The following is a 357,190-nucleotide window of genomic DNA, read 5'->3' as shown; positions in this document are numbered from 1 at the left end:
CGTCGGCGACCTGGATCGGCTTGCCGTTCACGACGTACACCAGCTTGCGGGTCTTCTTGTTGATGCAGAGGACCCGGCCCTTCGTCAGACACCGCTGGTCCAGCCGGTACTTGCCCACCACCGCGCTGGACTTCGCCGCCGTGGCCGCCTTCTGCGGCGCGACCACGACCAGGGGCGCAACCTTCGGTGCGACCGTGACGGCGTCGGCCGTCGTGGTGGCGGAGAGTGCGCCGACGCCCACGAACGCGGCGGCCGTCAGAGCAGCGCCGAGCTTACGCAGAATGCCCATGTTTCCTTGTCCTTCCCCCAACAGAGTTGCTTGCACAAAGACAGACGTCATCGCCTGGCGTCTGGTTGGTAACGATCCGGAACTTTCTTCCCCCGCGACCGGCCGAGAAATGGTGTATCACACCGCTGTGGTTCGCCTCGCGCCGTTCCGCCGACCGTGTCCAGTTCGTGCCCAAACCCCCAGCCGGCGTTCAGCTCTCGCACCCCGGCACCCGACGCACGCGGGATCCCACGCCACTAAAGCCGCCCGGTGAGCAGCCGTCCACCCGCCCAGCACGGCACGTTCAACCCCACCACTCCCCACCACACTCGGCGGTGCAGGTGTGGGTTGGTCAGCTCTTGCTTTTGCGGCCCAGCTTCGAGCGTTCTACCTGGGTGAGGGCGACCTTGCGCATCCGGATCGCGTCCGGGGTCACCTCGACGCACTCGTCCTCGCGGCAGAACTCCAGCGACTGCTCGAGCGAGAGCTTGCGGGCCGGGATCAGCTTCTCGAACTCGTCGGCGGTCGACGATCGGACGTTGGTCATCTTCTTTTCCTTGGTGATGTTCACGTCCATGTCGTCGGAGCGCGAGTTCTCGCCGACGATCATCCCCTCGTACACCTCGGTCGTCGGCTCGACGAACATGGTGCCCCGCTCCTGCAGGTTGATCATCGCGTACGACGTCGCCGCGCCGGTCCGGTCCGCGACGAGCGAACCGCTCGGCCGGGTGCGCAGCTCGCCGAACCACGGCTCGTACCCCTCGAACACGTGGTGCGCGATGCCGGTGCCGCGGGTGTCGGTGAGGAACTCGGTGCGGAAGCCGATCAGGCCGCGCGCCGGGACCAGGAACTCCATCCGGACCCAGCCGGTGCCGTGGTTGGTCATCTGCTCCATCCGGCCCTTGCGGACCGCGAGCAGCTGGGTGACCGTGCCGAGGTACTCCTCCGGGCAGTCGATCGTCAGCCGCTCGACCGGCTCGTGCCGCTTGCCGTCGATCTCGCGGGTGACCACCTGCGGCTTGCCGACGGTCAGCTCGTACCCCTCGCGGCGCATCTGCTCGACCAGGATGGCCAGCGCCAGCTCACCACGGCCCTGCACCTCCCAGGCGTCCGGGCGCTCGGTCGGCAGCACCTTGATCGACACGTTGCCGACCAGTTCCTTGTCCAGCCGGTCCTTGACCAGGCGGGCGGTCACCTTGGTGCCCTTGGAGCGGCCGGCCAGCGGGGACGTGTTGGTGCCGATCGTCATCGAGATGGCCGGCTCGTCCACGGTGATCAGCGGCAGCGGCTTCGGGTTCTCCGGGTCGGCGAGGGTGTCGCCGATCATGATCTCCGGGATGCCCGCGATCGCGACGATGTCACCCGGGCCGGCCGAGTCGCCGGGCACCCGCTCGAGCGCCTCGGTGACCAGCAGTTCGGTGATCTTGACCCGCTCGACGCTGCCGTCGTGCTTGCACCACGCGACCTGCGAGCCCTTCTTCAGCGTGCCTTCGTGCACCCGGACCAGCGCGAGCCGGCCGAGGAACGGCGAGGCGTCGAGGTTGGTGACGTGCGCCTGCAGCGGTGCGTCCTCGGTGTACGTCGGGGCCGGCACGTTCTCCAGGATCGTCTCGAACAGCGGCTCGAGGTCGTCGGAGTCCGGCATCCCGCCGTCGGCCGGCTGGGTCAGCGAGGCCCGCCCGGCCCGCGCGGACGCGTAGACGACCGGGAAGTCCAGCGCGCTCTGGTCCGCGTCGTGGTCGAGCAGGTCCAGGAACAGTTCGTACGTCTCGTCGACGACCTCGGCGATCCGGGCGTCCGGGCGGTCCACCTTGTTCACCACCAGGATCACCGGCATCTTGCGGGCCAGCGCCTTGCGCAGCACGAACCGGGTCTGCGGCAGCGGGCCCTCGGAGGCGTCCACCAGCAGCACGATCGCGTCCACCATCGACAGGCCGCGCTCGACCTCGCCACCGAAGTCGGCGTGGCCGGGGGTGTCGATGATGTTGATCGTCATCTGCTCGCCATTGGCCATCTTGTGCCGGACGGCGGTGTTCTTGGCCAGGATCGTGATGCCCTTCTCACGCTCCAGGTCGCCGGAGTCCATCGCCCGCTCGTCCACGTGCTGGTGTGCGCCGAACGCGCCGGACTGCCAGAGCATCGCGTCGACCAGGGTGGTCTTCCCGTGGTCGACGTGGGCCACGATCGCGACATTGCGCAGGTCGTTACGGACAGGCATGGGGAAGCGCTCCAAGGCAGTTGTGTTTTCCGGCGACGGGCTGTCAGACGGTGGCTACGGCGTGTTGTGTCGCTCGAGAAGGCCACTCGACGCAGGGCGCAGCCCTTTCATCCTACCGGTCACACATCGTGCCTACGAATCGGGCAAGTCTTTGACTTTTGTTGACTGGACGTCCAGTCTATAGACGGCGCCTGGGGAGGGGCCTGAAACACGGGGGGTCAGCCCCGAAGCGCCGGGCACGAGAATGGGGGGTTGTCCGGCGCTTCGGGGCCATGACCAGGGAAAGGGATCGTGCCGCGCTCGGCCACCGTCAACCAGGAGATGCGCGAGCGTTCCAGGGAACGCATCCTGGCCGCCGCGCTGGAAGTCTTCGCGGCCAAGGGCTTCGAGGCCGCATCGATCTCCGAGATCACCGAGGCCGCCGGCGTCTCCCGCGGCCTGGTCTCGTACTACTTCGCCACCAAGGAACAGCTGGCGGCCGAACTGCTGGACCGCTGGCTGGACGGCATCGCCGGAATTCTCACCATTCCGGGGACCGCTGACGAACGCCTGGCCGGCATCATCGACGGCGCTCTGATGGCGGCCGCGACCACGCTCCCGATCCAGCGCCTCGCGATCAGCCTGATGATGCAGCCGTCCACCCACGACGTCTTCGCCCGCGTCGAGACCGCGAAGTCGGCCCGCCTGTCCCAGGTCGAGGACGCCATCCGCGCCGTCTTCGCCGCCCGCGGCGCCGCCGACCCCGCCGTCGAAGAAATGTTGCTAAGAGCAACCTTGGAAGGCGTGACCGTCAAGCTGGCGATCTACCAGGAGACCTTCCCCCTGGAAGCCATCCGCCGCCGCCTCTACGCCACCTACGACCTGCCGGGACCGGCGATGCCACTCCCGATCACGTCGCCCCCGGTCGACCGCCTCCGCGCCAAGTAGGCGTCAGCTGAAAGTCGAAGGGTGCGGCTGTACGGCGCCGACCGGGACGCCGCCACCGAGGAGCGGGAAGCGGGTCTGCTCCTCGATCACCTCGTGCTCCAGACCGAGCTTGCGGAGTACGGCGGCCATCACCACAGCCCGTGCGCGCGGGGTGCCGTCCTCGACCTTCAGCGCGATACCCCGGCCGTCCTCGAGGCCCACGGCGTACACGCTCTCCGCGCCCACCTTGCAGAACAGGCCCGGGATCGCCCGCATCAGTGCTGCCTCGTCGCGGGTACTCCCGCTGGCGTACTCGGGGTACGCGCGGAACGCGTCCTTCACGCGGGCCTCGAGCGTGCCCGGGGCCGCGGCTGCGAACAGCCCGAACGAACGGGCCAGTCCGGCCAGGCTGATCGCGAGGATCGGCGCGCCGCAGCCGTCGACCGCGACGTACGAGACCTTCTCGCCGGCGGTGTCCTCGACCGCGGTCCGGATCACCTTCTGCAGTGGGTGATCCGGCGAGCGGTAGTCCTCGATCGACCAGCCGTTGATCACACAGGTCAGCAGCATCGCGGCGTGCTTGCCCGAGCAGTTCATCGTGATCCGTTCGGGGCCATGCCCCGCGCGTACCCACGCGTCCCGGTGGGCGTCCTCGATCGGATAGGCCGGCGGGGTCTGCAGCGCCGACTCGTCCAGGTTCGCCAGCGCGAGGATCTCGCGGACGCCGTCGATGTGGAACTGCTCGCCCGAGTGCGACGCACCCGCGAGCGACAGCAGTTTGCCGTCGAGCGGGAGGCCGTTGCGGAGCATGCCGAGCGCCTGCATCGGCTTGTTGGACGAGCGCGGGAACATCGGCTGGTCGACGATGCCGACCGACCAGGCGACAGTGCCGTCGGGGTTGGTCACCACGACGGAGCCACGGTGATGGCCCTCCACGAAGCCGCTACGGACGACGTCGGCCAGGATCACAGGTTCGGTCACGGCTGAACTGTACAGGTGCAAAATGCACTGTTGCCAATGATTCGGCTCACAGCCGGGAACGGACGTGCAGGCCGGCCTCGGGGTCGACCAGGATCTCCTGCGTCGCGGTCACCGTGGGCTGGTCCTCGGCCACGATCTCGAGCACGGCGTCGACGTCCACGTTCCGCTTCACCAGCGCCAGCGCGATCGGGCCCAGCTCATGGTGCCGCGCCGCCGATCCGATGAACCCGACCTGCTTCTCCCCCGCGCGAACGGCGTACCCGTGCGCGGGAAGGTGGTCGACCGAACCGTCCAGATGCAGCCGGACCAGCCGCCGCGGCGGGCGGCCGAGGTTGTGCACCCGGGCGACCGTCTCCTGACCGCGGTAGCAGCCCTTGTTCAGATGTACGCCGACGCCGAGCCAGCCGACCTCGTTCGGGATCGCGCGCTCGTCGGTGTCCAGGCCGAACCGCGGCGCGCCCGCCTCGATCCGAAGCGCCTCGTACGCCCAGATCCCGGCCGCCGGACCTTCCAGTTCAGCCAACTCAGCTCGCGGGAGGAACACCTCGTGCCCGCCGAACGAGTCCTCGCCGCTGCGGGTCAGATGCGGGCCCTGCGCGGGTCCGGGACGCCAGATGATCGCGTAGTCGTCGGTCACGTCCGCGATCTCGACGCGGGACATGAAGACCATCTTCTGCAGCCACTCGACCAGCGCCGCGGCCGCGCCCGGCTCGGTGTGCAGCCAGAACGTCTCGCCGTCGTCGACGCCGTACATCACGTGCTCGATGTGGCCGGTCGGCGAGAGCAGCAGCGCGGTGGTCGACGTGCCGGGCTTGAGGCCCTCGAAGTACTGCGTGGTCAGCGCGTGCAGCCAGGTCAGGCGGTCCGGACCGGTGATCGTGACGACGTCGCGGTGCGACAGGTCGACGAACGCCTGGCCGGCGACCAGGGCCCGCTGCTCGCGCAGATCCGAGCCGTAGTGGGCCGCGACCCCGGCGTCGAGTCCGTTGGCCTCGACCGCACCGGGCCGGTCCAGCAAAGGGCTGCGGTTTCGTGACATGTCACCAGAGTACGTCGCGCGGCGTACGGCGAACGCCTCCCGGGGTGGGATGTGGACAACCCGGGTCGCAGCCAGGCTTGAGGTATCACAACGTGAAGGGAGCAAGGCGATGAGCGACCGGCGATTCCGGTTCGGTGTGGTGGGCAGCCCGACGACCGGCGAAGAGTGGATCAAGACAGTCCGCCAGGCGGCGGAGCTCGGATACTCGACCGTACTGATGCCCGACGGACTCCAGCTGCCGTCGCCGTTCCCCTCGCTGGCGATGGCCGCGGCGGTCGCGGACATCCGGGTCGGCACGTTCGTGGCGGCGGCTCCGCTGCGCACTCCACGGGCGACCGCGTGGGAGGCACACACGCTCACCCTGCTGACTGACGGGCGGTTCGAGTTCGGTCTCGGGACCGGGCGTCCCGCGGTCGAGCAGCAGGTGGCCGAGATCGGGCTGCACTTCGGCACGGCCAAGGAGCGGCGGGATCAGGTCCGCGAGACGCTGGACCACCTGGAGAAGCTCGACGGCGATCGCCGTACGCCGATCATGCTGGCGGCCGGCGGACCGCGGGCGCTCGCACTGGCGGCGGCCCGGGCCGACATCGTGTCGCTGGCCAAGGACGCGATGACACCGCGGGCCGAGGTCGCCCAGCTGGTCCAGGACCTACGTGAGCTGGCCGGACCGCGGGCGGACGAGATCGAGCTCGCGATGAACCTGTTCGCGGCCGGCACGCGTGAGCTGCCGCCGTGGACGAAGCGCGCGGCCGGGGTGGAGCCTGAGGTGCTCGAGGCGAGCGACTCGCTGATGATGCTGCGCGGTACGCCGCAGCAGATGGCCGACGAGCTTCAGCGGCGGCGGGACGAGTTCGGTACGTCGTACATCAGCGTCAACTCGACGTACCTCGAGGATCTGGCGCCGGTCGTGGAACTGCTGGCCGGCCGGTGAACGCAGCGCTGCCCGCCGGTCTGTGGCCCGGCGGGCAGTGCTGGGAGGGGTGGAGGATGGCTAGCGGGCTGGGCTCGCGGCAGCAGTGACTTCGGGGATGTCGCCGGCGTGGGTGTCGCCGGCGGCGAAGGCGGCCTCGTCGAACGGGTCCTCACCGGCGAACACCTGCTGGGCCTGGGCCTTGTCGAACTCGCCGACCCAGTGCCCGACCAGGACGGTCGCGACCGCGTTGCCGGCGAAGTTCGTCAGCGCCCGGGCCTCGGACATGAACCGGTCGATGCCGACGATCAGGCCGACGCCGTCGACCAGGTCCGGGCGGTGCGACTGCAGACCGCCGGCCAGCGTGGCCAGGCCGGCGCCGGTGACTCCGGCCGCACCCTTCGAGGCGACGATCATGAACAGCAGCAGGGAGATCTGCTGGCCGATGGAGAACGGCTGGTCCATCGCCTCGGCGATGAACAACGACGCCATGGTCAGGTAGATCGCCGTACCGTCCAGGTTGAACGAGTAGCCGGTCGGGACGGTGATGCCGACCACGGACTTGTCGACGCCGAGATGCTCCATCTTTCCGATCAGTCGGGGCAGGGCGGTCTCCGACGACGAGGTGGACACGATCAGCAGGAACTCGCGGCCGAGATAGCGCAGCAACTGGAAGATCGAGATCCCGGTGACCACCCGGAGCAGCGTGCCGAGCACGAGGATCACGAACAGCAGGCAGGTGGCGTAGAAGGCGAGCATGATCTTGCCGAGGCTGACCAGCGCGTCCGCGCCGGTGGCGCCGACGACGGCGGCGATCGCGCCGAACGCGCCGATCGGGGCGGCCCACATGATCATCGACAGCACCTTGAACACCAGCCGCTGGATGTGGCCGATGGCGCCGAGGATCGGCTGGCCCGTCGGGCCCATCGCCTGCAGCGCGAAGCCGATCAGCAGCGCGACGAACACGGTCTGCAGCACTTCGCCCTCGGTCAGCGCGGACAGCATCGACTTCGGGATGATGCCGAGCAGGAAGTCCGTCGTCCCCTCGTGCGCCCCGGCGGCCTGCTTCTGGCCGGTCTCGCGGAGCTTGTCGGTCAGGTTCAGACCGGAACCCGGCTGCACCAGGTTGCCGACCACCAGGCCGATCCCGAGCGCGACCGTCGACATCACCAGGAAGTAGACGAGCGCGAGGCCGCCGACCTTGCCGACACTGGCGGCCTGGCGGACGGAGCCGATGCCGAGCACCAGCGTGCAGAAGATGATCGGGGCGATCAGCATCTTGATCAGGTTCACGAACCCGGTGCCGAGCGGTTTCAGCTCGACCGCGAAGTCCGGGAACAGGAAACCGACACCGATGCCGAGCAGAACGGCGACGATGACGGCGATGTAGAGGAAATGGGTCCGGTCGTTGCGGACCGGCGTCGGGCGGGGTTCGGTCGAGCTCGACATGTGGGGACTCCCTGGATCTGCCGGGCGGGCTGTCTCGAGTAACTGTGACGTGACGCACAGGGGAACCGCTCATTTCGTTCATATCGTTCTCAGTGCACACTGTGCGTTGTGAGACACCGGCCGTGGGAACTGCGCCGCCAGGTGCTCTGGCTGCAGACGGTCACGGTGACCGTCCTGATCGCGATGGCCTGGATCACGCTGATCAGCCGGTCCCGGGCCCAGGCCGAGCGCGACGCCGCGGCCTCGGGCCTGCCCGCGCCCGGCTGGTGGGAGCTGATCCGGCTCGACCTGCGCTCGATGCTCGGCATCGCGAGCCTGATGCTCGGCATCGCGATCGCCGGTAACGCGCTCGTTTCCTGGCGGGTACGGCGAGCCACCCGTGGCATGGGCACGCAGTCGCTGGCCCGGATGCTCGACTTCTACGAAGGCGTCCTGCACGCGGCTCGCGAGGGCCTGATCCTGCTGGACGCGGACGGTCGCGTTCAGCTCGCGAACGACGAGGCTTTGCAGTTGCTCGGCCTTCGCGAGGTGACTCCGGGGACACCGATCGACGAGCTCCACCTCGGGTCGACTCTGGCGGAGTTGCTGCGCGCCGGGCGTACGGCGTACGACGAATTGCACTTGGGAGCGCAGGGGGTCGTGGTGGTCAACCAGCAGCCGGCCCGGTCCGGGCGGATCGTGACGCTGCGGGATCACACCCAACTACAACGGTTGCTCGGCGAGCTGGACGCCGTACGCAGTCTGGCCGAATCCCTGCAGGCACAGAACCACGAGGCGTCGAACCGCTTGCACACGGTCGTCAGCCTGATCGAGATCGGCAAGCCGGAACGGGCTCGTGAGTTCGCGGTGTCCGAGTTGCAGTTCGCACAGGCGATGACCGATCGGGTGGTCGGGACGGTCGGGGATCCGGTGCTGGCGTCGTTGCTGCTCGCGAAGCTGTCGCAGGCGCAGGAGCGTGGCGTCGTGCTGACGCTGGAGCTTGGTTCCGAGGCTTTGAACACGCGACTCCCCGCGCAGGATGTCGTCACGGTGGTGGGGAACCTGCTGGACAACGCGATCGAGGCCGCGCGTGGCGGGCCGGCTCCGCGACGGGTCGAGCTGCGCGCCGGCACGACGCCGGACGCGATCGACCTGATCGTCACGAACACCGGCGCCGAATTGGGTGCGGGCGAGCTGGCGCACATGTTCGACCGGGGCTGGACGACGAAGGCCGAGCCGGGCCACGGACTCGGGCTCGTGCTGGTGCGGAGCACGGTCGAGCGGTGGCAGGGCACGTTGATGGTCGACCCGGATTCCGAGCTGGACGACGTACCTGCGCTGACCGTGCGGGTCCGGCTACCGCGGGCGGTGGGTGCCAGTGCCTGACCTGCGAGTGCTCGTCGTCGAGGACGATCCGGTGGCAGCCGAGGCGCATCGTACGTACGTCGAACGGCTGCCAGGGTTCACGTGTCTCGGCGTCGCGGGGACGGCTGCTCGTGCCTTGCAGGTGCTGGCTCGCGGGGATGTGGATGTTGTGCTGCTGGACATGCACCTGCCGGACGGGCACGGGCTGGACGTGGTTCGGCGGATGCGGGCCTTGGGCAACCAAACTGACGTGGTGGCGGTGACGTCGGCGCGGGAGGTCGCGGCGGTGCAGGCGGCGGCGCGGATCGGCGTGGTGCAGTACGTGCTGAAGCCGTTCGCCTTCGAGACGTTGCGCGACCGGCTGACGGCGTACGCGCGGCAACGCCGGGCGGCCTCACTCGGTGAGGTCGTCGCGGACCAGGACGAGGTCGACCGCTTGTTGCACCCGGCAACCGTCTCGTCGGTCCCGAAAGGCCTGGCCGGCTCCGTCCTCGACCGCGTCGTCCACCTCCTCGCCGACCGCGAAGGCTGGACCGCCGAAGAGGTCGCCACCTCCCTCGGCACCTCCCGAATCACCGCCCGCCGCTACCTCGAACACCTGGCCGACCAAGGCCAAGCCCTCCGAACCCAACGCTACGACGGCCGAAGCGGCCGCCCCAAGGTCGAATACTCCTGGGTAGCCGAAAGCTAGTCCTCCCACGCGTGCGCTCCCGCCCACCCGAGGACGGTGCGTGCTACCGCCCGCTCCTACCGCTACCGCGCGAACCTCGCGGGCTGCCGCCCGCGTGCTGCGCACTCCTGCGTCGCGCGCGGTTGAGTTCCCAAGCCGCCGCCCGTCCGCAGAACACTTGCCCGCGCCGGCAACTGTCGACAACCCCGTGCCTTGGCGAATCGCGCTCGGGGTAGCGCGCTTCAACCGCCGTCGGCTCGCTAGCTGTCAGGCCGGTTAGGAGCGGACGAGGGTGGCCCAGAGGTGGGGTTGGAGGGGCTGGCCCTCGGCGGCCATGTCGTAGGCCCAGAGGAGTTCGCCCTTGACCAGGCCGTAGAGGCGGTGGCCGGCGGTGACTTCCTTCGCGGAGACGGTGCGGGCGATGACGTCGGTCTGCAGCTCGATCTTCGCGCCGTCGATGTCGCCGTACCAGATCTCCGCGAACCCGGTCGGATGCGCCAGGATGACCTCGACCTTGTTGTCCGGCTGCGGGCGCCAGAAGCCGGTCTCGACGGCCAGCGGGCGCTGCTTCGTGCCGTCCTCGCCGACCACGTAGGTCTGGCTGACGTAGTGCAGATACGGCTTGCCGTTGTGACTGAAGTCGATCTGCTGACCGAACTCGAACTTCTCGATCGTCGGGTAGTCACCGTGCCCGCGACCCTCCCACCGGCCGAGCAGCCAGGCCAGCGGCATCAGGTCGGGGTGCAGGTCCTGCGGGATCTCGAACGCCATCGGAATCACTCAGCTCGCGCTGCGGCCGCGGTACAGCCGGTAGACGACGAACGCCGAGAACCAGCCCATGAACACACAGACCAGCACCAGCAGGGTCGTGAAGATGACGTGCAGCACGTCGGCCAGTCTAGGGGATACGGCCGCGGACCCTTCGGCTACCGTGGCGTGATGTCCCGCACGCTGGTGATCAAGCTGACCGCAGGCGCCGAGGAACCCGAGCGCGCCAACCAGGCCTTCACCGTCGCCGCCACCGCCGTGGCGGCCGGCGCCACGGTCTCCCTCTGGCTGACCGGCGAGGCCGTCTGGTTCGCCGTACCCGGCCGGGCCGAGGCCTTCGACCTCCCCCACGCCGCGCCACTCGCCGACCTCGTGACGGCCGTCCTCGAAGGCGGCCAACTCACCGTCTGCACCCAATGCGCCAAACGCCGCGACCTCACCGAACCCGACCTCCTCCCCGGCACCCGCGTCGCCGGCGCCCCCGCCTTCACCGAAGAAATCCTCACCGAAAACACCCAAGCCATCGTCTACTAACCACCCACAAACACCCGGGGCACCGGGGTGGAAGGCGCTAGCGCACACAGCTGAGCAACACCGGTCGGCGCGCGAGCGTGGGGAGAAGCAGCACAGGGCGCCGGGTCAGCAGCGCAGCGGGCTCCGCGTGGGCAGTGCTGGCGGGCACAAGTTGGAGCGGCGCTGGCAGGTCCCAGGGACCGTTGGGATGCGCAGCGGCAGGTGGGCAGTCCGCCGGGTGGGTGGCGCCGACGGCTGCTCGTAGAGCCGCGCCGGCTCGCGGATGGTGGAACGGCCCTGGCAGGCGCAGCTGGAGCAGGTGAAATAGCACCGGCGAGCGCGGGTGGTGCAGCGCTGGGGCGACGGCGCTGGCGCCGACCAGCCCAGCAGGCTCCATCGCGCGGCGAAGCAGCGCCGGGCAGGAGGCCAAGCACGGCCGACAAAGGCCGGCGGGCGTTGGGTCGAGCTAGACCGGTAGGTGCCGAGTGGGGCGGCTCCGCGCCGGCCAATCACAGGTTGGCCGGCGGGTTGGTTGGTTAGCGTTCGAGGCCGGGGCCGTCGGTGCGGTTGCTGCCGGTGCGGTTCATGTCTTGGCTGTGTTGGCGGCCTGCGGTTTGGCCGCCTCGGCCGCCGGCCAGGGCTGCTTCGCCTGGGGGGCGGGTTGCGCCGGCGGCGGCTGCGTGGCCGGCGGTTACGCGTTCGTGTTGGGCTCTTAGGTCCTCGACGGATGCTTGGTCGGAGGGGTCGGCCGTTCGTTCCTGGCCGTTCGAGTTTTGCTGGCGGGCTTGGCGTTGCTCGTCGAGTAGGGGCTCCTCGACCGGCTGGGGTGCGCTTTGGCCGGGCTGGGCGCTCTCGTCCACGGCCTGCTGGGCGGCCTCGCCGACGCGCTCGCCGTTCTGGCCGTTCTGCTGGGCGAGCTGGTTGGCGTCCCGGCGGTCTCCCGCTGTCTGCAGACCCGGCTGCGGGCCGGCATCTCCTTGCTCCTGAGCCGGCTGCTGCCCTTCAACCTGCTGACCCGGCTGCTGGTCCTGCGCGAACTGCTGGTCCTGCTCGGGCTGCTGAGCCAGCTCAGGCTCCTGCCCGGCCCGGATCACACCGTCGTCACCGAGCTGCGGGCCCTGCTCAGCCTCCGGCGAACCCTGATCCTGCTCCGGCCGCTGCTCACCTGCTGCCCGAATCACACCGTCATTGCCAAGCTCCGGACCTTGCTCGGCCTGCACCGAGTCCTGGCCCTGTTCAGCCTCCGGCGACTCCTGCTCCTGGCCCAGCCCGGGCTCCTCGCCAGCAGCGCGGATCACACCATCGTCACCGCGCTCGTAAGCCTGCTCGACCTCCGGCGACTCCTGCTCCTGATCCAGCCCCGGCTCCTCGCCGGCCGCGCGGATCACACCATCGTCACCGCGCTCGTAAGCCTGCTCGACCTCCGGCGACTCCTGCTCCTGATCCAGCCCCGGCTCCTCGCCGGCTGCGCGGATCACACCACCGTCACCGCGCTCGTAAGCCTGCTCGACCTCCGGCGACTCCTGCTCCTGATCCAGCGCCGGGTCCTCGCCGGCCGCGCGGATCACGCCGTCGTCGCCGAGTTGCGGGTCCTGGTCGGCTTCCGGTGAAGACTGTTCGCCTTCCATTCCGGCTGGCCGGATCACGCCGTCATTGCCGAGTTCGATGTCCTGGTCGGCGGTGTCCTGGGCGACCTGGTCTTCGGCCTCCTGGTCGGCGGCGCGCTGTTCTTCCGCCTCTTCGGCGACCACGGCCGCAGCACCACCTGCTGCAACAGCGGTGCCGACGTCCACTCCCTCGCCGGCCTCGGGGTCGTCGCGGCGTTGCTCCTCGCGGCGCTGCTCGGCGGTCTGCTCCTCCGCTTCCCTCGCGTCCCGGCGTGCCTCGGCGTCCTCCGCCTGCTCGTCGGCCCGTTCGTCGGCGACTACCTCGTCAGCTCGCTCGTCGGTGTCGAGGCGACCGTCCCGGTCGAGGTCCTCGATGTTCTGCCGGGCGTCGGGGATGCCGTCACCGTCCGGATCCTCCCGCTGGACCTCGGCCTGCTCCTCCTGCTCGCGCCGCAGCTGTTCTTCCTGGCCGCGGTCCACTTGCTCCTGGAGTTGCTGGTTGCGCAACCGTTGCTCCTCGACCTGCCGCTCGAGCTGGGCGGTGCGGTCCGCGCCGTCCGGCAGACCGTCGTTCATCCGGCGGTCGAAGTCGCGATCGTGGCGCTGCCGGTCGAGCACGCTCTCGAGCGCCGCCCGGCGTTCCTGGTCGGCGCGCATCCGAGCCCGGTCGCCGAACCGGCGCATCATCCGGTACACCCGGCGGACCTGGTTGACCAGCGTCTCGAGCAGCTCTTCTTCGAGTGCCATCACGCCACCTCGCTCGCATAGACGGAGTACCCGAAGCCGGCCGCGTTGTCGTCCGGCCCGGGCTGGGTCGCGTACAGGTGAATCTCGGCGCCCGGCCGCAGCCAGACCGCCAGGTGACGACGACGGCCCCGCCACTCCGGCGGAATCCGCAGGTCCGACCCCGGCCCGACGAAGACCGGAGCGCCCCAGTGCCGACGGGCCAACTCGAGCTGTCCGGGCCAGTGGTCGTCCAGCCCTTCCTCGGCGTCAGGCACCTCCGAAGGCGCGATCTCGTACGCCGACCAACCACTGCGCGGGCTCTCCGGCAGCACGGCATCGGGCAGCACGAGCATCACGGTCTCGCGCGGGGTGACCAGCCCCCAGGTGTAGCGGTCGGGGTCGATGTTGCCGGGGGCCCATGGTCGCCAGCCGGTGGCAGCGGTGACGCGGGAGACCAGCGCGCGGATCGCGTCCACACCGGTGCCCGGCGGTCCCCAGACCGATCTCCAGTCGGAGACCTCGGCCAGATCCGCCATGGCACGCTCGTCGTCGCTCGACGACCGCTGCTGCGTCTTCACCCCGGCGCTCCTCTCCTCAGGTCCGCCCAGCCTAAGCCCCGACCGGTCCCACCACCTCCCCAATGACGCACGCCTGTGGACAACGGATCCCCCGTACCTAAGAACGGGAGGTAGTCGACCTCCGCACGCCTGAGCTCGCCCGAAACCGGCCGGTTCTGTGCCACCACCTCCCGTTCTTCCGTACGCCGTTCGCGAGCAGTAAGCGCTGGACGACGCACGCACGGGCCGGACTGGGTTGTAGTGGAAACATGAAGCTCCCGGCCCCACCGACCGAGAAGTCGTTCCCGTCGCCGCTGCACCATCCGCGCGTCGCAACGGTGATCGGGCGCTGGCTCGGTCTCGCGGTCGTGATCTGCTTCCTCACCGGCCTGTTCAGCCATCTCCAGCAGGAAACTCCCGGCTGGCTGTCAATTCCCAGCCGGCCGGCCTCGCTCTACCGCGTCACCCAGGGCCTGCACGTCCTCAGCGGCACCGTCACCGTTCCGTTGCTGCTGGCAAAGTTGTGGACCGTCTATCCCAAGCTGTTCGCCAAGCTCCCCTGGCCGCCGAGCCGCAAAGCCCTCCGCACCGTCCTCGAACGCGGCTCGATCCTGGTCCTCGTCTCCGCGCTGGCGCTCGAGCTGTTCACCGGCTTCCTCAACACCCTGCAGTGGTATCCGTGGCCGTTCCCGTTCAAGCAGACCCACTACGCGCTCGCCTGGATCATCGTCGGCGCACTGCTCGTCCACCTCGCTGTCAAGCTCCCGCTGATCCTCGCGCACTGGCGCCGTACGCCGGCCGACCACACGCCGGCCGTCGATTCGTTGCCGCCAGCAATCACTGGGGTGACCCGGCGCGCCCTGTTCCGTACGGTCGCCGGCGCGGCAACCCTGGTCGGGATCACCTCGGTCGGCCAGTCGGTCCCTGCCCTCGGCCCGGTCGCCGTACTCGCGCCGCGGAAGCCGGGCGTCGGTCCACAAGGCCTGCCGGTCAACCGTACGGCGAAAGACGCTGGCGTCACCGGGATCGACGCGGACTGGCGGTTCACGATCACGGGCCCGCGGCAACTGTCGTACACCCTCGATGAACTCCGGGACCTCCCGCAGAGCCGCTCCGACCTGCCCATCGCCTGCGTCGAGGGCTGGAGCCAGGGCGCTCGGTGGGAGGGTGTCCGGATCCGCGATCTGCTGAGTCTGTGTGGCGCCCCAGCCGACTCCCGAGTGCGCGTCGTCTCGATGGAGAAGGGCGGGTTCTACGCCACCAGTGAGCTACCACCGGAGTTCGCCGGCGATCCGCTCACACTTCTGGCCCTCCGCCTGAACGGCACCGAATTGGCCCTCGACCACGGCTTCCCCGCCCGCATCATCGCCCCCAACCGGCCCGGCGTCCTCCAAACCAAATGGGTCCACCGCCTGGAGGTCATCGCATGAGAAGCATTCGGGCCGCGCTCGCTGCGGTGGGGGTGGGGTTCGGGGTCTGGGGTCTTTGGTTGCTGGTCGGCACCGTGGAGCCGCCGGCGTTGATCCGGCTGCCTATCTGGCTCGGTGGTGCGGTGATCGCTGACGACTTCTTCCTCGTGCCGGCGACCATCACCATCGGCTGGCTGGTGACGCGGTGGTCGGCCGGGCCCGATCGGCATCGGACGATCGGAGCCGTCCGGACCACCTTGATGTACGTCGGTCTCACCACGCTGATCGCGATCCCGCTGCTCCTGCGGCAGGGCAAGGGCGCGAACCCGACCGTGCTCCCGCGCGACTACCTCCGCGACTGGTTATTGCTTGAGGCAACGATCATCGCGGCCGGCGTGGTGGTGTTCCTGGTTCAGCGGTCCCGCTTCACGTTCAGGAGGTCGCGGGCCTCGTCCGGCGACATCGGCGGCCGCTGAGCCAGCGTCGCGAGTGTGGCGGCGCGCTCGACCAGCTCGGCGTTGTGGGTGACCGGCTGCCCCTTCGCCAGGGTCAGCGTGTCCTCCATCCCGACCCGGAGGTTTCCGCCCTTCGACAAGGCGGCCAGCGCGACGGTGAGCGACGTACGCCCGATGCCGGTCGCGGACCACGAGGTCACGGCGGCGGGGAGCGCGTTGACCGCGGCGACCAGGGCGTCCGTCGTACCGGGCATGCCGCCCGGGACGCCCATGACCAGGTCGCAGTGCACGCGGCCGCCGTACGGGAGACCGAACTTGTCCAGCAACCGGTGCAGCGCCGCCACCTGTCCGAGGTCGAACAGCTCGAACTCCGGCACGACCTCGCGCTCCTGCGTCAGCTGGTAGAGCTCGGTCACGAACGGCCACGGGTTCATGAACACGTCGTCGCCGAAGTTGACCGTGCCCAGGGTGAGCGAGCAGGAGTCGGGTACGGCGTCGAGCACGCGGAGCCGGTGGTCGTACGGATCGGTGACCGCGCCGCCGGTGGACAGCTGCACGATCAGCGCCGTGTTCGCCCGGATCGCGGCGACCGTGTCGGTGAGGCGGCCGAGGTCGAGGGTCGGCTTGTGCTCGCCGTCGCGGATGTGGATGTGGATCATCGCGGCCCCCGCGGCCTCGCACCGCTTCGCGGTCTCGACCAGCTCGTCGAGCGTGGTCGGCAGCGCCGGGCAGTCCGCCTTCGCGGTCTCGGCACCGGTGGGGGCAACTGTGATCAGAGTCGACGCCATGGACGAATCCTGCCAGATCACCGCCTGATCCGGATATTTGCCCGTCGCGGGGTCCGATCACCGGACGATCTCCGGCGAGGCAGGATGGTGACCATGAGAGCCGTCGTACAGCGAGTCAGTCAGGCATCGGTCACCGTCGAGGGCGAGGTGGTCGGCGCGATCGACGGGCCCGGCCTGCTGGTCCTCCTCGGCGTCACCCACGACGACACCCCCGAGAAGGCCGCCGCGCTGGCCGCGAAGATCTGGACCCTCCGCATCCTCCACGACGAACGCTCGGCCGCCGACGAGCAGGCCCCGATCCTCGCGATCAGCCAGTTCACCCTGTACGCCGACACCCGCAAAGGCCGCCGCCCGTCATGGAACGCCGCCGCCCCCGGCCCCGTCTCCGAGCCGCTCTACAACTCCTTCTGCACCGCCCTCGAATCCCTCGGCGCCAAAGTCGAACGAGGCACCTTCGGCGCCCACATGGACGTAGCCCTCATCAACGACGGCCCGGTCACCCTGATCCTGGACGCGTAGAACAACGAACCGGCCCCCGGATCCAGTGGATCCGGGGGCCGGGGGGTTCTGGGTCGGTGAGGTTCGACTCAGACGGGGCGTCGGGCTGGAGTCAGCTGACGACGCCGGCGGCCGAGTGGCCGACGATGACCTTGGTGTTCAGGCTGTACACGTCGATCACCAGGGCGTTCACGGAGATGTACCGCTTCTGCCGCAGGACCTGGTTGAAGGTCAGCCGCGCGACACCCGGGATGTCCAGGGTCTGGTTCTCACCGGTCTTGACCGGGTAGACCTTGTTGCCGACGCGGATCGACGCGATGCTCGAGGACGAGCTCACGCCGGCCTTGTTGTCCTTGGTCTTCCACGCCGACGCCGAGGACTCGATGGCGCCGATGGACAGGGTGCCCACCTTCACGCCCGCGACGTGCGAGGTGAAGTTGATGTAGGACTTGTCCGCCCCGATGGCGCCGTTCTTGGTGGTGTAGACGCCACCGACGTAGGCGACCTTCGGGATGTTCAGCTCGCCGACCGCGACCTTGACCGTCTTGCCCTCAGTCCCCTGGCAGGTGGTCTGGAGCGACGTCGGGCCGGAGACGACCAGCTTGTCCGCGTTGGCCTTGGTGCCGTACGCGTCACCGATCACCAGCGCGGTGGCCGGCTTGGAGATCTCCGCGCGGGTCTTCAGCACCGCGACGTCGACACCCTCCGGGACGTACTGGTTCTTCACGTTCGCGTGGATCACGACGGCCTGCGCGTACGAGTAGATGCCGGAGCTGGTCTTCACGCCACCGACACGGTTCAGCACGATGTAGCCGAGGCCCGGAACGGCGACCTTCGTGTTCGGCTTCGGGTTCAGCAGCGACGGCACCGTGATGGCGCCGATCTTCACGCCGGCGAAGGTGGTGCTACCGGTGTAGGACAGCTGGCCCTTGGAGTACTTCGCGGTGGTGGTGGTCTTCACACCGGTCAGCGTCAGCAGGTCGCCGACCTTGATGTCGGCGGCGGTCGCGTTGCTGGTGACGCCGGTACCGCTCTTGTTGTCGAACGCGTGGGTGTCGGTCCGCACGCTGCGCGCGATCGCCTGGTTGTTCACGTTGGCCGTGGCGATGTCGTTCTTGTCGGCCTTGTTCGGGTCGGTGGTGCAGCCGAACTTGCTGATCACCTGCGGGCCGCTGTTCGCCAGCCCGGATTCAACGTCGGTCCCGTACGAGTAGCCGCTGTATCCGAAAACCGGCGAGGCGGACGCAGAACCCGACGTCAGCGCGATCGTAGAAGCCACGCCGACAACCGCCGCAACTCCGACGGCCGCGAGCTTCTTGTATCCGATGCGGGGTCGCATTGACCCCTCCTCCCTGAGTGATGACGTGACCCGAAGTGCGGGTCAGGACACAGACACAACTCAGCCGGTTGCGGTAGGTAACGAGCGGAACGCGCTCCGAGACCAAACCGTTACATCCGTGCTCGTTCCGCAAGATTCGGCCGCCGAGCCGTAACTCCGGAGCGATGACCGGGATCCCTTCCACAGCATGCGATTCCGGACATGCCGAAGGGCCCGGACGCGCAAGGTCCGGGCCCTTCGGGGCTACCTTCAGGGTGGGCCACCCTCGGGTGGGGGTGGCACCATCAGTAACGAGCGACAGGTCAGACGGTGACGGCCACTTCCGCGACCTCGCCGTACTGCGCGACCACCTGGCGGTCGACCGGCTCGGCCTTCGGCGCCAGCGTGCGCAGCGTCCAGCTGCCCGGCGCCGCGAAGAACCGGAAGTGCCCGGTCGCCGACGTCGGCACCTCGGCGGTGAACTCACCGGTGGAGTCCAGCAGCCGCACGTACGCGCCGCCGACCGGCTCCTCGCCGCGCAGCACCTGGCCCTGGATCACGGCTTCCTTGTCGACGTCGACACCCTTGAGGTCGAGGCCGCCCTTCTTCGCTCCGCACATGTCAGGCCTCCCCGGGCTCGTCGCCGAGAGCAACGGGTACGCCGACCAGCGAACCCCACTCGGTCCAGGAACCGTCGTAGTTCTTCACGTTCGGCTGGCCGAGGAGCTCGTGCAGCACGAACCAGGTGTGCGCCGAGCGCTCGCCGATCCGGCAGTACGCGATGGTGTCCTTGCCGAAGTCCACGCCGGCGTCGGCGTACAGCGTCTTCAGCTCGTCGTCGGCGCGGAACGTGCCGTCGTCGTTGGCCGCCTTGCTCCACGGGATGTTCGCCGCGGTCGGGATGTGACCCGCGCGCTGCGCCTGCTCCTGCGGGAGGTGGGCCGGGGCGAGCAGCCGGCCGGCGTACTCGTCGGGGCTGCGGACGTCGACCAGGTTCTTCACGCCGATGGCCTCGCCGACCTCGTCGCGGAACGCGCGGATGGTCAGGTCCGGCTCCTGCGCGGTGTACTCGGTGGCCTCACGCTTGACGACCTCGTCGGTCAGCTCACGGCTGTCCAGCTCCCAACGCTTGCGGCCGCCGTCGAGCAGGCGGACGTCGCCGTGCCCGTAGAGCTTGAAGTACCAGTACGCGTACGCCGCGAACCAGTTGTTGTTGCCGCCGTAGAGCACGACCGTGTCGTCGTTCTTCACGCCGCGGTCGGACAGCAGCGCCTCGAACTGCTCCTTGTTGACGAAGTCCCGCCGGACGTGGTCCTGCAGGTCGTCCTTCCAGTCCAGCTTGATCGCGCCGGCGATGTGACCGGCGTCGTACGCCGAGACGTCCTCGTCGACCTCGATCAGAACGACGTTGGCGTCGTTCTTGTGCTCCTCGACCCAGTCGGCCGAGACGAGCGCGGATTCCCTGCTCATGTGTGCTGCCTCTCAGTTGGTAGCGGTGGCTGGCGTACGAATGCGGTGGATCAGCAGATAGGCCTCGCAACCGAGGCAGAGCCCGACGGCCGCGTTCACGAAGGCGGCGACCAGGGCGAATCCGGTGGCGACCACGCCCAGCACGGTCAGACCGGTCAGGTACCCGACCAGGCCGACGACCGCGAAGACGAGACCGACCAGCTGGGCGAACCGCGGCGGCGCGGCGTCCTCCAGCTCCTGGGGCGGACCGAGCCGGGGACGGATCAGCCGCTTGAACAGCTGCCCGTACGGCGACGCCTGGACGCCGAACGCGACCGAGATCGCGAACACCACGGCTTGCACCGCGAGCGGCCAGGCATTGTTCAGTACGAGCGTCAGCCCCAGGACGACCGTGGTCACACCGGCCGCGAACCGGAGTCCCCGCGGATCGACCTGCTTGTGTGTCGTTGGTTCGGACATGCCGACTCCCGGAGGAGGAGGGAGATCGAGCCGGGCCCGCCCGGGAATGCGGGAGACGACGTACGCGAAACCGTGCTCAGCGACCGGTTCCGCAGCGCTCGGGACGCCGCCTGGTCAGCGGCGACGACACAGCGACGAGCGCATCCGGCAGTTGTCCACTGCCCTGCGCTTGGTCAGCCATGTCGTGTAAGCCACGCATCGAGAGTACGGAAACCGGGCGGGCTCGCCAGCCATGGTCTCACTGAGTGAGACAATTGATCAGATCGCGGACAAGTCAGGTCCGGACCACGTTCGTGTGGGCGATCTTGTCGTGCAGCGCCTGCTTCTTGTCGTCCCAGAGCGGCCAGAGGTAGTTGATCAGAGCAATAAAGCCGGCCAGGGTGCCGACCAGCGGGACGAAGCCGGCCAGGCTCAGCAAGGTGATGAAACCGTACCGCTTGAGGACTGCCGAACCGGGCGGCGGACCGGGGACGTCGCGGAGCCGGACCGCGATGCCGACCGCCATCTTGCCGGGGGTGGCGCCCTTCTTGGTGAGGAAGAAGTATTCGTACGCGAACGACACCGCCAGGCCGATCAGCAAGGCCGGGACGGCCCACTTGTACGCCTCCGGAGGCAGTGTGAACGTGCTCGGCGGCTCCTGACCGGCACTCGCGCGGTCGACCATGTCCTTGGTGTGGTCCCAGACGACCTGGATGTACTTCACGTAGAAGTAGGCGGTCAGCGGCAGGCCGATGACCGTGGCGATCAGGCCGTCGATCACGCGGGCGAACACGCGGCGCCACCAGCCCGACAGGGGCTGACCGTCCGGAGTGGTGGCCGCTCGCCGGCCGGGGTAACCGTAGCCCTGCGGAGGGTAGCCCTGACCTTGCTGCTGGTACGGCTGCCCGTACTGCGCCGGCTGCCCGTATTGGGCGGGCTGTCCGTATTGGGCCGGCTGGCCGTACTGCGCCGGCTGGCCGTACTGCGGTTGGCTTGGCTGGGCGCCGCCGTACACCTGGCCGTGCTGGGCGGGCTGGCCGTACTGCGGCTGCGCGATCTGGCCCGTCTGGCCGAACTGGCCCTGGTACGGCGGTGGGCCCTCGTGGGCGCGGCGCTGATCCGTCCAGGCCTCGCCGTCCCAGTAGCGCTGCTGGGTCGGGTCCTGGGGGTCGTCGTACCAACCGGCTGGGAAGCTCACCGCCACAGCATTCCCTACATCGGAGGGCATTCGCCATTCGGTTACGGCGTCAGTGGGGCTGCCGGTCGATCGCGGTGGCCAGCGCGGCGATCACATCGGGCTTGCGCGGCGCACCACTGCCGCGCTTCACGACCGCACCGGTGCTGTCGAGGACGAGCGTCGTCGGAGTCCGCAGGATGTCGAGCCGCCGGACCAGCTCCAGGTGCGACTCCGCGTCGAGCTCGATGTGCCGCACGCCGTCGACCATGCCCTCGACCTCGGCCAGCGTCCGCCGGGTGACCCGGCAGGGCGCGCAGAACGCCGACGAGAACTGCAGCAGGGTGGCCCGCTCCCCGAGCTCTCCCCCGACCTCGGCCGCTGACACCCGCTCCACGTCCTCGCCCTTCCCGCGGAACCGCCCGTCGGCCCACGCTTTGAGCGCACTGAGCACCACTCCGGCGACCACGGCGCCGACGAGAACCCAGATACCCATGCTCACAACAATCCACAGTACGGCGGTGTGTTTACAATTCAACCGTGCGTTTCACTCCTCGGACGGGACAATGGGGTCCGTGGAGAGCGGATTGATGGTCCGGTCGGGGGTGGTGATCCCCGAGACCGAGCTGGCGTGGCGATTCTCACGGTCCGGCGGGCCGGGCGGGCAGTCCGTCAACACCACGGACAGCCGGGTCGAACTGAGCTTCGACGTGGCGGGTACGACGGCGTTGAGCGACGTACTGAAGTCCCGGGCGCTCGAGCGGCTGCAGTCCCGGATGGTCGACGGCGTGGTGACCATCGCGGCCTCGGAGTACAAGTCGCAGTGGCGCAACCGGGAGGCGGCGCGGGAGCGGCTGGCCGTGCTGATGCGGGAGGCGATCGCGCCACCACCCCGCCCGCGACGGCCGACCAAGCCGAGCAAAGCCTCGGTCCGCCGCCGGCTCGACAGCAAGAAACGCCGGGGTGAGACCAAGCGCCTGCGCGGGCGTCCGGACGACTGAGAAGGCCCTGCCGATCGTTATCTTGGCTGCGTGCAGGAAACGGGGAGCGGGGGATCTGCTGCGCCTGAGGAACTTCAGGACCTCAGAGTGCGAGGGCGGTCGGTTCGCACCTGGGTGATCAGCGCGGGCGCGGTGCTGCTGGCGATCTCTGCGGCGTTCGGCGGGCTGAAGAAGGCGGCCGGCGACACGCCCCACGTGGACGCGGGCACGGCGATCGACGCCGGTCAGTTCGAGGTCACCATCCAGCGCGTGGTCACGGTGAAGGACCTCAAACCGCTGTTCAGCCCGGACGACGGTGGTGCGCTGATCGCGGTGGTGACCAAGCTGAAGGTCACCGACGACACGGGCACGACGCCACCGTCGGACCTCATCCGGCTGATCGGCGTACCGGGGGTGAGCGACACCGCCCCGCCCCTCGGCACCACCAACCTCCGCGACCAGACGATGAACCCGGTGCTGACCCCGGATGCCGGTGAGGACGTCGCGTACGTCTGGAAGTTGCCGAAGGCCACCGAACTGCCGGCCGAGGTCGAGCTGACCGTGCAGGGTTACGAGCACCAGGACGAGTCGATCCTGGACCACCACGAGAAGTGGCTGCCCGACGAGGTCGCCGCCGAGAGCACGGTCACGGTCACGGACAACACGAAATGACCAGGCGCAAGGTGCTGAACGCCGGCCTGACACTGGCCGTCCTGGTCGCGATCGTCGGGCTCTACCGGCTCACGCCGACCCAGAAGGACATCCAGGAACCGGTCGCGGTGAACGGCGTCGTCGGCCGCGCGGTGAAGACGCCGCGATTCGCGCTGACCGTCGAGGACGTCCGGGTCGGCAAGAAGCTGCGGATCCCGCGGTCGACACCCGACCGCGACACCCTGACGGACTTCGTCGTGGTCGACGCAGTGATCACAGCGACGCGGGAGCCGATCCACCTGTCGGGTGTGCGGATCCGGGCCGCGGACGGCACCACCTATCTCGGTGCCAACCGCAACGGACTCGACGAGGTCGACCTGACCGGGTTCCAGTTCGCGCCGGACATCCCGGTCCGTGGTTCGTTCGTGGTCGAGATGCCGGCCGACAAGGTGCCGGGGGCAACGTTGCAGGTGATGGAGAAGTCGATCCTGAACGACCTCGAACCGCAGGTGACCGTCCCGCTCGGCTCGGCCGTGCCCGAGGTGAAGGACGTCGTGGACCTGACCGCGGCGGGTGACTCATGACCGGCGCGCGCCGCGCCCGGCCGGGCTGGTTCCGCAAGAACGCGGTCGCTTTCGCGGCCCTGGTCGTCGCGATCCCACTGGCCGGCTGGTGGACCACGCGCAGCGACTACAAGTCCTGGTACGACGCGGAGCCGCGCGATCCCGTGCTCGTGGCGGCGGGCGGGACGTCGTACGCCGGAGCCACCTGGTACGCGGCGAGCGTCCAGGTGGACCCACAGCCCAAGTCCGGTCAGCCTGGGCCGGTGCCTGATGGAACCACGCGGATCCGGGTCTACTTCCGGCTCCAGGTGGACAAACTGTCGGCGCTCGAGGGACTCGGCGGCTGCCGGCTCCACCTCCGCGCGCCCGATGGTCGCACCTGGGACGAGGCCGTGGTGGCCGGAGATTTCCAGGACCGGCCGACCGGATGTACCGGCGGGTACGACGACAAGCCGCAGAGCTGGCGTGGTGCGTCGACGCAGTACTATCTCAAGCCGGTCGAGGGGAAGCCGTTCGAGACGGTTGCGGTGTTCGTCGTACCGTCGTCCGTCGCGTCGACCGCCCAGCCGACGATCACGTGGGCGACGAGACTCCCTCAGTACTTGGCATTCCCGAGGTAGCGGCGCTCAGGTCGGTGACGCCCCGGTCGCCGGCCGGTTGCTCGTGGACGGCGTGGGTCCCCTGGTCCAGGTAGCCGGCCAGGCCGCCGACCATCCGGTCGTACGCGGCGGCGAGGAGGCTGACCTGGAGCATGATCTTCAGGCCGTCCGTGACCAGGGCGAGCGGCTCGTCGATGACCAGCCAGAACTGCAGTGAGTGCGGACCCAGCACCCACAGCTTGAGCGCGATCCAGACCCCGCTGGCGGCGAAGGTGACGATCGCCCAGGCCAGGAAGTGCCCCAGCATCGGCCGCAACCCCGAACGCACGACCAGCCGGAACGCGTCCATCACGGGCGTCCAGCGATCCTTCCAGTCCGACACCACCGAGTTCCCGGCCGCACGCACGATCCGGGGTGTCCGCTGCCAGCGATTCGAGATTCGGTCGAACCGCCAGCGCGGCTTCTCGAGCTTCTGGACGGCGCGGCCGTAGATCACCGCGGTCATCGTGATCCACATCAGCGGGAGTACGGCGGCGCTCCAGAGGTCACCGATGCCGGCGGCAACGAATCCGGTCACGGTGTCCCAGATCTCCCGGATCTGGTTGACGCCCAGCACGTGGTCGAGCCCCCACCCGTACGCGTCGTGCAGCCACAGCCACACCTGCCGTTCCTTCAGCCACGTCTTCGGCGACGGGATGAACGAGGTCGCCTGGTACGCGACCACGAAGATCCACAGCGCCTCCAGATAGGTGACGAACAGCTTGCGGACCGGGCCCTCCTTCTCCTTCTTCCACTTCTTGAACCCGAGCCGCAGCAGGTACGCCGTGACGCCGAGGCCGATGAACAGCCAGGTGGACAGCGACTGCAGTCCTTCCAACTGCCGGGGCACGGTCCCACCGGCCAGAACCACGGCAGCCGTCTCGTTCACCTTGTGGACGGCGAGCTGGTACTCGTAGGCGAGGGCCTCGTTCTGGAGGAACTTGTACGCCGCGTAGAACGCCAGGAACGGCAGCAGCGCCGCGGCGAGCGCGTCCAACGGACGGTGCTCCTTCCCGGGCTCCATGCCGTCGGGCGCGAGCATGCCCTCGGCAACTGCCTTCCGGTGGAACGGCAGCTCGCCGCGCAGCACCAGGAACATCGCCACGTACATCGCCAGCGACACCACCACGAGCAGCGCCAGCACCGCGATCCCGGCGGCATCAGCCTTCGCGCCCGTCTGCACGGCCCACCATTGGAGGCCGCGGTGGGCCAGTTGCGCGATCAGGAAGACCGCGAGCAGGCGCGGCCAGGCCTTGCCGAACAGCACCCCCGCACGTCCCACCGTGGTGAGCAACGTCCCCGACTCCATCGCCACGGGCGAAATCTACCTGCCCGCGGTGTCGGGACCGGCCGCGTTGCGGACGCGGGCCGGGTTCGCCAGAGCGGCCGGCGGGTTGCCTGGATCGTCGGCGAGTTGCCGACGCGGAAGGCTGGTTGCCGGGGCGGCAGGCTGGTTGCCAGGCCGGCCGGGTTGCCCGGGGTGGCCGGGTTGCCGGGGTGGCCGGCAGGATGCCGGGGCGGCGTCAGGCGCTGGCGTCCGCGGTCTCGCGGGTGGTGCTCGGCGGGATGACGAAGCGGTAGCCGACGTTCCGCACGGTCCCGATCAGGGCCTCGTGCTCCGGGCCGAGCTTCGCGCGCAGCCGCCGTACGTGCACGTCCACCGTCCGCGTGCCGCCGAAGTAGTCGTACCCCCACACTTCCTGCAGCAACTGCTCCCGCGTGAACACCCGCCCCGGGTGCTGCGCAAGGAACTTGAAGAGCTCGAACTCCTTGTAGGTCAGGTCGAGCGCCCGCCCGTTGAGCTTCGCCGTGTACGACGCCTCGTCGATCACCACGTCGCCGCTGCGGATCAGCGAGGAGTCGGGCTCCTCGTTCCGCACCGCGGCGAGCCGGCCGATCACCAGTCGCAGCCGCGCCTCGATCTCCGCCGGACCGGCGGTGTCGAGCAGTACGTCGTCCGCACCCCAGTCGGCGTTCACCGCGGTCAGACCACCCTCGGTGACGACCAGGATGAGCGGTACGTCGATCCCCGTCGTACGGATCAGCCGGGACACGCCGCGCACGGCGACCAGGTCCCGCCGGGCGTCCAGCAGGACGGCGTCGGCGTCCGGAGCGTCGACCAGCGCCGCGACCTCGGCGGGCAGGATCCGGATCTGGTGCGGCAGCAGGGCGAGCGACGGCAGGACCTCGGTGGAGGCCTGCAGCGCGTTCGTCAGCAGAAGCAACGTGCTCACGCTGTCTCCTTGTGCTGATCATCGGATCCCGGGTAAGCGATCCGGTCCTTGTGCACGTCAGGCCCCGACGGCGTCATTGCCGGGGGCCCGAGACACACTGGATAGCAACAGCAAGCTGACATAATAGCGGAAGACTTAACCGATAAGTGAGGCGTCCGACCACATGCCGGAAGTCACCATCAGGTACTTTGCCGCCGCGCGCTCCGCCGCCGGTGAGTCCACCGCGACCGCCGAGGCCGGCTCCATCCGCGAACTCGTGAGCGCCGTCTCGACCGGCCGCCCCGAGCTCGCCCGGGTCCTGTCGATCTGCACATTCCTCCTGGACGGCGAACGCGCGGACCCCGCGACCCCCCTCCAGCCCGGCGCCCAGGTAGACGCCCTCCCACCCTTCGCCGGCGGCTGACCCCAACGATCAGCGGCGCAGGCCCCAGCACTCAGCGGCTCGGGCTCCCAGCGCTCAGCGGCTCGGGCTCCCAGGGCTCGGCGGCTCGGGCTCCCAGGCTCAGCGGCTCGGACCCCAGGGCTCAGCGACTCGGGCTCGCAGCGATCAGAGGAAGAACTTCAGCAGCACGAAGGCGAGCGCGACGGCGGTCGTCAGCGCCGCCTTCCCGGACCCGAACCCCCGCCGGAACGCGGCCCCGAACACGGCCACCGTGAGCGGCACCAGCATCACGAGCAGCGTGACCCCGGCCGCGTGGACGCCGACATGCGCCCGGCCGGTCAGCACCAGCCCGACCACGAACGCGAACGTCAACCCGAGCCAGGTGGTCACCTGGATCGGCCCATCTTCACTGCGATGCCCGCGATGCGACGCCCGGGCCGCACGGCGATGCGAAGTCGGAGCAACGTGCGACATCGGTCACCTTCCGAAAAGAACCGAATACGCAAGGTAGCAGCAAGTTCACGGGAACGTAAAAGCCACGACCCTCCCCTACGGTCCCCACGGCCGGTACGCCGCCGGGTGGCGGCGTACCGGCTCGGCGTCAGGAGCCGATGGAGATGCGGTCCGTGGCGACCGGCGTGTAGGGGTCGTGCGCGGTCAGGTAGTTCGCGAAGGCGTCGATGTCGAGGCCGCCGAAGAACTTGTTCGTCGCCGTGGTGAAGGCCGGGAAACCGTCGCCACCGTCGGAGAGGAAGTTGTTCGTGACGATCCGGTACGACGTCGCGTCCACCAGCGGCTGGCCGGCGATCCTGATCGAATCCGCGACCACCTTCGAACCCGCCGGCGCGGCCGGGTTCCAGGTGTAGGTGATGCCCGCGACCTGGAGCACCTTGAACTTCGCCGCCTCCGGCCCGTTCACCCCGGAGAACTGCTGCTCCAGCAACGCCTTGATCTGCGTGCCGGTCATGTTCATCGACACCAGGAAGTTGTTGAACGGCTGGACGGTGAACGCCTGCCCGAAGGTGACCTCACCGTTGGTCGACGCCAGGTCGGCACGGATACCGCCCGGGTTCATGAACGCGACCACCGGTGTCTGCCCACCCGTGATGACGGTGGGGTCGGCGAGCTGGGCGTCCGCGATCAGGTTGCCCAACGGCGATTCGAGCGAGTCGTCCGGCGTACGGACGACCGTCGGCGTGGTGATGTGGCCGATCACCTTGTTCGCGATCGGGGCGACCAGGTCCTTGTACTTGGTGATCAGCTCGCTGGTCTTGCGGTCCGGCACCACGTCCTGCGTGACGATCTGGTTGTTGGCGATCGTGTTCAACCGGTCGACGTCACCGGTGGCGTTGCTGATGCTGAGCCGGACCTCGGTCACCAGCCGGCCGAACGACGAGGCGCTGGTGACGAGCCGCGGCTGCTTGGCGCTGTCCGGCAGCGAGCAGTTGTAGGCCTGGTGAGTGTGGCCGGAGATGATCGCGTCGATCTCCGGGTCCAGCCCGGCGTTGATGTCGACCACCGGTCCGGAGATGCCCGGGCAGCTGTTGTACGCCCGCGGGTCGGCCGGGAAGCCACCCTCGTGCAGCAGCACGACGATCGACTCCACGCCCTTACCCTTCAGCACCGGGACCAGGGCGTTCGCCGTCTCGATCTCGTCCTTGAAGGTCAGGCCCTCGACACCGGACTTGGTGACGATGTTCGGCGTGTTCTCCAGCGTCATGCCGATGAACCCGACCTTGCGGCCGTCCTTGAACGACTTGATCGTGTACGGCGCGAACAGGGTCTTCTGGGTGTTCTCGAAGAACACGTTCGCGGACAGGTACTTGAACTTCGCGCCCTCGAACGGGTGCTTCGGGTCGGGGCAGGAGTTCTGGTTGTTCTGCCCGTCGCCGTCCGGCAGGCAGCCACCGGTCTGCATCCGGAGCAGCTCGTGCCAGCCCTCGTCGAACTCGTGGTTGCCGACCGACGCGACCTCGAGGCCCATCCCGCTCAGCGCCTCGATCGTCGGCTCGTCGTGGAATGCGGCCGACAGCAGCGGCGACGCGCCGATCAGGTCACCGGCGGCGACCGTGACGGAGTCCTGCCCCTTCGCCGCCGCGGCGGCGCGCAGGTCCTTCAGGTGGGTCGCGAGATACGCCGCCCCACCAGCGGGAATGCCGTTGATGTTGCCGCTCGAGCCCGTCGCCGGCTCCAGGTTGCCGTGGAAGTCGTTCAGCGCGAGCAGTTGGATCTGGGTGTGCGTCGGCTTGGGTTTCGCCGGCGCAGCCTGGGTCACGGTTCCCCCCGTGGCCATGGCGAGTACCGCGGCCGTTCCGGCGGCGATCAGGCCGAGGGCCCGCCGCCGTCCCCCCAACCGCGTCTTGTCTCGTCCTGTCAGGGCCATGTCAACTCCGTCGTCGTGGCGGTCACCGCGGGTGGCGGTCCCGCGAAATCTCCGCGGTGCCGCGAAATTACCCGTCGCGGCGCGACCCCGCCAAGGACTTGAGCATGAACTGACCAGGACCTTTTACGGTATTGAGGTGACTCTCGAAGCCGTACCCTCACCGTTGCCCTCGGCCACCGCCGCCGCTGTCACGGAACTCGCCCGCTCCGCAGCACAGAGCGACGGCGTCAATCCCCTCTCCGAGCGCACCCTGCTCCACCTCGACGGCGAACACCCCGGCGACGTCCACGTCCTCGCGTACGAGGGCGACCCCGGCACGATCGAGGTCACCGGCTTGCAGAGCGCCCGGAACCTCATCGGGTACGGCGCTCTCGCACCGGACGGCTCGGCCGAGTTGGTGGTCGCACCCACATCCAGACGCCAAGGCACCGGTACGGCGCTACTCCGCATGCTGCTCGACCACGGCGGCAACCGAACCCGGGTCTGGGCTCACGGGCGGCTACCCGGCGCGGATGCGTTGGCGAGCCGACTCGGTCTGGAGGTCACACGGGAGCTCTACTTCCTCCGGCGTACCAGGGCTTCTCTCCCGGACGCGGTGTGGCCCGAGGGCATCGCCGTACGGACGTTTGTGCCCGGACGGGACGATGCGGCGTGGCTGAAGGTGAACAGCGAGGCCTTCGCGGACCACCCCGAGCAGGGCAGCTGGACCGCTTCCGACCTCGCGGAACGCCTGCAACAACCGTGGTTCGACCCGAACGGCTTCTTCCTGGCGGTGGACTCGAAGACCGACAAGGTCGCCGGCTTCCACTGGACAAAGGTCGAGGACGGCATCGGCGAGGTGTACGTCGTCGGCGTATCCCCCACCCACCAGGGCAGCGGACTGGGCAAAGCCCTCACCCTCCAGGGCCTCCACCACCTCCAGGACAACCGTGACCTGGACACCGTCGTCCTCTACGTAGACGGCACCAACACCGCGGCCCGCCACCTCTACACCACCCTCGGCTTCACCACCGCCGCCCTGGACGTCCAGTACGCCCCAACGAGCCTGTGAACGACATCACAGCGAAGTCGCCCCCTCACTTCCCGTCATAAATCCCACCCCTCCCTCGTCTCACCACTACCAGGAGCCGTCCGCGCCTCTAACCCCCCAGCCGGACGGCTCCTGGCTTATCCACAACTGCACCTTCTGACATCACCGCCCACTCCGACCCCCGACTACCATCAAGTCGACTACGGAGAGGTGACACAGGTGACTAACCGCAACAGGATCGCGAGCGTTTGGCTGGCTGCAGGCTTGAGTGCCGTGACATTGGCGGCGTGCAGCTCTGGCTCGCCTGAGGCGGGTAGGCCGAATGTCGATCCGACCACGACGAGCTCGAGCGCTCCGACCACCGCAACGCCGGGATCCACAGCCGCCACGACGGCGGGGCCGACCCAGCCGCCAGTTCGTCCGGCGAGCGCGAACGGTCTCAGCCTGTCGGCCGCCGAAGCATTCATCCGCTTCTACTCAGGTCTGCTGAACTATGCCTCGGACACCGGCGACGTCGGTCCGCTTCTCAGCGCCAGCGATTCCGGATGCGAGGGCTGCACGCTGTACGCCGACTACGTCAAGCAGGCCAATGGGCGCAACGGCGGGCTGAGCGGCGATTACCGGGAATCCGTCAAAGAGGTTTCCGAGCTCTATCGAGGCACGAACGGAAACATCGGCGCATCCGCCGTTCTCAGCGTCGGAGCCTACGTGAGCAAGCAATCACCGGACTCCGAACCCGTCGCCAGCAAGGCAGCGACATACAAGCGGGAGATCGCACTCGCCCCGAAAGACGGCCAGTGGATCATGTTCGAAATGAAGCAGGCCAAGCAATGATCCGGCGGAGGGCGGTCGTCCTGCCGCTGGTGGGCGCGGCGTGCGGTGCTGTCACCTGGACTCTGCTCACGCTGCCCACCGTTGCTACGACTGGGTCCGGCCAGCAGTTGCTGCCGGAGGCGATGGCCACCAAGACACCAGGCGCCAAGGCGTCCAAGAGCCGCGACGGCGTACTGATCGACGGATGGCGGGGAGACTCCGGTCGTTTCCCGTCGAAGCCTCAGAATCACCAGTCCGGCGGGAACTCGAAACAAACGACGGATGACCGCTTCACCAGCCCAAAGCAAGGACACAAGCCGCACAAGCCACAACGGGTTGCGCCCACCGAGTTCCGGCTGAACATCGGCATGTGTGGCCGACCGGCTCCTGATGGAACAGTCCCGGGCCCGACTCGATGCCAGCCTTTCATTCCTGACACACCTCGGCCGAGCCGACGCACAGTGCCGCCCGAAGTAGTCCAGCCACCTCAGCCCCGCGATGTGACCTGGTCGATGATTCTCACCGAGAGCACCGAGGCCCTGTTCCCGAAACTGGCGGTCAAGGTCCAGCCCGCCGGCCGGACGCTGGTCAACCTGGACACCATCGTCTACACCGACGATCTGGGCGTCACGACGATTACCGTGCCGCTCCTTGGATTCCAGGTTGTCGTCGAAGCCACACCGATGAGCTACACCTGGCGATTCGGTGACGGATCCACGGTGACCACTACCTCGCCCGGGAAGCCGTACCCGGCGAAGGAGATCACGCACAAATACCTGAAGCGAGGCAGCGTCGGCCTGACCGTGACGACGAACTACGCGGCTCGGTTCAACGTTGCTGGGACCGGCTGGCAGTACATCGATGGGACGGTGCCGGTTACCGGGCCTGTTACGGCACTGCAGGTTCGGGAGGCCGTGCCTGTGTTGGTGGATCCGCCTAACTAGTGGAGGACGGACCTCAGATGGTTCGCCAGGTGGGTGTGGGCTTCGCGGGTGGTGCCGGGGATGTTGAGGAGGTTGGCGTAGCCGTGGGTCAGGGACGGGTGGGGGACATGCGTGAGGTGGTTGCCGGCCTTCAGGAGGGCGGTGGCGTAGTCGGTGCCTTCGTCTCGGAGGGGGTCGAATCCGGCGGTGGTGAGGTAGGTGGGGGGCAGGCCGGTGAGGTCGTCGGCGAGGAGGGGTGACAGCAAGGGGTCGGGGCGGAGCTTGGGGTCGGGGGCGTAGTGGTCGCGGTACCAGATGATGTCGTCCTCGGTGAGGATCAGGCCCTCGGCGAAGAGGTCCCGGCTGGGGCGGCGGTGGACCAGGTCGAGGGCGGGATAGAGGAGGACCTGGAGGGCCGGCTGCGGGAGGTTGCGGCGTACGCACTGCTGGGCGACGACGGCGGCCAGGTTGCCGCCGGCGCTGTCGCCGCCGACGGCCACCAGGGACGGGTCGGCACCGAGGTCCTCGGCGTGGTCGACGGCCCAGGTGAAGGCGGCGATGGCGTCCTCGGCCGCGGTCGGGGCCGGCGCCTCGGGGGCGAGGCGGTAGTCGACCGACAGCACCCGGATGCCGGCGTCGAACGACAGCGACCGGCAGAGCGCGTCGTGGGTGTCGAGGTCACCGACGACCCAGCCGCCGCCGTGCAGGAACACCAGCAGACCGCGCCCGGCATCCCGCGGAACGTACAGCCGTGCACCCAGCTGCCCGTCGGCGCCGCGAACGGTGAGGTCGGTCACGCGCTGTAGTTCTGCCGGGTGGCCGGCGACCAGCTTGCACAAGGTCTTCAGGTGCGCACGGGCCGTGGCCGCGTCCGATTTCGTTGTTTTGGGCAATAACTTCTCGACCCGCAGGAGCAGCTGCAGCTCGGGGTCGAGCGTGTTGCCGTCGATCTGCAGCGGCGCACCGGCCAGCCGGCGCCGGACGGCCATGGGCAGGGCGTACAGCGGGGTCAGGGCGTTCGCCTGTACGGCGTCCGCCGCGCCCCGGAGCACCGAGTCCAGTCGTGGGTTCACAAGGAGTGACGCTAGCAACAGCAACCCCGGTTCCGGGTCGGAAGGCAACCGAAAACGTCACATTCGTCAACGCGCTGACGGCTACCTGGTGTTCACCAAAGGATGGGATGCTGGTCAACGTGGCTGGAGACCTGCTGGCATCCCACAACCGCGAGTACGACGTCGAACCGCCGTACGACATCGCGGCAGCCGGCGATCTTCCGGCGGACCGGTTCTCCGATCGTGAGCTGAGCTGGCTCGCGTTCAACCAGCGCGTCCTCGAACTCGCCGAGAACGACCGGATCCCGCTGCTCGAGCGGGCCAAGTTCCTGGCCATCTTCGCCAGCAACCTGGACGAGTTCTACATGGTCCGGATCGCCGGTCTGAAGCGGCGTATCGCGGCCGGGGTCGCGGTGAAGGCGGCCAGCGGCCTGCTCCCCCGCGAGGTCCTCGACCGCAGCCTGGCCCGCAGCCGGGAGCTGATGGACCGGCACGCGGAGACCTGGCGGAAGGCGGTGCAGCCGGCGCTGACCGAGCAGGGCATCGACATCCTGCGCTGGGACGACCTGGAGCACACCGAGCGCGAGGAGATGACCCGGTTCTTCCGGGAGCGCGTGTTCCCGGTGCTGACCCCGCTGGCGGTCGACCCGTCGCACCCGTTCCCGTACATCTCCGGCCTGAGCCTCAACCTGGCCGTCGTGGTCCGCAACCCCGACACCGGCGGCGAGCACTTCGCCCGGGTGAAGGTGCCGCCGCTGCTGCCGCGGTTCGTCCGCGTCGCCGAAGGCCGGTTCGTCCCGCTCGAGGACGTCATCGCGACCCACCTGGGCCAGCTGTTCCCGGGCATGGAGGTCACCCAGCACCACACCTTCCGGGTGACCCGCAACGAGGACCTCGAGGTCGAGGAGGACGACGCCGAGAACCTGCTGGCCGCGCTCGAGAAGGAGCTGCTGCGCCGCCGGTTCGGCCCGCCGGTCCGGCTCGAGGTCGAGGAGTCGATCGACCCGCAGGTGAAGGCGCTGCTGCTGTCCGAGCTGGGCGTCACCGAGGCCGAGGTGTTCGAGCTGCCCGGCCCGCTGGACCTGCGCGGCCTGTTCACGATCGCGAGCCTGGACCGGGCCGAGCTGAAGTACCCGGCGTTCGTGCCGTCGACCCACCCGCACCTGTCCGAGGTCGAGACCGCGAACCCCGCGGACATGTTCTACGCGCTGAAGCAGCGTGACGTCCTGGTCCACCACCCGTACGACTCGTTCTCGACGAGTGTGCAGCGGTTCATCGAGCAGGCCGCGGCCGATCCGCACGTGCTGGCGATCAAGCAGACGCTGTACCGGACGTCCGGTGACTCACCGATCGTGGACGCGCTGATCGACGCCGCCGAGGCCGGCAAGCAGGTGCTGGTGCTGGTGGAGATCCAGGCCCGCTTCGACGAGCAGGCGAACATCAAGTGGGCCCGCCAGCTGGAGCACGCCGGCTGCCATGTCGTGTACGGCGTGATCGGCCTGAAGACCCACAGCAAGCTGTCGATGGTCGTCCGTGACGAGCCGGACGGCCTGCGCCGCTACGCGCACATCGGCACGGGCAACTACCACCCCAAGACCGCCCGGCTTTACGAGGACCTCGGCCTGCTGACCAGCGACAGAGTGGTCACCGAGGACATCGCGCACCTGTTCAACCACCTGTCCGGCTTCGGCCGCAGCGCCGGGTACCGGCGGCTCCTGGTCGCACCCCAGTCGGTACGGCGAGGGCTCGTGGAGCGGATCGACCGCGAGGTCGAGCACCATCTGGCCGGCAGGCCGGCCCGCGTCCGGATCAAGGTGAACAGCCTGGTCGACGAGGCCATGTGCGACGCGCTGTACCGGGCGTCACAGGCCGGCGTCCCCGTGGAGCTGTGGATCCGCGGCATCTGCACGCTCCGGCCCGGCATCCCGGGTCTGTCCGACAACATCCAGGTCCGCAGCATCCTGGGCCGGTTCCTCGAGCACAGCCGGGTGTTCTGGTTCGAGAACGGCGGTGAGCCCGAGGTGTGGATCGGATCGGCCGACCTGATGCACCGCAACCTGGACCGCCGCGTGGAGGTGCTGGTGCAACTGAAGGAGCCCGACCACGTCACCGAACTGCGGGAGATGTTCGACCTGGCCACGGACGAGGCGACCGGCTCGTGGTGGTTGCAGTCCGACGACACCTGGCAGCCCCGGCTCCTCCGCCCGGACGGCGAACCGCTGCGCGATCTGCAAGAAAGACTCATCGCCACGCGTGGGCGACGCAGGACTGCCGACCCCATTACCTAGGCTGAATTCATGAGCAACCCGGCGACAGTGATCGCCGCCGGTGGTGTGGTGTGGCGCGAGCAGCGTGGCACCAGACAGGTGCTGCTGGTGCACCGGCCGCGGTACGACGACTGGTCCCTGCCGAAGGGCAAGCTGACCACGCACGAGCACGTACTGCTCGCCGCACGGCGCGAGATCGAGGAAGAGACCGGCCTGCAGGTCCTCCTCGGCCCACCGCTCGGTGTGCAGCGCTATCCGGTCCGCAAGAACGGCGGGACCGTCGAGAAGCTCGTGCACTACTGGTCTGCCACCCCGACCGACGACAGCGACTTCCAGCCGAACGACGAAGTGGACGAGATCGCCTGGCTGCCGGTGGACAAAGCCCGCACCAAGCTCAGCTACCCGCGCGATGTGGACATCCTGGACGCTCTCGACCAAGTGATCCCGGTCACGGCCACGCTGGTGGTCGTCCGGCACGCGGAGGCGATCAAGCGGAAGGACTGGGACGGCAAGGACACCGTCCGCCCGCTCACTGACTCAGGTACGGCGGTGGCCGAGCAACTGGCCGGCGTACTCGCGGCTCTCGGTGTGAACCGGGTGATCAGCAGTGATGCGGAGCGCTGTGTGGCGACACTCGCGCCGTACGCCGCCTTGATCGACCGGCACATCCACCTGTGGCCGGAGATCTCCGAGCGGGGGTACGACGCGAATCCGGACGGCCTGCGTGGTCTGCGCGAACGGGCCTGGAAAACGGGCAAGGTGACCGTGGTGTGCTCGCACCGGCCGGTGCTGCCCGCACTGTCCCGGGAGCTCGGGCTGAAGGTCGGCAAGTTCTCCACCGGAGCCTTCCTGGTGGCGCACCGGCTGCCCGACGGGCGGCTGGTCTACGAGCGTTTCAGAGCCCCGTGACACGGGTCGGTGACGATCCAGGCACAGCTGTGGGTGCGTCGGGGTGACACTGGGTGTGACGGGTATGTTCCTACCGAGGAACCCGGCGTCCCACCGGGCGCGGGTCTGAGGAGAGGTTCGGGCGCACCATGACGATGATGCGAGAACTGACACTGGTCGGGATCCGGATGGAATCGCCCAACCGGGCTCCGGTGATGATGCTGCGCGAGACCGAGGGCTACCGCTACCTGCCGATCTCGATCGGCTCGGTCGAGGCGACGGCGATCGCGTACGAGGAGCAGGGCCTGCGGCCGTCGCGGCCGCTCACTCATGACCTGATGCGCGATCTGATCGAGGCGTTCGGGGTCCACATCGAGGCGGTCGAGATCGTCGAGCTGCGCGACGCCGTGTTCTACGCCGAGCTCGTGCTGGCCAACGGGACGCGGGTCTCGGCCCGGCCGAGCGACTCGGTCGCCCTGGCGGTCCGCCTCGGTACGCCGATCCGCTGCACCGAGCAGGTCCTCCTCGAAGCCGGCGTCGCCACCCCCGAGGAAGAACAGGCCGAGCTCGAACGCTTCCGCAAGTTCCTCGACGGTGTCGCCCCGGAGGACTTCTCCAGCTGAGATTGCAGGAAGCTGCAACAAGCTCGCCGTACCTCCCCCGGATGCGCTATTTTCTAACGCGCGCTGACGGCAGGGGTGATCGCCAGGCGTCCACACCTGGGGATCCCGCATGCGTAAAGCCGTTCTGGCGACGTCGCTCGTCGCCGCCCTGCTCACCGGCAGCCAAACCACCGCCTGGGCCGCCCCCGCGGCCCCGAGTGACGTGCGGGTGAGCTGGTCGGACACGGCGTCCGGGCAGATGCGAGTCACCTGGACGGACGACGGAGCGGCGAACAAGGTCCGGCTCGAGTACAAGGACGGCTCGGGTTCGGGCGAGTGGTTGACAGCCTCGGACAACGCCATCAACCCCCGTTGGCTGGTGCAGACCGGAAAGGTCGCTCGCGTCGCCGTGGTGACGACGGACAGCGCCGGCGACAGCGCGCCGGCGTACTCGCCGTGGTTCGACACCAATCTCGCCGGCGCACCGAAGGTCACCGGTGCGGTGCCGCAGGCCGATGGCTCCTTGCGGCTGACCTGGACAAACTCGCCGGCTCCCACGGACACCACGCCGAACGACCCGCTCGACGTACCCGTCGGCACTGTCGGGCAGGTCGGACCGAAGATCTGGACGATCCTCGACGACAAGCAGGAGTTCTTCCCGCACCCGCTCGGTACGACGACCGCCGTCGTCCCGTTGCGTCCGCATCCTCAGCGGACCTGGATCCTCGCGACGAACGAGTGGGGTTCGGCGGCCTCCGGTTGGGTCGACTTCACCGACCTGAAGTTCACCCTCTCCAGCGGACCCGCCTACGGTGTCTTCGGCAAGCCGATGACGATCTCCGGGCTCGCCGGCGGACTCGATTGCGCACCCGGCGGCAAGTGCAGGATCTTCCCGGGCAACGGTGTTCCGATCACGATGCAGACCAGAGCGAGCGCTTCCAAGCCCTGGGAGTACGCCGGGCGCTACACGTCGTACGACCTGGTCGGCTTCTCTGCGCAGCCGATCGCGCTCGGTGGCCGCGAGTACCGGTTCTATGCTCCGGCCTGGAAGAACATCTCCGGGGACACCTGGATCGTCGCGGCCCAAGCCATCTCGAGTTCCAAGTACATCCCGACGCTGGCGAACTTCGCGGTGGCTGGGTTCAACGTGACCACTGCTCAGGTCGGGCAGATGGTGAAGCTGACCGTGGATGTGCGGCCGGGTGGGACCGTCAAGGGTGCCTTGCAGCGGTGGGACGGGAAGTACTGGCGGAGTGTGCTGACGGTTCCGGTGACCAAGGGGAAGGCGGTGATGTACGTACGGGCCGCCGGGCGCGGCACCAAGACGTACTACCGTGTTGCCGTTCCGGGGATGACGTATTACGGCTTGCCGATCCAGACCACGGGCAGCCGGTCGTTCACGTTGACAGTGCGCTGAGCGTTACCGAAATGTGAGCCAACGGGCGTTTGGGTCGACGCAGAGTCACGGCTCCTAACTCAGTTCACCTGTTAGCCGCCTGGCGGCACGCCAGACGTCGCACACGCTACTGGAACCGTTCACCGCTCGTTCACCGTGGACGGACCGGTCGGTCACCTGCTCTCCCTACCGTCTGTGGAAGTTCAGAAGTCTGATTCCCGCAGAAGGGCAACACTCTCGTGTCCGTCAATCGCCTGCTCCGCGTCGGCTCCGTCGCCGTGGCATCCCTCGGCGTCCTCGCTCTGAGCGCCTGTGGCAGTGACCCGGAGCCGTCAGGTTCCTCGAGCCCGGCTGACTCGTCCTCGTCCGCCGCCCCGGACTGCCCGCAGGGCACCCTGAATGCCGAAGGCTCCTCGGCGCAGAAGAACGCCATCGAGGAAGTCATCAGCAAGTACAACGAGAAGTGCGCCGACGTCACGGTGAACTACAACCCGACCGGCTCCGGCGCGGGTATCAAGCAGTTCAACGCGAACCAGGTCGACTTCGCCGGCTCGGACTCCGCCCTCAAGACCGAGGGTGCGGACGGCGCCGAGAGCGAGATGGCCCAGGCCACCAAGCGCTGCCAGGCCAACCCGGCGCTGGACCTGCCGATGGTCATCGGCCCGGTCGCGATCGCCTACAACGTGGACGGTCTGCAGAAGCTGGTCCTCGACGGCCCGACCGCCGCGAAGATCTTCCAGGGCACCATCAAGACCTGGAACGACCCGGCGATCGCCAAGCTGAACGCCGGCGCCACGCTGCCGTCGGCCCCGATCTCGGTGTTCTTCCGCTCCGACGAGTCCGGCACCACCGAGAACTTCACCAAGTACCTGGCCGCCTCCGGTGGCGGTGCCTGGACCGGTACGCCGGCCAAGAAGTGGACCGGCACCGGCGCCGGTAAGGACAAGTCCGCGGGTGTCGCCGAGGGCGTCAAGAGCACCAAGAACTCGATCACCTACGTCGAGTGGTCCTACGCGGTCGACAACAAGCTCGGCATCGCGCAGATCGACAACGGTTCGGGCACCCCGGTCGAGCTGACCGCCGAGTCCGCCGGCAAGGCGCTGGCCGCCGCGAAGCCGGCCAGTGCCGGTGGCAACGACCTGTCGCTGAAGCTGGACTACGCGACCAAGGAGGCGGGCGCCTACCCGATCATCCTGGTCACCTACGAGATCGCCTGCAGCAAGGGTCTCCCGGCCGAGAAGACCGCGCTGGTGAAGAGCTTCCTGAGCTACTTCGCGAGCAAGGACGGCCAGGCCTCGCTGACCGACCTGAACTACGCGCCGCTGCCGGAGGAGATCCGGAGCAAGGTCGACGCGGCCATCCAGTCGATCAGCTGACGACGAAACCGCAGTGAATGCGAGCCCCGGCCGGTCCCCGAGTCATCGGAGGACGGCCGGGGCTTCGCCTCGTCGGACCTGGAACACCTTGAACCCACGACCCAGGCGCTTGGAGCACCATCGATGAGTAGTCCAGACGGCACGGAACCGCCCGACCGGCCGGACGGCGCAGCCGCCGACCCGGCGGCGGCCGAGACCCCGGAGCAGGCGTCCGCCGGCACCCCGACCGCGGACCAGGTGGCCGCGGAGGGCGCCCGGGACGCGAGTACGGACGAAGCCCGGATCGAGGATCTCGTCCACGAGACCTCCGGGCCGGCCCCACGGTTCGGCGGCCTGGCCGAGGAACACGCCGAGCACGAGGCCGCCGAGCACCAGGACGCCGAGACCATGACCGAGACCGGACCTGAGTCGGCGGCCGCCGCGGCCAGGACGACCGGCGACGCTGAGGCCAAGGTCGATCTCGGCCCGGTCGGGCATCTCGGCGACCGGTTGTTCGCGGGCCTGGCCCGCGGCTCCGGCGGCCTGGTGGTCGCGATCGTCGCGTTCGTCGGCATCTTCCTGCTGGCGCTGGCGATCCCGGCACTGGCCGACAACGAGGGCAACTTCCTCTTCTCCCGGACCTGGCTGCCCGGCGGCGACCACCCGAACTTCGGCATCGCCGCGCTCTTCTACACCACCCTGGTCAGCTCGATCATCGCGATGGCGGTGGCGGTGCCGATCGCGATCGGCGTCGCGCTGTTCATCACGTACTACGCACCGACGCGGCTGGCCCGCCCGGTGGCTTCCGTGGTGGATCTGCTCGCCGCGGTGCCGTCGATCATCTACGGCCTGTGGGGCATCGTCTTCTTCGCGCCGGTGATCCAGCCGGTGTCGGGCGCGATCTCCGACGTGCTGGGCTGGATCCCGCTCTTCAAGGAAGCCCCGAACGCCGACCGCGGCACCGTCTTCACGGCCGGACTGGTGCTGGCCATCATGATCCTGCCGGTGATCACCGCGATCAGCCGGGAGATCTTCGCGCAGACCCCGATCACCCACCGCGAGGGCGCCCTGGCCCTGGGCTCCACCAAGTGGGAGATGATCCGGATGGCCGTCCTTCCGTACGGGCGTTCCGGTGTCGTCAGCGCGGCCATGCTCGGTCTGGGCCGCGCGCTCGGCGAGACGGTGGCCGTGATGATCATCCTGTCCCAGCCGAACCCGATCGCCCCGTGGGACCCGTCGATCTTCGCCGGTGGTGAGACGTTCGCGTCGAAGATCGCCTCCAGCGCGGCCGAGCTGGACACCCCGGCCAAGACGGGCGCCTTCATCGCGGCCGGTCTGGTGCTGTTCGTCGTCACCTTCATCGTCAACTCGGCCGCGCGGCTGATCGTGGCCCGCTCCGGCCCCAGCGCCAACCGCCGCCCGCGCCGGCCGAAGTCCGTCGCCAGCAAAGGAGCGACCGCATGAGCACGCTCGCCGCGAACCGTCCGGACTATGACGGCAAGGTCCTCGATCTGACCGGCAAGTCCGGCGCCCGCGCCGCCCGGAACACGATCGCCACCGTGCTGATCACGCTGTGCTTCCTGATCGCGCTGATCCCGCTGGCCTGGATCCTGTGGACGGTGGTCTCGAAGGGGTACCACCTGCTGCTGGACGCCAACTGGTGGTCGCAGTCGCAGCGCGGCATCACCTCGCGCCGCGAGGGTGGCGGCGCGTACCACGCGATCGTCGGCAGCCTGATCATGGCCGCGATCACCGCGGTCATCGCCGTACCGCTCGGGGTGCTCGGCGCGGTCTACCTGATCGAGTACGGCAAGGGCAGCCGCGCGGCCCGCGCGGTCAGCTTCATGGTCGACATCCTCACCGGTGTGCCGTCGATCGTCGCCGCGCTGTTCATCTACGCGGTCTGGATCACCATCCTGGGCTTCAACCGGATCGGCTTCGCGGTGTCGCTGGCGCTGGTCCTGCTGATGATGCCGGTCATCCTGCGGTCCACCGAGGAGATGCTCAAGCTGGTCCCGGACGAACTCCGGGAAGCGTCGTACGCGCTCGGGGTGCCGAAGTGGAAGACGATCCTCAAGGTCGTCGTCCCGACCGCGTTCGGCGGCATCGTCACCGGCATCATGCTCGGCCTGGCCCGGGTGATCGGCGAGACCGCGCCGCTGCTGATCCTGGTCGGCTACTCGAAGGTGATCAACTACAACCCGTTCTCCGGGTTCATGGGCGCACTGCCGACCATGATCAACAACGATCGTGGCGACATGGCCCTGCCGGCCGCCAACGACCGGGTCTGGGCAGCCGCCCTGACGCTGATTCTCATCGTTCTGGCACTCAACCTGCTGGCCCGGCTGATCGCCCGGTTCAGCGCCATCAAGTCGAAATAGTCACGAGAGGTACTGAGTCGATATGGCGAAGCGCATCGAGGTCAGCGGCCTCAACGTCTACTACGGCGATTTCAAGGCGGTCGAGGATGTGTCGATGACGATCGAGCCCCGCTCGGTCACCGCGTTCATCGGGCCGTCCGGCTGCGGCAAGTCCACCTACCTGCGCACCCTGAACCGGATGCACGAGGTGATCGCGGGTGCCCGGGTCGAGGGCAAGGTGATGCTGGACCAGCAGGACCTGTACGCGACCGGGGTCGACCCGGTGGCGGTCCGGCGGGTCGTCGGCATGGTGTTCCAGCGGCCGAACCCGTTCCCGACCATGTCGATCTTCGACAACGTCGCGGCCGGGCTGCGGCTGAACGGCGTCAAGGACAGGAAGAAGCTCACCGAGGTGGTCGAGAGGTCCCTGCAGGGCGCGAACCTGTGGACCGAGGTCAAGGACCGGCTGGACAAGCCCGGCGCGGGTCTGTCCGGTGGTCAGCAGCAGCGGCTGTGCATCGCCCGGGCGATCGCGGTCGAGCCCGAGGTGATCCTGATGGACGAGCCGTGCTCGGCCCTGGACCCGATCTCCACGCTGGCGATCGAGGACCTGATCGAGAAGCTGAAGGACAAGTTCACCGTCGTCATCGTCACGCACAACATGCAGCAGGCGGCGCGGGTCTCGGACCAGACCGCGTTCTTCAACCTGGCCGCGACCGGCAAGCCGGGCCGGCTGATCGAGATGGGCCCGACCAAGCAGATCTTCTCCAACCCGACCGAGAAGGCGACCGAGGACTACATCACCGGCCGCTTCGGCTGATCCGCAGTACGACGAACTCCGCCGGCCGCCGTGACCCGTTGGTCGCGGCGGCCGGTCTCGTCAGGGGGCGGAAACCCCTTCAGACACAGAGGGTCCGGGCGAAGTTGACCCGGGCCAGCGTGTCGGCGACATCACGCGGTGAGCTGACGCCGACGTGGGTGTTGTGGGTGCGGTTGCCGTTCTGCACGGTGATCTGGACGAAGCCGGTCGTCCTGCGCTCCTTGCAGAGCAGGAAGAGCAGCCCGAGCAGGCAGGCCAGCGCGAAGACGATCGCCAGGATGATCGCCCAGGCGGGGATCTTCTCCTCGCTCCGCGACATGTCCATCGCCGACCAGTTCGTCCCCTGGGTCGGCAGCACGCCGGCCGGGGTGACGATCCGGAATTGCTCGACCGAGATGTCGCCGACCGTGACCAGCACCGGTCCGGTCGGCAACGCCTGCAGGGGCAGCGATTGCGGCTGCTGGTGCGGCCCGCCGACCGGCGGCTGGTACGGCCCGGGCGGCGGCGCGAACTGGGTGGAGGCGAACTGGCCGGGCGGTGGCACGTACGGCCCGGGCTGGGGCGCCGGTGCGGCCTCGTACTGCACCGGGAGATGCCGGGTCGGCTCCGGACTCTCGGGGCGGGAATCGGGCGGAGAGTGAGGGGATTCGGTCACCCGCCCAACCCTAGGCGTTCGGCATCCGGCGAGGGTGCGTGACCGAGAACCTGTGGAAAAGATAGCCTTCGGGGATTCCTCGACGTTCTCAGAAGGGACCGCGGTGAGCACTCCGACGCCTCCGGGCGACGATCAGAACGACCCGAACCGGCCGCAGGACACCCCCGAGACCCCGGGGCAGCAGCCGCCGAGTCAGTACGGTCAGCCGGGCCAGCCGGGGCAGGAGCAGCCGGACCCGTACGGGCAGCAGCCCGGTCAGTACGGTCAGCCGGGCCAGTACGGGCAGCAGCCCGGTTACGGCCAGCAGCCTGGCTACGGTCAGCAGCAGCCTGATCCCTACAACCAGGGTGGATACCCGGGCCAACCCGGCCAGTACGGCCAGCAGCAGCCAGGGCAGTACGGACAGCCCGGCCAGTACGGGCAACCCCAGCAGCCCGGCCAGTACGGACAGCAGTACGGGCAGCAGCCGGGTCAGTACGGGCAGCAGCCCGGCGCCTACGGTCAGTACGGCGGCCAGCCCGGTGGCTACGGATACGGCGCGGTCCCGCAGAACAACACCCCGCAGGTGCTGTCGATCATCGGCATCGTCTGCTGGTTCTGCTGCAGCCCGGCCTCGATCGCTCTCGGCCTGATTGCCCAGGGCAAGTTCCGCGAGCAGGGCCGGTCGGACACGCTGGCCAAGGTCGCCTGGATCGGCGGCATCGTCTCGCTGGTGCTGAGCGTGCTCGGCTACTTCACCGGAGTGATCGGCAACTACTGAGTCACGACCCGCAGTGATCGTCGCCGGTGCCGCGAACAGGCACCGGCGACGATTCAGTTCAGGTTGCGGGCGACGCCGTACACGATGAGCAGGGCGATCACGCCCTTGAGCAGCCAGTCCGCGGTCCGCGGGCTCATCGTCAGCCGCGGCAGCCGGATCAGCCGGAGCGATTCGAGCGACCAGGCAAGCAACTGGTAGCCGACGGCAACACCGACGAGCGGGCCGAGGACCAGCACCACCGGGTTGAAGTGCCACGCGGCGTCCAGATCGCCGCGGAGCAGGGCGGCCGCCATCCTGGTCGATCCACACAGCGGGCAGTTCAGCCCGGTGGTCGCGTGCAGGATGCACGGAATGCCGATGTGCCCGCCGGACAGCTGATAGACCGCTGCCAGTCCGAAGCCGCCCACTCCGACGGCGGTCAGGCCCCACACGCGCCGGTCCAGTGGCTGCACCGGCCCGGTCGGCCGGAGTACGACGCTCAGCGAAAGGCTCACCCGACAACGGTAACTCTCGTCACGGGGGATCCGTCGGCCGGACTGAGCCGTCCGACGACTAGCCTGCAATTCCCCTCGACAGCAATCAGGAGAAAGGACCGTCGTGAGCACTCCGACGCCACCGCCGGGTTACGGCCCGCAGGACCCACAGCAGCCGGGTCAGTACGGCCGTCCTGGTCAGTACGGTCAGCCCCAGCAGCCGGGTCAGTACGGGCAGCAGCAGCAGCAGCCCGGCTATGGCGGCCAGCAGCAGCCTGGCTACGGGCAGCAGCCCGGGTACGGCCAGCAGCAGCCGGCGCAGTACGCGCAGCAGCCCGGTCAGTACGGTCAGTACGGTCAAGCGCAGCCGGGTCAGCCCAGTCAGTACGGGCAGCAGCCGGGCTACGGCCAGCCCTACGGTCAGCCGGGTTACCCGCCGGGCTACGGCCAGCCGGGTGGCTTCGGCGCGATCCCCGGCAACCTGGCGGCCTGGCCGAACCGGGTCGGCGGTGCGCTTATCGACGGCCTGATCATCGGCGTGCCGTACGGCATCGCGGGTGCGCTCGCCAGCGGCAACAGCTCGGCCCTCGCCATCCTGGCGCTGCTGTTCTACCTGGCCGGCATCGGTCTGGCGATCTGGAACGTCTTCATCCGTCAGGGCAGCACCGGCCAGACCGTGGGCAAGCAGCTCCTCGGCCTGAAGCTGGTCGGCGCGGACACCGGCCAGCCGATCGGAGCGGGCAAGGCGTTCCTGCGTCAGCTCACCCACATCCTCGACGGCCTCGCCTGCTACATCGGCTACCTGTGGCCGCTGTGGGACGAGAAGCGCCAGACGTTCGCGGACAAGATCAACAACACCTACGTCGTCAAGCTCTGACGCGGTACCGCGATCTCCCCGGACGCCGCGGCCTGTCCAGGCCGCGGCGTCCGCGCCCTAGAAAGGACCGGCAGGTGACCACCCCTCCGTACGACGGTCAGCCGCAGTTCCCACCCGGACAGCCGGGGCAGTACCAGCCGCAGTACGCACCGGCCCAGCCCGGTCAGTTCCAGCCGCAGGGATACAACCCCTACGGAGTGGGCAGCCAAGGACAGGGCGGTTACGGCTACGCGCCGCCCGGCCAGCTGGCCGGGTGGCCGATCCGCGTCGGCGCCTCGATCCTCGACTCGCTGATCATCTCGATCCCGCCGATCGCCGGCGTGATCGTGGCCCTGGTCATCGACGGCGACCAGGACGAGCTCGGTCCCGCCGGCGGCATCGCGATGGTGACCGGCTTCGCCGTAGGGTTCGTGGTCTGGGTCTGGAACCGGCTGATCCGGCAGGGCCGGACCGGCCAGTCGTTCGGGAAGAAGCTGACCGGCCTGCGGGTCGTGCACGCCCAGACCGGTCAGCTGATCGGCATGGGCTCGAACCTGGGCCGTGAGATCTGCGCCCAGATCTTCAACCAGCTCTGCATCCTGAACGTGATCTGGCCGCTGTGGGACGACAAGCAGCAGACCTGGCACGACAAGGTCGTCAACGACATCGTCATCCGGCTCTGACCCCTAGTGGGACAGCAGGAACCCGGCGCAGGTCACGGCCCACAGCACACTGGTGAACGTGCCGATGATGAAGCGCTCGGCGACCGCCTGCGGCGTGACCGAGGCCGGTTGGTCCGGGCTGCGCAGCTCGGGGTACCGGGCCAGCCCTTTGATCGCCAGTACGACGGCGATGCCCTCCGGCCAGCCGGCTACCAGGGCGGCGAAGATGGCGGCTCGCTCGAGTGAACCGATCAGCGCGCCGCCACGCAGTACCTCACCGGCCTTCTGCGTCGACTGGGCTCGTGTGTTCCCTCGGTCGACCAGAGCCAGCACGGACGTCGTGAGTGGGCCGCCACCGGTGACAGCCAGTCCTCCGGACAGCAGAAGCAGTACGTTCCACCAGCGCTCGCGCCAGCCGTCCACACCGTCGCCTGCGAGCAGCAGAAGACCGACTGCGATCAGACAGGCCAGCATGACGGCGCTGATCGCGATCTCGAGGCTGGAGCCGGCCTTCGGGACCCACGCCAGGACGGCGAGGATCAGGCCGGCCGCGGTCAACGACAGGATCAGTGCCGTCACGCAGCGGCCCCAGCGTCGAGCAACTCGGCCGCCAGCACCCGTCCACGCTGTTCCTCGGCGAACCCGGCGGCCTGCGCCCGCTGGGTCACCGCCGACTGACTGATCCCCAGCTTCACGCCGATCTCCCGCCTGGTGAGTCCTTCGGCCAGTAGGTCGGCCACTGCCCAGCCACGGTCGCTGCGACGCCGCAGTACGGACGCCATCAGCCAGAGCACGGTCTCCACCCGCTCCGCGGACCGCGCGTCCGAGCCGACCACGTTGACGTGGTAAGGGCTCGACTTGGCCCGGTTCACCGCCTCGCGCGCGAAAACGAACGCGTCGCCGCTGCCCGCCCTGGTGCTGCGGGGCAGTGGCTGGATGACCTCGCCGACGCCGAGTCCGACGTACCAGGTGTCCGAGCGGATCAACTCGACGATCACGTCGATGGTGGCGCGAGCCTCCGAGAGGACACCCTGCACCTCGTCGCCGGCGGTCCGCTCGAACTTGCGGAGCAACCCGGTCCGCCGCGGCCGGCGGTTCAGGGAGTTCAGTAGCTCGGGTACGAGATCGCTCATGCTTCGGCTGCCGCGCTGATCTACCGTGAGAACGAAGACCATTGCCCTGCACCTCCTTCCGAACGCCTTAAGGCTACAGTCTTATTCACGTAGAGTGAAGGAAAAAACCTGAATCGGTTCACCCGGTCACTCCCAGTGATCGTTCCGCAGGCCACCGATTCCTCAATTCTCCGCTGGATCCGGCCGGTTCGGCATCTCGACTCACCCGCTGGGTTCACACGGAGTCAGCACACTTCCGGCCCGGAGTACGGCGTACTCCGGGCCGGACAGCGTGTCAGTCGACGAGCGGGAGGACCCGCTTCCGGTCCTCGGCGTACGCGCGGATGTCGGCGGTGATCCGCATCGAGCAGAACTTCGGGCCGCACATCGAGCAGAAGTGCGCGGTCTTGGCCGGCTCGGCGGGCAGCGTCTCGTCGTGGAACGAGCGCGCCGTGTCCGGATCCACCGAGAGGTTGAACTGATCCTCCCAGCGGAACTCGAACCTTGCCTTGGACAACGTGTCGTCCCAGGCCTGCGCCCCCGGGTGTCCCTTCGCCAGATCGGCTGCGTGGGCGGCGATCTTGTAGGTGATCACCCCGGTCTTCACGTCGTCGCGATCCGGCAGCCCGAGGTGTTCCTTGGGCGTGACGTAGCAGAGCATCGCCGTCCCCAGCCAGCCGATCTGGGCCGCACCGATCGCCGACGTGATGTGGTCGTACGCCGGTGCCACATCAGTTGCCAACGGCCCCAAAGTGTAGAACGGCGCCTCGCCGCAGAGCTCCTCCTCGAGCCGCACGTTCTCGGCGATCTTGTGCATCGGCACGTGCCCCGGGCCTTCGATCATCACCTGCACATCGTGTTCCCAGGCAATGCGCGTCAGCTCGCCCAGCGTCCGCAGCTCGGCGAACTGCGCCTCGTCGTTCGCGTCGGCGATGCACCCCGGCCGCAGCCCGTCGCCCAGGGAGAACGTCACGTCGTACTCCCGCAGGATCTCGCACAGCTCCGCGAAATGCGTGTACAGGAAGGACTCCTGGTGATGCGCCAGGCACCACGCGGCCATGATCGAACCACCCCGCGACACGATCCCGGTGATCCGCTCCGCGGTCAGCGGCACGTACCGCAGCAGGACGCCGGCGTGCACGGTCATGTAGTCGACACCCTGCTCGCACTGCTCGATCACCGTCTCGCGATACACCTCCCACGACAGGTCCGCCGGATCGCCGTTCACCTTCTCGAGGGCCTGGTACAGCGGAACCGTCCCGATCGGCACCGGCGAGTTCCGCAGGATCCACTCGCGGGTCTCGTGGATGTTCTTGCCGGTGGACAGGTCCATCACCGTGTCCGCGCCCCACCGGGTCGCCCAGACGAGCTTCTCGACCTCCTCCTCGACCGAGCTGGTGACGGCCGAGTTGCCGATGTTCGCGTTCACCTTCACCAGGAACTTCTTGCCGATGATCATCGGCTCGCTCTCCGGGTGCCGCCGGTTCGCCGGGATCACGGCCCGGCCCCGGGCCACCTCGGCCCGGACGAACTCGGGATCGACGCCCTCCCGGACGGCGACGTACCTCATCTCGTCGGTGATCGTCCCGGCGCGCGCGTGCCCCAGCTGGGTGCGTGGCTCGCGCCCGGCGATCCAGTCCCGCCGCAGTGCGGGGAGACCGGCTTGTACGTCGATCTGAGCCGAAGCGTCGGTGTACGGCCCGGAGGTGTCGTACAGATCGAAGTGTTCGCCGTTGGTGAGGTGGACGCGGCGGGCCGGGACGCCCAGCTCACCGCGGTAGATCTTCTCCGACCCCGAGATCGGGCCGGTGGTGACAGTCGGTCGAATCGTGCTGACATTCACCTTGCTGCTCCCTACGCCGGAATTACCCGGACAGGTTCGGCGGTCGGCGGCGCCGGATCATCCAGCCGCCCTCTCAGCCCACTACGGTGCGAGCTCCCGCGATCTCTACTTGTGACGGCCACCCTAGACGAAGGCTGTAGCGTCGAGGAATGCGAGACCTCGTGTATCCGCCTGTCATCGCCTTCGCGAAGACCGCCTTCAAGGCGCTGGACCTGACGATCCACCTGACCGGGGCGGAGAACGTGCCGCGGACCGGCGGCGCGGTGATCGCGCTCAACCACATCAGTTACGTCGACTTCATCCTCGGCGGGTACGGCGCCGTGCCGAGCAAACGGCTCGTCCGGTTCATGGCCAAGGAGGTGCTGTTCCGCAACCGGTTCTCCGGTCCCCTGATGCGCGGCATGCACCACATCCCGGTCGACCGTGCGGCCGGGATGGCGTCGTACCGCGAAGCCCTGCGGTATCTCGGTCAGGGCGAGGTCGTCGGCGTGTTCCCGGAGGCGACGATCAGCCGGTCGTTCGAGCTCAAGGAGTTCAAGTCCGGCACGGTCCGGATGGCCGCGGCGGCCGGCGTACCGATCATTCCGCTGATCCTGTGGGGCACCCAGCGGATGATGACCAAGGACCACCCGCGCGACTTCTCCCGGCATCGCACGATCGCGATCACCGTCGGCGCACCGATGACCGTCACCCGGGCCGACGACGCGGCCGAGGCCACCACGCAGCTTCGCTCGACCATGGCCGGGATGCTCGACCAGGCCATCCGCGCCTACCCCGAGCAACCGGCCGGTGCCTGGTGGTTGCCGGCGTCGTACGGCGGCGGCGCGCCGACTCCGGAGCAGGCCGAGCGGCTGGATCAGGAGGAACTCGCCCGTCGGGACGCTCGCCGCAAGTAGCGCGGACGAATACTTGACCCTCGGGCCTGAACGAGGGTACGAAGGCTTTCGTTGTTGACAGAGCAGGAACCTGGGGGGTCCCTGTGTGGCGGGCCGGGCAGCGGCAGGCGCGGCCGCGGTACTCAGGCGGGCGGGGAAGGTTTTGTTCGATTCACCGGAAGAGCTCCATCTGTTCGAACCGGGGATGCTGACACCCGCGCCCCACGTCGCGGACCAGATCCCGGACGCGGGGACATACTTCGTCGAGTGGGCGATCCGGGGCCTGTCCTCGGACCGCGCCCGGGAGATCGAGTCCGCGGTGAACGGGCGCCGTTGCCAGAACGGCTGGTTCCCGCTGGAGAGCCTGGACAGCATCGGCAGCCGCGGCTTCTGGCGCGGTCCGCTGACCTACCTGGCCCGCATGACGTCCGACGACACGGCGATCCTGCAGCGCTGGGCCGCCGACGGCCTCAGAGGCGAGAACCAGAGCCGGATCGAGGCGACCGTCGACCACCTGCTGCACCAGCAGGGCCACGCGGCCGCCGCCACCTGGGCGGTGGCGGTGCGGCCGCGGACCTATCTGGACGCGAGCATCCTGGGCGACAAGCTCGCGGCCGCATGGGAGTACAACCTCGGCTCCGTGCGCTCCAAGGACGTGGCGAAGTCGGTCCGGCGCTGGAACCGCTAGCTCAGTGGAACTGCGGGATGATCAGGTAGAGCCCGTAGAGCACCGCCGCCAGGCACGCGGCGAAGCAGAGCCCGGCGATCGACGTGTCGATGATCGACGGCGGCTTCTTCTCGTCGAGCGCCACCGCCCGCCGCGACATCGCGGTCACGCCGATCGCGAACAGGACCGCCAGGCCGACCCCGAAGATCAGGCTCACCAGGGCCACCTGACCGAGTGCACTCCAGTCGATGTGCATCGCCGTACTCCTCTCAGGCCGCCGCGGTCGTCTTGGCCGGGGTGGAGCCCGGGTACTCGTTGACGTTCTCCGCCGTCACCGGCCTGCGGCGGGAGGCGGCGTAGATGCCACCGCCGGCCACGATCGCGAGGACCGCGACGATGACGACGCCGAAGTTGCCGGAGCTGGCCACCCGGCCGGACAGCGCGCCGACGACAGCGGCGGCCGGGAGCGTGAGCAGCCAGGCCACCGCCATCCGCCGGGCAACCGTCCAGCGCACCTGCGCGAGCCGCTTGCCGAGGCCGGCGCCGAGGATGCTGCCGGAGCAGACCTGGGTGGTGGACAGCGGGAAACCCAGGTGGGCCGAGGCGAGGAGCACCGAGGCCGAGCTGGTCTCGGCGGTGAACCCCTGCGGTGACTCGATCTCGGTCAGGCCCTTGCCCATCGTCCGGATGATCCGCCAGCCACCGAAGTAGGTGCCCAGGGCGATCGCCAGACCGGCTGCGAAGATCACCCAGACCGGCGGAGCCGAACCCTGTGCGAGGCTGCCCGAGGTGATCAGCACCAGCGTGATGATGCCCATGGTCTTCTGCGCGTCACCGGTGCCGTGAGCGAGCGAGACCAGCGAGGCGGACGCGATCTGCCCGGTCTTGAACCCGTCGTCGACCGCCTTCTTCCGGGCCCGCTGGGTGATCTTGTAGGCCAGGAAGGTCCCGAGGAGCGCGACCGCACCGGCCACGATCGGCGCGGCGATCGCCGGGATGATGATCTTCTGCACCACCGTGGCGAAGTTCACCGCGCTGCTGCCGGCCGCGATCCAGGTGGCGCCGATCAGGCCGCCGAACAGGGCGTGCGACGAGGAGCTCGGCAGGCCGAAGTACCAGGTGATGAGGTTCCACAGGATCGCGCCGACCAGGCCGCCGAAGATGATCGGCACGGTCACCTTGGAGTCGTCGACGAGGCCGCTGGAGATCGTCTTGGCCACCGCGGTGGACAGGAACGCGCCGACCAGGTTGAGCACCGCGGACAAGGCGACCGCGACCTTGGGTCTGAGCGCGCCGGTGGCGATGGACGTCGCCATCGCGTTGGCGGTGTCGTGGAAACCGTTGGTGAAGTCGAACACCAACGCGGTGATGATCACCACGACGACAAGGAAGGACAGGTCCATCGCGATCACTTCCCCCCTAGACGGACGATGTACAGCGTCTGTCGACGGTAGGCCTGGTGAGTGAATTCGAAATGAACAGATCGGGTGAGTTACTCCAGGATCAGGTGGGCGAGGAAATAGATCAGCGCCGCGATGATGCCGGCCGCGGGAATGGTCAGCACCCACGCGATGACGATGCTCCTCGCGACTCCCCAGCGGACCGCCGACAGCCGCTTGGTCGCACCGGCGCCGATCACCGCCGACGTGATCGTTTGCGTCGTCGAGACCGGTGCGTGCAGACCGATCGCCATCACGTAGAGCACGGTCGCGGCGACCGCCTCGGCGGCGAAGCCGCGGGGCGGGTCGAGGTGGATGATCCGGCGGCCCAGGGTGCGCATGATCCGCCAGCCGCCGGAGTACGTGCCGAGCGAGATCGCCGTTGCGGCGGAGAGCTTGACCCACAGCGGGATGCCGTCGCCCGCGTCGACGTAGCCGGCGGTGAGCAGCGCGAGGAAGATGACGCCCATCGTCTTCTGCGCGTCCTGCAGGCCGTGCCCGAGCGCCACCGCCGCCGCCGACAGCGACTGCGACATCCGGAATCCGCGGGTGGTCCTGGCGGGGTTGCTGCGCCGGAACGTCCACAGAATCGCGATCATCAGCGCGAACGCGCCGAAGAAGCCGACCGCGGGAGACAGCACCATCGGGATGACGACCTTGTCGAGGATGCCTGTCCACAGCACGATGCTCGACGAGGCGACCCCGGCGCCGATCAGCCCGCCGATCAGCGCATGCGACGAGGAGCTGGGCAGGCCGAAGTACCAGGTGATCATGTTCCAGGTGATCGCGCCGATCAGGGCCGCGATCACGATCACCAGGCCGTGCACGCCGCTCGGGGCGCTGATGATGCCCTTGCCGACCGTCTCGGCCACCTCGGTGCCGGCCAGCGCGCCGAGGAAGTTGCAGACCGCGGCCATCGCCAGCGCCACCCGCGGCGTGAGCGCCCGGGTCGAGACCGAGGTCGCGATCGCGTTGGCGGCGTCGTGGAAGCCGTTGGTGTAGTCGAAGACGAGGGCGATGACGACCAGGACGATGACGAGCGTGAGCTCCACGCTCAGCTCTCCTTGACGGCGATCTGCTCGACCGTGTGGGCGACGTGCTCGAACGCGTCGATCGCGGCCTCCAGCAGATCGACCACGGTCTTGACCTTCATCACGGTGAGGGCCTCGAACTCGCCGCTGAAGAGCTTGGCGATGAGCCGGCGGTGCACCGCGTCGCCGGTGTTCTCCAGCCGGTTGATCTCGATCCAGTACTCGGCCAGGTCCTTCATCGTGCGCAGCCGGGGCATCGTCTCGGCGGTCAGCTGCGCCATCCGCTGGAGCACCTCGATCTGCTCGGCGATCTCCTCCGGCAGCTTCTCCAGGTTGAACAGGTGGACGGCGTCGACCGCCTCCTCCATGAAATCCATCACGTCGTCGAGAACAGAGGCCAGTCGGTAGATGTCCTCGCGGTCGAACGGGGTGACGAAGGTGGAGTTGACCCGGCGGATGATCGAGTGGGTGGTCTCGTCGGCCGCGTGTTCCGCGTCCTTCATCTCGGCGGCGATCTGGTGACTCGAGGAGAGTCCGGTTCCCGCCGTACTGCCGAGCAGCTCGGCCAGGATCCGGGATCCGTCCACAAGGTGGTTGGCGGATTCAGTGAAAAGGTCGTAGAACGTCGGGTCGTTCGGACGCAGACGTAACGGCACTTCAAGCTCCGGATGAACGAGGGACAAACCGTGAACATGCTAGGGGGAACAACCCGTTGACGTGGCATCCGCCCTGGTCAACGTAGCGCGTCGGCATGAACAAGCTCACGTCGACACGGACAGTGGGTGACCGATCGGTTTCATCGGGTGATCACGGCGTACAGGTCGAAGAGCCCCACGATCAGCACCAGACCGGCGGCGACCCGGAGCACCCGCTCGTGGCCGAGAGCGTGGACCTTCGAGCCGTTCGTACGGCGGTACACCGCGCTCACCGCCGCCCAGCAGCCCAGGGCGAGCGTCAGTACGACGATGCCGAGGCCGGTGCGGACGTCCGACGAACCGTGGCCGGAAGCAATCAGCAGGATGCCGTTGGCGATCAGGCCCAGCGCGGTACGGCGCCACGCGAGCAGGGTCCGCTCCGGCTGGAGCCCGGGATCCGGTGTGCTCATCGCCACAGTGAGAAGAGCAGGCCGATCAGGCCGACCACGGCGATCGTTGCCCCGAGCACCAAGGGCAGCCGGGTCACCGGGAGTGGGCCGCCGCGGCGCATCGCGATCAGGTTCTGCTGCCAGCGGCGGAAGGCGCCGGCGGTCGTGATGATGCCGATGGTGACCAGGACCACACCGATGATCCGGGCCGGCCAGCGATCCGGACCGAGATCGAGGAACTGTACGGCGGACAGACCGCCCGCGAAGCAGGCCAGTGAGGTCCGCAGGTAGGCCAGATAGGTCCGTTCGTTCGCCAGAGTGAAGCGGTAGTCGGGCTCTTGCTCTTCCGTCATCCGCAGCTCACCAGGCCGTGGTCCTGCTTCAGCGTCAGCACACGCTTGACGCTACTGGTCAGCTTCGCGGCGAAGGCCTTGTCCTGCTGGGCTTTGACGACCAGTGCGTTCACCATGGTGTCGGTCAGCGCGGCTTTGGCGTTGATCACGATGTCGCCACCCGCCGCGACGAACCGGGTCGCCCGCTGTCCGGCCGGCACCGAGGCGACCTCGGCGGCCGCCCCGACGTCGTCGGTGATCACCACGCCGCTCCAGCCCAGATCACCCCGGACCATGCCTTGAATGACAGTGGGCGAGAACACCGCACGGTTGTCGGGATCGATCTTGGTGTACGTGACGGTGGAGATCATCACCATGGAGGTGCCCGCCTCGATCCCGTCGGCGAACGGCTGCAGGTCGGCGTCCCCACGAACGGTGACGTTGTCCACCACACCGGAGGAGAAGTCAGTGTTGCCACGCACCCGGCCCAGTCCGGGGAAGTGCTTGACCGAGGTCATCACACCGGCCTGCTTCATCCCCGCGACGAACGCCTGCACCGGCGGGCCGACCTCTTCCGGCGTGTTGCCGTACTCCCGGTCCAGACTGCCGATCGGCGCGTTCTGAGACTTCAGCGAGCTCGGTACGACGTCAGCGACGGGCGCGAGGTTCACGTTGACGTTGGCCTGCTTGAGCTGGGCGCCCCACTCCTTCGCGCGGGCGGTCAGCTTGTCGGACGACCAGGTGCCCTGGACAGTCGCAGCGGGGATGCGGTCGAACCCGGGGCCTTTCAGCCGCTGGATCTGACCGCCCTCCTGGTCCGCGGCGACCAGTGGGCGGACGCCCTTCACCGTGGCCGCGGTGCTTGCCGCGGCCATCGCCGTACGCGTATGGGAGAGGCTGCCGCCTGTGCCGAGCAGGAGAAGGCCACCGGGCTTCTCCTCTTGGACGATGGGACGCTGGGCCGAGGTCATGCCGTTCGCGCTGATGCCGGTCATGATCAGCTGGGCCGCTTGCTCCCGGAGGGTGAGGGCCTGGAGCTTCTGGTCGACGCAGCTCGCCGGAGTTGCCGTCGGTGTCGGCGTGTTGGTGGGGGTGGTGCTCGGCGGCTCGGTCGTGGGCGGCTGGGTCGTCGGTAGTGGTACCGAGGATGACGGCACGGTGCTCGGCCCGGCTGTCGGCGGGGACTGGCTGTCGCTGCAGCCTGCGAGGACGAGAGCTGTCAACGCGAGCAGCGCGACCGGTCGACTCATGTCAGCGACGCTCCCAGGCGGCGCGGTCGACGGTGTCACCGGAGTGCCGGGCCAGCGTTGCGCAGACGTCGTACAGGTTCTCGACCTGCTCTTCGGTCAGTGCGTCGAAGATCGACTTGCGCACCTCCTCGACGTGGCCGGGCGCGGTCTCCACGAGCTTCTCCCGGCCCAGATCGGTGAGGATCGCGACCTGCCCGCGGCGGTCGGACTCGATGCCCTCGCGCCGGACCCAGCCGTTCTGCTCGAGCCGGTTCACCGCGTGCGACAACCGGCTGCGCGAGCCGAGGGTCGCGACCGCGAGCTCACTCATCCGGAGCCGGCCGTCCGGTGCTTCGGAGAGCCGGACCAGGATTTCGTAGTAGGTGTGCGGGATTCCGGCGTCACGTTGCAGCTGCTGCTCAATGCGGCTGTTCACTACTCGCTGCGCCGCGATGAACGCGCGCCAGGCCTGTGCTTCTTTCTGGTCCAGCCACCGGGGTTCCGCCATCCCCGCAGCGTACTTGTTCGCGGACGCGGATCAGCACTACGGCGATGGCACACACCAGCATGCCGATCACCGCCAGCGCCCCGATGGTCTCGCCGAACAGCAGGTAGGCGAAGAGCATCGTCGTCGGGGGAACCAGGTACAGCAGTGAACTGATGCGGGTGGCGCCGGACAGCTTGAGGTTGACCAGGTACAGACCCCAGCCACCGCCTGTTGCCAGGAGCACCAGCCAGACGACGGCGCCGTAGAAGCCTGGGGCGTCCGGCACAGTGAATTGGTGTGTCGAGGCAGCCAGTCCGGTGAACAGAACGGCCGAGACGACGCTCTGCACCGCCAGTGCGTCAAGGGAGTTGGTGGTGGGCTTCCGGTACCGATCCAGGCAGGTGCCGATCACCAAGCCGAGCAGACCGCCGAGCGGCACCAGGAAGAGCAGCGCTGAGCCATGACCGGCGTTGAGGTCGTCGGCGACGACAAGACCGACTCCGGCGACGCCCAGGACCAGTCCGATCCATTGACGTTGGTTGACGCGTTCGCCGAGCAGTGGGCCGGCCACTGTGGCGATCAGAAGCGGTTGGAGTGAGCCGATCAGTGCCGTGACTCCGGCCGAGATGCCATGGTCGATACCGGTGAAGATCAGCCCCAGGTAGACGAACTGGGTAAGGACCGCCATCCACACCTGCGTCACCAAGTCTCTGCGGGTGATCCGCGGCCGCCGGATCAGCAGGACGATCGTCGCCAGCGCACCGGCGAGGAGGAAGCGCCAGGCCAGCAGGTCGAAAGCGGTGGTGTACTGCGTGCCCCACCGGGCGCCGATGAATCCGCAGCTCCAGAACACGACGAACCCGGCTCCGGCGGCCACAGCTTTGGCCTGCTGACTGGTCATGGGGACGACAGTAACCACACCGGTCGGTATACTGTCAGTATGCTGGACCACCAGATGAGACTGCTGGTCGATCGCGGAGTCTCCGCGGCGATCCCGCTGACGCCCGCCGGGGAGCGCATCCTGACGGCGGCGTCGACGCTGTTCTACGAGCAGGGGATCCGGGCGGTCGGCGTGGACACGATCGCGCACGAGGCCGACGTGACGAAGAAGACGCTGTACGACCGGTTCGGGTCGAAGGATCGCCTGATCGCGGCGTACCTCGAACGGCGGAACCGTGAGTGGCACGCGTTCCTCGACGAGCAACTGGCCGCGCGCCGGCCGGGGACTCCGGAAGAGGTGATCCTCGCGCTGTTCGCCGCGCTGACGGATTGGCTCGCGGGCTCGCGGAACGGGTGCGGGTTCATCAACGCGAGCGTGGAGCTGGCGGCGCCGGACCATCCGGCGATGCCGGTGATCGTCGGTCAGAAGCAGTGGATGCGGTCGGAGTTCAAGGCACAGGCGACGCTGGCCGGCCTCGCCGACCCGGACGAGCTCGCCGACCGGTTGCTGTTGCTGCACGAGGGCGCACTGGTCAGCTATCGCGTCGCTGCCATGACGCATGCGCCCGAAGTGGCCGCGCGAGCGGCGGCCGATCTCCTGGCCGGGTGGCCGCGGGTCTAGGTGTTGCTGCGTCGGGTGATGGTCAGACCGACGAGGCGGGACACGACCATGGCGACGTACCCGAGACCTGCCAGCTGCTCGAGCATGACCACCGACCGCCCCCACGAGGTGATGGGAACGATGTCGCTCAGGCCGGTGCTGGAGAGCGTGGTGAAGCTCAGGAACAGCAGCTCCATCCACGTGCGATCGTTGCCTGAGTCAACAGCCGCGGTGAAGCTGTTGGGGACCAGGGCCTGCACGAAGACGAACAGGTAGGCGAAACCCCAAGCCACCAAGGTGAAGGTCGCGCCGGTGGCGTAGAGCTCGTCGGCACTCACATCGTGGTCGGACAGCATGTAGCGGAGCAGGCTGTACGCCGCGTAGAAGTAGAACGCGGCGTGGAGAGCTCCGGAGATCGCCACCACCGGCTCGGTCGGGTGGAACGCGTCGACCAGCGACAACGTCACCGCCGGAATCCCGAGGCAGATGCTCACCCAGGTGAGCCCTGGTGTGGCCCGCACCGAGAAGACCGCGAGTACGAGCACCACGATCCCGAGAATCTCGAACGCGACGCGGCCGCCGCGGGAGCCTTCCATCGCCGGGTACACCAGCACCCCCAGCAGCTGCACCACCAGCAGAACGGCCGAGGGATGCCGCCGGGCACTCCCGAACACGCTCACGATCTGTCCTCCCCCGCGCCTTGGTCACCTTCCTCGTGTGCTGCTTCCTTCTGTGCTGCTTCCTCTTCCTTGTGTGCTGCTTCCTCGCGTGCTGCTTCTTCGCGGGAGGCGATGATCGCCGCGCGCCGCGCCAACCGATGGCTCCGGCGGATCTCAGCCTCGCGCAACCGCCGCCGCTCCTCATCCGTCTGCGGAACAACCTGCGGCACCTGCCGCGGCTTCCCCTCCGCATCCACCGCGACAAACACCAAGTACGCCGAAGCCACATGAACCTGCGGCCCCACCGAGTCCCACCGATCAGCCGTGATCCGTACGCCGACCTCCATCGAACTCCGCCCGGTCCAGTTCACCTGCCCACTGAAGTGCACAACATCCCCCACCCGAACCGGCACCAGGAACACCATCTCGTCCATCGAAGCCGTCACCGCCGCACCACCCGAATGCCGAGCCGCAACCACCCCGGCAACCGAGTCCACCAACGTCATGATCACGCCACCATGCACAGTCCCCAGCAGATTCGTCTCGTTCTGCGCAGTGATGTGCGACAACGACAACCGAGTCTCAGAAGTCGGCCGCGACAACGGACTACTGGACATAAACACCCCTTCAACGAACCGGCTCAGGCCCTGCGCAGACTATCCCGCCAGGTACCCCAACCCGCTCCCACCAAGCCCGCACGATCGACCGGCGCGCCTGCCGATCCGCCCGCCTGACGCGGTTGTCCACAGGTTCGAAATCGCGGGCTTCGACGGGTGCCGATCCTCGTACTTTCTCTGGCGAGGAGGTGGCCCATGACCATCCACAGCTTCACCGAACATGCCCACGGCAACCACTCCGACCGGCCCGACCCGGTCCTGACTCCCCTCTCCCGCAACCAAGCCACCCGGCTGGTAACCCTCTGCCTGACCACCGCCACCGAACTCGGCCTGGACGTCGCCTACAAGGGCGGCGCCGCGCTCGTCCCCACCGCACCAACGTCCCCCGGCCCGATCCTCGGCCTCACCAACCTCGCCCGATCCCTGTCCAGATACGAAGAACACGAATGGCCGGTCCTGGTCAACGAACACTTCACCCGACTCCTGCACCACCTCCGCAACGGCCCACCCGCCCCACCCACCGACCCCGAACGCGAACTGATCCAGCGCCTGGTCCCCCGCCACGCACTCCCCGCCGACTGGACAACAACCCGCCCCGACTTCGTCCCCGGCCTGATCTCCGTCCCCGCCACCGCCACCGACGACAAAGTCACCATGCACCTCGACCCAACCGACTTCGGCCTCACCTGGCAGACCGCAGAACACTTCGGCCTGACCAACCTCCGCAACCTCACCGACCACGTCGAGTACGTCGATCACGACGACATCCGCGTGGCCTTCATCACCGGCACCACCTTCGCCGCCTCCCGAGCCCTCGTCCTCGACACCGTCCTCCACGACTCCCTCCACCTCGAATCCCCACCACTCCACGGCCTCCTGGTAGCCCTCCCCGCCCGAGACCTCCTCCTGATCCACGTAATCCAAAACCTCTCCGTCATCCCAGCCCTAGGCCTCCTCATAAACCTCACCGCCCGCTCCCACACCCACGACCCCGCCCCGCTATCCCCCGAAGTCCACCTAGTCCTCCCAACCGCCAGCGCCCCCAACGACAACTCCCCCTCCCATCCCTCCCCCTTCACCTGGCACCCAGCCACCACCACCGCCCCCGACAACACCCCACTCCGCCTCTCCCCTGAACTCGCATCCCTGACCGACTTCCTAGCCACCCAAGAGCTCCAGCCACCCCCGCATTAGCCCGCCCGACCCCCACGCCGACGCCCCGGGCAGTAATGAGTCTCGAGGCCGAGTTCGGAGTGGGATAGCGGTCCAAGAACGCTAACCCGATCGGACTGTCCAGGCGGTCGAACACCCCCCACGGCCCCGGCCAGTGCGCTGTCAACAGCGCGTCCAGCTGGCTGGCCGCTGCCAGCCGGCGGGATGGACATCGCCCCGGTCCGGCACAGCGTGCGCAGCTGGACCGTGGCCGGTGTGGTCGGCACCAACCTTCGGACGGTTGCGTGTTCGCGTCGAGCTCGGTGCGGACGAGCTTCGCCAACTGGACGAAGTCGGCACGTAACTTTCCGGGCCTGGCCGGTATCAAGCTGAGTGGAGGAGACCACAGGCTCGGAGGGACGAAAGCTATGAAGCGACGGATTGTGGCTTTGGTAGGTGGTACTGCGCTGGCGGCCGCGGCGCTCACGTCGACTGCCGCGCAGGGGGCAGTGACAGAGAACACCGCGCAGCGGGCAGCCGCCGTAGCGTGCGAGATCTGGCTCGGGTCCGTGACAGGTGCGGGGGCGCATACGATGTCCGACCTGACCGCGACGACTCCGCCCAATGTGCCGAACCAGTGGGTGACGGACGGGGTGTTCATGCCCGGGCAGGTCCGCCTCAGCGCCCGTACAGTGCTAGATCCGAACGCCACGCATTTCGACAACTATGGGTACGTCGTGATCGGAGACGCGGTCTACTGGAGCTCCTACTTGCCCGCGGTCGGCGGAGAAATCGACCCAGACACACGCCTGTTGACGCGGATCGGTGGTGGCTGGGGGAGGTTCACCTTCCTGGAGACCTCGTCCTACGAGACCCTGAACGGTACGGGCCGACGGAACGCCTACGCGCTGCGCAACGACGGCGTGCTGTTCCGCTGGTCCATCCGCAACGGAGTCTGGCGCAGCGCCGGGTCGTACCCGGGATTCTCGGCGGTCAAGACGATGACTCTGATCAGCAACACCCCGACGTACGACACCTTCCTGGCGAACACCCGCGGCGGCGCGCTCTACACCATCCGCATCCCCGTGTCGTCGCCGATGAAGCCGGTGGTGAAGCAGGTCCGAAGCCGTACCTGGCAGGGCTTCGAGCACCTCGTCTCGACGAAGTGCGGCGCGTACGGCACGCTCCTGCTCGGCATCGACAAGGACACCAAGGCCGGCTACCTGTACGCCGTGGGTCAGGCGAGCGGCACCTCGACCGTGATCCAGTCCCGCGGCAAGGTGCCCTACACGTTCGCCGATTCGGTCTACTTCCGGTGGACTCCGACCCCCGCCGACGACCGAGCCAACGGCGAGTAATCGAGGGGACTGAAACATGGGGCACTGGTCACCAACCCGACGTACCTGTGGCTGGCGATGATCGCCACATGTCTGGCGGCCGGCATTCTGTACGTCTTGATGCACGGTGTCGTGAGTCGGAAAGTCGTTTCCACTCGGTAGACCGCGGCGGCGCCGAGTCCGAAGGTTGATCCTGTGGTGTTATCCGACGAGGAGCGGTCGGTGCTGGCCGGCTGGGCGCGGCGGAAAACGTCGCAGGCGTTGGCGTCGCGGGCTCGGATCGTGTTGCGGTGTGCTGAGGATGGCAGCACGATCGGTGCGGTTGCCGAGCAGCTCGATGTGTCGCGAGCGACGGAGCCGAAGTGGCGTTTGCGGTTTCTGTCCGGTCGGCCGGATGGGTTGCCGGATGAGCCGCGTCCCGGTCGGCCGCGCACGATCACCGACGATCAGATCGAGCAGGTGATCACCAAGACGCTGGAGTCCACACCGGGCGAGGATACGCACTGGTCGACTCGCTCGATGGCCGCGAGCACTGGCATGTCGCAGTCGGCGATCTCGCGGATCCGGCGGGCGTTCGGGTTGAAGCCGCACGCGGTCGAGACGTGGAAGTTGTCGACGGGTCCGTTGTTCGTGGACAAGGTGCGCGACGTGGCCGGCCTCTACCTGAGCCCGCCGGAGAACACGCTGGTGCTCGCGGTCGACGAGACAAGCCAGATGCAGGCGATCGACCGCACAGCGCCGATCCTGCCGATCCTGCCGACCACCCCGGCGCGGATGACCCACGATTACGTGCGGCACGGCACCACCAGCTTCTTCGCCGCGTTCGACATCGGCAGCGGGTCGGTGATCGCCCAGCACTACCGCCGGCCACCTGCGGCGACGGCGGCCCTCCGTGCCAGGCCGAACCCGACCCGCGGCGGCCTGCCTGCCTGCCGACGGGACAGCCCGGCCGCCGCGGCATCGGCCATCGTCTGCCGGTCCTCGTCCGTCAGTCTGGTTGTGGGGGTTTGAAGTGCTCGGGCCAGTTGGAGTGGCGGATTCTGGTGATGGTGCGGACTTCGCCGAGGGTGGACCACTCGTCTTTGCCTAGGCGGGCCAGGGGGCGGAGGCGTTGGATTTCTGGGTGGTCTTCGACCATGACTGCGGGGTCGATGGCCAGGTGGCGGACCCGGCCGATTACTACGGTGCTGTCGCCTAGTTCGAGGGTGGTGTGGAGGGTGCATTCGATGGCTACCGGGGATTCCGCTACGCGGGGTACGGCGATGGTTCGGGAGGGCTCGGGGTGTACGCCTACTGCTTCGAACTCGGAGATCTCGGGTGGGAAGTTGGTGGCTGAGGCGTTGATCTGTTCGTAGAGGGGTTCTGCGGCGAAGTTGACTACGAACTCGCGGGTGGCTTCGACGTTGTTCAGGCTGTCTTTGCGGCCGACGGAGGTGAACTGGACCATCGGCGGTTGTACGCAGGACACGGTGAAGAACGAGTGGGGGGCGAGGTTCAGTACGCCGTCGGGTGAGTGGCTCGAGACCCAGGCGATCGGGCGGGGAACCACGATCGAGTTCATCAGGGCGTAGAACTCTCGGCGGCTGACGGCATCCGGATCCACGTCGATACGCACGTTCGCAGTACATCAAATCCGGTGGACGCCGCCGTACCCCGGCATGACGATCGAGCAGGCGAATCGTCGAGATGACGGAGGCAGAGCTTGCAAGGCGACGAACTCACGGCTGACGCACACGACGGACTCACGGAGCAGGCGGACGGATTTGCGGCGCAGGTGGTGGGCCGGGTTCCGGATCAGATGGCGGGTGGAGCTGCGGCGGCGGACGAGCCTGCTGTGGAGGCGGTGGACGAGTCGGCGGTGGACGAGTCGGCGGTGGACGAGTCGGCGGTGGAAGTCGCGGGTGGGGCTGCGGTGGAGGGCGCGGGCGGGGCTGTGGTGGATGTGGGGGATGGGGTGCTCGCGCAGGTGGGGGTGGTGGGGCGGCGGTATGGGGTGGGGCGGGTTTGGGAGGTGGGGGGTGGGGTGGCCAATCGGGGGTTTGTGGTTGGGGAGGGGTTGTTTGTTCGGGTGGCGCGGCGTGGGTTTGAGGGGGACTTGCGGAAGGAGGTGGCGGTTGTGCCGGTGGCTCGGGGGGTGGGGGTGTTGACGCCGGCGGTGGTTGAGTACGACGCGAGTTGTGAGGTGGTCGGGGCGCCGTACGTCGTGATGGAGCGGGTGCACGGGAGTGAGCCGACGGGGGTGCCGTGGGGGCTGGCGGAGCAGTTGGCGCGGTTGCATCGGGTTGAGGGGACGGACGTGCCGGGGCTGCCGGAGGACGGGTGGGGGGATCCGTGTCAGACCGTTGATGATCTGGCGGAGCGTGGGTATCTGGACGCCGGTACGGCGGAGTGGTTGACGGGGTGGTTCACCCGGCTGGGTGGGCGGTTCAATCGGGATCAGCGGAAGGTTCTGGTCCACGGGGATGTTGCTGCGCACAACCTTCTGGTCGGCCCGGATGGTGAGCTGGCCGCGCTGATCGATTGGGGTGACGCTGCGTGCGCGCCGCGGGCGGTGGACTTTGCCAAACTCCCGCTGGAGCACGTCGCGGCGATCTTGCCCGAGTACGTCCGCCACACGCCGACCGTCGTACGCGAGGACGAGCTGGCCGCGGCGATCCTGTGGCTGCACCTCAGCTGGGGCCTCGGCAAGCTCAGAGCCGAGCCGTGGCCGGGGCAGCGGCACTGGACTGCTCCACCTGCCAGCCGGATGCTTGGGATCCTCAGGTTCTTCGCGGCCGGCCCGCCGGAGCCCTGGTCGGGGCTGACCTAGATCAAGAAGGCGGGGTTCTGGCTGTCAGTTCCCGGGTTTCTGCTTGAAAACAAGGGGTTTCGTACTTGTCGTGACATGGGGCAGACTGGGGTTCCGTGACTGATTATGTGGCGGCTGAGGGCCGGTATGACGACCAGATGGCTTATCGGCGGACGGGGCGCAGTGGGCTGCAGCTGCCCGCGATCTCGCTGGGGCTGTGGCACAACTTCGGCGACGACAAGCCGTTCGACACGCAGCGCGACATCCTGCGGCGGGCGTTCGACCTCGGCGTCACGCACTTCGACCTGGCGAACAACTACGGCCCGCCGTACGGCTCGGCCGAGACGAACTTCGGGACGCACTTCGCCCGCGACTTCAAGCAGTACCGCGACGAGCTGATCCTGTCGACCAAGGCCGGTTACGACATGTGGCCGGGTCCGTACGGTCAGGGCGGCGGCTCGCGGAAGTACCTGCTCGCCTCGCTGGACCAGTCGCTGAGCCGGATGGGTGTCGAGTACGTCGACATCTTCTACTCGCACCGGTTCGACCCGGACACGCCGCTCGAGGAGACCATGGGCGCGCTCGACGCCGCGGTGCGCTCGGGCAAGGCGCTGTACGCCGGAATCTCGTCGTACTCGGCGGATCGGACCCGGGAGGCGGCGCGGATCCTGCAGGAGCTGGGCACGCCGCTGCTGATCCACCAGCCGTCGTACTCGATGCTGAACCGCTGGATCGAGGAGGACCTGCTGGACGCCGTCGGTGAGCTCGGTGTCGGCGTGATCGCGTTCTCGCCGCTGGCGCAGGGTGTACTCACGGACCGCTACCTCGACGGTGTCCCGGCGGACTCCCGCGCGGCGCAGGGCAAGTCGCTGAACCCGGACTCGCTGACCGAGGACACGCTGAAGCACGTCCGCGCGCTGAACGAGATCGCCAAGGAGCGCGGCCAGTCCGTCGCGCAGCTCGCGCTCGCCTGGACCCTGCGCGACGACCGGGTCACCAGCGCCCTGATCGGCGCCTCGAGCGTCGCCCAGCTCGAGGACAACCTGGCCGCGGTCCGCAACCTGAAGTTCTCCGCCGACGAGCTCGAGGCCATCGACGCCGACGCCGTCGAGGCCGGCATCAACCTCTGGAAGAAGAGCTCCGACGCCTGACCTCCACAAGGCCTGACCGGACCCCCGACGCGAAAGGGGGGTTCGGTCAGGTCACGGAGCGGGGTCGGGTAGTTGCGGTCCTCCGGCGATGGGCACAGGCTGGGGAGAGACCCTCCAGGAGGTGGTTGTCATGACCGCTTCGACGCTCGAAATGGCCCTGACGTACGAACATGCCCGGATCCGCGAGCTGGCCGAGCCGGCTCACCACCCGGCCGCCGCACATCCTGAGCACAGGCACCAGACCGACTGGTTCTACGCGATCGCGGCCCAGCACCTGGCCGCCGCCGAGGATGTCCTCCTCCCCCACGTACGCCGGCTGCCCGACGGCGGAGACCTGGTCACCAGGTACGTCGTCAACGCGAAGGAACTGGAGCGCTCGCTGCGGTTCCTCAAGGGACGTCAGTACGGCGACAGCCGGTTCGTGGACCTGCACCACGACGAGCTGTGGCAGCAGATCGACCGGCTCCTGCTGCGCCACGAACTGATGGAGACCGAGTGCTGCCGGCGCCTCTCCGAGCACCTCGACGACTCGGACGTGAACGCGCTGACCGAGACCCTGCTCGAGGCGGAGGAGGTCGCGCCGACCCGCGCCCATCCGTACTCGCCGCACACCGGGATGGCCGGCCGGATGGCGCACCGGATGTGGCGGATGGCCGACACCGCGTGGGACAGCGCCGAGGGCCGCGTCGTACCGACGAAGTACCACGCGCACCCGAAGCGCGACTCCGCGCTCTCGCACTACCTCTACGGCACGCCGATCGAGGACGACCAGGAGATCGAGGGCGACCAGAAGTAGGTGACCGGGCCCGGATCCCCCTCGGATGCCTCCGAAGGGGCCGGGCCCGGTCTGCCGGCTCTCACTGCGCCTGGTTGTGGGGGCCGGCTGGGTCCCGCCCCCCGCTGCGCCTGGTGTGCGGAGGTGGGCCCCTTTGCGTCCTCCCCCGCTGCGCCTGGTGTGCGGGGGAGGACGGTCCGTGGGTTACTGCAGTCCGTCGATCGCCTTCTTCGCGCCGGGGTGCAACGGCACCGGGTCGGTGTTGCCGGCGTTCTCCAGCTTGATGCCCTTGGCCGCGGCGTTGACCGCGACGAGGGCGTCCATGTTGTCGTAGATGACCTTGGTCAACTGCTCGGCGAGCTCGTCCTTCATGTTCTTCCGGACCAGCAGCACGTTCGGCACGATGATCGTCGCGACGTCGGCCGGCTGCTTGTACGTCGCCGCCGGGATCGGCGCCCGGGTGTAGATGGTGCCGTACTTCTCCTGCATTTTGGGCAGCAGCTCCACGATCGGCAAGAGCTTCACGTTCTTGCCCAGGCTGGTGGTCAGGTCGGTGATGCCGCCGGTCGGCAGTCCGCCGGACCAGACCAGCGCGTCGATCGAGCCCGACTTCATCGCGTCCACCGACTCCGGCAGGCCGAGCCGCTGGGCGGTGACGTCGCGCATCGGGTCCAGCCCGGCCGCCTCGAGCAGCCGGCGCGCGATCACCTCGGTGCCGGAGTTCGGCGAGCCGGTGGAGACCCGTTTGCCCTTCAGGTCGGCGATCGAGTCGATCCCGGCCGACGTCCGTACGGCGACCTGCGTGTAGTTGTTGTACAGCCGGGTCAGCGCGACCACGTCCTGCGGCACCTTGAAGCTGTTCACGCCCTTGACCGCGTCGGCCGCGGTGTCGCCGAGGGAGAACGCGATGTCGTAGTTCCCCGCCACCAGGCCCTGCACGTTCTGCACCGAGGCTCCCGTCTCGCTCGCGGTCGCCCGGTAGCCGGTGACCTTCTGCGAGATCACCGAGGCCAGCGCACCGCCGAGCTGGTAGTACACACCGGTGGTGTTGCCGGTGGCAATGGTCAGCCGGCCGCCGTCGGCCGTGCCGGTGCCGGCGGGTTCACGCTGACCTCCACAGGCGACCAGCGAGACGACAGCGGCGAGCGCCACCACGGCGGTGGGGAGGCGACGGAGTCTCATGACCTGACGGGTCCTTCCTTCGGGGCGGCGGCCAGGCGTTGCCGCCGGACCAGATTGATGACGACGGCAACAAGTAGCAAACAGATTCCGGCCGTGATGGTTACGGGCGCGAGGTAAAGCAGCAGCAGCGAGGCCGGTACGCCCACCGCCCGCTCCAGCCACCCGGTCCGGACGACGATCCAGCCGCCGGTCACCACGGCCAGCGCGGCGACGGCCAGCATCGACACCAGCAGCGTCCAGACCATGCCGGCGAACGATCCCTGACCGAGCAGGTGTGCGCCGTTGTCGGTGAGCACGAACGCGAACGGCACCAGGAACGCCGGCAGCGTGTACTTCCACGCCTGCCACATCGTTGGCATCACCTTGCCGCCGGTGATCGCGGCCGTGGCCACCGCGGCCAGCGCGGTCGGCGGCGAGACCTCGGAGAGTACGGCGTAGTAGAAGATGAACATGTACGCCTCGGGCTGCGTCACGCCGAGCTGGACGAGCGCCGGCGCGATGATCACCGCGGCGATGATGAACGACGCGGTCACCGGCACCGCGAGTCCGAGGATCAGTACGGCGAACCCCGACAGCACGACGGTCAGGATCAGCACCACGGTGTGGTTGTCGGTCAGTCCGCGGGCGGCCCCGACGATGATCTCGGCCAGGTTCAGCCCGAGGCCGGTCTGCGTGGTGACCGCGACGATCACGCCCGCGGTCGCACAGGTCGCCGCCACCGGCAGCACCGAACGGGTGCCCTGGGCAAGCGCCTTGAACAGCCGCCCGGCGGTGAGCCGGTGCTCGCGATCCAGGAACGACAGCCCGAACTGGATGATCACCGCGTAGACCACGGCCTTGAACGGCGGTACGTCGACCACCATGAAGCCGATGATCACGAACAGCGAGAGGAAGTGGTACCCGAACCGCAGCAGCAACCGCAGCGCCGAGTCCGTCGAGGTCTCGGCCGACGTCGTCCCGTGCTTGCGGGCGTCGATCTCGATCGCCAGCAGGATCCCGAGGTAGTACAGGATCGTCGGGATCACGGCGTACCCGAGCACCTTGAGGTAGGACACCTGCAGGAACTCGGCGATGATGAACGCGGCCGCGCCGAGGGTCGGCGGCGACAGGATCGCGCCGATGCCGGACGCGGCGAGCATTCCACCCGCCGGTTCGGCCGGGTAGCCGGCCCGGCGCAGGATCGGCCAGGACACGGTGCCGAGCGAGACGGCGGTCGCTGTCCCCGAACCCGACACGCTACCGAGCAGGAAGCCGGCCAGGGTGACCGTGCGGCCGGGCGCCGTACGGCTGCGCTTGAAGGCGGCGAAGGACAGGTCGATGAAGAACTTGCCGGCGCCGGAGTAGTCGAGCACCGCACCGTAGATGGTGAACAGCACGATGTAGCCGGCCGCGACACTCAACGGCGTCCCGTAGAACCCCGCCGTACCCATGGTGAACTGCGCGATGATCGCGTCGAAGTTGAAGCCCTGGTGCGCCAGCGACCAGGTGTAGGGCAGGTAGCCGCCGTAGTACGCGTACGCGATGAACAGCAGGCTGAACGCCGGCAGCACCCAGCCGGTCGTACGACGGCAGGCCTCGAGCAGCAGGATCAGCAGCAGAGCACCCGCCAGCACGTCCAGCCCGGTCGGCGTCTGCCGCCGTTCGAGATAGCCGTCGAAGTCGACGAGCGGATAGATGCAGACCGCGAACGCGACGACGGCCAGGATCCAGTCGGTGATGCCCGGGTCGTCCCCCGGCCGCGGCTGCAGCGGATTGAGGAACGCCGGGACCTTCCAGCCGCGGTAACAGAGCAGCGTGATCGGCAGAACCACTGCGAGAAAGATCACCAGGTAAAACTGCGTGCCTTGTGGTAATGGGAAGAACACCTGGGCGAGGACGCCGACGCTGATGATCGCGCACCAGACCGACATCACCAGGTCCAGGGCAGGCCGAAGCCGCCGAGCAGGTCGTTCTTGCTCGTACTCGGCGAGCTCTTCGTCGGAGGGCGCGGTCGTACCGCCCCCCGTGCCGACACCGACAGTCATCGATCGATTCCTTCCCGTGTCCGGAAGGCTAGTGTCGGCGAACACTGGGTGGAGTCACGTGATTACGTCTTTACCAAGATCTGACACACATGAGCGCCTCCTGGCCTACGATCACCGCATGAGTGGCGCGGTACGGATTCTGTTGGTCGAGGACGATCTCGATATCGCCAATGCCCTGATACCCGCGTTGCGGCGCTACGGCCTGATGGTGACGCATGTCCGGACGGCCGCGGACGCCCTCGCGGCGGACCCCGGTGACCTGGTCCTGCTGGACCTCGGGCTGCCGGACGGGGACGGCATCAACGTGTGCCGGCAGATCCGGACGGTCTCCGACGTCCCGGTGATCGCCGTGACCGCGCGGGGCGAGGCGGCCGACCGGGTGCGCGGGTTGCGCAGCGGCGCGGACGACTATGTGGTGAAACCGTTCGCGATTTCCGAGCTGCTGGCCCGTATCGATGCTGTACTTCGTCGTACCGGCCTCTTGCAGCCCCGCCCCCGGGTGACTGTCGGCGACCTGACCGTGGACATCGAGGCCCGGACCGTACAGGTCGCGGACAAGCCCATCAGTCTGACCCGCAAGGAGTTCGACGTGCTAGCTGTGCTGGCCGCTCACCACGGCCGGGTGGTCCCTCGGGAACAAGTCGCGCTGTACGCCTGGCAGTCCGTGTTCGAGGCGTCCTCGCGCACCATGGACGTGCACGTGGCCAGCCTGCGCGCCAAGCTCGGCCGGCCGGAGCTGGTGCAGACGATCCGCGGTGTCGGCTACCGCCTGGGTTCGGACTGACCGTTGCGCCGTCGCCTGCTGCAGTCCCTCGTTCCGATGGTGGTCGCGCTCGCCATCGTCGCCGTCGTGCCGCTGGCGAACTACATCGCCACCAGCGCGTCGCGCACCCTCTTCCTGTCCCGCAGCAACGACGCGGACTGGTTCGCCACGATGGCGGAGTCCCCCCTGCAGACCGGCGACATCGCGAACCTGCGTGAGCTGGCCGTCCGGTACCACGAGCTCTACAACACCCCGGTCTTCGTGGTCGACGTCGACTCCCGGGTGGTCGCCACCTCTGTCTCCGGCGTGAACGTGAAGGAACCGGACATCGAGGCCGCACTGCACAGCACGCTGGCCGGGCGGTTGCCGGCCGAGCCGCCGGCCCTGTGGCCGTGGCGTTCCGGCGAGATGATCGTGTCCCGCCCGGTCGTCAACAACGGCAGCGTGCTCGGTGCCGCCGTACTGCGGGTGCCGACGGAGAAGTCCCGTGACCAGGTGCAGCGCGGTCTGCTGCTGCTCCTCGGCGGCCTGCTGATCAGCATCGGCGCGATCATCATCGGTATCGTCCGGCCGATCACCCGCTGGGTGCTGCGGCCGCTGAAGGACCTGGACAACGCGACCCACCAGATCACCCGTGGCGCGCTCGACACCCGGGTCTCGACCGACGGCCGTGCCCCCGAACTGCGCCGGCTCGGTGACAGCTTCAACTCGATGGCACTCAGCCTGCACCAGGCCCGCCAGCGGGAGCGGGAGTTCGTCGCGGACGCGTCGCACCAGCTGCGGACGCCGCTGACCTCGGCCCGGATCCACATCGAGGGCCTGTCCCGGCTGTCGCCGACCGCCCGGTTCGCGCTCAGCGACATCGACCGGCTCGGCCGGATCGTCCAGCGGCTGTCCCGGCTGGCCGGCTCGGACCGTCCGGGAGCCGATGCCGAGGGCAACGAAGAGCCGCTGGACCTGGCCCAGGCGGTGAAGGAGCGGCTGGTCGGCTGGAAGGCCGTGTACGCCGCCGACGACCTGGAACTGATCACCGGCGAGATGGTGCCGGGCGGGGTCGCGCCGGAGCTCGAGGTCGACGACATCCTCGACGTCCTGCTCGACAACGCGTCCAAGTACGGCGCTCCGCCGGTCGAGGTCTCGGTGACCCGGGACGGCACCGAGGTGGTCATGTCGGTGCGCGACCACGGGCTCGGGCTCGGGTCCCGCGACCTGAAGAAGGTCGGCGAGCGGTTCTGGCGCAGCGCGCACCACCGGGAGATGCCCGGTACCGGTCTGGGGCTGGCGATCGTCCGCTCCGAGGCGGCCCGGGTCGGCGGCCGCGTGGTCGCCCGCCCGCCGATCGGCGGCGGCCTGGTGATCGAGGTCCGCGTCCCCCTGATCGACGACTACGACGCCTGATCCCGCCCCACCCGCCGGGGCGGGTCAGATGTGGTTGTTGCGGTACCAGCGTTCGGCGGCGGCGTGCAGCGGGATCGGCATCGTCGCGATCGCCGATCGCGGGTCCAGGGCGCCGGCCTCAGGGTGGTCCTTGACCAGGTCGTTCTGCCGACGGAACAGCGTGTTGACCGTCCACCAGGCCCACGAGTCCGACAGGGTCGGCTTGGCCACCAGGTAGTTCGGGATCGCCAGCGTCGCCACCGAGCTGGCCAGCCCGTACTGCGAGGGTGGGATCGACGACACCACATAGCCGCCGAACTTCTTGAGCGCGATCGTCTCGGCCACCGTGCCGATGTCGAGCAGCCGGAACCCGATGCTCTTCTGCAGATCCTTGATCGGGTCGGTCGGTATGCCACCACTCCAGATCAGCGCGTCGATCCCCTTGGGGTTCTTGCCGTTGGCCTTGTCCTCCAACTGCGTGACCGCGTCTTCCAGCGTCAGGTACTTCTTCGTCACCTTGACGCCCGCCGCCTCGAGGATCAGGTCCGCGACGACCCTGGTGCCGGAGGTGGACGGGCCGACGCTGACGACCAGGGGCGGCTTCTCCGGATCCTTCTGGTTCAGGTCGCGGAGGCTCGACGCGTTCGAGGCCATCGGCACGACGACGTGGACATAGTTGTCGTACACCCGGGCCAGCGCGGAGAACTTCAGCCGGCCGGTGTCGAACGGTCCAGTCCCCTCGTACGCCGCCAGCGCGGTGTCCGACGTGGCGAAGCCGAGGTCGGCCTTGCCGGTGGCCACCTTCTTCAGGTTGTCGACCGAGCCGTTGGTGATGACCGGCTTGAGCTCCATGCCGGTGACTTCGCTGACCAGTCCGCTCAGCGCGCTGCCGAACTCGGCGTACACGCCGCCCTGGTTACCGGTCGCGAACGTGGCCGCTTCCGCCGGGGCGGGCTCGTCGGCGCGCCCGCGGGAGCAGCCGGGCACGAGCAGAGCCGACGCAGCGGCGGCACTGAAGCCGAGCATGCTGCGCCGGGTCATCCCAGTCGGCCGGGCAGGGGTCAGCAGGCGGGGGCGATCCATGCAGACAACCTAGACAACAACCGGGCCTCCGGGGTAGCCGCGTCCCCGGCCGCAACCGAACCGCTACCCGCAGGTACGGCGATCGTCCACGATGAAACTGTGTCTGGACGTGCCAGGGGTAGGTGTGACAGCGTTGTCATCCATGCGGCCGCGTCGGTCGCGTGAGGACCTTCCCCGGAGGATGATTTCGTGCACGACGACCGTCAACTCATCGAGGAGCGGCTTCAGCGCGCCCTGCGGGAGCGGATCCGCCCCGCGATCTACGGCGCGGCGGTCCCACTGGACATCGAGGTGTGGCACGCCCCTGGTGAGCCGGTGTCCCCCGCCGAGGCGCTCGCCCAGACCTACGAGCCGGCCGCGATCGGCCTGCCGTGGGGTCCGGCCTGGGGTACCGCGTGGTTCAAGTTCAGCGGCCAGGTGCCGGCCGAGTGGGCCGGCAGCGAGATCCAGGCGGTCATCGACCTCGGCTTCAGCGGCGGCCCCGGCTTCTCCGCGGAGGGCCTGGTCCACACGACCTCCGGCGTACCGCTGAAGGGTCTGCACCCGCGGCAGACCTACGCCCCGCTGTCGATCCTCGGTCCCGACGGTGCGCCGGCGCACGCGGGCGACCGGATCGAGTTCTACGTCGAGGCGGCCGCGAACCCCGAGGTGCTCGGGTCGAACGCGTTCGCACCGACCGACGTCGGCAGCAAGCCCGAGCCGGGCGGCACGCCGATCTACCAGCTGACCCGCGCCGACGTGGCCGTGTTCAACGCCGAGGTGTGGGACCTGATCCTCGACCTGGAGGCCCTGAACGGCCTGCAGGAGCAGCTGTCCCTGCAGGAGCCGCGCCGCCGGGAGATCCTGCGGGCGCTGAGCCGCGCGCTGGACGCCCTGGACTACGAGAACGTGGCCGGCACCGCGGCGGACGCCCGCGCGCAGCTGACCGACGTACTGAGCCGGCCGGCGCACGCCAGCGCGCACCAGCTGTCCGCGGTCGGGCACGCGCACATCGACTCGGCCTGGCTCTGGCCGCTGCGCGAGACCCGGCGCAAGGTGGCCCGGACGGTCTCCAACGTCGCCACCCTGGCCGAGGAGTACCCGGAGCTCGTCTTCGCGTTCTCGCAGGCCCAGCAGCACGCCTGGGTGAAGGACAACTACCCGGCGGTCTGGGAGCGGCTGAAGAAGGCCGTTGCCGACGGCACCATCGTCCCGGTCGGCGGCATGTGGGTCGAGTCCGACACCAACCTGCCCGGCAGCGAGGCGCTCGCCCGGCAGTTCGTGCACGGCAAGAAGTTCTTCCTGGACGAGTACGGGATCGACACCCAGGAGGTCTGGCTGCCGGACTCGTTCGGCTACACCGCGGCGCTGCCGCAGCTGGTGAAGCTGTCCGGGTCGAAGTGGTTCCTGACCCAGAAGATCTCCTGGAACAAGGAGAACCGGTTCCCGCACCACACCTTCTGGTGGGAGGGCCTCGACGGCACCCGGGTGTTCACCCACTTCCCGCCGATCGACACGTACAACTCCGACCTGTCCGGCCGGGAGCTCGCGCACGCGCAGCGCAACTTCGCCGAGAACGGCGCCGCGACCCGCTCGCTGGTCCCGTTCGGGTACGGCGACGGCGGTGGCGGCCCCACCCGCGAGTTCGTCGCGACCGCTCGCCGGGTGGCGAACCTGGAGTCCTCGCCGCGGGTGACGATCGAGTCCCCGACCGAGTTCTTCAGCGCCGCCGAGGACGAGTACGCCGGCCACGCGCCGGTCTGGTCCGGTGAGCTCTACCTGGAGATCCACCGCGCCACCTACACCTCGCAGGCCAAGACCAAGCAGGGCAACCGGCGCAGCGAGCACCTGCTCCGCGAGGCCGAGCTGTGGTCCGCCGCGGCCGTGGTCGCTGGCAAGCTGGACGCGTACCCGTACGAGGACCTGGACCGGATCTGGAAGGCCGTGCTGCTGAACCAGTTCCACGACATCCTGCCGGGCTCGTCGATCTCGTGGGTGCACCGCGAGGCCGAGGCGACGTACGCGGCGCTGGCCCAGGAGCTCGAGGCGATCATCGCGACGGCCCAGCAGGCGCTGGCCGGCTCCGGTGACGCGCAGATCGTGTTCAACGCCGCTCCGCACGGGCGCAACGGGGTCGCCGGTCTGGGCGCCGGGATCGCGGCCGGCGAAGGCCAGTCGGTGACGGTCGAGAACGGCGTACTGGACAACGGGCTGATCCGGGTCACCATCGACGAGCGCGGTCTGATCACCTCGCTGTACGACGTCGAGGCCCGCCGCGAGGTGATCGCGCCAGGTGCCGCGGGCAACCTTCTGCAGCTGCACGTGGACACCCCGAACAACTGGGACGCGTGGGACGTCGACTCGTTCTACAAGAACAACGTCCGGGACGTGACCGAGGTCGACAGTGTCGACTTCAGCACCGTCGAAGGGGTCGCGACCGTGGTCGTGACGCGGTCGTTCAACCGGTCCCGCGTGACCCAAACGCTGCGGCTGCGGCCGGGCGCGAAGCGGGTCGACATCGAGACCACGATCGACTGGCACGAGGCGGAGAAGTTCCTCAAGGCGGCGTACCCGGTCGATGTGCACGCCGACCGGTCGGCGTCGGAGACGCAGTTCGGGCACATCTTCCGGCCGACCCACCAGAACACCTCGTGGGACGCGGCGAAGTTCGAGATCGCGGCGCACCGCTGGGTGCACGTCGGCGAGCCCGGGTACGGCGTTGCCGTCGTCAACGACTCGACCTACGGCCACGACGTGAACCGGACCGCCCGTGAGGACGGCGGGACCACGACCACGATCCGGACCTCGCTGATCCGGGCGCCGCGGTTCCCCGACCCGCAGACCGACCAGGGCGTGCACACCGTCAACCACGCGCTGGTGGTCGGCGCCGGGATTCCGGAGGCGATCGAGGAGGGCTACCGGATCAACCTGCCCGAGCGGGTCGTCACCGGGGCCGAGGGCACCGAGCCGCTCGTTGCCATCGACAACGACAACGTGATCGTCGAGGCAGTGAAGCTCGCTGACGACCAGTCCGGCGACGTCGTCGTCCGCCTCTACGAGTCCTCCGGCGGCCGCTCCCGCGCCACCATCACCCCGTCCTTCACCACCACGTCGGTCACCGAGGTAGACCTCCTCGAACGCCACCTGGCCGACCGCGACCTGACGGACGGCGCAGTCTCCTTCGAACTCCGCCCCTTCCAGATCCTCACCCTCCGCTTCCACCGCTCCTAGGCACCAACCGACCCACCGGCCGGGCTCCGGCGTTCCGTCATCCGGGAAGCTCGCGTCGTCCAACACCCCGCGCCCGGCGCCGCTTTCGCGGCGCCGGGCGCGGGTGTTCTTTGGACCAGCCCGGACGTCCGGCCGATGGCGGCGGTGCCGAGTCAGTGGGCTGCGGCTGCCACGAGCTGGACGATCCCGTGCGCGACGATCAGCCGCCGTGCGTCGTCGCAGCCCTTGTCGCGTTCGATGCCCGGTGTTCACCCGCCTGACGTAGCGTGAAGGTATGGCTTCGACACCCTTGCTCGGTGCCCGGACGCTCGACCGGCAGACGGCGCGCACGCTCCCGCCCGGTCCGCGCCTGCCCACGCTGGCCCAGACCGTGCTGTTCGCGAGCCACCGCCGGACGTTCTTCCCACGGATGCGGGAGAAGTACGGCGATGTGTTCACGATCCGCCTGGTCCCGTCGAGTCGCGTCTGCGTCGTACTGAGCCGGCGGGACCACATCCGCGAGGTCTTCGGCAGCCCGCCGGCGGTGATGCACGCGGGCGAGGGCAACACCGTGCTCGAGCCGATCATGGGCTCGCATTCCCTGCTGCTCCTGGACGACGACGATCATGTCCGGATGCGCAGGCAGCTGATGCCGGCCTTCTCCGGCCAGGCCCTGCGCGGGTACGCCGGGATGGTGCACGAGCTGGCGCAGGCCGAGGTCGCGACCTGGACGACCGGTACGCCGTTCAAGGTCCACCAACGGATGCGGAACCTGACGCTGGAGATCATCCTCCAGGTCATCTTCGGCGTGACGGACTCCGACCGGCTGGCGTTGCTGCGGCCGTTGCTGGACAAGATCGTCTCGGTGTCGCCGGTGATCATGCTGGGCGGGTTCTACCCGGCGCTGCTCCGGATCCGGCCCTGGCGCTCGTACCTGGAGATCCAGCAGCAGGTCGACGAGATCCTGTACGACGAGATCGCGAAGCGGCGCGGGGATCTTGCCGGGCGCAACGACGTACTCTCACGACTGCTTGCCGCCGGCAACTGGACGGACGAGGAACTGCGGGACCAGCTGGTCACGCTGCTGCTGGCCGGGCACGAGACGACCGCGACCGCGCTGGCCTGGGCGTTCCACGAGCTGGCCCGGAGTCCGGAGGACCTGGCGTTCGGTCAGCGGGCCGCGGACGCCGGCGCCGACGACGAGCTGGAGGCGATCGTCAAGGAGGCGATGCGGCTGCACCCGGTCGTGTACCAGGTCGGCCGGCGGCTCACCGAGACCACGGACATCGCCGGCTACCGGCTGCCGCGCGGGACGACGATCATGGCCGCGATCGGCCTGGTCCACCGGGACGGCGAACACTTCCCGGTGCCGAAGGAGTTCCGGCCGCAGCGCTTCCTGTCCGACGACCCGCCGGCGCCCGGCACCTGGATCCCGTTCGGCGGCGGGGCGAGGCGGTGCATCGGAGCCGGCTTCTCCCTGATGGAAGGCACCGAGATCCTCCGCGCCGCCCTGGCCGCCTACAACTTCACCGCCCCCGACCCCAAACCAGAACCCGCCCAAGCCAAGAACGTCACCCTGGTCCCCCGCGGCGGAGCCAAGGTAACCGTCACCCGCAGATAGCCGCCCCAGGTATCCGTCCCCCCGGTCGTCGTCTCCCGGGCCGCCGCCGCGCCGAGCTGCAGCTTGCTACTACCCCGTCCACCCGCCGCAGGCGGGTGGGCGGGGTCATTGGTCAGTCCTCCGGGTCGCCGACGTCGCCGAGGTCGACGTTCTCGTAGGAGTCGAGGTCTTCCTCGTCGTCGTCCTCGAGCTCGAAGTTCTCGTCGTCGTCGACCACGTGCACGGCCGCCTCCTCGGCGGACGCGGCGGCGCCGTCGAAGCCGACGTCCTGCGCGACCAGTTCGTCATCGTCGTCGCTGTGGGCGCCCTCGTCGGGTGCGACCAGCCGGCCGGAGCGCACGACCCCGATCTCCGGGCCGCCGACGTCTTCGCCGTCCTCGGCGTACGGGTCGACGTCCGGCTCCTCCTGGGCGATCCGCTGGTCCAGCGTCTCCCCCTCCAGCGCCTCCTCGGCCGTCGTACCGAATCCTTCGCCCGCGGACCACTTCTCCGGCGGCGAGTACCCCTCGTCGAGCAGATCGTCGACGCCGCGGTCGTTCAGGGTGTCCTCGGCCTGCAGCTGGTCCTCGTCGTCGACGCTGTAGCTGCCGTAGTCCTCACGGTTGTTCTCGGTCATGGCCCAACCCTGACCTTCGGGCGCCGCCGAAGCAAGCCGGAGCGCACGTGCATCACAATGGGGCGCGTGGATCCGGTCAGGTTGACGTTGGACCAGTTGCGGGAACTGCGTGACGACATCGCACCGCAGGCGGCCCGCCGTTCGCGTGCCTCGATCCGCCGCCGGGTGGAGCGCTGGCAGAGCCGGTTCTTCTTCATCGCCCAGTGCGCGCTCGCCGCGGGGCTGGCGTGGGCCCTGGCCCGGTACGTCGTCGGCCACCGGCAGCCGTTCTTCGCGCCGGTCGCGGCGATGGTCTGCCTCGGGTTCAGCTTCGGCCAGCGGCTGCGCCGGGTCGTCGAGGTGATGGCCGGCGTCGCCGTCGGCGTCCTCGTCGGCGACCTGTTCGTCCGCGTCTTCGGCACCGGTGTCATCCAGCTCGTGCTGGTCATCGCCCTCGCGATGAGCCTCGCCGTCCTGCTCGGCGCCGGCACGCTGATGAGCACCCAGGCCGGCGTCCAGGCCGCGATCGTCACCACTCTGCTCCCGAACCCGAACGCGGCCTTCAGCCGCTGGCAGGACGCGGCGATCGGCGGCCTGGTCGCGCTGGCCGCCGCCACGATCGCCCCGGTCACGGCGATCCGCCGTCCCCGGCAGCAGGCCAACGGGGTCCTGACCGAGCTGGCCGAGATTCTGGTCGAGACCGCCGACGGCCTCCGGGCCCGCAACGAGGAGGCGGTCACCGACGCGCTGCGCCGGGCCCGCGCCAGCGAGTCACTGCTGGACGAACTGCGCAGCGCGGCCGACGAGGGGGTCGCGGTGGTCCGGCTGTCGCCGTTCCGGCGCCGGCACCGTGGCCGGGTCCAGGAGATCGCCGACCTCGTCGTACCGCTGGACCGCGCGATCCGGAACATCCGCGTCCTGGTACGCCGCTGCGCCGTGTCGGTCTGGCGCGACGAGGCGATGCCCGACGAGTACCCGATCCTGCTCGACCGTCTCGCCGACGGCACCCGGCTGATCGGCGAGTCGTTGTTCGAACCCGCCGCCGATGTCGCCGCCCACCGCGTGCTGGGCGAGCTCGGCCGCCGGACGGCGATGATGCCGCTGCCGGCCGGCCTGTCGGCGATCGTCGTCCTCGGCCAGATCCGGTCCACCGTGGTCGACCTGCTCGAACTGACCGGGACGACGTACGACGAGGCCCGCGACCTGGTCCCGCTCCGCCCCGACGGGCTGGATGAGAAGTAGGTCACATCAAAAGTTCTGCCGGATTCCCGTCATAGGCCGGGTCCGGGTGCGTCTCACCGGCATGACGATCCACCGACTGATGACCTCGATGGCCACCGAGCAGGTTCGCCGGCTCGAGGACCTGCTGGCCATCGACACGACCCCGACCACGGACGACCGGAGCGACGCCGCCGCCGAGCAGTAGCTGGCGCGAACCGGACGAACGGATCCCGGCGGCGCACCCGGACGGTCTTGCCCACCGAGCCAGACCGCACGGATGTCGCACACGAACGCAGAGGCGCCCAGTGCGAGGCGCCGCCGGATCCGTCTGGTGCACCGCCACAGAGGTGCACCGCAAACCACCCGCCGGCCGTCCTGACGCCGCTTGCGCGAGGCTCAGGCCGGACCGGCGGGTGGTTTTTTCAGTTGCCGAGGGCCACGGTGATCTCGGTGGTGACCGAGTTGGCGATGAAGCACTCCTGGTGGGCCAGGTGGTGCATCCGCTCCAGCGTCGAGGCGTCCGGCTCCGGGCCGCCCCAGACGATCTTCGGGTTCAGCGTCACCTGCGTGATCGCGAGCCGGCCCGCCTCGTTCGGTGCCATCACCCCGACCGCGTGGTCGTCGTACGCGTCGACGACGAGCCGCTTGCGGGCCGCGATCGCCAGGAAGGTGAGCATGTGGCAGGACGACAGCGCCGCCACGAACGCCTCCTCCGGGTCGACCGGGCCCGGGTTGCCCAGGTACTTCGGGTTGGCCGAGCCCGGCACGCTGATCCCGCCGTCGAAGCGCCACTCGTGGTCACGGTTGTAGGTGTCGTAGGCGAACTCGTGCTCACCACGGCTCCAACTGATGTCGACCATGTGCTCCGACATGTTCGGCTCACCTTTCCGGGACGGCCGTCCGCGTGGTTGCGGTGACGGGATTCGATCGTACGGGAGTGTGCCCGGGCAGCTTGGCGACGAAGTCGCTGTCGTAGCGGGCGGCCATCCCGGCGACCGGGAAGTCCGTGGTCACCCACTGCGCCCCGCTGGCCAGCGCGATCCCGAGCCGCGTGTAGTCCTTGTCGCGGATCGTCGCCATCGGCTCGTCCGACCGGGTCCGGACCAGGTAGCCCTTCTTCACCAGCCGCTGGATCTCGGCCTGGTTCGCGCCCCGCGGGTCGTTGACCTCGGTGACCGCGGCGTCCGGCGCACCCTCGGGACCGCGGGTGAAGACCGCCCGGCCCTCCAGGTTCGGCTTGCCGGCGCTGTAGAGGTCGCGGATCTCACCGGGACCGCCGTTGTCGAAGTAGAACATCACCTGGCCGTGGACACTGCTCAGTTTCGGCCAGCCCTTGGTCAGCACCGACTGCTCCAGCGTCAGTCCCGGCTTGCGGACGTCGTCCGGCGTGAGGAGCTCCTTCTCGGTGAACACCGAGCGGATCTCCGCGTCGACGCTGTCCAGGTTCGCGGCGTCCCACGGCGGGGCCTTCACGCCACCGGCGGCGACCACGTTCGGGTCGGACTGCTTGAGTTCGAGGTTGATCGCGATCGGCACGTGGTTCGGGTGCGCGTCGGACCAGGTCTTCACCTGCCGCAGGCAGAGCACGAAGGTGTCGCAGTTGCTGTTGTAGTCGAAGTCCGGGATGTGCATGACCTTGATCCCGGGCTGGGCCATCGCCGGGTCGGTCAGCGGACCCTGGCCGGTCAGCTTCCGGATCAGCGGGTAGGTGTACAGCCCGCCCTGCGGGTCCGGGAAGAGGTCGAGCTCGAGGGACCGGACGTTCTGGTCCTCCAGCTGCTGGTCGATCGGGGCGTGCGAGTACCAGAGGTCGACCGAGCCCGGGTTGTTCTGCAGCTGGACCTTCTGCTCGTTCGGGCTCAGCTCGCGGTGGTAGGAGTTGTGCGATCCGACCACCTGCATCTGGTTGAGTCGCAGACCCGCCCCCGCGGGCGGCGGGTCGTGCCGGCCGGTGAGCGCCGTACCGGCGAGGTCGGAGGCGGCGAGGCCGGAGGCGGCGACCGCGGCGGAGGCCAGGCCGGCGACCACCGTTCTGCTGATGCGCATGAAGAGTTCCCCTCCTGTGGACAGCGATTGACGGCAATCTGTCACAGTAAGGTGCCAACGTTGTCCCCCCAGAGGATGGACAATGAGCGACATGGTGACTTCGGGCGCGTATCCGCTCCGCCGGACGCCCACGCAGGACCGGGCCAGCCGGCAGGTCGAGCGGATCCTGGACGCGGCCTGCGCCGAGGTGGTCGAGCGCGGGTACGACGCCGCGTCGACGAGCGGGATCGCGAAGCGGGCCGAGATCGCGGTCGGCAGCGTGTACCGGTACTTCCCGGACAAGCGGAGCCTGATCCAGGCGATCGAACGCCGCAACCAGGCCCGCTACTCCGACGCGGTCCGCGAGCGGCTCGCGTCCGTGTCCAGCTGGCGCGCGGCCGTCGACGTCACCCTCGACACGTTCCGGGAGATGCATCGCACCGATCCGGGTTTCCGCGCGGTGGTGCTGAGTGGCCTGGGCGACCCGGACCTGGAGACCCAGCCCGGCGAGTTCGACGACCAGCACGCCGGCGAGTTCGCCGAACTGCTGGCGGCGCGCTTCGGCGCCGACGACACCCGCGAGTTCCGCCTGGCGGTCACGCTGAGCATCGCGATGGGGGAATCCCTGGCGCACCTGGCCGACCGGCTGCCGGCGGCAGAAGCCGACTTCGTGCTCTCGCAAGGGCGTCCGGTGCTCTACAACCTGCTGGCCCCGCACCTGCCGTCCTGACGGCAGGTGCGGAAAAACGAAAGGCCCCCGCCCCGAGGGCGAGGGATGGCCGGAGTCAGCTCTAGGGCTGTGGGACCCGGTCCGCGGACTGTCCGGACCGCGGCCCCAGCTGCGGCCAGTGGCTGACCCGGCCGGCGATGCGGGCCCGGCGGGGCGTCCGGACGTCGTAGCTGACGATGACCCGGTCACCCTTGGCGTAGGTCATCCGGCTCCCGGCCGGGAACTTGCGGGCGACCTCGAACGGTCCCTCACCCCGGCGGGTGCAGTACTCGACGGTGACCTCGGTGTATTCGGCCGGGGCCCCGTTGTCCAGCTGACCGCGGACCGGGCCACGCACCCGGATCACCTGTCCCGCGGTCTTCTCCTCCGTACCCGACGGGGTTTCGTTCCGGCGGAGACCGCCGATCACGTCTGCCGCGATGCAGGCCGTGACCAGCAGCACCAGGCCGAACCCACCGAGCACAACGATCGTCAACATGGCACTCACCCCCGACGCGCCGCCCGCGAGCAGCGCGGTCGTCGTAGTCGAACTGCCTTGCGCGGCCCTTGCCGCACACCGGTGAGACGCCGCCGGCGACCAGTCGGTTCCAGGTCAGGACAAAGATTTCGCCGAGTCAGTTTCCGCCCATGCCGAACTGGTACCGCGGCGGCACCGGCCGGTTGGTCCCGAGGGCTTCCTCGGCGGCCTGCCAGTAGTCCGTGAGCGGGTTCGCGCCCTCGCGGACAGTCGCGAGCTGAATGCCTTCGGCCAGCAGTTCGTGAGCGACCTGTGGATCGCCGGTCTGCAATGCATGCCGGACACGCAGCAACCGGATCCGCGGATCGTCCGGAGCATGTTCGAGCATGCGCTCGGCTCGTACGACGTCCGTGTCCAAGGCGGCGGCGACGGCTTCCGCGACCAGCGGCACAAGGTCGGGCCGGAGCTCGACGGCGCGTTCGTAGTACGACAGGTCGCCGGTCACGAACCCGAGGTTCCGCAGCGCCCACGGGTTGTCGCCGGACCGCAGCCACGCGTCGACCGCACCCTCCACGTCACCGGCGTAGTACCGCGCGACGCCCCGGTGATACCAGACCAGCCAGTTGTCCCCGGCCTCCTCCAGCAACTCCCGCCACGCCACCAACGTCCCATCGGGTACGCCGTCATCCGCGGGCAACCGCCCGTCCAGCAAGGGCAACCACGCGCGCTCCCGGGAGGTCATCGTGTCGTCGGCGAACGGCGTACCGGGCGACACCGTCCATCCTGTCCGCGCCATCTCCAACGCACCCCAGCCCGACCCGACCGCCAGCCGCTCGACCGGCGCGGCATCCGCCACCGCGAGCCACTCCCGCTCCCGCGCCGCCAAGCCGTCGAGCACCGGACGCAGCGCCGAGGCACCCGCGCGACGGGCGACCTGCCAGTCCTCCGCGTGCGCGGCCGCGGGATCCGCCGACATCCGGCCGTAGGCTTCCAGCCAGTGCCAAGAGGTTGCTGCAGGCAACTTCAAGTGCTCCAGCTGCGTCCGCGCCAACCCGGCCTGGATCTCCGCGTAGCCGTGGCCCTCGAGCCCCGGTGCCAGCCACTCCTGCCAGCGCCGGCCGCCGGCTCGCTCACCCCAGACGAACAGCTTCCGCCCCCGCAACCGCTCGGTCGACGCCTGCGCCAGCCCCTGGCCGGACGCGTCCACCGACGCGATCCACGGCCGCTCGCCGGCCCGCGGCTCGAAGAAGAAGTCGACCGCCCGCGGATGCCGCATCGGGTAGGTCAGGTCGATGCCGTCAAACTCGGGGACGCCGACCAGGTCGAGCCACCGGCCGGTCGCGTCGGGCCGATCCGGGGCGTATCCGAACCGCCAGGCCTGGTCCGCCGGCACGAGCACCCGCGTCTCCGGCGACTGCTCGATCGCGATGTTCGACCACCAGTACGCCGGGACCTCGGCGTCGGACGGGTTCTGCAGGCGGATCCCGACGTACAGGAAGTCCGAGTCGGCCGGCAGCCAGAAGTCGAGTTGGGTAACGAGGTTCCGGGTCCGTTCGAGCTCCCAGAGCCGGAGGACCGGCGTACCGTCCGGGCCTTCGACGCGGGCGGCGTGCATCGGGGCGCAGGTGCCGGTCCAGTGGCCGGTGCTGCCGACGTTCCATTCGACGCCGCCGGCGAACCACGCGTTGCGCAGGGCAAGGTTGGCCGGCTGGAAGACGGGATTGCGGTAGAGAAGCTCTCGCCCGCCGGCCTTGTGGACGAGCGAGTAGAGCCGGCCACCGAGGCTGGGTAGGACGGTTGCGCGCAGGTGGTCGTTCTCCAGGACCAGGGCAGGGAAGGCGGTGTCGGCCGGCGAGCGGTCGTAGCCGTCCTGGTTGAGGCACGGCAGCGTGCTGTGCAGACGCCCGTACTGGATGTTCTCTTGCAGGTCTTGCGGGAGCGAGGAGAGGTTCTGCACCTGGTGGAGTTCCTGCTGGGTGCGGAGCGGGGCGAGGGGGTTCTCCGGTCCGAGGGAGGCGGCGGGCAGGACAAGCTCAGCTGCGGAAAGGATCGTCACATCCTCATCCTTTCAATTGCGCTATACATTGAGCCATGGACGCCGATGTGATCGTGGTCGGGGCGGGGTTGGCCGGGCTGGCCGCGACCGCCGAGCTGGCCGACGCGGGCCGGAAGGTACTGCTGCTCGACCAGGAACCCGAGGCCTCACTCGGCGGCCAGGCGTTCTGGTCGTTCGGCGGGCTGCTGTTCGTCGACTCCCCGGAGCAGCGCCGGATGGGGATCAAGGACTCGCACGACCTCGCGCTGCAGGACTGGCTCGGCTCGGCCGGGTTCGACCGGCTGGACGACGAGGACAAGTGGGCCCGGCAGTGGGCCGAGGCGTACGTCGACTTCGCGGCCGGCGAGAAGCGTCCGTGGCTGCATGACCAGGGAGTGCGGTTCTTCCCGGTCGTCGGCTGGGCCGAGCGGGGTGGCTACAACGCCGACGGTCACGGCAACTCGGTCCCGCGCTTCCACATCACCTGGGGCACCGGGCCGGGCCTGGTCGCGCCGTTCGAGCGGCGGGTCCGGGAGGCGGTCGCGAAGGGTCTCGTCGAGTTCCGCTTCCGGCACCGCGTGGACGAGCTGACCGTCACCGGCGGAGTGGTCGACGGCGTGTCGGGCAAGGTGCTGGAGCCGTCCACGGTCGCGCGCGGGGTGTCGAGTTCACGTGTCGAGGTCGGGGACTTCAGCCTGACCGCGCAGGCCGTGATCGTCACGTCGGGCGGCATCGGCGGCAATCACGACCTGGTCCGCGCGCAGTGGCCGGAGCGGATGGGGCAGCCGCCGAAGCGGATGATCTCCGGCGTCCCGGCGCATGTGGACGGCCGGATGCTCGCGATCACCGAGCAGGCCGGCGGCCGGTACGTGAACCGCGACCGGATGTGGCACTACACCGAAGGCATCCAGAACTGGAACCCGATCTGGCCGATGCACGGCATCCGGATCCTTCCCGGCCCGTCGTCGCTCTGGTTCGATGCCACCGGCAAGCGACTGCCGGTGCCGCTGTTCCCCGGCTTCGACACTCTCGGCACGCTCGAGCACATCATGCGCACCGGGTACGACTACACCTGGTTCGTGCTCACCCAGAAGATCATCGAGAAGGAGTTCGCCCTCTCCGGCTCGGAGCAGAACCCGGACCTGACCGGCAAGGACATCAAGGGTGTGCTCGGCCGCGCCCGGGGCGGGGCGACCGCACCGGTGCAGGCCTTCATGGACAAGGGCGCCGACTTCATCGTCCGCGCCAACCTGCCCGACCTGGTCCGCGGGATGAACGACCTGACCGGCGACAAGCTGATCGACCTGGACGACCTCGAACGCCAGATCGTCGCCCGCGACCGCGAGATCACCAACACGTTCACCAAGGACCTGCAGATCACCGCGCTGCGCGGCGCCCGGAACTACCGCGGTGACAAGCTGATCCGGGTCGCGTCACCGCACCGCATCCTCGATCCCAAGGCCGGCCCGCTGATCGCCGTCCGGCTGAACATCCTCACCCGCAAGTCCCTCGGCGGTCTCCAGACCGACCTGGACTCCCGCGTGCTGCGCGCCGACGGTACGCCGCTGCCCGGGGTCTACGCGGCCGGTGAGGTCGCCGGCTTCGGCGGCGGAGGCATCCACGGCTACCGCTCACTCGAAGGCACCTTCGTCGGAGGCTGCCTCTTCACCGGCCGGACGGCGGGTCGCGCGGCCGCCAAGGCGGTGTCCTAAGGGGACATCAGACCGCGCCGGGTTGTGTGCTCCGATCCTCTGTCTGGCGAACGAGGCGACTCCTAGCGTGACGCCATGCGCCGCCTCCTCGCTCTGTTCTCCGCCGTCCTGCTGCTCACGGGTGTGACCGTGCCGGCCGACGCCCATCGACTGGTCCGCGTCCCCGGTGCCGAGTACCAAGAGGTCGCACACCTGGACGATCTGACCACGGCCGGGACCGTGGCCTCCGGTCGCACCAACCCGGCCGACTACGCGGGTCTCACCCACGCCGGTCTGCCGTCGCCGTCAGGGGTGCCGGGGATCCAGATCGACGGCTACTTCCCGGACAACTCGCGCACGAACACCAACCACGGCTGGAACCACGACTCCCAGTTCGTGATCCGGCTGCCGCGGCGGTGGAACGGGGGCCTGGTCGTCTCCGGGTCGCCCGGTGTGCGAGCGCAGTACGCGAACGACAAGGCGATCTCGGACTACGTGCTCTCCCTGGGCTATGCGTACGCCGGGACCGACAAGGGCAACACCGGCGCACAGTTCTACACCGACGGCCTGCGTCCCGGCGACGCGATCGTCGAGTGGAACGTCCGTACGACGCAGCTGACCCGGGCCGCGAGGGCCACGATCGCGCAGTACTACGGCCGCCCGGCCCGTGAGGTGGTTGCCGCCGGCATCTCGAACGGCGGCTACCTGGTCCGTTGGCAACTCGAGAACCACCCTGAGCTCTACACCCGCGGGGTCGACCTCGAAGGAACGCTCTGGACCGTGCAAGGGCCCAACCTGTTCACGTTCCTGCCGCCCGCGATCAGGGGCTATGAGCAACATTCTCCGGAGCTCATCACCGGCGCCGGCTTCGATCCCCGGTCGGACTTCCTGTGGGACTATCACTACGCGGTCTACTGGAAGCTGACCCAGCGGATCTACGCCGCCGAGCTCGACCCGACGTACACCGGCACCGAGGCCGGCTACGACTACGCGCACCGGCCGGAGGCCCACCAGGCGATCAAGCGGATCGCGCTGACCGGGAAGATCGGCAAGCCGCTCGTCACCATCCACGGGACCTACGACAGCCTGCTCCCGATCACCCAGGACTCCGACGTGTACGCCGCGATGGCCCGCGACACCGGCCTGCACACGTACCAGCGGGTCGAGGCAGGCAACCACGTCGACGGCCTCGTCGACGCCTACCCCGACCGGCTGACACCCCTCGTTCCGCTGCTGCGGGAGGCGATCAGAACACCATCGTGAGCAGGTCGGCGAACAGTTCCTGTTCGTCGATCTCCAGCCCGCGGTTGGTGAACCAGGTCGCCATGTTGTGGCAGTCCCGCAGCAGGAAGTCCATGCCCTTCGGGTTGCCGACGATGTCGACCACCTGCGGGAGGTCGATCATCACGATCCGGTCCCCCTGGGCGAGGACGTTGTACGGCGACAGGTCGCCGTGGGCCAACCCCGCCCGGGCCAACTCGCGCATCCCGTCGCGCAGTTGCTCGAAGTACTGACCGAGCAACTCCTTCGACGGCCGGACCTGGGCGAGCCGTGGCGCGGCCCCGCCCTCGCCGTCGTCGATGAACTCCATCAGCAACTCGGTGCCGTCCACCTGGACCGGGTACGGCACCGGGACCCCGGCCTTCCACAGCCGGCACAACGCGTCCCACTCGGCGTAGGCCCAGTGCCCGGCGGCGACACTGCGGCCGTGCGCGGTCTTCTTCTGCATGGCGCGGCTGTCCCGGCTGTTCCGGGTGCGCCGGCCTTCGACGTACGACGTACTGCGGTGGAAGGACCGGTGTTCCTCGGTGCGGTACCGCTTCGCGGCCAGCAGGGAGGAACGCGCGGGGTTGTCGCCGATGGCTTCGACGGCCCGCTCGACCAGGAAGACGTCGGCTTCCTTGCCGGTTTTGAGGACGCCGAGCTCGGTGTCGATCGCAGCCTGTTCCGTCACGACCCAGTCGGGTCGTGGATCCGGGCCGCGAGAACCGCGCTCGACGTCCAGCCAGGTGGACCACCGCTGATCCGGCCCGAGCGTCTCGTCCACTTCCTGGAAGTGGAAGACGAACGCGTCGGCTGGATCTGGTTGGGACTCGTCGCTGGTGAAGTCCGCCCAGCGGGAGTCGAAGTCGGTGAGGTTGCCGGAAAGGTCGTGCGAAGAACTAGACGCTGTACGGAAGACGTCTGAAGACATCTGGAGTGCTCCTGAACGGTGAGGTGAGACTGACGCGGACATGCCGCAGCACAGTGATGGCCATCCGTCAGCCCTCCTTAGGTCCAGGCAGCGCTCGTCGCCGCTCGGTCGAACCAGGATGCACGCCCGCCGCGGGGCGCGCAAACCATTTAACGCAGCTGGGAACGTCCGGTCGGCCGCAGCCGCAACTCCTGGGCCGGCGCCACCGTTCGGCAGACGAGCTCGGGCAGCACCTGCCGCTGCCACACCGCGGAGGCCGCGAGCCGCCGGCGATGGTCGTCGTACGCCGCGTCGTCGTCGAAGCGGGCGAACCACGCGAGGACGACTTCGTCCCGCAGCGGCAACGCCGGAAAGTTGTTCTCGGCAACCAAGGTCTCGAAGACCGCGACCGGCTCGGCACCGGTGCCCGTCAACGCGGGGACCACGTGATCGGTGAAGTACTCGACGAAGCCGTCGTCGGGCGAACCGCGGTGGTACACGGCTCCGGCGACGACGGAGCCCGGGACTTCCGCCGTACCTCGCGGTGGGCGGGGTGAATCCAGGCGGGGATAGTCAGCGCCCAGCCACACCGGCTTGAGCAGGAGCGCATTGTCGGAGTCGATCATCGTCTTGTTGGCGGTCGCCGCGTGCTCGCGCCAGATCGGTCCGTAGTAGAAGGCGTTCAGCGCGTCGGCCCTGGCCGGCAGGTCGGTGAAGCCGCGGATCCAGACGAAGCGGTCCGGGTCGTCGAGGTCGCGGAACTGGCCGGCGATGTGCATGCCGGCCGCTTCCTGTCCTTCGACGAAATGCTCGTCGAAGACGTCGATCAGGGTGTCGCGCTGCCCGGGATGCAGCGTGTATTGGCGCAGGTCGACCACGGCGCAGCACTCGTCCATGAATCGTAGTGAAGCAGCTATACCTGACAACCGCTGTCAGTGTTCACAGCTGACCGAAACCCGCATTGCCGGTTCACGACAGCCGAAGTACTTACGTGACGGCTGCGATCCCTCGCACACTCGGGAGATCCCGACGGCGCTATCAGGTGCGCCGAGCCGCGAGAAGGGCAACGGCAGATGAACAGATTCGGCACCAGGGTGCTCGCCGCACTCGCCGTCGCCTCGATCGGCGTGACGGGCTCCGCGGTCACCGCGCAGGCGGAGACGGTCGCGGCGCCGGCGGCGCGAACGGCGACCGCTACCGCCGACCAGAGTGTCCAGGCGAAGGTCGCGGCTGCTCTGGCCCGGAGCAACTTGCCCGCGGACGCCAAGGATCGGATCACCGCGCTCGTCGCTCAGTTGCCGGCCGACATCGACACCCAGCTCGACGCAGCGACCGCACCGCTTCGGCACCAGGCTTCGACCGCCTACTCCGACATCGTCAACTCGGTCATCAACCCCGGTGACTACCAGTGCGGTTCCACTCCGTTGAATGACTGGCTGCTCGGACAGCTCAAGGGGGTGGACCCCATTATTCTGGCCGTCCTTGTCCTCTTCCACGGTTTCGATCTGCCGACGTACGAGGCACTCTTCTTCGGCGCGGAGAACCGGTCGAACCAATTCGGCGTCGACGGCTCGTACACCCAGCCCCTCACGAGCGAGATGAAGGATCTGCGCCGCTTCTGGGACATCGACGGCTCGCGCATCGAACTGGTCCCGATGAAGAGTGACATCTTCTCGAGCGTCGACCGGATGGCACAGGTCTACACGAAGATCTACCCGTCCCCCGAGTTCGCCCGGGCGCTTGCCCAGCTCGTTCACCAACTGATCGCCTCGACCCCGGCGCTGCAGAACGGCAGGAACCCGTTCTTCACCTTCAATGCGTTCGCCTTCGACCCCGCGCAGGAGCCGGAGCCGCTCGGCAGCCTGCCGACGAAGAAGATCCTCATCGGCGACGGCGTCCTGCAGGGCACCGCTGCGATCGGGCTCGACGACAAGGTGGCGCCGCGGGCCATTCTCGCGCACGAGTACGGCCACCAGATCCAGTACGCCAAGGGCCTCACGGTCAGTGATCTGCCGGCAGGTGCGGAGCAGAGCCGCCGGCTCGAGCTGATGGCCGACGCGCTCGGCACGTACTTCACCGTCCACTCGCGGGGCGAGGCACTGAACGCGGCGCGGACCCTGACCGACCAGCAGACGTTCTACAACGTCGGCGACTGCGGGTTCACCGCCCCCATCCATCACGGCACGCCGCTGCAGCGGTTCCGGACGGCCGAATGGGCCGTCTCGGTCGTCGACGGCGCGCCCGATCAAGGCCATATCCTGCCGAGCGTCCAGTTCGCCGCGATGTTCGACCAGCAGTTGCCGACCCTCGTCGCCCCGGACGCCAACTGACCTCCATCGCTCGACTGTCCTTCTGCGCCTCTCGCGCAGGACAAGCAACCCGGTCGGACTCAGCCACCGTTGGGGCAGCGGGACCGGGTTCGCTCCTACCGGACGCATCTCCTGGGAGGAGCACCGGCCACGGGACCGGCGGCGGCCACCGGGCCGCAGCCGGTCGCCCGGCAACGGCCGGTACCGCTGGAAGCGCCGCCAGGATCGGTGTCTGAGCCGATCCTGGCGACGTCGAAGCAGACGCTTCGCCGACTCGCCACCCGCGCGCACGTTTCAAACACCTGTAACAGCTGGGTACTTGAAAGCGGCGGCCGAGTTTGATCTGGTGGAGACAAGTGGTTCAGCCGTGATGCCACCGACCTGCACGACGACACGACGAGGTTTCTCCCGTGACGATCGCAGCTGTCAGCGCTGACGCCTCCAAACAGCGCATTGCCGACGAGACCCATGAACTCCTGCTCGAAGCCGACGGCACACCGGATCCGCGCCACCAGGAACTACTGGACGAGGTGGTCATCCTGAACGCTCCGGTAGCCCGGTCGATCGCGTCGCGCTACCGCAGCAAAGGTGTCGACGCCGACGACCTCGAACAGGTCGCCTACCTCGGCCTGGTCAAGGCCGCGAACGGCTACCGGATCAACGCGTCCACAGCCTTCCTGTCGTACGCCGTCCCGACGATCAGAGGCGAGCTGAAGCGGTACTTCCGCGACTGTGCCTGGACCGTGCGGCCACCGCGCCGGGTCCAGGAGGTCCAGGGCAGTATCGCCGCGGCGGAGCCCGAGCTGATCCAGCGCCTCGGCCACGTTCCCACCGACGCCGAGACCGCGGCGGCCCTCGGGACGGACGCCGCCGAGATCGCCGAGGCCAGCTCGGTGCGCGGCTGCTTCAACACGCTGTCCCTGGACGCGCCCGGCTCGGTCGAGGGCGGCACCAGCCTGCTCGAGACCGTCGCCGACAGCGAGGACGGCTACGACCTGGTCGAGAACGTGCACACCCTGACGCCCGCGGTCGCGAGCCTCGGCGACCGGGACAAGCGCATCCTCGAGCTGCGCTTCCGCAACGGGTTCACCCAGGAGGAGATCGGCCAGGAGCTCGGCGTCAGCCAGATGCAGGTCTCCCGGCTGCTCCGCGGCATCCTGGACCGCCTCCGCGCCGACCTGGCCGCGCCGGACGGCGTACCGAACAACGGGTAGTGGTCCCGCCCCACTCGACCAACACCGCTGGGAGAAGAAGTCCGGCGGCGATCTGAGGCCGGTACTACCCGCTCGTCGGTACGGTACCGTCGGCAGGGTGGACTTCGAGGAGGCGGCGGATGCGCTCTACGCGTCGCCGGCGGCCGACTTCATTGCTACTCGCAACGAGCTGGCGAAGCAGCTGAAGGCGGACGGCGACCAGGTCGGATCGACCCGCCTGAAGGCGATGCGCAAGCCGACCGTCGCCGCCTGGGTGACGAACCTGCTGGCCCGCAACCTGCCGGACGAGCTGGACGACCTGCTCGCGCTCGGCGACGAGTTCCGCGAGGCGACCGCCGATCTCGACGGCGACCGGTTGCGGGAGCTGACGCCGAAACGCCACCAGATGCTGGACAAGCTGGCCAAGGAGGCCACCCGGCTGGCCGACGAGGAAGGCCAGAAGGTCAGCGCCGACGTCGGGCAGAAGCTGCGCGAGACGCTCGATGCCGCGCTGATCGATCCGGCCGCGGGTGACGCCGTCCGTGAAGGCCGGTTGAGCAGCGCGCTGCGGCACGTCGGCTTCGGCGTCGTCGACGAGAACGGTGAACCCTCCAACGTCACCCCGCTCACCGACGAACGCCGCCAAGCCGCCCGGGACCGCCGCAAGGCCCAGGTGGACGCCGAGGAGGAGACGGCGGCCGCACGCAAGAAGCGCGAGGCGGCAGAACGCGAGGAAGAGGAGCGCGAGACCGCCCGGAAGGCGAAGGCGAAGAAGGCCTTCGAGGACGCGGTTACCGCGGCGCAGGAGGCCGAGGCGAAGGTCGAGGACCTCGACACCCAGCTCGACGAGGCCCGCGAGGCCCTCGCCGACGCCCAGGAGCTGGTACGCCGCCTCGGCGCCCAACTGGACGACGCCCGCAGAACCGCCCGCGACGCCCAGAAGGAAAGCCGCGAGGCCCGAAAGCGCTACAACCGCCTCTGACCTGGGTACCGGCTCTGGCGACACGGAGAGGAGCCGGCGATGGCACGGTCGATCTGGAGTGGATACATCACCTTCGGGCTGGTCACAGTGCCGGTCGGGCTGTACAGCGCGACGAAGGAGCACGAACTCGACTTCCACCAGTTCCAGAAGGGCACGTCGGACCGGATCCGCTACAAGCGGGTGAACGAACGGACCGGCCGCGAGGTCGACTACGACAAGATCGTCAAGGGCCACGACGTGGGCAGCGGCGAGTACGTGATCGTCGAGCCGGAGGAGCTGGACAACATCGCTCCCGGCAAGTCCCGCTCGCTGGAGATCGACACCTTCGTCGACCTGGACGAGATCGACCCGATGCACTTCCAGAAGAGCTACTACCTGGGCCCGAAGGACGCGGAGAACGCGTCGTCGTACGCCCTGCTGCGGGATGCGCTGGCGAAGACGAACCGGGCCGGGATCGCGAAGTTCGTGATGCGGGGCAAGGAGTACCTGGCCACGATCCGGGCCGACGGCAAGGTTCTGGTGCTGGAGACGATGTTCTTCGCCGACGAGATCCGCGATCCGGAGAAGGAGGTCGGCGATCTCCCCCGGAAGTCGACCGGCGGCAAGCAGCTCTCGATGGCGGTCGACCTGATCGAGGCGATGAGCGGCGAGTGGAAGCCGGCCGCCTACAAGGACACCTACACCCAGCGCGTGCAGAAGCTCGTCGACACCAAACGCAAGGGCAAGGAGGTCGTCTTCACCGAGGAGGAGCCGGAGGCCACCACCCCCACCGACCTCGTCGCCGCCCTCCGCGCGAGCGTCGATTCCGCCCGCAAGTCCCGCACCTCCCGCCCTTCCCGCGCGACGAAGAAGACCGCCAAGAAGAAGTCCACGACCCGGAAGAAGGCCGCCTGAGCTTTACCGCCTAGAGTCGCCGCTCGTGCACACGGGCGAGCTTCTCCTCGGCGGCGCGGTACTTCTCGGGGCCTCGGTTCAATGGCTGACGGGGATGGGGTTCGCGCTGGTCGCCGTGCCCGCGCTGGTCCTGCTGCTCGGCCCGGGCGACGGCGTCGCGCTCGCCAACTGCGCCGCCGGCGTCATCTGCCTGGCCGGGCTGACCAGCGGCTGGCGCCGGGTCCGGCTGAAGGCGATGGTTCCGCTGATCCTCGCGTCCGCCTGCACCGTGCCACTCGGCACCTGGTTCTCCGACCACCTGCCCGAGCCGGTGCTCCTCGCCACCATGGGCGCCCTGGTGACACTCGCCGTACTCCTGATCCTGCGCGGCCTCCGCGTCCCCGCACTCAACGGAACCAGGGGTGCACTCGGAGCGGGCGCGGCCGGCGGATTCATGAACGCTTCCGCTGGTCTCGGCGGACCGCCGGTCTCCCTGTACGCCGTCAACGCGGGCTGGACGATCCACGAGTTCGTTCCGAACGCACTCTTCTACGGCGTCGTCGTCAACGCGTTCTCCATCGCCACCAACGGGCTGCCCAGCCTCAGCACTGGCACGTGGGTCGTCGCGGTCGCCGGGCTGACCGTCGGCGCCGTCGTCGGCAGGACGTTGGCCGGCCGGGTCTCCGAGCCACGGGCTCGCCTGCTCGTTCTGTCCCTGGCCTTGATCGGTGGCGTGTCCACCTTGGTCAAAGGGGTGTGGGGCCTTCTCCTGGCATAGGGAGGAGATAGGTGCTCGGGTTGGCGGGGGCGCCGGCGTCGAGCCAGCGGTGGAAACCGTCAGGGTTGCGGCGTTCGAATTCGTCCAGGCAGATGCGGCGTACTTCGGCGACTGCCTGGCGGTCCCGTGGTCCGGCACCTTGCGCCAACTGGGTCGCGGTCTCGGTCCAGACGCCGCAGAGCTCCTCGATGCTGAGCGGGCACTGCAGTGAGGCGATCAACTGCTCGTCCTCGACGAACTGCGCCTCGCTCAGCCGCGCGAGCTTCCGCTGGTGCCGCGACGTCCGCGGCCGCCGCTCCGGTACGACGAGGTCGATCAGCACGAACACCGCCGCGAAGACCAGCGCCACCGCGAGCCCGAGCGCACCCCACGCGAGCAACCGCACCAGCCCCGGCAGGCACAACACGGCCGCCGCCGCGGTCGCCGCGACCACCGCCGCCGACTCGTACGGCACTTCGTCCGACACGTGCCGGATCACCGCGGCGAGCGGCCAGACCAGCGCGAACACCACGGCCAGCAGGATCGCCGCGGCCAGCGGGCCCAGCAGCAGGACACCCGCCAGCACCCCGGTGGTCCCCACTCCGAGACCAGCCGCGATCGCCATCCGCCGCACCCGCGGGGAAGGACCCTTCACCGCAACTCACTCACCGTCGCCACGATCACCTCACAGCACCCCCTACCCCCGAAGAACGAACTACCCCTCGTCACCGTTCCCCGCGGTCACCGCCGTCAACCCCACCTCACGCCGGGGTCGGCGCCGACTCCACCGGGTGATCGAGCGGATGGGCGAGCTCGTCCGACGGCATCCGGCCGAAGTGGACCACCGCCAGCGAGATGAGGGCGGGGCCGATCCCCGCGATCAGGAAGACCGTGGTCAGGCCGAGGACGGCACCGGCCGGACCGGCCAGGGCCATCGACAGCGGCATCAGCAGGAGGGAGACGAAGAAGTCCAGGCTGGCGATCCGGCCACGCAAGTGGTCCGGGACCCGGCGCTGCAGCAGCGTCCCCCAGATCACCATCGCCGCCGAGCCGGTCGCCCCGACCACGGCCGCGCCGATCGCCATCACCCACAGATCCCGCGCGAACCCGAGCAGCGCGAACGGCAGCGACCCGACACCCCACATCAGCGTCATCACGGTCAGGTACCGCCGCGGCAGCCGGCGCGACGAGATCAGCAGCGCGCCCGCCGCCCCGCCGATCCCGAACGCCGCCAGCACCAGACCGAACTGACTCGGCCCACCACCGAGCTGATCCTTGATCGCGAACGGCAGCAGCACCTCGAGCGGCCCGAGGATCAGCAGCACGAAGATCGTGCCGAACAACAGCGAAGCGAGCAGCCACCGGGTACGTCGTACGTAGCCCCAGCCCTCACGCAGGTCGCCGAAGATCGTCCGCGGGCCCGCGGCGTCCGCCGGCTCGGAGTCGCCGGTCGGCACCCGCATCGCGAGGACGCAGCCCGCCGAGAAGAAGTAGGTCAGCGCGGTGATCAGGATCGCGATCCCCGGCGACATCGCCGCGATCGCCAGCCCACCCAGCGCCGGCCCGGTCGCCTGCTGGGCCAACGGCCGCAGCGTCCCCTCCAAACCGTTCGCCGCCAGCAACTCGTCCGCGGGCAGCAGCTTCGGCACCAACGCCGTGTACGCCGGAATCAGAAAGGCCTCACCGGCTCCGATCAGGATCGCCGCCCCGGCCAGATGCCACACCTCGAGCAACTCGGTCAGCGCGAGCCCCGCGACAACCAGCAGGACCAGCCCGCGTACGCCGTCGGCCGCAACGATCACGCTGCGCTGCGAGAGCCGGTCGGCCGCGATCCCGCCGAACAGCACGCACACGACCAGCCCGATGCTGTACGCCGTCGTCACCATCGACAGCTGCACCGGTCCGCCGCCGAGCTCGATCACCTGCCACGCGAGCGCGACCAGCCAGAGCCCGCTGCCGAGCAGCGCGACCGCCAGGCCGGTCCACAGCAGCCGGTAGTCCCGGTGCCGCAACGGGCGAACCGCCTTCCACCCCACGTGTCCCCTCCTGCCGGTCGTTCCGCCGAGCATACACAGGAGAACAGTTCACGTGTCAACAGTTGCAGTGCGCACTGAAGCTCGTAGACTCTGACCATGCCGACCAAGCCGACGCACCTGGAGTCCTGGCGCGCGCTGTACCGCGCGGACACGCTGCTGTTCACGCATCTCGACAACACGCTGCGGACCCGGCTGAAGATGGGCTACTTCGAGCACGAGGTGCTGCGCGCGCTCGACCAGGCCGGCGGCCGGATGCGGATGGCCCCGCTGGCGGAGGCGCTGATGATCTCCCGCAGCGGCGCGACCCGGCTGATCGGCAAGCTCGAGGACAAGGACGGCTGGGTCGTCCGCCGCAACACCCCGGAGGACCGCCGGGCCACCTGGGCCGAGCTCACGCCGGCCGGGCGGGAGGCGCTCGCGGCCGCTCAACCCGTGGTCGAAGCTGTGGTCTCGACGTTCTTCGCCGATCATGTATCAGATGAGGACCTTCGCCGCGCGAGCCGGATCCTGGATGTGCTGGCCGACGCCAACCCCAATGACGACGGCTTCGACTGCGGACTCTGAGCTGTGACCAGCGTCGACGAGCAGTTCGCCGGACGCGTGCGTTCGCTCAAGCCGGAGCCGTGGGACCAGCCCACCGAGCTGCTGCGCAGGCTGTACGACGCTCAGCTCGGGAGCCGGCACGCGGATCTCGCGGCCCGCTGGATGCAGTCGCAGGGCAAAGGCTTCTACACGATCGGATCCGCCGGTCACGAGGGCAACGCCGCGGTCGCCGCGGCGCTCGAACCGACCGACCCGGCCCTGCTGCACTACCGCTCCGGCGCCTTCTACCTGACCCGCGCCGACCAGTGCGGTTCGAAGGAGGGCCTGCGCGACATCCTGCTCGGGGTCGCCGCCGCGACCAGCGAGCCGATCGCCGGTGGCCGGCACAAGGTGTTCGGCCGGCACGACCTGGCGATCATCCCGCAGACGTCGACGATCGCGTCGCACCTGCCGCGGGCGATGGGCGTCGCGTTCTCGATCTCCCGGGCGGCCAAGCTCGGCGTACCGTCGCCGTGGCCGGCCGACGCGATCGTGGTGACCAGCTTCGGGGACGCGTCCGCGAACCACTCGACCGCGACCGGCGCGATCAACGCCGCCCTGCACGCGTCGTACCAGGGGCTGCCGATGCCGCTGCTGCTGGTCTGCGAGGACAACGGGATCGGGATCAGCGTGCGCACCCCGGACGGCTGGATCCGGCAGGCGTACGGCCAGCGGCCCGGACTGCGGTACTTCGATGCCGACGGCACCGATCTCGCCGCCGCGTTGCCGATCGCGACCGAGGCGGCCACGTTCGTCCGGCGGAACCACCGCCCGGCGTTCCTGCGACTGCGGACCGTCCGTTTGCTCGGCCACGCCGGCTCCGACGTCGAGGCGGCGTACCGGAGTCCCGCCGAGCTGGCCGCGGACGAGGAGCTGGACCCGCTGCTCGGTACGGCGCGACTGCTGCTCGGCGCCGGGTTCAGTGCGGACGACATTATCGAGCTGTACGAGGACAAGCGTTCCGAGGCGATGCGGATCGCCGCCGAGGTCGCGGGCCTGCCGCAGCTGTCCTCGGCCGAAGCGGTCGCCGCCCCACTCCGCTTCCCCGATCCGGCGTGCGTCGCCGAATCCCTGCCGAAGCGCACGCCGACGGCCGAACCGCTTACCCTGAGTCAGTCGATCAACCGCGCATTGAGCGACGTACTCGCGTCCTACCCGGAGGCGATGGTCTTCGGCGAGGACGTCGGCCGCAAAGGTGGCGTCTACGGCGTGACCCGTGGGCTGCAGAAGGCCTTCGGACCCGCCCGCGTGTTCGACACCTTGCTGGACGAGCAGTCGATTCTGGGACTCGGCCTGGGCGCGGGAGTGTCCGGACTGCTGCCGATCCCGGAGATCCAGTACCTGGCCTATCTGCACAACGCCGAGGATCAGCTGCGCGGCGAAGCGGCGTCGCTGAAGTTCTTCTCACAGGGGCAGTACGCGAACCCGATGGTCCTGCGGATCGCCGGCTACGGCTACCAGAAGGGGTTCGGTGGGCACTTTCACAACGACGACGCCATCGGTGTTCTCCGGGACATCCCGGGGATCGTGATCGCGTCACCGTCCCGGCCGGACGACGCGGCTGCGATGCTGCACGCGTGCGCGGCGGCCGCCCGCTCCGCGGGCACGGTCAGCGTGTTCCTCGAGCCGATCGCGCTCTACCACCGGCGGGATCTGTACGACGACGGCGACGACCGGTGGCTGGCGCCGTACCCGGAGGAACCGGTGCCGCTCGGGCGCGGCCGGACGTACGGCGACGGGACGGACCTGACCATCGTGACCTTCGGCAACGGCGTGCCGATGAGCCTGCGGGTGGCGGCCCGGGTGCCCGGCATCCGCGTCCTCGACCTGCGCTGGCTGGCTCCCCTGCCGGTCGACGATTTGTTGCGCGAGGCAACCAGTACCGGCCGGGTGCTGGTCGTCGACGAGACCCGGCGTACGGGCGGTGTCTCCGAAGGCATCCTGGCCACGCTCGTCGACCATGGCTACACCGGCAGGCTGGCCCGGGTGACGAGCCACGACTCGTACGTGCCGCTCGGCGCGGCCGCCCACGAGGTACTACTGAGCGAGCAGACCATCGAGGCCGCGGCCTGCGCACTGCTCAGCTGAACAGGCGCTGCCAGAAGGACTTCTTCGCCGGCTGCTGGTCCTCGGCAGGCTCCCGGCGGGGCTCCGGCGCGGGGCGCTCCATCCGCCATTGCGCGATGACGACGTCCTCGTCCACCGGGCCGGTCGGGACGACCGGGCCGGTGGTGTCGCGGATGCTGACCCGGATCCGCTGGTTCAGATCCGCCAGGTACTCGCGGACCTCGGACTCCCGCCGCATGCCCCGGACCTTCTCGTGGACCTGCTGCTTCTCCTTGCGCAACTGCACCGCCGGCGGCAGCAGCGCGTCGGTCTCGACGTCCTCGCGGCGGATGAAATCCTTGACCCACCAGTCGGGGTCGTGCTGCTCGGCCAGCTTGAGCGGCTTGCCCGCACCCGGCAGATCGTCGAACTCGCCCGCGTTCTGGGCCCGCTTGATCTGCGCCTCGACCCATTCCTGGGTGCTCATGCCGGGCGGTCTGCGCTTGGTCATGTCACACCTCATCTGTCTTCATCGACAGTTGCTCTGCGGATCTCAGCCTACCGGCTTGTGAATGCAATCACAAGACATACTGGAGAGGTGCACCTGACCGACGAAGAGATCGCGGAGATGACGGCGGCCGAGCGGCAGGACCTGATCCTGCGGCTGGCGCCCCGCCCGGCGGGACTGCCGTCCCGGCGGACGATCGAGCGGATCCGCAAGTGGCGGACCGCACTGATGGTGGTCTGCGTGGCCGCCCTGATCCCGTGGACGGTGTACCTGGCGAACACGCTGCCCAGCCACTACGTCGCCCGGAACTGGGTCGCGACCTGGGTCGGCTTCGACATCCTGCTGCTCACCATGCTGGCGCTGACCGCGCTCGCGGGCTGGAAGCGCAAGCAGTTCGTGTTCCCGACCGCGTTCGCCTCCGGGGTGCTGCTGATCTGCGACGCCTGGTTCGACGTGATGACCAGCCAGCGCGGCGGCGACCTGACCCAGGCCCTGCTCAGCGCCTTCCTGGTCGAGCTCCCGCTGGCCTTCCTCCTGATCGCCGGTCCGCTCCGGATGATCCGGTACGTCGCCGTCCGGCACGGCATGATCCACCCGAAGTCCCACCTCTGGCGGATGCCGATCCCGATCCCGGATCTCTACCCCGATCGCAAGGTGCCGCCGCGCGCTTAAGGTGGAGGCCCCACGACGAGGAAGGGATGCCAGATGCCCGTTGAGGTGCTGTCCGTTGTCGGTGGCGAGCGAGTCGCGGAGGCGGTCCGGCGTACGCCGTCGACCAACCCGGCTCGGCTGAGCGAGGTCGTGGGGACGGTCGGCAGCGCGGGACCCGAGGTGTTCGTCCGCGCGGCCGAGGCGGCCCGGGCGGCACAGGGTGCGTGGGCCGCGACACCCGCGCCGCAGCGTGGGCAGGTGATCGCGAACGTCGGCCGGCTGATGACCGCCAACAAGGAGCGGCTCGCCGCGCTGGTCACGCGCGAGATCGGGAAGCCGATCGCGGAGGCCCGCGGCGAGGTCCAGGAGATCATCGACACCTGCGACTTCTTCATCGGCGAGGGCCGCCGGCTGTACGGGCAGACAGTCCCGTCCGAGATGCCCGACAAGCAACTGTTCACGTTCCGCCGCCCGGTCGGCACGGTCGCGGTGATCACGGCCGGCAACTTCCCCGTCGCCGTGCCGTCCTGGTACATCGTGCCCGCGCTGCTCTGCGGCAACACGGTCGTCTGGAAGCCGGCGGAGTACTCGGCGGTCGTCTCCGACGCGTTCTACGAGATCTTCGCGCATTCCGGCGTACCGGCCGGGGTCTTCAACGTCGTGTACGCCGACGGCCCGGACACGTTCACCGGACTCGAGCAGGCGCTGCAGGCCGGGCTGATCAACAAGGTCGGCTTCACCGGGTCGAGCGCGGTCGGCACCCGGATCGGCGAGCTCTGCGGCCGGCACCTGCAGACCCCGTGCCTCGAGCTCGGCGGCAAGAACCCGATGGTGATCACCGAGGACGCCGACCTCGACCTGGCCGTCGAAGGCGCCCTCTTCTCCGGCTTCGGGACGGCGGGACAGCGCTGCACCTCACTCGGTACGGCGATCGTCCACAGGTCGGTGCACGACGAGTTCCTCGACCGGTTCGGCCGGGCGGTCGCGGACGCGGCGATGGGCGATCCGGCCCAGGACGTGCTGTTCGGGCCGTTGCTGGACGAGAAGTTCGCGGCCGGGTTCGAGAAGTCGCTCGGCTGGATCGCGGCCCATCACCGGGTGATCGGCCGGACCGGACGGGTCACCGCGGACAACCCGCGGGCCGGGTTCGTCGGCGATCCGGCGGACGGGTTGTTCTACCACCCGGTGATCGTGGCCGGGGTGCGGCCGGACGACGAGCTGTTCCTGAACGAGACGTTCGGTCCGGTGGTCGGCGTCGCGACGTACACCACCCTCGACGAAGCGATTGCCTTGGGCAACAAGTCTGGCTACGGGCTGTCCAGTTCGATCTACACCACCGACCCGAACAAGGCGTTCCGGTTCGCGCAGGGGATCTCGGCCGGGATGGTGAGTGTGAACAACTCGACCTCCGGGGCCGAGGCGCACCTGCCGTTCGGCGGCAACGGCAAGTCGGGCAACGGGTCCCGGCAGAGCGGGGTGTGGGTGCTCGACCAGTTCACCCGCTGGCAGTCGATGAACTGGGACTACTCGGGCAAGCTGCAGAAGGCGCAGATGGATACGGAGACGGTCGAGGCCGACCTCGACTACCAGCTGCCCTGATGGCCGGGGTCCTTCCCGGGGCCGCCGATGTGGTGATCGTCGGCGGCGGGGTGATGGGCACCAGCATCGCCTTCCACCTCGCCGAGGCCGGGGTGGAACGGATCCTGCTCCTCGAGCAGAACCAACTCGGCTCCGGCTCCACCTCCAAGGCGGCCGGCGGAGTGCGGGCGAACTTCTCCGACGAGCTGAACATCGCGCTCGGCGCCCGCAGCCTGGAAGCCTTCGCCCACTTCGGCGAGCGCCCCGGCCAGGAGATCGACCTGCATCGCGTCGGCTACCTGTTCCTGCTGGAGACCGACGACCAGCTCGAGCTGTTCCGCGAGAGCACCCGCCTGCAGAACGCGGCCGGCCAGCCGACCCGGATGATCGACGTCGACGAGGCCGTCCGCCTCGCCCCGATCGTCGCCCCGGACGGACTGGCCGGCGCCTGCTTCTCGCCGGCGGACGGGCACTGTACGCCGGAGTCCGTCGTCCTCGGCTACGCGACCGCGGCCCGCCGGCTCGGCGCGACACTGGTCACCGGCTGCGAGGTGCTCGGTATCGATGCCGTGGGCAACAACATCACCACGGTCCGGACCAGTCAGGGTGACATCCGGACCAGCACGGTGATCTGCGCAGCGGGCGCGTGGTCGGCGGAGCTCGCCGCGATGGTCGGGGTCGATCTGCCGGTCACGCCGCTCCGCCGCCAGATCGTGGTGACCGAGGCGATCGACGGTCTGCCGGCCGGCCTCCCGATGACGATCGACTTCAGCAGCACGTTCTACTTCCACCGCGAAGGCCCCGGGCTGCTGGTCGGGATGTCCGACCCCGACGAGCAGCCCGGCTTCCACCTGAACCGCACCGATACCTGGCTCCCCCGGCTCACCGAGGCGATGTCACACCGAGCGCCTTCCCTGCTCGACGTCGGCCTGACCGGCGGCTGGGCCGGTCTGTACGAGGTGACTCCCGACCACAACGCCCTGATCGGCGAATCCGGCGAGCTGTCCCGATTCCTTTACGCCACCGGCTTCTCCGGCCACGGCTTCCTCCAGGGCCCGGCCGTCGGCGAGATCATCCGCGACCTCTACCTGAACCGCACCCCCTTCGTCGACATCACCCCACTCGACGCCCGCCGCTTCCACACCAACACCCACCGCGCCGAGTGGAACGTGGTCTAGTCGACCACGGCGCCCGCGGTCAGGTTGAGCGCGGTGCCGGTCATGGCGGCGGCGAGGTCGGAGGCGGCGAAGACAGCGACCGCGCCGACGTCGGACAAGGTCGCGGCACGTTTCAGCATCGTGCGGCGAGCGGTGTCCTCGGCGATCGCCCGGGCCGCCTTCTCGGGGAAGTCGGCCGGCAGGGCTTCGGGGATGCCGCCGGTCTGCAACGTGAGCACGCGGATGCCGTGCGTTCCGAGTTCGAGGGCCAGGCTGCGCCGCAGCGCCTCGACGGCACCGAAGCCGGCCTGGAAACCACCCAGGTTCGCACTCGGCTCGCCGTACCCGCCGAAGGTCAGGATCACGCCGGAGCCCCGGGTGATCATGTGCCGGGCGGCCGCCCGCGAGGTGAGGTAGAAGGTGCGGAGCATCGTCCTCACCGGTGCCTCGACGTCGGCGGCCGGCATCTCGACGAGCGGCGTACCGAAGAACTGCCGGTGGCCGATCAGGTTGAAGGAGATGTCGATGCTGCCGGCCGCGGCCGCCACGGCGTCGGCGTGGTCGTCCACCGACCGCTCGTCCAGCGCGTCGACGACGGCCGTCTCGGCGGTTCCGCCGGCGGCGCGGATCTCCGCCGCGACCTCATCGAGTGTCTTCAGCGTCCGGCCGGCGAGATACACCGTCGCACCTTCCGCGGCGAAGGCCTTGGCGACGGCGGTGCCGAGCGGTCCGGCCGCGCCGTACACGATCGCGTTCTTTCCGGTGAGCATCATGGGTGGCCCTCCTTGGCCAGTTCGGTGACGAGGTCGTCCAGGTGCCGCATCGACGCCCGGATGCCGCGCTCCATGCCGGTGTCGACGTACAGGTCGCGGTCCTCGACCGCGAAGAACACCGTGTTCTGCGTGAGCGTGGTGACGCCGTCGGCCTCGTCGAAGGTGATCAGGTTCAGATAGACGGTCCCGGGCTGCTGGTCGAACTCGTACGTCTGCACGATCCGGTCCGGCGACGGCGTCCCGTGGTACAGCCCGTGGAACGCGTACCCCTTGCCGTCGGCGTCGTAATGCGTCCAGCGCCAGCGCCCGCCGTGCTGCGGGTCCAGCTGGTTCACGACCAGTTCGAGCTCGGCCGGTCCGAGCCACCGCGCCAGCAGGTCCGGCTCCGTGTACGCCCGGAACAGCAGCTCCCGCGGAGCGTTGAACTCCCGGATGATCACGACCTGCGGTACGCCGGGCTCCGCGATCACCCGCATCTCGGTCATGACTCGCCCCGCAACTCGTCGAGGACATCGTCGAGCCGGTCGAAGCTCTCGGCCCAGTACGCGCGGTAGTCCATCAGCCAGCCGACGGCCGCCCGCAGCGGCTCGGCCTCCAGATGACTGAACCGTGCGGTCGCCTGCCGGGACCGGCTGATCAGGCCCGCCTGCTCCAGAACTTTCAGGTGCTTGGACACAGCGGGCTGCGACATGCTGAACGGCGCCGCCAGCTGGGCCACGGTCGCGTCACCGCGCCGCAGCTCGCCCAGGATCGCGCGCCGGGTCGGATCGGCCAGCGCCGCGAAGACGCTGTTCAATCCATCTCCATAACCATTTGGTTTTGAAACCATGTGGTTAACAATGCGCGCGGGGCCGTCCTCTTGTCAACCGCTCAGGCGACTCAGGGCTGGTCGTTGCGGGGGTCGTCCGCCGGATCGTCGGGCCAGTTGTCGGGGTCGCACCACTCCGGGTCCCAGCCTCGCTGGATGCAGTACTGCCGGAGGATCTCTTCGCGGGTCGGCGGCGGGCTGGTGCTCGGCCGTCGCGGCTTGGGGGTCCTCGTCGCCGTGGTCGTCGTCCTGGTCGGCGTCGGGTCGGGCCGCTCTTCGGTCCGGCGCTCGGTCGTCCGCGTCTTCGTCGGCTGCTGGGTCGGCCGCGTCGTCGGCTTCTGCGTCGGCGTCACCGTCGCCTTCGGCACGGGCGGCGGGGTCGTCAGCTGCGGAACGACGGGTGTCGGGGTCGACGACGGGGTCGACGAACGGTCGTCGACGACCTGGACGGCCTTCGAATCACCCGGGTCGCCACCGAACAGGCCGACCGCGGTCAGCGCCCAGACGTTGACGCCGAGGAAGAGCACCAGGGCGGCGGCACCGGAGTACACCACCCGGCGGGACGGGCCGGCGAACAGACCGATCGGGCCGCGGACGGGATTGCCCTTGCCGTCGACCCAGAACTTCCAGTCCTCGGGTGGCGGTGGCCAGGACGGATCCGGGCGCCACGTCTTCGGCGGGACCCAACTGCGGCGGGGCGGCGACGGCCAGGTCGGCGGGACCACGAACCGCTTCACGAAAACTCCTCCATCTCCGCCTCGTCCGTTGGTCAGGCTAGTGGATACATCGGCCGCGACAGCCCACGCCGCAGCAGCTTTGGCCCAGATTTCACGCGCCCGTATCCAGGCCAACGACACAGACCCCGCGCAGGCTACTTGCGGATTGCCCGCACCCGCGTGTCGCACTGGCTTTTTCGATCAACCCGTGGCCGGAACGAGGACAGGTCAGATCAGGCTCACCTTTCCGGGGATCAGGAGAAGTTGAGGACCTCCTCGATCAGCCGGGTGAGATCGACCCCGAACGGGCGGTCGGCGTCGATCGGAGGTACGACGGCGTCGACCGCGCGGAGCAGGTCGCGCAGGCCGACGGGGATCGGCCGTTTCGACAGGGCGAAGGCCTGCCGGACGGCCAGGAGTTCGCAGGCGGTCGTCTCGCGGGTGAGCCGGATCGCCTCGGCGAGGACTCCGACCGCCTCCCAGGAGAAGGTCTGGACGTCCTCCTGGCCGTTCGAGGTCTCCGCCGTACTGATTGCCGTGGGCAACGTCAGGCGGCGGAGCCGGTGCGTGGTGGCGACGGCTCGCTTGTGGACGGCGACGAGGCCGGCCTGCGGGCCCGGCTCGCGAGCCAGTTGGGCGGTCAGGCCGCTGACCGCCGGATCGAGCAGCCGGTGGAGGCGTGCGGTGGAGACCTCGGCGGCGTGGGCCAGCGCCGCGGTCAAGTGGTCGCAGTGCGCGGCCAGGTCGATCCCGTGGAAGCCCGCCGTACCGATGAACTCACCGTCCAGGTACGCCGGTGAGTCGGTGACGCCGGCGAACGCCCGCTCGACGGCGTCCTCCAGGGCTTGCTCGGTCCGCCGGACATGCGCGATCACGTGCCCGGCAACACGAAACGACACAGGTGCCTGGAGTGATCGCGGCTCGGGCTCCGGGCCGGCCAGCTCGCGGATCCGGGCGAACTCGGTCGCCAGCAGGTCATCACCCCGAGCGGCCGCCGACTGGTACGGCGCCCGGTTGGCGCCGATCACGGCGATCGCCCCGGCAGCCACTTCCGTCAGCTGGTCGGCGAGTCGGCGGGTCCGAGCGGCCTGCAGAGCGGCCCGGCCGGTGGCGCCGGGGATGCCGGCCAGGAGCGCGATGCCCTCCTTCGGCCCGAGCTCGAAGGCACCCGCCAACGGGCCGAAGGCGTGGGCGAGCGGAATGATCTCGCCGGCGGAGCCTGCTCCTTCGGCGGGGATCTCCGGCACCTGTCCGCTGTTGATGTAGTCGACCAACTGCGTGATGAGCTCGACCGAGACGCCCGCGTCACCGGTGAGGAAGGTCTTCAGGCGGCCGATCAGGACGGCGCGGGCTTCGTCGGGTGGGAGCCAGGGCGGTCCACCGACCGCGCGGCCGAGCAGCAGGTTGCGTTGGTGGAGGCGCTGCTCGTCCTCGGACAGCCGGACCTTGCTGAGGTTACCCATCCCGGTGTTGACGCCGTACACGGCATCGCCGGTCGAGAGCGCCCGCAGCACGTCGGCGCGGATCGCGGCCAGGCGATCGAGCAGGGGTTGGGCGATCGTGATCGGGTCGGTGGCGGCCGGGTCGAGGTCTGACGGCTCGGTGATCATCAGTGGAAGCGCAGCATCGTGCCGACGTCGGCGGCCTCGGCCTTGCGCAGGATCAGGTGCGCGATCGCGACGTCCAGCAGCGACAGCCCGCGATGCCAGAAAAGGTTGCGCTCGGCATCATTCTCCCGCCCGGGCTTGCGGCCCGCGACGATCTCGCCCAGTTCGGCGTACAAGGTCTCCGGCGACAGCCGGCCGGTGTCCACGTGCCGCCGCAGCGACCCGAACCGCCCGGACCGCGCCTCCCGCCAGTCGTCCACGACCACCTTGTCCATCACGTCGAGCAGGTCCAGCTCGACCGCGCTGATCGTCCCGTACGGTACGACGAACGCGCCCGGCTTCACCGCGGCCGTCCGCAACAGCGGCTCGGGTTCGGTCAGCCGGGTCGCCTCGACCAGTACGTCGGCGCCGTCGAACGCCTCCTCCGCGGTCGCCACCACCCGCACCGGGGTGGACAGCTCCGCGGACAGTTCGGCGGCGAACTTCTCCCGGGACTCGGGCCGGCGGGACGTCACCCGGATCTCGTCCAGGTCGAAGAGGTCGTCGAGCATGGTGACGTTCCACCACGCCGTACCGCGGGCACCTGCGTGAGCGAGGATCTTGCTGTCCCGCCGGGCCAGGTGCCGGGCGCCGACCGTGGTCATCGCGCCGGTCCGCGCCGCGGTGATCATCGTCGCGTCCAGCACCGCCAGCGGTACGCCGGTGGTCGGGTCGAACAGGGTCGCTATCGCCAGCTCGCTCGGCAGGCCCCTCTGGTAGTTCGGGACGAAGTCGCCGACCACTTTGACCCCGCTGATGCCGTGCTCACCCAGGCCGTCGAGGTGGCCGCGCAGGATGTTGAAGTGGCCGATGCCGCCGTTGTCCGGCATCAGGTGCACCCGCGGCTCGAAGCTGGTCCGGCCCTCGCCGTGCTCGCGGACCGCCTCCTCGACCGCGTCCACGATCTCCAGCCGGGTCAGCCCCAGCGCGTCGATCTCGGGCCCACTCAGAAACCGCAACCAGATCCCGTCCGTCACCCGGCTCCTTCACCAGTCTCCCCCCGAGCGAAGCGAGGGTCCTTCGGTTGTTGTTGTTTGATACTAAAGTTTCCCGCCGTCACGCTACGTTCGTGCCATGGGGTCGACCACGCAGTCACCACGACGAACCGTGATCGGGCACTCGACGACGGACAAGGTCGTGCTGTTCGGCGGGCTGCCGTTGCTCGGGCTCGTGGCCGGGTTCTTCCTGCCGCGGATCGCGGACTGGGCGGCCTCGAAGGAATGGGTGCCGTTCCAGGGGCCGCTGAAGCTGGTCGCGGGCTGGGACGGCTGGTGGGTGGTCGCGATCTGCATCGTGCTCGGGCTCGCGGCCGGCGTACTGCTCGCCGCAATGGCACTCGAGGACACGCTGAAGGTGACGGTCACCGACCGGTCGGTGGAGTTCCTCAAGCACCAGAAGACGACCACGGTCCCGCGGGAGAAGGTGTCGGTCGCGTTTCTGGATGGCAAGGAGATCGTGCTGCAGGACGCGACGTCACGGGAGCTGGCGCGGGAGAAGCACGACCAACTGACCTCGGACGCGAAGCAGATCCCGGCCGCGTTCCGTGCCCACGGCTATCCGTGGTCCGAGGCCGGCGATCCCCACGCGGACCGCTTCCGTCGCTGGGTCGAGGACGAGCCCGAGCTGCCGCCCGCCGTCAACGCGGTCCTGAAGGCGCGCTCCAAAGCGTTCGACGACGGCGACAAGGGCAAGGCCGATCTCCGGGAGCTCCGCGACGAGGTGGCCAAGCTAGGCTACGTCGTGAAAGACAAAGAAAAGAAGCAGTACTGGCGCCCGACGGTCGGCTAGGCGCCCAGCAAGTGGATGGCGGCTTGGGCGTAGGCCTGTTCGGCGTCCTCGGCGGTGTGGGTGGAGTCGGTGAGCTCCACCCGGTAGCCGCCGGGGACTGCCGCGAGGCTGTGGAAGTGCTCGCCGAGCAGCGCGCGCAGCTGCTCCTCGCGGGGCAGCCAAATGACCTCGCGTTGCTCGATGCTGTCCAGGGCCCACTCGGTGGTGCCGTTGAAGCCGATCACCTTGCTGCCCTGGTAGTCGTGCACCTCGACGGTCATGTCGCTCACCACGAACACGTCGTCGTCCATGTCCCGGTCCGGTACGACGAAACGATCCCCTGCCGCGGGCGCCCACAGCACCCCGGCCTTGCGCAGTCGCCCGGCCTGCTCGATCGTGATCACCCTTCCATCCTCCCCACGGGACGCAAACCTCGCAGGTCTACGCGCGAGCCGTGAGACGGACGCGGGTCAGCGGTTCAGCGCGGACCGCAGCTCCTCGGCACGGTGAGCGATCCGGTCGCGGCACTCCGTCGTCAGCGGCAGGTCGAGCAGAGCGGTCGCCTGCACCTGGCTGAGCGCGAACTCTTCCCGCAACCGCAGTACGGCGATGGTCCGGTCGGTGGACGTCCGCAGTACCTCGGCCACGTCGGTGCGGCGTTCGAAGGCGGCCAGGAAGCCGTCGTAGATCTCCAGCTGGGTGTACGCGGACCGATCCGGCTCCGGCACGGTCGTCTCGTCTCCCTTCTCACTGGCACGGATCACCTGCCGCCAGAGCGCCGGGACGGCGAGCCGGGAGCGGGTGTAGCGCCGGGGCATGGGCTGCGCGTAGGTCATGGTCATCGTGGGCTCCCCCTTGGGATCAGTCGGCCTTGGCCACCGCGTGTGGTTCGCGCGGCGGGCACTTCGTTCCGGGTGCGGTGAGCGCCTCGAAGTGCCAGGGTTCGTTGTCGTAGCGGCGGCACACGCCGTACCGCCAGCCGTTCTTGTTCAGCCAGGTCATGGCGGCCGTCGGACCGATGTCGACGGCCTTGCCGAGGACGTGCGCGGAGTACCTGGGCGGGAGCACCCACCGCGTCGCCTTCTGGTACGAGCCGTACTTCTTGATCGCCGCGTTCAGCAGCCGCTGCTGCTTGGCGGCGGTCCGCCGGCCCGAGGTGATCTTGATCGTGACGCCGTCGGCCTTCGCGGCCGCGATCGCCTTCGTCAACCGGGCCTTCAGCTTCGGCGACAGCCCATTGATGCTCTCCTCCCGCGACGGCTTCGGCGTCTTCACCGTCTTCTTGGGAGGCTTCGTCGTCGACGGCGTCGTGGATGGGGTCGTCGGCGAAGTTTCCGGGCGGCGGGACGGCGCGATCGTCGCCAGGGTGGTGCCGGCCGGCGGCGCACCCACCGCGGGGGCGCTCACGCTCGACACGACCGGCTCCTTGTCCGCGGCCAGACCGAACATCTCCCCGAGTTGCGCGTGCCACAGCAGCAGCGAACCGACGACGCCTCCCACGACCACCCCGCCGATCACGGACAGCAACCGCATCCGCACCGCACCGGTCCGGCGCGACGGCAGGTCGTTGGTCATGGGGTACAGCCTCTCGGATCAGGACGGTCGCCACATCGGTCCCAGGGACCGTCCTCGTGTACCACCAGTAGCCCCTGAGTATCACTTCGGACGCCGAGCCTCCTCCAAAAGTTGGAGAGACTGCCCCTCCGGGCAGATGAAGCCTCGGAGAACAGCGGCTGACTACGCTGGGCGACATGATGAGTGTCTGGCGCCGGTTGTCGCAGTCGCAGCAGGATCTGCTGCTCGCTGCGCTCATCGGGCTGGTCTGGTTCACGGCGCTGAACCTCATCAACGGCAGCGGGCTGCGCCCGCAGAACCCGGCCGTCTCGGTGGTGACCGGCATCTTCCTGGTCGCCACGGTCGCCTTCGGACGGCGTACTCCGCGCACGATGCTCGTCGCCGTCTCCGTGCTCTACCCGTTCCTGTACGCCGCGGTCGGCACCGGCCTGGCCGCCCAGGTCGGGATCACGATCTTCGGCCAGCCCCAGATCAGCGACGCAGCGCTGCAGTCCGAGATCCACCTGGTCCCGCTCCTCGTCGTCGGGTACCTGGCGGCGTCGAGCGGCGTACGGCGGTTCACCTGTCTGTTCTTCACCATGGGCAGCCTGGCCGGACTGATGATCGGTCTGCCGACCGTGGTCGCGATCGTCCTCGGCCACGCGAACCGGGCGATCCTGTACGGCGATCGCTACAAGAACCTCCCGTCCGACCTGCCGAGCCTCTACAGCTACATCGATGTTTCCCTGTTCGTGTTCGCCGAGGCCCTGATCTGCGGCATGGTGCTGCTCGGCGCGGACGCCCGGCGCCGGCGGAAGAGCGTCGCCCTGCTGGAGCAGCGGAACGCCGAACTGGTCCGGCTCCGCGCGGTCGAGGCGGAACGCGCCGCGGTCGCGGAGCGGACCCGGATCGCCCGCGACCTGCACGACGTGATCTCCCACCACGTCAGTGCGGTGGTGATCCGGGCCCAGGCCGCCGACCGGGTGGCCGACCAGCGGCCCGAGGTCCTGCGGGAGGCGATCCGCTGGATCATTGCCAGCGGCAAGGAAGCGCTGACCGCGATGCGGGAGACGGTCCGGGTCCTCAACACCGCCTCGCCGGGCGACGCCGGAGCGTCACCGGGCTCGGGCGGCGGGACCGCGCCGGTGCCGGACCTGTCCGACGTGGCGCGGATGGGCGACCGGCTGAAGGCCGTCGGCATCGACGTGACGATGAACCTGCCGCCGCGGCAGCGGCAGCTCACCTCGGCCACCGACCTGACCGCGGTCCGGATCATCCAGGAGGCGCTCACCAACGTCATGGTGCACGCGAAAGCGACCGCCGCTCGGGTCACCTGGCAGAGTGGACCGCAGGGCGAGCTCCTGACGATCGACGACAACGGCAGCGGCGGGCCGCCGCCGGTGAACGTGCTGGAGAGCGCCCGGCGGAGCGAGAGCGGCCGCGGCAACGGACTGATCGGGATGCGCGAACGCGCGACGGCGGTCGGCGGCACACTGGCCGTCGCGGCCGGCCCCCTGGGTGGATGGAGAGTGCAGGCATGGCTGCCGCCGCAGAACTGAGCGAGACCGAGCCGATCCGGATCCTGGTCGCCGACGACCAGGGCGTGATCCGGATGGGCCTCGCGATGATCCTCGACCACGAGCCGGACCTGACCACGGTCGCCCAGGCCGGGGACGGCGAGGAGGCGCTCCGGCTGATCGAGCAGTACGACCCGGACGTGGTGCTGATGGACATCCGGATGCCGGTGATGGACGGGCTGGTCGCGACCGAGCGGATCACGACCGCCAACCAGGCGGCCGGCCGGTCGCGTCCCGCCGTACTCGTGCTGACGACGTTCGACGACGAGGCGTACGTCCTGGCCGCGGTCCGGGCCGGCGCGTCCGGCTTCCTCCTGAAGGACACCGATCCCGACCTGCTCGTGTCCGCCGTCCGCGCGGTCCACCGGGGCGACTCGCTCGTCGATCCCGCGTCCACCCGCGTCCTCCTCGAACGCTGTATGGAACTCGAGCGCCAGGTCGGTGGTACGGCGGAACCGGCGCCGGCCCAGCCCGATCCGCGCTGGACCGGGCTGCTGGCCCAGCTGAGTGAGCGGGAGCGGGAGATCCTGGTCTGGATGGCCCGCGGCCTGTCGAACCGCGACCTGGCCACCAAGCTGTTCGTCAGCGAGACGACGGTGAAAACCCACGTCAGCAGCGTGCTGTCCAAGCTGGGCCTGTCGAGCCGGGTGCAGGCGGTCGTCGTCGCCTACGAGGCCGGCGTGGTCCGCCCGGGCGAGGCCGACGTCCGCTGGGATTCCTAGGAGAACAGATAGACCGCCAGGCCCACGACAGCGAGCACGATCACGAGGGTCAGGGCCTGGCTGAGGACCGACGCCTGGCGGCGCCGCGGCAGGAAGTCTCCGGTCACGTCTTCCAGAGTGCTTCGCGAAACCGCGCCACCCATCGGCCATCGGAATGGTTCTGCACTACTACCCGGGGATGAGATGGTTGCCCCGGGCCCAGACTTACGGCGTGCCGAAGTACTCGGCGCGGACCTTCTTCGGGACGCACATGGACCAGGCGTCCAGGATCAGCTCGCGGAGCTCGTCGTGGTCGATCGCGTCGAGGCGGACCTGGATCCACCGGAAGCGCTCGTCGGACGGACGGGGCCGGAAGAACTTGTCCGGCTCGGCGGCCAGCGCCGCCTCCCGTTCCTCGCGCGGGAACCCGATCCCGATCGTCTGCTCGTCAGGTGCCACCGCCAGATACACGATCTGCCCGACCCGGAACTTGATGCTGTCCCGCACCAGCACCTCGTAGCTCCGCGGCAGGTCCGCCGTGACGGCTCGGATATCCGTGAGATTGACCATTGTCCAACGATAGACAGCCAAAGGTGACAGGGTTTGTCAGTGTTTACGGCGGTACGGTGTCCGGATGCCTGCTGTCGTGAGTGCGGTCGAAGGGGCCGAGGTGGTGTTCCGCCTCGGTGACTCTGCGCATGCGTTCACGGGCGTTCGGTTGTGGCAGGAGCTCGGGCTGGCGGCGGAGCTGCTGGAGTTCAAACCGGTCGACTACGGCTGGGAGCTGCGCCTGCCGCGGCCGTCCGTGCACCGGATGGAGTACCTGTTCGACATCGCCGACCTCGGGATGCGGACCGACCCGACCAACCCGCGGCTGGTCGGCGGCGCCTTCGGCGAGCACTCCTGGCTGCCGCTCCCCGGGTACGTCGAGCCCGCCTGGATCACGGCTCCGTCGATCGGGTCGACGCTGACCCCGCTCACCGCAGAGTCCCCGGTCGGGTCGGTCGACGCGCAGGTCTGGGCACCGGAAGGCATCGCACCGACCTTCGAGCTGCCGCTCCTGCTCGCCCACGACGGTCCCGAGTTCGCCGCGTACGCCGGTCTGACCCACTACGCCGGCGCGATGATCGCGGAGGGCACGCTGCCGCCGTTCCGGCTCGTCCTGATCCACCCGACCGCCCGGAACCTCTGGTACGCCGCCAACCCGCAGTACGCCGACGCCCTGACGCAACACATCCTCCCTGCGGTCCAGGCGCAGTACCGGAGCCGGCGGCCGGTGATGATGGGCGCGAGCCTGGGTGCGCTCGCGGCCCTGCACGCGGAGTGGCACCATCCCGGCACGTTCGACGGGCTGTTCCTGCAGTCGGGGTCGTTCTTCACGCCCGATACCGACCCGCAGGAGGCGAAGTTCGAGTTCTACGCCCGCGTCACGGCCTTCGTGCGGCAGGTGCTGACGGCAACCACGGCCCCGAGTACGCCGCTGGTCGGGATGACCGCCGGGACGACCGAGGAGAACGTCCACAACAACCGGGTGATGGCGGCCAAACTGGCCGAGCTCGAGCTCCCGGTGAAGTCCGGCGAAACGCCGGACATGCACAACTTCACAGCCTGGCGTGATGTGCTGGATCCTGATCTCACCGATGTACTGCGACAGACCTGGGGTGGGGCTGATGGAGCGGGAGCAGGTCGAGTTGGAGGCGCCGGGGCTTGACCGCCGCGGCACCGTGATCCGGTACGGCCATTTCGGCCGCCCCGTGCTGGTCTTCCCGAGCGAGCAGGGCCGGGCCTGGGACTACGAGAACAACGGGATGGTCGACGCCGTCAAGGACCTGATCGAGGCCGGCCGGGTGAAGCTGTACTGCGTCGACTCCTTCGACCACGTCAGCTGGTCGGACCGCAGCATCCAGCTCGAGGACCGGGCCCGCCGGCACGGGCTCTACGAGTCCTGGATCGTGAACCAGGTGGTCCCGACGATCGGCGCGGACTCGCCCGGCGTCAGCGACATCATCACCACCGGCTGCAGCCTGGGCGCCTTCCACGCGCTCAACTTCGCGTTCAAGCGGGCCGATCTGTTCCCGATCGCGATCTGCCAGTCCGGCAACTACGACGCCGCCAGCTGGCACGCGTGGGGTGAGCGCGGCGACGCGACGTACTTCAACAACCCGGCCGACTACCTGCCCAACCTCTCTGGTGACCACCTGGAGTATCTGCGCGGCCGGCTGTTCATCGTGCTCACAGTCGGTCAAGGTGACTGGGAGACCCATCCGACCGGGTCCTTACCGTCCGCCCGCGCGACTGCCGCCGTCCTGGAGGCGAAGGGGATCCCGCATGAACTCGACCTCTGGGGGTACGACGTAGCGCACGACTGGCCCTGGTGGCGCCAGCAGATCGCCCACCATTTGCCCCGCTTCTGTTAGGAGTTTGATTGTGGCTGATCGTTCGCGGCACTTGATCGGGTTGTTGCTGGGCGCCGAGGAGGACTGGCCGCAGGCGTTCGAGGCGCTGCTGCAGCGGGTCGGGCCGGTGACCCTCGAGGACGGGCACGAGCACGAGTTCGGCTCCCGCCGGCTGACCATCGAGCCGTTCGACCTGACCGATCCGGTCCGGGTCGGCCTGGTGATCGACCGGCTCGCGTACTGGTACTACCACCCGCGCGAGTGGCTGAAGAAGGCCGCGCTGATGAACGGCACCTACCTGCTGAACTCGCCGTTCACGTTCCAGTCGATGGAGAAGCACTCGGCGTACTGCGCGATGCTCCGGCTCGGGCTGAAGATCCCGCGGACCGTGCTGGTGCCGTACAAGAACCCGGTCGACAACGTGCGCTGGGCCTACACGTCGGCGCAGTACAACAAGCCGTTCGACCTGGACGCGATCGCGGAAGACCTCGGCTACCCGATGTACATGAAGCCGTTCGACGGCGGCGGCTGGCGCGGCGTCTCCCGGATCAACGACAACGACGACCTGCACAAGGCGTACGACGAGTCCGGCGAGATGCTGATGCACCTGCAGGCCACGGTCGAGTACGACAAGTTCGCCCGGGCGCTGTCGATCGGCGCCGAGACGATGGTGATGGACTTCCGCCCGGACGAGCCGATGCACAACCGGTACGCCGTCTCGTACGACTTCCTCAGCCCGTCCGCCGGGCACCAGACGGTGGCGATCAGCCGGATCGTGAACGCGTTCTTCGGCTGGGAGTTCAACTCCTGCGAAATGCTGGTCAAGGGCGATTCGGTGCACCCGATCGACTACGCCAACGCCTGCCCGGACGTCGCGGTGACCTCGCTGCACTACTACTTCCCGTGGGCGATGAGCGCGCTGGTGAAGTGGTCCGTGTTCTCGCTCGCGACCGGCCGGCGCAGCAAGGTCGACCTGCACACCGAGCGGTACTTCGCGATCGCCGACGACGAGTCGCTCGACTACGACGCCAAACTCGAGGCCTACCTGGCCCTGGCCGACGAGCACTTCGAGACCACGAAGTACCACGAGTGGTGCGCCGAACACCTGCCGGACTTCGACGCTCGCGTCCGCGAGTGGGTCGCCGGCCCGGACTTCGACCGCATCCTCCGCGAGACCGTCGCCGCCACCTACCCCGCGCACGAGCAGGAGCAATTCCTCCACCACTTCAAGGGCCTCACCAACCTCTGGCTGGCCGATCAGACGCGCTAGGTCAGTAGCCGCACCACAGCGGTCAGGGCGATCCCCGCGGCCACCGCCGGCAGCAACGGAACCCTCACAACAGAAAGGATCCCGGCGAGACCGACTCCGGCGAGCTGCGTCCAGTCCAGCCGCTTGCCGCCGAGCTCGGTGACGATCAGGCCGGCCAGCAGCACCGGAGCGATCAGGCTCACGACCCGGACCGCCGCCGGCGGCAGCTTGCGTTCGCCGATCAGCAGCGGACCGCCCGCTTTCATCAGCCAGTTGACGACGGCGACGGCCAAGGCCGCCAGCCACAGCTTCACGACATCTCCTTTCCTGCCTTCGGGCGCTCGGGATCCGGTCGGCGCTCCGGGATCAGGCCGATCAGCGCGGCGGCTGTGGCGCCGAGCAGCGCGTAGCCCGGATCGGTGACGAGCAGCAGGCCGGCGGCGACGCCGGCGCCGAGCAGCGACGCGGCGAGTGCTCGGCGGGAGCGCCGGAGCTCGTCCAGCGCGAGTACGAGGAAGAACGCCGGGAACACGACATCGAGCCCGAGCCGGTGCATCAGATCGGGCGAAGGTGCGGTCAGGGCGCCGACCGCGGTCCCGAGGACCCAGGCGATCCATTGCGGCAGGCTGGCGCCGATCAAGCGTGCGGCGTCGTACCGGCCGTCGTCGCGGTGAGCGAAGACGAACGAGGCGTCCACGAGGGCCTGCGCCTGGAGTGCCCTGGTCAGCCGGCTTCCGCTCAGGCTGTCGTTCAGCGCGACGCTCATGACGAGATAGCGTCCGTTGATCAACGCCGCCGAAGCGATCCCAGCCACCACCGTGCCGCCGGACAGTGCCGTCAGCAAGGTGAACTGCGCCGAACCGGAGAACGCCAGGGCCGAGAACAGCACCGGCAGCCCGATTCCCCAGCCACGGGCCTCGGCCTCGGCGCCGAAGCTGAGGGCCAGAACGAACCCCGCACCAGCCGGTCCGAGCCCGAGCCGGATTCCGTCGGCGAAGGCGGCTTTCATGTCGCGGCTCCGGCCTGATGTCGCTGGTAGTGCCTGCGGGCGCGGGCCCGATTGCCGCAGTCCGCGGAACTGCACCACCGTCGCGAGCCGTTCTTGGTGCGATCCAGGAACAGCCAGCCACAGTCGTTGTCGTCACACTGCCGCAGCCGGTCCAGATCCTCGTCCTCGAAGAACCGCCAGATCGCCAACCGCAGGCGATCGGCGATGGTGTTGGCGTGCCAGGTGAGGGGCCGCGCGCTGACGAGCTCGGCGTTGCGTACGGCGTGCTCGATCAGCTTGTGGAGTTCGACGAGGTCGGCGTCTTCCGGCTCTTGGTGGAGTGCGAGCGGATGCAGGACCGCATAAGCAGTCTCGCGGCAATGCAGGAGGTCGGTTGCAGTGCCCGGCTCGGACGGACCCAGCCCGGTGGCCGTCAGCCAGCGCCGCAGATTGGCCGGATCCGCGAGCCGGTCGACCCGCCGCCGATCGTCCAGCCGCCAGGCCACCGTGTTGACCAGATCGAGCACAAGATGCCCGCCGACCAGCTCCGGCCGATACTCCATGACCTACCTCTCTAACACTCAAAAGGCATCATGAGTCGTTAGATGCGCGACGAGCAAGCGCAGGGCGTGTCTAGGCTGGGGCCTGTGCGCGACGAGGACGTACCGGGATGGTGGCAGCGGCTGGGGCTGGACGGGCTGGTGGACGTGCATGTGCACTTCCTGCCGGACCAGGTGATGAACGCGGTCTGGGCGTACTTCGACCAGGCGTCCGAGCACTACGGGACCGCGTGGCCGATCACCTACCGCACGTCGGTCGAGGAACGGCTGAAAACGCTTGACGCGCTGGGAGTCCGGGCGTTCCCGGCGTTGGTCTATCCACACAAGCCGGGCATGGCCGCATGGCTGAACGAGTGGGCACGCGACTTCGCCGCGGCCACACCGGGCTGCGTGCCCAGCGGAACATTCTTTCCCGAGCCGGGCGCGGGTGCCTACGTCCGCGAGGCGTTGGAGTCCGGGACGCGCATCTTCAAGGTCCATCTGCAGGTGGGCGACTACGATCCCCGCACCGACGAGCTCGACGACGTCTGGGGCCAGTTGGCCGAGGCCGGCGTACCAGTCGTGGTCCACTGCGGCTCCGGCCCGATCCGCGGCCGCCACACCGGCCCAGGACCTTTCGGTGAGGTCCTCCGCAAGCACCCGCAACTGACCGCGGTCATCGCGCACCTCGGCATGCCGGAGTACGCCGAGCACCTGGCCCTCACGTCGTACCCGAATGTCCACCTGGACACGACGATGGCCCTCACCCCCTTCACCGAGTCCCTGATGCCCTTCCCCCGCGAGTTGACGTCGCGCCTGGGCGACCTGCAGGACCGGATCGTGCTGGGATCCGACTTCCCCAACATCCCGTACGAGTACGCCGTACAGCTCGAATCCTTGGAGACCCTGAACCTCGGCGACGACTGGCTCCGGGCCGTCTGCTGGACCAACGGCACCCGCCTCCTCGGGCCTCTAGTCAGTCCGCTCGCCGTCGCGGCCGGGTCAGGACGTAGGCGGTCGGGGTGGCGCCGTTGTACTTGAGGAGGCGCTGGCGGATGAGCTTGATGCCTGGTTGGTGGTCGATCGCCTCCTGTAGCAGGCGCTTGTCCTCGGTCAGGAGCACGGCGCGACCGTCGGCGGCGAGGATTCGGTCGATCTCGGCGAGCGCCTTCGGGTAGAGACTCCGGTTGTTGTGGTGCGACCCGACCTGCTTCCCGAACGGGAGGTTCGCGACGATCCGATCCACACTGTCAACCGGGAGTGGAAGAGCGTCCGCCTCGGCTAACACGAGCTCGACGTCGGCCCGGCTGTTGCGGACCGCGATCTCGAGTGCGCAGGGGTCGTGATCACTCCCCAGTACGCGCGCCGTCGGCTCGCGTCGCCGTACCGCCCGCGGAATCGTCCCGGTACCGCAGAACGGATCGAGCACCCGATCCCCCGGCCGCACCTTCGCCAACCGCACGAGCACCTCGGCGACCAGCGAGTTCGTTGACCACGGCAACCGTTCCGCCCGCTCGAAGCGCCGCGTCCAGGACAACGGCCCGACCTCGGCGACCCAGCCCTGCGGCGACTGGGTGAGATTCACGATCCATCCACCGGGCCGATTGATCCAGCCGAGACCACGCTCGACCACCGTGATCAGCCGCCGCCGGACCTCCGGGTCCTCAACGCCGACCCGGAAGGTGAGCGGCGTACCGAGCGTCGCGAGTACGCCGCTTGCACTCGACGACTCGAGGGCACGCAGGAAATCGCGGTCACCTGGTTGACCCGGGAGCGGGATCGCCAGGGTCGAGTAGAGCGAACAGTCGGCGATCTCACCCAGCCGGCCGTCGACCGTGCATTCCACGGCGACGGCGGACAACTGGCGAACCGTACCGACTGACCGCAGCTCCGCCATGAGAAGGTCCGCGGCACCGTCGAGCGTGCGCAGGACAAGGCGGTCCGAGAGACCGGACACGATGAGGCTCCTGAAGAATCGCGATCGACAGAACGGTCGAAGCGCGGCGCGCAGAACACCGGCACAACGGCGACCGTTGCCCGGGGCCACAGCGTGGCGCGCGCCTTCAGAAACGCATCATCAGCACGACCCTAGGCGATCACCCCGCACCTGCTCACCTGGTTTTCAGTAGAATCAGCGCGTGGTGAACGAGGGTCGCATTCATACGGTCGGTCAGCTGCTCGACGTCATCGACCAGGTCGTGGCGACCAGCGCCCGCGGCGATCGGTCCCAGGCATCGTCCGCCGAGTTCTGGACCGAGATGCTGACCACGCCCGGCCACCCGCTGGCCACACCGCTGCCGGACGAACCCCTCGTCGACTGGCACGAGCGCGGGCTCCTCGGAGACCTCAACGGCGCCCGAGTGCTCGACATCGGGTGCGGCTCCGGTCGCAACAGCCGATGGTTCGCCGAGCAGGGCGCCACCGTCGAGGGCATCGACCTCGCCGCACCCTTGCTCGACACGGTCCGCGCGAGCATGCCCGCGTCGGTGACCCTCACCGCATCGGACATCTTGCGAGATCCGATGCCGGCCGGGCAGTTCGACGTCGTCTACGACTCCGGGTGCTTCCACCACATCGCCCCGCACCGGCGGATCACCTATCTGGAACGAGTGCTGCCGGCTGTGCGTGCCGGCGGACGATTCGGCATCGTCACCTTCGCCGCCGAACACATGGAGGCTCCCAGCGATTTGGAAGTCGTGATGAGCGGCGACACCCAAGGGGGCATGGCCTTCTCCCTCGAAGACCTCCGAACCATCTTCGCGCCCCTCGACCCCGTCGAGGTGCGGCCGGTCCGCCCCGACCGCGAAGGCGCCTTCGCCGCCGACTTCCTCAACGCAGCCCTCTTCACCGCCTAGCCGCAACCCGCCCGCCGTCCGCCGGGTGAACTGGGCTTGTGCGGCTCTCAACGGCACGCATGTCCGCGATGGGTTCTTTGAGTAGTAGCGCAGCGACCGCTTCCGGAGCCTCGCGCATGGCGTTGTGGGCGGTTGGGAGCTCATGAACGAGCCACCCCGGGTCGGCCCGCAGACGGGTCCGGAGTTCGGCGAAGGGCGTGCGATCCTCCCATCCGGAGCAGTAGACGAACTCGCGGCGCGGCACGCGGTCGGCAACGCCGGTGAGCCGGATCGTTTGCACGAGCGCGGCGAGGGGATGGGGACGGCGGCGGGGATCGCCACCGTCCGGCGGACGGAACGGCGGACGTACGGCGTACCCGGTGTCCGCGGCGCCGTCGACGAATGCTTGCCGGTAGCCCTCGGTCGTCAAAGACCAGCACGACTCGCCATCACGCGGTACGTAGGCGTCGAGATGCACGAGTCGCGAGATCCGCCCACCGGCGCGATCGGCCGCGGCAGCGATCACCATCCCCGCGTAGCTGTGGCCGACCAGCGTCGCGCTGGTGATGTGGTTGCGATCGAGGAGCCGCAGTACGTCGTCGGCGTGCGTGTCGAGGTTCGCGTTCGCGACTGTCGCGGTGTCGTCGTCCGGGCGCAGACCGGTCAGCGTCAGGGCGTGAACGGTATGACCGGCACGCTCCAGCAGCGGGACCACCCCTTCGAACGCCCAGGAACCGTGCCACGCCCCGGGGACGAGGACGTATGTCGCCATGTGTTTCTCCCTTCTGTGAACTTTGCGCTGAAGATTCGGTGCGCGTGGAGGCAATGTCATCAGTTTCCTGGGGTGGCTTACTACCGTTAGAAGGCCAACTGATACCCGTTCGCCGCCAACCTCGGCTCCCTGCGGATCAGTCGGACCATGGCTGCACGACCACCCGCACTCGAGCCAGGCGGTACGACCTCTCATCCCGAACCCAGTACTCCCCAACCGGCGCCTCCACCAGCCCGCTAGCGCCTGGTCGGCACGCCGGCGCGTAGTCGAACGCGACAGCCTGGCCGAGCGCGGCAGCGTCCTCGAGCGCGGCAGCGCGTCTGCGAGCGCGGCAGCGCGTGTGCGAGCGCGGCAGCGCGTGTGCGAGCGCCGCAGCGCAGGGCGAGCGGCAGCGCATGGTCAGCGCGCCAGCGCGTAAAGAGGGTGGGCTGGGCGGCGTGCGGCGAGCTATAACCAGCGGAGCCCGGCGCGAGAAGAGCAGGCGCGCGACGCAGGAGCACGCACACAAGCGCGGCAGCGCGTATGCGAGCGCGGCAGCGCGTATGCGAGCGCGGCAGCGCCTATACGAGCGCGGCAGCGCGTGGTCAGCGCGGCAGCGCGTGGTCAGCGCGCCAGCGCGTGGTCAGCGCGCCAGCGCGTGGTCGCGTGGTCAGCGCGCCAAGCCGTGTTCGAGCGCGGTAGCGCGTGTGCGAGCGCGGTAGCGCGTGGAGGAAGCGCGGTAGCGCGTGAAGACGGGTGGGTGGGGCGCCCCGGCGGCGAGCGATAGCGAGCGGAGCCGGGCGCGAGGGGACGAGCAAGCGCGCGACGCAGGAGCACGCGCACGAAGCGCGCCAGCGCGTGGACGAAGCGCGGTAGCGCGTGAAGACGGGTGGGTGGGGCGGCCGGCGGCGAGCGATAGCGAGCGGAGCCGGGCGCGAGGGTCGACCGCGTGAGGCAGCCCGACACACAGTTCCCGGGCACCCGTTGCTGGCCCCATTCCAACGTTGTACTGTCGTCGTGTCCGTCTACGACATCCCCCGGGAGAGTCCATGTCCCAGCCTCGTGCCGAGTATCCGCGTCCGCAGTTCGTCCGGGCGGAGTGGGCGAATCTGAACGGTGAGTGGCAGTTCGAGATCGATCGGTCCGACTCGGGTCTGGAGCGGGAGGTGCGGGACCGCGAGCTGGCGCAGCGGATCACTGTCCCGTTCGCGCCGGAGACCAAGCTGTCGGGGATCGAGAACGTCGACTTCCTCGAGGCGGTTTGGTACCGGACCACGGTGACGATCCCCGCGGAGTGGGCCGGCAAGGACGCCGTACTGCACTTCCAGGCGGTCGACCACGACGCGACCGTGTGGGTGAACGGCGTCGAGGTGGTTCGGCACCGCGGCGGGTTCACGCCGTTCAGCGCGAACCTGAGCAAGGTCGCCAAGCCGGGCGAGGAAGCCCTGATCGTGGTCCGTGCCCGCGACCCGCGTCACGGCGTACAGGCGCGCGGCAAGCAGACGACGACGTACTTCAACCACGGCTGCGTCTACACGCGGACCACCGGCATCTGGCAGACCGTGTGGCTGGAGGCGGTGCCGACCGTGCACCTCGGCCGCCCGCGGATCACGCCGGACGTGGCGGGCTCCAGCTTCCACCTCGCCGTACCGGTGTCGGCGAACAAGCCGGGCTGGAAGATCCGCGCTTCCCTGAGCGACGCCGATGGCGAGGTCGTGGCGCAGGAGGTCCGTGCCGACCTCGACCTCGCGCCACGGCTCACGCTGCAGGTCCCGGCCGACCGGGTCCGCCTGTGGGACACGACCGATCCGCACCTGTACGACGTAGGCCTCGAGCTGATCGATGCCGACGGCAACGTTGTCGACACCGCGGACAGCTACGCCGGTCTGCGGTCGGTGTCGATCAATGGCAAGGCGATCCTGATCAACGGCAAGCACGTGTTCCAGCGGCTCGTGCTCGACCAGGGGTACTGGCCGGAGAGCCTGATGACGGCGCCGTCCGAGGAGGCCCTGGTCCGCGACATCGAGCTGAGCATAGCCGCCGGGTTCAACGGCGCGCGGCTGCACCAGAAGGTGTTCGAGGAGCGGTTCCTGTATCACGCGGACCGGCTCGGATACCTGGTCTGGGGCGAGTTCGGCGACTGGGGTTCGGGCGTCGGGGACACCGGCGACAACAACCAGCAGCCGACCGCGTCGTACGTCGCTCAGTGGCTGGAGGCCGTCGAACGGGACTACAGCCACCCGAGCATCATCGGCTGGTGCCCGCTGAACGAGACCCATCAGTACCTGCACGACCGGATCACCCAGCTGGACGACGTCACCCGGGCGATGTTCCTGGCCACGAAGGCAGCCGACACGACCCGCCCCGTGCTGGACTCGTCCGGCTACTCGCACCGCGTGCCGGAGACGGACGTCTGGGACTCGCACAACTACGAGCAGAACCCGGTCGAGTTCGCGAAGCAGATGGCCGGCCTCGCGGACGGAGCGCCGTACGGGAACGTCGGCGGGCACGAGGGACGGCCGATCTCCCAGCCGTACGCCGGTCAGCCGTACTTCTGCAGTGAGTTCGGCGGCATCTGGTGGAACCCGGAGGCGGCCGCGGCGGCGTCGGGCAACTCCGCCGACTCGTGGGGTTACGGGCAGCGGGTTGCGGACGAGGAGGCGTTCTACATCCGGTTCGCCGGGCTGGTCGACGCGCTGCTCGACAACCCGCTGATGTTCGGCTACTGCTACACGCAGCTGACCGACGTGTTCCAGGAAGAGAACGGCGTCTACCGGTTCGACCGCAGCAACAAGCTCGACGTACCGCGGATCCAGGCGGTCCAGACCCGCCAGGCCGCTTACGAGAAGGACTGAAGACCGAGGCTGCCGACAGCGACCAGGATCCAGAGAATCGCACCGAGGAGGAGCGGCCTGGGTCCTGCGTCGCGCAGTTCCTTCGGCCGGAGTGACAGGCCGATCGCGACCAGGGCGGACGTGATCAGGAAGGTTCCGATCTGACTCAGGGCCGGCAGCCAGGACTCGGGTACGGCGCCCGCACTCCGAAGGCCCGCGGCTGCGATGAAGCCGACCAGGAACAGCGGGACGAGCCGCCGCCACGGCAACCGGGCCTTCGAGCCGTCTGCCGTGCGCCCGTCGCGGCGGGATTTGAGGACGACCAGGGTGAGGACGATCGGGACCAGGGTGAGCGAGCGCGTCAGCTTCACCACGAGGGCCTGGTCGCCGGCGCTCTGACTGTAGGCGTATCCGGCGGCGACGACGGATGAGGTGTCGTTGATCGCCGTACCGGCCCAGAGGCCGAAGGCTTCCGGGCTGAGGCCGAGCAGGTGGCCGAGGGGCGGGAACGTGAGGACGGCGACGACGTTGAAGGTGAAGATCGTCGCCAGCGCGTAGGCGACTGACGAGCGTTTGGCGCCGATCGCCGCGGTTGCTGCCGCGATCGCGGATCCGCCGCAGATCGCCGTACCGACGCCGATGAGGGTCTGCGTGTCGCCGCGGACGCCGAGGAGGCGGCCGAACAGCCAGGCGCCGCCGAGCGCGATCGCTAGCGTGCCGAGCATGACGGGCAGCGAGGACGCGCCGACGCGAGCCACCTGCTGGAGAGACAGGCCGGTGCCGAGCACGACGATCGAGACCTGCAGCAGATTCTTCGCGGCGAAGTCGTAGCCGGGCCGGCACGTTTCAGACCGCAGTGCCGGGATGAACAAGCCGCTGAGGACGCCGAGCAGAATCCCGAACACCGGCCCGCCGACCACAGGAACCAGCCGACCGAGTGGGACGGCGACGGCGGCAAGAGCAAGTACGGCGACCAGCCCGGGCACCCGCGACCACACAGCCGGGAAGTGCGGAACAGCAGTCGAGGTGGTGTGTGGCCTAACCTCGACCTGCACCATCGGGTGACTCCTTCCGCGGAAATGTACGCACATTTACGCTAGGAGATGACCGGACATTTGGCAAGCCGGGAGGCGGGAAACGGATGACCGTGCGCAGGCTCGACCGCACCGGCGGCCAGCCGCTCTGGAAGCAGTTGCAGCGGGATCTCGTCCGCCGGCTGCGCTCCGGGGAGTTCGACGACGCCTTCCCCGGCGAGCTCGCGCTCGTCGAGGAGTACGAGGTGAGCCGCCACACGGTCCGCCAGGCCCTCGGTCAGCTCCGCTCGGACGGCCTGATCGTGGCCGAGCGCGGCCGCCAGCCCCGAGTCGCCACCGCGCCGGAGATCCGGCAGCCGATGGGCGCGCTCTACAGCCTGTTCTCGTCCGTCGAAGCCTCCGGTCTCCCCCAGCACAGCGTCGTACGGGCGCTCGACATCAGAGCCGACGGCGTCATCGCGGCCCGGCTCGACCTGGAGGCGTCGAGCCCACTGCTCTACCTCGAGCGACTCCGGTACGCCGGTGACGAGCCGCTCGCCCTGGACCGGGTCTGGCTGCCCGCGTCACTCGCCGAACCGCTACTCGAGGCCGACTTCACCCACACCAGCCTCTACAACGAGCTCGCCACCAGGACCGGTCTGAGCCTGGATCACGGCCGCGAGGACATCCGCGCGATCAACCCGACCCCGCCCGAGCGCACGCTGCTGCATTGCCCACCCGAGGCCGCGGTCTTCTCGATCATCCGCCAGGGCACCGTCCAGAACCGCCCGGTCGAGTGGCGCCACACCGTGGTCCGTGGCGACCGTTTCGCGCTGTCCGCCGAGTTCTCGGCGAACACCGGCTACCGCCTCACCCCCGCCCCGCGCACCACCGCGCTGGCTCAGGGCTGGTAGGCGCCACCGCGGAACGGATCGTCAGCCGGCAGCCAGGAGTTCGCCGGGTCGAGGTCGACCGCGACGTCGCGGGTCAACGCCTCGATCGCGGCGAGCACGGCCGGTCGGACCTCGTCGCGACGCGAGACGAGGGTCCAGGTCCAGATCGGGATCGGGTCGGCCACCGGGCGGCGGACGAAGTCCCTGGGCAGTGGCGTGTCATCGCGCTTGGGTGAACTGACCACCGGCCGCCGCAACCGCCGGACGTGATCGAAGAAGGCCGGCCCGGTGATCCCGTGGTCGTCGATCCGGACCAGCTCGGCACCGGTCGACCGGGCGAACTCGGCCGCGTAGATGTTCCACGACGCCCAGGTGGCCGTGTCGGCGTCGACGAGTACGACGGTGTCCTTCGCGCGTACGGCGGACTCGTCGCGCCCGGGTGAGACGGCGTACAGCCGGTCCATGCCGAGCAGGCGACCGGTCAGTTCCTGCTCGGCGAGATCGGTGGCCCGCACCCAGCAGATCGCCAGGTCGATGCTGCCGTCGGCGACCCGGCCGGCCTGTGTGTGCGACGGCATCACCCATGCATCCACCCGCAACTGCGCCACCGCGGACGCGCGCTCGACCAGATCGGCCGGGCGCCAGCTGACGTACCCGAGTCGCACCGGCTCGCTCGCCGCGAAGCCCGCCGCCGTACGCCGCAACGCGTCGGCCTGCTCCAGCAAGGCCCGCGTCTGCGGGAGCAACGTCTCCCCGAACGCGGTCAGCGCGACCGTACGCCGGTCCCGCTCGAACAACCGCACGCCGAGATCACGCTCGAGCGACTTGATCTGCTGGGACAGCGACGGCCCGGCGATGTGCAACCGCGCCGCGGCCCGGCCGAAGTTCAGCTCCTCGGCGACCGCCACGAAGTACCGCAACTGCCGAAGCTCCACCTGCCGATCGTAGTAGGCCGAGCCTCCTAGCTGGGAGCAAACCGGTCGTGGAAAACGCCACATGGTTCGACAACTATCGAAGTACATCCACTCGAGAAGGCGAGAACCATGAACACCCAGAAAGTCGCCGTGATCACCGGAGCCTCCCAGGGCATCGGGGCCGGCCTCGTCACGGCGTACCGCAAGCTCGGCTACGCGGTCGTCGCGAACTCGCGCACGATCGAGCGTTCCGAGGACCCGTGGGTCCTGGCGGTCCCGGGCGACATCGCCCAGCCGGGCGTCGGCAACCGGGTGATCGAGCAGGGGCTGGACACCTTCGGCCGGATCGACACCCTGGTCAACAACGCCGGCGTCTTCGTCGCGAAGCCGTTCACCGAGTACACCGACGAGGACTACGACCTGGTCGACGGCGTGAACCTGCGCGGCTTCTTCGAGATCACCCGCCGCGCCGTGACCGCGATGCTCGACAACGACGGCGGCCACATCGTCAACATCACCACCACGTTGGCCGAGCACGCCGACAGCAAGGTGCCGTCCGCCCTGGCGTCGCTGACCAAGGGCGGCCTGAACTCGGTCACCAAGTCCCTGGCCACCGAGTACGCCGCTCGCGGCATCCGGGTCAACGCCGTCGCCCCCGGCGTCATCCGTACGCCGATGCACCCGGCGGAGACGCACGAGTTCCTGGCGGCCCTGCACCCGGTCGGCCGGATGGGTGAGATCGACGAGATCGTCGAGGCCGTGACCTACCTCGAGGGCGCGAACTTCGTCACCGGCGAGATCCTCCACGTCGACGGCGGACAGCAGGCCGGTCGCTGATGAAACCCTGGCGGGTCGTGGGTCAAGGAGCGGCGGCGCTGGCCGGCGGGATGGGGATCGGCCGCTTCGCCTACACCCCGATCCTCCCGATCATGCACGCGCAGGCCGGACTGTCCCCGCGGCTCGGAGCGGCACTCGCAACAGCCAACTACACCGGCTACCTCGCCGGAGCACTGGCGGCGATCGTCGTACCGAGACTGACCCACTCCCGCTGGGCGTTGCGGTTGTCGCTGCTGGTCCTGTCGGCGACCCTGGCACTCATGCCGCTCAGTCGCAGCGGACCGCTCTGGCTCTCGCTGCGGCTGATCGCCGGGGTAGCCAGCGCGCTGATCTTCGTGATCGCCGTCAGCGCCGTACTCCCGCAGTTGCGCAGCCATCACGTCGGCTGGATCTTCAGCGGGATCGGCGCCGGGATCGCGTTGTCCGGCGCGGTGCTGATCGGCGGCAGTTGGCGGCAGGCCTGGTGGCTCACCGCCGTACTGACCGTCGCCTGCACGGTGCCGGCCTGGCACCTGACCGGCCCGGCACCGGCCGCCGCGGCAACGACCGAGCGCGGCCGTGGATCGAAGCACTTCACCGCGTTGCTGACCAGCTACTCACTCGAAGGCGTCGGCTACATCATCGCCGGCACGTTCCTCGTTGCCGCGATCAACGAAACCGCCTCCGGGCAGATCGGCAACAGTGCGTGGATCATCGTCGGCCTCGCCGCGCTGCCCTCCTCGGTCCTCTGGGCCCGGCTCGGGCGAACCTGGTCGCGGCCGACGCTGCTGCTGACCGCACTGCTCCTCCAAGCCGTCGGCATCGCCCTTCCCGTCCTTGTCGGCGGGGTCGCGGCCGCGCTGATCTCGGCGGCGCTCTTCGGCGCGACGTTCCTCGGCGTCGCGAACATCGTGCTCGCGATCGGCGCGGACCTGCAGGTCCCCCGCGCCGTCGCGATCCTCACCACCGGCTACAGCCTCGGCCAGATCGTCGGCCCGCTGGCGGTCGGACCCCTGCTGCACAACGGATATCACCAGGCGCTCCTGATCAGCGCCGGCGTGGTGGCACTCGCCGCCACCGCCGCTGGTCTCGTCCGCCGTCAACCGAACCAGGAGATTTTCATGACCGACAACGACATCCTGCACAGCGTCCTCGACCAGTGGAAGGCGGGCGTCGACGCGCACGACCCCAAGCGGGTGGCGTCGTACTTCACCGACGACGCGATCTTCCAGGGCCTCCATCCGTACGGCGTGGGCCCGGATGCGGTCGCCGAGTACTACGACTCGCAGCCGATCGGACTGTCCGCGGCGTACCGGATCCTCGAGCATCGCCGGCTCGCCGACGACCTGATCCTCGGTTACCTCGCGGTCGACTTCAGCTTCACCGACCGCCCGGCCCTGCCCGTCTACCTGAGCATCATCCTCCGGCGGACCGGCGACGACTGGCTGATCGCGCACTATCAGGTCTCCCGGTTGTCGTAGGGCTGGCTGATACTGGGGCGATGACGGTCAAGGAACTGCGGTTGGTCGTGACGGCGGACGACTACGACGAGGCGGTGGCGTTCTACCGGGACGTGCTCGGCCTGCCCGAGCGGGAGTCGTACGTCACGGACGACGCGCGAGTGATGATCCTCGAGGCCGGGCGGGCGACCCTCGAGATCGCGAATCCGGCACAGGCCGACTACATCGACGAGGTCGAGGTCGGCCGCCGGGTGGCCGGGAAGTTCCGGGTCGCGTTCGAGGTCGACGACTCCGCGGCGACGACCCGGCGGCTGGCCGAGGCCGGCGCCACCGTGATCGCCGAGCCGACGCGGACGCCGTGGAACTCGCTGAACGCCCGCCTGGACACTCCGGGCGGGATCCAGCTGACCCTGTTCACCGAACTTGACCTGAAGTGAACTTGAAGTGTTGAGGTAAGCGTCATGTGGCAGACCGAGTACCTCGACCTGGACGCTTACCTCGACCGGATCGGGCACGCCCGGCAGCCTGCGTCGGCGGACAGCCTGCGCAGTCTGCACCGGGCGCACGTGCTGGCGATCCCGTTCGAGAACATCGACGTGATCCTCGGCACGCATCCCGGCATCGGGCTGGACGCGATCCAGGCCAAGCTCGTCGGCCGGCGGCGCGGCGGCTACTGCTACGAGCACGCCCTGCTCTTCGGCGCCGCACTCGAACGTCTCGGCTTCGACGTGACCCGCCGGGTCGCGCGAGTCCAGCCCCACAAGGCAGGACCGCGTACGCACGCCCTCCTCGAGGTCGGCGTGGACGGCCAGGACTTCCTGGCCGACGTGGGCTTCGGCGCCGGCCAGCTGTACCCGACGCCGATGAAGGACGGCATCGTCGTCGACCAGGGCGGATGGGATCACCGGCTCACCCTCGACGGCGACGTCTGGACGCTGTCGAAGCAGACCGCCGACGGCTGGGTTCCTCAGCACGCGTCCAACGACGAGCCGGTCCGCCCGATCGACTACGAGGTCTACCACCACCACGTCTCGACCCACCCGAACTCGCCGTTCACCGGCCGGCCAGTGGTGATGCGCGTCGCCGACGGCGTCGTCCGCCGGCTGGTCGGAGACAAGCTCACCGCCGAGTACGCCGACGGCCGCACGACGGAACGCGTCGTACCGGCAGCGGATCTGCCCGAGGCGCTGGCGGGCCTGGACGTCGTCCTCAGCGACGAGGAAGTCGATCGCCTGCGGCTTGTCTAGGTGTCTCGGTGCGGAACGACTCCCCCAGCTCGGGGCCGAGGCCGAAGTAGTGCCGGAAGTTGTAGAGCAGCGGCGACCACGCGGCCGGATCGACGTACGACGTCCCTGGTACGACGATCCGCTCGTCGGCATGCACCCGGAGCACCTTCGCCTGGATGATCAGAAAGGTGCCGCCGGCATCGAGATCGACCTGGACCGCGGTCGCCTCGAACTGCAGTGGACACTCCGCCACCCGGGGCGGGCTCACTCGCTCGGACGGGACCGGGGTCAGCCCGGCGGCCTTGAACTTCTCGCGTTCGAACCGGAAGCGGGCCTTCTTGGAGTCCGGCACCGGATGCCGGCCGGTCAGGCCGGCGATCCGCTCGACCGCTTCCCACTGCTCGGGTGACGGGTAATTGATCACGAGCTCGGGCCGGAGCCGCAGGTTGTGTGCGGTCTGACCAGGCTCACCCACGCCGAGGACGACCACGTCGCCGAGTGCCCAGGCGGACGACATCGGGGCGAGGTTGATCGTGCCGTCGTCGTTCGCGGTGGACAGCAGGGCGACCGGCGTACCTACGTACAGGATGGACGGTTCGATCGTCAGGTGCGTCATGCGTTCGACGCTAGGCGGCCGTCGCTTCGGCCGGGACCTAACTGTCGGAGCGGCATGATGGGGTCATGAGCATGCAGACCGAGGGACAGGAGTTGGCTGCCTGGGCTCGGATGCTGGCGGACGGAACGCGGGCCACGGTGTGCGTGGCGTTGCTCGACGGGCGGGCGTGGACGGCGACCGAGCTGGCCCGGGTGGCGAAGGTGTCGCGGCCGACGATGAGTGAGCATCTCAACCTGCTCGTCGACGGCGGTCTGCTGACCGAGGTCCGGCAGGGCCGGCATCGGTACGTGAAACTCGCCGGGCCGGACACGGCCGAGTTGATCGAGGGGCTCGCGGCGCTCGCACCACGGCGTGCCGAGGTTGCGCACAGCCTGGCAGCGGTCAGTAAGCGGGACGCGTTCGCGCGGGCACGGACCTGCTACGACCACCTGGCCGGCAAGCTCGGGGTCGCGCTCGCGGACGCGATGACCGAGCGCGGCCTGCTCGACTGGTCCGACGGGATCGCGCTCACGCCTTCCGGCGCTGCGTGGCTGGACGACCTCGGCATCACGGTCGAGCCGCGGCGTGGACGGCCCGCCGTACGGTCGTGTCTGGACGTGACCGAACGACGTCCGCACATCGCGGGCGCTGTCGGCGCGGCTTTGTGCGCACATGCGTTGCGGCAGGGTTGGGTACATCACATCCCGGGTGGACGGGCGTTGAAGGTGAGCGGCTCGGTGCGCGAATTCGGGCTGCCGGTAGGCGTTGTCCGGGGGTTGCAGCCCTGAGAACCGTGAGATTGACGCGCCGGGGGGGAGGCGCCGAGCGCGGAAACCACCTAGCCTTCGGCCATGACTGAGTTCGAGCCCGGCACCGATCTGGTGTCCCGCCTCCCTCTGCCCAGCCACGTGATCGTCCATGCGGACGGTCAGTGGCGTCGCGGCTGGCTGATCGGCCGCGAGCACGAGGAGACGGGATGGACCGGTCTGGTGCAGTACGAGGGCGACGACGGAAACGAGCGGACGGAACGCCTGCCGGCGCACCGGATCGCTCTGCCGGAGTCGGACGGCCCGACCGAACGAGCGTCGTAGCGCACCGAGGTGCGTTGAACTGAGGAGGGGATAACAGCACGAAGGCCCCCGGAGGATTCTCCGGGGGCCTTCGTGCGTAACGCGGCCGGGGCGCCTGGGCGGCGAACGAGAACCCCGCCCCAGGCCCTTCGGGCGGTTGACCTGGGACGGGATCCTCAGTGGCGTTACACAGGGTGTATCGCTGGTGACGGGCCGAGTGTTACAGGATCGACGGAAATTCTTTGCGGACGGCGCCGCGCGTCCGGACAGGGGACGACCCCGGTGCACGTCCCTGAACACCGGGGCCTGGATCGGCAGCCTCTCGAGCGACCACCACTCGTGACTTCCAAGTGCCCCCCGCGCCGAGGGCCATTCACGCCGACAGTGATCAGAAATGCACAGCCAGCAGAATCCGTCCGGTCTCCGAGCTGCGGATGTCCAAAGCCTGGATCTCGTTGCGCTGCAGCTTCGTCGTGGCCGCCGGTTTCACGGTCGTCCCGGGCGACGAGGTCCAGCTCGCGATCAGCTGGGATCTGCCGGACGTGTCGGTGACGTACAGCTCGTAGCCCCGGGCCCGTTCGCTCGGCGTCGCGAGTTCGTCGTACCGGCAGCTGATCTCGATCGTCGTACCCCAGCGCTCCGGCACCAGCCGGGCATCCGCGGACAGCTTGCTGGCCACGGTCTGTGCGAGTACGACGTAGTCGCCCTGCGGCTCCTCGTGGGTGAGCGGGATCGCGATGACCGCGCCGATCACGGCTGCGGCCACGGCCACGGCGGTCATCAGCGCGCCGAGCCGGACCCGGCGTCGGCGTACGTCCCGCTGCACGTTGTGGACCAGACCGGGGAGCAGGTTCGGTGGGGCGTCGTCGATGGTCGCGAGCGCGCGGTCGGCCGGCAGCGCGGACAGCTGCGGTGGCACCTCGCCCAGCGATGCCAGCTCGGCCGAGCACTCGTCGCACGTCTGCAAATGCTCCTCGTACGCGCGCCGGTCCTTCGCCGACAACGCTCCGAGCAGGTAGGCCGCGTCCCAGTCGCGGTAGGAGTCGCTCACTGACTCGTCACCCCCTTCTCCTGCAGCGCGAGCTTCAACGCCCGCAGCCCGTAGTGCAGCCGCGACTTCACGGTGCCCGACGGGATGTCCAGCTCTTCGGCGATGTCGGTCACCGTGCGGCGTCCGTAGTACGCACGAACGATCACCTGCCGATGTTCCTCGGACAGCTGAGCCAGCGACTCCGCCACCAGCCAGGCGTCCAGTACGGCGTTCGCGTGGTCGGCGCTCGGGTTCTCCGGCAGGTCCCCGCTGGCCACCTCCCGGCTGACCCGGGCGCTGCGCCGGTCGTCGATGACGAGATTGCGCGCCACCGTGAACAACCAGGCGCGGGCACCCGCTTCGTCCTCGGTCAGGATCTGCGGCCGGCGCCACGCCCGGAGCAGAGTCTCCTGGACGACGTCCTCCGCGAGCCGGTCGTCACCGGTCAGCCGGACGACGAACCGCCACAGCGCGGGCGCATGCACGTCGTGCAGCTCACGCAACAGGGCAGCCCGGTCATCGGCCATCGGCGCTCCTGCTCAGTTGGCTGCTGTTCTCGCCACCATTCTGTACAGGATCAAATCACAGTCCACAGCCCCGGCAGGGTTTGCGGGTGCGGAGGTGGTAGCCGTAGGTGGCTCTGGTGAGACCGATACCCCAGACGAGATAGGCCGGGACGGCGACCCAGAAGAAGGCGTCCGGCAGGCCGACGTCGCCGTACACGGGCTTGCCTTGGAGCGTGGCGACGATCATCTGGAGGAGTCCGACCCCGAAGTACGCCGTGATACCGGCGCCCAGTCCGACACCGGGGAGGAGCAGCATCCAGCGCGGGAAGATCCGGCCGGGCGGGTAGACGAGGAGCAGCGGGAGGGCGATCCCGGCCAGGAGGAAGCCGCCTTCGAAGATGATCACCGAGAGGTTGCCGGCGTACGGGGTGGTGTCGAAGCCGACGGCGGCTTGGGCGGCCAGGCGGGTCAGGCAGCCGGCGACGGCTAGCCAGGCCGGCCAGTGCGGGGTTGTGGTGGGACGCGGCCGACCTGTGCAGCGGAGGCAGGTCGGGTCGAGGCGTCGCTGGTAGGCCAGGGCTGTGCTCGCGAGGAGGGCCGCGCCTCCGAGCGCGGTGAAGCGGGTGAGCATGCCGTGCACATCGAATGGGATCCCCAAACCGGGGAGCAGGCCGGCGACGACGTCGAGCAGGGCGAACGCGGCCGCTGCCACCCAGCCGGCGGCGAGTGCCCACAACGACCCGATCAGCAATCGGGACCTCGGCTGCCGGCTGAGGGCGAGCAGTGCGGCGACGCTGACCAGGCAACCCGCCACCGCAATCCAGTCCGGGACCAGGAGGTCGCGGCCCGGGAGCTTCCAGCCCGGTGCGTGGCCGGTGGCGAACCAGACGCGCAGACATCCGTACGACGCCGCCCAGACGAGTGCGGCCGTGGGCACGCGCGTGGTTGCCATGCGGACAGTCTGTTGGCGCGCATCCGCCGTACGGATCACTCGTGCGAGGGAACGGGCTCCATCGCGGGATGGAACGTCAGCGAGTGTCGTGGAGGTGGCGGAGGGCGCGGAGGAAGGCTTCGCGGTCCTTCGGTGGGAGCTTGGCGAGGAGGCGGTCCTCGCGGACGCGGATGTCCTTGCGGACGGCACGGCGTACCCGACGACCCTGCGTGGTGATCGAGAGCAGGCGGACCCGACGATCGTCGGGGTCCGGCGTGCGCTCGATCAGGCCGGCGTCCTGGAGCTCGTCGAGCGTGCCGATGATGCGTGACTTGTCCGCGCCGATCGCCTGGGCGAGGGCCGCCTGCGTACGCACGGGAGTCTCGTCGAGCGCGGTGAGCACCGAGTACCCCCACATCGAGACCTCGTGGTCGGCGAGCACGGGCATCTCCTCCGCGATGAGCACACGCACCAGCGGATACAGCATCGCGGCGAGATCGGGGCGCTCGTCGGTCATGTTCCGGACGATAGCACTGGCGAAATTATAGGCTGGCGCATATGATAAGCACATGCCTACTGATTACGTCTCCTTCGACGCCGACGCCGTCCGGGCCAGCATCGACCTGGTCGCCCGCGTCACCCCCGACGACCTGTCCAAGCCGACGCCCTGCCGGGCCTGGACGCTCTACGGCCTGCTCGCGCACATGGCCACCCAGCACTACGGCTTCGCGGCCGCCTCCCGCGGCGAGGACAGCGCGGAGATCTGGAAGTTGCGCGACCTCGGCGACGACCCCGTGAAGGCCTACATCACCTCCGCCGAACACGTCCTCACCGCCTTCGCCGAGGACGGCGTCACCGAGCGCCAGTTCCCCCTCCACGAGTTCGGCGCATCCTTCCCCGGCCACCAGGCCATCAGCTTCCACTTCATCGACTACGTCGTCCACAGCTGGGACGTCGCCAAGTCCCTCGACACCACAGTCACCTTCGCCCCCGATCTCCTGGAAGCCGCCCAGACCATCGCCCACATAGTCCCCACCGGCCCCGCCCGCCAGGTCCCCGGCGCAGCCTTCGCCCCAGACATCCCCTGGTCCGGACCCAACCCCCTGGACCAAATCGTCTCCCACCTCGGCCGCTCCCCGAACTGGCCGAACTGATCGGTTCGTCGGGCCTGACAGTTGGCGGGGGTGTCTCGTCGTACTGGCATGACGACTACGACGAGGCTCAGTGAGCTGAGTGGTGATTATGTGCTCGACGGTGAAGCGACGCGGATCGGGTTTGTGGCGCGGCATCGGTTCGGGACCCGGGTGCACGGACGGTTCGGGGAGTTCGAGGGCGGTGCGCACTTGGATGGCAACGACCCGGCGCGGTCGAGCGCGCGGATCACGATCCGGGCGGACAGCATCGAGACGGGTGACAAGCGGCGGGATGCTCAACTCAGCAAGGACTTTCTCGGCGCGGCGGCGTACCCGGTCCTGAGCTTCGTGTCGACGCGGGTCGAGCAGGTCGACGCGACGACGTTCGACGTCACGGGCGACCTGACCATCCGCGGTGTGAAGCGTTCGATCACGATCCCGTTCACGCTGACCGGCGACGCGACCTTCCACGCGACGCGGACGATCAACCGGATGGACTGGCGGGCGAACTGGAACGCCGTGACCACGATCCTGGTCAGCCCGGACGTGGTTCTCGACCTCCAGTTCACCGCCGTCCGCGGCTAGGACTTCTCGCAGCCGATGCCGTCGCCGTCGTTGTCCAGGCCGTAGATGTCGTCGCCGATCACGGTGACCGGACCGCGCACGTACGCCGGGCCGTTCCCGCTGCCGCCCGAGCAGTCGACATCACTGGCGATCGGGACGCAGGCGCCGCTGTAGTTCGGGTCGCAGCCCGACGAGCCGGTCTCCTCGACCTTGGTGCCGACGACGGTCACCTGGGTGCGCGGCTGCTTGGACACCTCCTGGCGGACGAGTTCCTTGGTCTTCTGTACGCCGTTCACGTACGTGACCTCGTAGGTCAGCTTGCGCGTCCCGTCGACCCCGGTGGTCCGGATCGTCGTCTCGCCCTTCGGGAGCGAGTCGTCCGTGACCGTCTTCTTCTTGAACGGGATGGTGCGGAACTCGACGACTCTCTTCTTGGTCGTCGTCGGCTTCTTCGCGGTCGCGGTCGGCGTGGTCGTCGGCTTGGTGATCGGCTGTGACGTCGCCGGCGTCGGCGTTGGTGTCGTGGTGACCCGGATGCTCGCGATCGCGGCCGGTTCGGCGACACCCGACGTACCCGATGATGATCCGCAGCCGGTGGCGAGTGCGCCGACGGCCAGCAGAGCGACCGGTGTCAGCGCAGCACGAAGGAAGTGCACGATTCCCCCCAACCCGCCGTCGGTTCCCCCCGCGGCGGGATTGTCAGCGCCCGGACGTCCCGGACGAATTCCGATCCATACCACCCTGATGCATCGGGCGGCGAGGGGTCGGCGCGGATCCGCGACGAACCGCAGTGGTTTCGTGACCTACCGGCCGGTCAGCCGTGCGTACCGGTGAGGATGTGGGTGCCGATCGGGCTGATGGTGTGCCGTACGGCGTTGCCCGCGCGGCGCGTGGTGACGAGCCCGGTGCGGTGCAGGACGCGGGCGTGTTCGCTGGCCGACGCGAGCGAGATGCCGGCGCGGGCAGCCAGTTCGCTGGTGGAGCAGGCGCCGGCGGAGATGGTCCGCAGTACGGCGGCGCGCGTACGGCCGAGGAGGTCCGCGAGAGCGCGCTCCGGGTCGGCGCACTGCTCGGTCGGCTCGGCGCCGGCCGGATCATGTTGGACCGGATAGACGAGCACCGGCGGCAGGTCGGAGTCGGCGGGCATGATCGGGTGCCGCCAACAGAAGAACGACGGGACGAGGCGGATGCCGCGGCCGCGGAGGTACAGGTCGCGGTCGATGTGCTTCATGTCGACGTGCAGCACGGGCGGTCCCCAGTGCAGGGCCGGATGCAGTGTCGTGGCGAGCGTCTCGAAGCCGCCGGTCGTCACGGTGTTGCTGTGCAGCCGTACGTCGCGGTCGACCATGCTGGCGATCGTCGGCATCTGCGGAGCGATCTTGGTGCGGTGGAAGTGCTTGAGGCCTTGGCAGACCTTCGCGAGTACGGCGGGATCGCCGACGGCGAGGCGCCGGGTCCAGCGCGGCAGCCGGACCTCCTCGGCCAGTTGACTCAGCTCCTCGTGCAGCCGGCGCTTCGGTGTCGCCGCCACCGCGGCCAGCCCGGCGTCGAGCCCGTCGACGGACTCGGCCGGGGTGAGGAAGTCGGGCGAGTAGCCGACGGGCGGCGCGAGTACGAGGAGCTCTCGCTCGATCGGGGTGAGCCGGGCGCGGGTCCGCTGACGCCACGGACCGAACACCGCCGGCTCGTCATCGGTCTGCAGCATGTGCATGCCGAGGAGCACTTCCCACAACGGATCCGGCTCGCGGCCGATCGTCGTACGCGCAAGATCGGCGCAGCCGAAATGGATCCGGAAACCCATCGCCATTCCTCCCCCGAGGAAGCGGCACGCCAGTGGACACCCCCAGCGTGACCGCTTTGACCTGTGTGCAATACACAGCGTAGGCAACCAGAGGGTCAAACGTCAGCTTGAACCGGCGTGCCGCTCAGCTTGCCGCGCCCACCCCGGCGAGTGCGGCGACGACGATCCCCGCGACCAGACCGCCGACAGCCAGCGCAATCAACGGCGCCGCGCTGATCGGTGGTTCCGGAACCCGCTGCTGGAACACCGCGAACAGCCGCTCCTCCGCCGGCCGCACCTCGCGCAGCAGAACCGCGGCCGGGTGCTCGTTGACCCCGAAGATCTCGAGCGCCTGCAGCCCGACCTGAGCCGCGGTCACCGCAGCCCGGACGACCCCGATGATCACCGCCCCCGCCGCCACCGTCAGCACGCCGATCAGCGCGACCGTCGTCTGCGCCATCCCCGGCGACTCCGCGTCCGCCATGAGCGCCCGCTTCAGCGCCTCGACCGACCACCACCCGAAGAACCCCAGCACCCCCGCAGCGACCCCGACCCCGCAGCACACGGCAGTCAGCGGATTCTGCGTCTTCACCGCCGCCGCGAACGCCCGCGCGTCACCGGCCAGGTCCCCCGCGTCCCGGACCAGCCCCTCGTACGCCGCCAACGCCTCGGCCCGCGCCTTCAGCTTGACCCCGATCACAATCCGATCGGCCAGCCCCAACGTACTCGCCAGCCCGACGATCTCCCGCCACGCATCCACCACCTCGCGGTGCACCCCGATGACAGCGGCCCGGTCCACAACCCCCATAGTCGTGCCCCCTTGTCCCCCTGAGCCCGAGAGTACGCCGCCCACCCCGCCCCGAACAGTCACTAGCCCCGCCCCGCCGACCCCGCCCCCAACGAGCAAACCCCTCGACAAACCTGACACACTGTTCCCCTCACCCCTCGTGAGAGGGCCTCTAGCTCAACTGGCAGAGCAGCGGACTTTTAATCCGCGGGTTGTGGGTTCGAGTCCCACGGGGCCTACCGCGTCTGACCTGGGCTTTTATCCAGGTCAGACCGTCATAAGCATCCTGGCTGTCCATGGCTCTGTCCATGCTAGCCTTCGTGTATGGCGCGGAAGCAGCGACCGCGGGGGTCGGTCCGGCTCAGGGGCAGCTCGTACAACATCAGGGTCTACGCCGGTGTGGACCCAGTCACGGGCAACGACATCTACCTCAGCGAGTCCACTCGGGATGAGCGAGAAGTCGAGCGAATCCAAACGCGCCTCCAGGCGCAGGTGGACAAGCAGCGCAATGCGGCCTCCCGGGCAACCCTTGCGTACGTCATCGAGGACTGGCTGGAGGGACACGAGGGCGAGGAAACGACCCTCGACAGCTACAGGGGCTACTTCGAACGGAGCATCAAGCCCCCGCTTGGCGACATCCCGGTGTCCGAGCTGCGGACTCGTACAATCGAGCAGTTTTACAAGAGGCTCCGAAAGTGCAGCGCGCTTTGCGATGGCAAACCGATGGTGGACCACCGCACGAGTCGTCCGCATGAGTGTCGAGTAGTGAAGCACCGTCGGCGACCAGGTCGGCCAAAAGCAACCGAGGCCGCGGAGCATGACTGCACTGCCGCCGGATGCAAGGTGACCGAGTGCAAGCCCCATGCCTGCAAGCCCATGGGCGAATCGAGCGTCAGGCAGATCCACGCGATCATCACTGGTGCGCTCGACATGGCTGTTCGTTATGAGTGGATATTGACCAACCCAGCCGAGACCGCGAAGAAGCCCAAGCAGAAGGCGCCGCAGCCAAAGCCGCCCACTGCTGCCGAGGCGGCCCGGATCGCCGAACGCGCGTGGGACGAGGATTTGGCTTGGGGGATGCTCGTGTGGCTCGTAATGGTCACCGGCAGCCGCCGCGGCGAGATACTCGCTCTCCGCTGGTCAGACCTTCATCTCGACGGCGAGGGCGTCGCGGAGTTCCGCAGGAACTACATACAGCGGCGCGGCAAGAAGTTCGAGAAAGACACCAAGACCCATCAGATGCGCCGCAACGCGCTGGATCCCGACACGTTGGAACTGCTGGCGATCCACCGTCAAGCCTATGAGGAGCGCATGGCGCAGCTCGGCGCGCCGGCGATCGACTCGGCCTACGTCTTCTCCTACGAACCCGACAACAGCAAGCCATGCAATCCCGACGGCGTCACCCACCGCTACGCACGCATGTGCAAGAGTCTCGGCATAGACAGCCACCTTCACACCCTGCGGCACTACTCGGCGACGGAACTGATCAGCGCCGGAGTCGATATCCGAACCGTCGCGGGCCGGCTTGGCCACGGAGGCGGCGGAACAACCACGCTTCGCGTCTACGCGGCCTGGGTTCCGGAGTCTGACAAGCGCGCCGCCGGGCTCCTGGCCAGCCGCATGCCGCGGCCCGGCCGACGTGGCTAACGTGGCAGCGAGTTCGCGACGGGGTGTGCCGACTGAATGAACGTCTGGCCATTGCAGGATGCTGCAAGACCTGTGGCCTGCTGGACCGTGCCGTGCTTACGCTCCGTAGAATGAATGGGGCCGAAAGCAACGACTTCTTCAACCGTCCGCAGACTCCCCCTTCCAAAAGATCGCCGCACCGCGCCACCCCGCCCCGAGTTCTGGGATTGCCGGCAGCACTGAGCGGCCAACCGCCGACGCGCTCTAGGGAGGCTGTGCTCGCCACCGAATCACCACGATTTCCACGTTGTGGTGGCTGAGGGCATCGAGAACCACTTGTGCGTCTGAGTCGGAGGCCAAGAGGATCTGCCGGCGCTCCATGGCCAGTTCGGGGAAGGCTGAGGCAGCAAGGTCACCAAGGGCGCCTTCCACAACGATTTCGATGTACACGCTAGGTCTCCCGCCGCGTGGGCCGACCGGGAAACTGGCGCACCTCGACGAGTTCGATGCCGATGCTCTGGAGTCTGAGCAGGATCCCGAGCAGAGCTGCCTGGTCGCGCACCGGTCCACACAGTACGGTCCGGGGCGGCTCCGCCATGACCCGGAGACTGCCTAACTCCTCGAGGACACCGTCGGGCAGTGGGCCGCGGACATGGATCTCGTAGAGCTTCGCCGTCACGGTAGCTGCCTCCTGGATCGGTCATCGGTTGCCGCACTCCGAGCGAGCAGATGGTGAGGACCGCTACCGGGTGGTGGCCTTCACATCATCTCGGCCCCTCACCATTCGTGACCTACCCGCGGCGGGTAGTTCACGCCCAAGTGGCCTTCGTGGCAGGTCCATCGGTCTCGCCGGGAGCACTCGTCTCGGAGTCACGTGAACGAGTAGCCTCACGGTGTGGGGGAGTCACTCGTTCAATCCCGTGACATCGGGTCTGCCCTGGAATCTCTCGGCGCGGACGGGGAGCCCGTGCGCTCCGGACTGCTGGCGGCGCGCGTGGCAGTCCCGGTGCACCCGGTCGGTACGGTCGCCCGCGCCGAACTGTATGCCGAACTGGATCGGGCGAGTCAAGGCAGGCTGACGGTGGTGACTGCCGGACCTGGCTGGGGGAAGACGTCCGCCGTTTCGGCGTGGGTTTCGGGGAAACGGGATGCTGCGGTTGCCTGGTTGAGCGTGGAGGCCGGTGACGACAGCGTGGCAGCGTTCTGGACAGCTGTCCTTGCTGCCCTGCGTCGCACCGGGCTGATTCCGCCCGGTCACCCGCTGGCCGTGCTCGCCCCGACGGACCCAATGTCGCCGGAGACGATGCAGGCGACCTATCGAGGGCTATTCGCGCTGCCGTCGCCGACCGTCCTGGTCCTCGACGACTTCCACAAGATCGAGGACCGCGGCGTTCTCGACAGCATTGCGGTGCTGTTGCGCCATGACCTTCCGCTGCGGTTGGTGCTAGTCACCCGAACAGACCCGGTGCTGCCGCTGCACCGGCTGCGGCTGTCTGGCGGGCTCAGCGAACTCTCGGCCGACGATCTCGCCTTCACGGCTGCCGAGCTCGGCAGCCTTGCTCAGGCTCTGGGTCTCGACCTAACTGCCGCCGATCTTGTGCGGATCCGCGAGCGGACCGACGGCTGGCCGGCCGGGGTGAGGCTGGCCATGATGCACCTGAGCCGACCGAGTGCCGCCCGCGACCTGTCAGGTTTCGGGGGTAGCGACCGCTCGATCGGCGAGTACTTCGTCGCTGAAGTGCTTGATCAGCAGACTCCGGACGTGCGCGACTTCCTGGTCCGCACCAGCGTCGCGGACCGCATCTGTGCCGAACTGGCCGACGCGATCGTCTCTGGCGGCCGGGGCCAAGGCCGCCTCGAGGCGCTTGAACACAGCCATCAGTTCGTCACCGCGCTCGGACCCGAACGGTACTGGTATCACTACCATCCGCTGCTGCGGGAGATGCTTGAGCACACCCTCACCCGAGATCATCCGGGCCAGTTCCGCGCGGCGCACGGGGCTGCCGCGCGGTGGTTGGCCCGACACGGGGAACCGGTTGCCGCGCTTCGTCACAGCGCACAAGCAGAGGACTGGACGCTGTTCTCCACAATCTTCGTGGAAACAGCTGTTTTGGCGATCCTTGGTCCGGATCGACGGATGGTCGAGCGACTCCTGGCCGCCGTTCCCTACGAACAGCTTGCACCGACCGCGCCGCTGGCCGTCTGCGCCTGGGCCCTGGCGTTCCTCGAGGGTCGGTTTGCGGCCATGAGCACCCACACCGAGGCGGCACACGCGCTGCTCGACTCGACGCCGGCCGATCTGCGCTCTGCCACCGGTGCCATCGTGGAGATGATCGCCTGCTCAACGGCGCGGACCCGCAGCGATGCCGCCGCGGTGGTCACGAGAGCCACCGCGGTGCTGACGCGGCTGGACCAGACGAGCCGCCCGTTCCCAGCACTGCCCGGGCTCGGCGCCGTCGCCGCCAACAACCTCGGCGTCGGGTTGCTGTGGACCGGACGGCTACAAGAGGCAGGGACCGTGCTCCTGGCCTCGGCCAGGCGCCTGGAAGAGGTCGGGATTCAGCTCTCGGCGATGAACGCATGGGCACACCTCGGGTTCTGCGGGCTCGTCGAGGGACGTCTGGACGAGGCAGAGCGGTTTGCGGCGACGGCGCTGGACATGGCCGAAGCCCGCGGCGTGACTTCGCGATTCGAACTGCGCAGCGCCCACATCACGAAGGCCTACGTCAGCCTCCTCCGTGGTGACACCGACGATGCGGACCGTTCGGTCTCAGCCGGATTGGCCGCCACCGAAGGCGCAAACGAGCCGGCCCCCACGACAGCCGTCCATGTGTGTCAGGCACTTGTCGCGGTGTCGCGCGGTCGGGTCCGTGCTGCCCACCGTGCGCTGGCGGCGGCCGCAGCGGTGGCGGCGAAGTGGTCGGCGCCGGTGTTCCTGCAGGACTGGCGCACGCGCGCCACCACGGAGACCCTTCTGCTCGCGCACAGTCCGGGCGAGCTGACCGGCGCGATTGCGAACCTGCGGGCGGCGAACCTGAGTGCGACAGGCCGCGTCTGCCTGGCCCGGCTGATGCGGGCCTCCGCGGACCTTTCCGCCGCCGAGAGCCTCGCCCATGACACGTGCGAGCAGGCGGTAGAGGGTGGTGTCGACCCTCTCACTGAGACCGAGACCTGGCTGGTGCGAGCACTGGTCGCCGATCAGCTCCGGCGGACGCACGACTCGCTGGACTACCTTCGCCAGGCCCTGGCCGTGGCCAGCCCCCAGCGGTTGCTTCGCCCGTTCCTGGTCTCGGGGTCCGAGCGGCTGCCGATGCTCCTCCAGCAGCTCGTCGAAGCCGACCCTGCCCTGGTCGGGATCGGCCAGGAGGTCCTGGCACGGCTCGGAGCTCTCAAGCCGTCGACGTCTGAGCCCGAGCCGCTCAGGGAATCGCTGACGGAGCGCGAGTTGACCATCCTGTGGGCGCTCCCGACACTCCAGACGAACGCCGAGATCGCCGACGACCTGTTCATCTCGGTGAACACGGTCAAGGCGCATCTCAAGGGCCTCTATCGCAAGCTCAGCGTCACGAACCGCCGTGACGCGGTCCGGCGCAGCCGCTCGCTCGGGATCTTGTCGTGATCCCGATACGACTCCTCAACCGCCCATTCCGGCTTGGGCTTCCGCCAGTGCGGCCTTGAGTTGTTTCGCCCCGGCGCCGTCCACCGGCGCAACCGACTTGCGCACCGCGCTGGCCAGGGTGTCGTCGACGGTCTGGCTCTGGGCACGGTCGTAGATTGCGACGATGCCGGCCGAACCCGGCGGCAACGCAGCACCCATCTTCTCACCGAGCCCGCTGGCCGCCTTGTGACTGGCGAACTTCCCGACCAGTCCACCCGCTGCAGCGCCGACGACGGTCGCCGCCAGCAACGGGGGTGAGAGGAGTCCCACGACTAGACCGACCCCGCCGCCCACCTTGACTCCTTTGCGCCCCAGATGGTCACCCGTCTCCTTGACGTCGACCGTTCCGTCGGCGTCGACCGTGACGAGTGCCACGCCCTCGACGACGAGCTGCTTGTCCTCGACCTTCTTCACCAACCCGTTGAAGTCGACAAGGGCCAACTCCGGGATCAGGTAGGCGGCGATGACGACGTCGAACTGTGTGTCAACCATGGATTGCTCCTTCGGTGAGCCGCGTTGCGGCTCAGGCGTTGATGCCGCGGGCGGTGTCGGCCTGGCGGGCTTTGGCGTGAAGCTCTGCCTCGTCGACATCATCGAGGTGCGGGGCCACATCGAACACGACCTTCTTGACCGTGCCGGTGAACACGAACGGCGCCTTGTCGGCGTACGTCCGGTCCACGACAAGGCCGTTGTCGCGGCCCACGTCCAGACCCGAGTAGCCGCTGAACCCGAACGGAACCGTGTGGTCCATCCGGCCCTTGCCTACCTGCGCGCCGTTGACGAACAACGTGACGTCGCCGCCGGTCGCCGGTTTGGCCTCGTCCGCGTCAAAGCTCATCAGCACGTTTACGTCCCCGGTCGGCAGCACGGATTCGGATTCCTGCTGGTACTCGAACACGCCGAGGAAGGCGTAGGTGTGCTTCAGCTTCCCATCCTGGACGAAGAGCGAGAAACCGCCCAGATGGTTGGCGTCGGCGACAATGACCCCTTCGGCGCCGCCCTCGGGAATGTGGAGGTCCGCGCTGATCGTGTAGGAGTGGTTGTAGACCCGCGGGACCAAACCGGGCGCGACGTTCTGGACATCCCCGTAATACGTCGTCTTCGTCTGCGTCCCCAGCGGCGGCAGCATGCCGAAGAAGCCGGCGAACGCGGCGAGCAAAGGCATGACGTGGTACTTCTCGGCCTCCTCCCAGAACAGCGCCTGGAGCTCCTTGATCTTCTCCGGGTGGTCGGCGGCCAGATTGGTCGCTTGCGAGAAGTCGTCGGGGAGGTAGTACAGCTCGGCCGGATCATCGTCAGGGTTCCACACGCCAGGAGCGAACCGCTTCAACTGCTCGGGATCCAGCCGCCAAGGCACTCGTGGCATCTTCATCGACAGCCACCAGCCGTCCTTGTACATCGCGCGGTTTCCGAAGTTCTCGAAGTACTGCTGCGTGTGACGCTCCGAGGCCTGCGGGTCGGCGAGCGAGTCCGCGAAGCTCACACCCGTCATCGGCTGTTGCTCGACCCCGTCGACGCGGGTGGGCTGCGGGATCCCGACGATGTCGAGGATGGTGGGCCCGATGTCGGTGACGTGCGTGAACTGCGACCGCATCCCGCCGCCCTCAGGGATGCGTTCGGGCCACCGGATCACGAGCGGGTCGCGGGTGCCGCCGAGGTGGGAGGCGACCTGCTTGCCCCACGCAAACGGCGTGTTCCCGGCCCAGGCCCAGGCGGTGGAGTAGTGCGGGTACATCATCTCGGTGCCCCACGCCTCCAGCCCACCCCACTTGAGCGCGAGCTGCATCTGCTCCTCGTCGGTGAGCGGAAGGCCGTTGACCATCGTGCCCTCGTTGAAGGTGCCCGTGGGGGTGCCTTCCAGGCTGGCCCCGTTGTCACCCCAGATCCAGACAACGACAGTGTTGTCGAGCTCACCCATCTCCTCGATCGCGGCAAGAAGCCTGCCGACGTGGTGATCGGCGTTCTCGGAGTAGCCGGCGTAAACCTCCATCTGGTGGGCGAAGAGCCGTTTGCTGTTCTCCGACAGCGAGTCCCAGGCAGGCAGCTCGTCCGGGCGAGGGGTCAGAATCGTATCCGCGGGAACGACACCGAGCGCCTTCTGACGCTCGAACGTCTCCTCCCGCAGCCGATCCCAGCCCTGGTCGAACTGGCCTCGGTACTTGTCGGACCACTCCTTGGCGACGTGGTGCGGCGCGTGGCTGCAACCGGTCGCGTAGTACAAGAACCACGGCTTCTGAGCGTCGTGTCCTCGAACGCCATGAACCCAGTCGATCGCCTGGTCGGTCATCGCCTCAGGGAAATAGAACGGCTTCCCGTCCTTGCCATCCACCACTCCGATGAACTTCTGATTCTCCGCGATCATCGTGTCGTACTGACCGGCCTCCGGGGCGAGGAAGCCCCAGAAGTAGTCGAAGCCCCAGCCGTTCGGCCAGCGCTCGAACGGTCCGGCGGGTCCCTGCTCCCCCTCAGGTGTGAGGTGCCACTTACCGACCGCGCCGGTGGAGTACCCGTTTTCCTTCAGGACGCGTGGGAACGGGGCCGCGTCGTGGTGCAACATGGCCGAGTAGCCCGGGAAGCCGCAGGAGAATTCGGGGATGCCTCCCATGCCGACGGCATGGTGGTTGCGGCCGGTAAGTAGCGCCGCCCGCGTCGGTGAGCACATCGCCGTCACGTGGAACCGGTTATAGCGCAAACCCTCAGCGGCCACGCGGTCGTAATTCGGAGTGCGGATGGGGCCTCCGAACGTGCTCGGATTGCCGAAGCCGGCGTCATCGATCAGGACGAGCAGGACGTTCGGCGCCCCTTCCGGAGGGTGCTCTTGACTGATCAGTCCCCAGTCCGGCTGCGAACCATCCAGCGTCTTCATAGCGACGCCACCGAATCCGTGAGGTCGGATCGGGAGCACGGTCCGGTCAATCTGTTCGCCCATGACAATCTCCCAAGATTGCGCGTGACTGTGTCTAAGGTCCCAAGACTCCCCGTCCAGCGCGGTCACGTCCTCACCCGACGCGGGTAGGTCCGACGCCAGCCGACGTGCCTACCCGCATCGGGTGAGGCACTGACCAGACGCATCGCCAAGACTGAGGTCACTACCCGCTCCCGGTCGTCTGCCAACAACCTGGCCACGGCAACGCCCAGCCCATGCCAGCTCCGGTGTCCTCACCGAATCCCAGTTCGAGATACAGAAGGCAAGGCCTCAGCCGCCACGACCGGGCAGAGCGGCCGGTCAGCCTCGACCACCGACAGGACCAGTCATGATCCATACATCACTCGACGAACTCGGCCCCGTCGACTACGCAATCGTCGAGTTCTGGGCGGGAGCCTCCAACATCACCGGCGAGATCGCCAGGGACTTGGTGGCGCTGTCCGATGCCAGAACCCTCCGTGTCATCGACCGAATCGTCCTCTTCGAGAATGACAACGGCTCTGTCCATGAGATACCGCTCTCCGACCTCGACGATTTGGGCGAGCTACAGACCCACGAAGCAGAGCTCGCCGAACTGCTGGCCGAGGAGGACGTCGCGGACCTCGCTACCGCGGTAGGCCCCGGCAGTGCGGCCGGGGTCATCATCTGCGAGGACCTCTGGGACGCCTCGCTCGCAGGTGCGGACTGTGGCCGACGCATTCATCGCACGACTTGCATCACCAGACCCAAGGAAAGCTTTGCTCACGACGTGCTCGGGATCACCTGATGAGCAGGACCCAGATCCGCGTTACCGGCCGGGCAGACGCCCCTCTGCGAACGACGTGGTCGACGCTGGCTGACCAGACCGGCATGTCCACCTGGGCACACGCCACGGTCACCCTCGAGCAACTGGGCGACCCTCCACCAGACGGCGTCGGCGCGATTCGCGCTGCGACCCGTTGGCCGTTCCGAGTGCGCGAGCAGATCACCGATATTGATGCACCCAGGCGCCTCGGCTACCAGCTACTGTCGGGACTCCCGGTACGGGAGTATGTCGGCGAGACAGTCCTGACGGACCATGACGGCGGAACAGAGATCGCGTGGACGGTTTGGCTGACAACCCGGGTCCCGGGAACAGCCTTCGTCGTTCGTTCGGTCATCCGTGTCCTCGTGAAGGGCCTAGTATCAGCTTCCGAACGCAGAGCGCAGTCGGACAGACCTACCCTGTAACCGTGCTCCGTAAGCTGGGGCGACCCCGGCCACTCTCTACCGGAAGTCTCGTGAGTTGGTTTGTGGGCAGTGAGAGGCGGTCGGCGGCGATTTCGTGCCGCAAGTGGAGTCGCTGGTGACCGCGACTGAAACTCGCTCCTGGACAAAGACGAGTAACGGCCTGCGCGGGTCCGCCGTACATCGGACCTTCTCATTACGAGGAGGAAGGTCACCGTCACATCTGCCGTCTTCAGGCGTGATTCGTTGCAAGGAACCTATCTCCGGTGCCCGAATTGCTCATCCGTATCGGGCAGTTCGCTCCACGAATGGCTCCACGCCGCCGCTACAACTCGCCCGTCCGTCGCGGCTCCACAGGAGGCCGATGGGCCTATCAGCTGGCAATGTGTTGTGGGAGCGCGGTCTAGCGCTGGCTGTCCAAGAGCTCGGACAACCCGTAGGCCCTGGCGTCAGCGAGCTGGTCGATCACGTCAAGGCATCGGTTGCGGTCTGCGGCCGAGTCGCTCTGCTGGTATAGCCGAAAGATGACTCGGCTGAGGTCTTGGGCGATGCGGGCAGGTGCTGTCGCGATGTTGCCGATATCGATGCCGCCAGCCGCGGCGGCTCGTTCGCAGGCCTCGATGGTCGAGGGCGGCAGAACCTGCGACCTATCGGCGAGAGCATCGATCACTTCGAGGTAGCACTCGTCGAACGCCGGCGACGACAGGAGGATCTTGAGCAGGGCCTCCGCAGCGGGTTGCTCGGACGAGGCGAGTGCCGTCGCCGCGTTCGCTGCTTCCTTTCGGACTGCCGGCTCGGCATCGTTGAGAAGGGTTTCGACGATGTCGAGGTCGTCCAGGGGGCTCTCGGCCACGCGCCGGGCGGCGCCGTGCCGTGCGTCCGGCGAGAGAGCGGTAACTGCGGTTGGCAGCCCGGTCCCGAGAAAGTCGTGTAGCAGCGCAGATGCCCAGATCTCGCCGGCGACGTCGGCCGTGCCGACCGGTCCGTCAAGGGCTCGCAGCAGGTGCGGCGCGAACCTGTCCTGGGCTCGGATCAGGCAGTAGACCAACAGCCGGCCGACCGTGTGCGCCTGGAAGATCTCAGTGGGTACGTCCTGGAACAGCAAGTCAGCGATGTTGAGTGCCCTGTCGCGGTCATGGTTCAGCAGCGCAGCGATCGCCTCGGCGGCCATCGAGCGTGTGGCCAGTGACCCTGCTGAGGCCAATACCTCGAGGCTGGGCAACAGCCGCCCGACGTGCTCATCACTTGCGAACCACAGGGTCGCGATCGCCCGGGCAGATGTGCCCGGGATCGAGTTGATGCCCGCCGTAAGAATGGCATCGCCGGACGTGTACGGCCCTGGCTTCGAGTCTTCCTCACGCGCGCCCTGCTCGAGTAGCGCGAGGAGGCCCTGGTCAACGGCACCGCGAGCCTTGATCGCATCGTTGACACTGCGCAGCACCTCGGGACCGGCAACCTCGAACGCATGGACGCAAACCTGGGACAGGAGCCCCAAGTCCGCGGTCGGGGCGATGGCTGAAATGATCCTCAGGAGGTGCACCGCCGGCGCCGACGAGTCGAGCCGAAGGGCGAGGTTCGCGAACCGTTCCGGTTCCTCGGCGGCTCTGCGGCCGAGCTGGGATGCCAACTGATAGGCGCCACCTTCCATGTCGTGGCTGAGCAGCTCGGGGTACCGAGCGATCGCTGCGAGCCACTGGTCGTCGGTCAGCGCCTTCGAGTCCTCTTCCAGGATCGGCGAGCCGATCGGCCGTGCCATCGGGATCGGCTGCGGTTGGTGGATCTCGAGGTCGGCGTACTTCGTCTTAAGGTCTGCAATGCGTTGGGCGACCCGCGTAGAGCGGCGGTCGACTGGGATGGCCGTCAGCAGCTCGTACGATCCTCGTTCGCGCCACTCGCCGGGGTCTGGGTTGCTCCGAGCCCACGAGGGAAGCTCGTAGTCGATGAGCATCTGGTCCAGGGTGCCGAGCTGTTCGTCGGTGCAGGAGGTGGCGATGGCGGCGACGAGCTCTCTGCTCGCCCAGCGGGGGCTGCTGATGTAGCCAAGGTTGAGGTTCCCTGGGTCGACCGTGAGGAACGACAGTCCCTCGTCGCACCTACCCAGAACCTGATAGGTACGGCAGGCCAGCCACCTGAGCTCCTTAACGTTCGAGGTGGCAAGCGGGGACACAGTCGCGGATACCGAGTCCGGGTCGGAGACGGCCACCGCCCGCAGTGCCTTGTCCAGACCTGTGTAGAGAGACCCGGGCAGGCCGCCGCGGCCGCCGAGAGGCTGATTGGCCAGCCTTGGCGACTGGCTCAATCCTCCCGATTGGGATGGAACAGCGGTGTTCTGGATCATCTCAGTCATGGGTTCGAGCAGTTCGCCGAGGTACGCCTCAGGCGCGGACTCGGCGATCTCCTTCACGAGCTGGTCGCTACCCGGGCTGTGATCAGGGAGCAAGCCGGTTGTGAATGGATCTGGCTCGTTTGCAGCGGCGCTGCGCTCCACAGCCCGGCGCACGACGGCACCGATGAGTCGAGCCGCTGCAGCCGGATCGTCTGTGTGCAAGCCGTAGAGGTTGGTGAAGAGGTCAGCGTTTGACGTGGACGCATTAGGTGGCCCGCCGTCGAGGTCGCCGGATCCGATCACGTCGACCATGAGGCCCACCAGCGCAGGCGTGATGGGCCATTGCGCCATCAGGCGGAAGCGCTGCCTCCACTCGTCCGTCGTACCGACGTGCGGCCGGAGAAGCTCCGATACGCGGGCGCCGGCCTCTTTCGGCAGGTACATGAGCCACCGCATGACGACATCAGCCTTCTCGGAGTCGCGAAGGTACATCTCCACGCGGCCAGCAGCGTCTGCGGCCTCAAACCAGCCTGGCCAGGACAAGAGCGGTCGCACCCACGCGGCTGTGGCCGTGTCCGCACCAAATGCCACCGGCTCCAAGACGAGCCAGTCATCGGCATCAGGCAGGTGACGGGTGAGGACAGTGGCCACGACCGATTTGAGGTGGGGCCTGATCTGCTGACTCGTCAGTAGCTCGACCACGGTGCCTCGGAAGGCCACCGGGTCAGTGGCCTCCAGATACTCCAGCACCTGCCGCGTCTGGGCGCGGCGGAACAGTTCTGGCCTTCCTCGACCAGGAACGAATGCAGGGAACGGCCGCCAGCCACGAAGGTCGTGGCGAACTGGTAGTCGAAGTAAGTCTCGTGGAAGAACCGAACTTCTCTGTACGCGACGTCGAGCACTCCAGCAGACACCAACGCCCTGACGTCGTCCGGCGGGACCGAACCCAGAACCGAAACGGGAACCTGCAGTCTTTGACGCTTGCTCATGGCCTCGACGAGCAAGGACATGATCCGCGGCCAATCCAGCGACGGATGCTCGCGATGAAGCCTGGTCCAGACTTCATCGGTGTACTTCTCGTAAAGATCAGACAACGAGGAAAACGGGCTCACACGGGCTCCGGCCGGAATCTTCATGAAGACGGCCAGGTGCAGCGGGACACGGAGCAGTTCGATCGTTTCTGGAGACAACGCCCCAGCGTTGATGCCGGCGGCTTCGAGGGCCGTGCGCAGTCGCTCCGGGTCAAGGGGGGTGAGCTCCAGTTCCGCGCTGCGGGTGCCGTCCGTCAGTATCTGAGCGATCCGCCTGTCCTCGCGCAGGTCAACCGTCCGGACCGCCAGCACAACCTTGACGGCTGGGAACACCGCCACCTGATCGAGGACATCGCCGACTGCCTCGAAGGCAGCGGGCATGCGGCCACCGTACTGACTGACGGCGTCCAGCTGGTCGATCACTAGTACCGCGTGGAGCTGAGCATCCGAGCCGGCGGTCATACCACCGAGAAGCAGTGCAGGAGAGCGGCTAAGGTCGTTTGCTGCTCCAAGACCGATGGCCGAGCGTGCCTCAACCGCCTTGCCTTCCATGGACACCGCGGCGGCGAACCATCCTTGTTCGTGGTGGAGTTCGGCGAGCGCCTCGGCGACGACCTTCGACTTGCCCGACCCCGCACGGCCGTGTACGACGACGATCTGCGGACCATCCGGGTCCATCAGCAGGTCAAGCAGTCGCGGCCCATCTGGCGATTCGACCTGCAGCACTGTTCCATCGGGAGCGAGCGGCCGATCCCAAGCAGCCCGGCGAGATGCTCGCTTGACCGTTGCCTCGAGCTCGTCAAGGGCGCCTTTGTTCTGGCGGAGGAGGCTGACCGGGAAGCCTGCCTGAGACAGCGCCTGCCGCACAATTGGTCCGGTCAGATCCTGCTGGACCTGGCTATCGATCCACCCTCGCAGCCAGGTGACCGCCTGGAGAGGATCGCCGTCCAGCAGCGCATCGACCTTCACTTCCAATGTCTTCTGGAGCGAGGCGGGTGGATGATGCAGCACGGTGATCCTCGTGAGCATGGCCCATGCCGCAGCAGGATCGACGCCCCAGTTCGTCGCGATCTTGTCGAACAAGGCTGGGTCCTTGTCGTTACTCGGGACGATCACATCGAGGAACTCGGCGGAGTCGACCGCCTTACGTGCCCGGACGGTCAGCCGATCCAGGTCGTCCGCGGGTGAGGCAACGACGAGCTTGACTTGTTCGCCGTTCGCGAGGCGCAGTGCCACCGACGACAGAACCTTCTCGTTGATGAGCCTGGAGATGCTCCAGGTCTTCGACGAGGACTTGACCTGGTCACCTTCTGGCCCGCCGGACCCTTGGACAACGAACTCGATCCCGTCACCTTCCGGGCCTGGCGGCTCGATACGCAGGTTCGAGCCGTGGCCTTCCACAACCTCGCACAGCCGGAGAAGGGTCCAGAGCGCCTCATACCGGTTACCCCACTTGTCGGCGTCGCCGCCTGGTAACGCCGACATGGCTTTCGCTCACCTCCACCTGGCCTCGCCTGATCCGTCAAGTATGCCGCCGCTGGCTATGGTGCGGGCCGGCCGAGCACGCCGACAGCAGCGACACACCGTCACTGGCAACCTCGGCCCCCGAGCACCGCCCCCTACTCCCCGAATGTTTGAAGATAACAAGATCTGGCTCACCCAGACGGCTTTTGCCGCCGCGCATTAGGGCGGATTGGATCTGTCAGGTGACCGCCCAATCGCCAGCGCCGATGTGCCCGGCACTCCCGAACGTGCGCCGAGCCGCATTGACCTGCTGTCCCTGCCTTCACTCGCATCCAACTGAAGCATGGGACTGCTGCCCGGTAGCGATTCGGAGGCTAGTTGATTGTTGAGTCGGCCAGTTTGCGACGCAGCTTCGACGCGAGGCGCCATGCGTTGTGGTCGAGGTCGTAGGCACGGATGGCTGCGGCTAGGCCCGGGTGTATACCGAGTTCCTTCGCGAATGCGGCCACCTTGTCGCGCGTTTCGAGCTGGATCAGCTCTCCTAGCCGGCCCTGAAGCAAGATGGCCTTAGCAAAGTTGTTCGCCGCAGTTTCGCCGCCGTCCACGTCATCGGCTCCTTCGAGTTCAATGACGCTCTTCCGCCTCGGGTGCAAGATGATGTGGCCGGATTCGTGGAAGAAGCTGAACCAGAGGCTGTCCTCATACTTGCCGCGGTCTGTGAGCGCGATGATCGGCCGCTCGGGGCCTAGCCAACGCACCGCAGCCGACGCGCGAGTGCCCTCGACGCTCGGTGTGTAGACGACGGCGACACCGACTTCCGCGCAGCGCTGCTGAAGAATTGGGAACGACTCCACGAGAGGATGTGCGGTCAACGCCGGAAGTTCCTTGAGTAACGCCGAGAACGCCGACTTGTCATATGGCGCGACGGTGAGGTCGTCGGCCTTTCGTTCTGCGAGCCTGAGCCACACAGAGGTCGCATGTGGGTTCACGCTCCACTGTTGCGCCCGTCGGAAAGACAGCACCGTGTCGGCGTAAACCGTGTCGTATGCCTTGGGCTCGGCCACTCCGAGGAACTCGAGAAGTTCTTCGATCTGCGTCTCGATCGTTGCGCGCGTGGTGATGATGTGGTGCTGCAGCAGCACCTTGCGCGGGAATTCTTCGAACCATCCCCGATGCTCGGCGAGCCTGGCCCGGGCCTTGGTTCGTTGCTTGTTCGCCTGATTCACCGCGTCGACTTGGGTGAGGATCGCGGCTGGAATGCCGAGGGCGCGTTCCAGTCTCAAGGCTGTGTCGACGGATAACGGTACGGCGTCTTGGATGACTTGGTTGAGGTGCTTGGCCGAAACGCCGGCCCGCGCGGCGAGTTCGGCTTGACTGAAGCCGCGGGCGTTGATCTCAAACCGGATGAGTTCGCCGGGGGTGACGCCGTAGTCGTGCTCGAACGGCTGGGGTACTGCTGCCGGGTGTGCGGTGCGTGGGGTCATTAACTGGTCGCCTCTTTCAGTGACAGGCCGACCGCCAGGATGGCTACCGAGAACACAGCGCCGAGGCTGGCTTTGGTGTGGTCGACCGCTAGCTGAGTGCCTTGGTCGTCGACGGGACGCAGGACGACGCCGGTGATGTCGGTGCCGTAGTGGAAATCGGACGCGCCCGGGATCGTGAGTCTCGTCAGGCTGGTGCCGCGGAACGCCATCAGGTGGGCCATGGTCTCGGCGTACTTGATGACAGTCAGGGTGATCCGGAGGTCGTCCCTGACTCGGGCCTCCAGGCAGGTGAGCGAGGAGGGCCTGATGGCCTCGGCAACACCGTCACCGAGAGGAAGCACCCTCACGTCAGCCCACCTTTACCATTCTCGTAAAGCCATACGGCTATACTGATCTCGTAAAGACTACTCCGGTCGGCTGCCGACCGGTATCAGGCGCACAAGGTAGGAGACAGACCATGAGGGTCTACGTACATGACTCCGAGGGTAAGCGGGTAGTCGAGGCCGACGAGGACGCCTCGCTTCTCGAGGTGGCGGGCGTCGACGGTGGCGACGCCCGGATCTGGGCCGAGGACGCCGACGAGCCGTTGGCGATCGACGCGAAGGTGGAGGTGCTGGCCGACCGGGCCGTCGCGGCGGTTCACGTTGGCAAGGGCCAGATCACGGTGACCGTGACGTACAACGGTCAGGCCAAGTCCGACTCGTTTGGCCCGGGCACCAAGATCGACAAGGTGCTCGACTGGGCCGTCGGCACGGGCGGGTTCGACATCCCCGAGGGCGACCGGGACGACATGGTGCTGCGCGAGCACGGCAGCCCTAAGGACCTGGACCCGGACACGCACATCGGGACCCTGGCGGACGAGGGCGACACCCTTGCGCTCGACCTGGTCCCCGGCGAGCGGTTCGCCGGCTAGATCGGCACCGACGGGACGTGAAAAGCATGGAACCCGATGAGAGCGCCCTGGTCGATGACCTACAGTCGATCCGCTTCCTCGAGGCGGCGGACCGGGGCTACTGGCGGCTTGTGGCCCGGGACCGGACCACGGTGACCTTCGAGCTGACGGCCCGTACGGGCCGTCAGGTCGGCGTACGCCTCGACTGTGCCGGGTATCCGGCTGTCGCGCCGACCGGGCAGCTGTGGTCACTCAAGACCGACGAACCCCTGCCGATCTCTGAGTGGCCGACGGGCGGACGGGCGAGCCAGGTGTTCAACCCGAACTGGAGCCAACAGTTCGGCGGCGCGTTCTACTACCCGTACGACCGCCGTGCCTTAGAAGGCCACGACGGGTGGGCCAACGACCACACCGGCCACGTGTGGACGATCGACACGACCGTCGTCGACGCGCTCTACCTGCTGCGCGAGATTTTCCGCACGGCCACCGGGCCGACGTCGAGGGAACTCGCGGCGGAGGAGGCGTCGTGACCGCAGTCGGCGGCCAGGGCATCATCGGCACGGCGGTCGCCGCGGCGTCGTTCCAGATGTCGCGCCGCGGGTGGAAACGGCTCCTGGCCGAACTGGCCCAACGCGGCGGCGGCCTTCGGGAGTCCGGCGCGTTCCTTCTCGCAGACCGCGACGGCATCCAAGTACGGGCGGTCGCCTACTACGACGACCTCGACGCCCACTGCCTTACCGGCGGCATCAGCTTCGCCAGCAGCGGATTCACCGAACTGTGGCGCATCTGCGAACAGCAGGGACTCACTGTGGTCGCAGACGTCCACACCCACCCCGGCGAGTGGGTCATGCAGTCCAAGATCGACGCGACCAACCCGATGATCTCCCGCCGCGGACACGTCGCCATCATCGTGCCGAACTACGGACACGCCGAGTCCGTCGCCGAATGCGGCGTGCACATCTACCTCGGATCCCACAAATGGATCCAAGTCGCGCCCGAAGACCTCAGGGCGGTGGTAACCATCTACGGCATCTTCACCCGCGCCCAGACCGAACAGTGGAAGGCAGCGGGCGCTCGACGCTTTCGCCGGCTCCGCGGAGGCACGCCTTGAACACACACATCCCGAGCGCCGACGAGTTCTCCAGGCCCGCCAAGGCACTCGTCGACAGCGGCGCCGTAGCAACGTTCGGCGCCGCAAAAGCGCTGCTGGCAAAAAACCGCCCGCAGATCCTCGCTGGCCCCGATTGCACGACCATGGCGCATCAGGCGGCACTCCTCACCGCTGTCGAGACGACCAAGCGGACGTTTGGCGAAGTCGACGTCCACCTCCCGCCCGAGGTCGCAGAGACCGCGTGCACCATGCCCGGTCGCCACCACGCCACAGTTGCCGAGGTCGTCCGTGTGGCCGGCGGCCGCCTCGTGACGATCGAGGCGCTTGCCACCACCGTCCCCACCATCGTGATTGGCACGACATCTTGGATCGGTGACGTCACTCTGCAGGTGACCTGGGATCGCTGGTTCGCGTACGTCGACGTGAACGGTCGCCACCTGCCCGAGCGCGGCACCATGACCCTGTCCGCCGTCGCAGCGGCCGCAATGGCGGTGACCGAATGCTTCAAGCGGACACAAGACACACCTGAAGCCTGCCACCGGACCCGGTCGCTCAACCTCTGGCGACCCGACCAGGACCGCTACCCCGACGGCCCGACCCCGGCTGACGATGGCGTCGCCGGGCCGGATCTCCGGCACCTGCCCTCAGCTGTCTGGTTCGTCGGCCTCGGGCACCTCGGCCAGGCCTACGCGTGGTGCTGGACGCTCCTGCCGTATGCCGGCCCGGCCGACTGCGAGATCTACCTTCAGGACTTCGACAGGGTCAACCAGGCCAACCACACCACCGGCATGTTCGTCAGCGCCAGCGACGAAGGCGTCATGAAGACCCGTGTCGTCGCCGCCGCCCTCGAGCACGCCGGCTTCGCCACTCGCGTGATCGAGCGACGCCTACTGCCGGAGACTCGACGACAGGACGCCGAACCGGAGCTCGCGCTCATCGGTGTCGACAAGGTCGAACCCCGGCGCCTGATCAGCGACATCGGCTGGAAGTTTGCCATTGACGTCGGCCTCGGATCCGGGCCGATCGACTTCACCGCCATCAGCATCCACACTTTCCCCGCCCCGAGACACTCCAGGGACATCGCCGCCTGGCGGACGGACGGCTCACGTCGTCGGTCGGAGACGACCCAAGAACAGACGGCGTACCGAGACGCCCGCGCGGCCGGCGCAGACCCGTGCGGCCTCGTCCAGCTCGCCGACACCGCCGTTGCGGCGCCATTCGTAGGCGTCGTCGCGGCTTGCCTCGCGATCGCGGAACCTCTCCGGCTACTCCACGGCGAGCGCGTCAACACGAGCCTCACATTCGACAGCGGCCGCGTCGCGTCGCCCCGCTCGACCTCCGGAACGGCTAATCCGCGAATCGGATTCGCGCCGGCAGTCTCGGACGCTGCCGAGTGACCGCATGACCCACTCGGCGGAGACGCGGTCAGGCCGGGTGGGCGATTTGCCAGGTGTGGGAGGCTTTTTGGATGGCGTCGTACGGCGAGCCGAGCGACGGGGTGTACGACAGGGCGACGTCGGCGATGCCCCGACGTGCTCGGCACCCTGTGGCCAGCGCCAGCATCATTCGGTCGCCCAGCGGCGGCGTGTGTCGAACCAGCCGACATCCGGGAACCAAGCTAGGCACCTACCGATCGGGTAAAACCACGCCCAGACATGAGTGATCTCGGCGGGGAGCCGTGGTGGACTTGTGGGCAGGGCTTGGTGCTCCTCCCCGAGCGCGTAGTTGGCGGCCCATGGTGTGCTGAACGACTGGCCGACAAATGCGTGCCGCTCTTTGGCGCCGGTCGCGGCCAGCTTCCGCCGCACGTCGGTGCGCGCGGGATCAGCAAAATAATCCGCCAGCCAGTTGTGGAAGCCTTCCCAATCCAGCGTCGGCGCTCCTCCGGTACCTTCGGCGTACAGGAGGATCTTTCCAGCCCGGCCCTCGCCGGGCGGGCTGGATGCCAGCTCGACTACTCCCATCGTCGCGAGATTCCGCACGACGCCCAGGTCGTGATCTTCGAGTCGTTGCCGGTAGATCGCGTCGAAGAGATGGCCGGCATCCTCCAGCGCTAAGAGACGCTCCGGAAGGAGCCGGACCAGTCGATCCACGCTGGCGCGCTGATCGACGGTGACGTACCAGACCCGGTCGAGGGCAGGCGCGGGCACTTCTTGGTGGCGGCGCACCTTGGCTACAAGAGCTGAGTATGCCGGGTCGATATCAGTCACAACCTCCACGAAGCCTGCTTCCTTGTCCGCATAATCGATGCGGAGATCCACCGTCCCGGCCACCCTGTTGTCGTCCTGCAGAACGACCCGCGCACCAGTGAGCCGACAGACCACGCGCGCCGCGGCCAACTCGAAGTCGCCGAGATGGCTTCGCTGGCTGCGACTCCGCATGCCAGCAGGCCGATTGTCAACGGGATAGCGGAGGCGGTCGTCGATCACGGCAGGAAGATACCTCCCCGAGCCTGCAAATCGCGGCCCTGGAGGTTTTCAACGGTGCGCCAAGTCGTGACCTGGCTCGCCGTCAGGGCCCTTCTTCTCGAAGGGCCAGCGCCTCGTCGCTGAGCGGTCAGGGCTGTCCCGGCTTGGCGCCACGGGCTGCCGACATAGCCGTGCGGAGCCTCGACTTGACAGTCAGCGACTATCGCCTAGGCCACTAGAACATACTTTCGAATGTGTGGCATCCTGGGGGCATGGTCGGACGGTTCAATGTGCGCGAGGGCTCGGGCGATGAGGACTGGTCGGTCTGGGACAACGCGGCGAACGGCAGCCGTGGAGCAGGCCTGTCCGAACAGGCCGCGCACCGACTCGCCGCGGACCTTGAGTTGCAGTACGACGTGTACGGGCCACGGTCACCGGACCATGTCCGGCGCGTCGACCCGCCCGTGGCGGTGGAGAAGGCCTGGCAGCCGGCCGGCTTCCTGGACGCCTGGATCTTCGAGCAAGGAACCTGGCTAGGGCGGGTCAAGGGAAGAGATGACAGGGTCTCCTGGATTCCGCAGGCCGAGCTGCGCCGGGCCGAGCAGTTCTGATGGCCGCGGCCGACCGTGGACCGGTCATCCGGTTGCAGGGCGGTCCCAGCGACAAGTGGCAGTACTACGAGCAGGATTTTCTCGAATGCATCCGTGCCGCCCAGCGGATGCATCGCACCGTCGGCGACCCGGCCGGCTGGCCACTGTCCTACGAGCGGCCGGTATCTGGTCTCAACTGGGTGTGGCGGGAGGGGAAGAACTGTCACCCGAACCCGCTCGACTGACCCGGCTCGTCAGCGCGGCGTACCGCCGCGGCGCTGGAGCGTCCGGGCGACCACGCGATCGCGCCGCGCCCGTCTCGCGCGGCGGATCATCTCGATCCGCTCGGGGTCGAACCACCACTGCCTGTCCTGAAAGACGGCCGGCAGTTTCTCCTCCGCGGCCAGTTGGGTCACGTAGATGGCGGTGAGCCCCAATCGTTCGGCGGTCTGTTTGGTGTTGAAGTAGCCGGGTGGGCCGATGGGGCGCCGAATCAGCGGTTGCGGTTTCGCGGCCGTGATGGCGGCGAGGTCGGCCGGGTAGACCATCGACTTCGTGCCAGGGACGAGTCGCAGGTGGCCGTCGGCGAGGAGCTCGAGGGCCGCCCTGAGCGATCGGCCCAGCCGGTGGGCGGCGTGTTTCAGCGGGATCGGTTCGCCCTTGTCGCGCAGCGCCTCGACGTCCGACAGCAGCAGCGGGCGGCCGTTGTTCGCAGCGCCGTGCCGGGGAAGCCAGCCGAGCGCGATGAACCGGTGGACCTGCGCGGGTCTCTTGCCCAGGACAACGGCCGCTTGCGCGATAGAGATTCGGGGGTCGTTGACCATCCGGGGCTGCCCGAGCAGTGGATCGACGGGGGGCTCGCCCGGTTCTTCGTCCTGATCGGCCGCCATGCACCAAGCCTCACACGAACAGGGTGCTGAGCTCAGTGGTCCAGCGTGTTCAGGCGGTGTTGCTCGGTGTCGCGGCGTTTGCGGATGGCCGCGGCGTTGCGGGCGGCCTAGCGGAAGGCGCGTTGCAGTCGCGGGAGTTGTTTGCGGGCGTCGCGGAGGGCTTGGCGGGTCTCCTCGAGTTGGTCGTTGAGCCGGTCGAGATCGGCTTGCAGGTCGGCGAGCCGGTGCTGGTGGGCGTCGAGGAGCTGCTCGGCCTGGTCGCGTTCGGTCTCGGCGGCGGCGTAGTCGGCCTCGGCCGCGCCGAGGCGTTTCTGCTGGGCGGCGCGGCGTTGTGCGAGGGTCCGGTCGACCTTTTGCCGCGCGGCGGTGGGTGCGGCGGCCCGCTTCGCAGGCTTCGGCACCGGGGCCTTGGGCACAGGCTGGGTGCGTCTCACGACGCGGGGCCGGATCGGGGCGAGCTGGGCCGGGTCGCCGTTCTCGTCGACGACGCCGAAGCCGACGTGGCGGAGCGCGCTGGTCAGCTGTCCGGTCCGCAGGAGTTGGGCGGCACCGGGGTCGACGAGGGCGGCGTCGAGGTTTCGTCAGCCGCTCCGCGGTCTGCGCGGTGACCCGTCGGCCGCCGGCGGCTTGCTGGGTCGCGCCGTGGACGAGGTGGCCGACCAGGTCGTGGCGCTGCCGAGTGAGCTCGCGCCGCCTGGCGCTGTCGGCGGTCAGGTAGGTCTGGCGCAGCTGCTCCCCCAGCTCGGTCAGGGCGTGAATGCCGTCCGGGTCGGCCCGGACGAGCTGGTTGGCGAGCCAGGCAGCGACCGTGGGTTTGCGCAGGGCAACGATCGCGGCCGCGGCAGGCTCGTCGCCCCGGACGCGGACCGCCTTCGCGAGCTGGTTGCGGGCCGCGACGAACTGCTCGGGTGGCAGCCCGTACAGCTCGACAACCGCCGAGTCGATCTCCACGCGTCCACGATCCACGGCCGATCAGCCGCCGCCAACCTCGCCCGTCAGCGTGGGCAGGTCCTCGGGTCGCAGGTCGGGGCGCAGCCGCACGTAGCGCATCCCGTGACGGGCCTGTCCGGCCTGGGTCGCGGCGTCGGCGGTGACCTCGGCCACGACGGTCGGTTCGACCTTGACCAGCGGCTTCTTCGAGTCGGGGCCGCCCCACCGGTAGGAGGTAATCTCGTCCGGCCACGGATGACCGGACGCTACGGGCGTCAGCTCGGCGGCGAGCTGGGCCGACTGTTCGGGTTTGAGCGCAACGGTGCGCCCGACAACCACCAGCTCACCGTCGGCGGTGTAGAGGCCGGCGATGACGACCTCGGGGAGGGTGATCGAGCCGAGGACCCCACCGACGATGACCTCTCGGGTCTCGCGGTGCTTGACCTTCACCCAGGCGTCGCGGCGGCCCGGGGTGTAGCGCGTGGCCGCGCCTTTGACGACTAGTCCTTCCACGCCCATCGCGGCGGGCAGCACCTCGAACCACTCGGTCGCCTCATCCACGTCGCGGTGACCGGGGTCAGCTGCAGCGGCGGCACCCAGCCGCGCGCCAGCTGCTCGAGCCGCTGCCGGCGCACCGTCCACGGCTGGGTCCGCAGGTCGACCCCGCCTGCGGCGAGCAGGTCGAACGCGGCAAAGGAGGCTGGTAGCTCGGCGGCCTTTGCGCGGGCCTTGGCGGGGCCGGTGACGAGGCGCTGCTGGAGTGCGTCGAAGCTCAGCCGGCCGTCCGCGCCGAGGATGACCAGCTCACCGTCGAGCACCACGCCGACCGGCATCTGCCGGGTCGCGGCGGTGACGATGTCGGGAAACCGGTCGCTGATGTCGTGGCGGTTGCGGGTCCACAGCCGCGCCTGGTCACCGCTGCGGACGATCGCAATGCGACTAGTTGACTGAACTCTTCCGAGCACCAGTTGGTGCTACAGGTGGTGTCGGGAGAGGGTGTGGCGTGCTAGTCGCTGAGCCGGGTCGTGTGGCCGAGTTCGCCTCGGGTCTGCGGTGGCGGGTGTTGTTCCCCGAGCTGGAGCATCCGGCGGCGTCGGGGTATCTGCGAGAGCTGGCGGCATCGGATTGCAGTCCGGCGACGTTGCGCAGCTACGCCTTCGATCTGCTGCGCTGGTTTCGGTTCTTGCACCGCCAGTACACGCCGTGGGAGCGGGCGGAGCGGCTGGATGTGCGGTCGTTCGTCGAGTGGTTGCAGCAGGCCCCGAATCCGCAGCGGATACGCCGCCGGCCCGACGCGCCGTCGCCGGGCTCGGTGAACCCGGTCACCGGCAAACCGGTGCTCGCAGCGAAGTACGCCACTCGCACGATCAATCACCAGCTGAGTGTGCTGTTCGGCTTCTACGAGTGGGCGTGCTTGACCGATGGAGGGCCGCTCGTGAACCCGGTGCCGGCGCAACGGGGACGTGGTGGGGAGCGGTTGTACGCGCACCACAATCCGATGGAGAACTTCGTGGTGCACCGCCGGGCGACGTATCGGCAGAAGACACCGCGGCCGGTGTGGCGGGCCATCCCCGACGATGCGGCCGACGCGCTGTTCGCCGCGTTGCGCAGTCACCGTGACCGCGCGCTGGTGTCTTTCTGGCTGTCGAGCGGTGCTCGTGCAACCGAGCTGCTGGGCCTGAATCACGACGGCGACGTGGACGCGGGCGCGAACACGATCACGGTCGTCAGCAAGGGCAGCCGCCTGCGGGAGACGATTCCGGCCAGTGTCGACTCGTTCGTCTGGCTCGCCCTCTACCTGAGCGAACAGCGACCCCCGATCACACCGGGCGGGCCGGTGTGGTGGACCCGGCAGGGCACGCCGCGCCCGCTGACGTATCACGCCGCCCGGGCGGTGCTCCAGCGCGCGAACGCGGCGCTGGGCTCGAACTGGACTCTGCACGATCTTCGGCACACCGCCGCGGCGCGGATGCTGTCGGATCCGACCTTCACGTTGTTTGATGTGCAGACGATCCTGCGGCACGCGAGCGTGAACACGACCCAGATCTACGCCCAGCCGCGCCTGGAGGAACTCGTCGGCAAGGTCCTCGAGCACTACGCCCGTCCCCGATCCGCAGGCCCGGTGATCGAGCCGGCCTACGACGCCGATGCCGTCCTGGAACTGCTGGGGATCGGCACGTGAGCGGCCAGAGCACCGACGACAAGGCGATGTCGGAGTCGCGGCGGCGCGCGAACCAGACCCGCTGGGCTACAGGGCCGTCGACCAAGCTCTTGTCACCGAACAGCGTCGTGCCCGATCCTCGCATCGACGCCTCCGGCAGGCTCGTGAAGACTCGCGCCTACGACCTCGGCTCTGTGCCGCCACCGACACCAGTCGGCGCCGCCGGCCATCTGGTGCAGAGGCTGGACCGGGACGCGGCCCTCGAGTTCGTGCTGGACCGCCTCGGCGACTCGTTTCGGATCAAGCCCGTGCGACCGGCGATCCGCAGGATCCTGGACTGGCTGGAGCAGTTCCCCGGCGCAACCTGGGAGGAGCGTTGGCTGTCCAGCGGCGCGGACGCCGCACCGCGGGCCTGGCGAGCCTCGGTGGCGGGGCCGGACGAAGCGCTTCAGCGCAAGATCGGCTACGCGGCGAACGCGTTGATGGCCGGCCGCGTGCTGCGCCCGTCCTACGGGTGGCAACTGGCATCGAAGGCCGGTGCACATCTGCCAGCCAAGATGCTGACGGTGAACGACCCGGACAACGCCGCGAGGCTGCGGGCACTGCCGGCCTACCGTGACGCGTTGCTGCGGCACCAGTTCGATGCCGAGGGCTGCTTGTCGCGGGTGATGATCCGGACTGGGAGGCGCCTGGACCAATTCGAAGGCGAGCAGCTCCTGCACTACGCCGACGTCGTGAAGACGTCCGGGCGGCATCGCCGCGAGCATCTGGCATGGGAGCTGATGGTCGCCCTGGGCCCGTTCGCGGGGGAACCGGCGACGCTGCGGGCGGCGTGGTCGGCGAAGGGGAATACCCGTCAGCACTCGGCGGCCACGCTCGTCGACCGGTACGGCATCCCGCCGTCTGGCGTGCGAGACGTCCTGGTCGACTACTTCAGCGAGATCAAGTCCGGGATGGACTATGGGTCACTGCAGGGCCTGGCCTACCGGATTGCGCGGCTGTTCTGGTGGGAGGTGTTGCAGATCAACCCTGCTCAGAAGGATCTGCGACTGGATCCGGCCACAGCCGCGACGTGGCGCGAACGGCTGGCGATCACCACCGATGGCTGCCACGGCGCGAGATCCACTCGACGCTGTTCGCAGTCCGCGGCTTCTACCGGGATCTGGCGGAGTGGTCGCACGACGAACCAGTCCGGTGGGGCACCTGGGTCGCGCCGTGTCCGGTGGCTCGCCGCGAGTCGAGGCTGGCCTCGAAGGTGCGGCGCCAGCAGAGGTCCCGCACCCAAGGCCGCACGCGGATGCTGATGCCGCTGCTGCCCGCGCTCGTCGCCGAGGCGGCACGGCGCAAGGACTGGGCCGAACGGCTCCACGCCGCGACACTCGCCGCCGGGCCAGGCGAGGTCTTCGTCGTCGACGGGGCGACGTTTCGCCGGACGAATCCGCGGGCGCGGCCACTGCGCGACGTCGCCAGCGAATTGCGCGCCGAGCTTGTCTCGCCGGCACCAGAAGGGCCGGTGATCCGGCTGCAGTACGGCGTCGTCAACGTCACCCAGGCCGGAGCCGACGCGTTCTGGGCGTGGGCGATCGTGGAGACGCTCCGCCACACCGGCGTCCGGATCGAGGAGATGCTCGAGCTGACCCAACTGTCGCTGCGCCACTACACCTCGGAGACCACCGGGACGCTGGTGCCGCTGCTGCACATCGTGCCCAGCAAAACCGACGCCGAGCGGCTGATTCCCATGAGCCCGGAACTGGTCACGGCGCTGCTGGCGGTGCAGCGCCGTGCGAAGGCCGGCGGCACGCATGTGCCGCTGTCGGTGCGCTACGACCCCCACGAGCGGCTGCACGGCGAACCGTTCCCGCACCTGTTCGCCCGCCGAATCGGCACCCGCCAAGAGGTCATCTCCTACGCTGTCGTGCGGCGGTTGCTGGGCGAGCTCGCCGTTGACGCTGGTCTGACCGATGCCGGCCAGCCGATCAGGTTCACCCCGCACGACTTCCGGCGGCTGTTCACCACCGAGATGGTGTCCAGCGGGCTGCCGCTGCACATCGCCGCGTCACTCCTGGGCCACCTGAATCTGGACACCACCCGCGGCTACACCGCTGTGTTCCCCGACGAGGTGATCGCCGCGCACCAGTTCTTCATCGAACGCCGCCGCAGGCTGCGCCCGTCCGGGGAGATGCGGTCGGCATCCGGGGAGGAGCGGGCCGAGTTCGAGCAGCACTTCCTGCTGCGCAAGGTCGCGCTCGGCGACTGCCACCGGCCGTACGGCACGCCATGCGTTCACGAGCACGCCTGCAGCCGGTGCCGATTCCTGCGCGTCGACCCCGCCCAGCTGCCGCGCATAGAGGAGATGACCTGCAACGCCGAAGCCCGCCTGGCCGAGGCCCAGGACCGGGCCTGGCTCGGTGAGGTCGCGGCGCTGGAGGAATCGCTGAAGCACCTGCGTCAACGACGAGCCGAGGCCGCGAACCGGTTGGCCGTCGACCGGCCTGGATGAACCAGGCGTCGCCCGGGCCGGGGATCAGATCGGTACCCGCGGTGGGCCGTGCGATACCGATGCCTGAGCGCAGAGCGCAGCCGCGTCCCCGGCGGACGTCTCATTGGGGACACGGTGGTCGGCTACCTGCCGGTCGCGCTGCTGCTCGGAACGTCCTCAGACTCCCGCGTGCCGCACCCTGCCTGTGCTGGACACACGTCGCCGGGATCGCCTCGAACAATCCCGGGTGATTAGGACGATCGCGGCCGCGGGATGGTTCTCATGCCGGGTCGGGTTGGCGACGGTAGCGGTAGGAGTTGTGTTCGGCGATGGTGCCGTCGGGGTTGGTGATGATGTGGTCGACGCCGTACCACTGCGCCACCGTGGCGCCCTGGCTGACCTGGCGTTGCCTGCCGCCGCCGGCGGCGAAGGGTTCGGTGGTGTTGCGCCAGCGGGTCTTCCAGATGCCGTTCTCGCAGTAGGTTTCGATGTCGTCAATTGCCATGGCGGTCGCCTCCCAGGTGTCGGCTGGCATCGCCGGCCTCCTCGGTGCTGGTGTGGCGTGACGGCTCCCAGTGGACTGGTCCCACCCGGATCGCCGGTTCGGCCCGGATCGGGACGGAGGTCTGCGGCGCGGCTGTGCGGGTCTGCGCTGTGGCCGCGCCGTTCGTTTTTGCTGGTCTGGCCCGGGCGCGGTCGTAGGCGGCTCGGCGGATCGGGTCGCGCAGGGTGGCATAGGCAGTGAGGAGTTCCTGCAGCTGCTGGTCGGCGTGAGCGTCGGCCGCCGATGACGTGCGGGTGTCGGGGTGGAGTTGGCGGACGAGGCCGCGGAAGGCGTGGTCGAGGTCGTCGTCGCTGGCTTCGACGGTCACACCGAGCATCGCGTACGGGTCGGTGAGTGGCGCGTTCATGGCTGCTCTCCACAGGGAGCGGCGTACGGCGGGGTCGGCAGGCACCATGTGGCTGTTCGCTGAATGGTTCGGTCGGTCATCGCACTCACCACCTCCGCGCGGCTGGACCTCACGAGGTCGGATCCTGGGTCAGGGATGGACCGGGGTGATGCGGCGGCCCGCACCGAGCTTCGTCCTAGGAAGGACAGGCGGCAGAATGGGTCGTTGCCGCTGGGTCGAGAGTGTGACTGGCGGGCGGCCGCATCACCGGGTCAGGGGTTTTGTCGATTGTCGGGCTGTGCTCACCTCCCTTCCCGGCACGCCGGAGGTCGGGTCAGGTGCGTCAGTCGCTCCGGTGCCGCGGAGGGCCTCGCTCACGGCCGTGAGGCTGTCGCCGCGGCACCGGACCGAGCTGGATGCCGGGCCGGCGCGGCCACCTCGATGGTGGCCGCGCGGCCCAGGCGCCGTCGGGTGGGCAGAGTTTGTCGGGGGGTGGCTCGCACGGCGATTCCCAGCAGGCGGCGATCAGTGCGTCGAACTCGGCCCGCACCAGCTCGTCGTCGCCGAGCACGAGGTCCACGAAGACCTCAGTCTCGTCGACTGTCCGCTGTCGGGTCGCAGTCATCGATCTCACCCCATCGACAACTTTCTCGTCGTTCCTCAGCCGGGTGGCGTTTCCTTGGTCGGCGTCGTTGGTTGCTGGGTCAGGCGTCGATCTGCTTGCGATCGCCGCCGACGTTCGCGATCTCGATCTTGCGCGGCTTGGCCTGCTCGGCAATCGGGATCTTCAGCGTCAGTACGCCGGCCTCGTAGCCGGCCTCGATCCGGTCGGCGTCCAGAGTGTCGCCCAGGAACAACTGCCGGGAGAACACCCCGAGCGGCCGTTCGGAGACCTGCAGCTCCACGCCCTCACCGGTCTCAAGCGGCCGGCGTTCAGCCTTCACTGTGAGCACGTTGCGTTCCACGTCCAACTCGATCGCGTCCGGCGAAACACCGGGCAGGTCGAACGCCACCACGTACTGGTCGCCTTGCCGGTGGGCGTCCATCGGCATCGGCGTCGGCCGAGACCACGTGCCCGGCGTCTGGCTCCCGAAGAACTGCTGCGCGAACCGGTCCAACTCCCGGAACGGATCAGTGCGCATCAACATCGTCCCTACACCTCCTCTAGGTCGTCATCCATGGGTGGTGTCAACACGCACTTCCGATATACCATGTCATCGAAACGATGACAAGTATAAAAAGTCGTCCAATCGCTGACGTGTTGGCCTTGAGGATGAGAGAGGTGACGGATGGCAGCCGATGAGACGACAGACGGCGCGCCGACTTCTGCCTCGGCCGCGTTCGCCGCCGTGGAGCAGACGATCAGCCGGCTCGCGCCACCAGTCGGCGACCGTCGCCGGGCGCGACCGGGAACCCTCAGCCCGATGGATGTTCTCGTTGCGCTGGCCGAGCTGCGGGTTGTGCAGGATCAGCTCGCGGCCTGGGAGCCGCTGCTCATCGGCGCGGCCCGCGACCGCGGCGCGAGCTGGGCCGCGATCGCGCCCGCGCTCGGAGTGGCTAGCCGGCAGGCCGCCGAACGCCGCTACCTGCGACTCAACCCGCACGCCACAGACCCCGAAGGAATGACCGGCGAGCAACGAGTCCAGGCAGCCCGCGACCGCCGCGCCGGCGAGCGCGCGGTCACCCAGTGGGCACGGGACAACGCGGCAAAGCTGCGCCGGCTGGCGGCACAGATCACCGCGCTGGACGACCTCGACCCCGCCAGCCAGGAGAGCGTCGACCGGGTCCTCCACGCACTCGGCGACAACGACACCGCAACCCTGCTCGCGCCCCTAGCCGATGCCGGCGCACAGCTCGAGGACACCCACCCGAAACTCGCCGGCCAAGTCGCCGACATCAACACGACCACTGACCAGCTACGAACCGAAAACACGACCAGAACGCCATAAACAGAACGACACGACCGGCGCGGTCGCTCACTCGACTACAAGCCGCCCTGGCTTACCGCGGCTGCCACCTGCAACACGGCCGCAAGGGGGTGGCGGTGATGATGGGCTGGCTCGCGGCCGCGTCGGGAAGGGGACGACAGTGGCAGGCGACCGCCGGCGGCCGGAGCCGGTTCAAGTGTTGATCGGCGGCCGATGGCTGACCGCCAGGGCGCACTCCGTCCGCGAAAGCCGCCACGGCCGACAGATACTGATCGACTGCTACGGGCGGCTGGTCTGGGTCAACTCGACACGGATCCGTCGCCTCGCAGATCCAAACGACGCTGTGACGAGAGGTGAGGAGGATGGCCCTTCCTAGTCGTCGACGCGGCAACCATCAAGCCACTGAGCCGGTGCGATGGCTGCCGACCGATCCATTCGCGAGCCTCGAGGAAATCTGGCAACGAATGGACCAGATGATGCGAACGTTCCCTACGACGGCCGACCGAACCGGATGGCCACCACTTCTGGTGGACATCGAAGAGACCGACGACGCCTACATCGTCGGGATCGACCTGCCCGGCGCCGCCCCCGACGACATCACCCTGGAATGGAAAGACCGCGAGCTGACCGTGCACGGCGAGATAAAGCAGCGCGAACACACCGGCTTGGTGCGCCAGCAGACCCGCCGCGTCGGGCAGCTCCATCACACCGTCACGCTGCCCGGCGGGATCATCGGTGAACAGATCACAGCAACACTCCACGACGGCGTACTCATGATCCGCGCCCCGAAGGCCGAAAAGTCCAAGACACACAGGATTCACATCGGCACCGGAAAGCCCAGGGACTGAACCCGCGACAGCATCTCGCGGGGCCGCCCGGAACGTTGCAACGTCCATCCGAAACGGCAGTTGCGCACTATCCGCTGCTTGACAGGTTCAGTGAAGAAACCCGTCCCATTTCAGCTCGAACCTCGAACCGCCCGGCATGTTCCTGGGCCCGGGCAGATGTTCCTCGGCCCGGGCCAGCGCCAGCCCGACCGGCCCCAGTAGCTCGGGCGCCAGCTTGCCCACTTCGCCAGTGTTGCCCTAGGCAAGCGCCTGGCGCCAGACCGCGAGCCCCGGATCAGGTACCGGGTGATCTCAGCTGAATACCTGAACGGCATACGAGCCACCCAGAACCACAGCGAGGCCGCCCAAAAGCAGCCGCAGCGCGGTCTCGGGCAGCCGAGGCTGCAGAAGGGGCGCCCAGATAGCCGCCTGCCAGGCCACCGAACCCGCAGGCAAGCCCGAGCGACCAGACCGGCGCCCGAACTGGTCGGAGCCAGCAGCGAATAGGTGACCGCGCCCACGACCGAGGTCAGGAACGTCGACGCAAGTGCCGCTGGGGCGACCTTGGCCACCGGCACGCCGCGGCCCACCAAGATCGGGCCCAGCAGTGACCCGCCGCCGATGCCATAGATCCCACCGACCACTCCCACCACCACCGCCAACGCGGTCACCGCCCTAGGTGACGGCTCGGCCGGTGACCGAGCGGTCGCCGGCCACAGGGTTCGTGCGCACAGCCACCCGCCCAGCGGCAAGAGCAGCCCGGCGACCAGCAGCCGGAACACGCCTGGACCGGGGAGCGCGAAGACCCGGATGACCGCGCCGATCACCACCCCCGGCAACGTCCCGAAGACCAGCCGCCTGGTCAACGGCCCTCCCAACGCGCCGCGGCGGCGATACCGCAGTAGCGCGCCAGGGCCGGCGACAACGTTGAACAACAGGTTCGTCGGCGTCACCGCGGGACTGGGAACACCCAGGACACTGAGCTGGACCGGCAGCAGGAAAACCGCGCCCGATACGCCAACCGGCGCCGTCACCACGGCGATCAAGAGTCCAGCCGCGAACCCGACCAGCCCCGTCGACCAGGCCACTACCGGCTCCCCGTCATCACCGGCCCAGTATCGAAGCCGCGATCACGCCGAACTGAGCCCGTCCACCTGCTGGCATCGGTTGACAAGTCCAGTCGCCCAAAGCGTCCCTCTCGCGCGCTGCACGTGTCGATCTGAAGGACTACCGTTCGTCAGATCCACAGGTGAGCCACCCACCACGCGTTCACCGCCACCGAGTGGAAGGAACCCCGAGCATGTCGATCGTGGTGCAGGCCGAGATCAACCGCCCGGCCGAAGAGGTCTTCGACTACATCACCGACCCGTCGCGGTTCAGCGAGTGGCAGGCCAACGTCACCGGCGGCCACATGTCACCCGGACCCGCGCAGGTCGGATCCATGTGCACCACGACCCGCCGGATCGGCGGTGCCGAGCGCGAAGTCACCTCGCGCCTGACAACCATGGACCCGCCGAAGGCCTGGGGCGTCCGCGGTGTCGACGGCCCGATCCGCTCGATCGTGAACGTCACCGTCGAACCCCTCGACACCGACAAGTCCAAGGTCACCATCGATCTGGACTTCTCCGGCCATGGCATCGGTAAGATCCTGGTTCCGCTCGTCGTCCGGCCCCAGTCCCGCAAGGAGATGCAGACCAACATCGCCCAACTGAAGGCCCGGCTCGAGGGACGCACCTGAACCCACCCCCACACCCAGGCCGACCGGCGAGTAATCCTCGCTTCCCAATCAGCACTCCTAGGCGTTTGCATCGCTGCATGACGATGAAACCAGGGTGATCGATGCTGCGCGCGGACAGGTCGACGAGACCGCCGCGCTGACCTCGGCGGCATGTCTGTTCCACGGGTTCAGCGACGCGTCCCGGCTCGCGATCGTGCGGCATCTCGCCCTGGGCGAGCATCGCGTCATCGACCTGACCGAGCACCTGGGCCTGGCCCAGTCGACGGTGTCGAAGCACCTGGCCTGCCTGCGCGACTGCGGCCTGGTCGAGCCCCGCCCGCCGGGCAGGGCATCGCTGTTCAGCCTGACCCACCCAGAAGCGACCCTGCAGTGCTGTCGGCCGCAGAGCAACTGCTCGGCCTGACCGGTGACGCGGTCGCGCTCTGCCCGGTCTACGGAGTGGAAGCAAAGGCATGAGCGACCAGCACCCGCTGCAGGTCCAGCCGCTGTAGATCTCGCCGGCCCCGCCGCGCACTTGGACGACCGACCCGGAACAGCGCCGCAAGCTGAGCCGACGTGCTCAGTTGCTGGCCGGCGCCTCGGTCACCTACAACGTGATCGAAGCGATCATCGCCATCGGTGCCGGTCTCGCCGCCGGGTCCGTCGCGCTGGTCGGCTTCGGCCTTGACTCGGTCGCCGAGGTCTCCAGCGGTCGGATCATCTTGTGGCAGTTCCGCCATCGCCTGCCCGAGTCCCGGGAAAGGCAGGCTCTGCGGCTGCGCTTTCTCGTTCTTCGGTCTTGCCGCCTACGTCACCTTCGAATCGCTGGGCGCTCCCTGATCGGTGGCAGTGACCCCGAAACCTCGCCAGTCGGCACCCCAAGTTGGAGGTTCGCCGGACGCTGCAACGGGTGGGCGGCGTCCTACAGGCCGTCGCCCCGAAGACGTTGCGATCGCGCCGCACCGTTCCGTTGATCGCTGCCGCATCGACATGCGCTGGGATGTCGATGGCGTAACGGTTCCAGTCACATCGGCCCCTAGCAGCCACGGTCATCCGGCAGTATCTGCACGAATTCGCGGGTTCTGCCGGATGACCATGTGGATCCGTCCGGCAGCCACGCGACGGTTTGCCGGGTGTCTTGACGCGGCGTCGGTCAGGTTGTTGGTGGAGTGATTGCGTCGAGGAGGGTCTCGATGGCTGTGGCTCTTGTGGAGTGCATGAACCAGCGTGCCTCGTATCGGATCTGTACGGGTTGCCCGCCGTCGAGCAGTGGACGGCTCGGTTCGTCTGTGCCGAGTTTCGATCGTGGCAGCAGCGCGCCGCCAAGGCCCAGGTGGGCCCACTCTTGGAGGCTGCGGTAGCTGTCCGCCTCGCCGGGGTAGGGATGCAGATGGGCGCCGGACTGGGCGAACAGGGAGCGGGTAAAGGCACTCAGTCCGCAGCCTTCGCCGACCATGACCAGCGGTTTGCCGGAAAGGTCGCCGAGTTCGACCGGGCCTTCGGCCGCCGGAGTGGGGGCCGGGACGGTGCTGGGCAGATAGTGGATGGGTTCGGCGCCGATCAGGCGGCGGGCGCCGCTCTCAGCGCCGGCGACTGCAGGGACGAAGATGACGTCGAGGCGGCGGCCAAGGAGGCCGGCGCGCAGGTCGGCGAGGTTGTCTTCGGTGAGCACGAGGGCGATCGGCGGGTCGCGGCGGGCGGCTTCGAAGACCCGTGCGATCAGAGCGGGTGGGATCAGTGGCGATACTCCGACCCGAAGCGGTTGGGCATTGACGCCGGCCGCGGCGCGGGCCTCGGCGAGGATGGTTTCCAGGCTGGCGAGGACAGCGTTGACCTGGGGCAGCACCCGCAGGGCCAGCGCGGTCGGGGTAGCGCCGGTGGTGGAGCGGGTGAACAGCGCACCGCCCAGCACACGTTCCAACGCGGCGATGCCGTTGGACAGGGCCGGCTGGGTGACGCCGAGCGACGCGGCGGCGCGGGAAAACGAACCCAGGTCGGCGGCGGCACGCATGTAGTACAACTGGGTGATCTTCACCGTGTCGCCATACATCCTCGTTATATCCGCCATGCGACAACACTCCCTTCCCGGTCACGAATCACGCTGTCAGCATGGCATAGAAGAATCACACCGTCAGGTGTACATCCACCGCTCTAAGGAGATGTTATGGCACTGTTGGAGATCACGCTCAAGATCGCGGACGAGAACCGGGCTGCGGCGGCTGGCGTCTACATGAAGTATCGGCAGGCGTTCCTGGACCAGGTTCCCGGCGCGAAGTCCAAGCAACTTCTCGTGCGCAGCGATGATGTGCAGGTCCTGCACGGCTTCGCCTCGGTATCGGATGCGGAGGCGTACCTGTCCAGCAGCCTCTTCACGACCGATGTCGTCGGCGAACTGTCACCCCTGCTTGCGGCAGGGCCCGAGGTCCGGATCTACGAGGAAGCCTGACCGCGGCACGACGATCAGAAGGCGCTGCAGATGACGATTTCCAGCGCGACGCGAGGTGGTGGTTGTCGGTGCTGGTGTCGCCGGATTGACCGTGACCGCCACACTCGCTGGCCTCGACATGCTGTGTCTGGAAGCCCGCGATCGCATCGGCGGACGAATAAGGTTTCGATGTCGCCGGTGGGTCACTCGACCTCGGGGCGACCTGGTTCTGGGCCGGCGAGCGGCGGGTCCAGAACATGGCGGCCGACTTGGGCGTGCAGACCTCCGAACAATACAGCGCCGGCTCCGCAGGACCTCTTACGGAGGATGCCGCCAGCCGATCGCGCGCATCCGATCCTCCCGTGACCGGGTCCTGGTTCCAGGCCGGTGTCCGCGGGCGTGGCCTGGCGCGGGCTGTCATCCACGGGTTGGAGCGGCTGGCCGATCTCGGCGCTCGACGGGAGGACTCCCAGGACGAGCGGCTCCGGCAGGGGACGCTCATCTTCGGGGCGGTTTTGATCGCCCTACTCTCCACGATCTGGGTGAGCACCTATCTCGCGTTCGGCGACCCGGTCTCGGCGGCGATCCCGGGCAGCTACCAGGTGATCACCGTCATCGGGCTGGTCGTGCTGGCGCGGACGCGGCGTTTCGGCACGTTCCGCACCACCCAACTCGCGACGTTCTCGGTGCTGCCTGCCTTGCTGCAGGTCTCGCTCGGCGGCTTCGTGGCCTCGAGCGGGATGATCCTGTGGGCGATGGTCACGCCGCTGGCGGCGCTCGCGATGCTCGGGCTCTGGCGCTCCGTGCCGTGGCTTGCGGTGTTCCTGGTCGAGTTGGTCCTGCTCGGTCTCGCCGACGCCCGGCTCGCAGACTCCCCAGTGGCGCTACCGACCGGCTTCGTGGTCACGTTCCTGGTGCTGAACATCGCAGGCGTCATGGTGAGCGCGTATCTGATGCTCGGCTACTTCGTGGAGCAGCGGGACCGCGACCACCGGGAGCTCCAGCTGGAGCGGGAGAGGTCGGAGCGGCTGCTGCTCAACGTGCTGCCGGTGCGGATCGCCGAGCGCCTCAAAGCCGAGCCGGGCGTGATCGCGGAGCGCCACGACGCGGTAAGCGTGCTCTTCGCCGACATCGTCGGCTTCACCGCTCGGTCTGCGGCGATGGCGGCGGAGGAGGTTGTGGCGCTGCTGGACGAGGTGTTCTCCGCGTTCGACCGGCTCGCCGACGCGGCGGGCGTTGAGAAGATCAAGACGATCGGGGACGCGTACATGCTGGTCGGCGGGCTGCCGGTGCCGCGGCCGGATCACCTGGCGGCGGTCGCCCGGACCGCGCTCGCGATGCGCGACGAGATCGCCCGGATCGCCGCCCGCCCGGGGCAGGGCTGGCTCGCGGTCCGGATCGGGATCGACTCGGGTCCAGTGGTCGCCGGCGTGATCGGCCGGCGCAAGTTCATCTACGACCTGTGGGGCGACACCGTGAACATCGCGAGCCGGATGGAGTCCCACGGGCCGCCCGGGGAGATCCAGGTGACTGCTCGGGTGGCCGCCGCCCTCGGCCCGGAGTTCGCCGTTCGCCCACGCGGCACCATCGAGGTCAAGGGAAAGGGCCCGATGCAGACCTTCCTCCTCGATCGGCCCGAGCGCCCGCGGACGGCGCAGCAGTCCCCGTAGAACGCACCGCACCCGAACTGCCAGCCACGTCTTCATGACCGCGCCGTCCCGGTTCCGCGAGAACCTTGGAGGCCCAAGCCAGGCGACCATCGCCTACGTACAGGCCATGCCTCCGGCCGCTTCGCTGGCATGCCGACCTGCGCCAGAGCTCTGTCGGGGCGATGCCGCGCTCCTATCGCGCCAGACCAGATCAGGCCCTGGCGAAGAGCCCGGAGCCGATTCGATCTGCCGTGTTCTCTGGCGAGCGACTTCGTCACAAAGTATACTTTCAGATGTACCTTCTGACGGATACATCTGTGAGTTGACAAGGAGAGCGATGTGGCCAACGAGCACCAGCCGGTGCGGCGGCTGACGCGCGAGCAACGTCGAGAGCAGATCTTGGGCGCAGCCACCGAGGCGTTCGCCCAATGGGGCTTCATGTCCACCAACCTGGACGAGATCGCGGCGGCGGCGGGGGTCACCCGGGTCATCTTGTACAGGCACTTCGACTCCAAGAGCGAGCTCTACCAGTCGGTGCTCGACCGGATGTGTGCTCGGCTCGAGGCCCACGTCGCCGAGCCGGTGGGCGGGTTCACCGACGACAGCATCGATGGGCTCCTCGCCGCCGCGACCGAGTCACCGGCCGGGTTCCGCTTGTTGTTCGTGCACGCGCTGCGCGAGCCGGAGTTCAAGGGCCGCATCGAGAAGTTCCGCTCCGACATCGTCGCGGCCGCCTACCTACAGATCTCCGAGGTCATACCCGAGCCCGGGCTCGCCCGCTGGGCCGCGCAACTCGCCCCGACGGTCGCGATCGAGGCCATCATCGCCTGGCTCGACGCCGGTCAGCCCGACCCCGACCGCGCTGCTGCCCGCGTCCGGCGAGCAGTAATGGGCGTCATCGAAGCCGGGACCGAGCCCGCGGCGGATTGCCACCTACCCCCGACTTCACAGGAAGGACCCCAGTCATGACCGACACTAAGCCGAAGACCTGCGAGACCCCGACCGCGAAGCAACAACGGGTCTGGGACAAGGCCGCGCCCGGCTACGACAAGCAGATCGCGTTCTTCGAGCGCGTCCAGTTCGCCGGCAGCCGCGAGTGGCTCGCCGAGCGCGCCCGAGGGCGGGTGCTCGAGGTGGCCATTGGCACCGGCCGTAGCCTGCAGTACTACGCCCAGGACATCACGCTCACCGGCATCGAGCTCAGCTCTGAGATGCTCGCCATCGCTCGAGACCGTGCCGACGGGCTCGGCATCTCAGCCGACCTCCGCCAAGGCGACGCAGCGCACCTGCCCGTCGACGACGCGTCCTTCGACACCGTCGTGTGTGCCCTCTCGCTGTGCACCATCCCCAACCCCGCACTCGCCATCGCCGAGATGAACCGCTCGCTGGTCCCCGGCGGCCGGCTCCTGCTCCTGGACCACATCGGCAGCACTTGGCCTCCCGTCTATGCGCTCCAATGGCTCGCCGAACGGCTCACCATCCCCCTGGCCGGGGAGCATTTCACCCGCCGCCAGCTCCCGATCGTCCGTGCCGCCGGCTTCGAGATCGTCGAAACCCATCGATCCAAGGCCGGCACCGTTGAGCGCATCCACGCAATCAGGCCACAGGACGGTTCACGGACCTAGGTTCACCCTCTGCTTCGCGGCAGTTCAGTCGAGTGACTTGCGACTTAGAAACCGACCCGGCTCCACCGACATCCCCCTCTCAGGCGTAACCAGCCAACACCAGCCCGGCCGGTCTTGACTCCGGTTGCCTCGGATCGACGCCCCTTTGTTCCCAGGCTGAACTGCTGAGCGTTAGCCCAGCTCGCGCAGCTCGTAGAGACTGAGATGAGGCTGAGCCGTTACCTATGGCGGGCGAGACCTGAGCGGGTACTTTAAGGTCGCGCGATACGCTCCCTCCTTGCCGCTCTGATCGTGCTCGGTTTCGCAACTACAGGGTGCGCTTACCCAGTAGCCGGCGCCGATCCGGCCAAGTCGAACCCACCGCCTCGGACCACAGCAATCCCGTCATCGTTCAGCCAGCGACCGGCACGGCCAGGCGGATCTTTGCCGAACTCCGCCAGATCCGCGTCATACCGCAACCCTGGCCGGGGTCATCGCCGCGGTCACCGCCTTCGCCGTCCTGGGCGTGGGGCTGGGCGCGTTGCTGCGTGACCAGGTCGCGGCCGTTTTCGGTCTGCTGGTCTACCTGTTCGTCGCCGAACCGATCGTCACCCGCATCCCAACCCTGCACGACTGGACCGTGTACCTGCCGGGCCCCTCGGCCAGTGCCCTGACGCAGATCACCCTGACCGACCAGGACTTCCTCCAACCCTGGCAAGGCGGCGTAGTCCTGGCCCTCTACGGGCTGACCGTCGCCGCGACCGGGCTGTGGCACACCACCCGGATAGACCTCACCTGACTTCGCGACCGGGGCGCTCGCCTGTGCAGGCCGCCGGGCTCTATCGCCCGGCGGCTCCAGGTCGAATGATCGGCAGGCCCGCGGACCGCCAGGCGTTGAAGCCGCCGATGACATCGGTACTGCGGTGGAGGCCGAGCTGGCGTAGCGAGTCGGCTGCCAGGCTTGAGGAATAGCCGCCTTCGCACAAGACGATCCACCGGATGTTCGCGTCGACGGCCTGGGGTATCCGGGCGGCGCTGCTGGGGTCGAGGCGCCACTCCAGATGGTTGCGTTCGATGACGATCGCCCCGGCGATCTCGCCGGCTTCACGCCGCTGGCATTCGGGCCGCGTGTCGACGATGAACGTCGCTTCGTCCTGGCTGGCCGCGTAGGCCTCCGCAGGCTCCAGCCGCGCCAGGCCTGAACGCACCCGGTTCAACGTCTCTTCGATGCCCACTGCCCCTCCTGGCAAGCGAATCGGCTGCGGCTGGTTCGCTCAGCTCGCAACAGGGAGCTCGGCCAAGCGCCACTCGAGCATCCCCTCGCTCAGCCGCGCCGCGTTCCGCCCCCCGGCGGCCAGAGTGCGCACGGCTTCGTGGGCCAGCACGCAGTAGGCGCCGCGGCAGTACGCCACGATCGTCGTACCGGCAGGCAGCTCGGCCAGCCGGTCGGCGAGTTCGTCGACCGGGATCGAGACCGCGCCGGGGATGTGTCCGGCGGTGTACTCCTCGCCGGGGCGGACATCGACGACCGTGACATCACCGGCCTCCAACAGGCGCAGCAACTCGTCGCGGGTCACCTCGGCGATGTCATCGTCGCCCAAGTAGGCGCGCCGCGCGCGCTCCACCTCGGCCAGATGCGCCGCGGCGACGTCGCGCAACTGCGCCCACAGCGCGGCCACGTCGCCGCCGGCCAGCCGGTAGTAGACCTTCGTGCCGTCCTTGCGGCCGATCACCAGCCCGGCCTGCCGCAGCAGCTGCAGGTGGTTCGACGCGGTGGTTAGCCCCAGCCCGGCCCGCCCGGCGAGCACCTCCACCGACCGTTCGCCCTGGGCGAGTAGATCCAGCAGCTCAAGCCGCTTGGCGCTGCCGAGCGCCTTGCCGACCTGCGCGAACTGCTCGAACAGCGCGGCCTTGGCCACCTGATCACCCATTGACACTCCTCCAGAGATTCATGGAATAGTGTAGGAGTGGATGGTGAGCTGAGCAAGAGGATCGTTCCGGTCGTGGACGAGGGGCTGGGCAACTCGTCGTATCTGGTCGATCTGGGCGACGGGCGGGCTCTGGCCGTCGACCCGTCGCTGGATCTGCGCGCGCTGCGGGTCGCAGCCGGTCGGCGCGGGCTGACGGTGGCGTTCGCTGCCGATACGCACCTGCATGCCGACTTTCTGTCCGGTGCGGTGCGACTCGCGGCGGTCGACGGCGCGAAGCTGCTCGCATCGGCCGCCGGCGGCCGGGAGTTCACGCACCAGCCGTTGGCCGACGGTGATGAGGTGGACCTGGGCGGTCTGACGTTGCGTGCCGTGGCGACGCCCGGCCATACCGGTGAGCACCTGTCGTTCGAGCTGCTCGACGGGCCGGAGCGCCTGGGAGTGTTCACCGGTGGGTCGCTGATCGTCGGTGGCGCCGCCCGCACCGATCTGGCAGGCGCCGATCAGACCGAGCGGCTGTCCCGGTTGCAGTACCGGTCGCTGCGGCGGCTGGCCGCGTTGCCCGAGGCAACGACGATCTGGCCGACCCACGGGGCCGGATCGTTCTGCTCGGCGCCGGGAAGCGGCGAGCGGATCACCACGATCGGGTGGGAGAAGCAGACGAACCCGCTGCTGCAGGCACCGGACGAGGACACGTTCGTCGCGCAACTCCTCGCCGGACTGGGCAGCTTCCCGCCGTACTTCCTGCACCTGCCTGAAGCCAACCGTCGCGGCCCCGCGCTGCTCGAGGACCCACTGCGCGTGCCGGCGCTGTCCGCCGACCAGTTCAGCGCCGCTGTCGACGCGGGCGCGGTGGTGGTCGACGTGCGCCCGATCGGCGACTTCGCCGCCGGTCATATCCCCGGCGCGATTTCGATCGCCCTGCGCGCACAGTTCGCGTCCTGGCTCGGCTGGCTACTTGAGCCCGCGACGCCCTACCTGGTGGTGCGCAACCGCGATCAGGACCTGGACGACCTGGCCTGGCAGGCGGTGAAGATCGGCATCGGCCTACCGCGCGGTGAACTCGCCGGCGGCATGGCAGGTTGGAACGGCGCGACCGCCATGACGCCGCTAGTGCAGCCTGATCAGGTTGCCGACGGCCGCGTGCTCGATGTCCGCCAAGCCAGCGAATACCACTCCGGACATGCCCCGGGCGCGGAGCACCTCGAGCTCGGAGCGCTGCCCGAACGTTCCGGAGACCTCGAACCCGGCCCGATGGTGGTGATGTGCGGGCACGGCGAGCGGGCGATGACCGGCGCCAGCCTGCTGCAGCGGGCCGGACACCGTGACGTGCGAGTGCTCGACGGCGGCCCCGACGACCTCGCCACCGCAACGGGGCGGACGCTGGCATGACGACCTCGGCCAAGAGCCCACAGCTCGGGCTGCGCGCCAACCTCGCCCAGTTCGTCCTGCTGGTCGCGATCAACGCCCTGGTCGGCGGCATGCTCGGCCAGGAACGCATCGTCTTGCCGTTGCTGGCCGACCAGACCTTCGGCCTCACCAAATACACCGCGGCCCTGACCTTCATCCTCGCGTTCGGCGCCGTGAAGGCCGCGACCAACTTCTTCGCCGGCACCTGGTCGGACCGCTACGGCCGCAAACCGGTCCTGGTCGCCGGCTGGCTGATCGGGCTCCCCGTTCCATTGCTGCTGATCTGGGCACCGAACTGGGGCTGGGTGATCGCCGCCAACGTCCTGCTCGGGATCAACCAGGGACTGACCTGGTCAACCACCGTCATCATGAAAATCGACCTCGTCGGCCCGGCCAGACGCGGCCTGGCCATGGGGCTGAACGAAGCCGCCGGCTACCTCGCCGTCGCCGCCACCGCCATGGCCACCGGCTACCTGGCCGCCGCCTACGGGCTGCGCCCAGCACCGTTCCTGCTCGGCGCCGCGTTCGCCGCACTCGGCCTGGGGCTGTCCACCTTGGCTGTTCGGGAGACCCGCGGCTACGCCGACCACGAAGCCGCGCGCGCCGCACCCGACGGCGACGTGACGACCGCGCAGGTTTTCAAGCAGACCAGCTTCACCGAGCCAGCCCTGTCGTCTGCCTCCCAGGCCGGGTTGGTGAACAACCTGAACGACGGCATGGCCTGGGGCCTGTTCCCGATCTTGTTCGCCGGCCACGGCCTGTCCGTGGCACGGATCGGTCTGCTCGGCGCGCTGTATCCCGCGGTCTGGGGATTCGGGCAACTAGCCACCGGTGCCTTGTCCGACCGGTGGGGACGCAAATGGCTGATCGCGGCAGGCATGCTGCTGCAAGCCGTCGCACTGGCGATGGTGGCCGCCGGCGACACCTTCGGCCAGTGGATCGCCGCGCTGACACTGCTCGGTCTGGGCACCGCGATGGTCTACCCGACGCTGCTGGCCACGATCGGCGACGTTGCGCATCCGGCCTGGCGCGCCCGGGCCGTCGGTGTCTACCGGCTGTGGCGCGACGGTGGCTTCGCCGCCGGCGCCCTGCTCGCCGGAATCGTCGCCGACCTGTGGGGCATCCCGGCCGCCGTCTGGACGGTCGCGGCCCTGACTGCTGTGTCCGGCCTGGTCGTTGCCGCCCGCATGTACGAGACCCATCCAAGGAGGAACAGGTGACCCATCCCGGCCTGACCGGCGCACCGATCTACCTGGACTACAACGCCACCACCCCAGTCGACCCGCGCGTCGTCGACGCGATGCTGCCGCACCTCACGACGTACTTCGGCAACCCCTCCAGCAGCCACAGCTACGGCACCGACCCGAGAACAGCAATGGCAGACGCGCGGGCACAGGTCGCCGCACTCATCGGGGCCCGGCCCGCCGAGATCGTGTTCACCGGCTCGGGATCCGAGGCGAACCTGCTGGCGCTACGCGGCGCCGTTCTCGCCGCCCGGACAACCCGAACCCACGTGATCACCCAGGCCACCGAACACCCCGCAGTCCTCGAGACCTGCCGTGCCCTGAACCGTTTGCACGGCGTCCGGGTCACCGTCTTGCCGGTCGACTCAGAAGGCCTCGTCGACCCGGCGACGCTGGCCGCGGCACTCGACGACGAGACCGTCCTCGTCTCGATCGCCGCAGCGAACAACGAAACCGGAGCGCTGCAGCCGATCACCGCGCTCGCCGACCTCGCCCACCGCGCCGGGGCCCTGTTCCACACCGACGCAGCCCAAGCCGCCGGGAAGATCCCGGTCGCGGTCGGCCAGCTCGGAGTCGACCTGCTCACCGTGGTCGGACACAAGATGTACGCCCCGAAGGGCGTCGCGGCACTGTACGTGCGTGCCGGCGTCCAGCTGGAACCGGTCGTCTACGGCGGCGGGCAGGAACGAGGCCTGCGATCCGGCACCGAAAACGTCGCCCTCGCCGTCGCCCTCGGCACCGCCGCACAGCTCGCGGCAGACGAAATCGCGAGCGGCCGCGGCGCCCAGCTCGCACAGCTGCGCGACCTCCTCCACCAGCGCTTGCGCGACGCCCTGCCCGGCCGTGTCCACCTCAACGGTCCCGAACACGCCAGGCTGCCCAACACCCTCAACGTCAGAATCGACGGGATCCTCGGCCAGGAACTCCTCGCAGCGGCGGTCGGCATCGCCGCTTCCACCGGCTCCGCCTGTCACAGCGGCACCCACACCCCGTCCCCCGTGCTGAACGCCATGGGTCTCGGCCAGCAACGAGCGCTCGCAGCCCTCCGACTATCGCTGGGCCGCTGGACCACAGCCGACGCCATCGAAACTGCTGCAGCCACAGTGACCAAAGCGGCTGCAACGCTGCACGGCACGCTCTAGAGAGGAGACGGCCCCCGGCGGCCAGCTGGCTTGTTGACAGGTTCAGTGAAGGTAGCCGTCCCACTTCACCTCGTAGCGTGCCCCGCCCGGCAGAGCGTTCGGGGCCGGGATCTGGTCGACCGAGCGGGCCAGTGCGACCTCGACCGGCCCGGCCAGCTCGGCCGGGATCCGCACCCCGGCCGCCTCGCTACGGCGCGGCGTCACACGCGGCCTCTGCGCCGCACTCGGCAGAACGGCGGCCACACCACGACGAGCACCCGCTTCACCGTGCGCGGCGTGTCGCGGTGCGGGCAGAACCGGTGGTGCTCGGGGACGTCGGCCCCGTCACACTTCCCGCACCGCCACACCCTGGCCACGGCACCAGCATGCGCCCAGTGGTCAGCTCATGTCGCCGTTCGGATGTCGAGGCGCTGCAGCAACCTGCAAACGCCTGTTCGAATCACCGCCGCCGCAGCTACTGTGCGGAGGGTGAACGGGGCCGATAGCAACCAAAATGCCAACCGCCCGAGTCCCTCCTCTCCGCGGGTCCTTCACCCTCGCGACCCAGGAGCGACCGGGCCCGGACCACCCGCTGTGCGGCCTGATCCTCCGCCTCGGAGGCCGCTGCCCGGTCCGCGACCAGGTCACGGGCCGGCACCCCGCCCAGCGTCAGCACAGCCGCCCCAGCCGCAGACCGCACCGATCGTCTCGCCGAAGCCCCCACAGCTGCCGAAGTTCGTGCGGAAGGTGAAGCCCTCGGGGTGGGTTGAGCTGGCGCTCGCTCTGCCGTGGCTGTGGTGGAGCTGGCTGTCGATTCAGTTTCTCGGGGTTCCGTGGCGAGGCCTGTATTGGATCGGGCTGGCGGTCTGGGGCGCGGCGGCGGCCGCGGTAGTTCTGCATCCGCGTGCGGAGGACTTGCTCGCGTGGCGGGTGTATCGGCTTCGGCCGCCTTCGGACTGGGAGTGCCGCCGGCTGGGCCCGGCCTGGTGGGCGGTCTGCGCCGCTGCTTGCGTCGACCCTGACCGTTACCGGGTGTGGGTACATGAGGGACCAGAGGCAACTGCCCCGATCACCCCAGGGTCGTCCGTGGCGGTGACGAGCTGGGCTGTCTACTCGCTGCCGACCCGCCACCTGGAGGCTGTGTTGGCGCACGAGCTGGCGCACCATCTGGCGGTGCCTCGGGCGCTGGCGCTGCTGCTGTACTGGCTCACCCTGCCTGCCCGCCTGATGGGCCGGGTGATCGTCTTTTGCTTGCGGCATCGGGTGTTGTCGATCCTGGCCAAGATCGTCATTGGGTTCTTGCTGCTGGGTGTACTCGGGGTGTGGCTCTTCCTCGGCTTCTCGCACTACGTGGTGTTCATGTTGTCGCCGTTCCTCGCGCCATTCGTGGTGCCGTGGGCCGCCCGCTCACAGGAGAAGTTGGCCGATCGGGTCGTCGTGGATCTCGGGTACGGCGTGTTCCTGGCCGAGGTCTTCACCGGTCGGGAGGGTCAACGGGCGCAGGCCTGGCAGACCACGACTCGGCCGGGTCTGAAGGGCGCTCAGCCGCTCGATTCTGCCCGGCTGCGGGCTTTGGAGCGTCGCCTCAAGTCGGACCCGCAGAGCGGCCACCAGCCGTCCCACTACCGCTAGGAAGGCGCAGGAATTGGGAGACACGACATGCGAGCCTGAGGTTATTCCCGCTCGGCGGATCGACAAGGCGTCGGCCGATCTGGCCGGGTCGATGTCGGAGCGGGTGCGGCCGGAAGTCGCCTGGTGGTTGTTGCTGCACTTATCCTCCGCGGGCGCTGCTCAGATCCACTTCTCCGCCTGGTTGCGGCCGGGTTGCACCGGATGACTCAGATGCCTCAAGACCGACTCGTAGATCCGATCGAGAACCCGGACGACGTGATCGACCGGATGGCCTGCCACCTCACTCGGGCAGAAGATCTCATTCAACGTGCCGTCACTGCACTACACGATGCGCGCACGGAGGTCGAGGAACTGCAGACGCTGCCGTGACCAGGGGGCCCGTGGACACGAGGCTCCGCTAGAAAGTGTCCGTGGCCGGTGGGATGGTGTTGTGGTATGGAGCTGATGGGCCGGGATTTCGACCGCATCCGACGGGAGCACCTGCGCGGTGTGAAGGTGACGGAGTTCGCTCATCTGTGGTGGCAGGCCGAGCAGCGCGGCGATGCGTTGCGTGCTGAAGACCGGGTCGATTGGTACTTGGTCGGGGTGCTCGCGGCGTGCCGGTGGATCGCTAACGCGTGGGTTCCGTACGACGGCCCGATCGAGCGTCGCAACGGTGAGATGGCCAAGACGCCGTTGACCCTGAAAAGTGCGTGGGTCATCGAGGAGCTCATCGAGGAAGAGACGCTGTACGCGGAGCGGCTGGTCGGGCGATGGGAGTGGCCGGGTCGCCCGGGTTACGTCGAGGGAGTCGCCGCGACGTTCGCCTGGACATGGCGACGCTCGGGTGTGCCGCCGATCCAGGTTGAGCAAGCCCACGCGAGCTGACCAAAGCGGGGTTGGCGTCGAGAAGGGGCCGCAGGAGAGCCATTGGGTGGGCTTCCTGAGACCCCTTCTGCGGCCTGAGGCAAGGTCTAGGCGTTGAGTTGGCGGGGGTGTCGTTCGCCGGCGGTGAGTCCTGAGGTGATGGTGCGGTCGGCTTCGTTGCGGGGTAGACCGATGCGGGCGGCGGCTGAGACGAGTTCGTCGCGGGTGGTTCCTTCGTCTAGGAGGTGGGCGCCGACGAGTTGGCCGAGTGCGAAGGCGGCACGGTTGAGGGTGTCGTTGCGCTGCCCTGGTCTGGCGGCCAAGACTTTGTCGAGTTCCCCGGTGAGCGCGGCGAGCGTGTACGCGTCGGCGTTCCGCCGGTAGGTCGCGCTGCTCGGTGCGGAATCCAGGGCTGGTGGCGGAGTGAGGGCGGCGGCGATCCAGCCGGGAAGGGACGGGGGGCGGCGGATCACGTCGGCGCGGTACCGCTGCCCGTTGATGACTGATCCGGCGCCGACGACGTACCCGCCGTGGCCTCGAGTGTCGATCTTCCAGCCGACTCGCCCGGCGCTGTTCCCGAGTTCCGTGCCGTCGGGTTGCCGGTAGTACAGGTGACGTCCGCCCGAGGGTGTGGCGACGGTCCAGGTTCGGGGCATGGCCTGGTCGGCGTCGTCGGCGAGCTGCTCGAGCACGTCGCGACCGCACGTGGCAGCGCGGGAGTTCCAGGGTTCGGGCACGGCTTCGCCGTCCTTGGGCTGGTCCAGGTCGATCACCAGGAGCCCGGACGGGCCGGTGGCGACGCCGATGTTGTACGGCGCCTCCCGCCACCAGCGGGTGACCTGATCGGTCTTTGTCGTTGCCTGGTGCGGCCAGTCCTCGATCGCGGGGGACTTCGATCCGGGTCGGAGGGGGAACACGGCCAGGCCGCGGGCGGCGTGCCAGTGCGCCGACCGGGCGAGCCGGTCGGGTCCTGCTCCTCGAGCCCCGGCCTGCCCCGTCCTCGCTGTGCGGTTCCTTGTGGTGTTCACGGTTCGATCTCCTGACGGTTTGGGTGCACCCGTTCGTCGCGTACGCGTCGCATGGTCGGCTGGTCGGTGCGGGGCCGGACTTCGAGGTAGACGCGGATACCGAACGATCCCCGGTTCGGGTAGGCGCGGTCTCCGCCGGCGACCTCGAAGGCTTCGCTCAGGTGCGCGACCATGGCGTCGATCTCGGCGGGTTCTCCGGACAGCCGGACCTTGATCGTCATCACGTGGTTCTCCTGTTCTCGCAGGTGGTCAGTGCTCGGTGGCCGGGGTGCCGTAGTGGGTCAGGGTGGGGATGCGCAGGTGCGGCCAGTGCCCGGCGGCCAAGAGCGTGTCGGCGTGGCGAAGGCCTGCTTCCCAGTCCCGCGCGGTGTCGCTGCCGGGCAGTGGCGTGGTTTCGCGGGCGTGCCGGTAGAGGCGGCTGGCCAGATCCTCGCCCCACCCGTCGGTCAGCTCGTCGGTGCGGTCGCCGTAGCTGCTGACGTCGTTGTCGTTGAACCGGACCGTGACGGTCAGCTGCTCGGGGTAGCGGTGTGGATCATCGGTGCGCAGCTGCTCGAGCCGGGCCTGGACGGTCGCGGTGAACCGCTGCTGGTACTCGGCGCGGTCGGTCTTCTCCAGGTCAACGAGCAGTTGCTCGACGTCTTCGATCTGTCCCAGCTCGCCCCACGTCAGCCGGTCCCGTGACTGGCCCCAGCGGTCACCGAACAGCGTGCGCCCGATGTGGCCGGTGCTGGCCTCGTAGGTCTCGTACAGGCCGAGGTCATCCAGCTCGAAGGTGCTGTTTGCCACGATCTCGATCGGCTCGCTGCGATAGGTCAGCAGGTATTCGTCGTCTGATCCGACGGTGCTGCACAGCAGGTCGGCCACGCCGGCGGCTTCCCACGACCCAGGCCGGGCGGCGGTGACCGCGGCGCTGCTGCCGAGGTTCGCCGCGACCGTGGCGAGCAGCCGGGTGACGAACTCGGCGCCGTCACCGCCGCGCTGGTTGGCGTTGATGGCGCGGATCGCGCGGGTGACCGCGGTCACGGCCACCTGGAAGTCGTCCGGTCCCTCGGGGGTGGGGGTGTCGTTGATGGGGGTGGTCATGGAACTTCTCCTCGGGTTCGTGGGTCAGGAGGGGGCGTGGGCGGTCAGCACGAGCCCCGGCTCGCCACTAGCGACGGACGCGACGGCGACGCAGGTGGACCGCTGCGGGTCGAGCCAGGACAGCTGCTGGTCCTTGGACAGATCGCCCATCGCCAGTCGGCGGGCCTGGGCTTCGTCGGCGGCGATGACCACTTGGGCTTCGGGCTCCGGGTAGTCGATCTCGTCGGTGCGGGTCAGCAGGTAGAGCGTCAGGCCGGTGTTCTGGTCGGTCATGGTGCGGGGTCTCCTCTCCGGTTGTTGCGGAGTTGGGTCTGTTATCTGGGTGGGGGCAGCGACGAGGCCGCCCCCACCCAGCTGGTGATCAGGCGGCGTTGAGGTTGCTGAGGTCGTGGCCGAGGGATTCGGCGACGGCGGCGATCAGGTCACGGGCGGCGGGTGGGGTGACGGCGTTGCCGAGCTGGCGGACCTTCTCGCGCTTGTTGCCCAGCACCACGTATCCGGGCGTGAACGCCATCCCGGCGGCGACCTCGTGCGGCTCCAGCATCCGGAACAGGCAGTCCTCGACCGCCACCGTCTGCGGCTCCAGCACCGACTGGTGACCGGCGGTGGTGATCGTGCGCAGCGTCTCGGTCGCCGGGGTGCACATCTCCGCACCGTCGCCTCGCGATCCGTTGTTGCGCATGATCAGCGCGTACCGATCCCGGGTGGTGAACGTGCCGTGCGGCTGGCTGGTGGTCCGGGTGGTCGCGTTGCCGTAGTAGGGCATCAGCAGGGCGTGGTGGTTGCCGTTGGCCGCGAACGTGTCGAACGGCTCCGACACCTGCTTGCTCGTGTTGTTGTTGCGCAACGGCACCACCAGCGCCTCCGACTCCCGCGTGGTCCGGGTCCGCATCACCTCACTCAGCGGCGTCGCGGTCTCGTTCCACGTGCCACCGGCCGGAACCAGCAGGCCGGTCTCGTTGCGGGTGGTCATGGTCCGCATCGGCTCGCCCAGCGGGGCGGCGGTCTTGCCGTCGCGACCCTCGACCGGCACCAGCAGCTCCGGCCGCACGTAGCGCTCGAGACCGGCTCGGATCCGCTGCATGGTCTTGTCGGCCAGTGGCCGGGTCCGGTCCCCGATCCGCTCCCCCACCAGCGACCAGTCGATCGCCGCCGCCGCCGGGAGCCAGCCGGGCTCCACTACCTGGTTGCGGCAGGCAACATTCGGGCAGCGCCACACGTACTGCGCCCGGTACCGGCCCCACGTCCGCTCGGGCCTCTTCCACGCCTGCATCGCCCGCACCATCGCGTCACACCCCGCGCAATACGCCATCGGGCGGGTCCACCGGTTCAGGTCCGGGCAGCCGGTCTTCCGCTGGTGCGCGACCACGTAGAGCCGGTCACGCGACTGCGGCGCCGGAAGCCCACTGGCCTGAGCGTGCATCGAGTTCAGGTACACCACGTGCGTGCAGTAGCCCAAGGCGTCGAGCCCGGAGCGCCAGGCCGGCCACAACACCCACAGCGCGGCGTCGACCACGTTCTCCACCACGATCGCGGCGTAGCGGTGGTGCTCGGCGAACCGGACCACGTCCCACATCGTCGCCCGCGACCGCTCGGCCGCCTCGTCCGGCAGCGTGTCGCCGAACAGGTCTGGCAGCGCGTCCACGTTGCGCTTGCGGCCCTTGGCCTGGGAATGGTTGGTGCACTCCGGCGACGCCCACAACACATCGGTGCGCGGGTAGCGGCCCGGCTCGACCTGGGACAGATCCGCACAGTCGTGATCCGTGGTTGGGTGGTTCGAATTGTGGGTGTCCACGGCGAGCTTCCAGTGATTCGCGGCCAGCCGCACGGTCACGCCGGGCACCTGCACCGCGCCGGTGCTCGATCCACCGGCACCGCAGAACAGGTCAGTCACGGTCAACGTCATCGGTTCAGCTCCTCTCGGGGGTGGTGCGGGGAGCGCCGTGGGTGCGTGGTCCGTCACCACGACGCTCCCCGCGCCGGTGGGTTAGTTGGCGGTCCCGGCGGGATGGTCGGACTTGAGGGCGTTGTCGATGTGGTCGATCAGCTGCCAGTCGGCGTGGTCGGGGTCGATGCCGACGAACTGGCGGCCGCACGAGCAGACGCTCACGACCTGGCCGTTGCGGATCGGCTGCGGCGCCGGGGTCACATCCCGGTGCGCGGGCCAACCAATCTCGTTCGGCTCGGCATCGACGAGGTACAGGTGAGGGGTGGTGGTGTTGGTCGGGTGGTTCACGGTGGTCTCCTTGCGACTGGTCCGTTTGCCCGCTGGTGGGCTTGTGTTGGCGGCAGCCCCGTTCTTTGGGGCCTGCCGGCTACTGCCGCCTAGCGGGCCGGGTCAGAGGCTCCGGCCAAGTTGGTTTCGGTCGTTGTCAGCTGGTGGACGCGGTTTGTCCTCCAGGTGAGAACTGCCGGAACCAACTTGGGTGGAGGGGACCTGGTCCGCTAGCCGCCCACCAACCCCAGCCAGAGAAGGGATTTCCCGGCCGAAGGCCGGGGTGCTCTCCCGCCCGCCAGGGGCGGGAGAGCGTGTCGACCGGGTCAGTCGTCGTTGTGGCCGAGCTCCAGCACTGGCCCGGTGTCCTCGGTCGCGGCCTCGGATGCCTTCGCTGTCGCCTCGCGACGCTCGGCGCTGCTGTCGTCGGCGTGCCACCGGGCGAGTTCTTCGGCCCGTTCTTCGGCTTCGGCGGCGGTGAACCGTTCCTCGGCTTGGCGGCGGTGCTGAATCTCGATCAGTGCCCGCTGCGCACGGCGGACCGCCTCGGCCGACTCGTCCGCGGACGGAACCCGCGGAGCATCGGACTCCGTGACCCGCTCCTCGCCGGCCGCTACCTCGCGAATATCGACCGGAGCCTGGCCTTCTTGCGCGGTCCGGTCCTCGGCGGCCACCGAGCCCGCATCGTCGGAGCTCGTGTTGTCGTCGGCAACGATCTCCGCGTCGGTGATCTCGTCGGCAGCTACGTCGGGTCCCGCGGCCTTACTGGGTAGCTGGTCGTTGACCAGTTCGGCCTCCACGAACTCGGCACCGGTCACGGCTTCGATCGTGTCGGCGTCGCGCTGCAGCGCGACGTCGGCGAGCTCGTGCTCGTCCGTCACGGTGCGGTGCTGATCGTCGGCTCGATCGCTGGCGCGGTGTGCGGCGAGCCATTCCTCGGTGGTGGTGCCTTCGTCACTGTTGTCGATGCCGCGGTCCTTCAGTTCGTCGGTCGCGCGCAACGCTGCTTCACGAGTGCCGGCCGTGTGGGCGTACCACTCGGCGCGAGCCTGGTCGACGATCGCCAGCTCGGCCGCCCGGGCATCGAGAGCCTGCGCGAGAGCCTTGGCCTCGTTGGCTTCGCCGCGCAACCGGGCCGCGGTCTGCGCGTCGCTGCTGGCGCCGGCCTCGGTGGCACGCAGCGTCGCTGTGCGCCGCTGATCCTGGGCCTGTTGCCGGGTTCCGGCGAGTTCTTCGGCCACCGATGGCGGCGCCCACGCCTGTTCGCGCTGGTAGGCCCGGACCCGGACCCGGAGCTGGCCGTTGGACATCTCGGCCTCCACGCGGTCGGTCTCGGGGCGGCCGAGGGCGCGCCACGCCGCGCGCCATGATGCGTACGCCTCGACCTGGCCCGGCTTCGGCGCCGGTCCCAGCGGTGCGGCATCGTCGTTCACTCCGGCGAGTTCGCGGTGGGCAACGACGACGGCAGCCCGCTCGATCCATTCAGTGCGGGCCTCTCCAGCACCTGGCGGCGTACCGAAGGCCTTGACCGCCCACTGGGGCGGGTCGGCGGCCAGTTGCTCGGCCATGGTCGTAGCGCGGCGGTCGGCTTCGGCGGCGAGCTGGTGCAGGTAGCTCGACCAGGCCGGATCCTCGAGGAGGGGCACCCACGCGGCGTGGGCGTCTCCGACCGGGTCGAGCCGGGTGGTCTTGGTGATGCGGTCGTGCAGGACATATGACAGGCGGCGCGCGCCGGTCAACGTCCGCGCCGTTACCGCGTCGGTGAGCACCTGGCGCGGGTCGTGCCCGGCCAGCTCGGCTCGCCGCAGCAGCGTGGCCAGGGTGCCGGCGCCGTCCTCCACGGCGAGTTTCGTCCGCTGCGGCTCGGTCAGCAGACCTTGCTTGGTCAGCTCGTCGAGCCACTGCGCGCAGCGCCCGGCGGTCGCGACCGCGATGCCGTCGGTGAGCAGTTCGGCGGGAGTGCGGAGGTGGCCTGCTTCGGCGGCAGCTTCGGCCTGGGCCTGCAAGGCCGAGATCTGCGGCTGGTCGAGATCGAACGAGGCACCCAGCACGGCCAGCGGGGACCGCTTCGCCGCCGATTTGGTCTCGCCGATCTCGGCCGAGGCCGCGATCGCTTGGGTAACGACGTGCGTGGTGTTCGCCACCCTGCCCCGGGTCATCGCCACGTACAGCGCATACAGCGACGTGTTCTGCGTGGTCACCGAGTGCACGGTGTCCACCGTCAGCCCCTGGGAGGAGTGGACGGTGGCGGCGTAGCCGAGGGCGACGTGCTCGCGCACGTAGGCCGCAGGCAGCTCCACCGTTTCGCCGGGGACTCGGCGGCGGGTGCCGCGTTCCAGCGGCGCGACGAGCAGGCCACCGTCGGATCGGGTCTCGACGACCTCGAACTCGTCCCGGTTGAACACCGCCCGCCGGTTCTCCTTGTACTTGGCGAGCCGCCAGTCGTTCTGGCGGGCCTGGATCAGGTCGCCCGCGCCGGCGTGGGTGCCCTGCGCCGCGAGGAACACGGTGCTGGCGTCATCGACCCGGCCGTACTCGACGAGCTTGGCGCGCAGTTGCGCGCTGACCTGGGCGGCCTGGTCGTTGGTGTCCACGATCAGCAGCGAGTGCAGACCGTTCAGGTGATCGGCCAGCCACGCGTCGGCCGCGGTGCGCTGGGCGCGCTCGATGGTTCCGCCGTCGAGGATGCGGCCCTGCTTGTGGTACTCGGCCAGCACGGTCTGGTCACCGGCGCGCAGCCGCAGCGACGCCGGGCCTTCCCAGTCGCCGCGGAACCTGCGGGTCTCGGTCAGCTCATGGGTCAGCGCGCCGGAGGCAACCAGTGCCATCCCGCCCGCGGCGCCGACCGCGGCGAGCTGGCGGTGGTCCCCGACCAGCAGCAGCTTGGCGCCTGCCTCGTCGCACAGCCGGTTGATGACGGCCAGATCGCTCGTGGCGGCCATCGCGGACTCGTCCACGACCACCAGATCGCCCTCGCGCAGCTGCCAGGCCAGTTCCTCGCGGCTGGCCGAGCCGTTGGCGATGTGCTGCTGCGTCATCAGCCACCGGGTGATGTTGCGGGCGGTGACACCGTCGGCGGCCAGCACCTCGGTCGCGACCTGGGACGCCGCGAGCCCGATCATGCGGTGCTGCTTTCCGAACCACAACGCGGGGTCCTCCCACGCCTTGGCCAACGCGCCGATCACGCGCGATTTGCCGGTACCGGCCGGGCCGATCAGCGTCTCCACCTTCGCGCCGGAGGTGAGGATGCCCCGCACAGCCGCCTCCTGATCGGCACCGAGTTCGAGACCTGCCGTGGCGAGCCGACCGCAGAACGCCTCGGCCAAGTGCGGTTGCATGAGCGCGGCACCGCGGGCGTACCCGGCGCGAGCGAGCTGGCGCTCAGCCTTGAGGTGGTCAGCGGTGGCGTAGCGGGTGCCGCCAGGCGCCCGGTACGCCGAGGTCCCGTTGGCCAGGCGCAGCTCGGCGGGCAGGATCGTCTCGCCGGGCCGCTCGGCGGCCAGCACGACGGCCTTGCTGAGCCCTTGCTCGGTGAGCTGGTCGAGCAGCTCCACGATTTGCTCCGGCGTCCGGTCGCCCAGGTCGTCGGGCAGCGCGTTGCTGATCTCGCGGGTCAGGTCGGGCGCTTCCCACTCGGCCTGTTTGCGCTGCACCTCGGCTAGCGCCATGTCCAGCACCTTGGCCTCGTTGAACGTCTCCGATCCCGGCGAGGTGCCGGTGGTCGCGAGCACGTTCTGCGCCACTTTCCCGAGTCCCCCGCGGACCTCGGCGCGCAGCTGCTGGTCCCACCGCTCCAGCCGCTGCTCGACGGTCTCGCCGTCGTGGGACTTGGCCTTGCGGGTCGCGAGCGTGGCGGTCTGCTGCAACCGCGCCAGCTCGAGGTTGTTCGGCGTCCGGCCGAACTGGGCCTCGAACTCGCGGACCAGTACGGCGGTCTTCCTCGTGATCGCCTTGCGGCGCGAGGAGAACAGATCCATCACGGCCTGGTCGATGCCGACCACCTCACGCGACTTGCCGTCCGGACGCATCCCGAACCGGACGCCGAGTGCCTTCGACAGGTGGTGCTCCATCACCCGCTCACCCACCGCGCCGGCGGCCGGCTGGTAGCGGTGCAGCGCCTCACCGTCGACGGTGCGCCACTTGCCGTCGGTTCCCTGAACCCGGTTCAGGATCGCGTTGTGGATGTGCAGCTGCGGGTCGTGGTCGCGGGAGTCGTGCTGGAAGAACGACGCGATCGTCCAGTCATGCGCGTCGTCCCACCGCCCAGCGACACCGCCCCAGTGACCGATCCGGGTGTAACCGGCCTTGTCCTGCAGGTAGGACAAGGCTGCCTGGTTCCCGGCCCAGATCGCATCCTCGACCGCTTGGCGGTACTGCCCCCAGGAAGCGGCCTCTGTCTCGGCCCGGTGCACCGCCTGCGTGCACTGGTTCACCGCTGCGGCGTCACCGGTGCGGTGCGCCTCGGCGAGTGCACCGCGAGCCGCCTCGGCCGCACCACGAGCCTGCACCTCCTGGGCCTCGAACGCGGTGTGCAGCACCGTCACCGACTTCTGCACAGAGAACGTCGCATCATGGAACGCGACGTTCTTGCGCACAGACTTGCCCGCAAGTGCACGCAGTTCGGCGCGGCGCTCCGCGTCCGCACCAGGCTCCTTGGCCAGTGCATCGGCGTACACCTGCTCCTCGCTCTTGTACGCCCGCCCGGTGTGGCCGAGCGTCTCGGCCTCGTCCCACCGCGCCGGATCCCGGAACGCGTCGTCGCGCGGGTCGATGAACCGCTCATACAGCGCGGTCATGTCCTGCGCGTCGACCTCCCCTGCCAGGCCGAGCGCCTCGGCGCCCTTGCCGAACCAGCGCCCTGGCTGCTCGCCGGCCGCGACCGCGCCCGTGTAGTAGTTCTCCCGGCCTGACGCGACCGCGCCGGTCAAATAGTCGGCGCGGTGGCCGCTGTGCACGCTCAGCACGAGGCACCTCCGGCGCCTCGGGCCGGGCTGTGCCCGGCGCTGTCGGGCGGGGCGAAGCCCGGGCACTGCCGACGACGCGAAGCGGAGTGACGGCTCCACTTGATCGTGATGCATAGGTGTGATCTGAGTTCTTTGGTCTTGCTGCTGCCTGCTGGCGGCTGCTGGATCGTCGGCTGCGGCATGGTCGCTGCGGATCCCTTGCTGTCCTGGTGAACTACTGCTAATCGGATCGTCATCGGGTTGTTCATCGGCTGCTGCTCGTTTCGAAGTCGTCGAGGTCGTTGCTGTCGGCATCGGTGTCGCTGGGAGTGTCCGTGGGGGCTTTCCCGGTCTCGGCGACAAGCTGAAGCTGTCCACGGACCTGCGGGACCGTCGAAGAGTTATCGCCGCTGCTCGCGGCAGTGGGCTCGGTCCATCCGGCCAGTTCGGCCAGTTCGGCCAGGCGCTTGGCACGCTGGGTGCCGACGCCGGTGGCGCGGCGGATCGCGCGTTGGCTCATCGGTCGGCCGCCGTGCTCGGTTGCCGCCACCTGGCGCACCAGGGCCAGGAGCTCGCCGTCGGTGCGATCGTCGCTGGCCTGGGCCTGGGTCGGTTCGGTGCGGCTGGCGGTGCGGTTCGGTGTGTGCACCGGTGCGGGTGCACTGCTGTTGGCGTCGGCGTGCACTGGTGCGGGTGGTGCGGTGCGGGTCGAGGACTGCACCGGTGCACGGGTCGAGGCGGTGCGAAGTGCACCGATTAGGTACGCGATGATCCAGTCCGGTGCGCCGATCGCGGCGTTTGCCGCCGCTCGGGGTACCTCGGCATCGTCGACGGTGGATTCGCCGGGCGGCGTGGTCAGGCCGAGTGCGGCGGTGTCGACCAGCGCAAGCAGTTCGCCTGGCGTCAGGCGCCCGCCGGCGGGAAGCAGCGCGGCCAGTTCGCTGGCCGACAGCAGCCCGTCGCGGATCGTCTGCAGGCACGCCGTGCGGGCGGCGCGGGCGGCGTCCAGCGGCCAGAGCTTGCGGCTGGGGCACAGTGTCGCCAGCCGCGACGCCATCCGCACGACCTGCTGGACCAGCGCCCGCGCCGCGGCCGGGTCGTCGGCGCCGGTCCGCGACAGCTGCAGCCACACCCGGGTCGTGATCACCGGTGAGGTGATCCAGGTCAGCGCCGACAACCTGGGCTTCGCGGGCTGGGCGAGCTTCATGTGCAGGCGCAGCAGGTGCGCGAGCATCTCGACCAGCACCGCGTACGCCAGCGGTGCGAGCGCGTGCGCGACGGCATCGGCAACACCGGTAGCGGTGTCGATGTTCAGCCACACGGTGCCGCCGATGAACACATACGTCGTGACCAGCGCGCCCGGGATCCGCCACCCACGGGTCAACGCGGCAAGGCGTAGTGCGGTGCAGGCGATGATCATGCCGTCGGCAACCAACGGCACCAGGGGGCTGTCGAACTTCACCGACACGGCGGCGAACGAGCGGGCTCCCCCGATCCCGGCGACACCGAGCGCGGCGACAATCGCGACCGTGATCAGCACCCGCCGGGTCGTCAACCGCCCGGCCTCGATCGCGGAGGTCACGGCGCGGGTCGCTCGCCGGGTCGCCCACACCAGCAGGGCGATCGTCGCGGTGAGGATCAGTAGACCGGCGGCGCCGGCGGTGATCGTCGGCCACGTGACCGCACCCGAGTCGAACAGGTCGTGCAGGTCGATGGATTGAGTGGTCATCGCTGGCCTCCAGCGGTCGCGTTCGGCAGGAAGGTCAGGCCGCCGCGGCGCCCGGCCTTGATCTGCTCGGGTGTCGGGGCCGGGCCGTTGGCGTCACGGGCCGTGGCCCACCAGGTCACGAACGGGTCCGCGTCGGCCGCGAGCGGCACGGCCACCGCGGTCTGTTCGGCACCGTCGCGGTGGGCGAGCACATCGCAGGCCGGGGCGTACTCGCCGATGCGGCGGGTGACGCCCGGGCGTTGCCGGTCGTGCCAGTCACCGACGAGCTTGTTCGACGCGTCCTCGCCTTCGTAGGCGGCGGCCCAGGCGTCCATCAGCCATAGCAGTTCCTCCACGATGTCGGGGTGCCACAGCCAGCACGGCGGCAGCGTCTCCCGCGCGGCCGCGTACCGCAGATACGTGGCCTCCATCCACGGCAGCAGCTCACTGAGCACCGCCTGCACGGCGGTCTCGTCGTGCTCGGGCAGCCGCAGCCACGACCGCACCGGCTCCACATCGGGGTGCCCGGCGGCCTTGCCGCGGCTGCCGGCCTTGGCGGCCAGCCGGGTCAGCAGGTCCTCGAACGAGACAACCGTGTTGCCCAGCGCGGCCACCGTGTCGTTCAACCGGGATACGGCGGTCTTGCTGGCGGTCTGCTGCAGACCGGTCTTCATCGCCGCTACGTCGCGGGTCAGGGTCTCGACCGAGCGGGCCAGCCCGGCGACCGCCGCGAGTGCGGCAGTGCCGGGGTCCTTCTCGTCGTTGTACTGCATCAGTTGTCGTCTCCCTGGTACAGGCCGTCGAGCCAGTCGCAGAACTCGTCCGGGTCGATCGCGACGAGCCCTGTTGGTCGGCCGTGTTCGTCGTAGGCGGGCACTGCCCGCAGCCCGGCCCGTTCGACGTCGGCGCAGCCGTAGTAGGCGCGCAGCTCGTCGGCCGGCGAGCCATTCGCTGGCGCCGTCATCGGTTCACGTCCTGCGACGCGCGGTTCTGGCCGGCCTTCTCAGCGGCAGCGCGCCGAGCCAGCGCGGCGCGAGCCTTGCGCATCGCACCAGCGAGGCGGAACCGAGCGAGGAGTTCACGGGCCGGGTCGGTTGCCTCCAGCCACGACACGCCACCGGCGATCCGGTCCACGAGCCGCCAGACGATGCGCTGCCGCACGGTGGTGGCCCGGTCGATCCCTGCCAGGAGCTGGTCACGCAGCCACGCCGAGTCGGTGAGCAGCCGGGTACCGGCCCGGTTCTCGAGTGCCGCCAGGCGGCGGCTGGTCCATTGCACACTGCGCCGGTTGTGGAACCGCTCCAGGCGGAGATCCGAGCGGTTCCACGCCATCTTCACGCGGCCGATCGCGGGCGGCATGCCGCGTGTGATGATCAGCGCCTGCCCGGCGCGCAGCTGCGCGACCTGGCCCGGGGTGAGGACCGGGACGCGGCGGTCGCTGATCGACACGCCGCCGGTGGTGCGGTCGCGGGTCGCGACCTGCTCGAGGCGTTCCCCGCACAGCGTGGACCAGAACTGCAGATCGTCGTCGTCGCTGGTGCCCGCCAGCACGACCTTCGTGGTCACGTTGGTCAGCAGCGCGCCGGTCGCGGCCTCGCCGAACCGATCCCGCAGCTGGGCGCGGGACTGGGCGGAGATGTGCAGGGTGATCCCGCGGGACCCGAAGTCACCGGTCCAGCGGTCGAGCGGGATCAGGCAGATCAGTGCCGCCTCGTCCAGCACCAACGTCAACGGCGGATCCAACCGGCGCCCCGGCGTCTTCACGGCGAGCGCCTTGGCCTGGCGGGCGATGTGCGCGGTCAAAGCGGTGACCAGCGGCGCGGTCTTCTTGTCCTCCGCGCCCAGCAGGTACACGGTGCCGATCTCGGCCAGCAGCCGCCCGACGTCGAACGGCACGCCGCCCGGTGCCGCCGCAGCTGCGGCGGTCGGCACCGACAGCCAGGACAGTGCGGGCATGATCGTCGTGGAGATACTCGAGCGGGTGCGCTCGTTGTTGGTGAAGAACTGCAGCGCCTGCTGCTCGAACCCCGTCGCGTTTGCCACCCGCAGCTCCCACAGCACATCGGACTGCGCGGCGTCGTCGGGGTGCGCGATCCACCGCTGCACGTCGGCCATGGTGTAGCCGCCGAGCGCGGCGGCGTGCAGCAACGCCGTCAGCGCCTGCCGCGCGAGGTTCAGCCAGTGCTCGGCGTCGTCACTCTTCGCGCCGACCCCGTCGAGCAGGTCCGACGCACGATCCATCACCACCCCCGGGTCGGTACACCCGGTCAACGGGTCGAAGGTGATCGTCGAGCCTTCGTCGGTGAGGCCGTCAGGGTCGAACACCCACACCGGGCCCCGCCTGGCCCGTTGGGTGCGGGTGATGTCGAGGATGTCGGTCTTGGTGCTGGTGGCGATCACCGCGCCCGGCGCGTCTAGCAGGTGGTTCATCATCAGGCCGGTCTTCCCGGCGCGCGGACCCGCCACCGTCAACGTGTGGTCCTCAGCAGACGACCGGACCTTGACCCAGCCGACCGTGGCCACGGTCGCGCCGATCTGGGCGAGCGGCACGAACCGCCGCTTCCACGCCGGCACCTCGGCCAGCGACGGCCGGACGACCGTGGCCTTCTTCCGCAGCATCCGCGCCGACGACACCCGCCGCACATCCCACCCCGACGCCAGACCGTCAGTCACCCGACCGGCGCGACCCAGACGGCGCAGCAGGCCCCGCGAGCTGGACCGCGACCGCAGCGTGAACCCCGCCGTAACGATCAGCACCACGCCCGCGGCCAGCAGCAGCTGCCACCAACGCTGCGACACCTGCACGGTCGACGGCAGCGCGCGCAGCACCAACCCGGTGTACGCGAGCCACAGCGCGGCGGCGAGACCACCGCCGACCGGGCGGTTCACCGCCACCAAGGCCAGCGTGATCAGCAACAGGACACCGCCACCGACCACCCATCCGGCGGCGCCGCCCGGCGCACCGAGCCGCAGCCCGACCGCACCGGCAAGCAGCACCCACAACGGGGCCGCGATCAGCGCGCCGTGCATCAACCGCCAAAACAACAGACCTGCCGTCACCAGCCCGACCGCGCCCGTCGCCGCGACCCAACACCCCAACTCGGTCAACGCCGGCGTCCTATCGCACGCGACCGCGCCGACGCCCGCGGCCAGCAGCGCCACCATGGCGAGGGTGAACTTCGGGACCATCGCACCCTCGGTCCGCGTCGGCCGCCGCATCATCGCGCACCACCGATCAACACGCCGACCACCGCGAGCACCGCACCCAGGGTGGCTGCGGCAAACGACACCCGCAGCCACTGGTGCTTCGTCCATGCGATGTCTGCCAGCCGCTTGGCCTGATGCGTCACGGCCACCAGCTGGTCCGCGACCTTCTTCCGAGACCATTGCGGGCCGAGGTGGCTGTCGAGCAACTGCTCGACCGAGCGGCTGCGCACCGCGCCGAAAGACAAGAACTCCCCCGGCGCCAACGCGTCAGCCGGGCGGTGCAACCGGGGCACGACCACCAGCAGCGCCGACCCCAACGCCACCGCCAACGCCACCAGGGCCACACCGAACGCCATACGCGCGCCCAGCGGCGAACCGTGCGACTGCGACACCAAGGTGAGCACCACCGCCGCCATCGCGGTCTCCACCGTCGCCGCGAAACCGGCCCTCGTGTCCGCCTTGTCGACCGCCTCTGCGGCCGAGTCGTGCATCCGCCACGCCAGATCCATCTGCATGCGCTCGCTCATCGCACAGCCCCCGCTACCGGAGCGGACTCGTCGAACTCCGACTCCTGTTCGGGCTGCACGTTGTCCACGTACGACATGTGCGCCGTGTGCGCGGCCATGGTGTCGCTCGAAATCGCAAACGACGTGACCTCGACAGGACCGAACCCGGACGTCACGGCGTAATGGCCGTTGTTCAGCTTCGGCTCCACACCGAGCACGGCACCTACCTGGTCGATCTCGCGGCACGCCGCCTCAAAGTCCTCGTTCCGGCTCGACGGCCAGAACACAACCCGCACCGCCGGCACCGGCAGCTCCGGGTGATCCGCTACAAACGCGGCCAGCTCGAACAACCCTCTGATCACCGCCGCGTGCTGCGACGGCAGCTCCTCCAACATCCCAATCGCCGGCACCCACTCCGTGCCGCTCATTACTGCGTCAGTCATGCTGTAGACCTCTCGAACTCGTTGCTGAGTGAAGGGAGAACCGGCCCTGTCCTGGTTGGCGCCTGCGGCAGGGCCGGGTTTGCGAGGAGTTCTGGTCATGCCGCACCCCCGGTAGGTGCACGAGCGGCATCCCAAGAAGACGTCCAGTCGGAAATCTCGAGTGGCGCCGAGCTTTCGGCGGCTCCTTCGAGCAGCTGCTCCACCGCCTTCGCAGGAATCACGTAGCGGCCCTGCTCCGAGCCGCGCCGCATACGCACAGCGGGAAATGCCCCAGCCCGAACCAGTCGGTAGAGGTGCTCCGGCGACACGCTGCAGAGCGAGGCCGCCTCAGCGATCGTGTACGAGGGGACGCCAGCTGCGCGCTTCCGCAAGGCGTTCCGAAGGGCGATCTCGCGGCCATGCTCGCGAAGTCCGGTCACGGCTGGCCCTCCCGCCAATCGGCGACCGACACCGTGGTGCCGGAAGCAAGCGCCGCGGCACTGAGGTCGTCCAGAACTCGGCCGGGGACAAACAGCCGCTTGCCAATGCGTACGGCGGGCATCTGGCTCGCGGCAATCAAGCGATAGATGGTCATCTGCGACATACCGACCACTTGCGCGAACTCCGCGATGCTGAGGAGTTTCGCGGTCGGCTGGGCGCCACTCTGCTGGTGCATCGACTACTTCCCTTCGTGAATTGAACTAGCTTATCTAGTCTAAGCTAGTTAACTTGTGTTGCCAAGGTTCACTTGCCTTCAGTGGCTTAGCTGGCTAAGGCAGCTAGGATCTGTGTATGCAGGTGGACAACGCCGACCCGCGGCCCGCGTACGCACAGGTTGCAGACCGCCTGCGCGAACTGATCAGGAACGGCACACTGCGACCCGGCGACCGACTGCCGCCTGGCCGCGAGCTGAGCGAGCAGTTCGGCGTCGCGATAATGACCGTTCGCAAGGCGATTGACGTGCTCCGGACGGAGGGCGCCGTCTCCTCGCAGCAGGGACGCGGGGTGTTCGTAACGTCCGCAGGCGCCAAGGAGCCGGCGGACGACCTGGAGAGCCTGAAAGTCGCCGTGCAGAAACTGACGTCGCGCGTCGCAGCGCTAGAGGATGCGGCCAGCCGACGTGCTGAGTGACCCTCGTTCGGAGACCCGTTCGGATGCCTTGTACTCATGGCAACCAGTGAAGTTGAGTGAAGACGAGTCGAACATGCGAAGGTGATGCAACGGCGGTGCAACGAGCGTGCAAGCCAACCCACCCAAGCACGAGAGGGAGCGTCAGAGTGGTGGTCGTGGACGTGTGGACTGGCCGTCGAGCATCCGCTCTTCGGACTTCACTGAGGCTGACGAACGAGGCGTTCGCGAGCTATCTCGGGGCCAGCGCGCGAACGGTGGCCTACTGGGAGTCCCGTCCAGACACGCGACTTTCACCAACAATGCAGGAAGCTCTCGACACAGCGCTCTCACAAGCTAGCGAGGACGTCCAGCAACGATTCAGCGCGCTCTTAGGGAAGATCCGCCCGGACGAGAACTCAGCACCAACGATGAGGGTCACCGGCCAGGCAACGGCAGTCAACGGGCCTCCAACAGCCGACCAAGTGGTCGAGGCGAGCCAAGCGTCTTGGCGGGATGTGCGGCGATACCTCATCGACAACGGGTGGCAGGTTGCCCGCCGCGCCTCTGAGCTGTACGAGCCGCAGTACCGCATAGCAGACGTGCCAGCCCTGGCGCTGCCACCTTGGCTGCCGGCCCGGCCCTTGTCGTTCGACGCCGTGACGTTGCATTGGCATCCACAGGCGGAACCTCCGAGACTCACCGGCCGGGAAGCCGAGACCCTCCCGACGCTGCCCCTTCGTGCGCCAGGCCACGCCTTCGCCAGCTATACCAGCGCCATACGCTACGTGCAGCCGCCAAAGCTATTCGAGAACCGTCACAGCTACCGCATGATCGACGTCGCGTGGGGCGATCAGTCAGTCGAGATCTCGTTCGGCCTATCAACTTTCTTCGACAAGCTCGATGTCGCCGAGCCTCTGAGCCACGAGGCCGCCCAGGCGGATCTGTTGGGGGTTCTGGACTGGGCGAACCTCCCATATCGCACACTCCTCCGTGACCCCTTTGACCTATCCAATAGAGCAGTCAACCCGGGAATCGCGACCTTGACGATCCGGCGGGATATAACAACGGGCGAGGGTGTCTTCTTCCTCCTGCGTCGCAACCCGGCGCAGGTCACAAATGGTCGCCACTACAGCCTCTTGCCGTCGGGCGAATTTCAGCCAGCCAGCATCTCACCGTCGAGCATAGAGCAAGACCTCGACCTCTGGCGGAATGTAGTTCGAGAGTACAGCGAGGAAATGTTGGGTCAACCGGAACATGATGGGAGCGCGGGGATACCTGTCGATTACGAGATCTGGCCCTTCTATCGAGACATGACGCGCGCACGTAAGGAAGGCAAAATCCGCCCGTTCCTGCTAGGCATCATTCTTGATGCGCTCAGCCTGAATGCTGTCATCTCGACTGCTGTTGTTATCGATAGCGACGTTTTCGACAGACTCTTCAAAGACATGGTCTCCACTAATGCCGAGGGGGAAATCGTCGCCGACCTGGACGGCCGCAAATCGATCCGGGGCGTGCCCTTTGACCAGCGAACTGTTACTCGCCTCACGGAGCAGGAGCCTCTCGGCCAGACCAGTGCCGCGGGCCTCCGGCTGGCATGGAACAAACGCGACTTCCTCCTCGCGTAGCAAGGCTGTGAGGTGAAATCCGCGAAGGCGTGCGTCGTGGATCTGCTCGCCAAAGTGTCTCCGAGTTCGCAGGTCTGCGATGCCGCACGTCCCTGATCTGCCGGGGGCCGTGTCCATGGTCACGTCCATGAAACTCAGCCAAGACATGCCAGTTCAGACACCGCAGACGGCAGTCAGTGCAGCGATTCAGGCGTACGGCAGGCAGCTCGGCGCGGAACGTGCAACTTTTAATCCGCGGGTTGTGGGTTCGAGTCCCACGGGGCCTACCGTCAGCAAGTGGCCTCTGACCTGCGAAACAGGTCAGAGGAGTCCTTCCACGAAGACTCGTTGGCCTCTCGAACTCGCGTCATGACACGCTTCGTGACGCAAGACGCGGGACTGCGGCGGCATCCACGTACTGCCGAGCGGCGCCATCAGGGTGCGTGTGTACGCCGGAATCGACCCTGTCTCGAAGCACCGGCATGACCTGACGGAGATCATCCCGGCCGGGCCCGACGCCGAGAAGTTGGCCGAGGAAACTCGCGTCCGGCTGCTCAACCAGGTGTACGAGCGTCGCAACCCGCGCACCAAGGCCACCGTCAATCAACTGCCCGACAAGTACCTGTCAGAAGCAAATCTGGAGTTCAAGACTCAAAGACCCCGATTGGGGAGCCCTGATCTGGCTCACCATGATCACCGGCCAACGCCGGGGCGAGCTGTGTGCCATCTGCTGGTTGGACGTCGACCTCGACGGCGGAGTACTGCACCTCGAGAAGGTCAGCGGCCAGCGCAGCAAGAAGCGGATCAATCGATCCAGGACATGCGACTCATCTCGGAACAACAGCACGCCCCGGTCGTTGGCGGCGGGGCGTGCTGTGTCCTGTGGTCAGCTGATGGTGAGGATCTTGTTCGCGGTGAATGCTTGGGCGTGGTCGGCATCCCCGGGGAACCAGACCCGGTACGCGATCTGACCGCGGACCGCCGGTTTGATCCCGAAGGCGTACTTGCCGGACGCACTCAGCTTCACCGACGCGATCGACTTCCACACCTTGCTGCCGTACTGCTGCAGATAGACAGTCTGCCCTGAGTGTGCGGGAGCGACGTACCCGCTGAGCGCGGCCGCCTGCCCCAGCCGGATCGCCGTCGGAGACAGCGTCGCCGAGATCGTCGGCGCAACGTTCACCGTGATGTCCGCCGTCCGCGTCCCCATCATCTCGTCGGTCCCCGGAAACGTCATCATGTACACCGACGACACGACCGGCTTCGTCGTCACCGCAACGGTGCCGGTGACGGTCGTCTTCGGCGCCGCCAGCAGAGTGAACTTCGACGAGTTCTTCGGGCGTACGTAGACGTTGAGCGGGAGTCCGTAGTACGCCTTGTTGTCGATGCGCAACAGGCTCCCGCGCAGCGTGACCGTCCCGCCGTAGTTGACCAGCGTCGAGGTCGTGCTGATCCCGACTTCATCCCCACCAGCCGCTTGACGTTCGGCTCGCTGTAGTGCCCAGTACGGTCCCGGGCCCAGACGGCGTACGTATAGGTGACGCCCTGCGCGAGACCGGTGTCCTTCACGGCGGTCCCGGTGCCCGCGTAGACGAGCGTGCCGGTGGTCGGCGTCGGCACGGTGCTGCCGGCGTTCCGCCGCACGATGACCTGGTCCAGGTCGGTGGTGGGATGAATCGTCCACGACAGGTTCGCGGCCAGGTAGGCGCCGGCCGCGTCGAACGGCGCCACCTGCGGCGGCGTGGTGTCTGCCGTGCGGAAGGTGCTGGTGAACGGCGCAAGCGGCGTACCGTCCGCCTCCTGCACACCGGTGACAACAATCCTGTACGGCGTGTTGTCGAGCAACGTCGCGGGGGTATCCGGGTACGCGGGGGCCGGTGGGTAGGTCGGAGCGATCACGGCCTGCCTGGTCGTCGCGTCGTAGGCGACGGTCGCACCGACCTCCGCGCCGGTCCTTCCATTGAGCAGCCGGACCGTTGTCGAGTTGACGCTGCCGGCGACGACCGGACGGGCGAACGTCACCGTCGGCCGGTCGCTCGGTGCCACGTTCGCCGACAGATCGGCCGGCCGTGCATCCATGACCGGGTATGCCGTGCCCTCACGCGGATCTGCGAGGGTCGTGGCGTTGACGCTCAGTCTGTACGCCCGGGTGTCCCGGGATCCGTTGTCGTTGCGGACGGCGATGTAGATGCCACCGGTCGGCGCGGCGACGCTGCGGAACGCGCCCAGCGACACCGGCTGTGGGCAGCCGGTGAGCGGATCGATCTGCGTCGTCGGGTACGGATGGACCGCATGCGCCAGCGGCCGCAGGTCGTGGTCGTACACGTCGAGGTGCGAACCGAAGTTCGACGAGAAGGCGCAGTCGTACACCGCCGGCATCAACATGACGTTGAGGACGCCCGTTTTGTTGACCGAATACCAGTCGACGTCGCCCTCCACGCCGATGGTGCCGGAAACCTCCGCGGCTGCGTCGGGAATGGCCGTAGCCCTGGCGGGCTGGTCGTTGCCGTCTGCCGGGTTGACCGGGAAGTCCGTCGTCCACTTGCCGCCGAGGGCCTGGTATGCGTCCAGGATGCCCGCACCGTAGTACGGGTCGATGCCGCGCGGGCCGGCGTCGCGGGCAGTCGCCTTCAACCGGGTCATCACCTGCGCCGGTGTGAACGTCGGCCACTTGTTGCGGACCAGTGCCACGACACCCGCCACGATCGGTGCCGAGAACGACGTACCCGCCAGGCCCATGAAGTACGGGTCGAAGCCCGATGGAGTCTGCGCCCGCGGCGCCGTGCTGGTGATGTCGAAGCCCGGGGCGGCGATGTCGACCCAGTCACCCCAGCTGCTGAAACTGGTCAGCGCGCCGGCCGGGTTGGTGGCACCGACCGACAGCACCTCCGGGTACGCCGCCGGGTAGATCGGGTCCGACGAACCGGTGTTCCCGGCCGCGGCGACCAGGACCACACCCTTGGCGACGGCGTTCTGGATCGCGGTGTGCAGGACCGGGTTGTCACCTCCGCCGCCGAGCGACATGTTGATCACCCGGACGCCGTTCTTGACCGCCCAGTTGATGCCGTTGATGACGTTGGCGTCGCTGCCCTCGCCGGTGTCGTCGAGCACCTTCACCGGCCGGACCTTGGCGTTCCAGGCCACGCCGGCGATGCCGATCGAGTTGCCGGCGCCGGCCGCGATGATGCCGGTGACCGCCGTACCGTGGCCGTCCCCGTCGTTCGGCGCCAGCGCGGTGTTGAACGTGTTGTATCCGGGCAGCAAGTGACCAGCCAGATCCGGGTGACCGGCGTCGACACCGGTGTCCAGTACGGCGACAGTCTGCGTGCCGGCCGACTTGCTCAAGTCCCAGGCCTGGTTAACCCGAACGGTCGGCAGATACTTCTGGTAATTGGTGTAGTACAAGTCGTTCGGCGTAGTGGACTGCCGTCGGATGTAGTTGAGCGAGGCCTGCGCGACGGCCGGATCAGCCTTGACCTTCGTCAGCAACTCGGGCGCCGGCACGTCACCGGTCACGGTGACGACGTCGTCGGTGACCGGCATCTTCGGCGTGGCCTTGACCTTGGCGAGCGCCGACTTGCGGGCCGACGTGGTCGCCTTCGACTTGAACTGAACGATCACGGACTTGGCGTCGTACGCGGGTTTCGCCGGCCCTCTTTCGGACCGGAACTTCGCCTTGAACGGGCGCGGCTCGGACGACACATCGGCGGTACCGGACGAACCGGTCACCGCCACCAAGGTCGCCGCGACCATCGCCGCCGGAAGGCCCAGACGCAGCAATTGAACAGGGCGGAAAGACAACAGAACTCCCAAGGTGCTTCCACGATCGGGCGGATCCGGCGCACCCCGAGCGACACCGGCGAGTCAGGGACGTTTCTATCGTTCAAACCCTTTCTCGGCAACTTCGTTGAACCATTACCGGCAGCCCTCTCGACCACCACTCGGTAAATCGCTGGATGTACTGGTTGGGGGTTCTCCTGGTCGCGGTTCGGGGAGCGCACGTCGCAAGGCCGCCCGAGGGCCCTTGAACAAGCGCCGACTGGTGTGGCCGGCGTGGATCACGCCGACCGTGAGCGTCGTGTCATTCACGTCGTACAGCACCCGATGGCGGCCGACATGCGTACGTCGAGTGATCCGTACTCCGCCGTGCCCTCGGGCGGGGCCAGACCCCCGGAATCGTCTGCCGGCTGGACGTGATCGGTGATCGTGGTCCGCTCCCGCCGGGCCGTGGGATCGTGTGTGGGTATGGAGCTGATGGGCAGCGGCGATGGGCCTAGCGGGCCAGTAAGTGGTTGCCGAGCGCATCGATCGGGTCACCCTGAGCTGCCACCGGGTCGGCGTATCGACCTTGAGCGGCCGTGTCTGACAGGCCGTGCTTGGTCCACACGTACACAAGCTGCAGCCGCCCGTGCACAGCACGCGCTGACTCCAATGATTGTTTGGACTGTTGCCGTGGGCATTCGTTGAAAAGCCAATGAAACAAGGTCGATCAGCGCAGATCGACTACTGATCTCTTGGGTCCCGCGTCTTGTGCGAGCCGGGGATCGCGCGTAGATTCGCAACGAATCCGATGACCCGGCGGTCCGTCATGCCCAGTCGGCGGCCGGTCACGGAGGGGCACCGGGGGAAGACGGACTGGGGACGCCAACACACGCTCGCGTCCCGCGAGCATCGCTGCTTTGGCGTGCCGTCGGGCTGGTTCGCAGCCAGTCGCTCGACGGTTCAGGTAGAGAGATGGACTCACTGACCGGGGGTTCACCGCGCGCGCCGCCGCATCGGCCGCGTTCGCACGGCGCACAGCCAAGTTCTTTCGCAGACCATTGTCACCAGAAGGTCCTTCGATTCGGTGGATTTCCCATGAAACGATTGTTTGCCTACCTCTGTGCAACACTTCTTGCGATCGTTGCGTTCGCGACTCCCGCGCAAGCGGTGAGCCCCCACTTCGTCCGCGCCAGCGCCGATCTGAGCGGCACGAACCTCGTGGTTTCGTTCAAGGAAGCCGGGCTCGGCACCAACCAGCTGATCACCTATGTGGCAGCCGCAGATTCGACGGTGACGTATGTCTGTGTGAACCGCGGCGGAGCCAACCCCAGCGCTCAGAACAAGACCACGATCAGTGGCCCGGTGAGCGCCACCGGAACGTTCAGCTCCGGCAAGAACGGTCAGGTCACCGCATCGCTCACGCTGAACCCGCCGGGACCTGGCGGCTTCTCCTGCCCATCAGGACAAAGCCTTCAGATCGCGCAGGTCACCTACACCAACGTGACCATCACCGATACGACCAACGACGTCACCGCGACAATCGCGGGCACGTTCGACACCGGCTGCCTGCTGCCGGACGTACGCGGCGCCTGCTGAGCCACGAACCCTCACCCCCAGGAGGACCGGCACCCGGCCCCACCAGCCGGTCCTCCGCCGGCGCCTCGCCAGACGCCGAGGAGAGCGCAGGCTGCTACGCGCCCGGACAAGGACCGGGCCTTGCGACTCACGAACTGTCGACCTGCTCTTGCCAATTAAGTTGCCAATCGCAACCGCATGTCAGAGCCGACCTCGGTAAGCACTTCAGATGAGTGCATTCGAGGCCCTGACCACGTCTGCGCCGGTGCGGGGACTTCCCAGCGTCAGCAGCGGCAGACCAGCTTCTCTTCAATTGACAGGTCACGGGCCGCCGACGCCGGCCATTAGTGCTGCGCGCCCGCCGGAGGCACAGACAGACACACCGGCGAAGCCGAACCGCGGGTCAGCTCCGATCGTGGCGAGCTCGGCCGCAACCGATCTACGCCGCGGTCATCGTGATGCTCATGCTGAGGCCGTGGGTGACCACTCACGCACAAGAACGCAGTCCGGCTCGGATGCTCCGAAGTCCGAGGGCATCCGCCGCATGCCGTTGGAAGTCCCCCAAACGTGTGGTGTCATCCCCAGACCTGCACGGACAGGTCCCCCGGCCGGCACTTTGTTCGCTCTCCTCTCAGAGCACGACGACCGGGCTGTACGAATACCAGGCGGTGGCCGTCGACGGCAGATAGGCCTGGTACTTGCGGGCTCGGTTGGTGGTGATCGTGTACGTCGCGAGCCCTGATGAGTTCGGCGTGACGTACGTGAGCGTCCGCCACGGCTGGCCCGGGTCCTGGTACATGAGCAGCATCCGCCCGTGCGAGCGGACGTACGTCTGCAGCCTGGGGCTGTAGTACGTCGCCGCCGCGGTGAGCGTGACCTTGGTCCCCCGCCGTACCGCCGACAACCCCGTCACCGACTTGACCTTGGTCAGCGAGTAGCCGGGCAGCAGCTTGACCGGCATCACCTGACCCTTCCAATCCACCGCCGGGCCGCTCGGCTTCCAGGTTTCGGTCGCCCCGAGAGCCGTGAAAGCCACATTGACGGAACAGTTGAGGTCACAGCCGAGCGTGTAGGGCCCGCCTGGCAGTCCGTTCGACGTTCCCGTCCAGGTCGCGTACCTCATCTGGGTTGGCCCCGGACAGTTTCCACCCAGCCGAAACGCGACATGCGTGGCCGGCCCGCTCAGCACCAGCTTGTGCGGCACCGCGAACGAACAACTCCAAGTCGTCGCAGCCTCTGCCGGCTGCAGCCCCGCGACCAACCCGGCCGCGACCAGCCCGGCCGCCGCTAGCAAACCCCGCACCCGCATGACCCCTCCCCAGGCAGACGTCGTGAGCGGTGCCTATGCCCAGCGCACCGGGCTGTACCAGTACCAAGTGGTGCCTGCCGCCGACACCGCAGATGCAGAGGCCACGAACCTTGCCGACCCCGTCGATCCGATAGCCCAGCTATGGTCCGCCTGCTAGCCCGCCAGAAAGGGAATGTGGTCAGGGGTAAGAAGTTAAATGGCACTTGACATAAGGTGGGTATCGGCCCTTGTGCTGCACCCCACGTTGGTGGAGAGCCGATCGCAGGTATGTGTACGTCGCTGCGCGTTTCGCAACCTTGTGGCCACCATGGCCAGCGCCCATCACCCCGCGCCCGCGCGACCGTCGCCCTGGGATCAAACGTGGCGCGAACTCGCGTCAAAGAGAGTCAACTGACGGGGCCAGAATTCCTTCGACCCCCAGACCTCTGGCGCCTAGAGAGGCTGGTTGCGACGCCATCATTGCCCCTTTTGATCCGCAGGCTCAGGGGTCGAGCTGATAGACCTTTCTATGGGCAGGATCTGGTGATCGCCTGGGCGGCGTCGCGGTCGGCTGCGGTGATCGGCAGCGTGTACTTGCGGGCGACCTCGAGGTACCGCAGGACGTAGGTGCATCGGTAGCTCCGGTTGATCGGCAGCCACTCGCCAGGCCCGTCGTCGTTCTTGGAGGCGTTCGCTGGTCCGTCGACAGCCAGCAGGTTCGCGGCCTCGTCGTTGGCGAAGTCCACGCGTCGCTGCAGCGGCCAGTGGGCCGCGCCCATGTCCCAGGCCCGGGCGAGCGGGTACAGGTGGTCGATCTGCACCTTCGAGGCGGCGGCCTTCCGGAACTCGATCCGGCGACCGGTGTACGGGTCCGTGAGAAGGGTGCCGGCGATGACGACGCATCGGGAGCGACCTCGGTACTGCACCGCCGTCAGTTGGGCCGCGAGTATGTCGTTGCGGGTGTCGCAGCCGTTGTGGCCACCAAGGCCTGCGTGATCGTCGGTCCAGGTCTGCCCGAACTGGTCTCGCCTGTATCCAGGCACTTCGGGCCGGGCTGCGATGACGTGGATCTGGCGGAGCTCGGCAGAGATCAGCTTGGCCGTGCCGGCCGCTGGCTGGGCCGTGGCGGGACTGCGGGTGGGTGTGGTCCGTGGCGGCGGCTTCGACCCGGCCGGGTTGGCTCCGGCTTCTGGATAGGTGCACCCGGTAGCCGCGAAGCCGAGCACGATCAGGGCGGCAAGGAGGGTGCGCATCACGCGACCTTAAGCCACCGCTGAGGTCTCGCCCGCCACGTAGCGGCTGAGCCTCGTCTCAGTCGTACGAGCCGCGTGTGCTGGGCTAGCGTTCAGCAGTTCAGCATGGGAACACTCTGGGAACCAGGAGGGGCCGATTCGAGGCAGGCGGGATGGCTCGGTTCCTAAACCGGATGTGAGCTCGCGATCAGCTGCGGCGCGCGCTAAATAGGAGCCCACAAGTCAGTTCGAGGTTCACCGTCGCGAACCAGAGCGGGGGCCGATGGCAAGCATGCTGGAAGTTGTCGCCGCGGCTGCGGCCTCCGCCGCGGCCGTACTTTCGGGCGCTTCGCTGGTCGCTGCGGGGAGGAGAGACGAGCGACGACGGCGCCGCGAAGCGATGACTGACACATTGCTCACATTCCTCGGTGCCAGCTCGCTGCAGTCGATCACAAGACCTATGGAGCTCGTATAAGCCAGCAAGACATAACAGCCTTCCGCCGGATTGCGGAGCTGAGCGACTTCATAACGCTGGCAATGCGATCCACGTAGCCGTCCTACTCGAGGCCGATCCACCAGGAACTCGCGTTCAGCAAGGGGGTCGGAGGCCGTTAGCAAGTCGGATTCCGAAGTCCGGCAGTCTGAAGTTGGCCAATGTGTCAACTGGCGTGGCTCTCGTAGTGCCTTGGGGGCGGGTTCGAGTCCCGCCCTACCACCGGAACGGGCCCATGCGGTTTCAGAGCTTCGGCAGGTCATGCTTCATCGGCAGCGCGTGGGTCGGCGGTCGAGAAGCGGAAGCGGCCGCTCGTAAGAGAGCGCAGCGCTGAAAATAAGGGTTTGCCGGACGTCAGCGACGGTGGCTGCTTGGACAGTGAAGGTATGTCGTATGTAGTCGAGCGTCGCAGCGTCGTAGCAGGGCCGAGCACCGAGGCCGCCTCGGCGTCGCTGAGTCAGGTTCGCAGCCACATGGCCGCCGCGGTCGTGTGCGCGCTGGTGTGTTTCGCGCCGCTGGGCGTTGCCGCCGTCGTGTACGCGGGCACCGTCCGCACGCGGCTTGCGCTGGGCGACGTCGAGGGTGCCCGTCGCGCGTCGCGGATTGCGATGTGGCTGTGCTGGGCCAGTGCTGGGGTGACGGCCGGCCTGCTGTTGGTGGTCGTCGTCGGTGCGGGCAGCTACTCCGACGTCCACTGAGACGACCGTCGTACCTCAGCACGAAAGAACCGGGTCTGTGGCGATTGACCCGGTTCTCTCGTGTGCGTAGTCAGCGCAGGTAGCCGCCGTCGTGCAGGCCGGCCCACTGCTCGAAGACGTTCTGGTGGTAGTCACCGCCGGTACGGGCGGACTCGACGCCGTACAGGACGGGGAACCCGGCGCGGAACATGGCCCACTGGTCTGCGTGCCTCGACTCGTGGCGGTGCCGGTCGATGCCGTCCAGGTCGCCGTATAGCCAGACGTCGCCGACGGTCGTGCCGGCGTTGGTGTAGCCGCCGTGCATCGACTCGCAGGTGACCAGCAGGTCGCGGTGCATGGTGCAGGTGCCGTCGTGTGCGCGACCCCAGACGACGGCGACCGCACTGGACGGCAGGTTGGTGACCGCCCTGGCGACAGCGGCCGGCTGGGGACCGGCGACCACGGCAGCGACCACCAGCGCGGCGACGACACGGTTGGGCCGGGCCGCGGGGGTTCGCGACTCGCGCGGCTTCGTTTGGTGCTGGTATGCGTCCATACCCGCAGGATCTTTCGCTCAGACCATCCCGTCTTCCGGCATTGCCTTATCTGCGACCCGCAACAGCCTTACGCGGGCAGCACCGCGGTCGCTCGGCCCACACACGAGAGCGGCCGCCGTCAACGACTCAGCCGCTCCCGGACGAGCGGTGCGCTCGCCAAGACCTCGCCACCGAGTGCCTGGCTAGGTCTGGTCCGTGTCGTCGGCGAGGCTGGCTCGTTCGGCAACGGTGGCGGCCTGGACCCGGTTCGTCACGCCGAGCTTGCGGAGGATGTGCGTGACATGGACGCTGGCGGTCTTCGGGCTGATGAACAGCTGCGTGCCGATTTCGGCGTTGGTGTGTCCGCTGGCGAGCAGCCGGAGGACGAGCAGTTCCCGGTCAGTCAGCCCATACAACGCTGCCCAGTCTGGCGTCCGGGACGCTGCCGGAGCGGCGCTGGACGGAGTGTCGAGGCTGATGCGAGCGCGCCGAGAGAGCGCGGCGATTTTCGTCATCAGCGGTTCGTGCCCCTGGGCCGAACCCGCGGCCGACCGCAACACGAGAGCGGCGGCATCCACAGGCTCCCCGGCAAGCAGTTGTGCCTCGGCCTGACGCCACCAGGCGTAGGCGGCGTGGTGCGGTCGGGCCAGTGCTTCCCACTGCCTTGCCGACAGCTCCCAGAGGTCCGGTCGGTTCGTGTCTGTCAGCCGCGCACGCTCGGAGTTCCACGTTGCGCGTTCGGCGGTGGCGGCAATGATGTACGCACTGTCCCGGAGCGGATCGACGGGCTGCCGATCGCGCCAACGGCCGATGCCGTCCGCGGCCGCCAGGGCGAATTGCACACCACCATCGTCACGGCCCGCGCGGGCAGCCTCCGCCAGATCCGCGCAGGCGCGCATGCCGAGCACGAGCAGCGACCCGCAGGTGTGCACCTCGTCTGTGCCGTCAAGACGCTTGAGGGCCTCTTCGACTTCGTGAAGGGCGTCGGCCGGCTGTTCTCGCCAGAGATCGATCTCTGCGGCGCCCTGCGCAACCACGCGGGTGTTCTCGACGTCTCCAGCGATTGGCAGCTTCCGGATCTGACGGATCCGTCGCTCGGCCGCTTCCATGTCCCCTCGGAGCAGATCCAGGTACGCGCGCTCCAGATGCAGAATCCACTGATCTCGTGCGGCGGGGCCTGACGTCCGTGGTTCAAGCACGGCGGCAGCCTCGGCGATCCGACCCAGCCCTCTCATGGCCTCCGCCGCGTTCGCGGCCAGTACGGAAGCAGCCCAGCCGCTCGCCCGGCCACTGTCTCGGATGGAGTCCAGATGACGCAATGCAACTCGGCTTGCCTCGTCAAGCTTGTGCGTCTTGAGCAGGACATCGCTTTCGATGATGGCGAGCCACAGGACCGAATTTGCGTCTCTGTCGGCATCCACCATCGGCCACGCTCGCTCGAGCAGCGCAAAGCCTTGCTCGAGCTCAGCGTGCGTGAAATGGTCGTGCGCCAACCTGGCGATGACGCGGGCCACCAGATCGGAAGCGTCGGCTGCCTCCGCGACCTCCAATGCTCGATGCAGGGCGCTGCGGCAAAGAGCCTCATGGCCAGCACTCTTGAGGACATTGGAAAGCTCGAGCAGCGCCGCGGCGTGGTCCGTTGACGGGGGAGTGCCCTCGAAAAGCCGCAAGGCATCCTCGACCAGCTCAAGTCCGGCCTCCGCGGAATCGATTGACCGATAGCGCCCAGCCCGGTAGTGGATGGCTGCGGCTAACGCACGATCTGAGTAGCCAGCGAAAAGCCGCAACGCCTCCTCGACTACTTCGCCGGCGCGAATACCGTCACCACTCGAGCCCAAGGCATCGACTGCGTGAACGTACAAGCGGGGAACCTCGAGACCGGCCGGCCACGCCTGCTCAGGGACGTCCCGGCACAGCTGTATCGCGCGGAGCCAATGCGTCGCGGCCTCGTCGTAGGCGAACACGCGTTCTGCCGCGTCGGCCGCACCAAGCCTGGCTCGAAGCTCCTCGGCCCGGCGCCCCGCGGCGGCCCAGTGACCAGCGACCTCCGCCGCCAGCTCGGTGTCCGACAGTCTTTCCAGGGCCTCAGCGGCCCGGCCATGCAGCTCGGAGCGCTCGCTCGGCAGGAGATCGGCCACCACCGCCTCGGCCAGCAGCGCGTGCCGCGCACGATACGCACCGCCGGCCATGAGATCGGCCAGCAACCTCGTGGCAGCCAACTCCTTCAGCGACGTGCGAACGGCCGCTCCATCCATCCCGGTGATGTCCGCGATGAGTGCTTCAGGCTCAGGCCGTCCACCGACAGCGAGCGCCTCCAACACCCGCCGGGCGCCGGCGCTGACACGCCGCGTCCGCGCCACGAGCAACTCCGCCAGACCACCCGGGACCCCGTGCGGTAGTCGAAGCTCGCCGTGAGACCCGGCGACCGCTGCAGCCATCAGCTGCTCGATGAAGAACGGATTCCCCTCCCCCCGCGCCTGCAGCTCACCGACCAACACCGTCGGTGCCGTAGACCCAAGAATCGCCGCGGCCTGCTGCGCCACATCGTCAGCTGCCAGCGGAAAGAGCCGGATCTCCTCGACATTGCGTTGCCGCCTTGCGTGATTCATCCATGCCGTGACGGGCGCGTCGAGCGATGCCTCATCGCTGCGACACGTCACCAAATACGACGGCCGATGCGTAGCGTGCGCCAGGTAGGTAAGACAATCCAGCGTCGCGTCGTCGGCCCAGTGCACGTCCTCAACGACCAGCACTAGCGGCCCTCGGCGAGCCACCTCCTCCAGCAGCTCGCCCACGGCCGTGAACAGCCGCTCCCGCCGCCACTCCGCCTCCGACACGTCGTCCACCTGTCCCGGCATGCCGAGCCGAGGCACCAGACGCCCAACCTCGGCAACAACGTACGGAGGGACACCGGCCATCACCGCATCGAGGAGCCGGCTGTCCGGAGCCCGGACGAACTCCCGAAGGGCATCGGCGATCGGCAGCAGCGGCAACTTCTCCGCCAGGGGCAGGCACCCGCCCGTCAGCACCACCGCACGAGCCGTATCGAGATCCTTGAGCCCCTCACTGACCAGCCGGGACTTCCCGATGCCCGCCTCGCCGGTGACCAGGATCATCTGTCCGCCCGCGGAGAGAGCCGCACCGAGGCTTGCCAGCTCGACGTCGCGGCCGACAAACGGCGCAGATTGACCCATACCACCACGTCAACAGGCACGGTCGCGCCCGTCAATCCGTGGCGACCTCCACCACGTAGGAAAGGCGCGCACCCCACCCCTGGCAACGTGGGACAGAGGCACGTTGAGACCAGCCGAACTGAGGTGACCCGGAGACGCCTACCGATGGCCGAGTCCACAACTTCGCTTGGTTTCCTCAACCGTGCGGCGCAAGATTCGAATCCTGCCTGGGGCAATCCTGCGTACTTTGCCTCTGGTCGTGGTTGAAATCGGATGCATTCGACCCTTGTCGGACATACCTGTGGCGACGAAGCTATGGACACAGGTACGGGGGGTCAGGGGTCCGCCCTCGCTGTTCGCGTCGTACGCGTAGTGGTTTCGACCGGGTCGAGGAGGGTGCTGCTATGAAGCGCACGCATCGGCAGGGTGGACGGATTGCGTTGAGTGTCGCCGTGGGTGCGGTGGCGCTGGCGATGGCCGGCCAGCTGGCTTTGGCTCACCCGCCCGGTGTGACCGAGCGGGTCAGCGTCAGTACCGCGGGAGCGGCGGGCGACGACGAGTCGATCCACGCCGCGGTGAGCGGTGACGGCCGGTACGTCGCGTTCGTGTCGAGGGCGTCCACGCTGGTCCCCGGCGACACCAACGACGCCTCCGACGTGTTCCTGCACGACCGGGTCACCGGCACCACCGAGCGGGTCAGCGTGGACAGCCGGGAGCGGCAGGGCACCGGCGGCGAGGCGGGCGGCGTGCTCGACAGCAACTTCGGCCGCCCGGCGCTCAGCGCGGACGGCCGGTACGTGGCGTTCGTCTCCTCGCACACCAACCTCGTCAAGGGCGACCGCAACGACACGGTCGACGTGTTCGTCCGCGACCGGGCCGCAGGCACCACCGAGCGAGTGAACATGGCCGGCCGGAAGATCGAGGCGAACAGCGACAGCTCCAACCCCGCGATCAGCCCGGACGGCCGCTTCGTCGCGTTCGACTCTTTCGCCGACAACCTGGTGCCCGGCGACACGAACTTCGCCAGCGACGTGTTCGTCGTCGACCGCAACGCCGGCATACCGGCCCCACTGCGGGTCAGCCTGACCAGCACCGGCGACCAACCGAACAACAGCAGCAGCGTCCCCTCGATCAGCGCCGACGGCCGATTCGTCGCGTTCACCTCGTCCGCGGACGGCATGGTGCCGGGCGACACCGACGGAGCGTCGGACGTGTTCGTACGCGACCGCGTCGCCGGCACCACCGAGGGCATCAGCGTCGCCCCGACGCCGTCCGGGTTCGGCAACACCAGCACCTCGCCGGCGATCACCCCGGACGGCCGCTATGTCGCGTTCAGCTCGTGGGAGGAGAACCTCGTGCCGGGCGACACGAACAACAGCTTCGACATCTTCGTGCGGGACCGCTCCACCGGCGCGCTGGAGCGGGTCAGCCTGAACGACGCCGGCGTCGAGGGCGACGACTGGAGCCTCGGCCCGGCGATCAGCTCCGACGGCAATCTCGTCGCGTTCAGTTCGCTGGCCAAGAACCTGGTGGTTGGCGACAACAACTTCGACTTCGACGTGTACGTGCGCGACCGCGCGGCCGGCACCACGGTCCGAGCCAGCGTGCGCACTGACGGCACGGAGGGTGGTCTGTCACTGGCCAGCTTCAACGTGGCGATGAACGCGGACGGCAAAGTACTGGCGTTCGCGTCCGAGGCCGACTTGGTCGCGGGCGACACCGGCTTCCCCGTCGACGTCTTCACTCACGCACACTGACGCCAGCCGTCTCACGGCACCTGCCTTCACGACCCCTCCAAGCCGTAAATACAGAGTTGACCCCACATCGTGAGATCAAGGAGCTCGAGGGGCACCGTTGGTTCCGGACGTGGTCAGGTGGGGTTCAGGAGAGTGGTGACGTAGGCGTCGAGGCGTCGTTCGGTGGCTTGGGTTGTCAGGTCGGGTCTGCCTGCTGCGCGCCAGGCTTGGGAGATGGGGGTGATGTCTTCGGACAAGGCGAGGGCGTCGCGGACGAGCCAGTACTGGCGTTCGGCCGGGTCTGCCGCGAGGGTGCCGCCGGCGGCTTCGTAGGCGGTGACGAACTCGAGACCCCGAGCAGCGCCGTGGAGTACGGCGAGGTTGGTGGCGCAGTGCGCGACGTCCAGGTCGGCCGGACCCCAGCAGGGGCTTGCCCAGTCGACCACGCCAGTGAGGTCTGTGATCGGTCCGTCGAACAGGACGTTGCCGGGCTGGAAATCCCGGTGCAGGTAGCGGCCTTCGTACGACGGCGCCGGCCGGCGGATGATGTCGATCGCGGCAGACCATGCCTGAGCGTCGGCGCCGGGCGGAGTGACGACGGTGTCGGCGGTCGTCAGGGTCCCGTAGGTGGGAGGTTGTTCGATGGGCTGGATGGCATGGATCGCCACGAGTTCACGGGCCAGCAGCGGGATACGCGCCTCGACTCCCTCGTCCTCGAGGACTGACCGACCCGGCAGATGCGTCATCAGCAGCGACGGGTACTCGCACTCCGCAGCGAGGGGATCGACCCCGACCAACTCGGGGGCCGTCACCTTCGTTGCCGCAAGCATCATCAGTGCGGCGGCTTCTCTGGTCAGGGCGTCGTTGGCGTTGCCCACGTCGACGTACGAACGCAGCACCAAGGGGCGGGTGTTTCCGTTCGGACCGCCGATGGTCAACCGTCGCATCTCGGCGGTGATGCCGCCCAGCAGGACATCGGCGCGGACGATCCGTTCACCGGCGGCGAGGTGACTGGCCGCCCAGGCCAGGGTCTTCGGTCGGACAGCGGCGTGGTCGCTCACGCCACCACCTCATCATCCGGGCGGCCCGGCGCGGAAACGGTTTTCGGTTCACCCGCGGCTCCCCCGGCGAACGGACAACGCCACCCTCGGCTGTGTGACGAACGACCTCGGACGCCTAGACCTCACCCGGTTGTACGGCCGGCGCCGTCAGGACTCGCAGTGAGCCGTCGGCTTCCCGGAGGATCTCTGTGACCTGGCGGTTGCTCGAGTTCAGCATCGCGGGTGCGTCGGGCATCCGGGACGCGGCCATCGCCAGCGTATGCAGGGTCCGATGCAATCGTGCGACCTTCTTGCCGATATCTGGCATCGCGGGCAGGGAGTAGGTCACAGGGTCGGTGGTCAGGTCCCACAAGAGCTGACGGAGCCGGTCCTGCACGTCGGCATTCCGTTCCAGTTCGCGCCGAATCTGCTGCTGGAGGTGGCCCAGCGCCTGGTCCTCGCGGCGCAAGGCTGCTTCGGCCCCAGTGAGGACGATTGCCCGGGAGTCGAGCGCGACGGCTCGGTAGAGGGTCTCGACCCGGTTCGGGAACTCGTCTTCGTCGTCCTTACCGCCAAGCACCTCGCGCATGTTGCCGTAGGAGATCCCAGTGCTTCCGCGCCTCACGGTGTCTGCGCGTTGCTCCCAGTCCGCGAGCCATCGAAGCCCTCGGTTCTTGATGACTCGCAAGTTGTCGCGCGCCGGACCCAGGCCGATCGAGCTGGGAACATCGATCTGGTCGAGGATGGCCGCGCTACCCAGCTCAAGGGCCTGCTCCGCACTGTCCAACTGGGCTCGTGTGGTCTCGTCCGCAGCCTTGTTCAAGGCTTCGACGCCCCGACGGATGCCGTCCAGCTTCTTGTCCTGCTGATAGCGACCGAGCATCTCGGCACCGACGGACAGCGCCATCAAACCCACAAGCGGCCCTAGAGCGACCCCGGCGGCGACGCCGCCCGCGACAGGGACCAGGCGCACGTGCCCGGCCACTGAAGTGCTCTCGGCGGTGCGGACGAGGCCGCGGAAGCCACCCCCGACAGCGGGGACAAGGTTCTGCAGGGTCGAGCCCGTGGGCAGCTCGAGCCGAAACAGTGTTGCGCCGGCCGAGGCCAGGCGGGCCTGACCGGCCTGGTTGACGATGGACGCGAGCTGCTGACCGAGTGCACTCGCTCCACGCAGCGCCGGACCCCACCTCGCGTCATCGATCCGTGGAGCCTCACTCCACGACACCAGAAGCCCCTGCTCCTCAGCGAGCAGTCTCCACGGGTCGACGTCGCCTCTGTGAGAGCCGAGCGGCAGGACGACTCCGTTCGACCGCGCCACAGTTTCGGACAAGGTTGCCCCCCTCTACAGGGCCTGTCACAGGCCCACGCTGACCAACGCAACGCCCCAGACTGCCACACCCCGCCGACGCGCGTGTGAAACCGTAACGCATTCCAGCGCCTGAACTACCAATCAGCGGTCGGGGTCCATGGCGATGTCGACATCGAACCAGCCGCCCCCTGACAGCTACCAAAACCAAGACACCGTGTGGCACGTCAAGACTCGGCTTGCCGATCCCGTAGCGGACGCTGCTGGAGCCTGAAGAGAGCAGTGTTTACGGCATCGCGGCCGCGTCTACTTCACGGATTGTTGGTTCGAGTCCCACGGGGCCTACCAAGCGCCGAAGTCAGAGGACACGTGACCGCGGTGGCCGCACCGTCAGGTTGGATCGGGCTGGGGTCGGTCGGACGGCTGTTCGGCTGGGCGGTCCCATGACTGCTGCTGGCTTGGGTCCAACGGCAGCATCGGTACGTTGCTCAGGTATCGGTGGGCGAGTTCCACCAGTTCGGTCGCCGAGACGCCGGGAAGGGCCCGGAACTCCCGCGCGTTGATGTCGAGTGAATAGGCGCCGCCTGGTCCGTCGCTCAAGACAGACACGACGACGCACCTGTGGAACCTCTGTCGCTCCGGCCCCCACGCCACGATGTAGTGGTAGCGCAGCTCGCTCCGGTGTTCCTCGAGCCACTCCGGCCTGCCCACCGCACTGACCTCTGGGGTCTGCACTGCTCTCTCCATGAGCTGCTCGAGGACATCGGTCGGGATCACCTTGATGTCGCCGAGGCCCGCCCCGTTGTTCCAAGGCGACCGATCGGGATCGAGTCTCGGCCACCGTCGAACCCGGCCACGCCGGCCGAACAGCAGTCCCATGGCTGGACCCTATGTGACGGGTCCGGTCGGAGGGTTCACTGTATGTCTTCCCTCTGCGCGGTCTGCCGAGGAGCATGGAAGTAGCCGCGTAGGAGTCGTGCCGCGCGATTACGTGTCCAGCGGTGCTGTTGAAGCTGACTCCGGCGGCCTCGGATCAGGAGGAGGGGGCTGATCGATGGCTGGATCGCACATCATGCTGCCGGCTCCTGAGTTACCTGATGAGCGTCGGCTTGCGTTGGTTATTGCCACGGCTGAGTACAGGGACGACTCACTTCGGCAGTTGCGGGCTCCGGCCAGAGATGCGGCGGAGCTGAGTGAGGTGCTCGGCGATCCGGAGATCGGTGGTTTCACGGTCATTCAAGCGGTCGACCAGGCGGCGCATGAGATCCGGTTGGCGATCGAGGACTTCCTCAGCGATCGCGGGCCCGAGGAACTGCTGTTGGTGTACCTGTCCTGCCATGGCCTCATCGATCCGCACGGGCGGTTGTACTTTGCCGCGACCGATACACGCAAGGATCGGCTGGCCGCGACAGGCGTAGCGGCGGCGTGGTTGCTGGATTTGATGGAAGATTGCCGCGCCCGGCGGCAGCTGGTCATCCTGGATTGCTGCTTCAGCGGCGCGTTCTCGCGAGAAACGAAAGGCGACAGCAACCTTGAACTGAGCGCACGATTCAATCCGCAGGGCCGCGGACGAATAGTGCTGACGGCGTCGAGGGGAAGCGAATATTCCTTCGAGGGTGAACCGCTGCCTGACTCCGCCGCTCCGACCGGTTCGGTCTTCACCAACGCGCTGATCGACGGTATCCGGAGCGGTGCTGCGGACGCCGACGCTGACGGCTATGTCTCCGTGGATGAGGCCTACACGTACGCCTACCGCCGCGTCCAGGAGATCGGCGCTCATCAGACCCCTCAGCGATCTCTGTACGGCGGTGAAGGCCAGATCCTCCTCGCGCGCAACCCAGTGGGGCTGGAGGTGCACCCCGAGACCTTGCCGGAATGGATGCGCTCCGGCCTGGACAATCCCTACCCGCCGATCCGGCTGGCGACCGTGGATGCCCTCGCTGCTTGGCTCACGTCAAGCAACCCAGCCCGGATGCTTGCCGCGCGCAACATTCTGGCGGACGTCGCGGCCAACGACATTCGCCCAGTCGCCGCAGCTGCCCGCGCTCTCCTTGGATCCGCAGCACCTCCCGAAGAGACCGAAGAGACCGAAGTTCCACCGGTCAAGGAATCAACCAAGCGCAAGCCCGAGCCTGCCGGCGCGACGGTGCTGCGTGATCGCTACGAGCTGGGCAAGCTTGTCGCTCGAGGCGGTATGGCGGAGATCCACAAGGGTGTCGACAAGCGCCTCGGCCGTGTCGTCGCGATCAAACTGCTGCGCGTCGACCTGGCCGGCGACCCGGCGTACCAGACCCGGTTCCGGCGAGAGGCGCAGACCGCGGCGGCACTGAACCACCCTTCCATCATCAAGATGTACGACACGGGCGAAGAGCCGGACCCGACCGGTTCCGGTGTCACCATTCCTTACATCGTCATGGAGTACGTCGACGGCAAGACGCTGCGGGACCTACTCCGCGAGGGCGGCAAACTCCCGCCGGAGCGCGCCCTCGAGATCACCTCCGGCGTGCTGGACGCTCTCGACTACAGCCACCGCGCCGGCATCGTGCATTGCGGCATCAAACCCACCAACGTGATGCTGAACAAGGACGGCCACGTCAAGGTGATGGACTTCAGCGTCGCCCGCGTCGGCGCGGACCGCTCGTCCAAGACGAGCCAGGCGGCTACCGCGCTCAGCACCTCGCAGTACCTCTCGCCTGAGCAGGCTCGCGGCGAGACCGTCGACATCCGCACCGATCTGTACTCCACCGGCTGTCTGGCGTACGAACTGCTGACCGGCAGGCCGCCGTTCGTCGGTGAGTCGCCAGTGTCGATCGCATCCCAGCATGTCCGCGCGATACCGTCACCGCCGTCGTACTTCGCCCCGGCCGTCCGCCGCGAGGTGGACGCCGTCGTACTGAAGGCACTGGCGAAGAGCCGCGAAGAGCGCTACCACACGGCCGCCGAGATGCGCGCAGCAATCCAGGCGATCAAGAGCTCGAAACCCGGCGCCTAGAACGTCGCCTCCCGCGACTGAACCCGTTCGCCTTGGGCCGGTTCGGTTGGGAGTTTGTGGGTGGCGAGCTCACCGGTCCGGGGATCACGAGCCGCGTCGTCGTCGACGTTGCTCACGGCTGATAGATGCTGCAACTTTTGCCGGTCCAGGTGCATCGAGCTCAGTAGAAGCACACCCCTTGTGCGCGCCGCAAGGCGCGCACAAGCCAATCGGGGGGCAGAGATGGTTGCCAGACGGGGCGGAGCAGTCATATTCGGGCTGGCTGTGCTGACGGTAGGTTTCGCGCCGGGCACAGCAGGTGCGGAGGGGGCGACGGAGGCCACCGCGGCTTGTCAGATCCATCTTGGTTCGGTCAACGTCGGCGGTGATCAGCTGGGCCAGACGATCACGGCGACCTCGCCTCCGACGGTGAGCGGCCGGCAGACCGTTGCGGCGGGGGTGTTCCCGGCCGGGCAGGCGAAGCTCAGCAGTTCCTTCGTCTCCGAGCCCGACACGCAGGGGGACGATATCTCCGGCCGAGTGGTGCTGGGTGACGCGATGTACGACGTGTCCTACGAGACCTTCTGGAGCGGGGAGATCGACCCCGACTGGCCGTCTCGGCTGAGGCGGGTCGGTGGTGGCTGGGGTGGTTTCACCGCGTTCGAGAGTTCCACTTACGAGACGTACGCCGCTTCGCGCACCACCGCGTACGGGCTGCGCGGCGACGGCGTACTGATGCGGTGGACGATCGACGGCAAGCGCGTCTGGCACAGCGCCGGCTCGTACCCCGGGTTCGCATCGGTGAAGGCGATGGCCCTGATCAGCAAGACACGCACGTACGACACGTTCTTGATGAACACCCGTGGCGGCGCGCTCTACACGGTTCGCATTCCGACCAGTTCGCCGATGAAGCCGGTCGTCACGGTCGTGCGCAGCCGGACCTGGCAAGGCTTCGAGTCGTTCACCGCGCAGAAGTGCGGACAGTACGGCGTACTGCTGCTCGGCATCGACAAGGACACCGGCGCCAGCCACCTGTACGCCGTGGGGCACGCCAGCGGCACCTCGACGGTGATCACCAGCCTCGGACGCGTCCCCGGGTCCTTCACCGATCCGGTCATGTTCCGGTGGGGCGTCGTACCGGTCCTGGACCCGATCTTCGGCGAATAATCGCAGCTCCTCAGCCGCAGATCGATTTAGGATCTGGCTACATCGACTGAGGGGACTGGCGTGCTGACCTACGAGCTGAACTCGCGCGATCTCGAGGGGGTTCGGTTTGCGGTTTCGCCGGTGGCGGAGATGGTTTTGTCGTTGCGGGCGTTGCGGGATCCGGGGCGGTTTCCGTTGCAGTTGGGGTGGGTGCGGGCGGTGCAGCCGCAGGTGGAGGGGCTTGATTGGTCGGTGTTGCGGTGGCTGGTGAACGACACGATGGGGAGTCCGGATTTTCTGACGCCGCGGCCGACCTCGCCGTTGACCCAGATCCAGGACGAGCTCGAGGTCATCGCCAAGGTTGATCGGAGTACGTTCGAGCGGCAGGTCCGGGCGGTCAACAAGGAGCTGCCGGACGAGCTCGCCGGGGACGACGGCGTGACCAGGGTCGTGGCCGCGATGCGCGAGTACTGGGATGCGGTGATGGCGCCGTACTGGCCGCGGATGCGGACGATTCTGTCGGCTGACATCAGTTATCGAGGGCATGTGCTGACGCAGCACGGGACGGGCGCGATGCTGAACGGGCTCGGGCCGGCGATCACGTACGACGATGGGCTGTTGAAGGTCGACCGGGTGAGCGATCCGAGCCGGACGGAGAAGGTCGACGGGCGTGGGCTGGTGTTGCAGCCGACGTTGTTCGGGCCGCATGCGGTGATTCCGTTCGACATCGGCGCGGAGCCGCTGCTGGGTTATCCGCCGCGCGGGCAGGCGCACCTGTGGTCCGTGGTCGAGCCGCCGTCGCAGAAGGATCTGGCCCAGTTGATCGGTACGCCGAGGGCCCACATCCTCGCGTTGCTCACGCATCCCCGGACCACCACCGACCTGGCCGGCGAGCTGAAGGTGACGCCGTCGGCCGTGAGTCAGCACCTGCAACTGCTGCGTCGTACCGGGTTGGTCGAGCCGCAACGCACCGGCAAGCAGGTGCTCTACAGGCCGACCGAACTGGCCGTCCTGCTGACCGGATCCAGCCCCGACTGAGCTGTTGACACCCTCAAAGGGCGGGACGATAGTGCCGGATACAAATCGTTTTGCATGGGAGCCGCCATGAGACGCATCCTCGCCCTGACGCTCGGAGTTCTCCTCCTCTGCCTCGGCACCATCACCCCCGCCCAAGCCGCCGTTCTGACCCTCACCCCGATCACCCGCGGCAACGTCTTCACCGACGGTCAGGCCGTGAAGTTCGGACTCAGCACCGACGCGGCCTCGGTCACCTGGTCGGCCGCCGACGTCAACGGCACCGTGGTCGCCAGCGGCAGCCAGGCCGCGGCCACCACTCTGCAGATCCCGTTCACCACCCGCGGCTGGTACAAGCTGACCGTCCAGGCCGGCCCGACCACAGCCCAGACGACCTTCGCAATCCTCAGCCCAGTCAGTACGTCGGCAGTCGCCGGCCTCACCTCGTCCCGTGTCGGCGATTTCGAGAGCACCGCCGAAGGCTGGACCTTCTACCCAGGCAGCGAATTCCCCGGCGCGACCGGCAGTTTCGCGCTCGACACCACCGACAACCACAGCGGCACCGGCTCGGGGAGGTTGTCCGGCAACTTCAGCGCCGGCGGCGCCTACGTCAGCGTCAACCGGCCGCTGCCGTCCGTCAACGCGACCAGCGTGAGCTTCTGGGCCAAGTCGCCGAACCTGTCGTTTCTCACGTTCCGCCTGACCGACTCCACCGGCCAGGTCCACCAGCAGCGCCTGACGTTGTCGGGGGCAACTGATTGGCAGCCGTTGACAGTGACCCGCTTCGACGGCGGCAAGCAATACACGCACTTCGGAGGAGCCAACGACGGCGTCTGGCAGGGCCCGGCGAAGGCGGTCGAGGTCATCCTCGACAAGGGAGCCATACCGGGCGCGACCAGCGGCAGCGTCAACCTCGACGACCTCACCGTCAACGCCCCTGCGACGAAGCCGACCACTCCGCTCGGCGACTACGAGAGCGGGGCGGAGGGCTGGACCTTCTACCCGGGCAGCGAATTCCCCGGCGCCACCGGAAGTCTCACGCTCGACACCGTCAGCCCGCAGTCGGGCGCCCAATCGGCCAAGGTGGCCGCGAACTTCGCCGGCGGCGGCAACTATGTCGCGATCCAGCGAACCTTCACCCCCGTCAACCTCAACGCGCTGAGCCTGTGGGTGAAGACCAGTGGATTGTCGGCAATCGGACTACGCCTGACCGACTCGACCGGCCAGGTCCACCAGCAACGACTGACGCTGTCCGGATCGACCGCCTGGCAGCAGCTCACCGTCACCCGCTTCGACGGCGGCACCGGCTACCTGCACTTCGGCGGCGCCGACGACGGCATCTGGCACGGCCCCGCCAAAGCCATCATGCTGACGCTGGATCACAGCCTGATCATCGGCGGCGGTACGACGGCCACCGTCAACATCGACGCGGTCACCGCGACCACATCCGCGTCACTGATCGGCGCAGGCACACACTTCGGCGGATCGTGGAGCACGGACCTGGTGCCCGTACTCGCGCAGTCCGGAGCACGCGGTGGTCGCGACGAGGCGTACTGGTCGAGCGCCGAGACGACCGCTGGTACGTACGCCTTCCCCGCGAAGGTCACCAACTACCTGCAGGCCTACCAGTCCAACGGCTTCGACCCATTGCTCGTGGCCGACTACGGCAACTGTCTCTACGACTGCCCCGATCAGCTCTTCAACGCGCCGTACACCGATGCCGGCCGGACGGCGTTCGCCAACTACGCCGACGCGGTCGTCAACCAATACCCGCAGATCCACAACCTGGCGGTGTGGAACGAGTGGGACGTCAACGCCGCCGGCCCGGCGAACAAGACCCCGGACAGCTACCTGGCGTTGCTCAAGGCAACTTATACGAAACTGAAAGCCGCCCACCCGGATCTCACCATCGTCGGCGGCGGTGACATCGATGTGACCCAGCAGGCCTGGTTCCAGACGTTCTGCCAGCTGGGCGGACTGAAGTACCTCGACGTGGTCTCGATCCACCCGTACAACTTCCTGCACGCACCCGAGGGCCTCGGTGCCGCGATCGATCAGGTCCGAGCGACGATCCGGCAGTACAACGGCGGCGTGGACAAACCGATTTGGATCACCGAGAGCGGCTGGTTCACCGGTACGGCCACGGCCTCCGTCGACGAGCCGACCCAGGCGATGTACCTGGCCCGCGCCCAGCTCGGCGTCCAAGGCCACGGCGTCGACCGCTACTACGTCTACGACTTCATGAACGACGGCATCGACCCGGCCGCCCAGGAGAACAACTTCGGCCTCGTGCACAACCCGGCCGACGCCCTCGGTGCCTACACGCCCAAGCCGTCGTACGTCGCCTACGCCACAGCGGCCCGGCAACTCCGGGGCGCGACCTTCCTGGGCAAGGAGTTCCCGGGCAACGGCCTGATCGACCAGGTGTTCGCGGGCAACGACGGGACGCCGTTCCGGGCGATCTGGGCGGCGAGCGGTGCCAACACGACGGTCACGGTGAACGCGACCGGACCGATCCAGGTCACGAGTCAGTACGGGTTGTCCACCACGCTCACCCCGAACGCGAGCGGCCAAGTCACGGTGACGGTCGGCGTCTGGCCGACGTACATCTCCGGCTCGACGGTCACGTCGGTGACCGCGCCCTAGGCGGACTCCCGCGGTACGACGGAAGGCGAGAACAGAATGTGTTGCGGCCGGCTGGGGGAACCGTCCTCCAGCCGGTCGAGCAACACCTGCCCGACCGCGCGGCCCTGTTCCCGGGGATCGCCGGAGACCGTCGTCAGCGCCGGCGAGATCATCGCCGCCGCCTCGATGTCGTCGAAGCCCATCACCGCGATGTCGTCCGGAACCCGCAGACCGCGCTCCCGGGCAGCATCCAGCGCGCCGATCGCAACCACGTCGTTCGTGCACAACACGGCCCGCGGCGGCTTCGCGAGCTGCAGGAGGGCGTGCAGACCCTGCAGCCCGCCGGCCCGGGAGAACTCCCCACGCACGACCAGCTCGCGGCTGAACCGGATGCCGGCTTCCGACAACGCGTGCCGGTACCCCTTGACCCGATCAGCCGGCGGGCCTTCACCGGACGGCCCGGTGATGAACCCGATCCGGCGATAGCCGCGACCGATCAGGTAGCGCGTCGCGAGCTCCCCCGCGGCCAGGTCGTCCGACGACAGGACGTCGATCCCGGGCTCGGCCTTCCGGCCGCCCATCAGCGCGACCGGGATGCCCGCCTCGACGGCGGCCTCGACGTCGCTCGCCTTGGTGTAGTAGCCCGCGAAAACGATCGCGTCGACGCTCCGGGTCACCATCTGCGTCACCACGGCGCGCTCGGCCGCGGCCTCCCCCTCGGTGTTGCCGATCAGCACCTGGTACCCGGGCTCGCTGACCACGTCGAGCAGACCGCGCGCGACCGCGGGATAGAACGGGTTGGTGATGTCCGGGACGATCAGCGCGATCGTGTGGGTACGGCGCATCCGCAGACTCCGGGCCACCTGGTTCGGCTCCCAGCCGAGCTCGTCCATCACGGCCCGCACCCGCGCCTGGGTGGCCTCCGACACCGGCCGCCGGCCGGAGATCACGTGCGAGACGGTCGTCGGGCTGACCCCGGCCCGGGCGGCGACATCCGAGATGTCGACCCGCTTCCCAGTCCCCACCCCGTCACGATAGCGGCTGGTACTCACGGATTCGGCGCGTTCCCGTTGGCGGCGGCCGTCGGCTTCTCGTTGGCGGGGACCGTCGGGGAGGCAGTGTCCGGAGCCTCGGCCGACGTCTCACTCTCCTCGGCCGGCTCTTCCTCCGCTTCACGGCGTACCCACCACATGCGCGCCAGCTTGGCGGACCCCAGGATCGCGGCGATCACGAGCGCGGTCACCACGCCGGCGACGTCGAGCAACCCCCACGCCCGCTCGTACCACGGCGGCTGCTTCTCGACGTCGACCGCGATCGCCCGCTCGAAGGTACGGCTGCTGAGCGGCAGGTCGTTCAGCTCCACGACCAGCGTCAGCCGGAGCGTCCGCACCCCATCGTCCTGCGGGGTCACCCGCCAGGCCCACTCGGTCACCCCGTCGATGAGCTGGAGCCTGTCGCTGAGCGGCTGGACGTCGAGCCCTGAACCCCTGAGCTCCGCGCGCATGTAGGTGCCGACCGGAAGGGGCTCGATGGTGACCGGCGCCGTGCCGGGCAGCGTTCGCAACGACGGCGACACCGTGACGGTGCCGCGCTGCACCCGCACCGTGACCTCGAAGTCCTCATGCACCCGGGCCTGGGCCGGCGGGTTGTAGGCGACCAGACCTTGTTCGAGCTCTCGCCGCGCGGCCTGCTCGTACCGCTCCCGTGACGTCGGCTCCCGACTCGTCGGCGGACCGGTAGGCGTCGCACTCCTGGACGTCACCGTCGCACTCGGCTGGGACGTCGTCTCACTCGGCTGGGACGTCGTCGCGGTCGGCTGGGACGTCGTCGCGGTCGGCCGCGAGGTCGGGATCCCCGTGGGCGGACTGGTAGCCGGCGGATCGGCGTCGTACAGCCCGAACGTCAGGGCCACAACAGCCAGGGTCAGCACCACACCCGCGGCGATCAGCAGGCCCAGTCTCGTTCCCCCGTGAGCTTGATCGATCGTCCCCATCTCCGCTCACCTTCCCCCAATACACACGGTAGCTGTTCCGAGCGCGTTCGCATCACCGGAAGACGTGAGCTAAAGTCGAAACCGCCGCGGGAGCTCGCAGGAGCGGGCTGAGAGGGCGACCGGATCCGTCGCCGACCGCTGAACCTGAATCGGGTAATTCCGGCGTAGGGAGGAAGCGATGCAGGAGCCTGTGTGGGTCAACGGTTCGCCGACCGACGTCGCACCGGGGAAGTCCGTCGCCGAGCTGGTCGACGAGTACTCCGACCGCACGACCGGGATCGCGGTCGCGCTCAATCAGAACGTGCTGACGAAGGCCGAGTGGGCGGACACCGTCCTGAAGCCGGGCGATCGGGTCGAGATCGTCAGCGCGGTGCAGGGAGGCTGACATGGATGATCCACTGGAGCTCGGCGGGCGTACGTACAGCTCGCGTCTCATCATGGGGACCGGCGGTTCGGCCAACCTGGAAGTGATGGAGGAGGCGTTGGTTGCCTCTGGCACCCAATTGACCACGGTCGCGATGCGCCGGCTCGGCACCGGCCACGAGGGCTCGGTGCTCGACGTGCTGAAGAAGCACGGCATCGACGTGCTGCCGAACACGGCCGGCTGTCACACCGCCGCCGAGGCCGTGCTGACCGCGAAGCTCGCCCGCGAGGCGCTGGAGACCGACCTGATCAAGGTCGAGGTCGTCGCCGACGACCACCTGCTGCTGCCCGATCCGGTCGAGCTGCTCGACGCCGTGGACGCCCTGGTGGCCGACGGCTTCACCGTGCTGCCCTACACCAACGACGACCCGATCCTCGCCCGCCGGCTGGAGCAGGCGGGCTGCGCGGCGGTGATGCCGTTGGCGGCACCGATCGGTTCCGCGCTCGGCATCCGCAATCCGCACAACATCGCCCTGATCGCCGAGGCCGCGAACGTGCCGGTGATCGTCGACGCGGGCATCGGTACGGCGAGCGACGCGGCCCTGGCGATGGAGCTCGGTTGTGCCGCCGTCATGCTCGCCACCCCGGTCACGCGCGCCGAGAAGCCGGCCCTGATGGCCGCCGCGATGCGCGACGCGGTCTCCGCCGGTCGAGCCGCGCGCCTGGCCGGTCGCGTCCCCCGCCGCTGGCAATCGGCCCACGCGTCCTCACCTACGACGGGTCTACCAACGTTCTAGCCAAGGCAGCGGCCTCGTCGAGGTCCAGCGGGCGATCGAGCAGCAGGGCCGAGAGGGACAGAGTCAGGTCCTGGTTCGGCTGAAGGTCCAGCGGGCTGCCCCACGCCAGCGCCGGCCCGGCGCCGACGTACCTGGTGGACCGGACGAACCACGGCCGGACGTCGTCAGGCTGGACCAGGAGCAGGGTCGTGACCGCGTCACCGCGACGCTGGACGAAGGCGAGCCACGGGCTCAGCGACCCATACGCGGTGTCCTCGCCCTCGCCGGCTGAGGTGAGCACGGTCGTGGTTTCGGCGGACGGCAGTCGCCAGAAGATCCCGCCGTACCCGGCGTTCGGACGGCCGGTGGTGGCGGGGCTGTCGATGCGGATCGAGCCGTAGCGCGCGGTGAGAACGCTGCGCCAGTCGAGGCGCCAGCCATCGTCGGCGGGCGCGCCCCGGAGCTGCCGGCGTTCGACCAGTTGCGGCCGGCCCTGTTCGTCGTACCAGGTGATGTCGTCGGTCAGACCGTCGTCGACGGTGACGCCGCGGCTGCGTTGCTGGCCGTGGTTCCGGAGCAGGGTCGGACCCTGGCCGTGAACGAAGGTCCGGCCACCCCAGTGCGATGTGTCGTTGACCGCGGCCACGGCGAGCGAGACGCCGTAGTGATGCCGATGGTCGACCGGGCTGACCTCCGTGAGCGGCTGCCCGGCCAGCGTCCGTACGGGATGCAGGTAAGGGCGCGGCGAGTGCACACTCGGCATCCGCCGGCCGAACTCGTACCGCGCAAGCATCCCCGCATCGCTGCCGAGCTCGAACGTGTCCCCCAAGCGCTGCCACCCCACCCGGCCGGAGGACGGCTCCCCCAGCAACTGGGGCACCGGCCCGGTGCTCGCACGCACCGCCAGCCGCACCTCGGGTACGTCGTCCGCCGCGACCTCCGTCCCCGCGATCGCAGCGTGCAGCCGTTGCCACGCCAGCTCTCCCAGCCCCTTCTGCGGCACGCGCACTGTCGTCAGCGACGGTACGGCGAACCGTGACAGCCCGATGTCGTCCATCCCGGTCACCGACAGGTCAGCCGGTACGGCGACGCCGACCTCGTTGAGCCTTGCCAGCAAGCCGAAGGCGACCAGATCGTTGAACGCGACCACGGCCGTCACCTGGGATTCCAGCACTCGCTCGACGGCGGCGTACCCGTCCTCGATCGACCAGCCGCACTCGAGCCGGACGAGCTCCAGGCCCGGGATCTCCCGCTCGGCCACCTCGAGCGATCGCAGCCGGGCCACGTTGGACGCACTCGCCGGCGGCCCCGACAGGAAGGCCAGCCGCCGATGGCCTAGGCCGACCAGATGGTCCACGACGATTCGCACAGCGCGGCCGTAGTCGACCACGATCGACGAGACCCCGGGCGGACCCTGCCGGTTGACGAGGATCACCGGCTGCACCTGCGGCAGCAGCTCGAGCAGGCTGTCCTCGGGCAGCCGCGGCGCCACCATGATCAGCGCGTCACACCGCCGCCGCGCCTCCACCGCGATGGTCGCCTCGGCGGTCGGGTCCTCGACGGTCTCCGCGACCAGGACGCGATAGCCGGCCGCGGCCGACGCGTTGGTGATGCCGCGCAGGATCTGCTGGAACAGCGGGTTGGCGAGGTCCGGGACCATCAGCGCGACCATGTTCGTCCGGCCGAGGGACAGGCTGCGGGCGAGGTCGCTGGGCCGGTAGTTCAGCTTGTCGGCGGCGGCCCGGACCCGCTCGACGATGTCCGGCGCGACGGTCGCGCGCCCGTTCATCACCCGGGACACGGTCGCCCGCGACACCTCCGCCGCCCGCGCGACGTCGGCGATCGTGATCGAGTCCTTCGGTGTCCGGCCCATTGCGGTATCTTCTCGCGATAGAAACCGGTTTCTCAACCCTGATCGGAGCGGTGGCGTGCGACCGAGCGCACTGGGCGGGTACGACGACTGGCCGAACTTCGTCCGGACGACGCCGGGACTGACCGGGGACGACCTGACCAGCAGGGTCGCCGGGCTCCTCGGCGTACCGGAGCCGGGCGGGCCGCCGGTCGTGCGGACCATCATCGAATGGAACGCCGACGGTGTCCACGGATCCGAGCTGGAGTGGAGCAATCCCTTCGGTCCACCGACGCGCGCGTGGCTGGTGCGCCCGGCCGACGGCCCGCCAGGTCCGGGACTGCTGGGCCTGCATTGCCACGCCGGTGTGAAGTCGATCGGCGCCGAGCGTCTCGTCGCTACCCCAAGCCCTAGCGCGCGGGCGCTCCGGCAACGTGCGGCCCACTACGGCGATCGCGCGGTCGCGAACGAGTTCGCCCGGGCCGGCTTCACCGTGCTCTGCCACGACACGTTCGCCTGGGGATCCCGCCGCTTCGACTTCGACCCGATGCCGTGGCGGCTGCGCGAGGTGATGAAGGACGTCCCGGTCGACGAGGACTGGTACGACGTCGCCGCCGGGCACCACGAACACACGATCGCGAAGGCGGCCGGCCTGCTCGGAACGTCGTTCGCCGGGATGGTCGCGTACGACGATCTCGTCGCGCTGAGCGTGTTGCGTACCCAGGCCGGCGTCGACCGGGTCGGCGTCTTCGGCTTCTCCGGCGGCGGTGGCCGGGCCGCCGTCCTGACCGCGCTCGATCCGGGCATCGCGGCCTCCGCGGTGGTCTGCATGATGTACACCTTCGACTCCCTCGTTCCGGCGTACCTTGACGCGCACTCGTGGCTCGCCACCACACCCGGCCTGGCCCGCCACCTCGACCACCCGGCGTTGACCGCCGGCCGCGCCGCGCACCACCAGCTCGTCGTCTACGCCGAGGACGACGAACTCTTCAGCCCTCAAGGCATGCACGACGCCCACCACCAGCTAACCGGCCTGTTCGACTCCACCGCCGGCACCTACCAAGGCACCTTCCTCCCCGGCCCGCATCGCTTCGATGGCGAGATGCAGGAGATCGTCCAGCAGTTGTTCAGTTCGGCCTTGCATACCTAGGAAAACGGGCCTCGAAGGTGGAGCCGGTGGTGATGCGGATGGTGCCGTGGTGGCGGGTGACGATGCCGGCGGCGATGGGCAGGCCGAGGCCGGTGCCGCCGGTGGTGCGGGAGCGGGCGGTGTCGAGGCGGACGAAGCGGTCGAACACGCGGAGCCGGTCGGCCGGCGGGATGCCGGGGCCGTCGTCGGAGACCGTGAGTACGACGGTACTGCCGGACTCTGTCAGGGCGAAGGTGATCGCGGTGCGGGCGTGCCGGGCGGCGTTGTCGGCGAGGTTGTGGATCATCCGGGCCAACGCGGCCTCGTCGCCGCGGACCTGACCGGCCGACACCCCCGCGGTGTCGACCGTCAGATTCGTTGCTGAGCGCAACTGCTTGGCTTCGGCGAAGAGCAGGTCGTCGAGGTCGACCGGCGTACCCGGCGGGTCGGACTGCTTCTCGTCGGAACGTGCCAGCACCAGGAGGTCGTCGACCAGGTGTTCCATCCGCGCGCCCTCGGCAAGGACCGTGGCGGCCAGCTCGTCGACGCTCGTACGATCCGGATGCGCCCGCGCCACCTCGGCATGCTGGCGGATCGCGGCGATCGGCGAGCGGAGCTCGTGCGAGGCATCGGAGACGAACCGCCGTTGGGATTCCTGTGACCGCTGCAGGCGATCGAGCATCCGATTCACCGTCCTGGCGAGCCGGCCGATCTCGTCCCGGCGGGTGGCGGGAACCCGGCGGTACAGCTCGGACGCGGTGATCTCGTCGGCCTCCCGCCGGATCGCGGTCACCGGCGCCAGGACCCGCCCGGTCACCACCCAGGTCACCCCGCCGACGATCAGCATCATCAGGGGTACGCCGATCACGAGCACCCGCTGCACGAACCGGGTCGAGTCCAGCACGTCCACCAGCGGCCGGCCCACGATCACCTCACCACCTGACGGCAACTCCGCGGCCGCGAAGGCGAAATCCTCGCCGTGCCCCGGCGGCTCGACCGAGACACAGCCGGTCCCTGGGGATGCCAGCCTCGGGCCGGCACCGACCACCTGACCACGCCGATCGATCACCTGGACGATCTCGATTCCGTCAGAGGTCGCCGTACCGAAGTTCGCCGCCACCTGCGCGGCCCGATCGTGCGTGTCCTGGCAGACCTGGTCGGTGAGCACCGCACCGAGCAGGGCGACCAGCACCAGCGCGCCGCCGACGAGAGCAAGCCCGACCACCAGCACCGCCGCCGCCGTCACCCGGATGCGCACGGCTCACCCTCGATCAATCGGTACCCGGCACCACGAATTGTGGCGATACACCCGGCGCCCAGCTTGAGCCGGAGGCGACGGATGTAGACCTCGACGATGTTCGGATCACCCTCGAAGTCGTAGTCCCAGACGTGCTCCAGGATGGTCCGCTTCGACACCACCTGGTCACGCCGCCGGATCAGGAACTCCAGTAACGACAGCTCCCGTGCCGTCAGCACCAACTCGGTCTGACCGAGCCACGCTCTCCGGGCCGCGGGATCCATCCGCAGGTCGCCGGCCTCCAGGACGGACGGTCGCTCCGCGGCACCTCGTCGTACCAGGGCTCGCAGCCGGGCGATCAGGACGGCGTACGAGAACGGCTTGGTCAGGTAGTCGTCGGCGCCGGTGTCGAGCGCGCGGACCTGGTCGGTGTCGGCATCCCTTGCCGTGAGCATCAGAATCGGGGTCCACACCCGTTCGGCCCGCAGCGTCGCGCAGATCTCGAGCCCGTCGATCTCCGGCAGCATCAGATCCAGCAGGACGACGTCGTACCCGTGTTCGCGGGCGAACCACAGCCCGTCCGTCCCGGTCAGCGCGACGTCGACGGCGTACCCCTCCGCCTCCAGGCCGTTGCGCAGGCCCGTGGCCAGCCGCGGCTCGTCCTCCACCACCAGCGCCCGCATCACCCACCTCCAGGCGATCTTTTCTCATTGTGGCTGAATCCCCGCTGAATGCACCGTTCAGCCAGGATTCAGCAGCGCGGACCTACCGTCGGCCCATGGCGACCATCGAGGCGATCGGCCTGAGCAAGCGGTACGGCGCGCGCACCGCCCTCGAGGGACTCACGTTCGCGGCGGACGCGGGCGAGGTGATCGGGCTGCTCGGACCGAACGGCGCCGGGAAGACCACCACGATCCGCCTGCTCACGACGATCCTCGAGCCGACCGGCGGGACGTTCGCCGTGGCCGGCATTCCTGGCGATCGACCGGACAAGATCAGGGAACGCATCGGTGTGCTGCCGGAGAGCGCGGGCTATCCCGGACGGCAGACGGGTGCCGAGTACCTCCGATACGCGGCCCGCTTGTTCGGCCAGAGCCGGCGGGACGCGGCCACGGTGGCCGATCGGTTGCTCACCGAAGTCGGTCTCGGCGACGGGCGGATCTCGACGTACAGCCGGGGAATGAAGCAACGGCTCGGGATCGCGCGGGCGCTCGTCAACGATCCGGCGGTCGTGTTCCTGGACGAGCCGACACTCGGTCTGGACCCGGCCGGCCAGCGCGAGATCCTCGCCACGATCGCCGATCTCGCCGAACAGCGCGGTGCGACGGTCGTGTTGTCGACCCACACGCTGACCGAGGTCGAGCAGGTCTGCGGCAGTGTGCTCATCCTCGATCACGGCAGGCTCCGGGCGGCCGGGCCGCTCGCCGACATCGTCGCGGGATCCGGCAGCCTGAGCGCCGCGTTCCTCGACCTGACCGAATCATGACCAGGTGGACTGTGGTCGCCGAGCAGGAAAGCCGGGACCTCTGGATCGGTGGCCGCGGACCGGTGCTGGTGTTCGGGTTCAGTGTCCTGCTCAGTGCGATGACCTTTCTGGCCGCGACCAACCGGGCGATGAACTTCCTCGAGCAACGCGAGGCGGTCAATCTCACGGTCCAGGTGGGGCTGGCTGTCGGCGTACTGCTCACGGTCGTGGTCAGCGCGGACGCGATCAGCGGCGAACGCGAACGCGGCACCTTCGAAGGGCTCCTGCTCACTCCGGTGTCCCGGCGAGCGATCGTCGTCGGCAAACTCGCCGCCGCCTCGACCATGTGGCTGGCCTGCCTGATCGTCACACTGCCCTATCTGTGGGTGCTCGGCGGCGCCGGCCAGGCCGCGCTGCTCGCCCTCATCGTCGGCACCTTCGTGGCAATCGGCCTCGGCGGTCTCGGCCTGCTCTTCAGTGCCTGGACGAACTCCAACAAGACCAGCCTGGCCTGCGGATTGCTGCTCCTCCTCGTCCTGTTCGCGCCGACCCAGTTGCCAGCCCTGCCGAAGACCGGCTTCGGCCAGATCCTGACCCGGATCAACCCGATCGGGTCGGCCCTGCACTACATCTCCCAGATCGTCGTGAACCGCCGCGGCTGGACCCGCGACCTCGACTACTTGGCCTCACCGGTCGTGGTCGCCCTGGTCGTCGTCGCCGTCCTGATCGTGGCCGGTCCGCGACTCGTCCGGCTGAATGCGGGGTCGCGATGAACCTGCTCAGCCTGATCGCCACGGTCCTGCTCGCCGACCCGACGATCACCATGAACCACGACCAGCTGACTGCGCAGATCGGCCAGACCCTCACGGTCGAGTCAGTCGTCAGCTCATCCGGCCCGGCGATCGCCCATCTCAACGTGGTCAGCCTCGACGGCGTGTACGTCGACCTGGAGGACTGGACCCAGGACGTCACCCAACCGGTCCCGGCCGGCCCGGAAACCCAGCTGGACTGGGAGTTCCAGGCAGTCAACCCCGGCCACTTCGCGGTGTACGTCGTCCTGATCCCCCGCTCCGGCCCCCTCGTCGCCGGCCCACCGGTCCGGATCACGGTCACACCCCGCCAGACCCTCGACACCGGGGCCGCCCTCCCGGTCGCAATCGCCGTCCCGTCCCTCCTGGCCATCGGCGCCCTCATAGCCCGACGCCAACCCCGAACCGGCACCCGCCGCGGTGATGGCGTACCGAAGAACGGGTAGTGGTCGGCCCAGCCGCCGGCCGGCAACCTTGTCCCCGCCTGAACGCGCCCGCGCAGGCCGACCACCTCCCGTCCTTCGGTACACCCTGCGAGGATGGAGCAACCGACAACTCTTCGGAGGAACTCTTGAGCAAGCTCTCGTTTCCGCGGCCCGACAGTGTTGCCCCAGGCAACGGTTACAGCCATGTGGTGACCGGGCCGGGGCAGTGGGTGGCGATTGCCGGGCAGGTGGCGCTGGACGCGGACGGGAAGTTCGTCGGCGTCGGTGATCCCGAGGCCCAGGCGCGGCAGGTGTTCGCGAATCTGGACGCGTGCCTGACGGCGGCCGGTGCGACCTTCGCCGACGTGGTGAAGCTGAACTTCTACGTCACCGACATCGCCTACCTGCCGGCCATCCGTGCGGCGCGCGACGAGTACGTCGACACCGCCAACCCACCCGCCAGCACCGCCGTCCAGGTCGTCGCCCTCTTCAGCCCCGACGCCCTCCTGGAAGTCGAGGCCTACGCGGTGATCTAGCGGAGGAGATCGACTGCGACGCGGGCGGCTTCGCCGATGGCTGCGTCGACGCGGGGCTGGCGGAGGTCGCCGCGGGCGGCCAGGGTGAAGATCGCCACCGCGAAGGCGGCGCCGTCCGGGAGGGTGACGACCCCGACCTCGTGGCGGAGAGCCCCGAAGGTGCCGGTCTTCCCGGCGACGCGTACGGCGTCGTGCGGGAAGCCGGACGCCAGCCGGTGCAGGAACACCTGCCGACGCATCGTCGACTGCACGAACGCGGTCTGCTCGGGTGACAGCAACTCCCCCGTCCACAACCGTCGCAGCAACAAGGTCATGTCCCGCGCACTGCACGCCGACGCGTTCGCCGCCTCGTAGACCCCGATCGGATCGGTCCGGTCGTTGTCCGCGAGTACGGCGAGAGCCGCGTCCGGACTGTCCACCCCGGTCTGGCGCTGCAGGTGACGCAGTTGGCCGGCGGTCCCCCGCCGCACCCAGGTCCGTTGCAGGCCGAAGGATTTCAGCAACTCGGCCAGCCTCGGCAACCCGACCACGTCGAGCAGTGCGTCCGCCGAGGCGTTGTCGGACACCGTCATCATCGACACGGCCAGGTCCCGCAACGACAACGTCACCGGATCGGCGAACAACGACAACCCGGTCGGCCCGGCCGTCCGCGTCGACGGATCCAGCGTCAGCCGCTCGCGTGGATCGACCTCACCCAGATCCACCAGCCGGCAGAAGCCAGCCAGCAACGGCAACTTGTAGACCGAAGCCATCGGTACGACGTCATCCGCGTCCACCTCGACCGTCGAGTCCGGCTCGTCGAGCGCGACCGCGTGCAACCAGCCGCGGACGCCCGCGTCCTCGAAGACCCCGCGGATCCGGGCGTTCACGAGGTCACCAGCGCGTCCGTGAGCTGCGACATCACGTCCGCCGGCCGGAGGAACGGCGTACGCGTCCGAGACCACACCAGCCGGAGCCGCACCGGCAGCGGATCGTCGGCCAGCCGATGCCGCCCGACGCCCGGAGCCGACAACGCCGGATCGGCCGTCACCACGATCACCTGTCCGGCGGCCGCCATCGCCAACCCGGCCCGCTCGTCCGTGACCACGGCCGTTCCGCCATCCGGTCGGTGCAACGCCAGCGTGTCCAGGAACAGATCCCTGGCCGCCGGCGCCTCGGCTCGGGGCCGGACAGCGACCGGCAGCCGACCCAACCGCCGCAACGCGACGTCCGAACCATCGTCCGGAATCACCGAGGTCGGTACGAGCGCCCACGTCGGCAACAACGTCACCGGGCCGGCCTCGAGCCCGTCCAGCACCGTCGGATGCAGTACGGCGGCCAGCGTCAGCCGGCCCGTACCCACCTGGCCGACGAGCGAACTGGTCGGCGCGGACACCACAGTCACCCGGCTGCCCGGGATCACCGCACCACAGGCCGCCGCCACCGCGGCACCGGCCGACGGCGGGACCTCCGGGGCCAGCCCGAGCCGGATCTCCGGGCCTTCCGGGTCGCGCGCGACCGCGGCCTGGTGCAGCTCCTCCATCGAGGTCAGCGCGCGCCGCGCGTACGGGAGCAACGCGGCGCCGGCCGAGGTCAGCTCGACCCGGCCCTGCCCGCGTTCGAACAGCTTCGCGCCGACCAGCGCCTCCAGCCGGCGCAGCCCCTGCGACAGCGGCGGCTGGGTGATGCCGACCACCCGGGCCGCGTCGCCGAAGTGCTGCTCCTCCGCCAGCGCAATGAAGATCTGCAGGTGGCGCTCAGTCAGCATGACCCGGCTGACCTGCGGTGATATCTCCAGCCAATCGATGCATGCGTAAGAGCATATTCGACACCGTCTGACGGCCTCGCCTTGACTGTGGGCTTCGGTACGGCGAGAGGAGACACGGTGAAGATGAGCCGCAGAGGGATGTTGACGGGCGCGGCCGCGGTCGGGGCGGCCGGCGTGATCGGCGTGGCGACCCGCGGCGAGGCCGCCACCGCGGAGACGCACGCAACGGAGACCCCAGCACAACGGACTCCGGTGGAAATCACGTGGTTCGGGACCCACGCGTGGCAGCTCCGGTCGGGTAAGAGCGTCGTCCTGACCGACCCCTGGCTCACCCGCTTCAAGACCGGCACGTTCACGCCCGAGGGGGCGGACCCCCAGACCAAGCTGGTGATCAAGCCCGACGTGATCGATCGCCACCTGAGCACGGCCGACGCGATCCTCGTCCACCACGGGCACTACGACCACCTGGCCGACGTACCGTACGTCGCGCAGAAGACGCAGGCGACCGTCTTCGGCACCCAGACGCACGTCAACCTGCTCCGGGCGATGCGGACGCCCGCGGAACTCCTGTCACCCGTGCGCGGCGGTGAGTACCTGCAGTTCGACGGCTTCACCGTCGAGGTCTTCCCGTCGCTCCACTCCTGCAGCGGCAAGCGGCACACCTACGCGTACCCGGGCTACCGGCTCGACTCCATCCCGCCCCGCCCACGCGTGATCGAGGACCTGGTCGAGGGCGGCACGCTCGCCTACGTGATCACGATCGGCGGCCTGCGCATCCTCAGCCTGAGTACGGCGAACTTCGACCCGAACGCACTGCGCGGAGTCCAGGTGGATGTCGTCCTCGCGGCACCGGGCGGCGAACCGGGTATCACCGATCGCCTGCTGCAGACGATCAAGCCGGTCAAGAAGGTCATCGCGACGCACTGGGACGACTTCGACCAGCCGCTCGACCAGCCGGGCATCCCCTGGACCGACCTCGCCCCGCTCCGCGGCTCCGTGGAGAAGACCGGCGCGGAATTCGTGGTCCTCGATCACCTGGAGAAGATCACGCTTTGACCCGGTAGTGGTACTGCGAGACGGTCCGGAAGCCCAGGCGGTCGTACAGGGCCCGGGCCGGCTCGTTGTCCTCGAGAACCGACAGCCAGACCCAGCGCATCCCGCTGATCATTGCCTCCTGCAACAAAGCCCGGATGACGGCGAGGGCGAGGCCCTGCCGGCGGAAGCGCTCGTCGACAGCGAGGCAGTACAGACCGGCAGTGTCGTCGACCAGGGCGAGCCGGCCGATCGCCTTCACGCCAGGGACGAGGGCATACAGGGCCTGGCCGCCGTCGAGGATCTGGCGGGCGGCCGCCTGCTCGACGGGACCACCACCGTGGCCGTCGCCGTTCCACCAGAAGTCCATCCAGGCGTCGGAGGGCGCCGAGGAAATATTCACCTCGGTCGTCGACGAGGGCAGCTTGGCGAGCACCTCGGAGATCTCGGCGGCCTGCACCAGCGTCGGCGTCCGGACCTCATAGCCACGCGCCTCGAGGTGAGCGTCCAGGTCGGTCGGCTGGGCCGCCGGGCTGATCTGGAAGCACGGCGTGATGCTGTGCGCCAGATACAGGCTTTCCACGTAATCCAAGGCCTTTGTGAGATCGAACGGCGCGCTCGCCGGAAGCACCGAGTTCGCTCGCAGGGTGACGCCGGCGTTGCGTCGCACCAGCCAGCCGTCCAGTTCGGCGCTGTGGGCGGCGGGCCAGCCTTGATTCATCAGATGGTTGATCCGGGCAGCGGTCATCACTCACCCAAGGCTAGAACTCCTCGGATTGAATTGCAATGGAATGGATAGTTATTCATCCACGCCGGAGCGCCGCGATCGTGTCCGCCAGCAGGTCGATGCCCTCGACAACTTCCTTCGGGGTGAGCGAGCCGTATCCGAAGACGAGCCCGGCCGGCCCCGGCGCCGACACCCAGTACGGCGCCAGCCCGTAGACCCCGAGCCCGCGGTCGCGCGCGGCCGCCTCGAGCGGTTCCTCGGCCAGATCCGGCGGCAGGTACGCCATCACATGCAGCCCGGCCGACACCCCGACCGGCTCGAACTCCGGCAACCGCGCCGCCAGCCGCTCGACCAGCGTGTCCCGCAGCAACCGGTACCGCGGCCGCATCCGGCGCAGGTGCCGGTCGAACTCACCCCGGGCCACGAAGTCCGCGAAGGCCAGCTGGTCGAACACCGGAGACCCACGATCGTCCATCAGCTTCGCGTGCGACATCGGCTCGACCAACCGGGCCGGCAGGATCAGCCACCCCAGTCGCAACCCCGGTGCGAGTGTCTTGCTCGCCGTACCCGCGTAGGCCACGCGATCCGGCGCCAGTCCCTGCATCGCGCCGATCGGCTCCCGGTCGTACCGGTACTCCGCGTCGTAGTCGTCCTCGAAGATCAGCCGATCGCCCCGCGCTGCCCACGCCACCAGGGCGGCTCGCGTCTCCGCCGACGCCACCGCCCCGGTCGGGAACTGATGCGCCGCCGTCACCAGTACGACGTCAGCCCCGGACCGCTCCAGCGCGTCGACGTCGACCCCCGAGTCGAGCACGGGTACGCCGACCGTCTCGAGGCCGGCCCGTGCCGCGACGTCACGCAGGTCGTTGTCGGACGGGTCCTCGACCGCGAGCCGTCGATAACCTTGCTCGGCAAGGACCTGTAGGAGCAACCGCGATCCCTGGGCGAACCCGTTGCAGATCAGCATGTGCTCCGGGCGGGCCGCCGTACCGCGGACCCGGTTCAGGTAGTCGGCCAGCGCCGTCCGGAGCTCGATCGTGCCGCGCCCGTCGAGGTAAGCGAGGCTGCGGTACGGCGTCTCGTTCAGGACCCGGCGGATCGATCGGAGCCAGGCCGCGCGCGGGAACTGGGAGACGTCCGGCCGGCTGTAGCGGAAGTCGATCCGCGGCGGACCGGCCACGGGAGAACGAGCGGCCGCGGCCTCGACCACGGCGATATCGGCGACCTGGGTATAGCCGCCGCCCTGGCTGACCAGATACCCCTCCGCGACCAGCTGCTGATACGCCTCGACCACGACGCCGCGGGACAGCCCGAGGTCGTGCGCGAGCGCCCGGGTCGACGGCATCACCGTGTCCGCGCGCAGCAGACCGGCCCGGATGCGCGTCCGGATCCCGCTCTCCAGCTGCTGGTGCAGCGGTACGCCGGTGTCCCGCCGGAGCTCCACCAGCAACTCGCCGGCTCCGGAACTGGTCCTGATTCGGCTCACGCAACTGGACCTTATCGGAGTACCGCTTCGCTGTCAGGGTTGAACGCACCAGCCCGATCGAGGAGAGAGACCGATGACCACACTGCTGCACCCCGGCGACCACGGGTACGACGAGGCCCGGACCGTTTGGAACGCGATGATCGACCGCCGCCCGGCCGTGATCGCCCGGTGCGAGAGCACCGAGGACGTGGTCGCCGCCGTCCGGTTCGCCCGCGAGACCGGCCTGGAGATCGCGGTCCGCTGCGGCGGGCACAACATCGCCGGTCTCGCCGTCCCCGAGGGTGGACTGATGATCGACCTGACGCCGATGAACGCGGTCCGGGTCGATCCCGAGCGGCAGCTGGCCTGGATCCAGGGCGGTGCGCTGCTGGGTGAGCTGGACAAGGCGGCCCAGGAGTACGGTCTGGCGACAACTGCCGGCAACGTCTCGCACACCGGCGTCGGCGGACTCACGCTCGGCGGCGGGATGGGCTGGCTGGCCCGGCGGTTCGGTCTGGCCTGCGACAACGTGGCGTCGTACGAGGTGGTCACGGCGGACGGTTCGGTCGTCCGGGCGAGTGCCGACGAGAACCCCAAGTTGTTCTGGGGGTTGCGTGGTGGCGGCGGGAACTTCGGGATCGTCACGGCGTTCGAGTTCCGGCTGCACCAGGTGGGGACGCGGGCGCTGGTGGCCGAGTTCACCTATCCGGCGTCGGCGGGGTTCGACGTACTGCGGGGATGGCGTGAACTGAACGCACGGGCCCCGCGGGAGGCGACGTTCACCGCGAGCATCACGCCGGACTCGATCACCGTCGGGTACGTGTGGGTCGGCGAGGGCGGCTACTCCTTGCTGCCGGCGTTCCGGGCGCTGGGTCCGGTCAGCGACGAGTCCGTCGACGAGACGTCGTACCTGGAACTGCAGATGCGGGACGACAGCGTCCAGGGCCACCGGTACCGCCGCTACTGGAAGGGCCACTACTTCAAGGCGCTGTCGGACGACGCGATCCGCGCGCTCCTCCGCACGCCCGGCGTATCCGCGAGCCTGCAGGCGTACGGCGGCGCGATCGCCGACGTGCCCGACGACGACGCGGCCTTCAGCCACCGGGACACGCTGTTCGAGTTCGTCACCGCGACCCGCTGGGAGGACCCGGCCGAGGACGAGACCCGGATCGCCCAACTGCGCGAGTACGCCGCGACGCTGGCGCCGTACGCGAACGGGGCCTATGTGAACACGCTCAACGGCGACCCGATCCACCGCGCGTTCCCGCCGGCCAAGCTGGCCCGGCTGGTCGCGCTGAAGACGGCGTACGACCCGGACAACGTCTTCCACCTCAACCAGAACATCCGTCCCGGCGAGGCGAGTGCGGAGACCGCCGCCTGACTGGTAGTTGTGGACGGTGGACTTCGAGGCGGTGTTCGCCGACGTCGCCCGCGTGATCGAGGGCGCCGGCGTTTTCATCATGGCCATCGGGCTCGCCGTCGTCCTGATCCGCTACGTGTACGACGTCGTCGCCCGCAAGGGCGCGGGCAGCTACCAGGAGCTCCGGGTCAACCTCGGCCGGGTCATCCTGCTCGGCCTGGAGATCCTGATCGTCGGCGACATCATCCGGACGATCATCGTCGAGACCTCCCTCGAGAGCGTCCTGGTGCTCGGCCTGATCGTGGTGATCCGGACCGTGCTGAGCTTCGCCCTCGAGGTGGAGATCTCCGGCGCGTGGCCCTGGCAGCAGCGCGCGCCGAAATAGGCGTGACAGGCGCGGCATGATGGAGGGGTGACCAGTCAGGACCTTCCCCAGCCCGCGGCCCCGGCCGAACTGACGCCGGAGTTGGCGGCGACGATCGAGGCGGCGTTCGCCCGGCGGGACCGGGACAACATGCAGCCGACGATCGACTTCTTCGAGAAGCTGCTCGCCGAACACCCGGACAACCCGTACGTGCTCTACGAGGTCGGCGGCTCGTACGACACCGACGGCCAGGAGGAGAAGGCGGTCGCGTACTACGAGCGCGCCCTGCCCCACCTGACCGGCGAGACACGGCGCAAGTGCCTCCTGCAGTACGGGAGCACGCTGCGGAACCTCGACCGGTTCGACGAGTCGCTGTACATCTTCAAGCAGGCGTGCGCCGAGTTCCCGGAGTCGGACTCGCTGCGGGTGTTCAAGTCGCTCACCCTGCACGCGGCCGGCGAGAAGGACAAGGCGCTCGCCACCTTGCTGCTCGTCATCGCCGACCGGGTGGAGAGCGCGGAGATCAAGCGCTACGAGGCAGCGATCCGCGGCAACGCCGAGTACCTCGCCGGCCTCTGACAGAGCTCCTTGCCGACCAGCGATTCAGCACGCGCACGCGACACCGCGGGGCGCGGTGAGCGGGTCGGGTAGCCGGCGGTCGATCCCGTCGGCCGTCTCCACCGGCAGTCCTTCGCGAGCCCAGTACTCGAAGCCGCCGATCATCTCCTTGACCGGATACCCCAGCTTGGCGAACTCCAGCGCGGCCTTCGTCGCGCCGTTGCACCCGGGACCCCAGTCACCACCGTGACGCCGTCAGGTACGACGGACGCCGCGCGGGCCGCGATCTCCCGGGTCGGCAGGTGGATCGCGCCCGGTACGTGCCCCTGGTCCCAGCTCTCCTGGCTGCGGCTGTCGACCAGCACCCACCCGGTCACGCCGGCACCGATGTCGGCGGCCACGTCCGACACATCCGCCTCGAAGGACAACCGCCCGGCGAAGTGCGCGACGGCAGCCTCCGCCGCGGCGGCGGATGTCTGCAGGATGGCCGAGGTCTGAACGGTCATGCGGGGCTCCTTCGTGATCGGGAGCCACCAGCGTCAGCCATCCCTGGCACACCGCGACAGTGGCAGGAATGCCCTAGTGCAACAAGATTCAGCCACGCCGATCGCTGATCTTGGCCCGGGCCCGGGCGACCTTGATCGCGGTCTTCAGCGTCTCGACGTCGTACGCGCCGTAGTGCCGCTGGCCGTTGACGAAGAACGTCGGCGTCCCGGACACCCCACTGGTGTCGGCGGACTCCACGTCCTGCGCGACCCGCGCCGCCGCCACATGCCGCTTCACCTCGTCGTGGAGTTTGGCCGTGTCCAGGCCGAGTTGGTCGGCGTACCGCATCAGGTCGGCCGGCTGGAGGTTCTCCTGGTTCGAGAGCAGGACGTCGTGCATCTCCCAGAACGCCCCCTGGGCCGCGGCGGCCTCGGACACCTCCGCCGCGATCTGCGCCCGCGGATGGACGTCACTGAGGGGCAGATGCCGCCAGACGTAGCGCAGGTCGTCGTCCTGCAGCAGGTCACGGACGACAGGCTCGGCCAATCCGCAGTACGGGCACTCGAAGTCGCCGTACTCGACCAGGGTCACCGACGCGTTCTCCGGGCCGCGGATGTGGTCGCGCTCGGGATCGACCGGGTCGGTCAGGTCCAGCAGCTGCTCCGCATCGCCGAGCAGCGCCAGCGCCTTCTTCGGCGGTGACAGCAGCTTGGCCGCCCGGAACACCAGCCAGGTAAGGGCGGAAGCAACCACGACCGCCGACAGGAGGCCCAGCTTCGCCTCCGCCAGCTGTGGACCCTCGAAGGCGATCGTTGCTATCAGCAAAGAAACCGTGAAGCCGATGCCGGCGATGGTGCCGCTGCCGGCCACCGCGGCCCAGCCGACCTGCGGCCGGAACCGGCCCCGGGTGGCGCGGTCGAGCAGCCAGGACACCGACGTCACCGCGACCGGCTTGCCGACCACGTAACCGACCAGGATGCCGAGGGTGATCGGTGCCATGTACGCGCGGCCGAGGAAATCCGCATCGATCGTGACGCCGGCGTTGGCCAGGCCGAACAGCGGGACGATCAGGTAGCTCGTCCACGGGTGGTAGAGGTACTGCAGCCGTTCGTTCGGCGAGATCGTCGCGGTCAGCCCGACCGTCGCGGAACGCGCCAGCTCGGGCGTCGGCTGCTCGCGGAACAACCGGAACAGACCGGTTGCCTGCTCCAGCTCCTCACGCCCCGGTGAGTACGCCGAAGCCGTCAGCCCGATCGCGAGTCCGGCAACCACCGGGTCGACGCCGCTGGTCAGCAACGCGGACCACATCAGCACACCGAGGACGACGTACATCCAGGCCTTGCGGACGTGGAAGAACGCGAGGACCAGGACGATGCCGAAGGCCACGACGGCCAGCACGAGCGGCATCAGCTCGATGTCCTCGCTGTAGACGACCGCGATCACGACGAGCGCGAGCAGGTCGTCGACCACGAACACGGTCAGCAGGAACACGCGGACCCGATCGGGGACGCCCCGGCCGACCAGCGCGAGCAGGCCGAGCGCCAGCGCGGTGTCGGTCGACATCGCGACACCCCAGCCGTGCGCGCCCTCGCCCCCGGCGTTGAAGGCCAGGTAGATCAGCACCGGCGCGATCATCCCGGCGACCCCGGCCAGCAGCGGCAGCACGAACCGGCTGCGGTCGCGCAGGTCGCCGAGGTCGAACTCCCGGCGGGCTTCCAGGCCCACCACCAGGAAGAACAGTGTCATCAGGCCGCTGTTGATCCACTCCCGCAGGTCCAGGCTGAGGACGTCGTGACCGAGCCCGATCGACAGCTCGGTCCGCCAGAACTCGTCGTACATCCCGGGTGCGAGGTTGGCCCACAGCAGGGCGACCACGATCGCCGCGGCGAGGACGCCGGAGCTGCCCGCCTCGGTCCGCAGGAAGGCCCGCAACGGTGCCGCGAACTCCCGCCGCCAGAGGGTCCGGCCGCTCAGCAGCGCCGAGAAGTCCGTCATGGGATCACTCTAACGTTCTGGGTTTGATGACCCAGAAAATTCGCTGGCCGATTCAGCTAACGTTTCCGGGCCCCTGGGCTGCATGATGTCCTCTGAGGATCACTCCAGCCACGGGGTGCCCGATGGCTTGAGCACGACTGGAGTGCCCTGTGTCCGAGCAAGACCTGGTCGCGACGTCCGCGGACGCGTTCGCGAGGCTGGCGATCGAGCTGCACGATGCGCCGGGGGTGGAAGAGACGATCGACGCGGTCGTCCAGTTCGCGCTCCAGGCGCTGAGCTGCACCTATGCCGGCGTCGCCCTGTACACCCGTGGTTCGCACCCGGAGATCGCCGCGGTCACCGACCCCGTCGTCGCCGACGTCTACGACCTGCAACTCAGCAGCGACAACGGTCCGCTGGTCACCGCCATGCGTGAGCGCTCGACGGTCCTGATCCGCGACACCAGCACCGACGACCGCTGGCCCGCGTGGGCCGCGAAGGTCGCCGCCCTCGGCGTCCGCAGCGTTCTCGACGTCCCGCTCACCACCGGCAACGGCACCCACCAGACCGTCGGCGTCCTCGGCCTCTACAGCGCGGAGGCCGACGCCTTCACACCCGACGACGAGGCCATCGCCCACATCCTCGCCCGGCACGCGTCGGTCGCGGTCGCGTCCGCCCGGCACGAAGAGACCATGGCCCAGGCCGTCGACGCCCGCAAGCTGGTGGGTCAGGCGATGGGCATCCTGATGGAACGCTTCGACGTCGACGGCGACCGCGCGTTCGCGATCCTCAAGCGCTACTCCCAGGACACCAACACCAAGCTCAGGGACGTCGCCCAGCAACTCATCGACACCCGCAAGCTTCCCCACTAGGCCAGACACGGCCTAAGCGGGTACGCCGGTGGCGCGGCGGATGACGGTGTCGAAGGCGCGGGCCGGGAGCAGGTGGCGGAGCGCGATCAGCGGCTTGGCGGCGAACCCGGCCGCGTAGCGGGTCCGGGGCCGGCGCGCGGTCACGGCTTTGGCGATGGTGTCCGCGATGACCTCGGGTGGGGAGCTGCGGCGGTCGCTGGACTCCGAGTCCATCGAGCGGGCCATCGCCTCGGCCTGGGCGGCGTACGGGCCGGAGCCGGACGTCTTGCGGAGATTGGCGGCCGCGATACCACCCCACTCGGTCCGGATGCCGCCGGGCTCGATCAGGACCACCTCGACGCCGAAAGGCTTGGTCTCCAGGCGAAGACAGTCGCTGAGCGCCTCGAGGGCGAACTTGGTGCCGTGGTACCAGCCACCGAGCGGCGTGTAGATCTTGCCGCCCATCGAGCTGATGTTGACGATCGTCCCGCTCCGCTGCGCCCGCATCCCCGGCAGCACCAACTGGATCAGCCGCGCCGCACCGAACACGTTGACCTCGAACTGGTACCGCGCCTCGGACAACGGCACGTCCTCGACCGCGCCGTACGACCCGTAGCCGGCGTTGTTCACCAGTACGTCGATCCGCCCGGTCTCGTCGAGGATCCGCTGGACGCCGGCGCGCAGCGAGTCCTCGTCGGTGACGTCCAGCTCGACCAGCCGGATGCCCTCGTCGGCGAGCTCCTTCATCCGGTCGAGCCGGCGGGCCGCGCCGTACACCGTGTAGCCGAGCGCGTGGAGTTTGCGGGCGGTGGCCGCCCCGATGCCGGAGGAGGCACCGGTGACGAGCGCGGTCTTGGTCATGGTCAGCACTTCCTGAAGGTAAGATGAACTCCGGTTCACGATTATCATGAACCAAGGTTCACAATATTTCAAGGAGACCTATGCCCCCGCGTGCCGATGCGGTCCGGAACCGGACGAAGATCCTGGACGCCGCCCGCGACCAGATCACCCGGCACGGGCCGGACGCCGGGATGGACGAGATCGCCGCCGCGGCCGGGGTCGCCGTCGGCACCCTCTACCGGCACTTCCCGAACAAGACCGACCTGGTCAGCGCGGTCATCTCGGAGTACCTGGGCCACGTCGCCGACGACATCGAGGCCGCCGCCGAGCGGGTCCGCGGCGGCGCCCACGCGATGGACCAGATCACCGAACTGCTCGGCCGGGTCCTGGAAGCATCCGCCACGGACCACGCCGTGAAGGCAGCGGCCCGGGCCCTCGGCGCCGATCCGGGCGACCAGGCCGAGGAGGATCGGGCCGGCGCCGCGCTCGGCGGGCTGATCGAGATCGCCAAGGCCGACGGCGATCTGCACCCGGACATCACCGTCGACGACTTTTACCTGTTGATCTCGTCCGCGCCGACCGACCAACCGGCCGATGTGCGTGCGCGCTGGCTCACGCTGGTGCTGCCGGGCCTCCGCGCCCGGACCCGAATCTGACACCGTTGTCCAAGGAGCATCCATCGAAATCGGGTGCATACTTCGAGGAGAATTGGGTAACGCGCCAGCACGTTGTTCACGATTTCGAGGGGTGTGGACATCTACACGCCGTTGGGTTGAGCTTGACGCCGGGATTTGTGCGGCCAGTACCGCGGACCGGGTCACGTCCCGGCGTCCAACTCATGCAGGCACGGTTACGCTGGCGGAATGGGTGAGTGGCGGCCGCTCTCGGGACCTTCGCGGCAGGTTGCGTTGGAGATCCTCCGGGACGGTCCGTTGTCGCGCGCGGAGTTGTCCCGTCGCGTCGGACTGTCGCCGGGCAGCCTGACCCGGTTGACCAAACCGATGGTCGAGTCCGGACTGCTGGTCGAGGTGACCGGTGGACCCACGGACGCCCGCGTCGGCCGGCCGTCGCAGCCGCTCGATCTCGACCCGGCCTCCCACCACTTCGTCGGCATCAAGCTCACCGGTGACACGGCGATCGGCGTACTGACGACGCTGCGTGCCGAGGTGATCGCGAGCGTCGAGCGCCCGCTGACGGATCCGACGCCGTCCGTGGTGGCCGAACTGGTCCTCGAAGTCACCGACGAGCTGGCCGTCCAGGTGCCGGGAAGCGTCCCGATCACCGGGCTCGGCGTGTCCCTCGGCGGCCGCGTCGCGAACCAGTCCGAGGTTCGCTGGGGGCCGTACCTCAACTGGGTCGACGTACCGTTCGGCGAGATCATGGCCGCCCACACCAGCGTGCCGATCGTGATCGCGAACGACCTCACCTCGCTGACCGAGGCGACCCACTGGTTCGGCGCCGGCCGGAACTCGGACCGCTTCGTCCTGATCACCATCGGCGCCGGAGTCGGGTACGGACTCGTCGTCCACGACCGGACCGTCGACAGCCCGGACGTCACCATCGGCCTGATCGGCCACCACCCGCTGCTCCCCGACGGCCCGCGGTGCGACCGCGGCCACCACGGCTGCGCGCTCAGCCTGCTGACCGTGGGCGCCATCACCGAGCAGGTGAGTACGGCGCTGGGCCGGGCGGTCGACTACGACGACGCGCTCGAGCTCGCGGCCAAGGGTGATCCCGCGGCGCGCGCGGTGATCGACCGGGCCGGCCGCGCGCTGGGCAAGCTGATCGCGGCGGCCGCGAACTTCACCATGCCCGACCTCGTCGTCCTCGGCGGCGAAGGCGTCCGGCTCGCCGAGGTCGCGCACGACGAACTGCTCGCCGCCCTCCACGCGGACCGTCATCCGTCCGCCGCCGAACTGCCGATGGTGCTGCAGCCCGCCGACTTCAGCGAGTGGGCCCGTGGCGCCGCGGTGGTCGCGATCCAGACCTTCGTGCTCGGAACGGAGTAACTGACTATTCGGCGATAAACAGTTACACTCGACGCCATGGACCTGGTGAGGCGATGGCTCGAGGGCTGGCGGCTGTGCCGCGGGCTGGAACCACTGATCGAGTACGACGACGCGCTGGCCGCCGTGCTGCGGTTGCCCGGACGCGAGCGGGAGTTGTTCGCCCTCGCGGACGATCCGGCGACCATGGACCGGCTGGCGGCACAGGTCACCGGGGACACCTGGCTGACCGTGACCACCCAGCAAGGCGACGACATCGCCCGGCGGCTCGCGGCCGCGGGCGTGCGACCGTTCGACGAGCAGAAGACCCTGATGTCGATCGAGCTGCGTGAACACCCGCACCCGGCGACGGACTACGAGTTCTCGCTCAGCACCGAGGGACCCTTGCACTACGTGCGTTTGCATGCCGCGGACGGCACCGAGGCGGCGCGAGGCATGCTGGCGATCGTCGGCACCGATGCGGTGATGCACGACATCCACACCGATCCGGCGCACCGGCGGCGCGGGCTGGGCAGTGTGGTGATGGGCACGCTGGGCCGCCGTGCGCTGGAGTGTGGCGCGAACACCGGGCTGCTGATGGCGACCACCGACGGGTTCCACCTGTACCGGAAGCTCGGCTGGTTGCCTGAGGCAACTATGGTGACAGGGTCAGGAGACGCGCGCCCGGTGGGCGGCGACCTTGGTGCGGTTCTGGCAGGCCGTTGAGCAGAACCGCTGCGTGCGGCTCCGGGTCGAGTCCAGGAACAGGTCGTCGCAACGGGTCGCCTCGCAGCGCCTGAGCCGTTCGACGTCGTCATTGCCGAGCAGCATCGCGACGGCGGTCGCGAACTCGGCCAGCCAGCCGGTCGCGCCGGGTCCACCGAAATGCAGGTGCCACGGGGCCCCGTCACGGCGCACGAGCTGCGGCGCGGCCTTGGTGTCCGTGAGCAGCTCGTTCACGAGGCCGACGGCCCCGTCGACGTCGGGCAGCCGGCTCAGGGCGGCGTACAGCATCCTGCCGCCGGCGGCATAGTCCGCGACGTCGACGGCCTCGACGCGGTTGGTCGTCAGTCGCAGCACGGCGCGGACGACGTCCGCATCGGGGGGAACCGCCGGCCGGCCCTGGCGCGTTGTGGATCCGAAAGCGTTCGCCAGCGCGATCGCCGCGAGCAGCGACGCCTTCAGGTGATCCGTGGCCTCCACTCATCCATTATGGCGAGTCCCGGGGAGGAAGCGGTCATTCCTCTGGAGGAGGCAGTCAGACCAGGGCATGCCGCTGCGTGCTACCACGGTCGTACGCCGGGGCGGGACAACATCCGTCCGCGAACCGATGAACCCGATGGTTGCCAGAAACAACAATAACGGGCATGAACCTGGTTCAGTCCCGCCACCGCCCGGCAGCACGCGGGATCGCCGGACTATCCGAAGCGATCGTCGACCTGTCCGCCGTCCGGGACAATGTCCGCACCTTCCGGCGGCTGGTCCCGCAGAACGTCCTGGCCGTGGTCAAGGCCGACGCGTTCGGCCACGGCGCGGTACCGGTGGCCCGGGCCGCCGTCGAGGCGGGCGCGACCTGGCTCGGTGTCGCCCGTGCCGACGAGGCGCTGCAGCTGCGCGCGGCCGGCCTGACCGTTCCGATCCTCACCTGGCTGTACGACGCGGCCGAACTGATGCTGCTCGGCGATGTCGACGTGGACGTGAGCGTCTCGACCGTCGCCGAGCTCCAGCGCGTCGTCGCCATCCCTTCGGTGCATCACGTGCACCTCAAGCTGGACACCGGACTCCACCGGGCGGGCAGTGCGCCCGGCCAGTGGATCGAGCTCACCCGGGCGGCGGCGCACTACGAGGCGCTCGGCGCCGTCGCGGTCCGCGGGATCTGGTCGCACCTCTCGCACGGCGACTCCCCCGGGGCCGTGCAGAGCCGGAGGCAGCTCCAGCTCCTGCGGACCGGGGTGAGTCTCGCCCGCCGCGCCGGGCTGCGGCCGAGCGTCGTCCACCTGGCGAACTCGGCCGGCGCGATCACCCTGGACGCACCCGACTGCGACCTGGTCCGGATCGGCGCCGGCCTGTACGGGATCGACGAGACCGGCATCGGTCTGCGGCCGGCGATGCGGCTGCTGAGCAAGCTGGCCCAGGTACGCCGGATCCGCGCCGGCGAAGGGGTTTCGTACGGGCACGACTTCGTCGCGGACCGGGACACCACGATCGGGCTCGTCCCGCTCGGGTACGCCGACGGGATCCCGCGCACCGCCGTACGCCGAGCCAGTGTGCTGTGCCGGGGCGTCCGGATGCCCGTGATCGGGCGGATCGCGATGGACCAGTTCGTCGTCGACGCCGGTGATCTCGCGGTCGAACCCGGTGAGCCGGTCACCGTCTTCGGCGACGGCGGCCAGGGCGAGCCGACGGCCGCGGACTGGGCCGGGTGGGCCGGCACCATCCCGCACGACATCTACTGCGGCATCGGATCCCGGGTGCCCCGACGCTACGAGGAGGGCAACCGATGAAGGTCGCGATCGTGATGGGCGGCGCGAATCCGGAGCACCGGGTCTCGCTGGCCAGCGGCAAGGGCATCGTGAAGGCGGTCGAGGTTCTCGGCCACACCGCGATCCCCCTGGTGATCGATGCCGACGGCAACTGGTCGGACGGTCAGCACGAGGCGATCGAGATCCTGCAGGCGTGCGACGTCACGATCCCGGCGCTGCATGGCGAGGGCGGCGAGGACGGCGTACTGCAGGGTTTCTTCGAACAGCTCAAGGTTCCGTACGTCGGGAGCGGGGTGGCGGCCAGCGCGGTCGGGCTGGACAAGCACCTGACCAAGGCGGTCCTCAAGGCCCACGGCATCGCGGTCACCCCCGGCGTGACCCTGCGCGGTCCGGACCTGACCGACACCGAGGCCGCGATGCAGAAGCTGAAGGCGGCCGGGATCGAGTTCCCGGTGTTCGTCAAACCCGGCAACGGCGGCTCCAGCTTCGGCGTGGCCCGGGCGACCGACCTCCGGACGCTGTCGGCCGCGATCGCGGATGCCGCCGCACTGGATCCGCACGTGCTGGTCGAGCGGGAGATGGCCGGCCGGGAGGTCGACCTGGCCGTGCTGGAGTTCCCGGACGGGCGGGTCGACACAGCGCCGGCGCTGGAGATCCACAGTGATCCGGAGCAGCCGTTCTTCAACGCGACCGCCAAGTACGACAGCAGTGCCACGCGGTTCGTCGTACCCGCGCCGCTGGAACCGGCGCTGGCCGAGCGGTTGCGGCGTACGGCGATCGACGTCTTCGAGGTGCTCGGGTGCAAAGGGCTGGCCCGGGTGGACTTCTTCGTCCCGGCGGACGGGGAGCCGGTGGTCAACGAGATCAACACGTTCCCCGGGTTCACGCCGGCGTCGCAGTTCCCGCGGATGTGGGCGGCCGCCGGGATGTCGTACGCCGAGGTCGTCGACGCACTGATCCGGACGGCGGTCGCCCAGCAATGACCGTTCTCCTGAGCGACGAGCGGATCACGCGGATCCCGGCGATCGAGAGCGGTGAGCCGCTGGTCGACCTGTTCACCCGCGGCATCGCGACGACCGACCGGCAGTTCGCCCGGGAGAGCGTCGCGGACCGACTGGCGGTGGCGGACACCTTCCTGCCGGCGGGGATCCGGCTGCACGTGGTGGAAGGGTTGCGACCGATCGAGAGCCAGCAGGAGATCTACGACGGTTATCGCGCCGAGTTGGAGCGTCTGCATCCGGGCATCTCCGACCACGACGTCCACGTGCTCGCGAGCCGGTTCGTCTCCCCGGTCGAGGTCGCGCCGCACGTGGCCGGCGCCGCGGTCGACCTCACACTGGTCGGGGCACACGGTCCGCTCGACCTGGGTACGCCGATCGACGCGACACCCGAGCAGAGCAACGGCGCGTGCTTCTTCGCGGCGGCCAACATCAGCCGCGAGGCACGGACGAACCGCTCACTGCTGGCCGACGTACTGACCGCGGCCGGCCTGGTGAACTACCCGACCGAGTGGTGGCACTGGTCCTACGGCGACCGCTACTGGGCCTACCTCGAACACCACCCAGCCGCCCGCTACGGCCCGGCGGCGAGCCTTTCACCGGCTTCATAGGAGGTGGCTATCGCGTCATAGGCAGCATTGCTTTGACCCGGCGGTAGTGGCGACGGAATGTTGTATACATGACGAGTGAGGTCGTGGCCGCTGACCCCGTCCCGGTTCCCGGGCGTGCCCAACGAGTGCGTGCGATCGCGGTCGAGCTGCGCGGGTTGCGTGGCGCGCTGATCCCGATCCTGCATGCGGTGCAGGAGGAACTCGAGTACGTCGCGCAGGACGACGTCGCCGTGATCGCGGACGTGCTCAACCTGTCCGTGGCCGAGGTGCACGGCGTGGTCACGTTCTACAAGGACTTCCGCCGTACTCCGGCCGGACGGACGACCGTTGCGATCTGCCAGGCGGAGGCGTGCCGGTCGGTCGGCGCGGTCGAACTGGCCGAACACGCTCGCCGCAGCACCGGCTGCGGTTTCGGGGAGACGACGTACGACGGGCGGATCACGCTCGACGAGGTGTTCTGCTTCGGCAACTGCGCCCTCGGCCCGGCCGTCCAGATCGGCGCCAAACTGCACGGCCGCGTGACGCCCGCACGGCTCGACGCACTCCTCGGGGAGGCCCGATGAAGGTCTACGTACCAAGGGATTCCGCGGCGCGGTCGGTCGGGGCGGACGAGGTCGCGGAGCGGATCGCCGCGGTCGGGGGTGACGTCGAGATCGTCCGGACCGGGTCTCGCGGCATGCTCTGGCTCGAGCCGCTCGTCGAGGTGGAGACGCCCGAGGGCAGGGTCGGCTATGGACCGGTCGCTCCCGAGGACGTCGATGGTTTGATCGCCGCCGGGATGCTGCAGGGTGGTGGCGCACACCTCGGGCTCATCGACGAGTTGCCGTGGATGCGGCGGCAGCAGCGGTTGACGTTCGCCCGGGTCGGCGTGATCGATCCACTGTCCCCGCAGGATTACGTCGCTCAGGGCGGGATCGCCGGGTTGCGGAAAGCTTTGACGCTGACGCCGGCCGACGTCGTCGAGACCGTGGTCGACTCCGGACTGCGCGGGCGGGGCGGCGCCGGGTTCCCGACCGGGATCAAGTGGCGGACGGTGCTCGGAGCCCGGGCCGACCTGAAGTTCGTGTGCTGCAACGCGGACGAGGGCGACTCCGGGACGTTCGCGGACCGGATGCTGATCGAGGGCGATCCGTTCACGCTGATCGAGGGGATGACGATCGCGGCGTACGCCGTCGGCGCGTCGGAAGGGTATGTCTACCTGCGCTCGGAGTACCCGGACGCGGTCGCGACGCTGAAGGCCGCGGTCGAGCTCGCCCGGGCGCAGCGCTGGTTGGGGCCGGACATCCTGGGCTCGGGGTTCGGCTTCGACCTGCATGTCCGGGTCGGCGCGGGCGCGTACATCTGCGGTGAAGAGACCTCGATGCTGGAGAGTCTCGAGGGCAAGCGCGGGATGGTCCGCGCGAAGCCGCCGATCCCTGCTCTGGAAGGGCTTTTCGGCCGGCCGACCGTGGTGAACAACGTGTTGTCGTTGGCAACGGTCCCGACCATTCTCGCGAACGGTGCCGCGGCGTACGCGGCGTACGGGACCGGGCGGTCGCTCGGGACGAGCGTCTTCCAGCTGGGCGGGAACGTCGCCCGCGGCGGTGTCGTCGAGACCGCCTTCGGCATCACCCTCGGCGAGCTGGTGAACGACTTCGGCGGCGGTACGTCGTCCGGCCGGCCGGTGCGCGCGGTCCAGGTGGGTGGGCCACTGGGGGCCTACCTCCCGGTCGGGCAATTCGATCTGCCGATGGACTACGAGGCGTTCGCGGCGGCCGGCGCGATGGTCGGGCACGGCGGGATCGTGGTGTTCGACGAGACCGTCGACATGGCGTCGATGGCCCGGTTCGCGTTCGAGTTCTGCGCGGCCGAGTCCTGCGGCAAGTGCACGCCGTGCCGGGTCGGCGCGGTCCGCGGCGTCGAGACCATCGACCGGATCGTGGCCGGCGAGGACCGGCAGAAGAACCTCGTCCTGCTCGACGACCTGTGCGACCTGATGACCGACGGCTCGCTCTGCGCGATGGGCGGCCTGACCCCGATGCCAGTGCAAAGCGCCGTCCGCCACTTCCGAGAGGACTTCGGTTCATGACCCTGCTCAAGGAACCCGACTTCGGTACGCCGGCCCGCGCCGGCGAGGCCACCATCCAGCTGATCGTCGACGGGGTCGCGGTAAAGGTCCCGCCCGGCACGTCGGTGATGCGGGCCGCGAAGCATGCCGGGATCGACGTACCCAAGCTGTGCGCGACCGACAACCTGGAAGCCTTCGGATCGTGCCGGTTGTGCGTGGTCGAGATCGACGGTGTGAAGGGCACACCGGCCTCGTGTACGACGCCCGTCCGGGACGGCATGGTGGTCCGCACACAGAACGAGCGGCTCGGCAAACTCCGCCGCGGCGTGATGGAGCTCTACATCTCCGACCACCCGCTGGACTGCCTGACCTGCTCGGCCAACGGCGACTGCGAACTGCAGGACATGGCCGGCGTCACCGGACTCCGCGAAGTCCGCTACGGCTCCGGAGTCGAGGCCGGCGCGAACCACCTGGACCTGCCGACCGACAGCTCCAACCCGTACTTCGACTTCGAGGCGTCCAAGTGCATCGCGTGTTCGCGGTGCGTCCGCGCGTGTGACGAAGTACAAGGGACGTTGGCGCTGACGATCGAGGGGCGTGGCTTTGATTCGAAGGTCGCCGCGGGCGCCGGGGTGTCGTTCTTCGACTCCGACTGCGTGTCGTGCGGCGCGTGCGTCCAGGCCTGCCCGACCGCGACGCTGCAGGAGAAGTCGGTGGTCGAGCTGGGCATGCCGACACGATCGGTCGTGACCACGTGCGCGTACTGCGGTGTCGGGTGCTCGTTCAAGGCCGAGCTGCGGGGTGACGAGCTGGTCCGGATGGTGCCGTACAAGAACGGCGGCGCGAACGAGGGCCACTCGTGTGTGAAGGGCCGGTTCGCCTTCGGGTACGCGAGCCACCCGGACCGCGTGCTCGAGCCGATGGTGCGGGACACGATCGAGGACGAGTGGCGGAAGGTGTCCTGGGAGGAGGCGATCTCGTTCACCGCCCGGCGGTTGCGAGAGATCCAGGGGTCGTACGGACAAGGATCGATCGGCGCGATCACCTCGTCGCGGACCACCAACGAAGAGGTGTACGCCGTCCAGAAGATGGTGCGCGCGGTCTTCGGCAACAACAACGTGGACACGTGTGCCCGGGTCTGTCACTCGCCGACGGGGTACGGACTCAAGCAGACGTTCGGCGAGTCGGCCGGCACCCAGGACTTCAAGTCGGTCGACGAGGCCGACGTGATCCTGGTGATCGGCGCCAACCCGACCGACGCGCACCCGGTGTTCGGGTCGCGGATGAAGAAGCGACTGCGGCAGGGCGCACAGCTGATTGTGATCGACCCCCGCACGATCGACCTGGTCCGCTCGCCGCACGTCGAGGCCGCTCATCATCTGCGGCTGGCGCCCGGCACGAACGTCGCGATCATCAACGCGATGGCGCACGTCGTCGTCACCGAGGGCCTCGTCGACCGTCCTTTTGTCGACAATCGGTGTGAGGACTTCCAGGCCTGGGAGACGTTCATCGCCCAGCCCGAGCACAGCCCGGAGGCCGTCGCCGAGACCTGCGGCGTACCCGCCGAGGAGATCCGCGCGGCGGCCCGGCTGTACGCGACCGGCGGGAACGGCGCGATCTACTACGGTCTCGGCGTCACCGAGCACAGCCAGGGCTCGACGATGGTGATGGGCATGGCCAACCTCGCGATGGCGACCGGCAACATCGGCCGGCGCGGTGTCGGCGTGAACCCGCTGCGCGGGCAGAACAACGTGCAGGGTTCGTGCGACATGGGTTCGTTCCCGCACGAACTGCCCGGCTACCGGCACGTGTCCGACGACGGCGTCCGCGAGGTCTACGAGAAGCTCTGGGGTACGCCGCTGCTGAACGAACCGGGATTGCGGATCCCGAACATGTTCGACGCGGCGATCGACGGCTCGTTCCGGGCGTTGTTCGTGCAGGGCGAGGACATCGCCCAGTCGGACCCGAACACGCAGCATGTCTTCGCGGCACTCGGTGCGCTCGAGCTGCTCGTCGTCCAGGACCTGTTCGTCAACGAGACGGCCAAGTTCGCGCACGTGCTGCTGCCGGGGACGTCGTTCCTGGAGAAGGACGGGACGTTCACGAACGCCGAGCGGCGGATCAACCGGGTCCGGCCGATCATGGCGCCGAAGACCGGCAAGCAGGAGTGGGAGATCATCTGCGAGATCGCCCAGGCGATGGGCTATCCGATGCACTACGACTCGGCGGCGCAGATCATGGACGAGATCGCGCTCACCACGCCGACATTCATGGGCGTCTCGTTCGAGCGGCTGGACGAGGCCGGCTCGATCCAGTGGCCGTGCAACCTCGAGCACCCCGACGGTACGCCGATCATGCACGAGGACGAGTTCACCCGCGGCAAGGGGCGGTTCATGGAGACCGTGTACGTGCCGACGTCGGAGCGGTCGACGCGGAAGTTCCCGTTGATCCTCACCACCGGGCGGATCCTGTCGCAGTACAACGTCGGTGCGCAGACCCGGCGTACGGCGAATGTCGCGTGGCATCCCGAGGACATCCTCGAGATCCACCCGCACGACGCCGAGGTGCGCGGGATCGAGGACGGCGACACGGTCGCGCTGTCGAGCCGGGTCGGGCGGACCATGCTGCGGGCGAAGCTGTCCGGGCGGATGCCGGTCGGGGTCTGCTACACGACCTTCCACCACCCGGTCACCGGGGCGAACGTGATCACCACCGACAACTCCGACTGGGCGACGAACTGCCCCGAGTACAAGGTGACCGCGGTGCAGGTCGACCTCCTCCCCGACTCGGTCACCTCCGACGCGGCACGCGAACCGGTGATCGCTGGTGGTGGCCGATGAGCGAGGCTACGATCCCGCCGTACGTGCGACTGGCGAACGAGATCGCGGCCCAGTTCGCCCACCGACCCCCCACCGAAGCCGCCACCGCGATCGCCACCCACCTGAAGGCGGTCTGGGACCCCCGCATGAAGAAAGCCCTGATAGCCCACGCCGAAGCCGGCGCCGAACACCTGGACCCGCTAGCCGTCCTCGCCGCCCAACAACTGGCAACCACCCCGTGAGCCAGCCGGACAACGTCCCGCATCACGCCGGCGTACTGCCGTGGGATGTGGCTCGGGAGTTGGCGCATGCTGCTGGGCGGCCGGGGCGGGTGGTTTCGCGGACGTCGGGTGAGGCTGAGGGGTGTGTGCTGGCGACGCCTTTGGTGTCGCCGGGGAATGTGCCGCCGGTGGATCGGGCGGCTATGGATGGGTACGCGGTTTGTGGTGTGGGGCCGTGGCGTGTGGTCGGGCGGGTGGGGGTCAGTTGCGAAGCGGCTGTGGTGCTCGCGGAGGGGGAGGCGTGCGGGATTGTGACGGGGGCGGCTGTGCCTTCGGGGGCTTCGGCGGTGGTGCGGTCTGAGGATGCCGTGGTGGTCGGGGATCGGCTGGAGGCCCCGGCCGTAGAGGGCCGGCACATCCGGCGGGCGGGCGAGGAATGCGCGGTGGGTGAGCAGTTGCTGCCGGCCGGCGTGGTGATCGACCCGGCCGTGCTGGGACTGGCCGCCGCCGTGGGGCTCAACCGGCTGACGGTCATCCCCAAGCCAACGGTCGCCGCGCTCGTCACCGGGGATGAGCTCGTGCACCGCGGACCCTCGGGACCGGGCCGGGTGCGGGACGCGATCGGCCCGATGCTGCCGGGCCTGATCACTCGCTCAGGTGCACTGGTCGGCAGCGTCAAGCATCTGCCGGACTCCCGCACCGAGCTCATGAAAGCGCTGTGTGAGACCGAGGCCGACCTGATCCTGGTCTCCGGCTCCTCGGCCGCCGGCCCGGCAGATCACCTTCGCCCGGCGTTGGCCGCGCTCGGCGCGGAGCTCATCGTCGACGGAGTCGCCTGCCGGCCAGGACACCCACAAGCACTGGCCGAGCTCGCCGACGGCCGCCTCGTGCTCGGCCTGCCCGGCAACCCGTTCGCGGCCCTGGTCGCCTTCCTCACCCTCGGCGTCGCCACGATCAGCCGCATGCGCGGCCTCCCCCTCCCCACCCTGACGAGAGCCCCCGTCCCCGGCGGACTCGCCTGCCACCCGACGAGCACCCGCCTCGTCCCCGTCCGCCTCACCCCACAAGGCGCCGTACCAGTCGGCCACGGCGGTTCCGCGATGCTCCGTGGCGCCGCGGCCGCCGACGCGCTCGCCGTCGTCGACCCCGGACCGGCCGAGGCGATCGCCGCCCGCCTGCTCCCCCTCGACCCGGGAGCCCGTCCATGGGCCGTCTGATCGCCCGGCGCCCGGTCGTACGCCTCACCCCGACCGGCGACCGCTCCCGCCCGGACTCGATCGCGGTCGAGGAACCCCTCGAGCTCCGCGTCGACGGCAGACCGCTCGCCGTCACCATGCGCACCCCGGGCCACGATGTCGAGCTCGCGCACGGGTTCCTGCACACCGAGGGCGTGATCGGCAGCGCCGACGACATCCGCGACGCCCGGTACTGCGACTCCCGCGACGACGAGGGCCGCAACACCTACAACGTCCTCGACCTCGGCCTCGCCCCCGGCGTCCCGCCACCCATCACGGGCGTCGAGCGCAACTTCTACACGACCTCGTCCTGCGGTGTCTGCGGAAAGGCTTCACTGGACGCAGTGCGAACGAAAACCCGGTTCTCCCCGGCGGGCGACGCCGTCGAGGTCCGCTACGACGTACTCGCGGAGCTCCCGGACGCGCTCCGGGCCAGGCAGCAGGTGTTCGACCGCACCGGCGGACTACATGCGGCCGGGCTGTTCACCCCCGCAGGTGAACTCCTCGTCGTCCGTGAGGACGTCGGTCGGCACAATGCCGTCGACAAGGTGGTCGGCTGGGCGCTGCTGAACGACCACATCCCGGCTCGCGGCCTGATCCTCATCGTCTCCGGCCGTACGTCGTTCGAACTCGCCCAGAAGGCGGTCATGGCCGGCATCCCCGTCCTCGGCGCCGTCTCCGCGCCCAGCTCGCTGGCCATCGACCTCGCCACCGAGTCCGGCCTGACCCTGGCCGGGTTCATCCGCAACGGCAGCATGAACCTCTACAGCCGCCCGGACCGCGTCACCACGGAAATGTCGAGGCCTGCCTGAGGCCTCCGACGTCGCGGACATGAACGACTACGGAGTGACCGGTGCTACCACCGGAGCAGAGGTGCTGGTCGAGCTGCCCATCGACGTCGTGTGGTCCGGGATCACCGCCATCGATCGGTACGGCGAGTGGAGCCCGGAGTGCTACTACGGCGCCTGGCTCAACGGCGATCGGGTTGTCGCGGGCGCGCGATTCGAGGCCCACAATCGGTTCCGTGATGGATTGGAGACGTACGTGACCTGCGTGGTCACGGTCGCCGACGAGCCCCGGCGGTTCGGGTGGGACGTGTACGGCGACGAGGACGTGCCGTTCGCGCATTGGGAGTACGAACTCGAGCCGCGGGGTACGACGACGCTGGTCAGGCAGTCATTCACGCATGGTCCCGGCGACAGCGGCATGCGCGCCGGCGTCCGCCTCCACCCCGAGCGCGCCGCCGAGGCGATCCAGGGCCGGCTCGATCAGTTGTCCGCCAACATGCGCACGACCCTGCTGGCCATGCAGAAATCCCTGACCTGAGGGCTCAGGACGCCTCGCTGGCCTTGGTGGTGGACGGCGCCACCCAGAGCGAGTCGGCGGTGCCCCGGGCCACGTGCTCTTCGTAGATGGTGACCTTGTAGGTGATGACGTTCAGGCACTCGTTGAGTTCCTGGATCTGGGCGGCGACGTAGTCCTGGTGACTGCGCAGGAGGGCCAGGCGCTCCTGCTCGTTGCCGGGACCCTGCCGGACGAGCTCGGTGTACTTGCGGATCGTGTCCAGCGGCATCCCGGACGAGCGGAACTTGATGCACATGTCCAGCCACTCGACATCGTCCTCGGTGTAGACGCGGCGCCCGTTCGACTCCCGCCGTACGGCGTCTGCCAGCAGGCCCTCGCGCTCGTAGAAGCGCAGGGCGTGCACGCTCAGCCCGGTCCGCTCCGCCACCTGCCCGATACTCAGTCCCGCGTCCATACGCGGCACCCTAACCCCGGAACAGGCTCTTACAGCAGGGGTTTCAGGGCCGTGAGCGCCTGATGGACGTCCGCGAGGGTCGTGTAGATGTGGAACGACGCACGCAACTTCCCGTCCCGGACGGCGGCGCGGATCCCGGCGGCCTCGAAGGCCTCCTTGGCACCGGCCAGCGGCGTGCTGACGATCGCAGAGTCGCCCGGGGGCAGGCCGAGACCGGCGCGGAACTCGTTCGCCAGCTCGAGATTGTGCCGACGGATCGTCTCGACACCGATCTGCTCGACCAGCTCCAGCGCCGGTGCCGCACCGACGAAGCAGAACCACGCCGGCGACTGATCGAACTTCCGCGCGCCGTCCGCGAGCACCATCCGCGTGCCGTAGTACGAGTCGTGCACGTCGGCACCGGCGTACCATCCGGCGGCCGCGGGACGGCAGCGCTCCTGCAGTCGCGGCGAGAGGTAGCCGATCGTCGCACCGCGTGGCGACATCAACCACTTGTAGGTGTGCGCGATCAACACGTCGATGCCGTCCACGGTGAGCGGCAGCCAGCCGAGGGCCTGGCTCGCGTCGATCACCAGCAGCGCGCCGATCTCCTTGCTAGCGGCAACGACCGCGGACAGGTCGAGGACCGCGCCGGTGGACGACTGCACCGCACTCACCGCGACGAGGTCGATCCCTGGGCGGATCGCGGCGACCAGTTCGTCCCCGGGTACGGCGATCACCTCGACGCCACGGTCCGCGTGCACCTGCCACGGGAACACGTTCGAGGTGAACTCGACGTCGTCGGTCAGTACCTTCGCCCCGTCCGGCAACGCGGCCGCGACCGGCACCAGCGCCGCGGAGACCGTGCTGCCCACGAACACATCGCCGGCGTCCGCGCCGACCAGCCGCGCGAACGATTCGCGGGCCCGGGTCGTCGACTCGTCCCACGGCTCCCAACTCGTCGCACCGACCCGCCAGTCGGACAGCGCGGCCTGCAACGCGTCCCAGGCCGGTCGTGGCGGCAATCCGTACGAGGCCGTGTTGAGCCAGCCCGGCTCCGGATCCCAAAGCTCGGCGAAGTCCATTCCACCACCCTACGTGTCACGCAGATGCGCCAGCAGAGTCGCCAAACGCCGCTGGGCCCGGGCCGTGCGGCTCTTCACCGTGCCGAGCGGGACACCGAGCGTTTGCGCGATCTCGGTCTGGGTCAGGCCCTCGTAGTACGCGAGTCGCAGCACCTGGCGCTCACCCGGCCGCAACCGCTCCAGCGCCGCGCGCACCTGTCCCGCCTGCCAGAGCGTCACGATGCTCGGCGGCTCCGCGACCACGGTGTCGGCCGCCTGCTCGAAGGTCAACTGCTGCTGGGTACGGCGTTCCCGCCGATAGATGTCCACCGCCGCCCGGCGCGTGATCGCGTACAGCCACGGCTTCAGCTCCCGCGCCGGGTCGAACCGGCCGGCCGCCCGCCACGCCTGCACGAAAGCCCGCTGTACGGCGTCCGCCGCGTGCTCACGATTCCCGAGCAGCGTGAGCGCGGTCGCGTACATCGGCGCGGAGTAACGCTCGTACAACTCGTGCATCGCCGCCCCGTCGCCGACCCGAAAGCGCTCCCCCAGCGTCTCCTGTTCCATCAAGGTCGTCATGGGATCCCATGCTCGGCGCGGCCACTACCTGCCCACATCGGTGGCGATCACCTATTCCCTGGGACCACCTGCCTATCGGGGTTGACCTAGACAGCGCTCTAGCTCCTAGCGTCCGGCGTACCAGGATCGGAACGCTAGGAGCTGACAGATGCGCTATCGCACGCTGGGTGGGACCGGGATCGAGGTCAGTGCACACTGCCTCGGCGCGATGATGTTCGGCGCGGTCGGGAACCCCGACCACGAGGACTGTGTCCGGATCGCCCACGCCGCCCTCGACCAGGGCATCAACTTCGTCGACACCGCGGACATGTACTCCACCGGTGAGTCCGAGGAGATCGTCGGCAAGGCGCTGAAAGGCCGCCGGGACGACGTGGTCCTCGCGACCAAGGTGCACTTCCCGCTGCAGGACGACAGCCGCAACCGCAGTGGGAACTCCCGGCGGTGGATCACGCGCGCGGTCGAGGACAGCCTGCGCCGGCTCGGGACCGACTGGATCGATCTGTACCAGGTGCACCGGCCCGACTACTCGACGGACATCGAGGAGACGCTCTGGGTGCTGACCGACCTGGTGAGTGCCGGGAAGATCCGCGCGTTCGGGTGCTCGACGTTCCCGGCCGAGGACATCGTCGAGGCGTACCACGTGTCCGAACGGCGAGGGTACGGGCGTTTCCGCACCGAGCAACCGCCGTACTCGATGATCGGCCGCGGAGTCGAGCGCTCGCTGCTGCCGACGTGCCAGCGGTTGGGGATGGGGGTGCTCACCTGGAGTCCGCTCGCGTTCGGGTTCCTGTCGGGGAAGATCCGCAAGAACCAGCCCGTCGACCTCACCTCCGGCCGGGCCGCCGTCGCACCCCACCGCTTCGACCAGTCCCTCCCCGCCAACGCGGCCAAGTACGACGCCGTCGAGCGCCTGATCGAGGTCGCCGAGGGCATCGGGGTGTCGCTCCCCGAGCTCGCCCTCGCCTTCGTCACCACCCACCCCGCCGTCACGTCCGTCATCACCGGCCCCCGCACGATGGAGCAGCTGGACGGCCTCCTGAAAGCCGCCGACCTGACCCTCGACGACTCCACCCTCGACCAGATCGACGAGATCGTCCCTCCCGGCACCGACCTCTGGGACACCGACGCCGCCTGGCGCCCCCCATCCCTCACCAACCCCACCACCCGCCGCCGCCCACCCACCGACCGCTAACCCCCGCGGTTCCTCCCCACGCGTGCTACGCAGTCGCTCCTCCGGGACGGACGGAAGATGAAGGTTTTCGGTCAGGGGTGTGCGGGTGGTGGTTAGTTAGTAACGGGCTCGGATGGGCACCGGGTGGGGGTCTACCGAAGAAGAGAAGTGAGATCCATGACACCCCTGCCCCTGTCCATCCACCATGCCGAGGAGCCCTGGACCCCCGGAGAACTCAGCACCCTCAAGGAACTCGCCGAGGCGAATCTCTCGCCGGCCCTGATCAGCCTGCGCCTCGGCCGCCCCGAGCCGGCCATCGTCACCAAGGCCGACCAGGCCGGCATCACCCTCACTCCCCTGAACCGCCCCCCGTACGGCGCCTGACGCGTCGGCTGCCGTGGGTGGGGCTCGCCGTCGTACCGTGGGGGGCGAGTGACGACAGCCAGGAGGGTGTTATGAGTTTCGAACGTCCCGGTCTACCGATTCCCGGTCATGAGCTGAAGCCGGAGATCGACGAGACCCTGCTCGAGGAGGGGCTCGAGATCAACTCCGATCACGAGGCCGAGATCCCCGAGCACCCCGGCAGCCAGTCGCTCGGCCCCGAGCCCACCCCGCCCCGGCGCCCGCCCCACGACGAATCTCCGGAACAGCCGGCGGACAGCTGACCGAAGGAAACCTCCGGCGGCGATCGTGCGCGCGGACGACGGCGACACCGGCCCGCGTGCATTACCGTGTGTGCCCAAAGACCTTGGGGGTGATGCCGTGGCGGTGACCATGCGGGACGTGGCCCGGCATGCCGGGGTGTCGCCGAAGACGGTCTCGAACGTGATGAACGGCTACCCGTACATCCGCGAGGAGACCCGGACCAAGGTGCTCGCCTCGATCGATGCTCTCGGCTACCAGATGAACATCTCGGCCCGGAACCTGAAGTCCGGCCGGACCGGGATCATCGCCCTCGCCGTGCCCGAGCTGAGCAACCCGTACTTCGCCGAGCTCGCCGACGCGGCGATCGCGGCCGCCGGCGAGCACGGCCTGACCGTGATGATCGAGACCACCGGCGCCGACCGTGATCGCGAGCTGACCGCGCTCGCCCGGCCGCGCGGCCACCTGGTCGACGGCCTGCTCTACAGCCCGCTCGGCCTCGGCCCCGAGGACGTCGACCAGCTGCGGACCCCGACGCCGATGGTGCTGCTCGGCGAACGGATCTTCCACGGCCCGGTCGACCACGTGATGATCGACAACGTCGAGGGCACGAAGGCGGTCGTCCGGCATCTGCTCGACCAGGGCCGGCGCCGGATCGCGGTGATCGGCATCCGTCCCGGCGAGCGGGTCGGCACCGCCGCCATCCGGTACGCCGCCTACGCCGAGACCCTCGCGGAGTACGACGTCCCCGTGCCGAAGGCCCTGGCCGTGTCCGGCGGGAAGTGGCACCGGTCGAGCGGCGCGGACGCGATGGAGGAACTGCTCGGGTCCGGGGAGGAGTTCGACGCGGTCTTCGGCCTGAACGACACGCTCGCACTCGGTGCGGTCCGGGCCCTCGCCGCGCGCGGCATCCGGATCCCGGACGACGTCGCGGTGGCCGGCTTCGACAACATCGACGAGGCCAGCTACAGCAGTCCGACCCTGACCACGGTGGATCCCAACCGCGTCCACATCGCCCGCACCGCGGTCGAGTTACTGGTCCGGCGGATGGGCGGTGACGATTCCGAGCACCAGGAGATCGTCTCGCCGTACGAGCTGCACACCCGCGAATCCACGCTCGGCGCCAGCTGAGGTCTTGACGGTCCCGAACCTCGCGGGCATCCTTTCTACACCGATGTAGTACACCGATGTAAATCCGGACTCCACTCCGCCTGGAGGACAGATGACCAACCCCTCCCCGCCCTTCCGCCCACGACGCCGAGCAGTACTTGGTGGCCTGCTCGGCGGCACCCTCGCCCTCACCGGCTGCGGCAGCCTCAGCAGCAAGCCCAGGGTCCGCGAATGGAACCTGTTCGGCGGCGGCGACGGCGCCCGCCTGCTGCAGATCCATCAGCAGTACGTCGCCGAACACCCCGATGTGCGGTTCTCCGCGACCACGCTCGCCTGGGGCCCGCCGTTCTACACCAAGCTCGCGATGTCGGCGGCCGGCGGCCGCGCGCCCGAGGTCGCGACCATGCACATGTCCCGGCTGAAGGGCTTCAGCCCGACGACGATGCTCGACCCGATCCCGGTCGACCTGCTGAACGCCGCCGGGGTGCAGCAGTCCGACTTCCTTCCGGCGACCTGGGACCGCTGCGTCATCGACGGCCAGCTGTACGCCGTTCCGCTCGACCAGCACCCGTTCGTCCTCTACTACAACACCGAGATCTGTAAGAAGGCCGGGCTGCTCGGACCGGACGGCAGGATCAAGACCGTCAAGGGCGTGACCGAGTTCCTCGACATGCTCCGGGCGGTCAAGGAGGTCACCGGCAAGTACGCCGTCTCGGTCGACACCACCAGCCCGTGGCGGCTGTGGTGGACGCTCTACGGCCAGCTCGAGGGTGAGTTCTTCAGCGAGGACGGCAAGCAGCTCGTGATCGACGACGCCAAGGCGCTCGAGGCCCTGGATCTGATCGCGAAGCTCGCCGCCGAAGGGCTCACGCCGCGGTCCGCGAACTACCCGGCCCTGGTCGCCCAGTTCACCAACGGCGAGGCCGGGATGAGTTTCAACGGCGAGTGGGAGGTCACGACGTACCAGACCGCGAAGCTGCCGTTCAGCATGGCGCCGTTCCCGGTCGTGTACGACGTACCGAAGTTCCAGGGCGACTCGCACACGTTCGTCCTGCCGCACCAGGCGCACCGGAACGCCGACGACACGAAGGCGACGATCGAGTACATCGCCTGGATGCTCAAGCACAGCGTCGAATGGGCGGCCGGCGGCCACATCCCGGCGTACCAGCCGGTGGTGACGAGCACGGAGTACCTGAACCTCAAGCCGCAGGCGGAGTACCGCAGCGTCGCCCCGAACGTGCTGTACGACCCGGACGCGTGGTTCAGCGGTTCGGGGGCCCAGCTGGAGAACGAGTCCGCGGCCGCCTTCAGCGGGATCGCCACCGGACAGGCCACCCCGAAGGCCGCGCTCGCCCAGTTCAAGGCAGCCACCCAGAAGCTGCTCGACACCCCGTCCCCGGTCTGAAAGGAGGCCATCATGGCTGTGCAGACACCACCTCGTGCCCTCAGCACCACCCGACCGGCCGCGGCGAAGCCGGACATCGGCCGCCCGTGGCAGGAGCGTTGGAGCGGGCTGTTCTTCGTGGCGCCGTTCCTGCTGCTGTTCGCGGTCTTCCTGCTCTGGCCGGTCGTCTCCGGTCTGTGGAACAGCTTCTTCAACACCAGCCTGGCCGGGGTGAAACACGAGTTCCTCGGCCTGGAGAACTGGCGGGAGATGTTCGGCGACCCGGCCGTCTGGTCGTCGCTGAGGAACACCTTCGTCTTCACCGCGATGAGTACGCCGCCACTGGTGATCATCGCCCTCGTGATGGCCCTGCTCGCCAATCGCAAAGGCCTGCTCGGCTGGCTGCTGCGGTTCTCGTACTTCGCGCCGTTCGTCCTCCCGGCCACCGTCGTCACCCTGATCTGGGTGTGGATCTTCCAGCCCGGCTTCGGCCTGGTGAACGGGCTGCTGACCGCCGGCGGGTTCGCCGAGATCGACTGGCTGAACACCGAGAACCGGGCCATGCTCGCGATCGTCATCACCACGGTCTGGTGGACCGTGGGATTCAACTTCCTGCTCTATCTGGCCGCGCTGCAAGGGATTCCGGCCCAGGTGTACGAGGCGGCCGCGATCGACGGCGCCAACGGGCGGCAGCAACTGTTCCGGATCACGCTGCCACTGCTGAGCCGGACCACCGGGCTGATCGTCGTACTGCAACTGGTGGCGTCGCTGAAGATCTTCGACCAGGTCTACCTGATGACCGACGGCGGGCCGAACTTCGCGACCCGGCCGATCATCCAGTACATCTACGAGAACGGCTTCACCAACTACCGGATCGGCTACGCGTCGGCGATCTCGTACATGTTCTTCGCGGTCATCGTGGTGGTCGCGCTGCTGCAGTTCAAACTCTTCTCCGGCCGCAAGGAGGCCGGCGAATGAGGACGACGTGGACGTTCCCGAAGGCGGCGAGCATCGTCGGCGCGGTCATCCTCGCGGTGGTATGGCTGGTCCCGCTGCTGTGGGCCCTGGACACCTCGCTCAAACCGGAGCCGGAGACGACCCGGTCGCCGATCACCTGGTTGCCCAACGCACCGACCACGGATGCCTACCGCAGCGTCATCGACCAGGGTGACCTGATCCGCTGGTTCCTGAACAGCAGTGTCGTGTCCGTCCTGGTGACCGGCCTGACGCTACTCGTTTCGGTACTGGCCGCCTTCGGGTTCTCGCGGACCAGGTTCCCCGGCCGGAAGGTGCTGTTCGGGCTGATCATCGCCGGCATCCTGGTCCCGCCCCAGGTGCTGATCGTGCCGCTGTTCCAGGAGATGACCGGGCTCGGCCTGGTCGACACCTACTGGGGCATCGTGCTGCCGCAGGTGGTCGCGCCGGTGATGGTGTTCGTGCTGAAGAAGTTCTTCGACGGCATCTCCCGCGACTACGAGGACGCCGCCCGGGTCGACGGCGCGTCCCGGTGGCGGATCGTCTGGAGCGTGATGGTGCCGATGTCGCGGCCGATCCTCGTCGCCGTCGGCATCTTCACGTTCATCGGGGCCTGGAACAACTTCCTCTGGCCCTTCATCGTGACCACCGACCCGTCGATGATGACGATCCCGGTCGGTCTCGCCAACGTGCAGGGCTCGTACGGCCTGCGCTACGCCCAGATCATGGCATCCGCCGTGCTGGGCGGACTTCCCTTGCTGATCGTCTACGCCCTGTTCCAGCGCCATGTGGTCCGCGGCGTCGGCGACGCAGGTATCAAGGGATGACCACACCCATCACGACAGGAGCAACCTGGTGCCCTCTGCCACCCTGACCATCGATCCCGCGTTCACGATCGCGCCCGTGAACCGCCGCACCTTCGGAACGTTCGTCGAGCACATGGGCCGGTGTGTCTACACCGGTATCTACGAGCCCGGCCACGCGACCGCCGACGAGGACGGCTTCCGCAAGGACGTCCTCGAGCTGACCCGGGAGCTCGGCGCGTCCCTGGTCCGCTACCCCGGCGGCAACTTCGTCTCCGGCTACCGCTGGGAGGACGGCGTCGGCCCGCGCGACGGCCGGCCGCGCCGGCTCGACCTGGCCTGGCACAGCATCGAGACGAACGAGTTCGGCCTGGACGAGTTCATCCGCTGGTGCGCCAAGGCCGGCGTCGAGCCGATGATGGCGATCAACCTCGGTACGCGCGGAGTCCAGGAGGCGCTCGACCTCCAGGAGTACGCGAACCACCCCGGCGGTACGGCGTTGTCCGACCTGCGCGAGCAGCACGGCGCATCGCCGTACGGGATCAAGTTGTGGTGCCTCGGCAACGAGCTGGACGGTCCGTGGCAGGTCGGCCACAAGACGCCCACCGAATACGGGCGGCTCGCGGCCGAGACCGCGCGGGCGATGCGGATGATCGAGCCCGACCTGGAACTGGTCGCGTGCGGCTCGTCGTCGTCCGCGATGCCGCTCTTCGGCACCTGGGAACGCGACGTCCTGCGGGAGACGTACGACCTCGTCGACTACATCTCGTGCCACGCCTACTACGGCGACGAAGACGGCGACACCGCGTCGTTCCTCGCGTCGGCGGTGAACATGGACCGCTTCATCGAGTCCGTGGTGGCGACCGCGGACCACATCGGTGCGGAACTCAAGAGCCGCAAGAAGATCGGCATCTCCTTCGACGAGTGGAACGTCTGGTACCGCGACCGGTCCCGGCGGACCGACGGCCCGGCCGACCAGTGGGAGGTCGCGCCGCGGCGGATCGAGGACGAGTACAACGTCACCGATGCCGTTGTCGTGGGCAACCTGTTGATCTCGCTGCTGCGGCACAGCGACCGGGTCGCGGTCGCCTGCCTCGCGCAGCTGGCCAACGTGATCGCGCCGATCATGACCGAGCCCGGCGGGCCGGCCTGGCGGCAGCCCACCTTCCACCCGTTCGCGATCACCTCCCGGCTCGCGGCCGGCCAGGTCCTCCAGGTGCGGACCGACTCGCCGACCGTCAGTACCGCCAAGCACGGCGAGGTCCCGGCCGTCGACGCGATCGCGACGTACGACGAGGGCCGGCTCGCGGTCTTCGCCGTCAACCGCTCGACCGAGGGCCCGATCGAGGTCACCATCGACGTCAGCCGCGCCGGCGTCACGACCATCGAGGAAGCCGTCCTGATCCACGACGAGGACGCGCTGGCGACCAACTCGGCCACCGAGCCGGACCGCGTCACCCCGCAATCGCTCGAGTCGGTCAGCCTTGCCGACGGCAAGCTGACCATTACGCTCCCAGCGATCAGCTGGACAGCGCTTTCTCTGTCGACGGACTGACGGCCCTGGTTCAGACTGGGTGCCCGTGAGCACCCAGTCTGACCTGGCCGAGACCGGCCGCCTCGAAGCCTTCAGTGACGGCGTCTTCGCGATCGCCATCACCCTGCTCGTCCTCGAGCTGCACAGTCCCGAGCTCGAGGAGGGGCAGCGGCTGTGGCCGGCGCTGCTCGACGAGTGGCCGCAGTTCGCGGCGTACCTGACCAGCTTCGCGATCCTCGGCATCATGTGGGTCAACCACCACTCGATGTTCCGGCAGATCCAGCGCGCCGATCGCGGACTGATGTTCCTCAACCTGCTGCTGTTGCTGTGGGCCACGTTGCTGCCGTTCCCGACCAGCCTGTTCGCGGAACATCTGGAAGACGAGTCGATCAACGCCAGCGTGGCCGCGGCCGTCTACAGCGCCAACCTGACACTGGCCGCGATCGCCTTCAGCGCGATCTGGTGGTACGTCCTGCGCAATCACCTCGTCGACCACGACATGGACAAGGGCCAGATGCGCAGGTCGCTGCTCAGGTACTCACTCGGCACGGTGATCTACGGAGCCTGCATCGGCCTGTCGTTCATCTCCGCGCAGCTGACCCTGCTGGTCGTCTTCCTGCTCGCGGTGTACTACGGCTTCGAACAGGTCAGGACACGCGGCTGAACCGGGTGATGTGGATGCCGGGGGCAACCTCGATCTGACCGACCTCGGTGTAGCCGCGGGACTTGTAGAGGGCGACGGCCGGAGAGTTCGCGGAGCCGGTGGAGACCACGCTGAGCGGTCGCGGCTCCAGCTGGTCGAGGTGGTCGAGCAACGCGCGTCCGTGACCACGGCGGGCGTGCGCGGGGTCGACGATCAGGCGGGAGATGTCGACCGTGTCGTCGTCGGGGAACTCGTACGCCACCGCGCCGACCAGGACCTCGCCGTCGTACCGGCCGAGCCAGTGTTCGGTGGACGCCATCAGGCCGGCCAGATCCTCCTGCAGCGGCGGGATCCCGTCGAACCCGATCAGCTCGGCCTCGACGGCGTACGCGGCGTGCTGGATCGCCAGCACTCGCTCGGCCACGGCACGGTCGGACAGGTCGAGAGCTCTGATCACGCGCGCCAGCTTAGGCCGCCTTCCAGTAGCCGAGCGCTTTCACCCGGTGCTTCGGTACGGCGAGGTCCTTCACGACGTACGACGTGAGCGTCCGGGTGGTCGCGGTGTCGCAGGCGATCCACACGTAGGTGTCCGGGCCGACGAGCTCGACGAGCTCGGCCTTGACGTTGCCCACCAGCTCGGGACGCGGGACCGTGCGCAGCTCGTGCCGCTCGGGGTCGAGGCGGAACGGCAACTCGTGATCGCCCTCGTGCGTGGTCTCGAACCAGATCGTCGCCGGCAGCTTCGGCGCGACCGCGAGCAGCGAGTTGATGGCCGGCAGCGAGGCCGGGTCGCCGATCACCAGCATCCGCTGCGGCAGCGGGTCGGGCACCTCGAACCCGGTGCCCTGCACGGTCGCGTCGATCGTGTCGCCCGGCTGGGCCTTGCGGGACCAGTCGCTGGCGCATCCGTCGTGCAGCGCGAACTCCAGACTGAACGTGCCGGCCTCGACATCCGGATCGACCAGTGTGTACGCGCGCTGGTGCGGCTTGCCCGCGTTGTCGAACCACAGCCGCGCCCACATGGTCGGGTGCACCCCGATCGCCTCGAGCAGTCCGCCGTCGGTGAAGTGCAAGCGGCGGTAGCGCTCGGTGACCTGTTCGGCACCCGTTACGGTGAAGACGAAGTCCTTCCCGCGGAACAGCTTGAGCACCACGCCTTCCCAGCCATGCCCCACAGCGCACCTCCAGCGACAATTGCCCTTGCGGCAAGGATTCCTGCTTGTAAGTTAGCGCAGCCTAACCTAACTGAAACGAGGGCTCGTGGTGAATGCGAGGGTGTTCCGGGACGCGTACGGCGTTCCGCAGCTGCAGGCCGGAGACCCACTCGCCCTCGTCTATCTGCAAGGCGTCACCACCGCCCGGGACCGGGCCTGGCAGATCGAGCTCGAGCGCCGCCGCTACCTCGGGACGAGTGCGGCGTTCCTCGGCGCGGAGGCCGCCGGCTGGGACGTGTTCGCCCGGCAGGCGCGCCTGGCCGACACCGCCCGGCGCTGCTTCGAGGCGCTCGACAACGAGACCCGCGAGTGGATCACGGCGTACGTCGAAGGCGTCAACCACGGGCTCCCGGGTGGCGCGGCGCGCGCACCGGAGTTCGCCGAGACCGGGCTGACGCTGCAGGAGTGGGAGCCGTGGACCCCGCTCGGGATCTGGCTGGCGATCCACGTCCTGTTCGCGGGGTTCCCGACGAAGCTGTGGCGGACGCACGTCGCCAAGCACCTCGGCGACGACGCGATCGAGCTGTTCAGCTCGGAGGGTCCGCGGACGGCCGGCAGCAACGGGTGGCTGATCCCCGGGTCACACACCGCCTCGGGGCAGGCGATCGTCGCGGGCGATCCGCACCGCTTCATCGAGAGCCCGGGCGTCTACCAGCAGATCCGGCTGACCTGCCCGGAGTACGACGTCCTCGGCCTCGCCGTCCCGGGGGTCCCGGGGATCGCGCACTTCGGCCACACCGGCCAGGTCGCCTGGGCGATCACCAACGCGATGGCCGACTACCAGGACCTGTACGCCGAACAGCTCCGGCGCACCGACTCCGGTGTCGAGGCCCTGGGCCCGGACGGGTGGACGGCCTGCGCGAGGCACACCGAGATGGTCGAGGTCGCGGGCGCGGATCCGATCGAGATCGAGGTGATCGAGACCGACCGCGGCCCGGTGATCATGGACGGGATCAGCCTGCGCTACCCACCGCGGGTCACCGGCCGGCTGGGGTTCGAGGTGCTGCCGAAGTTGCTCCAGGCAACCAGTGTCGCCGGCATCGACGCTGCGGTGGAGGACTGGGTGGAGCCGGTGAACGTGATCCTCGCGGCCGACACCGCGGGCGGTCTGCTGCACCGGACCGCCGGGCTGGTCCCGAGCCGTCATCACGACAACCGGCTCCGCGTCGTGCCGGCGTGGGAGGCCGATCACCAGTGGGACGGCTGGCACGATCCGATGCCGCGGGCAACCGTCGACGGTCCGGCCGTGATGGCGAACGCGCGGGAGCTGGCGGCGCCGCTGGGCGTCGAGTTCGCGGCGCTGCACCGGTCCCATCGGATCCGGGAGCTGATCGCCGCACGGTCCGACTGGTCGGTCGGCGAGATGCCGGAGATCCACACCGACACGTTCCTCGGATCGGCCGGCTCGATCCTGGATCTCCTGCCCGGCTTGGCGGATCTCTCCCCGGAGGCCGTTGCCCTGCGCACCGAGTTGCTCGACTGGGACCGCCGGATGGACGCCGCGAGTACGACAGCCTCGTCGTACGCCGCACTCCGCAAGGCGCTCGTCTCCCGGCTGGCCGACCACTTCACAATGCTCGAGGACGCCGAAAGCAGCGAGTTGTTCGCGCCGTGGATGGACACGCTCACGCACGTCTCCTACGCGGTCGAGAACCTGGTGAGTGCGGACCTCCCGAACATCAACGTGACCTGGCTGGTCCAGGAGGCGCTCGAGGAGGTTGCCGCGCGGAAACCCCGGCCGCCGTGGGGTGAGACCCATCAGCTGGCGCCGCTGCACGCGTTGCGCGGTCCGGTCTTCGCGGCGGACGAGGAACCGTTCGATCTCGGCCTGTCCGGTGACCACCACTGCGTGATGTCGACGTCGAGCCTGCCCGGTCTGACCGACGTGTGCATCCGCGCCTCCGCCGCCCGCTATGCCTGGGACCTGGCCGGTCGATCCGCCAGCGCGTGGGTCGTACCGATGGGTGCGTCCGGCGTCCTCGGGGAGGCGCATCACCACGACCAACTGCCGCTGTGGTTGCGGGGTGCGCTGGCTCCGGTCGACGGCGAAGTCACCCGGGAGGAGCGGAGTTTCACGACACAGGTCGACGGGTTGGGCACGGTGCACCTCGAGGAGGCCGATCCCGAGCGGGATCTGGATCTCATCCACGAGTGGGTGACGGCCGAGCGGGCGACGTTCTGGGGAATGGGTGAGCTGTCCCGGGACGAGATCGCCGCGACCTACCGGTTCCTGGACTCGGTGCCGACGCACCACGTGTACGTCGTCCGGCTGGACGACGTACCGATCGCGCTGCTGCAGACCTACGATCCGCAGGCGGATCCGGCGGGGGCGGCGTACGACGTCCAGGCCGGGGACCTCGGGCTGCACCTGCTGATCGCGCCGGGCGAGCGGCGGCCGGGCTTCACCGGGCAGCTGCTCGGCGCGCTCGCCCAGTTCGTCTTCGTGCACCTCGGGCACCCGCGGCTCGTGGTGGAGCCGGACATCCGCAACACCCGAGCCATCGACCGCTTCCACCGCACGGGCTTCACCCTCGGCTCGCAAGCCAAGATCACCCACCCGGACGGCACCACCAAGACCGCGCAGTTCGCCTTCCTCACACAGGAGGCGTACTTCCGTCGCCCGGTCAGTTCTTGACGGCGAGAACCGCGGCGATCAGGCGCTGCCAGTCGGTGAGTTCTTCGGGGGCGTCCGGGTTGCGCCATTGGACGGCGGGCACCAGGCCGGGGTCGAGGACGGTGAAGCCTTCGCCGAAGAGGGAGAGGATCTGCTCGTCGGTGCGCCAGCGGCCGCGGCCGAGGGAACCTTGGAGGACCGCCTCCAGCTCCTGGCTGCGCGGGTCGTTCTCGCTGCGGAAGTGGCTGATGAAGACGTAGCTGCCGGACGGGATCCGGTCGTACCAGAAGCGGACCAGGCCGGCCGGGTCCTCGTCGTCGTTCACGTGGTGCAGGGTGGCGCTGAAGACCACCGCGACCGGCTGGCCGAAGTCGATCAGCCGCGCGTCCTCGCTGTCGTAGATCGCCTTCGGGTCGCGCAGGTCGGCCTGGATGACGGTGGTGAACTCGTTCTCCGCCAGCAGGGCCCGGCCGTGCGCGAGCACGATCGGGTCGTTGTCGACGTACAGCACCTTCGCGTCGGGGACGTACCGCTGGGCGACCTGGTGGACGTTGTCCGCGGTCGGCAGCCCGCTGCCCAGGTCGACGAACTGCCGGACCGGGGTGTTGGTGACGATCTCGCGGATCGCCCGGACCAGCGCGCCGCGGTTGTCCGGCGCGATCTGCCGGGACCCGGGCAGGTCGTTGATGAACTTGTCCCCGAAGGCCCGGTCGATGGCGAAGTTGTCCTTGCCGCCGAGCAGGTAGTCGTACGTGCGCGCGATACTCGGCCTGCTCACGTCGAATCCGGGGAACGGCGCGTTCTGCGGCACCTGCTCGTCTGCATCGGCCATCGCGGCGGGTCCTTCCGATCCGGTTCTGACAGCAGTCACTCTATGCGACGCCGGAGCTACCCCGCTCCCCGCCCCGGCCAGTCTTTGCGGACCCTTGTCCTACCCGCCCCGTCAGCGGGCATGCCTCAGCGGCCGTCGGGTTCCGGCACGACGGCCGCTGTGACGATGGATGAATCGGTGACCTGGTCTGGCGGGCCCTGCCACCGGTCTGTCAGGACAGGACGGTCGTGGACTTGTCCCGGTCGCGGGCGGCCTGATGGCGCTCGCGGGGTGGTTCGTGCAACGTATGGTCAGCGGTTCGTGGGGCCGGGCACACGGGACCGCGGCGAATCGGTCCGCCTCCCAGCCGCCGGCTCTTCCACTGCTTTTCTTCGTAGTCGTAGTAAGTGTCGACGCCTCCGACTGTCATCCAGATCCTCCCGTCGAACCCCCCGTCCCCTGCTGGCCAGTCAACAGTCCGTCACGAGACCCCTGTCACACAAGCGATTCCGGAAATCACCATCGATCAACAGGCTCGAACGCCTTGTTCTGTTGGATTGCGCCGGAAAACTGCGTCGTCGGACAGTCTCAGACGGCGACGATCGCCACGCCGTGACCTGGCAACCGGACCCCGCCGGCGACCGTTTCCGCGTCCCCGAAGGCCATCACCACCCACGACGGCGGCTCGTCGACCGGTACGACGGCCTCGTGAGCGGCCAGGTTCGCCACCACCCGGAGGCTGCCCCGGGCCACGACCAGCCAGGCCCCGCCGGGATCGAACGAGACGCCGACCGAGTCCAGCCGGTCGTCGCGCAGCTCCGGCATCCGGGCCCGGAAGGTGAGCAGGTGGTGGTACCAGGCCCACAGCTCCCGGTGCGGTGACGCGTCCAGCTCGGACCAGTCGAGCACCGAGCTGCGCCAGGTCTCGGGGTCCTGCGGATCCGGGATCTCGTCGGCGTTCCAGCCGTGCGTGGCGAACTCCCGCCGCCGGCCGGTCCGGACCGCCTCGGCCATGCCCGGCTCGTCGAAATCGGTGAAGAAGCGCCACGGCGTCGAGGCACCCCACTCCTCACCCATGAACAGCATCGGTGTGTACGGCGAGGTGAGCACGAGCGCGGCGCCGATCGCGAGCTGGCCGGGCGTGAGCGCGGGCCGGTCACCGAGCGCGCGGTTGCCGACCTGGTCGTGGTTCGACGTGTAGACGAGGAACTCACCACCGCGATGTCTCGCCGGGTCGACCGGCCGGCCCCAGTTCGCGCCGCGGAACGTCGAGTACGACCCGTCGTGCAGGAACACGCGGGTCAGGGTCTTCGCGAACACCTCCGGCGCCCCGAAGTCCACGTAGTACCCGGACCGCTCGCCGGTCAGCAGTGAGTGCAGCGCATGGTGGAAGTCGTCGCTCCACTGCGCGGTCATCCCGAGCCCGCCCTGGGACACCGGTTCGACTGTTCGCGGTTGGTTCAGGTCCGACTCGGCCACCAGCCCCAACGGACGGCCGAGCTCCGCGGACAGCTCGGCGGTCTCCAACGACAGTTGGGCGAGCAGGTGCGTCGGGCTGTCGTCGACGAACGCGTGGACGGCATCCAGCCGCAGAGCGTCCAGGTGGAACGACTCGAACCACCGGAGTGCGTTGTCACAGATCCACCGGCGTACCTCGGTGCTGCCGGTGTCGTCGAGGTTGACCGCAGGACCCCATGGCGTCGAGTGCTTGTCCGTGAAGTACGGACCGAAGTCGGCCAGGTGGTTCCCACTCGGACCGAGGTGGTTGTAGACGACGTCGAGACACACGGCGAGTCCGGCGTCATGACACTGGTTGACGAATCGCTGCAGCGCTTCCGGGCCGCCGTAGGGCTCGTGGACGGCGTACAGGTCCACGCCGTCGTACCCCCAGCCGTGGCGGCCGGGGAACGCGGCGACCGGCAGCAGTGAGATGACCTCGATGCCCAGCAGGGCCAGGTAGTCCAGGTGCTCCGCAGCCGCGTCCAGCGTGCCTTCCGGGGTGAAAGTCCCGATGTGCAGCTCGTAGAACACCGCGCCACGCACGTCCCGGCCGATCCAGTCCTCGTCCGTCCAGGTGAAGTGGTCCGCGTCGAACACCCGGCTGAAGCCGTGAACACCATCAGGCTGCCAAGGGCTACGCGGATCGGGCAGTGGCTTGCCGCCGTCGACGGAGTACGCGTAGTCGGTGCCGTGGTGGGCCTCGACCACCTCCCGCTTCCACCAGCCGTCGGCCGCCCAGCGCATCGGCAGTACGCCGTCCCGCAGGACCAGGTCGACCGACGACGCGCCGGGCGCCCACACCGAGAACGTGTGCATGTCTTCAGCTCCTGACGGGCGTGTCTGATGGTCCAGCGCCGTGCCGAGTGCCGCGCAGTAGGCGCTGGACCATCAGACACGCCCTAGCAGAGCTACTGGGAGGTGTTCCAGTAGGTCGTGGATTCGGGCTGCGCCACTACCCACTTCACGGCCGGTCAACACGTTCTTCCATTGTCCGCTCGGCAGCACCACGGTGCTCTCACCCCAGCCGCCGAGGCGGTGCAGTGCCGCGGGCAGTCTGGTTGCCACGGTGATGACCGCGTCGCCACGAGCGAACGCGACGGCGTGACCGTTGGAGGTCGGGAGCGGGGTGTAGCTGCCGACGAAGGCCTCCGGGTACTGACGGCGAATCCGCAGTGCCCGCGAGGTGATGAGGAGCTTCTCGTCGGACAGGTCGTCGGGCTTGGCACCGTCGTCCAGCCTCCGCAGCCGGTCGATCCGGTGCTGGTAGTCGACCGGCCGCCGGTTGTCCGGGTCCACGAGCGACAGGTCCACCAACTCCGTGCCCTGGTAGACATCCGGTACGCCGGGCATCGTGAGCTGGACCAGCTTCTGTCCGAGGGTCGCCGCCCGGACGAACTCGGCCTGCCTGGCGGCAAAGCGCCGTACCGACTCCAGTACGGCGTTGTCGTGGAGAACCGCGGTGGTGAAGGCGGCGACGGCCTGCTCGTACTCCTGGTCCGGAGACGTCCACGTGGTGTGGCGCTTGCCTTCGCGGATGGCCTTGAGCAGATAGGCCTGCAGACGATCCTCGGCGAGCGGGCCGTCGTCCCACGTGCCGAAGAGCGTCTGCCAGAAGAGGTACTCCGTACTGCCGTCCAGCACCGGACTCCGGTGGTCCTCCGACAACCGCCGCCACTCCCGGACCGCCTCGGACCAGGCCGCGGGCTGTTCCGACAGCACACCGAGCCGGGCACGTACGTCCTCGGACCGCTTGGTGTCGTGCGTGGACAGGGTGGTCATCGTCTTCGGCCAGTGCTGGTTCAACCGGGCCGCGAACGCGTGGAACTCCTCCGGCGTCACGCCGAAGTGCTCCGGATCCCCACCGACCTCGTTGAGCGATGTAAGCCGGAACCACCGGTAGAACGCGGTGTCCTCGACACCCTTCGCCATCACAGGCCCACAGGTCTGCTGGAACCGCACGATCAGCTCGTGCCGCGCATGCTCGTCGATCCGGCTCGCGGTCCCGGTCTCCTTGCCCAGCAGGAGATGCAGTACGACGTCCAGCGTCTCCCGCCGGTCGTCGTCGAGGTTCGCGCGGGCCTTGTCGGCGGCCCGCTCCAGCGCGTGTATCGCCGTCGGGGACGGTTGCTCCCCCGGCATGACGTACGCCCGGTAGACGTCGAAGTGCACCAGCAGCTCGACGACGACCTCGTGGAACGCACGCCGCGTGTGGTCGCGCAGCCGCACATCGTCCTGACAGATCCGGGCCAGCAACTCCACGAGGCGATGCACCTCGGCGTACTGCCCGTGCTGGACGATCTCCCGCTTCGCCTCCTCCACCACGGGTGCGAAGTCGGCCGGCGCGCCGGTCAGCTCGGAGTGCAAGGCCGCGAGCGGTGCGGCACCGGCGGGGTCGACGAAGAGGCCGCCGACTCGCAGGAGAGCGTCGTACCCGGTGGTGCCCGCGCAGGGCCAGTCCCGGGGAAGCTCTTCGCTCCCCTCGAGGATCTTCTCGACCACGGCCCACGCACCGCCGGTGCGCTCGGCCAGTCGACGCAGATAGCCCCGCGGGTCGGCGAGGCCGTCCGGATGGTCGATGCGGAAGCCGTTGAGCTTGCCCTCGTGCAGGAGCTCGAGCAGCAACTCGTGCGTGGCCTCGAAGACCTCCTGTGTCTCCACACGGATGGCGGCCAGGGTGTCGACGTCGAAGAAGCGCCGGTAGTTCAGCTCCTCGTCCGCGACCCGCCAGTGCGCGAGGCGGTACCACTGCTCGGTCACCAGCTCCGCGATCGGCAGTTCCTCGGTGCCCGGCCGGAGCGGGTACTCGTGCTCGTAATAGCGCAGTACGTCGCCGTCGACCGACAGCTCGCCGTCCGCGAGCACCTTCCCGATCCGCTGGCCGAGCACAGCCATCAACAGCGGCTGATTCCCCGAACCCCAGTCCACGTCGAACCACTCGGCGTACGGCGAACCCGGCCCGTCCCGCAGCACCGACCAGAGCGCCGTGTTGAGCCGCGCCGGCGTCGGCACGGCGACGTGATTCGGTACGACGTCCGCCACGGCCCCCATGCGGTGATCGGCCAGCCGTGACGCGAGCCGATCGAACGCAGGGCGGCCGCCGGCCGGCTCGGACAGGCGGCTGTGGTCCACCACGTCGTACCCGTGGGTGGAGCCGGGCGCGGCCTGGAGGATCGGGGACAGGTAGGCGTGGGAGATCCCGAGGCTCTGCAGGTACGGGACGACCGCGGCGGCGTCGTCGAACCCGAACTCGGCGCGGAGCTGCAACCGATACGTGGCCTGCGGGACCCGGGTCATCCGGCGGCCCGCCGGGGGCGGGTCAGGACCAGCATGCCGTGGGCCTCGATCCGGATGATGCTGCCCGCGATGTGTTCGCCTCCCTCGGCACGACCGGTCGGCCTGATGGTGTCCACCACCACGGACCACGCCTCGCCGTACTCCTTCGCGGGCAGCAGGAAGTCCTGCGACTCGTAGTTGCTGTTCAGCAGGATCAGGAACGAGTCGTCCACCACCGGCTCTCCGCGCGGGTCCGGCTCCGAGATGGCGTCACCGTTGAGGAACACGGCCACCGCGCGGGCGTCGTCACGGCTCCAGTCGCCGTTCTGCATCTCCTGGCCGTCGGGGGTGAACCAGACCAGGTCGCCGAGCCCGTCGACCCCCGTGTCGCCGTGGAAGAACCGGCGGCGCCGGAACACCGGGTGCTCGTTGCGCAACCGGACCAGCTGACCGGTGAACTCCAGCAGGTCCTGCTGTTCCTCGGTGAGATCCCAGTTCACCCAGGCGAGTTCGTTGTCCTGGCAGTAGACGTTGTTGTTGCCCGACTGGGTCCGGCCGAGCTCGTCGCCGTGGGCGAGCATCGGAACGCCCTGCGAGATCAGCAACGTGGCCAGGAAGTTGCGCTGCTGCTTGGCCCGCAACGCGAGCACGGCGGCATCGGCGGTCTCGCCCTCGGCGCCGCAGTTCCACGAGCGGTTGTGGCTCTCGCCGTCGTTGCCGCCTTCGCCGTTGGCCGCGTTGTGCTTATCGTTGTACGAGACGAGGTCGCGCAGCGTGAAGCCGTCGTGCGCGGTGATGAAGTTGATGCTCGCCAACGGCCGGCGGCTGTCGTCGCGGTACAGGTCCGACGAGCCGGTCAGCCGCGAGCCGAACTCGGCCAGCGTGTACTTCTCGCCGCGCCAGAAGTCGCGGACGGTGTCGCGGTACTTGCCGTTCCACTCGGTCCACAGCGGTGGGAAGTTGCCCACCTGGTAGCCGCCGTCGCCGACGTCCCACGGCTCGGCGATCAGCTTCACCTGGCTGACCACCGGGTCCTGCTGGACCAGGTCGAAGAACGCCGACAGTCGGTCCACCTCATGGAACTGGCGGGCCAGTGTCGACGCGAGATCGAACCGGAAGCCGTCCACGTGCATCTCGGTGACCCAGTAACGCAGCGAGTCCATGATCAGCTGCAGCACGTGCGGGTGCCGCATCAGCAGGCTGTTCCCGGTACCGGTGGTGTCGTAGTAGTGCGACTTGTCCTGGTCGACCAGACGGTAGTACGCCGCGTTGTCGATGCCCTTGAACGACAGTGTCGGGCCGAACTCGTTGCCCTCGGCGGTGTGGTTGTAGACCACGTCGAGGATCACCTCGATGTCGGCCTCGTGCAGCGCCTGCACCATCGTCTTGAACTCGGTCACCTGCTGGCCGCGGCCGCCCAGCGAGGAGTAGGCGTTGTGCGGGGCGAAGAAGCCGATCGTGTTGTAACCCCAGTAGTTGGACAGGCCCCGCTCCTGCAGGTGCCCGTCCTGGGCGAACTGGTGGACCGGCATCAGCTCGATCGCGGTCACCCCGAGCTCCTTCAGGTGCCCGATGATCGCCGGGTGCCCGATCCCGGCGTACGTGCCGCGGATCTCCTCCGGCAGCCCCGGGTGGGTCTTGGTCAGGCCCTTGACGTGCGCCTCGTAGATCACCGTCTCGTGGTACGCGTGCCCCGGCGGGCGGTCGTTGCCCCAGTCGAAGAACGGGTTGGTGACGACCGAGAGCATGGTGTGCTCGCGGTTGTCCATCGTGTTCAGCTCGTCCGGCTTCGCGAACCGGTAGCTGAACAGCGACTCGTCACCGTCGATCTGCCCGTCGATCGCCTTCGCGTACGGATCCAGCAGCAGCTTGGACGGGTTGCACCGGTCTCCCTCGACGGGGTTGTAAGGCCCGTGCACCCGGAAGCCGTACCGCTGCCCCGGCTGCACCGCCGGCAGGTAGGCGTGCCAGACGAATCCGTCCACCTCGGTCAACTGCACCAGCTGTTCGGTCCCGTCGGCACCGATCAGGGCCAGATCTACTCGTTCGGCAACCTCCGAGAACACCGCGAAGTTCGTCCCGGAACCGTCGTACGTGGCACCGAGAGGATAAGGACGACCAGGCCATTTCTGCACCAGATGACAGTAGCCACCCCCACCCCCCGACGCGGCATGGTGGGTGGTTTTGAGCCCGAGTATTCATCCCCGGGGAGTGATCCGGCCGGCACTCTCCGCAGTCGTTCAGGACCGGACTCCCGTGACCGGCCGGTAGCCCGTAACATCCCAGGCTTGTGAAGTCGCCCTCCGCCCGGCGGCCGGTCTTTCTGGACTCGACCGGGCGCCGTCATCGCGCCATCCGCCGTGCCGGCGTGGCGCTCGCCGTACCCGTCGTCGGCTACCTGGTCCTGATGACCAGCAGCCTGTTCGGCGGACCGCGCTTGGACACCCCGCTGGTTCCCCTCCCCGAAGCCGTCCGGCCCGCGCACCGGCCTCCCACGAATCCGCCGCCCGCCGCGATCCCCACCATCGGATCGACGCCGACGCCGACGCCGGGCCGCGAGGGCAGCACACCGAGCAGGACACCTTCGGGTACGCCGACCGCCACGCCGGCCGGTACGCTGACCATCGTCGCCACGATTCCGACCGTCGCACCGACCACGCCTGCCACCGGCTCGCCCACCGTCCCACCTGGTAAGACGAGCGCGCACACCAGCAACAGGCCGACCGCACCGCCCGGCCGGACGAAGGCGCCCGGCAAGCCGTGAGCCGGCCGGTCGCCCGTCGCGCCAAGCCCGTCCCGCTGCGCACCCACTGGGTCGTGCTGACCATGCTGCTCGTCTGCCTGTCGAGCATGCTGCTCCTGAACGGCTACACGCACCACCTGTACGGCGCGGAACCCGACGGCGCGGTCACGGCCGGCGGCCCGGCCGACGCCGTACCGAAGGCCGTCGCGACGGGCGGGCCGGTCATCGACGCCCGCCCCTCGGAGATCCGCTCGGTCCGGCCGGCCGCGCGGACCATCGCGCTGACCTTCGACGACGGACCGGATCCGGTCTGGACCCCGAAGGTGCTCGACCTGCTCAAGGCCCAGCACGTCAAGGCGACCTTCTTCGTGGTCGGCACCGAGGTCGCCGCCCATCCCGAGCTGGCCCGCCGAATAGTTGCCGAGGGCCATCAGATCGGCCTGCACACGTTCACCCACGCGAACCTGAGCACGGTCCCCGGCTGGCGCAGGTCACTCGAGCTGCGCCAGAGCCAGCTGATCCTGGCCGGCGCCACCGGTGTCAGTACGCCGCTGCTGCGTCCGCCGTACTCGTCCGAGGCGGACGCGCTACGGAACGCCGACTGGACCTCGATCGAGAAGACCCGGCAGGCCGGGTACCTGACCGTGCTGAGCACCCAGGACAGCGAGGACTGGCGCCGTCCCGGAACGGCGAAGGTGATCGCGAACTCGATGCCGCGCGGCACCGCCGGACAGGTGCTGCTGATGCACGACGCCGGTGGCGACCGCAGCGAGACCGTCGCGGCGCTGGCCAAGCTGATCCCGACGCTGAAGGCGCGCGGATACAAGTTCGCGACGGTCAGCGACGCCGTAGGTCTACCGCAGCCGGTGCACGCGGCCGGCCTGTTGGAGCGCGGTCGCGGCATGGCGGCGATCGGCGCGATGCGGCTGAGCGACGGCGCCCTGACGCTGCTCACCTGGCTGCTGTACGCCGCGGGTGCGTTGAGCGTGCTCCGCGCCATCACGACCGTAATCGCGGCTCGCCGGCATGCCCGGATGCGGGACTGGTCGTGGGGGCCGCCGGTGACCGAGCCGGTCAGCGTGATCGTGCCGGCGTACAACGAGAGCGCGGGGATCGAGGCGGCGGTCAGGTCGCTGGTCGCGTCGGACCATCCGCTCGAGGTGATCGTGGTCGACGACGGTTCGACCGACGGTACGGCGGACCTCGTCGAGGCGCTGGGCATCCCCGGGGTCCGGGTGATCCGCCAGCCGAACGCGGGCAAGCCGGTGGCCCTCAACACCGGTCTCCAGGCCGCCCACTTCGACCTGGTCGTGATGGTCGACGGCGACACCGTGTTCGAGCCGGACGCGGTCCGGATGCTCGTGCAACCGTTCGCCGACCCGTCCGTGGGGGCGGTGTCCGGCAATGCCAAGGTCGGCAACCGCGGCGGCCTGCTCGGGCGCTGGCAGCACATCGAGTACGTGATCGGCTTCAACCTGGACCGCCGGCTGTTCGACCTGGCCGAGTGCATGCCCACCGTGCCGGGGGCCGTCGGCGGCTTCCGCCGTACGGCGCTGGAGCGGATCGGTGGGCTGAGTGACGTGACGCTCGCGGAGGACACCGACCTGACCATGGCGTTGTGCCGGGACGGGTGGCGGGTCGTCTACGAGGAGCGCGCGATCGCCTGGACCGAGGCTCCGGCGTCATTCGGCGCGTTGTGGCGGCAGCGCTACCGCTGGTGCTACGGCACGTTGCAGGCGATGTGGAAGCACCGCGGTGCCTGGCTGCAGCGCGGCCGGGCCGGGAAGCTCGGCCGACGCGGTCTGACGTATCTGCTGCTCTTCCAGGTCCTGCTGCCACTACTCGCACCGGTCGTCGACGTGTTCGCGATCTATGGTTTGGTCTTCCTGAACCCGCTGCGCGTGGGCCTGGTCTGGCTGGGCTTCCTCGCCCTGCAGTTCGTCATGGGCCGCTACGCGTTCCACCTGGACGGTGAACGGGCCGGGCCGCTGTGGACGCTGCCGCTGCAGCAGTTCGTCTACCGCCAACTGATGTACCTGGTCGTGATCCAGTCGGTGTTCACCGCACTGGCCGGTTCGCGGCTGCGGTGGCAAAGGATGGAACGCTACGGAAGTCTGCGGGCGCCCGCGAGGGACTCCTCACTCCTCTCCTGATCCTTACCCACCAGGTGGCATCACCGAAGGTTTTCCCTAGATCGCCGGAGAATCGGCGGTGATCGCTTCCGTGGCAGGGAAATCATTGCGCAGGATGCCGGGCAACCGGCCGCCCGCCCAGCGGCCCGATCCGGAGGAGCGCAGCCATGCGATCTTTCATCACCCGTCCCCGCGCCGCGGCCGTCCTGCTGGCCAGCTCGGCGCTCCTGTTCACTCCGCTCGGCGGCCAGGCTTCGGCCCGGGTGCCGGTGGACCGAGTACCGGCGTCCGACTGCTTCGTGCCACCGGCCGGTGCCGCCGCCAAGGGTGGTCACGGCCCGGACACCCGGGACATCTCGGTCGCCGAGCAGAAGGCGATCGAAGCCCGGACCGCCCAGTTGCTGAAGGCCAAGGCCGCGCGCGGGATCGCCGTACCCAAGGGTGCGCTGGCCGCCGCGACCGTCCCGGTCTACGTGCACGTGATGCGTGACGCGGCCGGCAACGGCGACGTGACCGACACGCAGATCTCGCAGCAGATCGCCGTACTGAACAAGACGTACGCCGGCCAGGAGTCGTCGCAGGCGGCGAACACCGGCTTCACCTTCACGCTGGCCGGTGTCGACCGCTTCAACAACAACAACTGGCACAAGGACAAGCAGAGCAGCACGTACCGCAAGCAGACCCGCAAGGGCGGTGCGAACGCGCTGAACATCTGGCTGGTCGACTTCGCCTACCTCGGCATCGCGACGTTCCCCTGGGACTACGCGCGCAGCCCGGGCATCGACGGCATCCGCGTGCACTTCGACTCGCTGCCCGGCGGCAGCATCGCGAACTACAACCTCGGTGAGACCGCGACCCACGAGGCCGGCCACTGGCTCGGGCTCTACCACACCTTCCAGGGCGGCTGTACGCAGACGAACGACGAGGTGTCCGACACCCCGGCCCAGAGCAGCTCCACCAACGGCTGCCCCGAGGGCCGCGACTCGTGCTCGCTGCCGGGTCTCGACCCGATCCACAACTACATGGACTATTCGTACGACACTTGCTACAACCAGTTCACGCCAGGCCAGAGCAGCCGCATGAGCACTATGTGGACCGCCTACCGCGCCTGAGCCCTCGATGTGGTCACCCCGGCATGCGTGGCCGGGGTGACCACTTCTCTTCACCGTGAGGTGATGCCGTCGAGGAGGCGGTGCAGGCCCCAGAGGTACTGGTCGGTGGTGATGTAGCGGGACATCGTCGGTGCCGCCGCGGCCGAGTGGGGGAAGACGTCGGCCGGGATCTGGTCGAAGGTGGCGCGGCGCCGGGCCACGCGGTCGGCCTCGGGCGGTAGCGGGCCGGGGGTGGTCTCGTCGGCGACCTCGAGCGCGATCGCGCCCAGCACGTAGGTGATCAGCAGGTACGTCGACCTCGCGGCGTCGGCCGGGTCGAGTCCGGCGCCGGTCAGCAACTCCAGCAGGCGCTCGTTCAGCGCGGTCGTGCGCGGGCCGTCCATCGGGCCGCTCAGCAGCAGCGCGGCCGCGCCCGGATGCGCGACCAGTTGCTCGCGCAGCTCGATCGCCAGCGCCTCGATCCGGTCCCGCCACGGCCTGGTCTCGTCGGCGAAGGCGCCCGTACCGGCGTCGCCGAGCAGCTTCTCCACCAGCCCGCGGATCACCGCCGCCTTGTCCGGGAAATAGGTGTAGACCGCGTTCGGCGCGACGCCGACCTTGGCCGCGATCCCCCGGATCGACGCCTGCCCACTGTCGTCGAGCAGCCGCAGCGCGGCATCCAGCAGGTCGTCCTCCGTCAACGTCCGGCGTGGTCCGGGCCGGCCTCTCGTCGCCATCCGATCCTCCTTAACTCTGGACAGCGTACAGGATTAGCTGCATGCTAACTCTGTACACCGTACAATTTCGAGAGGGGAACCCATCATGCGCCGTCTCACCGGAGCACTGTTCATCGTCGCGGCGGTCAGCTTCGCCATCGCCGCGTCCGTCCTGTCCGCGACCTTCGACTGGCCGGACATCCTGCGCGAGCCGGCCGGCAAGGTGCTGACCGCGTACACCGACGGCGGCACCGGCCTGACCTGGACCTGGTTCGCCGTCGCGTGGACCTACGGACTGCTCGCGATCCCGATCCTGATGTTGCCTAGAGCAATCAATCGGGAGAGCTCGACGCTGTTGCGGATCGCGACCGCGCTCGGCGCGACGTCGGTCCTGCTCTCGGTGATCGGCTTCCTGCGCTGGGTTTTCGTCGTACCGCCACTGGCGCGGGCACACGCCGACGGTGACACCGCGGTCGCGGCGGCGTGGACCGCGCAGCACCAGTACGGCGGCGCATTGCTCGGCGAGCACCTGGGCGAACTGCTCGCGATCGCCTGGAGCGTCGGGGTCAGCGTGCTCATCCTGCGGACCGCCGTCCTGCCGCGGTGGATCGGCTGGGCGGGCTTGGTGGCAGGCGCGCTGTACCTGGCGAACCAGGGCGACATCCTGTCGACCGCCGTACCCAGCTTCCCGGTGTGGGACGCGGCCGGACTGCTCGGGAGTACGGCGTGGGGCGTGTGGACGATCCTGCTCGGTGTGGGACTTTACCTAAGGCAACCACGATCTCACTAGGAGTAGTCGATGCTCAAACGCGCCACAGTCCTCGCCGGCGTCCTCCTGCTCGTCACCGCGGGATCGGTCTCCGCGTCCACGTCGGCGGAGAAGCCGCTGGTCGTCGGCGGGACGCTGGCGAGTGTGACCGAGGCGCCGTGGGCGGTGGTGCTGACGAACACCCAGTCCTCGCGACCGACCGGGCGATGGTGTGGCGCGGTCCTCGTCGGGCCGGACAAGCTCGTCACCGCCGCGCACTGCATGATCAAGCCGGCATCGACGTACGCCGCCATCCAAGGGCGGGCCGATCTGACCGATGACAGCACCGGACAGGTGTCCGGGATCAGCAAGGTGTGGATCCACCCCGGGTACGACACGAACGACAGCCGCAACGACTTCGCCGTACTGACGCTGTCCCGCCCGTTCACCGGTGTGCCGGTGATCGGGCTGGAGACGAACCCCAAAGCCGACCGGCGCGGCGTCGTACCGACGGTCTACGGCTGGGGCGACACCGACGGCACCGGCCCCGAGGACACCCTGCAGAAACTCGCCGTCCCCGACCTCGGCGACGCGACCTGCCTGGCCAACAAGGAGTACGTCGCCAACGGGTACGCCGCCGCCTCGAACATCTGCGCCGGCTACCTCGACGGCACCGCCGACACCTGCCAGGGCGACTCCGGCGGCCCCCTGGTCCTGAACGGCCGCCTGCTCGGCCTGGTCTCCTGGGGCAAGGGTTGCGCCGAACCCGGTTTTCCTGGCGTTTACGCGGAAATCGCCCCTGTCGTCAAGGCCCTCCGGACCCAGCTCCAACAGGTTCGTTAACCCGAAACATACCTGTCAGTACCGGTCTCAGGTCGTCACCGCCCGGACACAGTCCGAAAACATCAGGTCCTTACCTTTCTGGTCAGCTACCCCGTTGCCCAGTGAGGAGAAGGCATGGCGCAGACCAGACGTCAGTTCCTGCAACAGGTCGGTATCACCGGTGGAGCCGGTGTCCTGTACTCCACGATGTCGGCGCTCGGCCTCACGAGCGTCGCCGAGACCCCCGCGTACGCCGCTCCGTCGCGGGTCGAGCTGAACGGCCGCGGCACCAAGCACGTCGTCATCCTCGGGGCCGGGATCGCCGGCCTGACCTCGGCGTACGAACTGCTCAAGGCCGGCTACAAGGTCACCCTGCTCGAAGCCCGCCAGCGTCCGGGCGGCCGCAACTGGACGGTCCGCGGCGGCACCGTCGAGACCGATCTGGCCGGCAACACCCAGCGGGCGGCGTTCTCTCCCGGCCAGTACATGAACGCCGGCCCGGCCCGGCTACCCCAGCACCACGTGACACTCGAGTACTGCCGTGAACTCGGCGTCGCGATCGAGCCGTTCGTCAACCAGAACGCCGACGCGTATCTCTACCGCGAAGGTGCCACCGCCCTGTCCAGCAAGGCGATCCGGCACCGCACCGCCAAGGCGGACGTGTACGGCTACGTCGCCGAGTTGCTCGCCACCGCGACCGACCAGGGCGCACTCGACAGCCGGCTGACGGCGACCGACAAGCAGGCGCTGATCGGGTTCCTCAGCAGTTTCGGTTCGATCGGGAACAAGGCGGCCGGCTTCGCCTACACCGGCACCGACGGCCGCCGCGGCTACGAGGTCGAGCCGGGCGCCGGGCTGGAGGGCGGTACGACGGCCGCGCCGTACCCATTGAGCGACGTCTTCGCGAGTGGGGTCGGCAACTACTTCTCGTTCGAGTTCGGCTGGGACCAGGCGATGATGATGTTCCAGCCGGTCGGCGGGATGGACCGGATCCCGTACGCGTTCGAGAAGGCGATCGGCCGGGAGAAGATCCGGTACGGCGCCGAGGTCACCGGCCTGCGCAACACCGGCAGCGGCGTCGAGGTCACCTACACGACCGGGACGCGGACGCGGGCGCTCACCGCGGACTACGCCATCTGCACGCTGCCGCCGCACCTGGCCGCGAAGGTCCCGTCCAACCTGCCGGCCCCGATCCTCGAGGCACTGAAGTACGCCCGGCCGACGAACGCGGGCAAGATCGGCATCGAGTACGGCCGCCGCTGGTGGGAGGAGGACCACAAGATCTACGGCGGCATCACCAACAGCAACCTGGACACGGTCAACACCTGGTACCCGTCGACCGGCTTCCACGGCGAGCGTGGCACGGTCATCGGCTACTACAACACCGGCGCCAACGCCAACGCGTACGGCGCTCTCACACCGGCTGCCCGGCTGGAACGCGCCCTGCTGCAGGGCGCCAAGATCCACGGCGACGTGTACACCAAGGACGTCAAGGCGGCGTTCTCGGTGAACTGGCTCGGCACGAAGTACTCCGAGGCGTCCTGGGTCAGCTGGCCGTCCCAGACCGACGGGATCTACGCCCGGCTACTCGATGCCACCGGCAACATCTACTTCGCCGGCGACCACCTGTCCCACACCATCGCCTGGCAGCACGGCGCGATCGTCTCCGCCCGGGCCGCCGTGACCGCCCTGCACACCCGGGTGACGAACCGATGAGGCGCCGGCTCCTGATCGGCTTCGTCGTCGTGCTGATCGCCTCGTGCTCGTTCACCGCCGGCGCCGCCGGCTGGTGGAACCGGCCGAAACCACCGCAGCCGGGCACCGTCGTACCGGCGCTGCCCGCGGGTCAGGCCAACCCGATGATCGCCAGTGGCGTCGGCATCGGAGCCAACACTCCCGTCTACAAGACCAGTGGCATCGGCCCGTCGGCCCTCAACACGGGCGCTCCCGCCGGGTCCGAGGCGTCGTACGTCGACACCGCCGTCTTCCCGGGCGGCACCCTGCCCGCCGGGGTCACGATCACCGAAGCCCAAGGCATCAACGTCCTCCGCCGGATCGGCGAGAACCTGCAGGCGGCCGGCCTGTCGTACGCCGACGTCTACACGATGCGCGTCTTCCTCCAGAACCCGTCCGGAGCGGCCACCGCCGACTTCGCCGGCTGGAACCGTGCGTACCGCCAGTACTTCGCCAACACCGACCTCACCACCGGTCAGTACGTCCCCGTCCCGCTCGGTACGGCGCCACCCGCCGAACCGTTCGTGGTCAACAAGTCCCGCCCGTCCCGCTTCGCCCTCGAGATCGAGAACCTCCCGGTCACCGGCTGGCTCGTCGAGGTGGAGGTCGACGCCGCCTACCCGAAACGCTGACCCCTGGTTACAGGACCGCACCTCGTGGGGCGATCTCCACGGCGGCGACTCCTCGTGCGTACAGCACGAGGAGTCGCCCGCCGTGTTCGCACCGAAGCAGGCCGGCATCATCCGCGAGTGCCGCGACGGCGTGCTCGACGACCTCGTCGTCATCGGCCGCGGCACTCTCCTCGTAGGTGACATCGAGGTGGTCACCGCTCGTGAGCCGAATCCGCAACACAATGCTCGCCATGCTCGCAGCCTAGGCCCGCCGACGCGTCGTTGACAGTGTGCCCGGCGGGCCGCAGGCTGCAGTCAACGGCGTCGGCCCGAGGGAGAGGGCGCATGCTGCACGGGATCTACTTGCCGAACCAAGGCGCTTTCGCTGACGTAGGTGTCCTCGTGGAGCTGGCGCGGTCGGCTGAAGCCTCCGGATGGGACGGATTCTTCATCTGGGACGAACTGCTGCCGCTGCACCCGCATACGGACGCGGTCCGGGAAGCGCTCGGTGAGTCCGACGACGCGGCCGACGCGATGGTGGCACTCACGGCGGTGGCCGGGGCGACCGAGCGGATCCGCTTCGGCACTCTGGTCACGGCGGTGGCCCGGCTGCGGCCGGAGACGTTCGCGCGCCAGGCGGTGACGCTGGATCGGCTGTCGGCGGGCCGCCTGATCCTCGGGGTCGGCCTCGGCCACCCGGATGACCAGTTCACCGCGTTCGGGATGGACCTGGATCTTCGGACCAGGGCGGCGATGGTCGACGAGTTCCTCGACCTGGTGAACCGCTTGTGGACCGGCGAACGGGTCGACTTCGAAGGCGAGCACTACACCTGCCGCGGCGTCTCCCTCCGCCCAACGCCGCTGCAACACCCCAGAATCCCGATCTGGATCGGCGCCGGCGGCTCCTTCCGTCCGCCCCGCCGCCGAGCCGCCCGCTGGGACGGGTTCGCGCCAGCCAGCGAACAGTGGCCGCTGGTGGTGATCCCGCCCGAAACGTACGAGGAGATCGCCGAGGACCTCCGCGCCGCCCGGACGGCCGATACGCCGTACGACGTCGTCCTCATCGGCAACGCCGACGCGACCGAACCCACGCCGGCCACGGTCCCGCAGTACGAACGCTCCGGCGTCACCTGGCTGCTCACTCAGGCCCTCACCGTCCCCGATGCCCGGGCCCGCATCCTCCAGGGCCCACCCGGTGGCGATACCGGCTCAGGCGGAGGCAGACTGCTGGCATGACTGAGCCTGTGCGGGTGATCAAGGCCGGTGAGCTGGTGGCGGCTGATCCGACGGCCGGCATGTTGCGGATGCGGGCGTTCGAGCTGCCGATCCTGTGGGCCGGGCAGGTCGTGACCCAGCCTGGGGCGATCTCGGGCTGGCACCACCACGACAAGAACGAGAGCAGTCTCTACATCGTCTCCGGCGTGCTACGGCTGGAATTCGAGGGCAGCGACGAGTACCTGGATGCGGTGGCCGGCGACTTCGTCCACGTGCCGGCGTTCACCATCCATCGCGAGAGCAACCCCACCGCCGACCCGTCCCTCGCGATCATCGCGAGGGCGGGCGGCGGCATCCCGACCGTGAACGTCGACCCGCCTCAGGAGAAGCGCTCGTAAGCGGGCAGCGTGAGGAAATCGACGTACTCATCGGCCAGAGCGACCTCGAGGAAGAGGGCCCGGGCTGACTGGTAGCGCAGGTACTGGTCGAGCTTGGTGATCTCCTCGTCGGCGATGCGTTCGACGAGCTCGGTGGTGACGGTCTCGCCGGTGTCGAGGACGACGCCGTTCCGGCGCCACTGCCAGATCTGGGAGCGCGAGATCTCCGCGGTGGCGGCGTCCTCCATCAGGTTGAAGATGCCGACGGCGCCGAGACCCTCCAGCCAGGCGGCCAGGTACTGGATCGCGACGCTGACGTTGTTCCGCAGGCCGGCCTCGGTGACCTCGCCCGGCGTGGCGGCGACGTCGAGCAGTTGCTCGGCGGTCACCGACACGTCCTCACGCAGCTTGTCCACCTGGTTCGGCCGGTCACCCAGCACCGAGTCGAACACGGTCCGGCAGGTCTCGACCATGCCGGGGTGCGCGACCCACGACCCGTCGAACCCGTCACCGGCCTCGCGGGTCTTGTCCGCCTCGACCTTCGCGAACGCCTGCTCGTTCACGGCCGGATCCTTGCTCGGGATGAACGCCGCCATCCCGCCGATCGCGTGCGCACCGCGCTTGTGGCACGTCCGGACCAGCAGCTCGGTGTACGCGCGCATGAACGGCACCGTCATCGTCACGCTGTTGCGGTCCGGCAACTGGAAGTCGGTGCCCCGGGTCCGGTGGGTCTTGATCACGCTGAACATGTAGTCCCAGCGGCCCGCGTTCAGCCCGGCCGAGTGCTCGCGGAGCTCGTAGAGGATCTCCTCCATCTCGAAGGCGGCCGGATAGGTCTCGATCAGCACCGTCGCCCGGATCGTCCCGCGCGGGATGCCGAGCGCCTCCTGCGCGGTCACGAACACGTCGTTCCAGAGCCGCGCCTCCAGGTGCGACTCCATCTTCGGCAGGTAGAAGTACGGTCCCTGACCCCGGTCGAGCTGCAGCTGCGCGCAAGCGGCGAAGTACAGCGCGAAGTCCACCAGCGAACCGCTCACCGGGACGCCGTCGACCTGGATGTGCTTCTCCGGCAGATGCCACCCGCGCGGCCGGACCACGATGGTCGCCAGCTCGTCGTCCGGCTTCAGCGCGTAGCTCTTCGCGTCGGTGCTGAAGTCGATCCGCCGGGTGATCGCGTCGAGCAGGTTGAGCTGCCCGCCGACCACGTTCTCCCAGGTCGGCGTGTTGGCGTCCTCCTGGTCGGCCAGCCAGACCTTCGCGCCCGAGTTCAGCGCGTTGATCGTCATCTTCCGGTCCGTCGGCCCGGTGATCTCCACCCGGCGGTCGACCAGGCCCGGGGCCGCGGGCGCGACCCGCCAGTCCGGGTCGTCCCGCACGTCCTTGGTCTCCGGCAGGAACCCCAGCGACGCCCCGGCCGCGATCTCCGCGACCCGCTCCCGGCGGCGCTCGAGCAGCTCGCGCCGCCGCCCGTCGTACTCGCGGTGCAGTTGCTCGATCAGGCCGAGCGCCCGCTCGGTCAGGATCTCGTCGTACCGCTCGTGCCGTGCACCGGTGACCTCGAATGCCACGAACCCACTCCTTCTCACTCGAAGACCACGACCTCGTGGTCGGCGATCCGCGCCACCTCGACCGTAATCCAGCCGTCCCGTTCGTTCACCTCCGCCTCCCCACCCGCGACCAGGAACCGCGCCCGCCGGCCGCTCGCCCGGAGCCTGATCGTGAACGGACCGGCGGGCGTGAACTCCTCCAGCCGCCCGCGCCAGGCGCCGCCCTGGTCGAGATTGACCAGGTGCAGGATGTGGCGTTCGCCCTGCCGGTAGACCTGGCAGTCGAGCACCCCGGCGCCGTCGACCTGCAACGGGAGGTCACCTTCGGCCGCGCGGCGGACGAGGTTCGCCAGCAGCCGTCCGTGGTCGGGATGGTGATACTGCGCGTACAACCGGTCCAGGTCCGCCGCGAGGTACGCCGTACGCTCGCCGAGCACCACCACGGGTACGTCGGTCCGCGGCTCGGCCATCCACGACAACTCCGGCGGGTAGATCGGGAACGGCGGTACGTAGGTCACCGCGGCTCCGGAAGCCTCGACCAGCTCAAGCTGTCCACCGAACGGCAACAGATCGGTGTCCCCGAACCCGTCTGCGATCCCCCGATCCTCGATCCGCAGATAGCTGTGCGCGCCGTACGTCTCCCAGTCGACCTGACCCGCCTCCAGCCGCTTCCCCTGGTGACGCACTCCGAGCAGCCCGGCGAGTGGCGACTCGTCCCGCCGATCACCCCACTCGTCGTACAGGCCCGACTCCCCGGTGACCACGAGCCGCCCGCCGCCCTCGACATACGCCGCCAGCGCCTCGCACTGGGGATCGGTGAGGACCCCGACGTTCGGGACGATGATCACCGCCAGTCCCGGGTCGACCTCGTGGATCGGCAGGTACGGGATCCGCGCCCGGACCAGCGCGTCCACCCACCCGCGGTAGGGCAGCAGACTCGTCGTCTCCGGCTCGTCCTTGCCATGGAAGTCGACGCTGCGCTGACTCCACAGCAGCCCGACCGTGGCGACCGGCTCGCGGCCGACCAGGTACTGCTCGTTCGCGGCGTGCCAGCCGAACAACGGCTCCGCCGTCGCGTACTGCCGCCGGTCCTCGTGCACCGACCCGATGTGATGCCACCACGGCTGGATCCCGCCCGCGAACCCCTCGACCGCCCACATCCGCGCTTCCGGCTCGGGCTTGCTCCCGAGCCGGAAGGTCGGTACGCCGGCGTCGTACATCGCGGTGCTCTCCGGGATCAGCGTGTCCCACCCGAGCAGGCCGTGCAGTCGTTTGCCGGAGTCCGCGTTCGCCTGGAACCCGGACTCCTCGTGCCGCCACTGCGAGTCCAGCATGAAGATCGCCGCCCGCTTGCAGATCTCCACGTCGTCGCGTAGTCGTTTGCTCTGGGCAACGACCTCGCCGCCGTTCATGCCGATCCACAGGCAGTCCGGGCCACCGGCTCGCCGGGTCACCTCGTTGTTGAGGTCCCAGACCGCCAGCCGCTGGTCGTAGCTCCAGCGGATCCACTGCCGGTAGACCGGGTCGGCCCAGTCAGGGGACTGTGGCAGGTCCTGACCGAAGCCGTCCCGGCAGTTCGGGCAGTAGCAGATCGAGCCCCGGCCGAGCCCGCTCCAGCTGTTGTCGGTGATCCCGTCGGGCGAGCTGCGCTCGATGATCTCCTCGAGGATCCCGGTCAGGAAGTCCCGGTAGTACGGGCCGGTGACGCAGGCGACGTACATCTTCCCGGCCCGGTACGGGTTGCCCTCGGCATCGATCGCGAACCAGTCCGGATGCGCGTCGTACAAGGGCTGGTGGGCCCGGTTGGAGTCCATCCGGGCCAGCACCGTGAGGCCGTCCTCGCGGGCGAGCCCGACGATCTCGCCGTACAGGTCGCGATCGCCGAGGAACTCGGCCCGGTGGTGCAGCTCGAACTTGCTCGGGTAGTACGCGACGATCCCGCCGGCGTTGACGATCACCCCCTGGACGTTCGTCCGGCGCCACTGCTCCCGCCACCATTCGGCGTCGTACCGCGCGGGGTCCTTCTCGGTCAGGTTGGTCTGCGCCCAGCGCAGCGTACGTTGGTACCAGGTCACTTGAGACTCCGGACGGCGTCGCCGGCGCCGGAGAGGTTCTCCAGCAGCATCTCGGAGTACTTGCGACTCAGGACGACGCCCTCCGCACCACCCGCGAACGCGGCCAGCGTCGCGTCCCGCACGGACTCCCGGGTGCACGCGGTGAGATCGCCCTCGTTGTCGTCCCAGTTGATCTTCGTCCCGACGTCACGCGGCGTCTCCAGCCCACGCTGCTTGGCGACGCCGACCGGGATGTCGATGTCGATGCCCGGGTAGATCTTGCTCTGCCCGCCGACCCCGGCGACGGCCCGCTCGGTCTCCCGGCGTACGTAGTCGGCCGTGAACCCGGTCTGCGGCAGCTTCTCGTAGTCGCCCTCGTCGAGCTGCAGCAGCTTCATCATCAACGGGTAGACGTCCTCCGGCTCGGCGTCGGCGAACAGCGCGCCGCAGATGCTCTTCACCCAGGTGAAGAACCGCGGACCGGCGCAGTTGTTGTAGATGACCACCTTGATGAAGTCGGAGAACTTCGCCATCTCGGTGTAGTCCTGGTCGGCCCGGTAGAACGGGCTGAACGAGATGTTGTGGTAGACGTGCCAGCCGACCTGCACCTCGGGCGAGATCGCCTTGACGACCCCGTAGATGTCGCGGTACAGCTGCCGCTGGCTCTCGGTCCACAGCGTCTGCCAGGACAAGACCTCGGGGAAGTTCAGCAGGATCCGCCAGAACGCGACGAACGCGCCGTCGATCGGACGCTCACCGGCGCCGACCCGCTGGTTCCACTCGACCAGCTCGCGGTAGCCCCGCATCGCCCGGTTGACGTCGATGCCGCGCTCGCGGCCGACCTCCCGGCAGTGCGGGCAGAAGCAGCCGACCTCGGACACGTCGACGGTCCCCTGCATCAGCATGTTGAGCGGGCCGGGCCGCTCCGAGCACCAGGCCAGGCCGTCGAGCTGGTAGCTCTGCACGTAGTCCTCGACGAAGCCGAGGTGCCAGTTGCGGTAGTCCGGGTTGTTGAAGCACGGCCGGCGGCTCGGCCGGCCCCACGCGTCCACCTCGAGCACCTTGGCGAAGTTCGGGTACGTGCGGAGCTGCTTGGCACCCCCGCTCTCCTCCATCCAGGCGAACGACTTCATCCCACGCTCACGGGCCTTCGGGATCACCTCGTCGAGCAGGTCGAGCTCCGGGTGCTCCGGCGCCCGGCCAGCCGCGCCGAGCACGGTGTTCCCGTAGTACTGCGGGTGCGGCGTCGCGTAGTTGCCGCCCACCCAGCCCAGGTCGTACTCGGATCCGCCGTGGTCGGGGATCGGGTGCCCGGGGATCTGCCGCCCGCCGGTCCCCCGGGTCCAGGTCGGCGTGGCCAGGAACAGCGCGTTCACCGCGCCGCGATCGGCCAGGATGTCGAGTGTCTGGTCGACGCCTTCGTCGACGAACGAAACCGCTCCGATCTGCATGGCAACGAGCCGGTCCGGCACGGTGCTCACCCCTTCATTCCTGTCATCGTGATGCCTTGGATGAAATAGCGCTGCGCAAAGAGGAAGACGGCGATCACCGGTACGACGGAGATCGTCGCACCGCACATCAGCAGACTGATCTGGGTGAAGTACTCGCCCTGGAACTGGGCGAGTGCCACCGGCAACGTCTGCAGGTTCTCGGAATTGATGTAGATCAGTGGACCGAACAGGTCGTTCCACGACTCGAGGAAGGTGAACACCCCGATCGCGGCCAGCGCCGGCTTGGTCTGCGGCAGCATGATCCGCCAGTAGATGCCGAACGTGGACGCCCCGTCGATCTTGCCCGCGTCCTCGAGCTCCTGCGGGATCGTCAGGAAGGACTGCCGCATCAGGAACGTCGCGAATACCGGCGTGAGCACCTTCGGCACCCACAGCGGGTACTGCGTGTCCACCCAGCCGATCTGCCGGAACACGATGTACTGCGGGATCAGGTACGCGATGCCCGGGATGATCGAGGTGGCCAGCAGCACCATGAACGCCGCGTCCCGGCCGGCGAACCGCAGCCGCGCGAACGCGTACCCGGCCATCGACGCGACGATCAGGATGCCGACCACGTTGAGCCCGGCCAGTTTCACGCTGTTCCACAGGAACACCGGGATCAGCTCGAACACCTGGCGGTAGTTGTCCCACTGCGCGTCCGACGGCAGGAACTTCGGCGGCACGCTCAGCACCTTCGCCTCGGGGCGGAGCGAGGCACTGATCATCCACACCAGGGGCGCGAGGAACACGAGCGCGAACAACGACATGACGACGTACTGCGAGGTCTTGCCGAGGAGTCTCATGAGTAGAACACCCACCTCTTCTGCAGCTTCCACTGCAGGTAGGTGACGGCCGCGATCACCGCGAAGAGGATCCACGCCATCGCCGAGGCGTAGCCGATCTTCCCGAAGCCGAACGCGTTCTGGTAGATGTTGAAGATGTAGACGCTGGTGGCGTGGCCCGGCCCGCCCTTGGTCATCACGTAGATCAGGCCGAACACCTGGAACGACGTGATGAACTGCGTGATCAGCAGGAACAGGAAGTGCGGCGTCAGCAGCGGCAGCGTGATGAACCGCAGCCGCTGCCAGGCCCCGGCGCCGTCGATCCTGGCCGACTCGAAGTACTCGTTGGGCAATCCCTGCAGACCGGCCAGGAGGATGATCATCGGGTAGCCGATGCCCTGCCAGACGCTGACCATGATCACCGCCGGCATCGCCCAGGCCGAGCTCGACAACCACTGCGGGCCGTGGATGCCGATCTGGCTGAGCAGCCCGTTGATCACGCCGCTGTCCGGCTGGAAGAACCAGAACCAGACGAACCCGATCGCCACCACGTTCGTCACGTACGGCGCGAAGTACGCCGTCCGGAAGAACGCGACGCCGCGGATCGGACGGGCACACAGCAGGGCCAGGACCAGTCCGATGCCGATGGTGAGCGGAATGCTGGCGAGGGTGAAGTAGACGGTGTTCTTGAAGGTCTGCAGGAACAACGGATCGTTGCCGAACAGATCGGTGAAGTTCTTCAGGCCGACGAACTTCGGTGCGGAGATGCCGTTCCAGTTGGTCAGTGACGCACCCATCGAGACCAGGATCGGGAAGAACTGGAAGGCCACCACGCCGACCACGATCGGGCTGATGAACAACCAGCCGACCAGGTTCTGTTTGCGCCGCGCCCGCCGGACCTCGGTGATCGGGGCCGCGCGGCGGCGCGCCATCGTGATCGTTGCCATCGACATCAACCCTTCAAGGCGTTCTCCACCTGTGGCTTGATCTGCTGGAGGACGTCGCCGACCTGCTTCTCGCAGTTGTAGGCCTGGTCCAGCGCCGGCCGGTACAGCTCGCGGGCGCCGAGCGTGTTCTTGGTCTGGTTGGTCGCGGTCAGGTGCTTGGCGGCCTCACCGAACAGCGCGATGTGCTCGGGCATCTTCCCGTTCGGCGCGAGTTGCGCGGCGACCGTGTTGTTGATCGGCGTGAACGCGCCGCCCTGGAGAAGGATCTTCCCGCCTTCCTCGCCGGCCAGGAACTTGAGCAGGTCCCAGGCCTGGTCGGGATTCTTCGCGGTCTTCGGGATGCAGAACACGATCACGCTGGACTCGGTCTTCTGGTGGACATCGGCCGGCGGCGGCGCGACGTCCCAGGTGAAGTCCTTCACCGTGGTGCGCATGTACGGCACGGTGCCGAAGGTCGCGAACATCATCGCGATCTTGCCCTGGGCGAACATCTGGTTCTGCACGTTGTCCTGCTGCAGCGCCGACCACGGCGGCTGCACTTTCTCCTTGCAGGTCAGGTCGGTCGCCCACTGGAGTGCCTCGACCTCCTTGGCATCGGGCAGGGTGAACTTCGTCCCGTCGGTGGAGAAGATGCCGGTCTGGCTGCCGTGGTTGACGGTGAACGTCTGCTCGTACCCCGTGTCCAGGTAGACCAGGGCGCCGTACTGCTTCTTGGCCGGGTCGGTGAGCTTCTTCGCCGTCTCGGTGAAGTCGGACCAGGTCCAGCCGGTCGACGACCAGGTCGTCGGCGGCAGCGGTACGCCGGCCTGCTTGAACAGATCGACGTTGTAGAAGATCAGCCGCGGCTGGTACCCGAGCACCCAGGCGGTGTGTGAACCGTCCGGTTGCTTCGGGAACTCGTACGCCTCCTTGGCGAACGCGCTGGTGTCCAGCTGGTCCTTCTCGATGTACGGCTTCAGGTCGAGCAGTGCACCCTGCTCGGAGAAGCCGCGGACGAAGTCGTCGTTGATCCGCATGATGTCCGGCGGACTGCCGCCCGCGAGCAGCGTGCGCATCTTCGTGTCGTACTCCTGGGTGACCGCCGGCTGCACCGTGACGGTGGCTCCGGAGGACTTCTCGTACGCCTGGATCGCCTGCTCGAGCGGTGTGCCCTTGACCTGCTCCCAGTTCAGGAAGGTCAGGCCCTTCTTGCTGCCACCACCTGCGTTGCCGTTGCCACCACAGCCGGCCAGCGCGCCGCTGACCGCGAGTCCCGCTGAGAGTGTTCCCAGTCCGGCGAGAAACCTGCGGCGGCTCAGGTTGGAGAGTTGTGTCTGCACCGGAATCTCCCATCCGCGAGGGATGAATACGTATACAATGAATACGTATACAATCTGAGACAGCCGAGGTCAACGGCGAGAGGCGACACTCTTCAGTAGGGTTCAGCATCCGGACAACGAGGGGGAGGCGGATCGTGACGCGACCACCGACGAGCAGAGATCTTGCCCGGCTGGCCGGGGTGTCCCAGGCCACGGTTTCACGAGTGCTGACGAACAATCCGAAGGTCAACCCGGAGACCCGGGCCCGGGTGCTGCAAGTGCTCAAGGACGCCAACTACATACCGAACGCACTGGCCCGCGCGATGAAGACCGGCCGGACAGACACCATCGGGGTGTTCATGACCCGGGTGACCAGCCCGTTCCACGCCGAGCTGCTGGACGAGATCGGCCGCGTGCTCAGCTCCGTCGGCCAGCACATGATCCTGTGGAACATCGAGCACGACCCCGAGGAGACGATCGCCGGCGTGCTCCAGCAGCGCCTGGTCGACGGGTTCGTGCTCACGTCGGCGACGTACGACTCGAAGTTGCACAGCATGGCCCTCGCCTCCGGGACCCCGACGGTCCTGCTGCACCGCGGTATCGACGGCCTCGACTGCGACCAGGTCGTCGGCGACAACTGGCAGGGCGCGTACGACGCCGGCCAGTACCTGGTCGACGCCGGTCACACCAACATCGGCCTGGTCACCCTGATCCCCACCGGGAACACCTCCCGCGACCGCGACCTCGGCTTCCGGGCCGCGCTCGCCGACGCCGGCGTCAAGATCAGACCCGGCAACGTGGTGACGGTCGGCGTACCGCACGCGGACGGCCACGCCGCGGCGCAGAAGCTGCTCTCGCGGAAGAACCCGCCGACCGCGATCTACACGGTCACCGACCTGCTCGCCTTCGGCATCCTGGACGGTGCCCGGGCACTCGGCCGCAAGGTCCCCGACGACGTCTGGGTGATCGGCTTCGACAACACCGAACTGGCCGCCTGGGAGGCCTTCGACCTCACCTCGGTCGAGCAGCCGGTCCACGCCATCGTCGAGACCGGCATCAATCTCCTCCGCCAGCGCATCGAGGACCCGGACCGCCCCACCGAGATCGTCACCCTCCCGTGCCCGCTGGTGATCCGAGGCTCAACCGCCCACCGGCGCTAGCCGAGCCGTGGGAGGACGTCGCGGAGGACGGCCGCGTGCTCCTCGGGTTTCGAGAGGCCCATCTTCATGGTGTTGACGCAGAGGTGGGAAGCACCGAGCTCGCGCCAGCCGTCCGCGAAGGCGCGCCAGTCCTGCTCGGGGACGGCGCCCAGAGTGAGCCGCGCTTCGATGCCGATCGAGTTCGGGTCGCGGCCGGCCTCTTCTGCTGCCTGCCGGATCAGCGCGACCTGTTGGCGCGCGTTCTCGTCGGGCGCCGACTGCGGCATCCAGCCGTCACCGATCCGCCCGGTACGACGCAGTACGGCCTCCGCACCACCGCCGAACCAGATCGGGATCTGCCGGGCGGGTAGCGGATTGAGGCCGGCTTCCTCGATCTCGTGGAACTTGCCCTGGTAGGAGATGACCGGGTCCGCCCACAGCTTCCGCAGTACGTCGACCTGCTCTTCCAGGAGCGCACCGCGCTGCCTGAACGGCACACCCAGGGCCTGGTACTCGACGTGGTTCCACCCGATGCCGACGCCCAGCCGCAGCCGGCCGCCGCTCAGCACGTCGATCTCGGCCGCCTGCTTGGCCACCAGCGCCGTCTGCCGTTGCGGCAGAACCAGTACGCCGGTCACCAGCTCGAGGTCGGTGGTGATCGCCGCCATGTACCCGAACAGCACGAAAACCTCGTGAAACAAGGACTTGTCGGTGTAGCCGGTCCAGCCCGGCCGGTTCGCCGGGTCGGCACCGAGCACGTGGTCGTAGGCGAGCGCATGGTTGTAGCCCGCCGCCTCCACGGTCGTCGTCCAGTCGCGCACCAGCCGCGGGTCCGCGCCGATCTCGAGCTGGGGGAACACCGCACCGATCTTCATTTAGTAGCCTCCGGCAACAGGTTGATCAGGCCCTGGACAGCCAGCTCGAACGGCTCCACCGATCCCGCCGCCCGGGCCAGCACATACCCGCCTTGCAGCACCGCCGCGATCGTCGCGGCCGTCTGCTCGGCGTCCAGCCGGTCAGGATACTCGCCCTTACGCTTGCCCTCAGCAACAATCTCCGCGAGCCGCGCCCGCAGCCACGCGAACGTCTCCGCCACCGGCGCCCGCAATTCCGGATCCGCCATCACGTCCGGATCCGCCGTCAACCGCCCGATCCGGCACCCCCGGAGCACCTCCCGCTCCCGCTCGAGGTAGTGGGTGATCCGCTCGGTCGCCGTACCAGGCTCCTCGAACTGCTCCTCGGCCACCGCCCGCAACTCCAGCCCCGACCGCTCGATCGCCGCTTTCGCCAACTCCGCCTTCCCGGCGAAGTGGTGATACATACTCCCCTGCCCCGCATCCGCAGCCCGCTGAATCGCCTTCGGCGAGGTCCCCACATACCCCCGCTCCCACAACAACTCCTGCGTACTCCGAATCAACCGCTCCACCGTCTCCACCCACCCAGTGTACCCACAGGTACAGCCCCTACCGAGAACACCGCAATCGGACACCGCTCCGCGGCGACAGCCCTTCGGCCGCCTCCGGCGGCGCCGCAGACCGTTGACACGCGCGGACGTAATCGGCGCGGAAGGAACCCACGCGATCGCCCCCACCGACCGGCCGCCGACCCTCATGGAGTCGTGGCAAACGGCGTCCACCCGCACCATCGAGTCGTGGATCCCGGTCGAGGACACGCCGGCTCAAGCCGACCCAGCCCACGACTCAGCACCCTGGTAGGGACATTCTTCCTGGCATGCGAGGGGAGACGGGCGGGAGTTGGTGGGTTGATGAGCCGATCGGCGGGGCCGAGTCGGACTTGCTGGATCGGGGAACGTTTGTTGCGCAGGTGCGGCGGCTGATCGACCAGGACTCAGCGCCGGCTACCGAGGCCAGGAACCCAACCTCCTGACAATCCTCCAAAACCACTACACCTAACCCGACGCGCGCCCCGATCAGACAGTGGTCGGGGCGCGCGTCCGGGTTAGCTGACGGTCAGGATCTTGTTGACGGTGAACGCCTGGGTGTGGTCGGCGTCGGCCGGGAACCAGACTCGGTAGGCGATTTGGCCGCGGATGGCCGGCTTGATGCCGAAGGCGTACTTGCCGGAGGTGGTCAGCTTGACCGAGGCGATCGACCTCCAGACCTTGTTCCCGTACTGCTGCAGGTACACGGGCTTGCCGGCGTGCGCCGGAGCGACGTACCCGCTGAAGGCGGTGGCCTGACCGAGTTTGATCGCGGTCGGTGCGAGGGTCGCCGAGATGGTCGGCGCGACCTGCACGGTGATGTCGGCGGTGCGGGTGCCCATCAGGTCCGCGTTGCCGGGGAATGTCAGCATGTACACGGACGAGACAGCCGGCTTGTGCGCAACCGCGACGCTCCCGGTCGACGACGTCTTCAAGGCCGCCAGCAGCTTGAACGTCGACACATTCTTCGGCCGCACGTAGACGTTGACCGGCAAGCCGGCGTACGCCACATTGTCGATCCGCAGCGTGCTGCCCTTGATCGTGACCGTGCCGCCGTAGTTGACCAGCGCCGACGTCGCCGCGATCCCGGACTTCATCCCGAGCAACTGCGTGGTCGCCACCGGGCTGACCTTCCCACTGCGGTCCTTCACCCAGGCAGCGAACGTGTACGTCGTCCCCTGCGCAAGCCCGGTCGCCTTCACCGCGGACGCCGTACCGGCATAGACGAGGGTCCCGGTCGTCAACGTCGGCGCCTTGCTCCCGACGTTCTTCCGCACGATCACCTGATCCAGGTCGGTCGTCGGCGGCACCTTCCAGGACAGGTTCGCCGCCAGGTAGGCCCCGCTCGCGTCGAACGACCCGACCGCCTGCGGCGCGGTGTCGGCCGTCGAGAACACGCTGGTGAACGGCGCCAGCACATCGCCTGGCTCTTGTACACCATCGACGACGATGCGGTACGGCGTGTTGTCGAGCAGCGGCACCGCCGGAGTGATCACGGCCTGCTTGGTCGCCGCGTCGTACGCGACGGTCCGGCCCACCGTCGTCCCGGTCTTGCCGTTGACGAGCCGGACCGTCGACGCGTTGACGGTGTCCGCGACCACGTCACGGGCGAACTCCACCGCGGGATGCACCGTCACGGCGGCGGTCGTGGACGCCTCGGCCGGCTGCACATCCCGCACCGGGTAGTCCTTACCCGGAGTGCCGATCCCGGAGCCCGTCTGGCCGATGCTCAGGCTGTACGTCCGGGTGTCCCGGGACCCATTGTCGTTGCGCACGGCAATGAAGATCGGATTGCTCGTGAGGGTGACGTCGACGCTCGCGGTCAGCCACTGCGGCTGCCGGCACTCCGTGGCCGGATCGATCGGCGTCGTCGGGTACGGCGTCACCGCGTGACCGAGGGACCGTAGGTTGCCGTCGTACACGTCCAGCCGCGGACCCATGTTCGTCGAGTAGACGCAGTTGAACTCGTTGCCTTGGACTGTCACCTGGGTCTTCTGGGGGGTCGTCGCCTCGTACCGGTACCAGTCGACCTCGCCCTCCGTGCTGATCTTGGTCACAGCGAAACTCGTCTTCAGGAGGAGCGCCCGCGCCGGCTGGTCGTTGCCGTCCGGTGGGTTGACCGGGAAGTCCGTGGTCCACTTGCCGCCGAGAGCGGCGTACGCGTCCAGGATGCCGGCGCCGTAGTACGGGTCGATGCCACGCGGACCGGCGTCCCGAGACAGGACCTTCAGCCGGCTGGCGACCTGATCCGGGGTGAGCGTGGGCCACTTGTTCTTCACCAGGGCGGCGACGCCGGCGACGATCGGGGCGGAGCAGGAGGTGCCGGTGCAGTACCAGTACGGCAGGTAACCGGCCGGGGTCAATGACCGCGGCCCGGTGCTGAGGATGTCCCAGCCGGGAGCCGCGATGTCGACCCAGTCGCCGTACGAGCTGAAGTCGGTCAGCACACCGCCCGCGTTGGTGGCCGCAACCGCGATCACCTCCGGGTACGACGCCGGGAACTGCACGACGTCGTTGCCGTCGTTGCCGGCCGCCGCGACCACCACGACCCCCTTGGCGACCGCGCGCTTGACCGCGTCGTGCAGTACGACGTTGTCGGTGTCGCCACCCAGCGACATGTTGATCACCTTGGCACCGTGGGCGACGGCCCAGTCGATGCCCTCCGCGATGTCCGCGTCGTACCCGGAGCCGTCGGCGCCGAGGACCTTGACCGGCATCGCCTTCACGTTCCAGCCCACACCTGCGACGCCGACGGAGTTGTTGGCGCTCGCGGCGATGATGCCCAGCGTCATCGTGCCGTGGCCGTTGTCGTCGACCGGGTTCGGTCGGGTGCTCGACGTGGCGTTGTAGCCCGGCACCAGGTGACCGACCAGGTCCGGGTGACCGGCGTCGACGCCGGTGTCGAGAACAGCGACGATCTGGCTGCCGGTCGTCTTCGAGAGATCCCAGGCCTGCGGCACCCGGACCGTGTTCAAGTAGGTCTGCTGGTCGGTGCCGTAGTACTCGTCGTTCGGTACGGCGGTGACGTGGCGCTTGTAGTTCAGCGACGCCAGCTCGACGTTGGGGTCGGCCTTCATCTTCTTCAGCAGCTCGGGCGCCGACAGGTCACCCTTGATCTTCACGACGTTCGAGGTGACGGAATCCTCGGCGGTCGCACCGACCTTGGAGACGGCGGCCTTCCGGGCCGAGGACGTTGCCTTGGGCTTGAACTTCACCATCACCGCGTTCGGCTCGAACTCGGCCTTCGCAGAGGTGTGATGGGCGGTGAACGGCCGCCGGTAAGGACCGGGCTGGGCCGCCGACCCGGACGAACCGGTGACGGCAACCAAACCACCTGCGACCAGGGCCGCGGGCACGACCAGACGCAACAAACGGGCGGAGCGGAACAACACAGACCCCCAAGAGCCTCGACAGGGCGGGAACGGACCGCAAAACGGCCCAGTCCTAAATCGGTGAAAACCCAGGCAGTGTTACACATTCCAGATTGCAACTTCGTGCAACGCAGAACCGTGGACCGACCTCCCGGCCGAGCGCTAGACTCCGCGACTCGACGCTCAGCCGGGCCGAGCGAGTGATCACGTCGCCTCCGCCAGCCAGACCGATCCGGGCAAGGGCCCGCGCCTGCCGCCGATGGCGGCCAGAAGAACAGCGGCGTCCTTTGCGTGTGATCACGTCCGTCCCGCCGAGTTGGCCGACCCGGGACACCAGTCCGCGGCTCCCACCCCAATGTCCGTCGAGTCGTGGCGATCGGCTCCTGCCCGGTCCGCCGAGTCGTGGATTCTGCCGCAAGAATGTGCCCTCCGGCCGGCCCCGACCCACGACTCGACGCCCCAGCCGGGCCAAGCGCGTGATCACGCCACGTCCGCCAACCAGACCGATCCCCGGCAACGGGTCCGCGGCGCCGCCGGAGGCGGCTAGCAGGAACAGCCGCCGCGCAGCGGCGCCCTTTGCTCGTGATCACGTGCCGCCCGCCGAGCAGGCCGGCCCGGGACACCAGTCCGCGGCGCCGCCGGAGGCGGCTGATAAGAACTGCCGCCGCGAAGCGGCGTCCTTTGCGCGTGATCGGGTCCGTCAGGACGGACGGGACGCGGCGGCGAGAAGTGGTGGCGCGGGGCGGCGGGCTTTGGCGGGGACCGATAGTCTCGGGCGCCATGAGCACCAGTGTCGCCATCGCGGTGATTACCTTCAGGCGACCTGCTCTGTTGCGGGGATTATTGACCAGTTTGCAGGCTCAGGAGCTGCCCGCGGACGGGGATTACGCGATCCGGATCGTGGTGGTCGACAACGACGCGGAGGGGTCCGCCGCCCGAGTGCTCGAGGAGTTCGGCGCGGGTACGCCGTACCCGGTGGAGTCGGTGGTGGAGCCAGAGCCGGGGATCCCGTTCGCGCGGGAGCGGTCGGTGGAGTTGTGCTGGAACGACGACGCGCTCATCTTCGTGGACGACGACGAGGTGGCGCCGCCCGACTGGCTCAAGACGCTGCTCAAGGCCTGGGAGTCGACCGGTGCCGACGTTGTCACCGGGCCGGTCCAGGGCAACCTGCCGCCTGGCGCCCCGGCGTGGAACCACTACAGCGATGTCCACGACTCGACCGGCCGGCACACCACCGGCGAGGAACTGCGCAAGGCGTACACGAACAACACCCTGGTCAGCCGGCGGGTCTATCACGCGGTCACGCCGGGCTTCCACCCCGCATTCCGGTACACGGGCTCCAGCGACCTGCACTTCTTCCTGCGGGTGCACCGGGCCGGGTTCCGGATCGTGTGGTGCGAGGAAGCGTGTATCGCCGAGGAGGTGCCGGTCGGGCGGACCACGCTGCGCTGGCTGGTACGGCGTGCGTTCCGGTCCGGCAGCGGGGACACGATCAGCCGGTTGCTGATCCGGCCGGGCGCGGTGAGCTACTTCTTGGTGCTGGCCTATGCTTCGGCCCGGGTGATCTCGGCGATCGGGTACGCCCTCGCCGGGCTGCTGCTCGGCCGGAAGACGCACCTGCTGAAGGCTGTCCGCCGGTTCTTCTCGGGCGTCGGCAGCCTCGCGGGGATAGTAGGGATCAACCATGACGAGTACCGGGAACGGCACGGCTCCGACGGTGGCGAGCCTGTGCCGGGCGATCTGGCAGGTGGAGCGGGACCTGGATCTGCTCGAGTGGCGGATTCGGAGCGCGCATCCGTGGCCGATCATCCGGATGCGCGTCTTCCATGAGCTGACCCGCCGCAGCGGTATCCACGGCGCACCACATCCGGTACGGCGTTCGCCGTACGACAAGGCAGGTCTCGTCGCCAAGCACGTGAGCGGACTCGCGACCCGGAACCCGTTCCTCGGCCGGTACGACGCTCTCGTCGTACCGCACCCGCGGAAACCGGGCGGTGTCGAGATCTACACCGACGAACTCCGCACCGCACTCGGACCGTCCGCCCTGATCCTGGACTCGGGGATCAACGGGACCCCGCTGCCCGGCAGCAAGAACCTGGACTTCTTCACGTCGGCCGCCGGCGCGATCCACCAACGCCGGCTGGACGACCGCGGAATCAGCGACGCACTCAGGGAACTGACCGGTGTCCAGGTGCCGGTGGGTGCACTACTGGCGAGGGAGGTCCCGAAACACCAGCGCCTGCGAGCGCTCTACCGCGCCCTGCTGCGCCGTCACCGGATCAAGACGGTGTACGTCGTCGTCGCGTACTTCCACCAGCACATCGTCGGCGCCGCCCGCGATCTCGGGATCCGGGTCGTGGAGCTGCAGCACGGCGCGATCAGCCCGTTCCACCTCGGCTACAGCTACCCCGGCCGACCGGTCGTCCCGGATCAGCCGGACGAGCTGTGGTGCTTCGGTTCGTACTGGACCGACGTCGCCGAGCTGCCCGCCGGGACGACGACCGCGGTGGTCGGCGCGACGTTCCTCCCCGCGCCGGACCGGAAGGATCCGCGGCGGGTCGTGTTCCTGTCGCAAGGCACGACCGGGGCCGAGCTCCTGCACGTCGCCGAGTCGGTCGCCAAGGAGCACCCGGACCTGGAGGTCCTGTTCCGCCCGCACCCGAGCGAGCACGCGTCCGACTACACGATCCCCACGAGCGTGAGGCTGTCGACCGACGGCAGCACGCTGGACCTGCTCGCTTCGGCCACCTATCAGGTCGGTGTCTCGACGACGGCCCTGTTCGAGGGGATGGCCCTCGGCTGCCGGACCGCGGTCGCGAACCTGCCCGGGCACGAGTACCTCGCACCGGCGATCGACAAGGGGCACGCGCTGCTGATGTCCCGCCCGGCGGAGCTCACCAAAGCACCGCTGTGCGCAGCCCCAGGCGCGTACTACGCCCCGAGCAATCTGACCGGCCTTCTCAACTAAGGCTGGCGGCCGATCATCCCGAGCAGTCGGTCCTGGAGCGGTGCGTCCGCGGACACCTTGACCTCCGGACCGAACACCTCGATCCCTTCGCCGAAGGCCCCCGGCGTCCGGTACTTCTCCATCATCTCCGGCGGGATCGCCGACGTACTCGCCCAGAGCAGCTCGACGTCGATCGGGTCCATCGTCTCGTCCTGACCGGTGGCCCGGGCCAGGTCCCAGCCGTGCAGGACGAGGTCGTCGGAGATCACCTGGTCGATGTTGTTCTCGGTCGTCAGCGGCCCCATCGGGGTGTCGGCCTCGGTCAACGCGAGCACCGGGTCGTCGAGCACCTGCTCCACCGCCGCACGGGCCTCCTGGAAGGCGAACAGGGGGTCGTCGCTCGGCTCCAGCTTCCGGCTGACCGGCAGGAGCAGATGAGCGTGCATGCCGACCACATGGTTCACCACGTCGCGGGCCGTCCATCGCTCGCACGGCGACTGGTTGTCCCACTGGTCCGGCGTCACGGCCGCGACCTTGCGCTCGAAGGCCTCGGCGCGCCGGCTGTATCGATCCGCGATCTCACCCATTACCGCATCTTGCCGTTCCGGCCCCTGTCGCGGAAGACCGAATCTGTCGGTTGTGGATCCTAGGGTCGGCGGCATGCGGATGGTGGAGCTCGGGCGGACGGGACTGACGGTGAGCCGGCTGGGGCTGGGGCTCGCTTCGATCGGGGGAATGTTCTCGGCCGTGCCGCAGCGACAGGCCGTCGCGACCATCGACCGGGCCTGGGAGCTCGGCGTCCGGCTGTTCGACACCGCGCCGGTCTACGGCTACGGACTGTCCGAGCAGCGCGCCGGTCTCGCGCTCCGCGGGCGACCGCGTCACCAGTTCGTCCTCTGCAGCAAGGTCGGCCGGCTGATCGAGCCGGGCGGCCCGGACATCCAGCCGATCTGGGCGGAGCCGCCGCCGGGTCTCGGTCCCCGCCTCGACTACTCGTACGGCGCGGTGCTCCGCTCGTTCGAGGCCAGCCTGGAGCGGATGGGCATCGACCGGATCGACATCCTGCACATCCACGACCCCGACCTCGACTACCTGACCGCGTCGACCGAAGCCCTCCGGGCGCTGGCCGAGCTCCGCGGTCGCGGCACCATCCGCGCGATCTCGCTCGGCGTGAACGACGCGGACGTGGCGGCCCGGTTCCTCCGCGAGACCGGGGCGGCCGGACCCGACTGCATCCTGCTCGCCGGCCGCTACACGCTGCTCGACCGGTCCGGCGCGGACGAGCTCCTGCCGTTGTGCGAGCGGCTCGGCGTCGCCGTTCTCGCCGCCGGGGTGTTCCACGGTGGCGTCCTGGCCGACACCGCCGAGGGCGCTCCCGACGGGTACGCGCGGGTCCCGCCCGACCTGCTCCGGCGGATCGACGGGCTCCGTGAGCTCTGCCGGGAGTACGGCGTACCGTTGCTGGCCGCCGCAGTCCAGTTCCCGCTCGAGCATCCCGCCGTGCCGGCGGTCGTGGTCGGGGCCCGGAGTCCGCGGGAGATCACCGAGGTCGCGGCGTGGCTCGACCATGAGATCCCACAAGCGTTCTGGACCGCATTAAGGTCTGGCGTATGAGGTACATGCTGCTTCACAAGACCAACGACAGCCTGGAGGCCGGGAACCCACCGGACCCGGAGATGCTGGCGCGGGCGGACGCCGTGCTCGAGGAGATGCGCCAGGCCGGCGTGCTGCTGCTCGGCGAGGGGCTGATGCCGAGCTCACGCGGGGCCCGGATCACATTCCCCACGCCGGGTGAGCCGCGCGTGATGGACGGGCCGTTCGCGGAGACGAAGGAGCTCGTCGCGGGTGTGTCGATCATCCGGGTCGACACCAAGGAGGAGGCCGTCCAGTGGGCCCTCCGCTTCGCCGAAGCCGACCCGAACACCCCGATCGACATCCTGGAGATCGCGGGCTAGGTCGTATCTGATGGTCCCGCGCCGTAGCGAGCAGGTGCTCGGTGCCGTGCCGAGTGCCGCGCAGTAGGCGCGGGACCATCAGACACGACCTACAGCTTCAGGTGCAGGATCGGGTACGGCTTGTTGGTCGGGTCGGTCTCGCTGCGGGCGACGACCCGGAAGCCGTGGTGCAGGTCGAAGCCGATCGCCTGCGGGTTCTGCTCGTTCACGTCGACGGACCCGGCGTCGAAGGACCGGAAGGCGTGCTCGAGCAGCAACGAACCGCCACCCTGCCCGCGGTACGCCGGATCGAGGAACAGCATCTCCACGTTGCCCTCGGCCACACCGATGAAGCCGATCAGCAGCCCGTCGTCGGTGCGCAGCCCGGCGAGCTGCGGGATCTCCCCGAACGACGCGCGGACGAGCGGCCGGAACACGTCCAGATCCGCCTCGGTGACGAAGTCGTGCGTCGCCCGTACGGACGCCTCCCACAGGTCGGCCGCCCGGTCGTACTCGTCCGGCCGGATATCGCTGATCTCCATGCCGCCCACGGTCGCACCCACCGCCGCGGCCTGTCAGCTCGATTACCCCGCGACGACGCCTTCCTCGGCGACGACCAGGGAGTCGATCGCGGCGAAGAACCTCGCGATGCCCGGCAGGTTCCCGCCCTTGTCCCGGGACGCGGCGAAGTCCTCCGGGCCCGCCCACTCGACGATGTCCAGCCACTCGTCGTCCGGCAGCCGCACGAGCCGGGCACCGAGGAATCCGGTCCGGTCGGCCTCGAAGTCCTTCAGCATCTCCGCCCGGGCGGAGAGCAGCTCCTCGGTCTTCTCCGGCAGTACGCGGAAGCGGGTCAGCTCGACAGTCGTCATGAGGTTCCTTTCAGGAGAGGTTGGTGGAAGCCCAGGAAGTGATGTCTTCGTGCCGGATGGCAGCGGCCATCAGGTCGGGGAACAGGTCAGGGGTACAGGCGAACGTCGGTACGCCGAGATCCGCGAGCGCGGCCGCGTTCTCCGCGTCGTACGACGGGGTGCCGGAGTCGGACAGCGCCAGCAGAGCGATCAGCTGTACGCCGGACTCGACCAGGGACCGGGCTCGTCGCAGCATCTCCTCACGGACGCCGCCCTCGTAGAGATCCGAGATCAGCACCATCACCGTCTCGGCCGGCTTGGTGACGAGCTCCTCGCAGTAGGCGAGCGCACGGTTGATGTCCGTCCCACCGCCGAGCTGCGTCCCGAAGAGGACATCGACCGGGTCCTCCAGCTGATCGGTCAGGTCGACCACTGCGGTGTCGAAGACGACCAGGCTGGTCCGGAGCGTGCGGATCGATCCGAGCACCGCACCGAAGAGCGACGCGTAGACGACCGACTCCGCCATCGAGCCGGACTGGTCGATCGCGAGCACCACGTCCCGCTGGACGCTGTGGTTCCGTCGTGCGTACCCGACCAGCCGGTCCGGGACGATCGTGCCGAGCGCCGGCGAGAAGTGCTTGAGGTTGGCCCGGATGGTCCGGTCCCAGTCGATGTCCGAGTGCCGCGGCCGGCCCGTCCGCCCGGCCCGATCGAGTGCCCCGGTGACGGCCGCGCGAGTCCGCTCGGCCAGGCGTGCCTCGAGCTCGGCGACGACCCGGCCGACCACATCCCGCGCGGTCTGCTTGGTCTCCTCCGGCATCACCTCGTTGAGCGCGAGCAGCGTGCTGACCAGGTGTACGTCGGGCTCCACGGCACCCAGTAGCTCCGGCTCCATCAACATCCGGGTGATGCCGAGCCGCTCGACCGCGTCCCGCTGCATCACCTGGACGACAGAGCTCGGGAAGTACTGACGGATGTCGCCGAGCCACCGCGCCACCCGCGGCGCCGACGAACCAAGGCCCGCCGATCGTTGGGTTCCCGATTCGCCTTCCGAGGCGTCGTACAGCGCCGCCAGCGCGGCGTCGACGGACTGGTCCGCCTTGGACAGCGTCGTACCCGTCTCGGGCTCGGCTTCGCTGCCGAGTACGAGTCGCCAGCGCCGCATCCGGTCGTCGTTCATCTCACACCCCCAGCAACTGCGCGACGACGGGCAGGACGGACGCGGCCAGCTCGGTGTCGAGATCGTTGTCATCAGCAACGACCACGGCCGCCGGATCGCCGAGCGCACGCGCGCGGGTCCCGATCGACCGGCGCTCCGGCGCGGCGAACGTCCCGAACGTCCGGCGCAGCAGCGGCAGCACCTCCACGAACGCGTCGTCCGGGATCGCGCCGAGCCACGCATCCACCAACGCCAGCAGGCGTTCGTCGTGCACGAGCAGCAATCCACCGCCGGCCAGGAATCCTTCGACATACCCGGCAGCGTCGGCGGTCGGCGTGCCGGGTGACAGCGCCCGCCCCAGCCGCAGCGCGACCTCGTGATCCGGCAACCGCGAGGTGTCGAGCATCAACCGGGTCAACCGGCCGCGGATCAACGGCGGCACCGCGGCGCGATCGCTCAACCCCTCCAACGTGTTCAGCCACTCCGCCCGCACACCCTCGGCCAGCAAGGCGGTCGCGTCCTGCACTCCGTCGATCAGTTCCTGTACGGCGGCAGCCGCGTCCGGATCGAGTCCGTGCACAGCCCGGCCGAGGCCGGCGCAGATCCGTGACACCATGCGTCCGGCGACCGCGGCCAGGCCGGCGGTGTCGGTGCCACGGACATCGCCGTACCGCGAGGATCGTGCCAGCGCGGGCAACGCCGCCATCAGGTGACCGACGTCGGCATCGGCGGCCGCTCGGGTGTCCACGCCTTGAAGCAGAGACGGCATGGCGTCGGCGAGGTCCGCGAGCAGCGACTTCTCCAGCGCAGCGGTGACGTCGGCGAGCGTCGACGACTGGTCGGCCACCTGCAGCATGACCGTGGTCGCGGCTCCCAGCACGGTCGTGCCGTGCGCACCGGCGGCGACCAGGTCGACTTCGAGGCCCGGATCCCAGGTCAGCCGCCACATCTCCCGGAACGTGCCCTGCGCGCGGCGCTCGTCGGTGGCCGGCACACCCCAGTGCACACCGAGAATCCGCAAGCGGTGCAGGAGCCTGGACTTCTCCACGTCGTTCGGCTTCCGCAGGTCGAGCTCGATCACCCGCTCGGTCGCGTCCCGCCGCATCCGCAGCCGCCGCGCCTGCGCCGCGAGATCCGCCGCGACCGGCGCCTGTGGCGTCTCCCCGGGCACCGATCCCAGCAGCTCGCCGACCACCGCTTCCCGCGTCACGAGATCAAGCAGTACGTCGTTCCCGCCGCAGAGCACCGCCCGCGTCGCCTCGGTGACCTCGCTCAAGCCGGCGAGCGGGCGGCCTCGCAATGCGGCCAACGTGTCCGCGAGTCGGACCGCCTCGATCACGTGCGCACTGGACACCGGAAGGTCCTCGGCGCGCAGCACCCGCGCGACCTTGGACAGCCACCGGGTGGTGATCTGGTCGGGCGCGGTGAACAGGTGGTGGTACCAGCCCGGTGACGTGATGCCGGCGCCGTACCCGCTCGTCGCGGCCAGCCGGCCGTGCGTCCACGGGACCCACGTGCAGGCGACCTTCCGCTTCGGCAGGCCCTTCAGGATCCGCTGGTCATGTGTTGCCGGGGGCAACGGCAGCTCCAGGGCGGGCACGTGCCAGGCGCCGCAGATCACCGCGATCCGCTCGAACCCTTCGCGGATCGCCTTCCGCAGCACGGTGCGCATGTACGCCTCACGCTGCGCTTCGCGGCCCACGGCCTCCTCGTCGTGACGCAGTTCGCGCATCGCGTCGGCGATCACGCTGAACGGCTCGGCCCCCTCGCGCCGCGACTCGATCACGTCGTCCCACCAGCGCTCGGGATCGTCGTACCCACCGGCGTTCGCGAGCGTCGCCAGCGGATCGATCGACGCCGCCCGCCGGCCCTCCCGACCGGACGAGGCGAACTGATGTGCGGCGGGCAGGTCGCAGAACCGCACCGGTACGCCGGCCGCCAGCGCGTACTTGATCGCCTGCCACTCGGGGCTGAACACCGCGAACGGCCAGAACGCCGCCCGCGTCGAATCGTCGACCGCGTACGCCAGCAGCGCGACCGGCGGCTCCATCTCCTCCGACGCCGCCAGCTCGACCACCTTGTCGGCCTCCGGCGGTCCCTCGATCAGCACCACGTCGGGCCGCAGCTCGGCCAGCGCGGTCGCGACCGCCCGCGCCGATCCCGGCCCGTGATGCCGGATCCCGAGAAGATGAACGGTCATCCGGAGATCTCTCGGCAGGCGCGGTAGAACGGGGCCCAGTCGTCGCGTTCGCGGACGACGGTCTCGAGGTACTCCGACCAGACGACACGATCCGCCGATGGGTCCTTGATGACGGCACCGAGGATGCCGCCGGCCACGTCGGTCGGCCGGAGTACGCCGTCGCCGAAGTGGGCCGCGAGGGCGAGACCGCCGGTGACGACGCTGATCGCCTCCGCGGTGGACAGCGTGCCGGACGGCGACTTGACCGCCGTACGGCCGTCCTCGGTGCGGCCGGAGCGCAGTTCGCGGAAGATCGTCACCACGCGCCGGATCTCGTCGAGCGCGTCGTCGGGTTGCGGCAGCTCCAGCGCCGTACCGAGTTGTGCGACCCGGCGGGAGACGATGTCCACCTCGTCGTCGGCCGAGTCCGGCAGCGGGAGGACGACGGTGTTGAAGCGGCGCCGGAGCGCGCTGGAGAGTTCGTTGATGCCCTTGTCGCGGTCGTTCGCGGTGGCGATGACGTTGAATCCCTTGCGGGCCTGGACTTCCGTGGCCAGCTCGGAGATCGGCAGCGTCTTCTCGGACAGGATCGTGATCAGCGCGTCCTGGACGTCGGACGGCATCCGGGTCAGCTCTTCGATCCGGGCGATCTTCGCATCCGTCATCGCCCGCTGCACCGGACTCGGCACGAGCGCCGCCTCACTGGGGCCCTGGGCAATCAACTGGGCGTAGTTCCACCCGTACCGGATCGACTCCTCCGCGGTCCCCGCCGTCCCTTGCACGAGCAGGGTCGAGTCGCCGCTGATCGCCGCCGCCAGATGCTCGCTCACCCAGGTCTTCGCCGTTCCCGGTACGCCGAGCAGCAGCAACGCCCGGTCCGTGGCCAGGGTCGCCACCGCAACCTCGATCAGCCGCCGCGGCCCGACGTACTTCGGCGAGATCTCCACCTCACCGGCCTTGCCGCCCAGCAGGTACGTCACCACCGCCGCCGGCGACAACCGCCACGCCGGCGGCCGCGCTCGGTCATCCACGGCTGCCAACGCCGCCAGCTCCCCCGCATACTCCTCTTCCGCATGCGGCCTGAGAACTTCAGTGGTCATGACAGCTCCTCGTACAGTTCGCGGCGGAAGGTCAGGGTCTCCACCAGGCGGCGGCGCCAGGTGTCTTCCTCGCCGGTGGGTTCGCGGGTGATCGGGTGGTTCAGGACGTCGGGTGGGACGGCGCGGGCGGTGATGCTGGCCAGCCTCGCCCAGGCTCGGTTGGTGCCGACCTTGGCGAGTTGGTCGAGGATCATGCTCGCGAGCGAGGGCGGCCAGGGCACGGGCAGGCCGCCGACCAGCTCGGCGACGTCGACCGTGGTGCGGAGGGCTTCGACGGCGCGGGCCCATTCTTCGGCGGGAAGCAACCGCAACAACTCGGCGGGACTTCGGCTACCTGTCGATGCCTCTGAGCGCAGCAGAGCGCGGGCCCATTCAGCTGACGTCTCCCGGATGGCTGCTTCGGTCCAGGCTGCTTGGAGAAGTTCGGGAGCGCAGCCCTCGACCGGTGTCTCCAACCAGGCCAGATCCATCGCGGACAGTGGGGTGCTGGCGATGATCTGGAAGAACCACCACGCGCGTTTGCCGATGCCCTCCGGGTTCTGGGAGTCGATGCCGTCGCGTTCCATCGACGTACTCAGGCGTCGCGGGAGGTCGACCGCGAGGACGCCCTGGGTGGCGGTCAGGTGGGAGTGCAGGCGCTCGGTCATCCGTTCGCCGTACCGGGAGCCCGGGACGCGGGCGAGCAGGCGGGCAGCGGCCCGGCGGACCTCCTTGGAGCGGTCGTCGAGCGCCGCTTCCAGGAAGTCCTCGTCGGATGCGGACAACCCCTCCGCGAGCAGGCCGAGGAATTCGGTGCGGGTGGCAGCGGACTCGGACGGCCAGACCTCGGCGAGAGCTTCCAGCGCGGCCTCGGGATCGTGCTGACGCACGGCACGGAGCCAGCTGCGTCGCTGGACCGCGTTGCCGTGCGTCCAGAGTTCCACGTCGTTGCTGTCAGCAACAGCTGCGTGGAGGAAACGCCACTCCGGGTTGAGATCCGCGAGCCACCGCGCCCGCCGGCCGGCGGCGGCGATGACGAGGGGACGGTACTCGGCCCGGTTCCGCGCGTAGTCCGCCAACGCCGGCAGGTGCTCGGGCGGCACACCCCACCCGCGTGCATCGGCAGCCCGCAACCACTCGCCGAGCGCGGTCGTCTGGAATCCGCCGAGCATCGCCGCCAGCCGCCGAATCGCGACCGGTCGAGGCAGCGGCCGCTCCTCACCCGATGCCGCCGGCAACGGTTCGAGGTCGCGGAGAGGTTTCCGGCCGGCACGCTTGTACACGGTCGCGAGCGCGGCGGCGTCCAGCAGACCACCGTCCCGCAAGCGTTCTTGCACAGCCTCAGGCAACTCTTCGAAGTGCGCCGGCCGCCGATCCGTACCCAGCAGCGCCGAGCTGACCAGCCCGTCCCAGCCCTTCACAAGATCACCGGCCGATCGTCGTGCCAGCACGTCATCGGGCGGAAACCGGCACGGTTCCACTCACCCGCGACGGTGACCGGATCGCCGGCCGACACCGCGAGCAGCTTCCACGGATCCACACCGGGCAGCAGTTCGAGCCCATCGTCGGCAGCATCCACGAGCGCCCACCCCTCGCCGTACGGCGCCGGCCGGACGTCCTGCAGGACCAGCGGCCAGCGCTCGTTCCACGGGTCGGCGGCAACGGATTCGACGTACGACGCCAACGCCTGGCGAGCCGTGAATCCGGTCGGCTGCGGCGCGGGCAGCCGGGGAGCGGTCTGGGTGAGTAGCGCGCGCATCGGCAGCGCACCGGGATAGAAGGACAGCGCCCCCGGAACGTACTCTCCCGGTCGCGCCGGCAGCGGATCGAGCGGCCGTCCCGCGGCCGCGAAGCTGAGGATCAGGCCGAGCCGACCAGTCGTTGCCCCACGCAACCAAACCCGGCGGACGGTGAGCCGCTTGTCCGGCTCGATCACGCGCCCGAGCACGAGCCAGTCGTCCTCGACCTTCTCGCCCTCGGCCAGCACCCGCGCGGTCTCGACGGTCCACCCGATCCGGGACTGCACGGTATCGGCCAGCGACGGCGGCAGCTCGGCGAGCCGGTCGTGCGCGGAGACGATCAGGTGAATCAGCGACAGCTCCTCGAGCAGCTCGCCCGGCCACCCGTGTCCACGGCCGACCACACCAGCCGCTCGCCGTACCGCTCCCGCCACCCCCGGCGCCTGCGCGTCGACCATCCGGGCCGCCAGCCGGCTGAGCTCGGTATAGGCACGCTGATCGAACCCACCGAGCCCTTGCCGGACCTGATCGTCCAGCCAGCTCGCCAGCTCGGCCATCCCGGCCGACACCCGATCAGCCCGCCGGGAAGCGCGCTGCTGGGCGGCCAACGGGTCCGCAACCTCGCCCGGCTTCCGCTCCGGCCGCTCAGCCCGCGCCGGGCGCTGATCGACCCACGACGTCACCCACTCCGGCTCGTCCGCCGGCCGCACATCCCCGCCGGCCCACAGCAACAGCAGCCCGAGCGCGTGCTTGCAGGGGAACTTCCGGCTCGGGCAGGAGCACTTGTACGCCGGTCCGCTCAGGTCGACCGCGGTCTGGTACGGCTGTTTGCCGCTGCCCTGACACAGTCCCCACACCGCCCGCTCGGACGCGCCGGTCTCCGGCCACTTCGCCGGACGGGCTTGCGCCTGGCCAGCCTTCGCGGACGCAGGATCAGGCGCCAGCCCCAGCACCTGCTCCACGTCCCACGGCCCCACGGCACTCCTCGCTCGATACGCCTCTAAGGCGAGAGCATGCCATCCGACGCCGACAACGCGATCATCACCCGAAGGCCTGGCGTTCGTGGACCTCGTCGGGGTAACCGTTGGCCGCGGCCGGCGGGGTATCGGAGAGGCCGTTGCGGATGGTTCCGAGCAGGCGTTCTTCGACCGCTTCCAGTTCGGCGATGCGGTGCCGGATCTCCAGTTCCTCGTCGCGGGCAGCGGCCAGCAACTCGGCCGCCTCTGCCTTTGCGGCTTCACGGAGGTGGTCGGCCGTGCGCTGGCTGGCGCTGAGCACGCTCAGTTCGTAGCGGCGGAGCTCGTCGACGAGTTCGCCGGCCGGGCGCTGGGCGTCGAGGATGGCGGCGGCCGGCTGCGGGACGGCGTCGGGCAGCGTGTCCTCGAGCGCCGCGATCTGCTGGTCCACGCGGGCGAACAGGTCGGCGACGTCCGTACGCATCCGGCGTACGACGTTCGCCGCGGCCTGGACGCGTTCGTTCGCCTCGCGCTCCCGTTCGCGGGCGGTCCGCTCGGCCGAGGTGATCACATCGAGTGCGACGACCGCGGCCCGTTCGGCCGGATCGTCGGGAACGGTCTCACGCATCGGCGCCTCCTCTTCCGCACCGTCCGCCGTCAGCGCGACCGTACGGCGGAGTGGAACCTCCCGGATGAACAGCACTGCGAGCAGGCTGACCACCGCCGCACCGGCCGCGATCACGAAGATCTTCCCGGTCGCATCGCCGTACGCATGCCGCACGATCTCGGCCACCGGTGCCGGCAGCGCGTTCACGTCCAGCACGCTGCCGCTCGACCCGCTGGACGCCGCGGCCGCCGCCTCCGGCCCGAGCGCCCGGATGTTCTCGGTGATCAGGTCCATCACCCGGTTCGCCAGGACCGCGCCGAGCACCGAGACGCCGACCGCGCCACCGAGGCTGCGGAAGAACGTGACCGTGGCGCTGGACGCGCCGACCTGGCTGACGTCGACGGTGTTCTGTACGGCGAGCACCAGGTTCTGCATCATCATGCCCATGCCGATGCCCATCCCGAGCATGCCGAGGCCGACGTACCAGTAGGGGCTGGTGTGGTCGATCGTGCCGAGGACGCCGAGACCGGCGGTGAGGAACAGCCCGCCGAGCACGAGGTACCGCTTCCACCGGCCGAACCGGGTGATCAACTGCCCGGACCCGACCGACCCCAGGAACGACCCGAACATCATCGGGATCGTCAGCAACCCGGCCTCGGTCGCGCTGTACCCACGGGCCACCTGGAAGTACTGCCCGAGGAACACCGCGCTGCCGAACATCGCGATCCCTACCGCCAGGCTGGCCAGGATCGCCAGCGCGGTCGTGCGTTCGCGGACCACCTTCACCGGGACGAGCGGCTCGCGCGCGTGGGTCTCGACGATCACGGCCAGGATGCCGAGCACCGCCGTACCACCGAGGTAGGCACCGGTCTGCCACGACCACCACGCGAAGTGCTCGCCGGCGAACGACACCCAGATCAGCGGCAGGCCGGCCGCGCCCGCGATCAGGATCGCGCCGAAGTAGTCCATCTTCACTTCGCGCTTGATCACCGGCAGGTGCAGGTAGCGCTGCAGGACGAGCAGCGACAGGACGGCGAGGGGCACGCAGACGTAGAAGCACCAGCGCCAGCCGAGCCACGATGTGTCGACGATGACGCCGCCGACGAGCGGCCCGGACACAGTGGCGACCGCCATCACGGCGCCCATGTAGCCGGAGTACCGGCCGCGGTCGCGCGGTGGGATCGCGGCGCCGACGATCGCCTGGGCGAGGGCCATCAGGCCACCCATCGCCAGGCCTTGCAGGACCCGCGCGCCGATCAGGAACGGGACGTTGTGCGCGGCGCCGGCGAGCGCCGATCCGGCCACGAACATCACGATCGCGAACTGGACCAGCAGCTTCTTGCTGACCAGGTCGGAGAGCTTGCCCCAGACCGGCGTGGACACGGTCATCGCGAGCAGGCTGGCGGTGATCACCCAGGTGTACTGGGTCTGGGAGCCTTCCAGGTCCGCGATGATCGTCGGCAGCGCGTTGCTGACGATGGTCGAGCTCATCACGGCGGTGAACAGCGCGGCCAGCAGCCCGGCCAGGATCTCCAGGATCTCGCGATGGGAGAGCCCCGGGTCGGCAGGGTTGGCGGGGGCGGCGGCCGTATCCAGGGTCCGGGTGGCAGACATCGGGTTCCGTTCGTACGCGGAGTCGCTACGGCCGAAGCAGCGGCGTGCGCTGCCCCGGGGCGGAAGCGGCCGGCGTGTCCTCACCCAGCCTGATATTTGGTTGCAAGAACCAACGATAAGCCCGCAGTGTCAGCGACCGCTCACCGGGAGCCACCGATCGCTCGTCGCGGAGCGGCGTCCTATTGTGAGACGAGCCCTCCTCGGAACAGGTTTTCCCGCGTACGATCCGGTTCTTGTTGAGAGATCAACACTGGCCCCCGGCGGTGCTGTCAGGGCCCGTCGGGGGTCATCCGAAGGCGGCGACGAGGACGTCGACGCACCCGGCCGGCCGGCCCGGCGCGATCACCAGGTTGCCGGGAGCGCTCAGCGGCGGCGCGAACTGGCCCATCCACAGGACGCCGTCCGCCGACCCGCAGGACGTGCCGTACACGACGGTCCAGGCCGGGGAACCGGTCGACATCTCGACGATCGTGGCTTCCAGGTCGTCCGCCGCCCGGCCCGGCACCGGCTCGAACCCGGCGTCCCGGCAGGCAGCCGTGAGGAACTCCCGCAGCCAGGGATCGGCCGGCAACCGCATCGGCAGACCCGCCAGGTCGACGAGCTTCACGCCGTCGTCCGCCCGGTACTCCGACGGCAGCAGGACCGACAGCGGATCCCGCCAGAGCTCGACCACCTGGAGGTCGGCGGCGGCCACCTCACCGCGGACGAACGCCACATCCAGATCGCCGGACCTCAGCGCGTCGAGGTGATCGGCCGCGGCACCGGAGCTCAGCTTGATCTCCAGGTCCGGCGTGCTCTCCCGGAGAGCGGCGAGACCGCGTTCGAGCCGATCCCGCAAACCAGGCGCCGTGCCGATCCGCAGTACGCCGGAACGCCCGGACGCGAGCTCCGCGGCGACGCCGGTGGCATGGTCCGCGGCGGCGAGGATCGTCCGCGCCTCGCGCAGCATCCGCTCACCGTCGCCGGTCAGCCGGACGTGCCTCGACGAACGGTCGAGGAGCTTCAGGCCGAGCTCGCGCTCGAGCCGGGCAACCTGCTGGCTGACCGCCGGCTGGACGATGTTCAGCCGTTCGGCGGCCCGGCCGAAGTGGAGCTCCTCGGCGACGGTGACGAAGTACCGCAGCTGCCGCAGCTCCATCGGCCACCCCCGGCGATCACGATTCCTTATCACTGCACAGCGTAGCTGCGTCTTGGTCACCGATGGCCGCGCTCGTTGACTGGTGGACATGAGAACAGGACTGTGGATCGAGGAAGAAGGCCTCCGGATCGACGAGGTCGGGGCCGCCGCCAAGACTGCCGAGGACAGTGGGATCGACCGGATCTGGTTCAGCCAGCGAACCGGCTGGGACGCGCTCACGCTGATCGCGGGCGCAGCGCCGTACACGTCGACCATCGGCTTCGCGGTCGGCGTCGTACCGATCTATCCCCGGCACCCGATGGCCCTGGCAGCGCAGGCGCTCAGCGTGCAGGCAGTGTCGGGCAACCGGCTCACACTGGGGATCGGGACGAGTCATCCGCACATGGTCGAGGGGATGTTCGGCCTCTCGATGGAGCAGCCCGCCAAATACACGCGCGAGTACGTCGAAGCGCTCGGACCACTGCTCTCCGGCGAGCCCACCGACTACGAGGGTGAACGGCTGACGGCTCGTGGACAGATCGAGATCACCGGCGCGGAGACTCCCGAGCTGATCCTCGCCGCACTGGGTCCGCGGATGCTCAAGACCGCGGGCGAACTGACTGGCGGCACGATGACCAGCTGGGTAGGGCCCGACCTGGTCGAGAGCTACATCCGGCCGACCATCGACCGGGCCGCGGCCGCGGCGGGTCGGCCGCAACCACAGGTGATCGCGGCCGCGTGTATCGCGCTCACCGATGATGTGGACGCGACCCGCGCATGGATCCGGGAACGCTTCGGCGCGGCCGGCGACATGCCGGCGTACCGGGCGGTGCTCGACCGAGGAGGGAAGGCGGGACCGGAAGACACCGCCGTACTCGGCGACGAATCGGCGGTGGCGAAGGAGATCCAGCGGTTCGCGGATGCCGGGACTACTGAGTTCGTCTTCTGCCCGGTCGGGACGGCGGCGGAGCAGGAGCGGACGATCAGGTTCGCACTCGACTACGCGGCACAGCAGTAGCCGCTGCCGGAGACGTACGAGAGATTCTTCAGCTGACCGGCCACGGTGGATGTCCCTTGGAAGACGTCGATGCGCTCGCTGAGGACCGGCAGCAGATCGCCGTGCGCGACGACGAAACGGATGTCGGGATGGCGGGTCAGGACACCGGTCAGCGCCAGATCGGTGACTGCCCGGGCGGTGTCGAAGGGGAACTCGATCATCGGTCGTGGCCGGTCCAGCGCGACCTGACGCCACTGTGGTGGTGACGTCGGATGCAGCAGCACCATGGCGGACCTAGCATCCAGCTCCCGCCACAGTGGCTCCCACGACGGGTCGCCCGGATACATGCCGCCGGCATTGCTCAGCAGTACGACGCCGTCCGCGTGCAACACGTCGTACGCGTAGTCCACCTCGACCAAGGCGCCCTCGACATCCGGCAAAGGCAGGCTCGCGAAGAACCCGAAGCGGCCCGGGTGGTCGCGGACCAGCGTCGCGGCGGCCTCGTTGACCTGCCTGGCCAGGACCTGAGCGCGGAAGTCGTCACCGAAGTGCACACCCGGCGACGGCACCGACAGCACGGCCTTCTCGATGCCGGTCCGGTCCATCTCCTCGAGGTGCTTCTGGACAGACCACTTCGGCCAGCCGGGCATCCCGTCTGGCCGAAGGTGTCCCGCCCGCTCCGCCGCGGCGACGTACTCCGGCGGCAGGAAGTGCGCGTGGAGGTCGATCATCCCGCCACCGGGTGCAGCAGGTCGTCGAGACCGATCCGGCGGAGCAATTCGGCGCGAACCCGGTCGGCCACTCCGTTCACCACCGCGGCGCCGTCGTCCGACGGGTCGATGTGGACCCGGAACGGCCGGTGCCCCTTCTCGGTGCCGACCACCGTCACGATCGCCTTCGCGACCTCGGCGACATCGGCCCAGGCCGGCTCGAGCTCGGCCAGCTTCTGGCCGACCTGCTCCATCAGCCCGGCGTACTTCGTCTCGTACGCCGCGACCACCTCCGCGTCGGCCGGCGAGCCGCTGTGGGCGAAGTGGTTGGTGCCGTGGGTGAAGGCACCCGGGACGACGATCGTCGTCTCGATCCCGAAGCGCGCGACCTCGAGCGCGTAGCTCTGCGCCAGCGCGTCCATCGCCGCCTTCGCCGCGAAGTACGGAGCCAGGTACGGCGGAGTCCCGCCGCGCGTGCTCGAACTGCCGACCCACACCATCAGGCCGTCCTGCTGCTCGCGGAGATGCGGGAGCGCGGCCCGGTTGAGCCGCTGCGTGCCGACGACGTTGGTGTCGTACAACTGGGCCAACTGCTCCGGCGTGAAGGCCTCGGCCGGACCGGTGACCATGTGCCCGGCGTTGTGCACGAGTACGTCGAGACGCCCTTGCTCACGGATCACGGTGGCGACAGCCTGCTGGGCGGAGGCGTCTGTGCTGATGTCCAGCTCGACGGCGCGGAGGTCGACGTTGTGCTCGGTCGCGTACTGCTTGGCGTCCGCGGCGGCGGCTGCGTTGCGGCCGGCGACGCCGCGCATCCCGGCGTAGACGATGTGGCCGGCGTCGGCGAGGGCACGGGCGGTCAGAGCACCGAAACCGCTCGACGCGCCACTGATCAGAACTGTCTTGCTCATGACGGATTCCTTTACTTCGGGAGGGCCGGCGCGAGGAGTGGTGCTGATCAGGCGGCCGAGCCGCCGTTGGCGTAGATGACCTGGCCGTTGATCCAGCGGGCCGGTCCGGCCAGGAAGGCGATGATCTCGGCGATGTCGGACGGCTCGCCCAGGCGCTCCAGCGGCGGCTCGGCGGCGATCCGGTCGATCAGTTCCTGCGGCTTGCCCTCGAAGAACAGCGGGGTCGCGGTCGGGCCGGGGGCGACGGTGTTGACGGTGACGTCGCGGCCGCGCAGCTCGCGGGCCAGGATCAGGGTGATCGCCTCGACGCCGCCCTTGGTGGCGGAGTAGGCGGAGTAGCCCGGCCGGGCCAGCTTGGTGAGGGAGCTGGAGACGTTGATCAGCGCGCCGCCGTTGCGGAGCCGGCGGACCGCCTGCTGGTCGACCACGATGGTGCCGCGGAGGTTGGTCCGCACGACCCGGTCGAAGACCTCCAGGTCGAGGTCGGCGAGCGGGGACAGCGGCATGATGCCGGCCGCGTTCACGACCACGTCGACGCCGCCGAACTCCTGCTCGGTCCGGTCGAACAGCGCGGCCACCGCGGTCTCGTCGGCGACGTCGGCCTGGACCGCGATCGCCCGGCCGCCGGCCTGCTCGACCTCCTTGACGGCCTCTTCGGCCGCTGCCTGGTTGCCGGCGTACACGATCGCCACCGCGTAGCCGTCCCGGCCCAGGCGGGTGGCGGCCTCGCGGCCGATTCCGCTGGATCCTCCGGTCACGATGGCGACCCGTCCGGCGGTGGTGTTCTCGGTCATCGTCCTGCTCCTCGATCTCGGTGTCCTGCTGACACCAACGATCTTGCTGCGACCGATGCATCAAGTCCAACGACTCAAGTCGATGGGTGGATCAATTTCATTGATGCAGGAGCCCGCCCTGCGGGCGGGGAGGGGGGAGCTGGGTAGTCAGTTTTATTGATGCAAGTCCTGGCCGAGTTCTGTGCCGGGAGGGTGCCGGAGGTGGGTGCTGACCAAGCCCAGCAGGGCTCGCAGTGCGGCGGTCGGCTTCCGTTTCTTCAGGGTGGCCATGTACAGCGACCACTGGAACGACTCGTCCTTGATCGGTACGACGCGGATCGCGTCGACACCGGCCACGGCGTACCCGGGCAGGATCCCGAGGCCGACACCATGGGCCACGAACTGCACGCCGTTCTCGATCCCGAGCGCCTCGACGACCACGTGCCGCGCGAGCCCGGCCGCCTCGAAGCGCTGGTCGATCAGCGTCCGGGTGCCGAACCCGGGCGGGAAGTCCACGAACGCCTCGTCGGCCAGGTCGGCCAGCGTCACCGTCCGGCGGCGCGCGAGCCGGTGCCCGACCGGGACCGCGAGGACCTGCGGAACCCGGAGCAACTCCCAGGCCGTCAGCTCACGCGGCACGCTGCCGGCCGCGATCCCGAGGAACCCGACGTCGATGTCCCCGTTCCGCAGGGCCACGATGACGCCGGCCGATCCCTCGGCGTCGACCCGCAGTTGCAGCTCGACGTTCGGATAGCGCCGGCGGAACTCACCGGCCGCGGCCGGCAGGTCGATCAGCCCGAGGCCGGGCAGCAGCCCGACGCGCACGGATCCGCGCATCCCGGCGCCGAGCTCGTCGACGACATCACGAGCCCCTTGGACCGCGTCCATCACCGCGAGCGCTTCGGGGAGGAGCGCCGTACCCGCCTCGGTCAGCACCACTCGCTGGGCGCTGCGCTCGAACAGCGTGACCTTCAGATCGCGTTCCAGCGCGGCGATCGCGGCGCTCACCGCGCTCTGCACCACGTGCAGCCGCCGGGCGGCCAACGTGAAGCTCCGCTCGTGCGCCACCGCCACGAAGTACTCCAGCTGCCGCAACTCCACGACCGCAGTCTGTCATCGCCACCACGTCAAGAACGCCGGACTCGCTTCGACCTGTCCGCGAAAGGGCACCCGGACAGACAGGATGAGTGAAGTGACGAACCTTCAGGATCAGATCCAGCGGCGGCTCGACGAGCTGGTCGCAACCGAGCTCGGACTGCAGGTGGCGGTCTACCAGCAGGGTGAGCTGATCGTCGACGCCACGGTCGGGACCACGCCGGACACCCTTTTCTACAGCGCATCCACCGGCAAGGCCACCACCGCGACCGTCGCCAACGTGCTGGTCGATCGCGGAGTGCTCGAGTACGACGCCCCGATCGCCGACCTCTGGCCCGAGTTCGCGGCGAACGGCAAGGAGAAGGCGACCCTGCGGCACGTGCTGACCCACTCGATCGGCCTACCGGCGCTCGCGCCCGGCACCACGATCGAGGACCTGACCCGGTGGACGACGATCACGTCGTACCTCGCCGCGGCCGAGCCCTGGTGGGAGCCCGGCACCAAGATGACCTACCACGCCGAGACTTTCGGGTATCTGGTCGGCGAGATCGTCCGGCGGGCGACCGGCCGCCGGATCTCCGACGTACTGCACGACATCGCCGAGCCGCTGGGGATCGCGGACGAGGTCTACATCGGTGTACCTCTGGACCAGCAGTCCCGGGTCGCCACGTTGGTCGAACCGGACGGGGCCGAGGAGTCGTTCGCCATGCTGGCAGGCCTTTTCGGGAAGGTCACGCCACCGGAAGCGCTCCCCCGGGCAGCGCATGTCAACGGCCGCCCGGACGTGCTCGCCGCCGAACGCCCGTCCGGCGGCGTCCTCACCGCGCGCGGTGTCGCCAGGCTGTACGCCGCTCTGATCGGCGAGGTCGACGGCGTCCGGTTGATCCGGCCGGAGCGGGTCGCCGAGGTCACCGGCCCCGCGTTCGTCGGGCCGGACGAACTGCTGGGCAACCAGGCGACGTGGGCGATGGGCTACGCGATCGGGCGGCTCGGCTCGACGGCCGAGGAGAGCCCGGCATCGTTCGGCATGCCGGGCATGGGTGGCAGCGCCGCCTGGGCCGATACGCGCTCAGGCGTTGCGTTCGCCCTCACCAGGGCGCTGTTCGACCCGGCGCAGTCGGCGTCGGCGATCGAGATCGGCAATCTGGTTGCGAAAGCTCTCTGCTGAATCAGCCTTATCTGTAAGGGGATTCAGCTTCCTAGGATTCGCGCACCGACTGCTCGTCGACCCAGACGAGATGGCCGTGGTGGCTGACGAGAACCTCGTCGGCCCCGGCCGTCCCGGTCCGGCGACCCAGTTCCTGGCCCGCGATCCAGCGGCCGCCGATGCGGACCTGGACGGCCGTCGGCCGGGCCGGAGAGGTGGCTACTGGCATGGCACCTGACTTCTGGACAGGGGCGGAGGGAGTGGGGTGGCGTCGTACCGCGCTGGGGTGGTGCTGGAGTTCGGTCATCGTCGCCCTCGCAGGGACACGAAGCCAACATCGGGGGGCTGGCTTCTCAACCAAAGGCCACCCTACAACCGCCACGTGACACACCGTTAGCGGTAACTCGGATTGATCGGAAAGCTCCTCCGACCAAGGCATAACCACCCCGTCCGGGGGTAGGAATGTCTCTGCATGCCCCTGACCGCGGTCCAGACATCGTGCCGCGCCGTGACATCTCGTCGCGAGGTCAGAACAGATGAACACCATCAGCAGCATCTCCGAGCAGGCAGCCGATCCAGCCGACCGGCGGGATCTCGAGACCCGGTCCCTGCTCACCCGGCGCGCGGCCGCCGCGGACGCGGATCTCCGCCAGTCTCTCCTGGATCAAGCGATCGAACTCAACCTCCCCATCGCGCACAGCATCGCCGCCCGCTTCCGTGGCCGGGGCGTGGAGGCGGACGACCTTGACCAGGTTGCCTCCCTGGGCCTGGTCAAGGCCGCCCACAGCTACGACCCGGCCGCGCAGACTCCGTTCCTGGCGTACGCCGTACCGACGATCCGGGGTGAGCTGAAGCGGTACTTCCGCGACTGCTCCTGGACCGTCCGGATCCCGCGGCGGCTGCAGGAGCTCCAGGGATCCATCGGCGCGGTCCGGCCCGGCCTGTTCCAGGAGCTCCAGCGCGAACCCACCGTGCTGGAGCTGGCCGACGCGATCGGCACCGAGGCCGAGCACGTGTCGGCCGCGCTCGCCGCGGACGGCTGCTTCGTGGTGATGTCGCTGGACCGCCCGCTCGACGGGGACACGGCCTCGAACCTGGGCGAGTCCCTGGCCGCCGAGGACACGTCCTACGAGCGGATCGAGACCGCCGACCTGCTCGATACGGTTCTGAGCAGCCTGACGGCGCGCGAGCGTAGGATCCTGGCGTTGCGGTTCTTCGAGGAACAGACCCAGGCGGACATCGGCGCCGAGATCGGAGTGAGCCAGATGCAGGTCTCCCGGTTGCTCCGCGGCATCCTCGCGCTGCTGCGGGGCCGGATCGAATCCCCCACGGCAGCGGCCGCTTGACGACGCCGTCGAAGCCCATCTTCGTGGTCCAGCTGCACGATGCCCGGCGGCTGCACTACGACGTCCGGCTCGAGGTCGATGGCGTCCTGAAGTCGTGGGCGGTCCCGCGCGGGCCGTCGCTGGACCCGACCGTGAAGCGGCTCGCGGTGTTCACCACGGACCACGATCTGGAGTACGCGTCGTACGAAGGTGTGATCGCGGACAGCCAGTACGGCAGTGGCGCGGTGATCGTCTGGGACGCGGGGGTCTTCACGAACCTCACCCGCGACGATCGCCGGCAGCTGGTGGACCCGGCGGTGGCGATCGAGCGCGGCCATCTGAAGGTGCAGTTGCACGGGGTGAAGCTGAGCGGCGCGTGGGCTTTCACCCGGACCGGCGACGACTGGCTGCTGGTCAAGGTGCGCGACGAGGCGGCCGATCCGGCCCTCGACCTGACCGTCGCCGAACCGCGTTCGGTGCTGAGCGGCCTGACCATCGAGGAGATGGCCGGCTCCTGAATCACCAGGTGTCGAGGTGCAGAACCTCGTCGAGCGGCTGCCGGGGTGCGGGCTTGAAGTCCGTGCCGATCGTGTACGCCGTCGGGATCAGCACCGTCTGCCGGACGTGTTCGGGGAGGCCGAGCAGTTCGCCGACCTCTTCCTCGTAGTTGAGGTGCAACGTGGTCCACGCCGTACCGAGTCCGCGGGCCCGGGCGGCGAGCATGTAGCTCCACGCGGACGGCAGGATCGAACCCCAGAGGCCAGCCTGGTTCCCGGCCGGCAGCGAGGCGGCCGTCAGGCACGGGATCACCAGGACGGGGACCTGGCCCATCCGCTCGCCCAGGTAGGCCACGCTGTCGCCGACCCGGCGCTGCACGGGCCCGCGCACCGGGTCGTCGGCGTACAACTTGCCGGCGGCTCCGGAGCCGGCCAGGTACTTCTCGACGGCGCGGCGGTAGTACTCGCCGATCGCCGCCCGCTTCTCGGCGTCCGTGATCACCAGCCAGTGCCAGGTCTGCCGGTTGCTCCCCGACGGCGCCTGCAGCGCGATCTCGATGCACTCGCGAACCAGCTCGAGCGGAACGGCCTTCTCGAGATCGAGCCGCTTCCGCACTGTGCGGGTGGTGGTCAGCAGTTCGTCGGGCGACAGATCGAGTGTGGTCACGGCCCAACTATGTCAGCAGGTGTAGAGGCTGTTTCGGCGACGGCGGCTGACGTGGCCCAGTTGGCCGCCGCACTGAACACTCCGTCGACGGGCAGGCTGAGCCGCCGCTTGGCGTTCAGCTCGACCTGCAAGGCCTTCACCGCCGCGTTGCGACCGACTGCCCGTTGTACTGCAGCAGGTACTGGATCGCCTGGACGTCGGCGCGCCACGATTCCCACTGCTCTCAGTCGGGAAGAAGGCGTTCGCATAGGCGTACGCCCGCAAGAGCTCACTCGAACGGTCTGGGGTCCCCCGCGCCGACGCGGACGATCTCGGGGACATCGTCGGAGAAGTCGATGACCGTGGTGGGTTCGGTGCCGGTCTCGCCCTCGATGACGGCGTCGATCTGGTTGTCGAGCTCTTCCTTGATCTCCCAGGCCTGCGTCATCGGCTCGTCGTGGCCGGGGAGCAGCAAGGTGCTGGAGACGAGCGGTTCGCCGAGCTCCGCGACCAGGGCCTGGGTGACCACGTGGTCCGGGATCCGCACGCCGACGGTCTTCTTCTTCGGATGCAGCAGCCGGCGCGGCACTTCCTTCGTGGCCGGCAGGATGAACGTGTAGCTGCCCGGCGTGGCCGCCTTGATCGAGCGGAAGACGGCGTTGCTGATGTGCACGAACTGCCCGAGCTGCGCGAAGTCCTGGCACACCAGCGTGAAGTGGTGCCGGTCGTCCAGGTGCCGGATCGCCTTGATCCGGTCGATCCCGTCCTTGTTCCCCAGTTGGCAGCCGAGCGCGAAACAGGAGTCGGTCGGGTAGGCGATCAGGCCGCCGTCGCGCAGCAGGTCCACCACCTGCCCGATCGACCGCCGCTGCGGGTTCTCCGGATGCACGTCGAAATACCTGGCCATGACGGCCGAGCCTACCGCCGGTGTCTCCCGGACTACTTCGCGAGACCGATCGCGCTCGCCGTCACCACCAGGTTGTCCTCGTAGCCACCGCGCGACGCGTCGTACGCACCGGTGCAGGTGATCAGGACCAGGCGGTGGTCGCCGGTCTGGGTGAAGGCGCCGCTCCTGGTCGCCAGGGCGTCCTTCGGCACCGACCGGATCGACACGACCTTGTACGACGCGGCGTGGCCGGAGCCGTGGAGTACGACGACCTCGCCCGTCCTCACCTGCCGCAAGCGGGCGAAGAACCCGAGACCCTCGGTCTTGGTGTCGACGTGGCCGGCCAGGACGACCGAGCCGAACGGATCACCGGCCTCGGCGCCGCCGTCCCACCAGCCGACCCGTTTGGCCTCGCCCGGAACCTGGAGCTGACCGTTGACGGTCGTTGCCCGAAGCACCGGGGCTGTCGCGCCGCCGGGCAGCACGACCTGCTCCGGGACGAAGCGGATGCGCTGGCTCGGGGCCGGCGTTCCCACCCGGCCAGGTGGTGCGGACGTCGGATCGGAGGGCAGGGGAATCGTCGGAGTGATCTCGCCGGAGAACCCCGGTACGGACGGCGGCGCCGGCGTTGAGGTGCCGTCGCCCGTACCGGAGCCGGACACGGCGCTGTCCGCCCTGGCGGTGCAACCCGCCAGGACGAGACAGCACAGCACTGCCCAGCTCAGCCACCGTTTCAGCGACGGACCGCCTTCCGCGCCACCTTGCGGACCGTCACCACGGCCGCCAGCAACCCGGCCAGGATCACGACCACCCAGAGCCCGGAATCGCCGGACGCGGCAGAGTTTCGCGCCTGGTCGAGCCCTGCCGCCTGTCCTCCCGTCCCGGTGTTCACCAGACTCGGCTTGTCCGACCCCGTGGCCGGGACCTTGATCGTTCCGAGGGCAACGGTCATCGTCTTCTGGCTCGGTGCGCCGATCGCGAATACCCGGGTCAGATATCCGGCTTTCACCGGCAGATCCAACGGACCGAGAACAACAGGTGAAGTCGCCCCCGCGGGCACGATGTCGACCTTGTACGTTCCCGCCGGAACGACCGCGTCCAGCGATTCCCCGTTCGCCACATTGGCGAACAGCACCTTGCCGTTGACCCGGATGTCGGCCGGCCCGACCGCCGCGTCGTGGGCGACCCGGAGCCCGGCCTTGTCCTTGGGCACCGCGTTCAGGTTGTTCGCGTACGTCGTGATCAGCGGGTTCCCGGTCGGCGAGACCGGCTGGTGGATGACGACGTCGAGGCTGGCCCCGGATCCGGCCGTCACCTCCCGCTGGATCACCACCTTTCCGCCTTGCCTGGCAGTGATCAGCCGCTTGCCGGCGGCGACGCCGAAGGGCCCGATCAGCTTGGCCGCCGCGACCCCACCGGCCACCTGGTGCCCGTCGATGCTGATGTCGAGCGTGCGGCCGGGCAGGCCCTGGACGATGTACAGATTGGCGCCGGCGGCAGCCTGCGCCGGGACCGCGAGCACCGCCGGCGCGGCCGCGACCGTCACCGCCAGCAGCAGCGGAATCACCCTTCGAATTACCGGACCTCGAATTCTCGATAATATCCCGTTTGATACAGCCCGGAATTGCCCGGACACGCTCCGTCTCTGCATTTCGCGCCCCCTCCGGCGGTCACAGAAAAATACGGCAGTAATTGCCGAGCCCCACTAATTCCGGCGTATCGTATGCCCAAGTCCGTTCCGGCCACCAGAGGAAACGGCCAGGACCGTTTGGGGGCGGTGACTCATGTCGGACCACGGCGCTCCGGATCGTGAGCTCCTCCCGAGCGCCTCATCGGGGGTGGAGGATCTCAGCGCCGGCCGCACGGCCGTGCGGATGCTGGCGGCGATCGCGCTGACGCTGGGGCTCAGCGCGACCGCCGCCTGCTCGGACGACACCGCGAACCCGGTCGCCCCCAGTCCCGGGATCGACAGCGGGAGGCCCATCGCGGTCGCGCCGACGCCGACGCCGACCGGGACGGTCAGCCCCGGTCCCGGGGTGACGAAGCCCGGCATCAAGCTCGTCGTCGTACCGCGCCCGGACGGGTCGTTCGACATCACCGAGGACCTGATGTTGCCCGAGGCCACCAACATCCTGCAGCTGCAGGTGCCGACCTCCGGTGAGCACCTGCCCGGGATGATGGCCAAGACCACTCCGCGGGTGACGAATCTGAAGGTGAACGCCGAGGACCAGTCGATACCGGTCGAGCAGACCGCCTTCAGCAGCGCGACCGACATACCGCTGACGACCGCGGCCACCCGGATCCGGCTGACCTACCGGCTGTCGGGATCGACGGTCCGCGCCACCCCGTCGACGGCGGACCGGGCGGGTGCGGCGATCCGGCCTCTCACCGCGACGGCCGAGGGGACGCTGCCGACCGACGTCAGCGTCACCAGCGGGCTGCTGAACGCGGTCTGTCCGCTGATGACCGACACCCGGTGCGCGGTCGGCGATCCGCCCAAGCTCGGCATCCTGCCCAACATCCCGGCCAGTCAGGCCCTCGTCATCCTCCAGCTGGATCTGCCGCGCTGAGCCGGACCCGGCCGCGATCCCGGCCGTAGTCTGACCCCATGAGCGACGAGCGGATCGCGTTGGGGACCAGCCGCGGCCGGTGGGTGCTGGCCGCGACGGCGCTGGGGTCGGGGATGGCGTTCCTGGACGGCACGGTGGTGAACGTCGCGTTGCCGGCGATGGGCGAAGAGCTCAACGCCGACATGGCCGGCCTGCAGTGGATCGTCAACGGCTACATGCTGATGCTCGCTTCCCTGGTCCTGCTCAGCGGCTCGCTCGGCGACCGGCTCGGACGGCGGCGTACGTACGTCACCGGGGTGATCTGGTTCGCGGTCGCCTCGGTGGTGTGCGCGGTCGCGCCGACCCTGGAGGTGATGATCGCGGGCCGGATCCTGCAGGGCATCGGCGGTGCGCTGCTCACGCCCGGCAGCCTGGCCATCCTGCAGACCACGATCCGGACGACCGATCGCGCCCGGGCGGTCGGCAACTGGTCCGGCCTGACCTCGGTGGCCGCGGCCGTCGGCCCGTTCGTCGGCGGCAGCCTGGTCGACAGCGGCTCCTGGCGACTGATCTTCGTCCTCAACGTGCCGGTCGCCTTGGTGACCGTCCTGGTCACGCTCCGGCACGTCCCCGAGACCCGGGACGAGGAGGCGGGCGGCAAGCTCGACGTCAACGGCGCGATCCTGGCCACGGTCGGTCTGGGCGGCCTCACCTTCGGCCTGATCAGCGCCGGCGAGCGCGGGTTCGGCGATCCGGCCGTCCTGACCAGCCTGGTGATCGGCGTGCTCGCGCTGTTGGCCTTCATCGAGGTCGAGCGCCGCAGCTCGCACCCGATGCTGCCACCGGGCATCTTCGCCAACCGGCGCTTCACCGGCGCCAACCTGGTCACGGTCGCCGTGTACGGCGGCCTTGGCACGGCGACGTTCCTGCTCGTCGTCTACCTGCAGACGGTGCTCGGCTACAGCGCGCTCTGGGCCGGCGCGTCTCTGCTCCCGATGACGCTGCTCATGCTCTTCCTGTCCGGGTACGCCGGTGGTCTGTCGGAGCGGATCGGGGCCCGGCTACCGATGACGGTCGGGCCGGCGCTGATGGCGGTCGGGTTCCTTCTGATGCTGCGGATCAAGCCCGGCTCCGGGTACTTCTCCACCGTCCTGCCGGCCGTGGTCGTGCTCGGGCTGGGCCTGGTCGCGACGGTCGCACCGCTGACCGCGACCGTCCTGTCGTCGGTCGCCGACCACCACGCCGGGATAGCGTCGGGGGTCAACAACGCGGTCGCCCGAACGGCCCAGCTGATGGCGGTCGCGGCGATCCCGATGGCGGCCGGCATCACCGGCGACACCTACCGCGATGCCGTCGCCTTTCATGAAGGATTCGGCCGGGCGCTGTGGATCTCCGCGATCCTGGCCGTGGCCGGCAGCACGATCGCCTGGTTCAGCCTGGCCGAGCCGAGGCCGGAGCGGACCCGGGGCCTGGTTCACCACCACACCCATTGCGCTCTGGAAGCACCGCCGTACGCCGACAGCCGGGCGCCATCGACCTCGTCGAGCTGACTTGTCGACAAATCTCGCCTAGCGCAGTGCGAGGTAGTGCTTGCGGACCGCGGGGTCGAGGCGCTCGATCGCATAGCGAAGCATGGTGCGCGGCATCTGCGGCGCGTGCTGGTCGAGGAAGGTCAGCAGCTCGGCCTCGGAGACCCGCTTGCCGGCTTCGCGCAGCATCCAGCCGGATGCCTTGTGGATAAGGTCTTCCCGATCGTCGAGCACCTCGGCGGCAAGTGCGTAGGTGTCCGCGGTCTGGCCGACGCCGATCAGGAACTGCGTCGCCACCAGCGCGATCCGGCGCTCCCACAGCGACGTCGAACGGACTAGTTCATAGAGGACGTCCCGGGGCTTGTCGAGCACATAGCCCCCGACGACCTGGGGAGCACTGCAGTCGACCAGGTCCCAGTTGTTGATGTACGCCGTACTGCGCAGATAGAGCTCGTGGACAGCGGTGAGCTCGGCCGGGTTCGCCGTACGCGGCTTGAGACTGCGGGACGCGCGATCGGCGAGCAGGCAGAGGATCGTCAGCCGGTGCTCATGGATCGGACTGGTGAGGGCCTGCTCGAGCTCGGGCAGCGGGAGGTCCGCGCGCAGGTAGGGCTTGAGGATGCCGCGGATCGTCGAGAGCTTCACGCCGATCATCTGGTCGCCGTGCCCGTAGCCGCCCGGCTGGAGCTGGAAGTACCGCGACAGCACGGTCGCCACCGCTGGATCGGCCGCGGCGTCGACGTCGGCGAGCAACTGCTTGGTGCCCAGACCTTTGGTGCCCAGATCTTTGGTGCTCAGATCTTTGGTGCTCAGATCAACAGCCCTCCGGTGGCCAGCAGGTTCTGTCCGGTCAGCCAGCGGCTGTCGGGGCCGGCCAGGAAGCCGACCACGTCGGCCACCTCGGCAGGCTCACCCAGCCGGCCGAGTGCGGTGATCCCGACCAGGGCGTCCTTGGCTTCCGGCGGGTTCTCGCGGTGGAACATGTCCGTGTCGGTCGCGCCGGGCGACACCGTGTTCACGGTGATCCGGCGAGCGCCGTACTCCCGGGCGGCGACCTTGACGAACTGCTCCAGCGCTCCCTTGCTGGCGGCGTACAAGGAGATGCCCGGACCGGGTACGGCGGTGTTGAGAGTGGAGATCGCGATGATCCGGCCGCCGTCGGCGAGGGTGCGGCCGGCGCGCTGGATCGCGAAGTACGGCCCTTTGACGTTGGTCGCGAACAGCCGGTCGAAATCGTCCTCGGTGACGTCGGCGATCGCCTTCACCGACGCCTCGGCCGCATTGCAGACGAAGATGTCGAGAGTGCCGGTCGGCTCGGCCGCGCGGTCGAACAACTCGTCGATGCCACTCAGCTCGGCCTGGTCGGCCTGGACCGCGATCGCCTCACCACCGGCCGCCTTCACTTCGGCGACCACATCCGCGGCCGCGGCCTCGTTGGTGGCATAGCTGAAGGTGACCACAGCACCGTCGGCAGCCAACCGCCGCACGATCGCCGCGCCGATTCCGCGCGAGCCACCGGTGACCAGCGCCGCCTTGCCGTCGAGTGCGCCCATGCTCCTTGTCTACCACCGCACCTGGGTCTGCCGTTTGTTTGATGCCGGCCGACGCTGGCAGCGCTTACACGGCGGGAGGTCACGCTCCGGGGTCATCCGCGCCACACCCGTTGTGACGCGCGAGCGTTGGGGCATACGGTGAGACGACGGCAGTTCCATCCGCCAGGACCGACCGACGTTCGTGGCGCAATACCCCCGGGGGAGAGACCGGCGTGACCAGCCACCCAGAACCGGACGGCGAGATGATCCGCACCACCTTCGACGCTGTGACCGAGGAGCTGGAACCTGGCGTACTGCTGGTCCGGATGTCCGGTGAGATCGACATCGCGACCACGGACTTCGCGTCCGAGTCGATCCGCGCCGCCGTCGCCCCGCCGGCCCGGCTGGTGCTGATCGACGTCTCCGCCGTCACCTTCTGCAGCTCGGCCGGCCTCGGCAACCTGGTCGAGGCCCGCAACCTGGCCGGCCAGCACAACATCACCCTCGCCCTGGTCGGCGTCGGCCGCCCGGTCGACCGCCCGCTCGCGGTGACCGGCCTCGGCGGCCAGTTCCAGATCTTCTCCACCGTCCAGGAAGCCCTCCACAGCCTCTGACCCAGGTCACCTGTACGACCCTTGACCGGTGATGCGATAGCTTTCGGTGTCTCCGACGAAGGAAAGTCATGGGTGAGCTAGCGAAGATCGTGGTCGTCGTGCCGACCTACAACGAGCGGGAGAACCTGCCCGTGCTGGCCGGGCTGCTGTCCGACCTGAACCTGCCCGGCCTGGAGATGCTCGTCGTCGACGACAACTCCCCCGACGGCACCGGTGAGGTCGCCGACGAGCTGGCGAAGGAGTCGCCGGAGCGGGTCGGCGTACTGCACCGGACCGTGAAGGACGGGCTCGGCCGCGCGTACATCGCCGGGATCACCCGCGCCCTGGACGAGGGTGCCGACATCGTCATCCAGATGGACGCCGACCTGTCCCACCCGGCCTCGGTGATCCCGACCATGGTCGAGACGCTGCGGACGACGGACGCCGGCGTGGTGATCGGGTCCCGGTACGTCGAGGGCGGGTCGGCCGCGGCCGAGTGGGGCTGGCACCGGCGGGCACTGTCCGCGTGGGCCAACTTCTACGTGAACGCGCTGCTGCGGCTGCACGTGAAGGACGCCACCGCCGGGTTCAAGGCCTGGAAGGCGGACACGCTGCGCTGGATCGACGTGGGCACGATCGAGAGCAACGGGTACTCGTTCCAGGTCGAGATGAACTACCGGACCGTCAAGCGGGGCCTGCGCATCGCCGAGGTGCCGATCCGCTTCGAGGAGCGCACCGCCGGCGCCTCGAAGATGAGCCTCAAGGTCCAACTCGAGTCGGCCCTGATGCCGTGGAAGCTGCTCTTCTCGCGCTCCTAGATCGAGCGGGCGATGGAGGCCAGCATCCGGGGCATGTCCTTGTAGGCGGCGTTCGGGTCGTCCTTGCGTCCTTCGACGCAGAAGATCACCGTCACGTTGTGGATCGACTCGACGCCGGTCATCACGGTGCAGCGCGCGACCATCGAGACGCTCCCGCCGGTCGGGGTGTGGATCCGGCCGGAGAGCGCGATCTGCGCCTGGGTGTCGATGTTCGAGTTGGCGGGCGTGACCGTCTCGACCGGCTCCTTCCGTGCGCCGATCCAGTGGTCGATGGCGATCACCGTGTCCGCCGCCTTCGGTGCGGTTTTGTCCGCGCGGTACGCGATCGGGCTGACGATGACGTAGGCCGCACCACGGCCCGGCGCCAGCAGGGAAACGCTGTACTTCTCCTGGTGTTCCTTCCGCCAGCCGGGAGCCGGCTTGACGTACACGTCGTCGTACACCTTGAGGCCCTGGTCGATGTCCTTCAGCGTCCGGCGCCGCTCCGTGGGCGTCGAGAACGTCAGGGTCGGCTCGGGTGACGTCGGGGGCATGGGTGTGTACGACGGGGCGGTCGGCGACGGGCTCGCCGAGGTCAGGCCGTCGGAGTACGTGGCGGTCGGCATCGGACCGCCTGCGTCGGCATCGTCGCCGCCGCCTCGGGTCGTCAGGACCACACCGGCGCCACCGATCAACGCCAGTACCAGGGCGATGCCACCGGCCAGCAACCACGGCGTCTTGCTCTTGGCTGGTTGCTGGTATGGCTGGTGGTTCGGCTGGCCGTAGTACAGCTGCTGGGGCGGGGCGCCGTACGGCGGCTGCTGCGGCGGGGCGCCGTACGGCGGCTGCTGGGGTGGCGCGCCGTACTGCGGTGGCGGTGGTGGCGGTGCGCCGTACGGCGCGGTCGGTTGGTTCTCGGGATTCCAGGCAGGCGGCTGGGGATCGCTCACAGCGAAGGCCTCACTTGATCGTTCAAAGTGGACTGGACCGGCCCCGATTCCGGCCGCCTGAGGCTACCTCAACCAGACGAATCCGTCCCGCGTATTGCAGCAAGTGGCAACGTTCAGCCGTAGCCGAGCTCGTGCAGCCGGGCGTCGTCGATGCCGAAGTGGTGGGCGATCTCGTGCACCACCGTGATGTTCACCTCGTCGACGACGTCGTCGAAGGTGTCGCAGATCCGCAGCGTCGGGTTGCGGTAGATGGTGATCCGGTCCGGCAGGACGCCGCCGTAGTAGTTCCCGCGCTCGGTCAGTGGGATGCCCTCGTAGATCCCGAGCAACTCCCGGTCCCCGGCCGGCGGCTCGTCCTCGACGAAGATCGCCACGTTGTCGATCAGCGCCGCGAGCTCCTCCGGCACCTCGTCCAGCGCCTGCGACACGAGCACCTCGAAGTCGGCCCGGCTCATCTCGATCACGCTGCCAGCGTAGTGACCTAGAGCCAGCCCTGACGGGACGCCTGGACTCCCAGCTGGAATCTCGTCTGCGCCCCGAGCGCCTCCTGCAGGCGGCCGATCCGGCGCGCGATCGTGCGCTCGCTGACCCCGAACTCGCGGGCGATCGACTCGTCGGTCAGGCCCGCGCTCAGATAGGTCAGCAGCCGCTTGGCATCCAGGCTGGGACCGGCGTTGACGTCGTTCAGCTCAGTCCCTCCGGTGATCGGTACGGCGATCCGCCACAGCGCCTCGAAGATCCGGGCGAGTCCACCCAGCAGCGGCGAGTCGTGCACCACCATGGCCACGAACTCCGGACCCCGCTGGACGTCGGACCGCGCCCCGACCAGCGCCCACCGATCGTCGACAACCGTGATGTTCAGCGGTACGTGCGGGAACACCCGGGCCTGCTCACCGGCCTCGATGCACGCCTGGACCAGGTGCAGCGCGTTCGCGTCCTGGAGGACGTGAGCGCCGTAGATCACGTCGTACCGGACACCCCGCTCGAGCGCGTCGAACATGCCGTCGACGATCCGCAGCTCGCGGGCGGCGATGTTGCCCATGGTCATCGCCCGTACCTGCTCCTCGGCATCGGTCTGGACCGAGTTCAGGACCGCCTGTGCGGCGGCGTACGTCGGCAGGACCTCGAGGTAGTCGGGTTTGCCGGTGGCCGCCTTCCAGAGCTCCGACAGCAGCTCGGCGCTGTCCCGCGCCAAAGCGGCCTGTTGGGTGTGATGCTCCGCGAGCGCACCGAGCGCCAAGCGCGGCGGCCGGACCACCACGGCATCGGCGGTGCGCTCGACCAGCCCCAGATCGGTCAACTCGCAGAGGGCGGTTTCGACGTCGTCGTGGCGGGCGGTCAGCTCGGCCGGGGTGGCCTCCGGATTCTGCAACAGCTCCAGCAGTACCCCCTCCGCGCCGGCCGACAAACCCAGAGCCTGGAGCGCTTCCATCCCTCTGTGTACCACCGGGCGACAGGTTCTCGCCATGCCGGATTCTGACAGCGGCCAGACCTCGTAGCACCCGGTATCCGCGGCAAATACTGATGCCGCCCAACTCCCCCACGCGTTTGCAGGAGTCCCTGATGAGAAAACGCCTGATCTGGCCCGTGGTCGCCGCTCTTGGCCTCACACTCGGTCTCGCGGCCCCGACCACCGCTACCGCGGTCCCGTCCACGGCCGATTCGGTACCCCAGCAGCTCTCACCCGAGCTGCAGCAGATTGTCGACAACTTGCCGGCCATGCGCGAACGCGCGGCGGCGGTCAAGGCCGAGCTCGGGGTGCAGGACAACCCCGTGCAGGACGCCGTACTCGAGGCCATCGACCCGACCCAGTACGAGTGCTCCGACGCCACCCCGCCGGTGGTGGCCGCGATCCTGCCGGACGTCACCAACTGGACCTTCGAGCAGCGGCTCGCGGTCATCCACGTCCTGTTGTTCAACATGGCGCTCATGGACGCGGCGTACCTGCCGCAGACCGGACCGTTCACGTACGGTGCGCGCGGCGAGTTCAGCAACCAGGTCAACCGCACGATCCGCGACCTGAAGGGGTTCTGGGACATCCCGTCCGGCGACGTCGAACTGGTGCCCGCGCACGGCCGGTCCATGCTCGACCCCGAGGTGAACTACCGCGTCTTCACCACGCTCTACGGCTTCGACCCGGTCGCGTCGCGGGTCTCCGCGAACCTGGTCGCGCGCGAGCTGAACAGCCCGGCCCTCGGGTACGGCGACCTGCCGATCTTCACGTTCAACGCCTACGCCGCTCCGGGCGGGGAGGACATCCCCGGCCTCGGCAAGTCCCCGCGGCGGATCGCCTTCGGCGACGGCGTACTGGAAGGCTTCGCCCGGGTCGGGCTGGGCGACGTGGCGCCGCAGGCCATCCTCGCGCATGAGTTCGGTCACCAGGTCCAGTACTCCGACGGCCTGATGCGGACCGACCTGCCCGGACCCGAGGCGTCCCGCTGGGCGGAGCTGATGGCGGACGCGTTCAGCGCGTACTTCCTCACCCACGCCCGCGGCGCCGCGATGCAGTGGAAGCGCGTGGAGGCGTTCGGCCAGATGTTCTACCAGCTGGGCGACTGCGGCTTCGCCGCGGACGGCCACCACGGCACGCCCAACCAACGGATGCGGTCCGCCCTCTGGGCCTACAGCGTCGCGGACGCGGCCCGTCCGCAGGGCCACATCCTCCCGGCCCTCGACTTCTTCGGGCTGTTCTCGGCGCACTACCCGCAGCTCGTCGCACCTGACGCGACCAGCTGATTCCAGGGCGCCGTACGCCTCCCCCCCTGGGCGTACGGCGCCCGCCCCGGAACTCGTTTTGGAGCCCGGGCCCAACTCCTCTATGCTTACGGCTGTCCCTGGAGCTTCGGCTCCCGCGGGTCCGAGTCCCCATCGTCTAGTGGCCTAGGACGCTGCCCTTTCAAGGCGGTAACGCGGGTTCGAATCCCGTTGGGGATACGGTCGAAAGACCGGTGTCAGAAGCACCTCGAAGATGCTGTAAGATCATCGAGTCATCTGGCCCAGTGGCGCAGTTGGTTAGCGTGCCGCCCTGTCACGGCGGAGGTCGCGGGTTCGAGTCCCGTCTGGGTCGCCAGGAGAAGGCGGCGGTGTCACAAACACCGCCGCCAAGCTTTTCTCCCCGGTCAGGTAGCTCAGCTGGTAGAGCGTCCGCCTGAAAAGCGGAAGGTCGGCGGTTCGAGACCGCCCCTGACCACCACCACCCTCTCCATCGTCCGGGGAGGGATTTTTCTTTCCCCCGCGTGCTACGCAGCCCCTCCTCGTCGCTTCGCTCCTCGTCGAGGCGGCTCCGCGCGCTCCCGCCCACCCGACGGTTTCCTTGCGAGCTACCGCTCGCGGTCTGCGGGCTTATCGCCCGCACTGGCTCGCTGCCGCGCGCAATCGACCACAGCACGCCGGCCACCTTCCACCGCGTGATCGTGATCACGCCGACCGCGTACGTCCTACGCGCTTCTTCGTTCACCCCATCCCAAGGGACATCGCAGAGCGCTGGATCAGCTTTGTTGCTTGAGGGATCTCAGGAGCCGGTTCGAAGCCGACGACGGTTAGGGCAGAGCGGTACAGAGCTGGCGTGCTCGGGGTCGGGCGCTGAGGATGGAATCCGCCGGCGCTGTCAACGCAGTCGTCGGAGTGGTTTGCGTCGTCGGCTGCTGGCGGTGGGCTCGAGGCGTTCATCAACCCCCATTGTCATGTGGGCGGGCGGGGCAACTGTGCTAGCTGGACGAGGGAGGCAACGAGCACCACAGCACCGAGTGCGATGAGCCCATACCGCGCCCCGCGAACGGGGAAGTGCGCGCTGATGCCCACCAGGAAGAGCACGCTGGCGAGGAACACGGTGGCCCGGACGTACTTGTCGGCCGTTCTGTCGGCGGACGCTCCTTTGGCGAACGCATCGTCCGACTTTTGGTCCAGCGCCTTGGCCTCTGCGAGTCGCGGCTGGCGGTACTCGGGCATGTAGGTCGGGCCGCGAGGCGCGGTCGGGTTCGTGTCAGGATTTGTGGCGCGCCAGGCATCGAACGCGACGGCGAACTCGGGACGGAAGCGGCGCGCCGCAAGGGCCATCGCGTGCTCGTCGCCGGCCACGTAGGCGTCGAACCAGGTTTCGAAGGTCGACAGGTCGAAGTTCCGGTCTTCCCGCGCGTCGAGATCCGCCCGGCTGGCGTCTGTTCTCGCCTCCGAAGCGACCGTCAGCCACTCGGAGGACTCGCCGTTCCACTTCGCCGCCGCGAAGCCCGACCAGGCCGCCGCCAGAGTTACGAGCGAGAGGAGGACGGCCTCGGCGATCGAGACGATCCGGTCGCGCCGGTCGGCGGCGTGATGGGCGCTGGTGTGCTTGGCGTGTTCGGAGATCTCCTTCCCAGCCTCGGTCCCCGACAATCCCTCGGACACGTCGGCCTCCTCAGCAGCCCAACGTCACGGCCAGTCAATGAGGTCTCGCGGTCGCCGCCAAGCCTATGATCACCATCGCTCAGAGCGCGGTTCTCGGCACCGGCCAACTGCTCTCGCCATCAATCGGTTGCTCGGCTCGCACCGCTGTCGGCCCCGTAGGCCCGTCATAACCACACCCACGCGAAGTCTACGGTCTTCGACCCCCTTCAGCCCCCAGGAAGTCGCCAGAGCCGCCGTCCCCTGGTAGTTGCCAACCAGGTCAGCGCGGTGCGGTGTCGTCTGCTTTGAGGCCACGGGCGATTCAGTAGCGATGGCGGGCGTGACGGACCGCAGCCGTGACCGTGACGGCCAGCCCCAAGGAGCCTCCGGGCCAAAACGGATGGAGCTCCTGGGCTAGGGTCCTGCCCCGTGCCACCACCGCGACTGCCGAACTGAAAAGCGAAGGTCGGCGGTTCGAGACCGCCCTGACCACGCCCCTGACGTCCGGTTCCATATCGCGAGACCGCCGACCAATTCGCTAGTCCAGGTCCAGCACCCCGGGCTGGCCGATTCTTGAACGGGTGGCCCGCCGGCGTGAGACTGCGGAGATGCCGCGAGATCTCGTCGAAGTCGCATGCCGCTGGGTCGACGCGTTGGAGCAAGCGGACGTACCAGCGGCCAATGCGGTCAGCGGTCTCCACGGATGGGATCCAGGTCCGTGGATCGCCGAGGCGTGGCAGCCAAAGGTGGAGGAGCTCGCGGGTTCGGACCGGACGGTGAGCAGTGCGCGGCAGGTCAACGACCACATGGTCCGCGTCATCGTGGTCGGCAACCGTGGACAGGCGTTCGTGAGCGTGGTGCTCGACGAGGCCGCCAAGGTCGTCGGTACGTCGGTCGACTCCGACGAGCAGGACGGACGATTCTGGGTCGTCGTGGGCTGCCCCCAGGAGCGAGAGGACGAGCTGCGAGCGTTCTAAACGATGCTCACCCATGGACGGATCGGGCCAGGCGAGGGCCGGATGCTCCACGCTGGCGCGACCCGGCAAACCCAACGCAGATCCACCTCGACGTGCACGTCGCCGACCTGGAGACCGCCGAGCACGCAGTGCTGGAGCACGGCGCGACGAAGCTGGAGGACTTCCCCGGCTGGCGCGTGTACGCCGACCCTGTGGGCCATCCCTTCTGCCTGTACCCCGGCCTCACCACACCGACGGACCGACTCGGCACGCTCGTCCGCGTGGTGATCGACTGCACCGATCCACCACCGCTGGCGCGGTTCTGGGGCGCCGTGCTGGACATGCCCCGTACGGTCGAAGACTCACCCGACCGGATCGTGATCGCCCGCAACGACGACCGGCTGCCGATGCTCGCCCTGCAGCGCGTCCCCGACTACCAACCACCACGCTGGCCCGACCCCGAATACCCGCCACAGATGCACTTCGACATCGGCTTCGACGACCGGGCCGAGAAGGAACGCCTCGCCCTCCGGCTCGGAGGGACACGGCTACCGCCGCAGGGCGGCAGCTGCCCCGTGTACGCCGACCCCGCCGGCCACCCGTTCTGCCTTTGCTACAAGGGCGAGTGAGCCGACGGCAACGGTCTCCAGGCGGCACGGCCGTACCGCTATCGCGACCGCAACGACCAAGCTCGGCCAGCGGTTGTGCCACTGGCCGGCCTCCGTCGTTCGGGGAGGGATCTTCTGTCCCCCGCGTGCTACGCAGCCCCTCCTCGTCGCTCCGCTCCTCGTCGAGGCAACTACGCGCGGTCGAGGCGACTACGCGCGCTCCCGCCCACCCGACGTTCCTTGCGAGCTACCGCTCGCGGTTTGCGGGCTATCGCCCGCACCTGCGCGCTACCGCGCGCGATCGACCACCCACGCCGGCCCCTTCCGCCGAGTGATTGTGATCACGTCGACCGTGTCCATCCGGCCCAGGCTGCTCTTGGGCCAGCGACGCGTACTGCAAATGCCGAGCTGCGACAGTCCGGGCCGGCTGCTCGGTTCGCTCGCGCTGAATAGGGATGCGTATCGATTGTGGGCGTGTCATCGTCGGGTTTCATGACGGCCGAGGAGTTCGACGATGAGTCCGGCGATGTGCAGGTGGCGGAGGTTATCGCTGCGGAGCGGGAGTCGCTGAGTGTGGAGTGCCGGGCGGACCCGGCTCGTCTGCGGAGGTTGCTGGCGCCGGACTTTCATGAGTTCGGGGCGTCGGGGGGTGAGCTGGAGTTCGAGGGCACGGCGGAGCTTGTCGCGGCCAGCACTGAGCCGAGCGGTGAGCCGATCCGCTTTCACGACATGCGCGGCTATCTGCTGGCCGACGGACTGGTGATGGTCAAGTACACGTCTGACAACGGTGAGCGGCGTGCCAACAGGACCTCGTTGTGGCGTCGGGTCGGCCCGGGCCATTGGCAGATGTTCCACCATCAAGGAACACCCACTCAGCGCTGACATTCGCCCAGGCAGCGATCCGCGCTCGACTGTCGTAGATCATGTGGAGGACGCGCGTCGCGCATCGCCGATCACCGGCCGCTGGTTCTTGCACCGCCGCGGTCGTCGACCGAGGACGTGGACCGGTCGGGCGATCGTGAGGTCGCTCAGGAGCTAGGTTGAGGCCAGGTCGGCGGGGTCGTCGTTGGTGTGCGGCGTTGCTGTCATGTGTTTGTGGGTTTGCGGGCCAGGAGGTAGCCCTGTTTGGTCTTCTCCGTGTCTTCGCGTTCGCGTACTGCTGTCAGTGTCAGCTCGAAGCCTGCTTGGCGGAGGAGGTCGGCGACCTCGTCTGGTTGTTGGCGGTACACGTCGAGGGAGATGGGCGTGCCGAACAGTTCCGTGTACTGGGTGCGCTCGTTGCCGATCTGGAAGGTCAGCATTAGCTGGCCGCCTGGCGTGAGTACGCGGCGGAACTCGGCGAAGAGCTGTGGGCGCTGGTCCCACGGGATGTGGATGATCGAGTAGTAGGCGAGCAGTCCGCCGAGTGAGGTGTCCGGAAGATTCAACGCCAGCATCGATCCCTGCTCGAACCGCAGCTGGGGGTAGGTGCTGCGGGCCAGCGCCAGCATGCCGGGTGATAGGTCGACGCCGAACGCGTCCAGGCCCAGGCGGGACAGCAGGATCGTCACCCGGCCCGGGCCACACCCGACGTCGGCGACGAGGTCGTTGCCGCTGGCCCGTACCAGCTCCGCGAAGGCGGAGAACAGCGCGCGGTCGATGGGCCTGTCGTCCAGAGCTGAGGCCACCACGTCGGCGTGCTCGGCGGCCAGTGCGTCGTACGAGTCCCGCGTTGCGGCGACAAAAGCTGCATCGGTCATGGCCACGGAGGCTAGACGGCACCGCCGACACACGGCTGCCGGAGCCGCACCATTAGCTAATGCCCTCAGCGCGGGCGTTTCCAGAACGTGGTGCGGTTGGGTTCGTTTGTTGGTGGGGTTCCGGTGAAGGCTTCCAGGACGGTGATGGCCTTCTGCCAGAGGGCGTCTATGTCGGCGGGTGGGGTGGGGCTTTCGCAGGTGGATAGGGCGGTGGCCAGCTCGCGTAGGGGGGCTAGGACGGTTTCGTGGACGGTGGGGGTCAGGTGCTGGATCAGGGCGGTTAGGCGGGTGGCTAGGTCGGCGAGGATTGTCAGGCGTTCGGTTCTGGTGGGCGTGCCGGCTGCTTTGAGGAGGCGGGCTTCGGCGGCTAGTTGGGTTCGGGCTTCGTCCACCAGGTCGCGGTTGGGGTCGGCGTGGCGCGCCAAGGGGGTTGAGAACGCTCGGGCTCGGCGCTGGCGGAGTCGGTCGGCGGCGCCGGCCGACTGTAGGCCTCCGCCGAGGTTGACGGCGGCCGCATCGGTCGCGAAGGCGGCCGGCATTGCCGGGGCCCGGAATCCGAGCGAGACGCCGGTGAACTGGTCGGCGTCCCAGCCGGAGGGGAGTTCGACGGGCTGGATCACGTGGTGGCCGGGGCCGCCTTCCGCGACGACTCTCGAGTCGACTGCGACCAGCGCGGTGAAGCGGCAGAGAACCTTGTATTGCAGGGATGTGGCGACGATCTGACGCTCCAACTCGTCCGGGTTGTCCGCGCCCGCGGCATACCGGTCCTCGAGGTCGCGTAGGTGGGCTCGCGCCCAGACCGGCGCGAGCACGCCGCTCGATGCGGAGACGGCGGGCACAGTGACGTGCCATGGCTCGCCAGCCGCGGTCGTGCCCTGCAGCCGCAGTGCCGCATCGGGTGCCGCGTTGAGGTAGCGGCCGCGAACCACGAGAGGTACGCCGACGAAAGCGTCCGGCATGCGCGCAGGACTCGTCGTCCCGTCGACCGGCGTCAGCCCGTCGGCGGAGAGCGTGAGGTTGGTCAGCAGCGGCGTACCGATCCTGCGGTGAATCCGGTCAAGCGCCTCGTCGAGCCGGTCCTCACTCTCCACCAGCTCGCAGCGGCCGCCGCCGACCGCGGCCAGGCGGCCGAGGAAGCCGGCGTTGACGGCCCGGTCGATGCCGACGGTGTGGACGCGTACGCCGACTAGCGCACCGGTCAGCTCCGACAGGATCTGGTCCTCGTTGCCGACCTGCCCGTCCGTCACCAGCACCAGCACCCGGTCACGCTCACGGTCCGAACCGGCCAACAAGGAAGTGGCCTCGCGAAGCGGCGTGAGCATCTCGGTGCCGCCCCTGGCGCCCACGCCGGCGAGGTGTTCGACCGCGCGGAATCGATTCCGATCCGTGCCGTCGACCAGAGCGGTCGGTAGATCCTTGGGGTGCTCGACGACCGTGTCGAACGTCAGTACGGCGAATCGGTCGGCATCCGTCAGCGTGTCGACGATCCGCGCCGCCGCACGCCGGGCCGCGACCATCTTCCAGCCGCTCATGCTGCCGGACCGGTCGAGGACGAGGACGACGTCGCGCGGTCGCGGAGCCGCTGTATCCACTGGCGGCAATACGGTCAGCTCGAACGTGCCCTGCCCAGCATCCGAATCGTCGGGCTCGACCGTCAACGCGGTCGCGGTCGCCTCCTTCTCGCCGTACGCCAGCCGGAGCACGAAGTCACGGTCCACCCGCTCACCGGGCTCGATGGCGACGCTGGTCACGCGTCCCTCGACCGAGCTGCTGATCGCGTGCAGGCTGGATCGGATGCCGTGCAAAGGCAGGCCGCCCGGATCCACATCGGCGCGGATCCCCAGCCGCACCGGGTTCGGGAATCCGGGCAGCAGGATCGGCGGCGTGATCCGGGACGCGTCCGGTACGGCGTCGGTGTCCGGCACGACGCCCTCACCAACACTCCGGCCGGGCAGCGGTTCACCCGGGATGTAGCGGGGCGCAACCACGAGAGGCAGTCGGTACGTCGCTTCGCCGTCCTCGTACGGGAGTGGGCCGACCATGGTCAGCCGGATCGTCACCCGCTCCCCGGGCATGATGTTGCCGACCCGGAGGGTGAACACATCCGGCCGCTCCTCCTCGGCGATCGACGCCCGTTGACCGGCCGCCAGGGCAGCGTCGTACGCCGCCCGCGCCTCGGCGCGTTCCTGCAAGTCGGCCTCGACCGTACGGCCGTCCGCCTCCATCCGCAGCCCGGTGACCGCGGCCCTGGCCGCCAGCGGGAAGACGTACGTCGCCTCGAGCGCGACGTCGTGCGGATTGCGGAAGTCCTCGGTCAGCACTGTCCGCGCGACCAGGCCGGTGATGGTTGCGTGCGCGTCGATCCGCTCCAGCGGAAGGTTCCCGCGCTCCGTGCGTAGTGTCCCGAGCCCGCCTTCGTCCGTGGGGCGCCGCAGCTCGTCGGGATCCAGGGTGGTGATCACGTTCATGTCGGGTCTCCAGATTCTCGCTGGGCGGTAAGGCGTTGCTGGGCAAGCTCGGCGAGCAGAGGCGCGGCGGCGGAGCGGAGCGCCGACAACTGCTCAGCCGTCAGCTGAGTGGGCGGTACGCCGACGCCGTCGAGCACCACCGTGACCCCATCAGCCAACCGAACCGCCGTCACCAGCCCGGTCCCGTCTGTATCGGGCGACGAGGTCGGCCGGTCCATCCAGAACCGCTCCCGCGTCGACTCAGCCAAAGGTGTCGGCGCGCTCGCGGCTGAAGGCTCACTCGGCAGTGCGGCAATCGTTCGCAGCGTCCGATCGGTCGCCCCGGCCAACTCGGCCTGGATCTCGGCCAGTGTGCGCCCCCGGGACTGCAGCCGCTTGATCGAGACCAGTTGCAGCAGATGCCGGCGCCCGTACAACGCAGTACGACCACGCATCTCGGCCGGCCGATCGACCAGCCCGATCGTCGAGTACCACCGAATCGCCCGCCGGTCCGGCACCGCGCGCACCCGCCCGTTGACCTGCCCCGGGTAGTCCACGGCCAGCGCCGACTCGACCAGCTCAGCCAGCTGATCCAGCGTCCACAATTCGGTAGTCCCTGCCACTCACCCATGCTGACACTGTCATATAACACTGTCAACATCACTCTCGAGGCGTAGTCGCCGAACTTTTTCTTGCTCGACCTTGTCGATCTGTGAGCACTTGGTTCATCGGAGAGGTAGGCGACCTCGGACGAGGCCGGTGAGGCCTAGGGAAGGTACAGAGTGAGCGACGTTGTGATCGAGACGATCGTCAGGCCCGCGCGGGAGTTGTCGGGATCATGGCTCGAGGTGATTGCCTCGAACCTCGACTACCACCGAGCGACCTTCTTGTGGAAGTGCGAGGGCCTCTCCGAGGCTCAGCTCCGGCAACGGCCTCTGCCGTCGTCGGAGCTGACCCTCCTGGGGCTGATGCGCCATCTGCAGGGTGTCGAGCGCTACTGGTTCCAGCGGAGGCTTGCGGGCACGACGCCACGCTTCTTCTCCTATCGGTCCTACGTCACGGCTCAGGGTGACGAGTGGTTCGACGAGGCGGACCCCACGCCGGCCAAGGATGTCTACGCCGACTACCTGGCGGCCTGCGCAGATTCGCGAGAGGTGTTCGCCACGGTCACGCAAGACCTCGCGCGAATCGTGCCGAACCCGGAGTTCGGCGACACCGATGTGCGCTTCATCCTCGAGCACGTGATCGAGGAGTACGCGCGCCATGTGGGTCACGCCGACCTGCTCCGCGAAGCCATCGACGGCGCCACCGGCGAATAGATTCAAGGGCGTAAGCGACCGAAGAGGATCCGGCTCAGCAGGCCGGCGAGGATGAGAGCCACCACGCCGGTCAGAGCAACGACGGAGATGATGCAGGCCACGTTCCTGGCCAGCGACAGTCGCGGGGTCGAGTGGGCGAAGCCGTCCGTCAGGACGGCGAGTGTTGCGAGCATCGCGAAGCCGATGGCAGCAAGCACGAGTACGACGATGTGGTGGCCGCCGAGCGTAGCCGTGGCAGTGAACTTCGAGGTCCCGTCGAGCCACGAACCGACGGTGTACATCCAGACCACGGTCGCCAGATCGCCCGCCATCACGAACCACAGCGAGACCGCGGGCCGGGAGGCGATCCGCGCCCCCACCTGCATCAGGCCGTCCGGCCTTTGGATATCAAGGGCGCCGGCAGGTCGAACCAGCACAGGATTCCGGCTTCTGTTCAGACTGCTTACTCTCGTCACGGTCATGGCGCTGCTCCCGAGTCAAAGGAGCGGCGTCCGCTCCCGATGACGGACGCCTCCCCTGACGTCAAGTACGCCGTACTCCAGCAGGTCCAGGCCAACAACGATGCCGCGGCGGCATCACCGCGCGAGAGTCCAACCCAATCAGCGATTGGCGTGCACAGCCGCAAGCTCGGCGACGAGCAGCTCACCCGCTCCGTCGGTCGATGTGAACCACCGATGGGCGGCGACATCCGGATGCTCGATCAGCTGCGCGAACTCTGCCGGCGTCGGCCCTCCGAAGAACGCGGGCTGATCGGCCTCACCGGTCTGCATGAGTACGTCGACCAGCCGCGCCAGCCGGCGATTTCGCATCTTCACCCCACGGGACAGACGCGCCTCGGCCGCCGCGCGGCGCCACTCACCGAGAACGAACTGTGCGCGTCGCTGACGCAGCAACGCGCTGTCGCTGTCGGTCTGCGCGGGCGTTGCGTCGCTGTCGGGGTCGAACACGTCCGCGCGCAAGTATTCGAGGGGCGCACCGCGCAGCGGAACGACCTCCGTGAAGACAGGCGCGCGTACCCCGAGTCGCTCGGCCGCACGGCCGGATCGCAACGTCAGCAGCACCGGCTCGTGCGCTGCCCCTGACCTGGTGTCGACCAAGCGAACCATCAGGCGATCCGCGAGTACGGCGGACTGCTGCCGCGACCCGAATGCCGGCACGATCACACGAACCGCCGAGCCCTCGCGCGACATCACCATGCGGATTTCCTGCGCCTGTACGTCGGTGTCGACGATGCGAGCTCGCAACTGGCGCGGATCCACCGAACTGGTCAGCATCCCGCTACCGGCAAGCGGTGTATCGCTCGACTGGTAGGTCACGGACTGGTCCGACAGCTTGAAGGTACTGACGACAGGCACCGCGGCCTTCAGGCTCTGCCACGCGTGCGCCACGGCCCCCAGCTCGTCATCCGGACCGTCGATCACCCGGCGACCGAGCACTGCATATCCGTTGACGAGGCGGGAGAGGCCAGAGAACAGAGCCCGGGGCAACGAGGACGCCGACTCCGTCAGCTCGGTGAGGTAGTCGGCGAACCCGTCGGCCGATCGCCGCGCGAGCACCAACGCCTGGTTGGTGCGATCCCGCCGGAGCGGGCCCGCCGGCAGCGATTTCGCCGCCTGGGCCCGGACCACTGCCCGCTCGGCATCCAGCAGCGCCTGATCAAGCGGAAGCTGCAGCCACCAGTCCAACGCATCGATGACAGCGATCCGGCGCCAGGCCCGGGCCGGCGTGAATCCGATCAGCTCACTCTCGGCGTGCCGCCGACCTGACACCAGGAGGTCGGCGCGTAGCTCACTCAGGCGTCGTATGGCGTCCGGTCCGATCACCGCGTCCAACAGCGCCAGGTCGGTCTCGTCCCATCGATGCACGCTGACCGACCGCCAGCGCTCAGGGTCCGCCAGATCGAGCTCGACACCGATACCCAGCCCGAGATCGGTCGTCCTGACGAGATCGGCAGGCGCGGCGTCGGCGATGCGGACCTCGGGCTCGAGATTCTGGTTGCAGCTCCCAGGCGCAGTCAGGAAGGCGAACATCAGATCGAACCCTCCTTCGCGCGCTGCCGGACCCTTGACATTGTTGACGATTTCAACGATGCCGACACCGACCATGCGATGGAACACGGTTCCCCAAAGGGTATGTCTGAAGCGATTGACTGGTAAAGACCATGCAAAGACCGCCTCGATCCGGCTGCTCGCGCTCCATCAGGCTGCTTGCGCGATCGTCCAGGCCATCCGGGCGCCCTTCCGCGCCGGAATCCCGGCCGGCGCCGAAGAGTCGAGCCACGGTGGTGGCGGGCGGACAGCCAGCGCATCCATCGCCATCCGCCGCAATCCGTAGTACTGGTCGGCACGATCCCAGACCGCCCGAGTCATCCCGCCGGCCCTCGGACGATGCAGGCGGCGCAATTCGGTAGCACTCCGCAGAAACGCATCCCGGCGCCGCTCGCGAAACTCGTGGATCCGCGCCTCCACCGACGCACTCTCGTCGTCCGGAGGTTCCTCCTGCATCCAGCTCTCACGGTCGAACTCGACCCAGCACAGATATTCGACGAATGCCAGAAGAAGAGTGTTCCTGTCCTCAGTCAGGCCGATCGGCGGGCCAGCCGCCTGGCGTCGCAGCAGACTCAACTCGCCTTGCTCACGCCAGATCAGCCGGACAGTACGGAACGCGGCCCCTGCCTGCCCACCGGGATCCGGCGGCAACGCGAGCCGAACAACATCGCCCACTTTGGTCGGCAGAACGGGGAACCGCTGACCGCGATGAATTCTCGCCGCTGCGCCGGCGAGAGTCTCCCAGGCCAGACCGTGCTGACCTGCCGCGCGATACGACATCGCCCGCGAGATCGCCCGCAGATTGGCTCCGACGTACGCATCCGCCAGACCACCCCCGTCGAGGATTCGCCAAGCGGTCCGCCAATCACCAATTTCCAGCGAGTCGATCGCGTCGACCTCCGCTGGAACGGTGTTCATGGCCGTGGAGGGTCGTCACGAACCACGCCCCACAGACTGGCGTGATCCTGGCTGACGAAGCTTCCCCGCCCTGCTTCGACGAGGTAGGGCCGAACGCCCACGAAGGGCGAAGGC

Annotated in this window: 356 protein-coding genes, 4 tRNA genes, 3 pseudogenes and 1 riboswitch; of the genes and pseudogenes, 177 read left to right on the top strand and 186 right to left on the bottom strand. The window is 68.8% G+C overall.

From position 1 onward, the window contains the following. A pseudogene (locus ACZ6O0_RS12175) lies at nucleotides 1–289 on the bottom strand (L,D-transpeptidase); the annotation flags it as partial. 331 nt (nucleotides 290–620) lie between these two features. Beyond that, nucleotides 621–2,486: a translational GTPase TypA gene (gene typA / locus ACZ6O0_RS12170; RefSeq protein WP_465764887.1), complete on the bottom strand. Its 1,866-nt coding sequence runs from the start codon at nucleotides 2,484–2,486 to the stop codon at nucleotides 621–623. Nucleotides 2,487–2,777: 291 nt separating this feature from the next. On the opposite strand from typA, the gene ACZ6O0_RS12165 reads away from it, so the two are divergent. Beyond that, nucleotides 2,778–3,413, top strand: a complete 636-nt coding sequence (locus ACZ6O0_RS12165; RefSeq protein WP_465764886.1) for a TetR/AcrR family transcriptional regulator — start codon at nucleotides 2,778–2,780, stop codon at nucleotides 3,411–3,413. Nucleotides 3,414–3,416: 3 nt separating this feature from the next. On the opposite strand, the gene ACZ6O0_RS12160 is transcribed toward ACZ6O0_RS12165, so the two are convergent. Both ACZ6O0_RS12160 and ygfZ read right to left on the bottom strand, forming a co-directional pair. Continuing rightward, nucleotides 3,417–4,373, bottom strand: coding sequence for an asparaginase (locus tag ACZ6O0_RS12160; protein ID WP_465764885.1), 957 nt, complete (start codon nucleotides 4,371–4,373; stop codon nucleotides 3,417–3,419). Between the two features lie 46 nt (nucleotides 4,374–4,419). Next, complete coding sequence (ygfZ, locus tag ACZ6O0_RS12155) at nucleotides 4,420–5,412, bottom strand: CAF17-like 4Fe-4S cluster assembly/insertion protein YgfZ (protein WP_465764884.1); 993 nt, start codon at nucleotides 5,410–5,412, stop codon at nucleotides 4,420–4,422. A 109-nt stretch (nucleotides 5,413–5,521) separates the two neighbouring features. Here ygfZ and ACZ6O0_RS12150 point away from each other — a divergent pair, with 109 nt between their 5' ends. Then, a complete protein-coding gene (locus ACZ6O0_RS12150) occupies nucleotides 5,522–6,343 on the top strand; it encodes an LLM class flavin-dependent oxidoreductase (protein ID WP_465764883.1) in 822 nt (273 codons plus the stop codon). A gap of 60 nt (nucleotides 6,344–6,403) precedes the next feature. On the opposite strand, the gene ACZ6O0_RS12145 is transcribed toward ACZ6O0_RS12150, so the two are convergent. After that, entirely contained in the window at nucleotides 6,404–7,771 is a 1,368-nt protein-coding gene (locus ACZ6O0_RS12145) for a cation:dicarboxylate symporter family transporter (RefSeq protein WP_465764882.1), read from the bottom strand. Nucleotides 7,772–7,879: 108 nt separating this feature from the next. On the opposite strand from ACZ6O0_RS12145, the gene ACZ6O0_RS12140 reads away from it, so the two are divergent. Together ACZ6O0_RS12140 and ACZ6O0_RS12135 are read left to right on the top strand one after the other, a co-directional pair. Further along, nucleotides 7,880–9,136, top strand: a complete 1,257-nt coding sequence (locus ACZ6O0_RS12140) for a sensor histidine kinase (protein WP_465764881.1) — start codon at nucleotides 7,880–7,882, stop codon at nucleotides 9,134–9,136. Further along, complete coding sequence (locus ACZ6O0_RS12135) at nucleotides 9,129–9,806, top strand: response regulator (protein WP_465764880.1); 678 nt, start codon at nucleotides 9,129–9,131, stop codon at nucleotides 9,804–9,806. Before ACZ6O0_RS12140 ends, ACZ6O0_RS12135 begins: the two co-directional genes overlap by 8 nt. Before the next feature lie 255 nt (nucleotides 9,807–10,061). On the opposite strand, the gene ACZ6O0_RS12130 is transcribed toward ACZ6O0_RS12135, so the two are convergent. After that, nucleotides 10,062–10,556 (bottom strand): heme-binding beta-barrel domain-containing protein, encoded by a 495-nt coding sequence (locus ACZ6O0_RS12130; RefSeq protein ID WP_465764879.1) that lies wholly within the window; start codon nucleotides 10,554–10,556, stop codon nucleotides 10,062–10,064. Nucleotides 10,557–10,724: 168 nt separating this feature from the next. Between ACZ6O0_RS12130 and ACZ6O0_RS12125 the strand changes: the two genes are divergently transcribed. Continuing rightward, nucleotides 10,725–11,087, top strand: coding sequence for a DsrE family protein (locus tag ACZ6O0_RS12125; protein WP_465764878.1), 363 nt, complete (start codon nucleotides 10,725–10,727; stop codon nucleotides 11,085–11,087). 515 nt (nucleotides 11,088–11,602) lie between these two features. Here ACZ6O0_RS12125 and ACZ6O0_RS12120 read toward each other — a convergent pair. Both ACZ6O0_RS12120 and ACZ6O0_RS12115 read right to left on the bottom strand, forming a co-directional pair. Beyond that, on the bottom strand, nucleotides 11,603–13,420 hold the full coding sequence (locus ACZ6O0_RS12120) for a coiled-coil domain-containing protein (protein ID WP_465764877.1): 1,818 nt from the start codon (nucleotides 13,418–13,420) through the stop codon (nucleotides 11,603–11,605). Then, nucleotides 13,420–13,977: a hypothetical protein gene (locus ACZ6O0_RS12115; RefSeq protein WP_465764876.1), complete on the bottom strand. Its 558-nt coding sequence runs from the start codon at nucleotides 13,975–13,977 to the stop codon at nucleotides 13,420–13,422. The genes ACZ6O0_RS12120 and ACZ6O0_RS12115 overlap by 1 nt, the downstream gene beginning before the upstream one ends. Nucleotides 13,978–14,225: 248 nt before the next feature. Here ACZ6O0_RS12115 and ACZ6O0_RS12110 point away from each other — a divergent pair, with 248 nt between their 5' ends. Then, nucleotides 14,226–15,386 (top strand): molybdopterin-dependent oxidoreductase, encoded by a 1,161-nt coding sequence (locus tag ACZ6O0_RS12110; RefSeq protein ID WP_465764875.1) that lies wholly within the window; start codon nucleotides 14,226–14,228, stop codon nucleotides 15,384–15,386. Next, the gene (locus tag ACZ6O0_RS12105; protein WP_465764874.1) at nucleotides 15,383–15,841 is read left to right on the top strand and encodes a hypothetical protein; all 459 of its coding nucleotides are present in this window, start codon (nucleotides 15,383–15,385) and stop codon (nucleotides 15,839–15,841) included. The genes ACZ6O0_RS12110 and ACZ6O0_RS12105 overlap by 4 nt, the downstream gene beginning before the upstream one ends. Here the strand turns inward: ACZ6O0_RS12105 and ACZ6O0_RS12100 are convergent. Next, a complete protein-coding gene (locus ACZ6O0_RS12100; protein ID WP_465764873.1) occupies nucleotides 15,778–16,608 on the bottom strand; it encodes a beta-keto acid cleavage family enzyme in 831 nt (276 codons plus the stop codon). The genes ACZ6O0_RS12105 and ACZ6O0_RS12100 overlap by 64 nt on opposite strands. Nucleotides 16,609–16,701: 93 nt before the next feature. On the opposite strand from ACZ6O0_RS12100, the gene dtd reads away from it, so the two are divergent. Then, a complete protein-coding gene (gene dtd, locus ACZ6O0_RS12095; protein WP_465764872.1) occupies nucleotides 16,702–17,127 on the top strand; it encodes a D-aminoacyl-tRNA deacylase in 426 nt (141 codons plus the stop codon). A gap of 91 nt (nucleotides 17,128–17,218) precedes the next feature. Here the strand turns inward: dtd and ACZ6O0_RS12090 are convergent, their stop codons facing one another. From ACZ6O0_RS12090 to ACZ6O0_RS12065, 6 genes are all read right to left on the bottom strand, one after another. Then, nucleotides 17,219–18,445: a choice-of-anchor P family protein gene (locus ACZ6O0_RS12090; protein ID WP_465764871.1), complete on the bottom strand. Its 1,227-nt coding sequence runs from the start codon at nucleotides 18,443–18,445 to the stop codon at nucleotides 17,219–17,221. A gap of 302 nt (nucleotides 18,446–18,747) precedes the next feature. Next, nucleotides 18,748–19,044: a DUF1416 domain-containing protein gene (locus tag ACZ6O0_RS12085; RefSeq protein ID WP_465764870.1), complete on the bottom strand. Its 297-nt coding sequence runs from the start codon at nucleotides 19,042–19,044 to the stop codon at nucleotides 18,748–18,750. Between the two features lies 1 nt (nucleotide 19,045). Further along, on the bottom strand, nucleotides 19,046–19,894 hold the full coding sequence (locus ACZ6O0_RS12080; protein WP_465764869.1) for a sulfurtransferase: 849 nt from the start codon (nucleotides 19,892–19,894) through the stop codon (nucleotides 19,046–19,048). A gap of 12 nt (nucleotides 19,895–19,906) precedes the next feature. Further along, complete coding sequence (locus tag ACZ6O0_RS12075; protein WP_465764868.1) at nucleotides 19,907–20,353, bottom strand: DUF4395 domain-containing protein; 447 nt, start codon at nucleotides 20,351–20,353, stop codon at nucleotides 19,907–19,909. Nucleotides 20,354–20,627: 274 nt separating this feature from the next. Further along, nucleotides 20,628–21,530 carry an RDD family protein gene (locus ACZ6O0_RS12070; RefSeq protein WP_465764867.1) on the bottom strand — a complete coding sequence of 301 codons (903 nt, stop codon included), beginning with the start codon at nucleotides 21,528–21,530 and terminating at the stop codon, nucleotides 20,628–20,630. A 49-nt stretch (nucleotides 21,531–21,579) separates the two neighbouring features. Next, nucleotides 21,580–22,002 (bottom strand): TlpA family protein disulfide reductase, encoded by a 423-nt coding sequence (locus ACZ6O0_RS12065; RefSeq protein WP_465764866.1) that lies wholly within the window; start codon nucleotides 22,000–22,002, stop codon nucleotides 21,580–21,582. 70 nt (nucleotides 22,003–22,072) lie between these two features. On the opposite strand from ACZ6O0_RS12065, the gene arfB reads away from it, so the two are divergent. From arfB to ACZ6O0_RS12045, 4 genes are all read left to right on the top strand, one after another. After that, nucleotides 22,073–22,507, top strand: coding sequence for an alternative ribosome rescue aminoacyl-tRNA hydrolase ArfB (gene arfB, locus ACZ6O0_RS12060; RefSeq protein WP_465764865.1), 435 nt, complete (start codon nucleotides 22,073–22,075; stop codon nucleotides 22,505–22,507). An 87-nt stretch (nucleotides 22,508–22,594) separates the two neighbouring features. Beyond that, the gene (locus tag ACZ6O0_RS12055) at nucleotides 22,595–23,158 is read left to right on the top strand and encodes a hypothetical protein (protein ID WP_465764864.1); all 564 of its coding nucleotides are present in this window, start codon (nucleotides 22,595–22,597) and stop codon (nucleotides 23,156–23,158) included. Further along, nucleotides 23,155–23,721, top strand: a complete 567-nt coding sequence (locus ACZ6O0_RS12050; protein ID WP_465764863.1) for a hypothetical protein — start codon at nucleotides 23,155–23,157, stop codon at nucleotides 23,719–23,721. The genes ACZ6O0_RS12055 and ACZ6O0_RS12050 overlap by 4 nt, the downstream gene beginning before the upstream one ends. Continuing rightward, nucleotides 23,718–24,320: a hypothetical protein gene (locus tag ACZ6O0_RS12045; protein WP_465764862.1), complete on the top strand. Its 603-nt coding sequence runs from the start codon at nucleotides 23,718–23,720 to the stop codon at nucleotides 24,318–24,320. The genes ACZ6O0_RS12050 and ACZ6O0_RS12045 overlap by 4 nt, the downstream gene beginning before the upstream one ends. On the opposite strand, the gene ACZ6O0_RS12040 is transcribed toward ACZ6O0_RS12045, so the two are convergent. After that, a complete protein-coding gene (locus ACZ6O0_RS12040; RefSeq protein ID WP_465765593.1) occupies nucleotides 24,274–25,647 on the bottom strand; it encodes a hypothetical protein in 1,374 nt (457 codons plus the stop codon). The genes ACZ6O0_RS12045 and ACZ6O0_RS12040 overlap by 47 nt on opposite strands. Before the next feature lie 214 nt (nucleotides 25,648–25,861). After that, on the bottom strand, nucleotides 25,862–26,572 hold the full coding sequence (locus ACZ6O0_RS12035) for a winged helix-turn-helix domain-containing protein (RefSeq protein WP_465764861.1): 711 nt from the start codon (nucleotides 26,570–26,572) through the stop codon (nucleotides 25,862–25,864). Between the two features lie 163 nt (nucleotides 26,573–26,735). Between ACZ6O0_RS12035 and ACZ6O0_RS12030 the strand changes: the two genes are divergently transcribed. After that, complete coding sequence (locus ACZ6O0_RS12030; RefSeq protein ID WP_465764860.1) at nucleotides 26,736–26,975, top strand: MoaD/ThiS family protein; 240 nt, start codon at nucleotides 26,736–26,738, stop codon at nucleotides 26,973–26,975. A 144-nt stretch (nucleotides 26,976–27,119) separates the two neighbouring features. On the opposite strand, the gene ACZ6O0_RS12025 is transcribed toward ACZ6O0_RS12030, so the two are convergent. Further along, complete coding sequence (locus tag ACZ6O0_RS12025) at nucleotides 27,120–27,344, bottom strand: hypothetical protein (protein ID WP_465764859.1); 225 nt, start codon at nucleotides 27,342–27,344, stop codon at nucleotides 27,120–27,122. A 211-nt stretch (nucleotides 27,345–27,555) separates the two neighbouring features. Beyond that, a complete protein-coding gene (locus ACZ6O0_RS12020) occupies nucleotides 27,556–29,337 on the bottom strand; it encodes a bifunctional metallophosphatase/5'-nucleotidase (RefSeq protein ID WP_465764858.1) in 1,782 nt (593 codons plus the stop codon). A gap of 136 nt (nucleotides 29,338–29,473) precedes the next feature. Here ACZ6O0_RS12020 and mshD point away from each other — a divergent pair, with 136 nt between their 5' ends. The 3 genes from mshD to ACZ6O0_RS12005 all read left to right on the top strand — a co-directional run bounded on the left by mshD (nucleotide 29,474) and on the right by ACZ6O0_RS12005 (nucleotide 32,124). Continuing rightward, complete coding sequence (gene mshD / locus ACZ6O0_RS12015; RefSeq protein WP_465764857.1) at nucleotides 29,474–30,388, top strand: mycothiol synthase; 915 nt, start codon at nucleotides 29,474–29,476, stop codon at nucleotides 30,386–30,388. A 198-nt stretch (nucleotides 30,389–30,586) separates the two neighbouring features. Next, nucleotides 30,587–31,201 carry a DUF6318 family protein gene (locus tag ACZ6O0_RS12010; RefSeq protein WP_465764856.1) on the top strand — a complete coding sequence of 205 codons (615 nt, stop codon included), beginning with the start codon at nucleotides 30,587–30,589 and terminating at the stop codon, nucleotides 31,199–31,201. Between the two features lie 491 nt (nucleotides 31,202–31,692). Continuing rightward, nucleotides 31,693–32,124: a PKD domain-containing protein gene (locus ACZ6O0_RS12005; protein WP_465764855.1), complete on the top strand. Its 432-nt coding sequence runs from the start codon at nucleotides 31,693–31,695 to the stop codon at nucleotides 32,122–32,124. Here ACZ6O0_RS12005 and ACZ6O0_RS12000 read toward each other — a convergent pair. Next, nucleotides 32,121–33,176 carry an alpha/beta hydrolase gene (locus tag ACZ6O0_RS12000; protein WP_465764854.1) on the bottom strand — a complete coding sequence of 352 codons (1,056 nt, stop codon included), beginning with the start codon at nucleotides 33,174–33,176 and terminating at the stop codon, nucleotides 32,121–32,123. The genes ACZ6O0_RS12005 and ACZ6O0_RS12000 overlap by 4 nt on opposite strands. A 107-nt stretch (nucleotides 33,177–33,283) precedes the next feature. Here ACZ6O0_RS12000 and ACZ6O0_RS11995 point away from each other — a divergent pair, with 107 nt between their 5' ends. From ACZ6O0_RS11995 to pstB, 8 genes are all read left to right on the top strand, one after another. After that, on the top strand, nucleotides 33,284–35,443 hold the full coding sequence (locus ACZ6O0_RS11995) for an RNA degradosome polyphosphate kinase (protein WP_465764853.1): 2,160 nt from the start codon (nucleotides 33,284–33,286) through the stop codon (nucleotides 35,441–35,443). A 9-nt stretch (nucleotides 35,444–35,452) separates the two neighbouring features. Then, nucleotides 35,453–36,331 (top strand): NUDIX hydrolase, encoded by an 879-nt coding sequence (locus ACZ6O0_RS11990; protein ID WP_465764852.1) that lies wholly within the window; start codon nucleotides 35,453–35,455, stop codon nucleotides 36,329–36,331. 128 nt (nucleotides 36,332–36,459) lie between these two features. Beyond that, nucleotides 36,460–36,933 carry a bifunctional nuclease family protein gene (locus ACZ6O0_RS11985; RefSeq protein ID WP_465764851.1) on the top strand — a complete coding sequence of 158 codons (474 nt, stop codon included), beginning with the start codon at nucleotides 36,460–36,462 and terminating at the stop codon, nucleotides 36,931–36,933. A gap of 109 nt (nucleotides 36,934–37,042) precedes the next feature. Beyond that, nucleotides 37,043–38,329 carry a hypothetical protein gene (locus ACZ6O0_RS11980; RefSeq protein ID WP_465764850.1) on the top strand — a complete coding sequence of 429 codons (1,287 nt, stop codon included), beginning with the start codon at nucleotides 37,043–37,045 and terminating at the stop codon, nucleotides 38,327–38,329. A 218-nt stretch (nucleotides 38,330–38,547) separates the two neighbouring features. Continuing rightward, nucleotides 38,548–39,684: a phosphate ABC transporter substrate-binding protein PstS gene (gene pstS, locus ACZ6O0_RS11975; protein ID WP_465764849.1), complete on the top strand. Its 1,137-nt coding sequence runs from the start codon at nucleotides 38,548–38,550 to the stop codon at nucleotides 39,682–39,684. A gap of 387 nt (nucleotides 39,685–40,071) precedes the next feature. Beyond that, complete coding sequence (gene pstC, locus ACZ6O0_RS11970; protein WP_465765592.1) at nucleotides 40,072–41,127, top strand: phosphate ABC transporter permease subunit PstC; 1,056 nt, start codon at nucleotides 40,072–40,074, stop codon at nucleotides 41,125–41,127. Next, nucleotides 41,124–42,044, top strand: a complete 921-nt coding sequence (gene pstA, locus ACZ6O0_RS11965) for a phosphate ABC transporter permease PstA (RefSeq protein WP_465764848.1) — start codon at nucleotides 41,124–41,126, stop codon at nucleotides 42,042–42,044. The genes pstC and pstA overlap by 4 nt, the downstream gene beginning before the upstream one ends. Nucleotides 42,045–42,066: 22 nt before the next feature. Continuing rightward, nucleotides 42,067–42,843 carry a phosphate ABC transporter ATP-binding protein PstB gene (gene pstB / locus ACZ6O0_RS11960; protein WP_465764847.1) on the top strand — a complete coding sequence of 259 codons (777 nt, stop codon included), beginning with the start codon at nucleotides 42,067–42,069 and terminating at the stop codon, nucleotides 42,841–42,843. 79 nt (nucleotides 42,844–42,922) lie between these two features. Here pstB and ACZ6O0_RS11955 read toward each other — a convergent pair whose 3' ends face one another. Further along, nucleotides 42,923–43,498, bottom strand: coding sequence for a hypothetical protein (locus ACZ6O0_RS11955; RefSeq protein WP_465764846.1), 576 nt, complete (start codon nucleotides 43,496–43,498; stop codon nucleotides 42,923–42,925). A 103-nt stretch (nucleotides 43,499–43,601) separates the two neighbouring features. On the opposite strand from ACZ6O0_RS11955, the gene ACZ6O0_RS11950 reads away from it, so the two are divergent. After that, nucleotides 43,602–44,258 (top strand): hypothetical protein, encoded by a 657-nt coding sequence (locus ACZ6O0_RS11950; RefSeq protein WP_465764845.1) that lies wholly within the window; start codon nucleotides 43,602–43,604, stop codon nucleotides 44,256–44,258. Nucleotides 44,259–44,311: 53 nt separating this feature from the next. Here the strand turns inward: ACZ6O0_RS11950 and ACZ6O0_RS11945 are convergent, their stop codons facing one another. Next, nucleotides 44,312–44,752 (bottom strand): DUF2752 domain-containing protein, encoded by a 441-nt coding sequence (locus tag ACZ6O0_RS11945; protein ID WP_465764844.1) that lies wholly within the window; start codon nucleotides 44,750–44,752, stop codon nucleotides 44,312–44,314. A 103-nt stretch (nucleotides 44,753–44,855) separates the two neighbouring features. Between ACZ6O0_RS11945 and ACZ6O0_RS11940 the strand changes: the two genes are divergently transcribed. Both ACZ6O0_RS11940 and ACZ6O0_RS11935 read left to right on the top strand, forming a co-directional pair. Then, nucleotides 44,856–45,608 (top strand): RDD family protein, encoded by a 753-nt coding sequence (locus ACZ6O0_RS11940; RefSeq protein WP_465764843.1) that lies wholly within the window; start codon nucleotides 44,856–44,858, stop codon nucleotides 45,606–45,608. 74 nt (nucleotides 45,609–45,682) lie between these two features. Further along, nucleotides 45,683–46,270: an RDD family protein gene (locus ACZ6O0_RS11935; RefSeq protein WP_465764842.1), complete on the top strand. Its 588-nt coding sequence runs from the start codon at nucleotides 45,683–45,685 to the stop codon at nucleotides 46,268–46,270. A gap of 3 nt (nucleotides 46,271–46,273) precedes the next feature. Here ACZ6O0_RS11935 and ACZ6O0_RS11930 read toward each other — a convergent pair whose 3' ends face one another. The 3 genes from ACZ6O0_RS11930 to thiC form a co-directional block, all read right to left on the bottom strand. Beyond that, nucleotides 46,274–46,828, bottom strand: a complete 555-nt coding sequence (locus ACZ6O0_RS11930; protein WP_465764841.1) for a hypothetical protein — start codon at nucleotides 46,826–46,828, stop codon at nucleotides 46,274–46,276. Then, on the bottom strand, nucleotides 46,825–47,382 hold the full coding sequence (locus ACZ6O0_RS11925; RefSeq protein WP_465764840.1) for a transposase: 558 nt from the start codon (nucleotides 47,380–47,382) through the stop codon (nucleotides 46,825–46,827). The genes ACZ6O0_RS11930 and ACZ6O0_RS11925 overlap by 4 nt, the downstream gene beginning before the upstream one ends. 274 nt (nucleotides 47,383–47,656) lie before the next feature. After that, entirely contained in the window at nucleotides 47,657–49,204 is a 1,548-nt protein-coding gene (gene thiC / locus ACZ6O0_RS11920) for a phosphomethylpyrimidine synthase ThiC (protein ID WP_465764839.1), read from the bottom strand. Nucleotides 49,205–49,353: 149 nt separating this feature from the next. Here thiC and ACZ6O0_RS11915 point away from each other — a divergent pair, with 149 nt between their 5' ends. Further along, nucleotides 49,354–50,100 (top strand): lysophospholipid acyltransferase family protein, encoded by a 747-nt coding sequence (locus ACZ6O0_RS11915; protein WP_465764838.1) that lies wholly within the window; start codon nucleotides 49,354–49,356, stop codon nucleotides 50,098–50,100. Between the two features lie 184 nt (nucleotides 50,101–50,284). Beyond that, complete coding sequence (locus tag ACZ6O0_RS11910) at nucleotides 50,285–50,767, top strand: hypothetical protein (protein ID WP_465764837.1); 483 nt, start codon at nucleotides 50,285–50,287, stop codon at nucleotides 50,765–50,767. A 1-nt stretch (nucleotide 50,768) separates the two neighbouring features. Here ACZ6O0_RS11910 and ACZ6O0_RS11905 read toward each other — a convergent pair whose 3' ends face one another. The 9 genes from ACZ6O0_RS11905 to ACZ6O0_RS11865 form a co-directional block, all read right to left on the bottom strand. Continuing rightward, a complete protein-coding gene (locus tag ACZ6O0_RS11905; protein WP_465764836.1) occupies nucleotides 50,769–51,002 on the bottom strand; it encodes a hypothetical protein in 234 nt (77 codons plus the stop codon). Nucleotides 51,003–51,015: 13 nt separating this feature from the next. Then, nucleotides 51,016–52,149, bottom strand: a complete 1,134-nt coding sequence (locus tag ACZ6O0_RS11900) for an inorganic phosphate transporter (RefSeq protein ID WP_465764835.1) — start codon at nucleotides 52,147–52,149, stop codon at nucleotides 51,016–51,018. Between the two features lie 89 nt (nucleotides 52,150–52,238). After that, entirely contained in the window at nucleotides 52,239–53,237 is a 999-nt protein-coding gene (locus ACZ6O0_RS11895; RefSeq protein WP_465764834.1) for an inorganic phosphate transporter, read from the bottom strand. Between the two features lie 2 nt (nucleotides 53,238–53,239). After that, nucleotides 53,240–53,872: a DUF47 domain-containing protein gene (locus tag ACZ6O0_RS11890; RefSeq protein WP_465764833.1), complete on the bottom strand. Its 633-nt coding sequence runs from the start codon at nucleotides 53,870–53,872 to the stop codon at nucleotides 53,240–53,242. 140 nt (nucleotides 53,873–54,012) lie between these two features. After that, entirely contained in the window at nucleotides 54,013–54,321 is a 309-nt protein-coding gene (locus ACZ6O0_RS11885) for a DUF202 domain-containing protein (RefSeq protein WP_465764832.1), read from the bottom strand. Further along, on the bottom strand, nucleotides 54,318–54,653 hold the full coding sequence (locus ACZ6O0_RS11880) for a YidH family protein (protein WP_465764831.1): 336 nt from the start codon (nucleotides 54,651–54,653) through the stop codon (nucleotides 54,318–54,320). The genes ACZ6O0_RS11885 and ACZ6O0_RS11880 overlap by 4 nt, the downstream gene beginning before the upstream one ends. Next, on the bottom strand, nucleotides 54,650–55,882 hold the full coding sequence (locus ACZ6O0_RS11875) for a glycoside hydrolase family 3 N-terminal domain-containing protein (RefSeq protein WP_465764830.1): 1,233 nt from the start codon (nucleotides 55,880–55,882) through the stop codon (nucleotides 54,650–54,652). Before ACZ6O0_RS11875 ends, ACZ6O0_RS11880 begins: the two co-directional genes overlap by 4 nt. Before the next feature lies 1 nt (nucleotide 55,883). Further along, nucleotides 55,884–56,297, bottom strand: a complete 414-nt coding sequence (locus ACZ6O0_RS11870; RefSeq protein ID WP_465764829.1) for a MarR family winged helix-turn-helix transcriptional regulator — start codon at nucleotides 56,295–56,297, stop codon at nucleotides 55,884–55,886. Continuing rightward, complete coding sequence (locus ACZ6O0_RS11865) at nucleotides 56,281–57,249, bottom strand: DMT family transporter (protein WP_465764828.1); 969 nt, start codon at nucleotides 57,247–57,249, stop codon at nucleotides 56,281–56,283. The genes ACZ6O0_RS11870 and ACZ6O0_RS11865 overlap by 17 nt, the downstream gene beginning before the upstream one ends. 39 nt (nucleotides 57,250–57,288) lie before the next feature. Between ACZ6O0_RS11865 and ACZ6O0_RS11860 the strand changes: the two genes are divergently transcribed. Continuing rightward, nucleotides 57,289–57,909, top strand: a complete 621-nt coding sequence (locus ACZ6O0_RS11860; protein WP_465764827.1) for a TetR/AcrR family transcriptional regulator — start codon at nucleotides 57,289–57,291, stop codon at nucleotides 57,907–57,909. Here the strand turns inward: ACZ6O0_RS11860 and ACZ6O0_RS11855 are convergent. Further along, complete coding sequence (locus tag ACZ6O0_RS11855) at nucleotides 57,906–58,568, bottom strand: potassium channel family protein (RefSeq protein ID WP_465764826.1); 663 nt, start codon at nucleotides 58,566–58,568, stop codon at nucleotides 57,906–57,908. The two genes, ACZ6O0_RS11860 and ACZ6O0_RS11855, sit on opposite strands and share 4 nt — an antisense overlap. Beyond that, entirely contained in the window at nucleotides 58,565–59,164 is a 600-nt protein-coding gene (locus ACZ6O0_RS11850) for an acyl-CoA thioesterase (RefSeq protein WP_465764825.1), read from the bottom strand. Before ACZ6O0_RS11850 ends, ACZ6O0_RS11855 begins: the two co-directional genes overlap by 4 nt. A gap of 195 nt (nucleotides 59,165–59,359) precedes the next feature. Here ACZ6O0_RS11850 and ACZ6O0_RS11845 point away from each other — a divergent pair, with 195 nt between their 5' ends. The 3 genes from ACZ6O0_RS11845 (at nucleotide 59,360) to ACZ6O0_RS11835 (ending at nucleotide 62,664) form a co-directional block, all read left to right on the top strand. Beyond that, complete coding sequence (locus tag ACZ6O0_RS11845; protein WP_465764824.1) at nucleotides 59,360–60,358, top strand: hypothetical protein; 999 nt, start codon at nucleotides 59,360–59,362, stop codon at nucleotides 60,356–60,358. A gap of 551 nt (nucleotides 60,359–60,909) precedes the next feature. Then, a complete protein-coding gene (locus tag ACZ6O0_RS11840; protein ID WP_465764823.1) occupies nucleotides 60,910–61,674 on the top strand; it encodes a hypothetical protein in 765 nt (254 codons plus the stop codon). A gap of 174 nt (nucleotides 61,675–61,848) precedes the next feature. Then, complete coding sequence (locus ACZ6O0_RS11835; RefSeq protein ID WP_465764822.1) at nucleotides 61,849–62,664, top strand: IS630 family transposase; 816 nt, start codon at nucleotides 61,849–61,851, stop codon at nucleotides 62,662–62,664. Here ACZ6O0_RS11835 and ACZ6O0_RS11830 read toward each other — a convergent pair. Next, complete coding sequence (locus tag ACZ6O0_RS11830; protein ID WP_465764821.1) at nucleotides 62,642–63,268, bottom strand: flavin reductase family protein; 627 nt, start codon at nucleotides 63,266–63,268, stop codon at nucleotides 62,642–62,644. The two genes, ACZ6O0_RS11835 and ACZ6O0_RS11830, sit on opposite strands and share 23 nt — an antisense overlap. A gap of 183 nt (nucleotides 63,269–63,451) precedes the next feature. On the opposite strand from ACZ6O0_RS11830, the gene ACZ6O0_RS11825 reads away from it, so the two are divergent. From ACZ6O0_RS11825 to ACZ6O0_RS11815, 3 genes are all read left to right on the top strand, one after another. Continuing rightward, nucleotides 63,452–64,462 carry a phosphotransferase family protein gene (locus ACZ6O0_RS11825; RefSeq protein ID WP_465764820.1) on the top strand — a complete coding sequence of 337 codons (1,011 nt, stop codon included), beginning with the start codon at nucleotides 63,452–63,454 and terminating at the stop codon, nucleotides 64,460–64,462. Between the two features lie 95 nt (nucleotides 64,463–64,557). Further along, nucleotides 64,558–65,592: an L-glyceraldehyde 3-phosphate reductase gene (gene mgrA / locus ACZ6O0_RS11820; protein WP_465764819.1), complete on the top strand. Its 1,035-nt coding sequence runs from the start codon at nucleotides 64,558–64,560 to the stop codon at nucleotides 65,590–65,592. 130 nt (nucleotides 65,593–65,722) lie between these two features. Further along, entirely contained in the window at nucleotides 65,723–66,388 is a 666-nt protein-coding gene (locus tag ACZ6O0_RS11815; protein ID WP_465764818.1) for a hypothetical protein, read from the top strand. Nucleotides 66,389–66,571: 183 nt separating this feature from the next. Here ACZ6O0_RS11815 and ACZ6O0_RS11810 read toward each other — a convergent pair whose 3' ends face one another. Then, nucleotides 66,572–67,549, bottom strand: a complete 978-nt coding sequence (locus ACZ6O0_RS11810) for a TAXI family TRAP transporter solute-binding subunit (protein WP_465764817.1) — start codon at nucleotides 67,547–67,549, stop codon at nucleotides 66,572–66,574. Further along, nucleotides 67,546–69,573 carry a TRAP transporter permease gene (locus ACZ6O0_RS11805; protein ID WP_465764816.1) on the bottom strand — a complete coding sequence of 676 codons (2,028 nt, stop codon included), beginning with the start codon at nucleotides 69,571–69,573 and terminating at the stop codon, nucleotides 67,546–67,548. Before ACZ6O0_RS11805 ends, ACZ6O0_RS11810 begins: the two co-directional genes overlap by 4 nt. A gap of 118 nt (nucleotides 69,574–69,691) precedes the next feature. Here ACZ6O0_RS11805 and ACZ6O0_RS11800 point away from each other — a divergent pair, with 118 nt between their 5' ends. Next, complete coding sequence (locus ACZ6O0_RS11800) at nucleotides 69,692–70,357, top strand: response regulator transcription factor (protein WP_012918592.1); 666 nt, start codon at nucleotides 69,692–69,694, stop codon at nucleotides 70,355–70,357. Nucleotides 70,358–70,360: 3 nt separating this feature from the next. Beyond that, nucleotides 70,361–71,734, top strand: coding sequence for a sensor histidine kinase (locus tag ACZ6O0_RS11795; protein ID WP_465764815.1), 1,374 nt, complete (start codon nucleotides 70,361–70,363; stop codon nucleotides 71,732–71,734). Nucleotides 71,735–71,758: 24 nt separating this feature from the next. On the opposite strand, the gene ACZ6O0_RS11790 is transcribed toward ACZ6O0_RS11795, so the two are convergent. Further along, nucleotides 71,759–72,796 (bottom strand): TAXI family TRAP transporter solute-binding subunit, encoded by a 1,038-nt coding sequence (locus ACZ6O0_RS11790; RefSeq protein ID WP_465764814.1) that lies wholly within the window; start codon nucleotides 72,794–72,796, stop codon nucleotides 71,759–71,761. A gap of 189 nt (nucleotides 72,797–72,985) precedes the next feature. Here ACZ6O0_RS11790 and ACZ6O0_RS11785 point away from each other — a divergent pair, with 189 nt between their 5' ends. Then, nucleotides 72,986–76,006 (top strand): alpha-mannosidase, encoded by a 3,021-nt coding sequence (locus ACZ6O0_RS11785; protein ID WP_465764813.1) that lies wholly within the window; start codon nucleotides 72,986–72,988, stop codon nucleotides 76,004–76,006. A 274-nt stretch (nucleotides 76,007–76,280) separates the two neighbouring features. Continuing rightward, nucleotides 76,281–77,606, top strand: coding sequence for a cytochrome P450 (locus ACZ6O0_RS11780; protein ID WP_465764812.1), 1,326 nt, complete (start codon nucleotides 76,281–76,283; stop codon nucleotides 77,604–77,606). Between the two features lie 112 nt (nucleotides 77,607–77,718). On the opposite strand, the gene ACZ6O0_RS11775 is transcribed toward ACZ6O0_RS11780, so the two are convergent. Continuing rightward, the gene (locus ACZ6O0_RS11775) at nucleotides 77,719–78,222 is read right to left on the bottom strand and encodes a DUF5709 domain-containing protein (protein ID WP_465764811.1); all 504 of its coding nucleotides are present in this window, start codon (nucleotides 78,220–78,222) and stop codon (nucleotides 77,719–77,721) included. 66 nt (nucleotides 78,223–78,288) lie between these two features. Here ACZ6O0_RS11775 and ACZ6O0_RS11770 point away from each other — a divergent pair, with 66 nt between their 5' ends. Continuing rightward, nucleotides 78,289–79,443, top strand: a complete 1,155-nt coding sequence (locus ACZ6O0_RS11770; RefSeq protein ID WP_465764810.1) for an FUSC family protein — start codon at nucleotides 78,289–78,291, stop codon at nucleotides 79,441–79,443. Nucleotides 79,444–79,504: 61 nt separating this feature from the next. Next, a complete protein-coding gene (locus ACZ6O0_RS11765) occupies nucleotides 79,505–79,627 on the top strand; it encodes a hypothetical protein (RefSeq protein WP_465764809.1) in 123 nt (40 codons plus the stop codon). 217 nt (nucleotides 79,628–79,844) lie between these two features. Here the strand turns inward: ACZ6O0_RS11765 and ACZ6O0_RS11760 are convergent, their stop codons facing one another. Together ACZ6O0_RS11760 and ACZ6O0_RS11755 are read right to left on the bottom strand one after the other, a co-directional pair. Next, complete coding sequence (locus ACZ6O0_RS11760; RefSeq protein ID WP_465764808.1) at nucleotides 79,845–80,294, bottom strand: OsmC family protein; 450 nt, start codon at nucleotides 80,292–80,294, stop codon at nucleotides 79,845–79,847. Between the two features lie 7 nt (nucleotides 80,295–80,301). Beyond that, nucleotides 80,302–81,468 (bottom strand): phosphatidylinositol-specific phospholipase C1-like protein, encoded by a 1,167-nt coding sequence (locus tag ACZ6O0_RS11755; protein WP_465764807.1) that lies wholly within the window; start codon nucleotides 81,466–81,468, stop codon nucleotides 80,302–80,304. Between the two features lie 82 nt (nucleotides 81,469–81,550). On the opposite strand from ACZ6O0_RS11755, the gene ACZ6O0_RS11750 reads away from it, so the two are divergent. Beyond that, nucleotides 81,551–82,177, top strand: a complete 627-nt coding sequence (locus tag ACZ6O0_RS11750) for a TetR/AcrR family transcriptional regulator (RefSeq protein WP_465764806.1) — start codon at nucleotides 81,551–81,553, stop codon at nucleotides 82,175–82,177. Between the two features lie 61 nt (nucleotides 82,178–82,238). On the opposite strand, the gene ACZ6O0_RS11745 is transcribed toward ACZ6O0_RS11750, so the two are convergent. After that, entirely contained in the window at nucleotides 82,239–82,655 is a 417-nt protein-coding gene (locus ACZ6O0_RS11745; protein WP_465764805.1) for a DUF3592 domain-containing protein, read from the bottom strand. Between the two features lie 136 nt (nucleotides 82,656–82,791). Then, nucleotides 82,792–84,690: a DUF5107 domain-containing protein gene (locus ACZ6O0_RS11740; RefSeq protein WP_465764804.1), complete on the bottom strand. Its 1,899-nt coding sequence runs from the start codon at nucleotides 84,688–84,690 to the stop codon at nucleotides 82,792–82,794. Nucleotides 84,691–84,725: 35 nt separating this feature from the next. Between ACZ6O0_RS11740 and ACZ6O0_RS11735 the strand changes: the two genes are divergently transcribed. Both ACZ6O0_RS11735 and ACZ6O0_RS11730 read left to right on the top strand, forming a co-directional pair. Beyond that, nucleotides 84,726–86,381, top strand: coding sequence for an FAD-binding dehydrogenase (locus ACZ6O0_RS11735; RefSeq protein WP_465764803.1), 1,656 nt, complete (start codon nucleotides 84,726–84,728; stop codon nucleotides 86,379–86,381). 75 nt (nucleotides 86,382–86,456) lie between these two features. Beyond that, the gene (locus tag ACZ6O0_RS11730; RefSeq protein ID WP_465764802.1) at nucleotides 86,457–87,623 is read left to right on the top strand and encodes a prolyl oligopeptidase family serine peptidase; all 1,167 of its coding nucleotides are present in this window, start codon (nucleotides 86,457–86,459) and stop codon (nucleotides 87,621–87,623) included. Here ACZ6O0_RS11730 and ACZ6O0_RS11725 read toward each other — a convergent pair. Then, the gene (locus tag ACZ6O0_RS11725) at nucleotides 87,607–88,554 is read right to left on the bottom strand and encodes a serine protein kinase RIO (RefSeq protein WP_465764801.1); all 948 of its coding nucleotides are present in this window, start codon (nucleotides 88,552–88,554) and stop codon (nucleotides 87,607–87,609) included. The two genes, ACZ6O0_RS11730 and ACZ6O0_RS11725, sit on opposite strands and share 17 nt — an antisense overlap. A 149-nt stretch (nucleotides 88,555–88,703) precedes the next feature. Continuing rightward, nucleotides 88,704–89,429, bottom strand: coding sequence for an NIPSNAP family protein (locus ACZ6O0_RS11720; protein ID WP_465764800.1), 726 nt, complete (start codon nucleotides 89,427–89,429; stop codon nucleotides 88,704–88,706). Nucleotides 89,430–89,606: 177 nt separating this feature from the next. Here ACZ6O0_RS11720 and ACZ6O0_RS11715 point away from each other — a divergent pair, with 177 nt between their 5' ends. From ACZ6O0_RS11715 to ACZ6O0_RS11695, 5 genes are all read left to right on the top strand, one after another. Next, a complete protein-coding gene (locus ACZ6O0_RS11715) occupies nucleotides 89,607–90,863 on the top strand; it encodes a hypothetical protein (RefSeq protein WP_465764799.1) in 1,257 nt (418 codons plus the stop codon). A 389-nt stretch (nucleotides 90,864–91,252) separates the two neighbouring features. Next, nucleotides 91,253–92,056, top strand: coding sequence for a sigma-70 family RNA polymerase sigma factor (locus tag ACZ6O0_RS11710; protein ID WP_465764798.1), 804 nt, complete (start codon nucleotides 91,253–91,255; stop codon nucleotides 92,054–92,056). A 97-nt stretch (nucleotides 92,057–92,153) separates the two neighbouring features. Further along, a complete protein-coding gene (locus tag ACZ6O0_RS11705; RefSeq protein WP_465764797.1) occupies nucleotides 92,154–93,017 on the top strand; it encodes a hypothetical protein in 864 nt (287 codons plus the stop codon). A 39-nt stretch (nucleotides 93,018–93,056) separates the two neighbouring features. Next, nucleotides 93,057–93,911: a non-homologous end joining protein Ku gene (gene ku, locus ACZ6O0_RS11700; RefSeq protein WP_465764796.1), complete on the top strand. Its 855-nt coding sequence runs from the start codon at nucleotides 93,057–93,059 to the stop codon at nucleotides 93,909–93,911. Between the two features lie 25 nt (nucleotides 93,912–93,936). Next, a complete protein-coding gene (locus ACZ6O0_RS11695; RefSeq protein ID WP_465764795.1) occupies nucleotides 93,937–94,668 on the top strand; it encodes a TSUP family transporter in 732 nt (243 codons plus the stop codon). Here ACZ6O0_RS11695 and ACZ6O0_RS11690 read toward each other — a convergent pair. Together ACZ6O0_RS11690 and ACZ6O0_RS11685 are read right to left on the bottom strand one after the other, a co-directional pair. Beyond that, on the bottom strand, nucleotides 94,637–95,272 hold the full coding sequence (locus ACZ6O0_RS11690) for a hypothetical protein (RefSeq protein ID WP_465764794.1): 636 nt from the start codon (nucleotides 95,270–95,272) through the stop codon (nucleotides 94,637–94,639). The two genes, ACZ6O0_RS11695 and ACZ6O0_RS11690, sit on opposite strands and share 32 nt — an antisense overlap. Before the next feature lie 136 nt (nucleotides 95,273–95,408). After that, entirely contained in the window at nucleotides 95,409–96,683 is a 1,275-nt protein-coding gene (locus ACZ6O0_RS11685; protein WP_465764793.1) for an MFS transporter, read from the bottom strand. A 96-nt stretch (nucleotides 96,684–96,779) separates the two neighbouring features. Here ACZ6O0_RS11685 and ACZ6O0_RS11680 point away from each other — a divergent pair, with 96 nt between their 5' ends. Continuing rightward, entirely contained in the window at nucleotides 96,780–97,247 is a 468-nt protein-coding gene (locus ACZ6O0_RS11680; RefSeq protein ID WP_465764792.1) for a MarR family winged helix-turn-helix transcriptional regulator, read from the top strand. A gap of 3 nt (nucleotides 97,248–97,250) precedes the next feature. Continuing rightward, nucleotides 97,251–99,353 (top strand): thiamine pyrophosphate-dependent enzyme, encoded by a 2,103-nt coding sequence (locus ACZ6O0_RS11675; protein WP_465764791.1) that lies wholly within the window; start codon nucleotides 97,251–97,253, stop codon nucleotides 99,351–99,353. On the opposite strand, the gene ACZ6O0_RS11670 is transcribed toward ACZ6O0_RS11675, so the two are convergent. Then, nucleotides 99,346–99,822 (bottom strand): DnaJ family domain-containing protein, encoded by a 477-nt coding sequence (locus tag ACZ6O0_RS11670; RefSeq protein WP_465764790.1) that lies wholly within the window; start codon nucleotides 99,820–99,822, stop codon nucleotides 99,346–99,348. The two genes, ACZ6O0_RS11675 and ACZ6O0_RS11670, sit on opposite strands and share 8 nt — an antisense overlap. A gap of 87 nt (nucleotides 99,823–99,909) precedes the next feature. Between ACZ6O0_RS11670 and ACZ6O0_RS11665 the strand changes: the two genes are divergently transcribed. The 3 genes from ACZ6O0_RS11665 to ACZ6O0_RS11655 are packed head-to-tail and all read left to right on the top strand — an operon-like array spanning nucleotide 99,910 to nucleotide 103,226. Next, the gene (locus tag ACZ6O0_RS11665) at nucleotides 99,910–100,491 is read left to right on the top strand and encodes a hypothetical protein (RefSeq protein ID WP_465764789.1); all 582 of its coding nucleotides are present in this window, start codon (nucleotides 99,910–99,912) and stop codon (nucleotides 100,489–100,491) included. Between the two features lie 33 nt (nucleotides 100,492–100,524). Then, nucleotides 100,525–102,069: an aldehyde dehydrogenase family protein gene (locus ACZ6O0_RS11660; protein WP_465764788.1), complete on the top strand. Its 1,545-nt coding sequence runs from the start codon at nucleotides 100,525–100,527 to the stop codon at nucleotides 102,067–102,069. Continuing rightward, nucleotides 102,069–103,226 (top strand): NAD(P)/FAD-dependent oxidoreductase, encoded by a 1,158-nt coding sequence (locus ACZ6O0_RS11655; RefSeq protein WP_465764787.1) that lies wholly within the window; start codon nucleotides 102,069–102,071, stop codon nucleotides 103,224–103,226. Before ACZ6O0_RS11660 ends, ACZ6O0_RS11655 begins: the two co-directional genes overlap by 1 nt. On the opposite strand, the gene ACZ6O0_RS11650 is transcribed toward ACZ6O0_RS11655, so the two are convergent. The 6 genes from ACZ6O0_RS11650 to ACZ6O0_RS11625 form a co-directional block, all read right to left on the bottom strand. Next, nucleotides 103,223–103,978, bottom strand: coding sequence for an SDR family NAD(P)-dependent oxidoreductase (locus ACZ6O0_RS11650; RefSeq protein WP_465764786.1), 756 nt, complete (start codon nucleotides 103,976–103,978; stop codon nucleotides 103,223–103,225). The two genes, ACZ6O0_RS11655 and ACZ6O0_RS11650, sit on opposite strands and share 4 nt — an antisense overlap. Then, nucleotides 103,975–104,463 (bottom strand): SRPBCC domain-containing protein, encoded by a 489-nt coding sequence (locus ACZ6O0_RS11645; RefSeq protein WP_465764785.1) that lies wholly within the window; start codon nucleotides 104,461–104,463, stop codon nucleotides 103,975–103,977. The genes ACZ6O0_RS11650 and ACZ6O0_RS11645 overlap by 4 nt, the downstream gene beginning before the upstream one ends. Further along, nucleotides 104,460–104,774: an ArsR/SmtB family transcription factor gene (locus ACZ6O0_RS11640; RefSeq protein WP_465764784.1), complete on the bottom strand. Its 315-nt coding sequence runs from the start codon at nucleotides 104,772–104,774 to the stop codon at nucleotides 104,460–104,462. The genes ACZ6O0_RS11645 and ACZ6O0_RS11640 overlap by 4 nt, the downstream gene beginning before the upstream one ends. Nucleotides 104,775–104,857: 83 nt before the next feature. Next, on the bottom strand, nucleotides 104,858–105,523 hold the full coding sequence (locus ACZ6O0_RS11635; RefSeq protein WP_465764783.1) for a hypothetical protein: 666 nt from the start codon (nucleotides 105,521–105,523) through the stop codon (nucleotides 104,858–104,860). Between the two features lie 233 nt (nucleotides 105,524–105,756). Beyond that, nucleotides 105,757–107,112, bottom strand: coding sequence for an aromatic amino acid lyase (locus tag ACZ6O0_RS11630; RefSeq protein ID WP_465764782.1), 1,356 nt, complete (start codon nucleotides 107,110–107,112; stop codon nucleotides 105,757–105,759). Continuing rightward, nucleotides 107,112–108,125, bottom strand: coding sequence for an ornithine cyclodeaminase family protein (locus tag ACZ6O0_RS11625; protein WP_465764781.1), 1,014 nt, complete (start codon nucleotides 108,123–108,125; stop codon nucleotides 107,112–107,114). Before ACZ6O0_RS11625 ends, ACZ6O0_RS11630 begins: the two co-directional genes overlap by 1 nt. A 97-nt stretch (nucleotides 108,126–108,222) precedes the next feature. Between ACZ6O0_RS11625 and ACZ6O0_RS11620 the strand changes: the two genes are divergently transcribed. Next, entirely contained in the window at nucleotides 108,223–108,936 is a 714-nt protein-coding gene (locus ACZ6O0_RS11620) for a YqeB family protein (protein ID WP_465764780.1), read from the top strand. Here ACZ6O0_RS11620 and ACZ6O0_RS11615 read toward each other — a convergent pair. From ACZ6O0_RS11615 to ACZ6O0_RS11605, 3 genes are all read right to left on the bottom strand, one after another. Further along, the gene (locus tag ACZ6O0_RS11615) at nucleotides 108,933–109,319 is read right to left on the bottom strand and encodes a pilus assembly protein CpaE (protein WP_465764779.1); all 387 of its coding nucleotides are present in this window, start codon (nucleotides 109,317–109,319) and stop codon (nucleotides 108,933–108,935) included. The two genes, ACZ6O0_RS11620 and ACZ6O0_RS11615, sit on opposite strands and share 4 nt — an antisense overlap. 66 nt (nucleotides 109,320–109,385) lie before the next feature. Further along, a complete protein-coding gene (locus ACZ6O0_RS11610; protein ID WP_465764778.1) occupies nucleotides 109,386–109,757 on the bottom strand; it encodes a hypothetical protein in 372 nt (123 codons plus the stop codon). Between the two features lie 19 nt (nucleotides 109,758–109,776). Beyond that, nucleotides 109,777–110,490 carry a M15 family metallopeptidase gene (locus ACZ6O0_RS11605; RefSeq protein ID WP_465764777.1) on the bottom strand — a complete coding sequence of 238 codons (714 nt, stop codon included), beginning with the start codon at nucleotides 110,488–110,490 and terminating at the stop codon, nucleotides 109,777–109,779. 176 nt (nucleotides 110,491–110,666) lie between these two features. Here ACZ6O0_RS11605 and ACZ6O0_RS11600 point away from each other — a divergent pair, with 176 nt between their 5' ends. Further along, on the top strand, nucleotides 110,667–112,028 hold the full coding sequence (locus tag ACZ6O0_RS11600) for a sensor histidine kinase (protein ID WP_465764776.1): 1,362 nt from the start codon (nucleotides 110,667–110,669) through the stop codon (nucleotides 112,026–112,028). Further along, complete coding sequence (locus ACZ6O0_RS11595; RefSeq protein WP_465764775.1) at nucleotides 112,007–112,768, top strand: response regulator; 762 nt, start codon at nucleotides 112,007–112,009, stop codon at nucleotides 112,766–112,768. Before ACZ6O0_RS11600 ends, ACZ6O0_RS11595 begins: the two co-directional genes overlap by 22 nt. Nucleotides 112,769–112,972: 204 nt before the next feature. Here ACZ6O0_RS11595 and ACZ6O0_RS11590 read toward each other — a convergent pair whose 3' ends face one another. Continuing rightward, complete coding sequence (locus ACZ6O0_RS11590; protein ID WP_465764774.1) at nucleotides 112,973–113,317, bottom strand: MmcQ/YjbR family DNA-binding protein; 345 nt, start codon at nucleotides 113,315–113,317, stop codon at nucleotides 112,973–112,975. Nucleotides 113,318–113,381: 64 nt separating this feature from the next. On the opposite strand from ACZ6O0_RS11590, the gene ACZ6O0_RS11585 reads away from it, so the two are divergent. Genes ACZ6O0_RS11585 through ACZ6O0_RS11575 form a run of 3 tightly spaced genes read left to right on the top strand, consistent with a single transcriptional unit; the run spans nucleotide 113,382 to nucleotide 116,413 of the window. Beyond that, entirely contained in the window at nucleotides 113,382–114,458 is a 1,077-nt protein-coding gene (locus ACZ6O0_RS11585; protein WP_465764773.1) for an alpha/beta hydrolase, read from the top strand. Beyond that, nucleotides 114,418–115,164, top strand: coding sequence for an esterase family protein (locus tag ACZ6O0_RS11580; RefSeq protein ID WP_465764772.1), 747 nt, complete (start codon nucleotides 114,418–114,420; stop codon nucleotides 115,162–115,164). The genes ACZ6O0_RS11585 and ACZ6O0_RS11580 overlap by 41 nt, the downstream gene beginning before the upstream one ends. Before the next feature lie 10 nt (nucleotides 115,165–115,174). Next, nucleotides 115,175–116,413, top strand: a complete 1,239-nt coding sequence (locus ACZ6O0_RS11575; RefSeq protein WP_465764771.1) for an ATP-grasp domain-containing protein — start codon at nucleotides 115,175–115,177, stop codon at nucleotides 116,411–116,413. Here ACZ6O0_RS11575 and ACZ6O0_RS11570 read toward each other — a convergent pair. Genes ACZ6O0_RS11570 through ACZ6O0_RS11560 form a run of 3 tightly spaced genes read right to left on the bottom strand, consistent with a single transcriptional unit; the run spans nucleotide 116,410 to nucleotide 117,943 of the window. Further along, the gene (locus ACZ6O0_RS11570) at nucleotides 116,410–116,706 is read right to left on the bottom strand and encodes an AzlD domain-containing protein (protein ID WP_465764770.1); all 297 of its coding nucleotides are present in this window, start codon (nucleotides 116,704–116,706) and stop codon (nucleotides 116,410–116,412) included. The genes ACZ6O0_RS11575 and ACZ6O0_RS11570 overlap by 4 nt on opposite strands. Continuing rightward, complete coding sequence (locus ACZ6O0_RS11565) at nucleotides 116,703–117,401, bottom strand: AzlC family ABC transporter permease (protein ID WP_465764769.1); 699 nt, start codon at nucleotides 117,399–117,401, stop codon at nucleotides 116,703–116,705. The genes ACZ6O0_RS11570 and ACZ6O0_RS11565 overlap by 4 nt, the downstream gene beginning before the upstream one ends. Next, entirely contained in the window at nucleotides 117,398–117,943 is a 546-nt protein-coding gene (locus tag ACZ6O0_RS11560; protein ID WP_465764768.1) for a CGNR zinc finger domain-containing protein, read from the bottom strand. The genes ACZ6O0_RS11565 and ACZ6O0_RS11560 overlap by 4 nt, the downstream gene beginning before the upstream one ends. A gap of 84 nt (nucleotides 117,944–118,027) precedes the next feature. Between ACZ6O0_RS11560 and ACZ6O0_RS11555 the strand changes: the two genes are divergently transcribed. Next, complete coding sequence (locus ACZ6O0_RS11555) at nucleotides 118,028–118,960, top strand: amidohydrolase family protein (protein WP_465764767.1); 933 nt, start codon at nucleotides 118,028–118,030, stop codon at nucleotides 118,958–118,960. Here ACZ6O0_RS11555 and ACZ6O0_RS11550 read toward each other — a convergent pair. After that, on the bottom strand, nucleotides 118,896–119,876 hold the full coding sequence (locus tag ACZ6O0_RS11550) for a TRM11 family SAM-dependent methyltransferase (protein WP_465764766.1): 981 nt from the start codon (nucleotides 119,874–119,876) through the stop codon (nucleotides 118,896–118,898). The genes ACZ6O0_RS11555 and ACZ6O0_RS11550 overlap by 65 nt on opposite strands. A gap of 181 nt (nucleotides 119,877–120,057) precedes the next feature. Between ACZ6O0_RS11550 and ACZ6O0_RS11545 the strand changes: the two genes are divergently transcribed. Next, complete coding sequence (locus tag ACZ6O0_RS11545) at nucleotides 120,058–120,774, top strand: class I SAM-dependent methyltransferase (protein ID WP_465764765.1); 717 nt, start codon at nucleotides 120,058–120,060, stop codon at nucleotides 120,772–120,774. Here ACZ6O0_RS11545 and ACZ6O0_RS11540 read toward each other — a convergent pair. Continuing rightward, nucleotides 120,764–121,525 (bottom strand): alpha/beta fold hydrolase, encoded by a 762-nt coding sequence (locus ACZ6O0_RS11540; protein WP_465764764.1) that lies wholly within the window; start codon nucleotides 121,523–121,525, stop codon nucleotides 120,764–120,766. The genes ACZ6O0_RS11545 and ACZ6O0_RS11540 overlap by 11 nt on opposite strands. Nucleotides 121,526–122,553: 1,028 nt before the next feature. Between ACZ6O0_RS11540 and ACZ6O0_RS11535 the strand changes: the two genes are divergently transcribed. After that, a complete protein-coding gene (locus ACZ6O0_RS11535; RefSeq protein WP_465764763.1) occupies nucleotides 122,554–124,359 on the top strand; it encodes a glycoside hydrolase family 2 protein in 1,806 nt (601 codons plus the stop codon). On the opposite strand, the gene ACZ6O0_RS11530 is transcribed toward ACZ6O0_RS11535, so the two are convergent. Beyond that, nucleotides 124,344–125,396 (bottom strand): YeiH family protein, encoded by a 1,053-nt coding sequence (locus ACZ6O0_RS11530; RefSeq protein ID WP_465764762.1) that lies wholly within the window; start codon nucleotides 125,394–125,396, stop codon nucleotides 124,344–124,346. The two genes, ACZ6O0_RS11535 and ACZ6O0_RS11530, sit on opposite strands and share 16 nt — an antisense overlap. Before the next feature lie 83 nt (nucleotides 125,397–125,479). Here ACZ6O0_RS11530 and ACZ6O0_RS11525 point away from each other — a divergent pair, with 83 nt between their 5' ends. Further along, on the top strand, nucleotides 125,480–126,265 hold the full coding sequence (locus ACZ6O0_RS11525; protein WP_465764761.1) for a GntR family transcriptional regulator: 786 nt from the start codon (nucleotides 125,480–125,482) through the stop codon (nucleotides 126,263–126,265). Here ACZ6O0_RS11525 and ACZ6O0_RS11520 read toward each other — a convergent pair. Beyond that, nucleotides 126,253–127,179 carry a LysR family transcriptional regulator gene (locus ACZ6O0_RS11520; protein ID WP_465764760.1) on the bottom strand — a complete coding sequence of 309 codons (927 nt, stop codon included), beginning with the start codon at nucleotides 127,177–127,179 and terminating at the stop codon, nucleotides 126,253–126,255. The two genes, ACZ6O0_RS11525 and ACZ6O0_RS11520, sit on opposite strands and share 13 nt — an antisense overlap. Before the next feature lie 108 nt (nucleotides 127,180–127,287). Here ACZ6O0_RS11520 and ACZ6O0_RS11515 point away from each other — a divergent pair, with 108 nt between their 5' ends. The 4 genes from ACZ6O0_RS11515 to ACZ6O0_RS11500 are packed head-to-tail and all read left to right on the top strand — an operon-like array spanning nucleotide 127,288 to nucleotide 130,681. Then, entirely contained in the window at nucleotides 127,288–127,995 is a 708-nt protein-coding gene (locus tag ACZ6O0_RS11515; RefSeq protein WP_465764759.1) for an SDR family NAD(P)-dependent oxidoreductase, read from the top strand. Between the two features lie 17 nt (nucleotides 127,996–128,012). After that, the gene (locus ACZ6O0_RS11510) at nucleotides 128,013–129,455 is read left to right on the top strand and encodes a YbfB/YjiJ family MFS transporter (protein ID WP_465764758.1); all 1,443 of its coding nucleotides are present in this window, start codon (nucleotides 128,013–128,015) and stop codon (nucleotides 129,453–129,455) included. 20 nt (nucleotides 129,456–129,475) lie between these two features. Continuing rightward, nucleotides 129,476–129,871, top strand: coding sequence for a VOC family protein (locus ACZ6O0_RS11505; protein WP_465764757.1), 396 nt, complete (start codon nucleotides 129,476–129,478; stop codon nucleotides 129,869–129,871). A gap of 24 nt (nucleotides 129,872–129,895) precedes the next feature. Then, nucleotides 129,896–130,681: an arylamine N-acetyltransferase family protein gene (locus ACZ6O0_RS11500; protein ID WP_465764756.1), complete on the top strand. Its 786-nt coding sequence runs from the start codon at nucleotides 129,896–129,898 to the stop codon at nucleotides 130,679–130,681. On the opposite strand, the gene ACZ6O0_RS11495 is transcribed toward ACZ6O0_RS11500, so the two are convergent. Further along, complete coding sequence (locus ACZ6O0_RS11495; protein ID WP_465764755.1) at nucleotides 130,644–131,276, bottom strand: flavin reductase family protein; 633 nt, start codon at nucleotides 131,274–131,276, stop codon at nucleotides 130,644–130,646. The genes ACZ6O0_RS11500 and ACZ6O0_RS11495 overlap by 38 nt on opposite strands. Before the next feature lie 65 nt (nucleotides 131,277–131,341). On the opposite strand from ACZ6O0_RS11495, the gene ACZ6O0_RS11490 reads away from it, so the two are divergent. Both ACZ6O0_RS11490 and ACZ6O0_RS11485 read left to right on the top strand, forming a co-directional pair. Next, nucleotides 131,342–132,043, top strand: coding sequence for an ArsR/SmtB family transcription factor (locus ACZ6O0_RS11490; RefSeq protein ID WP_465764754.1), 702 nt, complete (start codon nucleotides 131,342–131,344; stop codon nucleotides 132,041–132,043). 63 nt (nucleotides 132,044–132,106) lie between these two features. After that, on the top strand, nucleotides 132,107–132,346 hold the full coding sequence (locus ACZ6O0_RS11485) for a hypothetical protein (protein WP_465764753.1): 240 nt from the start codon (nucleotides 132,107–132,109) through the stop codon (nucleotides 132,344–132,346). A gap of 367 nt (nucleotides 132,347–132,713) precedes the next feature. Here the strand turns inward: ACZ6O0_RS11485 and ACZ6O0_RS11480 are convergent, their stop codons facing one another. The 4 genes from ACZ6O0_RS11480 to ACZ6O0_RS11465 form a co-directional block, all read right to left on the bottom strand. Next, complete coding sequence (locus ACZ6O0_RS11480; protein ID WP_465764752.1) at nucleotides 132,714–133,376, bottom strand: anti-sigma factor family protein; 663 nt, start codon at nucleotides 133,374–133,376, stop codon at nucleotides 132,714–132,716. Then, the gene (locus ACZ6O0_RS11475; protein ID WP_393153744.1) at nucleotides 133,373–133,882 is read right to left on the bottom strand and encodes a sigma-70 family RNA polymerase sigma factor; all 510 of its coding nucleotides are present in this window, start codon (nucleotides 133,880–133,882) and stop codon (nucleotides 133,373–133,375) included. The genes ACZ6O0_RS11480 and ACZ6O0_RS11475 overlap by 4 nt, the downstream gene beginning before the upstream one ends. A 55-nt stretch (nucleotides 133,883–133,937) precedes the next feature. After that, nucleotides 133,938–134,813 carry a hypothetical protein gene (locus tag ACZ6O0_RS11470; protein ID WP_465764751.1) on the bottom strand — a complete coding sequence of 292 codons (876 nt, stop codon included), beginning with the start codon at nucleotides 134,811–134,813 and terminating at the stop codon, nucleotides 133,938–133,940. Nucleotides 134,814–134,889: 76 nt separating this feature from the next. Next, nucleotides 134,890–135,309, bottom strand: a complete 420-nt coding sequence (locus tag ACZ6O0_RS11465; protein ID WP_465764750.1) for a MarR family winged helix-turn-helix transcriptional regulator — start codon at nucleotides 135,307–135,309, stop codon at nucleotides 134,890–134,892. Between the two features lie 52 nt (nucleotides 135,310–135,361). Here ACZ6O0_RS11465 and ACZ6O0_RS11460 point away from each other — a divergent pair, with 52 nt between their 5' ends. Then, nucleotides 135,362–135,946: a TIGR03086 family metal-binding protein gene (locus ACZ6O0_RS11460; RefSeq protein ID WP_465764749.1), complete on the top strand. Its 585-nt coding sequence runs from the start codon at nucleotides 135,362–135,364 to the stop codon at nucleotides 135,944–135,946. Nucleotides 135,947–135,994: 48 nt separating this feature from the next. Continuing rightward, a complete protein-coding gene (locus ACZ6O0_RS11455; RefSeq protein ID WP_465764748.1) occupies nucleotides 135,995–136,510 on the top strand; it encodes a YceI family protein in 516 nt (171 codons plus the stop codon). On the opposite strand, the gene ACZ6O0_RS11450 is transcribed toward ACZ6O0_RS11455, so the two are convergent. The 3 genes from ACZ6O0_RS11450 to ACZ6O0_RS11440 form a co-directional block, all read right to left on the bottom strand. Then, nucleotides 136,507–137,145 (bottom strand): G5 domain-containing protein, encoded by a 639-nt coding sequence (locus ACZ6O0_RS11450; protein ID WP_465764747.1) that lies wholly within the window; start codon nucleotides 137,143–137,145, stop codon nucleotides 136,507–136,509. The two genes, ACZ6O0_RS11455 and ACZ6O0_RS11450, sit on opposite strands and share 4 nt — an antisense overlap. A gap of 158 nt (nucleotides 137,146–137,303) precedes the next feature. Then, nucleotides 137,304–138,290: an ArsR/SmtB family transcription factor gene (locus ACZ6O0_RS11445; protein WP_465764746.1), complete on the bottom strand. Its 987-nt coding sequence runs from the start codon at nucleotides 138,288–138,290 to the stop codon at nucleotides 137,304–137,306. Nucleotides 138,291–138,414: 124 nt separating this feature from the next. Then, nucleotides 138,415–139,077, bottom strand: coding sequence for a hypothetical protein (locus tag ACZ6O0_RS11440; RefSeq protein WP_465764745.1), 663 nt, complete (start codon nucleotides 139,075–139,077; stop codon nucleotides 138,415–138,417). A 145-nt stretch (nucleotides 139,078–139,222) separates the two neighbouring features. Between ACZ6O0_RS11440 and ACZ6O0_RS11435 the strand changes: the two genes are divergently transcribed. Both ACZ6O0_RS11435 and ACZ6O0_RS11430 read left to right on the top strand, forming a co-directional pair. Further along, a tRNA-Lys gene (locus tag ACZ6O0_RS11435) sits at nucleotides 139,223–139,295 on the top strand. An 85-nt stretch (nucleotides 139,296–139,380) separates the two neighbouring features. Continuing rightward, nucleotides 139,381–140,703 carry a tyrosine-type recombinase/integrase gene (locus tag ACZ6O0_RS11430; protein WP_465764744.1) on the top strand — a complete coding sequence of 441 codons (1,323 nt, stop codon included), beginning with the start codon at nucleotides 139,381–139,383 and terminating at the stop codon, nucleotides 140,701–140,703. Nucleotides 140,704–140,946: 243 nt separating this feature from the next. Here the strand turns inward: ACZ6O0_RS11430 and ACZ6O0_RS11425 are convergent, their stop codons facing one another. Beyond that, complete coding sequence (locus ACZ6O0_RS11425) at nucleotides 140,947–141,132, bottom strand: hypothetical protein (RefSeq protein WP_465764743.1); 186 nt, start codon at nucleotides 141,130–141,132, stop codon at nucleotides 140,947–140,949. Nucleotide 141,133: 1 nt separating this feature from the next. Then, nucleotides 141,134–141,361 (bottom strand): hypothetical protein, encoded by a 228-nt coding sequence (locus tag ACZ6O0_RS11420; RefSeq protein ID WP_465764742.1) that lies wholly within the window; start codon nucleotides 141,359–141,361, stop codon nucleotides 141,134–141,136. A 216-nt stretch (nucleotides 141,362–141,577) separates the two neighbouring features. Between ACZ6O0_RS11420 and ACZ6O0_RS11415 the strand changes: the two genes are divergently transcribed. After that, nucleotides 141,578–144,301: a winged helix-turn-helix domain-containing protein gene (locus tag ACZ6O0_RS11415; RefSeq protein WP_465764741.1), complete on the top strand. Its 2,724-nt coding sequence runs from the start codon at nucleotides 141,578–141,580 to the stop codon at nucleotides 144,299–144,301. A gap of 15 nt (nucleotides 144,302–144,316) precedes the next feature. Here ACZ6O0_RS11415 and ACZ6O0_RS11410 read toward each other — a convergent pair whose 3' ends face one another. Continuing rightward, on the bottom strand, nucleotides 144,317–144,832 hold the full coding sequence (locus ACZ6O0_RS11410) for a DUF1269 domain-containing protein (protein WP_465764740.1): 516 nt from the start codon (nucleotides 144,830–144,832) through the stop codon (nucleotides 144,317–144,319). Between the two features lie 31 nt (nucleotides 144,833–144,863). Continuing rightward, nucleotides 144,864–147,335, bottom strand: coding sequence for an arylsulfatase (locus ACZ6O0_RS11405; RefSeq protein WP_465764739.1), 2,472 nt, complete (start codon nucleotides 147,333–147,335; stop codon nucleotides 144,864–144,866). A gap of 259 nt (nucleotides 147,336–147,594) precedes the next feature. Here ACZ6O0_RS11405 and ACZ6O0_RS11400 point away from each other — a divergent pair, with 259 nt between their 5' ends. Further along, nucleotides 147,595–148,032, top strand: coding sequence for a hypothetical protein (locus ACZ6O0_RS11400; RefSeq protein WP_465764738.1), 438 nt, complete (start codon nucleotides 147,595–147,597; stop codon nucleotides 148,030–148,032). After that, nucleotides 148,032–148,475, top strand: coding sequence for an SRPBCC family protein (locus ACZ6O0_RS11395; protein WP_465764737.1), 444 nt, complete (start codon nucleotides 148,032–148,034; stop codon nucleotides 148,473–148,475). Before ACZ6O0_RS11400 ends, ACZ6O0_RS11395 begins: the two co-directional genes overlap by 1 nt. A gap of 400 nt (nucleotides 148,476–148,875) precedes the next feature. Here the strand turns inward: ACZ6O0_RS11395 and ACZ6O0_RS11390 are convergent, their stop codons facing one another. The 4 genes from ACZ6O0_RS11390 to ACZ6O0_RS11375 all read right to left on the bottom strand — a co-directional run bounded on the left by ACZ6O0_RS11390 (nucleotide 148,876) and on the right by ACZ6O0_RS11375 (nucleotide 155,124). Next, nucleotides 148,876–151,548: a hypothetical protein gene (locus tag ACZ6O0_RS11390; protein ID WP_465764736.1), complete on the bottom strand. Its 2,673-nt coding sequence runs from the start codon at nucleotides 151,546–151,548 to the stop codon at nucleotides 148,876–148,878. Then, a complete protein-coding gene (locus ACZ6O0_RS11385; RefSeq protein WP_465764735.1) occupies nucleotides 151,485–153,314 on the bottom strand; it encodes an nSTAND1 domain-containing NTPase in 1,830 nt (609 codons plus the stop codon). The genes ACZ6O0_RS11390 and ACZ6O0_RS11385 overlap by 64 nt, the downstream gene beginning before the upstream one ends. A gap of 353 nt (nucleotides 153,315–153,667) precedes the next feature. Further along, nucleotides 153,668–154,777, bottom strand: coding sequence for a helix-turn-helix domain-containing protein (locus ACZ6O0_RS11380; RefSeq protein ID WP_465764734.1), 1,110 nt, complete (start codon nucleotides 154,775–154,777; stop codon nucleotides 153,668–153,670). Further along, nucleotides 154,777–155,124 carry a hypothetical protein gene (locus ACZ6O0_RS11375; protein ID WP_465764733.1) on the bottom strand — a complete coding sequence of 116 codons (348 nt, stop codon included), beginning with the start codon at nucleotides 155,122–155,124 and terminating at the stop codon, nucleotides 154,777–154,779. The genes ACZ6O0_RS11380 and ACZ6O0_RS11375 overlap by 1 nt, the downstream gene beginning before the upstream one ends. A gap of 110 nt (nucleotides 155,125–155,234) precedes the next feature. Here ACZ6O0_RS11375 and ACZ6O0_RS11370 point away from each other — a divergent pair, with 110 nt between their 5' ends. Genes ACZ6O0_RS11370 through ACZ6O0_RS11355 form a run of 4 tightly spaced genes read left to right on the top strand, consistent with a single transcriptional unit; the run spans nucleotide 155,235 to nucleotide 158,177 of the window. Further along, nucleotides 155,235–155,690: a hypothetical protein gene (locus tag ACZ6O0_RS11370; protein WP_465764732.1), complete on the top strand. Its 456-nt coding sequence runs from the start codon at nucleotides 155,235–155,237 to the stop codon at nucleotides 155,688–155,690. 26 nt (nucleotides 155,691–155,716) lie between these two features. Continuing rightward, nucleotides 155,717–156,199, top strand: coding sequence for a DUF7665 family protein (locus ACZ6O0_RS11365; protein ID WP_465764731.1), 483 nt, complete (start codon nucleotides 155,717–155,719; stop codon nucleotides 156,197–156,199). Then, on the top strand, nucleotides 156,196–156,780 hold the full coding sequence (locus ACZ6O0_RS11360) for a hypothetical protein (protein WP_465764730.1): 585 nt from the start codon (nucleotides 156,196–156,198) through the stop codon (nucleotides 156,778–156,780). The genes ACZ6O0_RS11365 and ACZ6O0_RS11360 overlap by 4 nt, the downstream gene beginning before the upstream one ends. Next, nucleotides 156,726–158,177, top strand: coding sequence for a hypothetical protein (locus ACZ6O0_RS11355; protein WP_465764729.1), 1,452 nt, complete (start codon nucleotides 156,726–156,728; stop codon nucleotides 158,175–158,177). Before ACZ6O0_RS11360 ends, ACZ6O0_RS11355 begins: the two co-directional genes overlap by 55 nt. Before the next feature lie 165 nt (nucleotides 158,178–158,342). Here the strand turns inward: ACZ6O0_RS11355 and ACZ6O0_RS11350 are convergent, their stop codons facing one another. Beyond that, nucleotides 158,343–159,209, bottom strand: coding sequence for a hypothetical protein (locus ACZ6O0_RS11350; RefSeq protein ID WP_465764728.1), 867 nt, complete (start codon nucleotides 159,207–159,209; stop codon nucleotides 158,343–158,345). Nucleotides 159,210–159,460: 251 nt separating this feature from the next. Here ACZ6O0_RS11350 and ACZ6O0_RS11345 point away from each other — a divergent pair, with 251 nt between their 5' ends. Further along, entirely contained in the window at nucleotides 159,461–159,799 is a 339-nt protein-coding gene (locus tag ACZ6O0_RS11345; RefSeq protein WP_465764727.1) for a hypothetical protein, read from the top strand. Beyond that, entirely contained in the window at nucleotides 159,799–160,023 is a 225-nt protein-coding gene (locus ACZ6O0_RS11340) for a hypothetical protein (protein ID WP_465764726.1), read from the top strand. Before ACZ6O0_RS11345 ends, ACZ6O0_RS11340 begins: the two co-directional genes overlap by 1 nt. A gap of 9 nt (nucleotides 160,024–160,032) precedes the next feature. Here the strand turns inward: ACZ6O0_RS11340 and ACZ6O0_RS11335 are convergent, their stop codons facing one another. The 4 genes from ACZ6O0_RS11335 to ACZ6O0_RS11320 form a co-directional block, all read right to left on the bottom strand. Next, a complete protein-coding gene (locus tag ACZ6O0_RS11335) occupies nucleotides 160,033–160,668 on the bottom strand; it encodes a hypothetical protein (protein WP_465764725.1) in 636 nt (211 codons plus the stop codon). 107 nt (nucleotides 160,669–160,775) lie between these two features. Then, the gene (locus tag ACZ6O0_RS11330; protein ID WP_465764724.1) at nucleotides 160,776–161,069 is read right to left on the bottom strand and encodes a hypothetical protein; all 294 of its coding nucleotides are present in this window, start codon (nucleotides 161,067–161,069) and stop codon (nucleotides 160,776–160,778) included. 571 nt (nucleotides 161,070–161,640) lie between these two features. Beyond that, entirely contained in the window at nucleotides 161,641–162,159 is a 519-nt protein-coding gene (locus tag ACZ6O0_RS11325; protein WP_465764723.1) for an ATP dependent DNA ligase, read from the bottom strand. Beyond that, complete coding sequence (locus ACZ6O0_RS11320) at nucleotides 162,099–162,563, bottom strand: ATP-dependent DNA ligase (protein ID WP_465764722.1); 465 nt, start codon at nucleotides 162,561–162,563, stop codon at nucleotides 162,099–162,101. Before ACZ6O0_RS11320 ends, ACZ6O0_RS11325 begins: the two co-directional genes overlap by 61 nt. Before the next feature lie 38 nt (nucleotides 162,564–162,601). On the opposite strand from ACZ6O0_RS11320, the gene ACZ6O0_RS11315 reads away from it, so the two are divergent. Genes ACZ6O0_RS11315 through ACZ6O0_RS11305 form a run of 3 tightly spaced genes read left to right on the top strand, consistent with a single transcriptional unit; the run spans nucleotide 162,602 to nucleotide 166,259 of the window. After that, entirely contained in the window at nucleotides 162,602–163,780 is a 1,179-nt protein-coding gene (locus ACZ6O0_RS11315) for a tyrosine-type recombinase/integrase (RefSeq protein ID WP_465764721.1), read from the top strand. Next, nucleotides 163,777–165,063 carry a hypothetical protein gene (locus ACZ6O0_RS11310; protein WP_465764720.1) on the top strand — a complete coding sequence of 429 codons (1,287 nt, stop codon included), beginning with the start codon at nucleotides 163,777–163,779 and terminating at the stop codon, nucleotides 165,061–165,063. Before ACZ6O0_RS11315 ends, ACZ6O0_RS11310 begins: the two co-directional genes overlap by 4 nt. Then, nucleotides 165,057–166,259, top strand: a complete 1,203-nt coding sequence (locus tag ACZ6O0_RS11305; RefSeq protein WP_465764719.1) for a tyrosine-type recombinase/integrase — start codon at nucleotides 165,057–165,059, stop codon at nucleotides 166,257–166,259. Before ACZ6O0_RS11310 ends, ACZ6O0_RS11305 begins: the two co-directional genes overlap by 7 nt. Before the next feature lie 259 nt (nucleotides 166,260–166,518). On the opposite strand, the gene ACZ6O0_RS11300 is transcribed toward ACZ6O0_RS11305, so the two are convergent. The 4 genes from ACZ6O0_RS11300 to ACZ6O0_RS11285 form a co-directional block, all read right to left on the bottom strand. Next, nucleotides 166,519–166,773 carry a hypothetical protein gene (locus ACZ6O0_RS11300; protein WP_465764718.1) on the bottom strand — a complete coding sequence of 85 codons (255 nt, stop codon included), beginning with the start codon at nucleotides 166,771–166,773 and terminating at the stop codon, nucleotides 166,519–166,521. Continuing rightward, the gene (locus ACZ6O0_RS11295; RefSeq protein WP_465764717.1) at nucleotides 166,733–167,149 is read right to left on the bottom strand and encodes a J domain-containing protein; all 417 of its coding nucleotides are present in this window, start codon (nucleotides 167,147–167,149) and stop codon (nucleotides 166,733–166,735) included. The genes ACZ6O0_RS11300 and ACZ6O0_RS11295 overlap by 41 nt, the downstream gene beginning before the upstream one ends. Before the next feature lie 322 nt (nucleotides 167,150–167,471). Beyond that, nucleotides 167,472–167,753 carry a hypothetical protein gene (locus ACZ6O0_RS11290; RefSeq protein ID WP_465764716.1) on the bottom strand — a complete coding sequence of 94 codons (282 nt, stop codon included), beginning with the start codon at nucleotides 167,751–167,753 and terminating at the stop codon, nucleotides 167,472–167,474. Nucleotides 167,754–167,832: 79 nt separating this feature from the next. Beyond that, the gene (locus tag ACZ6O0_RS11285) at nucleotides 167,833–168,270 is read right to left on the bottom strand and encodes an Hsp20/alpha crystallin family protein (RefSeq protein ID WP_465764715.1); all 438 of its coding nucleotides are present in this window, start codon (nucleotides 168,268–168,270) and stop codon (nucleotides 167,833–167,835) included. Between the two features lie 147 nt (nucleotides 168,271–168,417). Between ACZ6O0_RS11285 and ACZ6O0_RS11280 the strand changes: the two genes are divergently transcribed. Then, nucleotides 168,418–169,077, top strand: coding sequence for a hypothetical protein (locus ACZ6O0_RS11280; protein WP_465764714.1), 660 nt, complete (start codon nucleotides 168,418–168,420; stop codon nucleotides 169,075–169,077). 341 nt (nucleotides 169,078–169,418) lie between these two features. Continuing rightward, nucleotides 169,419–169,904, top strand: a complete 486-nt coding sequence (locus ACZ6O0_RS11275; protein WP_465764713.1) for an Hsp20/alpha crystallin family protein — start codon at nucleotides 169,419–169,421, stop codon at nucleotides 169,902–169,904. A gap of 87 nt (nucleotides 169,905–169,991) precedes the next feature. Here the strand turns inward: ACZ6O0_RS11275 and ACZ6O0_RS11270 are convergent, their stop codons facing one another. Together ACZ6O0_RS11270 and ACZ6O0_RS11265 are read right to left on the bottom strand one after the other, a co-directional pair. Next, complete coding sequence (locus ACZ6O0_RS11270) at nucleotides 169,992–170,126, bottom strand: hypothetical protein (RefSeq protein ID WP_465765601.1); 135 nt, start codon at nucleotides 170,124–170,126, stop codon at nucleotides 169,992–169,994. A 260-nt stretch (nucleotides 170,127–170,386) separates the two neighbouring features. Then, nucleotides 170,387–170,971, bottom strand: a pseudogene (locus ACZ6O0_RS11265) (TSUP family transporter); the annotation flags it as partial. Nucleotides 170,972–171,183: 212 nt separating this feature from the next. Here ACZ6O0_RS11265 and ACZ6O0_RS11260 point away from each other — a divergent pair. Continuing rightward, on the top strand, nucleotides 171,184–171,621 hold the full coding sequence (locus tag ACZ6O0_RS11260) for an SRPBCC family protein (RefSeq protein WP_465764712.1): 438 nt from the start codon (nucleotides 171,184–171,186) through the stop codon (nucleotides 171,619–171,621). Nucleotides 171,622–171,715: 94 nt separating this feature from the next. After that, entirely contained in the window at nucleotides 171,716–172,024 is a 309-nt protein-coding gene (locus ACZ6O0_RS11255; protein ID WP_465764711.1) for an ArsR/SmtB family transcription factor, read from the top strand. A 28-nt stretch (nucleotides 172,025–172,052) separates the two neighbouring features. On the opposite strand, the gene ACZ6O0_RS11250 is transcribed toward ACZ6O0_RS11255, so the two are convergent. Both ACZ6O0_RS11250 and ACZ6O0_RS11245 read right to left on the bottom strand, forming a co-directional pair. Beyond that, on the bottom strand, nucleotides 172,053–172,340 hold the full coding sequence (locus ACZ6O0_RS11250) for a hypothetical protein (protein WP_465764710.1): 288 nt from the start codon (nucleotides 172,338–172,340) through the stop codon (nucleotides 172,053–172,055). Between the two features lie 413 nt (nucleotides 172,341–172,753). After that, entirely contained in the window at nucleotides 172,754–173,635 is an 882-nt protein-coding gene (locus ACZ6O0_RS11245) for a LysR family transcriptional regulator (protein ID WP_465764709.1), read from the bottom strand. Nucleotides 173,636–173,764: 129 nt separating this feature from the next. On the opposite strand from ACZ6O0_RS11245, the gene ACZ6O0_RS11240 reads away from it, so the two are divergent. From ACZ6O0_RS11240 to ACZ6O0_RS11215, 6 genes and pseudogenes are all read left to right on the top strand, one after another. After that, nucleotides 173,765–174,046 carry a hypothetical protein gene (locus ACZ6O0_RS11240; protein ID WP_465764708.1) on the top strand — a complete coding sequence of 94 codons (282 nt, stop codon included), beginning with the start codon at nucleotides 173,765–173,767 and terminating at the stop codon, nucleotides 174,044–174,046. Between the two features lie 55 nt (nucleotides 174,047–174,101). Further along, nucleotides 174,102–174,197 (top strand): annotated as a pseudogene (locus ACZ6O0_RS11235) (NAD(P)-binding protein); the annotation flags it as partial. A gap of 190 nt (nucleotides 174,198–174,387) precedes the next feature. Then, on the top strand, nucleotides 174,388–175,695 hold the full coding sequence (locus ACZ6O0_RS11230; protein ID WP_465764707.1) for an adenylate/guanylate cyclase domain-containing protein: 1,308 nt from the start codon (nucleotides 174,388–174,390) through the stop codon (nucleotides 175,693–175,695). Between the two features lie 318 nt (nucleotides 175,696–176,013). Next, nucleotides 176,014–176,643, top strand: a complete 630-nt coding sequence (locus tag ACZ6O0_RS11225) for a TetR/AcrR family transcriptional regulator (RefSeq protein ID WP_465764706.1) — start codon at nucleotides 176,014–176,016, stop codon at nucleotides 176,641–176,643. Continuing rightward, entirely contained in the window at nucleotides 176,640–177,299 is a 660-nt protein-coding gene (locus ACZ6O0_RS11220; RefSeq protein ID WP_465764705.1) for a class I SAM-dependent methyltransferase, read from the top strand. Before ACZ6O0_RS11225 ends, ACZ6O0_RS11220 begins: the two co-directional genes overlap by 4 nt. 505 nt (nucleotides 177,300–177,804) lie before the next feature. Next, nucleotides 177,805–178,077, top strand: a complete 273-nt coding sequence (locus ACZ6O0_RS11215) for a hypothetical protein (RefSeq protein ID WP_465764704.1) — start codon at nucleotides 177,805–177,807, stop codon at nucleotides 178,075–178,077. A 40-nt stretch (nucleotides 178,078–178,117) separates the two neighbouring features. On the opposite strand, the gene ACZ6O0_RS11210 is transcribed toward ACZ6O0_RS11215, so the two are convergent. After that, the gene (locus ACZ6O0_RS11210; protein WP_465764703.1) at nucleotides 178,118–178,513 is read right to left on the bottom strand and encodes a rhodanese-like domain-containing protein; all 396 of its coding nucleotides are present in this window, start codon (nucleotides 178,511–178,513) and stop codon (nucleotides 178,118–178,120) included. Nucleotides 178,514–178,552: 39 nt separating this feature from the next. Next, nucleotides 178,553–179,209 (bottom strand): ArsR/SmtB family transcription factor, encoded by a 657-nt coding sequence (locus ACZ6O0_RS11205; protein ID WP_465764702.1) that lies wholly within the window; start codon nucleotides 179,207–179,209, stop codon nucleotides 178,553–178,555. A gap of 36 nt (nucleotides 179,210–179,245) precedes the next feature. Here ACZ6O0_RS11205 and ACZ6O0_RS11200 point away from each other — a divergent pair, with 36 nt between their 5' ends. The 3 genes from ACZ6O0_RS11200 to ACZ6O0_RS11190 are packed head-to-tail and all read left to right on the top strand — an operon-like array spanning nucleotide 179,246 to nucleotide 183,002. Continuing rightward, nucleotides 179,246–180,598: an MBL fold metallo-hydrolase gene (locus ACZ6O0_RS11200; protein ID WP_465764701.1), complete on the top strand. Its 1,353-nt coding sequence runs from the start codon at nucleotides 179,246–179,248 to the stop codon at nucleotides 180,596–180,598. Further along, nucleotides 180,595–181,836, top strand: coding sequence for an MFS transporter (locus ACZ6O0_RS11195; protein ID WP_465764700.1), 1,242 nt, complete (start codon nucleotides 180,595–180,597; stop codon nucleotides 181,834–181,836). The genes ACZ6O0_RS11200 and ACZ6O0_RS11195 overlap by 4 nt, the downstream gene beginning before the upstream one ends. Further along, nucleotides 181,833–183,002: a cysteine desulfurase family protein gene (locus ACZ6O0_RS11190; protein WP_465764699.1), complete on the top strand. Its 1,170-nt coding sequence runs from the start codon at nucleotides 181,833–181,835 to the stop codon at nucleotides 183,000–183,002. Before ACZ6O0_RS11195 ends, ACZ6O0_RS11190 begins: the two co-directional genes overlap by 4 nt. A 42-nt stretch (nucleotides 183,003–183,044) precedes the next feature. Here the strand turns inward: ACZ6O0_RS11190 and ACZ6O0_RS11185 are convergent, their stop codons facing one another. After that, the gene (locus tag ACZ6O0_RS11185; protein WP_465764698.1) at nucleotides 183,045–183,206 is read right to left on the bottom strand and encodes a hypothetical protein; all 162 of its coding nucleotides are present in this window, start codon (nucleotides 183,204–183,206) and stop codon (nucleotides 183,045–183,047) included. 195 nt (nucleotides 183,207–183,401) lie between these two features. Between ACZ6O0_RS11185 and ACZ6O0_RS11180 the strand changes: the two genes are divergently transcribed. The 3 genes from ACZ6O0_RS11180 (at nucleotide 183,402) to ACZ6O0_RS11170 (ending at nucleotide 185,480) form a co-directional block, all read left to right on the top strand. Beyond that, nucleotides 183,402–184,613 carry a M48 family metalloprotease gene (locus tag ACZ6O0_RS11180; protein WP_465764697.1) on the top strand — a complete coding sequence of 404 codons (1,212 nt, stop codon included), beginning with the start codon at nucleotides 183,402–183,404 and terminating at the stop codon, nucleotides 184,611–184,613. Between the two features lie 201 nt (nucleotides 184,614–184,814). Continuing rightward, entirely contained in the window at nucleotides 184,815–184,982 is a 168-nt protein-coding gene (locus tag ACZ6O0_RS11175) for a hypothetical protein (protein ID WP_465764696.1), read from the top strand. 66 nt (nucleotides 184,983–185,048) lie between these two features. After that, nucleotides 185,049–185,480 carry a hypothetical protein gene (locus tag ACZ6O0_RS11170; RefSeq protein WP_465764695.1) on the top strand — a complete coding sequence of 144 codons (432 nt, stop codon included), beginning with the start codon at nucleotides 185,049–185,051 and terminating at the stop codon, nucleotides 185,478–185,480. 86 nt (nucleotides 185,481–185,566) lie between these two features. On the opposite strand, the gene ACZ6O0_RS11165 is transcribed toward ACZ6O0_RS11170, so the two are convergent. From ACZ6O0_RS11165 to ACZ6O0_RS11095, 15 genes are all read right to left on the bottom strand, one after another. Then, nucleotides 185,567–186,487 carry a bifunctional DNA primase/polymerase gene (locus tag ACZ6O0_RS11165; RefSeq protein ID WP_465764694.1) on the bottom strand — a complete coding sequence of 307 codons (921 nt, stop codon included), beginning with the start codon at nucleotides 186,485–186,487 and terminating at the stop codon, nucleotides 185,567–185,569. After that, nucleotides 186,484–186,711: a hypothetical protein gene (locus tag ACZ6O0_RS11160; protein WP_465764693.1), complete on the bottom strand. Its 228-nt coding sequence runs from the start codon at nucleotides 186,709–186,711 to the stop codon at nucleotides 186,484–186,486. Before ACZ6O0_RS11160 ends, ACZ6O0_RS11165 begins: the two co-directional genes overlap by 4 nt. A 25-nt stretch (nucleotides 186,712–186,736) precedes the next feature. Continuing rightward, nucleotides 186,737–187,573, bottom strand: coding sequence for a hypothetical protein (locus tag ACZ6O0_RS11155; protein WP_465764692.1), 837 nt, complete (start codon nucleotides 187,571–187,573; stop codon nucleotides 186,737–186,739). A 24-nt stretch (nucleotides 187,574–187,597) separates the two neighbouring features. Then, the gene (locus tag ACZ6O0_RS11150; protein ID WP_465764691.1) at nucleotides 187,598–187,846 is read right to left on the bottom strand and encodes a hypothetical protein; all 249 of its coding nucleotides are present in this window, start codon (nucleotides 187,844–187,846) and stop codon (nucleotides 187,598–187,600) included. 88 nt (nucleotides 187,847–187,934) lie between these two features. Continuing rightward, nucleotides 187,935–189,479, bottom strand: a complete 1,545-nt coding sequence (locus ACZ6O0_RS11145) for a DNA cytosine methyltransferase (protein WP_465764690.1) — start codon at nucleotides 189,477–189,479, stop codon at nucleotides 187,935–187,937. Nucleotides 189,480–189,560: 81 nt separating this feature from the next. Further along, nucleotides 189,561–189,809 (bottom strand): hypothetical protein, encoded by a 249-nt coding sequence (locus ACZ6O0_RS11140; protein WP_465764689.1) that lies wholly within the window; start codon nucleotides 189,807–189,809, stop codon nucleotides 189,561–189,563. A 305-nt stretch (nucleotides 189,810–190,114) separates the two neighbouring features. After that, complete coding sequence (gene mobF, locus ACZ6O0_RS11135) at nucleotides 190,115–194,752, bottom strand: MobF family relaxase (RefSeq protein ID WP_465764688.1); 4,638 nt, start codon at nucleotides 194,750–194,752, stop codon at nucleotides 190,115–190,117. 244 nt (nucleotides 194,753–194,996) lie between these two features. Then, on the bottom strand, nucleotides 194,997–196,460 hold the full coding sequence (locus ACZ6O0_RS11130) for a DUF2637 domain-containing protein (RefSeq protein WP_465764687.1): 1,464 nt from the start codon (nucleotides 196,458–196,460) through the stop codon (nucleotides 194,997–194,999). Then, entirely contained in the window at nucleotides 196,457–197,212 is a 756-nt protein-coding gene (locus tag ACZ6O0_RS11125) for a hypothetical protein (protein ID WP_465764686.1), read from the bottom strand. Before ACZ6O0_RS11125 ends, ACZ6O0_RS11130 begins: the two co-directional genes overlap by 4 nt. After that, nucleotides 197,212–197,403, bottom strand: coding sequence for a hypothetical protein (locus tag ACZ6O0_RS11120; RefSeq protein ID WP_465764685.1), 192 nt, complete (start codon nucleotides 197,401–197,403; stop codon nucleotides 197,212–197,214). The genes ACZ6O0_RS11125 and ACZ6O0_RS11120 overlap by 1 nt, the downstream gene beginning before the upstream one ends. Beyond that, nucleotides 197,400–199,661: a type IV secretory system conjugative DNA transfer family protein gene (locus ACZ6O0_RS11115; protein WP_465764684.1), complete on the bottom strand. Its 2,262-nt coding sequence runs from the start codon at nucleotides 199,659–199,661 to the stop codon at nucleotides 197,400–197,402. The genes ACZ6O0_RS11120 and ACZ6O0_RS11115 overlap by 4 nt, the downstream gene beginning before the upstream one ends. Then, a complete protein-coding gene (locus ACZ6O0_RS11110; protein ID WP_465764683.1) occupies nucleotides 199,658–200,173 on the bottom strand; it encodes a Pycsar system effector family protein in 516 nt (171 codons plus the stop codon). Before ACZ6O0_RS11110 ends, ACZ6O0_RS11115 begins: the two co-directional genes overlap by 4 nt. Then, on the bottom strand, nucleotides 200,170–200,580 hold the full coding sequence (locus ACZ6O0_RS11105; protein ID WP_465764682.1) for a hypothetical protein: 411 nt from the start codon (nucleotides 200,578–200,580) through the stop codon (nucleotides 200,170–200,172). The genes ACZ6O0_RS11110 and ACZ6O0_RS11105 overlap by 4 nt, the downstream gene beginning before the upstream one ends. A 110-nt stretch (nucleotides 200,581–200,690) precedes the next feature. Beyond that, nucleotides 200,691–201,014, bottom strand: coding sequence for a helix-turn-helix domain-containing protein (locus ACZ6O0_RS11100; RefSeq protein ID WP_465764681.1), 324 nt, complete (start codon nucleotides 201,012–201,014; stop codon nucleotides 200,691–200,693). After that, on the bottom strand, nucleotides 201,011–201,250 hold the full coding sequence (locus ACZ6O0_RS11095) for a helix-turn-helix domain-containing protein (protein ID WP_465764680.1): 240 nt from the start codon (nucleotides 201,248–201,250) through the stop codon (nucleotides 201,011–201,013). Before ACZ6O0_RS11095 ends, ACZ6O0_RS11100 begins: the two co-directional genes overlap by 4 nt. 116 nt (nucleotides 201,251–201,366) lie before the next feature. Between ACZ6O0_RS11095 and ACZ6O0_RS11090 the strand changes: the two genes are divergently transcribed. Both ACZ6O0_RS11090 and ACZ6O0_RS11085 read left to right on the top strand, forming a co-directional pair. After that, a complete protein-coding gene (locus ACZ6O0_RS11090; protein WP_465764679.1) occupies nucleotides 201,367–201,705 on the top strand; it encodes a GntR family transcriptional regulator in 339 nt (112 codons plus the stop codon). 146 nt (nucleotides 201,706–201,851) lie between these two features. Next, nucleotides 201,852–203,309 carry a helix-turn-helix domain-containing protein gene (locus ACZ6O0_RS11085; protein ID WP_465764678.1) on the top strand — a complete coding sequence of 486 codons (1,458 nt, stop codon included), beginning with the start codon at nucleotides 201,852–201,854 and terminating at the stop codon, nucleotides 203,307–203,309. A gap of 1,248 nt (nucleotides 203,310–204,557) precedes the next feature. Here ACZ6O0_RS11085 and ACZ6O0_RS11080 read toward each other — a convergent pair. Further along, nucleotides 204,558–207,068 carry a S8 family serine peptidase gene (locus ACZ6O0_RS11080; RefSeq protein ID WP_465764677.1) on the bottom strand — a complete coding sequence of 837 codons (2,511 nt, stop codon included), beginning with the start codon at nucleotides 207,066–207,068 and terminating at the stop codon, nucleotides 204,558–204,560. Between the two features lie 954 nt (nucleotides 207,069–208,022). Here ACZ6O0_RS11080 and ACZ6O0_RS11075 point away from each other — a divergent pair. Then, nucleotides 208,023–208,646, top strand: coding sequence for a hypothetical protein (locus ACZ6O0_RS11075; protein ID WP_465764676.1), 624 nt, complete (start codon nucleotides 208,023–208,025; stop codon nucleotides 208,644–208,646). A gap of 610 nt (nucleotides 208,647–209,256) precedes the next feature. Here ACZ6O0_RS11075 and ACZ6O0_RS11070 read toward each other — a convergent pair. Further along, nucleotides 209,257–209,586: a hypothetical protein gene (locus tag ACZ6O0_RS11070; RefSeq protein WP_465764675.1), complete on the bottom strand. Its 330-nt coding sequence runs from the start codon at nucleotides 209,584–209,586 to the stop codon at nucleotides 209,257–209,259. A gap of 854 nt (nucleotides 209,587–210,440) precedes the next feature. After that, the gene (locus ACZ6O0_RS11065; protein ID WP_465764674.1) at nucleotides 210,441–211,166 is read right to left on the bottom strand and encodes an HNH endonuclease family protein; all 726 of its coding nucleotides are present in this window, start codon (nucleotides 211,164–211,166) and stop codon (nucleotides 210,441–210,443) included. A gap of 858 nt (nucleotides 211,167–212,024) precedes the next feature. On the opposite strand from ACZ6O0_RS11065, the gene ACZ6O0_RS11060 reads away from it, so the two are divergent. Further along, nucleotides 212,025–212,336 (top strand): CD225/dispanin family protein, encoded by a 312-nt coding sequence (locus ACZ6O0_RS11060; protein ID WP_465764673.1) that lies wholly within the window; start codon nucleotides 212,025–212,027, stop codon nucleotides 212,334–212,336. A 70-nt stretch (nucleotides 212,337–212,406) separates the two neighbouring features. On the opposite strand, the gene ACZ6O0_RS11055 is transcribed toward ACZ6O0_RS11060, so the two are convergent. Continuing rightward, complete coding sequence (locus tag ACZ6O0_RS11055) at nucleotides 212,407–212,871, bottom strand: hypothetical protein (protein WP_465764672.1); 465 nt, start codon at nucleotides 212,869–212,871, stop codon at nucleotides 212,407–212,409. Nucleotides 212,872–213,054: 183 nt separating this feature from the next. Beyond that, the gene (locus ACZ6O0_RS11050) at nucleotides 213,055–216,045 is read right to left on the bottom strand and encodes a helix-turn-helix transcriptional regulator (protein WP_465764671.1); all 2,991 of its coding nucleotides are present in this window, start codon (nucleotides 216,043–216,045) and stop codon (nucleotides 213,055–213,057) included. A 383-nt stretch (nucleotides 216,046–216,428) separates the two neighbouring features. Here ACZ6O0_RS11050 and ACZ6O0_RS11045 point away from each other — a divergent pair, with 383 nt between their 5' ends. Beyond that, nucleotides 216,429–217,781, top strand: a complete 1,353-nt coding sequence (locus ACZ6O0_RS11045; protein ID WP_465764670.1) for a hypothetical protein — start codon at nucleotides 216,429–216,431, stop codon at nucleotides 217,779–217,781. A 113-nt stretch (nucleotides 217,782–217,894) separates the two neighbouring features. On the opposite strand, the gene ACZ6O0_RS11040 is transcribed toward ACZ6O0_RS11045, so the two are convergent. The 3 genes from ACZ6O0_RS11040 to ACZ6O0_RS11030 all read right to left on the bottom strand — a co-directional run bounded on the left by ACZ6O0_RS11040 (nucleotide 217,895) and on the right by ACZ6O0_RS11030 (nucleotide 220,985). Then, on the bottom strand, nucleotides 217,895–218,821 hold the full coding sequence (locus ACZ6O0_RS11040) for a phosphotransferase family protein (protein WP_465764669.1): 927 nt from the start codon (nucleotides 218,819–218,821) through the stop codon (nucleotides 217,895–217,897). Between the two features lie 115 nt (nucleotides 218,822–218,936). Beyond that, entirely contained in the window at nucleotides 218,937–219,785 is an 849-nt protein-coding gene (locus tag ACZ6O0_RS11035; RefSeq protein ID WP_465764668.1) for a hypothetical protein, read from the bottom strand. Nucleotides 219,786–220,496: 711 nt separating this feature from the next. Further along, nucleotides 220,497–220,985, bottom strand: coding sequence for a hypothetical protein (locus ACZ6O0_RS11030; RefSeq protein WP_465764667.1), 489 nt, complete (start codon nucleotides 220,983–220,985; stop codon nucleotides 220,497–220,499). Between the two features lie 175 nt (nucleotides 220,986–221,160). On the opposite strand from ACZ6O0_RS11030, the gene ACZ6O0_RS11025 reads away from it, so the two are divergent. From ACZ6O0_RS11025 to ACZ6O0_RS11010, 4 genes are all read left to right on the top strand, one after another. Then, the gene (locus ACZ6O0_RS11025; protein ID WP_465764666.1) at nucleotides 221,161–223,098 is read left to right on the top strand and encodes a caspase, EACC1-associated type; all 1,938 of its coding nucleotides are present in this window, start codon (nucleotides 221,161–221,163) and stop codon (nucleotides 223,096–223,098) included. Nucleotides 223,099–223,320: 222 nt separating this feature from the next. Then, complete coding sequence (locus ACZ6O0_RS11020; RefSeq protein WP_465764665.1) at nucleotides 223,321–224,244, top strand: hypothetical protein; 924 nt, start codon at nucleotides 223,321–223,323, stop codon at nucleotides 224,242–224,244. A 129-nt stretch (nucleotides 224,245–224,373) separates the two neighbouring features. Continuing rightward, nucleotides 224,374–225,261: a winged helix-turn-helix domain-containing protein gene (locus tag ACZ6O0_RS11015; RefSeq protein ID WP_465765591.1), complete on the top strand. Its 888-nt coding sequence runs from the start codon at nucleotides 224,374–224,376 to the stop codon at nucleotides 225,259–225,261. Between the two features lie 66 nt (nucleotides 225,262–225,327). After that, complete coding sequence (locus ACZ6O0_RS11010; RefSeq protein WP_465764664.1) at nucleotides 225,328–227,883, top strand: glycosyl hydrolase; 2,556 nt, start codon at nucleotides 225,328–225,330, stop codon at nucleotides 227,881–227,883. Here ACZ6O0_RS11010 and ACZ6O0_RS11005 read toward each other — a convergent pair. Both ACZ6O0_RS11005 and ACZ6O0_RS11000 read right to left on the bottom strand, forming a co-directional pair. Then, nucleotides 227,880–228,887, bottom strand: coding sequence for a LacI family DNA-binding transcriptional regulator (locus tag ACZ6O0_RS11005; RefSeq protein WP_465764663.1), 1,008 nt, complete (start codon nucleotides 228,885–228,887; stop codon nucleotides 227,880–227,882). The two genes, ACZ6O0_RS11010 and ACZ6O0_RS11005, sit on opposite strands and share 4 nt — an antisense overlap. A gap of 23 nt (nucleotides 228,888–228,910) precedes the next feature. Next, entirely contained in the window at nucleotides 228,911–229,855 is a 945-nt protein-coding gene (locus tag ACZ6O0_RS11000) for a hypothetical protein (RefSeq protein WP_465764662.1), read from the bottom strand. A 76-nt stretch (nucleotides 229,856–229,931) separates the two neighbouring features. Further along, a riboswitch (TPP riboswitch) is annotated at nucleotides 229,932–230,043 on the top strand. Here ACZ6O0_RS11000 and thiS point away from each other — a divergent pair. Both thiS and ACZ6O0_RS10990 read left to right on the top strand, forming a co-directional pair. Then, nucleotides 230,034–230,240, top strand: a complete 207-nt coding sequence (thiS, locus tag ACZ6O0_RS10995; RefSeq protein ID WP_465764661.1) for a sulfur carrier protein ThiS — start codon at nucleotides 230,034–230,036, stop codon at nucleotides 230,238–230,240. Its footprint overlaps the riboswitch before it by 10 nt. Before the next feature lies 1 nt (nucleotide 230,241). After that, nucleotides 230,242–231,015 carry a thiazole synthase gene (locus ACZ6O0_RS10990; protein WP_465764660.1) on the top strand — a complete coding sequence of 258 codons (774 nt, stop codon included), beginning with the start codon at nucleotides 230,242–230,244 and terminating at the stop codon, nucleotides 231,013–231,015. Here the strand turns inward: ACZ6O0_RS10990 and ACZ6O0_RS10985 are convergent. Then, a complete protein-coding gene (locus ACZ6O0_RS10985) occupies nucleotides 230,990–232,867 on the bottom strand; it encodes a DUF6807 family protein (RefSeq protein WP_465764659.1) in 1,878 nt (625 codons plus the stop codon). The two genes, ACZ6O0_RS10990 and ACZ6O0_RS10985, sit on opposite strands and share 26 nt — an antisense overlap. Nucleotides 232,868–232,922: 55 nt before the next feature. On the opposite strand from ACZ6O0_RS10985, the gene ACZ6O0_RS10980 reads away from it, so the two are divergent. Then, a complete protein-coding gene (locus ACZ6O0_RS10980; RefSeq protein ID WP_465764658.1) occupies nucleotides 232,923–233,993 on the top strand; it encodes a hypothetical protein in 1,071 nt (356 codons plus the stop codon). Here ACZ6O0_RS10980 and ACZ6O0_RS10975 read toward each other — a convergent pair. Together ACZ6O0_RS10975 and ACZ6O0_RS10970 are read right to left on the bottom strand one after the other, a co-directional pair. Further along, on the bottom strand, nucleotides 233,971–235,230 hold the full coding sequence (locus ACZ6O0_RS10975) for a sensor histidine kinase (RefSeq protein WP_465764657.1): 1,260 nt from the start codon (nucleotides 235,228–235,230) through the stop codon (nucleotides 233,971–233,973). The two genes, ACZ6O0_RS10980 and ACZ6O0_RS10975, sit on opposite strands and share 23 nt — an antisense overlap. Continuing rightward, nucleotides 235,215–235,892, bottom strand: a complete 678-nt coding sequence (locus ACZ6O0_RS10970; RefSeq protein WP_465764656.1) for a response regulator transcription factor — start codon at nucleotides 235,890–235,892, stop codon at nucleotides 235,215–235,217. The genes ACZ6O0_RS10975 and ACZ6O0_RS10970 overlap by 16 nt, the downstream gene beginning before the upstream one ends. Before the next feature lie 95 nt (nucleotides 235,893–235,987). Between ACZ6O0_RS10970 and ACZ6O0_RS10965 the strand changes: the two genes are divergently transcribed. From ACZ6O0_RS10965 to ACZ6O0_RS10950, 4 genes are all read left to right on the top strand, one after another. Further along, nucleotides 235,988–236,695, top strand: coding sequence for an ABC transporter ATP-binding protein (locus ACZ6O0_RS10965; protein WP_465764655.1), 708 nt, complete (start codon nucleotides 235,988–235,990; stop codon nucleotides 236,693–236,695). Further along, nucleotides 236,692–237,447, top strand: coding sequence for an ABC transporter permease (locus ACZ6O0_RS10960; RefSeq protein WP_465764654.1), 756 nt, complete (start codon nucleotides 236,692–236,694; stop codon nucleotides 237,445–237,447). Before ACZ6O0_RS10965 ends, ACZ6O0_RS10960 begins: the two co-directional genes overlap by 4 nt. Continuing rightward, entirely contained in the window at nucleotides 237,444–237,929 is a 486-nt protein-coding gene (locus ACZ6O0_RS10955; RefSeq protein ID WP_465764653.1) for a hypothetical protein, read from the top strand. The genes ACZ6O0_RS10960 and ACZ6O0_RS10955 overlap by 4 nt, the downstream gene beginning before the upstream one ends. 125 nt (nucleotides 237,930–238,054) lie before the next feature. Further along, nucleotides 238,055–238,444, top strand: coding sequence for a RidA family protein (locus ACZ6O0_RS10950; RefSeq protein ID WP_465764652.1), 390 nt, complete (start codon nucleotides 238,055–238,057; stop codon nucleotides 238,442–238,444). Here the strand turns inward: ACZ6O0_RS10950 and ACZ6O0_RS10945 are convergent. Next, on the bottom strand, nucleotides 238,441–239,313 hold the full coding sequence (locus tag ACZ6O0_RS10945) for a serine hydrolase (protein ID WP_465764651.1): 873 nt from the start codon (nucleotides 239,311–239,313) through the stop codon (nucleotides 238,441–238,443). The two genes, ACZ6O0_RS10950 and ACZ6O0_RS10945, sit on opposite strands and share 4 nt — an antisense overlap. Further along, nucleotides 239,310–240,191 carry a LysR family transcriptional regulator gene (locus ACZ6O0_RS10940; protein ID WP_465764650.1) on the bottom strand — a complete coding sequence of 294 codons (882 nt, stop codon included), beginning with the start codon at nucleotides 240,189–240,191 and terminating at the stop codon, nucleotides 239,310–239,312. The genes ACZ6O0_RS10945 and ACZ6O0_RS10940 overlap by 4 nt, the downstream gene beginning before the upstream one ends. Nucleotides 240,192–240,314: 123 nt before the next feature. On the opposite strand from ACZ6O0_RS10940, the gene ACZ6O0_RS10935 reads away from it, so the two are divergent. Further along, on the top strand, nucleotides 240,315–241,247 hold the full coding sequence (locus tag ACZ6O0_RS10935; protein WP_465764649.1) for an MBL fold metallo-hydrolase: 933 nt from the start codon (nucleotides 240,315–240,317) through the stop codon (nucleotides 241,245–241,247). Here the strand turns inward: ACZ6O0_RS10935 and ACZ6O0_RS10930 are convergent. Both ACZ6O0_RS10930 and pdxR read right to left on the bottom strand, forming a co-directional pair. Continuing rightward, nucleotides 241,237–241,971, bottom strand: a complete 735-nt coding sequence (locus ACZ6O0_RS10930) for a GNAT family N-acetyltransferase (RefSeq protein ID WP_465765590.1) — start codon at nucleotides 241,969–241,971, stop codon at nucleotides 241,237–241,239. The genes ACZ6O0_RS10935 and ACZ6O0_RS10930 overlap by 11 nt on opposite strands. Before the next feature lie 55 nt (nucleotides 241,972–242,026). Beyond that, complete coding sequence (gene pdxR, locus ACZ6O0_RS10925; protein WP_465764648.1) at nucleotides 242,027–243,436, bottom strand: MocR-like pyridoxine biosynthesis transcription factor PdxR; 1,410 nt, start codon at nucleotides 243,434–243,436, stop codon at nucleotides 242,027–242,029. Nucleotides 243,437–243,509: 73 nt separating this feature from the next. Between pdxR and ACZ6O0_RS10920 the strand changes: the two genes are divergently transcribed. Genes ACZ6O0_RS10920 through ACZ6O0_RS10910 form a run of 3 tightly spaced genes read left to right on the top strand, consistent with a single transcriptional unit; the run spans nucleotide 243,510 to nucleotide 245,718 of the window. Next, a complete protein-coding gene (locus ACZ6O0_RS10920) occupies nucleotides 243,510–244,796 on the top strand; it encodes an FAD-binding oxidoreductase (protein ID WP_465764647.1) in 1,287 nt (428 codons plus the stop codon). A gap of 16 nt (nucleotides 244,797–244,812) precedes the next feature. Next, nucleotides 244,813–245,160 (top strand): DUF1622 domain-containing protein, encoded by a 348-nt coding sequence (locus ACZ6O0_RS10915; protein ID WP_465764646.1) that lies wholly within the window; start codon nucleotides 244,813–244,815, stop codon nucleotides 245,158–245,160. A 27-nt stretch (nucleotides 245,161–245,187) separates the two neighbouring features. Next, on the top strand, nucleotides 245,188–245,718 hold the full coding sequence (locus tag ACZ6O0_RS10910) for a tetratricopeptide repeat protein (protein WP_465764645.1): 531 nt from the start codon (nucleotides 245,188–245,190) through the stop codon (nucleotides 245,716–245,718). Between the two features lie 140 nt (nucleotides 245,719–245,858). On the opposite strand, the gene ACZ6O0_RS10905 is transcribed toward ACZ6O0_RS10910, so the two are convergent. Both ACZ6O0_RS10905 and nhaA read right to left on the bottom strand, forming a co-directional pair. Continuing rightward, nucleotides 245,859–246,203, bottom strand: coding sequence for a rhodanese-like domain-containing protein (locus ACZ6O0_RS10905; protein WP_465764644.1), 345 nt, complete (start codon nucleotides 246,201–246,203; stop codon nucleotides 245,859–245,861). 88 nt (nucleotides 246,204–246,291) lie between these two features. Continuing rightward, nucleotides 246,292–248,178, bottom strand: a complete 1,887-nt coding sequence (gene nhaA / locus ACZ6O0_RS10900) for a Na+/H+ antiporter NhaA (RefSeq protein ID WP_465764643.1) — start codon at nucleotides 248,176–248,178, stop codon at nucleotides 246,292–246,294. Between the two features lie 149 nt (nucleotides 248,179–248,327). Here nhaA and ACZ6O0_RS10895 point away from each other — a divergent pair, with 149 nt between their 5' ends. Beyond that, nucleotides 248,328–249,029: a GAF and ANTAR domain-containing protein gene (locus ACZ6O0_RS10895; protein ID WP_465764642.1), complete on the top strand. Its 702-nt coding sequence runs from the start codon at nucleotides 248,328–248,330 to the stop codon at nucleotides 249,027–249,029. Between the two features lie 12 nt (nucleotides 249,030–249,041). On the opposite strand, the gene ACZ6O0_RS10890 is transcribed toward ACZ6O0_RS10895, so the two are convergent. Further along, on the bottom strand, nucleotides 249,042–249,869 hold the full coding sequence (locus tag ACZ6O0_RS10890; protein WP_465765589.1) for an oxidoreductase: 828 nt from the start codon (nucleotides 249,867–249,869) through the stop codon (nucleotides 249,042–249,044). A gap of 80 nt (nucleotides 249,870–249,949) precedes the next feature. Here ACZ6O0_RS10890 and ACZ6O0_RS10885 point away from each other — a divergent pair, with 80 nt between their 5' ends. The 3 genes from ACZ6O0_RS10885 to ACZ6O0_RS10875 all read left to right on the top strand — a co-directional run bounded on the left by ACZ6O0_RS10885 (nucleotide 249,950) and on the right by ACZ6O0_RS10875 (nucleotide 252,559). Then, complete coding sequence (locus tag ACZ6O0_RS10885; RefSeq protein ID WP_465764641.1) at nucleotides 249,950–250,504, top strand: TetR family transcriptional regulator; 555 nt, start codon at nucleotides 249,950–249,952, stop codon at nucleotides 250,502–250,504. A gap of 207 nt (nucleotides 250,505–250,711) precedes the next feature. Then, nucleotides 250,712–251,857 carry an ROK family transcriptional regulator gene (locus ACZ6O0_RS10880; RefSeq protein WP_465764640.1) on the top strand — a complete coding sequence of 382 codons (1,146 nt, stop codon included), beginning with the start codon at nucleotides 250,712–250,714 and terminating at the stop codon, nucleotides 251,855–251,857. Between the two features lie 36 nt (nucleotides 251,858–251,893). Beyond that, nucleotides 251,894–252,559 (top strand): GNAT family N-acetyltransferase, encoded by a 666-nt coding sequence (locus ACZ6O0_RS10875; protein ID WP_465764639.1) that lies wholly within the window; start codon nucleotides 251,894–251,896, stop codon nucleotides 252,557–252,559. On the opposite strand, the gene ACZ6O0_RS10870 is transcribed toward ACZ6O0_RS10875, so the two are convergent. Further along, on the bottom strand, nucleotides 252,503–253,036 hold the full coding sequence (locus ACZ6O0_RS10870; protein ID WP_465764638.1) for a CGNR zinc finger domain-containing protein: 534 nt from the start codon (nucleotides 253,034–253,036) through the stop codon (nucleotides 252,503–252,505). The genes ACZ6O0_RS10875 and ACZ6O0_RS10870 overlap by 57 nt on opposite strands. 164 nt (nucleotides 253,037–253,200) lie before the next feature. On the opposite strand from ACZ6O0_RS10870, the gene alr reads away from it, so the two are divergent. The 10 genes from alr (at nucleotide 253,201) to ACZ6O0_RS10820 (ending at nucleotide 263,573) form a co-directional block, all read left to right on the top strand. Next, on the top strand, nucleotides 253,201–254,337 hold the full coding sequence (gene alr / locus ACZ6O0_RS10865) for an alanine racemase (protein WP_465764637.1): 1,137 nt from the start codon (nucleotides 253,201–253,203) through the stop codon (nucleotides 254,335–254,337). Further along, nucleotides 254,334–255,299, top strand: coding sequence for a D-alanine--D-alanine ligase family protein (locus ACZ6O0_RS10860; RefSeq protein WP_465764636.1), 966 nt, complete (start codon nucleotides 254,334–254,336; stop codon nucleotides 255,297–255,299). Before alr ends, ACZ6O0_RS10860 begins: the two co-directional genes overlap by 4 nt. Next, nucleotides 255,296–255,925, top strand: a complete 630-nt coding sequence (locus tag ACZ6O0_RS10855; RefSeq protein ID WP_465764635.1) for a M15 family metallopeptidase — start codon at nucleotides 255,296–255,298, stop codon at nucleotides 255,923–255,925. The genes ACZ6O0_RS10860 and ACZ6O0_RS10855 overlap by 4 nt, the downstream gene beginning before the upstream one ends. A gap of 68 nt (nucleotides 255,926–255,993) precedes the next feature. After that, nucleotides 255,994–256,488: an NAD(P)H-dependent oxidoreductase subunit E gene (locus tag ACZ6O0_RS10850; protein ID WP_465764634.1), complete on the top strand. Its 495-nt coding sequence runs from the start codon at nucleotides 255,994–255,996 to the stop codon at nucleotides 256,486–256,488. Continuing rightward, complete coding sequence (locus ACZ6O0_RS10845; protein ID WP_465764633.1) at nucleotides 256,485–257,993, top strand: formate dehydrogenase beta subunit; 1,509 nt, start codon at nucleotides 256,485–256,487, stop codon at nucleotides 257,991–257,993. Before ACZ6O0_RS10850 ends, ACZ6O0_RS10845 begins: the two co-directional genes overlap by 4 nt. Next, complete coding sequence (fdhF, locus tag ACZ6O0_RS10840; RefSeq protein WP_465764632.1) at nucleotides 257,990–260,812, top strand: formate dehydrogenase subunit alpha; 2,823 nt, start codon at nucleotides 257,990–257,992, stop codon at nucleotides 260,810–260,812. Before ACZ6O0_RS10845 ends, fdhF begins: the two co-directional genes overlap by 4 nt. Next, entirely contained in the window at nucleotides 260,809–261,033 is a 225-nt protein-coding gene (locus ACZ6O0_RS10835) for a formate dehydrogenase subunit delta (protein ID WP_465764631.1), read from the top strand. The genes fdhF and ACZ6O0_RS10835 overlap by 4 nt, the downstream gene beginning before the upstream one ends. Then, nucleotides 261,030–262,229, top strand: coding sequence for a molybdopterin molybdotransferase MoeA (locus tag ACZ6O0_RS10830; RefSeq protein WP_465764630.1), 1,200 nt, complete (start codon nucleotides 261,030–261,032; stop codon nucleotides 262,227–262,229). Before ACZ6O0_RS10835 ends, ACZ6O0_RS10830 begins: the two co-directional genes overlap by 4 nt. Further along, on the top strand, nucleotides 262,217–263,059 hold the full coding sequence (gene fdhD, locus ACZ6O0_RS10825; RefSeq protein WP_465764629.1) for a formate dehydrogenase accessory sulfurtransferase FdhD: 843 nt from the start codon (nucleotides 262,217–262,219) through the stop codon (nucleotides 263,057–263,059). The genes ACZ6O0_RS10830 and fdhD overlap by 13 nt, the downstream gene beginning before the upstream one ends. 19 nt (nucleotides 263,060–263,078) lie before the next feature. Further along, nucleotides 263,079–263,573, top strand: coding sequence for an SRPBCC family protein (locus ACZ6O0_RS10820; RefSeq protein WP_465764628.1), 495 nt, complete (start codon nucleotides 263,079–263,081; stop codon nucleotides 263,571–263,573). Nucleotides 263,574–263,577: 4 nt separating this feature from the next. On the opposite strand, the gene ACZ6O0_RS10815 is transcribed toward ACZ6O0_RS10820, so the two are convergent. The 3 genes from ACZ6O0_RS10815 to ACZ6O0_RS10805 are packed head-to-tail and all read right to left on the bottom strand — an operon-like array spanning nucleotide 263,578 to nucleotide 265,628. Further along, nucleotides 263,578–264,006: a MerR family transcriptional regulator gene (locus ACZ6O0_RS10815; RefSeq protein ID WP_465764627.1), complete on the bottom strand. Its 429-nt coding sequence runs from the start codon at nucleotides 264,004–264,006 to the stop codon at nucleotides 263,578–263,580. Between the two features lie 29 nt (nucleotides 264,007–264,035). After that, nucleotides 264,036–265,070, bottom strand: coding sequence for an aminotransferase class V-fold PLP-dependent enzyme (locus ACZ6O0_RS10810; protein ID WP_465764626.1), 1,035 nt, complete (start codon nucleotides 265,068–265,070; stop codon nucleotides 264,036–264,038). A gap of 9 nt (nucleotides 265,071–265,079) precedes the next feature. After that, complete coding sequence (locus ACZ6O0_RS10805; protein WP_465764625.1) at nucleotides 265,080–265,628, bottom strand: RNA polymerase sigma factor; 549 nt, start codon at nucleotides 265,626–265,628, stop codon at nucleotides 265,080–265,082. Between the two features lie 148 nt (nucleotides 265,629–265,776). On the opposite strand from ACZ6O0_RS10805, the gene ACZ6O0_RS10800 reads away from it, so the two are divergent. From ACZ6O0_RS10800 to ACZ6O0_RS10760, 9 genes are all read left to right on the top strand, one after another. Next, the gene (locus ACZ6O0_RS10800; RefSeq protein ID WP_465764624.1) at nucleotides 265,777–266,820 is read left to right on the top strand and encodes an aldo/keto reductase; all 1,044 of its coding nucleotides are present in this window, start codon (nucleotides 265,777–265,779) and stop codon (nucleotides 266,818–266,820) included. Between the two features lie 156 nt (nucleotides 266,821–266,976). Continuing rightward, complete coding sequence (locus ACZ6O0_RS10795; RefSeq protein WP_465764623.1) at nucleotides 266,977–267,183, top strand: hypothetical protein; 207 nt, start codon at nucleotides 266,977–266,979, stop codon at nucleotides 267,181–267,183. Nucleotides 267,184–267,254: 71 nt separating this feature from the next. Further along, nucleotides 267,255–267,464 carry a hypothetical protein gene (locus ACZ6O0_RS10790; RefSeq protein ID WP_465764622.1) on the top strand — a complete coding sequence of 70 codons (210 nt, stop codon included), beginning with the start codon at nucleotides 267,255–267,257 and terminating at the stop codon, nucleotides 267,462–267,464. A 97-nt stretch (nucleotides 267,465–267,561) separates the two neighbouring features. Next, nucleotides 267,562–268,572: a LacI family DNA-binding transcriptional regulator gene (locus ACZ6O0_RS10785; protein ID WP_465764621.1), complete on the top strand. Its 1,011-nt coding sequence runs from the start codon at nucleotides 267,562–267,564 to the stop codon at nucleotides 268,570–268,572. A 91-nt stretch (nucleotides 268,573–268,663) separates the two neighbouring features. Next, the gene (locus tag ACZ6O0_RS10780) at nucleotides 268,664–269,956 is read left to right on the top strand and encodes an extracellular solute-binding protein (protein ID WP_465764620.1); all 1,293 of its coding nucleotides are present in this window, start codon (nucleotides 268,664–268,666) and stop codon (nucleotides 269,954–269,956) included. Nucleotides 269,957–269,968: 12 nt separating this feature from the next. Next, the gene (locus tag ACZ6O0_RS10775; RefSeq protein ID WP_465764619.1) at nucleotides 269,969–270,913 is read left to right on the top strand and encodes a carbohydrate ABC transporter permease; all 945 of its coding nucleotides are present in this window, start codon (nucleotides 269,969–269,971) and stop codon (nucleotides 270,911–270,913) included. Then, on the top strand, nucleotides 270,910–271,737 hold the full coding sequence (locus tag ACZ6O0_RS10770; protein ID WP_465764618.1) for a carbohydrate ABC transporter permease: 828 nt from the start codon (nucleotides 270,910–270,912) through the stop codon (nucleotides 271,735–271,737). The genes ACZ6O0_RS10775 and ACZ6O0_RS10770 overlap by 4 nt, the downstream gene beginning before the upstream one ends. A 28-nt stretch (nucleotides 271,738–271,765) precedes the next feature. Continuing rightward, entirely contained in the window at nucleotides 271,766–273,268 is a 1,503-nt protein-coding gene (arfA, locus tag ACZ6O0_RS10765; RefSeq protein WP_465764617.1) for an arabinosylfuranosidase ArfA, read from the top strand. 25 nt (nucleotides 273,269–273,293) lie between these two features. After that, on the top strand, nucleotides 273,294–273,911 hold the full coding sequence (locus ACZ6O0_RS10760) for a TMEM175 family protein (protein WP_465764616.1): 618 nt from the start codon (nucleotides 273,294–273,296) through the stop codon (nucleotides 273,909–273,911). Here ACZ6O0_RS10760 and ACZ6O0_RS10755 read toward each other — a convergent pair. Further along, nucleotides 273,895–274,347, bottom strand: a complete 453-nt coding sequence (locus ACZ6O0_RS10755) for a GNAT family N-acetyltransferase (RefSeq protein WP_465764615.1) — start codon at nucleotides 274,345–274,347, stop codon at nucleotides 273,895–273,897. The genes ACZ6O0_RS10760 and ACZ6O0_RS10755 overlap by 17 nt on opposite strands. 10 nt (nucleotides 274,348–274,357) lie before the next feature. After that, the gene (locus ACZ6O0_RS10750) at nucleotides 274,358–275,065 is read right to left on the bottom strand and encodes a siderophore-interacting protein (protein ID WP_465764614.1); all 708 of its coding nucleotides are present in this window, start codon (nucleotides 275,063–275,065) and stop codon (nucleotides 274,358–274,360) included. Nucleotides 275,066–275,150: 85 nt separating this feature from the next. Between ACZ6O0_RS10750 and ACZ6O0_RS10745 the strand changes: the two genes are divergently transcribed. Further along, nucleotides 275,151–277,739, top strand: a complete 2,589-nt coding sequence (locus ACZ6O0_RS10745; protein WP_465764613.1) for a GNAT family N-acetyltransferase — start codon at nucleotides 275,151–275,153, stop codon at nucleotides 277,737–277,739. Here ACZ6O0_RS10745 and ACZ6O0_RS10740 read toward each other — a convergent pair. From ACZ6O0_RS10740 to glgX, 4 genes are all read right to left on the bottom strand, one after another. Continuing rightward, a complete protein-coding gene (locus ACZ6O0_RS10740) occupies nucleotides 277,729–278,550 on the bottom strand; it encodes an SAM-dependent methyltransferase (protein WP_465764612.1) in 822 nt (273 codons plus the stop codon). The genes ACZ6O0_RS10745 and ACZ6O0_RS10740 overlap by 11 nt on opposite strands. A 567-nt stretch (nucleotides 278,551–279,117) precedes the next feature. After that, the gene (gene treZ, locus ACZ6O0_RS10735; protein ID WP_465764611.1) at nucleotides 279,118–280,845 is read right to left on the bottom strand and encodes a malto-oligosyltrehalose trehalohydrolase; all 1,728 of its coding nucleotides are present in this window, start codon (nucleotides 280,843–280,845) and stop codon (nucleotides 279,118–279,120) included. 72 nt (nucleotides 280,846–280,917) lie between these two features. Next, nucleotides 280,918–283,323, bottom strand: a complete 2,406-nt coding sequence (gene treY / locus ACZ6O0_RS10730) for a malto-oligosyltrehalose synthase (RefSeq protein ID WP_465764610.1) — start codon at nucleotides 283,321–283,323, stop codon at nucleotides 280,918–280,920. After that, nucleotides 283,320–285,437: a glycogen debranching protein GlgX gene (gene glgX / locus ACZ6O0_RS10725; RefSeq protein WP_465764609.1), complete on the bottom strand. Its 2,118-nt coding sequence runs from the start codon at nucleotides 285,435–285,437 to the stop codon at nucleotides 283,320–283,322. Before glgX ends, treY begins: the two co-directional genes overlap by 4 nt. A 155-nt stretch (nucleotides 285,438–285,592) precedes the next feature. Here glgX and ACZ6O0_RS10720 point away from each other — a divergent pair, with 155 nt between their 5' ends. The 3 genes from ACZ6O0_RS10720 to ACZ6O0_RS10710 all read left to right on the top strand — a co-directional run bounded on the left by ACZ6O0_RS10720 (nucleotide 285,593) and on the right by ACZ6O0_RS10710 (nucleotide 289,289). Continuing rightward, complete coding sequence (locus ACZ6O0_RS10720; RefSeq protein WP_465764608.1) at nucleotides 285,593–286,066, top strand: hypothetical protein; 474 nt, start codon at nucleotides 285,593–285,595, stop codon at nucleotides 286,064–286,066. Next, on the top strand, nucleotides 286,063–288,198 hold the full coding sequence (locus ACZ6O0_RS10715; protein WP_465764607.1) for a bifunctional polysaccharide deacetylase/glycosyltransferase family 2 protein: 2,136 nt from the start codon (nucleotides 286,063–286,065) through the stop codon (nucleotides 288,196–288,198). Before ACZ6O0_RS10720 ends, ACZ6O0_RS10715 begins: the two co-directional genes overlap by 4 nt. A 146-nt stretch (nucleotides 288,199–288,344) precedes the next feature. After that, the gene (locus ACZ6O0_RS10710; protein ID WP_465764606.1) at nucleotides 288,345–289,289 is read left to right on the top strand and encodes a zinc metalloprotease; all 945 of its coding nucleotides are present in this window, start codon (nucleotides 288,345–288,347) and stop codon (nucleotides 289,287–289,289) included. A 50-nt stretch (nucleotides 289,290–289,339) separates the two neighbouring features. Here ACZ6O0_RS10710 and ACZ6O0_RS10705 read toward each other — a convergent pair whose 3' ends face one another. Further along, on the bottom strand, nucleotides 289,340–290,005 hold the full coding sequence (locus ACZ6O0_RS10705) for a TetR/AcrR family transcriptional regulator C-terminal domain-containing protein (RefSeq protein WP_465764605.1): 666 nt from the start codon (nucleotides 290,003–290,005) through the stop codon (nucleotides 289,340–289,342). A gap of 85 nt (nucleotides 290,006–290,090) precedes the next feature. Between ACZ6O0_RS10705 and ACZ6O0_RS10700 the strand changes: the two genes are divergently transcribed. The 4 genes from ACZ6O0_RS10700 to ACZ6O0_RS10685 all read left to right on the top strand — a co-directional run bounded on the left by ACZ6O0_RS10700 (nucleotide 290,091) and on the right by ACZ6O0_RS10685 (nucleotide 293,920). Continuing rightward, nucleotides 290,091–290,774: a DUF4386 domain-containing protein gene (locus ACZ6O0_RS10700; RefSeq protein WP_465764604.1), complete on the top strand. Its 684-nt coding sequence runs from the start codon at nucleotides 290,091–290,093 to the stop codon at nucleotides 290,772–290,774. Between the two features lie 9 nt (nucleotides 290,775–290,783). Beyond that, the gene (locus ACZ6O0_RS10695; RefSeq protein ID WP_465764603.1) at nucleotides 290,784–291,575 is read left to right on the top strand and encodes a S1 family peptidase; all 792 of its coding nucleotides are present in this window, start codon (nucleotides 290,784–290,786) and stop codon (nucleotides 291,573–291,575) included. Between the two features lie 114 nt (nucleotides 291,576–291,689). Then, nucleotides 291,690–293,270, top strand: a complete 1,581-nt coding sequence (locus ACZ6O0_RS10690) for a flavin monoamine oxidase family protein (protein ID WP_465764602.1) — start codon at nucleotides 291,690–291,692, stop codon at nucleotides 293,268–293,270. Beyond that, nucleotides 293,267–293,920, top strand: coding sequence for a Rid family hydrolase (locus ACZ6O0_RS10685; protein WP_465764601.1), 654 nt, complete (start codon nucleotides 293,267–293,269; stop codon nucleotides 293,918–293,920). Before ACZ6O0_RS10690 ends, ACZ6O0_RS10685 begins: the two co-directional genes overlap by 4 nt. Nucleotides 293,921–293,927: 7 nt before the next feature. On the opposite strand, the gene ACZ6O0_RS10680 is transcribed toward ACZ6O0_RS10685, so the two are convergent. Further along, nucleotides 293,928–294,152, bottom strand: a complete 225-nt coding sequence (locus tag ACZ6O0_RS10680; RefSeq protein ID WP_465764600.1) for a hypothetical protein — start codon at nucleotides 294,150–294,152, stop codon at nucleotides 293,928–293,930. Nucleotides 294,153–294,244: 92 nt separating this feature from the next. Here ACZ6O0_RS10680 and ACZ6O0_RS10675 point away from each other — a divergent pair, with 92 nt between their 5' ends. Then, on the top strand, nucleotides 294,245–295,135 hold the full coding sequence (locus tag ACZ6O0_RS10675) for an LLM class flavin-dependent oxidoreductase (RefSeq protein ID WP_465764599.1): 891 nt from the start codon (nucleotides 294,245–294,247) through the stop codon (nucleotides 295,133–295,135). Further along, entirely contained in the window at nucleotides 295,132–295,512 is a 381-nt protein-coding gene (locus tag ACZ6O0_RS10670; RefSeq protein ID WP_465764598.1) for a cupin domain-containing protein, read from the top strand. Before ACZ6O0_RS10675 ends, ACZ6O0_RS10670 begins: the two co-directional genes overlap by 4 nt. Here the strand turns inward: ACZ6O0_RS10670 and aceB are convergent. From aceB to ACZ6O0_RS10640, 6 genes are read right to left on the bottom strand one after another with little or no spacing between them, the layout of a single operon-like run. Then, nucleotides 295,494–297,059 (bottom strand): malate synthase A, encoded by a 1,566-nt coding sequence (gene aceB / locus ACZ6O0_RS10665; RefSeq protein ID WP_465764597.1) that lies wholly within the window; start codon nucleotides 297,057–297,059, stop codon nucleotides 295,494–295,496. The two genes, ACZ6O0_RS10670 and aceB, sit on opposite strands and share 19 nt — an antisense overlap. 14 nt (nucleotides 297,060–297,073) lie before the next feature. Further along, the gene (locus ACZ6O0_RS10660; protein ID WP_465764596.1) at nucleotides 297,074–299,113 is read right to left on the bottom strand and encodes an alpha-amylase family protein; all 2,040 of its coding nucleotides are present in this window, start codon (nucleotides 299,111–299,113) and stop codon (nucleotides 297,074–297,076) included. After that, the gene (locus tag ACZ6O0_RS10655) at nucleotides 299,110–300,573 is read right to left on the bottom strand and encodes a hypothetical protein (RefSeq protein WP_465764595.1); all 1,464 of its coding nucleotides are present in this window, start codon (nucleotides 300,571–300,573) and stop codon (nucleotides 299,110–299,112) included. The genes ACZ6O0_RS10660 and ACZ6O0_RS10655 overlap by 4 nt, the downstream gene beginning before the upstream one ends. Beyond that, nucleotides 300,570–301,385 (bottom strand): carbohydrate ABC transporter permease, encoded by an 816-nt coding sequence (locus ACZ6O0_RS10650; protein ID WP_465764594.1) that lies wholly within the window; start codon nucleotides 301,383–301,385, stop codon nucleotides 300,570–300,572. The genes ACZ6O0_RS10655 and ACZ6O0_RS10650 overlap by 4 nt, the downstream gene beginning before the upstream one ends. Next, entirely contained in the window at nucleotides 301,382–302,311 is a 930-nt protein-coding gene (locus ACZ6O0_RS10645; protein WP_465764593.1) for a carbohydrate ABC transporter permease, read from the bottom strand. The genes ACZ6O0_RS10650 and ACZ6O0_RS10645 overlap by 4 nt, the downstream gene beginning before the upstream one ends. Before the next feature lie 5 nt (nucleotides 302,312–302,316). Continuing rightward, nucleotides 302,317–303,630 carry an ABC transporter substrate-binding protein gene (locus ACZ6O0_RS10640; RefSeq protein ID WP_465764592.1) on the bottom strand — a complete coding sequence of 438 codons (1,314 nt, stop codon included), beginning with the start codon at nucleotides 303,628–303,630 and terminating at the stop codon, nucleotides 302,317–302,319. 134 nt (nucleotides 303,631–303,764) lie between these two features. On the opposite strand from ACZ6O0_RS10640, the gene ACZ6O0_RS10635 reads away from it, so the two are divergent. Further along, nucleotides 303,765–304,769, top strand: coding sequence for a LacI family DNA-binding transcriptional regulator (locus ACZ6O0_RS10635; protein ID WP_465764591.1), 1,005 nt, complete (start codon nucleotides 303,765–303,767; stop codon nucleotides 304,767–304,769). Here ACZ6O0_RS10635 and ACZ6O0_RS10630 read toward each other — a convergent pair. From ACZ6O0_RS10630 to ACZ6O0_RS10620, 3 genes are all read right to left on the bottom strand, one after another. Beyond that, on the bottom strand, nucleotides 304,766–305,623 hold the full coding sequence (locus tag ACZ6O0_RS10630; protein WP_465764590.1) for an LLM class F420-dependent oxidoreductase: 858 nt from the start codon (nucleotides 305,621–305,623) through the stop codon (nucleotides 304,766–304,768). The two genes, ACZ6O0_RS10635 and ACZ6O0_RS10630, sit on opposite strands and share 4 nt — an antisense overlap. After that, nucleotides 305,620–306,183 carry a TetR/AcrR family transcriptional regulator gene (locus ACZ6O0_RS10625; protein ID WP_465764589.1) on the bottom strand — a complete coding sequence of 188 codons (564 nt, stop codon included), beginning with the start codon at nucleotides 306,181–306,183 and terminating at the stop codon, nucleotides 305,620–305,622. Before ACZ6O0_RS10625 ends, ACZ6O0_RS10630 begins: the two co-directional genes overlap by 4 nt. Nucleotides 306,184–306,707: 524 nt before the next feature. After that, nucleotides 306,708–309,545, bottom strand: a complete 2,838-nt coding sequence (locus ACZ6O0_RS10620) for a S8 family serine peptidase (protein ID WP_465764588.1) — start codon at nucleotides 309,543–309,545, stop codon at nucleotides 306,708–306,710. Between the two features lie 795 nt (nucleotides 309,546–310,340). Between ACZ6O0_RS10620 and ACZ6O0_RS10615 the strand changes: the two genes are divergently transcribed. Both ACZ6O0_RS10615 and ACZ6O0_RS10610 read left to right on the top strand, forming a co-directional pair. Further along, nucleotides 310,341–311,390 (top strand): glycosyltransferase family 2 protein, encoded by a 1,050-nt coding sequence (locus ACZ6O0_RS10615; RefSeq protein WP_465764587.1) that lies wholly within the window; start codon nucleotides 310,341–310,343, stop codon nucleotides 311,388–311,390. Continuing rightward, nucleotides 311,374–312,528, top strand: a complete 1,155-nt coding sequence (locus tag ACZ6O0_RS10610) for a hypothetical protein (RefSeq protein WP_465765588.1) — start codon at nucleotides 311,374–311,376, stop codon at nucleotides 312,526–312,528. Before ACZ6O0_RS10615 ends, ACZ6O0_RS10610 begins: the two co-directional genes overlap by 17 nt. On the opposite strand, the gene ACZ6O0_RS10605 is transcribed toward ACZ6O0_RS10610, so the two are convergent. Further along, nucleotides 312,525–313,094 (bottom strand): TIGR03086 family metal-binding protein, encoded by a 570-nt coding sequence (locus tag ACZ6O0_RS10605; RefSeq protein ID WP_465764586.1) that lies wholly within the window; start codon nucleotides 313,092–313,094, stop codon nucleotides 312,525–312,527. The genes ACZ6O0_RS10610 and ACZ6O0_RS10605 overlap by 4 nt on opposite strands. 73 nt (nucleotides 313,095–313,167) lie before the next feature. On the opposite strand from ACZ6O0_RS10605, the gene ACZ6O0_RS10600 reads away from it, so the two are divergent. Beyond that, nucleotides 313,168–314,121, top strand: coding sequence for an aldo/keto reductase (locus ACZ6O0_RS10600; protein ID WP_465764585.1), 954 nt, complete (start codon nucleotides 313,168–313,170; stop codon nucleotides 314,119–314,121). Beyond that, nucleotides 314,118–314,462, top strand: a complete 345-nt coding sequence (locus ACZ6O0_RS10595) for a YciI family protein (protein WP_465764584.1) — start codon at nucleotides 314,118–314,120, stop codon at nucleotides 314,460–314,462. The genes ACZ6O0_RS10600 and ACZ6O0_RS10595 overlap by 4 nt, the downstream gene beginning before the upstream one ends. An 89-nt stretch (nucleotides 314,463–314,551) precedes the next feature. Here ACZ6O0_RS10595 and ACZ6O0_RS10590 read toward each other — a convergent pair whose 3' ends face one another. The 9 genes from ACZ6O0_RS10590 to ACZ6O0_RS10550 all read right to left on the bottom strand — a co-directional run bounded on the left by ACZ6O0_RS10590 (nucleotide 314,552) and on the right by ACZ6O0_RS10550 (nucleotide 325,763). Further along, nucleotides 314,552–314,983: a GNAT family N-acetyltransferase gene (locus ACZ6O0_RS10590; RefSeq protein ID WP_465764583.1), complete on the bottom strand. Its 432-nt coding sequence runs from the start codon at nucleotides 314,981–314,983 to the stop codon at nucleotides 314,552–314,554. A 42-nt stretch (nucleotides 314,984–315,025) separates the two neighbouring features. Continuing rightward, complete coding sequence (locus ACZ6O0_RS10585) at nucleotides 315,026–315,313, bottom strand: antibiotic biosynthesis monooxygenase family protein (RefSeq protein ID WP_465764582.1); 288 nt, start codon at nucleotides 315,311–315,313, stop codon at nucleotides 315,026–315,028. A 10-nt stretch (nucleotides 315,314–315,323) separates the two neighbouring features. Next, nucleotides 315,324–316,472 (bottom strand): VWA domain-containing protein, encoded by a 1,149-nt coding sequence (locus ACZ6O0_RS10580; RefSeq protein ID WP_465764581.1) that lies wholly within the window; start codon nucleotides 316,470–316,472, stop codon nucleotides 315,324–315,326. Between the two features lies 1 nt (nucleotide 316,473). Next, the gene (locus ACZ6O0_RS10575; protein WP_465764580.1) at nucleotides 316,474–318,651 is read right to left on the bottom strand and encodes a DUF5682 family protein; all 2,178 of its coding nucleotides are present in this window, start codon (nucleotides 318,649–318,651) and stop codon (nucleotides 316,474–316,476) included. Next, nucleotides 318,648–319,730, bottom strand: a complete 1,083-nt coding sequence (locus ACZ6O0_RS10570) for an ATP-binding protein (protein ID WP_465764579.1) — start codon at nucleotides 319,728–319,730, stop codon at nucleotides 318,648–318,650. The genes ACZ6O0_RS10575 and ACZ6O0_RS10570 overlap by 4 nt, the downstream gene beginning before the upstream one ends. Then, a complete protein-coding gene (locus ACZ6O0_RS10565) occupies nucleotides 319,727–321,130 on the bottom strand; it encodes a DUF5691 domain-containing protein (RefSeq protein ID WP_465764578.1) in 1,404 nt (467 codons plus the stop codon). The genes ACZ6O0_RS10570 and ACZ6O0_RS10565 overlap by 4 nt, the downstream gene beginning before the upstream one ends. After that, complete coding sequence (locus ACZ6O0_RS10560) at nucleotides 321,127–322,425, bottom strand: SWIM zinc finger family protein (RefSeq protein WP_465764577.1); 1,299 nt, start codon at nucleotides 322,423–322,425, stop codon at nucleotides 321,127–321,129. Before ACZ6O0_RS10560 ends, ACZ6O0_RS10565 begins: the two co-directional genes overlap by 4 nt. 64 nt (nucleotides 322,426–322,489) lie before the next feature. Continuing rightward, nucleotides 322,490–324,625, bottom strand: a complete 2,136-nt coding sequence (locus ACZ6O0_RS10555; RefSeq protein WP_465764576.1) for an MDR family MFS transporter — start codon at nucleotides 324,623–324,625, stop codon at nucleotides 322,490–322,492. Between the two features lie 286 nt (nucleotides 324,626–324,911). Continuing rightward, nucleotides 324,912–325,763 (bottom strand): LysR family transcriptional regulator, encoded by an 852-nt coding sequence (locus ACZ6O0_RS10550; protein ID WP_465764575.1) that lies wholly within the window; start codon nucleotides 325,761–325,763, stop codon nucleotides 324,912–324,914. An 88-nt stretch (nucleotides 325,764–325,851) separates the two neighbouring features. On the opposite strand from ACZ6O0_RS10550, the gene ACZ6O0_RS10545 reads away from it, so the two are divergent. Then, complete coding sequence (locus ACZ6O0_RS10545; RefSeq protein WP_465764574.1) at nucleotides 325,852–326,760, top strand: TIGR03564 family F420-dependent LLM class oxidoreductase; 909 nt, start codon at nucleotides 325,852–325,854, stop codon at nucleotides 326,758–326,760. Here the strand turns inward: ACZ6O0_RS10545 and ACZ6O0_RS10540 are convergent. The 4 genes from ACZ6O0_RS10540 to ACZ6O0_RS10525 all read right to left on the bottom strand — a co-directional run bounded on the left by ACZ6O0_RS10540 (nucleotide 326,742) and on the right by ACZ6O0_RS10525 (nucleotide 330,234). After that, on the bottom strand, nucleotides 326,742–327,470 hold the full coding sequence (locus ACZ6O0_RS10540) for an amidohydrolase family protein (RefSeq protein ID WP_465764573.1): 729 nt from the start codon (nucleotides 327,468–327,470) through the stop codon (nucleotides 326,742–326,744). The genes ACZ6O0_RS10545 and ACZ6O0_RS10540 overlap by 19 nt on opposite strands. Then, on the bottom strand, nucleotides 327,467–328,360 hold the full coding sequence (locus tag ACZ6O0_RS10535; RefSeq protein WP_465764572.1) for an SDR family oxidoreductase: 894 nt from the start codon (nucleotides 328,358–328,360) through the stop codon (nucleotides 327,467–327,469). The genes ACZ6O0_RS10540 and ACZ6O0_RS10535 overlap by 4 nt, the downstream gene beginning before the upstream one ends. Before the next feature lie 47 nt (nucleotides 328,361–328,407). Then, nucleotides 328,408–329,154 (bottom strand): SDR family oxidoreductase, encoded by a 747-nt coding sequence (locus tag ACZ6O0_RS10530; protein ID WP_465764571.1) that lies wholly within the window; start codon nucleotides 329,152–329,154, stop codon nucleotides 328,408–328,410. Nucleotides 329,155–329,307: 153 nt separating this feature from the next. Continuing rightward, entirely contained in the window at nucleotides 329,308–330,234 is a 927-nt protein-coding gene (locus ACZ6O0_RS10525; protein ID WP_465764570.1) for a LysR family transcriptional regulator, read from the bottom strand. A gap of 91 nt (nucleotides 330,235–330,325) precedes the next feature. On the opposite strand from ACZ6O0_RS10525, the gene ACZ6O0_RS10520 reads away from it, so the two are divergent. Continuing rightward, entirely contained in the window at nucleotides 330,326–331,396 is a 1,071-nt protein-coding gene (locus tag ACZ6O0_RS10520) for a serine hydrolase domain-containing protein (protein WP_465764569.1), read from the top strand. A gap of 31 nt (nucleotides 331,397–331,427) precedes the next feature. On the opposite strand, the gene ACZ6O0_RS10515 is transcribed toward ACZ6O0_RS10520, so the two are convergent. Further along, a complete protein-coding gene (locus ACZ6O0_RS10515) occupies nucleotides 331,428–331,604 on the bottom strand; it encodes a hypothetical protein (RefSeq protein WP_465764568.1) in 177 nt (58 codons plus the stop codon). Nucleotides 331,605–331,911: 307 nt separating this feature from the next. On the opposite strand from ACZ6O0_RS10515, the gene ACZ6O0_RS10510 reads away from it, so the two are divergent. Then, nucleotides 331,912–332,721 (top strand): sigma-70 family RNA polymerase sigma factor, encoded by an 810-nt coding sequence (locus tag ACZ6O0_RS10510; protein WP_465764567.1) that lies wholly within the window; start codon nucleotides 331,912–331,914, stop codon nucleotides 332,719–332,721. Then, nucleotides 332,718–333,218, top strand: a complete 501-nt coding sequence (locus ACZ6O0_RS10505) for a DNA polymerase ligase N-terminal domain-containing protein (RefSeq protein WP_465764566.1) — start codon at nucleotides 332,718–332,720, stop codon at nucleotides 333,216–333,218. Before ACZ6O0_RS10510 ends, ACZ6O0_RS10505 begins: the two co-directional genes overlap by 4 nt. 1 nt (nucleotide 333,219) lies before the next feature. Here the strand turns inward: ACZ6O0_RS10505 and ACZ6O0_RS10500 are convergent, their stop codons facing one another. From ACZ6O0_RS10500 to ACZ6O0_RS10485, 4 genes are all read right to left on the bottom strand, one after another. Beyond that, nucleotides 333,220–333,864, bottom strand: coding sequence for a nitroreductase family protein (locus tag ACZ6O0_RS10500; protein WP_465764565.1), 645 nt, complete (start codon nucleotides 333,862–333,864; stop codon nucleotides 333,220–333,222). Between the two features lie 268 nt (nucleotides 333,865–334,132). Further along, nucleotides 334,133–334,750: an L-threonylcarbamoyladenylate synthase gene (locus ACZ6O0_RS10495; RefSeq protein ID WP_465764564.1), complete on the bottom strand. Its 618-nt coding sequence runs from the start codon at nucleotides 334,748–334,750 to the stop codon at nucleotides 334,133–334,135. A gap of 32 nt (nucleotides 334,751–334,782) precedes the next feature. Continuing rightward, nucleotides 334,783–335,391, bottom strand: a complete 609-nt coding sequence (locus tag ACZ6O0_RS10490) for a class F sortase (RefSeq protein WP_465764563.1) — start codon at nucleotides 335,389–335,391, stop codon at nucleotides 334,783–334,785. Nucleotides 335,392–335,462: 71 nt separating this feature from the next. After that, nucleotides 335,463–336,296, bottom strand: a complete 834-nt coding sequence (locus ACZ6O0_RS10485; RefSeq protein ID WP_465764562.1) for a DUF4397 domain-containing protein — start codon at nucleotides 336,294–336,296, stop codon at nucleotides 335,463–335,465. A 271-nt stretch (nucleotides 336,297–336,567) separates the two neighbouring features. Between ACZ6O0_RS10485 and ACZ6O0_RS10480 the strand changes: the two genes are divergently transcribed. After that, entirely contained in the window at nucleotides 336,568–337,299 is a 732-nt protein-coding gene (locus tag ACZ6O0_RS10480) for a hypothetical protein (RefSeq protein ID WP_465764561.1), read from the top strand. A 38-nt stretch (nucleotides 337,300–337,337) separates the two neighbouring features. Then, nucleotides 337,338–338,828, top strand: coding sequence for an MFS transporter (locus tag ACZ6O0_RS10475; RefSeq protein WP_465764560.1), 1,491 nt, complete (start codon nucleotides 337,338–337,340; stop codon nucleotides 338,826–338,828). Between the two features lie 18 nt (nucleotides 338,829–338,846). On the opposite strand, the gene ACZ6O0_RS10470 is transcribed toward ACZ6O0_RS10475, so the two are convergent. Both ACZ6O0_RS10470 and ACZ6O0_RS10465 read right to left on the bottom strand, forming a co-directional pair. After that, a complete protein-coding gene (locus ACZ6O0_RS10470; protein ID WP_465764559.1) occupies nucleotides 338,847–339,560 on the bottom strand; it encodes a DNA alkylation repair protein in 714 nt (237 codons plus the stop codon). A 56-nt stretch (nucleotides 339,561–339,616) separates the two neighbouring features. Beyond that, nucleotides 339,617–340,360: an SDR family oxidoreductase gene (locus tag ACZ6O0_RS10465; protein ID WP_465764558.1), complete on the bottom strand. Its 744-nt coding sequence runs from the start codon at nucleotides 340,358–340,360 to the stop codon at nucleotides 339,617–339,619. Between the two features lie 212 nt (nucleotides 340,361–340,572). Between ACZ6O0_RS10465 and ACZ6O0_RS10460 the strand changes: the two genes are divergently transcribed. Together ACZ6O0_RS10460 and ACZ6O0_RS10455 are read left to right on the top strand one after the other, a co-directional pair. Next, a complete protein-coding gene (locus ACZ6O0_RS10460) occupies nucleotides 340,573–340,953 on the top strand; it encodes an STAS domain-containing protein (protein WP_465764557.1) in 381 nt (126 codons plus the stop codon). A gap of 68 nt (nucleotides 340,954–341,021) precedes the next feature. Further along, the gene (locus tag ACZ6O0_RS10455) at nucleotides 341,022–341,750 is read left to right on the top strand and encodes a polyprenol monophosphomannose synthase (protein WP_465764556.1); all 729 of its coding nucleotides are present in this window, start codon (nucleotides 341,022–341,024) and stop codon (nucleotides 341,748–341,750) included. On the opposite strand, the gene ACZ6O0_RS10450 is transcribed toward ACZ6O0_RS10455, so the two are convergent. From ACZ6O0_RS10450 to ACZ6O0_RS10440, 3 genes are all read right to left on the bottom strand, one after another. Continuing rightward, nucleotides 341,747–342,679 (bottom strand): hypothetical protein, encoded by a 933-nt coding sequence (locus tag ACZ6O0_RS10450; RefSeq protein WP_465764555.1) that lies wholly within the window; start codon nucleotides 342,677–342,679, stop codon nucleotides 341,747–341,749. The genes ACZ6O0_RS10455 and ACZ6O0_RS10450 overlap by 4 nt on opposite strands. Nucleotides 342,680–342,792: 113 nt before the next feature. After that, nucleotides 342,793–343,143, bottom strand: coding sequence for a metallopeptidase family protein (locus tag ACZ6O0_RS10445; RefSeq protein WP_465764554.1), 351 nt, complete (start codon nucleotides 343,141–343,143; stop codon nucleotides 342,793–342,795). A 17-nt stretch (nucleotides 343,144–343,160) separates the two neighbouring features. After that, nucleotides 343,161–344,111, bottom strand: coding sequence for a hypothetical protein (locus ACZ6O0_RS10440; protein WP_465764553.1), 951 nt, complete (start codon nucleotides 344,109–344,111; stop codon nucleotides 343,161–343,163). Nucleotides 344,112–344,242: 131 nt separating this feature from the next. On the opposite strand from ACZ6O0_RS10440, the gene ACZ6O0_RS10435 reads away from it, so the two are divergent. From ACZ6O0_RS10435 to ACZ6O0_RS10420, 4 genes are all read left to right on the top strand, one after another. After that, entirely contained in the window at nucleotides 344,243–345,415 is a 1,173-nt protein-coding gene (locus ACZ6O0_RS10435) for a hypothetical protein (protein ID WP_465764552.1), read from the top strand. 125 nt (nucleotides 345,416–345,540) lie between these two features. After that, nucleotides 345,541–345,613: transfer RNA gene (locus ACZ6O0_RS10430), tRNA-Glu, on the top strand. Nucleotides 345,614–345,672: 59 nt separating this feature from the next. After that, a tRNA-Asp gene (locus ACZ6O0_RS10425) sits at nucleotides 345,673–345,749 on the top strand. A 47-nt stretch (nucleotides 345,750–345,796) separates the two neighbouring features. Further along, a tRNA-Phe gene (locus tag ACZ6O0_RS10420) sits at nucleotides 345,797–345,872 on the top strand. Between the two features lie 488 nt (nucleotides 345,873–346,360). On the opposite strand, the gene ACZ6O0_RS10415 is transcribed toward ACZ6O0_RS10420, so the two are convergent. After that, nucleotides 346,361–347,062: a hypothetical protein gene (locus ACZ6O0_RS10415; RefSeq protein WP_465764551.1), complete on the bottom strand. Its 702-nt coding sequence runs from the start codon at nucleotides 347,060–347,062 to the stop codon at nucleotides 346,361–346,363. A gap of 587 nt (nucleotides 347,063–347,649) precedes the next feature. On the opposite strand from ACZ6O0_RS10415, the gene ACZ6O0_RS10410 reads away from it, so the two are divergent. The 3 genes from ACZ6O0_RS10410 to ACZ6O0_RS10400 all read left to right on the top strand — a co-directional run bounded on the left by ACZ6O0_RS10410 (nucleotide 347,650) and on the right by ACZ6O0_RS10400 (nucleotide 349,487). Next, on the top strand, nucleotides 347,650–348,018 hold the full coding sequence (locus ACZ6O0_RS10410; RefSeq protein ID WP_465765600.1) for a hypothetical protein: 369 nt from the start codon (nucleotides 347,650–347,652) through the stop codon (nucleotides 348,016–348,018). Next, a complete protein-coding gene (locus ACZ6O0_RS10405) occupies nucleotides 347,961–348,626 on the top strand; it encodes a VOC family protein (RefSeq protein ID WP_465765587.1) in 666 nt (221 codons plus the stop codon). The genes ACZ6O0_RS10410 and ACZ6O0_RS10405 overlap by 58 nt, the downstream gene beginning before the upstream one ends. Nucleotides 348,627–349,097: 471 nt before the next feature. Continuing rightward, the gene (locus ACZ6O0_RS10400) at nucleotides 349,098–349,487 is read left to right on the top strand and encodes a nuclear transport factor 2 family protein (protein ID WP_465764550.1); all 390 of its coding nucleotides are present in this window, start codon (nucleotides 349,098–349,100) and stop codon (nucleotides 349,485–349,487) included. Between the two features lie 203 nt (nucleotides 349,488–349,690). On the opposite strand, the gene ACZ6O0_RS10395 is transcribed toward ACZ6O0_RS10400, so the two are convergent. The 3 genes from ACZ6O0_RS10395 to ACZ6O0_RS10385 all read right to left on the bottom strand — a co-directional run bounded on the left by ACZ6O0_RS10395 (nucleotide 349,691) and on the right by ACZ6O0_RS10385 (nucleotide 353,414). Beyond that, nucleotides 349,691–350,344 carry a class I SAM-dependent methyltransferase gene (locus ACZ6O0_RS10395; RefSeq protein WP_465764549.1) on the bottom strand — a complete coding sequence of 218 codons (654 nt, stop codon included), beginning with the start codon at nucleotides 350,342–350,344 and terminating at the stop codon, nucleotides 349,691–349,693. 65 nt (nucleotides 350,345–350,409) lie between these two features. Then, the gene (locus tag ACZ6O0_RS10390) at nucleotides 350,410–352,812 is read right to left on the bottom strand and encodes a VIT domain-containing protein (RefSeq protein ID WP_465764548.1); all 2,403 of its coding nucleotides are present in this window, start codon (nucleotides 352,810–352,812) and stop codon (nucleotides 350,410–350,412) included. Beyond that, nucleotides 352,809–353,414, bottom strand: a complete 606-nt coding sequence (locus tag ACZ6O0_RS10385) for a MerR family transcriptional regulator (RefSeq protein ID WP_465764547.1) — start codon at nucleotides 353,412–353,414, stop codon at nucleotides 352,809–352,811. Before ACZ6O0_RS10385 ends, ACZ6O0_RS10390 begins: the two co-directional genes overlap by 4 nt. 159 nt (nucleotides 353,415–353,573) lie before the next feature. On the opposite strand from ACZ6O0_RS10385, the gene ACZ6O0_RS10380 reads away from it, so the two are divergent. Next, nucleotides 353,574–354,110, top strand: a complete 537-nt coding sequence (locus ACZ6O0_RS10380) for a DinB family protein (protein ID WP_465764546.1) — start codon at nucleotides 353,574–353,576, stop codon at nucleotides 354,108–354,110. Nucleotides 354,111–354,112: 2 nt separating this feature from the next. On the opposite strand, the gene ACZ6O0_RS10375 is transcribed toward ACZ6O0_RS10380, so the two are convergent. The 3 genes from ACZ6O0_RS10375 to ACZ6O0_RS10365 form a co-directional block, all read right to left on the bottom strand. Beyond that, nucleotides 354,113–354,475, bottom strand: a complete 363-nt coding sequence (locus ACZ6O0_RS10375) for a hypothetical protein (RefSeq protein ID WP_465764545.1) — start codon at nucleotides 354,473–354,475, stop codon at nucleotides 354,113–354,115. Between the two features lie 234 nt (nucleotides 354,476–354,709). Then, nucleotides 354,710–356,215 (bottom strand): hypothetical protein, encoded by a 1,506-nt coding sequence (locus ACZ6O0_RS10370; protein WP_465764544.1) that lies wholly within the window; start codon nucleotides 356,213–356,215, stop codon nucleotides 354,710–354,712. Between the two features lie 93 nt (nucleotides 356,216–356,308). Then, nucleotides 356,309–357,076, bottom strand: a complete 768-nt coding sequence (locus tag ACZ6O0_RS10365) for a hypothetical protein (protein ID WP_465764543.1) — start codon at nucleotides 357,074–357,076, stop codon at nucleotides 356,309–356,311. Between the last annotated feature and the right edge of the window lie 114 nt (nucleotides 357,077–357,190).

This window comes from Kribbella sp. NPDC048837 (genome assembly GCF_055586945.1).
The sequence above is the reverse complement of the archived record's forward strand: the minus strand, read 5'-3'. Positions and strand labels throughout refer to the sequence as shown.

Bases quoted from the DNA above. Each gene is read 5' to 3' on its own strand.
- ACZ6O0_RS11155 (WP_465764692.1), bottom strand. From the start codon at position 187,573: ATGACCACCCCCATCAACGACACCCCCACCCCCGAGGGACCGGACGAC.
- ACZ6O0_RS11540 (WP_465764764.1), bottom strand. From the start codon at position 121,525: ATGGCGACATACGTCCTCGTCCCCGGGGCGTGGCACGGTTCCTGGGCG.
- ACZ6O0_RS11400 (WP_465764738.1), top strand. From the start codon at position 147,595: ATGATCCATACATCACTCGACGAACTCGGCCCCGTCGACTACGCAATC.
- ACZ6O0_RS11875 (WP_465764830.1), bottom strand. From the start codon at position 55,882: ATGAGTCGACCGGTCGCGCTGCTCGCGTTGACAGCTCTCGTCCTCGCA.
- ACZ6O0_RS11745 (WP_465764805.1), bottom strand. From the start codon at position 82,655: ATGTTGACGATCGTTGTGCTCGGTGGGTTCGGCCTGGTGCTGCTGGTC.
- ACZ6O0_RS11055 (WP_465764672.1), bottom strand. From the start codon at position 212,871: ATGGACGCATACCAGCACCAAACGAAGCCGCGCGAGTCGCGAACCCCC.
- ACZ6O0_RS10615 (WP_465764587.1), top strand. From the start codon at position 310,341: ATGAGCACCAGTGTCGCCATCGCGGTGATTACCTTCAGGCGACCTGCT.
- arfB (WP_465764865.1), top strand. From the start codon at position 22,073: ATGGGGTCCGTGGAGAGCGGATTGATGGTCCGGTCGGGGGTGGTGATC.
- ACZ6O0_RS11470 (WP_465764751.1), bottom strand. From the start codon at position 134,813: ATGGCAACCACGCGCGTGCCCACGGCCGCACTCGTCTGGGCGGCGTCG.
- ACZ6O0_RS10515 (WP_465764568.1), bottom strand. From the start codon at position 331,604: ATGCCAGTAGCCACCTCTCCGGCCCGGCCGACGGCCGTCCAGGTCCGC.
- ACZ6O0_RS10930 (WP_465765590.1), bottom strand. From the start codon at position 241,971: ATGACCGCTGCCCGGATCAACCATCTGATGAATCAAGGCTGGCCCGCC.
- ACZ6O0_RS11885 (WP_465764832.1), bottom strand. From the start codon at position 54,321: ATGAGCACACCGGATCCCGGGCTCCAGCCGGAGCGGACCCTGCTCGCG.
- ACZ6O0_RS10845 (WP_465764633.1), top strand. From the start codon at position 256,485: ATGAAGGTCTACGTACCAAGGGATTCCGCGGCGCGGTCGGTCGGGGCG.
- ACZ6O0_RS11490 (WP_465764754.1), top strand. From the start codon at position 131,342: ATGAGCATGCAGACCGAGGGACAGGAGTTGGCTGCCTGGGCTCGGATG.
- ACZ6O0_RS11565 (WP_465764769.1), bottom strand. From the start codon at position 117,401: ATGAAAGCCGCCTTCGCCGACGGAATCCGGCTCGGGCTCGGACCGGCT.
- ACZ6O0_RS11620 (WP_465764780.1), top strand. From the start codon at position 108,223: ATGGGGTCGACCACGCAGTCACCACGACGAACCGTGATCGGGCACTCG.
- ACZ6O0_RS11500 (WP_465764756.1), top strand. From the start codon at position 129,896: ATGTGGCAGACCGAGTACCTCGACCTGGACGCTTACCTCGACCGGATC.
- ACZ6O0_RS11985 (WP_465764851.1), top strand. From the start codon at position 36,460: ATGACGATGATGCGAGAACTGACACTGGTCGGGATCCGGATGGAATCG.
- ACZ6O0_RS11380 (WP_465764734.1), bottom strand. From the start codon at position 154,777: ATGACCCCACGCACCGCACACCCGGCAGCAGTACCCCAGCCGTTCGAG.
- ACZ6O0_RS10920 (WP_465764647.1), top strand. From the start codon at position 243,510: ATGACCACACTGCTGCACCCCGGCGACCACGGGTACGACGAGGCCCGG.
- treY (WP_465764610.1), bottom strand. From the start codon at position 283,323: ATGACCCGGGTCCCGCAGGCCACGTATCGGTTGCAGCTCCGCGCCGAG.
- ACZ6O0_RS11655 (WP_465764787.1), top strand. From the start codon at position 102,069: ATGGCCGGGGTCCTTCCCGGGGCCGCCGATGTGGTGATCGTCGGCGGC.
- ACZ6O0_RS11585 (WP_465764773.1), top strand. From the start codon at position 113,382: ATGCCTGCTGTCGTGAGTGCGGTCGAAGGGGCCGAGGTGGTGTTCCGC.
- ACZ6O0_RS11805 (WP_465764816.1), bottom strand. From the start codon at position 69,573: ATGACTGTCGGTGTCGGCACGGGGGGCGGTACGACCGCGCCCTCCGAC.
- ACZ6O0_RS11180 (WP_465764697.1), top strand. From the start codon at position 183,402: ATGTCGAGGCGCTGCAGCAACCTGCAAACGCCTGTTCGAATCACCGCC.
- ACZ6O0_RS10435 (WP_465764552.1), top strand. From the start codon at position 344,243: ATGAGAAAACGCCTGATCTGGCCCGTGGTCGCCGCTCTTGGCCTCACA.
- ACZ6O0_RS11865 (WP_465764828.1), bottom strand. From the start codon at position 57,249: ATGACCAGTCAGCAGGCCAAAGCTGTGGCCGCCGGAGCCGGGTTCGTC.
- ACZ6O0_RS10580 (WP_465764581.1), bottom strand. From the start codon at position 316,472: ATGAACGACGACCGGATGCGGCGCTGGCGACTCGTACTCGGCAGCGAA.
- ACZ6O0_RS10835 (WP_465764631.1), top strand. From the start codon at position 260,809: ATGAGCGAGGCTACGATCCCGCCGTACGTGCGACTGGCGAACGAGATC.
- ACZ6O0_RS10780 (WP_465764620.1), top strand. From the start codon at position 268,664: ATGACCAACCCCTCCCCGCCCTTCCGCCCACGACGCCGAGCAGTACTT.
- ACZ6O0_RS11860 (WP_465764827.1), top strand. From the start codon at position 57,289: ATGCTGGACCACCAGATGAGACTGCTGGTCGATCGCGGAGTCTCCGCG.
- ACZ6O0_RS11535 (WP_465764763.1), top strand. From the start codon at position 122,554: ATGTCCCAGCCTCGTGCCGAGTATCCGCGTCCGCAGTTCGTCCGGGCG.
- ACZ6O0_RS10695 (WP_465764603.1), top strand. From the start codon at position 290,784: ATGCTCAAACGCGCCACAGTCCTCGCCGGCGTCCTCCTGCTCGTCACC.
- ACZ6O0_RS10955 (WP_465764653.1), top strand. From the start codon at position 237,444: ATGAACCTGCTCAGCCTGATCGCCACGGTCCTGCTCGCCGACCCGACG.
- ACZ6O0_RS12040 (WP_465765593.1), bottom strand. From the start codon at position 25,647: ATGGAGTCGGGGACGTTGCTCACCACGGTGGGACGTGCGGGGGTGCTG.
- ACZ6O0_RS11580 (WP_465764772.1), top strand. From the start codon at position 114,418: ATGGAGCGGGAGCAGGTCGAGTTGGAGGCGCCGGGGCTTGACCGCCGC.
- ACZ6O0_RS10540 (WP_465764573.1), bottom strand. From the start codon at position 327,470: ATGATCGACCTCCACGCGCACTTCCTGCCGCCGGAGTACGTCGCCGCG.
- dtd (WP_465764872.1), top strand. From the start codon at position 16,702: ATGAGAGCCGTCGTACAGCGAGTCAGTCAGGCATCGGTCACCGTCGAG.
- ACZ6O0_RS10645 (WP_465764593.1), bottom strand. From the start codon at position 302,311: ATGGCAACGATCACGATGGCGCGCCGCCGCGCGGCCCCGATCACCGAG.
- ACZ6O0_RS10805 (WP_465764625.1), bottom strand. From the start codon at position 265,628: ATGACGACCTTGATGGAACAGGAGACGCTGGGGGAGCGCTTTCGGGTC.
- ACZ6O0_RS10555 (WP_465764576.1), bottom strand. From the start codon at position 324,625: ATGTCTGCCACCCGGACCCTGGATACGGCCGCCGCCCCCGCCAACCCT.
- ACZ6O0_RS10960 (WP_465764654.1), top strand. From the start codon at position 236,692: ATGACCAGGTGGACTGTGGTCGCCGAGCAGGAAAGCCGGGACCTCTGG.
- ACZ6O0_RS12090 (WP_465764871.1), bottom strand. From the start codon at position 18,445: ATGCGACCCCGCATCGGATACAAGAAGCTCGCGGCCGTCGGAGTTGCG.
- ACZ6O0_RS11605 (WP_465764777.1), bottom strand. From the start codon at position 110,490: ATGACCAACGACCTGCCGTCGCGCCGGACCGGTGCGGTGCGGATGCGG.
- ACZ6O0_RS12065 (WP_465764866.1), bottom strand. From the start codon at position 22,002: ATGGGTATCTGGGTTCTCGTCGGCGCCGTGGTCGCCGGAGTGGTGCTC.
- ACZ6O0_RS11020 (WP_465764665.1), top strand. From the start codon at position 223,321: ATGGTTGCCAGACGGGGCGGAGCAGTCATATTCGGGCTGGCTGTGCTG.
- fdhF (WP_465764632.1), top strand. From the start codon at position 257,990: ATGACCCTGCTCAAGGAACCCGACTTCGGTACGCCGGCCCGCGCCGGC.
- ACZ6O0_RS10375 (WP_465764545.1), bottom strand. From the start codon at position 354,475: ATGCAGGTGGGGGCGCGGATCGCCTCCCGGCCCGCGGTCTCGCTGTGG.
- ACZ6O0_RS10365 (WP_465764543.1), bottom strand. From the start codon at position 357,076: ATGAACACCGTTCCAGCGGAGGTCGACGCGATCGACTCGCTGGAAATT.
- ACZ6O0_RS12075 (WP_465764868.1), bottom strand. From the start codon at position 20,353: ATGTCCGAACCAACGACACACAAGCAGGTCGATCCGCGGGGACTCCGG.
- ACZ6O0_RS11410 (WP_465764740.1), bottom strand. From the start codon at position 144,832: ATGGTTGACACACAGTTCGACGTCGTCATCGCCGCCTACCTGATCCCG.
- ACZ6O0_RS11395 (WP_465764737.1), top strand. From the start codon at position 148,032: ATGAGCAGGACCCAGATCCGCGTTACCGGCCGGGCAGACGCCCCTCTG.
- ACZ6O0_RS11385 (WP_465764735.1), bottom strand. From the start codon at position 153,314: ATGTCGGCGTTACCAGGCGGCGACGCCGACAAGTGGGGTAACCGGTAT.
- ACZ6O0_RS11600 (WP_465764776.1), top strand. From the start codon at position 110,667: ATGATGAGTGTCTGGCGCCGGTTGTCGCAGTCGCAGCAGGATCTGCTG.
- ACZ6O0_RS10790 (WP_465764622.1), top strand. From the start codon at position 267,255: ATGAGTTTCGAACGTCCCGGTCTACCGATTCCCGGTCATGAGCTGAAG.
- pstB (WP_465764847.1), top strand. From the start codon at position 42,067: ATGGCGAAGCGCATCGAGGTCAGCGGCCTCAACGTCTACTACGGCGAT.
- ACZ6O0_RS11790 (WP_465764814.1), bottom strand. From the start codon at position 72,796: ATGGATCGCCCCCGCCTGCTGACCCCTGCCCGGCCGACTGGGATGACC.
- ACZ6O0_RS10815 (WP_465764627.1), bottom strand. From the start codon at position 264,006: ATGGACGCGGGACTGAGTATCGGGCAGGTGGCGGAGCGGACCGGGCTG.
- treZ (WP_465764611.1), bottom strand. From the start codon at position 280,845: ATGCACACGTTCTCGGTGTGGGCGCCCGGCGCGTCGTCGGTCGACCTG.
- ACZ6O0_RS10605 (WP_465764586.1), bottom strand. From the start codon at position 313,094: ATGGGTGAGATCGCGGATCGATACAGCCGGCGCGCCGAGGCCTTCGAG.
- alr (WP_465764637.1), top strand. From the start codon at position 253,201: ATGAACCTGGTTCAGTCCCGCCACCGCCCGGCAGCACGCGGGATCGCC.
- ACZ6O0_RS10890 (WP_465765589.1), bottom strand. From the start codon at position 249,869: ATGACCAAGACCGCGCTCGTCACCGGTGCCTCCTCCGGCATCGGGGCG.
- ACZ6O0_RS11295 (WP_465764717.1), bottom strand. From the start codon at position 167,149: ATGAACGCGCCACTCACCGACCCGTACGCGATGCTCGGTGTGACCGTC.
- ACZ6O0_RS10970 (WP_465764656.1), bottom strand. From the start codon at position 235,892: ATGCGGGCGCTGGTGGTGGAGGACGAGCCGCGGCTGGCCACGGGCCTG.
- ACZ6O0_RS11070 (WP_465764675.1), bottom strand. From the start codon at position 209,586: ATGCCGGTCAAGCTGCTGCCCGGCTACTCGCTGACCAAGGTCAAGTCG.
- ACZ6O0_RS11840 (WP_465764823.1), top strand. From the start codon at position 60,910: ATGTCCGACCTGACCGCGACGACTCCGCCCAATGTGCCGAACCAGTGG.
- ACZ6O0_RS11850 (WP_465764825.1), bottom strand. From the start codon at position 59,164: ATGTCCAGTAGTCCGTTGTCGCGGCCGACTTCTGAGACTCGGTTGTCG.
- ACZ6O0_RS11305 (WP_465764719.1), top strand. From the start codon at position 165,057: ATGCTGATGCCGCTGCTGCCCGCGCTCGTCGCCGAGGCGGCACGGCGC.
- ACZ6O0_RS10705 (WP_465764605.1), bottom strand. From the start codon at position 290,005: ATGGCGACGAGAGGCCGGCCCGGACCACGCCGGACGTTGACGGAGGAC.
- ACZ6O0_RS11650 (WP_465764786.1), bottom strand. From the start codon at position 103,978: ATGATGCTCACCGGAAAGAACGCGATCGTGTACGGCGCGGCCGGACCG.
- pstA (WP_465764848.1), top strand. From the start codon at position 41,124: ATGAGCACGCTCGCCGCGAACCGTCCGGACTATGACGGCAAGGTCCTC.
- ACZ6O0_RS10875 (WP_465764639.1), top strand. From the start codon at position 251,894: ATGGACCTGGTGAGGCGATGGCTCGAGGGCTGGCGGCTGTGCCGCGGG.
- ACZ6O0_RS11110 (WP_465764683.1), bottom strand. From the start codon at position 200,173: ATGAGCGAGCGCATGCAGATGGATCTGGCGTGGCGGATGCACGACTCG.
- ACZ6O0_RS11690 (WP_465764794.1), bottom strand. From the start codon at position 95,272: ATGGCGATCGCGGCTGGTCTCGGAGTGGGGACCACCGGGGTGCTGGCG.
- ACZ6O0_RS11765 (WP_465764809.1), top strand. From the start codon at position 79,505: ATGACGATCCACCGACTGATGACCTCGATGGCCACCGAGCAGGTTCGC.
- ACZ6O0_RS11560 (WP_465764768.1), bottom strand. From the start codon at position 117,943: ATGGAGTATCGGCCGGAGCTGGTCGGCGGGCATCTTGTGCTCGATCTG.
- ACZ6O0_RS10650 (WP_465764594.1), bottom strand. From the start codon at position 301,385: ATGAGACTCCTCGGCAAGACCTCGCAGTACGTCGTCATGTCGTTGTTC.
- ACZ6O0_RS11485 (WP_465764753.1), top strand. From the start codon at position 132,107: ATGACTGAGTTCGAGCCCGGCACCGATCTGGTGTCCCGCCTCCCTCTG.
- ACZ6O0_RS11750 (WP_465764806.1), top strand. From the start codon at position 81,551: ATGAGCGACATGGTGACTTCGGGCGCGTATCCGCTCCGCCGGACGCCC.
- ACZ6O0_RS11045 (WP_465764670.1), top strand. From the start codon at position 216,429: ATGAAGCGCACGCATCGGCAGGGTGGACGGATTGCGTTGAGTGTCGCC.
- ACZ6O0_RS12110 (WP_465764875.1), top strand. From the start codon at position 14,226: ATGAAGCTCCCGGCCCCACCGACCGAGAAGTCGTTCCCGTCGCCGCTG.
- ACZ6O0_RS10400 (WP_465764550.1), top strand. From the start codon at position 349,098: ATGACGGCCGAGGAGTTCGACGATGAGTCCGGCGATGTGCAGGTGGCG.
- ACZ6O0_RS11630 (WP_465764782.1), bottom strand. From the start codon at position 107,112: ATGATCACCGAGCCGTCAGACCTCGACCCGGCCGCCACCGACCCGATC.
- ACZ6O0_RS11440 (WP_465764745.1), bottom strand. From the start codon at position 139,077: ATGGGGGTTGTGGACCGGGCCGCTGTCATCGGGGTGCACCGCGAGGTG.
- ACZ6O0_RS11775 (WP_465764811.1), bottom strand. From the start codon at position 78,222: ATGACCGAGAACAACCGTGAGGACTACGGCAGCTACAGCGTCGACGAC.
- ACZ6O0_RS10685 (WP_465764601.1), top strand. From the start codon at position 293,267: ATGAGGCGCCGGCTCCTGATCGGCTTCGTCGTCGTGCTGATCGCCTCG.
- ACZ6O0_RS10585 (WP_465764582.1), bottom strand. From the start codon at position 315,313: ATGACGACTGTCGAGCTGACCCGCTTCCGCGTACTGCCGGAGAAGACC.
- ACZ6O0_RS10965 (WP_465764655.1), top strand. From the start codon at position 235,988: ATGGCGACCATCGAGGCGATCGGCCTGAGCAAGCGGTACGGCGCGCGC.
- ACZ6O0_RS10550 (WP_465764575.1), bottom strand. From the start codon at position 325,763: ATGGAGCTGCGGCAGCTGCGGTACTTCGTCACCGTCGCCGAGGAGCTC.
- ACZ6O0_RS12050 (WP_465764863.1), top strand. From the start codon at position 23,155: ATGACCAGGCGCAAGGTGCTGAACGCCGGCCTGACACTGGCCGTCCTG.
- ACZ6O0_RS11275 (WP_465764713.1), top strand. From the start codon at position 169,419: ATGGCCCTTCCTAGTCGTCGACGCGGCAACCATCAAGCCACTGAGCCG.
- ACZ6O0_RS10740 (WP_465764612.1), bottom strand. From the start codon at position 278,550: ATGGCCGATGCAGACGAGCAGGTGCCGCAGAACGCGCCGTTCCCCGGA.
- ACZ6O0_RS10710 (WP_465764606.1), top strand. From the start codon at position 288,345: ATGCGATCTTTCATCACCCGTCCCCGCGCCGCGGCCGTCCTGCTGGCC.
- ACZ6O0_RS11130 (WP_465764687.1), bottom strand. From the start codon at position 196,460: ATGACCACTCAATCCATCGACCTGCACGACCTGTTCGACTCGGGTGCG.
- ACZ6O0_RS11050 (WP_465764671.1), bottom strand. From the start codon at position 216,045: ATGGGTCAATCTGCGCCGTTTGTCGGCCGCGACGTCGAGCTGGCAAGC.
- ACZ6O0_RS11220 (WP_465764705.1), top strand. From the start codon at position 176,640: ATGACCGACACTAAGCCGAAGACCTGCGAGACCCCGACCGCGAAGCAA.
- ACZ6O0_RS11205 (WP_465764702.1), bottom strand. From the start codon at position 179,209: ATGGGTGATCAGGTGGCCAAGGCCGCGCTGTTCGAGCAGTTCGCGCAG.
- ACZ6O0_RS10850 (WP_465764634.1), top strand. From the start codon at position 255,994: ATGACGAGTGAGGTCGTGGCCGCTGACCCCGTCCCGGTTCCCGGGCGT.
- ACZ6O0_RS11290 (WP_465764716.1), bottom strand. From the start codon at position 167,753: ATGACTGCGACCCGACAGCGGACAGTCGACGAGACTGAGGTCTTCGTG.
- ACZ6O0_RS11590 (WP_465764774.1), bottom strand. From the start codon at position 113,317: ATGGTCAATCTCACGGATATCCGAGCCGTCACGGCGGACCTGCCGCGG.
- ACZ6O0_RS10600 (WP_465764585.1), top strand. From the start codon at position 313,168: ATGCGGATGGTGGAGCTCGGGCGGACGGGACTGACGGTGAGCCGGCTG.
- ACZ6O0_RS10905 (WP_465764644.1), bottom strand. From the start codon at position 246,203: ATGACCGTTCAGACCTCGGCCATCCTGCAGACATCCGCCGCCGCGGCG.
- ACZ6O0_RS11900 (WP_465764835.1), bottom strand. From the start codon at position 52,149: ATGGACCTGTCCTTCCTTGTCGTCGTGGTGATCATCACCGCGTTGGTG.
- ACZ6O0_RS11065 (WP_465764674.1), bottom strand. From the start codon at position 211,166: ATGCGCACCCTCCTTGCCGCCCTGATCGTGCTCGGCTTCGCGGCTACC.
- fdhD (WP_465764629.1), top strand. From the start codon at position 262,217: ATGGGCCGTCTGATCGCCCGGCGCCCGGTCGTACGCCTCACCCCGACC.
- ACZ6O0_RS12145 (WP_465764882.1), bottom strand. From the start codon at position 7,771: ATGTCGAGCTCGACCGAACCCCGCCCGACGCCGGTCCGCAACGACCGG.
- ACZ6O0_RS10390 (WP_465764548.1), bottom strand. From the start codon at position 352,812: ATGAACGTGATCACCACCCTGGATCCCGACGAGCTGCGGCGCCCCACG.
- ACZ6O0_RS10700 (WP_465764604.1), top strand. From the start codon at position 290,091: ATGCGCCGTCTCACCGGAGCACTGTTCATCGTCGCGGCGGTCAGCTTC.
- ACZ6O0_RS11195 (WP_465764700.1), top strand. From the start codon at position 180,595: ATGACGACCTCGGCCAAGAGCCCACAGCTCGGGCTGCGCGCCAACCTC.
- ACZ6O0_RS10610 (WP_465765588.1), top strand. From the start codon at position 311,374: ATGCGCGTCTTCCATGAGCTGACCCGCCGCAGCGGTATCCACGGCGCA.
- ACZ6O0_RS10410 (WP_465765600.1), top strand. From the start codon at position 347,650: ATGCCGCGAGATCTCGTCGAAGTCGCATGCCGCTGGGTCGACGCGTTG.
- ACZ6O0_RS11370 (WP_465764732.1), top strand. From the start codon at position 155,235: ATGAGGGTCTACGTACATGACTCCGAGGGTAAGCGGGTAGTCGAGGCC.
- ACZ6O0_RS10680 (WP_465764600.1), bottom strand. From the start codon at position 294,152: ATGGCGAGCATTGTGTTGCGGATTCGGCTCACGAGCGGTGACCACCTC.
- ACZ6O0_RS10395 (WP_465764549.1), bottom strand. From the start codon at position 350,344: ATGACCGATGCAGCTTTTGTCGCCGCAACGCGGGACTCGTACGACGCA.
- ACZ6O0_RS10495 (WP_465764564.1), bottom strand. From the start codon at position 334,750: ATGGCCAGGTATTTCGACGTGCATCCGGAGAACCCGCAGCGGCGGTCG.
- ACZ6O0_RS11995 (WP_465764853.1), top strand. From the start codon at position 33,284: ATGCTGGTCAACGTGGCTGGAGACCTGCTGGCATCCCACAACCGCGAG.
- ACZ6O0_RS10860 (WP_465764636.1), top strand. From the start codon at position 254,334: ATGAAGGTCGCGATCGTGATGGGCGGCGCGAATCCGGAGCACCGGGTC.
- ACZ6O0_RS11175 (WP_465764696.1), top strand. From the start codon at position 184,815: ATGACTCAGATGCCTCAAGACCGACTCGTAGATCCGATCGAGAACCCG.
- ACZ6O0_RS11990 (WP_465764852.1), top strand. From the start codon at position 35,453: ATGAGCAACCCGGCGACAGTGATCGCCGCCGGTGGTGTGGTGTGGCGC.
- ACZ6O0_RS10990 (WP_465764660.1), top strand. From the start codon at position 230,242: ATGGATGATCCACTGGAGCTCGGCGGGCGTACGTACAGCTCGCGTCTC.
- ACZ6O0_RS11880 (WP_465764831.1), bottom strand. From the start codon at position 54,653: ATGACGGAAGAGCAAGAGCCCGACTACCGCTTCACTCTGGCGAACGAA.
- ACZ6O0_RS10535 (WP_465764572.1), bottom strand. From the start codon at position 328,360: ATGAGCAAGACAGTTCTGATCAGTGGCGCGTCGAGCGGTTTCGGTGCT.
- ACZ6O0_RS11910 (WP_465764837.1), top strand. From the start codon at position 50,285: ATGCTGACACCCGCGCCCCACGTCGCGGACCAGATCCCGGACGCGGGG.
- ACZ6O0_RS11120 (WP_465764685.1), bottom strand. From the start codon at position 197,403: ATGACGGCGCCAGCGAATGGCTCGCCGGCCGACGAGCTGCGCGCCTAC.
- ACZ6O0_RS10985 (WP_465764659.1), bottom strand. From the start codon at position 232,867: ATGGGCCGGACACCGAAGGACTCGATCACGATCGCCGACGTCGCGCGG.
- ACZ6O0_RS11090 (WP_465764679.1), top strand. From the start codon at position 201,367: ATGCAGGTGGACAACGCCGACCCGCGGCCCGCGTACGCACAGGTTGCA.
- ACZ6O0_RS10800 (WP_465764624.1), top strand. From the start codon at position 265,777: ATGCGCTATCGCACGCTGGGTGGGACCGGGATCGAGGTCAGTGCACAC.
- ACZ6O0_RS11530 (WP_465764762.1), bottom strand. From the start codon at position 125,396: ATGGTGCAGGTCGAGGTTAGGCCACACACCACCTCGACTGCTGTTCCG.
- ACZ6O0_RS11280 (WP_465764714.1), top strand. From the start codon at position 168,418: ATGGCAGCCGATGAGACGACAGACGGCGCGCCGACTTCTGCCTCGGCC.
- ACZ6O0_RS11345 (WP_465764727.1), top strand. From the start codon at position 159,461: ATGGTCGGACGGTTCAATGTGCGCGAGGGCTCGGGCGATGAGGACTGG.
- ACZ6O0_RS11595 (WP_465764775.1), top strand. From the start codon at position 112,007: ATGGCTGCCGCCGCAGAACTGAGCGAGACCGAGCCGATCCGGATCCTG.
- ACZ6O0_RS11720 (WP_465764800.1), bottom strand. From the start codon at position 89,429: ATGGACGAGTGCTGCGCCGTGGTCGACCTGCGCCAATACACGCTGCAT.
- ACZ6O0_RS12085 (WP_465764870.1), bottom strand. From the start codon at position 19,044: ATGTGCGGAGCGAAGAAGGGCGGCCTCGACCTCAAGGGTGTCGACGTC.
- ACZ6O0_RS11150 (WP_465764691.1), bottom strand. From the start codon at position 187,846: ATGACCGACCAGAACACCGGCCTGACGCTCTACCTGCTGACCCGCACC.
- ACZ6O0_RS11455 (WP_465764748.1), top strand. From the start codon at position 135,995: ATGACGACTACGACGAGGCTCAGTGAGCTGAGTGGTGATTATGTGCTC.
- ACZ6O0_RS11905 (WP_465764836.1), bottom strand. From the start codon at position 51,002: ATGCACATCGACTGGAGTGCACTCGGTCAGGTGGCCCTGGTGAGCCTG.
- ACZ6O0_RS11300 (WP_465764718.1), bottom strand. From the start codon at position 166,773: ATGCCAGCCGACACCTGGGAGGCGACCGCCATGGCAATTGACGACATC.
- ACZ6O0_RS11030 (WP_465764667.1), bottom strand. From the start codon at position 220,985: ATGGGACTGCTGTTCGGCCGGCGTGGCCGGGTTCGACGGTGGCCGAGA.
- ACZ6O0_RS11250 (WP_465764710.1), bottom strand. From the start codon at position 172,340: ATGGCGGAACTGCCACAAGATGATCCGACCGCTGGAGACCTCGGCGAC.
- ACZ6O0_RS11260 (WP_465764712.1), top strand. From the start codon at position 171,184: ATGTCGATCGTGGTGCAGGCCGAGATCAACCGCCCGGCCGAAGAGGTC.
- ACZ6O0_RS11125 (WP_465764686.1), bottom strand. From the start codon at position 197,212: ATGCAGTACAACGACGAGAAGGACCCCGGCACTGCCGCACTCGCGGCG.
- ACZ6O0_RS11445 (WP_465764746.1), bottom strand. From the start codon at position 138,290: ATGGGTTTCCGGATCCATTTCGGCTGCGCCGATCTTGCGCGTACGACG.
- ACZ6O0_RS11725 (WP_465764801.1), bottom strand. From the start codon at position 88,554: ATGTCTTCAGACGTCTTCCGTACAGCGTCTAGTTCTTCGCACGACCTT.
- ACZ6O0_RS11815 (WP_465764818.1), top strand. From the start codon at position 65,723: ATGACCGCTTCGACGCTCGAAATGGCCCTGACGTACGAACATGCCCGG.
- ACZ6O0_RS11000 (WP_465764662.1), bottom strand. From the start codon at position 229,855: ATGGGGACGATCGATCAAGCTCACGGGGGAACGAGACTGGGCCTGCTG.
- pstC (WP_465765592.1), top strand. From the start codon at position 40,072: ATGACCGAGACCGGACCTGAGTCGGCGGCCGCCGCGGCCAGGACGACC.
- ACZ6O0_RS12125 (WP_465764878.1), top strand. From the start codon at position 10,725: ATGTCCCGCACGCTGGTGATCAAGCTGACCGCAGGCGCCGAGGAACCC.
- ACZ6O0_RS11730 (WP_465764802.1), top strand. From the start codon at position 86,457: ATGCGCCGCCTCCTCGCTCTGTTCTCCGCCGTCCTGCTGCTCACGGGT.
- ACZ6O0_RS11800 (WP_012918592.1), top strand. From the start codon at position 69,692: ATGAGTGGCGCGGTACGGATTCTGTTGGTCGAGGACGATCTCGATATC.
- ACZ6O0_RS11680 (WP_465764792.1), top strand. From the start codon at position 96,780: ATGCCGACCAAGCCGACGCACCTGGAGTCCTGGCGCGCGCTGTACCGC.
- ACZ6O0_RS11460 (WP_465764749.1), top strand. From the start codon at position 135,362: ATGCCTACTGATTACGTCTCCTTCGACGCCGACGCCGTCCGGGCCAGC.
- ACZ6O0_RS11810 (WP_465764817.1), bottom strand. From the start codon at position 67,549: ATGAGACTCCGTCGCCTCCCCACCGCCGTGGTGGCGCTCGCCGCTGTC.
- ACZ6O0_RS10855 (WP_465764635.1), top strand. From the start codon at position 255,296: ATGACCGTTCTCCTGAGCGACGAGCGGATCACGCGGATCCCGGCGATC.
- ACZ6O0_RS11285 (WP_465764715.1), bottom strand. From the start codon at position 168,270: ATGCGCACTGATCCGTTCCGGGAGTTGGACCGGTTCGCGCAGCAGTTC.
- ACZ6O0_RS10595 (WP_465764584.1), top strand. From the start codon at position 314,118: ATGAGGTACATGCTGCTTCACAAGACCAACGACAGCCTGGAGGCCGGG.
- ACZ6O0_RS10465 (WP_465764558.1), bottom strand. From the start codon at position 340,360: ATGGGCGCACTCGACGGCAAGGCGGCGCTGGTCACCGGTGGCTCGCGC.
- ACZ6O0_RS11925 (WP_465764840.1), bottom strand. From the start codon at position 47,382: ATGAGCGATCTCGTACCCGAGCTACTGAACTCCCTGAACCGCCGGCCG.
- ACZ6O0_RS12020 (WP_465764858.1), bottom strand. From the start codon at position 29,337: ATGGCCCTGACAGGACGAGACAAGACGCGGTTGGGGGGACGGCGGCGG.
- ACZ6O0_RS10670 (WP_465764598.1), top strand. From the start codon at position 295,132: ATGACTGAGCCTGTGCGGGTGATCAAGGCCGGTGAGCTGGTGGCGGCT.
- ACZ6O0_RS10545 (WP_465764574.1), top strand. From the start codon at position 325,852: ATGAGAACAGGACTGTGGATCGAGGAAGAAGGCCTCCGGATCGACGAG.
- ACZ6O0_RS11980 (WP_465764850.1), top strand. From the start codon at position 37,043: ATGCGTAAAGCCGTTCTGGCGACGTCGCTCGTCGCCGCCCTGCTCACC.
- ACZ6O0_RS12130 (WP_465764879.1), bottom strand. From the start codon at position 10,556: ATGGCGTTCGAGATCCCGCAGGACCTGCACCCCGACCTGATGCCGCTG.
- ACZ6O0_RS11780 (WP_465764812.1), top strand. From the start codon at position 76,281: ATGGCTTCGACACCCTTGCTCGGTGCCCGGACGCTCGACCGGCAGACG.
- thiS (WP_465764661.1), top strand. From the start codon at position 230,034: ATGCAGGAGCCTGTGTGGGTCAACGGTTCGCCGACCGACGTCGCACCG.
- ACZ6O0_RS11845 (WP_465764824.1), top strand. From the start codon at position 59,360: ATGACCATCCACAGCTTCACCGAACATGCCCACGGCAACCACTCCGAC.
- ACZ6O0_RS11760 (WP_465764808.1), bottom strand. From the start codon at position 80,294: ATGTCGGAGCACATGGTCGACATCAGTTGGAGCCGTGGTGAGCACGAG.
- ACZ6O0_RS10885 (WP_465764641.1), top strand. From the start codon at position 249,950: ATGCCCCCGCGTGCCGATGCGGTCCGGAACCGGACGAAGATCCTGGAC.
- ACZ6O0_RS10440 (WP_465764553.1), bottom strand. From the start codon at position 344,111: ATGGAAGCGCTCCAGGCTCTGGGTTTGTCGGCCGGCGCGGAGGGGGTA.
- ACZ6O0_RS11340 (WP_465764726.1), top strand. From the start codon at position 159,799: ATGGCCGCGGCCGACCGTGGACCGGTCATCCGGTTGCAGGGCGGTCCC.
- ACZ6O0_RS12030 (WP_465764860.1), top strand. From the start codon at position 26,736: ATGCCGGAAGTCACCATCAGGTACTTTGCCGCCGCGCGCTCCGCCGCC.
- ACZ6O0_RS11105 (WP_465764682.1), bottom strand. From the start codon at position 200,580: ATGAGCGGCACGGAGTGGGTGCCGGCGATTGGGATGTTGGAGGAGCTG.
- ACZ6O0_RS11115 (WP_465764684.1), bottom strand. From the start codon at position 199,661: ATGATGCGGCGGCCGACGCGGACCGAGGGTGCGATGGTCCCGAAGTTC.
- ACZ6O0_RS11610 (WP_465764778.1), bottom strand. From the start codon at position 109,757: ATGACCATGACCTACGCGCAGCCCATGCCCCGGCGCTACACCCGCTCC.
- ACZ6O0_RS10935 (WP_465764649.1), top strand. From the start codon at position 240,315: ATGAGCCGCAGAGGGATGTTGACGGGCGCGGCCGCGGTCGGGGCGGCC.
- ACZ6O0_RS11025 (WP_465764666.1), top strand. From the start codon at position 221,161: ATGGCTGGATCGCACATCATGCTGCCGGCTCCTGAGTTACCTGATGAG.
- ACZ6O0_RS11915 (WP_465764838.1), top strand. From the start codon at position 49,354: ATGCGAGACCTCGTGTATCCGCCTGTCATCGCCTTCGCGAAGACCGCC.
- ACZ6O0_RS11755 (WP_465764807.1), bottom strand. From the start codon at position 81,468: ATGCGCATCAGCAGAACGGTGGTCGCCGGCCTGGCCTCCGCCGCGGTC.
- ACZ6O0_RS10370 (WP_465764544.1), bottom strand. From the start codon at position 356,215: ATGGTCGGTGTCGGCATCGTTGAAATCGTCAACAATGTCAAGGGTCCG.
- nhaA (WP_465764643.1), bottom strand. From the start codon at position 248,178: ATGACGGACTTCTCGGCGCTGCTGAGCGGCCGGACCCTCTGGCGGCGG.
- ACZ6O0_RS11670 (WP_465764790.1), bottom strand. From the start codon at position 99,822: ATGACCAAGCGCAGACCGCCCGGCATGAGCACCCAGGAATGGGTCGAG.
- ACZ6O0_RS10810 (WP_465764626.1), bottom strand. From the start codon at position 265,070: ATGGACTTCGCCGAGCTTTGGGATCCGGAGCCGGGCTGGCTCAACACG.
- ACZ6O0_RS11475 (WP_393153744.1), bottom strand. From the start codon at position 133,882: ATGGCCGATGACCGGGCTGCCCTGTTGCGTGAGCTGCACGACGTGCAT.
- ACZ6O0_RS11525 (WP_465764761.1), top strand. From the start codon at position 125,480: ATGACCGTGCGCAGGCTCGACCGCACCGGCGGCCAGCCGCTCTGGAAG.
- ACZ6O0_RS11825 (WP_465764820.1), top strand. From the start codon at position 63,452: ATGGCGGGTGGAGCTGCGGCGGCGGACGAGCCTGCTGTGGAGGCGGTG.
- ACZ6O0_RS10940 (WP_465764650.1), bottom strand. From the start codon at position 240,191: ATGCTGACTGAGCGCCACCTGCAGATCTTCATTGCGCTGGCGGAGGAG.
- ACZ6O0_RS10455 (WP_465764556.1), top strand. From the start codon at position 341,022: ATGGGTGAGCTAGCGAAGATCGTGGTCGTCGTGCCGACCTACAACGAG.
- typA (WP_465764887.1), bottom strand. From the start codon at position 2,486: ATGCCTGTCCGTAACGACCTGCGCAATGTCGCGATCGTGGCCCACGTC.
- ACZ6O0_RS11715 (WP_465764799.1), top strand. From the start codon at position 89,607: ATGAACAGATTCGGCACCAGGGTGCTCGCCGCACTCGCCGTCGCCTCG.
- ACZ6O0_RS12105 (WP_465764874.1), top strand. From the start codon at position 15,383: ATGAGAAGCATTCGGGCCGCGCTCGCTGCGGTGGGGGTGGGGTTCGGG.
- ACZ6O0_RS11335 (WP_465764725.1), bottom strand. From the start codon at position 160,668: ATGGCGGCCGATCAGGACGAAGAACCGGGCGAGCCCCCCGTCGATCCA.
- ACZ6O0_RS10575 (WP_465764580.1), bottom strand. From the start codon at position 318,651: ATGACCGTTCATCTTCTCGGGATCCGGCATCACGGGCCGGGATCGGCG.
- ACZ6O0_RS11010 (WP_465764664.1), top strand. From the start codon at position 225,328: ATGAGACGCATCCTCGCCCTGACGCTCGGAGTTCTCCTCCTCTGCCTC.
- ACZ6O0_RS11365 (WP_465764731.1), top strand. From the start codon at position 155,717: ATGGAACCCGATGAGAGCGCCCTGGTCGATGACCTACAGTCGATCCGC.
- ACZ6O0_RS11660 (WP_465764788.1), top strand. From the start codon at position 100,525: ATGCCCGTTGAGGTGCTGTCCGTTGTCGGTGGCGAGCGAGTCGCGGAG.
- ACZ6O0_RS11515 (WP_465764759.1), top strand. From the start codon at position 127,288: ATGAACACCCAGAAAGTCGCCGTGATCACCGGAGCCTCCCAGGGCATC.
- ACZ6O0_RS10820 (WP_465764628.1), top strand. From the start codon at position 263,079: ATGAACGACTACGGAGTGACCGGTGCTACCACCGGAGCAGAGGTGCTG.
- ACZ6O0_RS11075 (WP_465764676.1), top strand. From the start codon at position 208,023: ATGGACTCACTGACCGGGGGTTCACCGCGCGCGCCGCCGCATCGGCCG.
- ACZ6O0_RS11430 (WP_465764744.1), top strand. From the start codon at position 139,381: ATGGCGCGGAAGCAGCGACCGCGGGGGTCGGTCCGGCTCAGGGGCAGC.
- ACZ6O0_RS11495 (WP_465764755.1), bottom strand. From the start codon at position 131,276: ATGACGCACCTGACGATCGAACCGTCCATCCTGTACGTAGGTACGCCG.
- ku (WP_465764796.1), top strand. From the start codon at position 93,057: ATGGCACGGTCGATCTGGAGTGGATACATCACCTTCGGGCTGGTCACA.
- ACZ6O0_RS11465 (WP_465764750.1), bottom strand. From the start codon at position 135,309: ATGACCGACGAGCGCCCCGATCTCGCCGCGATGCTGTATCCGCTGGTG.
- ACZ6O0_RS10775 (WP_465764619.1), top strand. From the start codon at position 269,969: ATGGCTGTGCAGACACCACCTCGTGCCCTCAGCACCACCCGACCGGCC.
- ACZ6O0_RS12005 (WP_465764855.1), top strand. From the start codon at position 31,693: ATGATTCTCACCGAGAGCACCGAGGCCCTGTTCCCGAAACTGGCGGTC.
- ACZ6O0_RS12045 (WP_465764862.1), top strand. From the start codon at position 23,718: ATGACCGGCGCGCGCCGCGCCCGGCCGGGCTGGTTCCGCAAGAACGCG.
- ACZ6O0_RS12080 (WP_465764869.1), bottom strand. From the start codon at position 19,894: ATGAGCAGGGAATCCGCGCTCGTCTCGGCCGACTGGGTCGAGGAGCAC.
- ygfZ (WP_465764884.1), bottom strand. From the start codon at position 5,412: ATGTCACGAAACCGCAGCCCTTTGCTGGACCGGCCCGGTGCGGTCGAG.
- ACZ6O0_RS12100 (WP_465764873.1), bottom strand. From the start codon at position 16,608: ATGGCGTCGACTCTGATCACAGTTGCCCCCACCGGTGCCGAGACCGCG.
- ACZ6O0_RS11060 (WP_465764673.1), top strand. From the start codon at position 212,025: ATGTCGTATGTAGTCGAGCGTCGCAGCGTCGTAGCAGGGCCGAGCACC.
- ACZ6O0_RS12150 (WP_465764883.1), top strand. From the start codon at position 5,522: ATGAGCGACCGGCGATTCCGGTTCGGTGTGGTGGGCAGCCCGACGACC.
- ACZ6O0_RS10475 (WP_465764560.1), top strand. From the start codon at position 337,338: ATGAGCGACGAGCGGATCGCGTTGGGGACCAGCCGCGGCCGGTGGGTG.
- ACZ6O0_RS11505 (WP_465764757.1), top strand. From the start codon at position 129,476: ATGACGGTCAAGGAACTGCGGTTGGTCGTGACGGCGGACGACTACGAC.
- ACZ6O0_RS10530 (WP_465764571.1), bottom strand. From the start codon at position 329,154: ATGACCGAGAACACCACCGCCGGACGGGTCGCCATCGTGACCGGAGGA.
- ACZ6O0_RS10675 (WP_465764599.1), top strand. From the start codon at position 294,245: ATGCTGCACGGGATCTACTTGCCGAACCAAGGCGCTTTCGCTGACGTA.
- ACZ6O0_RS11645 (WP_465764785.1), bottom strand. From the start codon at position 104,463: ATGACCGAGATGCGGGTGATCGCGGAGCCCGGCGTACCGCAGGTCGTG.
- ACZ6O0_RS11015 (WP_465765591.1), top strand. From the start codon at position 224,374: ATGGTTTTGTCGTTGCGGGCGTTGCGGGATCCGGGGCGGTTTCCGTTG.
- ACZ6O0_RS11095 (WP_465764680.1), bottom strand. From the start codon at position 201,250: ATGCACCAGCAGAGTGGCGCCCAGCCGACCGCGAAACTCCTCAGCATC.
- ACZ6O0_RS10795 (WP_465764623.1), top strand. From the start codon at position 266,977: ATGACACCCCTGCCCCTGTCCATCCACCATGCCGAGGAGCCCTGGACC.
- ACZ6O0_RS10570 (WP_465764579.1), bottom strand. From the start codon at position 319,730: ATGACCACTGAAGTTCTCAGGCCGCATGCGGAAGAGGAGTATGCGGGG.
- ACZ6O0_RS10630 (WP_465764590.1), bottom strand. From the start codon at position 305,623: ATGAAGATCGGTGCGGTGTTCCCCCAGCTCGAGATCGGCGCGGACCCG.
- ACZ6O0_RS12120 (WP_465764877.1), bottom strand. From the start codon at position 13,420: ATGGCACTCGAAGAAGAGCTGCTCGAGACGCTGGTCAACCAGGTCCGC.
- ACZ6O0_RS10690 (WP_465764602.1), top strand. From the start codon at position 291,690: ATGGCGCAGACCAGACGTCAGTTCCTGCAACAGGTCGGTATCACCGGT.
- ACZ6O0_RS11145 (WP_465764690.1), bottom strand. From the start codon at position 189,479: ATGACGTTGACCGTGACTGACCTGTTCTGCGGTGCCGGTGGATCGAGC.
- ACZ6O0_RS10510 (WP_465764567.1), top strand. From the start codon at position 331,912: ATGAACACCATCAGCAGCATCTCCGAGCAGGCAGCCGATCCAGCCGAC.
- ACZ6O0_RS10880 (WP_465764640.1), top strand. From the start codon at position 250,712: ATGGGTGAGTGGCGGCCGCTCTCGGGACCTTCGCGGCAGGTTGCGTTG.
- ACZ6O0_RS11240 (WP_465764708.1), top strand. From the start codon at position 173,765: ATGGCACTGTTGGAGATCACGCTCAAGATCGCGGACGAGAACCGGGCT.
- ACZ6O0_RS10590 (WP_465764583.1), bottom strand. From the start codon at position 314,983: ATGGAGATCAGCGATATCCGGCCGGACGAGTACGACCGGGCGGCCGAC.
- ACZ6O0_RS11735 (WP_465764803.1), top strand. From the start codon at position 84,726: ATGGACGCCGATGTGATCGTGGTCGGGGCGGGGTTGGCCGGGCTGGCC.
- ACZ6O0_RS11170 (WP_465764695.1), top strand. From the start codon at position 185,049: ATGGAGCTGATGGGCCGGGATTTCGACCGCATCCGACGGGAGCACCTG.
- ACZ6O0_RS10770 (WP_465764618.1), top strand. From the start codon at position 270,910: ATGAGGACGACGTGGACGTTCCCGAAGGCGGCGAGCATCGTCGGCGCG.